Annotated in this window: 424 protein-coding genes, 6 tRNA genes, 14 pseudogenes and 1 other annotated feature (2 of these 445 cut by a window edge); of the genes and pseudogenes, 205 read left to right on the top strand and 239 right to left on the bottom strand. The window is 65.7% G+C overall.

All coding sequences use genetic code 11. The features are described from left to right. Nucleotides 1-1121: the 5' portion of a calcium:proton antiporter gene (locus ACFFDA_RS22025; protein ID WP_404479422.1), read on the bottom strand. Its footprint begins 19 nt before the window's first position; 1121 of the gene's 1140 nt are visible here — the first part of the coding sequence; the start codon lies at nt 1119-1121; its stop codon lies off the left edge, out of view. Nucleotides 1122-1324: 203 nt separating this feature from the next. Here ACFFDA_RS22025 and ACFFDA_RS22020 point away from each other — a divergent pair, with 203 nt between their 5' ends. Further along, nucleotides 1325-2449 (top strand): putative zinc-binding metallopeptidase, encoded by a 1125-nt coding sequence (locus tag ACFFDA_RS22020; RefSeq protein WP_404479421.1) that lies wholly within the window; start codon nt 1325-1327, stop codon nt 2447-2449. A gap of 311 nt (nt 2450-2760) precedes the next feature. Here the strand turns inward: ACFFDA_RS22020 and ACFFDA_RS22015 are convergent, their stop codons facing one another. The 4 genes from ACFFDA_RS22015 to ACFFDA_RS22000 form a co-directional block, all read right to left on the bottom strand. After that, nucleotides 2761-3288: a hypothetical protein gene (locus ACFFDA_RS22015; protein WP_404479420.1), complete on the bottom strand. Its 528-nt coding sequence runs from the start codon at nt 3286-3288 to the stop codon at nt 2761-2763. Nucleotides 3289-3458: 170 nt separating this feature from the next. Beyond that, complete coding sequence (locus tag ACFFDA_RS22010) at nt 3459-4253, bottom strand: bifunctional sulfur carrier protein/thiazole synthase protein (RefSeq protein WP_404479419.1); 795 nt, start codon at nt 4251-4253, stop codon at nt 3459-3461. Nucleotides 4254-4303: 50 nt separating this feature from the next. After that, a complete protein-coding gene (gene thiS, locus ACFFDA_RS22005; RefSeq protein ID WP_404479418.1) occupies nt 4304-4516 on the bottom strand; it encodes a sulfur carrier protein ThiS in 213 nt (70 codons plus the stop codon). Nucleotides 4517-4533: 17 nt separating this feature from the next. Beyond that, on the bottom strand, nt 4534-4905 hold the full coding sequence (locus tag ACFFDA_RS22000) for a MerC domain-containing protein (RefSeq protein ID WP_404479417.1): 372 nt from the start codon (nt 4903-4905) through the stop codon (nt 4534-4536). 131 nt (nt 4906-5036) lie between these two features. Between ACFFDA_RS22000 and ACFFDA_RS21995 the strand changes: the two genes are divergently transcribed. The 3 genes from ACFFDA_RS21995 to rpsI all read left to right on the top strand — a co-directional run bounded on the left by ACFFDA_RS21995 (nt 5037) and on the right by rpsI (nt 7450). Beyond that, nucleotides 5037-6107, top strand: coding sequence for a COX15/CtaA family protein (locus tag ACFFDA_RS21995; protein WP_404479416.1), 1071 nt, complete (start codon nt 5037-5039; stop codon nt 6105-6107). Nucleotides 6108-6449: 342 nt separating this feature from the next. After that, nucleotides 6450-6929, top strand: a complete 480-nt coding sequence (gene rplM / locus ACFFDA_RS21990) for a 50S ribosomal protein L13 (RefSeq protein WP_404479415.1) — start codon at nt 6450-6452, stop codon at nt 6927-6929. Then, entirely contained in the window at nt 6929-7450 is a 522-nt protein-coding gene (gene rpsI / locus ACFFDA_RS21985) for a 30S ribosomal protein S9 (RefSeq protein WP_404479414.1), read from the top strand. The genes rplM and rpsI overlap by 1 nt, the downstream gene beginning before the upstream one ends. Nucleotides 7451-7792: 342 nt before the next feature. Here rpsI and phbB read toward each other — a convergent pair whose 3' ends face one another. Both phbB and ACFFDA_RS21975 read right to left on the bottom strand, forming a co-directional pair. Continuing rightward, on the bottom strand, nt 7793-8515 hold the full coding sequence (phbB, locus tag ACFFDA_RS21980) for an acetoacetyl-CoA reductase (protein WP_404479413.1): 723 nt from the start codon (nt 8513-8515) through the stop codon (nt 7793-7795). Nucleotides 8516-8655: 140 nt separating this feature from the next. Beyond that, complete coding sequence (locus ACFFDA_RS21975; protein ID WP_404479412.1) at nt 8656-9411, bottom strand: hypothetical protein; 756 nt, start codon at nt 9409-9411, stop codon at nt 8656-8658. 297 nt (nt 9412-9708) lie between these two features. On the opposite strand from ACFFDA_RS21975, the gene ACFFDA_RS21970 reads away from it, so the two are divergent. The 5 genes from ACFFDA_RS21970 to ACFFDA_RS21950 all read left to right on the top strand — a co-directional run bounded on the left by ACFFDA_RS21970 (nt 9709) and on the right by ACFFDA_RS21950 (nt 15889). Then, complete coding sequence (locus tag ACFFDA_RS21970) at nt 9709-10188, top strand: DUF3576 domain-containing protein (protein WP_404479410.1); 480 nt, start codon at nt 9709-9711, stop codon at nt 10186-10188. An 83-nt stretch (nt 10189-10271) separates the two neighbouring features. Continuing rightward, nucleotides 10272-12791: a leucine--tRNA ligase gene (gene leuS, locus ACFFDA_RS21965; RefSeq protein ID WP_404479409.1), complete on the top strand. Its 2520-nt coding sequence runs from the start codon at nt 10272-10274 to the stop codon at nt 12789-12791. Next, entirely contained in the window at nt 12788-13282 is a 495-nt protein-coding gene (lptE, locus tag ACFFDA_RS21960; protein WP_404479408.1) for an LPS assembly lipoprotein LptE, read from the top strand. The genes leuS and lptE overlap by 4 nt, the downstream gene beginning before the upstream one ends. 6 nt (nt 13283-13288) lie before the next feature. Further along, on the top strand, nt 13289-14344 hold the full coding sequence (gene holA, locus ACFFDA_RS21955; RefSeq protein WP_404479407.1) for a DNA polymerase III subunit delta: 1056 nt from the start codon (nt 13289-13291) through the stop codon (nt 14342-14344). Nucleotides 14345-14488: 144 nt separating this feature from the next. Then, nucleotides 14489-15889 (top strand): sugar transferase, encoded by a 1401-nt coding sequence (locus tag ACFFDA_RS21950; protein WP_404479406.1) that lies wholly within the window; start codon nt 14489-14491, stop codon nt 15887-15889. A 60-nt stretch (nt 15890-15949) separates the two neighbouring features. Here ACFFDA_RS21950 and ACFFDA_RS21945 read toward each other — a convergent pair whose 3' ends face one another. The 5 genes from ACFFDA_RS21945 to ACFFDA_RS21925 all read right to left on the bottom strand — a co-directional run bounded on the left by ACFFDA_RS21945 (nt 15950) and on the right by ACFFDA_RS21925 (nt 20143). Beyond that, complete coding sequence (locus tag ACFFDA_RS21945; protein ID WP_404479405.1) at nt 15950-17707, bottom strand: hypothetical protein; 1758 nt, start codon at nt 17705-17707, stop codon at nt 15950-15952. A 55-nt stretch (nt 17708-17762) separates the two neighbouring features. After that, entirely contained in the window at nt 17763-18194 is a 432-nt protein-coding gene (locus tag ACFFDA_RS21940; protein ID WP_404479404.1) for a hypothetical protein, read from the bottom strand. Nucleotides 18195-18319: 125 nt separating this feature from the next. Next, complete coding sequence (locus ACFFDA_RS21935) at nt 18320-18847, bottom strand: LptA/OstA family protein (protein WP_404479403.1); 528 nt, start codon at nt 18845-18847, stop codon at nt 18320-18322. After that, a complete protein-coding gene (lptC, locus tag ACFFDA_RS21930; RefSeq protein WP_404479402.1) occupies nt 18844-19491 on the bottom strand; it encodes an LPS export ABC transporter periplasmic protein LptC in 648 nt (215 codons plus the stop codon). Before lptC ends, ACFFDA_RS21935 begins: the two co-directional genes overlap by 4 nt. 28 nt (nt 19492-19519) lie before the next feature. Then, nucleotides 19520-20143, bottom strand: coding sequence for a ribonuclease D (locus tag ACFFDA_RS21925; protein ID WP_404479401.1), 624 nt, complete (start codon nt 20141-20143; stop codon nt 19520-19522). A 92-nt stretch (nt 20144-20235) separates the two neighbouring features. On the opposite strand from ACFFDA_RS21925, the gene ung reads away from it, so the two are divergent. Beyond that, nucleotides 20236-20925, top strand: coding sequence for a uracil-DNA glycosylase (ung, locus tag ACFFDA_RS21920; protein ID WP_404479400.1), 690 nt, complete (start codon nt 20236-20238; stop codon nt 20923-20925). Between the two features lie 147 nt (nt 20926-21072). On the opposite strand, the gene ACFFDA_RS21915 is transcribed toward ung, so the two are convergent. The 5 genes from ACFFDA_RS21915 to ACFFDA_RS21895 form a co-directional block, all read right to left on the bottom strand. Then, on the bottom strand, nt 21073-21381 hold the full coding sequence (locus ACFFDA_RS21915; protein WP_404479399.1) for an antibiotic biosynthesis monooxygenase family protein: 309 nt from the start codon (nt 21379-21381) through the stop codon (nt 21073-21075). 282 nt (nt 21382-21663) lie between these two features. Next, the gene (locus ACFFDA_RS21910) at nt 21664-23097 is read right to left on the bottom strand and encodes a glutamate synthase subunit beta (RefSeq protein ID WP_404479398.1); all 1434 of its coding nucleotides are present in this window, start codon (nt 23095-23097) and stop codon (nt 21664-21666) included. Nucleotides 23098-23115: 18 nt separating this feature from the next. Beyond that, on the bottom strand, nt 23116-27753 hold the full coding sequence (gene gltB / locus ACFFDA_RS21905; RefSeq protein ID WP_404479397.1) for a glutamate synthase large subunit: 4638 nt from the start codon (nt 27751-27753) through the stop codon (nt 23116-23118). A gap of 266 nt (nt 27754-28019) precedes the next feature. Then, nucleotides 28020-30080 carry a hypothetical protein gene (locus ACFFDA_RS21900; RefSeq protein ID WP_404479396.1) on the bottom strand — a complete coding sequence of 687 codons (2061 nt, stop codon included), beginning with the start codon at nt 30078-30080 and terminating at the stop codon, nt 28020-28022. A 45-nt stretch (nt 30081-30125) separates the two neighbouring features. Next, on the bottom strand, nt 30126-31367 hold the full coding sequence (locus ACFFDA_RS21895) for a TIGR04063 family PEP-CTERM/XrtA system glycosyltransferase (RefSeq protein WP_404479395.1): 1242 nt from the start codon (nt 31365-31367) through the stop codon (nt 30126-30128). 65 nt (nt 31368-31432) lie between these two features. Here ACFFDA_RS21895 and ACFFDA_RS21890 point away from each other — a divergent pair, with 65 nt between their 5' ends. From ACFFDA_RS21890 to ctrA, 3 genes are all read left to right on the top strand, one after another. Beyond that, nucleotides 31433-31633, top strand: coding sequence for a hypothetical protein (locus tag ACFFDA_RS21890; RefSeq protein ID WP_404479394.1), 201 nt, complete (start codon nt 31433-31435; stop codon nt 31631-31633). After that, on the top strand, nt 31626-32993 hold the full coding sequence (locus tag ACFFDA_RS21885; RefSeq protein ID WP_404479393.1) for a putative O-glycosylation ligase, exosortase A system-associated: 1368 nt from the start codon (nt 31626-31628) through the stop codon (nt 32991-32993). The genes ACFFDA_RS21890 and ACFFDA_RS21885 overlap by 8 nt, the downstream gene beginning before the upstream one ends. Before the next feature lie 332 nt (nt 32994-33325). Further along, a complete protein-coding gene (gene ctrA, locus ACFFDA_RS21880) occupies nt 33326-34021 on the top strand; it encodes a response regulator transcription factor CtrA (RefSeq protein WP_008832472.1) in 696 nt (231 codons plus the stop codon). 111 nt (nt 34022-34132) lie between these two features. Here ctrA and ACFFDA_RS21875 read toward each other — a convergent pair whose 3' ends face one another. Next, nucleotides 34133-34831, bottom strand: coding sequence for an LrgB family protein (locus ACFFDA_RS21875; RefSeq protein WP_404479392.1), 699 nt, complete (start codon nt 34829-34831; stop codon nt 34133-34135). After that, entirely contained in the window at nt 34828-35184 is a 357-nt protein-coding gene (locus ACFFDA_RS21870) for a CidA/LrgA family protein (protein ID WP_404479391.1), read from the bottom strand. The genes ACFFDA_RS21875 and ACFFDA_RS21870 overlap by 4 nt, the downstream gene beginning before the upstream one ends. Nucleotides 35185-35304: 120 nt before the next feature. On the opposite strand from ACFFDA_RS21870, the gene ACFFDA_RS21865 reads away from it, so the two are divergent. After that, a complete protein-coding gene (locus tag ACFFDA_RS21865; protein ID WP_404479390.1) occupies nt 35305-36021 on the top strand; it encodes a tRNA (guanine(46)-N(7))-methyltransferase TrmB in 717 nt (238 codons plus the stop codon). 24 nt (nt 36022-36045) lie between these two features. Here the strand turns inward: ACFFDA_RS21865 and ACFFDA_RS21860 are convergent, their stop codons facing one another. The 4 genes from ACFFDA_RS21860 to ACFFDA_RS21845 all read right to left on the bottom strand — a co-directional run bounded on the left by ACFFDA_RS21860 (nt 36046) and on the right by ACFFDA_RS21845 (nt 39324). Further along, complete coding sequence (locus ACFFDA_RS21860) at nt 36046-37020, bottom strand: peptidoglycan-binding protein (RefSeq protein ID WP_404479389.1); 975 nt, start codon at nt 37018-37020, stop codon at nt 36046-36048. Continuing rightward, complete coding sequence (locus ACFFDA_RS21855; RefSeq protein WP_404479388.1) at nt 37017-37454, bottom strand: hypothetical protein; 438 nt, start codon at nt 37452-37454, stop codon at nt 37017-37019. Before ACFFDA_RS21855 ends, ACFFDA_RS21860 begins: the two co-directional genes overlap by 4 nt. Further along, entirely contained in the window at nt 37451-38794 is a 1344-nt protein-coding gene (fliI, locus tag ACFFDA_RS21850) for a flagellar protein export ATPase FliI (RefSeq protein WP_404479387.1), read from the bottom strand. The genes ACFFDA_RS21855 and fliI overlap by 4 nt, the downstream gene beginning before the upstream one ends. Nucleotides 38795-38910: 116 nt before the next feature. Further along, a complete protein-coding gene (locus ACFFDA_RS21845) occupies nt 38911-39324 on the bottom strand; it encodes a flagellar biosynthesis repressor FlbT (protein ID WP_404479386.1) in 414 nt (137 codons plus the stop codon). 180 nt (nt 39325-39504) lie between these two features. On the opposite strand from ACFFDA_RS21845, the gene flgE reads away from it, so the two are divergent. From flgE to ACFFDA_RS21830, 3 genes are read left to right on the top strand one after another with little or no spacing between them, the layout of a single operon-like run. Continuing rightward, nucleotides 39505-40815, top strand: a complete 1311-nt coding sequence (gene flgE / locus ACFFDA_RS21840; RefSeq protein ID WP_404479385.1) for a flagellar hook protein FlgE — start codon at nt 39505-39507, stop codon at nt 40813-40815. Between the two features lie 20 nt (nt 40816-40835). Further along, nucleotides 40836-42929 carry a flagellar hook-associated protein FlgK gene (gene flgK, locus ACFFDA_RS21835; RefSeq protein WP_404479384.1) on the top strand — a complete coding sequence of 698 codons (2094 nt, stop codon included), beginning with the start codon at nt 40836-40838 and terminating at the stop codon, nt 42927-42929. 10 nt (nt 42930-42939) lie between these two features. Next, nucleotides 42940-43848 (top strand): flagellin, encoded by a 909-nt coding sequence (locus ACFFDA_RS21830; RefSeq protein WP_404479383.1) that lies wholly within the window; start codon nt 42940-42942, stop codon nt 43846-43848. Nucleotides 43849-43899: 51 nt separating this feature from the next. Here ACFFDA_RS21830 and ACFFDA_RS21825 read toward each other — a convergent pair whose 3' ends face one another. After that, complete coding sequence (locus tag ACFFDA_RS21825) at nt 43900-46164, bottom strand: NADP-dependent malic enzyme (protein ID WP_404479382.1); 2265 nt, start codon at nt 46162-46164, stop codon at nt 43900-43902. A 135-nt stretch (nt 46165-46299) separates the two neighbouring features. Here ACFFDA_RS21825 and mutS point away from each other — a divergent pair, with 135 nt between their 5' ends. Then, nucleotides 46300-48882 (top strand): DNA mismatch repair protein MutS, encoded by a 2583-nt coding sequence (gene mutS / locus ACFFDA_RS21820; RefSeq protein WP_404479381.1) that lies wholly within the window; start codon nt 46300-46302, stop codon nt 48880-48882. Between the two features lie 12 nt (nt 48883-48894). Then, nucleotides 48895-49086 carry a hypothetical protein gene (locus ACFFDA_RS21815; RefSeq protein WP_404479380.1) on the top strand — a complete coding sequence of 64 codons (192 nt, stop codon included), beginning with the start codon at nt 48895-48897 and terminating at the stop codon, nt 49084-49086. A gap of 146 nt (nt 49087-49232) precedes the next feature. Here ACFFDA_RS21815 and ACFFDA_RS21810 read toward each other — a convergent pair whose 3' ends face one another. Then, nucleotides 49233-49553, bottom strand: coding sequence for a hypothetical protein (locus tag ACFFDA_RS21810; RefSeq protein WP_404479379.1), 321 nt, complete (start codon nt 49551-49553; stop codon nt 49233-49235). Beyond that, on the bottom strand, nt 49550-50494 hold the full coding sequence (locus ACFFDA_RS21805) for a LysR family transcriptional regulator (protein WP_404479378.1): 945 nt from the start codon (nt 50492-50494) through the stop codon (nt 49550-49552). Before ACFFDA_RS21805 ends, ACFFDA_RS21810 begins: the two co-directional genes overlap by 4 nt. 120 nt (nt 50495-50614) lie before the next feature. Between ACFFDA_RS21805 and ACFFDA_RS21800 the strand changes: the two genes are divergently transcribed. The 5 genes from ACFFDA_RS21800 to ACFFDA_RS21780 all read left to right on the top strand — a co-directional run bounded on the left by ACFFDA_RS21800 (nt 50615) and on the right by ACFFDA_RS21780 (nt 55465). Further along, nucleotides 50615-52216 carry a carboxyl transferase domain-containing protein gene (locus ACFFDA_RS21800; RefSeq protein WP_404479377.1) on the top strand — a complete coding sequence of 534 codons (1602 nt, stop codon included), beginning with the start codon at nt 50615-50617 and terminating at the stop codon, nt 52214-52216. A gap of 11 nt (nt 52217-52227) precedes the next feature. Further along, nucleotides 52228-52533 (top strand): DUF3088 family protein, encoded by a 306-nt coding sequence (locus ACFFDA_RS21795; protein WP_404479376.1) that lies wholly within the window; start codon nt 52228-52230, stop codon nt 52531-52533. Beyond that, nucleotides 52530-54374, top strand: coding sequence for an acetyl/propionyl/methylcrotonyl-CoA carboxylase subunit alpha (locus ACFFDA_RS21790; RefSeq protein ID WP_404479375.1), 1845 nt, complete (start codon nt 52530-52532; stop codon nt 54372-54374). Before ACFFDA_RS21795 ends, ACFFDA_RS21790 begins: the two co-directional genes overlap by 4 nt. A 288-nt stretch (nt 54375-54662) precedes the next feature. Further along, nucleotides 54663-54953, top strand: coding sequence for a hypothetical protein (locus ACFFDA_RS21785; RefSeq protein WP_404479374.1), 291 nt, complete (start codon nt 54663-54665; stop codon nt 54951-54953). Between the two features lie 62 nt (nt 54954-55015). Next, the gene (locus tag ACFFDA_RS21780; protein ID WP_404479373.1) at nt 55016-55465 is read left to right on the top strand and encodes a MaoC family dehydratase; all 450 of its coding nucleotides are present in this window, start codon (nt 55016-55018) and stop codon (nt 55463-55465) included. Between the two features lie 99 nt (nt 55466-55564). Here ACFFDA_RS21780 and ACFFDA_RS21775 read toward each other — a convergent pair whose 3' ends face one another. Continuing rightward, a complete protein-coding gene (locus ACFFDA_RS21775) occupies nt 55565-56335 on the bottom strand; it encodes an IclR family transcriptional regulator (protein ID WP_404479372.1) in 771 nt (256 codons plus the stop codon). Nucleotides 56336-56450: 115 nt separating this feature from the next. Here ACFFDA_RS21775 and ACFFDA_RS21770 point away from each other — a divergent pair, with 115 nt between their 5' ends. The 4 genes from ACFFDA_RS21770 (at nt 56451) to ACFFDA_RS21755 (ending at nt 61543) form a co-directional block, all read left to right on the top strand. After that, a complete protein-coding gene (locus tag ACFFDA_RS21770; protein ID WP_404479371.1) occupies nt 56451-58037 on the top strand; it encodes an acyl-CoA synthetase in 1587 nt (528 codons plus the stop codon). 29 nt (nt 58038-58066) lie between these two features. Beyond that, the gene (locus ACFFDA_RS21765) at nt 58067-59209 is read left to right on the top strand and encodes a MaoC family dehydratase N-terminal domain-containing protein (RefSeq protein ID WP_404479370.1); all 1143 of its coding nucleotides are present in this window, start codon (nt 58067-58069) and stop codon (nt 59207-59209) included. Nucleotides 59210-59362: 153 nt separating this feature from the next. Further along, nucleotides 59363-60574, top strand: a complete 1212-nt coding sequence (locus ACFFDA_RS21760; protein ID WP_404479369.1) for a CaiB/BaiF CoA transferase family protein — start codon at nt 59363-59365, stop codon at nt 60572-60574. A gap of 57 nt (nt 60575-60631) precedes the next feature. Continuing rightward, the gene (locus ACFFDA_RS21755) at nt 60632-61543 is read left to right on the top strand and encodes an SDR family NAD(P)-dependent oxidoreductase (protein ID WP_404479368.1); all 912 of its coding nucleotides are present in this window, start codon (nt 60632-60634) and stop codon (nt 61541-61543) included. Nucleotides 61544-61578: 35 nt separating this feature from the next. On the opposite strand, the gene ACFFDA_RS21750 is transcribed toward ACFFDA_RS21755, so the two are convergent. Beyond that, on the bottom strand, nt 61579-62676 hold the full coding sequence (locus tag ACFFDA_RS21750) for a diguanylate cyclase domain-containing protein (RefSeq protein ID WP_404479367.1): 1098 nt from the start codon (nt 62674-62676) through the stop codon (nt 61579-61581). A 646-nt stretch (nt 62677-63322) separates the two neighbouring features. On the opposite strand from ACFFDA_RS21750, the gene ACFFDA_RS21745 reads away from it, so the two are divergent. Continuing rightward, nucleotides 63323-63688, top strand: a complete 366-nt coding sequence (locus ACFFDA_RS21745) for a DUF262 domain-containing protein (RefSeq protein ID WP_404479366.1) — start codon at nt 63323-63325, stop codon at nt 63686-63688. Here ACFFDA_RS21745 and ACFFDA_RS21740 read toward each other — a convergent pair. Continuing rightward, on the bottom strand, nt 63648-64472 hold the full coding sequence (locus ACFFDA_RS21740; RefSeq protein ID WP_404477960.1) for an IS5 family transposase: 825 nt from the start codon (nt 64470-64472) through the stop codon (nt 63648-63650). The two genes, ACFFDA_RS21745 and ACFFDA_RS21740, sit on opposite strands and share 41 nt — an antisense overlap. Between ACFFDA_RS21740 and ACFFDA_RS21735 the strand changes: the two genes are divergently transcribed. Both ACFFDA_RS21735 and ACFFDA_RS21730 read left to right on the top strand, forming a co-directional pair. Next, the gene (locus ACFFDA_RS21735) at nt 64429-65277 is read left to right on the top strand and encodes a hypothetical protein (protein ID WP_404479365.1); all 849 of its coding nucleotides are present in this window, start codon (nt 64429-64431) and stop codon (nt 65275-65277) included. The genes ACFFDA_RS21740 and ACFFDA_RS21735 overlap by 44 nt on opposite strands. Beyond that, nucleotides 65274-65942, top strand: coding sequence for a HEPN domain-containing protein (locus ACFFDA_RS21730; protein WP_404479364.1), 669 nt, complete (start codon nt 65274-65276; stop codon nt 65940-65942). Before ACFFDA_RS21735 ends, ACFFDA_RS21730 begins: the two co-directional genes overlap by 4 nt. A gap of 321 nt (nt 65943-66263) precedes the next feature. Here ACFFDA_RS21730 and ACFFDA_RS21725 read toward each other — a convergent pair whose 3' ends face one another. The 6 genes from ACFFDA_RS21725 to ACFFDA_RS21700 all read right to left on the bottom strand — a co-directional run bounded on the left by ACFFDA_RS21725 (nt 66264) and on the right by ACFFDA_RS21700 (nt 75803). Continuing rightward, nucleotides 66264-70433 carry a molybdopterin-dependent oxidoreductase gene (locus ACFFDA_RS21725; protein WP_404479363.1) on the bottom strand — a complete coding sequence of 1390 codons (4170 nt, stop codon included), beginning with the start codon at nt 70431-70433 and terminating at the stop codon, nt 66264-66266. A 202-nt stretch (nt 70434-70635) separates the two neighbouring features. Continuing rightward, entirely contained in the window at nt 70636-72339 is a 1704-nt protein-coding gene (locus ACFFDA_RS21720) for a cytochrome c biogenesis protein DipZ (protein WP_404479362.1), read from the bottom strand. Between the two features lie 103 nt (nt 72340-72442). Continuing rightward, nucleotides 72443-72516, bottom strand: a tRNA-Gly gene (locus tag ACFFDA_RS21715). A gap of 143 nt (nt 72517-72659) precedes the next feature. After that, nucleotides 72660-74138, bottom strand: coding sequence for a diguanylate cyclase (locus tag ACFFDA_RS21710; RefSeq protein WP_404479361.1), 1479 nt, complete (start codon nt 74136-74138; stop codon nt 72660-72662). Between the two features lie 91 nt (nt 74139-74229). Beyond that, complete coding sequence (locus ACFFDA_RS21705) at nt 74230-75006, bottom strand: enoyl-CoA hydratase/isomerase family protein (RefSeq protein ID WP_404479360.1); 777 nt, start codon at nt 75004-75006, stop codon at nt 74230-74232. Next, nucleotides 75003-75803: an enoyl-CoA hydratase-related protein gene (locus tag ACFFDA_RS21700; protein WP_404479359.1), complete on the bottom strand. Its 801-nt coding sequence runs from the start codon at nt 75801-75803 to the stop codon at nt 75003-75005. Before ACFFDA_RS21700 ends, ACFFDA_RS21705 begins: the two co-directional genes overlap by 4 nt. A 71-nt stretch (nt 75804-75874) precedes the next feature. Here ACFFDA_RS21700 and ACFFDA_RS21695 point away from each other — a divergent pair, with 71 nt between their 5' ends. The 3 genes from ACFFDA_RS21695 to ACFFDA_RS21685 all read left to right on the top strand — a co-directional run bounded on the left by ACFFDA_RS21695 (nt 75875) and on the right by ACFFDA_RS21685 (nt 77603). After that, nucleotides 75875-76291 carry a secondary thiamine-phosphate synthase enzyme YjbQ gene (locus tag ACFFDA_RS21695; protein ID WP_404479358.1) on the top strand — a complete coding sequence of 139 codons (417 nt, stop codon included), beginning with the start codon at nt 75875-75877 and terminating at the stop codon, nt 76289-76291. A 251-nt stretch (nt 76292-76542) separates the two neighbouring features. Beyond that, nucleotides 76543-77217 (top strand): CDP-alcohol phosphatidyltransferase family protein, encoded by a 675-nt coding sequence (locus tag ACFFDA_RS21690; protein ID WP_404479357.1) that lies wholly within the window; start codon nt 76543-76545, stop codon nt 77215-77217. Nucleotides 77218-77378: 161 nt separating this feature from the next. Next, nucleotides 77379-77603, top strand: coding sequence for a hypothetical protein (locus ACFFDA_RS21685; protein WP_404479356.1), 225 nt, complete (start codon nt 77379-77381; stop codon nt 77601-77603). Nucleotides 77604-77677: 74 nt separating this feature from the next. Here ACFFDA_RS21685 and ACFFDA_RS21680 read toward each other — a convergent pair whose 3' ends face one another. From ACFFDA_RS21680 to wecB, 3 genes are all read right to left on the bottom strand, one after another. Continuing rightward, on the bottom strand, nt 77678-78205 hold the full coding sequence (locus ACFFDA_RS21680; protein ID WP_404479355.1) for a CHAP domain-containing protein: 528 nt from the start codon (nt 78203-78205) through the stop codon (nt 77678-77680). Nucleotides 78206-78363: 158 nt separating this feature from the next. Next, a complete protein-coding gene (wecC, locus tag ACFFDA_RS21675; RefSeq protein WP_404479354.1) occupies nt 78364-79680 on the bottom strand; it encodes a UDP-N-acetyl-D-mannosamine dehydrogenase in 1317 nt (438 codons plus the stop codon). Beyond that, complete coding sequence (wecB, locus tag ACFFDA_RS21670; protein ID WP_404479353.1) at nt 79667-80791, bottom strand: non-hydrolyzing UDP-N-acetylglucosamine 2-epimerase; 1125 nt, start codon at nt 80789-80791, stop codon at nt 79667-79669. The genes wecC and wecB overlap by 14 nt, the downstream gene beginning before the upstream one ends. A gap of 124 nt (nt 80792-80915) precedes the next feature. Here wecB and dcd point away from each other — a divergent pair, with 124 nt between their 5' ends. From dcd to ACFFDA_RS21655, 3 genes are all read left to right on the top strand, one after another. Continuing rightward, nucleotides 80916-81470, top strand: coding sequence for a dCTP deaminase (gene dcd / locus ACFFDA_RS21665; protein WP_404479352.1), 555 nt, complete (start codon nt 80916-80918; stop codon nt 81468-81470). Nucleotides 81471-81570: 100 nt separating this feature from the next. Next, nucleotides 81571-82149: a DoxX family protein gene (locus tag ACFFDA_RS21660; protein ID WP_404479351.1), complete on the top strand. Its 579-nt coding sequence runs from the start codon at nt 81571-81573 to the stop codon at nt 82147-82149. Between the two features lie 269 nt (nt 82150-82418). Further along, a tRNA-Val gene (locus ACFFDA_RS21655) sits at nt 82419-82494 on the top strand. Between the two features lie 76 nt (nt 82495-82570). Here the strand turns inward: ACFFDA_RS21655 and ACFFDA_RS21650 are convergent. From ACFFDA_RS21650 to ACFFDA_RS21630, 5 genes are all read right to left on the bottom strand, one after another. Then, nucleotides 82571-83095, bottom strand: coding sequence for a Dps family protein (locus ACFFDA_RS21650; RefSeq protein WP_404479350.1), 525 nt, complete (start codon nt 83093-83095; stop codon nt 82571-82573). Between the two features lie 122 nt (nt 83096-83217). Continuing rightward, complete coding sequence (locus ACFFDA_RS21645; RefSeq protein ID WP_404479349.1) at nt 83218-83568, bottom strand: response regulator transcription factor; 351 nt, start codon at nt 83566-83568, stop codon at nt 83218-83220. Nucleotides 83569-83693: 125 nt separating this feature from the next. Beyond that, nucleotides 83694-84347, bottom strand: coding sequence for a response regulator transcription factor (locus ACFFDA_RS21640; RefSeq protein WP_404479348.1), 654 nt, complete (start codon nt 84345-84347; stop codon nt 83694-83696). Continuing rightward, nucleotides 84344-85834, bottom strand: a complete 1491-nt coding sequence (locus ACFFDA_RS21635) for a sensor histidine kinase (protein ID WP_404479347.1) — start codon at nt 85832-85834, stop codon at nt 84344-84346. Before ACFFDA_RS21635 ends, ACFFDA_RS21640 begins: the two co-directional genes overlap by 4 nt. 134 nt (nt 85835-85968) lie before the next feature. Beyond that, nucleotides 85969-86709, bottom strand: a complete 741-nt coding sequence (locus ACFFDA_RS21630) for a sensor histidine kinase (protein WP_404479346.1) — start codon at nt 86707-86709, stop codon at nt 85969-85971. 135 nt (nt 86710-86844) lie between these two features. On the opposite strand from ACFFDA_RS21630, the gene ACFFDA_RS21625 reads away from it, so the two are divergent. Both ACFFDA_RS21625 and ACFFDA_RS21620 read left to right on the top strand, forming a co-directional pair. After that, entirely contained in the window at nt 86845-88485 is a 1641-nt protein-coding gene (locus ACFFDA_RS21625; protein ID WP_404479345.1) for an FAD-dependent oxidoreductase, read from the top strand. After that, nucleotides 88482-88784 carry a UBP-type zinc finger domain-containing protein gene (locus tag ACFFDA_RS21620; RefSeq protein ID WP_404479344.1) on the top strand — a complete coding sequence of 101 codons (303 nt, stop codon included), beginning with the start codon at nt 88482-88484 and terminating at the stop codon, nt 88782-88784. Before ACFFDA_RS21625 ends, ACFFDA_RS21620 begins: the two co-directional genes overlap by 4 nt. Nucleotides 88785-88791: 7 nt before the next feature. Here ACFFDA_RS21620 and egtD read toward each other — a convergent pair whose 3' ends face one another. The 10 genes from egtD to ACFFDA_RS21570 all read right to left on the bottom strand — a co-directional run bounded on the left by egtD (nt 88792) and on the right by ACFFDA_RS21570 (nt 99057). After that, the gene (gene egtD, locus ACFFDA_RS21615) at nt 88792-89790 is read right to left on the bottom strand and encodes an L-histidine N(alpha)-methyltransferase (RefSeq protein ID WP_404479343.1); all 999 of its coding nucleotides are present in this window, start codon (nt 89788-89790) and stop codon (nt 88792-88794) included. A gap of 1 nt (nt 89791) precedes the next feature. Beyond that, a complete protein-coding gene (gene egtB / locus ACFFDA_RS21610; protein WP_404479342.1) occupies nt 89792-91090 on the bottom strand; it encodes an ergothioneine biosynthesis protein EgtB in 1299 nt (432 codons plus the stop codon). 163 nt (nt 91091-91253) lie between these two features. Beyond that, the gene (locus ACFFDA_RS21605; RefSeq protein WP_404479341.1) at nt 91254-91934 is read right to left on the bottom strand and encodes a YoaK family protein; all 681 of its coding nucleotides are present in this window, start codon (nt 91932-91934) and stop codon (nt 91254-91256) included. A gap of 108 nt (nt 91935-92042) precedes the next feature. Then, complete coding sequence (locus ACFFDA_RS21600; RefSeq protein WP_404479340.1) at nt 92043-93416, bottom strand: alginate export family protein; 1374 nt, start codon at nt 93414-93416, stop codon at nt 92043-92045. Nucleotides 93417-93516: 100 nt separating this feature from the next. Next, nucleotides 93517-93945 (bottom strand): DoxX family protein, encoded by a 429-nt coding sequence (locus ACFFDA_RS21595; RefSeq protein ID WP_404479339.1) that lies wholly within the window; start codon nt 93943-93945, stop codon nt 93517-93519. Between the two features lie 3 nt (nt 93946-93948). Continuing rightward, a complete protein-coding gene (locus tag ACFFDA_RS21590; RefSeq protein ID WP_404479338.1) occupies nt 93949-94842 on the bottom strand; it encodes a glyoxalase in 894 nt (297 codons plus the stop codon). Nucleotides 94843-95007: 165 nt separating this feature from the next. After that, the gene (locus ACFFDA_RS21585) at nt 95008-96852 is read right to left on the bottom strand and encodes an amidohydrolase (protein ID WP_404482827.1); all 1845 of its coding nucleotides are present in this window, start codon (nt 96850-96852) and stop codon (nt 95008-95010) included. 92 nt (nt 96853-96944) lie between these two features. Beyond that, nucleotides 96945-97217, bottom strand: coding sequence for a DUF1427 family protein (locus ACFFDA_RS21580; protein ID WP_404479337.1), 273 nt, complete (start codon nt 97215-97217; stop codon nt 96945-96947). A 262-nt stretch (nt 97218-97479) separates the two neighbouring features. Beyond that, nucleotides 97480-98316 (bottom strand): alpha/beta fold hydrolase, encoded by an 837-nt coding sequence (locus tag ACFFDA_RS21575; protein WP_404479336.1) that lies wholly within the window; start codon nt 98314-98316, stop codon nt 97480-97482. A gap of 81 nt (nt 98317-98397) precedes the next feature. Beyond that, nucleotides 98398-99057 (bottom strand): hydrolase, encoded by a 660-nt coding sequence (locus tag ACFFDA_RS21570; RefSeq protein ID WP_404479335.1) that lies wholly within the window; start codon nt 99055-99057, stop codon nt 98398-98400. Nucleotides 99058-99421: 364 nt separating this feature from the next. Here ACFFDA_RS21570 and ACFFDA_RS21565 point away from each other — a divergent pair. After that, a tRNA-Thr gene (locus ACFFDA_RS21565) sits at nt 99422-99497 on the top strand. A gap of 339 nt (nt 99498-99836) precedes the next feature. Here the strand turns inward: ACFFDA_RS21565 and ACFFDA_RS21560 are convergent. The 4 genes from ACFFDA_RS21560 to ACFFDA_RS21545 form a co-directional block, all read right to left on the bottom strand. After that, nucleotides 99837-100418, bottom strand: coding sequence for a hypothetical protein (locus ACFFDA_RS21560; RefSeq protein ID WP_404479334.1), 582 nt, complete (start codon nt 100416-100418; stop codon nt 99837-99839). 49 nt (nt 100419-100467) lie between these two features. After that, nucleotides 100468-101154, bottom strand: a complete 687-nt coding sequence (locus tag ACFFDA_RS21555) for a hypothetical protein (RefSeq protein ID WP_404479333.1) — start codon at nt 101152-101154, stop codon at nt 100468-100470. 192 nt (nt 101155-101346) lie between these two features. After that, on the bottom strand, nt 101347-101916 hold the full coding sequence (locus ACFFDA_RS21550; RefSeq protein WP_404479332.1) for a GIY-YIG nuclease family protein: 570 nt from the start codon (nt 101914-101916) through the stop codon (nt 101347-101349). A gap of 188 nt (nt 101917-102104) precedes the next feature. After that, complete coding sequence (locus ACFFDA_RS21545; protein WP_404479331.1) at nt 102105-102410, bottom strand: excalibur calcium-binding domain-containing protein; 306 nt, start codon at nt 102408-102410, stop codon at nt 102105-102107. Between the two features lie 558 nt (nt 102411-102968). Here ACFFDA_RS21545 and ACFFDA_RS21540 point away from each other — a divergent pair. Further along, nucleotides 102969-104207 carry a reverse transcriptase/maturase family protein gene (locus tag ACFFDA_RS21540; RefSeq protein WP_404479330.1) on the top strand — a complete coding sequence of 413 codons (1239 nt, stop codon included), beginning with the start codon at nt 102969-102971 and terminating at the stop codon, nt 104205-104207. 307 nt (nt 104208-104514) lie between these two features. On the opposite strand, the gene ACFFDA_RS21535 is transcribed toward ACFFDA_RS21540, so the two are convergent. The 5 genes from ACFFDA_RS21535 to ACFFDA_RS21515 form a co-directional block, all read right to left on the bottom strand. Beyond that, entirely contained in the window at nt 104515-106155 is a 1641-nt protein-coding gene (locus tag ACFFDA_RS21535; protein ID WP_404479329.1) for a hypothetical protein, read from the bottom strand. A gap of 12 nt (nt 106156-106167) precedes the next feature. Next, entirely contained in the window at nt 106168-106821 is a 654-nt protein-coding gene (locus ACFFDA_RS21530) for a PP2C family serine/threonine-protein phosphatase (protein WP_404479328.1), read from the bottom strand. Nucleotides 106822-106849: 28 nt separating this feature from the next. Continuing rightward, the gene (locus ACFFDA_RS21525; RefSeq protein WP_404479327.1) at nt 106850-107677 is read right to left on the bottom strand and encodes a vWA domain-containing protein; all 828 of its coding nucleotides are present in this window, start codon (nt 107675-107677) and stop codon (nt 106850-106852) included. Nucleotides 107678-107782: 105 nt separating this feature from the next. Next, on the bottom strand, nt 107783-108331 hold the full coding sequence (locus tag ACFFDA_RS21520) for an endonuclease domain-containing protein (RefSeq protein ID WP_404479326.1): 549 nt from the start codon (nt 108329-108331) through the stop codon (nt 107783-107785). A gap of 200 nt (nt 108332-108531) precedes the next feature. Then, nucleotides 108532-108705, bottom strand: coding sequence for a helix-turn-helix domain-containing protein (locus tag ACFFDA_RS21515; RefSeq protein WP_404479325.1), 174 nt, complete (start codon nt 108703-108705; stop codon nt 108532-108534). A gap of 155 nt (nt 108706-108860) precedes the next feature. Here ACFFDA_RS21515 and ACFFDA_RS21510 point away from each other — a divergent pair, with 155 nt between their 5' ends. The 6 genes from ACFFDA_RS21510 (at nt 108861) to ACFFDA_RS21485 (ending at nt 114437) form a co-directional block, all read left to right on the top strand. Continuing rightward, nucleotides 108861-109712, top strand: a complete 852-nt coding sequence (locus tag ACFFDA_RS21510) for a hypothetical protein (protein ID WP_404479324.1) — start codon at nt 108861-108863, stop codon at nt 109710-109712. Between the two features lie 23 nt (nt 109713-109735). Then, on the top strand, nt 109736-110308 hold the full coding sequence (locus ACFFDA_RS21505; RefSeq protein WP_404479323.1) for a DUF4352 domain-containing protein: 573 nt from the start codon (nt 109736-109738) through the stop codon (nt 110306-110308). 81 nt (nt 110309-110389) lie between these two features. Then, entirely contained in the window at nt 110390-110731 is a 342-nt protein-coding gene (locus ACFFDA_RS21500) for a hypothetical protein (RefSeq protein ID WP_404479322.1), read from the top strand. Then, complete coding sequence (locus ACFFDA_RS21495) at nt 110728-111309, top strand: DUF4230 domain-containing protein (RefSeq protein WP_404479321.1); 582 nt, start codon at nt 110728-110730, stop codon at nt 111307-111309. Before ACFFDA_RS21500 ends, ACFFDA_RS21495 begins: the two co-directional genes overlap by 4 nt. Then, nucleotides 111309-111593, top strand: a complete 285-nt coding sequence (locus ACFFDA_RS21490) for a hypothetical protein (RefSeq protein WP_404479320.1) — start codon at nt 111309-111311, stop codon at nt 111591-111593. Before ACFFDA_RS21495 ends, ACFFDA_RS21490 begins: the two co-directional genes overlap by 1 nt. A 291-nt stretch (nt 111594-111884) precedes the next feature. Further along, nucleotides 111885-114437, top strand: coding sequence for a DNA-primase RepB domain-containing protein (locus tag ACFFDA_RS21485; protein WP_404479319.1), 2553 nt, complete (start codon nt 111885-111887; stop codon nt 114435-114437). Nucleotides 114438-114468: 31 nt separating this feature from the next. Here the strand turns inward: ACFFDA_RS21485 and ACFFDA_RS21480 are convergent, their stop codons facing one another. Further along, a complete protein-coding gene (locus tag ACFFDA_RS21480; protein ID WP_404479318.1) occupies nt 114469-114885 on the bottom strand; it encodes a LysR family transcriptional regulator in 417 nt (138 codons plus the stop codon). Between the two features lie 127 nt (nt 114886-115012). Between ACFFDA_RS21480 and ACFFDA_RS21475 the strand changes: the two genes are divergently transcribed. Further along, nucleotides 115013-115345, top strand: coding sequence for a hypothetical protein (locus tag ACFFDA_RS21475; protein ID WP_404479317.1), 333 nt, complete (start codon nt 115013-115015; stop codon nt 115343-115345). 311 nt (nt 115346-115656) lie between these two features. Further along, nucleotides 115657-116661 (top strand): tyrosine-type recombinase/integrase, encoded by a 1005-nt coding sequence (locus tag ACFFDA_RS21470; RefSeq protein WP_404479316.1) that lies wholly within the window; start codon nt 115657-115659, stop codon nt 116659-116661. Between the two features lie 58 nt (nt 116662-116719). Here ACFFDA_RS21470 and tnpC (ACFFDA_RS21465) read toward each other — a convergent pair whose 3' ends face one another. The 3 genes from tnpC (ACFFDA_RS21465) to tnpA (ACFFDA_RS21455) all read right to left on the bottom strand — a co-directional run bounded on the left by tnpC (ACFFDA_RS21465) (nt 116720) and on the right by tnpA (ACFFDA_RS21455) (nt 119101). Continuing rightward, nucleotides 116720-118246, bottom strand: a complete 1527-nt coding sequence (tnpC, locus tag ACFFDA_RS21465; RefSeq protein WP_404478319.1) for an IS66 family transposase — start codon at nt 118244-118246, stop codon at nt 116720-116722. Between the two features lie 154 nt (nt 118247-118400). Beyond that, nucleotides 118401-118754: an IS66 family insertion sequence element accessory protein TnpB gene (tnpB, locus tag ACFFDA_RS21460; protein WP_011608149.1), complete on the bottom strand. Its 354-nt coding sequence runs from the start codon at nt 118752-118754 to the stop codon at nt 118401-118403. Beyond that, complete coding sequence (gene tnpA / locus ACFFDA_RS21455) at nt 118751-119101, bottom strand: IS66-like element accessory protein TnpA (protein WP_404477676.1); 351 nt, start codon at nt 119099-119101, stop codon at nt 118751-118753. Before tnpA (ACFFDA_RS21455) ends, tnpB (ACFFDA_RS21460) begins: the two co-directional genes overlap by 4 nt. A 159-nt stretch (nt 119102-119260) precedes the next feature. Between tnpA (ACFFDA_RS21455) and ACFFDA_RS21450 the strand changes: the two are divergent. Together ACFFDA_RS21450 and ACFFDA_RS21445 are read left to right on the top strand one after the other, a co-directional pair. Then, nucleotides 119261-119410, top strand: a pseudogene (locus ACFFDA_RS21450) (tyrosine-type recombinase/integrase); the annotation flags it as partial. 56 nt (nt 119411-119466) lie between these two features. Continuing rightward, a complete protein-coding gene (locus ACFFDA_RS21445; protein WP_404479315.1) occupies nt 119467-119850 on the top strand; it encodes a hypothetical protein in 384 nt (127 codons plus the stop codon). Between the two features lie 65 nt (nt 119851-119915). Here ACFFDA_RS21445 and ACFFDA_RS21440 read toward each other — a convergent pair whose 3' ends face one another. From ACFFDA_RS21440 to ACFFDA_RS21430, 3 genes are all read right to left on the bottom strand, one after another. Further along, nucleotides 119916-120284 (bottom strand): PH domain-containing protein, encoded by a 369-nt coding sequence (locus tag ACFFDA_RS21440; RefSeq protein ID WP_404479314.1) that lies wholly within the window; start codon nt 120282-120284, stop codon nt 119916-119918. Nucleotides 120285-120286: 2 nt separating this feature from the next. Then, nucleotides 120287-121396, bottom strand: a complete 1110-nt coding sequence (locus tag ACFFDA_RS21435) for a hypothetical protein (RefSeq protein ID WP_404479313.1) — start codon at nt 121394-121396, stop codon at nt 120287-120289. Between the two features lie 120 nt (nt 121397-121516). Continuing rightward, a complete protein-coding gene (locus ACFFDA_RS21430; RefSeq protein WP_404479312.1) occupies nt 121517-121912 on the bottom strand; it encodes a thermonuclease family protein in 396 nt (131 codons plus the stop codon). A 139-nt stretch (nt 121913-122051) separates the two neighbouring features. Between ACFFDA_RS21430 and ACFFDA_RS21425 the strand changes: the two genes are divergently transcribed. Next, nucleotides 122052-122264, top strand: a complete 213-nt coding sequence (locus ACFFDA_RS21425) for a DUF6771 family protein (protein WP_404479311.1) — start codon at nt 122052-122054, stop codon at nt 122262-122264. Nucleotides 122265-122513: 249 nt separating this feature from the next. On the opposite strand, the gene ACFFDA_RS21420 is transcribed toward ACFFDA_RS21425, so the two are convergent. Next, nucleotides 122514-123254: a hypothetical protein gene (locus ACFFDA_RS21420; protein ID WP_404479310.1), complete on the bottom strand. Its 741-nt coding sequence runs from the start codon at nt 123252-123254 to the stop codon at nt 122514-122516. A 29-nt stretch (nt 123255-123283) separates the two neighbouring features. Then, nucleotides 123284-124357: a hypothetical protein gene (locus ACFFDA_RS21415; RefSeq protein ID WP_404479309.1), complete on the bottom strand. Its 1074-nt coding sequence runs from the start codon at nt 124355-124357 to the stop codon at nt 123284-123286. A gap of 141 nt (nt 124358-124498) precedes the next feature. Here ACFFDA_RS21415 and ACFFDA_RS21410 point away from each other — a divergent pair, with 141 nt between their 5' ends. Then, a complete protein-coding gene (locus ACFFDA_RS21410) occupies nt 124499-125164 on the top strand; it encodes a DUF6946 family protein (protein WP_404479308.1) in 666 nt (221 codons plus the stop codon). A 367-nt stretch (nt 125165-125531) separates the two neighbouring features. On the opposite strand, the gene ACFFDA_RS21405 is transcribed toward ACFFDA_RS21410, so the two are convergent. Next, nucleotides 125532-127007, bottom strand: a complete 1476-nt coding sequence (locus ACFFDA_RS21405) for a hypothetical protein (protein ID WP_404479307.1) — start codon at nt 127005-127007, stop codon at nt 125532-125534. 617 nt (nt 127008-127624) lie between these two features. Here ACFFDA_RS21405 and ACFFDA_RS21400 point away from each other — a divergent pair. The 4 genes and pseudogenes from ACFFDA_RS21400 to ACFFDA_RS21385 all read left to right on the top strand — a co-directional run. Beyond that, a complete protein-coding gene (locus tag ACFFDA_RS21400; RefSeq protein ID WP_404479306.1) occupies nt 127625-129007 on the top strand; it encodes a caspase family protein in 1383 nt (460 codons plus the stop codon). 9 nt (nt 129008-129016) lie between these two features. Beyond that, nucleotides 129017-129568, top strand: coding sequence for a hypothetical protein (locus ACFFDA_RS21395; protein ID WP_404479305.1), 552 nt, complete (start codon nt 129017-129019; stop codon nt 129566-129568). Continuing rightward, complete coding sequence (locus tag ACFFDA_RS21390) at nt 129559-130260, top strand: DUF1353 domain-containing protein (protein ID WP_404479304.1); 702 nt, start codon at nt 129559-129561, stop codon at nt 130258-130260. The genes ACFFDA_RS21395 and ACFFDA_RS21390 overlap by 10 nt, the downstream gene beginning before the upstream one ends. A gap of 486 nt (nt 130261-130746) precedes the next feature. Next, nucleotides 130747-131700: pseudogene (locus ACFFDA_RS21385) on the top strand (tyrosine-type recombinase/integrase); the annotation flags it as partial. Between the two features lie 17 nt (nt 131701-131717). Here ACFFDA_RS21385 and ACFFDA_RS21380 read toward each other — a convergent pair. Continuing rightward, nucleotides 131718-131940: pseudogene (locus ACFFDA_RS21380) on the bottom strand (helix-turn-helix domain-containing protein); the annotation flags it as partial. 312 nt (nt 131941-132252) lie between these two features. On the opposite strand from ACFFDA_RS21380, the gene ACFFDA_RS21375 reads away from it, so the two are divergent. Continuing rightward, complete coding sequence (locus ACFFDA_RS21375; protein WP_404479303.1) at nt 132253-134757, top strand: AMP-binding protein; 2505 nt, start codon at nt 132253-132255, stop codon at nt 134755-134757. Nucleotides 134758-134782: 25 nt separating this feature from the next. On the opposite strand, the gene ACFFDA_RS21370 is transcribed toward ACFFDA_RS21375, so the two are convergent. From ACFFDA_RS21370 to ACFFDA_RS21360, 3 genes are all read right to left on the bottom strand, one after another. Next, on the bottom strand, nt 134783-136138 hold the full coding sequence (locus tag ACFFDA_RS21370; protein ID WP_404482825.1) for a PepSY-associated TM helix domain-containing protein: 1356 nt from the start codon (nt 136136-136138) through the stop codon (nt 134783-134785). Nucleotides 136139-136161: 23 nt separating this feature from the next. Next, nucleotides 136162-138486, bottom strand: a complete 2325-nt coding sequence (locus tag ACFFDA_RS21365) for a TonB-dependent receptor (protein WP_404479302.1) — start codon at nt 138484-138486, stop codon at nt 136162-136164. A 99-nt stretch (nt 138487-138585) separates the two neighbouring features. Further along, nucleotides 138586-138990 (bottom strand): hypothetical protein, encoded by a 405-nt coding sequence (locus ACFFDA_RS21360; protein ID WP_404479301.1) that lies wholly within the window; start codon nt 138988-138990, stop codon nt 138586-138588. Nucleotides 138991-139081: 91 nt separating this feature from the next. Here ACFFDA_RS21360 and ACFFDA_RS21355 point away from each other — a divergent pair, with 91 nt between their 5' ends. The 3 genes from ACFFDA_RS21355 (at nt 139082) to ACFFDA_RS21345 (ending at nt 142897) form a co-directional block, all read left to right on the top strand. After that, nucleotides 139082-140260, top strand: a complete 1179-nt coding sequence (locus tag ACFFDA_RS21355) for a benzoate/H(+) symporter BenE family transporter (RefSeq protein WP_404479300.1) — start codon at nt 139082-139084, stop codon at nt 140258-140260. A gap of 32 nt (nt 140261-140292) precedes the next feature. Next, nucleotides 140293-141621, top strand: coding sequence for a glutamate--tRNA ligase (locus tag ACFFDA_RS21350; protein WP_404479299.1), 1329 nt, complete (start codon nt 140293-140295; stop codon nt 141619-141621). Nucleotides 141622-141868: 247 nt separating this feature from the next. Next, nucleotides 141869-142897 (top strand): aspartate-semialdehyde dehydrogenase, encoded by a 1029-nt coding sequence (locus tag ACFFDA_RS21345; RefSeq protein ID WP_404479298.1) that lies wholly within the window; start codon nt 141869-141871, stop codon nt 142895-142897. A 47-nt stretch (nt 142898-142944) separates the two neighbouring features. Here ACFFDA_RS21345 and ACFFDA_RS21340 read toward each other — a convergent pair whose 3' ends face one another. From ACFFDA_RS21340 to ACFFDA_RS21330, 3 genes are all read right to left on the bottom strand, one after another. After that, a complete protein-coding gene (locus tag ACFFDA_RS21340) occupies nt 142945-143724 on the bottom strand; it encodes a 3-hydroxybutyrate dehydrogenase (RefSeq protein WP_404479297.1) in 780 nt (259 codons plus the stop codon). A 13-nt stretch (nt 143725-143737) separates the two neighbouring features. Further along, nucleotides 143738-144883, bottom strand: coding sequence for a DUF3734 domain-containing protein (locus tag ACFFDA_RS21335; protein ID WP_404479296.1), 1146 nt, complete (start codon nt 144881-144883; stop codon nt 143738-143740). Between the two features lie 127 nt (nt 144884-145010). Then, nucleotides 145011-147764 (bottom strand): [protein-PII] uridylyltransferase, encoded by a 2754-nt coding sequence (locus ACFFDA_RS21330; protein ID WP_404479295.1) that lies wholly within the window; start codon nt 147762-147764, stop codon nt 145011-145013. Between the two features lie 201 nt (nt 147765-147965). On the opposite strand from ACFFDA_RS21330, the gene lgt reads away from it, so the two are divergent. From lgt to ACFFDA_RS21315, 3 genes are all read left to right on the top strand, one after another. Beyond that, on the top strand, nt 147966-148865 hold the full coding sequence (gene lgt, locus ACFFDA_RS21325) for a prolipoprotein diacylglyceryl transferase (RefSeq protein WP_404479294.1): 900 nt from the start codon (nt 147966-147968) through the stop codon (nt 148863-148865). Between the two features lie 197 nt (nt 148866-149062). Beyond that, entirely contained in the window at nt 149063-150133 is a 1071-nt protein-coding gene (locus ACFFDA_RS21320; protein WP_404479293.1) for a class I SAM-dependent methyltransferase, read from the top strand. After that, nucleotides 150130-150624 (top strand): DUF2306 domain-containing protein, encoded by a 495-nt coding sequence (locus ACFFDA_RS21315; protein ID WP_404479292.1) that lies wholly within the window; start codon nt 150130-150132, stop codon nt 150622-150624. Before ACFFDA_RS21320 ends, ACFFDA_RS21315 begins: the two co-directional genes overlap by 4 nt. Nucleotides 150625-150655: 31 nt before the next feature. Here the strand turns inward: ACFFDA_RS21315 and ACFFDA_RS21310 are convergent, their stop codons facing one another. The 3 genes from ACFFDA_RS21310 to ACFFDA_RS21300 form a co-directional block, all read right to left on the bottom strand. Further along, on the bottom strand, nt 150656-152434 hold the full coding sequence (locus ACFFDA_RS21310; protein ID WP_404479291.1) for a bifunctional metallophosphatase/5'-nucleotidase: 1779 nt from the start codon (nt 152432-152434) through the stop codon (nt 150656-150658). Nucleotides 152435-152502: 68 nt separating this feature from the next. Continuing rightward, entirely contained in the window at nt 152503-152904 is a 402-nt protein-coding gene (locus ACFFDA_RS21305; protein WP_404482823.1) for a metallopeptidase family protein, read from the bottom strand. A 160-nt stretch (nt 152905-153064) separates the two neighbouring features. After that, the gene (locus ACFFDA_RS21300; RefSeq protein ID WP_404479290.1) at nt 153065-153796 is read right to left on the bottom strand and encodes a FadR/GntR family transcriptional regulator; all 732 of its coding nucleotides are present in this window, start codon (nt 153794-153796) and stop codon (nt 153065-153067) included. 197 nt (nt 153797-153993) lie between these two features. Here ACFFDA_RS21300 and ACFFDA_RS21295 point away from each other — a divergent pair, with 197 nt between their 5' ends. The 10 genes from ACFFDA_RS21295 to tatC all read left to right on the top strand — a co-directional run bounded on the left by ACFFDA_RS21295 (nt 153994) and on the right by tatC (nt 162199). Next, nucleotides 153994-155466: an aldehyde dehydrogenase family protein gene (locus tag ACFFDA_RS21295; RefSeq protein WP_404479289.1), complete on the top strand. Its 1473-nt coding sequence runs from the start codon at nt 153994-153996 to the stop codon at nt 155464-155466. Nucleotides 155467-155471: 5 nt separating this feature from the next. Beyond that, the gene (locus ACFFDA_RS21290) at nt 155472-156248 is read left to right on the top strand and encodes a carboxymuconolactone decarboxylase family protein (protein ID WP_404479288.1); all 777 of its coding nucleotides are present in this window, start codon (nt 155472-155474) and stop codon (nt 156246-156248) included. A 48-nt stretch (nt 156249-156296) separates the two neighbouring features. Then, nucleotides 156297-157052 carry an SDR family NAD(P)-dependent oxidoreductase gene (locus ACFFDA_RS21285; RefSeq protein WP_404479287.1) on the top strand — a complete coding sequence of 252 codons (756 nt, stop codon included), beginning with the start codon at nt 156297-156299 and terminating at the stop codon, nt 157050-157052. 50 nt (nt 157053-157102) lie between these two features. Further along, nucleotides 157103-157888, top strand: coding sequence for an SDR family oxidoreductase (locus ACFFDA_RS21280; protein ID WP_404479286.1), 786 nt, complete (start codon nt 157103-157105; stop codon nt 157886-157888). Nucleotides 157889-158014: 126 nt separating this feature from the next. Then, nucleotides 158015-159028, top strand: coding sequence for a beta-N-acetylhexosaminidase (nagZ, locus tag ACFFDA_RS21275; protein ID WP_404479285.1), 1014 nt, complete (start codon nt 158015-158017; stop codon nt 159026-159028). 25 nt (nt 159029-159053) lie between these two features. Next, nucleotides 159054-159848 (top strand): segregation and condensation protein A, encoded by a 795-nt coding sequence (locus ACFFDA_RS21270; protein WP_404479284.1) that lies wholly within the window; start codon nt 159054-159056, stop codon nt 159846-159848. Further along, on the top strand, nt 159845-160477 hold the full coding sequence (gene scpB / locus ACFFDA_RS21265; protein WP_404479283.1) for an SMC-Scp complex subunit ScpB: 633 nt from the start codon (nt 159845-159847) through the stop codon (nt 160475-160477). The genes ACFFDA_RS21270 and scpB overlap by 4 nt, the downstream gene beginning before the upstream one ends. Before the next feature lie 210 nt (nt 160478-160687). Next, nucleotides 160688-160930 (top strand): twin-arginine translocase TatA/TatE family subunit, encoded by a 243-nt coding sequence (locus tag ACFFDA_RS21260; protein WP_404482821.1) that lies wholly within the window; start codon nt 160688-160690, stop codon nt 160928-160930. Nucleotides 160931-160950: 20 nt separating this feature from the next. After that, complete coding sequence (tatB, locus tag ACFFDA_RS21255) at nt 160951-161358, top strand: Sec-independent protein translocase protein TatB (RefSeq protein ID WP_404479282.1); 408 nt, start codon at nt 160951-160953, stop codon at nt 161356-161358. A gap of 10 nt (nt 161359-161368) precedes the next feature. Then, nucleotides 161369-162199, top strand: a complete 831-nt coding sequence (gene tatC, locus ACFFDA_RS21250) for a twin-arginine translocase subunit TatC (protein WP_404479281.1) — start codon at nt 161369-161371, stop codon at nt 162197-162199. Nucleotides 162200-162362: 163 nt separating this feature from the next. Here tatC and ACFFDA_RS21245 read toward each other — a convergent pair whose 3' ends face one another. Both ACFFDA_RS21245 and ACFFDA_RS21240 read right to left on the bottom strand, forming a co-directional pair. After that, nucleotides 162363-164060, bottom strand: a complete 1698-nt coding sequence (locus tag ACFFDA_RS21245) for an amidohydrolase (protein WP_404479280.1) — start codon at nt 164058-164060, stop codon at nt 162363-162365. Nucleotides 164061-164239: 179 nt separating this feature from the next. Beyond that, the gene (locus ACFFDA_RS21240) at nt 164240-165160 is read right to left on the bottom strand and encodes an NAD(P)-dependent oxidoreductase (protein WP_404479279.1); all 921 of its coding nucleotides are present in this window, start codon (nt 165158-165160) and stop codon (nt 164240-164242) included. 266 nt (nt 165161-165426) lie between these two features. On the opposite strand from ACFFDA_RS21240, the gene ACFFDA_RS21235 reads away from it, so the two are divergent. Together ACFFDA_RS21235 and ACFFDA_RS21230 are read left to right on the top strand one after the other, a co-directional pair. Further along, nucleotides 165427-166683 (top strand): threonine ammonia-lyase, encoded by a 1257-nt coding sequence (locus ACFFDA_RS21235; protein WP_404479278.1) that lies wholly within the window; start codon nt 165427-165429, stop codon nt 166681-166683. Nucleotides 166684-166897: 214 nt separating this feature from the next. Next, on the top strand, nt 166898-167734 hold the full coding sequence (locus ACFFDA_RS21230) for an arginyltransferase (protein WP_404479277.1): 837 nt from the start codon (nt 166898-166900) through the stop codon (nt 167732-167734). A gap of 40 nt (nt 167735-167774) precedes the next feature. Here the strand turns inward: ACFFDA_RS21230 and ACFFDA_RS21225 are convergent, their stop codons facing one another. The 4 genes from ACFFDA_RS21225 to gluQRS form a co-directional block, all read right to left on the bottom strand. Continuing rightward, nucleotides 167775-168644: a 3-hydroxyacyl-CoA dehydrogenase family protein gene (locus ACFFDA_RS21225; protein WP_404479276.1), complete on the bottom strand. Its 870-nt coding sequence runs from the start codon at nt 168642-168644 to the stop codon at nt 167775-167777. Between the two features lie 59 nt (nt 168645-168703). Beyond that, nucleotides 168704-169273, bottom strand: a complete 570-nt coding sequence (locus ACFFDA_RS21220) for a cob(I)yrinic acid a,c-diamide adenosyltransferase (protein ID WP_404479275.1) — start codon at nt 169271-169273, stop codon at nt 168704-168706. A gap of 150 nt (nt 169274-169423) precedes the next feature. Next, nucleotides 169424-169657 (bottom strand): hypothetical protein, encoded by a 234-nt coding sequence (locus ACFFDA_RS21215; protein WP_404479274.1) that lies wholly within the window; start codon nt 169655-169657, stop codon nt 169424-169426. Then, on the bottom strand, nt 169654-170499 hold the full coding sequence (gene gluQRS / locus ACFFDA_RS21210) for a tRNA glutamyl-Q(34) synthetase GluQRS (RefSeq protein ID WP_404479273.1): 846 nt from the start codon (nt 170497-170499) through the stop codon (nt 169654-169656). The genes ACFFDA_RS21215 and gluQRS overlap by 4 nt, the downstream gene beginning before the upstream one ends. Nucleotides 170500-170808: 309 nt before the next feature. Between gluQRS and ACFFDA_RS21205 the strand changes: the two genes are divergently transcribed. After that, a complete protein-coding gene (locus tag ACFFDA_RS21205) occupies nt 170809-171417 on the top strand; it encodes an HNH endonuclease (RefSeq protein WP_404479272.1) in 609 nt (202 codons plus the stop codon). A 76-nt stretch (nt 171418-171493) separates the two neighbouring features. Here ACFFDA_RS21205 and ACFFDA_RS21200 read toward each other — a convergent pair whose 3' ends face one another. Then, nucleotides 171494-172084, bottom strand: coding sequence for a flavin reductase family protein (locus ACFFDA_RS21200; protein ID WP_404479271.1), 591 nt, complete (start codon nt 172082-172084; stop codon nt 171494-171496). Between the two features lie 81 nt (nt 172085-172165). Further along, nucleotides 172166-173443 (bottom strand): dicarboxylate/amino acid:cation symporter, encoded by a 1278-nt coding sequence (locus tag ACFFDA_RS21195; RefSeq protein WP_404479270.1) that lies wholly within the window; start codon nt 173441-173443, stop codon nt 172166-172168. Between the two features lie 312 nt (nt 173444-173755). Between ACFFDA_RS21195 and glmM the strand changes: the two genes are divergently transcribed. The 11 genes from glmM (at nt 173756) to ACFFDA_RS21140 (ending at nt 183654) form a co-directional block, all read left to right on the top strand. Further along, entirely contained in the window at nt 173756-175099 is a 1344-nt protein-coding gene (gene glmM, locus ACFFDA_RS21190; protein WP_404479269.1) for a phosphoglucosamine mutase, read from the top strand. Beyond that, nucleotides 175099-175326, top strand: coding sequence for a DUF1272 domain-containing protein (locus ACFFDA_RS21185; RefSeq protein WP_404479268.1), 228 nt, complete (start codon nt 175099-175101; stop codon nt 175324-175326). Before glmM ends, ACFFDA_RS21185 begins: the two co-directional genes overlap by 1 nt. A gap of 44 nt (nt 175327-175370) precedes the next feature. Further along, nucleotides 175371-176135 (top strand): bifunctional hydroxymethylpyrimidine kinase/phosphomethylpyrimidine kinase, encoded by a 765-nt coding sequence (gene thiD, locus ACFFDA_RS21180; RefSeq protein WP_404479267.1) that lies wholly within the window; start codon nt 175371-175373, stop codon nt 176133-176135. Nucleotides 176136-176270: 135 nt separating this feature from the next. After that, on the top strand, nt 176271-176906 hold the full coding sequence (locus ACFFDA_RS21175; protein WP_404479266.1) for a hypothetical protein: 636 nt from the start codon (nt 176271-176273) through the stop codon (nt 176904-176906). Next, nucleotides 176903-178222 (top strand): DUF4350 domain-containing protein, encoded by a 1320-nt coding sequence (locus ACFFDA_RS21170; RefSeq protein ID WP_404479265.1) that lies wholly within the window; start codon nt 176903-176905, stop codon nt 178220-178222. Before ACFFDA_RS21175 ends, ACFFDA_RS21170 begins: the two co-directional genes overlap by 4 nt. Next, nucleotides 178219-179208 (top strand): AAA family ATPase, encoded by a 990-nt coding sequence (locus tag ACFFDA_RS21165; RefSeq protein WP_404479264.1) that lies wholly within the window; start codon nt 178219-178221, stop codon nt 179206-179208. The genes ACFFDA_RS21170 and ACFFDA_RS21165 overlap by 4 nt, the downstream gene beginning before the upstream one ends. Nucleotides 179209-179338: 130 nt before the next feature. Next, a complete protein-coding gene (locus ACFFDA_RS21160; protein WP_404479263.1) occupies nt 179339-180676 on the top strand; it encodes a DUF58 domain-containing protein in 1338 nt (445 codons plus the stop codon). After that, on the top strand, nt 180673-181704 hold the full coding sequence (locus tag ACFFDA_RS21155) for a stage II sporulation protein M (RefSeq protein WP_404479262.1): 1032 nt from the start codon (nt 180673-180675) through the stop codon (nt 181702-181704). The genes ACFFDA_RS21160 and ACFFDA_RS21155 overlap by 4 nt, the downstream gene beginning before the upstream one ends. Next, complete coding sequence (locus ACFFDA_RS21150) at nt 181701-182627, top strand: RDD family protein (RefSeq protein WP_404479261.1); 927 nt, start codon at nt 181701-181703, stop codon at nt 182625-182627. Before ACFFDA_RS21155 ends, ACFFDA_RS21150 begins: the two co-directional genes overlap by 4 nt. 4 nt (nt 182628-182631) lie before the next feature. Continuing rightward, the gene (locus tag ACFFDA_RS21145) at nt 182632-183099 is read left to right on the top strand and encodes a GNAT family N-acetyltransferase (RefSeq protein ID WP_404482818.1); all 468 of its coding nucleotides are present in this window, start codon (nt 182632-182634) and stop codon (nt 183097-183099) included. Between the two features lie 42 nt (nt 183100-183141). Next, complete coding sequence (locus ACFFDA_RS21140) at nt 183142-183654, top strand: GNAT family N-acetyltransferase (RefSeq protein WP_404479260.1); 513 nt, start codon at nt 183142-183144, stop codon at nt 183652-183654. 57 nt (nt 183655-183711) lie between these two features. Here the strand turns inward: ACFFDA_RS21140 and ispG are convergent, their stop codons facing one another. Next, nucleotides 183712-184845 carry a flavodoxin-dependent (E)-4-hydroxy-3-methylbut-2-enyl-diphosphate synthase gene (ispG, locus tag ACFFDA_RS21135; RefSeq protein WP_404479259.1) on the bottom strand — a complete coding sequence of 378 codons (1134 nt, stop codon included), beginning with the start codon at nt 184843-184845 and terminating at the stop codon, nt 183712-183714. Nucleotides 184846-184933: 88 nt separating this feature from the next. Here ispG and ACFFDA_RS21130 point away from each other — a divergent pair, with 88 nt between their 5' ends. Further along, complete coding sequence (locus tag ACFFDA_RS21130; RefSeq protein ID WP_404482748.1) at nt 184934-185944, top strand: CorA family divalent cation transporter; 1011 nt, start codon at nt 184934-184936, stop codon at nt 185942-185944. 24 nt (nt 185945-185968) lie between these two features. Here ACFFDA_RS21130 and ACFFDA_RS21125 read toward each other — a convergent pair whose 3' ends face one another. Continuing rightward, nucleotides 185969-186259, bottom strand: coding sequence for a GNAT family N-acetyltransferase (locus ACFFDA_RS21125; protein WP_404482747.1), 291 nt, complete (start codon nt 186257-186259; stop codon nt 185969-185971). 69 nt (nt 186260-186328) lie between these two features. Here ACFFDA_RS21125 and ACFFDA_RS21120 point away from each other — a divergent pair, with 69 nt between their 5' ends. Both ACFFDA_RS21120 and ACFFDA_RS21115 read left to right on the top strand, forming a co-directional pair. Next, nucleotides 186329-187324 carry a threonine aldolase family protein gene (locus ACFFDA_RS21120; protein ID WP_404482746.1) on the top strand — a complete coding sequence of 332 codons (996 nt, stop codon included), beginning with the start codon at nt 186329-186331 and terminating at the stop codon, nt 187322-187324. Between the two features lie 23 nt (nt 187325-187347). Beyond that, nucleotides 187348-188238, top strand: coding sequence for a DMT family transporter (locus ACFFDA_RS21115; protein WP_404482745.1), 891 nt, complete (start codon nt 187348-187350; stop codon nt 188236-188238). Here ACFFDA_RS21115 and ACFFDA_RS21110 read toward each other — a convergent pair. Beyond that, nucleotides 188148-188993, bottom strand: a complete 846-nt coding sequence (locus ACFFDA_RS21110; protein ID WP_404482744.1) for an SDR family NAD(P)-dependent oxidoreductase — start codon at nt 188991-188993, stop codon at nt 188148-188150. The genes ACFFDA_RS21115 and ACFFDA_RS21110 overlap by 91 nt on opposite strands. Between ACFFDA_RS21110 and ACFFDA_RS21105 the strand changes: the two genes are divergently transcribed. Beyond that, the gene (locus tag ACFFDA_RS21105) at nt 188992-189591 is read left to right on the top strand and encodes a hypothetical protein (RefSeq protein WP_404482743.1); all 600 of its coding nucleotides are present in this window, start codon (nt 188992-188994) and stop codon (nt 189589-189591) included. The two genes, ACFFDA_RS21110 and ACFFDA_RS21105, sit on opposite strands and share 2 nt — an antisense overlap. On the opposite strand, the gene ACFFDA_RS21100 is transcribed toward ACFFDA_RS21105, so the two are convergent. Both ACFFDA_RS21100 and ACFFDA_RS21095 read right to left on the bottom strand, forming a co-directional pair. After that, nucleotides 189554-189901, bottom strand: coding sequence for a hypothetical protein (locus ACFFDA_RS21100; protein ID WP_404482742.1), 348 nt, complete (start codon nt 189899-189901; stop codon nt 189554-189556). The two genes, ACFFDA_RS21105 and ACFFDA_RS21100, sit on opposite strands and share 38 nt — an antisense overlap. A 27-nt stretch (nt 189902-189928) precedes the next feature. Beyond that, the gene (locus ACFFDA_RS21095) at nt 189929-190153 is read right to left on the bottom strand and encodes a hypothetical protein (protein WP_404482741.1); all 225 of its coding nucleotides are present in this window, start codon (nt 190151-190153) and stop codon (nt 189929-189931) included. 743 nt (nt 190154-190896) lie between these two features. Between ACFFDA_RS21095 and ACFFDA_RS21090 the strand changes: the two are divergent. Then, nucleotides 190897-191820 (top strand): annotated as a pseudogene (locus ACFFDA_RS21090) (IS3 family transposase); the annotation flags it as partial. On the opposite strand, the gene ACFFDA_RS21085 reads toward ACFFDA_RS21090, so the two are convergent. Then, entirely contained in the window at nt 191715-192314 is a 600-nt protein-coding gene (locus ACFFDA_RS21085; protein WP_404482740.1) for an Arm DNA-binding domain-containing protein, read from the bottom strand. The pseudogene ACFFDA_RS21090 and the gene ACFFDA_RS21085 overlap by 106 nt on opposite strands. Before the next feature lie 861 nt (nt 192315-193175). Between ACFFDA_RS21085 and ACFFDA_RS21080 the strand changes: the two genes are divergently transcribed. Continuing rightward, nucleotides 193176-194441, top strand: coding sequence for a hypothetical protein (locus tag ACFFDA_RS21080; protein ID WP_404482739.1), 1266 nt, complete (start codon nt 193176-193178; stop codon nt 194439-194441). 58 nt (nt 194442-194499) lie between these two features. Here ACFFDA_RS21080 and ACFFDA_RS21075 read toward each other — a convergent pair. Then, a protein-coding gene (locus tag ACFFDA_RS21075) for an IS3 family transposase (protein WP_404482738.1) occupies nt 194500-195671 on the bottom strand; the annotation gives its coding sequence in 2 pieces (ribosomal slippage) (nt 194500-195407 and nt 195407-195671; 1173 coding nt in all). A 294-nt stretch (nt 195672-195965) separates the two neighbouring features. Continuing rightward, nucleotides 195966-196039 (bottom strand) — tRNA-Gly (locus tag ACFFDA_RS21070). 285 nt (nt 196040-196324) lie between these two features. On the opposite strand from ACFFDA_RS21070, the gene ACFFDA_RS21065 reads away from it, so the two are divergent. After that, nucleotides 196325-197686, top strand: coding sequence for a malonyl-CoA decarboxylase domain-containing protein (locus ACFFDA_RS21065; RefSeq protein WP_404482737.1), 1362 nt, complete (start codon nt 196325-196327; stop codon nt 197684-197686). A gap of 167 nt (nt 197687-197853) precedes the next feature. On the opposite strand, the gene ACFFDA_RS21060 is transcribed toward ACFFDA_RS21065, so the two are convergent. The 11 genes from ACFFDA_RS21060 to panC form a co-directional block, all read right to left on the bottom strand. Beyond that, nucleotides 197854-198390, bottom strand: coding sequence for an adenine phosphoribosyltransferase (locus ACFFDA_RS21060; protein WP_404482735.1), 537 nt, complete (start codon nt 198388-198390; stop codon nt 197854-197856). Between the two features lie 144 nt (nt 198391-198534). Beyond that, nucleotides 198535-199374, bottom strand: a complete 840-nt coding sequence (locus ACFFDA_RS21055; protein ID WP_404482734.1) for a cytochrome c1 — start codon at nt 199372-199374, stop codon at nt 198535-198537. 24 nt (nt 199375-199398) lie between these two features. Continuing rightward, nucleotides 199399-200703, bottom strand: a complete 1305-nt coding sequence (locus ACFFDA_RS21050; protein ID WP_404482733.1) for a cytochrome bc complex cytochrome b subunit — start codon at nt 200701-200703, stop codon at nt 199399-199401. Nucleotides 200704-200726: 23 nt separating this feature from the next. Next, nucleotides 200727-201260, bottom strand: a complete 534-nt coding sequence (gene petA / locus ACFFDA_RS21045) for a ubiquinol-cytochrome c reductase iron-sulfur subunit (protein ID WP_404482732.1) — start codon at nt 201258-201260, stop codon at nt 200727-200729. A gap of 225 nt (nt 201261-201485) precedes the next feature. Beyond that, complete coding sequence (gene pgeF, locus ACFFDA_RS21040; RefSeq protein WP_404482731.1) at nt 201486-202289, bottom strand: peptidoglycan editing factor PgeF; 804 nt, start codon at nt 202287-202289, stop codon at nt 201486-201488. After that, nucleotides 202282-204948, bottom strand: coding sequence for an aminopeptidase N (gene pepN, locus ACFFDA_RS21035; protein WP_404482730.1), 2667 nt, complete (start codon nt 204946-204948; stop codon nt 202282-202284). Before pepN ends, pgeF begins: the two co-directional genes overlap by 8 nt. A gap of 99 nt (nt 204949-205047) precedes the next feature. Next, nucleotides 205048-205620, bottom strand: a complete 573-nt coding sequence (locus ACFFDA_RS21030) for a hypothetical protein (RefSeq protein WP_404482729.1) — start codon at nt 205618-205620, stop codon at nt 205048-205050. Next, nucleotides 205617-206984, bottom strand: a complete 1368-nt coding sequence (locus tag ACFFDA_RS21025) for a sensor histidine kinase (protein WP_404482728.1) — start codon at nt 206982-206984, stop codon at nt 205617-205619. The genes ACFFDA_RS21030 and ACFFDA_RS21025 overlap by 4 nt, the downstream gene beginning before the upstream one ends. A 55-nt stretch (nt 206985-207039) precedes the next feature. Then, nucleotides 207040-207726, bottom strand: a complete 687-nt coding sequence (locus ACFFDA_RS21020) for a response regulator transcription factor (protein ID WP_404482727.1) — start codon at nt 207724-207726, stop codon at nt 207040-207042. Nucleotides 207727-208318: 592 nt separating this feature from the next. After that, nucleotides 208319-209089, bottom strand: a complete 771-nt coding sequence (locus tag ACFFDA_RS21015) for a CsgG/HfaB family protein (RefSeq protein ID WP_404482726.1) — start codon at nt 209087-209089, stop codon at nt 208319-208321. 290 nt (nt 209090-209379) lie between these two features. After that, on the bottom strand, nt 209380-210255 hold the full coding sequence (panC, locus tag ACFFDA_RS21010; protein WP_404482725.1) for a pantoate--beta-alanine ligase: 876 nt from the start codon (nt 210253-210255) through the stop codon (nt 209380-209382). 135 nt (nt 210256-210390) lie between these two features. Between panC and ACFFDA_RS21005 the strand changes: the two genes are divergently transcribed. From ACFFDA_RS21005 to ACFFDA_RS20990, 4 genes are all read left to right on the top strand, one after another. Next, a complete protein-coding gene (locus ACFFDA_RS21005) occupies nt 210391-211227 on the top strand; it encodes a division plane positioning ATPase MipZ (protein WP_404482724.1) in 837 nt (278 codons plus the stop codon). A gap of 4 nt (nt 211228-211231) precedes the next feature. Further along, complete coding sequence (locus ACFFDA_RS21000) at nt 211232-211528, top strand: J domain-containing protein (RefSeq protein ID WP_404482723.1); 297 nt, start codon at nt 211232-211234, stop codon at nt 211526-211528. A 240-nt stretch (nt 211529-211768) separates the two neighbouring features. Continuing rightward, a complete protein-coding gene (pgmG, locus tag ACFFDA_RS20995) occupies nt 211769-213178 on the top strand; it encodes a phosphoglucomutase/phosphomannomutase PgmG (RefSeq protein ID WP_404482722.1) in 1410 nt (469 codons plus the stop codon). A 291-nt stretch (nt 213179-213469) separates the two neighbouring features. After that, complete coding sequence (locus tag ACFFDA_RS20990) at nt 213470-215923, top strand: ligase-associated DNA damage response DEXH box helicase (protein WP_404482817.1); 2454 nt, start codon at nt 213470-213472, stop codon at nt 215921-215923. Nucleotides 215924-216034: 111 nt separating this feature from the next. On the opposite strand, the gene ACFFDA_RS20985 is transcribed toward ACFFDA_RS20990, so the two are convergent. The 4 genes from ACFFDA_RS20985 to ACFFDA_RS20970 form a co-directional block, all read right to left on the bottom strand. Next, nucleotides 216035-216469 carry an ExbD/TolR family protein gene (locus ACFFDA_RS20985; protein WP_404482720.1) on the bottom strand — a complete coding sequence of 145 codons (435 nt, stop codon included), beginning with the start codon at nt 216467-216469 and terminating at the stop codon, nt 216035-216037. Nucleotides 216470-216498: 29 nt separating this feature from the next. Beyond that, nucleotides 216499-217032: an ExbD/TolR family protein gene (locus tag ACFFDA_RS20980; protein ID WP_404482719.1), complete on the bottom strand. Its 534-nt coding sequence runs from the start codon at nt 217030-217032 to the stop codon at nt 216499-216501. Nucleotides 217033-217156: 124 nt separating this feature from the next. Beyond that, nucleotides 217157-217927 carry a MotA/TolQ/ExbB proton channel family protein gene (locus tag ACFFDA_RS20975; protein WP_404482718.1) on the bottom strand — a complete coding sequence of 257 codons (771 nt, stop codon included), beginning with the start codon at nt 217925-217927 and terminating at the stop codon, nt 217157-217159. 70 nt (nt 217928-217997) lie between these two features. Beyond that, a complete protein-coding gene (locus tag ACFFDA_RS20970; RefSeq protein WP_404482717.1) occupies nt 217998-218660 on the bottom strand; it encodes a TonB family protein in 663 nt (220 codons plus the stop codon). A gap of 380 nt (nt 218661-219040) precedes the next feature. Between ACFFDA_RS20970 and ACFFDA_RS20965 the strand changes: the two genes are divergently transcribed. Together ACFFDA_RS20965 and ACFFDA_RS20960 are read left to right on the top strand one after the other, a co-directional pair. Further along, the gene (locus tag ACFFDA_RS20965) at nt 219041-219886 is read left to right on the top strand and encodes a hypothetical protein (RefSeq protein WP_404482716.1); all 846 of its coding nucleotides are present in this window, start codon (nt 219041-219043) and stop codon (nt 219884-219886) included. Nucleotides 219887-219988: 102 nt separating this feature from the next. After that, a complete protein-coding gene (locus tag ACFFDA_RS20960) occupies nt 219989-221296 on the top strand; it encodes a homoserine dehydrogenase (RefSeq protein ID WP_404482715.1) in 1308 nt (435 codons plus the stop codon). A 115-nt stretch (nt 221297-221411) separates the two neighbouring features. On the opposite strand, the gene ACFFDA_RS20955 is transcribed toward ACFFDA_RS20960, so the two are convergent. Next, the gene (locus tag ACFFDA_RS20955; RefSeq protein ID WP_404482714.1) at nt 221412-221855 is read right to left on the bottom strand and encodes a hypothetical protein; all 444 of its coding nucleotides are present in this window, start codon (nt 221853-221855) and stop codon (nt 221412-221414) included. A gap of 61 nt (nt 221856-221916) precedes the next feature. Between ACFFDA_RS20955 and glpX the strand changes: the two genes are divergently transcribed. Both glpX and ACFFDA_RS20945 read left to right on the top strand, forming a co-directional pair. Then, nucleotides 221917-222897: a class II fructose-bisphosphatase gene (glpX, locus tag ACFFDA_RS20950; protein ID WP_404482713.1), complete on the top strand. Its 981-nt coding sequence runs from the start codon at nt 221917-221919 to the stop codon at nt 222895-222897. Between the two features lie 347 nt (nt 222898-223244). Continuing rightward, nucleotides 223245-224180 carry a ribose-phosphate pyrophosphokinase gene (locus tag ACFFDA_RS20945; protein ID WP_404482712.1) on the top strand — a complete coding sequence of 312 codons (936 nt, stop codon included), beginning with the start codon at nt 223245-223247 and terminating at the stop codon, nt 224178-224180. Between the two features lie 185 nt (nt 224181-224365). Here ACFFDA_RS20945 and ACFFDA_RS20940 read toward each other — a convergent pair whose 3' ends face one another. Further along, on the bottom strand, nt 224366-225310 hold the full coding sequence (locus ACFFDA_RS20940) for a helix-turn-helix domain-containing protein (protein WP_404482711.1): 945 nt from the start codon (nt 225308-225310) through the stop codon (nt 224366-224368). Nucleotides 225311-225479: 169 nt separating this feature from the next. On the opposite strand from ACFFDA_RS20940, the gene hisN reads away from it, so the two are divergent. From hisN to ACFFDA_RS20875, 13 genes are all read left to right on the top strand, one after another. Continuing rightward, nucleotides 225480-226280, top strand: a complete 801-nt coding sequence (gene hisN / locus ACFFDA_RS20935) for a histidinol-phosphatase (RefSeq protein WP_404482710.1) — start codon at nt 225480-225482, stop codon at nt 226278-226280. Continuing rightward, nucleotides 226261-226713 (top strand): gamma-glutamylcyclotransferase family protein, encoded by a 453-nt coding sequence (locus tag ACFFDA_RS20930; protein WP_404482709.1) that lies wholly within the window; start codon nt 226261-226263, stop codon nt 226711-226713. Before hisN ends, ACFFDA_RS20930 begins: the two co-directional genes overlap by 20 nt. 251 nt (nt 226714-226964) lie before the next feature. Beyond that, nucleotides 226965-227168 (top strand): 50S ribosomal protein L35, encoded by a 204-nt coding sequence (rpmI, locus tag ACFFDA_RS20925; RefSeq protein WP_007687520.1) that lies wholly within the window; start codon nt 226965-226967, stop codon nt 227166-227168. Nucleotides 227169-227181: 13 nt separating this feature from the next. Further along, nucleotides 227182-227541: a 50S ribosomal protein L20 gene (gene rplT / locus ACFFDA_RS20920; protein ID WP_404482708.1), complete on the top strand. Its 360-nt coding sequence runs from the start codon at nt 227182-227184 to the stop codon at nt 227539-227541. A gap of 266 nt (nt 227542-227807) precedes the next feature. Beyond that, nucleotides 227808-228911: a phenylalanine--tRNA ligase subunit alpha gene (gene pheS, locus ACFFDA_RS20915; protein ID WP_404482707.1), complete on the top strand. Its 1104-nt coding sequence runs from the start codon at nt 227808-227810 to the stop codon at nt 228909-228911. Between the two features lie 17 nt (nt 228912-228928). Beyond that, nucleotides 228929-231355 carry a phenylalanine--tRNA ligase subunit beta gene (pheT, locus tag ACFFDA_RS20910; RefSeq protein WP_404482706.1) on the top strand — a complete coding sequence of 809 codons (2427 nt, stop codon included), beginning with the start codon at nt 228929-228931 and terminating at the stop codon, nt 231353-231355. Nucleotides 231356-231480: 125 nt separating this feature from the next. After that, on the top strand, nt 231481-232371 hold the full coding sequence (locus ACFFDA_RS20905; RefSeq protein ID WP_404482705.1) for an aldose 1-epimerase family protein: 891 nt from the start codon (nt 231481-231483) through the stop codon (nt 232369-232371). Between the two features lie 11 nt (nt 232372-232382). Beyond that, nucleotides 232383-233132, top strand: coding sequence for an SDR family NAD(P)-dependent oxidoreductase (locus ACFFDA_RS20900; protein ID WP_404482704.1), 750 nt, complete (start codon nt 232383-232385; stop codon nt 233130-233132). 87 nt (nt 233133-233219) lie between these two features. After that, complete coding sequence (locus ACFFDA_RS20895; RefSeq protein ID WP_404482703.1) at nt 233220-234758, top strand: peptide chain release factor 3; 1539 nt, start codon at nt 233220-233222, stop codon at nt 234756-234758. A 103-nt stretch (nt 234759-234861) separates the two neighbouring features. Further along, on the top strand, nt 234862-235566 hold the full coding sequence (locus tag ACFFDA_RS20890; RefSeq protein ID WP_404482702.1) for an endonuclease/exonuclease/phosphatase family protein: 705 nt from the start codon (nt 234862-234864) through the stop codon (nt 235564-235566). A gap of 162 nt (nt 235567-235728) precedes the next feature. After that, on the top strand, nt 235729-236067 hold the full coding sequence (locus ACFFDA_RS20885; protein WP_007687500.1) for a P-II family nitrogen regulator: 339 nt from the start codon (nt 235729-235731) through the stop codon (nt 236065-236067). 14 nt (nt 236068-236081) lie between these two features. Then, entirely contained in the window at nt 236082-237515 is a 1434-nt protein-coding gene (locus ACFFDA_RS20880) for an ammonium transporter (protein WP_404482815.1), read from the top strand. 233 nt (nt 237516-237748) lie between these two features. Then, nucleotides 237749-238087: a P-II family nitrogen regulator gene (locus tag ACFFDA_RS20875; protein ID WP_404482701.1), complete on the top strand. Its 339-nt coding sequence runs from the start codon at nt 237749-237751 to the stop codon at nt 238085-238087. A 36-nt stretch (nt 238088-238123) separates the two neighbouring features. Here the strand turns inward: ACFFDA_RS20875 and ACFFDA_RS20870 are convergent, their stop codons facing one another. Further along, nucleotides 238124-238549 (bottom strand): TIGR01244 family sulfur transferase, encoded by a 426-nt coding sequence (locus ACFFDA_RS20870; RefSeq protein ID WP_404482700.1) that lies wholly within the window; start codon nt 238547-238549, stop codon nt 238124-238126. Between the two features lie 295 nt (nt 238550-238844). On the opposite strand from ACFFDA_RS20870, the gene ACFFDA_RS20865 reads away from it, so the two are divergent. The 6 genes from ACFFDA_RS20865 to queC all read left to right on the top strand — a co-directional run bounded on the left by ACFFDA_RS20865 (nt 238845) and on the right by queC (nt 244002). Further along, complete coding sequence (locus ACFFDA_RS20865) at nt 238845-239612, top strand: cold-shock protein (RefSeq protein ID WP_404482699.1); 768 nt, start codon at nt 238845-238847, stop codon at nt 239610-239612. A 134-nt stretch (nt 239613-239746) separates the two neighbouring features. Continuing rightward, complete coding sequence (locus ACFFDA_RS20860) at nt 239747-240937, top strand: aspartate aminotransferase family protein (RefSeq protein ID WP_404482698.1); 1191 nt, start codon at nt 239747-239749, stop codon at nt 240935-240937. Then, nucleotides 240937-241863, top strand: a complete 927-nt coding sequence (argF, locus tag ACFFDA_RS20855; RefSeq protein WP_404482697.1) for an ornithine carbamoyltransferase — start codon at nt 240937-240939, stop codon at nt 241861-241863. The genes ACFFDA_RS20860 and argF overlap by 1 nt, the downstream gene beginning before the upstream one ends. Continuing rightward, nucleotides 241860-242768: an Hsp33 family molecular chaperone HslO gene (locus ACFFDA_RS20850; RefSeq protein ID WP_404482696.1), complete on the top strand. Its 909-nt coding sequence runs from the start codon at nt 241860-241862 to the stop codon at nt 242766-242768. The genes argF and ACFFDA_RS20850 overlap by 4 nt, the downstream gene beginning before the upstream one ends. A gap of 79 nt (nt 242769-242847) precedes the next feature. Further along, nucleotides 242848-243255: a hypothetical protein gene (locus ACFFDA_RS20845; RefSeq protein ID WP_404482695.1), complete on the top strand. Its 408-nt coding sequence runs from the start codon at nt 242848-242850 to the stop codon at nt 243253-243255. 39 nt (nt 243256-243294) lie between these two features. Further along, complete coding sequence (gene queC / locus ACFFDA_RS20840) at nt 243295-244002, top strand: 7-cyano-7-deazaguanine synthase QueC (RefSeq protein WP_404482694.1); 708 nt, start codon at nt 243295-243297, stop codon at nt 244000-244002. Nucleotides 244003-244263: 261 nt separating this feature from the next. Here queC and ACFFDA_RS20835 read toward each other — a convergent pair whose 3' ends face one another. From ACFFDA_RS20835 to ACFFDA_RS20810, 6 genes and pseudogenes are all read right to left on the bottom strand, one after another. After that, complete coding sequence (locus tag ACFFDA_RS20835) at nt 244264-245283, bottom strand: OmpA family protein (RefSeq protein ID WP_404482693.1); 1020 nt, start codon at nt 245281-245283, stop codon at nt 244264-244266. Nucleotides 245284-245471: 188 nt separating this feature from the next. Next, nucleotides 245472-245930, bottom strand: a complete 459-nt coding sequence (locus tag ACFFDA_RS20830; protein ID WP_404482692.1) for a DUF2793 domain-containing protein — start codon at nt 245928-245930, stop codon at nt 245472-245474. A gap of 18 nt (nt 245931-245948) precedes the next feature. Beyond that, nucleotides 245949-248144 (bottom strand): phage tail protein, encoded by a 2196-nt coding sequence (locus ACFFDA_RS20825; RefSeq protein ID WP_404482691.1) that lies wholly within the window; start codon nt 248142-248144, stop codon nt 245949-245951. A 1-nt stretch (nt 248145) separates the two neighbouring features. Beyond that, entirely contained in the window at nt 248146-248583 is a 438-nt protein-coding gene (locus tag ACFFDA_RS20820) for a hypothetical protein (RefSeq protein WP_404482690.1), read from the bottom strand. Next, nucleotides 248580-249404, bottom strand: a complete 825-nt coding sequence (locus ACFFDA_RS20815; protein WP_404482689.1) for a DUF2163 domain-containing protein — start codon at nt 249402-249404, stop codon at nt 248580-248582. Before ACFFDA_RS20815 ends, ACFFDA_RS20820 begins: the two co-directional genes overlap by 4 nt. Next, nucleotides 249401-250576 (bottom strand): annotated as a pseudogene (locus ACFFDA_RS20810) (DUF2460 domain-containing protein); the annotation flags it as partial. The gene ACFFDA_RS20815 and the pseudogene ACFFDA_RS20810, both read right to left, overlap by 4 nt. A gap of 36 nt (nt 250577-250612) precedes the next feature. On the opposite strand from ACFFDA_RS20810, the gene ACFFDA_RS20805 reads away from it, so the two are divergent. The 6 genes from ACFFDA_RS20805 to ACFFDA_RS20780 all read left to right on the top strand — a co-directional run bounded on the left by ACFFDA_RS20805 (nt 250613) and on the right by ACFFDA_RS20780 (nt 252579). After that, entirely contained in the window at nt 250613-250846 is a 234-nt protein-coding gene (locus tag ACFFDA_RS20805; protein ID WP_404482910.1) for a hypothetical protein, read from the top strand. Continuing rightward, a complete protein-coding gene (locus ACFFDA_RS20800; RefSeq protein WP_404482688.1) occupies nt 250843-251079 on the top strand; it encodes a hypothetical protein in 237 nt (78 codons plus the stop codon). The genes ACFFDA_RS20805 and ACFFDA_RS20800 overlap by 4 nt, the downstream gene beginning before the upstream one ends. Before the next feature lie 32 nt (nt 251080-251111). Next, nucleotides 251112-251237, top strand: coding sequence for a hypothetical protein (locus tag ACFFDA_RS20795; protein ID WP_404482686.1), 126 nt, complete (start codon nt 251112-251114; stop codon nt 251235-251237). Then, the gene (locus ACFFDA_RS20790) at nt 251222-251740 is read left to right on the top strand and encodes a transglutaminase domain-containing protein (RefSeq protein WP_404482684.1); all 519 of its coding nucleotides are present in this window, start codon (nt 251222-251224) and stop codon (nt 251738-251740) included. The genes ACFFDA_RS20795 and ACFFDA_RS20790 overlap by 16 nt, the downstream gene beginning before the upstream one ends. Beyond that, nucleotides 251689-251973, top strand: a complete 285-nt coding sequence (locus ACFFDA_RS20785; RefSeq protein ID WP_404482682.1) for a hypothetical protein — start codon at nt 251689-251691, stop codon at nt 251971-251973. The genes ACFFDA_RS20790 and ACFFDA_RS20785 overlap by 52 nt, the downstream gene beginning before the upstream one ends. 225 nt (nt 251974-252198) lie before the next feature. After that, complete coding sequence (locus ACFFDA_RS20780) at nt 252199-252579, top strand: hypothetical protein (RefSeq protein ID WP_404482681.1); 381 nt, start codon at nt 252199-252201, stop codon at nt 252577-252579. A gap of 472 nt (nt 252580-253051) precedes the next feature. Here the strand turns inward: ACFFDA_RS20780 and ACFFDA_RS20775 are convergent. The 8 genes and pseudogenes from ACFFDA_RS20775 to ACFFDA_RS20740 all read right to left on the bottom strand — a co-directional run. Continuing rightward, a pseudogene (locus ACFFDA_RS20775) lies at nt 253052-254136 on the bottom strand (IS110 family transposase); the annotation flags it as partial. Between the two features lie 76 nt (nt 254137-254212). Then, nucleotides 254213-254611, bottom strand: a complete 399-nt coding sequence (locus tag ACFFDA_RS20770; RefSeq protein WP_404482679.1) for a hypothetical protein — start codon at nt 254609-254611, stop codon at nt 254213-254215. A gap of 122 nt (nt 254612-254733) precedes the next feature. After that, entirely contained in the window at nt 254734-255777 is a 1044-nt protein-coding gene (locus ACFFDA_RS20765) for a mannose-1-phosphate guanylyltransferase (RefSeq protein WP_404482678.1), read from the bottom strand. A 171-nt stretch (nt 255778-255948) separates the two neighbouring features. Continuing rightward, on the bottom strand, nt 255949-256449 hold the full coding sequence (locus ACFFDA_RS20760) for an RES family NAD+ phosphorylase (RefSeq protein WP_404482676.1): 501 nt from the start codon (nt 256447-256449) through the stop codon (nt 255949-255951). A gap of 10 nt (nt 256450-256459) precedes the next feature. Next, the gene (locus tag ACFFDA_RS20755; protein ID WP_404482674.1) at nt 256460-256816 is read right to left on the bottom strand and encodes an antitoxin Xre/MbcA/ParS toxin-binding domain-containing protein; all 357 of its coding nucleotides are present in this window, start codon (nt 256814-256816) and stop codon (nt 256460-256462) included. A 302-nt stretch (nt 256817-257118) separates the two neighbouring features. After that, nucleotides 257119-258063, bottom strand: a complete 945-nt coding sequence (locus ACFFDA_RS20750) for an IS630 family transposase (RefSeq protein ID WP_404482673.1) — start codon at nt 258061-258063, stop codon at nt 257119-257121. 353 nt (nt 258064-258416) lie between these two features. After that, nucleotides 258417-259067 (bottom strand): hypothetical protein, encoded by a 651-nt coding sequence (locus ACFFDA_RS20745; RefSeq protein WP_404482672.1) that lies wholly within the window; start codon nt 259065-259067, stop codon nt 258417-258419. A 21-nt stretch (nt 259068-259088) separates the two neighbouring features. Beyond that, entirely contained in the window at nt 259089-259334 is a 246-nt protein-coding gene (locus tag ACFFDA_RS20740) for a division plane positioning ATPase MipZ (RefSeq protein WP_404482671.1), read from the bottom strand. 161 nt (nt 259335-259495) lie between these two features. Between ACFFDA_RS20740 and gmd the strand changes: the two genes are divergently transcribed. Together gmd and ACFFDA_RS20730 are read left to right on the top strand one after the other, a co-directional pair. After that, nucleotides 259496-260530, top strand: a complete 1035-nt coding sequence (gene gmd, locus ACFFDA_RS20735) for a GDP-mannose 4,6-dehydratase (protein WP_404482670.1) — start codon at nt 259496-259498, stop codon at nt 260528-260530. 97 nt (nt 260531-260627) lie between these two features. Next, a complete protein-coding gene (locus ACFFDA_RS20730) occupies nt 260628-261524 on the top strand; it encodes a GDP-mannose 4,6-dehydratase (protein ID WP_404482669.1) in 897 nt (298 codons plus the stop codon). A gap of 127 nt (nt 261525-261651) precedes the next feature. Here the strand turns inward: ACFFDA_RS20730 and ACFFDA_RS20725 are convergent, their stop codons facing one another. Further along, nucleotides 261652-262083 carry a transposase gene (locus ACFFDA_RS20725; RefSeq protein WP_404482668.1) on the bottom strand — a complete coding sequence of 144 codons (432 nt, stop codon included), beginning with the start codon at nt 262081-262083 and terminating at the stop codon, nt 261652-261654. Between ACFFDA_RS20725 and ACFFDA_RS20720 the strand changes: the two are divergent. Together ACFFDA_RS20720 and ACFFDA_RS20715 are read left to right on the top strand one after the other, a co-directional pair. Further along, a pseudogene (locus ACFFDA_RS20720) lies at nt 262075-263183 on the top strand (IS110 family transposase). The gene ACFFDA_RS20725 and the pseudogene ACFFDA_RS20720 sit on opposite strands and share 9 nt — an antisense overlap. Nucleotides 263184-263747: 564 nt before the next feature. Further along, nucleotides 263748-264308: a HEAT repeat domain-containing protein gene (locus ACFFDA_RS20715; protein ID WP_404482667.1), complete on the top strand. Its 561-nt coding sequence runs from the start codon at nt 263748-263750 to the stop codon at nt 264306-264308. Between the two features lie 42 nt (nt 264309-264350). Here ACFFDA_RS20715 and tnpC (ACFFDA_RS20710) read toward each other — a convergent pair. Next, nucleotides 264351-265292, bottom strand: a pseudogene (gene tnpC / locus ACFFDA_RS20710) (IS66 family transposase); the annotation flags it as partial. A gap of 159 nt (nt 265293-265451) precedes the next feature. Here tnpC (ACFFDA_RS20710) and tnpA (ACFFDA_RS20705) point away from each other — a divergent pair. The 3 genes from tnpA (ACFFDA_RS20705) (at nt 265452) to tnpC (ACFFDA_RS20695) (ending at nt 267833) form a co-directional block, all read left to right on the top strand. Then, a complete protein-coding gene (gene tnpA, locus ACFFDA_RS20705) occupies nt 265452-265802 on the top strand; it encodes an IS66-like element accessory protein TnpA (protein ID WP_404477676.1) in 351 nt (116 codons plus the stop codon). Beyond that, nucleotides 265799-266152, top strand: coding sequence for an IS66 family insertion sequence element accessory protein TnpB (gene tnpB / locus ACFFDA_RS20700; RefSeq protein ID WP_011608149.1), 354 nt, complete (start codon nt 265799-265801; stop codon nt 266150-266152). The genes tnpA (ACFFDA_RS20705) and tnpB (ACFFDA_RS20700) overlap by 4 nt, the downstream gene beginning before the upstream one ends. Before the next feature lie 154 nt (nt 266153-266306). Then, entirely contained in the window at nt 266307-267833 is a 1527-nt protein-coding gene (gene tnpC / locus ACFFDA_RS20695; protein WP_404478319.1) for an IS66 family transposase, read from the top strand. A 263-nt stretch (nt 267834-268096) separates the two neighbouring features. Here tnpC (ACFFDA_RS20695) and ACFFDA_RS20690 read toward each other — a convergent pair whose 3' ends face one another. The 5 genes from ACFFDA_RS20690 to ACFFDA_RS20670 all read right to left on the bottom strand — a co-directional run bounded on the left by ACFFDA_RS20690 (nt 268097) and on the right by ACFFDA_RS20670 (nt 275310). After that, nucleotides 268097-271819, bottom strand: a complete 3723-nt coding sequence (locus tag ACFFDA_RS20690; RefSeq protein ID WP_404482665.1) for a glycosyltransferase — start codon at nt 271817-271819, stop codon at nt 268097-268099. After that, nucleotides 271819-272334 (bottom strand): DUF4214 domain-containing protein, encoded by a 516-nt coding sequence (locus ACFFDA_RS20685; protein WP_404482664.1) that lies wholly within the window; start codon nt 272332-272334, stop codon nt 271819-271821. The genes ACFFDA_RS20690 and ACFFDA_RS20685 overlap by 1 nt, the downstream gene beginning before the upstream one ends. Nucleotides 272335-272733: 399 nt before the next feature. After that, nucleotides 272734-273396, bottom strand: coding sequence for an ABC transporter ATP-binding protein (locus ACFFDA_RS20680; protein WP_404482663.1), 663 nt, complete (start codon nt 273394-273396; stop codon nt 272734-272736). Then, the gene (locus tag ACFFDA_RS20675) at nt 273393-274190 is read right to left on the bottom strand and encodes an ABC transporter permease (protein ID WP_404482662.1); all 798 of its coding nucleotides are present in this window, start codon (nt 274188-274190) and stop codon (nt 273393-273395) included. The genes ACFFDA_RS20680 and ACFFDA_RS20675 overlap by 4 nt, the downstream gene beginning before the upstream one ends. Nucleotides 274191-274200: 10 nt before the next feature. Then, complete coding sequence (locus ACFFDA_RS20670) at nt 274201-275310, bottom strand: hypothetical protein (RefSeq protein ID WP_404482661.1); 1110 nt, start codon at nt 275308-275310, stop codon at nt 274201-274203. Nucleotides 275311-275627: 317 nt separating this feature from the next. Here ACFFDA_RS20670 and ACFFDA_RS20665 point away from each other — a divergent pair, with 317 nt between their 5' ends. Both ACFFDA_RS20665 and ACFFDA_RS20660 read left to right on the top strand, forming a co-directional pair. After that, nucleotides 275628-276827: a polysaccharide biosynthesis/export family protein gene (locus ACFFDA_RS20665; RefSeq protein WP_404482660.1), complete on the top strand. Its 1200-nt coding sequence runs from the start codon at nt 275628-275630 to the stop codon at nt 276825-276827. Between the two features lie 23 nt (nt 276828-276850). Continuing rightward, on the top strand, nt 276851-278146 hold the full coding sequence (locus tag ACFFDA_RS20660) for a glycosyltransferase (RefSeq protein ID WP_404482659.1): 1296 nt from the start codon (nt 276851-276853) through the stop codon (nt 278144-278146). Between the two features lie 37 nt (nt 278147-278183). On the opposite strand, the gene ACFFDA_RS20655 is transcribed toward ACFFDA_RS20660, so the two are convergent. The 5 genes and pseudogenes from ACFFDA_RS20655 to ACFFDA_RS20635 all read right to left on the bottom strand — a co-directional run bounded on the left by ACFFDA_RS20655 (nt 278184) and on the right by ACFFDA_RS20635 (nt 283146). Then, the gene (locus ACFFDA_RS20655; RefSeq protein ID WP_404482657.1) at nt 278184-279662 is read right to left on the bottom strand and encodes a phosphomannomutase; all 1479 of its coding nucleotides are present in this window, start codon (nt 279660-279662) and stop codon (nt 278184-278186) included. Between the two features lie 196 nt (nt 279663-279858). After that, on the bottom strand, nt 279859-280716 hold the full coding sequence (locus tag ACFFDA_RS20650; protein WP_404482655.1) for a tyrosine-type recombinase/integrase: 858 nt from the start codon (nt 280714-280716) through the stop codon (nt 279859-279861). Nucleotides 280717-280851: 135 nt separating this feature from the next. After that, the gene (locus ACFFDA_RS20645) at nt 280852-281073 is read right to left on the bottom strand and encodes a MobA/MobL family protein (RefSeq protein WP_404482653.1); all 222 of its coding nucleotides are present in this window, start codon (nt 281071-281073) and stop codon (nt 280852-280854) included. Between the two features lie 8 nt (nt 281074-281081). Beyond that, nucleotides 281082-281512: pseudogene (locus ACFFDA_RS20640) on the bottom strand (MobA/MobL family protein). A gap of 612 nt (nt 281513-282124) precedes the next feature. Then, nucleotides 282125-283146 (bottom strand): annotated as a pseudogene (locus tag ACFFDA_RS20635) (IS110 family transposase). Between the two features lie 530 nt (nt 283147-283676). Between ACFFDA_RS20635 and ACFFDA_RS20630 the strand changes: the two are divergent. The 4 genes and pseudogenes from ACFFDA_RS20630 (at nt 283677) to ACFFDA_RS20615 (ending at nt 286461) form a co-directional block, all read left to right on the top strand. After that, nucleotides 283677-283877 carry a helix-turn-helix transcriptional regulator gene (locus ACFFDA_RS20630; RefSeq protein ID WP_404482652.1) on the top strand — a complete coding sequence of 67 codons (201 nt, stop codon included), beginning with the start codon at nt 283677-283679 and terminating at the stop codon, nt 283875-283877. 186 nt (nt 283878-284063) lie between these two features. Then, nucleotides 284064-284432 (top strand): replication initiator protein A, encoded by a 369-nt coding sequence (locus ACFFDA_RS20625; RefSeq protein ID WP_404482651.1) that lies wholly within the window; start codon nt 284064-284066, stop codon nt 284430-284432. A gap of 45 nt (nt 284433-284477) precedes the next feature. After that, nucleotides 284478-285852, top strand: a pseudogene (locus tag ACFFDA_RS20620) (transposase). Between the two features lie 168 nt (nt 285853-286020). Then, the gene (locus ACFFDA_RS20615) at nt 286021-286461 is read left to right on the top strand and encodes a replication initiator protein A (RefSeq protein WP_404482650.1); all 441 of its coding nucleotides are present in this window, start codon (nt 286021-286023) and stop codon (nt 286459-286461) included. 154 nt (nt 286462-286615) lie between these two features. On the opposite strand, the pseudogene ACFFDA_RS20610 reads toward ACFFDA_RS20615, so the two are convergent. Beyond that, nucleotides 286616-287201, bottom strand: a pseudogene (locus tag ACFFDA_RS20610) (hypothetical protein); the annotation flags it as partial. A 640-nt stretch (nt 287202-287841) separates the two neighbouring features. Here ACFFDA_RS20610 and ACFFDA_RS20605 point away from each other — a divergent pair. Then, complete coding sequence (locus ACFFDA_RS20605; protein ID WP_404482648.1) at nt 287842-288480, top strand: YqaA family protein; 639 nt, start codon at nt 287842-287844, stop codon at nt 288478-288480. A 39-nt stretch (nt 288481-288519) separates the two neighbouring features. Here ACFFDA_RS20605 and ACFFDA_RS20600 read toward each other — a convergent pair whose 3' ends face one another. From ACFFDA_RS20600 to ACFFDA_RS20570, 7 genes are all read right to left on the bottom strand, one after another. Beyond that, on the bottom strand, nt 288520-288918 hold the full coding sequence (locus tag ACFFDA_RS20600; protein WP_404482646.1) for a DUF1801 domain-containing protein: 399 nt from the start codon (nt 288916-288918) through the stop codon (nt 288520-288522). Next, on the bottom strand, nt 288915-289544 hold the full coding sequence (locus ACFFDA_RS20595; protein ID WP_404482644.1) for a lysozyme: 630 nt from the start codon (nt 289542-289544) through the stop codon (nt 288915-288917). The genes ACFFDA_RS20600 and ACFFDA_RS20595 overlap by 4 nt, the downstream gene beginning before the upstream one ends. Before the next feature lie 294 nt (nt 289545-289838). After that, nucleotides 289839-291248 (bottom strand): type I glutamate--ammonia ligase, encoded by a 1410-nt coding sequence (gene glnA / locus ACFFDA_RS20590; RefSeq protein WP_404482642.1) that lies wholly within the window; start codon nt 291246-291248, stop codon nt 289839-289841. Nucleotides 291249-291384: 136 nt separating this feature from the next. Further along, on the bottom strand, nt 291385-291723 hold the full coding sequence (locus ACFFDA_RS20585; protein ID WP_043978976.1) for a P-II family nitrogen regulator: 339 nt from the start codon (nt 291721-291723) through the stop codon (nt 291385-291387). 400 nt (nt 291724-292123) lie between these two features. After that, nucleotides 292124-293047 (bottom strand): N-acetyl-gamma-glutamyl-phosphate reductase, encoded by a 924-nt coding sequence (argC, locus tag ACFFDA_RS20580; RefSeq protein WP_404482641.1) that lies wholly within the window; start codon nt 293045-293047, stop codon nt 292124-292126. Then, nucleotides 293047-293346: an SH3 domain-containing protein gene (locus ACFFDA_RS20575; protein ID WP_404482640.1), complete on the bottom strand. Its 300-nt coding sequence runs from the start codon at nt 293344-293346 to the stop codon at nt 293047-293049. The genes argC and ACFFDA_RS20575 overlap by 1 nt, the downstream gene beginning before the upstream one ends. 117 nt (nt 293347-293463) lie before the next feature. Beyond that, nucleotides 293464-294858 (bottom strand): leucyl aminopeptidase family protein, encoded by a 1395-nt coding sequence (locus ACFFDA_RS20570; RefSeq protein ID WP_404482639.1) that lies wholly within the window; start codon nt 294856-294858, stop codon nt 293464-293466. A 49-nt stretch (nt 294859-294907) separates the two neighbouring features. Here ACFFDA_RS20570 and ACFFDA_RS20565 point away from each other — a divergent pair, with 49 nt between their 5' ends. From ACFFDA_RS20565 to ACFFDA_RS20555, 3 genes are all read left to right on the top strand, one after another. Continuing rightward, nucleotides 294908-295738: a DUF4163 domain-containing protein gene (locus ACFFDA_RS20565; protein ID WP_404482638.1), complete on the top strand. Its 831-nt coding sequence runs from the start codon at nt 294908-294910 to the stop codon at nt 295736-295738. Nucleotides 295739-295775: 37 nt separating this feature from the next. Further along, complete coding sequence (gene map / locus ACFFDA_RS20560) at nt 295776-296609, top strand: type I methionyl aminopeptidase (protein ID WP_404482637.1); 834 nt, start codon at nt 295776-295778, stop codon at nt 296607-296609. A gap of 231 nt (nt 296610-296840) precedes the next feature. Next, nucleotides 296841-297890 (top strand): hypothetical protein, encoded by a 1050-nt coding sequence (locus ACFFDA_RS20555; protein ID WP_404482636.1) that lies wholly within the window; start codon nt 296841-296843, stop codon nt 297888-297890. 43 nt (nt 297891-297933) lie between these two features. Here ACFFDA_RS20555 and ACFFDA_RS20550 read toward each other — a convergent pair whose 3' ends face one another. From ACFFDA_RS20550 to ACFFDA_RS20505, 10 genes are all read right to left on the bottom strand, one after another. After that, nucleotides 297934-299202, bottom strand: coding sequence for an adenosylmethionine--8-amino-7-oxononanoate transaminase (locus ACFFDA_RS20550; RefSeq protein ID WP_404482634.1), 1269 nt, complete (start codon nt 299200-299202; stop codon nt 297934-297936). After that, nucleotides 299199-299831: a dethiobiotin synthase gene (gene bioD / locus ACFFDA_RS20545; protein ID WP_404482632.1), complete on the bottom strand. Its 633-nt coding sequence runs from the start codon at nt 299829-299831 to the stop codon at nt 299199-299201. The genes ACFFDA_RS20550 and bioD overlap by 4 nt, the downstream gene beginning before the upstream one ends. 8 nt (nt 299832-299839) lie before the next feature. Next, nucleotides 299840-300601 (bottom strand): methyltransferase domain-containing protein, encoded by a 762-nt coding sequence (locus tag ACFFDA_RS20540; protein WP_404482631.1) that lies wholly within the window; start codon nt 300599-300601, stop codon nt 299840-299842. Beyond that, complete coding sequence (locus ACFFDA_RS20535; RefSeq protein ID WP_404482630.1) at nt 300598-301221, bottom strand: alpha/beta fold hydrolase; 624 nt, start codon at nt 301219-301221, stop codon at nt 300598-300600. The genes ACFFDA_RS20540 and ACFFDA_RS20535 overlap by 4 nt, the downstream gene beginning before the upstream one ends. Beyond that, a complete protein-coding gene (locus ACFFDA_RS20530; RefSeq protein WP_404482629.1) occupies nt 301218-302381 on the bottom strand; it encodes an aminotransferase class I/II-fold pyridoxal phosphate-dependent enzyme in 1164 nt (387 codons plus the stop codon). Before ACFFDA_RS20530 ends, ACFFDA_RS20535 begins: the two co-directional genes overlap by 4 nt. Before the next feature lie 132 nt (nt 302382-302513). Continuing rightward, on the bottom strand, nt 302514-303263 hold the full coding sequence (locus ACFFDA_RS20525) for a DUF2059 domain-containing protein (RefSeq protein WP_404482627.1): 750 nt from the start codon (nt 303261-303263) through the stop codon (nt 302514-302516). A gap of 83 nt (nt 303264-303346) precedes the next feature. Next, nucleotides 303347-304231 (bottom strand): LysR substrate-binding domain-containing protein, encoded by an 885-nt coding sequence (locus ACFFDA_RS20520; protein WP_404482625.1) that lies wholly within the window; start codon nt 304229-304231, stop codon nt 303347-303349. Nucleotides 304232-304284: 53 nt separating this feature from the next. Continuing rightward, nucleotides 304285-305208, bottom strand: a complete 924-nt coding sequence (locus tag ACFFDA_RS20515) for a hemolysin family protein (RefSeq protein ID WP_404482623.1) — start codon at nt 305206-305208, stop codon at nt 304285-304287. A 9-nt stretch (nt 305209-305217) separates the two neighbouring features. Further along, the gene (gene ybeY, locus ACFFDA_RS20510) at nt 305218-305721 is read right to left on the bottom strand and encodes an rRNA maturation RNase YbeY (protein ID WP_404482621.1); all 504 of its coding nucleotides are present in this window, start codon (nt 305719-305721) and stop codon (nt 305218-305220) included. 88 nt (nt 305722-305809) lie between these two features. Then, complete coding sequence (locus ACFFDA_RS20505; RefSeq protein WP_404482619.1) at nt 305810-306829, bottom strand: PhoH family protein; 1020 nt, start codon at nt 306827-306829, stop codon at nt 305810-305812. 304 nt (nt 306830-307133) lie between these two features. Between ACFFDA_RS20505 and ACFFDA_RS20500 the strand changes: the two genes are divergently transcribed. Beyond that, nucleotides 307134-307625: an RcnB family protein gene (locus ACFFDA_RS20500; protein WP_404482618.1), complete on the top strand. Its 492-nt coding sequence runs from the start codon at nt 307134-307136 to the stop codon at nt 307623-307625. Nucleotides 307626-307771: 146 nt separating this feature from the next. Here the strand turns inward: ACFFDA_RS20500 and ACFFDA_RS20495 are convergent, their stop codons facing one another. Both ACFFDA_RS20495 and miaB read right to left on the bottom strand, forming a co-directional pair. After that, nucleotides 307772-308467, bottom strand: a complete 696-nt coding sequence (locus ACFFDA_RS20495; RefSeq protein ID WP_404482617.1) for an alpha/beta fold hydrolase — start codon at nt 308465-308467, stop codon at nt 307772-307774. Between the two features lie 2 nt (nt 308468-308469). Continuing rightward, nucleotides 308470-309813: a tRNA (N6-isopentenyl adenosine(37)-C2)-methylthiotransferase MiaB gene (gene miaB, locus ACFFDA_RS20490; RefSeq protein ID WP_404482615.1), complete on the bottom strand. Its 1344-nt coding sequence runs from the start codon at nt 309811-309813 to the stop codon at nt 308470-308472. A 223-nt stretch (nt 309814-310036) separates the two neighbouring features. On the opposite strand from miaB, the gene argS reads away from it, so the two are divergent. Both argS and ACFFDA_RS20480 read left to right on the top strand, forming a co-directional pair. Further along, complete coding sequence (argS, locus tag ACFFDA_RS20485; RefSeq protein WP_404482613.1) at nt 310037-311800, top strand: arginine--tRNA ligase; 1764 nt, start codon at nt 310037-310039, stop codon at nt 311798-311800. A 3-nt stretch (nt 311801-311803) separates the two neighbouring features. After that, on the top strand, nt 311804-312574 hold the full coding sequence (locus tag ACFFDA_RS20480; protein ID WP_404482611.1) for an SPOR domain-containing protein: 771 nt from the start codon (nt 311804-311806) through the stop codon (nt 312572-312574). Between the two features lie 65 nt (nt 312575-312639). Here ACFFDA_RS20480 and ACFFDA_RS20475 read toward each other — a convergent pair whose 3' ends face one another. Both ACFFDA_RS20475 and gyrB read right to left on the bottom strand, forming a co-directional pair. Further along, on the bottom strand, nt 312640-313821 hold the full coding sequence (locus ACFFDA_RS20475; RefSeq protein WP_404482813.1) for a pyridoxal phosphate-dependent aminotransferase: 1182 nt from the start codon (nt 313819-313821) through the stop codon (nt 312640-312642). A gap of 107 nt (nt 313822-313928) precedes the next feature. Continuing rightward, nucleotides 313929-316472 (bottom strand): DNA topoisomerase (ATP-hydrolyzing) subunit B, encoded by a 2544-nt coding sequence (gyrB, locus tag ACFFDA_RS20470; protein ID WP_404482811.1) that lies wholly within the window; start codon nt 316470-316472, stop codon nt 313929-313931. A 279-nt stretch (nt 316473-316751) separates the two neighbouring features. Between gyrB and ACFFDA_RS20465 the strand changes: the two genes are divergently transcribed. The 3 genes from ACFFDA_RS20465 (at nt 316752) to ACFFDA_RS20455 (ending at nt 320536) form a co-directional block, all read left to right on the top strand. Further along, the gene (locus ACFFDA_RS20465; protein ID WP_404482609.1) at nt 316752-316919 is read left to right on the top strand and encodes a hypothetical protein; all 168 of its coding nucleotides are present in this window, start codon (nt 316752-316754) and stop codon (nt 316917-316919) included. A gap of 780 nt (nt 316920-317699) precedes the next feature. Further along, the gene (guaA, locus tag ACFFDA_RS20460; RefSeq protein ID WP_404482608.1) at nt 317700-319259 is read left to right on the top strand and encodes a glutamine-hydrolyzing GMP synthase; all 1560 of its coding nucleotides are present in this window, start codon (nt 317700-317702) and stop codon (nt 319257-319259) included. 365 nt (nt 319260-319624) lie between these two features. After that, complete coding sequence (locus tag ACFFDA_RS20455; protein ID WP_404482607.1) at nt 319625-320536, top strand: AraC family transcriptional regulator; 912 nt, start codon at nt 319625-319627, stop codon at nt 320534-320536. Between the two features lie 14 nt (nt 320537-320550). Here ACFFDA_RS20455 and ACFFDA_RS20450 read toward each other — a convergent pair whose 3' ends face one another. The 4 genes from ACFFDA_RS20450 to ACFFDA_RS20435 are packed head-to-tail and all read right to left on the bottom strand — an operon-like array spanning nt 320551 to nt 326635. Then, nucleotides 320551-322047: an efflux transporter outer membrane subunit gene (locus ACFFDA_RS20450; RefSeq protein WP_404482606.1), complete on the bottom strand. Its 1497-nt coding sequence runs from the start codon at nt 322045-322047 to the stop codon at nt 320551-320553. Then, nucleotides 322040-325132, bottom strand: a complete 3093-nt coding sequence (locus ACFFDA_RS20445) for an efflux RND transporter permease subunit (RefSeq protein WP_404482605.1) — start codon at nt 325130-325132, stop codon at nt 322040-322042. The genes ACFFDA_RS20450 and ACFFDA_RS20445 overlap by 8 nt, the downstream gene beginning before the upstream one ends. Nucleotides 325133-325143: 11 nt before the next feature. Beyond that, nucleotides 325144-326187, bottom strand: a complete 1044-nt coding sequence (locus ACFFDA_RS20440; protein ID WP_404482604.1) for an efflux RND transporter periplasmic adaptor subunit — start codon at nt 326185-326187, stop codon at nt 325144-325146. Between the two features lie 28 nt (nt 326188-326215). After that, complete coding sequence (locus ACFFDA_RS20435) at nt 326216-326635, bottom strand: hypothetical protein (protein WP_404482603.1); 420 nt, start codon at nt 326633-326635, stop codon at nt 326216-326218. A 447-nt stretch (nt 326636-327082) separates the two neighbouring features. On the opposite strand from ACFFDA_RS20435, the gene ACFFDA_RS20430 reads away from it, so the two are divergent. Further along, complete coding sequence (locus tag ACFFDA_RS20430) at nt 327083-328081, top strand: VacJ family lipoprotein (RefSeq protein ID WP_404482601.1); 999 nt, start codon at nt 327083-327085, stop codon at nt 328079-328081. Nucleotides 328082-328094: 13 nt separating this feature from the next. Here the strand turns inward: ACFFDA_RS20430 and ACFFDA_RS20425 are convergent, their stop codons facing one another. The 5 genes from ACFFDA_RS20425 to ACFFDA_RS20405 form a co-directional block, all read right to left on the bottom strand. Beyond that, the gene (locus ACFFDA_RS20425; RefSeq protein ID WP_404482599.1) at nt 328095-328502 is read right to left on the bottom strand and encodes a DoxX family protein; all 408 of its coding nucleotides are present in this window, start codon (nt 328500-328502) and stop codon (nt 328095-328097) included. A 142-nt stretch (nt 328503-328644) separates the two neighbouring features. After that, complete coding sequence (locus tag ACFFDA_RS20420; protein WP_404482597.1) at nt 328645-329055, bottom strand: hypothetical protein; 411 nt, start codon at nt 329053-329055, stop codon at nt 328645-328647. Nucleotides 329056-329278: 223 nt separating this feature from the next. Next, the gene (gene tldD, locus ACFFDA_RS20415; protein WP_404482596.1) at nt 329279-330697 is read right to left on the bottom strand and encodes a metalloprotease TldD; all 1419 of its coding nucleotides are present in this window, start codon (nt 330695-330697) and stop codon (nt 329279-329281) included. Nucleotides 330698-330799: 102 nt separating this feature from the next. Next, complete coding sequence (locus ACFFDA_RS20410) at nt 330800-331009, bottom strand: zinc-finger domain-containing protein (RefSeq protein WP_404482595.1); 210 nt, start codon at nt 331007-331009, stop codon at nt 330800-330802. Nucleotides 331010-331118: 109 nt separating this feature from the next. Continuing rightward, entirely contained in the window at nt 331119-331688 is a 570-nt protein-coding gene (locus ACFFDA_RS20405; RefSeq protein ID WP_404482594.1) for an FMN-dependent NADH-azoreductase, read from the bottom strand. An 88-nt stretch (nt 331689-331776) separates the two neighbouring features. Between ACFFDA_RS20405 and ACFFDA_RS20400 the strand changes: the two genes are divergently transcribed. After that, on the top strand, nt 331777-332187 hold the full coding sequence (locus ACFFDA_RS20400) for a winged helix-turn-helix transcriptional regulator (RefSeq protein WP_404482593.1): 411 nt from the start codon (nt 331777-331779) through the stop codon (nt 332185-332187). 36 nt (nt 332188-332223) lie between these two features. Here the strand turns inward: ACFFDA_RS20400 and ACFFDA_RS20395 are convergent, their stop codons facing one another. Further along, a complete protein-coding gene (locus ACFFDA_RS20395) occupies nt 332224-333492 on the bottom strand; it encodes a cytochrome P450 (RefSeq protein WP_404482591.1) in 1269 nt (422 codons plus the stop codon). 296 nt (nt 333493-333788) lie between these two features. On the opposite strand from ACFFDA_RS20395, the gene ACFFDA_RS20390 reads away from it, so the two are divergent. Further along, a complete protein-coding gene (locus tag ACFFDA_RS20390; RefSeq protein WP_404482589.1) occupies nt 333789-334787 on the top strand; it encodes an ABC transporter ATP-binding protein in 999 nt (332 codons plus the stop codon). Nucleotides 334788-335581: 794 nt separating this feature from the next. Beyond that, the gene (gene nadB, locus ACFFDA_RS20385; protein ID WP_404482588.1) at nt 335582-337183 is read left to right on the top strand and encodes an L-aspartate oxidase; all 1602 of its coding nucleotides are present in this window, start codon (nt 335582-335584) and stop codon (nt 337181-337183) included. A gap of 36 nt (nt 337184-337219) precedes the next feature. On the opposite strand, the gene ACFFDA_RS20380 is transcribed toward nadB, so the two are convergent. Further along, complete coding sequence (locus ACFFDA_RS20380) at nt 337220-337465, bottom strand: GlsB/YeaQ/YmgE family stress response membrane protein (RefSeq protein WP_404482586.1); 246 nt, start codon at nt 337463-337465, stop codon at nt 337220-337222. Nucleotides 337466-338173: 708 nt separating this feature from the next. Here ACFFDA_RS20380 and ACFFDA_RS20375 point away from each other — a divergent pair. Then, nucleotides 338174-340174: a ribonucleoside-diphosphate reductase subunit alpha gene (locus tag ACFFDA_RS20375; RefSeq protein ID WP_404482584.1), complete on the top strand. Its 2001-nt coding sequence runs from the start codon at nt 338174-338176 to the stop codon at nt 340172-340174. A 590-nt stretch (nt 340175-340764) separates the two neighbouring features. Here ACFFDA_RS20375 and ACFFDA_RS20370 read toward each other — a convergent pair. From ACFFDA_RS20370 to ACFFDA_RS20360, 3 genes are all read right to left on the bottom strand, one after another. Next, complete coding sequence (locus tag ACFFDA_RS20370; RefSeq protein WP_404482809.1) at nt 340765-340992, bottom strand: DUF2171 domain-containing protein; 228 nt, start codon at nt 340990-340992, stop codon at nt 340765-340767. A 118-nt stretch (nt 340993-341110) separates the two neighbouring features. Beyond that, nucleotides 341111-341374, bottom strand: a complete 264-nt coding sequence (locus ACFFDA_RS20365; RefSeq protein ID WP_404482581.1) for a DUF2171 domain-containing protein — start codon at nt 341372-341374, stop codon at nt 341111-341113. A gap of 157 nt (nt 341375-341531) precedes the next feature. Continuing rightward, nucleotides 341532-342506, bottom strand: coding sequence for a complex I NDUFA9 subunit family protein (locus ACFFDA_RS20360; RefSeq protein WP_404482579.1), 975 nt, complete (start codon nt 342504-342506; stop codon nt 341532-341534). Nucleotides 342507-342756: 250 nt separating this feature from the next. Here ACFFDA_RS20360 and ACFFDA_RS20355 point away from each other — a divergent pair. Continuing rightward, a tRNA-Leu gene (locus ACFFDA_RS20355) sits at nt 342757-342843 on the top strand. Between the two features lie 179 nt (nt 342844-343022). Then, on the top strand, nt 343023-344177 hold the full coding sequence (locus ACFFDA_RS20350) for a DUF6538 domain-containing protein (RefSeq protein ID WP_404482577.1): 1155 nt from the start codon (nt 343023-343025) through the stop codon (nt 344175-344177). 350 nt (nt 344178-344527) lie between these two features. Here ACFFDA_RS20350 and ACFFDA_RS20345 read toward each other — a convergent pair whose 3' ends face one another. Further along, the gene (locus tag ACFFDA_RS20345; RefSeq protein WP_404482576.1) at nt 344528-345277 is read right to left on the bottom strand and encodes a hypothetical protein; all 750 of its coding nucleotides are present in this window, start codon (nt 345275-345277) and stop codon (nt 344528-344530) included. Here ACFFDA_RS20345 and ACFFDA_RS20340 point away from each other — a divergent pair. Continuing rightward, nucleotides 345263-345892 (top strand): annotated as a pseudogene (locus ACFFDA_RS20340) (IS3 family transposase); the annotation flags it as partial. The gene ACFFDA_RS20345 and the pseudogene ACFFDA_RS20340 sit on opposite strands and share 15 nt — an antisense overlap. Then, nucleotides 345490-345604, top strand: a sequence feature (AL1L pseudoknot). (Overlaps the previous pseudogene by 115 nt.) A 29-nt stretch (nt 345893-345921) precedes the next feature. Here ACFFDA_RS20340 and ACFFDA_RS20335 read toward each other — a convergent pair. Continuing rightward, nucleotides 345922-346743, bottom strand: coding sequence for an SDR family oxidoreductase (locus tag ACFFDA_RS20335; protein WP_404482575.1), 822 nt, complete (start codon nt 346741-346743; stop codon nt 345922-345924). A gap of 37 nt (nt 346744-346780) precedes the next feature. On the opposite strand from ACFFDA_RS20335, the pseudogene ACFFDA_RS20330 reads away from it, so the two are divergent. Next, nucleotides 346781-347038: pseudogene (locus ACFFDA_RS20330) on the top strand (integrase core domain-containing protein); the annotation flags it as partial. A 594-nt stretch (nt 347039-347632) separates the two neighbouring features. Here ACFFDA_RS20330 and ACFFDA_RS20325 read toward each other — a convergent pair. Beyond that, nucleotides 347633-349189 carry a Fic family protein gene (locus ACFFDA_RS20325; RefSeq protein ID WP_404482574.1) on the bottom strand — a complete coding sequence of 519 codons (1557 nt, stop codon included), beginning with the start codon at nt 349187-349189 and terminating at the stop codon, nt 347633-347635. Nucleotides 349190-349802: 613 nt separating this feature from the next. Between ACFFDA_RS20325 and ACFFDA_RS20320 the strand changes: the two genes are divergently transcribed. The 13 genes from ACFFDA_RS20320 to ACFFDA_RS20260 all read left to right on the top strand — a co-directional run bounded on the left by ACFFDA_RS20320 (nt 349803) and on the right by ACFFDA_RS20260 (nt 365827). Then, nucleotides 349803-350138, top strand: a complete 336-nt coding sequence (locus tag ACFFDA_RS20320; protein WP_404482806.1) for a DUF6538 domain-containing protein — start codon at nt 349803-349805, stop codon at nt 350136-350138. Between the two features lie 203 nt (nt 350139-350341). Then, nucleotides 350342-351265 carry a LysR family transcriptional regulator gene (locus ACFFDA_RS20315; RefSeq protein ID WP_404482573.1) on the top strand — a complete coding sequence of 308 codons (924 nt, stop codon included), beginning with the start codon at nt 350342-350344 and terminating at the stop codon, nt 351263-351265. 97 nt (nt 351266-351362) lie between these two features. Further along, nucleotides 351363-352598, top strand: coding sequence for an amidohydrolase family protein (locus ACFFDA_RS20310; protein WP_404482571.1), 1236 nt, complete (start codon nt 351363-351365; stop codon nt 352596-352598). A gap of 22 nt (nt 352599-352620) precedes the next feature. After that, nucleotides 352621-354144, top strand: coding sequence for a bifunctional 3-(3-hydroxy-phenyl)propionate/3-hydroxycinnamic acid hydroxylase (locus ACFFDA_RS20305; RefSeq protein WP_404482569.1), 1524 nt, complete (start codon nt 352621-352623; stop codon nt 354142-354144). Then, nucleotides 354141-354566 carry a heme-binding protein gene (locus ACFFDA_RS20300; RefSeq protein WP_404482568.1) on the top strand — a complete coding sequence of 142 codons (426 nt, stop codon included), beginning with the start codon at nt 354141-354143 and terminating at the stop codon, nt 354564-354566. The genes ACFFDA_RS20305 and ACFFDA_RS20300 overlap by 4 nt, the downstream gene beginning before the upstream one ends. A gap of 2 nt (nt 354567-354568) precedes the next feature. Next, nucleotides 354569-355459, top strand: coding sequence for a VOC family protein (locus tag ACFFDA_RS20295; protein ID WP_404482567.1), 891 nt, complete (start codon nt 354569-354571; stop codon nt 355457-355459). Between the two features lie 42 nt (nt 355460-355501). Then, complete coding sequence (locus ACFFDA_RS20290) at nt 355502-356335, top strand: fumarylacetoacetate hydrolase family protein (protein WP_404482566.1); 834 nt, start codon at nt 355502-355504, stop codon at nt 356333-356335. Nucleotides 356336-356393: 58 nt separating this feature from the next. Then, nucleotides 356394-358661 (top strand): TonB-dependent receptor, encoded by a 2268-nt coding sequence (locus ACFFDA_RS20285; protein WP_404482565.1) that lies wholly within the window; start codon nt 356394-356396, stop codon nt 358659-358661. 55 nt (nt 358662-358716) lie between these two features. Further along, on the top strand, nt 358717-359184 hold the full coding sequence (locus tag ACFFDA_RS20280; RefSeq protein ID WP_404482564.1) for a hypothetical protein: 468 nt from the start codon (nt 358717-358719) through the stop codon (nt 359182-359184). 29 nt (nt 359185-359213) lie between these two features. After that, complete coding sequence (locus ACFFDA_RS20275) at nt 359214-360026, top strand: alpha/beta hydrolase (RefSeq protein WP_404482804.1); 813 nt, start codon at nt 359214-359216, stop codon at nt 360024-360026. Nucleotides 360027-360054: 28 nt separating this feature from the next. Then, entirely contained in the window at nt 360055-361365 is a 1311-nt protein-coding gene (locus ACFFDA_RS20270) for a family 1 glycosylhydrolase (RefSeq protein ID WP_404482803.1), read from the top strand. 31 nt (nt 361366-361396) lie between these two features. Continuing rightward, nucleotides 361397-362335 (top strand): alpha/beta hydrolase, encoded by a 939-nt coding sequence (locus ACFFDA_RS20265; protein WP_404482563.1) that lies wholly within the window; start codon nt 361397-361399, stop codon nt 362333-362335. Nucleotides 362336-362407: 72 nt separating this feature from the next. After that, a complete protein-coding gene (locus ACFFDA_RS20260; RefSeq protein ID WP_404482562.1) occupies nt 362408-365827 on the top strand; it encodes a glycosyl hydrolase in 3420 nt (1139 codons plus the stop codon). A gap of 216 nt (nt 365828-366043) precedes the next feature. Here ACFFDA_RS20260 and ACFFDA_RS20255 read toward each other — a convergent pair whose 3' ends face one another. Further along, complete coding sequence (locus ACFFDA_RS20255) at nt 366044-367210, bottom strand: nucleotide sugar dehydrogenase (RefSeq protein ID WP_404482561.1); 1167 nt, start codon at nt 367208-367210, stop codon at nt 366044-366046. Between the two features lie 495 nt (nt 367211-367705). Between ACFFDA_RS20255 and ACFFDA_RS20250 the strand changes: the two genes are divergently transcribed. Both ACFFDA_RS20250 and ACFFDA_RS20245 read left to right on the top strand, forming a co-directional pair. Then, nucleotides 367706-368749 carry a mannose-1-phosphate guanylyltransferase gene (locus ACFFDA_RS20250; RefSeq protein ID WP_404482560.1) on the top strand — a complete coding sequence of 348 codons (1044 nt, stop codon included), beginning with the start codon at nt 367706-367708 and terminating at the stop codon, nt 368747-368749. A 25-nt stretch (nt 368750-368774) separates the two neighbouring features. Then, nucleotides 368775-369593, top strand: coding sequence for a class I mannose-6-phosphate isomerase (locus tag ACFFDA_RS20245; RefSeq protein WP_404482559.1), 819 nt, complete (start codon nt 368775-368777; stop codon nt 369591-369593). Between the two features lie 14 nt (nt 369594-369607). Here ACFFDA_RS20245 and ACFFDA_RS20240 read toward each other — a convergent pair whose 3' ends face one another. From ACFFDA_RS20240 to ACFFDA_RS20215, 6 genes are all read right to left on the bottom strand, one after another. Beyond that, nucleotides 369608-371833: a tetratricopeptide repeat protein gene (locus ACFFDA_RS20240; RefSeq protein WP_404482558.1), complete on the bottom strand. Its 2226-nt coding sequence runs from the start codon at nt 371831-371833 to the stop codon at nt 369608-369610. Between the two features lie 113 nt (nt 371834-371946). Then, a complete protein-coding gene (locus ACFFDA_RS20235) occupies nt 371947-372372 on the bottom strand; it encodes a DoxX family protein (protein ID WP_404482557.1) in 426 nt (141 codons plus the stop codon). A gap of 156 nt (nt 372373-372528) precedes the next feature. Beyond that, a complete protein-coding gene (locus ACFFDA_RS20230) occupies nt 372529-373764 on the bottom strand; it encodes a hypothetical protein (protein ID WP_404482556.1) in 1236 nt (411 codons plus the stop codon). Between the two features lie 2 nt (nt 373765-373766). Next, nucleotides 373767-374564 (bottom strand): sugar phosphate isomerase/epimerase family protein, encoded by a 798-nt coding sequence (locus ACFFDA_RS20225; RefSeq protein ID WP_404482555.1) that lies wholly within the window; start codon nt 374562-374564, stop codon nt 373767-373769. Then, complete coding sequence (locus ACFFDA_RS20220; RefSeq protein WP_404482554.1) at nt 374564-375742, bottom strand: sulfotransferase family protein; 1179 nt, start codon at nt 375740-375742, stop codon at nt 374564-374566. The genes ACFFDA_RS20225 and ACFFDA_RS20220 overlap by 1 nt, the downstream gene beginning before the upstream one ends. Then, a complete protein-coding gene (locus ACFFDA_RS20215; protein WP_404482553.1) occupies nt 375739-376857 on the bottom strand; it encodes an LLM class flavin-dependent oxidoreductase in 1119 nt (372 codons plus the stop codon). The genes ACFFDA_RS20220 and ACFFDA_RS20215 overlap by 4 nt, the downstream gene beginning before the upstream one ends. 126 nt (nt 376858-376983) lie before the next feature. On the opposite strand from ACFFDA_RS20215, the gene ACFFDA_RS20210 reads away from it, so the two are divergent. From ACFFDA_RS20210 to ACFFDA_RS20200, 3 genes are all read left to right on the top strand, one after another. Beyond that, nucleotides 376984-378105 carry a helix-turn-helix transcriptional regulator gene (locus tag ACFFDA_RS20210; RefSeq protein ID WP_404482552.1) on the top strand — a complete coding sequence of 374 codons (1122 nt, stop codon included), beginning with the start codon at nt 376984-376986 and terminating at the stop codon, nt 378103-378105. A 166-nt stretch (nt 378106-378271) separates the two neighbouring features. After that, nucleotides 378272-379024 carry an SDR family oxidoreductase gene (locus ACFFDA_RS20205; RefSeq protein ID WP_404482551.1) on the top strand — a complete coding sequence of 251 codons (753 nt, stop codon included), beginning with the start codon at nt 378272-378274 and terminating at the stop codon, nt 379022-379024. A gap of 65 nt (nt 379025-379089) precedes the next feature. Then, entirely contained in the window at nt 379090-379899 is an 810-nt protein-coding gene (locus ACFFDA_RS20200) for an SDR family NAD(P)-dependent oxidoreductase (protein ID WP_404482550.1), read from the top strand. Between the two features lie 15 nt (nt 379900-379914). On the opposite strand, the gene ACFFDA_RS20195 is transcribed toward ACFFDA_RS20200, so the two are convergent. Next, entirely contained in the window at nt 379915-380445 is a 531-nt protein-coding gene (locus ACFFDA_RS20195; protein WP_404482549.1) for a hypothetical protein, read from the bottom strand. Beyond that, complete coding sequence (locus ACFFDA_RS20190; protein WP_404482548.1) at nt 380442-381593, bottom strand: sulfotransferase family protein; 1152 nt, start codon at nt 381591-381593, stop codon at nt 380442-380444. The genes ACFFDA_RS20195 and ACFFDA_RS20190 overlap by 4 nt, the downstream gene beginning before the upstream one ends. Nucleotides 381594-381834: 241 nt before the next feature. On the opposite strand from ACFFDA_RS20190, the gene ACFFDA_RS20185 reads away from it, so the two are divergent. The 3 genes from ACFFDA_RS20185 to ACFFDA_RS20175 all read left to right on the top strand — a co-directional run bounded on the left by ACFFDA_RS20185 (nt 381835) and on the right by ACFFDA_RS20175 (nt 384157). Then, entirely contained in the window at nt 381835-382269 is a 435-nt protein-coding gene (locus ACFFDA_RS20185; RefSeq protein WP_404482547.1) for a nuclear transport factor 2 family protein, read from the top strand. Between the two features lie 122 nt (nt 382270-382391). Continuing rightward, nucleotides 382392-383540 (top strand): pyridoxal phosphate-dependent aminotransferase, encoded by a 1149-nt coding sequence (locus ACFFDA_RS20180; protein ID WP_404482546.1) that lies wholly within the window; start codon nt 382392-382394, stop codon nt 383538-383540. 167 nt (nt 383541-383707) lie between these two features. Next, nucleotides 383708-384157, top strand: coding sequence for a hypothetical protein (locus ACFFDA_RS20175; protein ID WP_404482545.1), 450 nt, complete (start codon nt 383708-383710; stop codon nt 384155-384157). Between the two features lie 52 nt (nt 384158-384209). On the opposite strand, the gene ACFFDA_RS20170 is transcribed toward ACFFDA_RS20175, so the two are convergent. From ACFFDA_RS20170 to ACFFDA_RS20075, 20 genes are all read right to left on the bottom strand, one after another. Beyond that, nucleotides 384210-384704: a nuclear transport factor 2 family protein gene (locus tag ACFFDA_RS20170; protein WP_404482544.1), complete on the bottom strand. Its 495-nt coding sequence runs from the start codon at nt 384702-384704 to the stop codon at nt 384210-384212. Between the two features lie 288 nt (nt 384705-384992). After that, entirely contained in the window at nt 384993-385595 is a 603-nt protein-coding gene (locus ACFFDA_RS20165; RefSeq protein ID WP_404482543.1) for a response regulator transcription factor, read from the bottom strand. 285 nt (nt 385596-385880) lie between these two features. Then, nucleotides 385881-386252, bottom strand: coding sequence for a flagellar export chaperone FliS (fliS, locus tag ACFFDA_RS20160; RefSeq protein ID WP_404482542.1), 372 nt, complete (start codon nt 386250-386252; stop codon nt 385881-385883). 1 nt (nt 386253) lies between these two features. Further along, nucleotides 386254-387666, bottom strand: a complete 1413-nt coding sequence (gene fliD, locus ACFFDA_RS20155) for a flagellar filament capping protein FliD (RefSeq protein WP_404482541.1) — start codon at nt 387664-387666, stop codon at nt 386254-386256. Nucleotides 387667-387914: 248 nt separating this feature from the next. Then, a complete protein-coding gene (locus ACFFDA_RS20150) occupies nt 387915-389054 on the bottom strand; it encodes a flagellar biosynthesis protein FlhB (protein ID WP_404482540.1) in 1140 nt (379 codons plus the stop codon). A 13-nt stretch (nt 389055-389067) separates the two neighbouring features. Further along, the gene (gene fliR / locus ACFFDA_RS20145; RefSeq protein WP_404482539.1) at nt 389068-389850 is read right to left on the bottom strand and encodes a flagellar biosynthetic protein FliR; all 783 of its coding nucleotides are present in this window, start codon (nt 389848-389850) and stop codon (nt 389068-389070) included. Next, nucleotides 389847-390137, bottom strand: a complete 291-nt coding sequence (locus tag ACFFDA_RS20140; protein ID WP_404482538.1) for a flagellar biosynthetic protein FliQ — start codon at nt 390135-390137, stop codon at nt 389847-389849. Before ACFFDA_RS20140 ends, fliR begins: the two co-directional genes overlap by 4 nt. A 115-nt stretch (nt 390138-390252) precedes the next feature. After that, the gene (gene fliP / locus ACFFDA_RS20135; protein WP_404482537.1) at nt 390253-391011 is read right to left on the bottom strand and encodes a flagellar type III secretion system pore protein FliP; all 759 of its coding nucleotides are present in this window, start codon (nt 391009-391011) and stop codon (nt 390253-390255) included. 23 nt (nt 391012-391034) lie between these two features. Continuing rightward, nucleotides 391035-391313 carry a flagellar biosynthetic protein FliO gene (locus ACFFDA_RS20130; protein WP_404482536.1) on the bottom strand — a complete coding sequence of 93 codons (279 nt, stop codon included), beginning with the start codon at nt 391311-391313 and terminating at the stop codon, nt 391035-391037. A gap of 5 nt (nt 391314-391318) precedes the next feature. Beyond that, nucleotides 391319-391621, bottom strand: a complete 303-nt coding sequence (gene fliN, locus ACFFDA_RS20125; protein ID WP_404482535.1) for a flagellar motor switch protein FliN — start codon at nt 391619-391621, stop codon at nt 391319-391321. A gap of 17 nt (nt 391622-391638) precedes the next feature. Beyond that, nucleotides 391639-392520, bottom strand: a complete 882-nt coding sequence (locus ACFFDA_RS20120; RefSeq protein WP_404482534.1) for a FliM/FliN family flagellar motor switch protein — start codon at nt 392518-392520, stop codon at nt 391639-391641. Next, a complete protein-coding gene (fliL, locus tag ACFFDA_RS20115; RefSeq protein ID WP_404482533.1) occupies nt 392520-393113 on the bottom strand; it encodes a flagellar basal body-associated protein FliL in 594 nt (197 codons plus the stop codon). The genes ACFFDA_RS20120 and fliL overlap by 1 nt, the downstream gene beginning before the upstream one ends. A 38-nt stretch (nt 393114-393151) precedes the next feature. Then, on the bottom strand, nt 393152-395158 hold the full coding sequence (locus tag ACFFDA_RS20110; RefSeq protein WP_404482532.1) for a hypothetical protein: 2007 nt from the start codon (nt 395156-395158) through the stop codon (nt 393152-393154). 32 nt (nt 395159-395190) lie between these two features. Continuing rightward, nucleotides 395191-395616 (bottom strand): hypothetical protein, encoded by a 426-nt coding sequence (locus ACFFDA_RS20105; protein ID WP_404482531.1) that lies wholly within the window; start codon nt 395614-395616, stop codon nt 395191-395193. Nucleotides 395617-395776: 160 nt separating this feature from the next. Next, nucleotides 395777-397099: a FliI/YscN family ATPase gene (locus ACFFDA_RS20100; RefSeq protein WP_404482530.1), complete on the bottom strand. Its 1323-nt coding sequence runs from the start codon at nt 397097-397099 to the stop codon at nt 395777-395779. A gap of 245 nt (nt 397100-397344) precedes the next feature. Beyond that, nucleotides 397345-398010 carry a FliH/SctL family protein gene (locus ACFFDA_RS20095; RefSeq protein WP_404482529.1) on the bottom strand — a complete coding sequence of 222 codons (666 nt, stop codon included), beginning with the start codon at nt 398008-398010 and terminating at the stop codon, nt 397345-397347. Beyond that, nucleotides 398003-399010 (bottom strand): flagellar motor switch protein FliG, encoded by a 1008-nt coding sequence (gene fliG / locus ACFFDA_RS20090; RefSeq protein WP_404482528.1) that lies wholly within the window; start codon nt 399008-399010, stop codon nt 398003-398005. Before fliG ends, ACFFDA_RS20095 begins: the two co-directional genes overlap by 8 nt. Then, nucleotides 399011-400693, bottom strand: coding sequence for a flagellar basal-body MS-ring/collar protein FliF (gene fliF / locus ACFFDA_RS20085; protein WP_404482527.1), 1683 nt, complete (start codon nt 400691-400693; stop codon nt 399011-399013). A gap of 4 nt (nt 400694-400697) precedes the next feature. After that, nucleotides 400698-401075: a flagellar hook-basal body complex protein FliE gene (gene fliE / locus ACFFDA_RS20080; RefSeq protein ID WP_404482526.1), complete on the bottom strand. Its 378-nt coding sequence runs from the start codon at nt 401073-401075 to the stop codon at nt 400698-400700. Next, on the bottom strand, nt 401072-402397 hold the full coding sequence (locus ACFFDA_RS20075; RefSeq protein WP_404482525.1) for a sigma-54 interaction domain-containing protein: 1326 nt from the start codon (nt 402395-402397) through the stop codon (nt 401072-401074). The genes fliE and ACFFDA_RS20075 overlap by 4 nt, the downstream gene beginning before the upstream one ends. Before the next feature lie 270 nt (nt 402398-402667). Between ACFFDA_RS20075 and ACFFDA_RS20070 the strand changes: the two genes are divergently transcribed. Further along, the gene (locus ACFFDA_RS20070; RefSeq protein WP_404482524.1) at nt 402668-403492 is read left to right on the top strand and encodes a flagellin; all 825 of its coding nucleotides are present in this window, start codon (nt 402668-402670) and stop codon (nt 403490-403492) included. Nucleotides 403493-403629: 137 nt separating this feature from the next. On the opposite strand, the gene ACFFDA_RS20065 is transcribed toward ACFFDA_RS20070, so the two are convergent. The 14 genes from ACFFDA_RS20065 to flgB form a co-directional block, all read right to left on the bottom strand. After that, nucleotides 403630-405255 carry a hypothetical protein gene (locus tag ACFFDA_RS20065; RefSeq protein ID WP_404482523.1) on the bottom strand — a complete coding sequence of 542 codons (1626 nt, stop codon included), beginning with the start codon at nt 405253-405255 and terminating at the stop codon, nt 403630-403632. Between the two features lie 137 nt (nt 405256-405392). Next, the gene (locus ACFFDA_RS20060) at nt 405393-406208 is read right to left on the bottom strand and encodes a flagellar motor protein MotB (RefSeq protein WP_404482522.1); all 816 of its coding nucleotides are present in this window, start codon (nt 406206-406208) and stop codon (nt 405393-405395) included. 1 nt (nt 406209) lies between these two features. Next, nucleotides 406210-407073 (bottom strand): flagellar motor stator protein MotA, encoded by an 864-nt coding sequence (gene motA, locus ACFFDA_RS20055; protein WP_404482521.1) that lies wholly within the window; start codon nt 407071-407073, stop codon nt 406210-406212. A 404-nt stretch (nt 407074-407477) separates the two neighbouring features. Then, nucleotides 407478-408398, bottom strand: coding sequence for a flagellar biosynthesis protein FlgL (locus ACFFDA_RS20050; RefSeq protein ID WP_404482520.1), 921 nt, complete (start codon nt 408396-408398; stop codon nt 407478-407480). Nucleotides 408399-408405: 7 nt separating this feature from the next. Continuing rightward, on the bottom strand, nt 408406-409743 hold the full coding sequence (flgK, locus tag ACFFDA_RS20045) for a flagellar hook-associated protein FlgK (RefSeq protein WP_404482519.1): 1338 nt from the start codon (nt 409741-409743) through the stop codon (nt 408406-408408). A 273-nt stretch (nt 409744-410016) separates the two neighbouring features. Further along, entirely contained in the window at nt 410017-410361 is a 345-nt protein-coding gene (locus ACFFDA_RS20040) for a rod-binding protein (RefSeq protein WP_404482518.1), read from the bottom strand. Continuing rightward, nucleotides 410358-411488, bottom strand: a complete 1131-nt coding sequence (locus ACFFDA_RS20035) for a flagellar basal body P-ring protein FlgI (protein WP_404482517.1) — start codon at nt 411486-411488, stop codon at nt 410358-410360. Before ACFFDA_RS20035 ends, ACFFDA_RS20040 begins: the two co-directional genes overlap by 4 nt. A gap of 11 nt (nt 411489-411499) precedes the next feature. After that, nucleotides 411500-412192 (bottom strand): flagellar basal body L-ring protein FlgH, encoded by a 693-nt coding sequence (locus ACFFDA_RS20030; protein WP_404482516.1) that lies wholly within the window; start codon nt 412190-412192, stop codon nt 411500-411502. Beyond that, complete coding sequence (gene flgG / locus ACFFDA_RS20025; RefSeq protein ID WP_404482515.1) at nt 412192-412980, bottom strand: flagellar basal-body rod protein FlgG; 789 nt, start codon at nt 412978-412980, stop codon at nt 412192-412194. The genes ACFFDA_RS20030 and flgG overlap by 1 nt, the downstream gene beginning before the upstream one ends. 26 nt (nt 412981-413006) lie before the next feature. After that, entirely contained in the window at nt 413007-413747 is a 741-nt protein-coding gene (locus ACFFDA_RS20020; RefSeq protein ID WP_404482514.1) for a flagellar basal body rod protein FlgF, read from the bottom strand. A 133-nt stretch (nt 413748-413880) separates the two neighbouring features. Further along, complete coding sequence (locus tag ACFFDA_RS20015) at nt 413881-414690, bottom strand: flagellar hook-basal body protein (protein ID WP_404482513.1); 810 nt, start codon at nt 414688-414690, stop codon at nt 413881-413883. A 23-nt stretch (nt 414691-414713) separates the two neighbouring features. Continuing rightward, complete coding sequence (locus ACFFDA_RS20010) at nt 414714-415019, bottom strand: flagellar hook assembly protein FlgD (protein WP_404482512.1); 306 nt, start codon at nt 415017-415019, stop codon at nt 414714-414716. Continuing rightward, on the bottom strand, nt 415016-415426 hold the full coding sequence (gene flgC / locus ACFFDA_RS20005; RefSeq protein ID WP_404482801.1) for a flagellar basal body rod protein FlgC: 411 nt from the start codon (nt 415424-415426) through the stop codon (nt 415016-415018). Before flgC ends, ACFFDA_RS20010 begins: the two co-directional genes overlap by 4 nt. After that, nucleotides 415423-415770 (bottom strand): flagellar basal body rod protein FlgB, encoded by a 348-nt coding sequence (gene flgB, locus ACFFDA_RS20000; RefSeq protein ID WP_404482511.1) that lies wholly within the window; start codon nt 415768-415770, stop codon nt 415423-415425. Before flgB ends, flgC begins: the two co-directional genes overlap by 4 nt. A gap of 209 nt (nt 415771-415979) precedes the next feature. Between flgB and ACFFDA_RS19995 the strand changes: the two genes are divergently transcribed. The 9 genes from ACFFDA_RS19995 (at nt 415980) to ACFFDA_RS19955 (ending at nt 422644) form a co-directional block, all read left to right on the top strand. Next, a complete protein-coding gene (locus ACFFDA_RS19995; protein ID WP_404482510.1) occupies nt 415980-416627 on the top strand; it encodes a MotA/TolQ/ExbB proton channel family protein in 648 nt (215 codons plus the stop codon). Next, the gene (locus ACFFDA_RS19990; protein ID WP_404482509.1) at nt 416624-417046 is read left to right on the top strand and encodes a hypothetical protein; all 423 of its coding nucleotides are present in this window, start codon (nt 416624-416626) and stop codon (nt 417044-417046) included. Before ACFFDA_RS19995 ends, ACFFDA_RS19990 begins: the two co-directional genes overlap by 4 nt. Nucleotides 417047-417079: 33 nt before the next feature. Further along, nucleotides 417080-417571, top strand: a complete 492-nt coding sequence (locus ACFFDA_RS19985; protein ID WP_404482508.1) for a flagella basal body P-ring formation protein FlgA — start codon at nt 417080-417082, stop codon at nt 417569-417571. 96 nt (nt 417572-417667) lie between these two features. Further along, the gene (locus ACFFDA_RS19980) at nt 417668-417964 is read left to right on the top strand and encodes a flagellar biosynthesis anti-sigma factor FlgM (RefSeq protein WP_404482507.1); all 297 of its coding nucleotides are present in this window, start codon (nt 417668-417670) and stop codon (nt 417962-417964) included. Beyond that, a complete protein-coding gene (locus ACFFDA_RS19975) occupies nt 417965-418291 on the top strand; it encodes a flagellar protein FlgN (protein ID WP_404482506.1) in 327 nt (108 codons plus the stop codon). A 134-nt stretch (nt 418292-418425) separates the two neighbouring features. Next, nucleotides 418426-419256, top strand: coding sequence for a lytic transglycosylase domain-containing protein (locus tag ACFFDA_RS19970; RefSeq protein WP_404482799.1), 831 nt, complete (start codon nt 418426-418428; stop codon nt 419254-419256). A gap of 2 nt (nt 419257-419258) precedes the next feature. Then, nucleotides 419259-421385, top strand: coding sequence for a flagellar biosynthesis protein FlhA (locus ACFFDA_RS19965; RefSeq protein ID WP_404482798.1), 2127 nt, complete (start codon nt 419259-419261; stop codon nt 421383-421385). Next, nucleotides 421382-422128 (top strand): sigma-70 family RNA polymerase sigma factor, encoded by a 747-nt coding sequence (locus ACFFDA_RS19960; RefSeq protein WP_404482505.1) that lies wholly within the window; start codon nt 421382-421384, stop codon nt 422126-422128. The genes ACFFDA_RS19965 and ACFFDA_RS19960 overlap by 4 nt, the downstream gene beginning before the upstream one ends. Nucleotides 422129-422206: 78 nt before the next feature. Continuing rightward, nucleotides 422207-422644 (top strand): hypothetical protein, encoded by a 438-nt coding sequence (locus ACFFDA_RS19955; RefSeq protein ID WP_404482504.1) that lies wholly within the window; start codon nt 422207-422209, stop codon nt 422642-422644. A gap of 34 nt (nt 422645-422678) precedes the next feature. Here the strand turns inward: ACFFDA_RS19955 and ACFFDA_RS19950 are convergent, their stop codons facing one another. The 3 genes from ACFFDA_RS19950 to ACFFDA_RS19940 are packed head-to-tail and all read right to left on the bottom strand — an operon-like array spanning nt 422679 to nt 424218. Further along, nucleotides 422679-423143 (bottom strand): DUF1348 family protein, encoded by a 465-nt coding sequence (locus tag ACFFDA_RS19950; protein WP_404482503.1) that lies wholly within the window; start codon nt 423141-423143, stop codon nt 422679-422681. A 29-nt stretch (nt 423144-423172) separates the two neighbouring features. Next, nucleotides 423173-423583 (bottom strand): VOC family protein, encoded by a 411-nt coding sequence (locus ACFFDA_RS19945; protein ID WP_404482502.1) that lies wholly within the window; start codon nt 423581-423583, stop codon nt 423173-423175. Beyond that, entirely contained in the window at nt 423580-424218 is a 639-nt protein-coding gene (locus ACFFDA_RS19940) for a pyridoxamine 5'-phosphate oxidase family protein (RefSeq protein WP_404482501.1), read from the bottom strand. The genes ACFFDA_RS19945 and ACFFDA_RS19940 overlap by 4 nt, the downstream gene beginning before the upstream one ends. Nucleotides 424219-424263: 45 nt before the next feature. On the opposite strand from ACFFDA_RS19940, the gene ACFFDA_RS19935 reads away from it, so the two are divergent. Continuing rightward, entirely contained in the window at nt 424264-425157 is an 894-nt protein-coding gene (locus ACFFDA_RS19935) for a LysR family transcriptional regulator (RefSeq protein ID WP_404482500.1), read from the top strand. A gap of 86 nt (nt 425158-425243) precedes the next feature. Here the strand turns inward: ACFFDA_RS19935 and ACFFDA_RS19930 are convergent, their stop codons facing one another. After that, nucleotides 425244-425663 carry a hypothetical protein gene (locus ACFFDA_RS19930; protein WP_404482499.1) on the bottom strand — a complete coding sequence of 140 codons (420 nt, stop codon included), beginning with the start codon at nt 425661-425663 and terminating at the stop codon, nt 425244-425246. A gap of 748 nt (nt 425664-426411) precedes the next feature. Between ACFFDA_RS19930 and ACFFDA_RS19925 the strand changes: the two genes are divergently transcribed. Both ACFFDA_RS19925 and ACFFDA_RS19920 read left to right on the top strand, forming a co-directional pair. After that, complete coding sequence (locus ACFFDA_RS19925; protein ID WP_404482498.1) at nt 426412-426591, top strand: helix-turn-helix domain-containing protein; 180 nt, start codon at nt 426412-426414, stop codon at nt 426589-426591. Next, complete coding sequence (locus tag ACFFDA_RS19920; protein WP_404482497.1) at nt 426588-427880, top strand: DUF3631 domain-containing protein; 1293 nt, start codon at nt 426588-426590, stop codon at nt 427878-427880. The genes ACFFDA_RS19925 and ACFFDA_RS19920 overlap by 4 nt, the downstream gene beginning before the upstream one ends. A 198-nt stretch (nt 427881-428078) precedes the next feature. Here ACFFDA_RS19920 and ACFFDA_RS19915 read toward each other — a convergent pair whose 3' ends face one another. The 3 genes from ACFFDA_RS19915 to ACFFDA_RS19905 all read right to left on the bottom strand — a co-directional run bounded on the left by ACFFDA_RS19915 (nt 428079) and on the right by ACFFDA_RS19905 (nt 431596). Next, nucleotides 428079-428396: a hypothetical protein gene (locus tag ACFFDA_RS19915; protein WP_007687917.1), complete on the bottom strand. Its 318-nt coding sequence runs from the start codon at nt 428394-428396 to the stop codon at nt 428079-428081. A gap of 326 nt (nt 428397-428722) precedes the next feature. After that, a complete protein-coding gene (locus ACFFDA_RS19910) occupies nt 428723-430258 on the bottom strand; it encodes a hypothetical protein (RefSeq protein ID WP_404482496.1) in 1536 nt (511 codons plus the stop codon). A 249-nt stretch (nt 430259-430507) separates the two neighbouring features. After that, nucleotides 430508-431596: a DUF2628 domain-containing protein gene (locus ACFFDA_RS19905; protein ID WP_404482495.1), complete on the bottom strand. Its 1089-nt coding sequence runs from the start codon at nt 431594-431596 to the stop codon at nt 430508-430510. 144 nt (nt 431597-431740) lie between these two features. Here ACFFDA_RS19905 and ACFFDA_RS19900 point away from each other — a divergent pair, with 144 nt between their 5' ends. Continuing rightward, nucleotides 431741-431980, top strand: a complete 240-nt coding sequence (locus ACFFDA_RS19900) for a helix-turn-helix domain-containing protein (protein ID WP_404482494.1) — start codon at nt 431741-431743, stop codon at nt 431978-431980. Between the two features lie 218 nt (nt 431981-432198). Here the strand turns inward: ACFFDA_RS19900 and ACFFDA_RS19895 are convergent, their stop codons facing one another. Next, complete coding sequence (locus ACFFDA_RS19895) at nt 432199-433395, bottom strand: IS256 family transposase (protein ID WP_404482493.1); 1197 nt, start codon at nt 433393-433395, stop codon at nt 432199-432201. Nucleotides 433396-433501: 106 nt separating this feature from the next. Between ACFFDA_RS19895 and ACFFDA_RS19890 the strand changes: the two genes are divergently transcribed. Further along, nucleotides 433502-433966 carry a hypothetical protein gene (locus ACFFDA_RS19890; RefSeq protein WP_404482492.1) on the top strand — a complete coding sequence of 155 codons (465 nt, stop codon included), beginning with the start codon at nt 433502-433504 and terminating at the stop codon, nt 433964-433966. Between the two features lie 26 nt (nt 433967-433992). Here ACFFDA_RS19890 and ACFFDA_RS19885 read toward each other — a convergent pair whose 3' ends face one another. Then, on the bottom strand, nt 433993-435189 hold the full coding sequence (locus tag ACFFDA_RS19885) for a tyrosine-type recombinase/integrase (protein WP_404482491.1): 1197 nt from the start codon (nt 435187-435189) through the stop codon (nt 433993-433995). A 175-nt stretch (nt 435190-435364) separates the two neighbouring features. Beyond that, nucleotides 435365-435455, bottom strand: a tRNA-Ser gene (locus ACFFDA_RS19880). A gap of 78 nt (nt 435456-435533) precedes the next feature. Between ACFFDA_RS19880 and ACFFDA_RS19875 the strand changes: the two genes are divergently transcribed. Both ACFFDA_RS19875 and ACFFDA_RS19870 read left to right on the top strand, forming a co-directional pair. Next, the gene (locus ACFFDA_RS19875; RefSeq protein WP_404482490.1) at nt 435534-436538 is read left to right on the top strand and encodes a peptidylprolyl isomerase; all 1005 of its coding nucleotides are present in this window, start codon (nt 435534-435536) and stop codon (nt 436536-436538) included. A gap of 8 nt (nt 436539-436546) precedes the next feature. After that, entirely contained in the window at nt 436547-436864 is a 318-nt protein-coding gene (locus ACFFDA_RS19870) for a DUF1905 domain-containing protein (protein ID WP_404482489.1), read from the top strand. Between the two features lie 72 nt (nt 436865-436936). Here the strand turns inward: ACFFDA_RS19870 and ACFFDA_RS19865 are convergent, their stop codons facing one another. Beyond that, on the bottom strand, nt 436937-439030 hold the full coding sequence (locus tag ACFFDA_RS19865) for a RelA/SpoT family protein (RefSeq protein WP_404482488.1): 2094 nt from the start codon (nt 439028-439030) through the stop codon (nt 436937-436939). Between the two features lie 270 nt (nt 439031-439300). Between ACFFDA_RS19865 and ACFFDA_RS19860 the strand changes: the two genes are divergently transcribed. From ACFFDA_RS19860 to rutA, 5 genes are read left to right on the top strand one after another with little or no spacing between them, the layout of a single operon-like run. Beyond that, entirely contained in the window at nt 439301-439762 is a 462-nt protein-coding gene (locus ACFFDA_RS19860) for a PilZ domain-containing protein (RefSeq protein ID WP_404482487.1), read from the top strand. 53 nt (nt 439763-439815) lie between these two features. Beyond that, a complete protein-coding gene (gene rutB, locus ACFFDA_RS19855) occupies nt 439816-440547 on the top strand; it encodes a pyrimidine utilization protein B (RefSeq protein WP_404482486.1) in 732 nt (243 codons plus the stop codon). A gap of 3 nt (nt 440548-440550) precedes the next feature. Further along, complete coding sequence (gene rutC / locus ACFFDA_RS19850; protein ID WP_404482485.1) at nt 440551-440934, top strand: pyrimidine utilization protein C; 384 nt, start codon at nt 440551-440553, stop codon at nt 440932-440934. Further along, on the top strand, nt 440927-441709 hold the full coding sequence (gene rutD / locus ACFFDA_RS19845) for a pyrimidine utilization protein D (protein ID WP_404482484.1): 783 nt from the start codon (nt 440927-440929) through the stop codon (nt 441707-441709). The genes rutC and rutD overlap by 8 nt, the downstream gene beginning before the upstream one ends. 3 nt (nt 441710-441712) lie before the next feature. Beyond that, entirely contained in the window at nt 441713-442777 is a 1065-nt protein-coding gene (gene rutA, locus ACFFDA_RS19840) for a pyrimidine utilization protein A (protein ID WP_404482483.1), read from the top strand. On the opposite strand, the gene ACFFDA_RS19835 is transcribed toward rutA, so the two are convergent. Both ACFFDA_RS19835 and hemF read right to left on the bottom strand, forming a co-directional pair. Next, the gene (locus tag ACFFDA_RS19835) at nt 442774-444051 is read right to left on the bottom strand and encodes an MFS transporter (protein WP_404482482.1); all 1278 of its coding nucleotides are present in this window, start codon (nt 444049-444051) and stop codon (nt 442774-442776) included. The two genes, rutA and ACFFDA_RS19835, sit on opposite strands and share 4 nt — an antisense overlap. A gap of 90 nt (nt 444052-444141) precedes the next feature. After that, complete coding sequence (hemF, locus tag ACFFDA_RS19830) at nt 444142-445005, bottom strand: oxygen-dependent coproporphyrinogen oxidase (RefSeq protein WP_404482481.1); 864 nt, start codon at nt 445003-445005, stop codon at nt 444142-444144. 79 nt (nt 445006-445084) lie between these two features. On the opposite strand from hemF, the gene pdeM reads away from it, so the two are divergent. Together pdeM and ACFFDA_RS19820 are read left to right on the top strand one after the other, a co-directional pair. After that, nucleotides 445085-445801, top strand: a complete 717-nt coding sequence (gene pdeM / locus ACFFDA_RS19825; RefSeq protein WP_404482480.1) for a ligase-associated DNA damage response endonuclease PdeM — start codon at nt 445085-445087, stop codon at nt 445799-445801. Between the two features lie 75 nt (nt 445802-445876). Further along, entirely contained in the window at nt 445877-447241 is a 1365-nt protein-coding gene (locus tag ACFFDA_RS19820; RefSeq protein ID WP_404482479.1) for an FAD/NAD(P)-binding protein, read from the top strand. An 80-nt stretch (nt 447242-447321) separates the two neighbouring features. Here ACFFDA_RS19820 and ACFFDA_RS19815 read toward each other — a convergent pair whose 3' ends face one another. Beyond that, a complete protein-coding gene (locus ACFFDA_RS19815; protein WP_404482478.1) occupies nt 447322-447984 on the bottom strand; it encodes a peroxiredoxin-like family protein in 663 nt (220 codons plus the stop codon). A gap of 185 nt (nt 447985-448169) precedes the next feature. Further along, nucleotides 448170-448660: the 3' portion of a LysR substrate-binding domain-containing protein gene (locus tag ACFFDA_RS19810; protein ID WP_404482477.1), read on the bottom strand. Its footprint extends 349 nt past the window's final position; only the last 491 of its 840 coding nucleotides appear in the window; its start codon lies off the right edge, out of view — the gene reads right to left on this strand; the stop codon is at nt 448170-448172.

The following is a 448660-nucleotide window of genomic DNA, read 5'->3' as shown; positions in this document are numbered from 1 at the left end:
AACAGGTAGGTCGCGAAGATCACCAGGTGGATCGTCCCTTGGACCACCGTGGTCCGGCCGGTGCCCAGCGTCATCGAGGCGACCAACAGCGTCAGGCCCAGCAGCACGACACCCTGCATCGACAGGCCGAGTTCGAGGTCGAGCCCGGTGGCCAGTGCGGTCAGCACCACCGCCGGGATCGTCAGGCCGATCGTCGCGAGTGCCGAGCCGATCGCCAGATTGAGGCTGGTCTGCACCCGGTTCGCCCGGGCCGCGCGCACGGCGGCGAAGCCTTCGGGCGCGAGGACCAGCGCGGCGATGATGATGCCCACCATAGCCTGCGGCGCGCCCACCGCCGCGACGCCGGCCTCGATCGAGGGCGACAGCGTCTTGGCGAGCAGGACCACCGCGATCAGCGCGACGAGCAGCAGCGCGGCTGCAGCCACGGCCTGAACCTTTTGCACCGGCGCCTTGTGGGCATGATCGTTTTCTTCGGGATGGAGGAAATGGTCGCGGTGGCGCACCGTCTGGGCGACCACGAAGGTCCCGTAGATGATGAGCGAGATCACGGCCACGAAGGCAAGCTGCACGTTGGAGTAGAAGGCGCCACTTTCGCTGGTGGTGAAGTTGGGCAGCGCCAGCGTGACGACGGAGAGCGTTGCCAGCATCGACAGCCCGTGGGTGACGCCGCTTTGGGTATAGCTCTGTTCGTGGTGGCGCCCGCCGCCGGCTAGAAGGCACGCGCCGACGATACCGTTGATGGTTATCATGATCGCCGCGATCAGCGTATCGCGCGCCAGGGTCTGTGCTCCGCCGTCTTCGCTGAGCATGATCGAGACGATCAGCGAAGTCTCGATCACCGTCACCGCGAAGGCGAGCAGCAGGGTGCCGAACGGTTCGCCGAGGTAATGGGCGAGGACTTCGGCATGGTAGACCGCCGAGACGATCGCCGCGCCCAGAACGAGCGCCAGGACCAGTGCCGGGCCGACCCCGCCCGGCTTGCCCAGCGCCAGCGCGAGCAGCGCCAGGATCGGCACGGCGATCGACCACGGCGCCAGGCCGAACCTGGGGAAGCGCGCGGGTGCGGGCGCTGCATCGTGAGTCGGCGCGGGCGCTTCCGTGGTCTCGGGAGTCTGGTTCATCGATTGACTATAGGTCCGGTACGCCGCAGGACCAGACCCGGTTGCGACTTTGTGCAGGCAGCGCAATCCATCGTCACGGGCCGGAAACCTGTGGTTCGCCATAGGCCTTGCGTTTTTTCGTCGTCCTTGCCGAAACGCCCTCGGGGGTTTCTGCGTTGTGTGCGGCAAGTCCACCCGATTATTGCCATTGGAACCGCCCAAGCATGCGCGCCTTCGCCTGTCCCAACTGCCGCCGCCTCAACCATTTCGAGGTGCGCGTATGCCCCGGCTGCAAGGCCACGCTCGGTTACGACCCCGCGATCGACTCCTTCCGCTTCCTGGCCGACAAGGCCACCGTGTGGCGGGATGACAAGGGCAAGGCGGCGAACGTGGTGGTCTGCGCCAACAACAACGCGTTCCGAATCTGCAACTGGCTGGTCGCCACCGACGACGCGACGCCGATGTGCCGCGCCTGCCGCCACAATCGCACGATCCCCGACTTGTCGGAACCGTCGGTCCCCCCGCGCTGGGCGAAGATCGAGGCGGCCAAGCGGCGCCTGTTCCACTCGCTCATCAAGCTGGGCCTGCCGCTGGAGACCAAGGCCCAGGAGGGGCCGGGGATGCAGGGGCTGGCCTTCGATTTTCTGTACGATCCGATCGCCGAACGGGCCGGCACCCCGCAGATCACCACCGGCCACGACGGCGGCCTCATCACGCTCAACCTGATCGAGGCCGACGATGCCGAGCGCGAGCGCATGCGTCATGCCATGGGCGAGCCCTACCGCACGCTGCTCGGCCATTTCCGCCACGAAGTCGGCCACCACTACTGGTCGCGCCTGGTCCAGCCCGACGCGGCCGAATGCGAAGCCTTCCGCAAGGTCTTCGGCGACGAGCGGGTCGACTACCAGCAAAGCCTCCAGGCCCACTATGCGGACGACGGCTCGAAAATCTGGACCGATGCCTTCGTCAGCTTCTACGCCACGGCGCACCCCTGGGAGGACTTCGCGGAGACTTTCGCGCACTACCTCCACATCGTCGATGTGCTGGCGGCGGCAGGCGGCTTCGACCTGACGCTGGCGGCACTGCCCGGCGAGGCCGAAGGGCTGGAGGTCGAGCTGGACTTCAATCCCTACACGGCCGACACCCAGGCTCTGGTCGACGCGATGGCGCCATTGTCCTTCGCGGTGAACGCGATCAACCGCTCGATGGGGCTGCCGGACCTTTATCCGTTCCACTTGTCCGAGGCGATCGTCGCCAAGCTGGACTACGTCCACAATCTCGTGGCCAAGGCGCGTATGGGCACCGGGACCGGACCCACGCAAGGCGCGGTGGCGGTGGCCGCGGCCTGACCACCGCCTTGGCTCCCTCTGCCTGACAGTGGAAAACGGGGCCATCCCGCTCGATTCTGGTCGAGGCACGCGAACTGCTCGGCCGACTGAATGCGGGCGCGGGGACGCCGCAGACTCTGGTCGTACCTCGGCCTCGCCTTGGAAGGACCCGCGCCGCTGTCCCCGGCGCTTCAGGCGGAGCCGGCAGAGACGTCCGGCGAATCCGCGCTGCCGTGGAAGGTCGATCTGGTCGACCGTAGCTGGTGAGCGAAAGCTTCGGGGGTATCATCGAGGCCGCCCGCCGGGAGCTTCCCGGCGCGGGCTGAACGAGATCAGGCGGCTTCCTTCTCGATGAATTCGGGGTAGAAGCTGGGCTCGCGGTCGGACCAGCCGGGGGCGGTTGCGGCGGCTTCGCTGATCGAATGCAGCAGAACCCTGCGCCGGTCGGGCCGGATCTGCGGCAGCGCCGCGCCGCCGCAGAAGGCGCCCGGCAGCCACGGGCGTGCCCAGGCACCCAGCAGGCGCTCGTAGAGGAAGCGGAACGCCGAGAAGCTGGTCATCTTCTCCTGGGCCAGATCGAAGGCGACCATGCGCACCAGCTTGCCCATGAACGTCTCGATGTCCTCGAAGCCGATGTCGTCGGGGCGCATGGTGCGCAGGGTCTTGAGGTCCTGGTAGGCAACGTACTGCTTGCGGATCGAGGCGAGTTCATGCTCGTCGCGCGCCCAGAGCTTGAAGGCGTCCTGGCGCCCGAGCCCTATATCCAGGCTGCGACGGATGTAGCGCTGTTCGCACGCGGTGAAGCTGGCAAACTCGCGCAGTTCGCTGATGGTCAGAGTTGCCGTTCCTGCTTGGCCCATTGTCGTGATTCCCGTCTCGCGAAGGGCACTCCCTTCACGAGTCGAAGTAAAGCATAATCGCAGTTACCAACGAGTTTACCATGCAATCGTTTGTCTGCGAGGTGGCACTTAGGATTTCGGCAATAGGGCCCTGACCCGGTGCCGCATCGAAATAGCTCCCCGACGGACCTTCAGATGAGGCCGGCCAGCGGGCTCGACGGGTCGGCATAGCGGCGAGTCGGCATGCGACCGGCAAGGTAGGCGTCGCGCCCGGCCTGGACCGCCAGCTTCATCGCGCGGGCCATGCGGATCGGGTCCCTGGCCTCGGCGATGGCGGTGTTCATCAGCACGCCGTCGCAGCCCAGTTCCATCGCCACCGCCGCTTCGGACGCGGTGCCGACGCCCGCGTCGACCAGCACCGGCACTTTGGCGCCCTCGACGATGAGGCGGATGGTGACCTTGTTCTGAATGCCGAGGCCCGAGCCGATCGGCGCGCCAAGCGGCATGACCGCGACGGCGCCGCACTCTTCGAGCTGCCTGGCCGCGATCGGATCGTCGACGCAGTAGACCATCGGCAGGAAACCTTCCTTGGCAAGGATTTCCGTCGCCTTCAGCGTCTCGCGCATGTCGGGGTAGAGCGTGCGCGCCTCGCCCAGTACTTCGAGCTTCACGAGGTCCCAGCCACCTGCCTCGCGGGCCAGGCGCAAGGTGCGGATGGCCTCGTCGGCGGTGAAGCAGCCGGCGGTGTTGGGCAGGTAGGTGATCTTCGTCGGGTCGATGAAGTCGGTCAGCATCGGCGCGTTGCGGTCGGACACGTTGACGCGGCGCACGGCCACGGTGACGATCTCGGCGCCCGAAGCCTCTACGGCGGCCGCGTTCTGTTCGAAGTCCCTGTACTTGCCCGTGCCCACGATCAGGCGCGAGGTGAAGGTACGACCGGCAACCGTCCAGGTGTCGGGGGTCGAGGTATCAGCAGTATCGGTCACGCAACGCGTCCTTTCGGGGAGCGGTAGAAGATCGGGCGATGTGGCCGCGTTCAGCCGCCGCCCACGAAATGGACGATCTCCAGCACGTCGCCCTGGGCCAGGATCACGTCGGCCAGCGTCGAGCGCGGCGCGATCTCGGCATTGCGCTCGACCGCAACCTTCTTCGGGTCGAGGCCAAGGTCGGCCACGAGATCGGCGATGCTGGCGCCGGAGGCGATGCGGCGCGGCTCGCCGTTGACGGTAAGCAGGAGTTCGTCGGTCATGCAGCGGCAGATAGCGTTCAGCAGGCGGCGTGCAAGTTCCGAATGTGCGCGAAGGCCACCAGGCTCACGCCCAGTATCGTCAGCACTGCCTCGGGCAGGCCGTGCCCGACGAGAAGCGCCCCGCCCATCAGGGCAAGGCCGAACCCGCCGATCACCAGCGGTGCGATGCGGCCGTGGCGCAGGACGCCGAAGCCCAGCGAAACGAGGCCGACGCCGAGCGCCAGTCCCAGTCCGATGCGATGGATTTCGGGCGAAAGCAGCACTTCGCCGCCTAGTCCGAGCACGCCCACTAGCACGACGCCCAGTACGCAATGCACCGCGCACAGCCCGCTCAGGATGATTCCGGCACGGTCGAGGCGGTTTCGAATCGCTATGAGGGTACTGCGCATGCCGGCCATGTATGTAATGTTGTATCATCAATCAAGGCCCGACAGCGCGATCGCACGCCCGGTCGAACGGGGCCTTGCGCATTTGCCTGCGAAAACGCAGGGAATGCGGGCATGAAAAAAGAAGATGACGCATGAGAGTGAACGACGGCCGCCCGATCATCGGCACCAGTGACGATATCGCCCCCATGGTGCGCTGGCTGCTGACGGTCGCCGTGCTGGTGGTTCTGATCGTCGCCGTCGGCGGCATTACCCGCCTGACCGAATCGGGCCTCTCCATCACTCAGTGGAAGCCGCTGACCGGTTTCATCCCGCCGCTGACCGAAGCGCAGTGGCAGGTCGAGTTCGCCGGCTACAAGCGCATCCCGCAATACCTCGACGTCAACGGCCCGGCCGGCATGACGTTGGCACAGTACAAGTTCATCTACTTCTGGGAATGGGTCCACCGCCTGCTTGCCCGCGTCATCGGGCTGGCCTTCGCGCTGCCGCTGGCGTGGTTCTGGTACAAGCGGACGATCCCGGGCGGCTACAAGCCGCGCCTGCTGGCACTGCTGGCGCTGGGCGGGCTGCAAGGCGTCGTCGGCTGGTGGATGGTCTCCTCAGGCCTGAGCGCCGAGGCGCTCGACCGGGTCAGCCATTTCCGTCTCGCCGCGCACCTGCTGGTGGCGCTGTTCACGCTGGGCGGGCTCGTATGGACCGCGCTCGACCTCAAGGCCCTTGGACGCGGCGAGCCGCGCGCGCGGCTGACGCGCTTCGGCATGGTGGCGCTGGCGATGCTCGCCTTCCAGCTGTTCATGGGGGCGATGGTCGCGGGCCTGCGTGCAGGCGTCGTCGCCGGCGGCGGCTGGGGCAACTGGGGCGCCTGGCCGCTGATGCAGGGCAGCTTTTTCCCCGAAGGCGTTGAGTGGGCGCACGGCGCGCTCCATGCCTTGGTGAACGACCCCTACCTCACCCATTTCGTCCATCGCTGGTGGGCCTGGGCCGTGGTCCTGGTGCTGATCGCGATGGGCCGCAGGCTCAAGGCGAAGCACGAGCGGCTCGCCTCGGTCGCGTTGCACAGCGCTTTCGGGACCCAGGTGATTCTGGGCGTGTTCACCGTGTGGTCGGGCGTGACGCTGTGGCTCGCGGTGGCGCACCAGCTTTGTGGCGCGCTCCTCGTCGCGGCAACCGTGTGGGGAGCGCATGGCCTCGGGCGGCGGGGGTAGGGCACTAGACTCCTTTTTCCCCTCCATCGTCGCCCTGAACTCGTTTCAGGGCCCGTTTCGCCGTCAACGCCGTGGCTTGTGGTGGCAACCCACGCGGGCGGCTGGTTATCCCAGCCATCGGCGCCGAAAGCAGCATGGCCCTGAAACGAGTTCAGGGCGACGGGAATCGGATAAACGGACGTGTCCCTCATCGTCTCCCGAAGAGTAACGGTATCATTATACCTCTCTGGAATCCCGCAGTCTGCTTGACTTGTCGGTGCATTTCGACGAATTGGCCGCCTTCCGCGCTTCCGGGGATTCGCTTCACGGCTGGCGCACGATACTCATAGGGAATGACCAGCCATGAAGGCGCTCACGAAGGTCACCCGGTCGATCAAGCCGGCCGAGGTGGAAAAGAAGTGGCATCTTATCGATGCCGAAGGTCTTGTTGTCGGCCGTCTCGCCGTCATCATCGCCGACCTGCTGCGCGGCAAGCACAAGCCGAGCTACACCCCGCACGTCGATTGCGGCGACCACGTCGTCGTCATCAATGCCGAGAAGGTCCGCTTCACGGGCAACAAGCTCAAGCAGCAGACCTACTACAAGCACACCGGCTATGCCGGCGGCATCAAGGAAGTCACCGCGGACAAGGTCCTCGCCGGCCGCTTCCCCGAGCGCGTGCTCGAGAAGGCCGTTGAGCGCATGGTTCCCCGTGGTCCGCTCGGCCGCGACCAGATGCGCGCCCTGCACCTCTATGCCGGCACCGAACATCCCCATGGCGGCACCCAGCCCGAAGCGCTCGACGTCGCTTCCATGAACCGCAAGAACAAGGTGGGCGCGTAATGTCCGAAAACGAAACCGTTCAGAGCCTGTCCGACCTCAAGGACATCACCGGCGACGTGACCGTGGCCGACGAGACTTTCGCTCCCGCGCCGATCGTCTCGAACGCTCCGCTGCGTGAGCAGCAGATCGACGCCCAGGGCCGCGCCTACGCCACCGGCCGCCGCAAGGACGCCGTCGCCCGCGTGTGGATCAAGCCTGGTTCGGGCAAGATCACCGTGAACGGCCGCGACCAGGCCGTCTACTTTGCTCGTCCGACCCTGCGTCTGGTCATCAACCAGACCTTCCAGGTCGCCGGCCGCGAAGACCAGTACGACGTGATCGCCACCGTCAAGGGTGGTGGCCTCTCGGGCCAGGCCGGCGCTGTGAAGCACGGAATCGCCCAGGCCCTGTCGAAGTACGAGCCGACCCTGCGCGCCGCCGTCAAGGCCGCCGGCTTCCTCACCCGCGACCCGCGTGTCGTCGAGCGTAAGAAGTACGGCCGCGCCAAGGCACGCCGCAGCTTCCAGTTCTCGAAGCGCTAAGCTTCCAGAGCCTCGGCTTACGAAAAAAGGGTCGCGGGAAACCGCGGCCCTTTTTTGTGCCGATTCTCCTTCCCGACGCAGGTGGGGAGCGGCTGGTGGTGGAGGCAAAGGAGCCCCTCGGTCACCCGCAACGCGTGTGCGACCTCCCCATTGCTTCGCAACAAGGAGGATCTGGGAGCGGATGCCGCATGGCCCGCCGGCCATTGCGCGGAAAAATCGGCCGATCCAGTTCTGCGATCGGGCGAGGGATGCACGATTACGGCGAAAACCGCGCGCAAACCCCATGGCGCCGGCGCCTGGCTCGCCGCTCCATGGAACGGTTTCGCCAGGCACCTGCCATCGTCAGTACATGTGCTGCCCGCCGTTGATGCTCAGCGTCGAGCCGGTCACGAAGGCCGCGTTCTCCGAGCAGAGGAACGCGCAGCCACGCGCGATCTCGTAGGCGCTGCCGAGGCGGCCGACCGGGATCTTGGCGACGATCTTCTCCAGAACCGGGGCGGGCACGGCGGCGACCATGTCGGTGTCGATGTAGCCCGGCGCGATGGCGTTCACGGTCACGCCGTACTTGGCGCCTTCCTGCGCCAGTGCCTTGGTGAAGCCGTGGATGCCGCTCTTGGCCGCCGCGTAGTTCACCTGGCCGTACTGGCCGGCCTGCCCGTTGATCGAGCCGATGTTGACGATCCGGCCCCAGCCGCGCTCGCGCATGCCGGCGAAGGTCGCCTTGGCGGTGTTGAAGCAGCCGCCCAGGTTGATGCGCATGACGTCGTTCCAGTCGTCGAAGCTCATCCGCTGCAGCACGCCGTCGCGGGTGATGCCGGCATTGTTGATGACGATGTCGATCGGTCCCACTTCGGCGGCGATCCTTGCGCAGCTTTCCTGCGTCGCCTCGTGGTCGCCCACGTCCCACTTGTAGACGGGAATGCCGGTCTCCTGCGCGAAGGCCTGCGCCTTCTCGTCGTTGCCTGCGTAATTCGCAACTACCGTGTGGCCGCGCTCCTGAAGTGCGAGCGAGACAGCCTTGCCGATACCCCGGGTCCCACCGGTAACAATTGCAACGCGCGCCATATCAAGCCTTTCCCAAGTCTGAGCATCCACCATCGACATTGCTATGGAAGGAATATGACGGCGGCAAGGCCGACTATTGCCCTAAACGCGCCGGAAATCGACTCAATTGCGTGCAGAAACTGCAACGGCGATTGCCGGTTTCAGAATCGGAACTGGGTTCCGACGTAAACCGCCTGGCCATCGAGCTTGCCGTCGGTCAGCGGGACCAGTCGCTCGCGGTCCTGCGAATAGCGCACGCCTGCGGTGACATCGAGATTTTCGGTCACCCGGTAGGCGCCGCCCAGGTCCACTTCGCCCGCCTCGCCCGAGAAGGTTCGAGGGGCGCGACCGGCGGCGCGCTTTTCGTCGATCGAGATGCGCGGCGAGAAGCGCGATTCATCCTTGGTCGTCGTGCCGGGGGCGAGGCTGAACTTCTTGAGGTCGGGCAGTTCCGCCATAGGCCGGGCGGTCGGCTGGGGTACGAGGTTCTGCGCGAAGTTCTGGTAGCCGCGCGAAACGCCCAGGTTGAATGCGGCCGGTGCGATGCGCAGGCTGGCGGCGTCCTGGCTGCTGGCCATCGCCGGCGAGCGGCCGCGCACGATGATCGCCAGCGCCGCTTCGGGATCGACACGCACCGCGACGGTCACGGCGCGATCCTGGCGGTTGGGGGTGCCGGCAGGCGTGAAGGGGAACGGCTGGCCCTGCGCGAGCGAGCGCATGGCGATGGCTTCCGAGAGATTTTCCGGAGTCGCCCCAGGGTCGAGGGAATCGATGCGTCCGGCGGCGACGGAATGCGACTTGAAGTTGGTGGAGAAAGCCAGCACCGCGCTCGGCAGTGCCAGCATGCCGACGCAGCCCGCCAGAAGCAGTCCGCCCTTCATGCCGCCCCTCGAGGTGGTGCCTTGTTCGATAGCCATCCTAAAGCCCTGTCGCCTCTCGCAAATCCTTCCCGCGGGAGTCGTCGCGGAAAACTGCCTCCATACGCACCGCGAGATTAACACGTCCTGAGTGGCATGGGAAAGGGTCTGCCGGTCGGCACGTCGTTCAGCAAGCGCTCAGCGACGCGGCGCTTAGGGACCACCGTGGCCGCGCAAAGGCTTCGGGCGCACTTGCCGCCCGCCCAGCGGCGGTTATAGAGGCATCTGACGATGGGTTCGTTGCGCGTCCGTTTCTGCGGCGACTTTGACGGACCCGGCACGAAACTGGGAATTACAATGACAGGCAGCACCGATACCGGCCTTCTTACCCTGCGTAGCCCGAAAGCCTTCTGGGCAACCGCGGGTTTCTGCGCTGTGGCGGCGCTCGCGCTGGCCGGTTGCGGCGGCGGTCGCGAGAAGGCGCGCGCGACGCTGGCGCCTTCGCAGGTGACCACGATCGGCGTGAACAGCTACCTGTGGCGTGCGAGCCTCGATTCGGTGTCGTTCATGCCGCTGCTCCAGTCGGACAGCGCCGGCGGCGTCATCATCACCGACTGGTACGTCAATCCCAAGACCCCGACCGAGCGCGTCAAGGTCTCGATCATGATCCTCGACCAGAACCTGCGCGCCGATGCGCTCAAGGTGACGGCGGTGCGCGAAGTGTCGCAGGGCGGCGGCTGGGTGCCGGCCCCGGTCCAGGCGGCCACCGTGCAGAAGCTCGAGGACATCATCCTCACCCGCGCCCGCGACCTGCGTCGCGATTCGATCGGCGGCTGATTCTTCCGGGCGCCTGATCCTTACGGAAGCGGCGCCCGATTTCTATTGCGCGGATGTCGACGTCCGCAGGAGACCATACCAAGATGACCGAGCGGTTCGATCCGGCTCAGGCCGACACGCGCTGGCAGGCTGCGTGGGACGAAGCGCAGAGCTTCCGCGCCGACGACACTTCCACCAAGCCGCGCAGCTATGTGCTGGAGATGTTTCCCTACCCCTCGGGGCGCATCCACATCGGCCACGTCCGCAATTACACGATGGGCGACGTGCTGGCCCGCTACAAGCGGATGCGCGGCCACGAGGTCCTCCACCCGATGGGCTGGGACGCCTTCGGCATGCCCGCCGAGAACGCGGCGATGGAAAAGGGCGTCCACCCCGGCGGCTGGACGCGTGAGAACATCGCCAACATGAAGGCGCAGTTGAAGCGCCTGGGCTTCGCGCTCGACTGGAGCCGCGAGATCGCCACCTGCGAGCCGGAATACTACGGCCACGAGCAGGCGCTGTTCCTCGACCTGTACGAGCACGACCTCGTCTACCGCAAGGAATCGGCGGTCAACTGGGACCCGGTCGACCAGACCGTGCTCGCCAACGAGCAGGTGATCGACGGGCGCGGCTGGCGCTCGGGCGCGCTGGTCGAGAAGCGTAAGCTCTCCCAGTGGTTCCTCAGGATCACCGACTTCGCCGACGAACTGCTCGAAGGCCTCTCCACGCTCGACAAGTGGCCCGAGAAGGTCCGCACGATGCAGGAGAACTGGATCGGCAAGTCGCAAGGGTTGCAGTTCAAGTTCGACTTGTCGACCGGCGGTTCGCTGGAGGTCTACACCACCCGGCCGGACACCCTGTTCGGCACCAGCTTCGTCGCCGTCGCCGCCGATCACCCGATCGCGCAGACGCTCGCGGCGGGCAACGCCGAGGTCCAGGACTTCATTGCGCTGTGCAAGCAGGGCGGCACCACCGCTGCTGAGCTGGAAACCGCCGAGAAACTGGGCTTCGACACCGGGATCACCGCCAAGCACCCGTTTACCGGCGCGCCACTGCCGGTGTTCATCGCCAACTTCGTGCTGATGGATTACGGCACCGGTGCGGTGATGGGTTCGGCCGCGCACGACCAGCGCGACCTCGATTTCGCCCGCAAGTACGACCTGCCCGCGATCCGTGTGATCGCGGACGGGGAAAACGTCGACCCCGTGTTCGAAGGCGACACGGCCTACAGTGGCCCCGGCGCGCTGGTGAACTCGCAGTTCCTCGATGGGATGGCCGTGGCCGACGCGATCGCCGCCGTCATCGCCCGCGCCGAGGCCGAAGGCTGGGGCGAGGGCAAGACGGTGTGGCGCCTGCGCGACTGGGGCGTCTCGCGCCAGCGCTACTGGGGCACGCCGATCCCGTTCATCCACTGCGAGGTCTGCGGCGTGGTGCCGGTGCCCAAGAAGCACCTGCCCGTTGTGCTGCCCGAGGACGTCGATTTCCAGACGCCGGGCAACCCGCTGGTGCGCCACCCGACCTGGAAGCATGTCGACTGCCCGCAGTGCGGCCACCCGGCCCGTCGCGAGACCGACACGCTCGATACGTTCGCCGACAGCTCGTGGTACTTCCTGCGCTTCGCCAGCCAACCCGGCGACCGTCCGTTCGACCCGATCAAGATCGCCGAGTGGCTGCCGGTCGAACAGTACATCGGCGGCATCGAGCATGCGATCCTGCACTTGCTCTACGCCCGCTTCTGGACCCGCGCGCTGGCCCGGATCGGCAAGATCGAGGTGAAGGAACCCTTCGCCAGCCTGTTCACGCAGGGCATGGTCACGCACGAGACCTACTTCCGCGTCAACGACGCCAACGGCCAGCCGGTCTACTTCACGCCCGGCGAAGTCGAGCGTGGATCGGAAAGCGCGACGCTCAAGGCGGATGGTGGGCCGGTCGAGATCGGCCGCGTCATCAAGATGTCGAAGTCGAAGAAAAACGTGGTCGATCCGGACGAGATCGTCGCGACTTACGGCGCCGACGCGATTCGCTGGTTCATGCTCTCGGACAGCCCGCCCGAGCGCGACCTGCCCTGGTCCGAAGCCGGCATCGAGGGTTGCGGTCGCTTCGTGCAGCGCCTGTGGCGCCTGTTCGGCCAGTACGATGCTGCCGCGACCGGCGACGACAAGGCTCTGGATCGCAAGGTCCACCAGACCGTCGATGCCGCCGCGCGCGACATCGAATCGCTCGGCTTCAACAAGGCCGTGGCCCGCATCTACGAACTGACCGGCGCGACCGAGAAGGCCGCGCCTTCGGCCAGCCGTTCGGCCGCCATCCGTTCGCTGCTGTTGCTGGTCTCGCCGATGATGCCGCATTTGGCGGAAGAGGCCTGGGCCAGCATCGGCGACGGCCTGATCGCCGGCGCTGCATGGCCGGACGTCGACCCGGCGCTGCTGGTCGACGACGAGGTCACCGTGGCGATTCAGGTGAAGGGCAAGCTGCGCGATACCGTCACCGTCGCCAAGGGCACCTCCAAGGAAGCGCTGGAGGCGCTTGCCCTTGCCAGCGAGAAGGTGCAGCGTGCGCTGGATGGAGCCGAAGTGCGCAAGATAATCGTCGTGCCCGACCGCCTGGTCAATCTCGTCGCGTGAGGGCGCTGGTCGCCTTTGCCGGAGTGTTGATGCTCGCCGGGTGCGGGCTCCAGCCGATGTACGCGGGCGGCGGCAATGCCGCCGTCGCACAGGGCCTTGCCGGGGTGCAGGTTTCCGCGATCGAGGGCCGCGCCGGTTGGCTGGTGCGCAACGCGCTGGTCGACCAGCTCGGCGCCGCCGGCAAGGCCGCACCCAAGTACCGGCTCGACATCCGCCTCGACGACAAGCTGGAAAGCTTCGCGCTGCTCTCCGACGATACCGTCGGCCGCGAACGTCGGACCCTGCGGGCACGCTATCAGCTGGTTGACGTGGGGAGCGGCGAAGTCGTGCTCGATGCCACCGCCGGTTCGGACGCAGGAATCGACGTCGTCTCGTCCGACTATGCGACGATCGCGGCGGAACAGACGGCGCTCGAGAACATGGCGAAGGACGTTGCCAACCGCATCGTCACCAATGTCGCGCTGCGGCTGCGCGGCGATACCAGCCAGTAACGGCCCGTGAAGGCGAGCCAGAAGGAATTCGCCGGCATCGCCGCCCGCGCGGCCCGAGAGGCGCGCGTGTTCTTCTTCTGCGGGCCCGACGAATCGAGCGCCTTCGACGCCGCCACCCGCATCGTCTCGCTACTTCCGGACCCGGGTGAGAGGATCGAGCTGGCCGGTGCGGAACTGCGCCGTGACCCGGTCAAGCTGGGCGATGAGGCACGCTCGACCTCGCTGTTCGGCGGCACGCGCCACATCTGGGTCCGCGCGGCCGGCGACGAAGCCCACGATGCCGTGCAGACCCTGCTCGAAAACGACGTCGAGGGCTGTCCTGTCCTGATCGTCGCCACCGGAGCCACCGACAAGTCGCGTACCGCCAAGCTCCTCGCCGCTCGGCCGGACGGGCTGGTGGCGATGTTCTACCCGCCGGACCTGGGGGCGGTTACGGCCTCGGTGCGGACCATGGCCAACACCGCCGGGCTCAAGATGGGCAGCGAGATCGCCGAACGAATCGCGCGGGGCGCAGGGCTCGACACCCGCATCGCCCGTTCCGAAGTCACCAAGCTGGCGCTCTTCCTCGACGCCTCGCCCGAAACGCCGCGCCCCGTCGCGATGGCGGACCTGGACGCAGTGGGCGCCTCCACCGAGGACGACGGGTTCGGAACGCTCGTCGATGCGGTGCTGGGCGGCCGGCGCGAAGCGGTCGGCCCCGAACTGCGGCGGATGCGCGAACAGGAGATGAACCCCGTCGGCCTGCTGCTCGCCTTCGAACGCCGGGCGGCGCAATTGGCCGGGCTCAACGCACGGCTGGGGGATGGACGCGACGTCGCCGGTTTCGTAAAGGCCGAAGCGGGCGCGCGCCGGGTGTTTTGGAAGGACCAGTCGGCACTGACCGCTCAACTCCAGCTCTGGCGAGGCCCGCGGCTGGAACGTCTGGTCGCCCGGCTCATCGGGCTGCATCAATTGCTGCTTACGAACAGTCAGGATGCGGAACTGTTGTTGGCTGACGGTTTGCTGACAATAGCGCGCTCTGCACGTCCCAATTCCAGACAACGGACAATTGCCACGGCCTGACGGAATACGCTTTTCCGGTTGCCTCCAATGTTCATACGGGCGTATACGTATTGCGCCGCAGCATGGCTTCCATGTTGCGAGCGCCGATAGTGTCTGCATGAGGGAAATGATCGGCGTGAGTTCGCAACCAGGAGTGCCGGGCTGATGAACGCGCCGTTTGCCGCGAGGCCGCTTCTCAAGGAGCGTTCGGAATTCGACGAGTTGCTGGTGGCCCCCTCGCGCGAGCGTCGGCGGCTGCAGTGCTACCTGGCGCTGGTCGTCGCCGATGTCGTCTCCATCTTCCTGGGCTTCGCGGTTACCGGATACCTGCTTTCGGGTTCCTACGGGCTTTCCGAAGCACTGGTCCACGCCCAGCTCATCCTGCCGATCTATCTGACCCTCGCGCTCTACAACGGATCCTATTCCACCACATCGCTCCAGGAAGGCTGGACCGGAATCTTCCGCGCGACGGTGGCGATCGTCATCGCCGTGGTCGTGGTGGTCTTCGTGCAGTTCCTGATCCGTCCCGACGCCGACGTGTCGCGCTGGGGATTCAACGGCGGCGCGATCTGCGCGATGCTGGTGATCGCCTGGGCCCGCCTGCAACTGCGCAGCTTCGTGCGCTGGCGCTGCGGTGAGAACGTCCTCAATGAACTCATCATCGACGATGGCGGCCCGCAAGTGAACTTGCGGGGCGCCATTCGCATTTCGGCTGCGGCGATGGGCCTGCGGCCCAATCTCAACGATCCGCACGCGCTCGATCGCATCGGCCTCGTGCTGCGCAACATCGACCGCGTGGTGGTGAGCTGCCCCTCGGGGCGCCGCGTCGAGTGGGCGATGATGCTGAAGGGGGCCAACGTCGACGGCGAAGTGCTCGATGACGAGGTCGCCCGCCTCGGCGCCCAGGGCGCGCGCGTGGTCGGCAAGCACGGGTTGCTGCTGGTCTCGGCCGGGCCGCTTGGCCTGCGCGACCGTGCGATCAAGCGCATGTTCGACGTTGCCTTCGCCGGTGGCGCGATCCTCGCCCTGTCGCCACTGCTGATCGCGGTGGCGCTGGCGGTGAAGCTGCAGGATGGCGGCTCGGTGTTCTTCACCCAGCGTCGCATGGGACGCGGCAACCGCTTCTTCAACATGTACAAGTTCCGCTCGATGACCCAGTCGCTGGGCGATGCCACCGGCAGCGTCTCCGCCTCGAAGGACGACAAGCGGATCACCCGTGTCGGGCGCTTCATCCGCAAGACCAGCATCGATGAACTGCCGCAGTTGTTCAACGTGCTGCTCGGCGACATGAGCCTCGTGGGCCCGCGTCCGCACGCGACCGGGTCTCTGGCGGGCGACAAGCTGTTCTGGGAAGTCGACTTGCGCTACTGGCAGCGCCACTCGCTCAAGCCGGGCCTTTCGGGCCTTGCCCAGGTTCGCGGCTTCCGCGGTGCCACCGACCACGAATCGGACCTCGTCAATCGCCTCCAGGCCGACCTCGAGTATCTCGAAGGCTGGACGATCATGCGCGATATCCAGATCATCCTGCTGACCATGCGCGTACTGGTGCACGACCGGGCGTTCTGACGCCCACGGCGCTTTTCTTTGCTTCGCGCTTTCGGACAATCGCGGTTCGCCGGGGTCCTGCTAATCGTCAGTCAGGCCCCAGGTATTGTAGGCGTTCTTTACCGTACCCACTCCTGCGGCAACACCACTCGCGCCTAGGATGTAATTGCCGTTGGCGCGAACGACTGCATTTGCCGCAAGAATATTCAGGGCAGGCTGCGCGTTGATGAACCCGGTGTTGACGGTTGCCGATAGGGCCACGTCTCCAGTGACAATCGCGGATACGTAAACCAATGGCCCGGAGGTGTTGATCTGGCACCCTGTGATTGCGTAGGTGCCGCCAGACGGGTCGTCGACGACGCAGGCGGCATTGACCGTGCCGCCGAGGTTTATCCGGATCGTCGCATTGCAGATGAAGCCGCAATTGACGAAGCCCCTCAGCGCGGTTTCATAACGACCGCCTTCGACATGCTTGCAGGTCATCGCGGCGGTCGTGATCGAGCCTCGGGTAGAGCAGCCCTTGAGGGACTGCCAACCGCTGAATGCCGCAGTAATGGTCGCCCCGGCCCTTACGATGACTTCGTTGCCTTGTGACACGTTGCCGGACAAGATTCCGGAATAGGAAATCCCTGGAGTGCCTTCAATACAACGAATCGCAATGCTTGCCGAAGCGGGGTTGACGCCGTTCGACCCGGCGTTCGTCCATACGGCCAACGGTCCTGTATTTCGATCGGTCGAGAAATAAAACTCGACATAGTTGTTTCTTATGGCGTTGTTTTCACATCGTTGCGAGGAATCTGTTGTACTCCCCACTCGAATGACACTGTATAAGGCGGATTTTTCATAAATCCGGTTGTCGGAGAACTCGTTCCCATGAACGGCCGCGGTTGCGCCCAGCGTTGCACCGGACCCGTCGTTGAGAGGGAATATCGACAGCAGAGAGGGGCGATAGATGCTTTCTGAAGCATTGATCCCCAGATCACTGGCTTCAAGCCCGTATATCTGATTTCCGTTGACCCGACAGTTTCGGGTAACTCCGCGAACACCAAATATTGCGATGCACTCGTCTGTCGTATAATGATAGAAATCGCAGTCCTGGACGACGATCTTTTCGGTGATATTGTCCGCGAGAGTACCATTTCCCGAAAAATTCCTGATCCAGATACAGCCGCCTCCGCCTGCCGAAACCTGATTGGCACCATAAGCGCCGGTCTCCTGGCGGAATGTCGAACGGCGCACGCTGGCGCCATGCACAGCGGCGTAAAAGTCCAACAACGCATCTACGCCGTAAGGTTTTCCATCAGGGTCGAGGTTGCGACTGGCTCTTAGAGTCAATTGGTCGATATCGGCGAAGCGGACGTTGGCCAGGCCAATCAATGACTGGCGCTTGTTGGGCGTCGTCAGGATCTCAAAGCCGGAAAACAGGCAGAGGTCGGCCGAATTTGGATTGTATGTCGTCGTCCAATGCTCGTTTACGATGCAGAATTGCGACAGCGGGTACACGCCCATGGTCATGTCGGAGACATTGATTTTGCTTGCGCCCGGCGTGCCACGCAGACGATTGACCCTGATCGGCCGTGATAACCTCACCATGTAGGGCGGCAGAAGCACGTCGACGCCCAGCACCTTGGCCCGTTGGTGCGCAGCTTCGATCGCATCCGCCGCGTCGCCACCAACCGCGACGCCGCTGACCGATACGCCTAAATTGTAATCCAATACGGTCTGTAGCGTCAGGCCCGATGTCGTGCCGACGAGAGCTGCTCCCTTGCCCGCTTCGGTGGAGGCGAAGGTGCGGCGTTGTGAAGCGGAAAGTCCCCGCGCCAGATGGTCGATAGCCATTGATGGACTCCTCGCAGTATGGGACTGCAGCCTGAAGATTTTCGGCGCGAAACGATTATTGCGACAGCCGATAGACCAGCGATCCGGTGGCTATCGTCGCGCTCAGATAAAGGGCTGCCCCTTCTTCGATTTCTTCCCAGACCACTTCGCAGGCATTGTTTCGATAAATGCCCCAAGGTTCGCCCGCGATGGTGAGCGCCTGCATGGTCTGGCCGCCGTCGACCGAGCGACGTATGGTCACGGTGCCGGTCCAAGTGCCTTCGAGGCTGATCAGGACGGGTCGCTGGGTGGTGGGGAGGAAAGGGCCGAACGTCCCATCGAGGTAGGCGACGCCGCTCAAAGGTTCCGCCGCGCTGGCAGCCACATTCGTGACCGGCAAAGGGCGGCTGGATTCGACGATCGACAAATCGCCGCTTGCCGGATCGGCAAAACCGATGGCGAAAGCCGTGGCATATCCGGACGGCATTTGGATGGGATTGTTGGGCATCGGGACTCCTGTTTCAGGAAGGAAACCCGATTCCAGATACGCATGGGCCTGTTTGTAGGAAAATGCTCGCCGGTTAACTCTTGTTCATCGGCACAAGGGATTACCCCTGTCCGACCTCGTCTTGCTCAGTTCCCGTTTTGCTTCGGGACGCTGAACGTGCCCGACACGCGACCGCCCTGCCCGCCAGAAGCCGAGGAGACGCCGCTCTTGAGGTCGACCACCAGGCGTCCACCGCGCAGGGTATCGCCGTTGCCGCGCTTGATCGTGGCGTTGCCGGTCATCGTGATGACCTTCTGGTTGAAGTCGTAGATTCCCACGTCGCCCGTCGCCACTTCATCGGCGCGGGTCACGACGACGCCACCCGACGCGGTGATGCGCTGGATCTGCATCGAGCCGGCATTGGTGAAGTTGACCACGGTGCGTGCGGCGCGCAGGCGCAATTCGGCCTGCTTCACGTCGACGTTGCCGGTCAGCACGACGCGGTTCTGCTTGTCCTGCAGTTCGATGCGATCGGCGGCATAGTCCACGGGTGCGTCGGAGTTGTGGCCGGACAGGACTTGCGCATCGAGTTGCGGCGCGGCGCCGAGGGCAGCCAGCCCCAACACGGGCAGGGCCACGGCTGCGCGGAAGAACTTCTTGGGGGCGGACGTCATTGGGGTATCCTCAGCTTGCCGGGCGTCATGCGCAGCCGGGCATTGCCTTCCAGGGTCACGGTGCGGTTTTCCAGGTCCGCGTTCATCGAATCGGCGCGGAACGTGCCGGTGGGCACGGTTCCGTCGACGCCGCCGGAACCCACCGCGCGCTGGTTGCGCACGTCGATCGCGACGTTGCGGGTGGTCATCTTGTAGCCGTCGGGCGCGGCGAAGTTGACCGGGCCGGACACCGCGATCTGCTCGGTATCGTAATTGTAGGCGCCGTTGGGCGCGACAATCTGCGCCGGGCCGTCGTTCAGGCTCATCAGCGCCTTGAGCTTCTGCATCTGCACGACGGGGGTAGTAGCCGCTTTCTGCACGGCAGTGCCGGCAGTGACCACGAAGGCGCGATTCTTGTTGTCCTTGCCGCGATAGGCGGCGTCGTCGACCTTGAGGCGTTCGGTGGTGATGGCCACCTTGTTGCGGTCGAGCAGGAAGCTGATCTCGCCGCGCGGGGAAAGCGGCACCAGAATCATCACCGCCGCGACCACGCCGATCGCGGCGGGCAGGGCCTTGGCCAGGAAGCCAACGAGGCGATCGTGCGAGCCGCCGGGTGCGGCGAAGTGCCGGCGGCGGTTGCGGATCTGGACGGCTTCTACGGACATGGCGGTTCAGGAAACTCTTGGGAAGGGATCAGGCTGCTTCGTGGCTGAAGATGTCGTGGTCGGGCCACCCGGCGAGGTCCAGCCGGGCGCGGGCAGGCAGGAAGTCGAAGCAGGCCTGCGCGATCTCGGTGCGCTTCTCCCGCGCAAGGCGCTCGACCAGGATCGTGTGCATGGCGTGAAGGTAACGCACGTCGGAGGCGGCGTAGTCCTTCTGCGCGTCGGTCAGCTCGGGGGCGCCCCAGTCGCTCGACTGCTGCTGTTTCGACACCTCTTTGCCGAGCAGCTCGCGCACCAGGTCCTTGAGCCCGTGGCGATCGGTGTAAGTGCGGACCAGCTTGCTGGCGATCTTGGTGCAGAACACCGGCGCGGCGGTGACGCCGAGGTAATGTTCCACGGCGGCAAGGTCGAAGCGGGCGAAATGATAGAGCTTCAGGCGCTCCGGATCGGCCAGCACCGCCTTGAGGTTGGGTGCATCGAACGGGCTGCCGGGACCGAAGCGGACGAGGTGTTCGTCGCCCCTGCCGTCCGAAATCTGCACCAGGCAGAGCCGGTCGCGCGGGGTGATGAGACCCATCGTTTCGGTGTCGACAGCGACGGGCCCCGGCGCGAGCACGCCTTCGGGGAGATCTTCTTCGTGGAGATGGACAGCCATAGTCCGGAAATGCTTAGGGACTGGGCCGGTATTGCGCAATGCCGCAAGCGCTGCCCTTGCGTCAGCGCGCGGGTTTTTCGGGAGCTGAGGACATGACCGCAACACAGCAGGCCCAAAGCGTGCCCCCCAGTTGGGCTCCCGCGCTCGACCCGGTGCTGGGGACGCCCGAGGCGCGCAAGTTGGGCGGCTGGCTCAAGACCGAGGAAGCCGCCGGCAAACGCATCTTTCCGCCGCGCGGCACGCGCCTCGCCGCGTTCGAGCTGACCCCGCTCGACGCCGTACGCGTGGTGATCCTGGGGCAGGACCCCTACCACGGCGCCGGACAGGCCCATGGACTGGCCTTCTCGGTGCAGGCGGGGGTGCGGGTGCCGCCCTCTCTGGTGAACATCTACAAGGAACTGGCGACGGACTGCGGCGTGACCGCTCCCGGCCACGGCAACCTCGAACACTGGGCACGGCAGGGTGTGCTGCTGCTCAACAACGCACTGACAGTGGAGGAGGGGCAGGCCGGCTCGCACCAGAACCGGGGCTGGGAAGCCGTGACCGACGCTGCCGTTGCCGCCGTGGTGGCGAAGCGCGAACCTTGCGTTTTCATGTTGTGGGGCAGCCACGCGAAGAAGAAGGCGATGCGGGTGTCGGGGCTGGCGGACAGCCACCACCTCGTCCTCACGGCGCCGCACCCGAGCCCGCTTTCGGCATACGCGGGGTTCTTCGGGTGCAAGCATTTCAGCCGTGCCAATGCCTTCCTCGCCGAACACGGGCGCGGGACGATCGACTGGTAAGATTTTGGTGTCCCGGGCTCGCCGCGGGAGCGTGGGCAAGGACCCGCCAACCTCGCGTCAACCCGCAACGCTGCAGTGGCTCGTGGCGAGCTATCGCCTGAGGGAGTAGCCTGCGGTCGCGGCCTTTGCCGGGAGGACGATCGTTCGTCAGGCCGAAGCGCCCGGGATCGCCTCGTCCATCTCGTAATGGTTCATGGCGCCACCGATGGTAAGGTCGCCGAAGCAGGCACGGAACCTGCCGAAGTCTTTGAGCGTACGGGCAGCCTGGTGGGCCTCCAGCGAGGTCCATACGACGTTGAAGGTGAACTTCGAGGTGTTTTCCACCCCACGTCCGAAGCGGGCGGAGAGCACGCCTTCGCAAGCAGCAAGATAGCCCACACCGGCTTCGCGCATGGCCCGCGCGAACTGGTCTTCGGCGCCCGGCCGCACTTCGATCTCGGCGATTTCCAGCAGCATGTGGCTTCTCCCTCTTCGGGCGAGAGAACAGGTGCGGGCGAGCGTGGTCAAGCGAGCGGGGAAAGTGATCGCCTCGGCGAGCAGGAACTGGTCACGCGGAGCGGGGAGGCGGGGAAAAACAAGAAAACCGGTCTCACGCGAAGGGGCCGTGCCGCAGGCCTCCCAGCCGCTTACACATCGGACCTTGCATTCGCGTGGAATGGAAAGCGGCTTCTCCCCCCGCGAAACGAAGAAGGGCGCGCCTCGCGGCACGCCCCCCTCTCGTATTCAACATGGGATCGATCAGCGCGGAAGCTGGCTCGCGCCCATCAGTACCTGGTCGACCGAGCGGGCGCACTGGCGGCCTTCGCGGATCGCCCAGACGACCAGCGACTGGCCACGGCGCATGTCGCCGCAGGCGAAGATCTGCTCGTCGCTGGTCTGGTACTTGAGCATGTCGGCCTTGACGTTGCCGCGCGGGTCCAGCTCGACGGCGGACTGGTTTATCATGCCTTGCTTGCGCGGGCCGGTGAAGCCCATGGCGAGGAAGATCAGGTCCGCCTGCAGCGTGAACTCGCTGCCCTCGATCTCCTGCATCTTGCCGCCGACCCACTCTACGCGCACGCATTCCAGGCCGGTGACGGTGTTGCTGCCGATGACGCGCTTGGTCAGGACCGACCAGTCGCGATCCGCGCCTTCCTCGTGGCTGGACGAGGTGCGCAGCTTGAGCGGCCAGAACGGCCACGACAGCGCCTTGTCTTCCATGACCGGAGGCTTGGGCATGATTTCCAGCTGCGTGACCGAAGCTGCGCCCTGGCGGTTGGAGGTGCCGACGCAGTCCGACCCGGTGTCGCCGCCGCCGATGACGATGACGTGCTTGCCCTTGGCCGAGATCGTGCCGCGCGGAGCGGCGCGCAGTTCGTCGTCGCCGGCGTTGCGCTTGTTCTGCTGCGTCAGGAACTCCATCGCCAGGCGCACGCCGGGCAGTTCGGCGCCCGGGATGTCGAGACGGCGGGCTTCCTCGGCGCCGCCGGCGAAGACCACCGCGTCGAAGTTCTCCTTTAGAGAGGCGACCGAGACGGTCACGCCCACTTCGGTGGAAGTCTTGAACACCACGCCCTCGGCTTCCATCTGCGCCGCGCGGCGGTTGATGAGGTGCTTTTCCATCTTGAAGTCGGGGATGCCGTAACGCATCAGCCCGCCGACGCGGTCGTTCTTCTCGAACACCGTGACCGAGTGGCCGGCGCGCGCCAGTTGCTGGGCACACGCAAGGCCCGCCGGGCCCGAACCGACGACCGCCACCGACTTGCCGGTGCGATGCGCGGGAACTTGCGGGGTGATCCACCCTTGCGCCCATCCCTTGTCGACGATGGCGCATTCGATCGACTTGATCGTCACCGGTTCGTCGATGATGTTGAGCGTGCACGCCGCCTCGCACGGAGCGGGGCAGATGCGGCCGGTGAACTCGGGGAAGTTGTTGGTCGAGTGGAGGACCTCCAGCGCGTTGCGGAAGTCGTCCTCGTAGACCAGGTGGTTCCAGTCCGGGATGATGTTGTTGACCGGACAGCCGGTATGGCAGTGCGGCACGCCGCAGTTCATGCAGCGCGAGGCCTGGTCCTTGAGCGCCTGCGGCGCCAGCGGGATGACGAACTCGTTGTAGTTCTTCAGCCGCGCGTCGACCGGACCGTAAGTACGGTCGTGGCGGTCGAGTTCGAGAAAGCCGGTTTCCTTGCCCATTCTATGCGATCCTAAATCTTATTCTGCTGCGACCGAGGCGGCTTCGAGGCGTTCGGCCTCCTGCTGGCGCAGGGCCTTGGCGTAGTCGCGCGGCATCACCTTGACGAACTTGCCCAGTGCATTGCCCCAATCGTCGAGCAGTGCGCGGGCCCGCTTCGAGCCGGTGTGCAGGTGGTGGCGTTCGAGCAGGATGCGCAGGCGCTCCGCGTCGTGGCGCAGCGGATCGCCCATGCCGAGGTCGGTGACCGAGACCGTGCGCTGCTGCGGACGGCCGGTGCCTTCCTCCTCGTCGGCTTCGGCCGAGATCGGCAGCAGGTCTACCATCGAGCCGTTGACCAGCTTTTCGAACTGGCCGTCCTCGTCGTAGACGTAGGCGATGCCGCCGGACATGCCTGCCGCGAAGTTGCGCCCGGTCTTGCCCAGCACCGTTACAACGCCGCCGGTCATGTACTCGCAGCCATGGTCACCGCAGCCTTCGACGACCGCGATTGCGCCCGAGTTGCGGACTGCGAAGCGCTCGCCGCCGACGCCGTTGAAGAACGCCTCGCCGGAAATCGCGCCGTAGAGCACGGTGTTGCCGACGATGATGTTCTTGAGTGGATCGCGGTTCACGTGGGCGGGCTGGCGCACGATCACGCGGCCGCCCGACAGGCCCTTGCCGACGTAGTCGTTGGCATCGCCGGTCAGGTCGAGCGTGACGCCGTGGGCGAGCCAGGCGCCGAAGCTCTGGCCGGCGACGCCGGTGAGCTTCACGTTGATCGTGTTGTCGGGCAGGCCGGCATGGCCGTAGCGCTTGGCGACTTCGCCCGAGAGCATCGCGCCGACCGTGCGGTTGACGTTGATGATGGGCTTTTCGATGCGCACGGCCTCGCGGTGTTCCAGCGCATCCATGGCGCCGGCGATCAGGGCGTTGTCGAGCGCGTGCTCGAGGCCGTGATCCTGGGTCTGCGACCAGTTGAGCGAGGGGCCGTCACCGAGCGGGGCCTGGTAGAGCAGCTTCGACAGGTCGACGCCCTTGGCCTTCCAGTGCTGCACCGCCCTCTTCATGTTCAGGCGATCGACGCGTCCGACCATCTCGGGGATGGTGCGGAAGCCCAGCTCGGCCATGATCGCACGCAGTTCTTCCGCCACGAAGAAGAAGTAGTTGATGACATGCTCGGGCTGGCCGGTGAAGCGACCGCGCAGGACGGGGTCCTGCGTCGCCACGCCCACCGGGCAGGTGTTGAGGTGGCACTTGCGCATCATGATGCAGCCCGCCGCGATCAGCGGGGCGGTGGCGAAGCCGAACTCGTCGGCGCCGAGCAATGCTGCCACGGCGACGTCGCGGCCGGTGCGGAGGCCGCCGTCGGCCTGCACCACCACGCGGCTGCGCAAGTTGTTGAGCAGCAGGGTCTGCTGGGTCTCGGCGAGGCCGATCTCCCAGGGTGAACCCGCGTGCGTCAGCGAGGTCAGCGGCGAAGCGCCGGTGCCGCCTTCGTAGCCCGAGATCGTGATGTGGTCCGCGCGCGCCTTGGAGACGCCCGCCGCGACCGTGCCCACGCCGACTTCGGACACCAGCTTGACCGAGACGCGGCTGGTCGGGTTCACGTTCTTGAGATCGTGAATGAGCTGCGCGATGTCCTCGATCGAGTAGATGTCGTGGTGCGGCGGCGGCGAGATCAGGCCGACGCCCGGCGTCGAGTGACGGGTCGCGCCGATGGTGCGGTCGACCTTGTCACCGGGCAACTGGCCGCCTTCGCCGGGCTTGGCGCCCTGGGCCATCTTGATCTGGATGTCGTCGGCGTTGACGAGGTATTCGGTGGTGACGCCGAACCGGCCCGAAGCGACCTGCTTGATCGACGAGCGCATGGTGTCGCCGTTTTCCATCGGCTTGAAGCGGCGCGGGTCCTCGCCGCCTTCACCGGTGTTCGACTTGCCGCCGATGCGGTTCATCGCCACGGCGAGCGTGGTGTGCGCCTCCCACGAGATCGAGCCGTAGCTCATCGCGCCGGTGGCGAAGCGCTTGACGATCTCGCTGGCGGGTTCGACCTCGTCGAGCGGGATCGACTCGCCGGGGGTGAACTCCATCAACCCGCGGATCGTGAGCATGCGCTCCGACTGGTCGTTGATGGTCTGCGCGAATTCGCGATACTTTTCAGGCACGTTGCCGCGCACGGCGTGTTGGAGCAGACCGATGTTGGTGCTGGTCCAGGCGTGTTCCTCGCCGCGCACGCGCGAACCGTAGATGCCGCCCACGTCGAGCATGGTCTTGTAGATCGGGTCGTCGCCGTAGGCGGCCGAGTGGCGGCGCACGGTCTCTTCCGCGATCTCGGCAAGACCGGCACCCTCGATGGTGGTGGCGGTTCCGGTGAAGTACTTGTCGACGAAGGCGGTGGACAGGCCGACCGCATCGAAGATCTGCGCGCCGCAGTACGACTGGTAGGTCGAGATGCCCATCTTGGACATGACCTTACGGATGCCCTTGCCGATGGCGTAGACGTAGTTCTTGGCCGCCTGCTCCGCCGTCACGGGCAGGTTCTTGCGCACGCGGATCGCCTCGATCGTCTCGAGCGCGAGGTAGGGGTTGATCGCTTCGGCGCCGTAGCCGGCCAGGGCGCAGAAGTGGTGCACTTCGCGCGCTTCGCCGGTTTCCACCACGAGGCCGGTCTGCATGCGCAGGCCCTGGCGGACGAGGTGGTGGTGCACCGCCGCCGTCGCCAGCAGCGCCGGCATCGGGATGCGGTTCGGACCCTGGGCGCGGTCGGACAGCACGAGGATGTTCTTGTCCGCCAGCACCGCTTCGGTCGCGGCCCAGCACATTTCCTTGATCGCCTGCTCGAGGCCGTCGGCCCCGCTCTTGGCGTCCCAGGTCATGTCGATCGTGCCGGTGCGGAAGGCGCCGTCGAGAGCGGCTTCCACCGAGCGGATCTTGGCGAGGCCGAGGTCGGTCAGGATGGGCTGACTGACTTCGAGGCGCTTGTGCGTCCCGGCATCGTGGCCAAGCAGGTTGGGACGCGGGCCGACCATCGTCACCAGGCTCATCACCAGTTCCTCGCGGATCGGGTCGATCGGCGGGTTGGTGACCTGGGCGAAGTTCTGCTTGAAGTAGTCGTAGAGCAGGCGGGACTTCGACGACAGCACCGGGATCGGGGTGTCTGTGCCCATCGAGCCGAGCGGATCGTCGGCGTTGACGGCCATCGGTTCGAGGAAGCGGGTGACGTCTTCCTGGGTGTAGCCGAAGGCCTGCTGGCGATCGAGCAGGGTGCCTGTCGCCATCGGCAGTTCGGCCAGCTCGGGCTCGATCACGTCGAGGTCGGCAAGCTTGTACTGCGCCTGGGTGAGCCACTTTTCGTAGGGCTCGGCCTCGGCCAGCTTGGTCTTGATCTCCTCGTCCTCGATGATGCGACCTTCCTCGAAGTCGATCAGCAGCATACGGCCGGGCTGGAGACGCCACTTGCGCACGATGTTGTCTTCCTTGATCGGAAGGACGCCGCTTTCGGACGCCATGACGCACAAGTCGTCGTCGGTGACGAGGAAGCGCGCCGGGCGCAGGCCGTTGCGGTCCAGCGTGGCGCCGATCTGGCGGCCATCGGTGAAGGCGACGGCGGCGGGACCGTCCCACGGCTCCATCAGCGCGGCGTGGTATTCATAGAACGCGCGGCGTTCCGCAGTCATCAGCGGGTTGCCCGACCAGGCTTCCGGGATGAGGATCATCATCGCGTGGGCCAGCGAGTAGCCGCCCGCGAGCAGCAGCTCGAAGGCGTTGTCGAGGCAGGCGGTGTCCGACTGGCCGTGCGGGATCAGCGGCCACATCTTGTCGAGATCGGCGCCGAGCAGCTCCGATTCCATGGTGCGGCGGCGCGCGTTCATCCAGTTCACGTTGCCGCGAACCGTGTTGATCTCGCCGTTGTGCGCCATGAAGCGGAACGGGTGTGCCAGCTTCCAGCTCGGGAAGGTGTTGGTCGAGAAGCGCTGATGCACGAGGCCGAGAGCCGAGACGAATTCGGGGTTGCGCAGATCGTCGTAGAACGAGCCGACCTGGGTCGCGAGCAGAAGGCCCTTGTAGACGATGGTACGGCTGGAGAAGCTGGGCATGTACAGCTCGGTCAGGCCGGGCATGTCGTGCTTGACGGCCAGCGCCTGCAGCGGGTTCTGGGTCTGCTTGCGGATCGCCAGGATCTTGCGCTCGAATGCGTCCTGGTCGGCGCAGCTTTCACCGCGGCCGACGAAGCACTGGCGGATCACCGGCATCGATTCGAGCACGGTCTTGCCCAGGCCGTCGAGCGTGACGGGGACGTCGCGCCAGCCGATCAGGATCTGGCCTTCCTTCTTGATGAACTTCTCGAAGGTGGCGACGATGAAGTCGTGCGCGGCCTTGTCCTGCGGCAGGAAGCACATGGCGACCGCGTAGTCGCCCGCCTGCGGCAATTCGAGGCCTTCGCCCTGCGCCCAGTTGCGGAACAACTGGTCGGGAAGCTGGGTCAGGATCCCCGCGCCGTCACCCAGCAAGGGGTCGGCGCCCACCGCACCGCGGTGGTCGATGTTTTTCAGAATCTCCAGTGCCTGAGTAATGATCGCGTGGTTTTTCTGGCCCTTGATATGGGCGACGAAGCCCACACCGCAGGCGTCGTGTTCATTGCGCGCGTCATAGAGGCCCTGGGGCTTAGGAAATCCCATCGATATAAACCCATCCTGTCACTTTTTTCACTAGGGTTCACTGCGCATGTCCGCAGATGCGCACGAATCGTACGACGACCCGACACGGCATAGTGACCCCACGGTCCCCATGACGATTGAGGGACGGTTTTGCAACCGCGAAGGCAATGCGCGCGCAGGAATGGGCGCGTGATCGGCGGAATTCGTGGCATTTTATTATCACGAAACCCCGCCCGGATGTTTTCCGGACGGGGTTTCGTGAAGGCCGGGGGCGAGAGCGGCTGCGGTCAGGCGGCTCCGCTCATCCGCTGGAGCGTGGCGAGAGCGGCGCGGAGGGCCCGTTCGGTGGCCTCCTGGTCGGGGCGTCCGGGGGCATCGAACAGGCGCTCCGCAGGGGCCGCGGCGATGGTGCCGGTCGCGGGGGATGGCGCAGGGGCGAGCGTCGGTCGCGAGAAGGGGACCGCCTCGCGTGCTTCCCCGCCGAGAAGATCGTGGATCGTATCTTCGGCCCCGGACTCGGCTTCGTCCCCGAATTCCTCGACCTCGACGAAGCGGTGCTGGGGAGCAACGTGGCGCGAGAGGTTGAGCAGCGAGGAATAACCGTGCTCCAGTGCCGTATCGTCCTCGACATCCTCATCCGCGACGAAAGGGCTCAGGGGGAAGGGCGCGAGGTCGGTGGCGACTGCAATCGGCGCGGCGCCGGCATGGGCGTCGCCCGCGCGGTATTCGTCGGACCCGATGTCGATCGAGGTCAGGCCGATGTGGCGCGGCGGGATGTAGGAGGGCAACGCGTCGCCGTCGGCGTGATCGGCGGCAAAGTCGTCGAACCCGACCGGGCGCAAACCTGCCGGGATCGCCTGCACGGCATCGGTCTCGGGGAAGATCGGGGCCGCCGGGACGATCGGCGTCACCGGCGTTTCGATCGTGTCCTGCGCCTCGATTTCGCTTTCGATCACGGGCGCCGCGAAAGGCGCGGGAGCGGCGAAGGGAGCGGGGGCAAGGCGCTCGAAGGTCGGCGCGATGCCGGCGGCTGGAACCGGAGGCACTTCGCGCAGCGGTGCGAACTCGACGGCTACCGGCGCCGCGATCACTTCGGCGGCGCGACGGGCCTGCTCGCGGCGCCGGGCCATGGCGAGGGCGAGACGCTCGAGCAGTTCGACGGGCGACAGGTGGTCCAGGTCCGCTTCGGCTATGCGATTGGCGGTATGCGGATCGAGCGAAACTACAGGCTCTTCGGCGAGGAGGTCGGTGGAGGGCGTGACGGCGACCTCTGCTTCGGCAACGAAAGCCATGGGCTCGTCGTCGTGCGCGAAGGCAGTTTCGGGTGCGATCGTCGGCTCTGCCTCGAACGCTTCATCCTGCGGGAGGATGTCGGAATGGGTTTCCAACGGCGCGGCGTCGACGGCTGCGGGCGCTTCGGGCACGTCACCCTCGCCCCATCCGCCCGAATGCAGGCGCGGCAGCAGCCGGAAGCCAGGCTCGGAGCGCACGGCGTCTTCCGTGCGGGCCGAAATTTCGCGCGAATAGGTTTCGAACAGCCGGCTGCCGAACGGCCCGGCGGGGGTCGCGGCGACGGTTTCGTTCTCCACTTCGCTATCGGGGCGTTCTTCGGCCTTGGAATCGACGTGCGTCTGGAAGATCTGCTGGAAGACCTGGGCGCCCGGAGGCGTGGGCGAAGTGGCAGGTTCGTGCCAGGCCGATTCGGCGTTCAGCCATGCCGGCAGGTCGGCGGGTTCTTCGGTCGCGGCACCGTCGTGCGCCACGGGGGCCGCGCGGAAGGCGGGAGCGGGAGCCTCGACGTCGTCGAAGGCATCGAGATCGAACTCGGCCACGTTGAGGATTTGCGGATCACGGCCCGGCATCGGCGCGCGGTCGTCGTAGGAGGACAGGTCGTCCTCGGTATGGAGCGCGAGGGCGCGACGGCGGCCGGGAATGCGGCCCGGCTTTGCGGGGGCCACCGGCTCCGGCTGCGATTCGGCGGTGGGGGCGAGAGTATCCGCTTCGCCCTGCTCCGTCTCGTCCGCGGAGGAATCGCCGATGGCGCGGCTGCGCTCGTGCACGAGGCCCGGCCGAGCGATGCGGCGCGCGACGAGGGCGCCGATCACGGCGCCGAGGCCGGTCATCGCGAGGGCGAGCAGGATGCGCATGGTGGTGCCCAGCGGCGGTGCCGCCATCGGCACCACGCGGTCGATTCCCAGCGAAAGCACGATTTTCTCGATGAGCGCGGGGCTGACCAGGATGCTGCCTAGCCCGAACAGGGCTCCGAACCACAGTGCCACGATCGCCGGGAACAGCGGGTGACGGCTGATCGGCTCTGCGCCTGCTTTCCTGCGTTCTTGCTCGGCCACTGATCTTACCCCGTATTGTTCTTGCGACGGACGCGGTCGCCTGCGTCAGGCGGCGGCCTCGAGCCCGGTTTGAGCGGACTGTGGTGCCAGCATTTGGTAAACGAGAGGATAACGACGGGCATTGTAGGCCCAATCGTGCCGGGTTTCGACATGTTCCCGGCCGGCCTTGCGATAGGCCTGCCACGATTCGCGCTGCTCCAGCAATCGTGCGAGCGCATCCGCGCAGGCGGCGGCATCGTCGGGCGCGAACAGCACGCCGGTGCGGCCGTCGGATACGAGTTCGCGGTGGCCGCCCACGTCGCTGGCGGCGACGAGCTTGCCCTGCGCCATCGCCTCCAGGGGCTTGAGCGGGGTGACGAGATCGGTCAGCCGGCTGCGCTTCCGCGGATAGGCCATGACGTCGCACAGCGCATAGTAGCGGTCGACCTCGTGGTGCGGCACCCGGCCGACGAAGCGAATCGCCGCGGCGGCGGGCGAGGCGGCTGCCTGCGCGCGCAATGCCTCCTCGCGCGGGCCTCCGCCGACCATGAGCAGTCGCGCATCGGGCTGGCGCGCGACGAGGGCGGGCATCGCCTCGATCAGCACGTCGAGGCCTTCGTAATCGTAGAAGCTGCCGATGAAGCCGATGACCGGGCAGGGTCCGTCCGGACCCTCGAAGCCCAGTTCGCGGGCAAGCTCCGGATCGCGGGGCAGGGGGCTGCCGAAGAGGTCGAGGTCGACGCCGTTGGGCATGACGGTGATCTTGCCCTCGGGCGTGCCGCGCGCGACGAGGTCCCGGCGCAGGCCCTCGCAGATCGTCACCACCGCGTCGGCCTCGCGCACCACATGGTTTTCGAGCATGCGGGTGAGCCGGTATTTGAGCGAGCCTTCGCTGCCCGTGCCGTTGCCGACGGCCGCATCCTCCCAGAAGGCACGAATCTCGTAGACCAGCGGAATCCCGTGCTTGCGTGCCACTCTCAGCGCTGCCTGGCCGCACAAGACGGGGGAGTGGGCATGGATCACGTCGGGGCGCCACTGCTCGACGACGCGCTCGATCCCGGCGGCGAAGAGGCCAATCTCGCGCCATTCGCGCAGGCCCGGAAGTCCGGTGACGGTGCCGCCGGCGCGGTGGAAGGTCAGGCCGTCGTGTTCCTCGACCACGCCCTCGTCGGGGTTGTAGCGCGGACCGGTCACACCGCGCACTTCGAGCCCCAGCGCCGCCTGCGCCTTGAGTATCGCGCGGGTGCGGAAGGTGTAGCCGCTGTGGATCGGCAGCGAATGGTCGAGCACGTGAAGGATGCGGGTCATGGCGTGTTTCCTAGCTTGGCAACGCTTAACGTGCCGTCAACTCCAGCTTGCTATCGCCGCTCGCGATGGTCGACATCCTTGCCCTTGCCCTGTCGCACGGACTGCTGCTCCTCGCCGCCTGGCGACTGGTATGGCGGACGGACCTCGACGTGGAAACGCGTGGCGAAGCTTCGGAGCGTGCCGGCCTGGGCGCGAATCGACGTGGCCGGGTGGTGATGAAGACCGGGCGGCGGCCGGAAGACGAACCGGTGGGCGGCGATGATTAACCTCGCGCTCACCAGCTTCTTCGCCTGCCTCATCCTGCTTGGCTTCAAGCGCCCGTTCATCTGGGTGCTGTGCTATCTCTACGTCGACATCGTCGCGCCGCAGATCATCTCGTGGGGTTTCCTGACGCAGATGCCCACTTCGCTGATCGCGTTCGCGGCGGCGTTCCTGGGCTGGCTGGTGTTCGACGACAAGCGCGATTCGCGCTTCACCTGGCGGCAGGGACTGCTGGTGGCATTGCTTGTGTACTGCGGCGTGACCACGCTGCGTGCCGACTATCCGGTCGAGGCCCTGACCAAGTGGGCCTGGGTGTGGAAGGCACTGGTCTTCGCGATCTTCCTGCCCCTGACATTGCGCACGCGCCTGCGAATCGAAGCGGTGGCGCTGTGCATGGTGCTGTCGGCCAGTGCGCTCATCATCGACGGCGGGATCAAGACCGCGATGGGCGGCGGCGGCTACGGGTCGCTGGTCATTTTCGTCGAGAACAACACGGGGCTCTACGAGGGCTCGATCATCTCGTGCGTCGCCGTCGCGCTGATTCCGGTGGCGATCTGGCTGGCCCGCCACGGCACGATCTTCCCGCCTGACTGGCGGGTTTGGGGCTTCACCATCGCCCTGGTCTTCGCCTGCGCGCTGATCCCGGTGGGAACGCAGGCGCGCACGGGCCTCATCTGCCTCGGCATCCTCGCGGTGCTGTACCTGAGGACCTCGAAGCACCGCATCCTCATCATGCTCGGGATGGCCCTGGTGCCGGTCCTCGCGGTTCCGTTCCTGCCGGCCTCGTACCTCTCGCGCATGAACACGATCGAGAACCACCAGTCCGACAAGTCGGCGGGAACGCGACTCGGCGTGTGGAAGTGGACGATGGGCTATGCGAAGCAGCATCCGCTGGGCGGCGGCTTCGAAGTCTACATGTCGAGCAGGGTGGAATACGACACCGTCTCCAGCCAGACGAGCGGCAGCAACGTGACGATCTCGCGCAGCCGGGTGGTCGAGGAAGGCCGCGCGTTCCATTCAAGCTACTTCGAGATGCTGGGCGAGCAGGGCTATCCGGGCCTCGCGCTGTGGCTGACGCTGCAGATCTCCGGCCTCGTGCAGATGGAACTGATTCGCCGCCGGTGGAAGGACCGCACCGGGCCGGACGAGGCATGGGTCGCGCCGCTCGCCGTGGCGCTGCAACTGGCGCAGGTCGTCTACCTGTTCGGCTCGCTGTTCGTCGGAATCGCCTTCCAGCCCTTCATCCTGATGCTGATCGGCCTGCAGTGCGGTCTGTGGAGCTACCTCAAGCGCATCTCGCAGCCCGAGGCCCGGGCAGGGCGTGGGCCGCGCAAGATGCAGGTCCGCGCGGTCACCACGGGCTGAATCCCGGCTCGTCCCAAAATCGCCTGAAAATGGGCGAAAGGGCGCATTTCAGGGCAGGGCGATGCGCAAAGCCCATTTCGCGGCGTCTCAAATCGTTTGCGTTTTGTGACCCTCGATCCTTAACATTAACCAGCATTCGCCGTTATCGTATGCAATGGCGCGGTTCGCGTGCCATGAGCCAGGTCGAACCCTTGCAATGAGTTAAGGGGTTTTCCTGTGTTTACGGCAAATTAACCTTTAACCATCATTGGTCATATGGTTAATACACGGCAAGGTCCGTAAAGGTCGCGAGAGCACCGAGCGGGCACAGGGGCAAGAAGGGACACTGACCCATGCGAGTGCTGCTGATCGAGGATGAACCGACCACGGCCCGTGCCATCGAACTGATGCTGACGGCGGAAGGCTTCAACGTATATTCGACCGATCTTGGCGAGGAAGGCCTCGATCTGGGCAAGCTGTATGATTACGACATCATCCTGCTCGACCTCAACCTGCCCGACATGCACGGCTACGACGTGCTCAAGAAGCTGCGAGTCGCCAAGGTGCAGACGCCGGTGCTGATCCTGTCGGGCATCTCGGAAATGGATAGCAAGGTCCGCTCGTTCGGCTTCGGCGCGGACGACTACGTGACCAAGCCGTTCCACCGCGAGGAGCTGATCGCCCGCATACATGCCGTCGTGCGCCGTTCGAAGGGTCACTCGCAGTCGGTCATCCGCACCGGCAAGCTGGTCACCAACCTCGACGCCAAGACGGTTGAAGTCGATGGCGCCCGCGTGCACCTGACCGGCAAGGAATACGCGATGCTCGAGCTGCTTTCGCTGCGCAAGGGCACCACGCTGACCAAGGAAATGTTCCTGAACCACCTCTACGGCGGCATGGACGAGCCCGAACTGAAGATCATCGACGTCTTCATCTGCAAGCTGCGCAAGAAGCTCGCTCACGCCTGCGGCGGCGCCAACTACATCGAGACGGTGTGGGGACGCGGTTACGTCCTGCGCGATCCGGACGAGGCGGCCGAGGCGGCCTGACCCTACAGACCCCTGCACCCCTTGCAGGAAAGGCGGCCTGCCCTCGCGAGGGGCGGGCCGTTCTTGCTTTTACGAGTGTCGCCATGGCGGTTCCGTCCAGGCCGGACGCAGTCAGATCGATAGCGCCACGATCGAAAGCAGCGTTGCCGTCATCACCGCATTGAGCGCCATGCCCAGGCTCGCCATCGCTCCGGCCGTCGCATCCACCTGGAACGCCCGTGCGGCGCCGATGCCGTGGGCCGCCACGCCCATCGCCAATCCGCGGGCGCGGTAGTCGCGGATACGCAGCGCATTGAGCAGCGGTGTCCCGGCCATCGCGCCGACGACGCCTGCAAACAGCACGATCACGGCCGCGAGCGCGGGAATCCCGCCCAACTGTCCGGCAATGGACATCGCGACCGGGGTCGTCGTCGCGCGTGGCGCGATCGAGGCGAGGATTTCGGCCGGGGCTCCGAACAGCGCCAGGATGCCCACGGCACTGACGATCGACGTTACCGCCCCCGCTCCCAAGGCCAGCGCGATCGGCAAAGCCAGGCGACGGATGCGCAGCCGCTCCGCCCAGATCGGCACTGCCAGTCCCACCACCGCCGGCCCGAGCAGGAAGCTGAGCGGCAGGGTCGCTGTCCGGTAGGTCGCATAAGGCGTCCCGGTCGTCAGCAGCAGGGCGATCAGAACCGGTGTCGCCCACAGCACCGGGTGGCACAGCGGATGGCGCCCGCTGCGCTTCGACGCCGTGTCGAACGCTTCGAACACGCCGAGCGTTACAGTCAGCCAGAACAGCGGGGTGGCGAGTAGAGCGACTTCGCTCACGCCGGGTCCTCCGGTGCGAATCGGGCAAGCGACAGGCGGAAGACCAGTGCGGTGACGGCGAGCGTCAGCAGGGTGGAAACCACGGTGGCGACCACCAAGCCGAGCCCATATCGCGACATTACCGCACCTTCGTCGATCAGGCCTACGGCGGCGGGCACGAACATCACGGCAAGGTGTGCGGTCAGCCAGCCGGTCACCTCCGTCAGTATCGGCCTTTCGCGCGGAACCAGCGCCAGCCACGCGACGAGCAGGACCATGCCGATCACGGCGCCCGGCAGGGCGAGGCCGGTCAGGCGGTGGATCGCCTCGCCGGAAAGCTGGCAGGCGAGGAGCAGGAAGATGGCACGCAGCATTCCTGCCGGTTAAGCAGGCCGAGCGCGCCGGTGGCAATTGGCAATTTGGCGAAGCGAGTTGCGCCGCGCAACTTTGCGGGAGATTGACCGGCGCGCCCATGAGTGCCAGTGGCGCCCGCCATGACGGCACACAAATCCGGTGATCCGACCACGCTCAACCGCCTCTACGGCCGCGCCAAGGGAAAGCCCCTGCGCGCGGGGCAACAGGGCCTCGTCGACGACCTGCTCCCCCGCATCGCCATGCCCGAAGCGGGACCCATCACGTCGCAGGTGCTGTTCGGTGACGATCGCCCTCTCCACTTCGAGATCGGCTTCGGCGGCGGCGAGCATATGGCCGGTCGCGCCGACATGCTGCCCGATCACGGCTTCATCGGTGCAGAGCCGTTCCTCAACGGCGTGGCGCAGGCCTTGCTCCACGTCAGCGGCGACAATGGCGAGCATCCGCCGATCGGCAATGTGCGCATCCACCATGGCGACGCGCTCGAAGTGCTGGCGCGCATCCCCGACGGATCGCTCTCGTTCCTCTACCTCCTCCACCCGGACCCCTGGCCCAAGGCGCGCCATGCCAAGCGCCGGATGATGAACGACGGCCCGGTCGACATGTTCGCGGCCAAACTCAAGCCCGGTGGCGAGTTCCGCTTCGGCACCGATCACGCGGTCTACGTACGCCATGCGCTGATGGTGATGCAGCGGCACACCGACCAGTTCGAATGGCTTTGCGAGAAGCCACGCGATTTCCAGGTTCGGCCGGGCGGCTGGCCGGAAACGCGCTACGAGACCAAGGCCCGTACGGTCTACGGGCACGAGGTCTGGTACTTCCGCTACCGGCGGAAGTAGGGAGCCACGGGTGATGCGGCCGGACTACGCGAACCTGTCCGGCCGTACATGGCGGTCCACGTAGTCGAGGAGCCATGTGCGGTGCGCGGCGACGGCCCCGCCCGCCTGCGCGATGCGGCGCTGGGCATCGGTGCCGCCAACTTGCGCGCCCAGCAGCTTGCGCGCACGTTCCGGTTCGAGCGCTCCGGCGAGGAAGCGCCGGGCGTCGCCCAGGCCCAGATGGTGGCCGAGATAGGCCGCGCGCGCGACGTCCGACACGTCCTCGCCGATCCGTACTCCCGACCTGCGCAGCGCCTGGAGATTGGCGCTGGCATAGTCGGCGACGGTCTCGATCGAGGCGCGCGGGTCGTAGCGCAGCGCCAGCAATGCACCTCGGCTTTCGGATTTGACCTGCCCTTGGGCATTCAGCCACCCGTTGGCCTGCGCGGTGGTGTTGAGCCAGGTTCCGGCGCGTTCGGCCTCGCCTTCCCAACTGCCGTTGAGAAACTGGCCGAGCCCCGCCGCGCTGGACCGGGAATTGCGCGAATAGGGCTGCCATGTCCCCCCGGGGCCCTTGGCCGCCTCCGCATCGACGATCGCGGCAAGGGCGCTGGCCGGCACCCCGGTGCGGGCGGCGGCGGCATCGAGCATCTGCGCATAGCGGGCGTTCGGCCCGTCCTGCATCGCCAGCGACGCCGTTGTGGCGTCGGGCGCCGCGACTTCGCTTTCGGTTTGCGTTGCTGCCGGAGCTTGTGCGGTCGTCGCAATCGGCTGCGCTTCGGGATCGAGCAGCGCCAGCAGCCGATCGAGGCCGAGCGGTCCGCCTTGTTCCATCGCCGCCTGGCCGAGCGTATTCGCCTGGACCGGCTGCGCGGGTTCGTCGCCGTCCAACGAACCCAGCGCGGCGCGCCAGAGCCGGCCGGAAAGCTCGCTGTGGGCCTCGTTGTAGATGAGGCTGGCCTTCTGCTCCGGCGTCAATCCGGCCGCGTTCAGGTTCGCGCCTGGAGTCGCCTCGATCATCGCGGACGCTCGCGGCGGGCGGCGCGCACTGCCCGGACGAACGCGGCGGCGCTGAGATCGTCGCTGGTCGACCGTTCCGCCGCGGATTGCACGCGGGCGGCGTCGCGGCGATAGTCGTCGGCCGCCGTCTCGATGCCGCGCAAGGTGCCGTAGGCATCGATAGCAGCGTCGCGCAGCCGGTCCACCCGTGCCTGGGCCTGGGCCTGCAAGGTGCCGAGATCGCGGCGCTGCCCGCGCATCCGCCCCTGCCATGCGGGCGAGCACAGGGCGTGATCGCCAGCGGCAAGTTCCGCCTCGGCCCGCAACGCAGCCTGCACCCGCACCCGCTCGCGCTCGAGTTCGCCAAGCGTGCCGGCCTCGTTCCGGATGGCGGTACTCACGTCGTCCAGTTCGCGCTGGCGCATGCGCAGAGCGGCATCGTAAGGCGTCTTCATGCGGGTTCTCCGGCAAGAATGGCCGACAGCGCGGCGAAGTCCTGCGCAGCGAAGCTGCGGGTCCGCTGGTCCTGCCGCAGCAGGTCCTCGATGCGCGGCGCCAGCGCGACGGCGCGGTCCACCTCGGCGCTGGCCCCGGCGCGATACGCCCCCAGGCGGACCAGTTCTTCCATGTCCTTCCACGTCGCCAGCTCGCGCCGGGCGGCGAGGCGCACTGCGTTGTCGTCCTCGGGCAAGCAATGCGGCAGCGTGCGCGAGACCGAGCGCAGGACGTCGATCGCGGGATAGCGCCCGCGCTCGGCGATCTGGCGGGTGATGACGACGTGGCCGTCGAGAATGCCGCGTACCGCGTCGGCCACCGGCTCGTTGTGGTCGTCGCCATCGACGAGGACGGTGAACAGGCCGGTGATCGCGCCCTGTCCGGAGCCATCTCCTGCCGCGAGACCGGGGCCGGCGCGCTCGAGCAGGCGCGGCAGTTCGGCGAAGACGGTCGGCGTGTAGCCCTTGGTGGCGGGCGGTTCACCAGCGGCGAGGCCGATCTCGCGCTGGGCCATGGCGAAGCGCGTGACCGAATCCATCAGGCACAACACTTCGGAGCCCTCGTCGCGAAAATGCTCGGCGACGGCGAGGGTCGTCCAGGCGGCCTGTCGGCGCAGCAGTGCGGGCTCGTCCGAGGTGGCGACGACCACGACGCTGCGCGCCAGGCCCTCTTCGCCAAGGTCGTCCTGGATGAATTCCTGTACTTCGCGCCCACGCTCGCCGATCAGGCCGATCACCGCGACGTCGCATTCGGTCCAGCGCGCCAGCATGGACAGGAGGGTAGACTTGCCGACGCCCGATCCCGCGAACAGGCCGAGCCGCTGCCCCCGGCACAGCGGCGCGAACAAGTCGAGCGCGCGCACCCCTGTCTCGATCCGCGCGCCGACCCGCGCGCGGGCGGAGGCGGGCGGCGGCGCGGCCTTGATGCGCCGCTGCACAGGACCCAGGGGGAGCGGTCCCTTGCCGTCCACCGGCCGGCCGAGCCCGTCGACCACCCGGCCGAGCCATCCGCGCGAGGGGCGGATGCCGCTCTGCCCGGCCGACAGGTCCGCGCGCGATCCCGAGGCGATGCCCTCGGGCTCGTGGAACGGCATGCAATGGGCGATGCCGTGGTCGAGCCCGATCACTTCCGCCTCAACCGTGCCGGCGTGCGAGCGTAGCGTGACGCGCGAGCCGATCCGTGCCGCGCCGGCCAGCCCGTCGACCTCGATCAGCGCCCCGCGCACGGCCACCACGCGGCCATAGCGCTGGTCCGGCGCCAGCATGCGCAATCCCGCGGCGGCGGCGGCGAGGCGGGTCATGGGGTGGCGCGTCCTTTTGACGAACGGATAGGCGCGGGGGCGGCGGGGAGCTTCGTGGGAGAGGTCCCGCTCGTGGACAAACGGCCCCGGGCGCTGCGCATCCGCTTGGCCGACTTTCAGGCGGTCGGCGCAGCGGCGGCGGGTATGCGCGCCAGCGCATCCGCCTCGTAGCCGATCAGCCAGCGACATTCGGCCAGCGCCTGGTAGAACTGCCCCGTTCCCACTTTCTCGGCGAAGCGCACGCACACCGATTTCGCCTCGGGCGATTCCAACGCCGAGAGCAGCGCCTCCAGGCGTTCGAGCAGGAGCTGCTGATGCCGGGCGATGTCGGCCGGGTCGATGTAGGCCATCATGCACGCGAAATAGAGCTGCTTGGCGGGACTGTCGGCGTCCTGCGGCTTCATCACCTCGCGCCCGCGCAGGATCGTCGCGGTGTTTTCGAGAACGAGGTCGGTGCGGCCCACCGCGCGCAGGACGGCACCGTTCACGATGACCGGCTCGCCATTGCGAAGCGAAATACGAAGCGTCATGTCCAAAAGCCCCTTCGAGACGCCCCATTATAGGATGGAAAGCGGCCTCCCCGCTCGCGGGTGGGCAAATTTTGCCGCGGACCTTTCGAAATTTTTCCTGCGCAGGCGCGATCCGGCCTGCGCGGTTTCATCCTACAATACCTGTGTCCGGTCCGCATCCCGCCGCCCAGGAGAATGAACATGAGCCTCTATTCCGCTCTCTATGCCGGTGTTTCCGGTCTCAGTGCGCAGTCGAGCGCCATGGCCACGGTCGCGGACAACATCACCAACGTGAACACCGTTGGCTACAAGGGCACGTCGGCGCAGTTCGAATCGCTGGTCAACGGCGGCAGCCTGACCAGCAGCTATTCCGCCGGCGGCGTCGCGGCGACGCCCAAGGCGCTGATCTCCAAGCAGGGCCTCCTGCAGGCGTCGAGCAGCCTGACCGACATCGGCATCGACGGTGCCGGCTTCTTCGTCGTGCGCACCAGCGCCGACGCGGACGGCGCGACGGCCTATACCCGCGCGGGCTCGTTCACGACCGACTCTTCCGGCTACTTGCGCAATACCTCGGGTTACTACCTGATGGGCTGGCCGCTCGACGCGAACGGCACTTACGTGAACAACGGCAGCGAGGCCTCGCTGCAGCCGATCCGGCCCAACGCGCTGACCGGTGCGGCGACGCCCACCACCGCGATCCAGCTGCGCGCGAACCTCGATTCCACCGCCGACCCGGTCGCTTCCTATACGGCGGGCGACATGACCGCCGGGACCGTGACGCCCCAGTTCTCCCGCTCGGTCGAGGTCTATGACGCGCAAGGCACCTCGCACACGCTGAACTTCTCGTTCGTGAAGACCGCCGCAAACACCTGGCAGGCAGAGATTTCGGGCGACCCCGCAGACATTACCAGCGTGGGCGGGCAGGCGGTCACCAGTGGCCTGCTGGCCACTGGCACGGTCAGTTTCAATGCCGATGGCAGCCTGAACCTGGGCACGGCGCAGTCGCTGTTCTCGGATCTCGACATCGCCTGGTCCAATGGCGCCGCCTCCACGCCGATCAGCCTCGATCTGGGCGCCAATGCCGGGCTCGACGGGCTGACCCAGTTCGGCAGCACCTCCGCGCTGCTGTCCTCGACCGTCGACGGCGGCATGCTGGGCACGGTCGCCTCGGTGAAGATCTCCGACACCGGCGTGGTCAGCGCGGTGTTTGACGACGGCACCTCGCGTGCGATCTACCAACTCCCGATCGCCACGTTCCAGAACCCGGACGGGCTGACCCGGATCAGCGGCAACGCCTATCTGGTGTCGCAGGATTCGGGCAATGTCGCCATCAACGAGCCCGGCCTCGTCGGCGGCGGCACGATTTCGGCCGGCATGCTCGAAGCCTCCAACGTCGACCTCGCGGCCGAGTTCTCGAACATGATCCTGTTCCAGCGCGCCTATTCCGCCTCGTCCAAGATCATCACCACGGTCGACGACATGCTCCAGGAAGTCAGCAACCTGAAGCGCTAATCGCGAAGGCGCGCTGAACGGTGTCCATCAACTCGATCCTCAGTTCCGCGATGTCGGGGCTCGCGGCCTCGCAGGCCGGGATGCAGACGGTCTCGACCAACATCGCGAACGTCAACACCCCCGGGTATGCGCGGCAGAAGCTGGCGCAGAGCGCGTCGGTGGCGGGTGGCAACGTCAACGGCGTGGTCGTCGGCGAACCGGCGCGCGTGGCCGACAAGTTCCTGGAAAACGCGGTCTACAGCCGCGCCGGCACCGCCGGGCGGACCGAGGCCGCGGCGAACTATCTTGATCGCCTGCAGTCGCTGCTCGGCGCTCCCGACAGCGCTTCCGGGCTGGCGGCGCGGCTGACGGCGATTTCCAGCTCGGTTTCCGAGATCGCCGGGCTGCAGGGTTCGGCCGAGGCGATCGCACAGTTCACCGGCACCGTCTCGGACACCATCGATACGCTCAGCGGGTTGCAGAACGACGTCGCCGGCCTCCAGGCCGACGTCGAGAGCGAGGTTTCCGACACCGTCGGGCGCGTCAACGTGCTGCTGGCCAAGATCCACGACCTCAACGGCGAAGTCTCGCGGCTGCAGGGTCTCGGCCTCACCACATCGGGTCCTTCGGACGAGCGCATGTCGGCGCTCGAGGAACTCAGCGGTCTGGTCGACGTGAGCGTGCGCGAGCAGCCCGACGGGCGCGTCACCATCGACACCGCCTCTGGCCAGGTGCTGCTCGACAAGCGCCTGCGCCAGCTCAGCTACGCCACGGGCGGCGCCACCGCGCAGGCGACTTACGCGGCCATCGACATCCGGTTCGCCAACGCCGACGGCTCGACGGGCGCGTCGACCGGCGAGAAGATCGATTCCACTGCCGTCGGTGGCAAGCTGGGCGGGCTGCTCGACATGCGCGACCGCGTGCTGCCCAACTTCTCGGAACAACTCGGGCAACTTTTCACCGGCCTTGCCGAAACGCTGAACAAAGTCGCCAACGAGGGCACCACGATGCCCCCGCCGCAGACCCTGACCGGGCAGGCCAACGGCCTCGCCGGGACCGACCGGCTCGGCTTCACCGGCAAGGCGACGTTCGCGGTCGTGGCCAGCGACGGGACGCTGGTGGCCACGACCACTGTCGATTTCGACGCCCTCGGCCCCGATGCCACGGTCGACGATGCGGTGGCGGCGATCAACGGGGGCCTCTCGCCCGCGGGCAGCGCCAGCTTCGCCGACGGCGTGCTCTCCATCGCCGCTGCCTCCAGCGCCAACGGCGTGGCCGTTGCACAGGATGCGGACACGCCCAGCGACCGCGCCGGGGTGGGCTTCTCCCAATTCTTCGGCCTCAACAACCTGATCCGTTCGGATGACAGCGCGCTGGCGCCTTCGGGCTTCACCGAATCCGATCCGCTCGGCTTCGGCGACGGCGAGACGGCGCAGATCGTCCTGCGCGATGCTTCGGGCAAGGTCCTCGCCAGCCAGACCCTGACCGGCGCCACGGGCGCCACCTGGGGCAACGCGATCGATCAGTTGAACGCCGGTTCGCTCGGCAGCTTCGGCACGTTCGCGCTCGACGATCGCGGTCGTGTGGCCTTCTCGGCCAAGACCGCAGCCGCCGGATCGACGATCTCGATCCCGGCGGACTCGACCGACCGCTACGGCACCGGGCTGTCGTTCTCGGCGCTTTCGGGCCTGACCGGCGCGGCCAGCGGCCTGGGTTCGGCGGCGGTGCCTGCGACGATCCTCAACGCCACCACCGGCCTTCCCCTAGCCCGCCTGCAACTGGACGCCGCAGTGGGCGAGAAGGCGATCGGCGCGGGCGACATCCGGGGCGCCAACGCCTTCGTCGACGCCCTCGCCGCCAGCACCGATTTCGGCAAGGACGGCAGGGCTACGGTGGCGATGTTCGCCAACCGCCTGCTCGGCACCGCGGGCTCCCAGGCCTCGCTCGCCCAGACCGCCGCCGACGATGCCTCGGCGCGGCTGAGCGATACGGTCGACCGGCGCGATTCGTACTCGGGCGTCAACATCGACGAGGAGCTGGCGCAGATGGTCGTGCTGCAGAACAGCTACTCCGCCAGCGCACGGGTAATGACCACCGCCTCGCAGATGTACGACACCCTGCTGAACATGCTGTGAGGACTTCCGGATGACCCGCGTAGCCACCGTGCCCTTGCAGACGACGCTTTCGAACGCCATCCAGCGCTCGCAGCAGAGCCTTGCCGCCAGCCAGCTCCAGCTCGCCACCGAGAAGAAGGTCTCGGACTATGCCGGGCTCGGCCTCGATGCCGTGCGCACGCTGTCGGCACGCTCGATGCTGGCGACGCAGGAGACCTACAAGACGAGCATCTCCCGCGTCTCCACCACGCTTTCGCTCTACCAGGCGAACCTCGAGGAGATCGACGGCTCGCTGTCGGACTTGCGCGAGGAGTTGTTCAGCGCTGTCGGCACCGGCAATTCGCCGGGCCTGCAGGACATGATCGAAAGCGCCTTCTCGGATTTGCGCTCCTCGCTCAATGCCAAGGAGGCAGGAGTGCCCCTGTTCGCGGGTTCGCAGACGGCCGACACGCCGTTCCTGCCCAAGGCGCTCGAAGACACCGTCGGCCTGGATGCGGCAGATGCCTTCGGGAACGACTCCGTGCGCCAGTCGACCCGCGCCGGCGACGGGGTCGACGTGCAATACGGCATCGGTGCCAGCGACGTGGCCGGCAAGCTGATCCCTGCCTTCCGCGCGCTGGCCGAGGCCGGGCCGTTCGGCGAGACGCTGACCGACGACCAGAAGCAGGCGATCACCGACGCGCTCGACCTGCTTGACGCGGGCATCACCCAGGTACGCTCGGTCAACGCGAGCAACGGTCGCAAGCAGGCGCAAGTGGAAACGCTGGGCGACCGTGCGCAGGGCCGCATCGACCTGATGACGCAAGTGATCGGTTCGGTGGAGGACGCAGATCTAGGGCAGGTCGCCATCGACATAACGCAGCGCCAGACGATTCTGCAGGCGAGCTATTCGGTATTCTCGCAGCTCAGTTCGATGTCGCTGGTGAACTTCCTCGATTGATCGGCAGGACGCAGGGGCGATGGTCCCTGCGTCCTGCCACGAGGCCTTGCGTCAGCCCGTGATCCCGGCGGCTGCCAGCACGGCGCTGGTCAGCACGTCGGGCGCGATGGCGGTCATCGGGACGATCTGCACCGGCTTTTCCATGCCGAGCAGCATTGGGCCGATGGTGGTGGTCCCGCCGATCTCGCGCAGCAGCTTGGCCGAGATGTTGGCCGATTGCAGGCCCGGCATGATGAGCACGTTGGCCGGGGCCGACAGGCGGCTGAACGGGTAGAGAGCCATCACCTTCGGGTTCAGCGCGGCGTCGGGAGCCAGCTCGCCTTCGTATTCGAAGTCCGGCTGCTGGTGGTCGAGGATGTGGATCGCCTCGCGGGTGCTGTCGAGCCACTTGCCCGCCGGGTTGCCGAAGGTCGAGTAGCTGAGGAACGCCACGCGCGGTTCGTGGCCGAGCTTGCGGGCGACGACGGCCGTCTCCGTCGCGATGACCGCGAGTTCCTCGGCCGAGGGGCGCTCGTTGATGGTGGTGTCGGCCATGAAGACCGTGTGGTTCTTGCCCACCAGCATGTGGATGCCGAAAGGCAGCTTGCCTTGCGCCGGGTCGAGAACGCGGCGTATTTCCTTCATCGACTGCGCGAAGGGGCGGGTCATGCCGGTGACCATGGCATCGCCCACGCCCAGCTTGAGCAGGCCGGAGGCGAAGATGTTGCGGTCGGTGTTGACCATGCGCTGCACGTCGCGCTTGAGGAAACCGCGGCGCTGAAGACGCTCGTAGAGCATCTCCACCATCGGCTCGACGTGGTCGGACACCATCGAATTCTCGATCGTGAAGCTTTCCGGATTGGGCACGCCCAGCTCGGCCATCTTGTCGAGTATGACCTGAGTGCGGCCGACCAGCACGGGTTCGCCATAGCCGAAATCGCGGTACTGGATCGCGGCGCGCAGGACGACTTCGTTGTCGGCCTCGGCGAAGATCACCCGCTTGGGGTTGGCCTTGACCTGCTCGTAGACGCGGGTGAGCACCGAGGTGGTCGGGTTGAGGCGCGCCTTGAGCTCGTGGCGATAGGCCTCGAAGTCCTCGATCGGCTTCTGCGCCACGCCCGAGTCCATCGCCGCCTTGGCGACGGCCATCGGCACCACTTCCATCAGGCGCGGGTCGAACGGCGCGGGGATGATGTAGTCGCGCCCGAATGCCTGCGTCTCGCCGCCGTAGGCCGCCGCGACGTCCTCGTGCACCTGTTCGCGGGCCAGCTCGGCGATGGCGGTGGCGGCGGCGATCTTCATCTCCTCGTTGATCGCGGTCGCCCGCACGTCGAGCGCGCCGCGGAAGATGAAGGGGAAGCCCAGGACGTTGTTGACCTGGTTGGGATAGTCCGAGCGGCCAGTTGCGACGATCGCGTCGGGGCGCACTGCCTTGGCCTCGGGCGGGGTGATCTCGGGGTCCGGGTTTGCCATCGCGAAGATGATCGGCTCGGGCGCCATCTGCTTGACCATGTCCTGCGTGATCGCGCCCTTGGCCGAGAGGCCCAGGACCACGTCCGCGCCGACGATGGCTTCCGCCAGGGTGCGGCGATCGGTGGCGACCGCGTGGGCGGACTTGAACTGGTCGACCCGCTCACGGCCCGGATAGATCACGCCCTTGGTGTCGCAGACGAGGACGTTCTCGTGGCGCACGCCCATCGACTTGATGAGCGAAGTGCAGGCCAGCGCCGAGGCGCCGGCGCCGTTCACCACGACCTTGACTTCATCCAGCTTGCGGCCGGTGATGAGGCAGGCGTTGATAAGCCCTGCGGCGGCGATGATCGCGGTCCCGTGCTGGTCGTCGTGCATGACCGGGATCTTCATCCGCTCGCGCAGCGCCTGCTCGATGATGAAGCACTCGGGTGCCTTGATGTCTTCCAGGTTGATGCCGCCGAAGCTGGGTTCCATCATCGCGATGGCCTCGATCAGCGCCTCGGTGTCCTCGCTGGCCAGCTCGATGTCGATCGAATCGACGTCGGCGAAGCGTTTGAACAGGACGGCCTTGCCTTCCATCACCGGCTTGGAGGCCAGCGCGCCGAGGTTGCCCATGCCCAGGATCGCGGTGCCGTTCGAGATGACGGCGACGAGGTTGCCCTTGGCGGTGTAGTCGTAGGCGGTCGCGGGATCGTCGGCGATGGCCTGAACCGGCACGGCGACGCCGGGGGAATAGGCGAGGCTGAGATCGCGCTGCGTCGCCATCGGCTTGCTGGCGATGATCTCGATCTTACCCGGACGGATGGTGCTGTGGTAGAACAGCGCTTCGCGTTCGGTGAACTGGACCTTGGACTTCTCGGACAAGTGATATCTCCCCGGATTTGCTTGGCGCCGTAACGAATCTCGGAGCGACGCGATAGGGGAAAGGATGTCCTACCCGCTTTCCAAAATGCCAGGTGCGCCGCTAACGCGGATGGCATGACTTCCGGCGCGACTCCCATGATGGCCCAATACCTCGCCTTGCGCGAGGTCGCGGACGACTGCCTCCTGTTCTACCGCATGGGCGACTTCTTCGAACTGTTTTTCGAGGACGCGAAGACCGCGAGCCAGGTCCTCGATATCGCCCTGACGACGCGGGGCGAGCACCTGGGCCAGCCGATCCCGATGTGCGGCGTGCCGGTCCATGCGGCCGAGGGCTACCTTGCCCGCCTCATCAAGGCCGGTTGCCGCGTCGCCATCGCCGAGCAGGTGGAGACACCCGCCGAAGCGAAGAAGCGCGGCGGCTACAAGGCGCTGGTCGCGCGCGACATCGTACGTTTCGTCACCGCCGGCACGCTGACCGAGGAGGCGCTGCTCGAACCACGCCGCGCCAACGTGCTTGCCGCCGCCTGCGAAGTGCGCGGCAGGGTAGGCATCGCCGCCTGCGACATTTCCACCGGTCGCATGGAACTGGAGGAATGCCCGCCCGAGCGGCTGGCGGCGGCGCTGGCGCGTCTGGGCGCGAGCGAACTGGTGGTGCCGGACGGCTGGGAGGATGCTCCGGAAACCGCGATCGCGCGATCGGCGCACGAGTTCTCCTCGGACGGCGGCGAGGCACGGCTCAGACTGGTGCACGGCGTCGCCACGCTCGACGGATTCGGTGCCTTCACCCGGCCGATGCTGGCTGCGGTGGGCGGGCTGATCGCCTATCTCGACCATGTCGGGCGCGGCAAGCTGCCGCTGCTGCTGCCGCCCGAGGCGCGGTCCGGCGATGCGGCCCTCGCCATGGACGAGGCGACGCGCGCCAGCCTGGAAATCCTCGAAGCCTCCACCGGCGGGCGCAAGGGCAGCCTGATCGACGCGATCGACCGCTGCGTGACCGGTGCCGGCGCGCGGCAACTGGCCGACGATCTCTCCGCCCCGCTGACCGATCGCCTCGCCATCGCGGAGCGGCTGGAGCTGGTCGAGTGGCTCCACGGCGATGCTTTGCTGCGCGAGGACTTGCGTGCCGCGTTGCGGGCGCTGCCCGACGTCGGCCGAGCGTTGGGTCGGGTGGTGGCGGGACGCGGCTCGCCGCGCGACCTTGGACAACTGCGCGACGGCCTTTCGGGCGCGCGCCGGATCGGCGAGCGGCTGGCGGTGATGGACGGCCTGCCGGTGCTGCTCGAACGGGTCCTGCCGGAACTCGGCGGGCATGGCGCACTAGTCGACCACTTCGCCCGCGCACTGGTGGAAACCCCGCCGACCGAGCGCGGGCAGGGCGGCTACATCGCCGGCGGCTACGACGCCGCGCTCGACGAATTGCGCGTCATGTCGGGCAACGCGCGCCGCGCGATCGCCGCGCTGGAGGCAAAGTACCGCGAGGAAACCGGCGTCGCCTCGCTCAAGATCAAGCACAACAATGTGCTGGGCTACTTCATCGAGGTGGCCCAGCGCCATGCCGACAAGCTGCTCGAGCCCGACAGCGGCTTCTCGCACCGCCAGACGATGGCGGGCGCCATGCGGTTCAACGCGCTGGCCCTCCATGAGGAAGCGGCGCGCATCACCGAAGCCGGCGGCCATGCCCTCGCCGCCGAGGAAGCGCATTTCGAGACACTGGTGGCTGAGGCCATCGCCGCGCGCCAGTCGATCGCCCGCACCGCCGCCGCGCTCGCCCGCATCGACGTCTCCGCCGGACAGGCCGAACGCGCGGCCGAGGGCGGCTGGACCCGGCCGCAAGTGGTGGACGGTATCTCGCTCGATATCGAGGGCGGGCGGCACCCCGTCGTCGAGGCGGCGCTCAAAGCTCAGGGCGAGCGCTTTGTCGCCAACGATTGCCGCCTCGCCAGCCACGACCGGCTGTGGCTGATCGGCGGACCCAACATGGGCGGTAAATCGACCTTCCTGCGCCAGAACGCGCTGATCGTGTTGCTGGCGCAGGCTGGCGGCTTCGTGCCTGCCAAGTCGGCGCGGATCGGCCTGGTCGACCGCCTGTTCAGCCGCGTCGGCGCGTCCGACAACCTCGCCCGCGGGCGCTCGACCTTCATGGTGGAGATGGTGGAGACAGCCGCCATTCTCGCGCAGGCGACGGACCGCAGCTTCGTGATCCTCGACGAAGTGGGGCGCGGCACCTCGACTTACGACGGCCTCGCGCTGGCCTGGGCGGTGGCCGAGGCGGTGCACGAGACCAACCGCTGTCGCTGCCTGTTCGCCACCCACTACCACGAACTCGCCCGGCTGGCCGAGACGTGCGAGGCGCTCTCGCTCCACCACGTCCGCGCCCGTGAGTGGAAGGGCGATCTCGTCCTGCTGCACGAGCTGTCGGACGGCCCGGCGGACCGCAGCTACGGCCTCGCCGTCGCGCGGTTGGCGGGCGTACCGCCCAAGGTCATCAGCCGGGCGAAGTCGGTATTGGAAAAGCTGGAGAAGGGTCGCGCTGAAACCGGTGGCCTTGCGGCGGGCCTCGGCGACCTGCCGCTTTTCGCCGCTGCCCAGGTAACCCGGGAGGCCGAGTGCGACACCTTGCGCGATCGCTTGCGCGACATGGACGTCGATGCGCTGGCCCCGCGCGACGCGCTGGAAATCCTCTACGATCTCAAGCGCGAGGCAGGCACCGAACTTTAACGACAGGCGGGTATGGTGACGGGCATGATTGGTCCCAAGATCACCACCGTTTTCCGCAGTCGCTGGAATGCGCTGTTCTGGTCGGCCGGCGTGCTGTTGACCGCCTATTGCTCGATCCCTTCATCGGATGATGACAGTTCGCAGGATGAGAACAAGGCGGCGCAGCAGGTCCTCGCGGCGTTGAAGCCTCAGGACCGTAACTAGCCGTCGTCCCGGCTCGACCAGGGGCGCTGGCAGAGCGTCGCCCGATTATCGACCGGCCGCTAGCTGCCGATGGCTGCCGGCAAGCTCGCGCCTGACGTCTGCCCCGTGGTCCGCGCATGCGCGGACCACGGCCGTTGGCGTCAAGCTCAGCTGTCGTCGTCGGCAAACTCCTCGTCCGCCGCATTGCCCCTGCCGTAGCGGCCTTCGAGATCGTCCATCGTCTCCTCGCCGTCGTAGGCGGACATGTCGATGGTGCCGCTGGTGTCCATCTGGTTCATGTGGTCAACGAGATCCTCGACATCGTCCTCGTCCCGGATACCCCCCTTGGCCTTCTTCGTGGCGGTCAGGCCGGCGTCGGTCGCGGTGCGACCCCTGGCCTGATCGGCGACGGACTGGGCCTGGGTTTCTTCCTCTTCCTGTTCGTCGTTCACGGTTTCCGGCGCGAGGTCGTCGGGACGTTCGATCATGGGAAATCTCCTTCGCGCAGATAACGGCCGGCGGGAGCAGGGAGTTCCGCGGCGATCGGCGGCGGCGTGCCCGACTGGCGGTAGTGCTCCTTCACCAGTGCGATGAACGGACTCGAACGGGCCTGCCCGACATGGATTTCGCCAGCATGGAGAAGACCCACCTCGCGCACCAGTTCGAAGTCGCGCACCGGCACGAAGCGCTCGGGCCCTTGCGCAAAGCATTCGGGCATCATGCCGATCCCGGCTCCGCTGCGCACGATCGCGAGGGTGCGTTCGTCGCTGGTGGTCTTGAGCACGAAGCGCGGCCGCACGCCGCGTTCTACGAAGAACCGATTGATCTCGGGCAGGGCCTCGCAGTGGCGGCGCAGCGCCATGCGATCGCGTGCCAGTTGTTCGGCGAGAACTTCGCTTTCGCCGGCGAGGGGGTGATCGGGGGGTAGCACCATCATGTAGCGTTCGCGCGCGAGAACCTCGGGATTAAAGCGCGCGTGGTGCGGCCGCACGACGGTGAGCGCGATGTCGATGCGACCGCGTTCCAGCCGGTCCCCGATGTCGCGTTCCGTCCCGTCCAGTATTTCCAGCGCCTCGCCGGACCCGAGCGCGCGATGACGGGTGAGCCATTCCTCGACGAGGCGGGTGGGGATGGTGTTCAGCACCCCGATGCGCAGCAAGGTGGGGTCGGTGACTTCGCCCAGTTCCACCAGGGCGTGTTCGTACTCCGCTGCGATCCGCCTGGCGCGGACCAGGAAGCGGCTGCCCGCCGGGGTGAGGGCCACGCCCTTGCGGTCGCGGTCGAACAGGCGGGCGCCCAGTTCGCGCTCCAGCTTGGCGATGCCCGAAGACAGCGTGGGCTGCGTGACGCTCACTCGCCGGGCGGCACGGCTGAAGCTGCCGGTTTCGGCGACGGCCAGGAAATAGCGCAGGAGGTACTGGTCGATCATAGGCCGTGTCTATGGCAAGACGCGAAAAATTTCAATTTCCGCTCCCGCATGCAGCTTGTTAGATAGACGCTACAAATCCAAAGGCAGGCCAATGCCGCCGCCTGAACGGAAGGAAGAGGAATGAGCGCGCCGGTCCTGCAGACCAATGTCAACCTCGACGGCCCCGAGGCCAAGGCGCGCGATGCCCACAATCGCGCGCTCGCCGCCGAGTTGCGCGCGCGCGTTGCCAGGGCGGCGATGGGCGGGGACGAGCGCTCGCGCCAGCGGCACATTTCGCGGGGCAAGTTGCTTCCGCGGGACCGGGTGGAGCGTCTTCTCGATGCAGGTTCGGCCTTCCTCGAGATCGGCCAGCTCGCGGCGAACGGCCTCTATGGCGACGAAGTCCCCGGTGCCGGCCTGATCGCCGGAATCGGGCGTGTTTCGGGCCGCCAGTGCATGGTCTTCGCCAACGATGCGACGGTGAAGGGCGGGACCTACTTCCCGTTGACCGTCAAGAAGCACATCCGCGCCCAGGAGATCGCCCAGGCCAACCGCCTGCCCTGTGTCTACCTCGTCGACAGCGGCGGCGCCAACTTGCCCAACCAGGCCGAGGTCTTCCCCGACCGCGACCACTTCGGCCGCTTCTTCTTCAACCAGGCGCAGATGAGCGCGGCGGGCATCCCGCAGATCGCCAGCGTCATGGGATCGTGCACGGCCGGCGGCGCCTATGTCCCGGCGATGAGCGACGAGAGCGTGATCGTCAAGGAACAGGGCACGATCTTCCTGGCGGGACCGCCCTTGGTGCAGGCCGCCACGGGCGAGGTGATCTCCGCCGAGGATCTGGGCGGCGGCGACTTGCATTCGCGCAAGTCGGGCGTCACAGACCACCTGGCCGAAGATGACCAGCACGCGCTGACCATCGTGCGAGACATCGTCAGCCACCTCGGCCCGGCGCACCGCCACGACCTCCCCGTGCGCGCGGCGCGGCCGCCAAAGTACGCGGCAGAGGAGTTGTACGCGATCGTCCCGGAGGACGTGCGCGCGCCCTACGACGTGCACGAGGTGATCGCGCGGATCGTCGACGGTTCGGAATTCCACGAATTCAAGGCGCTCTACGGCTCCACGCTGGTCTGCGGTTTCGCGCATATCCACGGGCTGCCGGTGGCGATCCTCGCCAACAACGGGGTGCTGTTCTCCGAGAGCGCACAGAAGGGCGCGCACTTCATCGAACTGGCCTGCCAGCGCCGAATTCCGCTGCTGTTCCTGCAGAACATCTCGGGCTTCATGGTCGGCGGCAAGTACGAGGCGGAAGGTATCGCCAAGCACGGCGCCAAGCTGGTCACCGCGGTCGCCACCGCGCAAGTGCCGAAGCTGACGGTGTTGATCGGCGGCTCGTTCGGCGCGGGCAACTACGGCATGTGCGGGCGTGCCTACGACCCGCGCTTCCTGTTCACCTGGCCCAACGCGCGCATCTCGGTGATGGGCGGCGAGCAGGCGGCGAGCGTGCTGGCGACGGTGCATCGCGATGCCGCGACGTGGACGGCCGAGGACGCCGAAGCCTTCAAGGCCCCGATCCGCCAGAAGTACGAGGACGAAGGCAATCCCTACTACGCTACCGCGCGACTGTGGGATGACGGCGTGATCGATCCGGTACAGACGCGCGATGTGCTTGGACTTGCACTCAGCGCCTGCCTGGAAGCGCCGATCGCCGAAAAGCCGCAGTTCGGCGTGTTCCGGATGTGATGGCGATGACCATGAAAGATCGTCTTTTTGTTCTCGACTTCGATTATGCCGACCCTGCGTACGCGCCGCGCCGATTCTACTGCAAGGACTGCGTGACGGTCGAAGGGCTGCTCGCACTGTTCCCCGAGCTTGCAGCGAACATCGAGGTCGTGCGTGTACCCTGGCCCCGCCCGCGCACGGCGGTGGTCGCGGCGCTGGGTGCGGAAAACCAGAACCTTCCCGCGCTGGCCTTCGCCGACGGAGGCTTCGCCAACGACATCGAGGCGGTGCTAGCCGCGCTGCACACCCGCCACGGCTTCCCGGAGCGTCACCCATGATCCAGTCCCTGCTCATCGCCAATCGCGGCGAGATCGCCTGCCGCGTCATCCGTACCGCGCGCGCCCTCGGCATCCGCACCATCGCGGTTTATTCCGACGCCGATGCCCAGGCTCTGCATGTGCGCGAGGCCGACGAGGCGGTGCACATCGGCCCGTCGCCCACGCGCGAGAGCTACCTCGTGGGCGAGAAAATCCTCGCAGCCGCCCGGCAGACCGGGGCCGAGGCGATCCACCCGGGCTACGGCTTCCTTTCCGAGAACGCGGAATTCGCGCAGGCCGTCATCGACGCCGGGATCATCTGGGTCGGGCCCAACCCGTCCTCGATCACCGCGATGGGGCTCAAGGACGCCGCCAAGGCATTGATGGCCCAGGCGGGCGTGCCGGTGACGCCGGGCTACATGGGGGCGAAGCAGGAGCCGGCGTTCCTCGCGCAAGAGGCTGCCGGGATCGGCTATCCGGTGCTCATCAAGGCCGTTGCCGGCGGCGGCGGCAAGGGCATGCGGCTGGTCGAGGACCCGGCCGATTTCCTCGATGCGCTAGCTTCTTGCAAGCGCGAGGCGGCGGCTTCGTTCGGCAACGACCATGTCCTGATCGAGAAGTACATCGCCTCGCCCCGCCACATCGAAGTGCAGGTATTCGGCGACAGGCACGGCAACGTCGTCCACCTCTTCGAGCGCGATTGCTCGCTGCAGCGCCGGCACCAGAAGGTGATCGAGGAAGCGCCCGCGCCGGGTATGGATGCCGCCACTCGCGAGGCCCTTTGTGCAGCCGCCGTGCGTGCAGCAAAAGCCGTCGACTACGTCGGCGCCGGAACCATCGAGTTCATCGCCGACGGCTCGGGCGCGCTCGACGCGGAACGCATCTGGTTCATGGAAATGAACACCCGGCTGCAGGTGGAACACCCCGTCACCGAAGCGATCACCGGCGTGGACCTGGTCGAGTGGCAATTGCGCGTCGCCAGTGGCGAGCCGCTCCCGCTGGCGCAGCATGACCTGACCATCGACGGCTGGGCGATGGAAGCGCGCCTTTATGCCGAGGACCCCGCCACCGGCTTCCTGCCGAGCATCGGCCGGCTCGAATTGCTGCAGTTCGGCGAAGCGGAAGGGGGCCGCATCGATACCGGCGTCTACGAAGGGGCGGAAGTCTCGCCGTTCTACGACCCGATGATCGCCAAGGTCATCGCCTGGGGCGAAGACCGCGAGGACGCGCGCGAGCGCCTGGGCGAGATGCTCGAGGATACCGCCGTCTGGCCGGTCCGTACGAACGCCTCGTTCCTGGTCAAGGCGCTGCAGCATCCCGACTTCGCCGCAGGCAAGGTCGATACCGGGCTGATCGGCCGCGACGGAGCGGCGTTAGCGGAGCCACCGGTGCCCTCCGCCGAGGCGCTGCGGGTGGCTGCACGGTCGCTCGTCCCGGCGACCCTGGCTGCTGGCCTGAGGCTGAATGCTGCACCCGTGCGTGCGGCATGGTTCCTGCTCGACGGCGAGACGATCGAGATCGAACTCGACGGTGAAGGCGTGGACGAGCCGATGCCGGGCGTCCTCGTCACCGAACAGGGACAGGCCTGGCTGCTCTCGCCCTGGCGGCGCGACGGTGCGCATGGCGCGGCGGCCGGCTCCGGGGCGATCCTCGCACCGATGCCGGGCAGGGTCATCGCCGTCGAGGTCGTGGCGGGGCAGGCGGTGGTCAAGGGGCAGAAGCTTCTCACGCTCGAGGCGATGAAGATGGAGCACACCCTGACCGCACCGTTCGATGGCACGGTGGCCGAACTCGATGCCGCGGCAGGCCAGCAGGTCCAGGTCGAGGCCCTGCTGGCCAGAATCGAAGAGGCCGAAAGCTGAGCGGCGATCGGTGTTCTACATGATGGCGACGCCGCAGGTTCGGGTCTAGCGTCGCGCCGTCTCCGGAGGATACCGGAGCCTGTAAGCAATGGAGGTAGTTCGATGCGAATTTCCAGCCTGCTCCCCTTCGCGATCCCTGTCGCTGCATTCGTTTTCGCGCCCTTGGTCCAGGCCCAGAGCCAGCCCCAGAGCCAACCCATTCAGGGGTCCGGATACGGTCCCAGGCCCCCGCACAGGCCGCAGCCGCCGCACAGACCGGCGCAATGGCGGCTTCTGGCGTTCAAGACCGTGGGCGCTGGAACCGATCGCGACACGATCAACGTGAACCGTGCGGAGCGATACCGCGAAATCCAGCTCTGTTCGTTCAATGCGCCGATCCGCATGGTCGACTTCAAGATCCGCTTCGAGAACGGCAGGCGCCAGGACGTGCGTGTGCGCAGCATGATTGCCGCGCGAAGTTGCACCCGGGCGGTCCGGCTCGACGGCAATGGCGCGCGCCGCATCCAGCGCGTCGACCTGACCTATGAGCGGGTCCAGCGCGGCATGCGCACGCCGCTTATCCGGGTCATGGCCCGCTGAACTATCGGCACCCGTCGGCACGAAAAGCCGGCGGGGCCACCACGAGGGAGGAATGAACAGACGTGCCCGGACGCTTCTTCGACGAATGGCAGGCAGGCGATCGCATCACCCACCAGCCCAGCCGCACCGTCACCGAGACCGACAACCTGCTGTTCTCGGCGATGACGCACAACATGCAGCCGCTGCATCTCGATGCGGAAGCCGCCAAGGCCAGCGAGTTCGGGCAGATCCTGGTCAATTCGACCTTCACCTTCAGCCTCGCGGTGGGCCTGTCGATTGCCGACACGACCGTTGGCACGCTCGTCGCCAACCTGGGTTTCGACAAAGTGGTGACCCCCAAGCCGACCTTCATCGGCGATACGCTGACGTGCGCGAGCGAGGTGGTCGAGATGCGCGAAAGCCAGTCGCGGCCGGGGCAGGGGATCGTCGTGTTTCGGCATGAACTAACCAACCAGCGCGGGGAGGTTGCGCTGTCGATGCTGCGCACCGTGCTGCTGAAAAAGAAGGGGTAGGGGTTCGCGCGAAGACGCAAAGGCGCGCGAAGGGGTCGAATCCGACCGCGCCTTCGCGCGATACCCTCTTCACTTGATCTTCCCGCAGCCGCGGAACCCTCACCCTTCCAACTGCTCGCTCAAAGACCGCGCCGCCCCCTTCAGCGCTTCCTTCAACCGTGGCAGTTCGCTGCGCAGCGCCGCCCCGACGCCGATCGCCACGAGGGCATGGCTCGGCCGTCCGGACCCCTTCCACACCGGCGCCGCGATCACCATGACGCCGGCGATGTAGTTCCCGGCATCCACCGCCACGCCGCTTGCGCGCGCGTCCTCGACTTGCGCCAGCCAATCGTCCCAGCCGGGCGCATCGTCCCAGCGCAAGGTCTCGAAGCGGGTCCTGAGATCGGTCTGCGGGTAACCGCCGAAAGCGGCGATGCAGCGCCCCGTTGCCGAGACGAGGGCGGGGAAGCGGCTGCCGACCTGGGTGGAGAGTTGGAAGTTCTGCCCTGATTGCGACATCGCCGTCACGATGATGTGGTCGAGGCCGAAGACCTGCACGCCCAGCGTGGTGATGCCGAACTCGCGGGCAAGGCGATCCAGGGCGGGCTGGGCGAGGTCGTTGAACTGGTGGCGGCGAAGCCACGCGCGCGCCAGCGTCAGGACGCCGGCGTCGAGGGCGTAGCGCTTCGTATCGGCGTCGAAAGCCACCAGTTCCTCGGCCACCAGCGCGCGCAGCACGTAGAGACAGGTGCTTGGGACGAGCCCGAGTTCGCGGGCGATCGCCTGCACGCCCATCGGGGTGCCGCGCTTGCCGAGCAGGCGCAGCACGGCAGCGGCGCGGGCGATGGCGGGGGCCTTGCTGGCCTTCATGTTGGCGTCGAGATCTACCATTCAATATATAGAATAACATTCAATATTTACAAAAACAATCACGTCATGCCACACCCTGCTGAACACAAGGACAATTTCCGGACGACGCGAATCGTGCGGGAGGACGGGACGGTTGATGGCCAAGGTGATTACGGGGCTTGCCGACTACACGCGCTATGCCGAGGCGCAGGCGCGTGCCTCGTCGGGCGCGCTGTGGGAGCTGTTCGACGGTGACCGCGAACACCTGAACATCGCGCACGAATGCGTCACGCGCCACGCCGACGGCTCGGGCCGCCCTGCCGTGCGCATCGCCCGCGCCGATGGCGCCCACGAGATACTCAGCTTCGATGCCATCTCGGCCGGCGCCGCCCGGTTCGCGCATTGGCTCGATGCCGAGGGCGTTCAACCGGGCGAGCGGATCGCCTTCATGCTCGAGCCGTCGCTGCCCTTCTACGCCTGCCTGTTCGGGGCGATGCAGACCGGGGCGATCTCGGTACCGCTGTTCACCCTGTTCGGCCCCGACGCGCTACGGCTGCGGGTGGGCGACTGCGAGCCCTCGATCCTGGTCACCAATGCCGAAAAGGCGGATCTGGCGCGCTCGGTCGCGGTGGACGGCAAGCCGCGCGTGGTCGTGGCCGACGAATCCCTCATGGCCGCGATCGGCAAGTATCCCGCGACCTACATGCCGAAGACCAGGGCCGACGACATCGCCGTGTTCCAGTACACCAGCGGCACCACGCGCGAGCTGCCCGAGGCGGTCCGGCATTCGCACCGCACGCTGGTGACGCTGATGTTCGCAGCGCTCTACGGAACCGGCATCCGGCCGGGCGACGAATTCTTCTGCCCGTCTTCCCCCGCCTGGGGACATGGCCTGTGGCACGGCACGTTGGCCCCGCTGGCGATGGGCGTGACGACGGGTACGTTCGCGGGGCGCTTCGATCCGGTGCGCCTGATGAAGGCGCTCGACGACTTCGGGATCACCAACATGTCGGCCGCGGCGACGCACTACCGGATGATGAAGAACAGCGGCGCGGCGGCGGATTATCGCTTCCACTTCGACAAGCTCTCCTACACCGGCGAGCCGATCGATCCGGCGACGCTGGAGTGGATCGACGAATGGTTCAAGGTCCCGGCCTGCTCGATGTACGGCACGACCGAGATCGGGGTGGTGCTGGTCAACTATCCCGGCGCGGACGATTTCACGGTCAAGCCCGGCTCGCTGGGCAAGCCCATCCCGGGCCAGAAGCTGGAGGTCCACCGGCTCGACGGCACGGTCTGCGATCCCGGCGAGATCGGCGAGTTGATGCTCTGGAGAGGCGGCGCTTGGATGACCACCAAGGACCGCGCCCGCACCGATGCGGACGGTTATTTCTACCACTGCGGCCGCGCCGACGACGTCATCATTTCCGCCGGCTGGACGATGAGCGCGGTGGAGATCGAGAACACCATGCTGCGTCACGACAACGTCCTGGAATGCGGCGTGATCGGCGTTCCCGACGAGCAGCGCGGGCAAGTGGTGAAGGCCTTCGTCGTGGCGAACCGCGCGGGCGACGATGCCTTCGTGCGCGAGCTTCAGGACTTCACCCGCGAGCGCCTCGCCCAGCACGAATTCCCGCGCATCGTCGAGTTCGTCGACGAGCTTCCCAAGAACCCGGCCGGCAAGGTCCACCGCAAGATGCTGCGCGACCGCGAGGCGGGCAAGGCCGCCGAAGCGGTCGGCTGACACGACTAGAAAGTTTGAGGAGTAGAGACATGGCAACCACGGCAGAACCGAAGAACAAGTTCCCCAAGATCACCGAGGAAGGCCTCGACGATCTGCGCAAGCGCATAGGCATCAAGATCGAGAACACCGTCGAGCCATGGAACTACGAGGCCACCCGAGACGCGATCCGCCACTACGCGCACGGCATCGGCGACGACAATCCGCTATGGTGCGATCCCGAGTACGCGGCAAAGACCAAGTACGGCACACTTGTCGCGCTGCCTTCGTTCCTGTTCACCACGAGCCGCATCATCTCGGGTTACTGCGGCGGTCTTTCGGGGGTCCATGCGATGTGGGCGGGCGCCGACTGGACCTGGCACAAGCCGGTGCTGCGCAATGACACGATCAACGCGGTGGCCTCGCTCAAGGACCTCGTCGAGCACCAGACCAAGTTCGCCGGCCGCTCGTTCCAGCAGATCTACCATGTCGACTTCTACAACCAGCAGGGCGACCACGTCGCCGGTGCCGATAGCTGGGTGTTCCGCACCGACCGTGACGAGGCGCGCGAGCGCGGCACCAAGTACACCGAGGCCCGCGGCCGGGTAGAGCCCTTCACCCAGGAGCAGCTCGACGAATTCTACGACATCTACGACCGCGAGGAGACCCGCGGTGCGATCCCGCGCTACTTCGAGGACGTGAACGTCGGCGACAAGCTGCCGCCGATGATGAAGGGCCCGATGACGGTCACGGGCTTCATCTGCTACGCACAGGGCTGGGGCGGGCTCTACATCCGCGCCAACAAGCTGGCCTACAAGATGCAGAAAGCGCACCCGGGCCTGGGCATCCGCAACCGCTTCAACGTGCCGGACTGCCCCGAACGCGTGCACTGGGACGAAGCCTTCGCGCTCGAGGTCGGCGCGCCGGGGGCCTACGACTACGGCCCGGAGCGCTGCTCGTGGCTGACCCACCACATGACCGACTGGATCGGCGACGACGGCTTCCTGCACAAGTCGAGCTGCCAGATCCGCCGCCACAACCCCGACGGCGACGCAATGGTCCTGACCGGCGAGGTTACGCGCAAGTTCGTCGAGAACGGCAAGAGCTACGTCGAAGTGGCGCAGAAGGCGACCACGCATCGCGGCGAGCTTTCGGCCTTCGGCACTTCGGTGGCGGAACTGCCGACGAAGGGGTAAGTCCCTAAAATCCTCCCTGTTCCCGGAGGGAATGGGGAGGGGACCGCCAGCGAAGCTTGTGGTGGAGGGGGCGGCCACCCCGCCGTCACCCGCTAAGCGGACGCCACCTTCCCATGGCTGCGCCACAGGGAGAAACGGATGGAGCGCGAACCGATGACGGAATCTCCATCGTCCTGGGCCGGCCCGCTCGCGGGCGTGCGCGTGATCGACTTCACGCGCGTGCTCGCCGGGCCCGCCGCCAGCCTGGCGCTTGCCGACATGGGCGCCGAAGTGTTCAAGATCGAGCCGCCCGGCTCCGGCGACGAGACGCGCAGCTTCCCGCCCATCCGCGATGGGGAGAGCCATTACTACCTCGCGGTCAATCGCGGCAAGAAGTCGATCGTCGTCGACCTCAAGACCGAGGAGGGCCTGGCGCTGGTCAAGGATCTCGCCACGCGTTGCGACGTGCTGGTCGAGAATTACCGGCCCGGCGTGATGGAGCGCCTGGGGCTGGGCTGGGAGGAACTGCACGCGATCAACCCTCGGCTGATCTATTGCTCCATCTCGGGCTATGGCCAGACCGGGCCGCTCAGGGATCGGCCCAGCTTCGACATCGTGCTCCAGGCCATGTCGGGCGCGCTGTCGATGAACGGCGAGCCCGACGGGCTTCCGACCAAGCTCGGCATCCCGCTGGGCGATCTGGTGGGAGGGATCAACGGGCCGATCGGCATCCTCTCGGCCCTCTACGAGCGCGAGCGGACGGGCCTTGGCCGGCACATCGACGTCAGCCTTATGGACGGGCTGATCGGCATGCTCGGATATATCGCGCAGCTTGCCTTCTTCACCGGCACCGATCCGCAGCGGGTCGGCTCCCAGCATCCCAATCTCGTGCCCTACGGCATCTTTCCGGCGCGCGGAGGCTCGATCGTCGTGGCTTGCCTGACCCCTGGCTTCTGGCACCGCATCTGCAGTTCCATCGGCCAGCCGGACCTCGCCACCGATCCCCGCTACGACACGCTGGAGAAGCGCCGCGACGCGCGCGAGGAGGTCAATGCGATCGTTTCGGCTTTCACCTCGCGCCATACGGTCGACGAGCTGGTCGGGATATTCACGCAGGCCGAAGTGCCCCATGCGCCGATCCTGGGCGTGACCGAGGCTCTGGCGCAGCCGCAGGCGGTGGCGCGCGGCGTGGTGGTGGAGGCGCAGCACGCCGCGCTCGGGGCGATCCCCATGGTCAATCGCCCAATCCGCTTCACCGACGCCGAGCAGCCGCCCCCGCAGGCGCCGCCCGTGCTGGGCCAGCACACCGACGCGATCCTCGGCGAAGTGCTCGATCTATCGCCCGAGCGGATCGCGGCGCTGAAGGCGGCCGGCATCGTTGCCTGAACGGCCGCGCCCGGTAAGGTCGCGTGCAGAGAACAAGCCACCGGGAGAACCACAGCCATGACACAGCTTCGCTTCGACGGAAGGGTTGCGGTGATAACCGGGGGCGGCCGGGGCCTGGGCCGGGCCCATGCGCTGCTGCTGGCAAGCCGGGGCTGCCGCATCGTCGTCAACGACCCGGGTGTCTCGATGGCGGGCGACACGACCGGAGAGGGCCCCGCGGAGGCGCTCGTCGCCGAAATCCGCGCGGCGGGTGGCGAAGCCCTCGCCAACACCGACAGCGTCGCCACGCCCGAGGGTGGCCGGGCCATCATCGCCGCCGCGCTCGAGGCTTTCGGGCGCATCGACATCCTGATCCATTCGGCCGGCAACGTGCGGCGCGGCTCGCTCAGCGACCTGGCCTACGAGGATTTCTCGGCCGTGCTCGACGTGCACCTCAAGGGTGCCTACCACGTCGTGCGCGAAGCCTTCCCGCACATGCTGGCGCAGGGCTATGGACGCATCGTTCTGACAAGCTCGATCAACGGGCTCTACGGCAAGGCGGACAACGTCACTTATTCGCTGTGCAAGGCAGGGTTCATGGGCCTGTCCAACACCGCCGCGATCGAGGGGCAGCACGCCAACGTCCGGTCGAACCTTATCGTCCCCGCCGCCGTCACCCGCATGTCGGAAGGGATCGATACGAGCCGGTTCCCGCCGATGGAACCCGAGCAGGTCGCGCCGATGGTCGCCTACTTGTGCCACGAGGACTGCGAGGCGACCGGCGAGATGTTCGTGGCCATGGGCGGACGGCTCGCCCGGGCCCGGGTTGCCGAGAACGCCGGCCTCTACCGTTCCGAATGGTCGCTGGAGGAGGTTGCCGCGCAGATCGGCGGCATCCGCGAGGGCGGCGCCGCGCTCGCTTTCCCGCCGGTGCCCGACGGTCAGCTGGAACACCTGCTCTACGGTTTCAAGATGATCCGCGAAGGCTGAGCGCCCAGAGCCCGCTTTTGAATCCGGAGCCGTTCTCAGACGACGGTGCGGATCGGCGATCGGTCCCGCTTGGCCTGGTAGAGCTTCGCATCTGCCTCGCGCAGGAGGGATTCGAGGTCGGTGCCGCTCTCGCTGGAGACGACGGTGCCGACGCAGGCGGATATCTCGATGACGTCCTCGCCGATCTGGAAGCGCTGGGCAATGGCTGCGACGATGCGCCTGGCCAGCAGTTCCGCCTCTTCCCCGCGGTTGAGGCCGAACTGGACTATGCCGAATTCGTCTCCGCCCAACCGCGCCACGACGTCGCCGCTGCGCACCGCACCGCGAAGGCGTTCGGCAACGGCTGCGAGAAGCTCGTCGCCCGCGGCATGGCCGTAGCGGTCGTTCACGGGCTTGAAGCCGTCGAGATCGAGATAGTGGACCGCCACCGCGCTGCCGGCGCCCAGGAGCATCGCGTTCTCCTCGAAATGCTCGCTCAGGGCCAGGCGATTGGGCAGAGCGGTCAACCCGTCCCGCCGGGCAAGCGATACCGAAGTCAGACGCTTACCGATCTCGATCGTCACCAGCCTGTGCTGCAGCAGGACCGATTGCGATCCGCCGATCAGGAAGGCCAGCGCGATCACGCTCATGCCGGCGTGGATCGGCTCGAGCCGAACCGCCGACGCAATGATCGTGGGGCCGAGCGCCATGACCATGCTGGGAATGGCCACCATCGGGCGCAGCCCGGTGCCTGTCGCGACCCCGGCGCCATAGCCTACGAGCACGCAGATCGTGAGCATCTGCGCCGCCTGGTCGGGACCGGCGAAGACATAGGCGCCCAGGGAGCCGAGCAGGATCGAATAGACGTAGTACGGTCCGGCGTAACTCAGTTCCAGCCGCCGGGCTGCCGGACGATCGAGCGCCGCGGTCATGGCCGTGGCGCGCAGGCCGACGGTGATGCCCACGCGGATCAGGCAGGCGATGCAGGCCGCGAGGCCGATGGTCCAGAGCGCCGGGTCGCCCGCGCTGCGGCCGATCAGGAGGACGTAGAGCCCGGTGATGCCCAGCATGATCTTCGACGGCAGCACGTTCGCGTAGAGACTGCGCACCAGCTCGACGTAGACTTTTTCGGAAAGGGCGTCGGATTGGGTCATGTCTCGAAGATCGCCAGGCAGTAAACCAGCATCAATACACGAATATCCACCGCTTGCGAGAAGTCCGCTGAGTATTGTCCTTGAGAGGCACGATTGTGATCGGGCGCCATCGGCTCATCCGGGTTAGGGCGAGGATGAACCTGTGATGAAAATCCCGGAACTTACCCCAGAAATCGTCGTTACATGATCGAGAGGTTGCCAAAGGCGACGCAGAAAAAACGGGTTTGCCATGCTCAACGCCAAGGACATGACCATCGAGGTTCCGCACTTCGACTTGCCGGTCATCATGACTTTCAACGCTGCCTTGTGGGCGATGATAATAGCTGTCGCGCTCGCGGTATTCTGATCGCAGCTTCGTTTTTCAGTATCGATTTGAGGGGTTGCCCAAGGGTCTTTGTGGACGGCTCGATGTCTGCGGGGGATCTCTCCCGTCGTGGTCGGGACGGCAGCTTTGCGCCCTTTTCGGTCCTTCGTCCTTCTTCGACCTTGGCCTGAAACCGGCCGTTCGTTGCGCCGCAGCGAAGGGAGGTAGAGGCGAAAGCTAGTCATTTGCGGCGTCGAGCATGAAGGGCAAACTTGTCGCTCAGCACGAATGGCTCTAGTGTGATAGCGATTACAACAACTTCGTCGCTCACACAGGTGCCCAATGGATGTAACGAAAATATCTTCCGAGCTAAAGCAGCAACGAAGAACAGTTGGGTTTGATACCTACGACATCACTACAAAGCAACTATTGGATATGGTTGCTGAAGGGCAGATAAAGGTTGCACCAGACTATCAACGGCATTTCGTTTGGAAGTCGGATAGAGAGTCGGCGTTAATTGAGTCCGTGTTTCTAGGCATTCCCGTGCCCAGTCTATTCATGGCAACAAACGAGGACTCAAGCTGGGAGTGCATCGACGGTCTTCAGAGGATCACAATGCTTACGAACTTCGTTAGACCGCAGTTTCGCTCAGAGTCTGTTTGGAAAATCAGGGGTGAGCGTTTCGGCGTAGGAGATTGCCGCCCATAGCGACGAGGATCATGGCCTGCGAGACGTCGATGCGCTTCTCGTAGTCACGGACCAATCGGCGCCATCGGATCATCCAGCCAAAGGTCCGCTCGACGACCCATCGTCGGGGCAGCACCTTGAAGCCCTGCTGCTGATCGCTGCGTCGAATGACCTCGACGACGAAATCCAGATAGCTTGCCTTGTCCATGAGCTTGAGGCGGTCATAGGCGCCATCGGCGAAGAGATGTTTGATCCAGGGCCAGCGTTTGCGGATGCCATCGAGGATGGTCTGAGCGCCCGCGCTGTCCGAAATGTCCGCAGTGGTCAGGTTGACCATCAGCAGCCGCCCATCGGTATCGACGGCGATATGCCGCTTGCGCCCGACAACCTTCTTGCCTGCGTCGAACCCACGCTTTTCTGCCGATGGCGCCTTGACCGACTGGCTGTCGATCACTGCTGCGCTCGGACTGGCCTCTCGCCCTTGGCGCTCGCGATCGAGCATCAGTTCGATGTCGTGGATTGTCTGGAACAGGAACCTGCGAGCCAGTTCCCGGAACCAGCCATAGACTGTCTGCCATGCCCCGAAATGGATCGGCAGCATCCGCCAGCCACAGCCCGAACGAACAAGGTAGCGCACGGCGTTGATCACCTCGCGAAAATCCACCTCGCGTGGACGGCCCCGGCGCCCCGGCTTGGGCATCAGGGGCGCCAGGCGATCCCATTCTTCATCGGTCAGATCACTGGGATAGCGCTTCGTCTTCTTGGCAATTTGGGCCATTCGCCCTCGGCTCTGCTGGGTCCACATCCAGAGCCTGAATCAGACGCAGAGCCTCGCGACAACCCCCGGCAACGATTTTCCAAACAGCCTCTCAGGCATCGAAAACATTTCGACACATGAGCTGACGATCGGCGGCCTTGAAAAGGTTCCAAGCTTAAATGGAAAGAAATTCTCTGACCTTCCTGAGACACTAAAGCTCAACTTCTTAACGAGACCCATTAGGATAACGGTTCTCAATGATCTGAGTGATTACCAAGTGAGATTCGACCTATTTGAGAGGCTGAACACCGGAGGCATAATCCTGCACCAGCAGGAAATCCGAAATTGCGTGTTTCAAGGTGAGTTTAACGAATTCATCAAATCGTGCGCCGCCGATGAGCGCTTGGAAAAAGTGTTCAAAAAATCAAATCGTGAAGGCCGCGGTAACATGGAGGAGGTCATACTCAAGTTCTTCGCGTATTTTGAGAAAAGAGAAGAGTTCAAGCACTCAGTAAAAGAATTTTTAAACACCTATATGGAAGAAAAGACGAGGTCTTTCAAAAACAAGAAGGCACTGACTAAACTTTTTGACGAAATGATAGATGTTTTGTCAAGCGAACTCCCCGATGGCGTAGTTCGAAGCGAAAGAAAGAACACTACACCGTTACTACTGTTTGAAGCTGTGTCTGTTGGAGTCGCTGACGTACTCAGCGCGGGAAATAAAATCAATAAAAATGCCCTTCGCGCCGTACTGGACAATGAGGATCTTAAAAAGGCAACTGCGGGCGGAACGAATAGTAACCCTAAATTGTTGCGAAGAATTGAGATCGTTAGGGAGGCCGTTTCTAAATGAGCTTTGCCGACGCCCAGCTAGAGGTGCGCGGCAGGTTCACGGAAGCTCTCCAAGTGATAAATCGGCTGGACCCCGGCTCATCCCAAAGTTTCGCCCCCTCAACTGACCCGGACAAGGCGTTGCGTGGTCTACTGCTTGTTGCGATTTACTCAGCGATGGAAAGAGGGGTTAATGCCTACGTTGAAGAGGCGTTGGCGGTTGCCACGTCTCACGGATCGCGCGTCAAAAACTGCATCCCAGAAGTTCAGGCAATTTTTCACTACCCGAAAATACAATCGCTTCGCGATTGCTCCGATGATAATTCATTGACTAAGTCTATTGAGCTATTTTCCATGCTCACTCAGGATCTTGAATTCAGCCTTTCAAGTAACCCATTTTCAGCGCGTCTTCAGAATGTTGATGGCTCCACTATGGAGCAGTGCTGCAAGTCTCTCGGTGTGCCTAACTTTAGAATTGGTGTAATGGAGAAAGGCCGATTGAATAATCTTCGTGAGCGACGAAATGCGGTGTCGCACGGCCGCGAGTCTTCGGTTCATGTTGGCGGAAGATTTTCCTTTGGAGAAATCCGAACCATGCACTCAATAGCGGACACAGAAGTTGAGAGATTCGGTTCGGCTTTGAAGGCTTTTTTTGAAGAGAAAGCTTACGAACTCAGCAATGTGTAGCATTTTCGCTCGTCGAACCATGCCCGCGTGATGGCCACCTCTCAGGTGCTGTGGTGCGAATGTTTCCTTCAACGGCTCGCATCGTAGTGCCCCAACCCGTCGACGAATGGCCTCAATGGACCGAAAGCGATTATGCGCTGACGCATGAACGTCCGCTTTCCTCATGGTTGGCGCCTAACCCGCCAGTCTCTTTACGGCCATTGGTCGCCATCGAACCATGGGCGGACGGCAGCTCGCGAGCACCTTATGGGCGTCCGGCCCGCGCTCTGCACTTCGCGGGTGCGGCAGCGGGTTCAGCCCCGAATTTATCGAGGCAGCCTGTCAATAAACATCCCGCAGGTAGCGCTTCTGCTGCCGCATCCGCGCGACGTAGTCCGCCGCCGCGTCTTCCGGCATGGCGCCGTGGATCGCTACCACGCGCTTCAGGGCCGTGTCGACGTCCCTGGCCATGCGGGAGGCATCGCCGCAGATGTAGAAATGGGCTCCCTCCTCCAGCCAGCGCCACAGGGTCGCTCCCTGCTCCAGCAGGCGATCCTGGACGTAGATCTTTTCGGCCTGGTCCCGGGAAAAGGCGAGGTCGAGGCGCGCGAGGTGGCCGTCCTCGTGCCAGGACAGGATCTCGTCGCGATAGTAGAAGTCGCTGGCCGCGTGCTGCTCGCCGAACAGCAGCCAGTTCGCGCCGCGGGCGCCCGAGGCCTGCCGGTCCTGCAGGAAGCCGCGGAAAGGGGCGATGCCGGTGCCGGGCCCTACCATGATGACGGGAGCATCGGCATCCGCGGGCAGTCGGAAATGGCCCGACGGCTGGACGAAGATGCGGGGCTGCGCGTCCGCTGCGCGATCGGCGAGGAAGGCGGAGCAGACGCCCTTGCGCTGCCGCCCGGCGCTTTCGTACCGCACGGTCGAGACCGTAAGCTGCACTTCGCTCGTGTGCACCTTGGGGCTCGACGATATCGAATAGAGGCGCGGCTGGAGCGGTTGAAGGAGGTCCACGAAGGCTTGCGGGGCGATCTGCGGGCACGCCTCGCGCAGGCAGTCGGCAACCTGGCGGCCCCAGAGCCAGGCGTCGAGTTCGCCTCGCCGGGCGCCGTCGAGCAAGGCGGTGAAGGGGGCATCGGGGACATGGGAGCCCAGTGCCTCCAGGAACCCGGAGGTCAGGCGCCCGATCTCGCAATGGCGGGCGAGCGCCTCGGCGAGCGGTACCTGACCGGCCTCCCTGACGTTCACGGGGGTCTGCGCGTCGGCACCCAGCAGGTCGACGATCTCCGTCACCAGTTCGGGACAGTTGACCGGCCAGACACCCAGCGCATCCCCTGCCGCGTAAGCCAGGCCGCTGCCGGTCAGGTCGAAACCGAACTGGCGCACTTCCTTGAGCGAGCCTTCGCCGCTGAGCAGTTTGTTGACCGTCAGCCGCGTCTCGACCGGATGCTTCCTGCCGGTGCGCTTCGCCGTATCGGGCAGGGTCTCCGGCGCGGCCGGGCGTTCCAGCAGGATCGTGGCGTCGGCATGGTCGGGGAAAGAAATGCGTCGCTCGCCCGGATCGCCCCCATCGAGGTGCGCTGCCACGCTTTCCAGCCACCCGAGGGCAGCCTCGTCGTAGTCCGGTTCGCAGTCCGTGCGCGCGGCGATGCGCCGAGCCCCGAGAGCTTCCAGCCGCGCATCGAGCTTGCGTCCGAAACCGCAGAATTCGCCGTAACTGGAATCGCCGAGGGCCAGGACCGCGAAGTGCAGGGTGTCCAGGCCGGGGGCGGTGTCGGCGCTCATCGCGCTCCAGAATGCGGTCGCGTTGTCGGGCGGGTCGCCATCGCCGAACGTGCTGGCGACGAGGACGGCGTGGCTGGCCCGAGCCAGGTCCGCGGGTGTGGCCTCGTCCATCGAGAGCAGGCGGGTCTTGCGGGCGCCGGCGGCCAGGCGTTGGTGACAGCGGGCGGCGAAGTCCTCGGCATTCCCCGTCTGCGAGGCCCACAACACCAGCACTTCGCCCGGAACCTGTCCTGTCGTCGGCGCGTCGAGCGGAGTGACATGGCCGATCGATGCTTCCACGGCCGGCCCCGGCAGCGGCGCACGGGCGAACAGGCCGGCAAGCAGGCCGTTGACGTAGTGCCGCCGCTCGGCGGCGAAGGGCGCGGCCAGCGGCAGCAGGGGGACGTTATGGCTGGGGAGCCCTTCCGGCGAACGCAACGCGGCCGTGAACCCCTCGAGATAGGCGCGTTCGTCGGCGGCCAGCGCGAGAGGCGCTCCGGGTGCCAGCCCCATCACGCGGGAGAAGGCGTCCAGGGCGGCGGAATGCGCGCAGGAAGCAGGGCGGGGATCGGGATATGGCGCTTGGGACATCGTCTTCACCACACTCGGTTCTGACAGGCCCCGATCGGCAGGGCCGGAAACGCGCGTCAGCGCGACGGCGGAGAACTTGAACTCGGGTTGCAGCGAGATCGGATCGACCGCATCGCTGGTGACGGCATTGATCGCCAGGTCCTCGCCGAACACATCGTTCCAGTGGAACGGCGCGAAGCAGTTGCCCGGCCGTACCCGGTCGGTGACGACGGCGGGCAGAACCGCGCGCCCGCGACGGGATCGCACTTCCACCCGGTCCCGTTCGGTGATGTTCAGGGCGGCGGCATCCTCGGGGTGGATTTCGACGAAGGGGCCGGGATTGAGCTTGTTCAGCTTGTCCACTTTCCCGGTCTTGGTCAGGGTGTGCCACTGGTGCTGCAGCCGGCCGGTATTGAGGATCAGCGGGTACTCGTCGTCGGGCATGTCCGCCGGGGCCATGTGCGGGCGGGCAAGGAAGAACGCCCTGCCGTGCTCGGTCGGGAAGACGGGCGCGGCGCCTGCGTCGGCGAGATAGCGGATCGGGTTGCGGTCGGACGCGCTTTCGGGCGGGCACGGCCATTGCATCGGGCCCTGGCGCAGCCGTTCGTGGCTGGCGCCGCGAATGTCGTAGCCGGTGCGTGGATTGGCGAAGCTGCGGATCTCCTCGAAGACTTGCGCGGCGCTGCCATACGTGAACGCCTCGGCATAACCCATCGCGCAGGCGACGCGGGCGATGATCTCCCAGTCCGGCATGGCCTCGCCCGGCGGATCGATGGCCTTTTCCATCAGAGTGAGGTTGCGCTCGGAATTTATCATCACGCCTTCCGCCTCGGCCCAGAGCGCGCCCGGCAGGACGATGTCGGCGAAGCGGTTGGTCTCGGTATCGAGATAGGCGTCCTGGGTGATGACCAGCTCGGCCGCCTCCAGCGCGGCGATCACCGTCTTGCGGTTGGCCATGCTGGCGACAGGGTTGGTGCAGATGATCCAGCAGGCCTTGATCCGGCCCGCCACCATGTCCTCGAACAGCGAGACGGTGCCGGCCCCCGCCTCGACGCGCAAGGTCCCGCGCGGGAGGGTCCAGATGTCCTCGACGAAGGCGCGGTCGGCCTCGCTGGTCGTCGCGCGCTGGCCGGGAAGGCCGGGGCCCATGTATCCCATCTCGCGCCCGCCCATCGCGTTGGGCTGGCCGGTCAACGAGAGCGGACCGCTGCCCGGCCGGCAGATCGTGCCCGTGGCCAGATGCAGGTTACACACGGCATTGGTGTTCCAGGTGCCGTGGGTGCTCTGGTTGAGGCCCATGGTCCAGCAGCTCATCCACGCGCCGGCATCGCCGATCATTGCGGCCGCCCGGCGCAGGTCCGCTTCCGCGATTCCGGTCACCGAGGCGACATGCGCGGGCGGATAGTCCGCCAGTAACGCCGGCATGGCATCCCAGCCCTGGGTATGAGCGGCAATGAAGGCCTCGTCGATCGTCCCCGCCTCGACCAGCAGGTGAAGGAGGCCGTTCAGCAGCGCGAGATCGGTGCCGGGGCGGACTTGCAGGAACAGGTCGGCCTTTTCGGCGGTGGCATTGCGGCGCGGGTCGACGACGATCAGCTTCGCGCCGGCCTTCACCCGGTCCATCATGCGCAGGAACAGGATCGGGTGGCAGTCGGCCATGTTGGCGCCGATCACGAAGAAGAGGTCGGCCTTGTCGAAGTCCTGGTAGGAGCCGGGCGGCCCGTCCGCCCCCAGCGACAGCTTGTAGCCGCTTGCCGCGCTCGCCATGCACAGGCGCGAATTGCTCTCGATGTTGTTGGTGCCGATGAAGCCCTTGCACAGCTTGTTGGCGAGGTACTGCGCCTCGAGCGACATTTGCCCGGATACGTAGAACGACACTGCGTCGGGCCCATCGCGATCGATGATCCGGCGCAGGCCCTGCGCTGTGCGGTCGATCGCCTCGTCGATCGGGATGGCGCCCTGGTCGCGGCTGCCTTCCATGCGGGCGTAGGCCCTGTCGGCACGGCCTTCGGCACCGATCGGCTCGTTGCAGGTCCTGCCCTTGGTGCACAGGCGGCCGAAGTTGGTCGGATGGGTCTTGTCGCCTGCGACCTTGACGACCCGGCCGTCCTCGACGTCCATGACGATACCGCAGCCGACGCCGCAGTAGGGACATGCGCTTTTGACGGTCTTCCTGTTCACGCGTGGTTCCCATAACGAAAAAGGCGCCACCGACCTGTCCCCTGAGGGACGGTCGATGGCGCCTTTGCCGAGCTTGCTTGCCCTTGCGGGCCTTAAGGTTCGAGTCGGCCGCATCATTGCGGAAGACGATTTGACTTGCCCTATATGTACCGGGAGACGGGGCCTCTCGACAAGCGGTTTTTGCGCTGCAGCATCAGAATGGTCAGCCGAAGGTGAAAGCGTAGGCCTGCGTGCCGGGGTCGAGGAACTCGATCACGAAGTCGCGCTCACGCGCCTGCTTCTGGCGGACGAGCTGGTAGAGGCGGTGGTCGCCGATCACGCCTTCCCCCAGCGCGTCGACATCCATGCCGTGATCCGCGCCGGGCGGGGCACCGTCGAGAGTGATGCGAAACCGCACAGGTTTGCCACCCGATCCGAGGACGAGATTGAGGTCGCGCGCGCGGAAGCGGTAGGCGATGCGCGCGCCCGCACCGGCGTCGACGGCCTGCTTCGCCTGCACCGTCCAGCGCCCGCCCAGGCTCCAGCCATTGAGCGCGCGGGCACCCAGCGCATAGTCCTTCGTCTTGTCGTGCGCGAAGCCGCCGGGCGATGCGAAGCCCTGGGCGCGGCGATAGCCGATGTACGTCTCGCGCGAGGCGACGACGGCGCCGCGCGCGGCCTGGGCTCCGCCGGGGGCGATGGCGACGATGTCCTGCGCAACGGGGGCGCCGCGAGCCTCCGCCAGAAGCCGTTGGATGATCCTCTCCGATTCGGCGTAGCTGCCCTCGCCGAAGTGATGGGCCCGGATCTGCCCTTTTGCGTCGATGAAGTAATGCGCGGGCCAGTACTTGTTGCCCAGCGCGCGCCACACCGCGAAGTCGTTGTCCAGCGCCACGGGATACGTGATGCCCAGATCGCGCACCGCCTTGCGGACGTTGGCCGGGTCCTTCTCGAACGCGAACTCGGGCGAATGGACGCCGATCACGACGAGCCCCTGGTCCCGGTATTTTTCCGCCCAGGCGCGCACATAGGGCAGGGTGCGCAGGCAGTTGACGCAGCTATAGGTCCACACGTCGATCAGCACGACCTTGCCCTTGAGCTGCGCGGGCGAGAGCGGGGGCGAATTGATCCAGCCGGTGACCCCGACGAGCGGCGGCATCCGGCCTTCGACCGCAAGCGTGGCGGGTCCGCGCGGCTGATCGGCGCCGGCCATGCCGAGCGAGGCGAGCAGGCGCTGCTCGATGCGGCTGGTGCTCGATTGCGACAGGCGGCTGAGCACGCCGGTATCGGCGCCCAGCGCGATCGCGGCGACGGCGACCAGCACCGCGGCGCCCAGCACTTGCCTGACGCGTTGTCCCACGCCGATGGAGCGCTTCATCAGCGCGAAGACCCGCCCCCCGGCCAGCAGGGCAAGCGCCAGCGACGTCGCCGCGCCGGCGGCATAGGCCAGCAGCAACAGGCTGGTCGCCAGGCTCGCGCCCTGTAGTGCCGCTCCCGTCAACACGAGGCCCAGGATCGGCCCGGCGCACGGCGCCCACAACAGCCCCGTGGCAATGCCGATGAGGAAGGATGAGCCGACTTCGGACCCCACCGCTCCCGACCGCTGCGAGAGACGTGCGCCCCAGTCCACGAGCGGGCGCGTCAGGCGGTCCGAAAGGCCGGGCAGCAGCAGGGTCAGCCCGAACAGCGCCAGCAATGCCAGCGCGAGACCGCGGCCGAGCTGGTTGGCCTGGACCGCCCAGCCGCCACCGACTGCCGCAAGCGTCGCCACCGCCATGAACATCGCAGCCATGCCGACCAGGAGTGGCAGCCCGTTGGTCGCGAAACGCCCTCCGGCCCGCGCGAACACGAAAGGCAGCACGGGCAGAATGCACGGGCTCACGATCGTCAGGGCGCCGCCGAGATAGCTCAGGATGTAGAGAAGCATGCCAGGGCGAATCCAAGAGCCGGCCTTGGCGGATAGCCGCCGGCGATGACCCGCTATACTCGCTGTCGCGTCATGAGCCGCATGTGAATGGCTGCCGGGGCGGTGGAGCGGGTGAAGGGAATCGAACCCTCGTCGTAAGCTTGGGAAGCTTCTGCTCTGCCATTGAGCTACACCCGCGGTTGAATGACTTTCGTCGTTTCAGGTCCGCCATTTTCAGTGCGTCGGCACCGATGCATCGGCCTAGTGCCACGACGATGGCCGCGCCGTCAACGTCTCGTTTGGTGGAGTGGAACGATCCCGTTCCGCGTCCGCCGTGCAGGTCAGGCTGCCCTGCCGTCGCGGGGAGGAGGCCCCGACTTTACAACGCGCAAGGCCGGCGCGACGCGGTGGACGACCTGGTTCCGGCCGTTTCTCTTGGCGTCGTAGAGCGCGGCGTCGGCCGACGAGACGAAAGCCGCGAGGTCGTTGTCGTGTATTTGTGCGCAGACGAGGCCGATGCTGATCGTGACGATCCCCGCTCCGTGGGCGGCGGGTAGCAGCAGGCCTTCGACCGACGCACGCATCCGTTCCGCCACGATCGCCGCATCCTGCGGCTCGACGTCGATCAGGACCGCTGCGAATTCCTCGCCACCGTGGCGCGCGACGAGATCCAATTCCCGGCGGGCGCATTCGGCCAGCGCGAGAGCGACGCTGCGCAGCCTGTCGTCGCCCACCGAATGGCCGAAACGGTCGTTCAACTGCTTGAAGTGGTCGATGTCGATCATCAGCAGGGCGAGCCGTCCTCGCACCTGATCGCGGCGCTTCCATTCGCGCTGCAGCACTTCGTCGAAGCGGCGGCGGTTGGGGATGCCGGTGAGGGCATCGACGTGCGAAAGCCGGGTTAGCTGGTCCTGCTCCTCGAAGTTGCGCAACTGCACCAGCACCGTGCGCAGACCATAGCCGAGCGACGCGGCGACACATCCGCTGATCGCCATCCTGGGGTCGAAGGAAACCAGCAGGACCGACACCGTCAGCAGCGTCAGCGGGATCGCAAGGGGGCTGCCGGCACGGACCACGCGAGCGAACTTGCGCGGCTTCGGCGCAACCGCGCTGCTTGCCCTGGGAAGCGCTGGCGTGAGCGCCAGCCAGATCAGCAGCATGAACGGAAGGTCGACGATGAGGTCCGGCCAACTGCCGTAGTCGCTATCGGCTTCGAAGTGGTTCATGTAGCCGGCGCAGACCAGGTATGTCAGCGCATAACCCATCGCGGCACGGAAGAACCCGTATCGCGCCCCAGGCCGGGCCAGGAAGCGCATCACCGCGAAAAGCGCGATGTACCCGTTCTCGATGTCGAACATCAATTGCAGGGCGGGCAGCTTGCCGGGCGAGTTGCTCAGGTGATTTACATAGACGTAGAACAGATAGCCCAACGCCGCAGCCAGCATCGCATCCACGAGCCGTACCTGCCACTTCTCGTCCTCGGGGCTTGCCAGTGCGAAGATCAGCGGCACGCCGTAGAGAACGTAGAGCAGCATGCTCACCCGCTCCTCGGTGGTGATGTCGAGGTAAAGCATGGCGACCATCGTTGCCGCCATGCCGCCTGCCCAGCACAGCAGCGCCAGGCCCAAGGGCAGCCAGCCTTCGAGCCCCTCCTTCACGCTGCGATGGAGGCAGGCCAGTCCCGCAAGGAACGGCGCGGCGATCAACCATGCGAACGACACTTCGGTCGCCCGGTCCCGTGCCACCGCGACCGTTCCGGCGTGTGCGACCAAGAACAGGATCGGAAGTGTTGCAGTGACGGTCGACGAAGCGTGCCGCATGATTCTTTCCCAGGACAGGGCACTGTCCCATGCTCGTTCTGCCACAAGCGTATTGAGCCAAAGTTAATTACCGCTTTTGTCAAGAAAGCGACTATCGACTTTCGCTCGCCGGATCTTTCCGACGCCGTTCATGGCCTTCGCGCATCAGGCGCGCGAATTCGGGACGTCCGGTCGTCTGCAGGTGCCGGGCTGTTTCGACATCCACGTAAGCGCCGATGGAAAGGGTTTCCGCGGAAAGGCAGTTGGCCTTCGTCAGGCGCAGTGCCAGCGGATCGCGGTCGGCCAGGGCCTCGGCGAGGGCCAGGGTTTCGGAGTGCAGCGCCTCGGGCGCGAAAAGCCGGGTCAGGAGACCGAGGCGATGCGCTTCCTCGCCTCCGAAACGGTCGGGGAAGAACAGCAGTTCGCGCGCCCTGGCCCCGCCGACGATGCGCTCGAGGCTCCAGGCGAGGCCCATGTCGCCCGAGACGCCGACGGCGAGGAAGGCGGTGGAAAAGCGGGCCCGCGGCGTTCCGAAACGCAAGTCGCAGGCCAGCGCCCACCCCATGCCTGCCCCCGCGCAGCCGCCGTCGATCGCCGCGATCGTGACTTGCGGCATCGTGTGGAGCAAAGTGGAGGCATGGTAGATCGCGGCGTCCGGCGGCGCCGGGCGGGTGGCTTCCCCGGCGGGCGCGGCGATGTCCGCGCCCACGCAGAAGTTCTCGCCCGCGCCGCGCAGCACCAGGACGCGGGCGTCGCTCGCGGCGATTTCGCGCACCGTTTCATGCAACGCCTCGCACATCGCCCCGGTCACGCCATTGCGGCGGTCGGGCCGGTCGAGCGTGACCAGCGCGATCGGCCCGCGCCTCTCGCAGCGGACGGTTGCAGTCATTGCGGGTCGGCCCAGGCGGGCGCGCGCTTCTCGAACAGGGCCTTGCCGCCTTCGCGCGCGTCCGGGCCGGAAAGCATCGCGCGCACTTCGGGCAGGGCGAACATCGCTGCGTTGGAGGCCTCCATGCCGAGGTCGTAGTACGATTGCAGCACGGCCTTGGTGGCCATGATCGAGGAGGGCGAGCAGGCGATGATCTCGTCCGCCCAGCGCCGGGCGGCGGCCATCAGATCCGCGTCGGGCACGACTTCGGCCACCATGCCCCATTCCAGCGCCTGTGCTGCAGGAATGCGGCGTGCGGTGAGGAGCAGGGCGTGGGCGCGCTTGGGGCCGAGTTCCTGAACGACGCGCTGGATGCCGCCGCCCAGCGCCGCGAGGCCGACTCTCGGCTCGGTCAGCCCGAAGCTGGCGCCTTGCGCCGCCACGATCACGTCGCAGGCGAGCGCCGCTTCGAACCCGCCGCCGAGCGCGAAGCCGTTGACCGCCGCGATCACCGGCTTGCGGCGGCCGAAGCGCCAGACGAGGCCGGCGAATCCGGTCTGCGGAACCGGCATGCCCTGGAACGCGCGCGGGTCGGCCTTGTCGAACGGCGTGCGCAAGTCCGCTCCGGCGGAGAAGGCCCGGTCGCCCACGCCCGTCAGGATCGCGACCCAGAGGGACGGGTCGGCCTCGAAGCTGTCGAAGACTTCGCCCAGTTCGAAGTTGGCTTCGCCATGCAGGGCGTTGCGCATCTCGGGGCGATCGATCGTCACGGTCATGACGTGGCCGTCGATCTCGACCTTGCAGAACTGTGTTGCCATGGTTCCCAACTCTTTCCATCCATCTCGCCGCGGTTGATTGCAGCGACGCTTGGCTGCAGGATCGTGGCGCAATGAGACAGGCCTCGACCATCCTTTCCTTCGAAACGCCGGGTCGCGGCTTCGTCGATATCACGAGGGCGATGGCGGCCTGGCTGGGCGGCAGCGGCATCGAGGAGGGCCTGCTGACCCTGCTTTGCCGCCACACCTCGGCTTCGCTGCTGATCCAGGAGAACGCCGCGCGCGAGGTGCGCACGGACCTCGCCGCCTGGTTCGACCGGCTGGCGCCCGAGGGTAGCCACTATGCGCACGACGACGAGGGCCCGGACGACATGCCCGCCCATCTCCGGGCGACCTTGACCGGCGTGAACCTGCAGATCCCGGTGATGGCCGGTCGCATGGCGCTGGGCACATGGCAGGGGATCTACCTTGCCGAGCATCGGCGCATGCCGCACCGACGGCAGGTTGCCGTCCATCTGATCGGGCAGTGACCGCGCGAGGGAGGGCCCGGGGCTGGCGGCGCTTCCAGGATTTGCAAGACCATCGCGTGAACTCCTCGCCCCTTCCAGGAAGCGGAAAATCCGGCTTCGTCCAAGCCCGGGCGGGCGGCATTCCCCAGTGTGACGATAATCTGACGGAATCGGAGCGTTTCGACCGGAAAGCGCCCCTCGTGAGCGACGAAACGGGGGAGTCCGGAGCCGGTTTGCCTTGCCAAGTAATCGACTTGTCACAATAAGGCGCAATGCAGGAAAATCGCATTGCTCCCCCCGCTCGAATCCAGCAGAATGTCCTGGCTATCGGAGAGCGACGCCTTCTCAACTGGCTCTGCGCGCGGATGCCGGCCTGGGTGAAGCCCGACCAGTTGACCGCAGTGGGTATGGTCGGCGCGATCCTGATCTTCGCCGGCTACGCGACCAGCCTGCTTGACGAGGACTGGCTGTGGCTTTGCATGCCCGGCTACTTGCTGCACTGGTTCGGCGATTCGATGGATGGCAGCCTTGCCCGCTTCCGGCATATCGAGCGGCCGCGCTACGGCTATTTCCTCGACCATAGCTGCGATGGCATCGCCACTTTCCTCATCCTGCTCGGCATCGGGGTCAGCCCTTATGTCCGGCTCGAGGTCTCGCTGATCGCGATGGTCGGCTACCTGCTGCTGTGCATCCATGCCTTCCTGGCAGTGCGGGTGCTGGGCGAGATGCGGCTGTCCTACCTCTCCGCCGGCCCTACCGAACTGCGGCTCATCCTGATCTCGCTGACCTTCGCGATGCTCATCTTGGGCGACAAGCAGCGCGACATGGAGGCGATGACCGGGTTCGACTGGTTTGTCGGCGGCGTCGGCTGCGTGCTCATCACCATCTTCGTGGTGCAGACCTTCCAGTCCGCCCGCAAGCTGGCCCTGATCGAACCGGCGAAGTGATCCCGCCGAACTGATCCTGGCGTTGTCCAGGAACTGATTCGGGACCGGGGCGCGTTCATGGCAACTTCAGATGCACTCGTGTCTGGAGCGAGATGGCGGGTGCGACGCCGTGGCCTCTGGCCGCCTCGACCGGACGTGTGTCCGGCAAGGATCAAAGAAACGTGAAGACGACCAGCATGACTCTCCTCGCCGCCCTGGCGCTTGGTGCCCTGTCGCCCTCGCTCGCGACGGCGCAAGCCGCCAAGCCCGCGGCGCATTCGGCGACCGCCGGCAAGCCGTTGGCCAGGAAGGTTGCCGCGAAGAAGGGAACCGGGAAAAAGACGCAGAAGAAGGCCACCTGCCGCAACCAGTTCAGGCAGGGCAAGAAGGTCCGGGTCTGCAAGTAGGGTTTTTGGGGCGTCGCTTCGGCGCGCCCCAATCCTCTGGCCGATCCTCCCGAGCCCGGGAGGACGATGCCGGATCAGCCCGCTGCGGGGAGATCCGCGAAAGCGGTTTCGAAGCGCTCGTGGTTCGGCTTGACGGCAGGCTCGGCATCCTGCGTGCCGGGTGCGTAGATGAAGCCGAAGGCCGGGCTGGCGCGCAGGCCGAGTGAGTGGGTGGGCGCGTACCAGACGCGCACGTTGCTCCAGTCACCCTTTTCCGACACGTCCTCGGCCATGGCCGAAGTCTCGATCATGCCGGGGCGCGACCAGTTGGCGTGGTTCAGGACGACGTGGCGTTCGTCGACGATCTTCTTGACGACCGCGACATGACCGACGCGCATCGCGCCGGTGGCCTTGAAGACCAGCACCGAGCCGGTGCGCGGGGTCTGGCCACGCTGGTAGTTACCTTCGGCCTGCGACCACCAGGTGGCGGCATTGCCGTGCAGGTCGATGCCCGAGTTGGCCCTTGCATAAGGCACGCACTGGAGAGGCTGCGCGATCGCCGGAGTCGCCACGGTGGCTGCGAGCGACATTGCAAGTGCGGCGATTACGGGAACCATTCTCATGGCTGAGTGTTATAACGGCCATGTCTTGTTGCGATAGCGAAGGCGCCTGCCAGCCGCCGCGCCTCTGCAACGGTTCATCGTTCAATTCGCCGGTTCGTCCACAGCAATGAAATGATTGGCCGAATCGGATATTCCCCCTCCCCGTGCGGGGGAGGAAATCAGCCCGCCGCCAATGCCAGTTTCGCGGCCTCCTCGCGCACGACGCGCGGCTGGTCTGCCCAGATGCCGCGGGTGTCGTAGACCAGCTTGTTGGCGCGCTCGGCCAGCGGGACCACGCGGAAGACGTCGTGATCGACGAGCACGATGAGAATGTCGCAGGTCTCCAGCGCCTCGTCGATGTCGATGTGGGTGACGCCGGTGTCGGTGAATTCGATCGGAAGTTCCGCCGCGTAAGGTTCCACCACCGCCATGCGCGCGCCTAGCTTGCGGGCGAGGCGGCTGGCGACGAAGCGCGCCGGGCTTTCGCGGAAGTCGTCGATGTTGGCTTTGAAGGCGAGGCCCAGGCACGCCACGCGCGCGTCCGGGTGAGCTTCGACCAGGGCTTCGGCCTTGGCGACGACATGGTGCATCTTGCCGTCGTTGACGCCGCGCGCGGTACGGATCAGCGGGGTTTCTTGCGGGGCCGAGTGGACGATGAACCAGGGGTCGACCGCGATGCAGTGGCCACCCACGCCCGGGCCGGGCGAAAGGATGTTGACGCGCGGGTGGCGGTTGGCGAGGCGGATCACTTCCCACACGTCCAGGCCCATGCGGTCCGACACCATCGACAACTCGTTGGCGAAGGCGATGTTGACGTCGCGGTAGGCGTTCTCGACCAGCTTGGTCATCTCGGCCGAGCGGGCGTCGGTGGTGACGCATTCGCCGCGCACGAAGCGCTTGTAGAAGGCCAGCGCCTTGCGCGCGCAACGCGGGGTGATGCCGCCGATCGAGCGGTCGTTGTTGGTCAGCTCCTCGAGGATGCGGCCGGGCAGCACGCGCTCGGGGCAGTAGGCGATCGAGATGTCGGGGGTCTCGCGGGTGAGGCCCGGAATCTTCAGGTCGGGGCGCATCTGCGCGATCATGTCGCGCATCTTCTCGGTAGTGCCGACCGGGGATGTCGATTCCAGGATCACCACGTCGCCTGCCTTGAGCGCCGGTGCGATCGTGCGGCCGGCGGCGAGGACGTAGGAGATGTCGGGGGCGTGGTCGCCTGAATCGTCTTTCTCGAAGGGCGTGGGCACGGCGATGACGAAGACGTCGGCCGGCGCCACCTCGATCGAGGCGGAGAGCAGCCCGCGCGCGACGACGCCCTGGACGAGGCCGTCGAGATCGACTTCCTCGATGTGAATTTCGCCGCGGTTGATGGTGTCCACCACCTTCTGCGACACGTCGAGGCCGAGTACCTTGCAGCCTGCGCGCGCGATCACGGCGGCGGTGGGAAGTCCGATGTAGCCGAGGCCGACGACACAGACACTGGGCTTGTTATCCGATTTCATGCGCAAGCAGCTCCACGATTCGGCGCGAAGTCTGCCCATCCCCGAACGGGTTGTGGGCGCGCGCCATGGCCTCGTAGGCCTTTGTATCGTCCAACAGGGTTGATAATTCGGTAACGATGCGCCGTGCGTCGGTGCCGACCAGCTTCGCGGTGCCGGCCGCGACGCCCTCGGGACGCTCGGTGGTCTCGCGCATGACGAGGACGGGCTTGCCGAGCGCGGGGGCTTCCTCCTGCACGCCGCCCGAATCGGTCAGCATGATCTCGGCGATGGCCAGCAGGCGGGCGAAGTGCGGGTAGTCCAGCGGCTCGATCAAGGCGACGTTGTCGAGGCCGGCGAGCGCGCCGTTCATCACCTTGCGCACGTTGGGGTTGAGGTGGACCGGGAAGATCACCGCCACGTCGGGGCGCTGCGCGATCTCGCGGATGGCCTGGGCGATCTGTTCCATGCCCTCGCCGAAGTTCTCGCGGCGGTGGCTGGTCACGCCGATGATGCGCTTGCCGGCGAACTTCGCTTCGAAGGGCGCAAGGCCCGCCGCAAGCGCAGGGTTGCGCTCGATTTCGGCCGTCACCCACTGGAGCGCGTCGATCACCGTGTTGCCGGTGACGTGGACGCGGGTTGCGTCGACGTTCTCCTTGAGTAGCGCCGCTTCGCTGGTGGTGGTGGGCGCGAAGTGCAAGCTGGCCATGGCGCCGATGATCTTGCGGTTCACCTCCTCGGGCCAGGGGTGGTAGATGTTGTAGGAGCGCAGCCCCGCCTCGACGTGATCGACCGGGACCTTGCGGTAATAGGCTGCCAGCGCTCCGGACATGGCGGTGGCGGTGTCGCCCTGGACTATCACGCGGTCCGGTTTCACCACGTCCATCACTTTGCCGAGCCCTATGAGCAGGTTGGCAGTGAGCGCGTCGAGCGTCTGGTCGGGCTGCATCACGTCGAGATCGTGGTCGGGCACGATCCCGGCGATTTCCAACACCTGGTCGAGCATCTGGCGATGCTGTGCCGAGACGCAGACCACGCACTCGAACCGGGGATCGGCCTTGAGCGCATGGACGACGGGGAAGAGCTTGATCGCTTCGGGCCGGGTGCCGAAGACCACGAGGATGCGTGCTGTCATGCGGGGCGGGATAACAGCGGAATGTTAAGCATGGAATAAGGAGTGGGCGATCGGCACCTTGGTCGGGACGACGAAAATGTGGGGGCCGGTGGACAAATGCCGCGTCTTGGGCAAAGCAGCCACCATGGCAATTCAGAGCGACAAGTGGATCCGCACCCAGGCCCAGACCCAGGGGATGATCGAGCCCTTCGTGGAGGCGCAGCGGCGCGACGGGTGCATTTCCTACGGCCTGTCCTCCTACGGCTACGACGCGCGGGTGGCGGACGAGTTCAAAATCTTCACCAACGTCGATTCGGCGGTGGTCGACCCCAAGAACTTCGACAGCAACTCTTTCGTTGACCGCAAGACCGACGTGTGCGTGATCCCGCCCAATTCCTTCGCGCTGGCGCGCACCGTCGAATACTTCCGCGTGCCCAAGGACGTCTTGGTGATCTGCCTGGGCAAGAGCACGTATGCGCGCTGCGGAATCATCGTGAACGTCACTCCGCTCGAGCCGGGCTGGGAAGGCCACGTCACGCTGGAATTTTCCAACACTACCCCGCTGCCCGCCAAGATCTACGCCAACGAGGGTGCCTGCCAGTTCCTGTTCCTGCAGGGCAACGAGCCGTGCGAGGTCAGCTATGCCGACCGCGCCGGCAAGTACATGGGCCAGCGCGGGGTCACGCTGCCAAGGCTTTGACGTCGTCCCGGACTTGATCCGGGATGACGCATGGCGCGCGGGGAACAAACCTCCGTCCCGTCCGCTTTTCCCGGCAACCATAATTGCCGGGAGACGTGCCGTGTCGAAGATCGCCGCCATAATCGGGCGCATCCTGATCGCCCTCATTTTCATCCTGTCCGGCGCGGGCAAGCTCATCGACATCGGCGGGACCGAGACCATGATCGTGGCCGCCGGCTTACCGTCGGGGCTGGCGATTCCCGCTGGGCTGTTCGAACTGCTGGCCGGACTGTGCCTTGCCGCCGGTTTCATGGTGCGGCTGGTCGCCGTCCTGCTGGCCGGTTTCGTGGCGTTGACGGTCCTGTTCTTCCACGCGCAGTTGGGCGATCCGATGCAGCGGGTCATGGCGCTCAAGAACTTCGCGATCATCGGCGGCCTGGCGCTTGCCTTCGCGCATAGCCAGATGTGGAGCCACTACTACGCCATTTCCCGCGAGCGCCGCGGCGAACTTGCGGCCCGCACCGCGGAGGAGCGCGTGCGCGATGCCGAATTGCGCGCAGCCAGGGCCGAGGCCCGCGCCGACGCCCTCGCGCAGGGCGGAGCGACGACGACCGCGGCCTACGAGCCACGCACGGTGGTGACCGACGTCAATCATGACGGCATTCCCGAAGTGCGCCGCCGTCGTTTCTTCGACTGGTAAGGCGCCTTTCCCAAGGGGTAACTTGACCTCCCGGCGGCCGGCGCTGACCATGCGTCCAAAGTCGGCGGGAGGCACCATGAGGCTCGAAGAACTCCTTGCCCGGGAGACGCCAGGCAGCCTTTTGAAGGATGCGGTCGCCAACTCCCAAGGCTGATGCCGCCCGGGCCGGGCGATTTGGCGAGAACCTGCTGCAAAGCGAAGCGCGTCTCGCCAACAGCCGGTTGACGGCGCGGAAGAATGGCGTAAAGGCACGGTTTCCGGCACAGGCCGGGCGGTTAGCTCAGTTGGTAGAGCATCTCGTTTACACCGAGAGGGTCGGGGGTTCGAGCCCCTCACCGCCCACCATTCCCCACCATGGCGACGCGGGATCGGCGTCCCTGGCGGGTGAGGCCCGGAAATCCCGGGCCCTTCCTAAAAGACCTCAGATGTGACCCGTGCGGCTGCTTTCGTAGAGGAACCATGCGCGGCGCTCGGTTTCGTCGATCCAGACTTCGAGGAGGCTGGCGGTGGCGATGTCGCGGTATTCGTCGCATAGCTCATGGACGCGGCGCATTTCGGCGACGAGCTGCCGGTTGTCGCCATGCAGCTCCGCCAGCATGCCTTGCGGATCGACGTATTCGGCGTTGTTGTCGAGCAGGCGCTGGTGGCTCGCGATGTCGGAGATCGAGCGGATCGTGGTGCCGCCCAGCTTGCGCGCCCGTTCGGCGACTAGGTCGGTCATAGCGAAGATCTGGTCGCCCTGCTCGTCCAGCAGCAGGTGGTAGTCGCGAAAGTTCGGGCCGCTCATGTGCCAGTGGAAATTCTTGGTCTTGAGGTAGAGCGCGAAAACGTCCGCGAGCAGCGCCTTGAGGCCGCCGGAGATGTCGCGGGTGGCTTCGGCACCGAGATCGGAGGGGGTGCCGAGCTTGCGGGCGGCGGGCGATACGATGGTGTGCTGGTCGGACAACGGACGTCTCCTTCGAAAATGCGCGGCGGGGTGGTGCCGGCAATCTCGCGAAGGTAGATGCAGGGCCCCGCCGCTCCCATCCACACCTAGGTATGGGGAATGCGGGCCGTGGCCGGGCCAGACTACTCCAGCACGGTCTCGATCGCTTCGAGCAGGGCGTCGGGGTCGATCGGCTTGGTCAGGAATGCCTTTGCCCCGCCGGCCATGGCCTGGCCGCGCGCGGCTTCGGTCGGGAAGGCCGTCATCAGGATGACCGGGAGCGGACAGCCGCGTCTGGCCAGTTCGGCCTGGAGTTCGAGGCCGGACATGCCCGGCATGTGCAGGTCGGTGACCACGCAGGCGAACGTCGCGCGGGCGTCCGAGCCGAGCAGGTCCTCGGCCCGCGCGAAACCGAGGCCGCGCATGCCTGCCGATCGCAGCAGGCTGTCCAAGCTGCCGCGCACTCCGGAATCGTCGTCGACGATCGCTATCAACGGGGGCGCTATCAGAGGGGGCGCTATCAGGGGGGAGGGGCAGACCACATCTTCTCCGGTGTATTCGGGCAAAACCCGTCGGAACCGCCCCCGTTCCAGGTGGCCCTACGCGCGCGCGATCGCCATCATACGGACGTGTTATAGCGACGTATGGACTCGTCCCGGATACCGAGGCGCTCGGCCATGCGGACGAGATCGGCAAGCGATTGCGCCTGCATCTTGCGCATCACGTTGCCGCGGTGGATCTTCACCGTAATCTCGGACAGGGCGAGGCGGGCGGCGACCTGCTTGTTCATCAGCCCGGTGACGACCAGCGCCATGATCTCGCGCTCGCGAGGCGTCAGGCTGCGGTGCGCCTCGCGCAGGGTGGAGGCCTCGTCCTGCAGAGCGCGGCGGGCCCGGTCGGCTTCGAGTGCCGCGCGGACCGCGCAGATCAGTTGCTCGTCGTCGAAGGGCTTGGGCAGGAAATCGACCGCGCCGGCGCGCATGGCCCGCACGGTCATGGGTATGTCGCCGTGGCCGGTGACGAGGATGACCGGGATCACCTTCCCTTCGGCCGCCAACCGTTCCTGGAACTCCAGCCCGTTCTCGCCCGAGAGGCGAATGTCGAGCACGAGGCAGGAGGCCACGTCCGGTACGCCCGCTGAGAGGAATTCCGCCGTCGAGGCGAAGAGTGCCACGTCGAACCCGCTCGATCGCAGCAGGCTGCCGATGCCGGAGCGCACTTCGGCGTCGTCGTCGAGCACGCAGACCAGCGCGGGAGTCGGTTCGCCGCTCATGCCGCCACGGCCTCGGACGCATAGGCAGCAGGCAGGCACAGCACGAAGGTGGCGCCGCCGCCGGGGTTGTTGCGGGCAGCGAGGGTGCCGCCGTGACGTTCCAGGATCGAGCGGCAGATCGCCAGCCCCATGCCCATGCCTTCATCCTTGGTGGTGAAGAAAGGGCGGAACAGCGCTTCGGGATCGCCGGTGATGCCGTGGCCGCAATCGCTGACTTCCACCACCAGGGCACTGCCGGCACGAACGGCGGTAAGGCACATCTGGCGGCGATCGGGCGGCAGGTCTGCCATCGCCTGCTGGGCGTTGAGCACGAGGTTCATCAGCACCTGCTGCAATTGCACCCGGTCGCCGTCGAGTGGAGGCAGGTCGGGTTCCACGGCGATCCGCAAGGTGACCTCGTGCGCCTGAAGGTCGCGCCGGAGCAGGGCTTCGGTTTCGTCTATCAGTGCTTCCAGGACAATGCTTTCGTTGCCGGGATCGGCCTTGCGCGCCAGTTCGCGGATACGCGCGATCACGTCGGCCGCGCGGGTGCCGTTGCTGGTAATGTGGTCGAGGCAGTCGGCGACTTCGGCGGCCTTGGGTGCCTCGCGTTCCAGCCAGCGCCGGCCGGACCGGGCATACGTGATGATCGCGGAGAGCGGCTGGTTCACTTCGTGCGCGATCGAGGCGGCGATCTGACCGAGCGTCGTAACCCGCGACATGTGGGTCAATGCGGCCTGCGACTGCGCGAGGCGCGCCTGGGCGCGATTGCGCTCGGTCACGTCGACGGCCATGATCAGCACGCGCTTCCAGCCGTGGTGATCCGGCGGCAGCGAGACTTGCAGCAGCACGTCGACCGCCTCGCCGGACCGGGTCAGGAACGAGGTTTCCACTTCCACTGCCGTTTCTCCGCGGAGCAGTCCCGAATAGATGCGTGCCAGCGATTCGAATGCGGCCGGGGTGGCGAAGTCGTCCACCGTGCCGCCAACCAGTTCCGCGCGGTCGGTCAGGCCGAACAGGCGCGCCGCCGCATGGTTGGCGTTGAGGACGCGGGCCGAGGCGAATGCCGCGTATACCACGCCTTCGTCGAGATCTTTCGTGGGATCGAGCGATGAGAAGGCGCCGGACCAGTCGGATTCCCAGATCGGAAAGCCCGCCGCCGTGAAGATCGTGCGATAGCGGGCGTCCGATCGTTCGCGCTCGGCGCTCTCGGCCAGCTGGCGCAGGAACAGCGCCGTGGTGACGCCCAGCGCGACGAGGCTCATTACCAGCCGCATGGCCGCCGAGCCGAGTGGGTCGTTCCAGTGCGAAGCGCAGTATCCCGCGACGGCCATCAGAGCGCACAGGCCTGCGGCCGACAGGATGAGCCGCCGCGAATGGGTGCGCCCTACCAGAACCACGACCGTGGTATAGAGCACGGCCACCGCGCCCTGCAGGGGGCTCAGCACGTCGAGCGCGAAGATGGCCAGAGCCAGGGTGGCGGCGGCGCCTGCGTAGAATCTGCTCACGAACGTCCGCGCCTCGGCATCGCCGTGCATTGCCGCCTCCTGCAACGAACCGAACCCGGGCCCGAGCGGCACGGTGCCGCCAGTTCGCTGTCGATGCAACCAGAACCTTCGGCGCGGACGGGGGCCGGGCGTGCTCATCGCAGCGGTACGGCCAGCACGATGCGGGTGCCCGGGCGGGCGTCTTCGCAGATCAGCGCCGCATCGATGCGGGCCGCGAGCATCCGCACCAGCCGCGTGCCGAAACCATCGTCACCGGTGGCCTTGCCCATCCCGGCGCCGATACCGGCACCATCGTCCTCGACGGTGAGGCGCAGCGCGTGGGCGCTCGCCAGCGAAAGGGCGATGCGCACTTCGCCCGGGGCCTGCGGCGGATAGGCATACTTGCAGGCATTGAGCACACATTCCGAGACGATGAGCCCGATCGCCGCGGCCAGGCGGGCCGGGACCAGGGCGGAATCGGTCGTGAGGCGCAGATGGCGGGCGGCGACGACGTCACAGCAGCCGGCCTCGATCTGGTGCGCCAGCGTCTGGAGATAGCCGCCGATCTCCACCAGGCCGCTTTCCGGCGTTCGGGTGAGCTGGCGATGCACGCCCGCGATAGCCCCGATCCGGCCCAGCATCCGGTCGAGCGCGAGGCGGGCCTGCGGGTCGGCCACGTCGCGTCGCTCGGCCGCGATCATGGCCATCAGAAGCTGGAGGTTGTTGGCGATGCGGTGATCGCTTTCGGCGCCCGTCCCGTCCGGGTCGGTGGCGCCCGGGATCGGGGTGGGGGTTTCCCGGTTCGACGAGCGTCGGGCCATCGGCATCGGGCTTTCCTTCCGGGGCTGGGTTGGCGTTACCGCTTCATCGCCGATGGTGACCGCGGCGGCCATCATACGCAGGTTTATGCGGGGCGCTTCGATCCGAAACCTGCGTATGATGGCGGCCTGGAAGCGGCGGCCCGATAGAGGAGCGGCCGGATGCGCCTTTACGAGGCATCGACGGCGGCGGCGCAGTAACGGAAGGCCGGCATGAGCACGATCGACACGCGCGAATACCAGATGTTCCCGGTGCTCAACGCACCCGAGATTGCCCAGGCTCGGCGCTTCGCCAGCGGCCCGGAACGCCGTTTCGCCCCCGGCGAGCCGGTCTATGCGATCGGCGACCGCGAATCGCCGACCTGGCTGGTGGTCGAGGGCGGCATCGAGGTCCTGCGCCGCGACGGATTGAGTCGCGAAGCACGCATCACCACGCACGGTCCCGGCCAGTTCACCGGCGAGATCAATCAACTCGCGGGCCGCCCCTCGATCGCCGGCGGCCGTGCCGGGTCCGAGGGGTGCACCGCGCTGCCGATCGATGCCGCGCACTTGCGGGCGCTTATGATCGGCTCGGCCGAGCTGGGCGAAACGGTCATGCGTGCGCTCATCCTGCGTCGTGTCGGGCTGATCGAGGAAGGCGGGGCGGGAACCGTGCTCATCGGCGTGCCGGGCAGCCCGGACGTGTTGCGGCTGGGCGAGTTCCTGCGCCGCAGCGGCTACCCTTACCTCGTCCTGGACGTGAGCGAGGATGGCGAAGGCAAGGCGCTGGTCGAGAGGCTGGGCGTCGCGCCGGACGAATATCCGCTGGTGGTCTGCCCCACCGGACCGATCCTGCGCCGACCGCGCGAAACCGAGCTGGCGGCCTGCCTCGGGCTCAGTTCGACGATCGATCCCGACGTGGTGCAGGACGTCGCCATCGTCGGCGCCGGGCCCGCGGGGCTTGCCGCGGCGGTCTATGCCGCGTCCGAGGGGCTTTCGGTGGTCGTCCTCGACGGGCGGAGCATGGGCGGGCAGGCCGGCGCCTCGGCGCGGATCGAGAACTACCTGGGCTTTCCGACCGGCATTTCCGGTCAGGCGCTGGCCGGCCGCGCCTTCAACCAGGCGCTCAAGTTCGGCGCGCAGATGGCGATCCCGGTCGAGGTCGATGGCCTCGACGTCGAGGGCGATCATTTGCGCCTCCGCCTGTCCGCCGGGCGCAGCGTCCAGGCACGTACCGTCGTGGTGGCCTCGGGCGCCCGCTATCGGCGGCCGCTGGTCGAGGGTTTGGAGCGTTTCGAAGGGGCAGGCATCTCGTATTGGGTCTCGCCCATCGAGGCGCGGCTTTGTGCGGGCGAGGAAGTCGCGCTCGTCGGCGGCGGCAATTCGGCGGGGCAGGCGGCGGTGTTCCTCGCGCCGCAAGTCAAGCGCCTGCACATGATCGTGCGGCGCGACCTTTCCGAGACGATGTCGCGCTACCTGATCGACCGGATATCCGGGCTGCCGAACGTCGAACTGCACGTCGGTGCGGAAGTGGTGGCGCTCGACGGGGATGCCGCCGGCGGCCTTTCCGGCGCGACCATCCGCCACCATGCCGACGACTCCCTCCATCACCGGGCCCTGCGCCACCTGTTCCTGTTCATCGGCGCCGATCCCAACTCGCAGTGGCTGCCCGATACGGTCGAGACGGACGCCGGGGGCTTCGTGGTCACGGGCCGGGGCGCGCAGCCGCTCGAGACCGGCATGCCGGGCGTCTTCGCCATCGGCGACGTGCGGGCCGGCTCGACCAAGCGCGTCGCCGCAGCCGTCGGGGAGGGCGCGGCGGTGGTCTCCCAGATCCACGCGATGTTCGCCGCCAATCGGAAGGAAACGCCATGACCGGCTGTTCGCATAGCTCGACGATCAAAGACGTCACCCCCAGTTCCAAAGGGTGCGAGGAGTGCCTGAAGATCGGTAGCCCCTGGGTCCACTTGCGCCTGTGCCGCACTTGCGGCCACGTCGGCTGCTGCGATCAATCTCCCCTTCGCCACGGCCGTGCGCATTTCCACGAGACCGGTCACCCGATCATCGAGGGCTACGATCCGCCCGAAGGTTGGGGCTGGTGCTGGGTGGACGAAGTCGAAGTGGACCTGCCGGACCAGACGCCGCAACTGGGCACCATCCCGCGGTTCTATTGAGGAGAGATCACGCCGTCTGCCGGTCGGCCTCGGCCCTCGCCAGCACCAGCGAGAAGTCTTGCTGCTCGTCGGTCCAGTGTTCCAGCACGTCCCAGCCACTGGCGGCGAGGAGCAGGCGGATCTCGCCGGGCCGGTACTTGTGGCAGTTCTCCGTGTGGATCGTCTCGCCGCCGCTCATGTGGAATGCCTGCCCGGCAACCTCGAACTGGATCGCGCGGCGGGCTTCCAGGTGCATCTCGACCCTGCTCGCGCCCTCGTTCCACCGCGCGACATGGCGGAATTCGCCCATCGGGATCGTGCCGTGCAGTTCGCGGTTGATGCGCTGGAGCAGGTTGAGGTTGAAAAGGGCCGTCACCCCTCCCGCGTCGTCGTAGGCCGCCACCAGCCGGCCGCTGTCCTTCACGCGGTCGATACCGATCAGCAGGTGGGCGTTTGCGCCCAAGGTCTCGCGCATCGAGCGCAGGAGGTCCACGGCTGCCGCCGCCGTCATGTTGCCGATGGTGGAGCCGGGGAAGAAACCCAGCATCGCCTGCCCCTTGCGCCGCACGGGCAGGCGTACCGGGTCCATGAAGTTGGCTTCCACCGGTACGATGCCGAGGTGCGGGAACAGGCGCCTTAGGCCGTCGCAGGCCTCGTTGAGGAATTCGCCGCAGATATCGATCGGCACGTAAGTCGCGCGCGGCATGGCCTCCAGCAGGATGCGGGTCTTGATCGAGCTGCCCGACCCGAACTCCACCACGGTCGCGTCCGTCCCCGTGCGCCGGGCCACCGCGGCGGCATGGGCATGGAGCAGCGCGGTTTCGGTACGGGTGGGATAGTATTCGGGAACCTGGGTGATCGCCTCGAAGAGCTGCGAGCCGCGCATGTCGTAGAACCAGCGCGCCGGGATCGCCTTTTCCTCCTGCGAGAGGCCCCGCAGCACGTCGGCGCGGAAGGCGGGGTCGACCGGTTGCAGCGGGAGAAGATCGAGATCGGCAGCGTCGTCGCGGGTCGGCGTGAAGAGCATGTCAGAGGCTCCTTGCAAGGCGCACGCCGGTGAACTGCCAGCGCTGGTGGGGATGGAAGAAATTGCGATAGGACGCCCGGGCGTGACCGCGGGGCGTGGCGCAGCTACCGCCTTTGAGGACGAACTGCCCGGACATGAACTTGCCGTTGTATTCGCCAACCGCGCCGGCCGCCGTGCGATAGCCGGGCCAGGGGCGATAGGCCGATCCGGTCCATTCCCAGACATTGCCGAACAACGAGTTGATCCGCTCGACCCCGGTTTCGGCCCCGGTTTCGGCCCCGGCCTCCGCGCGCGGGGCGACGGCACCGGCGCGGTCCAGCTGGATGCCACCGAGCGGGTCCTGGCCCTGCGCCGCGCTCTCCCATTCCTGCTCGGTCGGCAGGCGCGCGCCGGCCCATGTCGCGAAGGCGTCGGCCTCGTAGAAGGAGACGTGGGTGACCGGCGCGCGCTCGTCGACCGGCTGCCAGCCCGCCAGCGTGAAATGCTCCCAGTCCCGGCCGTGGCCGCGCCAGTACAGCGGACTGTGGACGGTTTCGCGCCGGACCCAGTCCCAGCCGTCGGACAGCCAGAGCGCGGCGCTGGCATAGCCCTCATCAGCCATGAATTCGATCCATTCGCCATTGGTCACCGGCCGGTTCGCCAGCGCATGCGGCGCCAGCCACGAGGGGTGTCGCGGCAGTTCGTTGTCGAAGGCGAAGCCCAGGCCATCGCTGCCGATCGCCGCCAGCCCTTCGGCGCCGGCGATCCAGCGCAGCGGTATGTCCTCGCTATTGCCGGGATCGCCAGGCGGGGCATAGGCAGGGCCGAGCGGGTTGCGGGAAAACAGGTGCTTGAGGTCGGTCAGCAGAAGTTCCTGGTGCTGCTGCTCGTGCTGTATGCCAAGTTCCGCGAGGTCGCCGTGCCGGTCCATCAGACCGGGCAGCGCGTCGATGAGGGCCTCGTCCACATGGGCGCGATAGGCCAGAAGCTCGGCCACTGTCGGCCGGGTGAGCAGGCCGCGTTCGGGCCGGGCGAGCCGCGCGCCCTCGGCCTCGTAGTAGCTGTTGAACAGGAACGGCCAGCGCTCGTCGAACAGGCGGTAGCCCGGGACGTGGTCGCGCAGGAGGAAGGTTTCGAAGAACCAGGTCGTATGCGCGAGATGCCATTTGACGGGCGAGGCATCGGGCATCGACTGCACCGTCATGTCCGCTTCGTTGAGACCCCGGGCAAGATCGCGGCTGAGTGTCCGCGTGGCGTGGAACCGCTCGAGGATCGAATCCCGCACGCGCGATGCATCCGCACGCTTCGGCTGGTTCCTCATGCTCGCTCCTCCCGCTGCCCGCGTGGGCACGCCTGACCTATGCCGCCGCTCGATGCTATCGCGCAGCGGCGGCGGCCTGAACGATACGAATGTATGAGTAGGTTAGTGCGCGGGAGGCGTTGTGGTTCCGCCCATGCCGTAAAAGTGCTGCCCGGCGGGGCCATCACGGCTGATGTGGCAGCGCCGAGGCAGGATCGCGGGCGAACACCAGGGTCGCGCCCAGCACGATCGCTCCGGCAAGCGCCAGCGGCAGGGCAAGTCCGCCATGGAACAGCAGCATCGCCCCGACCGCCGCTCCTGCGAAGATCGACAGGACGGCGCCGAACCGTCGCGCGATGTTGGTTGCCGAGCGGTCCGCGGCGATGCCGGTGATCGTCAGCGTCAGCACCGTCGTCGTCAGGTCAGGCACCTTGAGCTGGCGGACGGTGGCATTGCGCAGGCCCATCGCGAAACCGGTGAGGGCGATGACCGAAAGCACGCCTAGCTGCGGCGCCTGCGCGGCGACGTCGATGCCCAGCGCGATCAGGGCGGCGATCCACAGCAGCGCGCCTTCGACGATCGCGGCCCAGAGCAGCCAGTGCCGCAGCGGTCGTTCCGTATGGGCGCGTGCGAGGTATCCTGCCCCCCACGCGCCGACCATGAACGAGGCCAGCGCCAGGATCGAGGGTCCGAACTTGAACCCCGGCGCCCCGGCTGCCGCAAAGCCGAGGAACACGACGTTCCCGGTCATGTTGGCAGTGAACACCTTGCCGAGCCCGAGTACCGATGCGGCGTCGACGAGGCCGGTCGTGGCGGACAGCAGCAGGAGAAGGCGGGGCAGCGAGGACGATTGGGGCGCGGTCATGGCGATCTCCGGGAAGCAGATGATGGCGCAAGGTCTAAGAGTGACGGAGGCTTTCAAACATCCGAATAAGAAAGCATCATTCGTTCGATGAAATGGAATGGTCTGGCGTCAGAACCGGAAATTGCTTTCGAGGCCGAGCATGTGGATCGTGCTGGCCGGCCCGGTCTCGCGGATGAAGGCGCCTGGCGCGAAAGCCGAGAGCGATGCGGAAAGTTCGAGTTCGGCGCTGGCCTGCCACGCGACGGTGGCTTCCAACTCCTTGCCGATGAAGCGGGCGCGGCTGTCGCCGGCGGCGCGGACCAGGTTGCCCGGGATATCGTAGATGCCGTCCGCGCGGGAATAGCGCCAGAAGGCCGCGGCTGCCACGCTCGCAGAAACGGTCGGGGCGAGTTGCAGGCCCAGGGTCGGGTGGACGTTGACGAGGTTGTAGGGGCCCACGGGCGAGAGTTCGCCGAAATACTTTCCCTTGGGAAACAGCGCATTGAACGTGCCCAGGCGGTGGTCGCCGCGGTTCGTGTCGCCGCTCACCACGTTGGCACGCAAGGTGATGTCCGGCGCGAAGGGCAAGTCGGGGAAGGCGTGGCCCAGTTCGGTGCCCAGCGTCCATGCCCGGATCGAACCGCCGTCGAAATGCCCGAACTGCGCCACGCCTTCGACGTTCCAGTGCCACCGATCGCGGTTGCCATGCCAGCGAGCGCCCAGGCTATGGCGGGTTTCCCGGCCTTCGCGAGTATCCCAGCGCGCGGCATCGTTGCGGTAGCCGAGGTAATAGAGGTCGAGGCCCGGCAACGCGGCATAGGCGCCCCACAGCGCCTTGTCGGGCGAGGTGCGGTCGTCGAAGCTGCCATTGCCGGGCTGGACCGGGCGCAGGGCGAGCAGGGTGACTTGCGCCTTGCCCAGCGTCACGTCGGCGCGCAGGCCGTCGAACGCGAGCGGTACGTTGGGCCCGTAGCGCGTGCCGATCAGCCGCTCGGTGCCCAGCGACAGCATCTGCCGCCCGCCACGCAAGCTCACCGGGCCGAGGTCCGCTTCGACGAAGCCCTGCAGGAGATCGACGCCGGTCTCGTCCACCGGGCCGGCGGAAGGCGCCATGCCGATCGAGGTGGCGGCGATCGGCTGGACGAAGGCGCGGACCTTGCCGAGGTGGAGGTCGGCGTAGGGCAGGGCGCGCAGCCAGACGTAGCCGTCGTCGGGTGCATCGGCGCCGCCCCACAGGTTGTCGTCGTAGTTCTCGCTGCGGGCGCGCAGTTCGATGCCGGTGGAGAGCCAGGCCTCTCCTCCCGTGATTTCTCCGAGCGGGATGTACTTGAACGGGCCGGTCCAGTGGTGGTCGCGCTTTTCGGGGTCGGCGAGGTCGGACCAGTCCTCGTCGTAGCGGGTGATGGTCAGGGTCGGGGCCTGCCAGGCTTCTCTGGTTTCGGCGTGGGCGGTGGCGGGAAGGAGGAGCGCGAGGGCTACGACGCAAACCCACTCTTTCGTCATTGCCAGCGAAGGGAAACCACCCAGGACGGTTTGTGTCGCCCCGGGGTTGGCGCGCGGCTTCGCCGCTCGCAGTGACCGGGATGTGGAAGATGGCGTCGTGTCAGGCACTTCGCCGCCCTCGCCGGGCCAGGATCGCGACCAGTACGAAGCCCCCGACAAGCCCCATGTGCTCGAAGAAGGCATTGGTCGCGGCGAAGCGTTCCGGCCCCGCGGGCATCGCCCAGAACGCATTGGCGATCACCGCGGCGAGGAAGGTGAACACGCCGAGCATTCCCGCGCCCAGCCACACCAGCCGGCCGCTCAGGATCAGGAGGGGGCCAACCAGTTCCACCGCGATCGTCAGCGCGGCCCACAGGGCGGGCGGGGCGAGGCCGAAGTGGGCCTGCTCGGCGACGGCGGCCGGCCAGTCGCCGAGCTTGGCGATCCCGCCTGCGAGGTAGGCGCCGACCAACGCGAGACGGGCGAGGAAAGCGGTCGGCGCGAAGTCGAGCACCGATGCCACGATGCGGGGAGTGTCATCGGTGCGCATGGCTCAACCCGCCGTATCGGAGTGGATCTCGGCGATGTAGCCGCCGGGGAAGCGCACGATCGCGCTCTGGCGCTTGCCTGTGGCGAACGCCGGCACCAGCGTTTCCGCGCCCGCGGCCGTCGCCTTGGCCAGCGTGGCGGTGAGGTCCGCGACGCCGTAGCCGGTCATGTCGCGGCCATAGGGCCAGGGCAGTTGCCCGTCCGAGACGTAGACCACCATCGCGCCGTAGCCGCTGTCGAGCGCGACGCGGCGGATGGTCTTGCCGGGCTCGCCGATCTCGGCGCCGGGGGCGGCCTTGTCGTCCGACACGACATGCGCATGGGCGAATCCGGTCCAGCCCTTGAGGAAGGCGGGCGCCGCGTCGGGGGTCAGGTAGACGCGGTTCTCGGGCACAGAGGCGAGCGGGGCGTAGCTCGGCTTGGCGGTATGCCAGTAGAGCTGCATGTTCACCCCGCCCGGCCACTGGATCACCGAATCGCGGCCGATCGGGTCGGGGAACGTCGCGATCCGGCGCACCGCGCCGTGGCTGACGGCGGACTTCACCGCAGCTTCGATGTCGGTCACGAGGTAGCCGGTGCGCTCGTCGCCGAAGGGATAGGGGATCGGCGTCCTGAAGCCGAACACCGAGACGGTGCCCGAAGGGGTGAGCACCAGTTGCGACTTGGTGAGGCTCTTGGTCGGAGTGACCTGGAATTCGCCCTGCTTGCTGGTGCTGCCGCCGAAGGTGGCAACGAAGCTGGCGACGAAAGTGTCGAACTGGTCCTGCGGCACGTAGACGTGGGTGGTGTCGTACTGCGGGCCGACGGCGTAGTCGCTGGCGGTCGCGGCGAAGGCGGGCGTGACTGCGGGGCCCGCGACCACCATTGCGGCCGCGATAATCAGGGTGAAGGTTTTCATGTCTGTGGCTCCGATGGGAGAGGGGCAGTGCCGCTCGGTCGATGGCGCAAGACCCGTGTAGGTGGGGCGCGGAAATCTATCGATCCGAATAAACTAGACTGAAACGTTCGATATTATCGAATGGTGGTGCTGTGGCCCCTCCCCATAGAGAGGGGCCGTATGGGTTCACACCGCCCAGCAGCCACAGCCGAGCGCACCCCAGAAAGTTTGGACGTCCGCCGCCGGCACGTTGGCGCCCAGCGCTGCGGCGTGGTCGTGGCCGTGGACCCCGCAGGAGCTGGCGCAGCCGCAGGCCGAGGCCAGCTTTTCCTTCGCCTCGGGAGTCTTGTAATAGCCGCCGAAGGTCGCGACCGGCGACCAGTCGGGCATAGGGCGCGGCAGTTCCGGCGCCAGCGGGCGGAAGTCTCCCTCGCCGTGGACCACCTTGCCGCCCAGCATCGTCAGGATAGAGCGGATGTGGACGATCTCGTTGTCGGGAACCGCGAAGAAGTCGTCCGAAAGCAGGGCGAGGTCGGCGAGCTGGCCGGCGATGATCTGGCCTTTCTTGCCGACTTCGCTGGAGAACCAGGTGTTCTCGTGCGTCCACATTCGCAGCGCCTTTTCGCGGCTGACGCGGTTGTCGCCGCGATAGAGCGAGAGGCCGCCCACGGTGCGCCCGGTGACGAGCCACGAAAGCGAGACCCACGGGTTGTAGCTGGCGACGCGGGTGGCGTCGGTGCCGCCGCCCACGGGGATGCCCGCTGCGATCATCCGCGCGATCGGCGGGGTGCGCTCGGCCGCCTTGGCGCCGTAGCGCTGGACGAAGTCCTCGCCCTGGTAGGCCATGCGGTGCTGGACCGCGATGCCGCCTCCGAGCGCGGCGATGCGGTCGATGTTGCGGTCGCTGATCGTCTCGGCGTGGTCGAAGAACCAGTTGATGCCCTGGAGCGGAATGTCGGCATTGACCTTCTCGTAGACGTCGAGCGCGCGGCCGATGGTCTGGTCGTACGTGGCGTGGAGGCGCCAGGGCCAGCGGTTTTCCGCCAGCAGGCGGATGACCGGCTCGAGGTCGCCTTCCATGCTGGGGGCCATGTCGGGGCGGGGCTGGCGGAAGTCCTCGAAGTCGGCGGCGGAATAGACCAGCATCTCGCCCGCGCCATTGTGGCGGTAGGTGTCGTCGCCCTGGCCGGGCTTGACCTGCTTCACCCAGCCCTGGAAGTCGGCCAGCTCCTCCTTGGGCTTCTGGGTGAACAGGTTGTAGCTGATGCGCACGGTCAACTGGTCGTCGGCGTGCAGCTTTTCGATGATGTCGTAGTCGTCTGGATAGTTCTGGAAGCCGCCGCCGGCATCGATCACCCCGGTGACGCCCAGCGCGTTGACTTCGCGCATGAAGTGGCGGGTCGAATTGATCTGGTATTCGGGCGGCAGCTTGGGGCCCTTGGCGAGCGTGGAATAGAGGATCGTCGCGTTGGGCTGGGCCAGCAGCAGCCCGGTGGGGTTGCCCGCGCTATCGCGCACGATTTCGCCGCCCGGCGGGTTGGGGGTGTCCTTGGTGTAGCCCACCACGCGCAGGGCTGCGGCGTTGAGCAGCGCACGGTCGTAGAGGTGGAGGATGAACACCGGCGTATCGGGCGCGACGGAGTTCAGTTCTGCTATCGTGGGCAGGCGCTTTTCGGCGAACTGGTGCTCGGTGAAGCCGCCGACCACGCGCACCCATTGCGGGGCCGGGGTCTTGTCGACCTGGGCCTTGAGCATCGCCATCGCCTCGGACAGGCTGGTCACGCCGTCCCAGCGCAGCTCCATGTTGAAGTTGAGGCCGCCGCGGATGATGTGCATGTGGCTGTCGATCAGGCCCGGGATCAGGCGTCGACCCTTGGCGTCGATGACGGTAGCGTCGGGAGCGGCGGCGCGTACTTCCTGTTCGCTGCCGACCGCGAGGAACTTGCCGTCACGGATCGCCACGGCCTCAGCCTGCGGGTTGGCGCGATCGAGGGTGGTGACCTTGGCGTTGATGATGATCGTGTCGGTCATATGCGTGTCCTTCGGTCGGTTCGTCTGTGCATGGAGCAGGGTGGGCAGGAGCGAGGCGGCGGCCGCACCGGCGATGGTCTGGCGGCGGCTTATCACGCCTGAGCCTTGTCGCTGGCGGCGCGGCAGGGAAATTTGTCTCCCGGCAGGCGACCCAGGACGTGCTTGCGGCAGTCGGCCTGGACGAAGTGAGCCACGTCCTCCGCCGCCCAGACCTTCTTCGCGAGCGGCACCGCCTGCTCGCCCAGCAGGATGCCAAGCAGTCCGATTAGTGCGATCATCGGCGGGGCGGGCGAGCGAACGCCGAGGAAGCTGTAGACGACACCCACCAGCAACCCGGCGGCAAGCGAGAGAAGGTATGGTTTCATCGAAGGATTCCTCGGATTTTGGTGACGGGTGAGGTCGTTTCGAAGGCACTCGTCATCCCGAAAGTGTTTCAGGATCCATTCCGCAGTTCGGGCCGGAACGTTGTCTACCAGCCGCGCTGCGGGTCTACCGCGTCACCGAGCAGCGGTTGCGGCGCGATGGGCCCTGAAACACGTTCAGGATGACGAGTCCTTTTCGGGGGTGAGGTCAGATACGGAGTAGAGCGGGCGGGCCGGGCGATCACGCTCCACCCGCTCCATGTCCTCAGCCCTGCACGAAGGCCAGCAGGTCCGGGTTGATGACTTCGGCATCCACCGTCAGCATGCCGTGCGAGAAGCCGGGGTAGATCTTGAGCGTGGCATCGGGCAGGATTTCGGCCTGCAACTCGGCGGCGTTCTTGTAAGGGACCACCTGGTCGTCGTCGCCCTGCAGCACCAGGACGGGCACGGTGATCGCCTTGAGGTCGTCGGTCTGGTCGGTCTCGGAGAAGGCCTTGATGCCTTCGTAGTGGGCCTTGGCGCTGCCCATCATGCCCTGGCGCCACCAGTTGTCGATGACGGCGGGGATCACTTTCGCGCCCTCGCGGTTGAAGCCGTAGAAAGCGCCGGCGGCGAGGTCCTGGAAGAACTGCGCACGGTTGGCGGCAAGCGCGGCGCGCAGGCCGTCGAACACCTCGATGGGCAGGCCGCCGGGGTAAGCCGCGGTCTTGACCATGATCGGAGGGACGGAGCTGACCAGCACTGCCTTGGCGACGCGGCCCTGCGGGATGCCGTACTGCGCGACATAACGGGCGACTTCGCCGCCGCCGGTCGAGTGGCCGATGTGGATGGCATTGCGCAAGTCGAGATGCTCGGAAACGGCGGCGGCGTCGGCGGCGTAGTGGTCCATGTCATGGCCTTCGCTCACCTGGGCCGAGCGGCCGTGGCCCCGGCGGTCATGCGCGACGACGCGGTAGCCCTTCGAGAGGAAGAATAGCATCTGAGCGTCCCAGTCGTCCGACGAGAGCGGCCAGCCGTGGTGGAAGACGATCGGCTGGGCGTCCTTGGGGCCCCAGTCCTTGTAGAAAATTTCGACGCCGTCCTTGGTGGTTACGTAAGCCATGATGAATTCCTTCGATCGGATGCAGGAGAGGGTGGGACCGCCGGCGGCAGGGAGAGGGAAGCCGCCGGTCCCGAGCTTGAATCAGTGGCCGCCTTCGGACGCGCCGAACATGGTCTTGGCATACGTGACACCCAGTCCGTAGGCGCCGCCCCACTTGCGGGCGATGCCGGTGGTGGAGTCGTACGTCTCGGTGCGGGCCCAGTCGCGCTGCAGTTCGAGCAGGTACTGGAGCGAGGTCATCGGCACGGCGCCGAGCTGGATCATGCGCTGCACGGCGCGATCGTGCGCTTCGGTCGAGATGTCGCCGCAGGCATCGGCGATGAAGTAGGCCTCGAAGCCCTGGTCGATGGCCGAGGCGACAGGGCCGACGATGCAGACCGAGGTCCACAGGCCGGCGAAGACGATCCGGGGCTTGGCGATGCGGTTGACCTCGGCGATCACCGCGGCGTCTTCCCAGGTGTTCATCGAGGTGCGGTCGAGCAGTTCCTGGCCGGGGAAGGCATCGGTGATCTCGTCGAACATCGGGCCGGAGAAGCTCTTTTCGGCAACTGTGGTCAGAATGGTGGGGACGTTGAACGACTTGGCACCGCGAGAGATCAGTGCGGCGTTGTTGCGCAGCAGTTCCGTGCCGATGGACTTGGTCGCGAAAGCCATCTGCGACTGGAAGTCGATCAGGATGAGGGCGTGGTTATCGGGCGAGATCAGCGACTTGCCGGCGGTCGGGGTGGCGGTCAGGGTCATTGTAGGTCCTCCTGTTGGTGGGCCTCGTGGCCCGGTGAGGTTCTTTTCGCGCCAATCCGAACTTCGATGAAGACGGATAAAATGAAGCGATACATTCGATAAATTAGAAAAGCTAAATGCCGCCACGAACGTCTGGGGCAATGCCCGCGCGTCCGCATCGCGGCCCGCCGCATCAGACCCGAAAGTGCCTGTGGATGATACCAACCCTTGGTATGCCCCTCCCATGACAGAGATATACCATCACCGCGGGTCCGCTAATGCGCACCGTTCCGGGAGGCTTTGCAAGGAGAGTGCAAAAAAGCCGCGAAAGGCGATTGCGTCGTGCCCCCCTGGCATGTAAATGGCCCGCCTGCCCGCAAGGCACGCCGCTTTAGCTCAGTTGGTAGAGCACATCATTCGTAATGATGGGGTCACAGGTTCGAATCCTGTAAGCGGCACCACTTTCCTAAAGGCACTTCCACCCAGACATCGGCGGTTTCCCATGGGAATGGCTTTCCAGCTTGGGGAGCGCTTGGGTCAAGGCTGGGCCGTGTTTGGGTGGGGAAATGGACCTGACCCACGCCATACCCGGTCAAAGGATGACGTCTCCCACCACAGTTTGATCCACATGGTTTGCGCACGATCTCCGATTGCGAGATGGGAACGACTTACTGTTCGTGCCGGGGCGCAAGCAACGGTCCTCAAATGGAGATGTATGGATTCATATCGCCTATGGAACGCGGTGCATGGACGATCGGATTATGGATCGTGGCTGGTCACGAGTGGCGGCAAGAGCGCTTTCAGCCTGGAAGGCCACTTGCGGCCTGCACCCACCACCGACGATGGAACTCGTTATGGTCTTCCATCTGCTTGCCCAAGACTCCTAGCCAGCCGCCAGACCACTGTTCAAAGGCGGCCGTACCATCGAGGTTATGCAGATGCTCCTGCATAGTCCTCATGGTGTACAGAGGGTTCTGGGTCTGTCGCGTGACGCCCAACTCGCGAAAATAAGAGCCCTCCATCAACAGCTTGGCGTCACCCCCGTAAGCAAGGACGATGCTGTCGTACTCATGGTCTTGAAGGGCCTCGGCCGCCTTAAGTAGCATTCTGTCCATGCCTGCCATAGATTGCGTACCCTGAACCGAACGAACGTCGATCACTATCTGCGATGGACTGAGAAGCCATTTCCGATAGGCAACAATGGAGGCATCGCTTTCGCCTTCCAGCGCGGTGCTCACGGGCGCACATACAAGGGCGTTCCATCCAAAAATGGCTGCAACTGCGACAATTCCACCAGTGAGCCAAACGCGCCACTTGCGCTTAGCTTTGCCAGTCTCATTTGGTGCAGATACGGAATTATGATCTGCAGATTCTATAGTCATGCAACTCAACCCTCAATTATCTCTCGCAAGACCACGTGTATCTAATAAATTAATGGCTCCACTTTAGGCCTGCAGTGTCAAAAATCATCTGCTGCATGCCGTTTTGGTAAAATTCAGCCTCTACCACCATCTTTTTGGATTTCTTAAGATTCGAAAGGAATCCTTTGGCGCCCTGAATGAAGACCATGTTGTTTGTGCCGTCACTGGCATCGGTGCAGCTATATCGACGGATCGGACCGTCATCGAATTTCACGTTTACATAGCTGTCGGAGAAGCTGTTACAGAGGACTTGGCCGCTATCGACGCCCACAAGGATGTCAAAGCCAAACTGTGGGCTCTGACGTACAAGAACTTTTCCATCTTGATCCCCGTATGGAAACCCGAGACTGAGGGTGTTGGAAGCGCGAAGGCTGGCGTAATATGTTGTCCCGCCGCGCATCTCGTCCTTGTCCTCGCTGTACGACCAAGCGCTTTCGGGCTCGGCAGGTACCGTCGTTTCGGCTGCCGCAGACGTACTCTCCCCAGAAGAGGTCTTACCTGATCCGGTTTTCGTAGCTTCTTGTGCTTCGAAGGTCTTTTTGAGCTTCTCTCCGGTGCTTTGCATACCTGCGATCCCGATGAGGATGAATGCCACGAAGGCGGCGATGCCAAAATGCCAGCGCTTCCAGCCATTAATGTATGGCTTAAATATACCGACCACTGCGGCGATGAAGATCAGCGTGAAAAGTACGCTCAATGGAGCCCCCGTTGCTACTTGCACATAGGGCTAGGGTAAAATGCGTAAAAGCTCCATGAAGATTGGGAGGGTGCCACACGGTCAGATTAGGATTTGAAGCAGGTATGGCGCAGGCATCAGTGCTTTTGATCTGAATAATTGCGTCTCAGTCCCGCGATTAAAATTTTGTAATCGCGCACGGGTCTAGCTACGTTAATTCCATGGCTGCTCTATCGGCCCGTCACACAGCCAGATCAATTTCACAGCAGCTTCGGTGATATCGGCCAGATAGGATTCCCGCGTAAACTGTTGCTCAGCGTTCCGAATCCAAGGTAGCCGCACTTGGTTATGTCGAAATTCGGCATGTAACTCCGCCTCAAGCGCGCCAGCTTCTTGCGCCCAGCCATATGCACGAAGCTGCCAATCATCGTGACCGCCCCAGCCTTCGATGTTGGCTTGCTTGATGCGTTTCATAGGGTCGGATGAGAAGCCGAGCTTCATATAATGACCGCCTGCGCCGGAGGCGGCGTATAAGTATCCGCTTAGCTTTGATCGCAGCATATGTGCCACGCTCTGAGGATTGCAGATGAGGCAGCTTCCAAACCGATTGCGTAAAACATGGCCGTTCAAACAACGAGTGACGCCATACGCAGCCCACTTCTCATCAGATTTCATTATGTATTTGTAGATTTGGCGAGGAAGCCCTTCTGCATCAAACAAACGATCGGCAGGTATGCCGTGAATTTGACAGAAAATTCTTGCTGACTTCTCGAGCTTTGCCATCGCCACCTCCTTCGATGACGGAAATAATATTGTAGACAACCTCTAAGTCAAAGGTGCGGGATTTTCTTTGCTAAGTAACTGTTTAATAGAGATTAAGAGGCAACTTTGTCAGGGTTAATAATCGATGTTTAAAGCGACCGTGTCCTGACACAAGGGGGCATGGAAAGCCGCCGGTTCGGCTGTGGCGCTCAAGGGTATGGCTCGCAAGCTATCCCATCGCCGTCGCCGTCCATGCTTTCGGAATAGCCCGGCTCGTAGCTATACAGCGGGTCCAACCCTCTGGCGCGAACGATATCGCAGCCGGGGAACTGGTAGCCGGGAGGAAGGGCATCGAGGATGGCCTCTCGGGCTTGATGTGCCTCATAGGCGTTGAGTGCGAAAGCCGCGCCCACCCCGACGAGCACGGCAATGCCGAGGTATCGGATGATCTCGCCTGTAGTGGTCGGCCAGCGAAAATCGCCACTTCGCCCAGCCCTGCTGTAATTCTTCCCCATGCTCGCAGAATGCAGTGTGCCGATTGCGGAAGCGTTAAGGATCGCGCCGAAGCGGCGCCATCTTCCACCCGGACATCGGCGGTTCCCCACGGAAAGGGCTTTCCAGCTTGGGAGCGCTTGGGTCAAGGCTGGGGTGTCTTCGGATCCACAGTGAGCTCCCTCACCACCTTGCCAACTTCTTTTTGTTTCAAATTAGGTCGGTCGGCAGAATGGTGCTCACGTCCGACCACTTGAAAAAGCCTTAATGCGCTCTTAGCTTTGGAATGTCCCCGGAATTGGCCGGTGGATTCGATCGTTGCAACGTGCAACCCTGATGATGATAATAATTATGGCCATGCCATGATATATAGCGTCAGCGGTTTCGCCGCGCGGACAGATGAGCATTGCTCGGACCTCCTCGATCATACGATACCACATAGCGTTTCAGACTCGCGCCGAAGAGCAGCCTCACAACGGGCTTAACAGGGGTGGATTGTGGTGTGCGTCCGGGGGCGTCCAGTTAACTGGGGTCTCGAGTCAAGACTGGCCCCCGGACTCTGCTAGTGATATTCGTTCGGAATGAATAAGCCTGACTGGTATCGTCCGCGAGGATATTTGCATTTCGACGTGCCGGTTAAGCCGGACTTTGCAGCGGCGTTGTCTCCGGCAGGTGTTGCGACCCACGTGTGGTCACCGTTGATTCACTACACCAAGGTCGAAAAGCGCTATAAGCTCAACGAGCGTAAAACGGTGCCGAAGGAACGGCCCATTATGTTTGCGTCTCATCGAGACGCTTGCATTTTGTCGAAATATTCGGCCCACCTCGTCGCGCGCCTCGACGATTGGTATGCGGCTACCGGCCTGGATGATACCGTCATCGCCTATCGTTCATTAGGGCAGTCAAACTACCATTTTGCAAAGCGTGTTGAGGACTTTGTTCGCAGCCACCCTTCCCTTACCGTCATGTGTTTTGATGTCACAGGGTTCTTCGACAACCTTGACCACAAGCTGCTCAAGGCGAGACTCAAAAGCATCTTAGACTGCAACGAGCTTGACCGAGATTGGCTTTCCGTCTTCAACGCGGTCACCCGCTACCGCTATGTTGAGCTTGAAGAGCTGAAGAAATACGACCATCTGAAACAACGAATTAAGTTACGTAAGCAGCATCCGCTTGCCACAATTAGGCAAGTTAAAGACCTTGGCGTAAGAATTGAGAAAAATCCCTCGAAAGTAGGAATTCCGCAAGGAACCCCCATAAGTGCGAGCCTTTCCAATCTTTACATGACTGAATTTGACGTAGAGATGGAAAAGGAAGCTCGTAAACGCGGGGCTTTATATCAAAGATATTCTGACGACATCCTGATTGCTTGCCCCAAAAGCCGTTGGAAGGTGCTCCATGCACTTATCGAGGAGAAGTTAGAGGAAAATGCTCTACAGCTTCAAAGATCAAAAACCGAAATTGTTCACCTTCATGGCGAGAGTGCCTTAAGCTTCCAGTATCTTGGCTATCAACTTGGACATGTGGACGCACGCTTAAGGCTAAAATCTCTTTCGCGTCAGTGGCGAACCGCCAAGCGTGCGATTAGAAAAGCCGAGCGGGTAGGCCTGCGAGCTATTGCGGAAGGAAAAGCGAAGCAGATTTACACGCGTAAACTACATATCCGGTTCACCAATGCAGGGGCCAGAAATTTCTTGGCTTACGCAGAGCGATCGGCGGATACGCTGCAATCTCCGAGCATCCGGAAGCAATCGAAGCGCTTACGCAAATTTGCGCAGCGGGAGTTGGCACGTCTTCGCGGCAAGCCAAGCCCAGTCTAAAAAGACGTGGAAAATTGTTAGTGCCCTGCGATCGTGGGGGGAAGGGCTTTTCTGGTATCCGTGCGAAACTTCCGTCCAGGATCGGGCCTTCAGACCACCGGTTCCTGCATGGCCGGTACAAGGACAGATGTACTTATCCGGCGAAGGCGCTCTGTCGCCTGTCGCTGATCGGCGCGGCCCGAGAAGTTAGCCATGTCGCAAGCGCTGAGGTTTGCGAGATGGCTACGGGATGTGCAGTGGGTCACCCGAGCTGTCTGTCTGCGATATAACTAATAGAGGTGTATGGCGCTTCTAGGCTCTGCGCGCACTACCCACTCATCGCCAGGAATATAACAAAAACAATCGCCGCAAGTACCCACCAACCCCACGAAGATTCTGTTTGAGTATTTGCAGAGGGTGTCGGATGGCTAGCGCGAATCTGTGGTTTTGCCGGATTTACTGGAGTTGCCGCCGGAGCTCTCTGGAGCGCGCTCAGCAACGCTTGGTTATTTGATTGAGAAACCGTGGTCTTGGGTGGGAATTTAGCATGCGTCGGGGCTTTAGTAGCCCTTGATGCGGAAGTTGACGAGCTACCAAGTCCGGCAAGAATATCGCGATTAGAGGTAGCGGTCCGGGTGACCACTCGCGGACTGCTGAGCCGGTGCCGAGCCTCGCTTTGCGTGATCGTCCGGAGTTGGCTCTTGCCATTAATGGTTATTGAGACCGAGGTGCCATACTTGCTTGAGGACCATGCGGGATCAACAAGCCCCTGGATGCTGAGCCACTTCCCTACCCATGTCTCAGAGGGAGCAGGCGTCAGTTTTGCCATGCCCTCGCTCCAGATATTCAGTTTTACCGCTTGCTTTGACTGATCGAGCAAAAAGACAAAGCAGAATGGCTTCCCGTAACGGGTCTTGCCGACATGTACCTTTGTGACTTGGCCGACCAGCTCGATGCGGTTACCGACCTGCTGGCTGACAAGTGCGAAATTTGATGCATCCACGACGTCATAGGCGCCCACATAAGCCGCCGCTTGGACAACGACTTTGGCCTCAGTAGGGGAGCGGATAGTGACCACGGCCGGCGGAATGTTCGCACCAGACAAAAACTCGCTAAGGGTCGGAACCGACTTCACTGAAGAAGCACAGATACTGGCGAGATGAGCGGTGTCGCGAGCCAGAGCAGGAATAGCCCGTAGATCAGCGAACGCTGCAGAACTTCCCGGGTCCATAAAATCGTTGGCGGTTAAAAGAATATTCTCGCCGTTTGAGTATTTAGTGAACAGCTTCGAATTTTCGGCGATAGCCCTGAGGCTAAGGTCCAACACGATAAACGAGAAGCGGTCCATTTCTGGCCCGAAGTCGGAGGCCGAGCGCTTCGGGTGCTGAAAATGCTTGTGGCCCAGTTCGGCGCCTTGGCCCTGGGGAAGCGTTGGCACATATACGCCATCGTAGTCGATGAGCTTGAGGCCCGATTTGACCAAGACGTTACCATTTTGCAAATCGCCGTGAGCGATGCTCTTGCCACGCAGAAACTTTTCAAGCTCGGTGAACTGCGCGCGGAGTTGCACCATACGCGCAGGGTCCGCGTAATTGTCTTCTAAGAATGTTCCGAGGGTATCGCCCTCGACCCAATCCATTTTTACGATTGGATAGCGAACCCCATTCACAAGGACGCCGGCAGGCTGATATTCGAAACCTACGAAATACGACCCGCCAGCCGCTCGAAGGCCCTTATCGACCTGCAAGTATCGCGCTTCGAGGCCTTTCGCTTCCTTATGAAAGCACCTTACTGCGTACTTCCCGCCTTGACCTTTCGCTGTGTACGTTAGTGCAAAACCGCCGCCGAGTGCGATGGGAAGTCCCATGCCATTCGTGGCGATCTTTGCAGTTTTTAAAGCGGGGTCGCTGAAAGCGTTCTGGGGGTGTTGGACCACGTCATTGTACTGGTCCATGGTGGGGTAGGACACTGGGCTCGTCCTTCAACCGATAACAAGAAGAGTGGTGTCGTCTCGGCGCATTGTCCCCGCCGCTCGGGCGTTTTCGACAAGAGCGACAAAATGCTTTCGTTCGCGCAAAGCACGGAGTTCAGCCATCCGTTGGTGACGGTCGGTCAAGAGCCAGGCTCCAAGGGCATCCGTCATACAGAACAGTGTTTGCCCGCTCTCGATCTCCCAGTGCGCTCTCAGGTCGCCCTCCAGAATCCCCTCGTTCTTGCTGGCGATCGTGGACAAAAGAAGGGGATTGGATCGAAACTGCTCCGCCTCCTCGTAAGGGAATGTCTCCAGCACTGCTTCGCCGTTGTCGAGAACGGCGAGCGAATCTCCGATCCCCAGTAATGACACCCCATTGGAAGCAATTTGGACACCTAACAGTGTAGCGAAGCTACCACGATCGAAGGCGGCCTGGGCGCTCCAAGACATGCTCTGCCGATCAAAGGACGACTGGTAGTCGGCAACCGCATCCGCCAGCCAATCGGCGTCCACAGCTGGGTTTTTAACGAAGCGGCCAACAAGCAGCCGTGCCCATGGGCCAGACGCAAACGATTCGGAGGCGCCATCGCTGATTGCAAAAGCGCCCCCAGACACTTTGTACGCATCCTCATTTAAATGAGGCTCGTCCGCCTGCTTGCCCACCGTCCATCGCCTGAGAGCCCTCACGGCATCACCGCAAATTGCTGGCGCGTGTGCCTATGTCGAAGAAGTCGACGATCGCCTCATACCCGGCCTTATATCCGAAGAAACGCGCCTCGCTGCTTACAGATTCGTACCCCTTCTCGCGAGCGACGTCGACAAGGTGGGCTGGAAACGGGCTAGAGATCCGGAAAAGCAGGCGACCATACTCATCCAACCCCGTGTCAGATGCCGGGAAAACGACGGGCTGACCACCGGATGTCGAGATGTGAAGGTTGAACAGGAGACACTCGCCGTCGTCGGTAGCCATTTGTCTTAGCGCGCCCGCCACCTCTGAAGGATCGCCATCAGTCGAAGCGCCGTCGGTCACGTGAATGATAGTTGGCGGATAAGATGTCGGATGCGCATCGCACCATTCCACGATTGCTTCTGCAGCCGTACGCATAGCGGCAGACATGGGAGTACCGCCGGAACTCGTGGCATCGAACCAAACGGGGAATTTTGTGGGCTGATCGACCAACCCCCCGGCTCCGTCAGGAACGCGTTTGACCCGCTCCTCTATCCTCAAGGGGTTTGCTTCGATGTCAGAGAGTGGATGGAGAATCTTGCCGCTCAACGCCCCTCCGAAGCCTGGGCTCACCGATGCACCGTACCCGATGACTCCAACGTCGAAGTAATTTCGAACTCCATCCGCACGGGTGCAGCGGATAATTAGCTGGTATAGACTTTTGTTGAGCACGTCGGCTACGAATTGAGCCTTGGTCTGCTCCGTTTCCATCCTCTCATCCATCGAGCCGGATTGATCGATGATGAAGAGAAAAGCTGATGGGCTCGTCCTGCTAATTTCCGCCGTGTACATGAAATCCCCTGCTCAAATCTGTTCGCATCGACCTGGCACGTCGACTCTTAAAAATGCGCTAACCTTAAGCCTGCCCCTTGTATGTCACCTATCGGTGCAAATGCCCTACCATAATATATTTGTGCAGTGAGCAGTCGGCGGCTTTGTCTGCGGGCGCTGACGGATCGCTGTTCGGATTGAATTCATTGCTACCTGTGGCTCGTTGAATACGACTTTTGCAGGCACGCGTAGAATTGAATAACGGAGAGACTGAAGGTACCTGTCGCGCTCGCTATCACGCTTCAATGCTTCGGCGGAGGAATGATAAGCAGCTCCGTCCACCTCCACGACTAACATGTCATTTACAAGAAAATCCAAGCGGTACGGTTTCACACGAACTTGCAAACTGAGCTTTATCTCGCCGATCAATGATCCTTTGTCAGGCTCAAGGCGGAATGAGGAAATCGCAGACTGGAGAAACGCCTCCTCTGCTGGCGATTCGCAGTACTGTAAAAAGTCAGCCTGCCAGCAAGGGTCGTTGGCAGTGGTAATCCAGCGCCGGACAAACCACTTATCCGCATCAGCGCTACTCCGGTAGTCCGATAGAATCCGATTTTGGGCGGCTTGATTCAACGCCTTATCAGCGGCCGAAACGATTTTAGAAAACAAGCTCATATCGCCTAACTCGCGGTTTCGTCTTAATTTCTTATCAACAGCAACATATCGTCCGCCTATGCATCAAACAGCAACACGCCAATCGAGGTACCTTATAAGGATATGATATATTGTATCGTTTTCTTTCGTACATTGGGCTGATTGGATTTGGCAGGGGGCGGTGCCGTCGGTTCGATCAGCGGTACTAACCCCAAGTCACCTCAATCCAGCAAATCGCCCAAACCGCATTTTAGCGCCGAGGCAACACGTTCCACGACGATGACAGTTGGGTTCTTCACCTGACGCTCAATGCCGCTGATGTAGGTGCGATCGAGTCCTGCCTCGTCAGCCAAAGCCTCCTGCGACCAGCCGCGCTCTTTGCGCAGCCGTTTCATGTTGGTCGCTAATCTTTGCCGGACGTCCATCCACCAGCATCAGCAGGAATGAAGACGATCCGACCACGGACTATGAATCTCATTTTTACTGGCAATCAGTCGACGTTCCGATAATCCCATCGGCGCGGTCGCAGCCCCATGTCGAAGGATTGAGTATGAAATACATGATCGTATGCGCCGTCCTGGCGCTCGCTTCCCCCGCTGTCGCTCAGCCCACTGTCGAAGAGTTGAAGCGAAAGACGGCCGACATTACGAACCTCATCAACGCAGAGAACGCCAAATCCGACCTGTGCAAACGGTACGTCGGCACGGTGGTCACGCCGACCTCATTCGACGCCTTGGTGCAGGGCCTGCCCAAGATCGCGGCCAAGGGCGAATACGAAACCACGGCACAATACGAAGCGAGGAAGTCCGCCACCCTTTCGCGGGCGACCGGGCTGTCCGTGTTGGTGGTGCCCACGGATCGGGACTACGCGCAGTATGTTGCCGATGACCAGGCCCTGTTTGTCCAGGCAGGAGCCTTCCAGGCTGGGGAATATAGCCCGAATGCCAAGGCTGTTATCGCGGCATGGTCGGCGCTGGGTGACGAAACACCAAAGGGCATCGGGCTCTTCATAGCCGAGAAGGAACGCGTTCTCCGGACATACAATGCTCAGAACGGTTTCGGTGCGACATTCCGCGTGTCGGTGATCGACCGGGACACCAAGGCGCTGCACCTCACCACAGAAAAACTCTTCCCCTTCGCCCAGTGGAAATCGTCGCCCGTCATGGGTCTGGAACTGCCGCTTGCGAAGGCACCCCAAGTTCGGCAGACGTTCAAAGTCGCCTTGGTGCTGAAACCAGTGGCCCCTTACGTCCGGTCCGATTTCTTCGACGAAGCTCCGCCTACCGCAGACAGCCCAGAGAAAGCCAACGATCGCGTCACCTTGCTGGTGGCCGAACCCAAGTGTGGCCTCGTTCTCGACAGCACCATGCACGTCCTCGCGTCAGCCGACGTCGGGCAGTGATCACTCTATCAGGAGAAAGACACATGCGCACCACTTTGGCCGCTCTGGCCCTCTTGGCGCTATCGAGCTGTGGCCCCGACATGCCGGTCATCGAGGCGACCGAAGCCAGCACGAGCGAAAGCTCCCTGCCAACCATTCCTTTCGGAGAGGCGCGCCTCGGCGGAAATCTCGAAATCTCCGTGAACTCGGTCGAGGAACGATCGGCGGTCGGCGTGTACGGGATGGGGCCCAAGCTCAGCCCCGGCGAAACGTTCGTCGTCGTGCGCTACACTCTGAAGAACACCAGCAAAAAGCCGATCGAAAGCTTCAATCTGCCGGGCGTGGAATTGATCGACGGCCAGGATCAGGCCTACGCCGAAGACAGCGAAGCGGAAATGGTCGAGGCGATCAAGAACGAGGATAGCTCGGGCGCGCTGAACCCCAAGGTGTCCGCGAAGAAGACAGCCGTATGGAAGCTCGACAAGGCTTCCTTCGATAAGGCGACATGGCGGCTGAAGGTGCCGCTCGATCAGACCTTGGAAGCGAGAGTGGACAAGGTGGCGAAGTGGCCGATGGACGCCAACGCTCCCCGCCCCCTGATTTTCGCTTTGAAATAACCTCACCCACATAACCAACCCGATCGAGGGGCCCCGGCATTGCGCTGCGGGCCCCTTTTTCGTGCCCGAAAAGGACGCACCATGCTTATCATCTCGACACACGGCGAACTTGCGAACGTCGTCAACACACATGCCGACGCCACGTTGCGGCATCTTCTTTCCGCCCAGGCCGAGCGCTTAGCCGACTACGACCTTTCCGAAATCGCCACGCTGGTCGTGGTCGAACCACACGACACCCTCGACGACGTGGACAATGCTCTCGGTCGCCCGCTCGCGTCCCTGCTGCCCGCCGAACTGGTGGAGCGGCAGGCCCGGTGGTTGCAGTGCGTTTTCATCATCTCGGACGACGGATTCGGGTTGGTGCTTTTCATCCCAGCTGACGCCGATCCCGCCGTGTTGGCCTTCGTCGAGGGCGAACTGTGAAGCCGGTGGTGGTCGCCGTCCTCGTCATCGGCGTCGCTTTCGGTGCGGGCTATGCCTTGAAGCCGGACCGCCTGGATGAGCAGGTTCGCCAACGGGGCTTCTTCGTCGTCGAGCGCAGGAAGACCCTGTTCGCGGCGGTGGATTCGTTGCGGGAGGAAAGCCGCCTGCAGGTTCTCGTCTATCGCGGCACTGTGAAGGTCAGGGCCTCGAAGACGTTGCTGTGGCTGTTCGACGGGGAGCAGACCCTTTGGGTTCCGGCATCTGTGCCCCTCCTGATCGACCTCGGGAACATGGTCGTGACCTTCGACGGCGGCAAGAACGTCAGGGTCAAAATTCCGGCGCCGACCTTGGGCGACATTGCCTTTCAGGTGGAAGAAGCCTTGTCGGTTCGGGGTGGCTCGCTGTCATGGAGCCAGAATCAGCGGGACGCCTTGGAGAAGGAGGCTTACGCAACCGCGCGGACGGCCTTCGTCGCCCAAGCCCAAGGCTTCCGGCCCTTCGCGGAACGGCAGGCCCGCGCAGTCATCGAACGGCAGTTGCACAAGACGCTCCCCGATCTGATCGTGGAGTTCGAGTGATGGTGGAAATCTACGACAATGAAACCCTCGCCGCATTCCGGGCGAGCAAACCCGATAGTGCCCTGGTCGCGCTGGTGGAGCGGCTGGTCGGGAGGGCGCGTGTGCATGGCCTATGGGAAGACCTGACCTGCATCGTGGTGGAGCCGGAGGGGGACCTTCTGGGCGCCGAGCCGGTCGAGTGGGACTGGCGGGTCGAGCACGGCGACTGGATCGAGCTGGGCAAGACGGCGGGCAATTCCGGATTCGCCTGGATAGCCATCGTGCCGTTCGAGCCCCTAGCGTGATCCGATGGAATTAAAGGATAAGAGCAAATTTATCTGATGCTTTGGTGAGGTCGTGCCTACGGGTGCGGCTTCGCCGGTTTTTCTTGATTTCATCGTGGCCATCGGCCAATCAGCTTCGACATCCGTGGAGTGCAATCAGCGCCGCCCTCCAACCTTGCGGACAATATGACTATTTTTAATTGGGCTCGCCATGGGCCTGACCACCGTAAACCGTTCGTCGCGGTGAAGGTGGCCCCGGCTTTCATACATATCCAGTGACGACGCGGCGCACTCTTCTGGAGTGTATTAAGCATGTCATCTCACGAGTCGGGCAGTAGCTCGAACCAGTCACCTATCAGCTCAATGCGGGCGCCCACCAGCCGGACCGCAGACGAAGGAGGCAAAGCCGGGAAGGAGGGCTCTCTCAAGACTTCCAATGAGGAATTCATCGAGAAGATCTTCGGCGAATTGCCTGATGGCGAACACACGGCGGTTTTAGCCGTTAGCGGCGATCCAGAAACCAATAAGGACTGGAGCCCGCTCGACGGGACTACTGTTGGCTCAGTCTGTCGGGCCAATACAAATAACTATTTCAACTGCGCGACCTTTAATCTGGCGGCAGATGGGACGTTGCGAGCCCGAGGCGGAAACACGGTATCGTATCGCGCTCTCGTTCTCGACGACGTCGGTAGTAAGGCGCATGCGCCGGACATTGTACCGACCTGGATTCTGGAAACCAGTCCCGGCAACTTCCAGTATGGATATGCTTTAAATCCTCCCGCCACCGACCAAGCGCTCGTCGGCGCAGTTCAAAAGCTCGTGTTCGGCGCGGGCTACGGCGACAAAGGGGCTGGCGGCGTGCCAAGGTGGGTTCGCCTACCCGTCGGGATTAACGGCAAAGAGAAGTATTACGCAGACGGCAAGCCGTTTCAATGCCGCCTAATCTCGTTCAGGCCCGAGTTGAAGTTCGATCTGGAGGAACTGGCTGGCAGCATCGTCCCGAACCAGCCGCTGCCCGCCGTCAAGACATCTATTTCGAAGGCGAGCTTTCAGCGCCCAATCGTGGAACACCGCATCAATCCGGACGTGTTCGTTCCGGCGGCTGAGCAGAATCCGGTGCTTACCGCTCTCATCGAGGAAGGCCTCTACAAGCGCGATATCGGCGACGGGCGGCATGAGGTCACTTGCCCGTGGTCCGACGAACACACGGACGGGCTCGATACTGGAGCGTGCTTCTTCGAGCCATCACCGCAATTCCCGCTGGGCGGCTACAAATGCCAGCACTCGCATGGGGACAAATACCGCCTCGGCTGGCTGCTGCAGCATCTGGATCTGGACCGTCAGGCGGTCGCCAATCTGCCAAAGATCCGCATCATTCAGGGCGAACTGGTCGCCATGGTCGAGGCAGCCACCTTCGTCCTCGCGGAAACAGGACGCTACTTCCAGAGCGGCGGGGCGATGGTGCGCATGGATCTTGATGCGTCAGGCTATAAATTCAGCCGGGTGCGTGAGGCAGACTTGCAACTCGAACTTGCGAAGTTGATCGAGTGGGAGCGATGCAACGATAAGGGGCAATGGCGCAGGAGCAATCCCGACCCACAGCTATGCCGTCAGCTGCTGCAACTCTCCACCGTGCCGTGGCTCCCTGTCATCGACCGCATCGCGTGGCAGCCGATGTTCGACGAACGTGGCGTCTTGTTGCGTGAAGGCGGCTATCATGAAGCCAGCCGGACCTACTGCGCGTTCGAGGGCGCAGATTTCGTTCTGCCGGAGGCCACACGAGAGAACGCCGACGCCGCTATGGGGAGGTTGCGAGACTTGCTCAAAGAGTTCCGGTTCGTGACCCCTGTGGATGAAGCAGCCGCCATCTGCGGCATCTTCACGGCGGTATTGCGGCCCGGTCTGGGCAGAGCTCCGGGGTTCCACTATCGCGCCCCGGCGTCGGGCTCCGGAAAATCTTACCTCAGCGACACTACCGCCAAGTGTGCGACTCCCGGCGCGGTGGCGAAAGTCAGCTATCCGCGATCGGATGAAGAGGCGACGAAGGTAGTTCTGGCTGCCCTTCGGGACAAGCCTGCGGTGCTCGACTTCGACGACATGGCGACGGACTGGCGACCGTTCGGAGCGATCAACAGGTTGCTAACGTCTCCAACCATGACGGACCGCATTCTCGGCTCCAGCGAAATGGCGACCGTCACGACCGACGTGCTGGTGCTCGGATCGGGAAACAACACCGGCCCGATGGGCGATCTTCAACGCCGGGTAATGGTTGTGAACCTCGACACGGCCTCCGAGACACCCGCGCTCGTCAGCTACAAGGGGAAGCCGCTCGACGCGGTAGTCAACAATCGTGCGGCGTACGTCGTCGATGTTCTGACGATCGTGCTCGCTTGGCAGGCCGCCGAGGAACCGCGCGCTGATGTGCCTTCGCTCGCCACTTACAATGGACGCTGGGCCGACTATTGCCGTCATACCCTGCTCTGGATGGATTTGCCTGACCCGGCAGAAGGAATGATCGCTCGACTGCGTGAAGACCCTGACGCTGCCGCTCTCGGTCGCCTACTCCGGGCGTGGCACGATCATCACAATGAAAAGCCTGTGACGATTCGCGCGTTGTTGGATGACGCGGACGGGGAGCTATCGCACGCGCTTGAAGACCTGCCGTTCGTTGAAGGCAGTGCGATCAACCGTTCCAAATTCGGCTGGTACTGCAAGCGCAACGAAAACCGGCCAGTCGGAGGTCTGCGGCTCGAAAAGGCCCCGTGCAGCGAGCGAACGGCGTGGCGCGTGGTCAGGGTCAGCGGGGCTCTCCCCCCTTCACCTGCTTCACCGGCTTCATCTGGACCGAAGCCGCGCTGGACCTGACCGACTTGGGGCGCCGTTTCGGCGGTGCCCCTTACCTTTTCAGCCGAATGTCCTTCGCCGAGCGTTTCACTGGCGCCTCTGTTGGTGTCCGAGGCGGTATCGCGCGCCATTCGGTCAAGGTCTTAATGGCGCCCTCGGCGATCGGCACGAAAGCTTTGCCGTCGTCAGTCAGACGGACCGGATGCGCGTGCAGGACTAGGATTTTGCCCAGCCACTTCTCAAGGTTGCCGATGTAGCGTGTAACGCTTGGTTGCGACGTTCCCAGTCGCCGTGCCGCCAGAGAATACGATTCGAGCGCTGCCGCCGCGATGAAAGCTTCAAGCCAAACGAGTCGCAGCTGGCCGTCGTCTTCCCTGCGCATTTGCCCTTCTCCGATCTCGATATGATCCAGCGCTCGCATCATGCAAAATTTGCATAGCCCTTGCAACGCGCTTTCGTTGAGGGTCATTCAAATTCTTGAAGTAAATATTAAAACATGGCGCAAAAATATATTCACAATCAGATTTGATGGTTTATTTATCTCGACTAGATGATCGCTCTAACAATTGAGAGTTCATGTAAAGGAGATTATAAAGATGCATATTATTTCATGCATGCCTCATGATGTTGGTGTTGGCAGAGATTCATTTAATGAATATCAGAATTATTTATCTTGTGGGTCGTTATATAGAAATTACGATTTTGCACGAGATAGGCCGACTGGCCCTAGGATGATCGTGGGATCAATCTGTGCTTGCATCGAAAGAGGTCTCTCGCGCCGCGAAGAGATTATTGCGGCTGTTTCGAAATCGAGCCGCTGCCGAACTTGGACTGTAGGCTGGGTGCTGGATGAAATGACCAGCGGACCTGGAAGCGCCTATCCCTTTGGTTTTGATGGGCAAAACTATTATCTGAACGACGACTTCTAGGGGCTCACGGCGTCGCGGCTGGCTCGGCTGCGGCGTCCCCCGGCGGTGCGAACCAAGGTGGTAAAGCCGGAAATCCGGGTCGTGCCACTCGCCGCCGTGCCTAACCTCAGGCTCTGCCCCACCGGGCATTTTAGCAAACTACTGACCGCCGGTCTGGCGGCCTCCCCACTCGACCCATCCGGCCGGGGCCGACGCGCTGTGCGCTTCGCCCGCCTGCATCCCACCGAAAGGCAAGCCATGAAGCCCAATCCCATCGCCCCCGGCTGTTCGCCGTCCCGATTTCAACATCATACCCACAAGGATATCCACATATGCCGAGAGTTAAACTCGACGCCGCATTCTGCCTCACCGCGCGTTGCGAGGCGGGCAAGAAGCGCACCGATTTCTGGGATACCTCGATTCCAGGCTTTGTTTACGAGTGTAGATCCAGCGGCAGGAACGTCTTCGTGCTGCGCTATACGAACGAATACGGTAAGCAGTCCCAGCGCACCATCGGCACGTTCGGAGACATCACTTACGATCAGGCCCGACGTGTTGCCCAGCGCTGGCGATCCGAAGTCGTCCTCGGGGAAGATCCGGCGGCCAAGAAGGCCCAGAAGAAGTCCGTGCCTACCTTCGCAACGCTGGCGCAGCAGGTCATCGAGCATAACGCCGGTTATCAGCGTAACCCAGCAAACGCTGAAAGGGTCATTCGCTGCCATCTTCTGCCTCAATGGGGAAGCAAGAGGCTGGATGAAATCAAAGCTCCCGCCATTTCAACGTGGCTGGCTCAGAAGCGTAAGGTGCTCGCCCCGGCAACCGTGGAGAAGCTGAGAGTCACTATGAACCGGATGTTCGAGCTGGCCGCCGAATGGAACATGGCTGGTGCATCTCCCAACCCGGTCCGGTCTGTTAAGCGGGTGAAGTTCAACAACCGGCGCGACAAATACCTGACCGCCGAGGAGGCGAAACGGCTGTTGGCCGCGTGTGACGCCTCTCTGTGCAAACAACTCGGTTCGATCGTCCGCCTCTTGCTCCTGACCGGGGCGCGGAAAATGGAACTGCTTCGGGCGAAATGGTCAGACGTCGATCTGGAGAGGCGCGCGTGGCACATCCCCGAAACCAAGACCGGCGTGCCCCGCTACGTCCCGTTGTCATCGGCGGCCGTCGAGGTCATCCAGGGGCTGCGTCGTTGGGACAAGTGTGACTGGCTTATCCCGAACCCGGAAACGCGTAAGCCCTACACCGACCTGAAGCGTCCATGGGACACAGCCCGCGAGAAGGCAGGCCTTCCAGATCTGAGGCTACACGACTGCCGACACTCCGGTAAGCGGTAAAAATCCCCCACGTGGCGGTGGAGCCGCCACGGCAGGTTTGGCGATGTAATTTCGGTGATCAAGCAGCGGTGGCGATGTTGCTCATTTCGAACATGGTTTGCCCGGCGTTTGTATTGACCCAGTTGTATGGGAGCAGGTCGTCGATTGGATCGGTGTCGGAGCGGCTGATGATCCGGGCGAGCACATCGGAGAGGTAGGCGTAGGGCTCGAGGTCCAGCATCTTGCAGGTTTCGACCAACGAGGCGATCGCAGCCCAGTTTTCGGCTCCGAGCTGGTGGCCAGCGAAGAGCGCATTTTTCCTCTGAAGAGTCACTGGCCTGATGGCACGTTCGGCGGAGTTGTTGTCGAGCTCGATCCGCCCGTCGTCGAGGAACCGACTGAAGCCGGCCCAACGTTTCAGCGCATATTTCATCGCGTCGCTTGTCGCCGAGCCAGCCATGACGCGGGGGCTGATGGCGGTGAACCAGGCGTGGAGCTGCTCGACCAGCGGACGGCTCCGTTCCTGCCGTACAGCGAGGCGTTCCTCGGGCGGGCGACCACGGATGTCCTTTTCGATGCCGTAGATCCTGGCGATGCGCTGCAACGCATCCTGCGCGATCGGAGCATCACTGCCCGCGTCGACAAACTTACGTCGCAGGTGCGCCCAGCAGTAGGATTTCCAGACGCCAGCATTGGCGCGGTCATCCTTGCCGAACTGGTCGTAGGCTTGCCAGGCATCGACCTGCAGGATGCCCTGGTAGGCTCCCAACAGCTGTCTGGCCCACATGGCCCCGCGGCCGGGCATATAGGTGTAGAGCGCCAGCGGCGGATCGGCACCGCCATGGGGCCGGTCGTCACAGACGATGACCCACATGTAGCCGGTTTTGGTCTTGCCGGTCCCCGGTGCGAGCACCTTGACGGTGGTTTCGTCTACGGACAGCCGTGATCGTGCAAGTGCATCCACGCGCATCCGGTCGACGATCGGCAGCAGCGCCGCAATGCCCCGGCCAACCCAGTTGGCCAGCGTGGCGCGGCTGACCTCGATGCCTTGCCGCGCGAAGATCTTCGACTGGCGGTAAAGTGGAAGGTGGTCGCAGTATTTGTTGATGAGAACATCGGCGATCAGCGCTTCGGTCGGCAAGCCGCCCGGCACTACGCGCGCCGGTGCTGGGGCCTGGTGTACGCCATCGGTACAGCACCGGCATGCATAGCGCGGCCGGATCGTGACCATGACGCGGTGCTGCGCCGGGATGATGTCGAGCCGTTCCGCACGGTCCTCGCCGATCTTGTGCAGCGCGCCGCCACAGGCGCATTCCAGGCTGTCGGGTTCGATCACCACCTCGAAGCGCGGCAGATGCGCCGGCAGCGATGCGCGCTGTGTATCGGCGGGCCGGCGTTTGCGAGGCACGAGGCCATGACGCTCGGTTTCTTCGTTTGTCTTAGCCTGCAGGCCCTGGGCTTCGCCAAGGGCCACGGCCTGGTCTTCCAGCGCCAGTGCGAGCTGATCGGCAGGAAGCTTCTCCGAACGCTTGCCGAAGGTCGTGCGGTTGATCAGCTTGAGGATATGCTCGAGCCGCGCTGCGCGGGCGCGCTCGGCCAGCAGCATCGCCTTGAGCTGCTCGACGTCGTCGGGAAGCTCGTCGTATCCGGCTTCAGGCCCGGTCGCTGCAGTGAGTTCTGGATGCGCCGCCACGCCTGCATTCTAGCGGATTTTGCCTCGCGAGGAACAGCCTTGCGCCAAGCAGAATCAGGCTTGCGGCCTACTGCGCATGAAGCGGTTTGGGCACGCGCGGCACGTGCACGCGCGACCAGTCCAACCCCTCGATCAGCGCCGAGGCTTGCGCCGCCGACAGCTTCATCACCCCGTCGCCCGGGCGTGGCCAACGGAACTTCCCATCGTGCAGGCGTTTGGTCACCAGCACCAGCCCGGTGCCGTCCCAAACCAGAAGTTTGATCCGGTCCGCCCTGCGCGCCCGGAAGATAAACAGCATGCCTGAGAAGGGATCGAGTCTGAGCTCACGCTCGACCAGCGAGGCAAGGCCCACCATCCCTTTCCTGAAGTCCACGGGCTGCGTTGCGACCAGCACCTTCAGGGGGCCAGGCGGGATGATCACGCGCTCACCCGCGCGGCCAACAACACCCGCTCGATGTGATCCGCGCTCACGTCGGGCGGAATGCGGATCAACAGCCCGCTTGCCTCGACGATGATCTGGCCGCTCACTGGTGGCACTGCCGCGCTGGACAACTCGTCAACCTTTCCGCGCTCGACCATCGCAGGCACAAAGGTCATCGCCTCTGCGCGCTCCCGCAATCCGCGTCGCCATGTGTACAACTGCTGCGGAAACATCCCGTGGCGGCGCGCCACCGCTGACACATTGGCGCCCGGCTCCAGACTTTCCGCGATGATCTGCGCCCGCGCCTCGGGCGTCCAGTGCCGCTTGCCCCGCGGGCTTTCGATCACGTCAAGCCGCTGCACCTGACCCGGGGCGTTCGTTTCGAAACATGTTTCGAAATCAGTTTCATCACTCACTGGTAACCTCGCCATTTATTGCGGCGAAACTACCAACCTCGGAGCATCTGAAAATGTGGGGGATTTTTACCGCTTACACACTCCGCTGCGTCCTTCCTTGTGAACAGCGGCGTGGACCTCTACGCGGTCGGCAAAATCCTCGGTCACGCCGATCACCAGAGTACGATGAGGTACGCCCACCTCGCCAACGATACACTGCTCGCCGCCGTTGAGGCTGGTGCGGCGAAGATGTCGATCTAACCCTACACGCCCTCGGTCCCTTGCGGATCGAGGGCTTCTTTTTTGGAGCATCGAACATGACAGAACAGAAAATCGGCGGAAAGCCGCTGGCGGAGTGGGATGCCGAATGGACCGCGCTGGAAGGTGGTCTGCGCGTCCCTCATCCTGAACTACGCGGAAAGATCGGTCTCTTCCGCACCGTCGTCAATAACACCGTCACCTACCTAGGCTGCGCCACCGAAGGCAAGGGCCGGGGCCTGCGCAAACGGCTGGCGGACTTCGTGCGCCCCAGCGAGAACGGGCGGCGGCATCACGCCGGAAAACTGATCTACCAGCACCGTGACCAAGTGCAGGTCGAGGTGCTCATCGTGGGGGAAGACTACCGCGCCGGTATCATTGCAACTCAACTAAAGACCGCGCTACTGGCGCAAGGCCGTCCCGCGTGGAACGTGCCTCTTTGACCTTTCCCGCCCCCGGCTCCTGTATGGGGGCTGGGGGCATCTTCTCGACCGACCTATTTTTTTTTTTACAGAACGAACGCTCCGATCACTTTCGCGATTTCCACGATGTTTGTCTTGCCGGTGAAATCGAACTTCACCTTGCCGAGCCCCGAGAAATACAGCTCCAGCTCCGCGTCGAGGTCGAGCGTACCGGCCGTCTCAACCGAGAACGCTACGATCTTGCTGTAAGGCAGGGATGTGAAATCGCGCTTCTTGCCGGTGATCCCCTGGACGTTGACGGCGATGACCCGCTTGTCGGTGAAGACCACGCCGTCGCGCATCGCGCGGAACGAGTTCAAAACGCTTTCGCCGGGGATCAGAAGGTCCGCCACCATAGAGGCGTACTCGCCGCTCTGCTTCAGCTTGAAGAACGTGCCGTTTTTGAAATCGATCATGGTCAGTTCGCCACCGCCACAAGCCCACCGATCGAAGCGGGATCAGCCGGAACAACGTTGCCGGTCCAAGGGTCGATCTTAGATGCCCACGGCGCGGCTTTCATTGGCACCTCGACCAGACCGCCCGGAAGCATCCTCGGCGCCGGGGCGGTGTACGTGACTTGAACAGGGTCGGGCTTCGGAGGAGCAACGTAGCTAGAAGTTGCGGTAGGCTGAACCGCCGAAGCTATGACGTCTCGTGCCGGTCGCCTCGCAGAGGCTTGCACAATCTGGGGCGGAACTACGGATTGAGGTGATTCCTGCAGGACCGCAGGCGTGGGCTTCTGACGCTGCGGTAGCGGCTGGAACGGCATCGGGGTGAATGCTGGAGCGGGGGTGCCGGACTTCGCGATTTGGAATGCAAAGCGATAGTCCTCGCCGTTCCAGTTGACCGTGATGTTGACCGGTTGCGGAAGGCTTGAGGACTTCAATTTAGCTAGAATGATCTTCCCAGCATAGCTATCGCGAGGAGCAACAGTGGTCATCTGCACGATTTCGTTACCCAGCTTTGCTCGCGTATCGTCGAGTTGCGCTCTCATCTGCATGAGTGCATCGGTGGTTTGATCCTGAAGTCGGGCCGATTGAATCTGACCGGCCACACTGGGCGCAGAGAACGTCGCGTAAGACGATCCCCACCGCGAATGATAGCTGCTGCGATACACGTCACGTTGGCTGGCGGCTGCCGCCGAACCAAGGCTACCAAGGAACGCAACACCGAGTTGCGACCAGGTGTTACGCGACTTGGCTTTCGACATCAGTTCATCGACGTTGAAGATGCCGACGGGCTGCGAGCCGACCTGCACAGATACGTTGGTGATGTCGAAGTTGGCGGGCACGTCCCCGGCGTTGATGACGACTACTTCGAAGACGTAGCTGCCGTGGTCCTTGCCCAGCGGGACGATTTGCACGGCGCCGCGCGACTGCACAAGATCAAGGGTCGGCACGCCCTTGTCGTAGCGGATGCTTTCATTGCCAAGTTGCACTGCCTGAACGACCGGCTCGCCTGCGTAAGCAAGGGCGGGCATCGAAACAGAAAGCGCGATCGCTGCAAGCGTCAGGCTAGGGCGGTTCATGACAGTCTCCGTGATTTCGGAGCGACTGATGCATTGGTGCGCCGCAACAACTGCCAAAATTATGTGGTTAACATCTTGCTATGTTGCGCGATTGATGATTAAAATTTTGAAATCCGCAGATCAGAGCCACGGCCGCGCCAGCGATCGAGCTATCAGGTGCTCCCCGGCGTCCTGTCCGTTGACCGCCACGGTCGCCAAGGTTCGGTGATATTTGTCTGTTCCGCTCCGGGCGATTGTCACGGTGCCGCTGGCAAGGAACACGGCCAGTTCATCCCGGCTCTGCTCGGCAAGGCCGAAATCGCACCAGCCACCGCGACGGCACTTTGGGCTTCCACGCATTTCCGGCGCGTCAATGTTGGAAATTCGTATCCGTTCGCCGTCACAGGTGCGGATGGTGTCGCCGTCATGGACATTGGCGATGCAGGCAGAAGCATTAGGCCGGGAAGTCGCATTGCCGCCCAGCATGGTATGAGCAGCCCAGCCCAAAGACCCGCCAACCGCGATGACAAAGACCATGGACGTTGCCTGCTGTCGCCATGAACGGCGCTTGCGGCGGGGAAATTTGATGACGTGACTCCGCATGCGAATGAAGATGGTGTCGATCGGCCTTACAACCCGTTAACGCGGTTGCCTATGTTCTTTATACGTTCTTTATATGTTCTATTTTTGGTGCATGGAAGATTCGCGCACCACAAACCACCTGATTGCGGACTTGATCCAATCGGCTCCCGCTTGGGTCAGGGTCGGCAGCACTGCTCCAACCTCCCGTGTTCGGAAGGACGCCATAGCGAGCCTTGCGGAGCATGTAGCGGCTGGACTGGCGCAGGCAAAGCGGCACGACCATGAGCAGATGCGCCTGCCCTTGTGACCACTGCGCCCGGCATTCTATCGACCCCACGGCACATACTGCCGATAATTCATATGCTTAATGCGTCCTTCTCGCCGCCGTGACCGTAGTTCCCCTGCATCAACCCCATGTGATGCAAATTCAGACGGAAGTTCATTCCACTGAGGCGTGCGGGCGCGGTGGAACAGGAGCTATCGCGTCCGCATGTCCCACTATCAACTTTGATCCTACAAACTCATGCGGTTGATAAAGTCCTTTTGGGAAATCCGTTTACCGCCAGCGTGGTTCGGACTTGTAGGCCATCTCAGAAACGGTTTTCGTAGCGTCGGCCCGTCGCGTGTAGCTCCCGATGAAATCGCCTTTGACGTCATCGAGAGATTCAACACGGGACAGTTCCAGCCGTCGCGATGGCTGTGGCTCCAGCCGGTAGGTTCGGCCATTGAAGCGGCAGTGAAGCGTTGTCGATGCACCAATGGCGGTCCATTTACAATCGGCACCCGAAAGCAACCTCTCCTCAGCCGCTTTACGCTGTTCTTCCACGGAGCGGCGGTGTGCTTCCTGCTGAGCTAGACGCCGGGCTTCCTTGTCTTGTTCCACGAACGTCTCAATCGCGCCAACTATCGCAGGCATATCCGTGCCTTCGGCGCGTTCACGCTTGTAAATTTCGAGGCAACCCTCCTGTTGCCGGTCGTCGGGCCAGTCGGCGTAGTCTTCCTCGTTGAAAGCGCGGAGCCGTTCCACCACGTCGGTTTGCGTAAGCGATGGTCCCGGCATGGCATTTAGATAAGCGCGAAAGTCATCAAGAGGGATCCAGCAGAAAGCAGCCACCTTTGCGATAGCTTCGCGCTCCTTGGTCCATTTTGTCCAGGTCGGGTTGTGGTGCACGATCTCTTTCAGGATCTTGGCACTGATGGCTTGGATGAAGTGGGGGTCACGCAGATGGCGTAACGATGGGCTTCGCACATAGTCTGCAACCAGTCGCGCGATGCGATACAGGCGATCGTCATTCATGACGTAACGGTGTGATTAGCTTTCCGAGACTATCGGCTGCCAGCCACAGACGCGAAACCGTGTTTGACCATAGATACTAAGTCCGTCCTCACAACCTGAGGAGTAAGCGGCTTGCCGGAAGGGCGACTCCATCTCACCCGTAATAAATGATCGTAAAAGGCGTCGGCGTCCATTGCACCAGTCTTCAGTAATTCTTGCCAAAAATCGTGGATCGGTCGATAGCTAAAACTTCCTGGCGGGCGCTGCGCGGCCGTAAACATCCGTTTGTCGTTCGTGCGCGTCCGGTCAGGCGCTAAAGTTTTCTCAATATTAGCGGGCGCCTTTGCCTCCGCTGGAGGCCCCGTGACTGGATTCGGCGAGTTCAGCGAAGAGGGCGCGCAGGATACGACTGAACCAAGAAACTGAGGCCCCAGGTTGTTTCTGAGAGCGGCGACCACCTTCGACCAGGTCGGCAGGTGTCCGAATTGGGAGGGGTGGCCAAGCGTCAGGATTGTGACGCGACGGTTCAGCACGGACATCCACGCGGTTTCCCGGCGGAAGAAGGTATTGAGGGCGCCACGGCGCTCGCCTACGATCCGCTGGTCGACATCCTCGCGCACATCCCTGCATTGATGGCGTAGGATCAAGTCTCTTGCGCCAACCCCTTCCATGATCAAAACGTCAGGACTTACTGCTGCGATCATTTCTCCGAGGAACGGTGCACACAGCGCCGCGTTCTGCCGCAACTCAGTTGAAGAGAAATCGTCCGTCCCCACCGCTCGCTGGAAAAAACAGTTAGTTTTTGGTATGCCACGGAGTTGGTCGGCGCTGACTGCCTCGAACGCGTACATCAGCGCGGGGCGCATCACCGCTGCGATTCGATAATCCATATCGACATATTCGTGTGCATCGTCCTCGTAGAATGTTTGGCTTGCGAGTTGATGGCTGCCATCGCGGCGGCCGCCTGGCTTGATCCCGATGACCATGACACGCGACGGCACCACTCGTGAGTAGAAGATGCTGTAGTCTCGCCGGTCTGAAAGACCTGATACGGCCTGAAACCGAGCGTCGAGATCATGCATGAATACGGTAGTTGCGTCGCCAGACATGATCTTGTCGTCCAATACCTACGTTAACCAGCATGTTACTGCAAACTATCCTGACCCGAGGCAACTTACGGAAAAACTGGACCTCTATTACCCAGCTGTAATGGACCAAGAGCAAACCAAGATTGTGGCTCCTTCTCGCCGCACTATGAGGGACAGATGGCAATCCTCATCCCTTCCGGCGGCCCGGACGCATGGCGCCAGCTCCTAGCTAAACCCGATCTGCATTGGGCATCTGGGTACAGCGCGCAGACGCTCGCCTACGCATGGGAAGCGGCCAACGGTTTTCCACCCGAGGTGGCCATCATCATTGAGCAAGCTTTCGGGCCCACCGAAGTCCTGTTTGCGTTACCGGAGCACAAGACAATGCTTCCGGGCGGCCGTCGAGCCAGCCAGTCAGACGTTTTCGTCATAGCCCGGCACACCGGCGGCTTGGTGGCTTGTACGATCGAGGGGAAGGTCGACGAACCGTTTGGACCGACCGTAATGCAACAGATGGTAGATGCGACGCCCGGGCGGACAGAGCGACTCGGCTACTTGTGCGGTCTGCTTGGCATCCAAGAGTGCCCGCCTGACGTGCACTACCAGCTTCTGCACCGGACGGCTTCCGCCTTAATAGAAGCCGAGCGACTTCACGCGAAAGACGCAGCGATGATCGTGCACTCCTTCTCACCCGAAAATCGGTGGTATGAAGCCTTTGAACAATTTGCCCACGTTCTTGGCGTCTCCGTACAACTCGGCGAGGGTGCCAGCATAAATGTACCGAGCGGCCGGCGGTTGGTGATCGGATGGGCCTGTGGCGACCAAGCTTTCCGCTCAGCGTAGGCGACGGGCCAACTGAGATCCAGCGCGCTGATAACGCCCCTTATGTGAATTACGGCTCGAGCCCTGTGGATTGGCCGATATGCGCCCATCTACGCCGTTCAATTTAAAAAGCGGCGGGTCCATGACCGGTCAGTCCGCTTGCGACCGAGGCTTGGACATTTCTGCCGTTCCGAGGTGATGTGTTGAATGGCAGGTCCTATCGCAAGCCGATGCCGGCGGCGGGACTGGCGCAGCGGATTGACGCGGCGGGACTCGCGCAGATCCGCACCGTCGAGGGCGCGCTCACGGAGTTTGCAATGGCGATCTGCCTACTAACGCCGGAGGCCGGCTGATCGGTCATGCGCGCGGCGGTTCTAGTCGCCCGCTTTCAAGGCGAGCGCAGGCTGGCGCGAAAGGGATTGCGGATACGGTGGCGCACTGCACTGGCCTCGAGCTCGCGCGGGTCCGTCATTTCGAACAGCGCGCGGTTGGCCTCGAAGGTCTCGATCTCCTCTGGCGTCCAGTCCGGCGGCGGCATCGCCATGACGTCCTCCGAGCGAGTGCGGATTTCGCCGTCTTTTAGATAGATGTCGAACGCCATGCCGACCACCGTGTCGAGCTTTGGCTGCTCGCGGAACAGCGAGTAGCAATAGGTCTGGAGCATGCTGCTACGATAGGCGCGATATTCCTCGTAAGTGCCGGCGCCCTTCTCCTGCGGCAGGATCAGGAACAGATAGCCGATGCGCTGCATTGGGAAGCGGCGAGTCACAAAGGTTCGCCTAACGAACCGCGCCATATCCTCGCCGACACATCGCTCCATCGCGCCCCATAGTGCATGGGCGAGCGAGACGCGTTTCATTCTGGGTTCGGCGGCAACGACGCGCAGCGCCGCTTCGGACAGCGCGACGCTCGGTTCATAGTTGAGTATCGAAATCGACGTGCCCTTGAGTACATCTTCCGCGATCATCTCGATCACTTCATCCCACAGCATCGACTTTTTTTTGAGCGCGGCGAGCTCGGCGTAGAGCTGCGAGGAGACATAGGTCTCATACTCGCCCTCGGGGATGGCAAGTTGCGCGCGCCGTGTGCGCTTGCGCATCTTCTCAGGCACAAATCCGGGCCGGCCATCCTTGAAGCCGTTCATCATGTAGGCCGCAAGCAAATGTTCTTCACCAGCGGCGAGGCTCAGTTTGCCCGAGCGCAAAATCTTCGCGCGGGCGACAAGATAGGTGGTGAGGTCTGCGACAGTGTCGAGCTCGCTCATCACGACCTCAAGCCCGATCGGATCGAACACATGGACAAAGGTGCCGCCCGGATTGACGTCGCCGACCATGAACGGGCGAAACCCATCGCGCGCGGTGTCTACATGTGCCGCGCCGGTGAGCGACGGGATGATCATCAGCGATCCTCGCGGGTCCGGGAAATAGCGGCGTGCCGCTGCTTCGGCACCGCTGACCACCGCGACCAAATGCGTGATGCGTTCGGCTTTGGCCGGCAGCGGCACCGGCAGCGTCTGGGTGCAATGCTTATCGGTGAACACCCGATCGGGATGGAGATCGAGCCAGCGTTCAGCGCCATTTAGTTGCGCCACCGCGCCGTCGATCGCCCGCCGATACCAGCGCGACCAGGCGAGTTCGATCGGCTTGTCCTCCTGCCACGTGATTGCCTTGTCGCTGAACAACACAACATGGCGCTCGAACACCGCGAGTACATCGGCGATCTCCTGCCCGCCGCCGCACGCGGTCTTGGTGCGGTCATTGAATGTGTTGGGATAGGACCAAAGTCGCAAAAATGCGCGATCGGCGAATTTCGCCAGCCGCTGCTCCGAGGGCGTCAGCCCTTCGCCCCGAATGATCGGTTTCATGGGAGGTTCGTCACGGTCGGATTCGGGATTAGCATTCCGCCGTGTAACAGAAGGTCGCGTTTGAGGTCACTCGATAGGTTGGCGATTAGTGATCTTGTCCGCTTTAAGACGATCAAGAGGCCGCTATAACCGACATGAGGCGCCTTCTTGACGGTCTGCATTGCAGCGATCCATGGGCAGCATCTGTCAGGAGCAGACGTTCGCGGCACCTACCTTAAACGACCGGGTCTGGTCGCAAGCTGCCTGCGTGTGAGCGTCGGCTATCCTCTCAATTCAGCTCCGATCCGGACATTCGTCTACCGGCCATTAGCGATAGATAACGCGGTTTTTGTTAAACATTTGAATATGTTCTCCCGGCCTTTGACAAGCCGGCACCGCAATTCGCGTTAATTATAGCCATCGCTTTTTTTGACTGAAAACGTCGAAAACTTCAACAGATCTAAACAGTGCTGTTCTCTAGACGTTTATGGCAACTTCGATTTATAATCCCGCTCCTCGGCGAAATTTCGACTCGAGTGTTTATACCGGACGTAATCTCGATGATTGGCTCTCGTAAACATCATCCGAATTTATTCATTTCCAAGTTATTCAAATGTATATGCGCGGCGATACTCGCAGTGGCCGTCGCACTGATCGCCACCTGTTCCTTCTCGGCTCTTGCGCAACCAAGCATTCCGAAGGTGGCCTTGGTGATTGCAAATAGCAACTACGATGAAAAAAATTGGACTCGGCTTAATAACCCGGTCAATGACGCACGGCTAATAAATGACAAGTTAAAACAACTTGGATTTATGTTGTTACCTGCAGCGGTAAATCTAAATAGATCATCGCTGCTAGAACGTCTCAGCGACTTTCGTAATGCCGTTAAAGACCTTCCTGACGGATCTGTTGCTCTGATTTACTACTCTGGCCACGGCTTGCAAGTCGACGGTGAGAATTTTTTAATTCCAATCGGGGCTTTGCAGCCCTCTCGCGCCGATAGTTTAAATGCGGCCGATCGCGAACGCTGGCTTAGCGAGGAGTACGTGCCCGCCAGCGCGCTACTAAAAAGCTTCAGCGATGCGAGAATGGAAAGACGAAATGTTGCAAACGTCCTTATTCTTGACGCTTGCCGCAGCAACCCTTGGGAAACTCGAACTCGCTCTAGCGGCAAAGCAAAGGGTCTCGCAGACCTGCCAAATTTCGCTAACACTCTTGTGGCTTTTGCCGCAGCGCCAGGAACTATCGCCGACGATGGCGGAGCCGGAAACTCTCCCTACGCTTCGGTTCTTGCTACAGTGCTCGCAAGCTCCCACTTGCCATTGGAGCTTTTATTTAACCGCGTAACTAGCGGAGTCCTCGATCTTACCGACGGAAGGCAGCGGCCGGATTATCGCGTCGGGCTTTCGGGGGTGTTTTGCCTATCTGAATGCACTCAAAATGACGCTAGTTTTCGGCCGCAGTTGGTCGTGCCTCCAAGCTCTCCGCAAGACGTAAATCACTGCGAGCTCTGCCCGCAGATGATTAATCTCAGTCTGATGGGAAAAAAAATTTCGGTCAGTAAGTCGCAAATAACAGTGGGTCTGTGGAAAGCGTGCGTCAGTGACATAAATTGCCCCGACAATAATGAATCGGCTGACGACAACAATCCTGTCACAAAGGTTTCTTTCAAAGATACCGAGGCGTTTGTAAAATGGCTTAATAGTAAAACTGGCAAGAGGTTTCGACTAATTACGTCCGAGGAGTGGGATGCGATTGTAAGATTGCTGCCAAATACAGAAGTATCATTTTCGAAAAGACTGCGAGCAGCTTCAACATACCCGCCCAATCTCTTTAAAGAAGGATACATCGGTCAAGTTGTTGAATGGACAAGTACCTGTGGCACAGCAGGAGGTTGCGCCAATCATATAGCGAGAGGATCTATGCATTCTGACAGCTCGACTAAACTGTCTGACGTATATGAGTTCAGCAATCAATCCAAAGGATCGTCGCTTGGATTCAGAGTGGTGTTGCAGCCATAGGAGATGAAAATGAAATATACTAAACGGTTTGTTTCGCTTTCCATCGTTATTGCATTATCATTTGAAGTTCCGACAGCTTTTGCGGCCCCGAGGCATCCAATTAACAGATGGTTTTGTTCTGTGTTGAAGGCGCCGTTTGAACCCGCTGCGGCCATCAATAGCTTTCCACTCGAAAAATTACCTGAGGGCAGTGAGAGTCGTGAAACTAAAGGGGAGGGCGACGATAAAAATACATGGGTCGAGTTTGAGTCTGTCGGCGACAAATATGAGGTAAATTATAGGTATGCGTTCAACGAAGCCGATGTGACCGATAGATATGGCTTTAGTTTATCAGTTAGGCCGGTAGATTTCGATGCGGATGATTTTGCCGCGAGTTCCTGGCTAAGGGAGTTTGGAAAAGCTGAAGAGACAATACTAGGAAGCATGGTGCCCATAAAAAAGTCAAAATACGGGGTACAGCCAGATTTCTATTTTGATGCCTGGCGCTCACCGGGAGCCCGATATGGTGCCAATTGGGGTTCTTCATCTGATTTGAGTTCTGCGGCAGGAGCATGCAAATGAGAGACCGGAGATCAAAGCGTTGGCTCGTTATGCTGTTTACGGGCGTTGTTTTCAGTTCAGGAATCGTGACATTCACGTCAAAAGCCTTCGCAGCTCCGACTTGCGCTCCGTCATTTCTCGGCAGATTAGTATTGGAGCCACAGAGCGACGGTCGTGTTATGAAATTGGTGCAACCCTATGTATTCCGGGACTCAAAATGTCGTAGCTGGACAGTACCAAAGGGAGCCCTTGTAGACGGAGCGTCGATACCAACAGCGCTTTGGTCAATAGTTGGTGGACCCTTTGAAGGCCTGTACCGCAATGCATCTGTTATACACGACTGGTATTGTATAACTCGAACGAGGTCCTGGCGGGAAGTACACCAGATGTTTTTTGAAGCTATGCTTACTTCTAAGGTTCAACGGACTAAGGCTCAAATACTTTTTGGGGGTGTCTATTTGGGCGGGCCGAGATGGGATGCGATTACCACTGCGAACGCAAGACTTGCGTCTCAGGTGGGGGGCAAGGGCATGTCAAATGCTTCGCCGGCAGAACGGGCGGCAAAGATCCGCAAGTTGACGAACGAGAGTGTTTTCTCGCTGCACGTTGAAAAGCTGACGGACGCTCGGTTGGAACGATTAACTGAATTGGTTGGCAGCGAACCGATGTCTGTCGAGGGAATAGAGGAGGCGGCCGATAAGCTCTCGCAGTAAATTGATCTGACGGACCTCGTAAGCAGGACGAGCAAAGAGGATTTGCGTTACTGAACGTCAGGTCCGTACGCGCCGTCAGAACGCCTCTCGTTCTGACCAGCCGGGTTTTGACCGGGTCGGAGGCCTAACCTTGACTGAGCCAAAGTGCGTTGAGTAGGGAGACGCCCAGTTCGGGTTTCGGCACAATCTGGGTTTCACTTGGGGAACCCGAAACACCAGACAAATCCTGGCATCATGACCCTCGGAAACCCTAGATTTCTGCCGTTCTATCGCTCGTGTTCGTAATGATGGGGTCACAGGTTCGAATCCTGTAAGCGGCACCAGGGTACCCCCTTGTCAAGCGATTTCTCGCTCGAAAAATCCCCGAAAATCAGGCATAATAAGCATCGGCTTTCCGGTGACGTCCCCCCTCGTCCAGCTCCGTCCGGATGATTTGGGGGCCCCGAATCGGGGGCCTTTTCGACAACTGACAGTCGAGGCCCCCAGATGCTTACCACGATCCAGATCAACGCCCTTAAACCCAAGGAAAAAGCCTACAAAGTTGCGGATGGCAAGGGGCTGTACCTGCTCGTTTCCCCATCCGGCTCGCTACTCTGGCGCGTGAAGTTTCGTTTCCACGGCATCGAGAAGAAGATCGCGCTAGGGCGCTATCCTGACCTCTCCCTCAAGGAGGCGCGGCTCAAGCGGGACGAAGCGCGTGAGCAGCTGGCGCAGGGCATGGATCCCGTGGCCGTTCGCCTGCAGGCCAAGATAGAAGCGGAGCTTGCGGCTCGCACGACCTTCAGGGTTGTCGCCGACGAATTCATCGAGAAGATGGAACGAGAGGGTAAAGCACCACCGACCCTCAAGAAGACGCGGTGGCTCCGGGATCTTCTGGATCCGGCAATCGGGCACCGGCCTGTCGCGGAGATCACGGCGCACGAACTTCTCAAGGCCCTTCAGAAGCTCGAGCGAAAGGGCCACCATGAATCCGCCCTACGCGTTCGCTCCTTCGCAGGTCGCATTTTTCGCTACGCGGTGGCGACCTTGCGCGCACAGCACAACCCGGCCGACATCCTGCGCGGCGCCCTTATTACGCCAAAGGTGAAGCATCATGCGGCCATATTGGAACCGGCAAAGGTTGGGGAATTGCTGCGTGCAATCGATGGTTATGGCGGCAAAGTGGAAACGCGAGTTGCGCTCCAGTTGATCCCGCACGTCTACCTTCGCCCAGGTGAACTGCGAAAGGCGGAATGGGCCGAGATAGACTTCGATGCCGCCGTCTGGCGCGTACCCGCCGAGAGGATGAAGATGCGCCAGATGCATACCGTGCCTCTTTCGACCCAAGCGCTGGCCTTGCTCAAGTATCTTCGCTCGCTCGGGAATCCCGGAACCTTCCTCTTTCCCGCCAACAAAACCTGGCTCAAGCCGATCTGCGAGAACACGTTGAACGTCGGACTGCGCCGCCTGGGCTTGCCGTCGAGGAGCCCGTCTGGATCTCGATCATTGAACCGCACAACCCAGTCCGCACGATTTGCAGCGACACCCCGCCGACCTGCGCCGCATCGCTGCGGCTCCTGCCATCATAAATCTCCGCCAAGGCCAGCAGCCGGCGCCCCTGGTTTGCCCTTTGGTCGTCCGCGCCAGTCGCCTCAAACCCGCCGAATCAAAGTCGTTCCGCCATCCGATTGCTGCACCCATCGACATGCGCTCCAACCGGCAATCATTGAGTCAGAGTTTCGACGATTTGGGAATCCCGCACGTGAGACAGCATCACATAGGGTCGGTATCAGGACGCCAGGGCGGAAACTCCCTTGCCGGAGGCTCACCGCGGATCGGGCGACGAGTCCCGATCCTCCGACCAAGCTTCTCGGTTGGCATTTCTCACTACTTGCTTGAGATAATGAGCAGAATTAATCTTCAGCTAATTGCATGGCCCGCTTTGTATCCATGCCCGATTCGCGCTGCATCCATTGAAATCGTCCAAAGGGCGATCAGCATAGGGCCTCTATAGTGCAACATCAGAAGCTGACATCCGTAGCCATCGTTATGCGGAATTCGCTGTCTTATGTAGAAAATGTATTTGCACTTAATGAAGCGCGGCACTTGCTTGTAAACGTTCCGGATGAGTCTTTTGCGAAGGCGTCGGCCGGCCTCGACATCGAACGTTGTGTCGTCCCCGAGGGAGGTAGTGGCTGGTTTGTCGAAAATCACCCGTTGATCCGTTCCGATCTACCGGCCCAGGTCACTTATACTTCCGGGACGGAGGGCAAGCCCAAGGGCATTGTCCTGACTTATGCCAATCTCGCGGATGCGGCGGAGCGGATCATCGACCAGATGGGGCTGACATCCGAGGTTCGCGAGTATGTCGGCGTGCCGGTCACCTATAGCTTCGGCTTTGGTCGTATACGCGCGGTGAGTGCCGTGGGCGGTCGATCCTATCTGCCGCCGCGCGGTTTCGATCCTCTCGAGCTTGCACGAATGCTCAGCTCGGGTGAGGTCAACGCCCTGTCCGCGGTGCCTACGCTTCTGCGAATCTTGTTGCAGAACCCGACCGTCATCGGAGACGCCGGCGAAAAGCTGCGCTGGCTCGAAATCGGTTCGCAATACATGACCGGGCCGGAAAAGCGCCGGATTCGCGAACTTTTTCCCAATGCCCGGATCGTCCAGCACTATGGACTGACGGAAGCCTCCCGCAGCACGTTCCTGCAGATTTCAGACGTCCCGGACGAGCGCCTGGAATCGGTCGGCGCGGCGGTGGGTGAGACCGAGGTGGCCATATCGGCGGCAGGACGTATCCGCATCCGTGGGCCGCACGTCGCCCGCTGGCGTGTGGATGCCGATGCCCTGGTGGACCTTTGCGGTCCCGATGGCTGGTTGGAGACCAGCGACCTAGGCCACGTCGAAGATGGCTATCTCTACTACGACGGCCGAGCAGACGATCTCATCAACACGGGCGGCGTCAAGATAAACCCGGATGCGCTCGAGGCTCGCGTCGGCCAGTTGCTGGGGCAGAACGGAAGGATCGTCGTGACCAAGGTGCCGGACGCGCTTCGCGGCGAAGGCGTCCTGGTCGCGACGGAGGCGCCCGGCATTGCCGTCGATCGGCTTCACGCCGCTTCTGCGGAAGCGCTGAAAGAGCTTGGCGTAGCCGCGGGCGGTGCCTTGCACGTCAGGGTCGTTGCGGCGATTCCGCGAACGGCGACGGGCAAGCCCCTGCGGCGCCTCCTGGCGGACGAATTCATCGAGGAGTGCAAAGTCGCGGCCCTTGCCCCCGTGGCGGAGCGCGCGGTCGCGGCGGAGCCTTGCGACGTGCAGGGCTTCTTTCGTGAATTCTTCCCCGGACGGCGCATCCGCCCTGACGACAGCTTTGAAAGCATGGGAGGAGATTCGCTCAGCTACATCCAGTTTTCGCTCGGCTTCGAGGGGCGCTTTGGCGCCCTGCCCGACGGATGGGAGTCGCTGACGATCGAGCAACTGGAAAAAAGCGCGGCAAATGGCGGAGAGGGGGGCTGGCGCAAGCTGGACACCGCCATGTTCACGCGCGCATTCTTCATGATCTGCATAGTCGCCCTGCATCTCGATACGTTTATCTACAGCAAGAACTGGGGCGCTGCCTATTTCCTGTTCATGCTGTGCGGCTACAGCATCATGCGCTTTCAATGGCCGGAAATCAGCCGCACCGGCGACGTCCGCGCGATGTATGGGACCGCCATCAGCGTGGCCGTCCCCACGGTGCTCGTGACGATTGCCATGCAGCTCTGGGCGAGGACGCTCGAGCCGAAGCCGTTGATGCTGATATCGAACTGGTTCGATCCTCGACAATATCATGTGGCATATTACTATTTCGCGGAAATATACATACAGTTGCTGCTCATAGTGGCCATCTTGCTTTCATTCCTGCCGATACGTGAATTTCTCAGGCGTAAGCCCATGATTTTCTGCACCGTCTTCATCGTGGTTGCGACCGTCTCAAGCTGGATGGTCGAGCGGGTCTGGGATACGAACTACATCTACCACCGTACCCCCATCTGGTATATGTGGACCGTCGCCGTCGGCATGTTGATGGCCAGCGCGCGTGACCTGCAAAGCCGCGTCCTGGCCATGGTGATCGCGAGCATCGCCGTTTTGGTGCATCATGGGTTCACTTCGGCCAGCGGTTATATCTTGGCCGGCTCGGCAATGCTGCTTTTCGGGACCTCGATAAGGGTTCCTGTCATGGCGAAATCGGTCGTGTCCGAGATCGCCGGTTCGTCGATGTTCATGTATCTCAGCCACTCGCAGGTCAGGTCGCTGGTTATCCGGCTGGGTCATGGTCCAAAGCCGTGGGTCGCCTTCTATGGCGCGATCGGGTTCGGTATCGTCTTTGCCCATTCATACCATTGGGCCGAGCGGCGGGTGCGTGCCTTCCTGAGCGCCCGTGGCAAGCTGGAAGCCGTCGCCGTTCCTCAGGAGGCACCGCTGCATGGGCGAACCGTGGAGGTCGCAGGTACCAAGCTGGTACCGGCCATAGACTGACAGGCGATCCGGGAGCCCGGATCGATCAATCTATGGCAGCGCGCCAGCCCATCCACTGGCGGATGCGCGGCGACATGCGCTTGATCGCCGTTTCCAGCACGAGCGCCATTCCCAGCGACAGGCCGAACAGTGGCATCGCCAGCGCCAGCGCGACGACGGTCGCCACCAGCCCCCAGGAGTGCTGCAGGCGGCCCATGGCCAAAGGCGCGCCGAGCATCGTGGCAGGGCGTCGGCGCCACCACAGGACGATGCTCGATACGCACATCATTACCAGACCGAGCAGCACCGCGAGGTTGACGAACTGGTTGGCAAGGCCAGCCCAGGCGCCCTCGTGGACCGCGACGCCGTAGCCTACCGCGCGGTCGATCCAGTGGCGGTCGGCGAAGCGCTGCATGCCGACGAGCGAGCCGTCGCCGGCAATTTCGGCGCTGTCGCGGCGGGGCCGGTTCTCGGTCTGGCTGCGGACCTGCCAGGCGGTGCCGTCGGAGGCAGGCGGACTGACTTCGACCGGGGCGGCGAAATGCAGCGCCCCGGCGCTGGCGACGACGGCATCGAGGGACGAGGCGGCAGGAGCCATGTGGTCCATCGGCATTCCGTCGTGCTCGGCGTGCTCGGACATCATGGCGCGCATTCCGGCATCGGCACGGGCTCGCGTGGCCGCTTCGGCAGCGGAGCCGGCGGACCAGTCCTGGCGACCCGCGGCGGTGCCGGTGATCGCGCGGACCTCGCGGAAATAGTCGCCCCAGGCATTGGCCCAGGGCAGCCCCGAGGCGATCAGGAACAGCGCGCCCAGCGAAATCCACAGCCCGGTGACCGCGTGGATATCGCGCCAGAACGCGGCGCGACCTCGTCCGATGCGCGGGTAGAGCACGCCGGCGAGACGCCCTGCGCCACGCGGCCACCACAGGAACAGCCCCGTCAGCAGCATGACGATGGTCCAGCAAGCCGCCGTTTCGACCAGCGCGGAGCCCGTGGCGCCGGCCAGAAGTTCGCCGTGGAGGCGGAAGACCACGCGCATCAGGCGGTCCTCCTCTGGCACCTGGTACAACACGGCGCCGGTCTGCGGGTGGACCCAGACGCGCACCTCCTCGCTTCCCTGGCCGACGAGGACCTGGACGGAGTCAGCAGGGCTTTCGGGGAGGACGTACTTGTGGAGCACCGATCCGGGGACCGCCGCCACGGCCCGGGCGGCGATTGCGGCAGGCGGGAGTACGGGGCCATTCGCCACGTCGCGGTAGGGGGCGTAGAGTGCGCCCTCGATCTGTGGCTTGAACAGGTAGAGCCCGCCCGTGACCGACAGCCACAGCACGAAAGGAACGCAGAACAGCCCGGCATAGAAGTGCCAGCGCCAGACCGCGCGATACCAGCGTTCGGCACGCATGACCGGATCGGGTGCGGCGCCGCTCACAGCTTCCACCCCGCTTCGAGCAGGAAACTGCGCTGGGGGTAGGGGTGGTAGACCCAGGCACGGTCGTTGGTGATGTTGTCGACCCCGGCGCTGACCTTCAACTGGTCGGTCACCTCCCAGCTTACCCTCGCGTCGAGGGCGAAGAGTTCGGACGTGTAGCCGTAAGTGTCGCCGCGCTGGAGGCCCAGCAGGTCGGTGTTGGGGCGGCTGGCGTAGCGCACGCCGATCGAGACCAGCACCGACTCGGCGACGCGGTAGCGGACATTGCCGTTGAGGCGCCAGCGCGGGATGCGGGGGAACTGCACGCCCTCGGCGGCCGGGGCGGCGTCGTTGCGCAAGGTGACGGAATCGATCCAAGCCGCGTTGGCGTCGACGTCCAGGCCCGGGAGCAGCACGTCATGAGCCTCGGCGATCAGTTCCAGGCCGTATTGCCGGGTCAGGTCGATGTTCTTGTAGGTGGAGGTCGTCACGCCGTTCTGGTTGAAGCCGGTGAAGGAGAAGATCGTGTTCTTCACCCGCTGCCAGAAGCCCGAGGCGGTGAGCTTCACCGGGCCGAAGTCATGTGCGACCAGCAGGTTCGCGTCGGTCGAGCGTTCGGGCTTGAGGCCGGGGTCGAAGCTGTCCTGGCTGAAGGTCCCGTCACCGTTGAGGCTGCCCTGGAACAACTCGCCGACGGTCGGGAAGCGGGTCGCCTTGGCAAGGCTGAGCTGCACGCGGGTGTCGGGATCGAGGGCCCATTCCAGCGCGGCCTTGGGCTGGAAGCCGGTGGCGTGGCGGCTGGCGTAGAGGCCCGTCAGTTGCTGGCCCGCGAGCGTCCCGGTGCCGAGCCGGGTGAGGCCGCCGTCGAAGGCGCGCCAGTCCTCGTAGCGGGCGCCGAGCGTCAGTGTGACGGGATCGAACGGGACCCGCAGTTCGGCCCAGGCGGCGAGGTTGCGGGTCTTGCCGAAGGTGCGCGTGGAGAACGCCTTGCCATGGTCGCTGCGCCAGTTGGCGAGGGTGTAGTTGGTGACGTCGGTCCTGTAGAGGTTGGCGCTGCCGCCACCCGCAAGTTCCATGCCGCCCAGGCGTGCGGTCAGTGCAAGTTCGCCCGACCACCAGCCGGTGGGGCCCTGCCGCGCGAGCCTGCCGGCGCCGTTCGCGGCTCCGGCGGTAAAGGTGCCGGAGGTGAAGCCGTCCGAGCGCAGGATCTGGTAGGTCGACAGGTTGGCCTGCACCGTCACCGCATCGGAAAGGTCGGCGGCGACCTTGAGGCCTGCCAGCAGCTCGTCGCGGATGGTGCGGGACCAGTTGGCGCCGCTGGCGGTGTACTTCTGTCCGCCGATCGAGACGAGGTCGTCGCACTTCGCGCTGCCGCTCGCATCGCGCAAATAGCAGTCGGGCGCGGTCTGGCTGTCCAGGTTGTGCCAGTACGCCAGCAGGATTTCGCCGGTGACGCCGCCCAGGCCATTGGCGTCGCCGTCGTAGCCGATGCGCAGCTTGGCCTGGTCCTGGGTGATCCGCGCCGGGCTTTGCGCCGCGAAGATCGGGTTGGTCGTGGTGCCGGGCGCGCCGGCGATGGCCTGTCCGGGATCGACGATCGAGCCGGTCACAGGCGTTGCCTGCGCACCGCTTGTGGAGGGCGTCAGCCCGTAGAACATTTGCGGATGGCCGGTGTTGCGGAAGTGGCGGCCTGAGAGCCGCAGCGACCAGGGTCCGTCCTTCTGGCGGAAACCGAAACCGGCCTCGGCGGAATAGCCCCAGTAGGTATCGTGGGTGCCGTACTGGTCGTAGGGCTGGGCCATGGTCTGCACGGTGGCGAAAGCCTCGGTCCGCTCGGGCGAGCGGGTGGTGATGTTGACCACGCCGCCCATCGAATTGCCCGCATAGCGCGCCGAGTAGGGGCCGTAGACGACGTCGAACTGCTCGACCTCGCCGGGGCCGACGACGCCCCACTTGGGGGCATAGGCAAAGGAATTGCCGAGGAAGTTCGAAACCGTGAACCCGTCCACCATCACCAGCGTGCGCGCGCTCTGGGTCGAATGGGTGCCGCGAAAGCCGGGGACGCCGTTCGAATCGCCGGCGTAGCGGGTGCGCACGAAGAAATCGGGCGCATACTTCATGAGGTCCTCGACGTTGCGGGCATTGACGCCCGCAAACTGCTCGTCGCCGAGGCTGACGGAAAGGCCGCGCGCCTCCAGGCTGATGGCCTTGTCGTTCTGGCCGACGACGAGGATGGTATCGGCGGGGGCTTCGTCCGCTTCCGCGGCATGGGCGAAGAACGGCGCGAAAGCCAGCGGGGCGACGCCCAGCGCGAGCGCCAGCTTGGGCAAAGTACGGAACATGAGGGGATTCACCTGAACGGCCGCGCGCCATCGCAAGCGCGGCGCGGAGCATGCATGTCGGCCGGGCGGCCGACGCGGCCGCGCGACGTGGCTATGGCGTCAGGTGAAGCGGGGCGGGGCCTGGCTGGGCGGGCGAATGCGCGCGGCGAGGGAGCGCAACACGAGGGGCCGGCGCACGATCGCGGCGACGAAGACGAAGGCCAGGGCAGCAAGGACGAGCGGGACGAGGTCCGTGCCGGTGATGGCGGCGCCGAGCGGAGCGAAAGCGCAGGGGTGGTCGGCCGTGGTGGTGCCGTGGTCCTGGTGACTGCCCTTCTTCGGGATCGCGATCGTGACGGTGGCGCCCGCGGGCATCGTGCCCGAGCAGAGCGCGACGATCAGGCCGGTATCGGGCGCAGCCGGCATGTATCCGGCAGGCACCAGGGCTTTTAGGCACAGGGCCGCCGCGAGCAGCAGCGCAGCCAGTGCCGGGCGGTCCCTGAAGAAGTGCCTGATCGTCCCCACGGCAGAGGCCTTTAGCGGTTTGCCTCGGGGATGTCACTCGCAACAAGCCCGAATCTTCCCTTGGGGGACAAACTGCCATAGCGGACGGACCATGCTTTCACGCCTGCCTCCGCTCGCTTCCTGGACGTCCGCCCTGATCGCCGCGCTGGTCGGTTTCGGAGGGACCGTCGCGCTGGTCGTGCGCGCGATGCAGGCCATGGGCGCGGATGCGGTGCAGGTGGGATCGGCGGTGACGGCGCTGTGCCTGGGGATCGCACTGGCAGGCGCGGTGCTCTCGGTCTGGATGCGCATGCCGGTGGTGCTGGCATGGTCGACGCCGGGCGCGGCGCTGCTGGCCGCCAGTACTGGGACGGTCCCCTGGCCGGTCGCGGTCGGGGCCTTCCTTGCGTCCGCCGGGTTCATGTGCGTGCTGGCGCTGGTGCCCGCGCTCGGGCGGCTGGCGGAGCGGATACCGGCCTCGGTCGCCTCGGCGATGCTGGCCGGCGTGCTGTTGCCGTTCTGCCTGCAACTGTTCCGCACGCTGGAGAGCGATGCCCTGCTGGTCTGCGTGCTGCTGGCGGTCTTCGTGGTCGCGCGTCAGCGGGTGCCGCTCTACGCGCTGCTGCTTGTGCTGGTGGCAGGAGTTGCGGTTCTGGTGGCTCGCGGCGACGTTGCGGGACTGGGTGCCGGGCCGCTGACGGGCGGGCTGGAGCCGGTGGCGCCAAGGCTGGACTGGCGCGCGGTCGTCAGCGTGGGAATGCCACTGTTCCTCGTCACGCTCGTATCGCAGAACCTGCCGGGTCTCGTGGTCCTGCGCTCGGCAGGCTATGCGCCCCGGCCCCGGCCCTTGCTCCTGGGTACTGGCCTCGCGACGCTGGCGCTGGCTCCGTTCGGCGCACACGGGATCAACCTGGCGGCGATCACGGCGGCGATCTGCACCGGCTCGGATGCCCATCCCGATGCGGCCGGCCGCTGGATCGTGGGTGTGATCTACGCGGGCCTCTACCTCGTGCTGGCGCTGTTTTCGGGCGTGCTGGTGCAGTTCTTCCTGGCCATGCCGCATGCCGCGATCGCGGCCCTGACCGGGGTTGCCCTGATCGCTCCGCTCACCGGCGCGGTGGAGGCGATGCTGGTCGAGAAGAGCGAGCGCGATGCCGCGATCCTCACGTTCGCGGCGACGGCCTCCGGGGTGAGCCTGATTGGGGTGGGGTCGGCCTTCTGGGGATTGCTGGCAGGATTCGCGGCGCTGGCGGCGAAGGCGGCGTTCGCGCGGCGACCCGGCCGGGTTTGACCTGTCGCGAGGGCGGTCGTAACGCGCAGGCCATGACCGTAACCCGCTTTGCGCCGTCGCCCACCGGCCACCTCCATGTCGGCAATATCCGTGCCGCCCTGCACAACTTCCTGCTGGCCAGACAGGCGGGAGGCCGCTTCCTGCTGCGGATCGACGATACCGACGCGGCGCGCTCGCGCGAGGAATACGTCGAGGCGATCCGCGCCGATCTGGCATGGCTGGGCCTTCACGCCGATGGCGAGGAACGCCAGTCCGCGCGCTTTGCCCTCTACGAGGAGGCCTTCGCGCGGCTGAAGGGCGAGGGCCGGGTCTATCCGTGCTGGGAAACGCCCCAGGAACTCGATCTCAAGCGCAAGGTCCTGCTCGGGCGCGGGTTGCCGCCGATCTACGACCGCGCGGCGCTGGCGCTGGACGATGCGGAGAAGGCCGCCAGGATCGCGGCCGGCGACCTGCCGCACTGGCGTTTTATGCTCGACCGCGACGAGCCGATCGAATGGGTCGACGGCATTCGCGGGGCCCAGAAATTCGACGCGAGCCAGATGAGCGATCCGGTGGTGCGCCGCGCCGACGGGTCGTGGCTCTACATGCTGCCCTCGGTGATCGACGACGTCGCCATGGGCGTGACGCAGATCCTGCGCGGCGAGGATCACGTTTCCAACACCGCGACCCAGGTGCAGATGTTCACCGCGCTCGGCGCGGCCCTGCCGGCCTTTGCCCACGAAGCACTGCTGGTGGGGACCGAGGGCAAGCTGTCGAAGCGGTTGGGTTCGCTCGGCATCGCGCATTTCCGGGAGGCGGGGATCGAACCGCAGGCACTGGTGGCGTTGCTCGGGCGGTTGGGAACCAGTGATCCGGTCGACCCGGCGCTGGGCCTTGCCGGACTGGCGGCGCACTTCGACCTGTCGCGCTTCGGCCGGGCGCCTGCGCGCTTCGACGAGGCGGAACTGGAGCGGGTCAACGCGGCGGTAGTCCATGCGCTTGCCTACGACGCCGTGCGCGATCGCCTGCCCGAAGGGATGGACGAGGCGGCCTGGGAAGCAGTGCGGCCCAACCTTGCCCGGTTGGCCGAGGTCCAGGACTGGTGGCAGGTCGTAACCGGCCCGATCGCGGCGCCGTCTCTGGCCGACGAGGACCGGGCGTTCTGCCTCCAGGGCGCGCAAGTGCTGGCCTCGCTCGAATGGGACGAGGGCATCTGGAAGGCGCTGACCGGCGCTCTCAAGGAAGCCACCGGGCGCAAGGGCAAGGCGCTGTTCCTGCCGCTGCGCCAGGCGCTGACCGGCATGGAGCACGGGCCGGACATGGCCGCGCTGCTCCCGCTGATCGGGCGCGAGGCGGCGCTGGCGCGGTTGGCGGCAGTCTGAAGCCGACGACGGGTGCGCAACAAAATGCCTGTTTACACCGGCCCCGCTTGCAGCTAGTGGCGCGTCCATGTTCGCCAAGCCGATCATTATTACCACCCCGAAACCGACTGCCATCGCGCGGTCGGTGTCGGTGGTGTGCGTGATCTGAAGCACCCCCCGGACATCGACCCCGCATACGGCAGGCGGGGCTTTTCACGACGAAAACACAGAACCTCGCGCTGCTCCCTACGATAGGAGACGCTTAGTCATGGTTCAGAAGTTCGCAGCAGGTCAGAAGCTCAACGTCGGCATCGTCGGCGCCACCGGTCTCGTCGGTTCGATGATCCGCGAGATTCTCGCCGAGCGCAATTTCCCGATCGCCTCGCTGCGCCTGTTCGCCTCGGCCCGCTCGGCCGGCAAGGAGCTGGACGGCGTGGTCGTTGAAGACGCGGCAACCGCCGATTTCGCAGGGCTGGACGTGGTGCTGTTCTCGGCCGGTGGCTCGACCTCGAAGGAACTGGCGCCCAAGGCAGCGGCGGCCGGGGCCATCGTCATCGACAATTCCTCGGCCTGGCGCTCGGACCCGGAGGTGCCGCTAGTGGTCGCCGAAGTGAACCCGCAGGCGCTGGCCGTGCTGCCCAAGGGCATCATCGCCAACCCCAACTGCACCACCATGGCGGCGATGCCGGTGCTGCGCCCGCTGCACGACGAGGCAGGGCTCAAGAAGCTGGTAGTCTCGACCTACCAGGCGGTGTCGGGCGGAGGCCTGGAAGGCATCGAGGTGCTGGCCGGGCAGATCGACCACGTCGGCGGCAAGTCGCGCGAGCTCGCCGCCGGCGATGCCGTGGCCCTGCTTCCCGCCGCCGAGAAGTGGGCGGTGCCGATCGCCAACAACGTCGTGCCGCTCAACTACGTCTATGCCGAGGACGGCTACACCGAGGAAGAGATCAAGCTGCGCGACGAAAGCCGCAAGATCCTCGGCATTCCCGGCCTGCCGGTTTCGGGGACCTGCGTGCGGGTGCCGGTGTTCACCGGCCACTCGCTGTCGATCAATGCCGAGTTCGATGGCCCGATCAGCGTCGAGCGGGCGCTGGAATTGCTGGGCGTGGCGCCGGGCGTGGTCGTTACCGAAGTGCCCAACCCGCTGGAGGCGACCGGCAAGGACCCCGTGTTCGTAGGCCGCGTGCGCCGCGATCCCACCGTCGAGCATGGCCTGGCGCTGTTCCTGTCGAACGACAACCTGCGCAAGGGTGCGGCACTGAACGCGGTGCAGATCGCGGAAGTGCTGCTGGGTTGAGGCGTCAAATCCTCCCCATCCCCTGCGGGGACGGGGAGGATCGCTTTTTACTCCATGAACCAGCCGTGGCTCGCAACCAGCGACTGGCCGGTGAGCGCATTGGTGGGGAAGCTGGCGAAGAACAGCGCCACGGCCGCGATGTCCTCGACGGTGGTGAATTCGCCGTCCACCGTCTGGCCGAGCATGACCTTCTTGACCACCTCGTCCTCCGAGATGCCCAGTTCCTTGGCCTGCTCGGGAATCTGCTTGTCGACCAAGGGCGTGCGCACGAAGCCGGGGCAGATCACGTTGGTCCGCACGCCCTTCTTGCCGCCTTCCTTGGCGATCACGCGACTCAGGCCCAGCAGCCCGTGCTTGGCGGTGACGTAGGCGCTCTTGAGCGGGCTCGCTTCCTTGGAATGGACCGAGCCCATGAACAGCACCGTGCCCGAGCCTTGGGCATACATGTGCGGCAGCACCGCCTTGGATGTGAGGAAGGCGCCGTCGAGGTGGATCGCCAGCATCTTCTTCCAGTCGGCATAGGCGAAATTCTCGACCGGGTTGACGATCTGGATGCCGGCGTTGGAGACGAGCACGTCGACCGTGCCCCAGGCCGCGACCACTTGCGCGACGCCTGCGTTGACCTGCTCCTCGCTGGTCACGTCCATCGCCACGGCCATGGCGGTTCCGCCGGTCGCGGCGATGTCGTCGGCTGCCTTCTGGGCGGCTTCGAGGTTGAGGTCGGCGATCACCACCCTGGCACCTTCGGCCGCGTACGTATCGGCGATGGCCTTGCCGATGCCGCTGGCGGCGCCGGTGACGATGCAGACCTTGTCCTGAAGTTTCATGCATTTGCTCCAATCATGCGTCGAGGGGCTGTTCCGGGTTGGCGCCGGCCAGATCGAACGTGACGATCTCGTCGGGCTTGAGTCTGCGCCCGATCCAGTCCGGATGGGCAAGCGAATAGGAGGCATCGGCAAGGCCGGTGGACCAGTGTTCCTCCACCGTCATGCGCGAAAACTCGTAATCCTTTGAATTGCTCTCGTAGTCCTCGGGCCGGTTGATGAGGTGCATCACCGCGACGGCGCCGGCAGGGCGGCAGTTGAGCAGCCGGGCGAGGTCCGGGTCGTCCTGGAACTCGTCCGGCAGCTTGCGGGCCAGGCGCTTGGCGGCGGCGCACATCTTCTGGAGTTGCTTGGACTGGTCGGTGCCAAGCCGCGTGCGGCTGGAGAAGCGGATGTCCTTCTCGCGCTGGGCGACGTCGGCCATCGTGCGCGGCACGACCCCGCGCGAGGAGAACAGGTCCACCTGGTAGATCGTCATCTCGGACGAAGGGCGGTTGTCGAGCACGTATTGCAGCGGGGTGTTGGAAACGAGGCCGCCGTCCCAGTACCATTCGCCCTCGATCTCCACCGGAGGAAAGCCGGGCGGCAGGGCGCCGCTGGCCATGATGTGCTCGGGACCGATGGTGCGCTCGGTATTGTCGAAGTAGGCGAAGTTGCCGTTGAGCATGTTGACCGCGCCCACGCTGAAACGCATCTCCGCGGCGTTGAGGCGGTCGAAGTCGACCAGTTCGAGCAGCGTCGTGCGCAAGGGCGCGGTGTCGTAGTAGCTCAGGCGGGCAAGGTCGGCGGGCCATTCGGGGAATGGCGTGGGAAAGCGCGGGGTGAAGAAGCCGGGCACGCCGAACGTCGCGGCCCATTGCGCGGCACCCTCGTTGAAGGCGCGGCGGGCGAAGCCGATGCGCTCGTCGATACGGTACTGGAGTTCGGACGAGATGCGGTGCCAGAACGTGCGCAGGGCCGCGACCCGGTCCTGCGGCGCGTTGCCGGCGATGATCGCGGCATTGACCGCGCCGATCGAGATGCCGGCGACCCAGTCGGGCAGGGCATCCTGCCGGGCCAGAGCTTCGTAGACTCCCGCCTGGTAGGCGCCGAGGGCACCGCCGCCCTGGAGCACGAGCACGTCTTGCGGATGGAGATTGGAGTCGGGAGTCTGGCGCGTCACGAGAGAACCTTGTGCCGATGTTGCCTGGATTGTGCAGTGCAACAGTTGGGGGCGGACGCGGTCGGTTTCAACTCCTACTTGCGACGTGACGAAGGGCCTCCCCGTCCCTGCGGGACAGAGAAGTTTTTCAAGCCGCCACCACTTCGGCCGTGGGCTCGCTGGCAGCTTCGAGCAGGCGGCGTTCCAGCGCCTTGAGGCGCGGGGTCGCGGTCAGTTTCTCGCCCAGCAGGTCGGTGACGTAGAAAGTGTCCGCGGCCCGCTCGCCATAGGTCGCGATGTGGGCGGAATGGACCATCAGCTTGGATTCGAACAGCGCATGGGCCAGCCGGTTGAGCAGCGCCGGCCGGTCGCGCGAATTGACTTCGACCACGGTGAAGCGGTTCGAGGCCTTGTTGTCGAACAGCACGCGCGGGCGGACCTCGAAGGCATCGGACCGGGGCCGGGCATCGGGCTTGGCGACGAGCTGGGGCAGGATCTTGATGCGGTTGGCCAGGGCGTTCTCGATCGAGGTGCTCAGCCGCTCGAGCTGGCTCGCCTCCATGAACGGGCGTTCCAGCGGGTCCTGGATCAGGAAGTTGTCGACCGCGCGCCCGGTCCGGGTGGTGTGGATGCGTGCGTCGATGATGTTGCCGCCGGCCAGGTGGATACCCCCTGCGATGCGATAGAACAGGCCGGGGTGGTCGGACGCGATCACCGTCACCAGCGTCGCGCCGCGTGCGGGATAGTACTCGGTGAAGATCGAGAGCGGCTGTTCCTCTGCCGTGTCGAGTTCGACCAGATTCTTGGCGATGACGTCCTCGGGCTCGGCGATCCAGTAGGCGTCGCCCAGCATGCCGCCGATCTTCTCGATCAGCGCCGGGTAGCGTCCGCCGAGCGCCGCGACCGCCGCCTTCTTCGCCGCGACGCGGTTGGAACGGCCGAACTCGGCATGGCCCAGCCGCAGGCGCTCCTCGGTGGCGCCGTAGAGCGTGGCGATGAGCTGGCGCTTCCACGAATTCCACGTGCCCGGCCCCACCGCGCGGATGTCGACGATGGTGAGCACCGTGAGCTGGCGCAGGCGATCGACCGATTGCACGATCTCGCAAAAGTCGGCGATGGTCTTGCCGTCCGACAGGTCCCGCTTCATCGCCGTCGCCGAGAGCAGGAGATGCTGGCGCACCAGCCAGGCCACCAGTTCGGTCTCCTCCTCGTCCAGCCCGAAGCGCGGGCAGAGCTTGAGCGCGACTTCCGCGCCGAGCACCGAATGGTCGCCCTGCCGGCCCTTGGCGATGTCGTGGAGCAGCGTCGCGACGTAGAGCGCCCGACGCGAGCGCAGCTTGTGGATCACCTCGTGCGCGAGCGGGTGGTCTTCGCGCAGCTCGCCCTTCTCGATGCGCGAGAGCAGGCCGATGGCGCGGATGGTGTGCTCGTCCACCGTGTAGTGGTGGTACATGTCGAACTGCATCTGCGCGTTGACGCGGCCGAACTCGGTAACGAAGCGGCCGAAGACGCCCGCTTCGTTGAAGCTGCGCAGCGCGACTTCGGGGTTGTTGCGGCTGGTGAGCAGTTCCATGAACAGCTCGTTGGCCCGCTTGTCGCGGCGCACCTCGTCACGGATCAGCACGGCATCGCGCGAGATCAGGCGCATGGTCTCGGGGTGGATCTCGAGGTGTTCGCGGTCGGCGAGGACGAAGATTTCGATCATCCGCACGGGGTCGGCGGCGAACCAGTCGTCCGACGGCGCCTTGAGGCGGCCGCCGAAGACCTTGTAGCCCTTGAGCATGCGCTCCTTGGCGCGGAAACCGGCCAGCAGCCCGCGCGGCTGGCGCTTGGCGAACTGCTCGTCGAGCTGGGCAAGGAACACCCCGGTGAGGTTGCCCACGACCTTGGCCTGCAGGAAGAACATCTGCATGAACCGCTCGACCGCGCTCTTGCCGGGGCGGTCGGAGAAGTTCATGCGCGCCGCCACTTCGCGTTGCATGTCGAAGGTGAGGCGGTCCTCGGCGCGGCGGGTGATGGTGTGCAGGTGGCAGCGTACCGCCCAGAAGAAGCTCTCGGCGCGGCGGAAAGCGCGGTATTCCTTGCTGGTGAGCAGGCCTACGTCGACCAGTTCGGACGAGTCGCGGACCTTGTGGATGTACTTGCCGATCCAGTAGAGAGTGTGCAGGTCGCGCAGGCCGCCCTTGCCCTCCTTGATATTGGGCTCGACGACGTAGCGGCTGTCGCCCATGCGCTTGTGGCGTTCCTCGCGCTCGGCCAGCTTTTCCACCACGAACTGGCGCTCGGTGCCCGAGACCACGTCCTTGAAGAAGCGGGTTCGCGCTTCCTCGTAAAGGTCCTGGTCGCCCCAGACGTAGCGGCCTTCGAGCATCGCGGTGCGGATCGTCAGGTCGGACTTGGACATGCGCACCATGTCGTCGAGCGAGCGGCTCGAATGGCCGACCTTCAGCGCCAGGTCCCACATGAAGTAGAGCATCGCCTCGATCACCTGCTCGCACCAAGGCGTCTGCTTGATCGGGGTGAGGAAAGCGATGTCTACGTCCGAATGCGGCGCCATCTCGCCGCGGCCGTAGCCGCCGACCGCCATGATCGTCAGCCGCTCGCCCTTCGACCGGTTGCCGGCCGGGTAGACGTTGGTGCAGATGTGATCGTGGATCACGCGCACCAGCTGGTCGACGAGGAACGCCTGCGCCTCCGCCACTTCGTGGCCGGCCGAGGGCTTCTCGATCAGGCGCCGGGCGATCTCGGCGCGGCCGGTCTCGAGCGCGGTGCGCAGCAGTTCGACGATCGCCTTGCGGCCCTTGGTGGCGCCCTGTCCGGCTACGACCGCCTCGATGCGCTCGACGAGGTCGCGCCGGTCGATGACGGAACGGGGGGAGGGAATACGGATCACGCTGCTCATGCCTTGTGCATCTAGTCGCTGCCGCGCCTAAGGAAAAGCCACGGGGGACACGATCGGCGGCCCGATGGCGATTATGCCACGCAGATATGAATTGCCGGCTACCATCGCGTACCGGGCTATGCCAGAAGGCCGGCCACATCGACGGCCTCCGGGAAACGCCCGGACAGGGCCGCCCGGACATGAAGCACGCGAGGTCCACACTTGTCCCTGACACTGCTTGCCGCAGCCGCCGCCGAGGCGCCCGAGCCCATCTACTGGGTGAACCTGGGTCTCAAGAATTACCTGTTCCGACTCGGCAGCTTTGAGCTGCGCTGGTATTCGCTGGCGTACCTGGCGGGCATCGTGCTGGGCTACTGGCACCTGTCGCGCATGATAAAGGCGCCCGGCGCGCCGCTGGCGCAGCGCCATGCCGACGACCTGTTCTTCTATTGCACCCTGGGCATCATCCTGGGCGGGCGACTGGGCTACGCCACGTTCTACACCGGCGGCAGCTCCGACATTCCCAGCCTCTGGGCTCATCCGTCCGAGCTGGTGAAGCTGTGGCACGGCGGCATGAGCTTCCACGGCGGCCTCATCGGCGTGCTGCTGGCGATGGCGTGGGTATCGTGGCGCAACAAGCTGAACTTCCTGCGGGTGGCGGACTACATCTCGGTCTGCGTGCCTTTCGGGATGCTGTTCGGTCGCCTCGCCAACTTCGTCAACGGCGAGCTGTGGGGCCGCGTGGTCACCAGCCCGAACCTGCCCTGGGCGATGGTCTTCCCCGACGCCGGCCCGCTGCCGCGCCATCCCAGCCAGCTGTACGAAGCCGCGCTCGAAGGTCTGGTGATGATCGTCGTCATGCTCACGCTCTACTGGAAGACCCGGGCGCGGTTCCGTCCCGGACTGCTGGTGGGCGTGTTCACCGCCGGCATCGCCGCGGCGCGCTTCATCGTGGAGTTCTTCCGCGAGCCCGATGCCCAGCTCCAGCACTTCGCGCAGGCGACCGGCCTGTCGATGGGCCAGTGGCTGACGATCCCGCTGATCCTGCTCGGCCTGTTCCTGGTAGCCCGCGCACTGGCGCGCCCGGCCCAGTCGACGCGCCGGCCGATCGAGATCACCTGAACGGGGTCCGCTCCCGCATCCGCACGCACATTCGCGTCCCCTTGTTCGTCATCGCCGCGCAGGCGGGGACCCGACTGATGCTCGTACAGCACCAAGCGTCGGGAGATGGGTTCGCGCCTTTGCGGGAATGACGAGGGTGTCGAGCGATGACGAAACCGAGGATCAGAGGGAGCACCCCAGACGTGGAACCGGCACCCATGCCCGAAACCGAATCGCTGACCGCCATCTTCCAGCGCCTGATCGCCGCGTTCGGGCCGATCACGCTGCAGCACTACATGGGCGAATCGAATGCCCGTTACTACGCAGGCAAGGACCCCCTCGGCAGCGGCGGCGATTTCATCACCGCGCCCGAGATCAGCCAGATGTTCGGCGAACTGGTCGGGCTGTGGATGGTCGATATCTGGACCAGGGCGGGAACACCTGGGCCGGTCCACTACGTCGAGCTGGGCCCCGGCCGCGGGACGCTGGCGCGCGATGCGCTGCGGGCGATGAAGCGGCAGGGGCTGGAGCCGCAGGTCCACTTCGTCGAGGGTTCCGAGGCGCTGCGTGCCCTCCAGCGCGAGGCCGTTCCCCAGGCGCAGTGGCACGACGACCTCGCCACCCTGCCCGATGATGCGCCGATCCTGCTGGTCGCCAACGAATTCCTCGACGCGCTGCCCGTGCGCCAGCTGGTCAGGACGCCGCAGGGCTGGCGCGAGCGGATGGTCGACTGGCAGGCCGCCGGTGCTGACGGCAAGGCGCGGTTCCTGCCCGTCGCCGGTGACAAGCCGATGGACGCGGCCCTTCCCGAACACCTCAAGGACAGTCCCGAGCAGACCCTGGTCGAGACCTGCCCCGGTGCGGCTACGGTAACGGACGAGATCGCACGGCGGCTGGCGGGGCAGGGCGGTGCGGCGCTGCTGATCGACTACGGCTATGCCGAACCGCGCACCGGCTCGACGCTGCAGGCCCTCAAGGACCACGCCAAGGTGGACCCCTTCGCGCTGCCGGGCGAGGCGGACCTCACGTGCCTCGTCGATTTCGCGGCGATGGCACAAGTGGCGCTGGCCGGCGGGGCACGCCACCTGGGCACGGTGACGCAAGGGGCCTTCCTGCGCGCGCTCGGCATCGACATGCGCGCGGCCCAGCTGGCGGCTGTTGCGCCGCAGCAATCTTCTGCAATACTCGGCGCCAGGGATCGACTGGTCGATGAGGAACAGATGGGCGAATTGTTCAAGGTCATGGGTCTGGCCGCACCTGCGTGGCCGGACGGAGCGGGTTTCCGATGACCGCTGCCGCCTCCTATTCGACCGTGCCCGACCGGCTGGAACGGGCGCTCGGCGCCTTGGCACTGGTCATGCTGGGCGTGGTTCTCGCGGCGCTGTTCAAGGGCATGGCCGATTGGCCGAAGATCCCCGGCGCGATCTGGCTGCACCTGGCGACGATCCTGCTGGCCCTCGGGCTTACCCCGGTGCTGCTGTGGCGCCCGCGCGGGACGCCGGGCCATCGCCAGCTCGGCTACGTCTGGAGCGCGGCGATGTTCCTGACGGCGGTGGACAGCCTGTTCGTGACCACCAGCAACCCTGGCCACTTCAGCCCGATCCACATCCTGTCGATAGCGACGATCGTGCTGGTGCCGATGCTGGTCGTCAACGCGCGCCGCCATGACTTGGCACGCCATCGCCGCACGGTGCGCGGCCTTATCATCGGCGCGCTGCTGATCGCCGGGTTCTTCACCTTCCCGTTCGATCGCCTGCTCGGCCACTGGCTGTTCGCCTAACCCCTCTCGCGGTGGATCGGCGCAGCTAGGCTCAGCCCACCTTCAGCGTGCGGTTCTCCTGCAGTATCTGGCGCACCGGGACGGCCTTGATCCAGTCCTCGAAGGCCTCGATGTCGAGCCCGCCGCGCGTGCGGTCGGTGCCCCTGGTGAAGATCGAATACCCGTCGCCCCCTTCGGCGAGGAAGTTGACCACGCTCACGCGGTAGCTCGCCGTCGCGACGACGGGCTTGCCGCCCAGCGTCAGCGAGACGATGCGGCTGCCCGAGGGGCGCTTCATGTCGTAGCGCAGGAGAGTCCCGGCGGATGGCGAGAGGACCTGCTTGGGGCCCTCGTCGTCGAGCCCTTCCTCGATCACGCCGCGCAACTGCGCGCCGGTCAGGGTCATCGTCACCAGTTCGTTGCCGAAGGGCTGTACCTGGTAGAGCTGTCCGAAGGTCACGGTGCCATCGGCGGCGGGCACCAGCGAGGCGCGGATGCCGAAGGGATTGGTGAACGAGATCTGCGCGCCCGCGCGGCGCGTGCCGGCAAGCTGCGCGTCGGCGATCAGGTTGCCCAGTGTCCCGCCAGTGCCCGATTCCTCGCCGTCGGACTTCGCGGCACCTTGCGAAATCCTGCCCACCGGACGCGCGACCAGCGAGAGCGAGGCGTCCTTGTACTGCTTTACGTAGGCGGCCACGTCCGCGCGCGGTGCGAAGCGGGGGAAGGCGTCGGTATTGGCGATGTCCCCGCGCGTCGCCTTGTAGGGCGCCGACTGGACGATGACGTTGTGGGCGGCCTTCGAGAGGACGCGGTGCGTGACGGGATCGATGCGGAGCGTGATGTCGGTCACCAGTTCGCCGTAGACGCCTGCGCTCGTGAGCAGGATCGGGGCGTTGCCGTTGACGGGCTTGTAGTCGCAGACATAGGACCAGTGGGTATGGCCCGAGACGACCACGTCGACGCCGGGTGAGAGCCGGTCGAGGATCGGCTGGATATCGCCCGCGAAGCCGTCGCAGCCATTGGGATCGCCTACCGGGGTCTTGCCGCCCTGGTGGATGAGCACGACGACCGCGTCGGCGCCCTCGGCCTTGAGGACCGGTATCGCCCTGTTGATCGCCTCGGCCTCGTCGCCGAAGGTCAGGCCCGCGACCTGGTCGGGGGAAACCAGCGTGGGCACCGTCCTGAGCGAGAGTCCGACGAAGCCGATCGTGACCTTGTTCGCGCCCTCGCCGAAGCTCTTGAGGCCGGTCGCGGGGAACAGCGTCGAACCGTCCGCCTTGAAGGTGCTGGCCGAAAGGTACTTGTAGTGGGCGCCGGCGAACGTCTCGAGCTGGCAAGGTTCGAAGCGGGCGTTCTTCTCGCAGCCCCCGTTCTGGAGGCGCAGCAGTTCCTTCCAGCCGCGGTCGAACTCGTGGTTGCCCACCGCGTTGAATTCCACGCCGACTCGATTCATCACGCCGACCGCCGGCTCGTCGAGGTAGAGCGAGGAGGCAAGCTGCGAGGCGCTGGTGAGGTCGCCCGCTGCGACCACCACGTTGTTCGAATGGCGTGCCTTGATCGAATCGACAGCCGAGGCGAGCCAGGCGCCGCCGCCCGCCGGAACCGGGAGCATGGTGCCGTCCGCCTGCTTCACGTTGACCGACTGCCCCGGCGGTTCGAGCGCGCCGTGGAAATCGTTGATGCCGATGATGCCCACTTCGACCGGGCCCTGCGGCGCAGCGGCGGGCGCTGTCTGATGGACCACTTGCGGGGCTGCGCAGGCGGCCAGCAAGCCGGTCATTACCAGAGGGGTGACGAGTAGCCGGAGCGCGTTAAGGCGAAGGGAGGTCATGGGAATGGCTCTATCGCAAGGAAACGTGACGTTCCAAGGTCCAATTTCGCAAGCGGGTGTGCGACTTATCAGCGCGCCTGGTCCTCCAGCGCATGCATCGCCTCGTCGGAAAGGCCGAAGTGGTGGCCGACCTCGTGGATGACGACATGGGTAACCAGATCCTCCAGCACCACGTCGGTCTCGCACCATTCCGCGAGCAGCGGTTGGCGATACAGGGTGATGCGCGGGCGGAACTCGCCCGAGATCCACACCGAATCGGTGTCCATCGAACGGCCATGGTAGAGCCCGGTGAGGCCGAACGGATCCTCTATCCCGAGTTCGCGCAGAGTCTCCTCATCGGCGAATTCCTCGACGTGGACGGTGATGCCTTCGAGATGCGGTGCAAACGGTTCCGGGATGCGCGCGAAAGCGGCATGGGCGAGGGCCTCGAACTCGGCGGGCGAAGGCGGGCTGGCGAAGCGGCGGGTCATGGCGACGTTGTGCCACCGTTTGCTGCGGCGATAAACCGATCCCGGCATACCTTTCGGCTTCCCTGAGCCAATCCCCTCGCTCGCCATGTCCGCGAAGGCTGGGCTGACAAAGGAACAAGGGAGCGTTGAATAAGGCAGGCAGGCCCACCCTGGTCCAAGCTCAGTCCCGCGCCGCCTTCAGGTGCCGCAGGATCACCGCGCGATTGCTGCGATCGGCCTCGAACCGGGCCAGCGCCACGTCGCGGGCGAGGATCGCGGTGATGATCCGCCGCCGACCCGCCTTCCATTGCGCAAGGTCGTGGCCCGGCGCGTGGACCGGCGCGCCGGGGCGGCTGGTGGCGTAGTGCAGGGTCACGCGGGTGAGCATCTCGAACAGCGGGCGGCGGACCATGCGAAACAGCAGTTCCTGGAACTCGAATTCGAAGGTCCCGAGGTCGGAGTCGGTCATGCAGCTCTCGACCCGGTCGCCCATGGCGCGCATGTCGCGCAGCAGGTCCGGGTCCTCGCAGCGCGCGGCGGCGGCAGCCAGTTCGTTGAACAGCAACGAAGTGATGTCGAGCGCTTCCTCGTACGTCGCAGGATGGACCCGCAGGTAGGCGTCGAAAGCGCGTTCCAGCGAGGCGTCGTCGGGGCGCGCGCCGTAATAGCCGCCGCCCGGCCCGCGCCGTACTTCGAGCAGGCCTTCGTGTTCGAGCACCCGCGCGGCCTGCTGGAGAGTGACGATGCCCACCTCCAGGCTGCGTGCAAGCGCATGGAGCGAGCCGATGAGGGTGCCGGGTGGCGCAGCGAAGATGCGTTCGCGCAAGGTCTGCGTGGTGGCGGCGACAAGGTTGCTTCCGCGCCTGCGTCGGACCTTAGCCTGTGTGGGCAGGTCGGTGGCAATTATAGGCATATAATAGAATCCATTTCCGATCGAATGCGGAGATATCACGCAATTCAAGTCCGTTGATCCCCTATTTAAGAGCACATAACATCCTGCTCAAGACGGGCCATCGCCGTTCTACGCCGATCTCGTCCTTTCCGCCTGCGCGGAGATGACGAGATCGGCGGCGCGCGAAGGCCTGCGTTGTCTGGGACGGGAGCAAAGGTATGGGTTTCCTCAATCCGGATCGGTCGGTGCTGCCCCGCGCGGCCCTCGTGATCGGCGGCGCCAGCGAGGCGGGCGGCAGTGGCGAGGCGTTCGAGCACGTCTATCCCGGCACCGCCGAAGTGACGACGCAACTCCGGCTGGCGAATGCCGACGACGTCGATCGCGCCGTCGCCGCCGCGCGGGCCGCGGCCCCGGCGTGGCGCGCTTTGGCGGGTGATAGGCGGCGGGACCTGATGCTGCGCCTCGCTGCGCTGATCGAGGAGAAGGCCGCGGAAATGATCCCGCTGCTCTCGATCGAGAACGGCTCGATCGTGATCGCCGGCCCGCACATGAGCGCTGACGCGGCGCAGAAGTTCCGCTACTTCGGCGGCTGGGCGGACAAGATCGAGGGGCGCACCGTCGCCACCTGGGGCGGCCCGGCGCACGACTATGTGAGTTACGAGCCGTATGGCGTGGTCGGGTTGATCGTGCCGTGGAACGGGCCGCTGTTCGCCGCGACGATGTGCCTGGCCCCGGCGCTGGCGGCCGGCAACTGCGTGGTGCTCAAGGCACCGGAGAACGCCCCGTTCTCGATCATGAAGCTGGTTGAGATCATCGGACTGGCAGGCTTTCCGCCGGGCGTGGTCAACCTCGTCACCGGCGGGCCGGACGTGGGCGCGGCGATGGTGGCGCACTCCGGTATCGACAAGATCGAGTTCATCGGCTCGGGTGCGACGGCGCGCAAGATCCTCGCCAGTGCGGCCGACACGCTCAAGCCCGTGGGGCTGGAACTGGGCGGCAAGTCGGCGGTGATCGTCTTCGCCGACGCCAACCTGCAGGGCGCGGCGAGGCGCGGGCTTGCGGGGGCGGTGAGCGCCAACGGGCAGGGCTGCGTCAACGGCACCCGCCTCCTCGTCGAGCGGTCCATCTACGAGCCCTACCTGCAGATGCTCGCCGCGATGGCGGGTCATATCAAGGTCGGCGATCCACTGGCGATGGACACGATCATGGGGCCGGTCATCTCGGAAGCGTCGCTCGGCCGCATCCAGGGCATGGTGGGTGGCGGCGTGGCCGACGGCGCCCGTCTCGTCTGCGGCGGCGAGAGGCTGGGCGGCGACCATGCCGCCGGCTTCTTCCTGCCGGTGACCGTGCTCGCCGACGTTTCGCCCGGCAGCGCGATCGCCCGCACCGAGGTGTTCGGGCCGGTCCTCGTCGTCACCCCGTTCGACAGCGAGGAGGAAGCCGTGACGCTCGCCAACGACAGCGAATACGGTCTCGGCGCCTACATCCACACCACGAACCTGGCGCGCGCGCATCGCGTCGCCGGGCAGATGATGGCGGGGCAGGTGCAGGTCAACGGCTCTGGCGAGGCGATGACCCCGTGCGTGCCGTTCGGCGGCATGAAGCGCTCCGGACACGGCCGCCTTGGCGGCATCGAGGCGCTGCGCGAATTCCAGCAAGTGCGCAACGTCTGGGTCAACCTGCAGGATTGATGGCCATGCTCGATCCGAAGGACCGCAAGGCCACCGGCCTGGCCACCGAAGCCCGCGCCGCCGCCCGCGCGCCGCGCGAACCCGCCACGCTGCTGGAGGAATCCTGGCGCGATTTCGTCTGGGCCGAGGTCTGGACCCGTCCCGGCCTGCCTGCGCGACCGCGCCACATCGTCGCCATCGCGAGCGCGGCGACCTGCGGGCTTGAGGATGGCCAGATCGACGACTTCGTGCGCGGCGCCCTCGTCGGCGGGCACCTGCGCCTGTCCGAACTGCGCGAGGCGGCGTTGCACCTGGCGGTCTATGCGGGCTGGGGCAACGGTGGCAAGCTGGACCGCGCGGTGACGCGCGTTGCGACGCAGCTCGACCTGCCACCCGTCGAACTGCCACCGCTCTGTCCGGCGCCGTGGGATCCGCAGGCCCGCAACGATCGCGGCCACGCCGCCTTCGCCAAGGTCATGACTTTCCCGCCCGGCCCGCCCACGTCGCCCTACCTGGAAGGCATCAACAACTTCGTCTTCGGCGAGATGTGGTGGCGTCCTGGCCTCGACGAGCCCTCGCGCCGCTGGATCACGCTGGTCGGTGTGTGCGAATCGGCGGCCGAGATTCCCATCCGCAGCCACGTCCATGCCGCCATGGCGAGCGGCAACTGCACGGGCGAAGAGATGCTCGAGTTCGTCCTGCAATACGGCACCCACGCGGGCTGGCCCAAGGCCTCGCGCATCAACGCGGTGGTGCAGGAGATGATCGGCAAAGTGGCCAAGGGCCTGCCGTGGAACGGGTGAACCAACCATTTTCGTCGAAGGGGAGGAAAAGCGGGTGAGGAGAACCGTATGAACACCGACATGACCGGCAAGATCGCCCTGGTCACCGGGGCCGCCTCCGGGCTGGGCCGAGCGAGCGCGCTGAAACTGGCCGAGGCCGGCGCCGGCCTGTGGCTTGTCGACGTCGATGCTGGGGGGCTGGACGAAACCGCCGCCCTGCTGGCGAACAACGGTCGCGCGGTCGCGATGCAAGTGGCCGACCTGTCCGATCCCGGGGCTTGCACAGAGGTCGTGCCCGCGGCGATCGAGCGCTTCGGCCGGCTCGATGCGCTGTGCAACGTCGCGGGGCTGATCTACCTCGCCAACACGCCGCAGATGCCTTTCGAGCAGTACCGGCGCACCATCGCCGTCAATCTCGACGCGCCGTTCGTGCTGTCGCAGGCTGCGATCCCGCACCTGCTGGAAACGAACGGGGCGATCGTCAACGTGGCCTCCTGCGCATCGTACATCGGCGAGGCCTATGCGGCGGCCTATTGCGCCAGCAAGTGGGGGATACTGGGGCTCACCAAGGCCATGGCGATGGAGTTCCAGAAGGCCCCGATCCGCATCAACGCGGTGGCGCCGGGCGGCATGATAACCAACATCGTGCGCAACTACAGCCCGCCCGAGAACTGCGACTTCGAACTGCTCAAGCGCTTCTCCGGCATGCGCGGGCAAGTCGAGGTGGAGGATGTTGCGGACATGATCCTGCTGCTGGTGTCCGAGGCCGGGCGCGGTTTCCACGGCGCCTGCATCGACATCGACAAGGGGATCACGGCGGGTTGAATGCCATCCTCGACCATAGTCCTCGAAAAGAACGAAAGGGAGATTGACCGATGACCTTCACGCTCGACCAGTTCCGCCTCGACGGCAAGGTGGCGGTGGTCACCGGCGCCGGCGGGCGCGGCAATTCCATCGGTCGCGCCTATGCGCTGGGCCTTGCGGGTGCCGGGGCGAGCGTCGTCGTCGCCGACCTCAACCTCGAAGGCGCGCAGGCCGTCGCGCAGGAGATCACCAGCGCGGGCGGCAAGGCCGTGGCGGTCGAGGTGAACGTCGCCGACGAAGCCTCCACCCTCGCCATGGGCCACGCGGCGATCGAGGCGTTCGGCGGTGTCGACGTGCTCGTCAACAATGCGGCGCTGATGGTCGACATCAGCTACGACAATTGCGAGACCGTCAGCCTGGATGCATGGAACCGCGCGTTCTCGGTCAACCTCAACGGCGCGCTGCTGTGCGCCCGGGCAGTGATCCCCTCGATGCGAGAGCGGGGCGGCGGGCGGATCGTCAACCAGACCAGCGGCGGGGCGTTCCCGGCGATCGGGCTTTACGGCATCTCCAAGCTGGCGCTGGTGGGGCTGACCACCACGCTCGCCAAGCAGTTGGGCAGGGACGGCATCACCTGCAACGCCATCGCGCCGGGCAACGTCACCTCGGACGCGGGCAAGCTGCTGGTGCCGGACGATTCGCCGTTCATCAGGTTCCTCGAGATGACCTGCGCGACCAAGGCCCGCGGCGAGCCTGACGAACTGGTCGGCGCGCTGCTGCTGCTGTGCTCGCCGGCGGGACAGTGGATCACCGGCCAGACGGTGCATGTCGATGGCGGCTGGGTGATGCGGCCGTGAAGGACATGTCGTCCCGGATGAAGTCCGGGACGACATGTCCTTCGTGATCTCGTTCACGTTCCCCATCCACATCCCGCTGCCCCCGCTTCCTTGCGAAACGCCCCCATTTCTGCGACCAAAAGTGGCATGACACCGGCGATCTTCGGCCTATCCGGCCTGACCCTCACCGAGGACGAACGCGCGTTCTTCCGCGATGCCGACCCGGCGGGCTACGTGCTGTTCGCCCGCAATGCGCAGAGCCGCGAGCAGGTGCGCGCGCTTACCGACGAGCTGCGCAGCCTCCAGGGCCGCGAGCGGCTGTTCGTCTGCGTCGACCAGGAAGGCGGCCGCGTCGCCCGCATGAAGCCGCCGGTCTGGCCGAAATACCCGGCCGGAGAGGTGTTCGACCGGCTTTACGACCTTGCCCCCGCCAGCGCGATCGAGGCGGCGCGGATCAATGCCCAGGCGCTCGGGCTGGATCTTGCCGAGGCGGGCATCACTGTCGACCTGCACCCGATGCTCGACGTGCGCCAGCCGGGCGCCCACGACATCGTCGGCGATCGCGCTCTGGGATCTGACCCGATGCGCGTCGCCGCGCTCGGCCGCGCGTTCCTCGACGGGTTTGCGCGCGCGGGCATCGCCGGCTGCATCAAGCACATGCCGGGCCACGGCCGTGCCCTGGCCGACAGCCACAAGGAACTGCCCACCGTCACCGCTTCGGCGCAGGAGCTGGAACTGGACCTCGCCCCGTTCCGCGCCCTGGCCTCGGCCCCGATCGGCATGACCGCGCACGTCCGCTACACCGCCTGGGATGCCGAGAATCCCGGCACCATTTCGCCTTTCGTGGTGGGCGAGGTGATCCGCAAGCACATCGGCTTCGACGGATTGCTGATGAGCGACGACCTCGACATGGAGGCGCTGTCCGGATCGGTGCCGCAGCGCGCGGCCGGCGCGATCGCGGCCGGCTGCGACCTTGCGCTCAACTGCTGGGCGAAGATGGACGACATGATCGGCATCGCCGGGCTGCTGCCTGCGCTGGACGCGCGGGGCGCCGCCCGCCTCGAGCGCGCGCTGGCGAGTCTGGGCGAAGTGTGCGCCGATGCCGATCACGCCAGCCTCATCGCCAAGCGCGACGCGTTGCTGGCGCTGCAGGCGGCCTGACGAAAGTGGGGGCGAGAATAGGGTCATGACCAACGAAGCGAGCCTGTTCGACGACTGGGACGCAGAGGATCGCGGCGCCGCGCAGGACGACGCGCTCTATCTGGAGATCGAGGGCTGGGAAGGCCCGCTCGACCTGCTGCTCGACCTCGCGCGGCGGCAGAAGGTGGACTTGCGCGGTATCTCGATCCTCGAACTGGTCGACGCCTACCTCACCTACATCGAGCAGGCCGAGGCGCTGCGGCTGGAACTGGCGGCGGACTACCTCGTGATGGCCGCCTGGCTCGCCTACCTGAAATCCGCCCTGCTGCTCCCGCGCGACGAGCAGGAGGACCCGAGCCCCGAGGAAATGGCGCTACGCCTGCAGATTCGCCTGCAGCGGTTGGGCGCGATGCGCGAGGCGGCGGCGCGGCTGATGGGGCGCGACCGCCTCGGCCGCGACGTCTTCGCGCGCGGGGCGCCCGAGGGGCTGCGGATCGATCGCAAGTCGCTGTGGCAGTGCAACTGGTTCGACCTCGTGCGTGCCTATGGCGACGTAAAGATTCGCTCCGAACCGGTTGTGCACATGGTGCGCGAGCGGATGGTGATGACGCTCGACAGCGCGATCCAGCGCGTCTCCTCGATGCTGGGCGTGGCGATCGACTGGATGGACCTGCGCGATTTCCTGCCCCCCGCGCACGACACCTGGGCCGATCCGCGCCTGCGCCGCTCGGCGCTCGCCTCCAGCTTCGTCGCCGCGCTGGAACTGGCCCGCACCGGCCGCGTCGAGATTTCGCAGGACAAGACCTTCGGACCGCTGCGCCTGCGCGGGGTGCGGCCGTGACCACGACGCAGCCCGACCCGTCTTTCCCCGACGACCTCGTGCGCGCCATCGAGGCGACGCTGTTCGCCGCCGAGGAGCCGATGAGTGCCGAGCAGATCGCGCTGCATCTGGGCTTCGGCGACAAGGGGGCGGGCCAGGTTCGCCCCGGGCTCGCCGAACTCGCGCGCCATTACGAGGGGCGTGGCATCCTGCTGGTCGAGCGCGGCCGGCGCTGGCACTTCGAAACCGCCCCGGACCTCGCTCATCTTCTTCGCCTTGAGAAGGAGGAACTGCGCCGGCTCAGCCGCGCGGCGACCGAGGTGCTCGCCATCGTCGCCTACCACGAGCCGGTCAGCCGCGCCGAGATCGAGGCGATCCGCGGTGTCCAGACCGCCAAGGGCACGCTCGACGTGCTGATGGAGGCGGGCTGGGTCCGCGTCGCCGGCCGGCGCGAGGTGCCGGGACGCCCGGTGATCTACGCGACGACACCGGTGTTCCTCGACCACTTCGGCCTCGCCTCGCTCAAGGAACTGCCCGGGATCGACGAATTGCGCGCCGCCGGATTGCTCGACCCGGTGGACGAGGACGCGATCGGCGCGGCGCTGACCCCTCGTGCCAAACCGGCGGTGGATGACGCAGCCGAGGTGTAAGGGCGGCCTCCCACGCCTCGTCACACTGAAGCGAGTTCAAGGTGACGGAAGGGGAATGTCAGTACCTTTCCCGCGTGGCCATGCCCAACCGAAACGACGACGGCGTGACGGGCGAAGGACAGAACCATGACAGGCTGGCAACTTGCCGCCAAAGCGCCTAGATGGGCCCTATGACGGTCGGAATCGATCGTGGCTTTTGGAGTTGAGGTTATGGGTAGCTTCTCGATCTGGCACTGGCTGATCGTTCTCGTGATCGTGCTGGTGCTGTTCGGACGCGGCCGCGTGTCGGAAATCATGGGTGATTTCGGCAAGGGCATCAAGAGCTTCAAGGACGGCATGAACGAGGAAGAGGAAGCCAAGAAGGCCGCTGCCTCCACCCCGCCCGTGCAGATCCCGGCGAAGCAGGTCGATCCCGCGCCCGTGGCGACCGAGACCAAGAACGAGCAGGTTTGAGCGCGCGAGGCTGACGCACGATGTTCGACGTCGGCGCATCCGAACTGTTCCTGATCGTCATCGTGGCGGTCGTCGTCATCGGCCCCAAGGACATGCCGATGGCGTTGCGCACGGCTGGTCGCTGGATCGGCAAGATGCGCAAGGTCTCCAACCATTTCCGTGCCGGGCTCGACGCCATGGTGCGCGAGGCGGAACTCGAGGAGATGGAGCGCAAGTGGCGCGAGCAGAACGAGGCGATCATGAAGGCCAGCCCGCAGCTGCCTTCCATGAACCCCACTGCCGACGACATGCAGGCGCCCGTTGCCAGTACGCCGGTCACCGAAACTCCGATCGCCGACGGACATTCCCCGCAGCAGGGCGAACCGGCCGAAACCGCAGATGGCCAGTCGCGGCAGGCCGAACTCCACCTGCCCCCGCCGCCGCCCTGAGGCATTCGCCATGAAGCCCTTCCGCATAGCCGACATCGACGATTCGCAGGCCCCGTTGCTCGATCACCTCATCGAGTTGCGCGGCCGGTTGCTGCGCGCCTTCCTCGCCTTCGCGGCGGCGTTCGCGGTGTGCTTCTATTTTTCGGGCGATATCTTCTCGTTCCTGGTGCGACCGCTCACTGCAGCGTTTCCGCCGGGGCAGGGCAAGCTGATCTACACCAAACTCTACGAGGCCTTTTTCGTCGAAGTGAAGATCGCGATGTTCGCGGCCTTCTTCGTCAGCTTCCCGATCATCGCCAACCAGATTTGGGCCTTCGTGGCGCCGGGGCTCTACGCGAAGGAAAAGAAGGCGTTCCTGCCGTTCCTGATCGCGACCCCGATCCTGTTCACCATGGGCGCGGCTTTGGCCTACTACGTGGTGATGCCGACCGCGTTCCACTTCTTCCTCGGCTTCGAGGGACAGAAGGGCGGTCTCAAGCTGGAGGCGCTGCCGGGCACCGGAGACTACCTGGCGCTGGTCATGCAGTTCATCCTGGCCTTCGGGATCAGCTTCCTGCTGCCGGTGCTGCTGATGCTGCTCAACCGGGCGGGCATCGTGACGCGCACGCAGTGCGTCGCCGCGCGGCGCTATGCGATCGTGGGCATCTTCATCGTCGCCGCCGTGGCGACCCCGCCGGACGTGATCTCGCAGCTCCTGCTGGCCGTGCCGCTGCTGTTGCTGTTCGAAGGCACGCTGCTGCTGATGTGGTTCACCGAACGCCGCGACGCCAAGGAGCGCGCGCGCGAGGAAAAGGCCATCGAGAAGAACGCCGAGGAAGCCGGCAAGGCCGTGGCGGAGTAAAATCACCCGTAAAGATATCGGCGTCGTCCTGGGACTGATCCGGGAGCGCGGCGTACTTTTGAGGCGATAGCGCGCGATCGGCCACTGCGGTGGGGCGTTTCAGCGTAAGCTGGCGAGCCCTTGCCCACGGTCCCGGATCAAGTCCGGGACGATGGGCCTTACCTCACCGCCGCACGCCGGCCTTGCCGCCGTCCTGCGCGGCCGACCAGGCGAGCTTGCCGCCGATCCACGTCTCCAGCACCCTCGTCGCGCGCAACTGCTGGGGATTGGCCATCATCGAGTCGGTATCGACGAACAGGAAGTCCGCGCGATAGCCTTTGGCGATGCGACCCAGGCGTCCTTCCGCGAACAGCGAATAGGCAGCGCCCGTGGTGTAGGCCGCCAGCGCCGCCTCGCGCGACAGCACTTCCTGCGGCTGCCAGCCGCCGAACGGCTGCCCGTCCGCGCCGGTGCGGCTGATCGCGACGGCGAGGCCCTCGAAGGGATGCGCGGGCTCGACCGGCGTGTCCGAGCCGAATGCCAGCGTCGCGCCGGTCGCGGCGATCGACTTCCATGCATAGGCGCCGGCCAGCCGCGCCGGACCCAGCCGCGCTTCGGCCATGGTGCGGTCGGATGCCTCGTGCTGGGGCTGCATCGAGGCGATCGTGCCGTTGCGGCCGAAACGGGGTATGTCGGCGGGATCGACGACCTGGGCATGCTCGATGCGCCAGCGCCGGTCGCCCTTGTAGGTGGCCGAAAGCTCCTCGATCGAATCGAGCACGGTGGCGTTGGCCTCGTCGCCGATGGCGTGGACGGCGACCTGGAAGTTGTCCATCGCCGCCCGGCTCATGAGGTTGCCGAGCTGCGTCTGGTTCATCTGCGGCAAGCCGCGCGTCTTCGCGTCGTCGGCATAAGGCGCCTTGAGCCACGCCCCGCGCGATCCCAGCGCACCGTCGAGGTAGAGCTTCACCCCGTTCATCTTGAGCCGGTCGTCGTAGAGCCAGGGCGAGGGTCCCGGGCCGCCGATCAGGATCATGTTGTCGATCCCGGCCGCGTAGGAGACGATGCGCACGCGCAGCCCCCCCTTGTCGGCAGCGCGGCGGAAGCTTTGCCAGTCCTCGATCGTGGTGCCCATGTCGGCCACCGTAGTGATGCCCGAGGCGAGGAACGCGAGTTGGGCCTCGCCCAGAGCGGTGTCGCGGTCTTCGGGGCGGGTGCGCGGCAGCTTGGCCTCGACCAACTTGGTGGCGGCATCGACGAAGACCCCCGCCGGCGCCTTCGAGCCGGCGACGCGCACGATCTCGCCGCCCGCCGGATCGGCGGTGGCCGCGTTCACGGCGGCGGCCGAGAGCGCGGCGGAGTTGGCCCAGCCGGCATGGCCGTCGACACGTACCAGCCACGCGGGCTTGCCGCCGGTCACCTGATCGAGTTCGGCGGCGGTGGGCATGCGGTCCAGGCCCCAGTTCGCCTGGTTCCAGCCGCTGCCGAGAATCCAGGGGGCCTCCGGGTGCGCGGCGCTCCATGCAGCCACGCGCGACAAAGCCTCGTCGAGCGACTTCGCAGCCGAGAGATCAAGCGTCATCTTGGCGAAGCCCGTCGCCATCACGTGGGCGTGGGCGTCGATCATCCCGGGCATGACCGTGCGGCCCTTGCCGTCGACCTGGTACTCGACTTTCTTGGGCCGCTTGTCGCCGTGGTGGAAGACCTGCAGGACGTGGCCGTCGGGGGCGATCAGGAAGCCCTCGAAGCGCTCGACGCCGCCCTTGCCGTCGGGCGAGATGCCCTCGACGTTGTCGACCAGCACGTCGGCGAAGGCCGGCGCCGGGAGCGCCAGTGTGGTGAGGGCGCACCAGGCGAGGATGCGCTTGTGCGCCGTCCGCATGGCTTCCCGTTCCTTGTTCACGTCGCCCCGAACTTGTTTCAGGGGCCATTGTGCCGCAAGCCCGGCCCTCTGCGGCAGCAAACCGCGCGCGCGGATGGTGACGCGAGCTTTCGTTCGCAACGCGCCGGTTGCAGAAGCGGTCAAGGCGGGCATGCAATCGGAACGCAGGGTTTCGCGGCTCACTTCTTGCCCTTCTTGGGCAGCCGCTTGATGATCGCACTGGTGTCGAGCCGGCCGCCGCCGATGGACTGGACCTCGGAGAAGAACTGGTCGACCAGCGCCGCGACCGGCAGCGAGACGCCAAGCCCGCGGCCTTCCTCCAGGCTGAGGCCGAGGTCCTTGCGCATCCAGTCGATCGCGAAGCCGAAGTCGAATTCGTCGGCGTCCATCGAGGTCCAGCGGTTGTCCATCTGCCAGGACTGCGCCGCCCCGCCCGATATCGCTTCGTAGACCTTGTCCATGTCGAGATGGGAGGCCTGCGCGAAGCGAACCGCCTCCGCCAGCGCGGCGACGTTGCCGGCGATGCAGATCTGGTTGGCCATCTTGGCGATCTGGCCCGAACCGGGCTTGCCGACGTGGACGATGCGGGTGGAATAGGCCTCCATCACCGGTCGCGCGGCTTCGATCGCCTCGTTGCGGCCGCCGCACATGAGCGTGAGCGTGCCCTTTTCCGCGCCGATCTGCGAGCCGGTCATCGGCGCGTCCACGCAGTGGATCTTGAGGTCGCGCGCCTCGACCGAGATCTGCCGCGCGATCCGTGCCGAGACGGTGGTGTGGTCGATGAAGACACCGCCCTTCTTGAGCATGCGGAACACGCCGTTGGGGCCCAGCACCACGTCGGCGAGATCGTCGTCGTTGCCCACGCAGGTGATGACCACGTCGGCGTCCTGCGCCGCGTGGGCCGGGTTGGCGGCGATGCGGTGGGTGAGCCCGGGATTGTCGTCCCGCCACTTGCGCGCGCGTTCGGGGGTGCGGTTGTAGATCGTCAGTTCGTGGCCGGCCTCGCCGATGTGCCGCGCAAGCGCGCCGCCCATCGTGCCCAGGCCGATCATGGAAACCTTGCGCCGTTCCGCTCGAACTTCTGGTGTGCTGTCGCTCATGAGCGCGTTCTAGCGCGTTTTGGGCAAAAGCAAACCTTGGGTAGAGAGGGATCGCGCTTTGGTACGGCGGCCAGCAGGGAAGGGGCCTCACGCGTAGCCGCGAAGGAGAATGGCGTTTCAGGCAAAGCTCATCCTTCCATCCCGCGTGGCGCGAGAGGCGGAGTCCCTGCAATCGCCCGGGGCAATCGCCCGGGCGCGGCGCGACACTCTTAGCGTGAAACTCAAGCTCGCTTCCCATCAGCCGCCAATTCCGGTAGTCGCGCCCGATGGACCAGACATTGCTCAATACCGCTCCCGGGGCCACGTCCGACGCGCCCCTGACCGCAGCCGACGTTCGTGCGGCGGCGGAGCGAATTTCTGGCAAGGTCGTGCGCACGCCCACGCTTCGCAGTTCGACGCTGAGCGCGATCACCGGTGCCGACGTCTGGCTCAAGTTCGAGAACCTGCAGTTCACCGCCGCCTACAAGGAGCGCGGCGCGCTCAATGCGCTGCTGCTGCTGCCCGAGGAGCGCAAGTCGCGAGGCGTCATCGCCGCTTCGGCCGGCAACCATGCCCAAGGGCTGAGCTACCACGGCACGCGCCTGGGCGTGCCCGTCACCATCGTCATGCCCAAGACCACGCCGACGGTGAAGGTCATGCAGACCGAGAGCGTGGGCGGCAAGGTCGTGCTCGAAGGCGAGAGCTTCGACGAGGCCTATGCCCATGCCCGCAAGCTCGAGGTGGAACTGGGCCTGACCTTCATCCATCCCTTCGACGATCCGCACGTCGCGGCCGGGCAGGGCACCGTGGCGCTGGAAATGCTCGAGGATGTGCCAGATCTCGACACCCTGGTGCTGCCGGTCGGCGGCGGTGGCCTGTCTTCGGGCATGGGCACGGTTGCGCGCGACATCAACCCGGCGATCCGCCTCGTCGGCGTCGAGGCGCTGCTCTATCCCTCGATGTACAACCTGCTCAAGGGCACCAACCTCCCGATCGGCGGCGATACGCTGGCCGAAGGCATCGCGGTGATCGCACCTGGGCTGATGACGTCCAAGGTGCTGCGAGGGTTGCTCGACGATTTCCTGCTGGTCAGCGAATCGCAGATCGAAGGCGCCCTGGCGCTGTTGCTGCAGATCGAGAAGACGCTGGTCGAGGGTGCAGGTGCGGCGGGCCTTGCCGCGGTCATGAACAACCGCGAGCTGTTCGCCGGCCGCAAGGTGGGCATCGTCCTGTCGGGCGGCAACATCGACACGCGCCTGCTCGCCAACGTGCTGCTGCGTGACCTTGCCCGCTCGGGTCGCCTGGCGCGCCTGCGCATCGGCTTGCAGGATCGTGCCGGTGCGCTGTTCAAGGTCGCCAAGGTGTTCCACGAGCACAACGTGAACATCATCGAGGTCTTCCACCAGCGCATCTTCACGCACCTGCCCGCCAAGGGGCTGGTCACCGAGATCGAATGCGAGGCGCGCGACAAGGCCCAGCTCGACGCACTCGTCTCGGCGCTTCGCCGAGAGGGCTACGAGGTGAAGCAGGTCGAGACCGAATAAGTGTTGCGTGGGGCCGCCGGTTCCGTAAACTTCCGGTAGTCTCACGCCCCGAATTGGCACGGCTCCATGCCGATGCCGCCGGTCTGGCGCGATTTTGCCGCATCACGATCGGTTTTTGTGGTTAAAAGACTCGCAACCCGCTGCAGCGGTAGGCATATTTCGGGAAGAAGACGGACGCAGCGCCGGTCATAGCTTAAGAGGAAGACCTAGTTCGGTGACGGCTCCGGTTCGATTTCCCCGATTTTTCGTGACCAGCCCGGCGCCGTGTCCGTATCTTCCGGGCCGTAGCGAACGCAAGGTCTTCACCGAGCTCAAGGGTCCGCACGCCGATTCGCTGAACGATGCGCTGGGGCGGATCGGCTTCCGCCGCAGCCAGACCGTCGCCTACCGGCCCTCCTGCATAGACTGCAACGCCTGCGTTTCCGTGCGCGTCGTCGCCAGCGAATTCGTCGCCTCTGGCACGCAGAAGCGCACGCTCAAGGCGCATGGCGATCTCGTCGCCACCGTCTGCCGGCCCTGGTCCACCAGCGAGCAGTTCGACCTGCTGCAGCGCTATCTCTCGGTCCGCCACCCCGAAGGCGGCATGACCACGATGGACGAGGTCGATTTCGCCGACATGGTGGAGCACACCCCCGTCACCAGCTACGTGGTCGAATACCGCGAACCTTCGGAAGACGGCGTCAAGCCGGGTCGCCTCGTCGGCGCCTGCCTGACTGATCGCCAGTGCGATGGGCTGTCGATGATTTATTCCTTCTACGACCCTCACCATGAAGGCCGGCAGGGCCTGGGCAACTACATCATCCTCGACCATATCCGCCGGGCGCACGAGATGGGACTGGCCTACGTCTACCTCGGCTACTGGGTCGAAGGATCGCCGCGCATGCAGTACAAGGTGCGCTACCGGCCGATGGAAAAGCTTGGCCGTTCGGGCTGGGAGCGCATCGCTTCCACCGAGCAGGACCGCCTGATCGCCGCGGCCGTCTCCAACCCCCGCAGCCGCGATGATGCGGCGGGGCCCAAGGACGGAATGCCGGCCATCGCCAAGGGCTGAACGGCGCCGCTGCCATTGGGCGGCGCCGTTCCGTCCGGCTTCAGCGCGAAGGAACCGGCGTCTCGCCCGAGTAGTCGTAGAACCCCTTGCCCGACTTGCGGCCGTACCAGCCCGCCTCCACGTACTTCTGCAGCAGTGGTGCAGGGCGGTACTTGGGATCGCCGGTGGTCGAGTGGAACACCTTCATGATCTCGTAGAGGGTATCCAGCCCCACGAAGTCGGCCAGGGTCAGCGGACCCATCGGGTGGTTGAGGCCGATCTTGCAGCCCGCGTCGATGTCCTCGACCGAGCCGATCCCCGCGCCCAGCACGAAGATCGCCTCGTTGAGCATCGGGCACAGGATGCGGTTGACCACGAAGCCGGGCTCGTCGCCGGCGAGGACCACGGTCTTGCCCAGCTTCTCGCCGAAGGCCTTCATCCGGTCGATGGTGTCCTGCGAGGTGGCGAGCCCGGGGATCACTTCGACCAGGCCCATGACCGGAACCGGGTTGAAGAAGTGCAGCCCGCAGAAGCGCGTCGCGTCGGGCGAGCTGGCAGCCATGCGGGTGATCGGGATCGAGCTGGTGTTAGATGCCATGATCGCGTTGGCGCCCAGCACCTTGCCGGCGGCCTCGAAGATCTTGTGCTTGATGTCCTCGCGCTCGGTGGCGGCCTCGATGATGAGGTCGCACCCGGACATCGCGGCGTAGTCGGCGACGGGGGCGATGCGGGCGAGCAGGGCGTCGGCCTGGTCCTGGGTCAGCTTTTCCTTGGCGACCAGCCTGGCGAGGCCCTTGGCGATACCGGCCTTGCCCTTTTCCGCATTTTCCAGGCTGATGTCGGTGAGGACCACGTCCAGCCCCGCGCCCGCGACGGTCTGGGCGATGCCCGAACCCATGATACCTGCACCGATGATTCCGACTGACTGCACTGACAAACTCCCTCGATGGTTTAACCGAGCGCTTAACAGCTCGAACCCGAGGAGGGAACCTAGCGATTCTGCCCCGGAACCCAAAGCACGTCGTCGGCACCACCCGAATTGACCGCGCGGGCGAGGACGAACAGATAGTCGCTCAGCCGGTTGATGTAGGCGAGCGCCGCCGGGTTGACCGGGTCCTGCGCTGCAAGTGCGGTGGCCCGGCGTTCGGCGGAGCGGGTGGAGGCGCGGGCGATGTGTACGCGCGCCGCCGCTTCGCTGCCGCCGGGCAGGATGAAGCTGCGCAGGGGAGAGAGGTTCTCGTTCACCGCGTCGATCGCGGTTTCCAGCCAGTCGACCTGGGCTGCGACGATGCGCAAGGTCATCTCGCCGGGAGTGAAGTCCTCTCCCGGGGTCGCGAGGTCCGCGCCGAGGTCGAACAGGTCGTTCTGGATGCGGGTGAGGCTGGCGGCGTGCGGCGTGCCGACCAGCGCGCAGACGGCAAGGCCGATCGCGCTGTTCGCCTCGTCCACGGCGCCGATCGCCTCCATGCGCGCGGCGTGCTTGGGCAGGCGCGAGCCGTCGACGAGGCCGGTCGAGCCATCGTCGCCGGTGCGGGTGTAGATCTTGTTGAGCCGGACCAAGGGAGTTCCTTTCGGGAGGGACGATGATCGCCGCGCGTGCGTCGCCATTATCTCCCGTTCGTCATTGCGCGCGCAGCGAAGCAGCCCAGGGCGGGGTAAGCGGCTCCGGGTCGCTTCGCTGCGCGTGCAATGACGAACGGGGTGTGCGGATCAGCGCGCCATCGCCAGCAGCAGTGCGCAGACCAGCACGGCGGCGGCCTGGTACTTGATGCGGTTGAACATCATCTTGTTCTGCAGCAGCTGGTTGGCGGTCGGCCCGGTCAGGTTCGGGTCGCGGTTCAGGTCTTCCTTCGTGCTGTTGAGGAAGGCGACGATGCCGCGCACGAGGCTGACGACGACCATGATCACCAGCACGACGATGATGGGGACAAGGATATAGCTCATGGCGCCTGATGTACGCCTTGCGAGAACGAAATGCCAGCGGGCAGCACGCCGGCGCGCAGTGCCCTGGCGATGGCGCGTCCGTCCTCTCCGGCGCGACGCCGGTCGCCCAGCGAGGGCGCGCCGCGGCGCTTGGCGAGCTTGCGGCCGTTGGCCTCGACCAACAACGGGTGATGCAGCCACGTCGGCACCGGGAGGTCGAGGAGCGCCTGGAGCAGGCGATGGACGTGGCTTGCGGCGAACAGGTCCATGCCGCGGGTGACGAGGGTGATGCCGTCGGTCGCATCGTCGAGCGTGGCGGCGAGGTGGTAGCTGGCTGGCAGGTCCTTGCGCAGCAGCACGACGTCTCCGAACACCTGCGGCGTTGCGATTTGCAGGCCTGCCGTTTCGTCCACCCAGTCGAGCGGCCCGGCCAGCGCCATCGCCGCGCCCACGTCGAGGCGCCAGGCGGCATGGGCGGGGTCTGTCTCGCGGTGTCGGCAGGTGCCGGGATAGACGGGGCCATCGGGTCCGGTCTCGCGGGCGGCCGCGGCGATCTCGGCGCGAGTGCAGGTGCAGGGGTAGAGCAGGCCCATGGCCCTGAGCCGGTCGCCCGCCGCCGTGTAGCTCGCCAACCGGTGCGACTGGAACACGGCCTCGCCGTCCCAGGCAAGGCCGAGCCATTCGAGATCGCACAGGAACTCCTCGACGAACTCCGTCCGGCTGCGTTCGCCGTCGATGTCCTCGATGCGCAGGATGAATCGCCCGCCGCGTTCGCGGGCGGTGTCGTGGGCGACCAGTGCCGCATAGGCGTGGCCCAGGTGAAGGGGGCCGTTGGGGCTGGGGGCGAAGCGGGTGCGGGTCATCCCGGCCCCTCCTAGACGTCGCGGCGCGGCAAAGGAAGAATCCGTCACCCCGGCGAACGCCGGGATCGCAGGGCAGGCCACGCCCCCGTCGCGTCAGACGCGGCACGCCGCAGTGGCCCAGCGCTGGCCATCGCCTCAAGAGTACCCCGCGGTCACGGAGCAAGCCTGGGACGACGGGCCTCTCGCAAGCGATCCTGTGGATTGCGCGCGGGCCTCGATAATCAGCTATCTTGACGGGAGCCTGCGTAGATGCTGCAAAGCACCCATGCGTTGCCATCAAACAGCAATGAGAGCCTGCGACAGGAGGCCATGCTCAGGTCGGACCTGATCGAGCGCGCGGCCCGTTTCCGCAGCGCGGAGGGAGATCCCTCCCGTAGTCTTTCCGACTGCCCTGCACTCGTTCTCAACGCGGACTATACGCCGCTTTCGTATTATCCCCTCAGCCTGTGGCCCTGGCAGACCGCGATCAAGGCCGTCGTTCTCGAGCGGGTGGACATCATCTCGAGCTACGAGCGCGCGGTGCACAGCCCGAGCTGGACGATGCAGATCCCCTCGGTGATCGCGCTGCGCCAATACGTGAAGCCCAGCGAGTTTCCCGCCTTCACCCGCTTCAACCTGTTCCTGCGCGATCGCTTCTCGTGCCAGTATTGCGGCAGCCCGCATAACCTGACGTTCGACCATGTGCTTCCGCGCCGGCTCGGCGGCCGCACGAGCTGGGAAAACATCCTGACAGCGTGCGCCCCGTGCAATCTCAAGAAGGGCGGTCGCACGCCCAAGCAGGCGCACATGCCGCCGATGGTCCCGCCGATCCGGCCGACCAGTTGGCAGCTCCAGGAGCGCGGCCGCGGTTTCCCGCCCAACTACCTCCACGAAACCTGGCGCGACTGGCTCTACTGGGACATCGAGCTGGAAGAGTAGCGCTTGGGCCACTATGGCCCGGAGAGGGATGACTTCCACAACGGCGAAACGGGCGTCAGTGTCATGTCATCAAGCTCTAAAATCCCAGCATTTCCGGGCGGAACAGGCGTTTGCGGGAAACGCGCTTGCCTGAAAGCATGAACTCGCCGTCGCCGACGTAGTGGACGTATTCCGGTGGCCTGGGGGTGACGCGGGCGCGGATGTGGCGCACTTCGAGGATGAACAGGTTGTAGCGTTCGACGGCACGGTCGTCGCTGACGCGGCATTCGATCAGGGCGTGGCATTGCGGCAGGGCCGGGGCATCGACCTCGAGCGCGTCCTCGCGCTCCAGTCCGAACCGGGCGAACTTGTCGACGTCCTCTCCCGAGCAGTTTCCCACGCCGACGACCGCGTCGAGCATGTCGCTTCCCGGCACGTTGAGCACGCACTCGCCCGAGGCGCGCAGCATCTCGAAGCTGCGGCTCGATCGTGAGACGACGCAGCTTACCAGCGAGGGCGAAAATTCGAGGACCTGATGCCAGCCGAGCGCCATGACGTTTTCGTTACCGGCATGGCGGGTGGTGAGCAGGACCACCGGGCCGGGTTCGAGAAACCGGCGGGCATGGGAGGCGGGAACGCTTTCCAGGGGGAACGGCGCCAGTGCGCGTTCCAATGCCGACGTGACCAAGGCGGGGGGCTCCTCTCGCAGTATTAGCCCCGGGTCAGCGAATTACCTCCGATCCGGTTGCGTCTGCCTGCGGCGAGCCGTTCAGTGAATGGTTTCAACCGTTTGCGGCTCTTCCACGCTTGCATCGACCGCGCTGGTGACGGCCACGTCCATGGTCACGTTGCCCAGCGTGCGCATGAGGTCGGGCAGGACTTCCACCGCCACGAGCACCCCCAGCGGCCATAGCGGTACGCCCATGGCGGCCGCGATCGGGCCGATCGAGGATACGAAGCTGATCGTGCCGGGTAGCGAGACCGCTCCGAACGTGGTCGCGAAGGCCACGAAGGCGCCGGCAGCGAGCGCTCCGGTGGTCAGTTCCATCCCGGCGAGTTTGGCGGCGTAGATCGCCACCGCCATGTTCATCGCCGGGCCGGTCGCGCGGAACAGGGTCACGGCGAGAGGCAGCACGAATTCCGCGGTCGTGGGCGAGACCTCCAGCTTGCGGCTGGAGGCAAGCATCGCCGGGAGCGTGGCGATCGACGACTGGGTCGAGATCGCGACGACCTGCGCGGGCAGCATGGCGGCTGCGAAGGTACTCAGCTTCTTTCGGCCAAGCGTCACGGCAAGGACGTATCCGGCGATCATCACCACGGTGCCCACGGCGGTCACCAGCACGATGTAGTGCACCAGCGCGCCCAGGGCGGCGCCGCCGCTTCGGACGCCGAGCGTGAGGCCGAGTGCGAAGACTCCCAAGGGCGCGAGCATCAGTACCCAGCCGATCACCACCATCATCGCGCCGGCGAGCGCTTCGAACAGGACTGCGAGCATGCGGCGCGGTTCGTCTGCCAGTTTGGTCGAGGCCAGGGCGAAGAGGGCGACGAAGACGATCACCGGCAGCATCGCGCTTGCCGCCGCGGCCGAGATCACGTTGTCGGGCAGCAGCGAGGACAGGAAGTCGGCCAGCCCCGGGACTTTGCCGGGGTCGGCTCCGTGGACGAAGCTGACCCCCGCCGGCACCGGGAAAAACCCGAGCAGCAGCGGCATGGCCACGGCGCCCAGGATCGCGCTGAAGGCAAGAAACGAGACGATGATGCCCAAGGTCCGGCGCGCCATGGCCCCGGCCCGCGCGGCGGCGACCGTCGCGACGATGCCGGAGAACAGCAGCCCCGCGACGAGTGGCAGGATCGTCATCTGCAGGCCCTGCAGCCACAAGGAGCCAACCGGACCCGCCACGGCCAGTGCCGCGTCGGCGGCAGGTCTGCCCGCGATTGCAAGGCCGATCAGCAGTCCGCCGACGAGCCCGGCGAGCGTCAGCATCCCCGGCACGCGGATTTCGGGAATGCGAGAGGGGCTGGCGGGGGCGGGGGAAGGTGTGGTCATTGCCCCGATCATTACGCAGGCGCGCGGCGTATGGCAATTTGCGGCGGGGTGTTGCGAGAGGGGTAGCGCTTGCGCGACGGAACGGGACGGGGTCGTTCAGTTCGAGGACTGTCGATTGCGAAGGATGCCCCGGCCGCGCTCGACACGACCGGCGCTTGGTGCTTCAAATGCGGCCGGAGAGGGTCTAGTGATCGGTCGGGAATCGACCTCGCGGCGTATTCCTGAACGAAGTTTAACAACGCATTCAGGTCGCGGTAACGGCTGTGGCTTAAGAAACGCGAGACTTTTCGGGAAACGGGATTTCCACAAGCTATGGGCAAGCAGTTCTTCGGTACCGACGGCATTCGCGGCCGCACCAACCAGGGGGCGATGACCGCCGCCACGGCCATGAAAGTCGGCCAGGCCGCCGGCACCCGCTTCCTGCGCGGCACCCACCGCCATCGCGTTGTCATCGGCAAGGACACGCGCCTGTCGGGCTACATGCTGGAGAACGCGATGGTCGCGGGGTTTACCAGCGTGGGCATGGACGTGGTGCTGCTGGGGCCCATGCCGACGCCTGCCGTCGCGCTGCTGACACGCGAACTGCGCGCAGACGTCGGCGTGATGATTTCGGCCAGCCACAACCCTTACGAGGACAACGGCATCAAGCTGTTCGGCCCCGACGGCTTCAAGCTTTCCGATGAAGACGAACTGGCGATCGAGGCGATGCTGGTGGGCGAGGACCTCGCGCTCGCCAGCTCGCCCGAGATCGGCCGCGCCCGCCGCGTCGAGGATGCGCGCGGCCGCTACATCCACGCGGTGAAGGGCTCGCTGCCCTCGACCGTGCGGCTGGACGGGCTCAAGATCGCGGTCGATTGCGCCAATGGCGCCGCTTACCAGGTCGCCCCTTCGGCGTTCTGGGAACTGGGCGCGGAGATCGTCGCGGTCGGCGTGACGCCCAACGGCAAGAACATCAACGAACGCTGCGGCTCCACCCATGTCGAGCTGCTGCAGGAAACCGTGGTGTCCTCGGGCGCCGACATCGGCATCGCGCTGGACGGCGACGCGGACCGGCTGATCGTGGTGGACGAGAAGGGCCAGACCGTCGACGGCGACCAGATCATGGCGTTGATCGGCGGCGAGTTCGCCGCCTCCGGGCAATTGCGCGGCGGCGGCGTGGTGGCGACGGTCATGTCGAACCTCGGCCTCGAGCGCTATCTGGGCGGTATCGGCCTCAACCTCGAACGCACCGCCGTGGGCGACCGCCATGTGCTCGAACGCATGCGCAGCGGCGGCTACAACGTGGGCGGCGAGCAGTCGGGCCACATGATCCTGCTCGACCATGCGACCACCGGCGACGGCACCGTCGCGGCGCTGCAGGTGCTCTCCGCGCTCGTCCAGTCGGGCAAGCGGGCGAGCGAACTGCTGCACCTGTTCGATCCCGTGCCCCAGCTTTTGCGCAACGTCCGCTTCGCGGGAGGCAAGCCGTTGGAGGCCGATAGCGTCAAGGTCGCCATCGCCGATGCGCAATCTTCGCTCGAAGGGCGCGGGCGGCTGGTGATCCGTCCTTCGGGCACCGAGCCCGTGATCCGCGTCATGGCAGAAGGCGACGATGCCGACGAAGTCGAGGCGGCGGTCGCCTCGATCTGCCATGCAGTAGAAAAGGCAGCAGCATAATGGCTTTGGAAATGCGCCCCGATTGCCAGCGGTGTGGCCTCGATCTTCCTGCCGAGGAGCCCGGCGCCTTCATCTGCAGTTTCGAGTGCACGTACTGCGTGACTTGCGCCGAGGCGCTTGACGACATGTGCCCGAATTGCGGGGGAGAACTGGTCGACCGGCCAACGCGGGCGAAGAAGCACCATGATTCGGCGCCGCCTTCCAAGGTACGGCGTTTCGAGGGCTGACGACCGGCTCGACTTACCCCGTCCCCAGCGCGTAAGACGCGGGAATGAACCAGCCTCCTCGCATCCTGTCCATCGCCGGCTCCGACAGCTCGGGCGGCGCCGGTATTCAGGCCGACGTCAAGACCATCACCCTGCTGGGCGGCTACGCCATGACCGCGATCACGGCGATCACGGCGCAGAACTCCACGGGCGTCGCAGCGATACAGGCGCTTTCGGCCGAGATGGTGGCGGCGCAGATCGATGCCTGCATCGGCGACATCGGGGTCGATGCGGTGAAGATCGGCATGCTGGGCAGCGCCGAGATCGCCCACGTCGTCGCAGACCGGCTCGAAGCGCTGGTCGCCGCAATCGGAGTAGTGCCGATCGTCTTCGATCCGGTGATGATCTCCACCGCCGGCTCGGTGCTGGCCGACGAGGCCACCGTGGCGGCGTTCGAGCGGCTGATGGGCATCGCCTGCCTGACCACGCCCAACGTCGACGAGCTCGCTGCGTTGGGCGGCGACGAGGCGCTGGCTGCGCGCGGCATCGCCTATATCGCGAAGGGTGGAGACGCACCGGGCGAGACGGTGGTGGACCGGCTGGTCGTGCCCGGTCAGGAGCCGCAGGTCTGGACCGCCCAGCGCGTCGAGACGCGCCACACCCACGGCACCGGCTGTACCCTGTCGAGCGCGATCGCCACTTTCCTGGGCCAGGGCGTCCCGCTGGCCGAGGCGATCGAGGACGCCCGCGACTTCGTGCATGCCGCGTTGCTGGCGGCGCCCGGTTTCGGTGAAGGGCATGGCCCGCTGGGTCATCATGCAGTGAGGTAGGGAGGTTCTCCCTCCACCGCCGCGAGCGGGTGGGGGGCGCCTTTCTTTGAACTGCTTGCGCGCCGTGTTGCAGCATGCAATCGTGGTCCGGTGACGATTGGCGGGGTGCAAGGCGCGGGTTCGGCCGCAAGTGCGGTGCCTGATAGCGCTGCCGGCGACTGGGAGGCCGTGCGCGGCGCTGCCGACATCCAGTACGCCCCGCTTCCCGAACCCAGGGTCCCCGACCCGCAAGGCCCACCCGAATGGCTCAAGGCGCTGGGCCGCTTCCTCGAGGCGATCTTCGAGCCGATCGGGCGGATGCTGGGCATGTCCTGGCCCATTTTTCAGTACGTCCTGATCGCGATCGGTGCGGGGCTGGCGCTGTTCCTGCTGTGGCGAATGATCGTCGAACCGCTGCTCGACCGGCGGCGCAACCGTGCCAGCACCAGCGAGGAGGTCCACTGGGCCCCCGACCGCGCCGAGGCCATGGCCCTGCTCGAGGACGCCGACCGACTGGCTGCCGAGGGCCGCTTCGGCGAGGCCGCGCATCTCCTGTTGCGACGCAGCGTAGGCCAGATCCGCGATGCCCGGCCCGACTGGCTGAACGCTGCCTCCACTGCGCGCGAGATCGCCGTGCTGCCCGCGCTGCCCGAGGCCGGCCGCCGTGCCTTCGCGGTGATTGCCGAACGGGTCGAGCGCGCGGTCTTCGCGCTGCGCGACCTCGACGCGGGCGACTGGAACGCGGCGCGCTTGGCCTATGCGCAGTTCGCCAAGGTCGAACTACGGGCATGAGCGACGCGGACGCAAGGAACGCGGCCCCGATCGCCGTCGGCGCCAACCCGTTCTCGCGCTGGGCCGTCGTGGCCATCGTCGTGCTGGGCGGGCTGTTGTTCGTGGCGCTGCTGTGGATGATCGCCACCGGCACCGGCATGGGGTCGGCCAACGACGGCAAGGCCCATGTCGAGGGCAAGGGGCTCAACGGCTACGCCGCTTTCGCCGGCTACCTCGAACGGCGCGGCTACGCGGTGAGCAGCGTGCGCAACGAAGGCGCGCTCGATCGGCCGGGCTTGCTGGTGCTCACCCCGCCTGCCTACGCCGATGGCGAGGAGATCCAGAAGATCGTCGCGCGCCGCCGCTACCGGGGGGCCACGCTCGTCATCGCACCCAAGTGGATGGCGGCCGCGCCCTCGCGCGAACAGGAAGAGAAGGCGAAGACCGGCTGGGTCCGTCTTTCGGGCATCGCCCCGCCCGAATGGCGCGGGTTCCTCGATACGCTGTCGGTCCAGGTCACGCCTGTGCCGCGCGCGCGCTGGCAAGGGGCGGGCCTTTCGGGCGTGTTGCCGGAAGGACGCTCCGTGCTCTCGGGAGCGGGCGCGGGGCTGGTGCGGATCGTCGCCAGCAGCGACGGCAAGCTGACGCTGGCTGGCTACATGGACGACGGCGGTTCCTATCCGGGACTCGAGAACATCGCGCAGGACCGCGTGCTCCATTCGGGCGAGGACGATGACCTCCATCCCACGATCATGGTCTTCGAGCCGGACCTGCTCGACAACTACGGCATGGCGCGGATCGAGAATGCCCGGCTGGCCGAGGCGCTGGTCCGCGCGGCGGGCCTGAAGCCGGGCGATCCGGTGGTCTTCGACATGACGCTGCCGGGCTACGCGCGCTCGCAGAACCTGCTGACGCTGGCGTTCACCCCGCCGTTCCTCGCCGCGACGCTGTGCCTGCTGCTGGCGGCGCTGGTCGTGGGGTGGAGGGCTTTCCTGCGCTTCGGCCCGCCGCTCGCGCCCGACCGGGTGATCGCCTTCGGCAAGCACGCGCTGGTGAGCAACGCGGCCGGCTTCGTGCGGCGCACCCGGCGCTGGCACCTTCTGGGCGGCCCCTACGCCGACCGCGCGCGCGATCGCCTGGTCCTCTCGCTGGCCCTGCCGCGCGGGGCCGAGGCGGAGCGCACCGAAGCCGCGATCGACCGGGCGCTGGCCGCTCGCCAGCCGGATGCAGAGCCGTTCTCGGTAATCGCTGCCCGCCTGCGTGCAGGCCGCCGTCCTCACGACCTTCTGAAAGCCGCGCGCGATCTCCACGCGCTCGAAAGGATGCTGATTCGATGACCGACACTCTCCCTCCAGACGGACCTTCCGATGCGATCGCCGCCGTCGCCGTGGTGGCGCAGGCGATCCGCGCCGAGGTCGCCAAGGGCGTGGTCGGGCAGGCCGAGACGATCGACCATCTGCTGATCGCGCTGATGGCGCGCGGCCACGTCCTGCTCGAAGGACCGCCGGGCACGGCCAAGACTTTCCTCGCGCAGTGCTTTGCGGCGACGCTGGGCCTCGATTTCGGGCGCATCCAGTTTACGCCGGACCTGATGCCTGGCGATATCCTGGGCTCCAACCTGTTCAATTTCCAGACCAGCCAGTTCACCCTGACCCAAGGCCCGATCTTCTGCGACCTGCTGCTGGCGGACGAGATCAACCGTACCCCGCCCAAGACCCAGGCCGCGCTGCTCGAGGCCATGCAGGAACGCCGCGTTACGCTCGACGGCGCCGCACACAAGCTGCCCCCGCACTTCACGGTGGTGGCGACGCAGAACCCGATCGAGAGCCAGGGCGTCTATCCGCTGCCCGAAGCGCAGCTCGACCGCTTCCTGTTCAAGGTGTTGGTCGATTATCCCAGCGCGGAGGAGGAACGGCGCATCGTCGCCCGTTATGGCGAGAACCGGGGCGCTCCGACGCCTGCGGAAGTCGGCATCGCCGCGATCGTCAGCCCCGCGCAACTGGAGGCGGCGACGCGCGCGGTCGGTGCGGTCAAGCTGGCGGACAGCGTCACCGACTACATCGTGCGGCTGGTGCGCGCGACGCGGGAAAGCCCGGACCTGTCCTCGGGCGCGAGCCCGCGCGCGGCGGTGCTACTGGCCGGCGCGGCGCGGGCGCGGGCGGCGCTGGACGGGCGCGACTACGTGGTGCCCGACGATGTGAAGGCGCTCGCCACTTCGGTCCTGCGCCACCGCCTGCTGCTCAGCCCCGCGGCCGAGATCGAGGGCAAGCAGGTCGAGGCGCTGGTGCGCCAGCTCGTCGAACAGACCGAAGCGCCGCGCTGAGCCCGATGGCGGACGAAACGCCTCCCTCCGTTCGTGTGGAGCGAAGTCGAGACACCGCACGCGGCGCTGGCGGGTCAAAACTTCGCTCGGCACGAGCGAAGGCGGGGAGAGTTGGAAAGGTGCTGGCCGTATGAGCAAGGCCCCGGCCCCCTTGCGCGGCCCGTTCGTGCCCACCGCCCGAGCCGCCGTGCTGCTGGCGCTGGCCGCACCGGTGGCGCTGGTGATCGCGGCGGCGCGGCCGGACTTGTGGATCATCGCACCGGTGGTCGGTCTTGTGGTGCTGGTGCTGATCGCCGTCGATGCGCTGCTGGCCGGCCGGGCGGACGACTTGCGCATCAGCGTGCCCGGCGACGTCGAGGTCGGCGCGGCCGACGCGATCGGGGCGCAAGTCCGCTTTTCCGGCAGGCCCTCGCGCGCCGAAATGGCGCTCGAATGCGACCCGCGCCTTGCGCCCGGCGGCCGGCTGGCGTTCCCGCTCGCATCGGGCGAGGAGGGCTGGAGTGGCGTCGGAGACTTCACCCCGGCCCGTCGCGGCACCGGCCGGATAACCCGCGCCTGGCTGCGCTGGACCGGGCCGCTGGGGCTGGGCGCGCGCCAGTTCACCGGCGATATCGACAAGGCGGTGCGCGTCTGGCCGAATATCGCCGCAGTCCGCTCGCCCGCCCTGCAGACGTTCCTCAAGGACGCGCAGTACGGGTTGCTCGCCCGCCGCATCCGGGGTGAGGGGACGCAGTTCGAATCTCTGGCCGAGTACCAGCCGGGCATGGACCGCCGCCGCATCGACTGGAAAAGTTCGGCTCGCCACGTCCACCTCTACGCCAAGGAATACGAGACCGAGCGCAACAACCAGATCGTCTTCGCCTTCGACTGCGGTCAGACGATGTGCGAGCCGATCGCCGGGATGCCCCGGCTCGACCGCGCGGTGTCGGCCGCGCTCGCCACCGGGTTCGTGGCACTCAAGGGCGGGGACCGGGTGTCGCTGTTCGGTTTTGCTTCTCGGCCCGAAGTCTCGACCCCGTTCATTGCCGCATCGTCCGAGTTCCACCGCCTGCAGCGGGCCGCCGCCGGGCTGGAATACCGCTCGGAGGAGCCCAACTTCACGCTCGCGCTGGCGACCCTGGCCAGCCGGCTCCAGCGCCGCTCGCTGATCGTGGTGTTCTCCGAGTTCACCGACCCGACCAGCGCCGAACTCATGATCGAGAGCATCGGCCGCCTCGTCTCGCGCCACGTCGTGTTGTTCGTGACGATGGCCGACGACGAACTCGAAGGCCTGTCTGCCGCCGCGCCGGAAGACATGGAAGGGCTGTCGATGGCGGTCTCGGCCGACCTCCTGCTGCGCCAGCGCGACCTCGTGACCCGCCGGCTGCGCCAGATCGGCGTCGACGTGATCGAGGCCCCGTGGCAGACCGTGGGCACCCGCCTGCTTGACGCCTATCTCGCCATCAAGCGCTCGGGAGCGATCGGATGAACGCCGTCACGTCGAATGCCGGCGGCAATGCGATCGAGATCGCCGCGCTGCGCTCCGACCGCTTCCGCCTGGACCGGGAGGCCGACTGGCGCCGCCTCGAAGCCATCGTCACCCGCATGGAGAAGGGCCGGTTGCGCGGCATCTCGGACGAGGACCTGCTGGCGCTGCCGGGGCTCTACCGCACCGTCGCCTCCAGCCTTTCGATCGCTCGCGAGACCTCGCTGGACGCCGCCACGCTGGCCTACCTGGAAGCACTGGTGCAGCGGGCATGGTTCGTCGTCTACGGGCCGCGCTCCTCGCTCACCGAATGGCTGCACGGGTTCCTCGGCGGTGGCTGGAGCGCGGCGGTGCGGGGCATCGGCTTCGAAATCCTCGTTGCGCTTGCAGTGATGGTGGCAGGCGTCGCGGTGGGCTGGCTGCTCGTCTCGCACGATCCGGAATGGTATTTCACGCTCGTGGGGCGCGACATGGCCGGCGCCCGCGTGCCCGGCGCCACTGCCGAGGCGCTGCGCGGCACTCTGTTCGGCGAGCGGGAGCAGGACGGCATGAGCGTCTTCGCCGCGCAATTGTTCAGCAACAACGCGCAAGTCTCGATCCTCTCCTTCGCGCTTGGCTTCGCCTTCGGCATCCCGACGCTGCTGCTGCTGATCCACAACCTCGCGCTGCTGGGCGCGATGGGCTGGCTCTACCACGGTGCCGGCCTGCTGACCGACTTCGCCGCCTGGATCTGTGTCCACGGCACCACCGAGCTGTTCGCGATCCTGCTCAGCGGCGCGGCGGGCCTGCACATCGGCCGCGCGCTGGCATTCCCCGGCAACCGCCCGGTCCTCCAGGCGACGGCCGAGGCGGGGCGCCGCGCGGCGGTGGTGATGGCCGGGGTCGTGCTGATGCTGGTGGTCGCGGCGCTGCTCGAGGGTTTCGCGCGCCAGTTGGTCGACGATACGTTCGGCCGCTTCGCGATCGGCGGCTTCATGCTGGCCTTGTGGTGCGCCTACTTCTTCGCGTTTCGCGGCGGGGCCCGCCGGTGAGCGCCGCCCCTGCCCCCCGCCGGGCCCGCCCGCGTGCGAGCCGGAACAAGCAGCGCATCCTCGTCACGCCCGAGGGCATCTCGCTCCCGGTGACGGTGGCGGGACGCGGGGCGCGGCTGGGGGCGCTGATCCTCGATCTGATCTTCATCCTCGTGCTGATGATCGGCTCTACCCTGGCGCTCGCGCAGATCGCGGGCGGCGCCGGCCAGTTCATGCGCGAGGCGCAAGGCAAGGGCGCGGCGGCGCAGGCGCTGCAGTTCCTGATGATCGTGTGGATCGTCATCATGTTCCTGTTCCGCAACGCCTACTTTCTCTACTTCGAGCTGGGTCCGCGCGGGGCCACGCCCGGCAAGCGGCTGACCGGCATCCGCATCGCCGCGCGCGACGGTGGGCGGCTTACTGCCGAGATGGTGATCGCCCGCAACCTGCTGCGCGACATCGAGTTGTTCCTGCCGCTGCCGCTGATCCTGATGGCGGGCGCGGACAGCGGCATGGCGTGGCTGGCGGCGGCGGGCTGGTTCGCCATCTTCCTGCTGTTCCCCCTGTTCAACCGGGACGGGTTGCGCGCGGGGGACATCATCGCCGGAAGCTGGGTGCTGGAACGTCCACGCCAGAAGCTGCAGGCGGCAATGACGGTCGCAAGTGCGCAAGCGACCGTGCCAGCTCGAACGTACCGTTTCGAGGAAGCCGAGCTGGCGGTCTACGGCGAGTTCGAACTGCAGTCGCTGGAACGCGTGCTGCGCGAAAATCGCGGCGATGCGATCGAGGCCGTCTACCACACCATTGCCGCCAAGATCGGCCGCAACGACGGCTGGGGCGACGAACGGGGCTTCCTTTCGGAATACTACACCCAGCTACGGGCGCGGCTGGAGGCGGGCATGCGTATGGGCAAGCGCAAGGCCGACAAGCATGCGGGCGGATAGGGCCATGATCGAGGCCCTGCGCATCGTGCCCGACGACCTGACCGGAGAGGCGGTGCTGGCGCTACTGCAGCATCACCTCGGCGAGATGCACCGCTGGTCGCCGGCCGGAAGCGTCCACGCCATGCCGGCCGAGCGCCTTCGCCAGCCGGACGTCGCGTTCTTCTCCGCCTGGGACGGAGACGTGCTGGCCGGCTGCGGCGCGATCAAGCACCTTGGCGGCGGCCACGGCGAACTCAAGTCGATGCGCGCTGCGCCGGCCTATCGCGGCCGGGGGGTGGGCAGGGCGATCCTCCTGCACCTGCTGGAGGAGGCGCGTTCACGCGGCTACGTCCGGGTTAGCCTGGAAACCGGCCGACCCGCGCCGTTCGAGGCCGCCCAGGGTCTCTACCGTGCGCACGGCTTCGTCGAATGCCCGCCCTTTGGCGACTATGTGTCGGACGCGTTCTCGATGTGCATGACGCGGGCGCTGTGAGCGGCGATTGACGCGTGGGCGCGGGCCGGCATAAGTTCGGCCATGGATCTTCGTCTTGCCGCGGCCGCCGATGCCGCCCCGCTCGCCGAGCTTGGCGCCCGCAGTTTCGTCGCCAAGTTCGGCCACCTCTATCGTCCCGAAGACCTCGCTTCGTTCCTCCAGGGATCGCACAGCACGGACAAGGTCGCCGGGGAAATCGCCGACCCCAGGTTGCGCATCATGCTGGCCGAGGAAGACGGTCGCCTGCTGGGCTTCTGCAAGCTGGTGATGGAGTGCGGCTGGCCCGACCACGCGCGGGGCGCAACGGTGATCGAACTCAAGCAGCTCTACACCGATCCCGAGGCCACCGGGCGCGGCATCGGCGCCGGGCTGATGGACTGGGCGATGGCGGAAGCGACATCCTTCGGAGCGGACGAGGTCCAGCTTTCGGTCTATTCCGACAACCCCGGGGCGCAGAAGTTCTATGCCCGCTACGGCTTCGGCAAGGTCGCCGACATCCACTTCATGGTCGGCGACCAGCGCGACGAGGAGTTTCTCTTCGCGAAAGTGATCTGAAGGCGGGATGCCCCCGACGACGATACAATCCGCGATTACCCCCAAGCGAAGGATCCGCTACTCCGCCGCGACGGCTGCCTGCGCCTGCGCTTCCGCCGCCTCGATCTCGGCCGCCTTGGCTTCGACGAGGCTGACGATGTGTTCCAGCATGGTCTCGCTCTGGATGGTGTGATCGGACACGCCCGACAGGTACACCATGTGCTTGCCGTTGCCGCCGCCGGTCAGGCCGATGTCGGTCTCGCGCGCTTCGCCGGGGCCGTTGACGACGCAGCCGAGGACCGACAGCGAGAGCGGGGTCTTGATGTGCTGCAGGCGTTCTTCCAGCGCCTCCACGGTGCGGATCACGTCGAAGCCCTGCCGTGCGCAGCTGGGGCAAGAGACGACGCGCACGCCGCGGGTGCGCAGGCCCAGCGCTTTCAGCATTTCGAAGCCGACGCGCACTTCCTCCTCGGGCTCGGCCGAGAGCGATACGCGCAAGGTGTCGCCGATGCCCGACCACAGCAGCATGCCCATGCCGATCGAGGACTTGACCGTCCCGCCGATGAGGCCACCCGCCTCGGTGATGCCGAGGTGCAGCGGGCAGTCCACCGCGTCGGCGAGGCCCTGGTAGGCGGCAACGGCGAGGAACACGTCGGAGGCCTTCACCGCCACCTTGTATTCGTGGAAGTCGTGGTCCTGCAGCAGCTTGATGTGGTCCAGCGCCGATTCGACGAGCGCTTCGGGGCACGGCTCGCCGTACTTTTCGAGGAGGTGTCGCTCCAGGCTGCCGGCGTTGACGCCGATGCGGATGGCGCAGCCGTTGGCCTTGGCGGCGCGGACCACTTCGGCAACGCGCTCGGCCGAGCCGATGTTGCCGGGGTTGATGCGCAGGCACGCAGCGCCGGCATCGGCCGCCTCGAGGGCGCGCTTGTAGTGGAAATGGATGTCGGCGATCAGCGGCACCCGCGCGGCACGGACGATCTCGCGGAAGGCGGCGGTGCTTTCGACGTCCGGGCACGAGACGCGGATGAGGTCGGCGCCCGCGTCCTCGCAGCGGCGGATCTGGTCGATCGTGGCGCCGGCGTCGGACGTGAGGGTGTTGGTCATGGTCTGCACCGTGATCGGGGCATCGCCGCCGACGGGGACGGCGCCGACCATGATCTGGCGGCTCTTGCGGCGCTCGATGTCGCGCCAGGGACGGATGGAAGACATGGCGCTCCTATAGGCCTTCGGCGTGACGGAATGAAGCCGATTCCCGCATCACCTTTCACCTGCCCGGCAATTGCGGCATTGAGGCGCCATGATCGACGAAATGCTGACCGACGACGAGCACCGCGAACTGCCCCTGCTGTTCGGCCGGGTCCTGGACGGCGAAGGCGGCGCGCGGGCGATCGGCTGGGTCGAGGCGCAGGATTGGCAGCCCTCGCGCGAGGGTGAAGTCCTGTGGATACACCTGCTGCGCACGCATCCGGGCGTCGAGGGCTGGCTGCAGGAGCGGCTCGCCATTCCCGAGCCGACGGCCGAACTGCTCACCAGCGACGCGACCCGCCCCCGCGCCTTCCGCGAGGGGCAGGCGCTCGTCGCCACGCTGCGCGGGATCAACTTCAACCCCGGCGCCGCGCCCGAGGACATGCTCTCAATCCAGGTGTGGAGCGACGGCCGGCGCGTGGTGACACTGCGCCGGGCGCCGTTGCAGACGCCGCGGCTGGTCTGCAACGAACTCGATGGGGGGATAGGCCCGGTCGACGCCGGCTCGCTCGTCACCGCGATCACCGAGCACCTGATCGACCGCATGAGCCACGCCATCGTCGACATGAACGCGATGATCGATGAGATCGAGGACGAGACGGCCGGCAACGATCCGGTCGATACGCTCGACAAGATCGCGACCATCCGCCGCAACTGCCTGGCCCTCAAGCGTCACATGTCGCCCCAGCACGAGGCGCTGATCGCCATTTCCAGCGGCGCTCCAGGCTGGTTCGAGGACCACGACCGCCGCGAGATCGCCGAATCCATCGCGCGCCTGCGCCGCTATCTCGACGACCTCGACATCAGCAAGGAATCGGCGCTGGTCCTTCAGGACGACATGCGCGCCCGCGCCGCCGCGAATACCCAGCGGACCCAGTACGTGCTCGCGGTGGTGGCGGGGATATTCCTGCCGCTTACCTTCATCACCGGGCTGCTGGGCATCAACGTCGGCGACATTCCGCTGGCCCAGGCCGGTTCGAACGGCTTCTGGATCGTATCCGGCCTGTGCGGGGCGATCCTGGTGGTGGAGATCCTGCTGCTGCGCCGGCTCAAGTGGTTCTGAGGCCCGGATCGGCCGCCGCTGATCTCAGGCCCTGACGTCCGCCCAGTCCGGGTGGCGCTTGAAGGCGACGTCGACGTAGCTGCACAGCGGCGCGATCCGGAAGCCGTTCTCGCGCGCGTCGGCGACCATCGCCTCGACCAGCCGTCCCGCCACGCCGCGACCGCCGATGGCCGAAGGGACCAGCGTGTGCTCGGCGTAGCGCACGCCATCGCGCTCGGTCCAGGTCAGGCGGCCGATCTGGTCGCTGTCGGCGACGTGGGCCTGGTATTCGCCGGCCTGTCCAGTCTCGTGCTTGGTAATCGTGACGCCGACCATGGACGGTTCTCCTCGTTGTATTGTGCAGGCGCTTGACGCCGGGGGCGTGCGCTCGCAGGGCATATGGTCATGCAGTTCACCTCCGACAATGCCGCCGCCGTCCATCCCTCCGTCTGGAAGGCGATGATGGCGGCAGACGCGCCCGACGCGCCCTACGACGGCGATGCGCTAAGCCGCCGCCTCGACGCCGCGTTCACCGACCTGTTCGAACGCGAGTGCGCAGTGCTGTGGGTGGCGACCGGCACGGCGGCCAACTGCCTCGCGCTCGCAGCGCTGGCGCCCCCGCACGGGGCCGTGGTGTGTCATCGCGAGGCGCATATCGAGATGGACGAGGCCGGCGCGCCCGGTTTCTTCCTCCACGGCGCTAAGCTGCTGCTGGCCGATGGGGAGAGCGCCAAAGTGACGCCGCAGACGCTGGCGGCGGTGGTCGACCCGATCCGCGACGACGTCCACCAGGTCCAGCCGCATGCGATCTCGATTACCCAGGCGAGCGAGTACGGCTGCGTCTACCGGCCCGCCGAAGTCGCCGCCATCGCGGCCTTCGCCAGGTCTCGCAAGCTCGGCCTGCACATGGACGGCGCTCGTTTCGCCAACGCCGTGGCGCACCTCGGCTGCTCACCCGCCGAAGCCGCCGGCGACGTCGACGCGCTGAGCTTCGGCTTCGTCAAGAACGGGGCCATGGGGGCCGAGGCGATTGTCTTCTTCGACGTCGAGGCGGCGCGCACGATCCGCTATCGCCGCAAGCGCGCGGGCCACCTGCAGTCCAAGGGCCGCTTCATGGCCGCGCAGATCCTGGCGATGCTGGAAGGCGACCTGTGGATCGCCAACGCCCGCGCCGCCAATGCCGCCGCCGCCGGGATCGCCGCCTCCGCGCGGGACCGCCTGCTCCATCCGGTCGAGGCGAACGAGGTGTTCCTCACCTGCACCCTCGCCGAGCGCGAAGCCCTGCGCGCAGCGGGTTTCGCCTTCTACGACTGGGGCCCGGACGCCGCGCGCCTGGTGACTTCGTGGGATGCCCAAGCCGAGCACGTGGCAGCGCTGGCGGCGGCGATCGCCGGGCTATGACGGCACCGGCAGGAGAGCCTTCGATGCTGCGCCCCGCGGTGGCGCTGCCGTTCCTGCTCGTGGTGCTGATCTGGGGATCGACCTGGTGGGTCATCACCGGCCAAATCGGCACGGTCCCCGCGAGCTGGTCGGTGACCTGGCGCTTCGTGCTAGCGACGCCGGCGATGTTCGCCGTGGCGGCGGTCATGGGCAAGTCCCTTAAGCTGGGGGCGGACGGCCACCGGCTGGCGTTCCTCGTCGGGCTGACGCAGTTCTGCGGCAACTACAACTTCGTCTACCGTGCCGAACTCCACCTCACCTCGGGGATCGTGGCGCTGATGATCGCGCTGATGCTGGTGCCCAATGCGGTGCTGGCGCGGGTCTTGCTCAGGCAGCCGATCCTGCCGCGCTTCGCAGGGGGCAGCGCGATCGCCATCGCCGGGATCGCCTTGCTGCTGCTCAACGAATCGCGGATGGCGCCGGTCGGCGGCCAGGTGCTGCTTGGCGTCGTCTTCGCATTGGTGGCGACGCTCTGCGCCTCGGTCTCGAACGTGATCCAGGCCAACGAGGTCGGCAGCCGGCTGCCAATGGTGAGCCTGCTGGCCTGGGCGATGCTCTATGGCGCGCTGTGCGACGCAGCGGTGGCCTTCGCGACGGCGGGGCCTCCGGTCCTGCCGACCGACGCCGCCTACTGGCTGGGCACCGCCTATCTCGCGATGATCGGCTCGGTGGTGACGTTCCCCCTCTACTACACGCTGGTCCGCCAGCTCGGCGCGGGCAGGGCGGCCTATAACGGCGTCGCGGTGGTGGTCGTCGCCATGCTGTTCTCGACGTTCCTGGAAGGCTACTGCTGGTCGCTGCTCGCAGGTGCCGGAGCGGCGCTGGCGACGGCGGGGCTCGTCGTGGCGCTGAGCGCGCGCAAGCCCTCGACGTAAGTGGGATAGCGGGGCCGCCAGCCCAGCACCCGCCGGGCCTTGCCATTGGCGACGCGGCGGTTCTCGGCATAGAAGCCCTGGGCCATGGGCGAGAGGCCGGCTTCCTCCAGCGTCTGGAGCGGCGGCGGCGCGATGCCGGCGATGCGGCAGGCTTCCTCCACCAGCTGGTTCTGCGAACAGGGCAGATCGTCGGCGAGGTTGTAGGCACCGGCCGGGGCATCGAGCCCGGCCAGCACGCCCGCGGCGATGTCCTCGACGTGGGCGCGGCTGAACACCTGGTCCCGCAAGTCGATACGGTGCGCGCGGCCTTGCGCGAGGCGATCGAACACCGAGCGGCCGGGGCCATAGATCCCGGGCAGGCGATGGACCCGCGCGCCCAGAGCCAGCCACGCCGCATCCGCCTCGGCCCGGGCGGTGCGGCGGCCCGCGCCGGTGGGGGCGCTCTCGTCGACCCAGGCGCCGCCGGTGTCGCCGTAGACGCCGGTGGAGGAGAGGTAGGACAACGGCGTGCCGCGCAGCGCATCGCCGTAGCGGTCGAGCACCGGATCGAGCGGTTCGCCCCGCCCCTCGCGACCCGGCGGCACCGACGAAAGCACATGGTCGCTATCGGCCAGCGCCACGCGGACGTTGCCCTCGTCGTCGAAGGCGAGAGTGCCCTCACGGCCGGTCGAGATCACTTCCCAGCCCCGGGCCTCGAAGCGGGCCGCAACGAAGTGCGCGGTGTAACCGAGGCCGAAGATGAACAGGCGAGGCATGGGCGAGGTCCTAGACCGCATCGTGCATTCGCGAAAGCGTCTCTCGCAGGAGTGGCTCGAACCGACCCAAATTCATGTCGACCCGCATTCTTGCCATACCCATGCATCCGACTTGTCGATAGACTGGCCGCTTCCCAACAAGATTCGGAAAAATATCATGAAATCAGGTGGTTCGTGCCGGATTGTGCCGTGCTTCGCTTTGCTCGCCGCAAGCACGGCGGTTCACGGCTCCCCCGGGCAGGGCGACCAGATGCGCCCGGATGCGACGGAAGCTCGGCCTGCGGCGGCCCAGGCAGGTAATCCCCGCGCGGTGCGCGGGCTGAAGGCCGAAGTCACGACCAAGTGGGAGCACAGCGGCTTTCCCGCCGAGAAGGAAGGGGCGATCTGGCCGTCAGAAACCCATTTCGCTTGGACGTTCAACAAGGAATTCAACGAAATGAATTCGGTCGAAACGGAGTCGACGGCGTTTGCGCTCATGGCGATCGCCAACAACAACCGCTCGCAAGCAACAGTAGATAGAACCGGGGATGGCCGAAGATCACCCCGACGAGTGCGAGTCCTTAAAACAGCAGCGGCTCGCCCAGCATCGCGTGCTTGACGTTCGACGACTGCGCCAGCACTGCAGCTACCGCAGCATTCTCACACAGCGCCATGAACAGTCCGAAAAAGGCGATGGCCCCAAGAGAATCTAGAGGGATGACGAAGCCGGAAAGCTCGAAAGCAAGATCGCGACGATCGCGGCGGGCCTGGTCGTCGCGGGTGACCTCGCGGTCCCCGACTGCGTCGAGCAGGACATCGTTCGCCTGATAGACGTCGTCCATGGTCACGACCATGTGCTGACCAAGCAGTTCGATCAGACCCGTGCCCACGTCGAGCGTTTCGCCCATGACCACGGCAAGCACAGTCATGACGGCGGCATCGTCCAGCGCGATCAGCTAGATCAGCAGGTCGCATATGCCGTGCCCGTCCAGATCGCTGCCGCTGACGGTCGGCGTTTCGGCATCAAGCCCGAGCAGATCGAAAACCTTACGCCGCCTTGCATCGAACCTGCCTTCCGACAGACACCCTTCGACGCTTTCGGCCACCGCATCGCGGGGCGCCGGCACCACGCCGAACAAGCAGCCGTTATACCTGTCATCCTTCGCCCCTGCGATTGGCATGGGGCGCCCTTTGGCAAACTGATGGCAACGCCGACAGACGGCGCTCAGTGACACAATGGCCGGACCAGGACGAAGCCTTCCTGGACGTAATGCGGTCAGTAAGGGCGGACGTCGAGAAACTCGGGCCGATCGAGACCAACAGCATGCCCCCACACTCCTTCGGCTGCCCCTCACCGAGCCGCTTAGCAGCAATGGGTTTCGAGCCAGAGCTCACGGGCTCGCCAGCGCTCGACTTCTTCCGGATCGGCGAGCAGGGCTTCCACAGGGCCGATTGCGTATGTCGTCACGGATATGGCCTGCCCTCGCTTCATCTAGGCCGTGCCCTGCTGCATCAGCTTGCTATCCTTGGTCCAGCGGAGGCGTTCCTTGTTTGTTATTGGCAGGACAGCCAATAGTTCCCTCGCGGTCAGTGGTCGCCGGGCAATCCGGAAGAGCTTGTGCGACATGACCTCCAGGAGGGGATGCAAAAGGAAACCATCGACCTTCGGTACAAACTGCGCCTCGTTCTCATCGAGCCATTGGATGCGCGCGGACCGTTTTATGGTCGATCGTAAACAGCGCTTGGCTTCGCCTTGACGAAGAGCGAGCCCCAGGGGACCTGTCAGGCATTCCGCGAGCGATAAAACGAGGCCGCCTTCGTCTTGGCCTGCTGCCGGGTAATCGGCAATCTCGAGCGCTGCGCCAAGGCATTCGGCTTCTCACTCCAGGAACTGCAGTCAGAGCCCGAGACAGCTGTTTCTTAGGAAAGCCATCGCGTATTTCGCCAGGGATGCAAAGTGAGATACGCATTTGTTGCCGAGCATCGTGACCAGTTCCGGGTTCGATCGATGTGTCGGTGCCTGCGCATCCAGCCCAGCGGCTTCTATGCCTGGCAGAAGAACCCGCTGAGCCAACGTGCCCGGGAAGATGTTCGGCAGACGAAGTTGATCCGGCAAGCCTGGAACGACAGCGGCAAAGTCTATGGCTACCGCAAGTTGCACGACGACCTACTGGATCAGGGTGAGACCTGCTCCCCGCACCGTGTTGCCCGGTTGACGAGGCTGGCAGGTATCAAGGCGCAGATCGGCTACAAGCGTCGACCGGGGAGCTATGGCGGCAAGCCATCCCTGGCGGTCGACAATACTCTGGACCGGCAGTTCGACGTCGCTGCCCCCGACAGGGCCTGGGTGACCGACATCACCTACATCCGCACCCTGGAGGGCTTTGCTTATCTGGCCGTTGTGATTGATCTCTATTCCCGCCGCGTGGTGGGCTGGTCGATGCAGAGCAGGCAGACCACCGATGCGGTGCTGCAAGCGCTGCGCATGGCTGTATGGCGGCGCAAGCCGAAGCAGCGGGTGCTGATCCATTCGGATCAGGACTCGCAGTTCACCAGCATGGACTGGGCGGCCTTCATTCGGGCTCACGATCTTGAGCATTCGATGAGCCGGCGCGGCAACTGCCATGACAACGCCGTCGCCGAGAGTTTCTTCTCCTCGCTCAAGCGTGAGCGCATTCGGCGCCGCACCTATAAAACACGCGAGGAAGCCCGGCAGGACGTGTTCGATTACATCGAGATGTTCTACAACCCGGTGCGCAAGCAGGTCAGGAACGGGATGCTGTCACCCGCCCAGTTCGAACGGCAGCAGATTTTGTCGGACTTCAACCGAGCCGTCACCACGGGGTAGCGAAAAGTGGCGCTGGCCAGTTGCAAGGTTCGCGTTGCCGTTGCGGGGGCCCATGCTCTGTCACCATCGCGCGCCGCTTGTTGCAATATTCCTGGGCGATTATGGTGAACGTGTTGGTCGCAAGCGCTTGCCCTCCGAGCTTTTCGCGCAGAGGGGTCTTTGCCTTCCGCGAGCATGTCTCGGGCAACGTCTCGCTGCTTTCGCGCGTCTCGTAGGCTTACCCGAGGGTATTCGCCCAAGTCAGCTTCTTTTCGATGCTCTTGAAGGGATATTTCATCTTCCACAGTTTGGAGCCTGAAGGTGAGATCAGCAGGAACAGGCCCAGCATATCGCTGACTTTTTAGAACTCGTCTTTTGCCTTTGCATTCCGAATCGCAACGTCGGTTAAGGGCATAAGTTTGGCCTTTCCTCGGCGAGGCCCCCACGCGGGGGCCCCGGTCAAAAATCGGCTCATTATTTCCGCCAAAAGGCCCCCAAGCTTCGAGAGCTGCCATGAAACGACGCGAAACTTCACGAACCGGATGACCCGAAATACAGCAGAATTCAGCGGTTTACAAAGCTGTATAGGATGTGGTGAGATCGAGAATTGGAGCGGGTAGCGGGAGACTGCCAGACCTGCGAGCCGGGTCTGAGTGTACCCTGTTGATCTAGCGCGATTTCTTGCGTGGCCGGGTTCGGTTCGGTAGCGGGAATACAATTCCCGGACTTTTAATTCATGAAATCAGTCAGGTATCCTACGTTCTTCGCTCGGTGGCCCCCAAGCAATGCCCGGGAATCTTTGGATGCAGTTGGATTGCCACGGACAGGGAAACGCGGTGATTCGATCGAAGATGTCGATCATGCATGTATCAGCAACGACATCTTCTTAAACAGTCAGGTTGCGACCACCTCAAGCCGTTCCAGAAAAGCTTCGGAATGTCCGGTCACGCCAGAACCTGTCATCGGAGAGCCAATTAGCGGTCGAGCAGGTACGCGCCCTAAGCGGTTGCCCGGCCGGCGATCGAAACCGCCCAAAAGCTGACACCTCGAAATAGCGCCGGATCTAGACGAAACGTCCGCAAAAGGCGTTGAGATGGGATATTGAAGTTGGGGCGCAGGCCAGTCATGTTCGATCACTATGGTTGGGTTGTCCTTACGCTGCGTAAACCTCACGAGCATCACCGTGTCGCCTTCACTCCGGAATGGTTTGACCTCGCGGCCTCATCGCGTTGGAGGCGGCGGCCACTGGGTTGATGCGCGGCAAGGGCAGCGCACACTCCATCGCCAGGCAGCGCGAAGCGCGTGCCGGAAGTGACGCAATTCGCTGCGCTCTCGCTGCCGCCACCGACATGGTAGATCGAGGCCTTCGCCCTATAATGAGCGCAAGCGACAATCTGACGCAGGCGCAGGCTTTTGCCCGGCTTAAGGTCGCGTTGTTGACGCTTAAAGACAGTGGCGACGACGGGTTCGAGGGCTTGGCAGCAGCGCTCCTCGGTACGGCGACAGCGATCCCATTTCGGCTAGCTGCCTCTGGCAGTCAGGGCGGTCAGGACGGGCGCGCGGAAAGTGCCGGCGGGGCGATCAGTTTCGAGGCTAAGCTCTATCGCTCGAGACTGAGTAAGGCCATCGTCACCGTCAAGGTCGCCGAAATCCTCGCCAGCGACGATCCACCCGACCTTTGGATCCTTGCCGCGACGGTGAAGGCGACCAGCCAGACTGTTGCGACCCTGCGCGGCGCGTTCGGCAAAGTGGAAACCAGCCTGCTCGTACTCGACTGGCCCGCCAACACGACGCTCCCGCCGCTCGCGCTGCTCTGCGCGATGGCGCCGGAGGTCTGCATCGAGTTCATCGCACGCAATGCGCAGACCTTGGTCGATCGGGACGCCCTGATTGCGGCGCTTGACGTGCTGGCGCACGCTCCGGCATTCGAGGCGCGCGCCGCCGAATTGCGCTCCGACCTCAGCGAGCCGCAGCTAGGGCTCGCGACTGCGCGCGCCGCCAACCAGGCGATCTACCGGGCAGTGTTTGCGCGGACCGACGAGGCGCGACACCGGTTAGGCCAACCGCTGGCACCGGCGGCGCGCCACGCACTTGCCCCGATCGAGCGCACACAGCGTGGCGTGCTCGATGCGGTCCTGACCGCACCGCCGATCGCCGAGCTAGTCGTGCTGACCGGTAATCAGGGCTGCGGCAAATCCTGGCTTGTCGCGCAGAACTGGCTCGCCGCGGTGCAGCCGCCGTTTCTAATCTTCCTGACCGCAGCGCAGGCAGTGGCGGCAATGCAACTTCCCCCGGCCGAGCTGATCGCGCAGGAGCTGATCGAGCAATCGGGGGACATCGCCACGGCCCAGCGGCGCGATCGCTGGGCGCGCAGGCTCAATCGCTGGCGCAGGCACTCCGCCGAGACGCCCCGGATCCTCATTGTGATCGACGGCCTCAACGAACGCGCGCGAACAGACTGGGCACCCTGGCTGTCGCGCCTCACCAGCTTCGTCGGGTCGATCGGCGGGCGCGTCGTCGCCACCTGCCGCGCGCGCTTCTACAAGCGTCTCGACGATCGCCTTCCCGTGCCCAAGCGCCGAATCGAGATCGACGATTTCACCGATGCTGAGCTCAATTCTGCCCTCGCAGCGCACAACTGAGGTGGTCCCGCCTTCTTGGACAGTTTGGCGGCTGAGTTAAGCTAACCCCGGTTATCGTTCATGCCGCCTGTTTGATCATCAGATCATGGGGGGCATGCCCCCCATGATCTGATTGTCCGATCCGCCGATAGGCCTCGAATGGGGTTCTCCCGGCCAGGCTCGAGTGCGGACGCTGGGTGTTGTAATAGGTGATCCACCGGCCCAGGCCAGCCCGCAGTTCGGAGCCCGTCTCAAAGGCGTGGAGATAGACGCACTCGTACTTCAAGGATCGCCAGAGGCGTTCGATGAAGACGTTGTCCATCCACCGGCCTCGGCCATCCATGCTGATGCGGACCTCGGCGTCGCGTAGCACGCTGGTGAACGCGTGCGACGTAAATTGGCTGCCCTGACCGGTATTGAAGATCTCGGGCTTGCCGAAGCGGGTCAGGGCCTCCTCCAGCGCTGCGACACAGAAGCCGGCGTCCATGGTGTTCGACAGCCGCCAGGCCAGTACCTTGCGGGTTGCCCAGTCCATGATCGCTACCAGATACAGAAAGCCGCGCCGCATGGGGATGTAGGTCACGTCGGCACACCACACGTGGTTTGGCCGCTCGATCGCCAGCTTGCGCAGCAAGTAGGGATAGACCCGGTGCTGCGGATGGGGATCGCTGGTGCGCGGCCGCTGGTAGATCGGCGTCAGCCCCATCTTCGCCATCAGCCGCCGTGCCCGACGGCGACCGACCTCATGTCCTGCACGCCGCAGGTGCCGCGCCATCTGGCGGCTGCCGTACCAGGGGCAGTCCAGAAACGTCGCGTCGATCACCGTCATCAGCGCCAGCGTCTCGTCCGTTTCCGGCACCGGGGCGTAGTAATAAGACGAACGACTGATCCGCAGCAGGCGGCATTGCGCAGAGATCGACAAGCGGTGGTGAGCAGGTTCGATCATCGCCCGCCTCCGATCCACGCTCATCGACCGAAGGCTTTCGCTAAAAAATCCCGCTCGACGACCAGTTGCCCGATCTTCGCGTGCAGCTTCTCGAACTCGCTATCGTTGGCGGTCTTGGCCACATCGCCCGCACCGGAGAACGTGCCGGCCATCCCTTCGATGGCCTGCCGCTTCCAGGATGCGATCATCGTATGGTGCACGCCATGTTTGGCGGCTAACTCCGCCAGCGTCAGGTCACCCCGGATCGCCTCCAGCGCCACCTTCGCCTTGAAATCCGCGCTGTAGCGCTTCCTCGTCGTCTTCATTCCCGTACCAATCCGTCAGGTCGGAATTAGCTTAGCATCCTGTCCAGAAAACCGGCACCACCTCAGAGTTCCGGATAGCGACATCGGTAAGTGCCATGATTCGTTGCCTTTTCCGCAGCGTGGCCCCCACGTGGGGGCCACGCTAATCGCCCGGAAAATGCCATGCCCCCATTTGGCCACCATATGAGGTGGATGCGGGTGGATTTAGACGGTCATACCCGGACGAACCAAGGCACAAAAGCCTAGGTTTCTGCGGGTTTCATACCATTTTCAGGGTGATTTTGGAAGGACGGCTGGAGCGGGTAGCGGGAATCGAACCCGCATAGCCAGCTTGGAAGGCTGGAGCTTTACCACTAAGCTATACCCGCTCATGCAGTCGTCAGGTCGCGCTGCCCGGTGGTCTCGGCCGGCGACGTTCGAGGCGCTTGCCATGGTCGGGGCGCCTTCGTCAACGGCTGTCTTGCCGTTTCGGACGCTTTCGCGATGCCCTGTCGGATCGCCCCGGCGGCTTCTTCCTTGCAAAAGCCACGGAATCCAGCGCCGCGCGGCCTTCGGCCCGGCCTTGCAACAGCCCATCCCGGCTTCGACGTATTTTCTCGCAGGTGCAGCAGTGATAGCCTGCCCGGGTCAGAAGCAGAGGAACGAGACTCCCCATGGACACTTCGCGGACCCGCTCCCCCACGGATGGTCAGGCGGCCAGCACAGCGCCGGCGACGACGGTGCGGCGGCGCAATGCGCTCGATCTGCTGATGAGTTCGGGGCTAGGCAAGATGCTGCGCAGCGTCGGCGTGGCACCGCGACGGGACAGCGGCGAGAGCCTGCTGGACCTCGCAGAGGCGCTGCTTTCGCTGCGCGGGCGCGCTTCCGGGCCGGCGCTGGCTTCGGCCTTCTTCGACCTCTACGAGGCCAGTGACCTAGCCGCGCGGCAGGATTTCCTTGGCAAAGTCCACGATATGCATCCCGCCGACGCCAAGGCGATCGACAAGGCCATCGCCAAATGGGCGGAACGGCGCGACGAGGCTTCCGCGTTAGCGCTCAATGCCGCGAGCAAGTCGCCCATTCGCCGCCTCATCAACCAGCTCAACCTCGCGCCGCAAGGCACGCAGCGCCTGATCGGGTTGCGCGAGGACCTGCTGGCCGTACCGCGGGCAGCCTCGACGCCTGGCCTTGCGGCGCTCGACCGGGACCTCGAGAACGCCTTCACAGCGTGGTTCAATGCCGGCTTCCTGGAATTGCGGCGGATCGGCTGGGACAGCTCCGCACAATTGCTGGAGCGCATCATCCGCTACGAGGCGGTGCACCAGATCCAGGGATGGGACGACCTGCGTCGCCGCGTCGAGCCGGTCGACCGGCGTTGCTACGGCTTCTTCCACCCGCAGATGCGCGACGATCCGCTGATCTTCGTCGAAGTGGCGCTGACCCCGCAAGTTCCCGGCGCGATCCACGAGATCATCTCCGAGGAACGGGACACCATCGACCCGCGCGAGGCTAATCGCGCGATCTTCTATTCTATCAGCAACTGCCAGGTCGGCCTGAAGGGCATTCCTTTCGGCAACCACCTCATCAAGCGCGTGGTGGGTCTGCTCAAGGAGGAACTGCCGCACCTCAAGACTTTCGCCACGCTGTCGCCAGTGCCGACGTTCGCCAGGTGGCTCGCCAAGGAACAGGGCGCCAATGCGACGGTTCCGGGTGCCAGGGACTTGCGCCAGCTCGCTGCGCGATACCTCGTCGAAGCGAAGGGCAAGGGGAACCAGCCGGCGGACACCGTGGCGCGCTTCCACCTCGGCAACGGGGCGCGGCTTGAAGCGGTGCATGCCAATGCCGACCTTTCCGCCAACGGGCAGAAGCAGTCGCACGGGGTCATGGTCAACTACCTCTACGACCTCGCCGACATAGAGGCGAACTTCTTCGCGCTGACCGAACTGGGCACGGTGGCGACCTCGAAGGCGGTGCAGGCGCTGCTGGAACCGGAGTCGGCGAAGAAGGAGAAGGGCAGGAAGGCCGTCGCCGCCTGACGTCGTCCCGGGCTTGACCCGGGATCGTGGGCAAGGGGCCGCCCACCTCGCGTCAGGACGCAACGTCGCAGTGGCCCATGGCGAGGTATCGCCTGGAGAGTGCCCCGCAGTCCCGGGTGGAGCCCGGGGACGACATGGGTTTCGGGCCTGGGTTTCGGGCCCCGGCGTCAGTGTCCGTCGAAGGTCAGCAGCGCATCGCTTGGCACACCCGCATCGTGCAGGCGCTGTGCCCCGTTCAGGTCCGGCAGGTCGATCGCGAAGAGCGCCTGTGCGACCGTGCCGCCTGCGCGGCGCAGCAGTTCCACCGCGGCCAGCGCGGTGCCTCCCGTGGCGATGAGATCGTCGATCACCACCACCCGGGCCCCGTCCGGCACGGCGCCGGGGTCGACCTCCAGCGTGCCGGTGCCGTACTCGAGGGCATAGTCGATCGCGAGAACCGGGACCGGCAGCTTGCCCGGCTTGCGCACCGGCACGAAGGGCAGCGCCAGGCGCGCGGCGACTGCGGCGCCGAAGATGAAGCCGCGCGCTTCTATCCCTGCGATGACGTCTGCCCGGGCTGCCTGGGCACGCCCAGCCATATGGTCGACCGCCGCCGCGAAGCCCGGCCCGTCGCCGATCAGCGTGGTGACGTCGCGAAAAAGGATGCCCGGCTTCGGGAAGTCCGGGATCGTGCGCACCAGGGCGCGCAAGTCTTCGACGTTCACGGCGGGCATCTCCTGGTCATCTTGCATGTGCGCCATTGGGGCCGGGCGAGCGACGGCGGCGAAACGTAGGCGGCCCAAATGCAGGACGCCCCCGCCATCGCAGATGGCAGGGGCGTCCGGTAGTACAAGCCTTGCGGCGGTTGGTCAGTGCTTCTTGCCGGCCCAGATGTTCCGGTAGGACATGTAGCCCAGCACGGTCGCGAAGAGCAGGAACAGGGTCACGGCAAGGCCGGTCTGCTTGCGCTTCTCGAGCGAGGGTTCCGCGGTCCAGATCAGGAAGGCGGCGACGTCCTTCGACATCTGGTCGACCGTCGGCTTGGGGTTGCCGGGACCGTATTCCACCTGACCGTCGCTCGTCAGCGGGGGGGCCATCGCGAGGTTCAGGTTCGCGAAGTAGGGGTTGTAGTGCAGGCCTTCCGGGGTCTTGGAGTCCGGGAATTCCTTCAGCAGCGCGGCGGGCTGGGCCTGGAATCCGGTCAGCAGCGAGTAGACGTAGGCGGGGCCGTCGTGGCGGGCCTTGGTCATCAGCGACAGGTCGGGCGGAACCGCATTGTTGTTGGCGGCGCGCGCGGCGGTGTCGTTGGCGAAGGGCTTGGGGAAGTAGTCCGTCGGCATGCCGGGGCGGGTGTTCGCCTCGCCCGTGGTGGGGTCGGTGCCGGGGACCTGGAAGCCCGCCGCGATCGCCTTCACCTGGCCTTCGGAATAGCCCAACTGCGCCAGGTCGCGGAAGGCGACGTGGCTGAGCGAGTGGCAGGCCGAGCAGACTTCCTTGTAGATCTGGAAGCCGCGCTGGAGCTGCTGCTTGTCGAACTTGCCGAAGGCGCCGTCGCTGGCGAAAGCCACTTCCTTGGGGTGGAGGTGGAATTCATGCTCGGCGGTCGGTGCGGCCGGGTCGGTCGCCCAGGTGTAGAAGCCGAGGCCGAACGACCAGGCCAGTGCCACCGTGAAGAACAGCCCGACGAGGATCGAGAGAATGCGTGCCATGTCTTTCGTCTTTCGTTCTGGCTGTCAGGCGTTCGCCGCAGGGGTGGCGAGCGGGGCGGCAAGCTGGGCAGCATCGTCCTTGCCGAGCACCGCTTCGGTGATCGAGAAAGGCAGCGGCAGCGGCTTCTCGATGGTCGAGACCACCGGCAGGATGATGAGGAAGTGCGCGAAGTAGTAGAGCGCCGCCAGCTGGCTGATCATCACGTAGGGCTCTGCCGCCGCGGCACCGCCGCAGTAGAACAGCACTGCCATCGCCGGGATCAGGCCGAACCAGAAGAACTTCTTGTACAGCGGGCGATACGAGCCCGAGCGGACCGGCGAGCGGTCGAGCCAGGGCAGGAAGAACCACACCAGGATCGCCCCGAACATGGCGAGGACGCCCATCAGCTTGGCCGGGATGAAGAAGAAGTCCTGGGTGAAGGCGCGCAGGATCGCGTAGAACGGCCAGAAGTACCATTCGGGAACGATGTGCGCCGGCGTGCTCATCGGGTTCGCCGGAATGTAGTTGTCCGGGTGGCCCAGCTGGTTCGGGAAGTAGAACAGCAGCAGGCTGAACACGATCGCGAAAACGCCGATGAACCAGCCGTCCTTGGCGACGTAGTAGGGGAAGAACGGAACGGTATCGCTCTCGGCCTTCACCTCGACGCCGGTGGGGTTCGAGGAGCCGGGGATGTGCAGTGCCCAGATATGTAGGATCACCACGCCCAGGATCACGAAGGGCAGCAGATAGTGCAGCGAGAAGAAGCGGTTGAGCGCGGCGTTATCGGGGGCAAAGCCGCCGAGCAGCCAGTGCTGGATCGGCTCGCCCACGAAGGGAATCGCGCCGAACAGGCCGGTGATGACCTTGGCACCCCAGAAGCTCATCTGGCCCCAGGGCAGCACGTAGCCCATGAAGGCGGTGGCCATCATCAGCAGGAAGATGACGACGCCCAGCAGCCACACCATTTCGCGCGGGGCCTTGTAGGACCCGTAGTAGAAGCCGCGGAAGATGTGGACGTAGATGACGATGAAGAACATCGAGGCGCCGTTGGCGTGCGCATAGCGCATCATCCAGCCCCAGTTCACGTCACGCACGGTCTGTTCGACCGTATCGAACGCCACCGCCGTGTTGGCCGCGTAGTGCATGGCCATGACGATGCCGGTGACGATCTGGACGATCAGGCAGAGCGCTGCCAGGAAACCGAAGTTCCAGAAGTAATTGAGGTTGCGCGGCACGGGATAGCCGCCGCCCACCGAGTTGTAGACGAGGCGCGGAAGGGGCAGCCTGTCGTCCATCCACTGCATGAAGGGATGGCTCGGCTTGTATTCGTTGGCCCAGGGAAAGCTCATGTTCGTGATCCTCTCTCTTGGCCTCAACCGATCTGGACGACGGTGTCTGAAGTGAATTCGTATTCCGGAACCTCGAGGTTCTTGGGCGCGGGGCCCTTACGGATACGGGCCGCGGTGTCGTAGGCGGAGCCGTGGCAGGGGCAGAAGTACCCGCCGAACTCGCCCTTGATCTCACCTTCGCCGGCGCCCAGCGGGACGCAGCCCAGGTGGGTGCACACGCCCATGGTGATGAGCCAGTTCTCCTTGCCCTCCTTGGTCCGCTCGGCGAGCGTCTGGGGATCGCGCAGGGAGGCGGTGTCGACCGCGTCTGCTTCCTCGATCTCCTTGGGAGTGAGGTTGCGCACGAAGACGGGCTGTTTGCGGAAGATCGCCTTGATCGCCTGACCCGGCTGGATCGCGGAAATGTCGATCTCGGTGGAGGAAGCCGCCAGGACGTCCGCCGAGGCCGACATCTGGCTAATCAGGGGGATGACGATCCCCACGCCCGCGACACCCGCGGCGCTCACTGCGGCGATATTGATGAAATCGCGCCGCCGCACGCCCTCTGTTTCTGCCATGTCTGCCCTTGCCTTGCTTTCGACAACCCACTGCCGGGGGACCGACAGCAGGCCAATTGAACATCGGTAAGCCTGGTATCCCCCGTGTCGGTTCGAACACCGGACACAGCCCGATCCTCTCCCGACTTTGCCGGCCTGATATACACGAAAGACGGCCGTGCCAACCGCCTTTTTGGTCGGCGTTGACGGCATTCGAGAGCAAGACGCCAATAGATCAGGAAGTAATCAAGCCAATCCGATCAACGAGATCTGCCGGCCATAGGATGGTTCTGCTCGATGGGTGGCCCGGCGGAACGAGAAGAATTGCTGCGGCGCACTATAAGTATCGAGGCCTAGACCCTCGACATCGCCTATTCCGGCCGCGCGCAGGCGGGCGACGACATAGCCTTCGAGGTCGAACTGGTGGTGGCCCGGCCGTCCGGCGAGGAAGTGGCGGACGTTGCCCGCATGCTCGCGGGCGAATCGGTCACGGAAGGCCTCGTCCACTTCGTAGGAGGCTTGCGCGATGCACGGCCCCACCGCCGCGACGATGCTTTCCCGCCGCGCGCCGAGCTTTTCCATGGCCGCGATGGTCGCATCGGTGATGCCGCCGATCGCGCCCTTCCACCCGGCATGCGCGGCACCGACGACGCCGGCGGCGCGATCGGCGAAGAGGACCGGCGCGCAGTCGGCGGTGAGCATGCCCAGCAGCAGGCCGGGCCGGTCGGTGACGAGGGCATCGGCCTGTGGCCGTTCGGCGTCGGGGCCGGGCTGGGCGACGACGCAGTCGGCCGAATGGACCTGGTAGACCGTGACCAGCCGGGCGCCGGGGAGCACGGCCTCGGCGGCAAGCGTGCGATTGCGGGCGATCGCCACCGGGTCGTCGCCCGAGCCGAGGCCGACGTTGAGGCCGGCGACATCGCCCATGCTCACTCCGCCGCGCCGCCCGAGGAAACCGTGCGACACGCCTTCGAGCAGCGCCGCGCGGTGGACCTCCACGGGCTCGTCCGCGTTCGCGTCGTCCACTCGCCGGCCGGGAGTGTCAGCCAAGGCTCTTGGTCACCTGTTCGCGCACGTCGCGCGAGAGGGTGGGCACAGCGGCGATGCGTTCCAGTTCCTCGCGCATCAGGCCGGCGCGCACCGGCTCGATCCGGCGCCAGCGACCCAGCGCGGGAACGAAACGTGCCGCTGTCTGCGGGTTCACGGGGTCGAGGCGGCGGATGAGGTCGCCGATCATGCGGTAGCCTTCGCCGCCCGCATCGTGGAACGCCTGGGGATTGCCGGCGGCGGCCATGTAGAGGGCCCGCACGCGGTTCGGGTTGGTCATCGTGAAGTCGGGGTGGCCGGCCAGGTCGCGGATGTGCTCCAGCACCTGTGGGTGGAAGGAGCCGGCCTGGAGCGAGAACCACTTGTCGATGACCAGCGCGTTGCCGGCATATCGCTGGTGGAAGTCGGCGAGTGCCTCGTCGCGTTCGGGCGCGTCGAGAGTGGCGAGGACCATCAGCGCGCCCTGGCGATCGGTCATGGTCACGGCGGCCCGGTACTGCGCGAAGGCGCGACGGGCGCCTTCCACCGGGTCGCCCGCGGCGATCAGGGTTAGCGCCTGGGTCTTGATCTTGCGCGCGCCCCTGGCAGCGGCGTCGCGGCCGTAGGGCACGGCGATGGCACGATCGTGCAGCGCCTTCAGCGCCTCGCCGCACTCGACCCCGAGCCAGGCCTTGAGCGCCTCGCGCTCGGCATGGATGGCGCCGGGGTCGGCGACCGGGAGCTGCTCGGCCAGGTAGGTCTCGGCCGGCAGGATCATCAACTCGCCGCGCATCAGGTCGTCGAGCGCGGGATCGGCGATCACGGCGGCGAAGGCCGCGCCGATCGCCGCGCGTCCTTCGCCGCGCGCCGCATCGTCGAGCCGGCCGCTGACGCCCGCGACGAGGTGCTGGACGACGAGCCCCTGCATCGCCTCGTAGCGGGCGAAGGGGTCGTCATCGTGCGCGGCGAGGAATACGAGGTCCGCGTTGGGCCGGGCGAAGTCGATGGCGACCGGGGCCGAGAACCCGCGGTTGATCGACAGCACCGGGGCCTTGGCGAAACCGTCGAAGGTGAAGCTGTCCGCTTCCTTATCGAGCACGATCAGCCGTTCGCCCGAATGGACGCCGCTGTCGCGATCATAGAGGGCGATCCGCAAAGGGATCGGGACCGGCTGTTTCTCGGGCTGGCCGGGCGTTGCGGGGATGGTCTGGGTCAGGTGAAGGGTCGTGCGGGTGCCATCGTGGGTCAGCTCCACCGCAAGCTGCGGGGTGCCGGCCTGCGAGTACCACAGGCGGAACTGCGCGAGGTCGAGGCCGGCGCCGTCCTCGATCGCCTTGACGAAGTCCTCGCACGTCGCGGCCTCGCCGTCGTGCCGCTCGAAGTAGAGGTCGGTGCCTTGGCGGAACCGCTCGGGCCCCGCCATCGTGCGCATCATGCGAATCACCTCGGCGCCCTTGTTGTAGACGGTCGCGGTGTAGAAGTTGCTGATCTCCTGGTACGAATCAGGACGGATCGGGTGCGCCAGCGGGCCGGAATCCTCGGGGAACTGGGCGATCCGCAGGACGCGGACGTCCTCGATTCGCTTGACCGCCTCGCTGCCCATGGCCGAGCTGAACAACTGGTCGCGCAGGACCGTGAAGCCTTCCTTGAGGCTGAGCTGGAACCAGTCGCGGCAGGTCACGCGGTTGCCCGACCAGTTGTGGAAGTATTCGTGGCCGATCACCCCCTCGACCGCGTCGTAGTCCGCGTCGGTGGCGGTTTCCGGGTCGGCCAGGACGTAGCGGGTGTTGAAGACGTTGAGGCCCTTGTTCTCCATCGCGCCCATGTTGAAGTCGGACACCGCGACGATGTTGAACAGGTCGAGGTCATACTCGCGACCGAAGGCCTCCTCGTCCCACTTCATCGAATTGACGAGCGAATCCATCGCGTGCTGGGTGCGGTCCTCGTCGCCCGGACGGACCCAGATGTTGAGGTCGACATTGCGCCCGCCCATCGTCGTGAAGGTGGCGTGGTTGGCGACCAGGTCGCCCGCGACGAGCGCGAAGAGGTAGCTCGGCTTGGGCCAGGGATCGTGCCACTCGGCCCAGTGGGTGCCGTCCTCGCCCCCGTTCTCACCTTCGCCCGTGGCAGTGCAGTTGCCGTTGGCGAGAAGGACCGGGAAGCTCGCCTTGTCGCCGCTCATGCGCACCGAATAAGTCGAGAGCACGTCCGGGCGATCGGGGAAGAAGGTGATGCGGCGGAAGCCTTCGGCCTCGCACTGGGTGCACAGCATGCCGTTGGAGGCGTAGAGGCCCATGAGCTGGCTGTTGGCGGCGGGGTTTACGCTGGTCTCGATCGCGACCTCATGGGCGTCGCCGGTGAGTTCGACCAGCAGGTCCGGCCCGTCGAGCCGCCAGTCGTTGACCTCGCGCCCGTCGACGCGGACGGCGAGCGGGGCGATCTGGTCGCCGTTGAGGCGCAGCGTCGTTGTGCCGTCGCCCTCTGGGTTCCGGCGCACCGACAGCTTCGAGACGACGTGGGTCGCGTCGATGCCGAGGCGAAAGTCGAGGGAGACCTCGGGGATGAGCCAGGCCGGCGGCAGGTAGTCCTCGCGGCGAATGACCGGAGGTGCCAGCGGCGGCGTCGCGGCATCCGCGATCTGGGTGTTTTCGACGGGCTCTGCGGGTCTGCTGGCGATATCCATGGCGCTAACTTAGAGGCTCGAGCCGCGATTGCCAGCGCGGGTTCGTCGATTCGTCCTCCCGGGAACCTGCGACGGGTATCGAACCGGCGCGGCCGCGCCTTACTCCACGACCAGGAAATACTCCGCGACGCGGTTGCCGCCGTTGCGGACCTCGATGACGTAGCGCTGGGTGAACAGCGGGACCCAGCGGCAGGCGCGGCGGGCGTCGATGGTGGTGCAGACCGGGCGGCGGTCGGCGTCGAGGACCTGCAGCGTGAGCGGCGTGTCGCTGGGGGTCGAGAGGGCGATGCTGGCCTTCTTGCCCGAGAGGAAGACCTGCTCGAAGCTATCGCTGGCGCCGGGATTGGCCTTGCCGCTGCGGTAGCCGGGACCGAGCGGGCTGCCGCGCAGGGGGCTTTGGGTCGCCGGCACCAGCGCGCGCCACGCCGGGACCGGGTCGGCGCCCGTCCAATCGTCGAGCGGGCGCGCGCCGGAGCGTTCGATCACCCCGAGCGCCCGGGCCAGCCCGTCGCGGTCGGACCGGATCTGGGCTGTCTGCGCGGTGGCGAGGGCAAGGGCGACGCGCTCGCCCAGGGCAGGGGCGTCCTCCTGCGCGGCGGCCATGCCGCCGGGGGCGGTCGCAAGGGCCATGAGACCGATCAGGACCAGGCGCGGGCGCGATAGTGGGTTCATCGCTTGAACTCCGGGGTAACGGTGAAGCAGGCGCCCCGGTCGGTGGGCACCAGCGTGATTTCCAGATGGTGGCGCTCGGCGATCGCGCGGCACAGGGCAAGGCCGAGGCCGGCGCCTTCCGTGCCGAAGCAGCTTCCGCCTCGGCTGAACTTCTCGAAAATACTCTCTCTCTGGTCTTCGGGAATGCCGGGACCGTCATCGCTGACGACGAGGCGGGGGCCCTTGCGCAGCTTGAGCCGTACAGTACCACCACGCGGCACGAACTTGAAGGCATTGTCGAGCAGGTTGGTGACCAGCCGGGTGAGTTGCATCTCCTCGCCGTCGATGACCACGCCCGGCTCGATGTCGAGCTGCAGGGTGTGCCCTGATTCCTCGGCGCTGTCGGCGTAGAGTTCGCCCAGGCGGGCGGCGAGGACACTCATGTCCACCGGGCTGAGCCCATGCCGGTCGCCGCGCCGGGCCTCGCTGGCGGCGATGTCGAGCAGTGACTCGAGCATGCGGATGATGCCGCGGATCTCGGTGCGGGCATCGGCGATGCGGGAGGCGGTCTCGGCATCGGGCGTCGCCGCCAGCGCCTTCACCAGCCGGTTGTCGAGGTGCATGAGCGGGGTGCGCATCTCGTGCGCCACATGGTCGGTGGCCTCGCGGTGGGCGGCGGCGAGGCGCTTGAGCCGGGCGAGGGCGTTGCCCGAGTGGGCCGTCAACTCGTCGATCTCGTCGCGCCCTGCCGAGCCGCGCGCGAGTTCCGCGAGGGCGGCGTCGTCGGGCTGACGGAAGGCGGCGTTGATCCGTTCGAGCCGGCCGGCGAGGCGATGCGCGGCCATCCAGCCGCCAAGCGCGACCGCCAGGACCGCGAGCACGCCGCCGGTGAGGAAGACCAGCGCGACCTGGCGCAGCAGCAGCTCGAGGTCGCGGTATTCGTGCGCCACCAGCAGGCGCAGGTTGGGCCCGAGCTGGGTCGAGCGCGCGAAGGCGCGGCCGGCACCGTCGAGGCGCACGTCGGCCGCCTCCGAGATGCCGGCGTGCAGGCCCGGCCACTTGCGCAAGTCGCCGGCGATGCGCTGGCCTTGCGCGTCGGCGAGCAGGTAGTGCGCCGCGTCGCCGTCGCGCGGCTGGAGGGCGAGGCGGTCCTCGATGCGCTTGGCCAGTTCGTGCTCGTCGCCACTGGCGTAGATGTCGACCATGCCGGCGAGGTCGACGTCGACCGCACGTTCGAGCGCCTGGCGGTTGGTGCGCTGGATCGTCGCGTTGGTCAGCACCCACAGGCCGAAGGTGATGACCGCCGCGGTGGCGATCGCCCAGATGACGATCTGTGCGAAGATCGAGTGCCGGACGACGAAGACGCGGCTCACCGGACGCGCCATCCGACGATCCGCGCCAGGCGGAGGCGGCGGCACCGGCCGGTGCTGGACCCGCGTGTCACCGGCCGTCCAGCAGCCTGTAGCCCGAGCCCCAGATCGTCTCGAGTGCGGGCTTGTCGAATCCTTCCTCGAGCTTGCGGCGCAGGCGTCCGATGTTGACGTCGACGACGTTGGTCTGAGGGTCGAAGTTCATTTTCCACACGTCGCGCAGGAGCATCTCGCGGGTAAGCACCTCGCCCGCGTTCTCCATGAAGTAGCGGAACAGCTCGAATTCCTTCGGGCTGAGCGAGAGGTGGCGGTTGTCGCGAAAGGCGGTGCGTGCCTTAACGTGGCACTCGAAGGCGCCGTAGAGGATCACTGCGGAATGCTCGCGCCCCGAGGCACGGCGGTGCAGGGCGCGCAGGCGGGCGAGCAGTTCCTCGCCCTCGAAGGGCTTGGCGAGATAGTCGTCGGCGCCCGCGTCGAGTCCCTCTGCCCGGTCGGAGGTGCGGCCCAGCGCGGAAAGCAGCAGGACGGGCGTGCCCACGCCGCTTTCGCGCAGGCGCGACAGGATCGTCAGCCCGTCGAGGTCGGGCAGCATCCGGTCCAGGATGATGACGTCGAAGCGCTCGACGCCGGCGCGCTTGAGGCCATCGCTGCCGGTGGCGCACCAGGTCAGGGTGTCGCCCGAGTGGCCCGCCAGTTCCTCGACCTGCGAGGCGGCGCGCGAATCGTCCTCGATGTAGAGGATGTTCAGCCCGCCCATGATCTTGCATCCTTTCCGTGGCCCGTGGCTTGGCGGTGCGTCGCGGTGCGCCATTCCCCGTCCGCGGCTGCAGGGCGCGAAGCCCTGCCCGCCGGGACGGGGGTGCCGGCGGCGGTCGATGGGCAGGGGGCTGGTTCCCGGCCCTTGCGAGCCGCGAATTGCGCGAGCCTGTCGGTCGCCGCCAGGCGCGGGGTTGCCGGATGCCGCCCAAGGGGACTGGGACGGCGGCATCCATCGCCCCGGATATCGGGATTGCGTGAAGAAATCGGCGTGCAGGCGGGCGCGGCGGCAGAGCGCCGGACCGGCTGGCATTCCTGTCTGCCGCTGGCGCCGTGCCAGTGAGAAGCCCAGTCGCGAATAGCTCTATCCCCCGGCCTTGCGCCCCGGTTGCTCCGGTGCATCGGCTCCAGTCCCGATCCCCCGTCCGACATGGTCGGGACGGCGGTGCCGCTACCCCAAGCCAAGTCGATTTGGAAATAAACCACCGGCCTGCCGGGGTCGCCTGACAATGCCTGTTATGTCACTGTCATGGAGCCGATCGAAGGGCCGGCGTGAACCTTGGACGACGGGTCAGGCAGGCCTACCCCCAGATTCACTTCGCCACGGGAGCCGCCGCCGAAGCGTCTACCGGCAGGCCGCCCAGCTGCGTGACGAGCTGCGTATAGGCGTCGAGATAGGCCAGCACGATGATCTGGCCGATCTGGGTGTTCTGGTAGCCGCCGCCACCGACCCCGCCGAACGTGCCGCCGAAGAAGCCGCCACCGCCCGCGCCGAAGCTCACGTCGGACTTGCGCGCGTAGCCTTCGGTCAGCGCCTCTTCCACCGTGGTGCGCGCATTGACGATCGAGAGGGTGACGTTGGCCTCGCCCTTCTTGACGTTGAGGCCGCCGGCGATGGCGCCCACGCCCCGGCCGAAGAAGCCGCCCACACCACCCAGTACGCCACCCAGGCCACCGCCGCCCGAGTTGTTGTTGGTCGAGACGATGTCGGGCTGGAGGAAGTAGTCCGCCGCCTTGATCTGGCCCTTGCCTATGTTCGAGCCCTTCTGCAGTTCGCCCTGGGCGGCGAGCGCGCGTTCCATCGCGCTGCTTTCCAGCGAGCGGCCGCGGTTGACGAGAGTGAAGCAGCCTGACTTCTGGACGAAGACGCGCAGGATCGCCTCGGGGCTGCCCAGGCTCAACTCGCGCCACCACTGGTTGTCGGGCTCGACGATCGAGACGGTGCCCAGCCGCTTGGTGCAGACCGGGATGTTCTGCGTGCCCTTGTCCTGCAGCTTGCGCGCGGAGGACTTGTCGGCGGCGGTCGCCGGCATCGCGGAAATCGAAACGGCGAGCGCGGCCAGCGCGCAGACGAGGTTTTTCATGACGAACGTTGCTCCCAATACTGCCGCGGACGCCGCCGCGGGCTGCCCAGTCCCAAGGGCAAACCATGCTTAGAGTCGGTTTGGACAATGCGCCGCGAAGCGCATTTTAGGCACGGCGCCGGCCCACGTCCCTACCCTGGCCCACCCACGCGATACTGCGGATGGGCGGTCGGGCGGAGGCCTGGGCCGGTGCCGCAAATCCGGCCGGGGCCGGATCTCCATGCGGACTCTTAAGTCGTCAGCTTAGCGCGGACAAATGACGATGTCTGTGAGATTTTCCCGCATGTTCGTCAGGACTTGGCGGGTGCCACCGCCATGTTGTCGATGAGCCGCGTCGAACCGATTCGTGCGGCGACGAGCAAGCGCATCGGCCGGTCCGCACGGGCATCGAGCAAGACCAGGTCGTCCGCGTCGCGCAGTTGCGCATAGTCGATCGAACCGAAGCCGCCGGCGAGAAGATCGGACTCCAGCCGGGCAAGCGTCGCCGGGACATCCGCGCCGGCCTCGATCGCAGCGATGGCGACGCGCATCGCGGTAGGCAGGGCCACCGCCTCCGCCCGCTGTCCGGCGCTCAGGTAGGCATTGCGCGAGGACATCGCGAGTCCGTCCGCCTCGCGTACCGTGCCGATGCCCAGCACGTTGTCCGCGGCAGGCAGGGTGAGGTCGAGGTCGCGGGTCATGCGGCGGATCACTGCCAGTTGTTGCCAGTCCTTCTCGCCGAACAGGGCCAGATCGGGCAGGACCTGGTTGAACAGCTTGCACACGACCGTCGCCACGCCGTCGAAGTGCCCGGGTCGCGCCGCGCCGCACAGGCCCTCGCTCACGCCCGTGACCGAGATGTTGGAGGCGAAGCCGGCCGGGTACATCGCCTCGACGGTCGGCGCCCACAGCAGGTCCACGCCTTCGCCCTCCAGGAGGGCGCTGTCGCGCTCCAACTGGCGCGGATAGGCGTCGAGGTCCTCGTTCGCGCCGAACTGCAGCGGGTTCACGAAGATCGAGACGACCACGCCCGCCGCGCGCTTCCTTGCCTCGCGCACGAGTGTCAGATGCCCTTCATGCAAGGCGCCCATCGTGGTCACCAGGGCGATCTTGCCGGACCCGCCGGAGCGGGCACGCAAGGCGGCGACCGCACTGCGCAGTGGATCAAGGGTGTGGACGGTTTGCATTGGGGTTCACTGCTCCAGTATGGTGTGCTCGACCGGCAGGTACGCCGAGGCTCTTAGCCTCGGCGCGCTTCTGGGGGCAAATTGAATTGAAACGGTCGGCCTTCCGGGGCCGCTAGAAGAAAGCGTAACGGTCCCGTGACAGCGCATCGTATCGTCTTCGCCAACGAGAAGGGCGGGACAGGCAAGTCCACCACCGCCGTCCACGTTGCCATCGCGCTCGCCTACCAGGGGGCGAACGTGGCCTGCATCGACCTCGACCACCGGCAGCGCACCTTGTTCCGTTACCTGGAGAATCGCGTCGAAACCGAGCGTCGCCGCGAGATCGCGCTGCCCGGGGCCCGCTTCGCGGTCTACGACGGCGACGACGTGCGCGAACTGGACGACTTGGCCGAGCAGATCGCGGAAGGCTTCGATTTCCTGGTGTTCGACACGCCTGGCCGCGACGACCCCTTCGCCCGCCACGTCGCCACCACCGCAGATACCCTGGTCACGCCGCTCAACGACAGCTTCGTCGACTTCGACCTGCTCGGCCAGGTCGAAAGCGAGACCTTCAAGGTCAAGCGGCTCTCCTTCTATGCCGAGGTCATGTGGGAAGCGCGCAAGAAGCGCGGCCTCAAGACCATCGAGGAAGGCCGGCGCGAGCTGGACTGGGTCGTCGTGCGCAACCGCGTGCAGCATGTCGAGGCGCGCAACATGCGCCGCATCGACGGCGCACTGCAGGAACTGTCGAAGCGCGCCGGTTTCCGCATCGCCGCCGGCCTGTCCGAGCGCGTGATCTTCCGCGAGCTGTTCCCCTCCGGGCTCACCCTGCTCGACAAGGGGCACCTGGGCGACCTCGGCACCAGCCACCTCGTCGCCCGCCAGGAAGTGCGGGGGCTCGTTGCCGGGCTCAATCTGCCGATGCCGGTGCGTCACCAGTCCGAGCTTGCGCCCGAGCGTGCGGTTGCCGGCAAGCTCGCGGCCGGGGCGTGAGGCGGTGATAAAGCTGCTCTGGCTGGTCGCGCTCGGCTGCATCGTCTGGCGCATGGTCAAGGGCCGCTGGCCGTGGCAGCCCAAGCTGCCGTCGCAGGGCAAGGCGGTTCCCTCGTTCGAGGCCGCCCGGGCCCGCGCCCTGCTGGGCGTCGAGACCGGCGCCAGCCGGCGCGAGATCGTCGATGCCCACCGCCGCCGCCTGGCCGCCGTCCACCCCGATCGCGGCGGCAGCAACGAACAGGTCCACGAAGCCAATGCCGCGCGCGACGTCTTGCTGAGCGAGCTGCCGGTCGAAAGGTAAGGCGGGCGGCCGAACAGTGTCTTGCCTGCGGGCACGAAACCAATGGTTTTCGGCACGGCGCCCCGGTCTCGAGCCGGACGAACCCAAGTCATCCCGGGCGCGGGCCTGAATCGCCGGCAGGTCTTGAGGGGCAGGTCTTGAGGCGGTGCTTTAACGGGCGCATGACGCGCAGTTGCCCGGCTGAAACCACCCACGATCCCGGGCTCGACCCGGGATGACGTTCCAAGGGAACCGCGCGCCATGGCCCAGACGACCCACCGCTTCGACCCGACGATCCTGCGCGAATACGATATTCGCGGCGTCTACGGCAAAACCCTGTTCGAAGCCGATGCCCATGCCATCGGCCGCAGTTTCGGCACCGTGCTGCGAAGAATGGGTGGACATCGGGTGGCGGTCGGTCGCGATGGCCGCCTCAGTTCTCCCGCGCTGGAAGAAGCGCTGGTCGCCGGGTTGGTGGAAACCGGAGTCGATGCCGTGCGGGTCGGCCTGGGGCCTACCCCGATGCTCTATTTCGCCGAAGCGTCAGCCCCAGACGTGCAGGGCGGCATTCAGGTAACTGGCAGCCACAATCCCGGCGATCACAATGGCTTCAAGATAGTGCTTGGAGGCAGGCCGTTTTTCGGCCCGGACATCCACCGGCTCGGCGCGATGGCCGCTGCCGGCGAATGGATCGTCCTGAACCGGAACGAGGCGCCCGGGCGCCGCGAACCGCGCCAGGTCCTCGTCGCTTATGTCGAGCGGCTGCTGCAGGGGCTCGCGGGTATCGATGCGGATCACGTTGCAACCCTGCGCATCGGCTGGGACGCCGGGAACGGCGCCGTCGGTCCGGCCCTGGAACTGCTCACTACGCGTCTGCCTGGCGAACACCATCTGCTCTACTCCGAAGTGGACGGCCGATTTCCCAACCACCATCCCGACCCGACCGTGGAGGCGAACCTCGCAGACCTGCGCGCGCTCGTCGCGGCCAAGAACCTCGATTTCGGAGTTGCTTTCGATGGTGATGCCGATCGGATCGGCGTGGTCGACGGGAAGGGCAGGGTGATAGACGCCGACCAGTTGCTCACCATCTATGCCCGGGACATGCTGGCGCGGCATCCTGGCGCCACGGTAATTGCGGATGTGAAGGCCTCGCGGCTGGTTTACGACACCGTGCGCGATCTGGGCGGCAAGCCGGAAATGGCGCCTTCCGGCCATTCGCATATCAAATCCAGAATGAAGGAAACCGGAGCGCTTCTTGGCGGGGAGACCAGCGGCCACATCTTCCTGGCGGACGACTACTACGGCTTCGACGACGCCCTCTACGCCGCCGTGCGCCTCATCGCCGCCACTGTGCGGGCGGGAGCCTCGGTCACGCAGATGCGCGATGCCTTGCCGGTCATGTGCAACACCCCGGAACTGCGCTTTGCGGTGCCCGAGGCACGCAAGTTCGCCGCAGTCGAGGAGGTGCGACTGCGCCTCGCCGCAACGGGAGCCCGGGTGGACGACCTCGACGGCGTGCGGGTCGACACGCCAGACGGCTGGTGGCTCCTGCGCGCGTCGAACACCCAGGCGGCCCTGACCGCCCGCGCCGAAAGCGATACCGCCGCGGGGCTTGGGCGATTGGTCGCCGAGATCGATCGGCAACTGGCGCTGTCGGGGCTTTCGCGATGAAGACATGGAAGGAAAGGGACGGCCTGGGGCCATCGCCGCAGAGCCTTTGAGCGTCGAGGTCACGCGCGCGGCTTCGTTTGCGCGCTCATTTCGAGCCGGGAGACCTACTATCGCCTGCCGCAGCAGGGAGTGCAATGCGAAGCAGCGCGCACAGCGACGATGCAAACGGGCTCCGGGGCGATGGTCCCAGGACTTCTCCTTTCCCGCCTTCCACGCGCAACCCGCAGGAACGCGGTGCTTTTCCCTCAGCGTGCAGATATGTTCTCCCCGATGCGCGACGAGCCCGCCACGATGACCGAGCCCGGCCTCGTCCCCCCCGAGATCACCGGCTGGTTCGACGCGCGTGGCTGGCAGGTGCGTCGTCACCAGAGTGAGATGCTCCGCGCGGCCGACCGGGGCAACCACGCGCTGCTGGTGGCCGATACCGGGGCGGGCAAGACACTGGCCGGTTTCCTGCCGACGCTGGCCGCTTTCTGTCCATCGCGACTCGATGGTGCGAAAGCGCCGGAGGGGCTGCACACCCTCTACGTCTCGCCTCTGAAGGCGCTGGCGACGGACGTGCAGCGCAACCTCACCGCGCCGATCGAGGAGATCGGCCTGCCGGTCCGGGTCGAGACCCGCAGCGGGGATACCTCCTCGGACCGCAAGGCGCGCCAGCGCACCCGGCCACCGCACGTCCTGTTGACCACGCCCGAATCGCTGTCGCTGCTGCTGAGCTATCCCGAGGCCGCGGACCTGTTCGCCAGCCTGCAGCGCGTGGTGGTCGACGAAGTCCATGCCTTCGCCACCGGCAAGCGCGGCGACCTGCTGGCACTTTCGCTGGCCCGCTTGCAGGCGATCAACCCTAAGGTGCAGCGCGCCGCGCTTTCCGCGACGCTGGCGGACCCGGACGAATATCGCGGCTGGCTGGCCCCCTGGGGAGAGATCGATACCGTGGAACTCGTCGTCGGCGAGGCGGGCGCCGACCCCAGGGTCGACATCCTGCTCCCCCGCGAGGAGCGTATCCCCTGGAGCGGTCATGCGGCGACCTGGGCGATTCCCCAGCTTATCGAGCAAATTCGCGCCCACCGCACCACGCTGGTGTTCACCAACACGCGCTTCCTTGCCGAATACATCTTCCAGGAACTGTGGGACGCCAACGAAGGCAACCTGCCGATCGGCATCCACCACGGCTCGCTGTCGAAGGAGGCAAGGGCCAAGGTCGAGGGGGCGATGGCCGAGGGCAGGCTGCGCGCCCTGGTGTGCACCGCCAGCCTGGACCTCGGCATCGACTGGGGGGACATCGACCTCGTCGTGCAGATGGGCGCGCCCAAGGGATCGTCGCGCCTGCTGCAGCGGATCGGCCGCGCCAACCACCGGCTCGACTGCCCGAGCGAAGCGGTGCTGGTACCGGGGAACCGCTTCGAGTTCCTTGAGGCCTTCGCCGCGCAGGAGGCAGTGCGCGAAGGCCAGCGCGACGGCGATCCGTTTCGGCCGGGTGGGCTGGACGTGCTGGCGCAGCACGTCATGGCGGTCGCTTGCGCAGGCCCTTTCCGCGAGGAGGCCTTGCTCGGCGAAGTACGTTCGTCGCTGGCGTATGCGTGGATCGACGAGACGATCTTCGCGCGGGTCCTCGAATTCGTGGCGACCGGCGGCTATGCGCTGCGCTCCTATGATCGCTTCCGGCGCATCGTACGTGAGAAGGACGGGACCTGGCGGCTTACCCATCCCGAGCACGCGGCGCGGCATCGGCTGAACGCGGGGATCATCGTCGATGCCGAGATGCTCGATGTGCGCTTCCGCAACGGGCGCTCGCTCGGAAAGGTGGAGGAGGGCTTCGGCGCCAGCCTGGAGCCGGGGGACACCTTCCGCTTCGCCGGCATGGACCTCGAGGTCGAATCGCTGAAAGATCTCGAACTGATCGTGCGCGCGGCCAAGCGCTCGGCCACGATTCCCAGCTATTCGGGGCAACGCATGCCGATCTCGACGCACCTGGCCGATCGGGTGCGGGCGATGCTCTCCGACCGTGCGGGCTGGGCGCGTTTCCCGGACGACGTGCGCGAATGGCTCGAGGTACAGGACTGGCGTTCGCACCTGCCGGCGCCGGGCCGGCTGCTCGTCGAGAGCTTTCCCCACCGGGGGCTGGAATATACCAGCTACTACACGTTCGAGGGGTGGAACGCGAACCAGTCGCTGGGGATGCTGATTACGCGGCGCATGGAGGACCGGGGGCTCGGGCCTCTGGGCTTCGTGGCGACCGACTACACGCTGGTCGTCTGGGGCCTCAAGGCGGTGGAGGAGCCCGCCGCGCTGCTCTCGCCCGATATCCTGACGCACGAGTTCGTAGACTGGGTGCAGCAGTCGTATCTGCTCCGCCGCGCCTTTCGCGAAGTGGCGGTGATCTCCGGTCTCGTCGAGCGGCAGCAGCCGGGCAAGCGCAAGTCCGGGCGGCAGGTGACCTTCTCGACCGACCTGATCTACGACGTGCTGCGCAAGTACGAGCCCGACCACCTGCTGATCGAGGCGGCCTGGGCCGATGCCCGGGCGCGGATGACCGACGTGGGGAGAGTCGCCGACGTGCTCGACAGGGCGGCGAAGGAAGTGGACCACGTCCGGCTCGACCGGATCAGCCCGTTGTCGGTGCCGGCGCTGTCGATGATCGGACGCGAGAGCCTGCCCTCGGGCGCGGCCGACGACGACCTGCTGCTGGAGGCGGAGAGCCTGGCGTCGGTGGCGATGCGGGTTGACCCCGCGGAGGAGGAGTAGCGGCTCCAGGTACTGCGCCTCCGGGGAGAACCTTGGGCCGCCCAACGAAAAAGGGGCGGATTTCTCCGCCCCTTTGGGTGTCCCTTGCGGGACCAGCCTTTGAATTTTGGCTTACTTGCCGAAGTTCGCGAACTGTTCGTTGCCGACGAAGCCGAACTTCGTGACCTGCGCTGCCTTGATGACCTGCAGGACCTGGGCCGACAGCTCGTAGCTGGCGTCCGGCTCGGGCTGGAACTGGAGTTCCGGCTCGGTGGACATGCGGGTGGTCGCCTGCAGCGAATTGATCAGGCCGTTCTGGTCGATCTGCACGCCGTTCCAGAGGATCTTGCTGTCCGGGGTCAGCACGATCTTGTTCTTGATCGGGTCGATCGGCGGCGGGGTGTCCGTCGGAGGGGTTGCCACCGGAAGATCGATGTCGATCGAGTGGGTCGCAACCGGGATGGTGATGATGAACATGATGAGGAGCACGAGCATGACGTCGATCAACGGCGTCGTGTTCATGTCCATCATCGGCGAACCATCGTCTTTGCCCGCTGACATTGCCATGGAAAGTTACTCCTGTTCCTGCCTGAACGTCAGCCGTTCGGATCGACCGGGTTGGTGATGAAGCCAACCGTGGGATAACCCGAAACCTGGACGTTGTAGATCGCACCGGCCACGCAGCGCCACGGAGCGTTGACGTCGCCGCGGATGTGGACCTGCGGGATGAGTTCCGGGTTCGCCATGAGAGCCTGCGGGCCGCCTTCGCGCTTCACGATGGCATCGAGACGCTTGAAGGCCTGGTCGCGGAGCTCTTCCGAAGTGACCGGAGTGACGTTGTTGAAGTAGATGCGGCATTCACCGCCACGCTGAGCGCCCTGGTAGCCGGGCTCGCCGGCAGCACGTCCGCCGGCATCGGTGGTCGAAACGGTGAGGAGAAGGTTCTCGACCTTGTCCTTCGATTCGACCGCTTCGACGACGGGGATGCGCAGCTTTTCGATCGTCTGGATCGCAACCGGGACCGCGATCAGGAAGATGATCAGAAGCACCAGCATGACGTCGACGAGCGGCGTCGTGTTGATGTCGGACATTGGTGCGTCTGCACCACCTCCGCCCGTGGATATCGCCATAGTCTTATCCTAATCCTTGCGTTGCCTGGGGCGGGCGACGGCTTTCGCATGCATCATGCCGCCGCCCTTGCCCCTGCGGGATGGCGCAAGCCGGCGAACCGGCTTGTCGCCCAACCCGTGCTCCTTACGGCTTGGCGGGAGCAGCAGCCGGCTTGGCGGGAGCGGCCGTCGTCTTCACCGGAGCAGAAGCGGTGACCGGCTTGACGGCACCCTTCGAGGTGATGTTGGCGAGCAGGTCGTTCGAGAAGCCCGTCAGCAGCTCGGCGATGCGCTTGTTGCGGCTCTGCAGGTAGTTGTAGGCAAGCACCGCGGGAACCGCGACGAGCAGACCGAGCGCGGTCATGATCAGAGCTTCACCGACCGGGCCTGCGACCTTGTCGATCGATGCCGAACCGGCGAGACCGATCGCGATCAGGGCGCGGTAGATGCCGACGACGGTACCGAACAGACCGATGAACGGCGAGGTCGCACCGACGGTGGCGAGGAACGGCAGGCCACCGGCGAGACGCGAGTTGACGGTCGCTTCCGAGCGAGCGAGCGAGCCGTGCAGCCAGTCGTGCGCTTCGAGCGAGTCGGTCATCTTGGCGTGCTGGTCTTCAGCGGCCAGGCCGTCGTCGACGAGCTGGCGCCAGGCGCTGTTCTTGTCGAGCTTGGCAGCGCCTTCGCGCAGGGTCGGGGCCTTCCAGAAGGTCGTGCGGATCACGCTGAACTGGCGCAGGATCTTCGACTGCTCGAACCACTTGGTGAACAGGATGTAGAACGAGCCGAAGGACATGATGCCCAGGATGATCACGGTCGCGTAGGCGATGAAACCGCCCTGTTCGAGAGCTTCCATGAAGCCGAACTTGTTCTGCGGCGCGCCCGCACCGGCGGCAAGGATGTCAACGATAAGCATGCGAATTACCTCTCAAGAAGAATGCAGGAGTTGGTCAGGACCAAAAGGTGCCGTCCCGACCACCTTTGAGTTAGTTGAGCTTGTACACGATCGCGGTCGAGTACGACGACGAGATCGGGTTACCCGCGTCGTCGAGCGCCGGATCGAAGCGCGCATAGCGCGTCATGCCGTCGCAAGCCGCCTCGTCGAGGTCGGGGCTGCCGCTGGAGCTCGAAACCGAGCATGCGGAAACCTTGCCGTCCCCACCGATCTGGACGCGAACGCCCACACGGCCTTCGCGCTCTTCACGCGCAGCCCGGGTCGGGTAGTTCGACTGGATGCGGCCGGCCCAGCCAGCCTGGCCCTTCGGCCGCACGCCACGGGCCTTGGAAGGTCCGGGAGGGGGCGGCGGGGGTGCCGGAGGAGCTGCGGTCGTGATCACCACCGGCGGAGCCGGGGGCGGGGTAACCACCGTCTGGATCGGCGGCGGAGCCGGCGAAATGTTGATCGGCGGAGGCGGCGCCACGATGGGTGGCGGCGGCGTATCCGGTTGCTCAGGCGGAGGCGGCGGCGGCTCCTCCTCCTTGGGTTTATCTTCCTTGATGTCCACGGTGGTCACCTTCTTGATGACCTGTTGCGCCGCCTTGTAGGCCAAGCCGGTGACAAGCGCATAGCCGACGAAGACGTGGATCAAGGCGACAATGACAAGAGCAACAATCTTGTTGGTGCTCATTTGCTGGTCAGCGTAAGCCATTCAGACGCATCACTCCATTACCAAGCCCCGAACAAATCCAGACGGAAACGAATCCCGAAAGCACGTGTCCAAGGGCGCCCATGGCTTCCCCCGGAGGGAGGAACCCATGACGAAACTTAAATTACCCACCCTGACGGCTGACAGTCAGCCTCTCCGTGAACGAAACCCGACGGAAAAGGCGAACCGCGGGGCTTTTTTAGTATTTTTGCCCCATTTTGCAGGCTTCTTAACGGTGAAGCCTGCCCTGCGCAACGCCTTATCGCCGTGGCACAGGTTAACGCACAATTCATGCCGCGTTAGGCGAATTTGATCCAGTGCAATTTTGTGTCGGTGCCGCGGTGCGGCTATAAGCCATCGCATTTCCACGGAGATTATCGCTCATGTCCTTCAAATCGCAGCACCTTGCAGGGCTCCTGGCGGGTGCCTACCTGGCGTTGGCACCCCTCTCGTCTAGCGCCCAGGGCCTCCCTGCGGCGGGCGGCGAGGTAACTTACGCGGATGTCGCGGACCTAGCCGATTCGGCAGGTCTGGTCGTGCAGGCGCAAGTCGCGAAGATGGTCAGGATCGAGGACGCAAGGGCCCGCGGACTGACGCCGGGACATGGCCGCTTCTATATACAGGCGAAGACCAGGGCACTGCTGGTCGGCAAGGCGCCGCTGGGCGAATCGGTGTCCTACCTCGTCGACCTGCCGCTGGATGCCAGCGGCAAGGCCCCCAAGCTCAAGAAGCAGGACGTGTTCCTCTTCGCCCGCGCCGTGCCAGGCCGTCCCGGCGAGCTGCAACTGGTCACTCCGACCGCGCAGCAGGCCTGGAGCGTGCGCGGCGAGGCGCGGCTGCGCGCAATCCTGCAGGAACTGGTCGCGCCCGATGCCCCCGCCAGGATCACCGGCGTGCGCGAGCTGCTGTTCGTGCCGGGCAACCTGGCCGGGCAGGGCGAGACGCAGATCTTTCTCAACACCCGGGACGGCTCGGCAGCCTCGATCACCGTGAAGCACGAGGCCGGCGCTGTGCCGGTGTGGGGTGTGTCGTTCTCCGAACTGGTCGCCGACGTGGGCCATCCGCCGCAGCGCGACACCCTCGAATGGTATCGCCTCGCCTGCTTCCTGCCCAACGTGCCGCCAGCGGGTGCGAACATCTCGTCCGGCTTCGGCCAGCAGCAGCAGGCGCTGTCCGACTATCGCATGGTGCTGGGCGAACTGGGTCCGTGCAGCCGGACCCTGGGGTAAGCGATTTGGCGAAGGGCCGAAGGCGCTGGCGACCAATCTTCAAACCGTTGCTGGAAATTCCCTTCCGCCTGGCTTAGTGCGCGCTCCCGAAAAGGAGCTTGCATGGTCGAACCGCTCAATATCGCGCTTGCCGGACTGGGAACCGTCGGAGGGGGCGTCGTCCGCCTCATCGAAACCAATGCGGAGCTGATCGCCCGCCGCGCGCGCCGTCCGATCCGCATCGCCGCCGTCAGTGCCCGCGACCGCACCAAGGACCGCGGCGTCGACCTGTCGGGCTACGACTGGGAGGACGACACCGCCGCCCTCGCCGCGCGGCCCGACGTCGACGTGGTGGTGGAGATGGTCGGCGGCTCGGATGGTCCGGCACTGTCGCTGGCGCGCAACGCCATCGGCGCGGGCAAGAGCCTCGTCACCGCCAACAAGGCGATGATCGCGCACCATGGCCTGGAACTCGCCGCCGCAGCCGAGGCGGCCGGCGTCGCGCTCAAGTTCGAGGCGGCGGTGGCCGGCGGCATCCCGGTCATCAAGGGGCTGAGTGAAGGCGCGGCGGCCAATGCCATCGAGCGGGTCTACGGCATCCTCAACGGCACCTGCAACTACATCCTCTCGACGATGGAAGACACCGGCCGCGACTTTGCCGACGTGCTCGCCGACGCGCAGCGCATGGGCTATGCCGAGGCCGACCCGACCTTCGACATCGAGGGCATCGACGCCGCGCACAAGCTGTCGATCCTGGCGGCGATCGCCTTCGGCTCACGCCTGCGCTTCGACGCGGTGGAGACGATGGGCATCAGCCGTGTCAAGGCCGCCGACATCGAGCAGGCCCGATCGCTCGGCTACGTCATCCGCCTGATCGGCACGGCCGGGATCGACGGGACCAACGGAAGCCCGCGCCTGTTCCAGCGCGTGCGCCCGCACCTGGTGCCGATCGACCACCCGCTCGCGCATGTCGACGGGGCGACCAACGCGGTCGTCGCCGAGGGCAATTTCATGGGTCGCCTGCTGTTCCAGGGCGCCGGCGCCGGTGACGGGCCGACCGCCAGCGCGGTCGTCGCCGACATCATCGACATCGCCCGCGGCGAGAAGGGCCCGGCGTTCTCGATGCCCACTGCCGAGCTGGAAGCGATGGAGCCGGCCTCGTCGGGGCACCGCATCGGCAGCGCCTACATCCGCTTCACCGTGCCCGACCGGCCCGGCGTGCTGGCCGACATCACGGCGGCCATGCGCGATGCCGGGGTCTCGATCGAAAGCCTGATCCAGAAGGGCGATCCAGACCAGGACGGCGAGGTGATCCTGGCGGTCGTCACGCATCCGGGCCCGGAAAGCGCGGTGACCGAGGCGCTGCGCATCCTCGATGGCTCCGAGAGCCTGACCGCGCAGCCGCTGGTGATGCAGATCATCGGCGCTTGAAGCCAGCGTCGTCCCGGGCTCGTCCCGGGACCAGTGGTCCACCGAAAAGCTATCGCCTCGAGAGTCCCCACGGTCCCGGATCAAGTCCGGGATGACCGCGGGTCTGCGTCTGGCCTCAAGGCGCCCTGATCTCGCCCTTGGCGATCTTGTCGGCGTCGGAGCCGGCAGGCGCTTCGGGGATCGTCGACAGATCGATGATGTAGGGCTGCTCGACCGAGCCGAAGCTGAAGGTCGGCTTGCCCTTGAAGATCCCCTTGCCGGCGACGTCCGGGGTATGCAGCCGTCCGTCGTTCAGGGCCTGCTCCGACATCGGGTCGCCATCGGCGGTGGACTGGACGCGGAACTGGTCCGGGCCTTTCCCGCAGACGACGATCTCGCCCTGCCGGGTGGGATTGGCGCAACTGTTCTTGATCTTGTCCGGCGTGATCCGGCCGCCAGCGCCCATCATCTTCTCGGCAATGGCGCGATCCGCTTCCGAAGGTTCGGAAGCCGTCTGTGCAATCGCCGGAGCGGGGGCGACGGTAGCGATTGCAAAAAGGTAAACCCAGCTTCTCGACAACTCAAATTCCTCTGTCTAAGCGATCCGAACCTTTTCCTCCCTGGATTGCCCCGGAGTGAACATGTCCGAAAACACGACCCCCGCAAGCAAAGTACTCGACCGAGTCCTCGTCCTGGAAATGGTGCGGGTCACGGAGGCCGCCGCCATTGCCGCGTCCCGCCTCATCGGGCGCGGCGACGAGAAGGCGGCCGATCATGCCGCCGTCGAAGCTATGCGCAAGGCCTTCGACGAACTCTATATGGACGGAACCGTCGTGATTGGCGAGGGGGAACGGGACGAGGCCCCGATGCTCTTCATCGGCGAGAAGGTCGGCGGCGCGCCGGGCCGGGGGCCGAAGATCGACATCGCGCTCGATCCGCTGGAAGGCACGACGATCACCGCCAAGGCCGGGCCGAACTCGCTGGCGGTCCTGGCGGCTGCCGAGGAGGGCGGCTTGCTCAACGCACCCGACGTCTACATGGACAAGCTCGCGGTGGGGCCCGGCTATCCCGATGGTGTTATCGACCTCGACCGGACGCCTACCGAGAACGTCACGGCAGTGGCCGCCGCCAAGGGGGTGAGCCCGGCGGACATCATCGTCTGCGTGCTCGACCGTCCGCGGCACGAGGCGCTCATCGCCGAATTGCGCAGCATCGGCTGCGGGGTGGTGCTGATCGGCGACGGCGACGTCGCCGGGGTCATCGCGGTGACCGACGAGGACACCACCATCGACATGTACATGGGGTCGGGCGGCGCGCCCGAGGGCGTGCTGGCCGCTGCCGCGCTGCGCTGCGTAGGCGGGCAGTTCAATGGCCGGCTGCTGTTCCGCAACGAGGACGAACGTGCCCGCGCCCGCAAGTGGGGCATCACCGACCTCAACAAGATCTACAAGCTGGAGGACCTCGCCAGGGGCGACTGTATCTTCGCGGCCACCGGCGTCACCAGCGGCTCTCTGCTGCAGGGCGTCAAGCGCCTCAAGGGCGGCAGGATGACAACCGAGAGCGTGGTGATGCGCGCCAGCTCCGGCACCGTGCGCTGGATCAAGGGCGAGCATCGCATCTGAGCCGATCGCGGCCTTCTCGCACTTTCCTTTCGCAATGACGGGGTCAGGTGCGGTTTTGGTCCAGGATGCTCCAGTCCGCTTCGGCCGCGATGTCGATGCAACGTCTCAGCTCGGGACTCGCCAGCACGATGCGGATGCGTCGGAGTCGACGCCCGAGGTCGGCAATGTTGCTGCGATTTTCAATCAGTTGGCCGACCTGTGCGCCTGCATGGCGTGGGGCATTTCATCCGGTGGTTTTTCCGGCCCGGCGGACAAACGTCGGCCCGACTCTTGCAATCCGGTGACACCCGGCTACAGGGCCGGTCCCAACGACCGACCGCCAGGAACCGTCACGGGGATTCGCCAAAATGAAGATCATGTCCGGCAACAGCAATCTGCCGCTCGCCCGCGCCATCGCGGCCTATCTCGAGCTGCCGCTCACCGATGCCAGCGTGCGCCGCTTCGCCGACGAGGAGATCTTCGTCGAGATCCATGAGAACGTGCGCGGCGAGGACGTCTTCGTGGTCCAGCCCACCAGCTACCCGGTCAACGACAACCTGATGGAGCTGCTGATCGGCATCGACGCGCTACGCCGCGCCTCGGCCAAGCGTATCACCGCCGTGGTCCCCTACTTCGGCTATGCCCGGCAGGACCGCAAGCCCGGCCCGCGCACCCCGATCTCGGCCAAGCTGGTCGCCAACCTGATGACCGAAGCGGGCGCTGACCGCGTTCTCTCGGTCGACCTGCACGCCGGGCAGATCCAAGGGTTCTTCGACATCCCGACCGACAACCTGTTTGCCGCCCCCGTCATGGCGGCCGACATCCAGGCGCGCTACGGGGACCAGTCGTTGATGGTGGTCTCGCCCGACGTCGGCGGCGTGGTGCGCGCCCGTGCGCTCGCCAAGCGTCTCGACAACGCGCCGCTGTCGATCGTCGACAAGCGCCGCGACCGTCCCGGCCAGTCCGAGGTCATGAACATCATCGGCGACGTCAAGGGCCGCGCCTGCATCCTGATCGACGACATCATCGATTCGGGCGGCACCCTGTGCAACGCGGCGCAGGCGCTCATGGACCAGGGCGCCGCCAGCGTCACCGCCTACATCACCCACGGCGTCCTGTCGGGCGCGGCGGTTTCGCGCGTGACCAACTCGGCGCTCAAGGAACTGGTCATCACCGATTCGATCCAGGCCACCGACGCCGCCAGGGATTCGGACAAGATCCGCATCCTGACGATCGCTCCGCTGATCGGCGAAGCCATCCGCCGCATTGCCGACGAAAGCTCGGTGTCGAGCCTGTTCGACTGAACCTTGTCGTCCCGGCGAAAGCCGGGACCGGGTCCACTTCGTCCCGGACTTGAACCGGGACCGCGGGGTACTCTTCAGGCGAGAGCTTGCGATGGGCCACTGTGCCTTGCGCTTGGCCTTGCGCCTGTCCGACTTAGCCAGCGGTCCCGGGTCGAACCCGCGACGTCGGTTCAACTCGGCTCAACTCACTCCCACGGCCGGGTCTTGCCCGGCTCGATCCTGTGGAGCGCTTCGAGCCGCCGCGCCTGCCTCGATTCGAGCGCCAGCGTCAGGATCGGCTGCGGCGTCTTCACGAACTGGCGCGGCGACATGCCGAACAGCTCTGTGAATTCGTGGATCAGGTGGCTCTCGTCGTAATAGCGCAGGGCGATCTCCTCGCCCTCGTTCGAATCGGCGACACCGCGCAAGTGGCTGGCCATGTCGAGCGCGCGGGCGCGGCGCAGGACCTGCTTGGGTGGCATCCCGAAATCGCGGCTTACCACGCGTTCCAGCTTGCGGCGGTCGACGCTGCATGCCGCCGCCGCATCGCTTACCGACATGCCGGGATCGCGGAAGGTGATCTCCTCGAACTGCGAGGCGACCGGGTCGGGCTGGGGACTGCCCAGATGAATCGCCCGTCGGCGCACCAGGTCTTCGAGCGCTTCGAGCCAGTCTTCGGCCGAGCCGTCGGGATCGAACAGCGCTAGCATCCGGTCGGAGGGGGTAGCGACGACGCCGGTCGGCACCAGCCGGTCCACGAAGTCACCCACCCGGGGCCCCTGCAGGGCGGTGGAGGCGCCCGGGCGGATGGCCATGCCAATGCTGGTGAAGCTGCCGGTGACGGAAACCGGCATGCGGCGCGACTGCGGACCGAAGAACAGCGCCGCCTTGCCGAAGGCCTCCGGCCCGGTCGCGGTCTCCGCGGTCCAGTCGCCGGCGAGCTGGACGCGCACGCAGGCCGTGTCGTTGAACAGGCCGCAGGATAAAGTGTAGTCGGTCGGGAGCTGGACTTTCGTAACGTACAGGCGCCCTATCCATGGTGCCAGGTCCGGCGCCGGAGCCCGATTGTACGACAGGGGTTGCCCGTCCTTCGTGATGCCCTGTTGCGGCGCGATTGTCGGATCGACCGCCGGGCGGTTCTTGCGCTGCATGCCCACTCCAGCCGCGAATGCCCTGCAACCGGGATAAGTCCGCGGTGGCGGCTCGGCAATGCGGTAAAAAACCACAAGTCCCGTTACCCTCCTGCTATTTTATTACAGTGTCTGCGTTTTCGCGCGACAACCTTGACCGCACGGCGGCCGCGAAGGCAGAGCGTAAGCCATGAAGATCGAACACGACATCGCCCTCGCCCTTCGCCTTGCCGATGCCGCCGGCGATGCGATTCGCCCCCATTTCCGCACCGGCCTTGCCGCCGACCGCAAGAACGACGCCTCGCCCGTCACCGTTGCCGACCGCGCCGCCGAGGAGGCCATGCGCCGCATTCTCAAGGCCGAGGTCCCGCGTGACACGATCATCGGCGAGGAGTTCGGCACCGAGCAGGGCACCTCCAACCGCACCTGGGTGCTTGACCCGATCGACGGCACCGTCTCGTTCATCGCCGGCCGCCCGATCTTCGGCACCCTGATCGCGCTGCTGGTCGACGGTTGGCCGGTGCTGGGGATCATCGACCAGCCGATCCTGGGCGAGCGCTGGCTGGGCGCGAGCGGCCGTCCCACCACCTTCAACGGCAAGGAGGTGCGCACCCGCCCCTGCCGCGAGCTGTCCGGAGCGATGCTGGCGACCACCGGGCCGCAGTATTTCGACGACCATCAGGGCGACCACTTCATGGCGCTGGCGGCGAAGACCGACCACAAGCGCATGATGTTCGGCGGCGATTGCTACAACTACGGGCTGCTCGCCAGCGGCGACATCGACCTCGTGTGCGAGGCGGGGCTCAAGCTTCACGACTGGGCGGCGCTGGTCCCCGTCGTCGAGGGTGCGGGCGGCATCATGTGCGACTGGAACGGCGAGCCGCTCAACATCGATTCGGGCGGCGAGGTGCTGGCGATCGGCGATCCCGCGCGGCTGGAGGACGTGGTCGAGGCGATGGGCTGCCACAATCATGGCCACCATCACGACTGAGGCGCCCGCCATTGGGCGCAGACTGCGCCTGTTCGTCTACGGCACGCTGCAGCCGCAAGGCGGCACCGCCATGGGCGCATGGGTCGCCGCGCGCACGGTGCGCGCACAACCGGCCAGCATGTCCGGTCGGCTCCATGGTATAAGGGATGAAGGTGGCTGGTTTCCCGCGCTGGTTCCGGGGCGGGGCGAGGTACGTGGAACCGTCTGCGACTTGCGACTGGGACCTGGAGACCTGGCGCTGCTCGACCGCTACGAGGGGCCAGAGTACCGGCGAATGACCCTGCCGGTGCGCACCGCCGGCGGCAGGCGACTGCGGGCGCAAGTCTACGCTTGGCGTGGCCGTCCGCCCGCGGGAGCGCCGCGCATCGGAGCCGATTTCCTAGCCTGGCTGGAGGCGGGTCGGCGCGGGATATATACGTCGTCGCGGACGTGATCCGGGACCGCGGACAATCGGTGAGGCGATAGCCCTCGGCAGGACGCTCCAACGCGAGGTTGCGCTTGAAGTAGGGCCCCGGTTGCCGGATCGCGCCCGGTACGACGGCGCGCTTGCCTTTCCGCCGCCTTCACACTAAAGGCCCGCCCTTCAATCGACACGGATGAAGCTCCTTCGGGAGATTCGCGGGTCGGCCTGGCGAAAAGGGCTGCCAAGGCCGGCGGGACGTGTCCCTGACCAAGGAGACGAAAATGCCCAAGTTGAAGACCAAGAGCGGCGTGAAGAAGCGCTTCCGCCTCACCGCCACCGGCAAGGTGAAGCACGGTGTGGCCGGCAAGCGTCACCGCTTGATGAACCACAACGGTAAGTACATCCGCCAGAATCGTCGTACCGACGTCATCTCCGATGCCGACGCCAAGACGATCAAGAAGTGGGCGCCCTACGGGCTCAACTGAGGAATACTGACCGATGAGCCGTATCAAGAGGGGTGTAACCACCCGCGCCAAGCACAAGCGGATCCTGGAACAGGCCAAGGGCTACCGTGGCCGCCGCAAGAACACCATCCGCGTCGCACGCCAGGCCGTCGAAAAGGCCGGCCAGTACGCGTACCGTGACCGCAAGATCAAGAAGCGCACCTTCCGCGCCCTGTGGATCCAGCGCATCAACGCTGCCGTCCGCGCTGAAGGTCTGACCTACTCGCAGTTCATCCACGGCACCAAGCTGGCCGGGATCGAACTCGATCGCAAGACCATGGCCGACCTCGCCATGAACGAAGGCGGCGTGTTTAGCACCGTCATCGCGCAGGCGAAGGCAGCGCTGCCGGCGTAACCGCCGACACGAAGGTCTCGCTTCACAGCGCGATTGCAAGGGCGTGGATGGCAAGTGCCGTCCGCGCCCTTTTCGCGTCTGCGGGAAAGGAAATGGGATCACGCGGGGCGCGCAGACGCGGCTTCGCCGCAAGCGCGACGCCTCTGCGTCTCTGCGTGAAACCCTCTTGCGTTGCGATCTGTGCCCCTTCTCCCTAAGGAGCGCGGAGCCAAAGCGGATGGGTTCCCGCCTTCGCGGGAATGGCAAGTTTTTTTGGGGTAAGTATCGTGATTGATATCGACCAGGTGATCGCTCGGATCGACGGAGCCGAAACGCTCGAGGCGCTCGAAGCCCTGCGGATCGAGTATCTCGGCAAGCAGGGCTCGATCTCGGGCCTGCTCAAGACGCTGGGCGGCATGAGCCCCGAGCAGCGCCAGGTCGAGGGTCCCAAGATCCAGGCCTTGCGTGAAGGCGCGACCGCCGCCATCGCCGCCCGGAAGGACGCGCTGGAAACCGCCGCGCTCGATGCGCGTCTCGCGGCCGAGACGATCGATCTCTCGCTCCCCGCGCCGCAGGCGCCGCGCGGATCGGTGCACCCGATCTCGCAAGTCATGGACGAACTGGCCGAGGTCTTCGCCGATCTCGGCTTCGCGGTCGCCACCGGCCCCGAGATCGAGGACGACTGGCACAACTTCACCGCGCTCAACATGCCCGAAAGCCACCCGGCACGCGCAATGCACGACACCTTCTACTTCCCGGACAGGAACGATGACGGCCGTGAGATGCTGCTGCGCACGCATACCTCGCCGGTCCAGATCCGATCGATGATCGAGCAGGGTGCGCCGATCCGCATTGTCGCCCCGGGACGCGTCTATCGTTCGGACAGCGACGCCACGCACACGCCGATGTTCCACCAGATCGAAGGCCTCGTCATCGACAAGGGCATTCATCTGGGCCATCTCAAGTGGACGCTGGAGACCTTCCTCAAGGCCTTCTTCGAGCGCGACGATATCGTCCTGCGCCTGCGCCCCAGCTACTTCCCCTTCACCGAGCCCTCGATCGAGGTCGACGTGGGCTACTCGAACGAGGCCGGCCCCAACGGGTCTTCCCGCCGCGTCGTCGGCGGGTCGGGCGATGCGCCGGGCCATGCCTGGATGGAAGTGCTGGGCTCGGGCATGGTCAACCGCCACGTCATCGCGGCCGGCGGGCTCGATCCCGACGAGTGGCAGGGCTTCGCCTTCGGCACCGGCGTCGATCGCCTCGCCATGCTGAAGTACGGCATGGACGACTTGCGCGCCTTCTTCGACGGCGACGTACGCTGGCTCTCCCATTACGGATTCTCCGCCCTGGACGTGCCGACCCTTTCGGGCGGCGTCGGCACCCCTGTCTGAGCGGAAAGGATTAAGACATGAAGTTCTCGCTCTCCTGGCTCAAGCGCTACCTGGAAACCGAAGCGACGATCGAGCAGATCGCCGCCAAGCTCAACGCCATCGGCCTTGAAGTCGAAGGCGTCGAGGACCCGGCCGAAAAGCTTGCCGGCTTCCGCGTCGCCCGCGTGCTCTCGGCCGCGCGCCACCCCGACGCCGACAAGCTGCAGGTTCTTTCGGTCGATACGGGTGACGGTCAGCCGTTGCAGGTCGTATGCGGCGCCCCCAACGCCCGCGCGGGCCTCGTCGGCGTGCTCGGCCTGCCCGGGGCGACGGTTCCCGCCAATGGCCTGGTGCTGAAGAAATCCGCCATCCGCGGCGTCGAATCGAACGGCATGATGTGCTCCACCCGCGAGTTGGAACTGGGCGAAGACCACGACGGCATCATCGAACTGCCCGAGGATGCGCCCATCGGCACGCCTTTCGCGCAGTACCACGGCGCCGACCCGGTCATCGACGTGGCGATCACGCCCAACCGCCCGGACTGCATGGGCCTCTACGGTATCGCCCGCGACCTCGCGGCGGCGGGTGTCGGCACGCTGAGGCCTATCGAGGCGCTCGACATCCCCGGCAGCTTCGCATGCCCGGTCGAGATCCGCACCGAGGACCCCGAGGGTTGCCCGGCCTTCTACGGCCGCGTCATCAAGGGGGTCAGGAACGGTCCGTCGCCGCAGTGGCTGCAGGATTGCCTGAAGTCCGCCGGGCAGCGCCCGATCTCGGCGCTGGTCGATGCGACCAACCTGCTGATGCTCACGTACGGCCGCCCGGCCCACGCCTACGACCTCGCCAAGTTGACCGGTGCCGTCGTGGCGCGCCGGGCGAAGGACGGCGAGACCGTCGTCGCACTGAACGAGAAGACCTACACGCTCGACGCCGGGATGACGGTCATCGCCGACGACGCGGGCGTCCACGACATCGCCGGCATCATGGGCGGCGAGCATTCGGGCTGCGACGAGGGCACCACCGACGTCCTGCTCGAGATCGCCTATTTCGATCCCGAGCGCATCGCCAGGACCGGCCGCAAGCTCAACCTGACCTCGGACGCGCGCAGCCGCTTCGAGCGTGGGATCGACCCGAACTTCCTCGACGCAGGCCTGGCCCACCTCACGCGCCTGATCCTCGAGCTGTGCGGCGGCGAGGCATCGCAGGTGGTGCGCGCCGGCGCGGCTCCGGGTACGCCGAAGATCGTCCACTTCACGCCCGCGCTGGTCGAAAAGCTGGGCGGCGTGAAGGTCGAGCCGTCCGAGCAGCGACGCATCCTCGGGAGCCTCGGCTTCTCGGTGGTCGGCGAGGAAACGAACTGGGAGCAGGGCTGGGCGGTCACCGTCCCCGGCTGGCGTCCCGACGTCGACGGCGCGGCCGACATCGTCGAGGAAGTCGTGCGCATCCACGGTCTCGACAAGGTCCAGAGCGTTGCCCTGCCGCGTGCCGACGGCGTCGCCCGTCCCACCGCCACGCCCGCGCAGGCGCTGGAGCGCCGCGTGCGCCGTGCCGCTGCCGCGCGCGGGCTGCAGGAGGCCGTCACCTGGTCGTTCCTGCCCGAGGCTTCGGCGCGGGCCTTCGCCGACGGCACTGGAGGCCTGTGGGTCCTCGCCAATCCGATCAGCGAGGATATGAAGGCCATGCGCCCCTCGCTGCTGCCCGGCCTGCTGATGGCCGCCAAGCGCAACCTCGATCGCGGCGCTTCCTCGCTCCGCCTGTTCGAACTGGGGCGCCGTTACCTGCGCGGCGGGGCCGGCGCCAGCGACGAGCGCCTGGCGCTCGGCCTCGTGCTGGCGGGCGAGAAGACCCCGCGCGGCTGGGCGACAGGCAAGGCCGTCGCATTCGATGCGTTCGACGCCAAGGCCGAAGTCATGGCCCTGCTCGCCGAAGCCGGGGCGCCGGTCGACAAGCTGCAGGTCATGGGCATAGACGATTCTGGGCACGGACCGCAGTTCCATCCCGGCCAGTCGGCTACCTTGCGCCTGGGTCCCAAGAACGTGCTGGCGCGTTTCGGCATGCTGCATCCCACGCTCGCCAGGCAGTTCGACGTCGATGGCCCCGTGGCCCTGGCCGAAATCTATCTCGACGCCATTCCCGGCCGCAAGGGCGCGGCGACTTTCGCCCGCGTGTCCTACGCGCCGCCGGCGCTGCAGGCGGTGACCCGCGACTACGCGTTCCTCGTGCCCGTGGCCCTGCCGTCGGGCGACCTCGTGCGGGTGGTGCAGGGCGCGGACAAGGCGAACATCGTCTCCGCGCGGCTGTTCGACGACTTCCGGGGGCAAGGCGTGCCCGAGGGGCAGAAGTCGCTGGCGCTCGAAGTCACGCTCCAGCCGCTCGACAAGAGCTACAAGGACGAAGACCTCAAGGCGATCAGCGGCAGGGTGACGGCGGCCGCCGCCAAGCTGGGGGCCGTGCTGCGGGGGTGAGGCGGGCCACTGCCGCGCCGGTCCCATCTTCGGACGAGCGCGGCAGTGGTCCCGGTCCCGGTCCCGGGACCGGGGAGTACGCTTGAGGCGATGGCTCACCATGAGCCAGATCGAGGAGATGACGAGTGACCGACGTGGCTTTCACAACCATCTCGTCCGGCGACCTCACCGCCCGGATCAACCCGCTCGGTGCCGAACTGTGGTCGCTCACCGACCGCCAGGGCCGCGAGTACATGACCGACGCCGACCCGGCGTTCTGGACCGGGCACGCGCCGCTGCTGTTCCCGATCGTCGGCGCCCTCCACGATGACCGCTATCGCCTCGACGGCCGCGAATACGCGCTGCCCAAGCACGGCTTCGCCCGCCGCTCGACGTTCGCGGTGGTCGAGGCGGGCGCCGACCACGTCCTCTTCCGCCTCGCCGACAGCGCCCGGACGCGCGAGGCCTACCCCTTCGCCTTCGTGCTCGACATGGCGTTCCGCATCGATGCCACCGGTCTCCACATGGAGGCGCGCATCGCCAACCCGGGCGAGGAACCGCTGCCCTTCAGCTTCGGCTACCACCCCGCCTTCGCCTGGCCGCTGCCCGGCGGCGCCGCCAAGTCCGACCACATGATTGCCTTCGAACAGCCCGAACCGCAGCCCATCCGCCGGATCGAGCCCGAAACCGGCCTCGTCCTGCCCGAACCCGTCGCCACTCCGGTCGAAGGCCATCTCCTGCACCCCGACGCCGCCCAGTTCGAAGCCGACGCGCTGATCTGGGATCGCCTCGCCAGCCGTGCGCTGACGTTCGGCGCGCCCGGGGCCACGCAGCTTGCCATTGCCTTCCCCGATACGCCGATGCTGGGCATCTGGCAGAAGCCCGGCGCCGCCTACTTGTGCATCGAGCCCTGGCAGGGCATCGCCGATCCGCTCGGCTTCACCGGCGATTTCCGCGCCAAGCCCGGCGTCGTCACCCTGAAGCCCGGCGAAGCGCGCAGCTTCCGCATGGACGTGGCCGTCCTCTCGGCCGACTGAAGGAGTATCCCATGAAGACCGCACTCGTCACCGGCGCCACTTCCGGAATCGGCGAAGCTTGCGCCCGTGCCTTCGTCGGCGCCGGCTGGAGAGTGGTCGGCACCGGCCGCCGCGCCGAGCGGTTGCAGGCGCTGGTCGACGAACTGGGCGAGGACCGCTTCCATCCTTGCGCCTACGACGTGCGCGACGAAGCTGCCCGTGACGCCGCGCTGGAAACGCTGCCCGACGCGTTCGCGAAGATCGACTGCCTGGTCAACAACGCCGGCCTCGCGTTGGGCGCGGCTCCGGCCCAGCAGGCCGATCTCGCCGACTGGAAGACGATGATCGACACCAACGTCGTCGCGCTCGCCTCGCTCACCCACAAGCTGCTGCCGGGCCTGATCGAACGCAAGGGCGCGATCGTGATGCTCTCCTCGGTGGCGGCGAGTTATCCCTATACCGGCGGCAACGTCTATGGCGGCACCAAGGCCTTCGTGCGCCAGTTCGCGCTGGGCCTGCGCTCGGACCTGTCGGGCACCGGCGTGCGCGTCACCTCGATCGAGCCGGGCATGGTCGAGACCGAGTTCACCGTCGTACGCAACGGCGGCGACCAGGCGGCCTCGGACAACCTCTATGCAGGCGTCAACCCGCTGACCGGCGGCGACATCGCCGAAACCGTGCTGTGGATCGCCTCGCTGCCGGCGCATGTGAACATCAACACGCTGGAACTGATGCCGGTGAACCAGTCGTTCGCGGGGTTCCAGGTGGCGCGGGAAGGGTAAGGGGAAAGACCGGGGCCCCTTCCCCTGGGGCTTCCCTTGCCTTCTTCCCTTGTTGCTAGGAATGCTCTGCGCAACTAAAGGCGCCGGATGACGAACTCCCGCCGCACTTTCGCGATCATCTCCCACCCCGACGCCGGCAAGACCACGCTGACCGAGAAATTGCTTCTGCAGGGCGGCGCGATCCACCTTGCAGGGCAAGTCAAGGCGCGCGGGGCGGCGCGGCGTGCGCGCTCGGACTGGATGAAGATCGAACAGCAGCGCGGCATCTCCGTGACCAGTTCGGTCATGACGTTCGAGCGGACCGATGCGGCCGGCAACACCGTGACCTTCAACCTGCTCGACACGCCGGGTCACGAGGACTTCTCGGAGGACACCTACCGCACGCTCACCGCAGTCGATTCGGCAATCATGGTGATCGACGCGGCGAAGGGCATCGAACCGCAGACGCGCAAGCTCTTCGAGGTCTGCCGCCTGCGCTCGGTGCCGATCATTACGTTCATCAACAAAGTCGACCGCGAAGGACGCGCCTGCTTCGACCTGCTCGACGAAGTGGCCGACATGCTCGCGCTCGACGTATGCCCGATGTCCTGGCCGGTTGGCATGGGTGGCGTGTTCGAGGGCATCCTCGACATCGCCTCGGGCCGCATCAGCCGTCCCCAGGGTCCGAGCAAGGAGTTCCTGGGTCAGGTGGACGAGGGCGCCGCGCTGCCGAAGGACGTGGCCGAGGAGCTGGAGCTGGCAATGGCCGGCTATCCCGAGTTCGATCTCGAGGCCTATCGTGGCGGTGACCTGACGCCGGTGTATTTCGGCTCGGCGCTCAAGAACTTCGGCATCGCCGAACTGATCGATGCGATCTCAAACCTCGCCCCGCCGCCGCGCCCGCAGCCGTCCGAGCAGGGTACGATCGAGCCCGACTTCAAGGAAGTCACCGGCTTCATCTTCAAGGTCCAGGCCAACATGGACCCGATGCACCGCGACCGCATCGCCTTCATGCGGCTCGTTTCGGGGACTTTCAAACGCGGCATGAAGCTGACGCCCTCGGGGCTGGGCAAGCCGATCGCGGTGCACTCGCCGATCCTGTTCTTCGCACAGGACCGCGAGATCGCCGACAGCGCCGAGCCCGGCGACATCATCGGCATTCCCAACCACGGCACCTTGCGCGTGGGCGACACCCTGTCGGAGCGCAACGACGTGCGCTTCACGGGGCTTCCCAACTTCGCGCCGGAAATCCTGCGCCGCGTCCAGCTCAAGGACCCGACCAAGACCAAGCAGCTCAGGAAGGCGCTCGACGACCTTTCCGAAGAGGGCGTGATCCAGGTGTTCTACCCCGAGCTGGGTTCGCAATGGATCGTCGGCGTCGTCGGCCAGTTGCAGCTCGACGTGCTGATCTCGCGCCTCGAGGCCGAATACAAGGTCGAGGCCGTTCTAGAAGCCTCGCCTTTCGATACCGCGCGCTGGCTCAAGGGCGACGACAAGGCGCTGCGCGACTTCGCCGAGATCAACAAGATGAACCTCGCCAAGGACCGCGACGGCGACCCGGTGTTCATGGCCCGCTCCTCGTGGGACGTGAACTATCAGCAGGAACGCAACCCGGATCTCGCCTTCAGCGCCACCAAGGAGCGCTGAAGGCGGCCTGGAGGGCTCCCAAAACGCACCTGAACGGATAGGAGGGGAACCCGACCCTGCCGTGGCGGATTGCACCGCCATCCCTTTGACCGGACCCGTGCCGTTGCAGATCAAGTTCGCCAGCTACAACATCCACAAGGCCGTCGGTCTCGACCGGCGCCGCGATCCCGAGCGCATCCTGACCGTACTGCGGGAGATCGATGCCGACGTCGTCGCTCTGCAGGAGGTCGACCGCCGCTACGGTCGCCGCATGGCGGTGCTGCCGCTCGACACGATCCAGTCCGGCACCGACTACGTGCCGGTGCCGCTCTCGATGAAGCCCGACAGCCTCGGCTGGCACGGCAACGCGATCCTCGTGCGCAAGGGGACGCAGATCATCGAGGCGGCGCCGGTGCCGCTGCCGGTGCTCGAGCCGCGCGGGGCGATCCGCGCCGACCTCGTCATCGGCGGGCGGCGGTTGCGCGTGATCGGCATGCATCTCGACCTTTCAGGCCTGCGCCGCCGGCACCAGGTGCGCAGCGTCCTGGCGCATTGTGCCGATTGCGCCGAGCGCGTCCCCACCGTGATGATGGGCGATCTAAACGAATGGGCGCAGCGCGGCGGGTGCCTGCGCGAGTTCGACGATGGTTGGCAGGTCCTCTCGCCGGGCCGGAGTTTCCCCTCGCGCCGGCCGATGGCGACACTCGACCGGATCATCGTATCCGCCGGGTGGGAAGTGCTGGGAACCAACGTGCACCACAGCCCGTTATCGGCGATTGGTTCGGACCATTTACCGGTGATCGCATCGCTGATCTTGCCTAAAATTTAGGCAACTGCACACGAATCGGGCGACGCTACGTGCGTTTCCTGCGTTCATCGGTTCAATGCTCCCCTGAATCGCCACCGAATCTTGCCAATTGGTAAATTGGCACATCCCTTGCTTTGCTTATGGGCAGCCGGCGCTGGGGCCGGTGGCTAACAGGGGATAGGCATGAAGTTCATCATAGCCATCATCAAGCCCTTCAAGCTCGACGAAGTGCGGGAGGCGCTGGGGGCAATCGGTGTCGCCGGCATGACCGTGTCCGAGGTAAAGGGCTTCGGCCGTCAGAAGGGCCAGACGGAAATCTACCGCGGGGCCGAATATTCGACCAACATGCTGCCGAAGGTGAAGATCGAGGTCGCCGCGCCGGACGATCTGGCGCCGAAGATCGTCGAGACGATCCAGCAGGTCGCCAGCACCGAAGCCATCGGCGACGGCAAGATCTTCGTCCTCGACCTGGCTTCGGCCGTGCGCATCCGCACCGGCGAAGCCGGCGACACCGCGCTCTGAGGGGGATTTCCATGATGAACCGCAAGCTTGTTTCCGGCGTCGGGGCGGCAATCGCCTCGCTCGCCGTGTCCACTGCCGCCTGGGCCCAGGCGGCGGGGCCGATCAAGGCTCCGGACGCCGCCACCGCTGCCACGATGATCAACAAGGGCGACACCAGCTGGATGCTCGTGTGCTCCGCGCTTGTCCTGCTGATGTCGATCCCGGGCCTCGCCCTGTTCTACGGCGGCCTGGTGCGCTCGAAGAACATGCTGAGCGTCTGCATGCAGGTGTTCATGATCGTCGCCGTGGCCGGCCTCCTGTGGGCCTGCCTTGGCTATTCGATGGCCTTCACCTCGGGTGGCTCGCCCTTCCCGGCGATCTTCGGCGGCCTTTCCAAGGCGTTCCTGAAGGGCGTGGACGGCACCACCGTCGGCGCGACGTTCAGCAACAACGTCTACCTGCCCGAACTCTCCTTCGTCGTCTTCCAGATGACCTTCGCGATGATTACCCCGGCGCTCATCGTCGGTGCCTTCGCCGAGCGCGTGAAGTTCTCGGCGCTGATGGTCTTCGTCGTGATCTGGTCGATCGTGGTCTACTACCCGATGGCGCACATGGTGTGGTACTGGGCGGGCCCGGACTTCCTGCCCGACGCACCGACCGATGCCGGCCTGCTCTGGGGCTGGGGCGCGCTCGACTTCGCCGGCGGCACCGTCGTTCACATCAACGCGGGTATCGCGGGCCTCGTGGGCTGCCTCATCATCGGCAAGCGCACCGGCTACCCCAAGGAGCCGATGCCCCCGCACTCGCTCGTCATGACCATGATCGGCGCTTCGCTGCTGTGGGTGGGCTGGTTCGGCTTCAACGCCGGCTCCAACCTTGAAGCCAACGGCGTGACCGCTGTCGCCTTCATCAACACCATGCTCGCCACTTGCGCCGCCGCGGTTTCCTGGTCGCTGGTCGAGCGTCTCCACCACGGCAAGGCCTCGATGCTGGGTGCCGTCACGGGTGCCGTCGCCGGCCTCGTCGCGATCACCCCGGCCGCTGGCCTGGGCGCGCCGATGACCTCGATCGTGCTCGGCTTCGTCGTCTCGCCGATCTGCTACCTCTTCGTCGCCAAGGTGAAGACCGCGCTCGGCTACGACGACAGCCTCGACGTGTTCGGCGTGCACTGCATCGGCGGCATCGTCGGCGCGATCGGCACCGGCATCGTCGCTTCGCCGGCGCTGGGTGGCCAGGGTGTGTTCGACTACACCGTGTTCCCCGCTGCATTCGATGCATCGAGCTACTCGATCGGGACGCAGGTCGTCACGCAGATCAAGGCCGTGCTCTTCACGCTGGTCTTCTCCGGTGTCCTCTCGGCGGTGATCTACTTCATCATCGACAAGACCATCGGTCTGCGTCCGAGCGTCGAGGACGAGAACCAGGGCCTCGACATCACCAGCCACGGTGAGCGCGCCTACAACATGTAAGTTTTCAAAGTTTGGCGGCGGCGGGTACTTCCTCCTCTTCTCCCACCCGTTGCCGCCTCCCGGTGTTCCTCCTGCGAACACAAACTTGAAAGGGCCGGAGCCAGCCGCTCCGGCCCCTTTTTTGTGCGCGATCCACCAGGGTGCGTGAAAGTCTTGTCGCGCGCGGATCGCTGTGGGAAGCTGCGGGGGCTGGGCCAGTTCCCGATAGAAGCGCCAGCCAAAACGGGGGACGCATGAAATACGTCACAGCCATCATCAAGCCGTTCAAGTTCACCGAAGTGAAGGAGGCGCTGAGCGCTGCCGGGGTGTCTGGCCTGACGGTGTCGGAAGTGAGCGGCTACGGCCGGCAGAAGGGGCAGACCGAAATCTACCGCGGTGCCGAATATACCACGAGCATGCTGCCCAAGATCCGGCTGGAAGTGGCCGTACCCGATTCGCTCGCGGCCAGGGTCGTCGAGATCATCCGTGGCCACGCCAACAACGACGAGATCGGCGACGGCAAGATCTTCGTCTTCGAACTCGCCCAGGCCCTGCGTATCCGCACCGGCGAGCAGGGCGACGACGCCCTCTGACGCGGGATCGTCGTTCCCGCGCGGTGTGCCGGGCGCTCAGCCGCGTGCGGAAAGCATCTCGATCAACTGGCGGATCGGCGTCACGTCGTAGCCGGCGCCGGCCGCCTTCGAGGCGATGACCGAAGGGCTGTCGCCAGCCTTGGCCCGGGCGAGCGCCCACAGCAGCGTCGATCGCGTACCCGAGCGGCAATAGGCCAGCACCGGCCCTTCGACCGCGAGTGCTTGCTCCATCGCGTCGACCTGCGTCTGGCTGAAGCCCGAATGCGTCACGGGAATCGCGACATAGTCGATGCCGGCCTCGCGGGCGGCGGCGGCGATCTCGTCGCCGGGCGTCTGGTCGTCGCTTTCGCCTTCAGGGCGATTGTTGATGATCCGCACGATGCCGAGGGCCTTGGCCTCGGCGACGTCCTCGACGCCGATCTGCGGGCTGGCGAAGACGGTGTCGGTGATCTGGCGGAACATGGTTGGCACTCCGAAAATCGATTCCTGGCCGACGGTCGGGATGCCGTCATGGCGGCCATCAAGACGTTCGAGGTCGAACAGGCAAGCCAATTCGCCCTAAAAAATCGAATGTTTCGCCGGAACGGTCCGAAAGGAGCGCGTATTTCCGTTCGCTATTGATCCTGGAGTCGTGTAAGAGGCATGATCGCAGGGGAGCGCTGGGTCTTGCCCGGGTGCTCCGCCTGACGTCCGGCGTGCTACGTCCACGCGTCCGGGCGAATGCTTATTGGGGCGCAGCGAAGGTACGTTCGTAGACATGGGTTTTGACAGAGGTCGTCGCGGAAGGGGACGCGACAAGCGGGATCGGTTTGGAGAGGACGAGTTCGACCCGTTCTTTGCCGGACAGGATCGTTTCGGCGGCGGCGGTGATCGCTTCAGCGGCGGTGGCGGCGGTGACCGCTTCGGCGGCGGCGGCGGTGGCGGCTTCGGTGGTGGCGGCGGCGGCTTCAGCGGCGGCGGCGGCGGTGGTTTCCGCGGCGGCGGCGGTGGTGGCGGCTTCGGCGGCCCTCGCGGTGGCGGCGGCGGCATGCCTGCCCAGGTCGTCGGCCAGGGTCGCGGCGTCGTGAAATTCTTCAACGCAGCGAAGGGGTTCGGCTTCATCCAGCGCGATGAGGGCGGTGACGATGTGTTCGTGCACATCAGTTCCGTCGAGCGTGCGGGCCTGGAAGGCCTCGCCGAAGGCCAGCAGCTGGAATTCCAGCTCGTCGATCGTGGCGGCAAGGTCTCGGCCACCGACCTGTCGGTCGTTGGCGACGTGATCCCCGTTGCCAAGCGCGAGCCGGCGGCCCCGCAGCGTCAGCTGACGGGCGAAAAGGCGACCGGCACGGTCAAGTTCTTCAATTCCATGAAGGGCTTCGGTTTCATCACGCGTGATGACGGCCAGCCGGATGCCTTCGTGCACATCAGTGCGGTGGAACGCTCGGGCCTTTCCGGCCTGAACGAAGGCGATCGCGTGGAGTTCGACATCGAGGTCGATCGACGAGGCAAGTACTCGGCGGTCAACCTGACGGCGCTCCAGGCCTGATCCTGCCAGCACGACCTCCGGCGGTTTGACCGGAGGACTGCAAACGTCTAAATGCGCGCAAATGGCGGTCCGGTAGGGCCGCCATTTGTCGTTTGCGATCTTCACATGCTGAATTTGTTTCGAGGATAACCGACATGTCGATTACGCCCCTGATGCCCGTCTACCCCCGGTGCGGCGTTCGCCCCGTTCGCGGTGAGCACTGCCATCTGATCAGTGACGACGGTCGCCGTTTCCTCGATTTCGCCAGCGGCATCGCCGTCAACGCGCTCGGCCATTCGCATCCGGGCCTGATCGGCGCGATCCAGAAGCAGGCCGAGACGCTGATGCACGTCTCCAACCTCTATGGCAGCCCCCAGGGCGAAGCCGTCGCCCGGCGGCTGGTCGACCTGACCTTCGCGGACACGGTGTTCTTCACCAATTCGGGCGCGGAAGCCGTGGAGTGCGCGATCAAGACGGCGCGCGCCTACCACCAGTCCGCCGGCAACGACCAAAAGTTCGAACTCATCACGTTCAACAACGCCTTCCACGGCCGCACGATGGCGACGATCAGCGCCTCCAGCCAGGAGAAGATGCACAAGGGTTTCCTGCCCCTGCTACCCGGCTTCAAGTATCTGGAGTTCAACGATCTCGAGGCCGCGAAGGCCGCGATCGGGCCGAATACGGCCGGCTTCCTGGTCGAGCCGATCCAGGGCGAGGGCGGCATCCGCATCGCCACCGACGAGTTCCTCCAGGGCCTGCGCGCGCTCTGCGACGAGCATGACCTGATGCTGGTGCTGGACGAGGTGCAGAGCGGCGTTGGTCGTTCGGGTACTTTCTACGCCTACGAGCAGTACGGCATCGAGCCGGATATCATGGCGACCGCCAAGGGCATCGGCGGCGGCTTCCCGGTCGGTGCGTGCCTCGCCACCGAAAAGGCGGCCCGCGGCATGGTCGCGGGCACGCATGGCTCGACCTACGGCGGAAACCCGTTCGCGATGGCCGCGATCGGTGCCGTGCTCGACGTGATTTCGGAGGAAGGCTTCCTTGCCGACGTGCGCGCCAAGGGCGAGCGGCTGCGGGCCCGGCTCGAACAGTTCATCGGCAACTATCCCGACCTGTTCGAACTGGTGCGCGGCCGTGGCCTGTTCATCGGCCTCAAGATGAAGGTGGAGCCGCGCCCGTTCGTCGCCCACATGCGTGACAACCACCAGTTGCTGACCGTGTCGGCGGGCGACAACGTCGTGCGCGTCCTGCCGCCGCTGGTGATCGACGACAGCCACATCGAGGAATTCATGGACAAGCTGTCGGCGGCGGCGGCAAGCTACCAGCCGGAGGAGGTCGCCTGATGGCGAAGGACTTCCTGAGCCTGTCGGACGCCGGTGGCGACGTGGTCGCCGCCATGATAAACGACGCGCTCGACCGCAAGGCGGCCCGCAAGGCCTGGCCCAAGGGGCGGGTCGATGCCGACGCGCCGCTGGCCGGGCACGTGCTCGCCATGATCTTCGAGAAGAACTCGACCCGCACCCGGGTATCGTTCGACATGGCGATGCGCCAGCTTGGCGGCTCTGCGCTGATCCTGGAGGCGGGCAGCACCCAGATCGGGCGCGGCGAATCGATTGCGGATACGGCGCGTGTGCTCAGTCGCATGGTCGACGCGATCATGATCCGTACCGACGATCACGCCAAGATCGAGGAATTGGCCCACTATGCCGACGTCCCCGTCATCAACGGCCTGACCGATCTGTCCCATCCGTGCCAGATCGTCGCCGACCTGCTCACGGTCGTGGAGCGCGGCTTTGCGCTGCCCGGGCTGCAGGTGGCCTGGCTGGGGGACGGCAACAATGTCGCCAATTCGCTGATCGAGGCGGCGGGCCTGATGAAGTTCACCATCCGTCTCGGCGGGCCGGCGGGCTACGAGGCCGACGCTGGCTTTATCGAACGCGCACGCGCAGCGGGCGGCGAAGTGATCCTCACGCAGGACCCGCAGGCCGCAACCGCCGGTGCGCAGGTGGTGGTGACCGATACCTGGGTCTCGATGGGGCAAGCGGGCGGAGACGTCCACATCGCGGCGATGCAGCCTTACCAGGTCGACGCGGCGCTTATGGCGGTGGCCGATCCGGGCGCGGTATTCCTCCATTGCCTGCCGGCACACCGCGGCGAGGAAGTGACCGACGAGGTGATGGACGGCGCCCAGTCCGCGGTCTGGGACGAGGCGGAAAACCGCATTCATGCGCAGAAGTCCGTGCTTCTGTGGGCGCTTGGCAAGCTATGAACGAGGACGATCTCCTGGACCGCGAGGACACCGGCTTCGATCGCGTCCTGGCCTTCACCGTACCCGCGCGCCATGCGCGTGGCCGCGTGGTGCGGCTCGGTCCGGTGCTGGAGACGGTGCTTTCGGCGCATGACTATCCCAAGGTGGTCAAGCATGTGCTGGCCGAGGCGCTGGTGCTGACGGCGCTGATGGGGTCGCTGCTCAAGGACGAGGGGGCACAGCTCACCTTCCAGGCGCAGTCGGAGGGCGGAGCCGTGGACCTGCTGGTCTGCGACTATCGCGGCGGCGAGATCCGCGGGTACTTGCGGCACGATCCCGACAAAGTCGGCGCGCTGGAAGACGACTGCTCTCTCGAGACGATCTTCGGGACCGGCTACCTGGCGATCACGTTCGACCTTGCGGTGAGCAACGAACGCTACCAGGGCGTCGTGCCGCTGGAAGGGGCCTCGCTAGCCCATGCCTGCGAGAGCTATTTCGCGCAGTCAGAGCAAGTGCCCACGCTCATCCGCATCGCGGTGCGCTCCAACGGCCCGCGCTGCACGGCGGCGGGACTGTTGGTGCAACACCTTCCCGACGGCGAGGAGGGCAAGGAACGCCTCCATGCGAAGGAAGACCACCCGGACTGGGAGCACGTCGCGATACTCTCCGCGAGCGTTCAGGCCGCCGAGCTTGTCGACCCGGTGCTCAATCTCGAGGAACTGCTATGGCGCTTGTTCCACGAGGAAGAGGAAGTCCGCGTGGAACGGCTCGCCCTGCTGGAACGGGGCTGCCGCTGCAGCGTCGAGCATTACCGGGCGATTCTCTCGAGCTTTCCCGAGGACCAGAGGGCGGAGATGCGCGACGAGGACGGGACGATCCCGGTCGACTGCGCCTTCTGCTCCAAGATACTACGCATCCCGGCCTAGACCGGCGCGTGCCTGCGGGTTGAATTCGTACATGTTCCTACCGATACTAGATGGCAGGCAAGGGTGCGAGACCTAGGGAATGACATTGAAAGCCGCTCTTTCGGCGCTGACGTTGACTGCCTTGGCGACCGTGGCATTTCCGGCCCACGGCCAGAGGCCGGCGCTCGCCATGCTGGACGAGGTCGAACGTGGCGGATGGGAACTGCGCGAGCGGGGCGGTGACGCCACGGTCCGCAGCATCTGCCTCGACAGCGCCCGGCGGCTCATTCAGCTGCGCCATCCCGGACTGCCGTGCAGCAGTGTCGTCGTCGAGGACACCGCGACGCAGGTGACCGTCCAATATACCTGCCGTGGGCAGGGCTATGGCCGTACCCAGATCCGGCGCGAAACCAACCGGCTGATCCAAATCGACACCCAGGGCATCGTCAACGGCCTGCCGTTCTCCTACGCCGCGGAAGGGCGCAGGACGGGCGAATGCCGCAGTTGAGCGTTGCCGTCGCCGCGCGGTGCGGTTAGCGACGGCGTCATGCAGGAAATCTCATCTCCCCAACCCGTCCAAACGCCCAGGCAGGCCGTCGTGCTGCTTTCAGGTGGGCTCGATTCCATGGTTTCGGCCGGAATCGCGCGCGAACGGGGTTTCGCGGTCAACGCGCTCACCATCGATTACAACCAGCGCCACCGGCGGGAACTCGACGCGGCAGCGGAGATCGCCAGGTTCATCGGCGCAAGCCGTCACGTGGTCCTGCCGCTCGACTTGCGACGGTTCGGAGGTTCGGCGCTGACCGACGATATCGAGGTGCCGAAGGAAGGCGTGGGGGCGGATATCCCGGTCACGTATGTGCCGGCACGCAACCTCGTATTCCTGTCGCTCACGCTGGCCTGGGCGGAAGCGATCGGGGCCAACGACATCTTCATCGGCGTCAACGCACTCGACTATTCGGGCTATCCGGACTGCCGGCCGGAGTTCATTTCCGCTTTCGAGAATATCGCCGCCCTTGCGACCAAGGCCGGGGCCGAAGGGCGGGCACTGCGTATTCATGCGCCACTGCAGTTCATGGGCAAGGCGGACATAGCACGCGAAGCCGATCGGCTGGGCCTCGACCCGGGAATGAGCTGGTCGTGCTATGATCCGCAGCCGGGCGGGAACGCGTGCGGATTGTGCGACAGTTGCCGCCTGCGCAAGGCTGGCTTCGCCGATGCCGGCCTGTTCGATCCGACTCCCTACGCGACCTGACCCCGTTAGTCGGAGCGATTTCCATCAGATGTAACCACCTGATGTCTCGGAAAATTCGTTAAGGCAAAGCTGGAGCGGTTGATCCGATGCAGTCGGATCGCAAACCGCTTCAGGCCGGGAATTGTCGTCCCGCGGTGCCGATGGTGCCGCGGGATTTTTCATGTGCCCGTGCGGCGCGTTCAAGCCGGTCTGGAAGGCGAGCACAAAAGAAAAGGGGGCCGGATTGCTCCGACCCCCCAATCTTGACCGTTGCCGGTTCGCTTACATGCCCGAACCCGGACCGTAAGTGATCTCGACGCGGCGGTTCTGCAGCTCGCGCACACCGTCGGCGGTGGGAACGCGCGGGTTGGCTTCACCGAACGCCTGGCTCGAGATCGAGGCGTCGGGGATACCGTGGCTGGTCAGGTACGAACGGACCGACGAGTTACGACGCTCCGACAGACCCTGGTTGTACTTGGGCGTGCCCGAACGGTCGGTGTAGCCGGCCAGCATGATCGGAACGCTGTCGCAGTTGCCATAGGCACTGACGGCGCTGTCGAGAATGGTGGAGGCTTCCGGCGTGATGTCCGACTTATCCCAGTCGAAGAACACGATGTACGGACCCTTGTTGCACACCACCGGCGGCGGGGGCGGCGGAGGCGGGGGCGGCGGGGGAGGCGGCGGCGGCGGCGGGGGCGGCGGCGGAGCTGCCGGTTCGCCGAAGTTGTACGCCAGGGTGCCGAGCAGCGAGTGCGAACGCCAGCGGGTGCTGATGGAATCGCCTGCCGGGCCCACGAGGTCGACGTTGTCGACGTTCATGAAGCGGTACTTCAGGCCCACATCCCAGTGCGAGCTGAGCGGAGCACGGATACCCGCGATCGCCTGCCAGGCGAAGCCGCTGTCCGAATCGTCGATGAGATCGGCGTGGACGCGAGCCACACCGGCACCACCGCCGACGAAGCCCTGGAGGCCGTCGTCGGGACCGAAGTCGAGCAGGCCGTTGACCATGAACGACAGGTTGCTGGCATCAGCGCCACCGGTGTTCTTGATCGCTGCCTGGCGGTAGCTGGCTTCGGTTTCCAGACGGAAGGGACCGAAGTCGTAGCCGAGAACGGCGCCGCCGTCGAAGCCCTTCTTGAAGTCGATCGTGTCGGCGTCGCTAACGCCGTTCACTTTGACGTCAGCGTCTTCGACGATCATGCCGCCGAAGTCGAGTTGCAGATACCATGAATTGTCGCGCGCAAGCGCGGGCGTGGCGATAGCTGTCGAAGCCAGCGCCAGACCAAGGACGAGTTTCCTCATACGTTTCCCCTACTAAGAGATTTGGAGCCACCGAGTGCGAGAGTGTCTAGCCCCTCGGCAATGCGTGTGCAAGCGCACATTAAGCCTGACTGTTGCAATAATGTCGCGTTTTCGGGAGCTTGGGTGCCGCTTGCGACCTCGATGTTCGAAATCTCTGCCACCCCGAAGAACCCCTGTTTTTGCACCCGTTATGCCGATGGGAGGATACCCAAGGCTTGAAGAGCCGAGACCAGATCATTGATCGCAGCCCGAGCCTCCCCATCAACACTCGATCCTCCAACTGGTTCCACTGGAAGCGAAGCTTTTCTCCAGGAACCAAAAAACAGCATTTCGCGACCCGCGGAAACGTCGAATACGCGCATGCCGTCGCGGGGCTCGACGAAGGCCCAGGCACTACCCCGTCGCGCTGCGATTTCGCCGTCATGTCCCTGCCATGCGCCGGATGCGCCGGTGCCGACGAGCCACACTTGGCCATCTGCGGAATTTTCCTGAGGCAACGATGTCTCACCCTCGATCGCGCAGTGGAGCAGCGCGTCGGCAAGGTTGAAAGCCTCGTTCACGAAAGTTTCCTTCTGCGCCTGCGCTGCATGGAGCAGCGGAAGGGCAAAGCGCGTGGTGGCATTCGCGAAGGCCAGCGGATCGGGCATGGGGAACTCCTGTAGGGATCAGGGAAGGGTGCAAAGGATCAGCGGAAGCGAAACGGCGTACGTACCTTGCTGACGGACTTGCAGCGGGGCGCCAGGCCCGATCATCGCCAGGCGGGCGAGCACCGATGCCTCGATCGTGAGGTTCGGAGCGGTGGTGGTCCATGTCGCGAACGGCGTATCGAGCGGGCCGAGCGTGACCAGATAGCTTTCGGATTGTTCGACCAGCGGCATGTCCACCCCGTCGTGCCAGGACCAGCCGCCGCGTGCGCGGCGCGTCCATGACAGGGTCCACCCGCCGTCACTCGACACGGACTTGCGCGGATGGACCGGCGAAGGTGGCCGCAAGGTAATTCCGTCGAGCAGGACCTTGGCGGCGACGGGCTGCAGATCGCCGCGGCCCAGCGCGACCACCTGCCGTCCCGGCGCCGCGCCCAGCACGGCGGCATCAATGGCAACGAGGCCTGCGTCGAGGAGCACGAAGGCCTCTCCGGCAAGGTGCGCACCGATGGCGGCATCGGTGCCGCCGCGTCCGCGCAGCAGTCCGTCGAGGCGCCAGCTGCCGCCGCCGAGCGGGGTGGCGTCGAGGAACTGGACGATCTCCTCACCCACCAGCGCCAGGTTGGCGCCATCGGCAAGCTGGCGCGCATCGGCGGCGGTGAGCTGCATCGCCGGGTCGACCAGCGATACGACGAGCTTGGATGCGCGGTCGAAGAGCAGCGGGCTGGCGGCAGGGAGCACCGACAGTGCGGTGCCGATCACCGCGCGCGTCCGGCCGCTCGGGCCCAGCGGCACAAGCTGCCCGTCGCCGCGGTCGGCGTAAAGGGCGGCGCCGTTCCAGTCGGCGCTCGTGCTGGAGACGGCGGCGAAGGTGCGGGCCCTGTCAGGCAGTGTGGTCGAGGCGTCGAAGGGCAGTTCGAAGGCGACGAGGCGCGTCTCGCCCGGCGGGACGTCGAGCGGCGGGTTGCTGCGTCCCGGCGCCGACGCCAGCGCCGGGCTCGTGTCCGCGCCGGCGGGCAGAGCGCGTTCGAGTGCCAGTTCGACGCCGCTTTCGCGCCACTCCCATTCTCGTACCCGCCAGCGGCCGGCGATGCCCGGAAGCGTCACCAGCGCGCCGGGTGCGACGCGAGGATCGAGTTCGCTGGTCCGCCAGGATATGCGATCGCGGCTCCAGTCGATACGCCGGGCGGTGCGCTCGATCAGGGTGCGGGCCGAGGCCGCATCGAGTGCGGCGGGCAGGTCGATCGTACCGGGCTCGCCGGAGGGCGCCCGGCCGGTGCGGCGTTGGACACTCGCCTGGTAGTCGCGATCGAGGTCGTAATAGCGTAGCACGGCGGGGGGCTGGTCGGCCGGGGCGGCGCGGTGCCGCGTAAAGCCCGAGACCACGCCGAAGTCGTCGTCGCCGGCGGCGATGGCAGGCTCGGCCAAGGCGAGCGCGGCCTCCTGCCGCCGTTCGCGCGCGATGACGAGGCCCTCGCCCTGGGCGTCGACCTCGAGCGGCATGACCTGGTGCCACACCTGGAGGTCGGAGGCAGGCGGTCCTTCGCTGGTGTAGCCGGCGACGCCGTCCAGCGGGACGGTGGCGTCGATGACTTCGACGACTTCGCCGATCACCGCCTGGAGACCGAAGCTCTCGTCGGCGATCACCTCGAAGGTGAGAGAGGGGATGCGGCTGTAGAATTCCGAGAGGTCGAGGTCCTCGAAAACGACGTAGGCGAGCCCACGATGGGCGGGGCAGTTGTCCTCGCCTTCCGCGGCCGCGATCAGCGGGTCCGGCTGCTGGTCGCCGGCGCCGGTGTGGATGCGCAGCGTTCCCGCCACCTTGAGGTCCCCTGCAGCACCGCGCAGCAGCTTGCCGTCGGCCCAGATGCGGCCGATGTCCAGAATCGGTCGGCTCGCCAGTGCGACGGCGAAGTTCGCCGTGTAGCTGTAGGTGGCGAGCGAGGGTGCACCCTTGCCGCCGCCCTGCATCTCGCTGTGTTCCACGAGATCGGTGGCCCAGATGATCGACCCGGCCACACGCATGCGACCGAAGTGGCGCGGCAGGACCCGGCCGTAGCTGGAAGCGGTTACCGCCAGTTCCTCTAGGCGGGGGCCTTGTGTTGCCGACGAGCCGAATAGCGCCGCGTCGAGCTGCCGGCCCGCCAGCGAGCCGATCGCCCCGCCGATCGGGCCACCCAGCATCGTGCCCAGACTGCTGAATACGAGCGTCGCCATGTCAGATCCTTGTCGAGACGGGGTGGGGTTGCAGGCGCCAGTGTGCCGCGACGGGCCAGTGCGCCGGGAGCGGCCCGAGCACGACCTTGCGCAGCCCGGCATGGGCGTGGACAACGGAACGCGGGGAGGCGACGATGGCCAGGTGGAGCTGGCAGGGAGAAGGGCGCAGCATCAGCACGTCGCCGGAAGCGATTGGCCCGCCTGCGGTCTCCATGCCCAGTCCCGCCGCGATGCCGGAGAGGTCCGGCAGGCCAAGAGTCCGCAGCGCATAGCCGTTGGGCAGCCGCGCTCGCTGCCCCAGCGCTGCGAGGGCCGCCGCCAGCACGCCGATGCAATCGAGCCCCGAAAGCGGATCGCGGCCGTGCAGTCGAAACCGGGTGCCGACCAGCGCCAGCGCCGCTTGCGCCAGGCCGTCGCCGGTCATCGCCGCCCCGGTCACGGATTCGGCCCCGGGTAGCGGGTGAGCATGTCGTTGCCGGGAAGATAGGGCTCGCCGCGGAAGTTCACGGCGTTGCCGAACCGCGTCGCGCATGTGCCGAGCGTCCGGTCGCAGCCCTCGCGCAGCAGGGCCGGCGTGCCGGCCGGGATCGCCTCGTCGATCGGCACGTCCAGAACCAGTCCGCCGGCCGCGTCCGGTCCCATCACGCCCATGACGACGCCGGCCTGGGGGCCGTCGAGCCAGCGCACGGTGCCGCCGGCATGCAAGGCCGCCTCGGGAACGCCTGCGAAGGTCACGGCATTCGCCAGTGGATCGGCGCTCGCCAGATGGACCTGGCGGGTGAACGCCTGCGGGTTGAGATTGCAGCCCGGTCCGCAGAAGGCCGCACGGCACGCGGGACTGGTGCGGGGGATCGGATCGCGCCACAGCTCCGCCTTGCGCGACACGAGTTCGGCGGAAAAGGCCCCATCCTCCTCGGTGACGGTGCCGACGGTGCCGGCATAGAGCACCTCGCGCTCGCCGCTTTCCCAATCGACGAGACCGATGCGCACTTGTGCGCCGTCGAAGCGGCCGGAGGCGAGGTCGTCGCTGGCGATCGCCTCGTGGGTGATCGAACCGCGCACTTCGGCGCTGTCGGGCTCGAAGTCGGCGGACTTGCGGATGGAACTGGGCACCATGCCGGGCGAGGCGCGGTGGAGTACGCCGTCGAGCCACAGGTCGCGGTCGTGGGTGGTGAAGCCGAGCGTCACCCCGTCGCGCCGCAGGATGCGCCAGAACGTCGCGACCGTTTCGAGATCGTGCGCGAACCACATCCTGCTCATGACGCCTCCCGGATCTCGACGACCGGCACACTGGGGGCTTCCCCCGCGGCGAAGGCGGCGCCCGAGACCTCGAGGCGGTCCTCGGCGAAACGCACGGGCACGTCGAAGAGGAAGCCGGCGCGCACTGCGGTGCCGGCGGCCGGCGCTTCGTCGAAGATCACGACGCCGCCATCGCCCAGTGTCCAGTTCCCGGTCTGCTCCACGCCGTCCACCGAGACGAGGAGCGTCGAGATGGCGGGACGGGTGATCCGCCGCAATTGTACGGCATCCCCGGTGTCGCTCTCGCCGCCGTAGCGCTTCACCAGCGGGAAGGCCGCCTGCAGGCCATCGCCGAAGCCGAGTTGCTGGTCGAATGGGCCGGGCGTGCCGACCATGCCGCTGGAGCTGAAGTCGCTGGGGTCGCGCAGCCGGAAGCCGCGTGCGGGGCCCCGCCGGGCGCGGTAGAAGGCGATGAGTTCACCCAGTTCCGCCTCGGACCGCACCCCGGGGCCGACGTCGAAGCGCAGGCGTGCGTTGGACCACAGGCTGTTGCGCCGCTCGAAGCCCGAAGCGGTGACCGAAACGCTGGTCGAGAATTCGGGCACCACTGTCGCGTCGCGGCCGAGCGCGAGGGGATAGGGCACGTCGTCGAAGGCCTGCATGGGGTCGGCTCCTGCATGGGATGGGGGTGGCAGCCGTACGTATCCGTCGCGTGCGACCTGGGGCAGCGCCCAGACGACGATCTCGTGCGGGGCCCGGTCTAATGCCTCGTCGATCCCGGCGTCGATGCGACGCCATTGGTCGCTCTGTTCCGCGGACAGGACGAAGCCGGCGAGGTAGTCCTGTTCCCCGGGCGGGTAGCCGAGCCGTGCGTCGACTTCGGCGTGGGCCGGTCGGCGCAGCGCATCGGCGCCTGCGGTGAGCCAGTCGTAGTCCTCCACCTGCAGCCGGTCGAATGCCGGCGCCGCCCAGCCGAGGGGGAGGTTGGCGCGCTTCAGCTCGGGCATGTCGGGCGCGAGCAGGGTGGGCGTGAACACGAGGGCCAGGGCTTCGAGCGGCGCGGGTGCGACGGCCGCGCGCGCGGCGGAGACGAGGCCGGCTGTCGATTGCGCGAGCAGGGCGCCGGCCTGGTCGAGAAGGGCGGTCTACGCCGCGTCCAGCGACGCGCGCATGTCGGGGATGGCCGGCGGGGCTGCCCGTGCAGATGATGGGCAGGTCGGGCGGGGCCGGTGCCGAAGTGGGTGGTTCCCTCCGAGCCTCTGCCGGTGCCGGACGATGCGGCAGGGGCGGTGTTCGTTCGCCAGCAGGACAGCGAGGTCCACCTCGACGACAAGGGGCAGCCTGCCTATCGCATCAAGATCCTCCATCCCAACGCGCTGGAGATCGGCAACTTGTCGCTGGCTTGGAACCCCGCCTCCGGGCCGCCTGTCGTCCACGCCATCAAGATCGCGACGGCGCCGTGATCGACGTGTGGGAGAAGGCCTCGTTCGAAATCTTGCGCCGCGAGGACCAGCTCGAGGCGGCGCGGCTCGACGGCATCCTCACCGCGGTGCTGCACGCGCCGGATCTGCGCGTGGGCGACGAGCTGGAGTTCGCCGCGACGCTGCGCACCACCGCCCGACGCTGGGCAGCGAGGACGCCGTCCTGCTCGTTCTCGGGGCGGAGCCGGCGCCCGGCCGGTTCCACCTGCGGCTGAGCTGGGAGGCGCGCGACAAGCCGGCGGTCAAGATGGCGCCTGACATGGCGGAGGTGGCGCAGGCGAGCGCGAACGCGATCGACTATCGCTTGGACAATCCGGCCGCGCTGACCCCGCCCAAGGACGCGCCGCCGCGCTTCCTGTGGCAGCGCGTATAGCAGTTTCGGCGACTGGTAGGCGATCTCCCGCCGCTTCGCCCCGCTGTTCGCCAGAGCCTCGCAAATTGGCGCGGCATCGCCGCTCAAGGCCGAGGCCGCCCGCATCGCTGCCGCCAGCGCGCAGCCGCTGGACCGCGCCGCCGCCGCGCTCAAGCTGGTGCAGCAGGACGTGCGCTCCATCTACGTCGGCCTCAACGGCGCCAATCTCAACCCCCGCCACGGCGGAGGAGACCTGGCAGCGCCGCTATGGCGACTGCAAGGGCAAGACCGCGCTACTGCTGGCGCTGCTGCGCGAACTGGGCATCGAGGCGCAAGCGGTGCTGGCCAACAACAGCGGCAACGACAACGGCCTCGCTGAACGGCTGCCCAGCCCGCGCATGTTCGACCATGTGCTGGTGCGGGCGCGGATCAGGGCCGCAGCTATTGGCTCGATGGCACGCTGCCCGCGGTGGTGCCGCCGCTCGATGAGCCGGTCATCCCCTACCGCTCGGTGCTGCCACTGAGCGAGCCGGGCAGCGGCCTGGAGCGCCTGGCGTGGAAGCCGGCGACGCGACCCGACGAAATCACCTTGTTCGAGATCGACGCGCGCGCTGGTTTCGTCGCGCCGGCGCGGATCACCAACACCACGATCAAGCGCGGCATCGAGGGGCTGCAGCAGGAAGTTCAGCTCTCGGCTCCGACGCCCGCGCAACTGCTCGCCGCCTTCCGCCAGAACGCGATCGGCGACACCTGGTAGACGATCGAGGACGTGAAGTGGCGCTACGACCGCAAGGCGCAGGCCAGCGTGCTGACGATCTTGGGCACCGGCACCGTCGACTGAGAGGACCAGGGCGGTGGCTCCAAAGGGCTGGCGCTCCCCGGCGGGGGATTCACCCCGCCCGAAAAGCGCCTGCGCGCGCCCGAGCAGAACCAGGACCTGCCGTTCTACAGCAAGCCGAACTTCGACTGCCGGGTCACCACCGTGCGCCTGCCGGCGACGACCAGGCCGGGGCAGTGGTCGCACAAGGACGACATCGATACCCGCCTGTTCGGCCGCGCCTACTACCGCGCGTTCGATCTGCGCGACGGCGCCTTGCGCATGGTGCGCGGCGCCCGCATCGAACAGACCGAAGTGGACGCCGCCACCGCCCGGCGCGACAAGGCCCGCATCGCTAAGTTCGACAACAGCATGGCCTGGATCACTTATGAGCCTGACGGCGACAACGGGCCAAGCCAGGCCGCTAGGCCCGTCCCCGCGACGTACGAGATCGACTGGGCGGCGGACAGCGTACCGTGCCTTGGCGCCGGCGGCGAGGGCAGGGCAGTAGGCTTTGCCCCACGTCCTTCCTTATCGTCACTCTGAAGTCGGTTCAGGATGACGGGGTTTGGAAGAGGGACGTTGGGGGCAATATCCCTCGGGTAGTGGGGGAGGGGCCCTCGGCGTTGGAAGCGGCGTGAGTGGAGGTGATCGCAGAAACGCTTTCCGAGCGTACGCTCTCATGACTGTCATCCGAGACGCTGGCCGAGCTTACCTCTTCGCTGGCTTTGAGGCCAGCGGTCGCATTGACCTTGGCGGGTGTGCCGCGGGCGCCTGATCGACGACGATTGATCACGCTCTCATCCGCGGGTTGATTACCGCACTACCCGTATCCGTCGCTAGGCCTGTCCACCGTCTAAGATCGGGCGTCCGCCAAGCCTGCCCCAACGTACGTCGTGGATTGCCCATCACAGTTGAGTGCCCGCGGCACGCCGGCCAAGGCTATGCAGACCCTGCGCTGGCGTCTCCTCTCGTTGCCGCTCGAAGAGGGGCAGCCGGCGACGATCGGCGATACGTGCCTGGCGATGTCCCAGGCATAGCCGACCAGTTCACGCGCGATCGCGGTGGTTACCTTGGGCTGAGGTTTACCCGTGGCCACCAGACGGCGGAAGCGCTGACACAGACGAACCTGCGCCTTCCATCCAATCGCCTGATTATCATCTGCCAGATCCTTCACGCGGTCTCGGTAGCACTGCGCTTCCCGGGCAGGCAGCCAGTAGGCCCAGCCCGCCTCGATCAGCATGGTACGCGCTTGCCCGTTACCTGCACGGGTAATGCGACCGCGCTGGGTGCGGGTGCCGCTGGAATGTTCCGACGGCACCAGGCCGAGATAGGCCATCAACTGCTTAGGGTGTCGAACCGGGTGAGATTGCCGACTTCGGCAACTAGCGTTGCGGCGCTGACCAACTGAATACCGCGCAACGCCTGGAGATTGCGGACGAGCGGCGCAAACCGCCAACCTTCCACCGCCTCGGCAAGCGCCGCCTCGAGGCGGCCCACGCGAGCCCGTGCTTCCAGCACCCGCTTCTGCATCTCCTCGAATGCCAACTGCTGATGAAGGAAGTCGAACCGCTGTTCCGCCAGCCAGCGCCAGTACGCCTTGGTCCACGCCGCACGGCCGGTAAACCGTCGGTCCTGAAGAAGAAAGCTGCGAACCGTCTGCTTGGCCCCGGTTGCATCCTCCTTCGCGCTGTGTCGTGCGCGGATCAGGTCGCGCACCGCCTCGTGCGCTTGGTCCGGCACCCAGATCGCGGTGAGTTCGCCGGCACGCAGCAGCCGCGCCTATGTCATCGCATCACGCCGGTCGGTCTGCACATGATCGCCCGGTCGCCGAGGCATCATCTACGGCGCGATGACGATACAGCTCTGCCCCAGCCCGGTTAACAACCGGTGCAGGCCGTAGCCGCACGGTCCCGCCTCATAGCAGAAGTTCAGACTCGCGCCTGACCCGGTCCGCCGCTTAACCAGCTTTCTGATCGCATCGTCCTCGTTAGGAACCGTACCGACATAGCACACCTCGCCCCCGCGTTCCCCGTCGGCCACCGCGACCGCGATGGTTTCCTTGTGCACGTCCAGCCCGATGTACTTCACTGCCTCCGTCATGACTCGTCTCCGTTGCTGACAAATCCATCGTCAGCATCCCAAATTCGAGCCGCCGAGGCTCCCGCAGTCATTGGGTCTAAGCGATCGGCAAGGCTGATCCCGATCGCAGGTGGTCGATGGTCTGCCGTTCAAATGCTTGAGGGTTCCGGGCAGCTGTCCGCAACATGTCTTCGTCCAGCGCCAGTGCGACCTTGCCATCGGCGAGCATGAGGCCGGCGTTGCATGCCGAGACCAACGTGCCGAGGTCGTGCAGGGCAGTGATGAGCGTCAGACCGCCATCAACCATGTCACGCAGAACATCGCGCAGGTCGAAGATCGCGACGGGAATCGAGCCAGTTGAATGGCTCGTCGAGGATCGCGAGCGGATGACCGCCCGCGAACGCCGCAGCGATGGCGATTCGCTGTCGCCGTGCAAGAAGACCTCATAGCCGCCGCACAGGAGATAGCGGCGGGCGAACTGCTCAATGCGGCGCAAGAGCGCACCGCCCGGGCACAGGGATGGCGCGGGCGATGAGGGTTAAAGGCGACGTGAGCGCTAATTCGCTCCTGCGGCCACAGCCAGGCCAGACTTGCCAGGTATAACATCGGACCGCAGGACTACTGGTTGACGGCGCCCGCCAGCTTGCCGACCTTCTGTACGCCGGCAACGGTGGTAACCATGATGTCATTGCCATCGACGACGACGATCACGTTCTCAAGCCCGATCACCGCAACGTGCGGTCCATCGCTGTCGACAAGGACATTACGGCAGTCGACCATCTCGACCCTACCGGTGCCGCGCACCGAATTGCCCGAGGTGTCGCGCTCCAGCGCTTCGTGCAGGGCATGCCAGTTGCCGATGTCGGACCAGTTCATGATGGCGGGCACCATTGCGGCGCGCTCGGTGTTCTCCATGACGGCATAATCGACGGAATCGCTGGGCACGTTGCCGAAGACTTTGGCATCCGGGTGGAAGCGCTGGCCATCCTCGTGTCCCTTGGTGACGGCTTCCTTGACGCCGGCGGCGATCTGCGGCCGATGGTGCTCGAGTTCGACGATGAAGTCCTTGACGCGGAATGCGAAGATGCCGCCGTTCCAGGCATAGCCGCCTTCGGCCAAGAAGGACCTGGCGCGCTCAAGATCGGGCTTTTCGACGAACTGCGCGGTACGATAGCCGGTGTCGGAAATCTTTTCCCCCTGACGCAGATAGCCAAAGCCGGTTTCCGGCGCCGTCGCCTCGATTCCGAAGGACACCAGCCAGCCTTCACTCGCGAGGTCTGCAGCGGCCCAGGCTGTGGACGCAAACGCGTCGGCATCACCGATGTGCTGATCGCTCGGGCACACCAGCATGACCGCATCTTCGGGCAGGCGATACGCGGCCAGCGCGATCGCGGCCGCAGTGTTGCGCGCGGAAGGCTCGACGATGACCTGCGCGCCGTTCATGTCATCCAGCTGCGCTTCGACGTGTTCGACATGCTTGCCGCCGGTCACCACGACAGGCGGGGAAAAGCCCCCCGATGCCGGACAGCGACGCACGGCGGCTTCAAACAAAGTGCAATCGCCAACCAGGCTCAGAAACGGCTTCGGCTTCACAGCCCGGCTGCGCGGCCACAACCGTGTGCCGCTACCGCCGCAAAGGATAACCGGAACTATGGTTGGCATATACGTCCTTCGCTATGCTAAATGACTGTCGATCGCGGATCCTAAAGATTGCTGCCAGTATTGCAATAGTTGGGTATCGGTAAGTGCCTGGTAAATATCAATTTTATTGGGGTCAGGCGTTCGCTATATCTTCCGGCCCAGCCTGAAAAAGCCATTTCCGTGTCCGCAGACTCACATCCTGCTCAAGCGCCCATCGTCATCGATGAGGGTGACCCTGGACGGCGGCGCGGTGCCCCAGTCCCATAGTACTAAGTTGGTATCTTTACCGGACGCGCCGCGCGCGAAACTGCGGACCAGCATTCCGTCGAAGCCTTCGGCCATGAAGGTCGGGGCGAAGGCTTGCGTTGCGGTCTTGCCGCCGCCGCGCATTTGGTCGCGCCAGGTCGGCTCGGAAAGAGCATACAGGGTCATGCCGAAGCTGTCGAGGGCGCCAGGGGCGCGGCTGTCGAGCACGTTCTCTATATCGCCGTGATAGGCCATGATCGTGGTCGGCTGCAGGTCGCCGACGTGGTTAGCTTCGCGGATCGCGGTGTGTAGCGATGTCGCAAGGTGGAGCGCCGGCGTTCCCTTCGGGTTGAAGCGGCCGCCGTAGAGCTCGGCGCCGCGCCCCGACAGCGGCTCGCGCGCATGGACAGGGTTCAGCGCTCGATAGAGCTTGCCCTGATACCGCATGCGAGCGCGCTCAGGCGTAAACGCCTGCGTCCACGGCGTCGATATAGTCCAGGACTTCGCCCGCCTCGCCCTCCTGCAAGAGTTGCATGGCGGTCCGGCCCGAAAAGCCGGGCAGCGGCTCCGACCGGTACCAAGCATAGGCGATCAGCGCAGAGCCGAAGCGGGGAGTGGCCTTCGTGATCACCTCGACCATTTCGCGCAGGCGGCGCTGGGTCTTATCGGAGCGGACGCGCTCCTTGCGCTGGACGGCATCACGCCCCAGCCCCGCGGACCGCGCCACCTCCTCGCTGGTGGTGCGAAAGGCGGAGGCGATCTTGCCGGGCGCGAAAGCCCGTGATCGGCATACTCTATCAAACTCATGATACATCCTGACGCAACCAATATGACGTGATATAGCGTCAAGCTATGCGCGATTCAAGAAATGCTGCCAAACCTGTGCGCAAGCGGCTGCCGCAGCGAATATCCGCCCTCCCCCGGTTTGAGCCGGACGGGCGGGACTGGTAAGCAGGCGGAAATACGAGGGCACGCCTGGATATTTGGCGCACGGTCCGCGATGCATTCTGATGCATCTGGCAGTGCAATTTTGGATCGGACGATATCCGCTTTGGATCGGACGATATCCGCGCGGATATCAAGATAGTATCTCAATATTACTAGAGCATTTTCCGATCACGCTGGATCGTCGCCGCAGGAGCTGAAGTAATTGGCGCACTCGTCTGGCTGGAAGATATCGACGAGTTTGCCGATGAAATCCCACAGGCCTGAGACGGTGCGTTCGGATGCTTTGCGCAGCATGGCCTTGAGGCGTGAGAAGGCCTTTTCGATCAGGTTAAAATCGGGGCTGTAGGGCGGGAGGAAGCGCAACGCTGCCCCGGCAGCCTCAATCCTCTCGCGGACGGCCACGCGCTTGTGGCTTGAGAGATTGTCCATGATGACCACGTCGCCTGGCTTGAGCTCTGGCACGAGTACCTGGGCGACGTAGGCTTCGAACCAGTCGCCGTTGATCGGCCCGTTCAGCACCATCGGGGCGATCATCCCGGTCATGCGCAGCCCCGCGACGAACGTGGTCGTCTTGCGATGACCATGCGAAAGCCCATCCGCAGGCGCTCGCCCCTGGCGCAGCGGCCATGACTGCGGGCCATGTTGGTCGCGGTCCAGGTCTCGTCGATAAAAATCAGGCGCTCGGACTCCAGATCCAGTTGGTAGTCGAACCAGGCCCTTCGTCGCTTCAGGACGTCCGGACGGTCTTGCTCGATCGCATGACCCGACTTTTTTGCGCGTGATCCTGTGCCGGTCGAAGAAGCGCCACAGCGTACCGATCCCAACGTGGACACCGCGCGCGGCAAGACCCGAGCGGATCTCTTCGAGGGTAATGTCCCCGTTCTCCTCGAGCATGGTCATGATGAGATCGGCATGTGCGTCGGTCTTCGATGATCGCTGATCGCCACCAGGATTGCCGGCAACGGCCCGTCCATGCGCCAGCGCGATTTGCCGCCAGCGGATCGCCGTCGCTACGCCAACCCCGAAACGTGCCGCCGCTGCCCTGCAGCTCAGGCCTCCTTCGACTGCGCCAACAACACGATCTCGCAAGTCCTGCGACAATGCTCTGGCCATCCATGCCGGCCTCCATACCCAGCGCGGATCCTGAATCAGAATTTTCGCGCGGAGGGAATCTTTCGCGATTCAGGCACTGTGGAAAACGCTCTAGATAGATAAGAGTGTGATAGGCTCTTTTTGCGGCTTGGCCGGCAGGCGACTGGCGCTTCACATGCGACCATAGATTGGCGCCGTGCGTCAAAAAGGCGCAAGCCTTCGTACTTGTATGTAGCTGCATCTCTTTCATCCAACTCAGTTTAGTTTCGATGATTCCAAGACAGCTAAAGATGTTTGGCAGATGCTGTTAATAGTATCTACCCAATATATTCTTTTGTCCTTAAATACTATCAGGTATCCCGTTTCTTTCACACCTAGCTTTTGGCGGTAACCAGCGCTTTCAGCGTCTGCTCCAGTACGGCACCAAGCGGCAGATCGAGATCGTCGGCCACAGGGTAGAGTTCTGCGATCGTCCCTTCGGTCGCCTTGATGTTGATCTGCTGGTTGCGCCCGGTGGTGCGACGTCGGCGGCGCGGCGGTGGCGACGGGGACGGGGCCGCTTCGACCGCCTCGGCACTGATGGGCTTGCCGTGCGCCTTGCGGCTCGGAAAGCCGCTGGCTCGCGCGATTTCCTCTATTGCGGCGGCGGGGACCGGCTTCGGCTGGCCCTGGGGAGCGAAATCGTCGAGGTCGCCGAAAGGGTTGGCCCTGCTCATCATGCCGCTCCCACGTTGGAATTGGTAGCTAGCGCATCGGCCCCTTCGCGCGCGGCGCGCAACCGCCTGCGCCTTGTCGAGGTTCGACACCTCGCGCGGGTCGAGATCCTCCAGCGTCTGCTTGAACGAGAACACCGCGCGGAACGCTTCCCGCTCGTTGAGCTGGGTGTCAAAGACCGGCACTCCGGCATCGAGCAGCCCGCCCTGAATATGCGCCATCGTGCGCGTGCGGATGATCGGAGACGTCCGCGTCAGCAACACTCCGTAGGGTACCGCGCGTCCCGTCATTTTCTTGTGCTGGTTGAGCACCCGTATGGTTTGGCTCGCCTGCTAAGCGTCGAACTGCGAGTCCTGCATTGGGATTACCACCAGGTCGGCCTGGCTGACGGCCAGCAGCACGATCTTAGCCGCCGTACCTTCGAGATCGATGACGACGAAAGACGTTCTAGCCGCCGCGTCCTCGATCCGGTCGCTGATCGTGTCCTCATCGACATCGGCCAGAAACGATAGGTTGGCGGGCAGGGCGGTCCCTTTGCCCCCGGCGGCAATGGGATGGTTGGGATCAGCATCGACCACCGTGACTGGCGCCGCCCGCGCGAGTTCAGAGGCAAATCCGATGCCTTTAACTTGAGTAGAGACGGGTGCTTAGAGTTGCATCCGGCGTGAGGATCGAAGACACAGCCTTCGTTCGCTTCGTTCGGCCCGGCGCCGGATGGCTGTGTCACATGAGGAAATATATGAAGACTGCGATTGTAACGGGTATTTCCGGGCAGGATGGCGCTTATCTGGCCGAACTGCTGCTGGGCAAGGGATACAAGGTCTACGGCACCTATCGCAGGACGAGTTCCGTGAACTTCTGGCGGATCGAGGAGGTGGGCGTTGCCAATCACCCCAATCTGACCTTGGTAGAATATGATCTGACCGACCTATCATCCAGCATCCGGCTGCTGCAGAATACCGGTGCCACCGAAGTTTACAACCTTGCCGCGCAGAGCTTTGTCGGGGTGTCGTTCGACCAGCCCGTCACAACTGCCGAAATCACCGGCATTGGTCCTCTCAACCTGCTGGAGGCGATCCGGATCGTTGATCCCAAGATTCGCTTCTATCAGGCGAGCACGTCGGAGATGTTTGGGAAGGTGCAGGCTGTTCCGCAAAAGGAAGACACGCCTTTCTATCCGCGTAGCCCCTATGGCGTTGCTAAGCTGTACGCGCACTGGATCACGGTCAACTATCGTGAAAGCTACGACATTTTCGGGTGCAGCGGCATTCTCTTCAACCACGAAAGCCCGCTGCGAGGCCGCGAGTTCGTGACCCGCAAGATCACCGACAGCGTCGCCAAGGTGAAGCTCGGGAAGCTTGATTGCCTGGAACTGGGCAATCTCGATCCACGGCGTGACTGGGGCTTTGCCAAGGAGTACGTCGAGGGCATGTGGCGGATGTTGCAGGCCGACGAGCCCGACACCTATGTGCTGGCAACCAATCGTACTGAAACCGTCCGCGATTTCGTGCAGATGGCGTTCAAGGCTGCGGATATCGACGTTGAATTTTCCGGTAAGCAAGAAGACGAAATCGCGGTCGATACCGCCACCGGCAAGACGGTCATGCGGGTCAATCCGCGCTTCTATCGCCCTGCAGAAGTTGATCTGCTGATCGGTGATCCCGAAAAGGCGACGAAAAAGCTGGGCTGGAAGCCGGAAACCATTCTGGAGCAGCTTTGTAAGATGATGGTCGAAGCCGATATCTTGCGGAACAGCGTGAATGCATCATTCTGATTTCCTTGACAGGAGGTCGGTTATTTAAAGAGCAGATTATAACCCGGCGGTGCTCGTCCCCGCCGGGTAGTGTACTATCAGCGACGGTGAGATGGTTATGAGCAAAATATTAATTACCGGCGTAGATGGCTTCACTGGTCGCTATCTGGCTACAGCCCTGGCAGGGCAGGGGCATGAGGTGGTCGGCATTTCGCACAGCGCAATAGCCACGCCAATCGAAGGCCTAGCCTCCTCCCACATATGCGATCTCACCGACGCGCAGTGCCTTAAGGAGGTCCTTTCCGCCGTGCAGCCCGACAAGGTTGCGCATTTGGCAGCGATTGCTTTCGTCTCTCATGGTGTCGTTGAGGACATCTATCGAGCCAATGTCGTAGGCAGCCGCAACCTTCTGGAGGCGGTAAGTGCTGCCGGCAGCGCTGATGCGGTGCTTCTTGCGTCCAGCGCAAATATCTACGGCAATCGCGTCAGCGGCGCGATCGATGAGACTGTCGCGCCTGATCCGATCAATGATTATGCGGTCAGCAAGCTGACGATGGAATTTGTTGCCCGCCTCTATGAGGAGCGGCTGCCGATCATCATCGCACGGCCCTTCAACTATACCGGTGTCGGGCAGGCGATCAATTTCGTCATTCCCAAGATCATCGACCACGTCCGACGCGGCGCGACGACGATCGAACTGGGGAATCTGGATGTAGCACGCGACTTTTCCGACGTCCGGGACGTGGTGCTTGCCTATGCCGCACTGCTGAATGATCCTGCCGCTATTGGCCAGGTTTTCAACATCTGTTCGGGTAAGGCGCAGACACTACGCAATGTAATCGCGATGATCCAGGAAATTTCCGGACATGATTTCGATGTCAATGTCAATCCCGCCTTCGTCCGTGCGAATGACGTGAAGACGCTGTGGGGGGATCGCAGAAAAATAGAAAATCTGACTGGACAGCAGCCCACCTACGACTTGCGCGACACATTGGCTTGGATGCTCGAAGTATAATATTACGTTCTATGCAAAAATAGACCACGATGATAACGTGGTGCAGCCATTTACGGATCGTGGTTGGGCAAGCTTACGAATGATAAAGCAGTTCCGTCGTAGCACGTAGCGACACGACGGAACTTTTTCAGGTGGCCGAACATGCGCTCGATGCGGTTTCGATCCCGATAGCGGCAAAACCGCAAGGAATGGGTTCACGGCGCTTGGGCTTGAGTGGAATGATCGGCAAGATTCCCTGCATCAGCAGGTTTTCGCGAACAGCATCACCATCATAACCTTTGTCGGCGAGCAGTGCCTTAGGCTTGGTGACGGGTATCGCCATCAGGGCATCGACAGCGCCATAATCAGTTGCCTCTCCACCCGCCAGGATGAAACCGAGAAGGCGCCCCTGATTGTCGCAGCGGGCGTGGACCTTGCACGAAAAGCGTAAGCGCCGACGGAACCGTAAGACCGTATGTCCGTCTGCGCGCCTTGAGTGGCTCGCCCTACACTGCGCATCCGAGGGTTCCTCGGACGGGCCGAGTCGATCCTCATCACAGGAGGACGAGCCGTGGAACATTCTACAGAAGTCTTCGTCGGTATCGATGTCGCAAAAGCACGGAATGCCGTCGCTGTGGCGGATGGGGAGCGCGGAGGCGAGGTGCGCTATCTGGGTGAGCTGGCTGCTACCCCCGAAGCGATGCGGCGAATGGTGCAGCGCCTCGCAAGCCGGCATCAGCAATTGCATTTCTGCTATGAGGCGGGACCGACTGGCTACGGGCTATACAGGCAGATTACATCGATGGGCTATCCATGCACGGTGATCGCACCTTCACTGATACCCAAACGCGCCGGGGACAGAGTGAAAACGAACCGGCGCGACGCCATTGAACTGGCGAAGCTGCTGCGCGCTGGGAACTTACGGCAGTCTGGGTGCCGGATGAAGCCCATGAAGCGATCCGCGATCTGATACGTGCCCGCACCGCAGCAGTTGAGATTTTACGCGTACATCGCCAGCAGGTCAGCGCATTGCTTCTGAAGCACGGGACGAGCTATCCGGGCAAGAAAACATGGGGCGCACGGCACCTCAAATGGCTGCAAGAGCAACGGTTTGACCACCCTGCGCATCAGATCGCGCTTCAGGAAATGGTTGATGCCGTGCGCGTCGCCAAGGAGCGTGTGGCTCGCCTTGAGCACGCAATCGAGGAGTTTCTCCCCCAGTGGGAATTGGAGCCGGTCGTGCGCGCCTTGCAAGCGCTGCGGGGCGTCGATCTCATCGTGGCGATCACCTTCGTCACCGAGATCGGTGACATGCGGCGTTTCGACAATCCCCGGCAGCTCATGGCCTACATCGGGCTGGTGCCAAGCGAGCGCTCAACCGGTGATACGGTGAGACGAGGAGGCATAACCAAGGCCGGCAATACCCGGATGCGCCAGTTGTTGGTCGAGAGCGCCTGGAGCTATCGCTATGCCCCCAAGGTTGGAGCGAGGAAGCTCTACCTGCTGGAGAAAACGACGCCTGCCGTCCGTGAAATCGCTTGGAAAGCCCAGAGCCGCCTCTCCGCGCGATACCGCGCCCTCACGGCCAAGGGCAAGAAGAGCACTGTTGTGTGTACTGCGGTCGCAAGGGAACTGGTTGGCTTCATGTGGGCAGCAGCCCGCGAAGCCCAACCAGCCTGACATCTGCCACCGACCCCGCGTACCGGCGGGGGTGGGATCATCGGCAGGGGAACATCCGACGGACGTTTTGTGGCCGGCCTAGCCGACGCCCGCAGTAAGAACGGATCAGCCCCGGACGCATACTCGGAACTGCGGTATCCAATCCGCGCATCAGAGCTTGATCACCGACGGTCTAACGATCCCACCTCCACCTGTACGCGGCCACATTCAGCCGCCACAACCCGTGGCCCAATCCTCGCGTCTACCGAGTTGACAACGGACATCAGAGCGTCCGGCCCAAACCGTCGGCAGCATAATCGCCCCGAGGTGGGAATGCCCAAAAACTGGCGTAAGTGCCGCTAGCCGAACTATACTATCGCTATGGGCAACGCAGAATTTGATCCGAGGTCAGTACCCGCACTCTTTGCGGTCGCCCTTGAATGCGACGACGATAATGCGTGGGATGCTGTCGCGGCCTTGCATTGACGCGGTTCCAAAGAGGTTCTCGACAAGGCCTGCGCTCTAACCAAGACCTCTGAAGCCGCTACGCGGGCCCGGGCGGCCGATATTCTTGGCCAGATACGGTTGCCTGCCCGGACTTTCCCCGAAGAGTCCTTTGCCGCGGTACTGCCGCTGCTCGACGATGACGCCGATGAGGTTGTGTTCTCTGCCATATTCGCCCTGCAGCACATCGACCGCGACCGAGCAGCTCCTTACATCATACGTTTTGCAACACATTCCGATGACAAGATACGATATGCCGCTGCCTGCGCGCTTGGAGCAGTCGACTCAGTCGAGGCAAACGAAACTCTGCTTTTCTTGATGAACGATCAGGATGCGGAGGTCCGTAATTGGGCAACGTTCGGCGTCGGCCAGCAAAGCGATGCCGACAGTAGTGAAATTAAAGAAGCCCTTGCCACTCGGCTCTTGGATGCCGATGCCGACGTGCGTTACGAAGCAATCATCGGCCTTGGTCGTCGGCGTGACAGGCGCGCGCTCGGATTTTTGAAGACGATGCTTCATGACGATCCTGATGACGTCTTTGCGCGTCAGTCCGCGGCGAAGCTCTTAGGGCTAGAGCTTGATGACCAAATGCCGACCAGCGCTCTGCTCGGTGCGCTCCAAAGGCTTCAGCGCTGGGGTTAAGCGGTCATTTCCGTCCCTGAGAAGCAAACTGTCTGCGTCCCCCTAATTGCTTGCTTGTGTCTGCACGGTGGACCAGTTCCATGGCAGCAAATCGTCAATCCGGTTGATCGGATGCCCCTTGCCAATGCGGTCGAGCACATCGGCAAGCCATTCCTGCGGATTGACGCCATTGAGCTTGGCCGTCTCCAGAAGCGAAAGCATGGAAGCGGCACGCTCACCGCCGCAATCGGCACCTGCAAAAAGCCAGTTTTTGCGGCCGACTGCTATGCCCCTGAGAGCATTCTCCGCCGGATTGTTGTCGATCTCCAGCCTGCCGTCGTCGGTGTAGGCGAGCAGCTGCGGCTTGAGCCTCGCAGCATACCGTAGCGCTTCCGCCAGCGGTGCGCGGGCCGAGGCCTTGGACAGCACATCATCAGCCCAGGCGAAGAAATCCAGCGCCTTGAGCTTCGAGAGCTTCCGAGCCTTGCGGCGGAAATCGGCAGGCTCGCGCACGATCTGCCGCTCGACGTCGTACAACTCGCCGATCAACTGCAGCCCTTCGAGCGCCGCCGAGTTTGGATCTGCCTTGTAGACATCGTTCAGCTTCCGCCGCGCATGAGCCCAACACGCAACGGGCGTGATCGGCGCGGGCTGGCGGTCACTCGCGTAGAGGCGCTCGAAACCGGCATAGGCATCGGCCTGCAGGAAGCCTGCAAAGGTCTTGAGATGCTCGCGTGGTCGTTCACCCTTGCGATCGGGGCTGTAGCGGAACAGAGCTGCCGGCTTATCCAAGTGGCTCCATCGTCGGTTATCGCGCAGATACACCCATAATCGCCCGGTTGCCGTCTTCCCGGTCCCCGGCGCCAGCACGGGAACGGGTGTGTCGTCAGCGTGGAGCTTCACGCTGGCCATGACGTGATCGGCGATCCGATCGACCAGCGGCTGCAGCAGCCAGCTTGCTTGGCCGAGCCAGTCCGCCATGGTCGAACGGCTGATCTCCACGCCCTCGCGAGCGTAGGTAAGCGGTAAAAATCCCCCACATTTTCAGATGCTCCGAGGTTGGTAGTTTCGCCGCAATAAATGGCGAGGTTACCAGTGAGTGATGAAACTGATTTCGAAACATGTTTCGAAACGAACGCCCCGGGTCAGGTGCAGCGGCTTGACGTGATCGAAAGCCCGCGGGGCAAGCGGCACTGGACGCCCGAGGCGCGGGCGCAGATCATCGCGGAAAGTCTGGAGCCGGGCGCCAATGTGTCAGCGGTGGCGCGCCGCCACGGGATGTTTCCGCAGCAGTTGTACACATGGCGACGCGGATTGCGGGAGCGCGCAGAGGCGATGACCTTTGTGCCTGCGATGGTCGAGCGCGGAAAGGTTGACGAGTTGTCCAGCGCGGCAGTGCCACCAGTGAGCGGCCAGATCATCGTCGAGGCAAGCGGGCTGTTGATCCGCATTCCGCCCGACGTGAGCGCGGATCACATCGAGCGGGTGTTGTTGGCCGCGCGGGTGAGCGCGTGATCATCCCGCCTGGCCCCCTGAAGGTGCTGGTCGCAACGCAGCCCGTGGACTTCAGGAAAGGGATGGTGGGCCTTGCCTCGCTGGTCGAGCGTGAGCTCAGACTCGATCCCTTCTCAGGCATGCTGTTTATCTTCCGGGCGCGCAGGGCGGACCGGATCAAACTTCTGGTTTGGGACGGCACCGGGCTGGTGCTGGTGACCAAACGCCTGCACGATGGGAAGTTCCGTTGGCCACGCCCGGGCGACGGGGTGATGAAGCTGTCGGCGGCGCAAGCCTCGGCGCTGATCGAGGGGTTGGACTGGTCGCGCGTGCACGTGCCGCGCGTGCCCAAACCGCTTCATGCGCAGTAGGCCGCAAGCCTGATTCTGCTTGGCGCAAGGCTGTTCCTCGCGAGGCAAAATCCGCTAGAATGCAGGCGTGGCGGCGCATCCAGAACTCACTGCAGCGACCGGGCCTGAAGCCGGATACGACGAGCTTCCCGACGACGTCGAGCAGCTCAAGGCGATGCTGCTGGCCGAGCGCGCCCGCGCAGCGCGGCTCGAGCATATCCTCAAGCTGATCAACCGCACGACCTTCGGCAAGCGTTCGGAGAAGCTTCCTGCCGATCAGCTCGCACTGGCGCTGGAAGACCAGGCCGTGGCCCTTGGCGAAGCCCAGGGCCTGCAGGCTAAGACAAACGAAGAAACCGAGCGTCATGGCCTCGTGCCTCGCAAACGCCGGCCCGCCGATACACAGCGCGCATCGCTGCCGGCGCATCTGCCGCGCTTCGAGGTGGTGATCGAACCCGACAGCCTGGAATGCGCCTGTGGCGGCGCGCTGCACAAGATCGGCGAGGACCGTGCGGAACGGCTCGACATCATCCCGGCGCAGCACCGCGTCATGGTCACGATCCGGCCGCGCTATGCATGCCGGTGCTGTACCGATGGCGTACACCAGGCCCCAGCACCGGCGCGCGTAGTGCCGGGCGGCTTGCCGACCGAAGCGCTGATCGCCGATGTTCTCATCAACAAATACTGCGACCACCTTCCACTTTACCGCCAGTCGAAGATCTTCGCGCGGCAAGGCATCGAGGTCAGCCGCGCCACGCTGGCCAACTGGGTTGGCCGGGGCATTGCGGCGCTGCTGCCGATCGTCGACCGGATGCGCGTGGATGCACTTGCACGATCACGGCTGTCCGTAGACGAAACCACCGTCAAGGTGCTCGCACCGGGGACCGGCAAGACCAAAACCGGCTACATGTGGGTCATCGTCTGTGACGACCGGCCCCATGGCGGTGCCGATCCGCCGCTGGCGCTCTACACCTATATGCCCGGCCGCGGGGCCATGTGGGCCAGACAGCTGTTGGGAGCCTACCAGGGCATCCTGCAGGTCGATGCCTGGCAAGCCTACGACCAGTTCGGCAAGGATGACCGCGCCAATGCTGGCGTCTGGAAATCCTACTGCTGGGCGCACCTGCGACGTAAGTTTGTCGACGCGGGCAGTGATGCTCCGATCGCGCAGGATGCGTTGCAGCGCATCGCCAGGATCTACGGCATCGAAAAGGACATCCGTGGTCGCCCGCCCGAGGAACGCCTCGCTGTACGGCAGGAACGGAGCCGTCCGCTGGTCGAGCAGCTCCACGCCTGGTTCACCGCCATCAGCCCCCGCGTCATGGCTGGCTCGGCGACAAGCGACGCGATGAAATATGCGCTGAAACGTTGGGCCGGCTTCAGTCGGTTCCTCGACGACGGGCGGATCGAGCTCGACAACAACTCCGCCGAACGTGCCATCAGGCCAGTGACTCTTCAGAGGAAAAATGCGCTCTTCGCTGGCCACCAGCTCGGAGCCGAAAACTGGGCTGCGATCGCCTCGTTGGTCGAAACCTGCAAGATGCTGGACCTCGAGCCCTACGCCTACCTCTCCGATGTGCTCGCCCGGATCATCAGCCGCTCCGACACCGATCCAATCGACGACCTGCTCCCATACAACTGGGTCAATACAAACGCCGGGCAAACCATGTTCGAAATGAGCAACATCGCCACCGCTGCTTGATCACCGAAATTACATCGCCAAACCTGCCGTGGCGGCTCCACCGCCACGTGGGGGATTTTTACCGCTTACAGAACATCGCTTACGATGATCGGCAAACTTGGAAACGATAACGTGGGCCAGCAGGCCGGCACCACCTCAGTATGACGCCAAGGATAGATTGGCAAATTCATGCTGCCATCGCCGAGGGCAGATTGTCAAAATAGGTCTGGTTCGGCGTTCCCGCAATATGGGGCTGAAGCATTGCTTACGCAGCACCGCGTCCGTTAGTGCCCTACCACATATTCGGCCAGATCTTGGGCGCTTCCTGCCCAAGTCTTCCATGAGATTTTTGCGGGATCGATTTTCGGTATTGATTTTAGCTGCAAGGTAACAGCTTTTTGTATTGCTTTCGGATCGCGGCTATTAGCAAAAAATGCTACTGCTCCTGATCCCGCGACTTCACGGAAAACTGGAATATCGCGCGCGAGAACGGGAAGCCCGTGGCGCGCGGCTTCGACCAAGGGGAGACCGAAGCCTTCGCCTTCACTGGCGACGATCAGAACGCTGCAAGCCGCATAGACGGCGTCGAGATATTCATCGCTGATCGATTCAAGCCAGAAGAGTTGCTTGTTGTACTGCGGATGGTTGCGCAGCTTGTTTGCCATATACTCCATCATCCAGCCTAGCTTGCCGACAATCACCAAGTTAGCCCGTATGCCGTCATTCCACAGTGCGTCGAAAGCGTCCAGAAGCTGTTGATGGCCTTTGCGCGGTTCTATGGTGCCAACGGCCAGGAAAGATGTGGAAGCGCGCAGCCGCGCCAAGGTGCGCTCTGCGTCATCCGGCATACCGGTTGTCGGCTTGCTCGCGTGAGTGTCTGCGCCGAGGTGGAACCAATTGATTGCAAACGGCCGCTCCCGCTTGGGGCCTCGCTGCTCTAACCAATCCTTGAATTCCCCGGCCACTGCTCGCGAAATGCAGATTGCCCCGTCGAAGCCGGCAATGGTTTCCAACCACCGTTCGTGGCTTTCCGGGGTGCCGCTGGGAAAACGGTCTGGCAGGAGGACGGGCAGCAGGTCGTAGACCACGAATTGCACCTTGACGCCGCGTTGTCGCCACTCGTGCAGGATAGCCCGCTGCCGGTAAGCGATATCGGGATGATAATCCAGACCGATGAAGCTGTCGCCCATGCACGGCTCGACGATGTCATCGTCGCACCAGTCGTCGGGAATACCAAGAAACTTGCAGGTAAACTTTTGGGCGTAGCGATAGCAATTATTGCCCAAATCAGCATAGATCGGTTCCACAGTCCAGCCTGGCGGGGGCGTTTCCAGCCATTGTGACAGGATAGCGCGGACGACCCGCTGGATACCCGAGCGGGCATCAACCTGAACCAATACCGAAACGTCCACCAACAGGCGCCTCGGGCGAGGACTGGCAGGGAGATTGCGTGCGATCGCAGTGGCCACGCTGCTCCAGTCGGCGTGCGTCAGGGCCGAACCGCTTTCGAGCAGTGCGTTCATCAAGCCATACTCACCGATTGCGGCTTTGTCGTAGTACTGCTCGATCGCCTTGGCATAGGCGTTGGCGCAACGGCGTGGCTGATGATGACGCTGCATGTGCGCTTTGGCTTTTCGACCCAGTGCCCTGCGTCGATCTGCATCGCGCCACAGTTCCGTAAGTGCGGTGCTCAGCTCCGCATCGTTGAACTCGTCATCCAGCAAATAGACAGCATCGCGGGGCAGCTCCGCCATTGAGCCATGGGCATTGACGATCGTCGCCATAGCGTGATTCATGCAATCGAACACGGCTGCCGAGGTTTCACCTCGAGAGAGTTGGCGTAGCTGCACTCCAACGTTTGCTACGTTCAGCCACTGCTCAAAAGTCGTGTGATCTGCCCAGCCTGTGATTTCGATCTGCCCTGCAACGCGAGCAGAGCGAACCATTTTCTCGATTTTCTCGCCGTACTTATCCGAAGTATTTTGGCCTACGAACACGAGACGGCATTGCGGATCCCGCGCCATTGGACTTTCCAGCCATGCCTTAATCAGACGATGATTCATCTTCGACTGGCCGAGTAAGCCGAAGCTACACACGACAAAGTCATCGACGGGAATGCCAAGTTCGCGACGCGGATCGACGCGATCATTTGCAATGGGCGCTCTGCGAAGAAGCGGAATAACATGCCAGTCCTGCCCGGCCTTTTCACCGTACCATTCACGGGCAAGATCTCGGGAATGTTCGGCATGGACGATCACACCCAGTGCATCTTGTAACACTGGCAAATTACAAGGGTATTCCCACAGGACGTCATGAGGGTCTGGCGCTTGGAAACGGCGGGTAACAGCTGGCCACCCATGCGAATAGGAAAGGTTACGTGTCCATGCGCCCGGCACTTCGCCCGAACCTTCGCGATAGGAAACGGCACCCGATAGGAAGAAATCATGCAGAACAACCACGCCAGAGATGACGTGCAGCAGGTCGAACATGTGGGTATGAAAGTGTGAGTTACCGAAGTGATACAAAACTCGGTCGAACTCCTGGGCGTGCTGCCGGAACCAAGTCAGGTCTCGGACCGGGCAGTTGCCCAGTACTGATGGTTCGTCAGCCTTCCCGCTGGCTGTGATAACGTCGATGCGATAATGACGTGCCAGATCAGGGAGCAAATCAGCACTATAGTCGCTGATGCCACTGGAATCTGGCGCGAAGGGCGACACCAAGGCCAACCGTGGCCGCCGATCCGAAGATGTGCGGCGATATAGGGAAGGAGGTCGTGACGACGCGACGTACTGCGCATGACCGGCTTCTAAAGCGGACCATGCCCGCATTGCCGTTTTGTCCCAGTCGAATTCCAATGCTTGCTTCAGCCCATGACGCTCCAGGTCCTCGCGCATCTTGTCGTTTGTCAGGACTTCGCGCATTTTCTGACTGATGGAGGCGATGTCGAAGGGATCGAAGAAGGCGCGTTCAAGCCCCACCACTTCAGGAAGGCTGGAGCGGTCGCCGACAATCACTGCACGACCGCACTTCATCGCTTCCAGCGCCGGCAGCCCAAAGCCTTCGTGCCACGAAGGAAAGACGAACAGCTTGCAAGAACGGTAGCAGGCGAGAAGATCGTCTTCGGGAATGAAGCCAGTTAGAACCAGCTCGTCCTGACCGAGGCCTTCATCTGCGGCCAGCTTGAGCAAACGGCTGCGATCGGCATCCTGAACTGAACAGACGATGGCCAGTTGATGCGCGGTGCGCAATGACACAGGCAGTTGCGCATAGGCGCATATCAGACCCTCGATGTTCTTGCGGTGATCGATGCCGCCCGTGTACATCACGAAAGGTCGGATGAGGCCATAGCGCTCCGCAAGATGCGACTGCATGTCGCTGCTGACTTTCCCTGGCGTGAAGTGATCATCTGCCGCACTCGAGATATTGATGACTTGCTCAGGGTCGCTGCCTATCCAAGTCAACGCTTCTTGGCGAGAGGATTCCGAATTAGACAATAGAAGATCGGATCTGCGCAAGTGGCCCAGTTTATTTTGGTACCAAGTCTCGACGTCAGCGTTGGCGAGATAGATCGGGCGATGGATGAGTGGGATCAGGTCATGAAGTATGGTCGCAGTCGGAATCGCAGAGTGCAAGACTCCGATGCTGGTCACGATATCGTCACCAAAACCTTCGAATAGCGATGTCACCAAGACATAATCGGGAGAAAGAGCTGCCAGGGCAGCTTCCCGTATCAGTTCGGCAGCTTCACGTCGCGCGTTGTTGTGCGGGTCGGAAGTGTGGACTGGCCCAGGAGCTGTCCACATGACAATGTTCTCTGCTGGCACAAACCCTTGCAGTGCGGCCTTGATGTCCTCAATAGTATTGGGGATCAGTCCATTGACCAGAACAAATATCTCGTGCTCCGGCTCAGTGCGCGCCATCGCTCGGGTTAGGGCCAGAGAATAGCGTCCAATGCCGCGGTGACGGCTCGGTCCTTGAGCGGACTGAAGGTCGATTACAATGCGCATCAGAATTTTCCAGCTACATATTGCAGGCGAGACATGGCCCGTCGTGCATCATGACCCTGGTTGCGGGTATCCATGTGCAAATGGGCGGCATTATCTGGAACGAGAGGATTTAACGTGGCATGGGCAACCTCTGCAGGCATATACTGCGAGATCCCTGCAGGCGTGAGACTGTGCTGCAGCAGTGCTTCGTGTCCTAAGTTGCAGAGCCTGCGTTGCCGTGCGCTGCGGCCGAGCCAGCGTCGCAGCCAGTGCCGTTCGGCTCGGTCGATCGTGACGAGATGCTTCAGTTCATACCAGAATGTACGCTTTGCGCGTGCTTCTTGTGAGCGGGCAATATCGCCTGCAATGCGCTTGCGGTTTTTGCCCTTAACAAGCAGTTCAGTATAATGATGCAGTCCATCGTTATCGGGCGCACGGTTCAGATAGCGGAGAAACAAGGAACGGACGAAGGCGGTGTTATCGCCTGTGCGCAGCATCTGTTCATAACGTTGCTGATATTCTGGCGATTGCGCCATGTCGGTTAGAAATCGGATACGGCCTAGCCCACCACGCAGGACTCCGGCACGCTCCGTTCTTTCCAGTGGACTGGGGGTCCTACTCAACAAAATCCGATACGCCTCATCTACGAAATCGTTTATCGGCAATGATATGAGGTCGAGGACTGAGTTAATTTTCCCAGTATACATGTATCATCGCTCATTTTTATTGCAATAGCCTTGATTATATCTTGGCCATGCAGTATGCAAGGAAGGGCTGTGTTTATAATTCGTATTATATGATTGCCTAGCCGGTATCGATTGTCAGTCTTTCCATGTGCCCCTTTGGATAGACCTGTGGCGCGCAGCTTTTGATATCGCAGTTATTATGTATTGCTCAACCCCACTCGAAACTCCAAGATTTACGTTAGAGTAACGTTAGGCCTGGAGATGCAGGTTGCGGTTATGTGCTTCGATTGCCTGATCAAAGTCAGGATAAAATACGAGTTGTCCTTCGTTCAGGACGGCAAATTTCCCGCAGTGATGCCGAACGTATTCTGTATCATGGGAAATAATCAGCATCGCGCGATCGCCACGTTTTTGAAATAATTCGACAGCGCATTTTTCGTGAAATTTCGCGTCGCCCACGGCACTGATTTCATCGATCAAATAGCAATCAAATTCAATAATCATGGAAATTGCGAAAGCCAAACGAGCGCGCATGCCTTGCGAATAGGATCGAAGCGGTTCGCGCAAATATATCCCAAGTTCAGTAAATTCTGAGACAAAATCGGTATTTTGTCGATAGTCCTGGTTGTAGATGCGACTGATGAAGCGGACATTATCTAGGCCGGTTAGCGTATTTTGGAACGCCCCCCCGAATGCCAGTGGCCAGGACACAGACATTGTACGGGTGATTTCCCCCGAGGTCGGCTGTTCGGCTCCACTGACCAAACGGATCAGTGTCGATTTACCGGCGCCGTTACGGCCTAAAATGCCCAGTTTCTCCCCGCGTTCCAGAGTGAAGGAAATGTCGTTGAGAACGATGCGGTCACCTTGGCGGGTCGGATAGACCTTGTGAATATGATCGGCGCTGATCATTCGGGCGTGATCTTTCGGTTGACGTGGGCGACTTGCGCCAAGGCCAGCACGGATAGCGCTATGCAGCATACTACCAGATACGTCAGGTCGTAATGAGTCCGAATATGGTCGCCAAAATAACCGTCACGCACGATCTCCACGCCGTTCACCATGGGCACGTACAGAGCGTAGTGTTGGGCAGCCGGGGGTAGCGCATCGACCATGAATGCTGCGCCGGAAAGCGGGAACATGATGTACGAAGCAGGATGCCATAGACGCTCAACAAGTTCGCTCTTTTCCGCAAGGGCGCCCAGCAGCATCGCCAGCGCCGCGCCAAACCATCCAAGCAGCAGCCATCCTTCGACGACGGTCAAGACATCTTCTGGCGGCTCCAGCCAGCCAATGTAAATATAAAACAGGCTGAGTACGATGAACGATATCGTGGCGCCGCCAGCTTCCAGGAGCAGGCGGGCCAGGAAAACGTCAATCACCCGAACGTTACGATGATACATCAGGGCTAGGTTGGGCTCGATGGCCCCGATGCAGCGCGCTGGCATGTTACGCCAGAGCAGAACGCTGGAATACCCGGTCAGGGCAAAGGCCACGATTGGCAAGGAAGATCCGTGAACCGCCTTCGCCAGGGTCCATAAGATGGTCACCCCGGTGGTGAAGAGCATTGGCTCCACGAACAACCACAGAAAGCCGATATTATGCCGACCATAGCGGGTCAGGATCTCGCGCATCAGCAGGGCGTAGATGACCCGCCACTGGACTGACGCACTTTTTCGCATTTCCGAGATCTGCTGGAAGGCCATGGTCTGGCGATTAGTCCTTATGTTCCATCATGCCTGCGACCAGCATGCTGATCACTGCCCAGGCAGCAAGACCGAGGATGAGCGTGGAGAAAATTCCGCGCCACCGGCGGGGTTCAAGCGCATCATCGGGTACGTTGGGCGAAACGATCCGTTCCACATAAGCCTGTTTGCGTCGCGCTTCGTTGCGGGCGTCTTCCAGCGAAGCCATGGCGCTGGCGAGATTCTTTTCCGCGAACTGGCTTTCCAGCGACAGCCGTTGATATTCAGCGGCGCGCGAAGAAAGCGATCTGCGGTTTCCGGCCACGAGGCCGAGTTGCTCGTCGATTTCTTGTGCCAGGCCCTTGGCCCGAACGTCGAGGATCTCAATCTGCGGATTTTTCGGGGTGTAGGCGCGCAGTTCGCGCAGCTGCATGCGGGTGGCGATCAGTTCGTCCTGGATCTTGGAGATCATCTGCAACTGAACAGTCGCCTGCTTCTCCGGATCGACCACGCCTGCCTGATTGCGATAAGCTGACAGCGCCAGGGCCGCGGTCCTGGATTTGGCCTTGGCTTCGTCGACCTCTCTTTGTGAGAAGCGGATGAGGTCTTGCCGCCCGCGTTCATTGAGCTTGTTGACGGTAGCTTCGGCCATTTCCAGAAGCTGCTCGTTGATGCGAGCAGCGTCCTTAGGCGTGAAAGCCTTCACATCAAGAGTCACGATCGAGGACGTCGTGTCCTGCTCAATCCCGACCTTCTTTTTGTAATATTTGAACAAATCTTCAAAGCTGTGATTCATGCCCGAAGGATCGAAACGGTCGAAGATCGATATGAAGGGTGCCGAATAGGCGCGGGTAAAGGCTGCGTTGCGATCCAGAGCCTTCAGGGCGTCGCGCGAAAGCATGTACTCCTGGGCGGCGTAAATCTCGTCACCTGAATTGCCGAAACCCGTGCTCTTGAGTAGCATGCCCAAGCCGGATGGCGTCTGCTTGTCAGGGCTGCGAACGACGAACTGGGATTCAGAAATATAAACGTCGGACGCAAATATTCCAAAATACAGTATCGATAACACCGTTGGAAGGACGACCACGAAAATAAAGAGTGGGCGTACCTTTCCGATGCTTGCTTTCAACGACGTTTTCATTCAGCCCTTATTCACCACGTCGCCGTGGAGTCATTGCAGATCGCCAGCGCCGTCAGCAACGGGCAAAGCCATCATCGTTTTCAGTGTGGCGGCGGAATTTGCGGCCCGCAGCTATCTGAGCTAAGCCCTAGCGATCAGTGCTATCGGCGTCCAGCGTTCGATCACCGTCATCAACTGGCGATTTCACAGTTTGACTTAACGGATGCACGGCTTTCCGTATGCCACCGGCATTCCTTGATCCGGACCCTCGCTTGCTCCATACGCCGGGTCTTCGTCCATCTTCAGGGCGGCTGTATACGGTGCTAGCTGATTTCGATATGACCAAGCTGATTACCCCTGCCCGGCTGAGCACCACCTTGCTTATTGCCTTGTCCTTGTCCGGATGTGCAGCGTTGCCGAGATCCGGCCCATCGACCGGGCAAATCACCCGTGCTGCAAACTCATCGTCCGCTAGCGATGCCGGTATCGCCATCATCGATGTCAATGACGCGGTTGCGCGTGAGATCGTGGCTGGAACGCGCCAGGTTCCTTTCTCGGAAACTCTCGGCGAAGGTCTGCAGATAGGATCGGTGATCGGGAAAGGCGACGTGCTGGATATTGGCATCTGGGAGGCCCCTCCTGCTGCATTGTTCGGCGTTGCCGGAGGCGCGACGCAGCTGACAGCCTCGGGCGCGACTGCCAGGGGAACGTCGCTGCCTGAGCAGATGGTCGACAGCGATGGTCAGATCATCGTGCCGTTCGTCGGTCGCATCCAGGCTGCCGGCCGCACCCCTCAAGAAATCGGGCGCGATATCACCGCGCGGCTGATCGGCAAGGCACACCAGCCTCAGACGATCGTGCGCTTGGTGCGCAACGCGGCGGCGAACGTGACGGTTGTTGGCGATGTCGCCACCAGTGCACGGGTGCCGCTGACCGCCCGGGGGGAACGGGTGCTTGACGTTCTGGCGACAGCTGGCGGTGTGAAGCAGCCGGTGGGCAAGATGGTGATCCAGATCACCCGCGGCACCAGCGTATCTGCGCTGCCGCTGGAGACAGTCATTCGTGATCCACGCCAGAACGTGCGTCTGCAGCCCGATGACGTCATGACCTTGCTGTTCCAGCCTTACAGCTTCACCGCGCTTGGTGCGGTGGGCAGGAACGGCGAACTGCCGTTCGAGGCAACCGGCCTGACCTTGGCGCAAGCGCTGGGTCGGGTCTCTGGCCTGGATGACGCCCGCGCCAACGCGAAGGGTGTGTTCATCTTCCGCTTCGAGCGGCCCGAAGCTCTGCCGCAGAACCTGCGGCAGCTGGGCAGGCCGGCGCCGGACGGCAGGATTCCGGTTATCTATCGCATCAATCTGAAGGATTCCGCGACGCTCTTCGTGGCGCAGAGCTTCCCGATGCAGGACAAGGACGTGCTTTACGTTTCCAACGCTCCGTTGGCCGATTTCCAGAAGTTCCTTGGCGCGGTCTTCTCCACGATCCTGCCGGTGGCAAGCACGGCGGCGACCACGGCGGCGGTTACGTCGCAGAATTAGGTCGGGCTGAGATTTTAAAGAACGTGTCCATCGCTTTGCTTCCTTTTCTCGATCTACTGCAGTTTCGCTGGGATCAGCGTCTTGCAACGCCTGCATTGCGCCGGCTTCGCGTAAGACGTCGGCGCAATGTGGCCAAGACCATGGCGCCTGCCCGTTCCGCCCAGGTGCGCCGCATCTACGTGGACCTTGCGGTTATCAGCCGTCACGACGCTGGGACCGGCATCCAACGCGTCGTACGCGCGCTGGCGCTGGCGCTGGCCGAAGCCCCGGCGGAGCAGTGGGACGTGCGGTTTGTCGCAGCCGACAGGAGCAGACCGTATCACGTGATTTCTTGGCCCGAGGCCGGTAAGTCCATCGACCGGACGCCGATTGAGGCACAGCCGGGCGATGTCTTCCTCGGCCTGGATTTCTCGCTCGACACCGTACGTTTCCACCGCGCCCAGCTAAGCCGCTTTCGCCGCGCCGGCGGAAGCCTGTGGTTCCTGGTGTGCGACCTGCTGCCCGCCGAGCGGCCCGAATGGTTCTCCGTCAACAACGTCATCCGCTACAAGGCGTGGCTGGAGATCATTGCCGGCATCGCCGATGGCTTCCTATGCATATCGCAGCAGACTGAGGACGATTTGCGCCGGGTGCTGGCTGCTCGCTTTGGTCTCGATGACGGTTACGCGACCCGCATCGTCCCCATGGGGCATGCGATCATGGATTCCATGTTGCAGGAAGCCGCCGCTGCGGCGCCGCCTACCGCGCGGTTCGACATGACGCAGCCGTTTTCGCTGATGGTGGGAACGCTGGAGCCGCGCAAGGGGCATGCCGATATCGTCGCTGCTTTCAGCGAATTGTGGCGGGAGGGTTCGGGTCACCGTCTGGTGCTGGTCGGCCGGATGGGCTGGCAGATCGAGGCGCTGCGCGACACGATTCGCAACCATCCCGAGCATGGCGCCAAGTTGATGTGGTTCGACGATGTCGGGGACCTGGAGCTCGAGCAGATCTACCAGGCCTGCGAAGGCGTTATCATCTCCTCGCATGCCGAAGGCTTCGGCCTGCCGCTGATCGAGGCGCTGGGGCACCTCAAGCCCGTGCTGGCGCGCGACTTGTCGATATTTCGCATCCATGCGGAACGCGGGGTGCGCTATTTCCCTGCAGCAGGCGATGCCGCGACGCTGGCGGCCTGCATCCGGAACTGGGTGGTCGATATCAGGTTGGGCCGCGCGACGGTCACGGCTCCGGACGCCAACTGGAAGAAATCCGCTGCGGTCATCCTCAATGCGCTGGACGACCAGCCCAAGCCGGCTGCGCTCTCCATACGGCCAACGGCCTGATCGAAGCCGCGCGGGCTCGTAACCCCCGCGGCGACGGTTAGCTTTTTCGGATCATCTCTAGCACTTCTCCGCCAAGCGTGGCCGCCCGTTCCGGCGTCGCACTTTCAGTGTAGCAGCGCAGTTCTGGGGCGTTGCCGCTGGGGCGCAGGTGGATGATGTCGCCCTGGTCAAAGGTCATGCGCAGGCCGTCGGTGGTGTCGAAGGCGGTGGCCTTGCCCACCAGTTCGCCGAACATCGCCGAGGTGCGCGCCAGCACGTCTTCGCGGGCGCCCTCCTGAAGCCGCGCCAGCAGCACCTGGCTCTGGGCGGTGGGATAGTTCTGCAGCCGGTCGCTAAAAGTGTAGCGCGCGGGCAGCCGCGCTTGCAGAGCGCGCAGCGTCATGTCCTGGCGTCGTGCGGCGGCGAGCACCGCAACCATCGGCAGCACGGCGTCGCGGGTGGGCAGCGCGGCCAAGGTGCCACGTTCGGACTGCACCGGCGTGGCGAGCAGGAAGCCGCCGTTCGCCTCGTAACCGCAGACGCTGCCGAAATCGGCGAGCAGGGCATTCATCGCCTCGATCACGAAGGGCGAGCCGATGCGGGTGCGCCGCACTGCGGCAAAGGCGCCGGACAGTTCCACCGCCGAATTGCAGCTGATTGGGGTGGCTACAGCCTCGATCCCGAGCGCCTGCGCGCACAGGGTGCCCAGCACGTCGCCGCGCATCCATGCGCCGGTTTCGTCGGCCAGCAGCGGGCGGTCGCTGTCGCCATCGGCCGAAAAGATCGCATCAAGGCCAAGCTCGCGCGCCCAGGCGAGCGCGAGCGCCTGATCCTCGGGCCGGACCGCTTCGGTATCGACGGGAATGAATTTCTCGGAACGGCCCAGGCGTACGACTTCCGCGCCCAGTTCCTCAAGGATTCGGGCGAGCACGTCGCGGCCGACGGCGGAATGCTCGTAGATGCCCAGCTTCACGCCGCGCAGCGCTTCGGTGCCGAAGAAATCGACGTAGCGCGCGGCATAGGGCGTGGCCACGTCGATCAGCGCGCCACAGTCATCGGGCCGCGCCAGCATCCCCGCGCCGTCGAACAGGTCGGGCAGCGTCACTGTCTGCGCGCGCATCGCCAGCTCGTCGGGCTTAAGCACTTCCCCGTCCGCGCGGTTGAACTTGATGCCGTTGCGATCGTCGGGAATGTGGCTTCCCGTCACCATCAGCGATGGGATGCCTTGCACAAATCCGTAAGCCGCGACGGCGGGTGACGGCACGAAGCCGCAGTAGGCGACCTGCCCGCCCATGTGCCGGATCGCGGCGGCGCAGGCGGCCAGGATGCGCGGGGTCGACGGGCGCAGGTCTCCGGCGATCGCCACGGCCCGGCCCCGGGTGAACTGGTCGATGTCGGCCATGTGCTGCAGGAAGCCGCAGACATAGGCGAAGCACACTTCGTCCGTCATCGCAGTGACGAGCCCGCGCGCGCCGCTGGTGCCGAAGGCAACGCCGGAATCCGCCATGATGGCGGCGATCGAAACGGTGCGGGGCATTATTATGCCGCCGCTTGCGGCAGCGCGGCGTCGAGCTTTGCGGGACAAAGCCAGGTGCCAGACCCGCCGAACAGGATGACGGGAACGATTGTAGAACTGCCGGTCATGTTAACTCGCACTTTGGTGATGGCGCGGAATAACCAAACTTGGCGCACATGCAAAATGGGTTCGCTGCAATGACAAAGGTGTAAAGCGGCTACAACCGCACCCGCTCCACTTCCGCCAGCGTGATGTCTTCGCTGCGTCGGTCGTAGAGCTGGGTCGTACGGGTGGAGGCGTGGCCGGCCATCACTGCCGCGTTCTCCAGAGTGCCGCCGTTCTTGAGGTACGTGTTGATCCATGTGGCGCGGAAGGTGTGGTTGCCGATCTTGGTGGCGATGCCGGCCGCCTGCGCGCGGCGGTAGACCATGGTGAAGGCGTCGGCCTGGGATATCTGGGTGTCGCCCAGCTGGCGGGTCCGGCGCGACAGGGTGCGGAACAGCGGGGCTCTGGCATTGCCGGAGTCGCTCGCCTCCATGTAGGCGGTGAGGTACTCGTCGAGTAGGTGATGGCAGGGCATCGCGTGGCGCTTGCCGCCCTTCTCGTGCAGGCGCACCCACAGGCGGCGGCCCTGCACGAACACGTCCTCGCGCTTCATCGCCAGCGCCGCGCCGATCCGGGAGAAGGAATAGACCATCAGCGCGATTGCCTCGCGGGCCACACCCAGCATCGCGCTCTTGCCGGTGCCGGCATAGCCGATCACCGAGCTGAGGCCTCGGCTCCCGGTCACATGCTCGAAGGCGCCGCGCTGCTCGGGCGACATGACCAGCCCGCGCTGCTCGGCGCGCGCCAGCGCCGCATCCTGCATGCGTTCGGGCACGCCGTGGCGCCGGCCCGCATCGAGCCGGATGGTGGCGTTCTCGAGCCGCCGCTCGGTCTCGATCATCGAGCGCGAGGTGAAGCGGTCTTCGCCGCGCCCGTCCTTGCCCAGCTTCACCAGCTCGGGCGATGTGCGCACCGTCGCCATCACCGCGTCGAACTGGTCCTTCCCCTCGCTGTGCCGGTGGACGAACATGGCCAGGTCGCGGGTGGTGAACGTCGCCTGCTGGTGCGTGATCGCATCGATCGCGATTGCCGGGTCGGCGAGGATCTTTGCGCCGTTGCCGCGAGCGATGGCTTGGTGCTCGTCGAGCCGCTCGCTTTCCAGCCCCTAGGCCGCCATGCGCGAGGCGGCCGGACCGATCTTGTGTTGGGGCTCCAGATCGATCCCCTGTGCTTCCAGCGAGCGATGATCGACCCGGGCATCGATGTCGAGTTCGGCGAGGCGCTGGTTGACGTGGTTGGCCCAGGTCTCGCGCCATTGCGGGAGCAGTTCGGTCCGGTTCCAATCGCGGACCTTGGGACCGAAGCCTTCCTCGCTCACTTCGCGCATGCCCAGTATCACATGGGCATGGGGCTTGGGGCTTGGGGCTTGGGGCTGCCGTCCTCGCCGATATCCCAATGGACATTGAGATCGGCGACCATGCCGTGCGCCACGAACTCACGTTCGACGAAGTCGCGGGCGAGCTCGATCCCGTCGGCCTGGCTCATCTCGGGATGGCGAACTCCACTTCGCGGGCGAGCTGCGCGTCCTTGCGCGCCTCGATCGCCTCGACGTCGTTCCACAGTCGCTCCCGGTCGCGCCACTCTTCCGGCGCGCCCTCGGGGAGCAGGATCTCGGAATGGACGACGCCGGCCTTGTTGGAAAAGTCATGCGAGCGATCGAGCCTCTCGTCGCGCAGACGCGAAGCCGAGCGATAGGCGGCCGCCGCCACGGCCGACGAGCCGGCGGCGCGCGAGATGACTTTGGCCGAGAGGTGGTAGATCGCCATGGCGACATACCATCTACCCTTAAAAGCGCACGTCGGCACGACGTATAAGCGCGCCCTCGAAAGATTTCATCAGTCTCGGGATGGCATGATCTCAAGACATTTCAACACGTTGAGGCTGATCGAAAACTTCGAAAACTGGTTCGTCCGGTACCATCATGTGTGGACGGCCTTTGCAAGTCACCTTCTGCCTAACCCTTCTCACCTTCCCGCACCGGAACCCCGGAGTGGGGTGGGCGGCCAAAATCGACCGGAAAGGCACGCCGAGGCGGGCCTAGCAGGGCGAGCCGGCCATCCCGCTTCGGGGGTCAGGCCAACAAATACGCCGCTGCGCGATAGCGCGGCGCCCGCATGATCCTTCAACAATTACGCGAGGTGACACCCAGCATGATATTGATCGGTCGGGTGGGTCATGTGTCCGGCCTGTTGGTGCGGCCGATGACCGCTGGCCCTGATGAAATCCGCGGATCGCACGTTCCATCAGAGGAACGGGCTCTATGGCTCCCTTCGTTTTCCGAACTGAGCGATCCCCGGCTCAACCGGTTCGTCATCATGGCTTGAGCACCACCTCGCTTCCTTCGGAGCCAGGCTCCGCAGGAAACTCTTACAACAGCGTCATGCGACCCTCGCCGGCGCGTGGAACGTCCCGCCGCGCGTAAGGATCGCCCAAACAATCCGCGCCGTCTTGTTCGCCAGCGCGACGGCCGCAACCAGCGGGGGCCGGCGCTCCATCAACGCCATCAACCAAGGCGACGCCTTCTCCGGGGCAACGCGGGCTCGCTTGATCACCGAGAAAGCACCGAGCACCAACAGCGTTCGCAACGTCTGATCGCCCGCCTTGGTGATACGCCCGAGCCGCGCCTTGCCGCCCGTCGAGTTCTGGCGCGGTGTGAGACCAAGCCACGCTGCGAAGTCGCGACCGGATGGAAATCGAGAAACATCGCCGGCAAGCGCGATAATCGCGGTCGATGTCACCGGCCCCACGCCCGGGACCGTGCTCAGGCGTTTTCAGGTGTCGTCGAACTGCGTACTCGCCGCGATCTGGTGATCGAGCGCCGCCAACCGAGCCTCGACTCCACGAACGGCGTCAGCAAGCAGTCGGTAGGGATCGCGGATCAGTTCTGGAAGGCGATCATCGCCCGTGCTTGCGATGCGCAGAATCTCGGTCGCGCCGCCCAGCCCCTGGTTGGCCACAATGCCGAACTCCGCCATCCCGGCGCGAAGAGCAGTCAGCATCGCGGTGCGCTGACCGACAAACTGGGGCCGCAGCCGGTGCATCAAGGCTAGCGCCTGCGTGTCCGGAGCCTTGATCGGTACGAAGCGCATGGTCGGCCTGGTCACAGCTTCGCAGATTCCCTCTGCGTCGGCTGCATCGTTCTTACCGCGCTTCACGTAGGGCTTGACGTAGTGCGCCGGCATCAGCCGAACATCATATCCGAGCGCCTCGAGCTGGCGGCCCCAATAATGCGCGGTGCCACATGCTTCGATCCCGACGAGACATGGCGGTATCTCTTCAAAAAACTGCACAGCTGCGCTCGAGAATAGCGCTTGCGGGTCACCACCACGCCATCTGCATCAACGGCGTGCACCGGGAACACGTGCTTTGCGATATCCAAACCGATCGTTGCGATCTGCATCTCCGTTCTCCTGTCCTGCTGCGAATCAGCAAGCAATCGTACCAACTGCGAACTCGCAGCCGTCCCACTTCATCAGTGGAGGACCCGGCAGCGAAGCGGACGGGTTGCGTCCCGTCGAGGCGGGGCTAGAGGGTAGCGACGCCCCCCGCCACCTTGGGGCCGAAGGCCCAGCGCCGCCGCGCACCCGCGCGGCGTCCGCATCCGGGATGCTTCAGCGCCCCGCTCGGGCCGCCACGCGGGCCGACCTTCGCGTCAGGGATCGCAAGTGGCTATGCCGGCGAGACGCCAAAGGCGGCTCGACCGACGCGAAGCGGGAGGCAGAGCCCGGCCCGGCCACCGGCTGCGGGACGCCCAAACTGCGCCCTTGAAAATATTTCTGTCTCAGCCCCGAGCAGCTTCGGAGACGACCGCAAGCACAGGCTACAATGGCGTAAAACCTGCGGAATCGCACGATCTTGACCGCATCGAAGCCATCCCAAATGCTGTCTTCGCGAGGCATTTCAGCCGACGCTACATCAAGAGACAGCACTGTGACCGACAACGCCCCCGACCGTATCCTTCGCCTCAACGCCGTGCTCGATCGCACCGGGCTTTCGCCCGCGACGCTTTACCGCGAGATCCAGGGCGGGCCTTTTCTCAGGCAGCTGCGCATTGCGCCGAGAAAATTCGATTGGCAGCAAAGCGTCGCGCTGAAACGATGGAAGAAAACCGCGCCAAGTTCATCGGTGTAGCGCGCAGGGCGTTTGCCGCCTCAGGTTTCGACAATGCGTCGATGGACGACCTGACTGCCGAGGTCGGTCAGCATCTCGGATGGCAGTCATGAGAGCGTATATCTGGGACCGTTCTATGTCCCGACCCCAATTCGTGCTTTCGAGTATGAATTGCCCCAACGGCCCCGGGCGTGAGATAGCTCGCCCATGGCCCGCACAATCCCCCAAGGCGAACTCTTCCAACTCGATAGCCCGCTCAACGGCGAGCTCCGCGGCGAGCGGTCGCTCATGGCGTTTCCCTTCTTCGCGCTCAGCAAGAATGCCTGGATGAAGCCCCTCGCCTACGCGACGCCGGAGGTGTCGATCGAGGTGCGGCCTAGCGCGCGGGGGGTGGCGACGATCTACGACAAGGAGATCGTGCTCTACATCGCCTCGCTGATGGCGACCAAGCTCGAGCACAGCCTGCCTGTCGCGCAGGACTTCGTGTTCACCGCGCATGACCTGTTCAGCGTCACGGGCTCCAATCATTCCGCCCGCAGTTATTCGATAGTGTTGAAAAACTCGGCCTTGCAGTAATCGCATAGTCCTGATTCACTGTGCCTGTCGTTGGGAGGCAGGCTGATGATGGGTGCTCGGACGGTGATGCAGGAGGCGCTGTTTTACAGCTTCAGCCTGGAGGACCACGTGCCGCAAAGCCACCTGCTGCGGGCGGTTGACCGCTTTGTGAACCTGGACGGTATCCGGGAGAAGCTGCGGCCATTCTATAGCGAGACGGGCCGCCCTTCGATCGATCCCGAGCTCATGATCCGGATGCTGCTCATTGGCTATTGCCTGGGCATCCGGTCAGAGCGGCGCCTGTGCGAGGAAGTGCATCTCAATCTGGCCTATCGCTGGCTCTGCCGCCTCGGCCTTGATGGAGCGGTGCCGGATCATTCGACCTTCTCAAAGAACCGCCACGGCCGCTTCCGGGATAGCGACCTATTGCGGAAATTGTTCGAAATGACTGTCACGCGCTGCATCGAGGAGGGATTGGTCGGTGGCGAGGGTTTTGCCGTCGACGCCAGCCTGATCAAGGCCGACGCGAACCGCCAACGCGGTGTGCCTGGCGAGGAGGGCTTGCCCCCGGACATCGTCAACCATGCTGCCCGGGAGTATCTGGAGGTGCTCGATGCCGCAGCGTTTGGGGCTGCATCGCCCGTCACGCCCAAATATCTGTCGCCTGCCGATCCCGCAGCGCGCTGGACAAGCGCCCATGGCGGGCAAGCCTTCTTCGCTTACAGCACCAACTATCTCATCGATTTGGCAAACGCCGTGATTGTTGATGTTGAAGCCACCACGGCCATTCGTCCGCCGAAGTGACAGCGCAGCGAACGATGATTGACCGAACACAGGAACGTTTTGGCATCTGGCCCCAGCGTCTGGCCGCCGATACTGGTTATGGCGATGCCGCCAATATCGCTTGGCTTGTCCATGAGCGCGGCATCGAACCGCATATCCCGATTTTCGATCACGCGAGGCGCCGGACCGGAAGTTTCCAACGCGACGAATTCCGCTACGATCACCAACATGATCTCTATGTATGTCCCGGCAGCAAAGAGCTGTTCCCGCGCCGCAGGAACTTGCGGCGCTGCGGGGCGACGTCGATCAAGACGGGTTTATCCGCTACCGCGCCAGCAAACATGACTGCGATGCCTGCGCCCTCAAGCAGCAATGCTGCCCCGGGCAGCCCAATCGCAAAGTGATCCGATCAATTCACGAGGGTGCACGGGATCTGGCAAGAGATCTGTCCCAAACCGACGCCTATGTCACATCCCGCCGCGAGCGGAAAAAGGTTGAGATGCTGTTCGCCCACCTCAAACGCATCCTCAAGCTCGACCGCTTGCGCCTGCGAGGGCCAAACGGGGCAAAGGACGAGTTCCTCCTTGCAGCCACCGCTCAAAACCTCCGCAAGTTGGCAAAGCTGATCCCGATGCCCGCCGCACCGGCGCTCGCATAACCGGGACGGGCCTTCCAGACCGTGCCCAAGCTGGTATCAGCCTCGATCTCAGTGGCGGGTTTTTCAACACTATTATTCCTGTCTTGCCGATGCGCTGGAGCGGCTGCAGGGCACGCAGATCCGCACCAACATCGAGGCCGGTGGTGAAGGTGAGAAAGGGTTCTTATCTTGGAAGCGCGACTGCAGTATGCGCGGTCGCGCAACGGTGAGAAGCGGCTGAAGGCGGTAAAGGTGCGGCTATGCGACTGGCTGTTTCGCGCCATTCTGCGCGATGGCCAGGTGCTCGATTACGCCGCCACCTACTTCCAGCTCGGGCCGATCGAGCGCCGCATCTACGAGGTCGCGCGCTCGACCTGCGTCGATGGCGAGGCGCTGGAAATCGACCTGCCGACCTTGCGCCTGCAGATCGGTTTCCAAAACTCGCTGGCGAACTTTCGGATGGCGATGAAGCGGATCGCCGCCGAGGACACGGTGCCGGACTATCACTTGGAGCTGATTGAGGATCCTCCGTCGATGGCGGCAACCGGCATCAGGGGGCGCAACTCTGGGCGAGCCAAGGTGATCATCACCAAGCGGCCCGAGCCGCTCGAGGACTTGGCGGGGGAGTAGCCGCCTTTCCCTTCTTTCGGGAACCAACGTGGTCGCCCGTGATTCGCAAGCCTTGCAATTCACACTCGAAAGCACGAACCGCAATGGCTTCCGATGTAGGATAATTGCTGCGATAACACGGTCGTCAGCATGGGCTGGCTCGATCGGACGAAGAGGCAGCCGTGACCACATAAAAGAACGCCATCGCCGTGCCGTTCGCAGGGGAAAGCAGGGTCGATGGCGGGTCCCAGCCGGTAAGGGCCGGATTGCCGTCGAGGTCCCGCTGCTTCCACCCGGCAGGGCAGTGCTGGTCGAGCAGTTCGTAGGAGAGCGAGCCCATTGGGCGGCACGACCACATCGCCGATCTCGAGCATCGCGCGGGCGCCGTCGGTGGCGATCCCGCTGATCTCGATCCAGCCTTCCGCCTCGGCGGGGAGCGGATCGTCACTGGTGCCGTCGTAGCCGGACGGCGCGAACGAGATGAACAGGCGCTCGATTGCGCCCGGCCAGACGCGGTCGGCCTCTGCGGGCAGAGAGTAGCCGCCGTCGAGCTGCGAGAAATCGAGCGAGATCAACGCGTCCTCGCCGGTACCTTGCGCATGGTTCCAAAGCCGCACATACCAGGTATGCGCGGCGCCCGACTGGTCTTTGCCCTCGATCGTCAGCGTCGGTCCATTGACGGTATCGAGCGGAACCACGCCGGCCGAGCGCCAGCGGAACGCGAGCGAGGTATGAGCGTAGTCGCGGTCGGTACGGTAGGCGCGCACGGTGCCCAGTTCCTCGTTCTCGCGCATGGCCCGTTCCCGCGCCACGGTGTCGCGGTGGAGCCCGAGGAGGCGCAGGGCATTGGCATTGTCGAACTTGACCTCGCCGTCGCGGGCCTCGCCGAAACGCAGGCGGTGCAGCAGTTCCATCTCCAGGCTCTCGTATCCTTCGAGCAGGGCGGAATGCCACCGCCGGGCGAAATCCGGCTCGATACGACGCACCTTGTAGGGGCGGCTGGGGTGGACGCCGGCAGCGAGGCTGGCCGCGCTGACGTTGGAAGTCTCGGCGAGCGCGGCCAGGAATTCGTCGCGCCAGTGGAGGTTGGGCGTCTCTTCGGTCGCAGCGAGCTGGGCGCCGGAGGTGATGCGGCGCCTGATCGCGGCGGCCCGCGACGAAGCCTGCATTGGCTCGACCATCTGGGGGTGATCCTGCTGTTGGGGAAAGGGGCTCGCGAAGGTCGGCGCCGCCAGAGCGACTCGGTATTTCGCGATGTTCCTGCTATGTACCCAAACAGCGTGACGATGTCAAGGGTGAATAACCAAATAGGTTTATAGCCCCACGCTTGCCGCTTGCCGCAATGCAGCGCGAAGGCTAGGCAGGCGGCGTTTCGGGCTTCATGCCTTGCGGGGGAATTCGATGCTGCGCCGCCTCTACGACTGGACCATGGCCAAGGCCGCGCACCGCCATGCAGAATGGTGGCTGGCCGCTTTCGCCTTCATGGAGGCGAGCTTCTTCCCGGTCCCGCCGCACCCCTTGCTGGGCCTGATGTGCCTGGCCGAGCCGAAGAAGGCGATCCGCTTCGCCGTCATCGCCACGCTGGGCTCGGTCTGCGGCGGACTGCTGGGCTATGCCATCGGCTACTTCGCCTATGCCGCATTCGGCGAGGCGCTGCTGCACGCGCTCGGCCTTGCGGAGAGCTTCCCCAAGGCCGCATGCTACTTGCGCGACTACGGCGCCGAAATCATCATCGTGAAGGGAGCGACGCCGATCCCCTTCAAGCTGCTGACGATCACCGCCGGCTTCATCGGCATGAACCTGGGGGTCTTCATCGGCGCCTCGATCGTCTCGCGCTCGATCAGCTTCATGATCGTGGGCGTGCTGTTCCGGCTGTTCGGCGCTCCGATCAAGGCGGTGATCGACAAGCACCTGGGCAAGGTGACGGCCGCATTCGTCCTGCTGGTCGTCGCGGGTTTCCTCGCCATCACGATGCTGGGCGGCGGGGGCAAGGAAACGACGGAGAAGTGCGCATCGGCCGTGGCGGTGAAGACCGCCTGAAGCAGCCTGCGACTCACTCGCCCCCGCGGGAGTGATCGTTCAGCGCTTGCGGTTCTTCGCCGCATTGGCAGCCGCCGCTTCGCGCAGCAGCGCGGCCAGGCCCGCTTCGTCGAGCGTATCGCCCTCGTGCAGGTCGATCGCGCGGCGCGCGTTGCCTTCGAGGCTGGCGTTGAACAGGCCGGCGGGATCGGCAAGCGAGGCTCCCCTGGCGAACGTGAGCTTCACCGCCGCCTTGTAGGTCTCGCCGGTGCAGACGATGCCGTCGTGATACCACGTCGGCACGCCGCGCCACTTCCATTCCTCGACGACCTCGGGCAGCGCCCCGTGGATCACGGCGCGCACGTTCGCCAGCATCGCACCGCGCCAGTCGCCCAGTTGCGCGATGCGATCGTCGATGTGCTGCGACGGGGTTTTCTCGTCCTCGGCCGGTTGCGTCATGGTGTCCCGTATAGTTTGGCCTCTTCGGCCCGTCGCGATTTCAGGCCGTTCATGGGCTTTCCGTCGTTGAAGATCCACTTGCCGAACTCGCCCTTCGCCTCGGCGAAATGGCCCTGCTTATGCAGCTTGCCGAGCGTCGCTGAGCGGATCTTGCCGGTATTGTAATGAAACGACACGAGCGCGTCGAACTGGTTCTGGGTGGTCTGCGCCGTGCCGAGGAAGTCGGCGACCTCGTCGACGTAGCTCTGGATGTCGACTTCGAAACGGGCGTCGCACTGCGCCTGGGTGAAGATCACGCCCTTCCTGATGTCCGGCCCGGTGGAGCCCCAGCCGATCGTCCAGGGCTTGCCATCGACGCTGCCGGGATCGGGGTAGGCGGCGAAGGTGCCGTCGGCGAGGCGCGTCGCGCAGCCTTCCCATTTCTTGATGAGCCTGGAGCCGGGCTGCCCGAGCGAGCGGCCCGATGCCGCGGGCGTGGCCGGCGGCGCGGTCTGTTCGGGCGCGAGGCTGGCCGGAAGCGCGCCTGCGGAACGTTCGATGGCCTTGTCCAGCGCATCGACTTCGGCCTGGGTGAAACCGCGGCCCAGCATCTTGCGGACCGCATCGAAGATCGGTTTGTTGTTCATGAACAGGTCCTCCACAACAAGATCGCGCGAAGTATCCGCGGCGATCCAAACGGTCGAATATGCGCCCGAATGATGTTGGAGGCGGTCGTGACTACCGCTCTTGGCGCTGTCCCGTCATCCGGGCAGCCGTTTGAGTAAGCCCGACCATGCCGTGTAGGAAAGGGGTTTCTGCGCGATCCGGAAAATCCGGCACGAAATGTCCGCGATTGTCATCGCCGGCGATCGCGGAGCCAACGAAAAGGGCGCCCGGATTGCTCCGGACGCCCCGCTCGGCGAACTGGTCGCGACAGCCTTTTAGAGGCTGTAGTACATGTCGAATTCGACGGCCGACGGCGTGGTTTCCCAGCGCAGCACTTCGGGCCACTTGAGTTCGAGGTAGGCTTCGATCTGGTCCTCGGTGAACACGCCACCTTCGAGAAGGAAGGCGTGGTCGGCCTGGAGGCTGTCCAGAGCTTCACGCAGCGAACCGCAGACGGTCGGCACTTCGGCGAGTTCGGCCGGCGGCAGATCGTACAGGTTCTTGTCCATCGCTTCGCCCGGATGGATCTTGTTCTTGATACCGTCGAGGCCGGCCATCAGAAGCGAGGCGTAGCACAGGTACGGGTTGGCCATCGCGTCGGGGAAGCGGAACTCGACGCGCTTCGCCTTGGTGCCGGCACCGTAGGGGATGCGGCACGAGGCCGAACGGTTGCGGGCCGAGTAGGCCAGCAGAACCGGGGCTTCGTAACCCGGGACCAGGCGCTTGTAGCTGTTGGTGGTCGGGTTGGTGAAGGCGTTGAGGGCCTTGGCGTGCTTGATGACGCCGCCGATGAAGTACAGGCAGTTCTCGGACAGACCGGCGTAGCCGTTGCCCGCGAAGGTGTTGTTGCCGTCGTTCCAGATCGAGATATGCGTGTGCATACCCGAACCGTTGTCCTTCATGATCGGCTTGGGCATGAACGTCGCCGTCTTGCCGTAGGCCTGTGCGACCATCCACACGACGTACTTGTAGATCTGCATGCGGTCGGCGGTGGTCACCAGCGTGCCGTAGGTCAGACCCAGTTCGTGCTGGGCAGCGGCGACTTCGTGGTGGTGCTTGTCGCAGGGCAGGCCCATTTCGAGCATGGTCGAGACCATCTCGGCGCGGATGTCGGTGGCCGAATCGACCGGAGCGACGGGGAAGTAGCCGCCCTTGGCGCGCGGACGGTGGCCCAGGTTGCCGGTGTCGTACGACTTGTCGGTGTTGCCCGGCAGTTCGATGTCGTCGATCTTGAAGCCGTTGCCGTCGTAGCCGTCGTAGAACTTCACGTCGTCGAACATGAAGAACTCGGCCTCGGGGCCGACGAACACGGTGTCGCCGAAGCCGGCCGACTTGACGAACGATTCGGCGCGCTTGGCGGTCGAACGCGGGTCGCGGGCATAGAGTTCACCGGTCGAAGGCTCGACGATGTCGCAGAACAGGATCAGCATCGGGGTGGCCGAGAACGGATCGGTGTACACGGCATCGAGGTCGGGCTTGAGGATCATGTCCGACTCGTTGATGGCCTTCCAGCCCTCGATCGACGAACCGTCGAACATGAGGCCGTCTTCCAGCTCGTCTTCGGTCAGGACCGTCGAAACCATGGTCAGGTGCTGCCACTTGCCTTTGGGGTCGGTGAAACGGAGATCGACCCACTCGATCTCTTCGTCCTTGATCCTCTTGAGGACGTCCTTTGCAGTTGCCATGGTCTTGGTTCTCCAGGTTACTCTTTACGCACCGCGAAAGAGGATAGGGGTGAGTGGGAGTGCGGAAATTCTACCGGCCCCCCAGCCGGCGCATCTCCGGCCCGGCGAATGCCGGGCGAATAGGCTATGGACTAGGTCAGAGCGCGTCGTCGTCCCGCTCGCCGGTGCGGATTCGCACAGCGGTTTCGACGTGCACGACGAAGATCTTGCCGTCGCCGATGCGGCCGGTCTGGGCGGCGTCGGCGATCGCTTCGACCACGCGGTCGGCCAGGGCATCGGGCACGACGACCTCGAGCTTCACCTTGGGCAGGAAGTCGACGACGTATTCTGCACCGCGATAGAGTTCGGTATGGCCCTTCTGGCGGCCGAAGCCCTTGGCCTCGGTGACGGTGATGCCGGAGACGCCCACTTCGTGCAGCGCTTCCTTCACTTCGTCGAGCTTGAACGGCTTGATGATGGCTTCGATCTTTTTCACGCCTGCCTGGACCCCTGCACTTGCACCCGGACTGTCTCGAAGAGGGAACTGGTCCGGGAACCAGGTGCCTCGCGCGCGAATCCCATCAAGAATCGTGCCAATGCGTTAGCCCGTTGGTAGGCCAAGTGTGCAACCGCGAAAAGACCGCATTTGCACCATTTGCACTGCCGGCGGACCGACTGTTGCAATGTCGCACGCCTCTGGAGGGTAAGTTCTGTTCAAGATTCGGGCATGTCGTGCCCGGAAATTGTGCAGTGCGGTTTTGCAGGCATCCAACTCCTCCCTGTTGCGCAGCAATGGGGGCGCCGACGCGGCAGGTGACGGAAAGGGAGTCTACCCTGCACCATTTGCCGTGCGGGCGGTCTCCTTCCCCGTCGCTTCGCGACAGGGGAATTCGAGATCAGAGCCGCAGGCCTGCCGTCTCGTCGAGGCCGGCCATGATGTTGAGGTTCTGCACGGCGGCGCCGCTTGCGCCCTTGCCCAGGTTGTCGAGCATGGCGACGAGACGCGCCTGGGTGCCGTCCCCGGCTCCCAGCACGCGCAGGGTCAGCGTGTCGACCGGCGCCATCGACCCGCGCAGGAGCAGCTCGTCCGGCTGGTCGTCCGCGACTTTCACGACCGGGCTGCCGGCGTAGAACGAGACCAGCGCGGCGCGCAGGTCGTCGGGGCTGCCGGCCGACGGCATCATCGAGAGGTGCACGGGCACTTCCACCAGCATGCCGCGATGGGCCGGCACCACGGCGGGCGCGAAGATCGGCTCGTGCGTCAGCCCGGCGTGGGCCAGCATTTCCGGCACATGCTTGTGGCCGAGCGCGAGGCCATAGGCGCGAAAGGCGATGTCGGTATCGGCCTCGAAGCGTGCGATCAGCGCCTTGCCGCCGCCCGAGTAGCCCGAGACGGCATGGCAGACGTAAGGCCACTGCGCAGGCAGCAGCCCGGCGCGCACCAGCGGGCCGACGAGGCCGATGAAGCCGGTGGGATAGCAGCCGGGATTGCTGACGCGGCTGGCCGAGGCGATGGTCTCGCGTCCGACGATTTCGGGAAAGCCATAGGCCCAGTCGGGGGCGATGCGATGCGCCGAGGACGCGTCGATTACCCGGGTGCGGTCGTTGGCGATCATGCCGACGGCGGCCTTGGCGGCATCGTCCGGCAGGCACAGGATCACGAAGTCGGCGTCGTTCAGCGCTTCGGCGCGGGCCGCGTCGTCCTTGCGGCGCGTGTCGTCGAGCGCGATCAGGTCGAACTCGGGGCGGCCGGCGAGCCGTTCGGCGATCTCGAGGCCGGTGGTGCCCGCGGCACCGTCGATGAAGACGCTGTGGGCCATCAGGCGTCGCTTTCCAGGTGAGACAGGGCGACGTAGCCCACGGGTCCGTCCTCGCCGAGCTGGCCCCAGGCGAACTGGCCGGCAATGTCGAGAACGTTGAAGGTCGCGGCGGCAGGCAGGTCCATGATCGCCTCGCCGTCGTTGCGGCCCGCCGACAGCAATACCGCGTCAGCGCGCAAGATGCGCGGCATCGGCGCGGCGTAGTGGGGCACGAAGTAGAGGCCCGCCAGCTTGATGTGCGCCAGGTCGCCGCGCACCGGAAGGCAACCGGGGTCCGTGCGCACGCTCGGCCCGGTCATGGCAAGCAAGCCTTCGGTCCGGGGAGGGCGGGTATACGAATCCACAGGTGCCAACGTCGGTGCGTCTCCAAAAGCAAAGATGGGCGCGCTTAGCCGGGTCACGGGCGGTTCGCAAGTTCAGGGCGTGGCTTGGACATAGCGTGCCTTCAGCATGCGCCATGCCGCGCGCAGGCCCAGCGCGTCGCCGCCCTTGGGCCGGCCTGGTTTGGCGACCGGACGCCAGGCGAAAGTGTCGAAGTGGGCCCAGTCCAGCCCCTTGGGCACGAAGCGGTCGAGGAACAGCGCCGCCGTGCTCGCGCCCGCGAAGCCGCTGGAGCCGGCGTTGTTGATGTCGGCGATGTCGGACTTGAGGTATTCGCGATATCCTTCGTGGAGCGGCAGGCGCCAGCATGGGTCGTCGACCGCCTTGCCCGCCGCCAGCAGCGCGTCGGCAGTGGCGTCCTCGCGGGTGAAGAGGGCGGGAAGGTCGGGGCCCACGGCCACGCGCGCGGCGCCGGTGAGGGTCGCGAAGTCGATCACCAGTTCGGGCTTTCCTTCGCCGGCGCGGGTAAGCGCATCGCCCAGGATCAGGCGGCCTTCCGCATCGGTGTTGCCGATCTCCACCGAGATGCCGGCGCGGCTGCGCAGGACGTCGCCGGGGCGGAAGGCATTGCCGGCGATCGCGTTCTCGACCGCGGGGACCAGCACATGCAGGCGCACCGGCAGGTTCGCGCCCATCACCAGGCGGGCCAGCGCGAGGGCATGCGCGGCGCCGCCCATGTCCTTCTTCATCAGCAGCATGCCGGCGGAGGGCTTGATGTCGAGCCCGCCCGAATCGAAGCACACGCCCTTGCCGACGATCGCCACGCGCGGGTGCCTGGGATCGCCCCATTCCAGTTCGATCATGCGCGGGGCATGCGAGCGGGCGGCGGCACGGCCGACCGCGTGAACCATCGGAAACTCGCGCTCAAGCATGTCGCCACGCGTCACGCGGATCTCGGCACGGAAGGCCTTGTGCAGGTTTTCCGCCTCGGCCTCGAGCTGGGCGGGGCCCATGTCCTCGGCCGGGGTGTTGACGAGATCGCGCACCAGCATGACCGCCTCGGCTTCGGCGACGAGCGCGTCGATGCCTTTCGGCTCGCCGGTCAGGAGCACGCGCGGGCCTTCGTCCTCGGGGTCGGAGAGGTAGCGGTCGAAGCCGTACTGGCCCAGTATCCAGCCCAGCATCGCCGCGCCCGGCTCGCCGCCTGTGCGGCGGTAGGTCCCGGCGGGCAGCTTTTCGGCGAGCTTGGCCAGGCACCAGCTCGACAGCGAGGACGGGTCCGCGACGCCCGCGACCACGGCCCAGCCGTCACCCTCGGGGATGATCGCGTAGTCGCCCGCGCCGCCGGTGAAGCGGTTCGCGGCGATCGCGGCGCGCTGGGGAACGCTCAGGCCCTTGACGAATTTCTCCAGTCCGTCCTTCTCGACGAGGTGGATGGAAACGGCCTTCTGGCCGCGGTCGGGCTGGATCAATGCGTTCTTGTCGCTCATGCGCTGATTCTCTAGCCTCCCCGCGAGCCTGAGTGCGAGAGGAATTTTGATGCGATATGGCGGTTTCCTAGCGGTTCTGGCCCTGGCGATGACCGGATGCAAGGGTTCGGAGGACCCGGGCGCCGCGCCGAGCGGGACGCGAACCTTCGTTGCCGACGACCCCGAGTTCGCAACCGAGGCCCCGACCGAAGCGCCGGCGCCGGTTGCGAAGGGCCGTGCCGAGAAGGAGGAGAACGCGGTCTACGAGTTCGCCTATTCCTATCCCGATGCGGCGGCCGCCGTCCCGGCGCTGCGCACGATGCTCGACGGGCGGCTCGATGCCGACAAGTCCGATCTCGTTTCGTCGGCACGCGCCGGCAAGGCGGATGCGGCCAAGGACGGCTTTCCCTATCACGCCTATTCCCGGCAGACCGAATGGAAGGTCGTCACCGACCTGCCGGACTGGCTGTCGCTCTCCTCGGAGCACTACGAGTTCTCGGGCGGGGCGCACGGCATGTCCGGTTCCGATTCGCTGTTGTGGGACCGCCGGGCCGACACCGCGCGCAAGCCCGCCGACCTCTTCACCGGGCAGGACGCGCTGCGCGCCGCGATCCAGGCGCCGTTCTGCGACGCGCTCGACAAGGAGCGGGCGAAGAAGCGCGGCGAGCCGGTGCTGCGTGACAGCGGGCAGATGTTCAGCGAATGCATCGACCCGACCGCGCAGACGCTGATCCTGGGGTCCGCCAACCGCCGCACATTCGATCGCATCGGCGTGCTCGTGGCCCCCTACGAAGCCGGGCCTTACGCCGAGGGCAGCTACGAAGTGACCCTGCCGGTGACCGGCAAGGTCATGGCCGCGTTGAAGCCGCAATACCGCAGTTCCTTTTCCTCGCAGCCGTGACCTCGCATTTTCCGGCGAAAGCGATTATGTGGGGACGATGACCGAATACCAGATCGTAGAGCCCGGCCAGGAGGAAGCCCTCCTGCGCGATGGCACCATCAAGCTGCACGGCCCCGAAGGCTTCGAGGGCATGCGCCGCGCCGGCCAGCTCGCCGCGCGCATCCTCGACGAGATCGCACCGCTGGTGCAGCCCGGCGTCACCACTGCAGCGATCGACGACAAGGTGCGCGAACTCACGCTCGACGGCGGCGCGGTGCCCGCCACTCTGGGCTATCGCGGCTATGCGCATTCGTGCTGCATCTCGATCAACCACGTCGTGTGCCACGGCATCCCGTCCGAGAAGACCTTCAAGGATGGCGACATCGTCAACATCGACGTGACCCCGCTGCTGAACGGCTGGCACGGCGACACCAGCCGCATGTACCTCGTCGGCGACGTGCCGCTCAAGGCCCGCCGCCTGGTGGACGTGACGTACGAGTGCCTGATGATCGGCATCGCCCAGGCCAAGCCCGGCAACCGCGTGGGCGACATCGGCGCCGCGATCCAGGAATATGCCGAGAGCAACCGCTACGGCGTGGTGCGCGAATTCTGCGGCCATGGCCTTGGCCGTCTGTTCCACGACGCGCCCGAAGTGGTCCATGCCGGGCGTCCCGGCACCGGGCCGCTGCTCAAGCCGGGCATGTTCATGACCATCGAGCCGATGATAAACCTGGGCAAGCCGCCGGTGAAGCTGTTGTCCGACGGCTGGACGGCGGTGACCCGCGACAAGTCGCTCTCGGCGCAGTTCGAGCATTCGATCGGCATCACCGAGGACGGATGCGAGATCTTCACCACCAGCCCCACCGGCCGGCACAAGCCGCCTTACGCCTGATCGCTGCAGGCCGTCGTCCCGGACTTGATCCGGGACCGCGAGCAAGGCCCCGCCCATCTCGCGCCGGGCCGCAGTGCCATGGTGGCCCAGCGCAAATCTCCTCACGGTCACGGATCAAGGCCGGGACGAAGGCGCCGCTGGGGCAGTGATCGCCCCGGCGCGGTGTTCCGCTGGTGACCTCGCGCGCCTGGCGTGACAGCCTCCCCCGCCTGAAACCAGGAGGCCGGAGCAATGGCGACCCAAGCACAGGACTTGTCCGGCGGTCTGCCGGAAAGCCGCGAATACGTCGTGGCCGAAAGGCCCGAGGACGGCATCCGCGATGCGGTGAACGTCTGGATCGAGGAGGAAGGCGGCGCCTTCGCCATGCGCGTCGGCGTCGAGGCGGTGGGCGCGCAGTGGGAGCGCCACGAGCTGTGGCTCGACATCGCCTTCGCCGACGGCCGGCTCTACTCGCGCCGGGGCAATGGCGAGACCCGGTCCGCCTATGGCGCCGACGGCCGGCCCACGGTGCGCGCCGCCGGCCCGATCCGCTTCGAATGCGTCGAGCCGTTCCGCCGCTGGACCGCCCGCTTCGAAGGCCCGGTGGCTCGCACCAGCGCACAGGAAATCCTCGATGACCCGGACTTCGTGGAAAGCGAATGGGCGGATATCTCGTTCGAGGTCGACATGGACATGGCGGCGATCCCCTGGGAACCCGGCTCGATCCTGTCCGAGGCGGCCGAGGCGCTCGGTGGCGAGCAGGGCGACTACATGAGCCCGCGCTACGAACAGCTCTTCCGCGCGAGAGGCACTCTCACCATCGACGGCGAGGCGCGCAGCTTCAAGGCCAACGGCCTGCGCATCCGCCGCACCGGCTTTCGCGCCTTCGCGGGCTTCTGGGGCCATTGCTGGCAGTCCGCCGTGTTCCCCAGCGGCCGGGCCTTCGGTTTCAATTCGTATCCCCCGCGCGAAGGCGAGCCGCCGAGCTATTCGGAAGGCTGGATCATCGACGCGGATGGCACGCGCGTCGGTGCGCGGCCCGTGGGCATCCCCTGGCTGCGCAAGCTGGTGACCGGCGGCGAGGACGTGTCCTGCGTGCTGGAGACCGTCGACGGGCGGCGCATCGAGATCGGCGGCCTGACCTTCGCCAATACCCGTTCGCGCGGCGGGCACGTCCTTCCGCCCGACTGGCCCAAGGACTGGCCGATCGTCCAGCAGAGCCATGCCGTCTACACCTGGGACGGAGAGCGCACGACCGGGATGGTCGAGCGATCGAGCAAGCCTAGCGTCATGGAGCTGTGAAATCCCCTCCCTGTGGCGGAACGCAACAGGGAGGATCACCGCGTCAGAACGAGATCACGGCCTCGCCGATGGCGTTCCACACGTCGTCGAGCTGGTCGTCGGTGATGCAGTAGGGCGGCATCACGTAGACGGTGTTGCCCAGCGGGCGCAGAAGCACGTCGCGCGTGCGGAAGAAGGCCATGAGTTCGGGCGCGAGGCCGTCCATGTAGCCGCCTTCGCCGCGCGTGCGCAGGTCCAGTGCGGCGATGGTGCCCAGCGTGCGCGGGTTCTCGAAGTGGCAGAAGCGGCCGAGCTTTTCGAGCCAGGCGGACTGGCGCGCGGCGAGGTCGGTCACGCACTCCATCACCGGCTCCTCGCGCCAGATGGCCAGGTTCGCCGCCGCCGCGGCGCAGGCGATCGGATTGGCGGTGTAGCTGGAGGAATGGAAGAACATGCGCGCGCGGTCGGTCGACCAGTGCGCCTCGAAGATCGGCTCGCTCGCCATCGTCACCGCCAGCGGCAGCGAGCCGCCAGTCAGGCCCTTGGACAGGCACAGGATGTCGGGCACCACGCCGGCCTGCTCGCAGGCGAGCAAGGTGCCGGTGCGGCCCCAGCCGGTCATCACCTCGTCGGCGATGAACAGCACGCCGTGCGCGGCGCAGATCTCGCGCATCGCCTTGAGAGTAGGGGCGCCATAGACCAGCATGCCGCCCGCGCCCAGCACCAGCGGCTCGACGATCAGCGCGGCGGTCTCGCCCTGGCGGCACAGCGCCTCGAGCGCGTCGAGCGTGGCCTGCTCGGCACCGGCAGCGGGGAAGGGGATGCGGCCAACGTCGAACAGCAGCGGCTCGTAGGGACGGTTGAACACCCCGCGCGCGCCGACCGACATCGCGCCGATGGTGTCGCCGTGATAGGAATGCTCCATCACGACGATGCGGTGGCGCGGCTCTCTCCTGGCGTGCCAATAGCCGAGCGCCATCTTGAGCGCGACCTCTACGCTGGTGGACCCCGAATCGGAGAAGAACACCCGCGTCAGCTCGGGCGGCATGATCGCGGTGAGCCCGGCGGCGACGGCTTCGGCGGGTTCGTGGGTCCAGCCGGCGAAGATAAGCTGGTCGAGCTTGCCAGCCTGCTGCGCGATGGCCGCCATGATGCGCGGGTGGCAGTGGCCATGCGTGGTCACCCACCAGGACGATACCGCATCGATCACCTTGCGCCCGTCGGCGGTGTGCAGCAGGGCGCCTTCGGCATGGGTGACGAGCGGGATCGGCTCGCCCAGGCCGTGCTGGGTGAAGGGATGCCAGACGGGCGAGGCGGCGGGGGAGCGGCTCATGCGAAGTCTTCCGGCCTGAAGTTCCGGGCGAAGGCGGCGCGAAGGCCTTCGGGATCGAGAGGCGCGAGCATCGGCAGGCGACCGAGCCGCTTCACCCCGCCCATCGCGCAGATCGTCGCCTCGCTGTCCTCCACGGACATGCCGACGAAGGCGACGCCCAGAATCGGAACGCCGCGCGCGCGCAGCGCCTCGATCGAGAGCAGGGCATGGTTGATCGTACCGAGTTGCGTGCGGGCGACCAGCACCACCGGCGCGGCCCAGCGGGCGAACTGGTCGGCATAAGTCTCGGTGCGCGAGATCGGCACCAGCACGCCGCCCGCGCCCTCGACCACCAGCGGACCGTCGACTGCGGGCAGCGCGAGGCGGGCCGGATCGATCGTCACCCCGTCGATCTCTGCGGCGAGATGGGGCGAGCACGGGGTGGCGAGACGGTAGGCCTCCTCCAGCACCTTGGCGCGCGGCAGGCCCGAGAGGTGGGCGACGCGCTGCGCGTCGGTGCCGTCCTCGTCGATGCCGGCCTGCACCGGCTTCCAGTAATGCGCGCCCAGCGCGCCGGCGAGAGCGGCAGCGAAAACGGTCTTGCCGATGCCGGTATCGGTTCCGCTGACGATGAGGGGACGGGTGGTCATCTGGCTTGTCACCTAGCGCGCCGGAGATGGCAGGTCACCACTTCGTAAGTGACTTCGCATCCGCTTTGGGCAAATCGCGCCATGACCCGGCGCAGGCGGGCGGGGCCGAGCGGACGGTGGCCGGGGTGCGAGGTGCCGGCGCCGATCGCCTTGAGCGCATGCAGGAAAGCGTGTGCGTCGGGGTGGCGTTCGAGGTGATCCTCGCGGTCGAGCGCTTCGGGCGCGAGCGCGGCGAAGGCCTCGACGGGCGCGAAGTGGGGGGTGCCGGCGGCGAGCCCCTCCGCCTCGTGGGCGGCGCGCCACTGCGCGAAGCTGCCGGGGGCGAGGGTGGTCACGACCAGGTGCCCGCCCGGGGCCAGCCACCCGGCCATGCGGGCCAGCGCGGCGGGGGCATCGTCGAACCACTGCACGGCAAGGCTGGAGCAAACGAGATCGAAAGGCCCGTCCGGGGCCGGGCCGTGCTCCCCGTCGAGGACGGCGAAGCGCAAGGTCCGGGCGTCGCCCATGGCGGCGAGGCGGGCGCGGCAGCGCTCCACCATTTCGGCGGCGATGTCGGTGACGAGCCAGTCGCCGCCGATCCCGGCCTTCCCGAGCGCGGCGGTGAGGAATCCGGTTCCGCAGCCGATCTCCAGCACGCGTGGAGTGGCGGGCAGGTCGAGCCCTGCGATCCGTGCGGCGAGGCGGTCGGCCACGTCGCGCTGGATGCGGGCCTGGCCTTCGTAGTCGGGCGCCGCGGCGAAGGCGCGGCGGATGCGGTCGCGCTGGCTCATGCGGCGATGCTCTCGACCATGCCGCGCACGGCCGCCGCGCACAGCTCGGGGGCCTCGATGGGGAGCAGGTGGCCGCCTGCGCCGTGGACCAGCCGGCGCACATCGGCGCCCGCGAAAGTGCCGTCGCGCATCGCTTCGGACAGCAGCGGGTCGCGCCCGCCGTGGAGGGCGAGCACCGGCAGCCGCGGAATCGGCGGCGCGGCATCGCGCAGGCGCAGGAGATCGGCGTGCAGCGGCTCGGCCTCGATCGCGCCGAAGGGCTCGTCGCTGCCGCAGGTCCGGCGGAACTCCGCAAGCACCGGGCGCGGCTCGATCTCGAAGCGGCGCAGCATCCGGTCGAGCACGCGCAGCGGCACGCCCGCGCGCCCGGCCACGGCGGTGAAGCGCTCGAAGCCGTTGATCGCGACGATCCCGGCCAGGCCCGGCGGCGGTGCCGAGAGCACGCGCATGGTGCCGAACGAATGGGTCACCGCGATGCAGGGCCCCTCGATCCGCGGGGTGGCGGGAGCGCCGAAGTAGCCGCGGTCGTCGAGGTCCTGCGGCCATTGCCCGAGGAGGGCGGCCAGGGGGGTCCAGAAGTGCCGGTCGAAGCCCCAGCCGTGCGCGAACAGGAGCCTCACCGATTGGCCTCGATCACCGCGAGCAGGCCGTCGACGTCGTCCGGCGAATGGCCGGCGCGCAGGGCAAGGCGCAGGCGGCTGGTGCCCGGCGGCACCGTCGGCGGGCGGATCGCGGAGGCGAGGAAACCGGCGTCCTCCAGCCTTGCCGAGAGCGCCATCGCGGCATCCTCGGGCCCGATCAGGGCGGGCACGATCTGGGTCGAGGAGGCGCCGTGGTCGAGCCCGAGGCGCGCCAGCCCGGCGCGCAGCCGCTCGCCCAGCGCGGCAAGGTGCGCGCGCTCGGCGTCCATGCCGGGCACGAGGTCGAGCGCCGCGTCGATCGCGCCCAGCACGGCGGGCGGCGGGGCGGTGGTGAAGACGAAGCCGCTGGCGGCATTGACGAGGTAGTCGATCAGCACCCGCGATCCCGCGACGTAGGCGCCGAAGCCGCCCAGCGCCTTGCTGAACGTGCCCATGACGAGGTCGACCCGCCCCGGCACCAGCGCGCTGAGGCCGCGCCCCTGCGGGCCGAGCACGCCGGTCGCATGGGCCTCGTCGACGAACAGGGCGGCGTCGTGCCGCTCGGCGATCGTGGCCAGCCGGGCGATGTCGGCGCGGTCGCCGTCCATCGAGAACACCGACTCGGTCAGGATCAGCCGCGCCGGCGCCTGCGCGCCCTTGTCCGCGAGCAGGGCTTCGAGGTGGTCGAGATCGTTGTGGCGGAAGCGGTGTTGGCGGACCCCCGCCATGGCGATGCCGGCGTGCATGCTGGCGTGGATCAGCCGGTCGGTGAACACCGCTGCGCCGGGGATCGCGGCAAGCAGCGCCGGGATCACGGTGGCGTTGGCCTGCCAGCCGCTGGCGAAGACGAGCGCGGCCTCGCAGTGCTTGAACGCGGCGATCCGCGCCTCCAGCGCCAGCTGCTCCGCGCTCGTGCCGGTCACCAGCCGCGATGCGCCCGAGCCCGAGCCCTGGGCGGTGGCCCATTCGCCGGCGCGTTCGACCAGCAGCGGGTGGCGGGCGAGGCCGAGATAGTCGTTGCTGGAAAAGTCGTGCAACCGGCGTCCGCCGCGCTCCACGAGGCCGCCGGGCAGCAGTGCCGTCGGGCGCAGGGTACGGCGTTGCCCGGCGCGCTCGATCCGCGCCAATGCCGCCTCGAGGTGGGAATCGAGCCTGCTCATACGCGGCCCGGTATGGCAACCCGGCCCTTGGCACAATGGGCACGATGCGCTTTGCCGTGTATCGCGAGATGGCCCGGCGAGGCTTTCATCGCGGCCGCTCTCCCCCAACGTCCTCGCCGGCAACGGCTGGCCCTACTGGCCCCGATCCTTCGCCGCTTCGCTCTTGTCGAGATCCTTGCGGGCGACGCCCAGGATCTTCGCCAGCTTGGTCTTGTCCGTTTCGGACAGGTCGGCGTATTGGCGCGGAGCCGGGAACGTGGCGGTGGCGGTCTTCACCTTTTCGACGATGGCGGGCATCTGCTGCATCATCTTGGGCATGAATGCCTGCATCCGGGTCATGACCTCGGGCGACATCATGATGAGGTACGAATCGGCGGCATAGGCCTTGCCCGTGGGCGTTGCGAAGAAGCTGTTGAGTTCGCCGAGCTGGCGGGCGTCGAACCGCGAGGCATAGGCGCCCGCCAGGCCATCGCGGATGTCGGGCTCGAACTGCGTCATCAGCCCCATCATCTCGTTCATCATGGTGCGCGTGGAGATGCGCATCCGCTCCTTGTAGGCGGGGTCGTAGATTTCCATGATCTCGGCCAGCGAGGCACTGCCGAGCTTTTCGGTGTCCACGCCGGCGATGCCCGCCAGGTCCTTGAGCGGCAGGCGCATGGTCGAATCCATCACCGTGTCCATCACCTGGTCCATCGTCCCGTTCATGAGCCGGGCATACGTGCCGGCCGGGAAGACGTAGTCGACGGTCTGCCGCGCCGCGGCGAGGCGGGCGGCATCGACGGGTGCGGTGGTGGCGGTCGTGGCGGCAGGCTCGGCCGCGCGGGCCGGCGCATGGGCGACGATAAGGGCCGCACAGGCCGCGGCGAGGACAGGACGCATCATGATTTTCCCCAGAAGGTCGCACGAACGGGACGGGCGCCACGCATATCCCGTCAGGGCCATGGGGAAAACGGAAATGCGCAGGCTCAGAGGCCCGCCTGCAGCAGCCACTCGTGGAAAATGCGTACCGGCCGCGCCTCAAGCGACTTGGGCCGGCAGACGAACCAGTAGCGGTACGGGCTCTCCACGTCGATGTCGTAGAGCCGCGCCAGGCGGGTGTCGTGGGCACGGCGGAAGTGGTCGTCGTGCATGATCGCGATGCCCAGGCCCTGAGCGGCGGCTTCGAGCACCAGCTGGCCGGAGTCGAAGCGGTCCACCGAGGCCGGGTCGAGGTCGGGCATGTCGATCGCGTCCTTCCACGCCTCCAGGCTGTCGGGCAGGTCCTGGTGGATCAGGAAGGTCTGGCGCGACAGCTTGTCCTCGTCCGGCTTCGGGCCGAGTTCGGCTGCCAGCTCCGTCGAGGTGATGGCGTAGACCTTGTTGTGGTCGAGCTGGACGCGGTAATACTGCGGGTCCGGCTCCTTCGCGAGGATGATCGCGGCGTCGAGCGTGTCGCCCACGCGATCTTCCAGGTGGGCGCCGGTGTCGATGTCGATGTGCAGGCGCGGATGCAGTTTACGCAACTCGGGCAGGCGCGGGAACAGCCGCTGGCCGCCGAACAGCGATGGCACGCCCAGGTGCAGGCGCAGCACCTGGCCACGATCGATCTGCGCTTCCACCGCTTCGGCCAGCTCTTCCAGCTTGGGGCCGATGGCGTTGTAGAAGGCCAGGCCTTCGTCGGTGAGCTTCATCGCCTGGTGCTGGCGAGTGAACAGGCGCTTGCCGGTGAAGTCCTCCAGCGCGGCGACGCGGCGCGAGAGGGCGGACGGACTGAGCGCAAGCTCGTTGGCGGCAGCCTTGGCGGAACCAAGGCGGACGACGCGTACGAAAGCTTCGAGCGCGCGCAGGGGGGGAAGACGGCGTACAGGCAATTTTCTGTCTTTTCACTCGGTTATGGCTACCACCAGCGATGCGGCAGCGGCGATTAGTTTGCCTCTCTCTCCAATTCTTCCACCGGCGGGTGCAGCCGCAGACGCGTGACGTGCCGTTCGTTTCCGTCCGTCACCTCGATCCGCCAGCCGCTGTCGTGCTCCAGGATCGTACCGACCTGGGGGACCTGCTCCGCCAGCACGAATGCCAGGCCGCCGAGCGTGTCCACCGCTTCCTCCACTTCGGCGAGCCGCGGGTCGATCCGCCGGGCCACTTCGTCGAGCTCCACGCGGGCGTCGGCGTCCCACATACCTGCATCTATTGCAACCAGCAATTCCTCGGGCGCATCATCGTGCTCGTCCTCGATGTTGCCGACGATCTCCTCGACGAGGTCTTCGATGGTGATGATCCCGTCGGTTCCGGTGTACTCGTCGATCACCACCGCGAGGTGGATGCGCTGGGCACGCATGTCGGCCAGGACGTCGAGCGCGCCGCGCGATTGCGGCACGTAGAGCGGCTGGCGCATCAGTCGGGTCCAGTCCGCAGGCGGAGCCGTGCCGCGCGCGAGCAGCGGGAACACGTCCTTGATGTGGATCATGCCCTTTATCTCGTCGAGCGTCTCGCCATAGACCGGGAGGCGGCTGTGGCCGTGCTCGGCGAAGGCCTCGACGACCTCGGCCCAGGTCGCCGCCGCCGGGATGGCGATGATCTCGCCGCGGGGGATGGCGACGTCGTCGGCGTCGTGCTCGCTGAAATGCAGGAGGTTGCGCAGCATCTGGCGCTCGATCGAGGACAGGTCCCCCTTCGAGGCGGCTTCCGCGTCGCCGTCGCCTTCGTGGTCGTTGATGACCTCTTCGATCTGCGCCCGCAGCGACTGATCCCCGTCGCCCTGGAACAATCGACGAAAAGCACGCCAGAGCGTGCCGCTACTGTCGCCTTCTCCCGAGCCTTGCTCGGCGTGGCGGCCATTGTCGGCCATCTTGCTTGATTATCCCTGTTGACTGAAACGGTCTCCATATGGGTCGGGAATGCCGAGAATCGCAAGGGCCTTTGTTTCGAGCGCTTCCATTGCCTCGGCTTCGGCATCGCCGGTCTCGTGGTCGTGGCCGGCAAGGTGGAGCAGGCCGTGCAGGATCAGGTGAGTGGCGTGGTGCTCGACCGGCACGCCCTTTTCCGCCGCCTCGCGCGTGCAGGTTTCGCAAGCCAGCGCGAGGTCGCCCAGCATTTCCGGCGGTCCGTCGGGCGCGAGGTCGAGCAGGTCGTCGCGTTCCAGCATCGGGAAGGAGAGCACGTTGGTCGGCTTGTCCTTGGCCCGCCACTCGCGGTTGAGGACGTGGACTTCGGCGTCGCTGGTGAACAGCAGGCTGGCGAGCAGGCGCGGATGGTCGAGTTCCGGCGCGACGTCCACCAGCGCTTCGAGGGCGCGTTCCGCGAGGTCGGCCCAGTCGGTCGCGGCGTCCCAGGGTTCTTCGATGTCGATTTCGAGGTCCATGGCCGGGCTTTAACGCGGGGGGCGGGGAAGAGGAAGCGGGCTCTGCCTCCCCGCCGTCGTCCCGGGCCTGGCCCGGGACGACGGGGCGCTATTCCGCCTTGCCCTCGTAAGCCTCGACGATGCGCCCGACGATCGGGTGGCGCACCACGTCGGCCGCGGTGAAGCGCGTCACCGCGATGCCGTCGACGCCCTCGAGCCGGGCAACCGCGTCTGCCAGGCCGCTCATGCGCTCGCCGCCGGGGATGTCGATCTGCTTGGGATCGCCGCAGACCACCATGCGGCTGTTCTGGCCGAAGCGGGTGAGGAACATCTTCATCTGCTCGCGCGTGGTGTTCTGCGCCTCGTCGAGGATGACGAAGGCGTCGGCGAGCGTGCGGCCGCGCATGAAGGCGATCGGGGCGATCTCGATCTCGCCGTTGGCGAGGCGGCGTTCGACCTGTTCGGGCGGCATGCAGTCGTAGAGCGCATCGTAGAGCGGACGCAGGTACGGGTCCACCTTGTCCTTCATGTCGCCGGGCAGGAAGCCCAGCTTCTCGCCCGCTTCCACCGCCGGGCGCGAGAGGATCAGGCGCTGGACCGAGCCGGTCATCAACTGGCTGACCGCCTGCGCCACCGCCACGTAAGTCTTGCCGGTGCCGGCCGGGCCGAGCGCGAAGATCACGTCGGTGCGGGCGAGCGCCCGCATGTATTCGATCTGCGTCGCCGAGCGCGGCACGATCGTCTTCTTGCGCGTGCGGATCATGATCGGCGGTTCGCCGGCGTCGCCGGAGATGATGCCTTCGAGGGTGGGTTCGGAACTCATCGCTATCAGCGATTCGATCGCTCCGGCGTCGAGCGCCTGGCCCATCTCCAGCCGGTGATACATGCCCTTGAGGGTGTCGCGGGCGCGGGCGACGGAATCGTCGGGCCCTTCGATCTGGATCTTGTTGCCCCTGGCGGCGATGTAGACGCCGAGGCGGTTTTCCACCTGTACCAGGTTCGCATCGAACTGGCCGAACACGGCCCCCAGCAGCGTGGGTTCGTCGAATTCTATTTCGACACGCGCCCGACGGTGAGTCTCTGGGCGGAACTGCGCCGGATCAACGACGCGTGCTGCTTTGCGGGCCATGCGCTCCTTTCGAGTAGGATGCTTTCGTTATGCCTGGAAGATGGCTCCGCAAAGCCTTGCAGGCAAGGTGTTGCGGCTACGATTTTTTTCGCTTCGTCGGGGATAAATAGGCGGTTCGGCGCCAAAGCGGGCCAAATCGGTATTCCCGGCTGCAACTGTCGCAGGCCGCGACACTTATGTCCCCACGCTGCACGCGATGTTCCCGGGTCGTTCAGGAGCTTGTGGGCAGTTTCACGACCAGCAGACCGGCCCGGGTGTGATCGAGGCGCGGTCTCTGATGGAAGAAGAAAGAAGGAGAATGTCGATGCGCAAGTTCCTCACCGCCGCGATCGCCGCCAGCGTTGCGCTGCCCGCGCTGGCGGTTCCCACCATGGCCTCCGCCCAGAGCGCCCGCGAAGTGCGTGAAAGCGCCCGCGACTTGCGCGAGGACCGGCGCGACCTGCGCCAGGCCCAGCGCCACGGCGACCGCCACGACGTTCGCGAGGCCCGCCGCGACGTGCGCGATTCGCGCCAGGAACTGCGCGAGGACTGGCGCGACTATCGCCGCTCCAACCGCCAGGCGTTCAAGCGCCCGGCCTACGTCGGCCCGCGCGGCTACGCCTATCGCCCGGTCGCGGTCGGCCATCGCTTCGAGCGGTCGTACTACGGCGATCGCTACTGGGTGCGCGACTACAGCCGCTATCGCCTGCCCGCGCCGCGCGCCGGCCACCGCTGGGTCCGCTACGGCAACGACGTGGTGATGGTGAACGTGCGCACCGGCCGCGTGGTGAACGCATACAGCGGCTTCTTCTGGTAAGCCGGTTCGGACAAGTTCGGCCCGGATAGCTCGGGCAGACGACAGGCGGCCCCGCAGCGCGAGTTGCGGGGCCGCTTCGAGTCCGTGTCGTTCAAGCGGCGCCGGGCCACTGCCGATTCCGCTTGAAGCCGACACACTCCAGCGTGTCAGACCTCCGAGGCCAGCCAGTCGCGCAGCGCGGCGTTGACCGCTTCGGGCTGCTCCATCGTCGCCATGTGGCCGCAGCGGGGCACCTGGCGCAGCACCGCGCCGGGGATCGCGGCGGCCATGTCGCGCGCGTGCCGCGGGGACGTGGTCCGGTCCTCCGCTCCGACCAGGACGAGTGCGGGAACGGCCACTTGGGCGAGGGCCGGCAGCGAATCGCCCCGGCCGGCGATCGCCGCCTGCTGCCGCTCGAACGTGTCGATGCCCACCCGCAGCGCCATGGCGACGACCGCCTCGCCGATCGCCGGGTCGGCCTCGGGGTGGACCAGCAAGCCAAGGCTGCCGCGCAGTACCCTTTCGAACCCGCGCTCCCTGGCGGTACGAACCGCGGCGCGGCGAACCGCCGCATGATCGGGATCGTCGGCCCGCGCGCTGGTGTCGAGCAGGGCGAGGCGTGCCACCCGGCCGGGGGCGAGGCGCACGACTTCCATCGCCACACAGCCGCCCATCGAGAAGCCGGCGAGCGCGAAGCGTTCGGGCGCGGCATCGAGCAGGCGCCGGGCCATGGCGGCGATGCTGTCGTCGGCGAAGGTGTCGGCGACCGTCATGTCGGCCACATCCGACAGGCCGGCGATCTGTGCGCCCCAGACTTCGGCGTCGCAGGTCAGGCCGGGGACGAGCACCAGCGGTTGGCGCATGCTCACGCCGCCAGCATGGCGAGCGGCGTCGCGGCCAGGCTGTTGCCGCCGGCGCTGGTCAGCTCGACCGTCACGATCTGGCCGATCTGCGCCTCGCCGATGAAGTGCACCGACTGCAGCCAGGGCGACTTGCCCAGCCACTGCCCGGGCAGCTTGCCGCGGCGCTCGACCAGCACTTCGCAGGTCCGCCCCACCGAGGCGGCGTTGAAGGCGAGCTGGTCGCGGTTGAGCGCGGCCTGGAGGCGCTGCAGGCGATCGTCCATGACGGCCATCGGGACTTGCGCGTCCATGGTGGCGGCGGGCGTGCCGGGGCGGGGCGAATACTTGAAGCTGAAGCACTGCGCATAGCCGACCGCATCGACCACCCGCAGCGTATCCTCGAACTCGGCGTCGGTCTCGCCGGGGAAGCCTACGATGAAGTCTCCCGACAGCGCGATGTCGGGGCGCACCGCCCGCACCCGATCGAGCACCGCGAGGTAGCTTTCGACCGTGTGGCTGCGGTTCATCGCCTTGAGCACGCGGTCGTTGCCGGCCTGCACCGGCAAGTGCAGGAACGGCATGAGCTTGGCGATCTCGCCATGCGCATCGATCAGGCCCTGCGTCATGTCGTTGGGGTGGCTGGTGGTGTAGCGGATGCGCGCCAGGTCGGGGATCGCGGCGAGGTCGCGCATCAGCCCCTCGAGACCGACGGTCTGGCCTTTCGCGTTCTCGCCTGTCCAGGCGTTGACGTTCTGGCCCAGCAGCGAAATCTCGCGCGCGCCGCTCTCGACCAGCCGCTGCGCCTCGTCGACCAGTGCGGCGTAAGGCCGCGAGACTTCGGCGCCGCGCGTATAGGGCACCACGCAATAAGTGCAGAACTTGTCGCAGCCTTCCTGCACGGTGAGGAACGCGGTAGGGCCCGAGCGGCGACCTCCCTTGCCTCTGGCGGGCAGGGCGTCGAATTTCGTCTCGGCGGGCATGTCGGTATCGGTGACGCGGCGGCCTTCGCCGGCCTCGCGGATCATGGCGGGCAGGCGGTGGTAGGCCTGGGGTCCGACCACCATGCTCACTGCCGGCGCGCGGCGCATGATCTCCTCGCCCTCGGCCTGCGCGACGCAGCCGGCGACGGCGATCAGCGGGCTGGAGCCGTCGCCGCGGCGCAGGCGGCCGATGTCGGAATAGACCTTCTCGGCGGCCTTCTCGCGGATGTGGCAGGTATTCAGCACGACGAGATCGGCATCCTCGCCCTCGGGAGCGGGGGCGATGCCCTGTTCGGCCAGCAGTTCCGCCATGCGATCGCCGTCGTAGACGTTCATCTGGCAGCCGAAGCTCTTGACGCGGTAGGTCCGGGGAGTGGTGGTAGGCATGGCTTGGCCCGTTAGCCGAAATTCGCAGGATTTGACATAGGCGGATCATGCTCCGCCCTGTTGCGGAGCGATGGGGAGGGGGACCGCTGCGGGGTGAGGAATTTGGACCTGCCGGGCCGCGTGCCCCTCGTCCCTGCATCGCGCCCTGCATCGCGCCCTGCGGACGAAGATGTCACCTCGCCCCTGTTCCCCTTTGCCCGCACTTGGGCTATCCGCGCGCGTCATGAGCAAGACCGAAACCCTGTACGCCGCCTTCACCGGCCACCTCCACGCCGCGCTCGACGCGCTCGAGGCAGCGGGCACGCTGCCGGCAGGCCTCAAGCGAGGCGCGATCACGGTCGAGCCGCCGCGCGATACCTCGCATGGCGACCTGTCGACGAATGCGGCGATGGTGCTGGCCAAGCCCGCCGGGCTGAAGCCGCGCGACCTCGCCGAAGCGCTGGTGGCCGAACTGGGCAAGCTCGAACAGGTGACCTCGGCCGAGATCGCCGGCCCCGGCTTCATCAACTTGCGCCTGTCGGCCGCCACCTGGCTCGCCGAACTGCGCGCGATCGCGGTGCTGGGCGCCGACTACGGCCGCTCGACGATGGGCGGGGGCAGCACAGTCAACGTCGAATATGTCTCCGCAAACCCGACCGGGCCGATGCACATGGGCCACTGCCGTGGCGCGGTGGTGGGCGATGCGCTGGCGACGCTGCTCGAATATGCCGGGCACAAGGTCATCAAGGAATATTACGTCAACGATGCCGGCGGGCAGGTGCAGGTGCTCGCCCGCTCGGCGCACTTGCGGTATCGCGAGGCGCTCGGGCACGACGTCGGCGCGATACCCGAAGGCCTGTACCCGGGCGAATACCTGATTCCGGTCGGCCAGCAGCTCGCCGCCGAGTTCGGCGACGCCTACGCCGCCGCGCCCGAATCGGAATGGCTGGCGCTGTTCCAGGCCAAGGCCGTCGCCGCGATGCTGGCGATGATCAAGGACGACCTGGCGCTGCTGGGCATCCACCACGACCTGTTCTCGTCGGAGGCCGAACTCCAGGCCTCGGGCAAGCCCGACGAGGCGGAAGCGTGGCTGCGGTCGAAAGGGCTGGTCTACGACGGCGTGCTCGAGGCTCCCAAGGGCAAGACGCTCGACGACTGGGAAGCGGTGGAGCTGCCGCTGTTCCGCTCGACCCGGTTCGGCGACGATCAGGACCGCCCGATCAAGAAGTCCGACGGCACCTGGACCTACTTCGGCGCCGACCTGGCCTACCACTTCCAGAAGGCGCAGAACGCCGATGCGCTGGTCGACATCTGGGGCGCCGATCATGCCGGCACCGTCAAGCGCATCAAGGCCGCCGTTGCTGCCCTGACCAGCAAGGACGGCACCGGCGCGGACGGCGAGGCGACGCCGTTCGAGATCAAGCTGGTGCAGATGGTCCAGCTTTTGCGCAACGGCGAGCCGGTGAAGATGTCCAAGCGTTCGGGCAATTTCGTCACGCTGGCCGACGTGGTGAAGGAAGTGGGCAAGGACGTGGTGCGCTTCACCATGCTGACCCGCAAGCCCGAGGCGCAGATGGACTTCGACTTCGCCAAAGTGGTCGAAGCCTCGAAGGACAACCCGGTGTTCTACGTGCAGTACGCCAATGCCCGCGTCCACTCGACGCTGCGCAAGGGCTTGGCCGAAGGCGGTTTCACCCCGTCGCCCGACCACCTCGAGCTGCTCGGCGAGGAAGAGCTGGAACTGGTCAAGCTGGCCGCGCAGTTCCCCCGCATCGTCGAGGCCGCCGCCGCCGCGCGCGAGGCGCACCGCATCGCCTTCTTCCTCGGAGACCTTGCGGCCGCGTTCCATGGTTACTGGAACCTGGGCAACGACCGGGTGGAAAAGCGGTTTGTTAACGCGCAGGATGGTAATCTTACGAGCGCGCGGCTTTTCCTGGCGGCGCAGATCGGGCAACTTGTCCGCAACGGCCTGGCTTTGCTCGGCGTCGAGGCGGTGGAGGAAATGTAGGTTATGGCGGGCGCTGACGAGGGATATTTCCCCCGGCCGGAAAACAAGAATCCGGTCTTCGGCAAGGGAACCCGGGACGATCCCTTCTTCGAGCAACCGGGTCAGCCCGAAGGGGGCGAACTCGCGCTCGACGAAGGCGAGGTGCGGCTCCCGTGGCTCGAAGGCGACGACGAGGCGCTCGAGGACGAGAAGGGCGGCATCAGCCAGGGCCTGCTGCTGGGCCTGCTCGGCGTCGTCGCGCTCGGCCTCATCGCGGCGGCCGTGATCTGGGTGGTGAACAGTCGCCCCGAGCAGCCGCTGGTCGCCGATGGCGGCGTGATCGCCGCGCCCAAGGAGCCCTACAAGGTCAGGCCCGAGAACCCGGGCGGCGAAGTCGTCGCCGGCACCGGGGACACCAGCTTCGAAGTCGCCGAGGGCCAGTCGCGCAGCCCGCAGATCGATGGCCGCGCGCAGACGCCGGGGCCGGGCTTCGAGACCGTGGCCCCGCCTTCGGCCAAGCCCTCGTCCGCCGCGGCGGCGCCCGCGGCTGCGCCGGTGAGCGGCGTCGGCGTCCAGGTCGGAGCCTATGCCTCGCGCGAACAGGCGGAAGCAGGCTGGGTCACGCTCAAGTCGCAGTACGAGGCGCTGGCCGCGATGAACCATCGCATCGTCCAGGGCCAGGCCGACATCGGCACCGTCTATCGCCTCCAGGCCGTTCCCGGCGACGCTGCGGCGGCACGGGGCCTGTGCTCGGGCATGAAGGCCGCGGGCCTGAGCTGCCAGGTGAAGAACTGAGCAAAGGGGGCCGGTGTCGCATCGGCCCGTTCATCTTGGATACCGTCACCATCCCGGGCTGACGATCACGCCGTCAGGATGCGATCCAGTGCCAGCCGGAACTTGAGCATGTCCTCCCCCGAACCCACGGTGATTCGCGACATCCTGGGATAGGCTGTCCACGAGCGGCCGATCTGCACGCCCTGGTCGAGGAAGGCGGCGGTCATCGCCTGGGGCGTGGCGGTCTTCCATTCGACCATGAACATGTTGGCGTGGCTGCCGGGCAGCGTCCTGAGCCCGCGTCGCGCCAGGTAGGCCAGCGTCTCCTCGCGCACGGCGACCATCTGCGCGCGCCGGGCCGCGATCTCGTCCGCGAGCGGGAGCGAGGCGGTGCCGCACGCCACCGCCGTCATCGGCAGCATCTCGGTAACCAGCGGACCATCATAGCGCATCATCCGGTCGTGCAGCGCCTTCGATGCGATGGTCAGCCCGAGGCGCATGCCGGCCATGCCGAACAGCTTGGAGAACGTGCGCATCACGATCACGTCGTCGCGCGTGGCGGCGAGCCGGGCGGCGCTGGGCGTGCCGGCGAAATGGATATAGGCCTCGTCCACCAGCAGCACCGAATCCCGCGGCTTGTTCTCGGCCAGCCAGGCGATGTCCTCCGGCGGGGTCAGGGTGCCGGTGGGGTTGTTGGGGCTGCACACATAATAGAGGCCCGCGTTCGGATCGGCCGCGAGCATCGCGCGCACGTCGTGGCGATAGTCGGGCGTCAGCGGGACTTTCGACACTTTCGCACCGAGCCAGGCGCCGGTCTGCCAGATCGGCTCGAACGTGGGATCGGCGGTGACGATGCCGCGCGTCGGCGAGGCGAACGTCACGGCGCTGCGCAGGAACGGATCGCTCGACCCGGGCCAGGCGGTCACGCGGTCGGCAGGCACGCCTTCGACCGCGGCGACGGCGGCGAACAGCTTGGCGCGATCGTCGTCGGGTTCGTAGCGGTTGCCTTGCGCAACGGCGCGCATGGCTGCCGCGGCACCGGCGGCGAAGGGTCCGGTCCAGCATTCGTTGCTGTCGAGCCGGACCGCGCCCGCCACCGCGCGCGGCGCCTGGGCAAAGGCCGGAGCGACCCGGGACGCCGCCACGCCGCCGCCCAGCAGCGCCGCGATGCGGCCGAAGTCGCGCCGTCGATACCCGCGCGAGACGAGGTCGTCGGTCAATCCGTTGCTGTCGAAGGGGCTCGCGATGCGTGTGTGCTGCTGGTCGATCTCGCTCACGGCCGCATCCTTTTCCTAAGGTGCCGCCATAATGCACCAGGAATCGCGGGGAGCAAGGGGGCTGCTCGGGGGAGATGCCCCGGGCAGCCCTCTAGGCGTCAGACGTCGAGGTTGGCGACGTTGAGGGCATTTTCCTGGATGAAGTCGCGGCGCGGCTCGACGATGTCGCCCATCAGGCGGGTGAAGATCTCGTCGGTGACGTCCGCATCCTCGACCTTGACCTGCAGCAGGATGCGGTTGTCGGGATCGAGCGTGGTTTCCCAGAGCTGCTCGGCGTTCATTTCGCCAAGGCCCTTGTAGCGGGAGATCGCCAGGCCCTTGCGGCCTGCGGCAAGCACCAGTTCGAGCAGGCGGCTGGGGCGGGTGATCGCCTCGTCGGCCTTGGTCGGCCGGGCAGCGACCACTTCGGTCGCATCGTCCTCGCCGGCTTCCGCAGCTTCGGGCTCGGGCGTTTCGGCGACGGCACCGGCGCGCACGAAACGGGCGCTCCCGGCGTAGACTTCGGCATTCTCGGCCGCCAGCTTCGCCAGCTTGCGGGATTCGGCGCTGGTCAGGAACGAGGCCTCGATCTTGTGGTTGTCGGTGACCCCGCGCCACACGCGGTCGATCTCGACGTTGCCTTCGTCGGTGAGGGCGGCGCTCCAGCGCGCCTCGGTGTCGCCGCGCTGCAGCCATTCGGCGGCGGCGGTGAGCGCGGCGCGGCGGGCGGCTGCGTCGAGGTCGGGCTCGAGCGCGCCGGATAGCGCCAGCGCCTCGATCAGCACCGGGTCGTAGCGGCGCGGCACGAAGGCCATCAGGTTGCGCAGGCGGATCGCGTGCTCGACGAGGCTTTCCAGGTCCTTGCCCGAACGCGCGCCTTCCGACGTCTCCAGCACGCGGCCGTTGAGCCCGCCTTCGACGAGGTAGCGGTCGAGCGCGGCGTTGTCCTTGAGGTAGACTTCCGAACGGCCCTTGGCGACCTTGTAGAGCGGCGGCTGGGCGATGAAGAGATGGCCCGAGCGGATGATGTCGGGCATCTGGCGGTGGAAGAACGTCAGCAGCAGGGTGCGGATGTGCGCACCGTCGACGTCTGCGTCGGTCATGATGACGATCTTGTGGTAGCGCAGCTTGTCGAGGTTGAAGTCGTCGCGGATGCCGGTGCCCATCGCCTGGATCAGCGTGCCGACTTCCTTGGACGAGATGATGCGGTCGAACCGCGCACGCTCGACGTTGAGGATCTTGCCCTTGAGCGGCAGGATCGCCTGCGTCTTGCGGTCGCGACCCTGCTTGGCGGAGCCGCCTGCCGAATCACCCTCGACCAGGAACAGTTCGCATTTGGAGGGGTCACGCTCTTGGCAGTCGGCCAGCTTGCCGGGGAGCGAGGCGATGTCCATCGCGCCCTTGCGGCGGGTGAGTTCGCGGGCGCGCTTGGCGGCTTCGCGGGCGGCGGCGGCGTCGATGATCTTCTGGACGATCGACTTGGCGTGGCCGGGGTTTTCCTCCAGCCACTCGTTCATCCGGTCGGCCATGAGGCTTTCCAGCGGCTGGCGCACTTCCGAGCTGACCAGCTTGTCCTTGGTCTGCGACGAGAACTTGGGATCGGGCAGCTTGACCGAGACGATCGCGGTCAGCCCTTCGCGCATGTCGTCGCCGGTGAGCGTGACCTTCTCCTTCTTGAGGAGGCCGGTCTTCTCCGAATAGTTGTTCAGCGTACGGGTCAGCGCGGCGCGGAAGGCGGCGAGGTGGGTGCCGCCGTCCCGCTGCGGGATGTTGTTGGTGAAGCACAGGACGTTTTCGTAGTACGAATCGTTCCACTCCAGCGCCACGTCGATGCCCACGCCGTCCCGCTCGGACGAGATCGCGATCGGCTCTGCCAGCAACGCGGTCTTGTTGCGGTCGAGGTACTTCACGAAGGCGGCGATACCGCCTTCGTAGAACAGGTCGTGTTCCTTGACTTCCTCGTGGCGCTTGTCGCGCAGGAGGATGCGCACGCCCGAGTTGAGGAACGCGAGTTCGCGGTAGCGGTGCTCCAGCTTGTCGAAGTCGAACTCGAGGACGTTCTTGAACGTGTCGTTCGACGCGAGGAAGGTCACGCGGGTGCCCTTCTTGAAGCCGTTGGCGTCAGGGTTCTGCTCGACCTTGGGAGCGGGGCCGGTGACGACGAGCGGCGACACGGCATCGCCGTGCGCGAACTTCATCCAGTGCTCCTCGCCGTCGCGCCAGATCTTCAGTTCCAGCCATTCGGACAGGGCGTTGACGACCGAGACGCCGACGCCGTGGAGGCCGCCCGAGACCTTGTAGGCGTTGTCGTCCGAGGTGTTCTCGAACTTACCGCCCGCGTGGAGCTGGGTCATGATGACTTCGGCGGCGGAGACGCCTTCCTCGGCATGGATGCCGGTGGGAATGCCGCGCCCGTTGTCCTCGACCGAAACGGAGCCATCGGGATTGAGTTCGATCAGCACCAGGTCGCAGTGACCGGCGAGCGCCTCGTCGATGGCGTTGTCGGAAACTTCGAAGACCATGTGGTGCAGGCCCGAACCGTCGTCGGTGTCGCCGATGTACATGCCGGGCCGCTTGCGGACCGCATCGAGGCCCTTGAGCACCTTGATCGAATCGGCGCCGTAGGCGTTCTGGTTCTTGCCGTTCTGGGGATCGCTAGACATGCCGAGCATATAGGGTTTGCGCCGCCGTAACCCAAGCGAAACCGGCGTGGGAGCGGGGGTTTTCCACAAGGGTGGCCGTGGGCGCGCGCTTGGCCTTTCGCACCCGTGCGGTGGCGGGCGCCGAACGCTCTCGATTGTATCCAGATTACAACCGATTCGGATCGTTTTGCCGCGCCTGCGGTGCCGGTTGTCCCAAAACGAGTCCGGCGATGCGTCCTGGGTGATAGCCCGCGCATTCGCGACGCAGGTTTCACCATAAAAGATGCGGGACGACGATTAGTGACCGATCACCAGGCCCATCTCTGGGGCATCAAGGCCGCGCAGGAAGGCATACCGATCTCCTGCAACCCCTACCGCAACCCACAGTCCCGCGCGGCCTGGGAGGCGGGGCACCGCAAGGACATCTTCGCACCCCACGCCCATCGCGCCGCCTGGACGCTGGACTGACGATGCTTCCGGGGTGACGAGCCGGCCATCGTCGCCGGCGTGACCATAAAGGCGGCCGACGGAATGACAAAAGCCCCGTCATCCCGGCGAAGGCCGCGACCCAGCCGGCAAAAACCGCCGCGAAGCGCCCGCTACAATGCAAAAGGGCGGCCTCGCGGCCGCCCTTCTCGTGGGTTTCGGTTCCCCCTGACGGCCCGTGCCAGGCACATGGTCCGGGCCCTGTCAGGTGCCTGAAATCAGGCGAGGGTCAGCGCGAAGGCCAGGGCGCTGGCGCCCAGGGCTGCGGCAAAACCGAACGTCCGGTGGACGATGGTCATTGGTAAGCTCCTGCAAACATCTTTATCGTTTTATCGCATGCACTGCACTGTTGGGCGCTCATGCTGCAAGGCGGCAAATAGGCCTGCCCAAAAATTACGCAAATTCAAAAGTAACAATCTTGCTTGCATGTTTTGCAACTGAGCGATGCCTGCAGAGCAAGGTTATACGGGCGCACGCCTCCGGAATTCGCAAATTCCCTGCTTTTCGCCGCGCTGGCAAATTCCGCAACTCGTGCCGTTCCGCGACGACTTCGCGCCTTGCAAGGCGCAGGCATCCCTTGCTGCACGCGCGAAGTGATTAAATTTTAGGCAATGCAATTCGATGGCCGCCGCCAGGGTTTGAAATATTCGTTCGCTGCCATGGCTCCGAGCGCCCGTTTCCGGAGGTTTGGCGCGAAAGCGGCGGGCGTTTTCGTCATCGCCGGGGCTGGACAGAAAACGCGCGCGAGACTAGTGGCCCGCCATGAATATCCAGTCCTCCGAATCCGTCCTGATCGTCGATTTCGGCAGCCAGGTGACCCAGCTCATCGCGCGCCGCGTGCGCGAAGCCGGCGTCTACTCCGAGATCGCCCCTTTCAATGCCGCCGAGGAAGCGTTCAAGCGCATGAACCCGGTGGGCGTGATCCTGTCGGGCTCGCCTGCCTCGGTGCTCGACGAGAAGGGCCCGCGCATCCCTGACGCGATCCTCGACAGCGGCCGCCCGATCCTGGGCATCTGCTACGGCCAGCAGTCGCTGATGCACCAGTTGGGCGGCGAAGTGACCGGCGGCGATTCGGGTGAGTTCGGCCGCGCCTTCATCGAGATCGAGGACGAGTGTGCGCTGTTCAACGGCCTGTGGAAGGTCGGCGAGACGCACCAGGTCTGGATGAGCCACGGCGACAAGGTGACCAGCCTGGCCCCGGGTTTCCGCCCGGTCGCCTCCAGCCCGGGCGCGCCCTTCGCGGTGATCGCCAACGACGAGAAGCGCATCTACGCTATGCAGTTCCACCCCGAGGTGGTCCACACCCCCGACGGTGGCAAGCTGCTCAAGAACTTCGTGCGCCACGTCTGCGGCATGGCCGGCGACTGGACGATGGCGGAGTTCCGCAAGACCAAGATCGAGGAAATCCGCGCCCAGGTCGGTGACCAGCGCGTGCTGTGCGGCCTTTCGGGCGGCGTCGATTCGGCGGTGGCGGCGGTGCTCATCCACGAGGCGATCGGCGACCAGCTCACGTGCGTCTTCGTCGACCACGGATTGCTGCGCATGGGCGAGGCCGAGCAGGTCGTCTCGCTGTTCCGCGGCCACTACCACATCCCGCTCGTCCACGTCGACGCATCGACCCTGTTCCTCAAGGGCCTCGAAGGCGTCACCGATCCCGAGGCCAAGCGCAAGTTCATCGGCAAGACCTTCATCGACGTCTTCGAGGACGAGGCGAAGAAGATCGGCGGCGCGCAGTTCCTGGCCCAGGGCACGCTCTACCCCGACGTGATCGAATCGGTCAGCTTCACCGGCGGCCCTTCCGTGACGATCAAGAGCCACCACAACGTCGGCGGCCTGCCAGAGCGCATGGACATGAAGCTGGTCGAGCCGCTTCGCGAACTGTTCAAGGACGAAGTGCGCGAACTCGGCCGCGAACTGGGGCTCCCGGATGTCTTCGTGGGACGCCATCCGTTCCCGGGGCCGGGCCTTGCGATCCGCATCCCCGGCGAAGTCAGCCGCGAGCGTTGCGACATCCTGCGCAAGGCTGATGCGATCTATCTCGAGGAAATCCGCAATGCGGGGCTCTACGACGCGATCTGGCAGGCCTTCGCGGTGCTGCTGCCGGTCAAGACCGTGGGCGTCATGGGCGACAGCCGCACTTACGATTCGGTCTGCGGCCTGCGCGCCGTCACCTCGACCGATGGCATGACCGCGGACATCTACCCCTTCGACGCCGGGTTCCTCAGCCGCGTGGCGACCCGCATCATCAACGAGGTCAAGGGCATCAACCGCGTGGTCTACGACTACACCAGCAAGCCGCCCGGCACGATCGAGTGGGAGTGATTTAGCCCCCTCCAGAGCGGACCGGGACTACGTCGCTATTTGACGCAAGTATTTGATAATAAACATTTTTATTGCAGAGACATTCAACGACATTCGGTAGGAAGCGTTCGATCCGTCGCGCGATCTGACGGTATCGCCCCCTTTTGTCATGGCCACGATCGCCGTTACCGTCAGGGATGCGACAGCCCCTGACGGTAATTACCTCCGCCTACGCCACGGGAAACAGTCGGCAACGGCGGCGGTATTTTGCGATCCCGCCAAAGTATGCTTCAATTCCGCCACACAGATAAGAATCGTTCGCAATATGACGGGCCGACCTGCAGGGTATCGGGAGCGATGTTGTGCGAGCCGGAATGGAATCGGATATGCGGGAGATCAACGGCGGAGAGGTCTTCGACCCTGAGGAGGTGCCGCGCGCGGTCTCCGCGGTCGGCATGGACCTTGTAACCGAAGGTTTCGAACAGCCGCCCCATACGCACCGCAAGGCGCAGCTTATTCTGGCTGCCCGCGGCCTGATTACCTGCGAGGTTGCCAAGGGGCTCTGGATGGTGCCGCCGCAATGCGCCCTTTGGATTCCAGGCGGGATGGAGCATAGCGTGCGCGCCGTCGGCGAGGTCGAACTCTATGTGCTGTTCGTCGACCCGAAAATCGCGCCCGAACTGCCGACCGAGTGCTGCACGGTCTCGATCTCACCCCTGTTGCGAGAATTGGTGATCGGTGTCGCAAACCTGCCAACGCTATACGATCGCGACGGTCCGCCCGGGCGGCTGATCCATACGATGCTCGACGAACTGCAGGTCGCGCCGGTTGAGCATCTCCATCTGCCGATGCCGACCGACACGCGGCTGCGCAAGATTGCCGACGCGCTCGATGCCGATCCTTCGGATCGGGCGACGATCGGCGAATGGGCGCAAAGGGTGGCGATGAGCGAACGGACGCTGTTCCGGCTCATTCTCCGGGAGACGGGGATGAGCTTCGGCCGCTGGCGCCAGCAGTTCCAGATCCTGGTGGCGCTGGAGCGCCTCGCCGCCGGTGACGCCGTGCAGGCGGTGGCGTTCGACCTCGGGTATGAGAGCGCCAGTTCCTTCATTACGATGTTCAAGAAGGCGCTTGGCCAGCCACCGGGTCGATATATCGCCTCCCGGCATACCCCAACCGCCGCAGCGCCGACGGGCGCGACAAAGAACTCTCCGGCCCGACACATTCCGCAAGCGGGACCATCGATCGCGATAGTCCCCAATGGGGGCGCCAGGATTTGCGAAGGGCGAACTGAATAGTCACAACCGGCTCATCATCTCGCGTGGCCTGCCTTGCGGCGCGCCGCGGTCTCGACGGGAGCAAGCGCAGCGCTGCCGTCGTCCCATCCGCCGCCGAGGGCCTTGAACAGATCGATGCGGTCGGACGCCACGCGGAGATTCGCGCTGGCGAGCCGTGCTCTCGCGTCGATCAGGATGCTCTGGGCCGCGATCTGATCGAGATAGCTGATCGATCCGGCCCGATAGCGCAGATCGGCCAGGCGGAATGCCCGTTCCGAACGGTCGCGGGCTTCAGACAGCGCGGAGCGCTCATCCAGTGCCGAGGCATAGGCAGACAGCGCCTGTTCGGTCTCCTTCAGCGACGTCAGCACGACGCCATCGAACGACGCGAGATCGGCTTCGGCGGTCGCGCGCGCCTGGCGAACCCGCGCGCGCGCGACGGCGACATTGGGGAAGCTCCAGCTGATAAGCGGGCCGAACGAGAAGGATAGTGCCGGGCCGACGCTGCCCTTGTCGCTGTGCGCGTAATTTGCGGCACCTCCCAGGCTTATGCGCGGGTAGAGGTCGGCGACAGCCACGCCGATGCGGGCAGTATCGGCCGCGAGCGATCGCTCGGCCTGCCGCACGTCCGGCCGCCGGCGCAGGAGTGCGGCGCCGTCGCCGATCGGGATTGGTCGGCGCAATTCGGGGGGGCGCGCGCAGCCGGCGGCCGAATTCGGCACTTCCGATGGCGTGCGGCCGAGCAGCGCCGCCAGCTCGAACAGGCTGGCCCGGCGCTGGCCGTCGAGCGGCGCGATAGCCGCGCGCGCCTGCGCGACCGCCGCTCCGGCGCGCTCGAGATCGAGGCTGGAGGCCGACCCGGCCACCTGCTGCGCGGACACTATCCTGTAGCTGTTCTGCGCCAGCTCGAGCGACGAGCGCGCGACCGCGATCGATTCGCCGAGCGCACAGGCTTCTGAATAAGACCGTGTCGTCTCGGCGACGACCGCAACCCGGACCGCGTCACGCGCGGCGGCGACCGCCTCGGCATCGGCCCGTGCCGCTTCGATCGCACGGCCGACGCGCCCGAACAGATCGACTTCCCAGCTTGCAGCAAGCCCTGCCTGCTCGGTGAACTGCCTGTCGCTGGTCCCATAGGAGCCCCCCTGGCTGGTCTGGCCCCGGCCATAGGTGACGCCGCCACTTGTCGTCGTGGCGGGATAGCGACCGGCGCGGGCCTCGGAGAGCACGGCGCGCGCACGAAGCAGATTGGCGTTGGCGACACGCAGATCGGTGTTGGCGGCGAGGGCGGTTTCGACGAGCCCGTCGAGCGCGGGGTCTTCATAGAGCCGCCACCAGTCTGCCGGCAGTGCGGAAGCCTGATCGGTGCCGGGCGCTGCGCTCACGAACGGCCCGGTCGCAGCAGGGGCGCCGGCCGAGACGGGCGGCCGATAATTCGTACCGGACATGCATCCGCCGAGCAGGCCGAGCAAGAGGAAGGGCGAAAGGCCCACGCGCGAAAAGCTCGGACGCCGCTGGTTGCGCTTATGCATGGGCCGTCTCCATCTCGGTGAGATCGCGCGCCCGTTGCCCTTTGGAGGCGGCGCGGTGGTCGACGGCGAGGAAGCTGTAGACCGTCGGCAGCACGAACAGCGTAAACAGCGTCCCCACCAGCATGCCGGTGACGACGACGATCCCGATCGCGAACCGGCTGGCGGCGCCGGCGCCGCCTGCGAACAGCAGCGGCACGAGTCCAGCCACCATCGCCGCGGTCGTCATCAGCACCGGGCGCATGCGGACGGCGGCGGCCTTCTCGATCGCGTCGATCCGGCTTAGGCCTTCCTCCTGCTGGATATGATTGGCGAAGGTGACCATCAGGATACCGTGCTTGGAGATCAGCCCGACCAGCGTAACCAGTCCGATCTGGGTGTAGATGTTGAGCGTGCCGTAGCCGAGCCACAGCGGCACCAGCGCGCCGCACACCGCCAGCGGGACGGTGACGAGGATGACCAGCGGATCGCGCAGGCTTTCGAACTGCGCGGCGAGCACCAGGAAGATCACCACCAGCGCGAAGCCGAACGAGACCAGGAGCCGGTTGCCCTCCTGCACGAACTGGCGGCTGTCGGCGAGCCAGTCGATGCTCATGCCGGGGGGCAGGGGTTGGGATTCGAGGAACGCGACCGCCTGGCCCATGGTGACGCCGGGGGCAGGCAGGGCTTTGAGCGTGTCGGAATTCATCTGATTGAACTGGGTGAGCTGGTTTGCCTGCGGTTGCATCTCGATTCGCGTGACCGTCGACAGCGGCACCAACACGCCTGAGCGGGTCTTGACGTAGAGACGGCCGAGATCGTCGGGAGTGACGCGGTCGATACCGGCGACCTGCGGGATCACATCATAGGAGCGGTCGTGGAAGTTGAACCGGTTGACGTAATTCTCGCCGACCAGGACCGCGAGCGTATCGGCAATGTCCTGCATCGTCACACCCAGATCATTGGCCTTGCTCCGGTCAATGACGATGTGGGCGTTCTGACTGTCGAAGGCGAGATCGCTGTCGACGAACAGGAACAACCCGCTGGCCCAGGCCGCCGCCTTGAGCTTCTGGGTTGCCTCGTAGACGGCGCGGACGTCGCCTGCCGATCGCAGTACCATCTGGACCGGCAACCCGCCGCTGGAACCCGGCAGGGAGGCGAGCTGGAACGCGGTGGCCGTCTCGCCGTCGATCGCGCCGCCGCCGGCCTGGAGAGCCTGCTGGACCTCGTCAGCGGACTGGTGCCGCTTCGACCAGTCGCCGAGGATCACGCCGGCCAGCATCGTGTTCGGGCCGCCGCCGCTGGAGCCACCGATATGCATGAAGCTGTTGTCATAATCTGGCAGTGCCCGGAACAGCTTCTGCACCATCGCCGCATAGTGCGCGCTATAACCGACGCCGGCATATTGCGGCGCCTTGGTCGCAATCGCGACGAACCCCTGATCCTCGGACGGTGCCAGTTCATGGCGGGTGCCGCTGAACAGGATGAAGATCCCCGCCAGCACGACCACGCCCACGAGCAGCACCGCCGCGCGCGCAGCCAGCGTCTTGGCGAGGAGCCAGCTATAGGCTGTGGTAAGCAGCCCGATACGATGCTCGATCGCCTTCGAAAAGCGGGAGTCTTCTTGTTTCGGCCGCAGCAGGATCGAACTCATCATCGGCGAGAGCGTCAGCGCGATCACGCCCGAGACGATCACCGAACCAGCGAGCGTAAAGGCGAACTCGCGGAACAGCGCTCCGGTCAGACCGCCCATCAGGCCGATCGGGGCGTAGACGGCCGCGAGCGTGATCGTCATCGCGATCACCGGCGCGACGATCTCGCGCGCACCGAGCAGGGCGGCCCGAACGGGCGAGAGCCCGTCCTCGATATGGCGGTGGATATTCTCGACGACCACGATCGCGTCATCGACCACCAGGCCGATCGCGAGCACCATCGCCAGCAGGGTGAGCAGGTTGAGCGAGAAGCCGAACGCCAGCATCAGCGCCGCCGTTCCGACCAGCGACAGCGGGATCGTGACCACCGGGATGATTACCGCCCGCACCGACCCGAGAAACAGGAAGATCACGACGATCACGATGACGATCGCCTCGACCAGCGAATGCTCGACCTCCTCGATCGAGGCGTTCACGAATTGCGCGACATCGTAGTTGGGCGACACCGTGAGGCCAGGCGGTGCCATCGCGCGGATCTGGGGCACGAGATCCTGTGCCGCCCTGACGATCTCGAGCGGATTGCCGTCCGGCGCGGGCTGGAGCGCGATGAAGACCGCCGGAATGCCGTCGGCGAAAGAGGCGGTGTCGTAATTCTGGCCGCCGATCTCGACGGTCGCGACATCGCCGAGCCGGACGAGGCCCGAGCCATTCGCGCCGGTCTTGACTACCATCTGCCGGAAGTCGTCGAGGTCGCGAACATCGGTGTCCGCGGTGATGTTGGTGACGGTGAGCTGGCCCTTGAGCTGGCCCGGCGCCGCCTGGACGTTGTTCGCCTTGAGCGCTGCGGAAATGTCGCCGGCGGAGAGGCCGCGGGCGGCCAGCTTCACCGGGTCGATCCAGATTCGCATCGCCAGCGCGCGGCCGCCGAAAATGTCGGCGGACGCCACCCCGGGAATGCTCGTGAACAGCGGCTGAGCGGCTCGGGTGACGAAGTCGGTGATCTGCGGGATCGTCAGCGTCTTGCTGTAGAAGGCGACATATTGGACGGCGGTCCCGCCTTCGGTCGACTTGGTGATGACCGGGTCGGTGGTTCCCGCCGGCAGCCGGTATTTGACCTGCTGCACTTTGGCCAGAATTTCGGTCATCGCACGGTCGGCATTGGCGTTGAGCACCAGCCGCGCCTTGATCGTGCTCGATCCTTGGGTCGATGTCGATGTGAGATATTCGATGCCGCTCGCGGTTGCGATCGACTGCGCGATCGGTGTCGTGACGAAACCCTGCATCACGTCCTGGGTCGCGCCCGGAAAGTTGGTCGAGACCGTGATCGTGGCGTTTTCGAGATACGGATATTGGCGGATCGGCAAGGAGAAGACCGCGCTGAGCCCGACCAGCAGGATGAGCATGCTGACGACGAGCGACAGGATCGGTCGGCGGATGAAGAGGTCGGTGAAACGCATGGCTGATCCGATCAACGCTGGGCGACGGCAGAGGCGGGCAGGACCTTGACGATCGCATCGGGCTGGATGCGAAGCTGTCCGGCCGTCACCACGACGTCGCCCGGTTTCAGCCCCTGGGCGACGACGACATCGTCACCGATCCGGCGGCCGAGACGCACGGGTATGATCTCGGCCTTGCCGCCGTGCCGTGCATCCGGTCCCCGCACCACGACCACCGCATCGCCGGATGCCGAGGTCTGGATCGCGGTTGCCGGCACGACGAGCGCATTCCGGCTCGGGAGCAAGACGTGCGTCGTCACGTACATGCCGGGTCGGAGGGCATGGTCGCCGTTGGCGAGGGTGGCCTGCACGACGAGGTTGCGCGTTTCGGCGCCGACGACCGGCTCGATCGCGGTGATCCGCGCGGGGAAGCGCCGGCCCGGCCACGCATCGCTGGTGACCGTCACCGATGCGCCGATGCGGAGTTGGCTGAGCTCGCTCTGCGGCAGCGTGAAGTTCGCGTAGAGGCGGTCTAGCGCGGTCAGCGTCGCCAGCGCATCGCCGGCATTGAGATATTGGCCGAGATTGACCTGGCGGATACCGATCTGGCCCGCGAACGGTGCGCGAACCGTTTTCTGGATAAGGCGGGCCTTGATCTGGCGCACACCGGCGATCGCCTGGTCATAATCGGCTTGCCGTTGCTCCAAGATCTCGCGCGGCTCGGCGCCGCTGGGGGCCAGGTCCCTGGAGCGCTTAAGCTGGATGCGCGCGAAGGCCGCCTTGGCTTGCGCGGCAGCTAGATCGGCACGTTCGGGTGCGTCGAACAGTGCGACAATCGGCGCACCTTGGCGGACATGCTCACCGGCATCGAACCGGACGGCCGTGACGCGCCCGGCGGTCTCGGCCGACAGGGTCACCTCCCGCACGGCGCGCAGCGAGCCGACCGCCTGGAGATCGTCAGGCACCGTACGATAAGCGACGGCCTGCGCGGCCACGGGCAGCGGTGGCACCGGCGGCGCCGGCGGCGCGGCATTGCGGATGAAACGCCAGCCGAACAAGGCGGCGATCAGCAGCATGAGCGCGCCGGCGGTGAGGGCCAGGCTCTTACGCATCGGCCTGCTCTGGATCGATGCTGGAGAGTGGTTCGCCGGCGAGCAGACGTTCGGCGATGCGCAGCGCCTCCTTTTCGGACGCCGCGACGAGCATCGGATAACCCCAGAATTTTCCGAACACGGCGGCGGACGCCTTCGCCACGAAGCGCTTCGCCGGCTGCGGCTCGATATAGACCATCGCTTTGATGAATTTGTGCAGCGGCTCGCGGTTGCGCTTCATCCACAGCGTGAGCCGCTTGCGCTCCTCGTGGCTGTGCGTGTGGCCGTCGTCTGCGCCAAGGCCCAGGAGAACGAAGGGCTGCTCGCGGGCGAGCAGTGCCTCGAACAACGCGAAGCCGGCGTCGTCACCACCGGGGGCGGACTGATTGTAGTGCATCCGAACGATCGGAAAGGCTGCGTCTTCCAGGAGCATTGGGTTCGTCCTCTTGGGCGATCAGGTCATCTTCCTCTCCTCACCTAAGGAACCGGGGCGAAATGGGATTACGCGACCCGGGCAAACTATCCTTCAATCCCGCCAAAGCGGACCGCGCCCCAGAATTGGACCGTGACGCGCGAAGATTGTAACCCCATGAGGCCTCACCTTCGGCGCGACGCGCCTCTCCTGACTCGATTGGCACAGGCGCCGTCCTGTTCAGCCCGTGGGCCCGCCTTGCCTCGGGCCGCCTGGACATGTCGCCTGTCCGTGCGACGAACCGAGGAATTGAGGTGTGGGCATTCGCCCTGCTTGCCGCCATTACGGAACGGCAGTTCGCAAAGAGCTGCCGGCGTCCCCCGGGGCCTGGAGCAACACCTGTATCGACAGTCTCGGATCATCGCCGTGGCCGGCGGGCGGATTCGAAAAGGGAGGTGCGGAGTGGGCGTGTCGACGATTGGGCTGGCGGTCATGCTGGTGGCGGCCGGGCCGGCATTTCAGGAGGACGGGCAGCCCGGCGCCGGGCAGGCGGCGGCCATCCCCGTCGCGGCCGGACAGCCGGTTCCGAGCCCTGCCGCGCCGGCGGCCGATCCGGGACCTGCCGTGCCCGCTGCCGACCCGCCGCCGCTGGAAGCGCCGGTCGCGGTGCCTGTGCCGGCACAGGCACCTGCGCCTGCTTCGGCAGAAGGCGACAACGTCATCATCGTCAGTGCCGATCCGCGCGCCAGCCGTGTCGACCCGCTCGCGGGGATCAACGTGGCCAGCTTCGAGGCGATCGAGGCCATCGACAAGGCGGTGGTCGCCCCGGTCGCGGGGAACTACGAGAAGATCGTGCCGAAGCCGGTCCGCAACGGGTTGCGCAACGTCCTCGCCAACCTCGCCGAGCCGATCGTCTTCCTGAACTACCTGCTCCAGTTCAAGCCGGGCAAGGCGCTGGAAACCGTGGCCCGCTTCGGCATCAACAGCACCATCGGGGTCGCCGGCCTGTTCGACATGGCCAAGCGCAAGCCCTTCCATCTTCCCTATCGCCCGAACGGCTTCGCGAACACTTTCGCCTATCACGGGATCGGCAACGGGCCCTACCTGTTCCTGCCGGTGCTGGGGCCGACGACCGCCCGCGACCTCGTTGGCCGGTTGCTCGATGTCGCCGTCGTGCCCACGGCGGTGGGGAGCCCGTTCAACACCTCGGCCTATTCGATCGGCACGGGGGTGGTGAAGTCGCTGAACGACCGGGTCGAGTTCGACGGGAATATCGCCGCCAACCGCTCCAGCGCCGATCCTTACGTGGCGACGCGCGACTTCTACCTGAAGCGCCGACAGGCCGAGATCGACGCGCTGCACAGCGCGGCCTATCGCGCGCGCAAGGGCATCCCCGATCCGGTATCGCCGCCGGTCCCGGCCATTCCGGAGGCGCCTGTGCCGGTGCCCGTCGAACCGGCGCCCTAGCGCCGGCGGCTCGTCAGGCCCGGCGGCGGCGCCAGGGCCAGTCGGTGATTGCGGCGGCCCATAGCGGCCACCAGACCAGCACTGGCTGCAAGGCCAGGCGCGGGACGTGGTAGCCGAGGCCCAGGCCGGTGCCGGGCTGCGCCAGGTCGATCAGCATGTGCTGGACGTTCGCGGGCCATACGCAGAGCGCATAGGCGGCAAGGCCCCAGCCGGCCGCCTTGCGCAGGCCCGGCGAGAGCGGCTGGAGCAGCCCCGCCGCCCCCGCCAGTTCGGCAAGGCCTGTCAGCATCACCACCGGCGCGGGCCAAGGCACCCATGGCGGCACGATAGCGACGAACGGGTGCGGTGCGGCGAGATGCAGCACGCCGGCCACCGCGTAGAGCACGGCAAGGACGATACGGGAGAGGGAGCGACGGTTCACGGCCGGCACCATGCGCCGGAAACCGCGGCAGGTGAAACCGATAGTGCGCCGCCCGTTATCGAGGGGGCGCTAGGTCCGGGGAAACCCCCTCCGCTGCGAGGGAGGGGGTAGCCGGGACAGCCAGCCGCCGTCGGCCGCGGCGTCAGTTGTTCGAGGCGACCTTGCGGTAGGGCACGAAGTCGTTGAGGCCGACGAAGCCGTTCCACATGAAGCCGGCGGTGCGATCGTGCAGTTGCACGGTATCGAGATGGCACAGCTGCGAGGTGTAGAGCTTGGTCACCATGACGTCGTCGTCGTCCAGCCGGTCGACGTTGGTCGGGCGGTTGACGTAGAGGGTGGAGCCGACCCGGTAGACGATCGCGGTCTTGTCGATGACCGTGGTGTTCTGGGTCTGCGAGTAGGGGATGCAGTTCACCGGCTTGCCGGCTTCGCGCCCCTCGAGCATCTTGGCGAGCTTCTCCTCGCCGGTCAGCTTGGTACGGGCATCGACGGCGGGAGCGGCGAGCAGCGCGGCGCCCACAGCGAATGTGGCAGCGATCGCAAGCTTCTTCATGGCCTTCTTCCTTTCCAACGCACCCCGCGTTGTCTCACGTATGGCACGAGTCGGCTTAACCGGCGATGACCGTTTTGGGGAGCTTTCCCGTCGTCCCGGCCTTGGCCGGGGCGCAGGACGCGCTCGCGTTACGCCGTGGCGCAATCGCAGCAGTGGCTCACGGCAAGCTGCCGCCCGCACAATACCCCACGGTCCCGGGTCGAGCCCGGAACGACGTATCGTATCAGGCCGTGCCGCCCACCGTCAGACCGTCGATCAGCAGCGAGGGCTGGCCGACGCCTGCCGGCACGCTCTGCCCGCCCTTGCCACAGACGCCGACGCCGCGATCGAGTTCCAGGTCGTTGCCGATCGCCTTGACGCGGGTGAGCACCGAAGGCCCGTCGCCGATCAGCGTCGCACCCTTGATCGGGGCGCCGAGCTTGCCGTTCTCGACCATGTAGGCCTCGGTGCACGAGAACACGAACTTGCCCGAGACGATGTCGACCTGGCCACCGCCGAAGTTCTTGGCGAAGATGCCGTTCTTCATGCCCGCGAGCATTTCGGCGGGATCGTCGTTGCCGGCCTTCATGAAGGTGTTGGTCATGCGTACCTGCGGGGCGTGGGCGTAGTTCTCGCGCCGGCCGTTGCCGGTGGGCTCCACGCCCATCAGGCGCGCGTTGAGGCGGTCCTGCATGTAGCCCTTGAGGATGCCGTCCTCGATCAGCACCGTCTCGCGGGTCGGCGTGCCTTCGTCGTCGATGGTGAGCGAGCCGCGCCGGCCCGGGATCGAGCCGTCGTCGACGATGGTGACGCCGGGCGCGGCCACCCGCTCGCCGATGCGGCCGGAGAAGGCCGACGTGCCCTTGCGGTTGAAATCGCCTTCGAGGCCGTGGCCGATCGCCTCGTGCAGCAGCACGCCGGGCCAGCCGGGGCCGCACAGCACGGCAAATTCCCCGGCGGGGGCGTCGATGCTTTCGAGGTTCACCAGGGCCTGGGCGAGCGCGGTGTCGATCGCCTCGTTCCAGTTCTCCGGCTTGAACAGGTCGTCGTAGAGGAAGCGGCCGCCCATGCCGAACGAGCCGGTCTCGCGTCGCCCGTTGCTTTCCGCGACGATCGAGACGTTGAGGCGGACCAGCGGGCGCACGTCGGTGGCGACGTAGCCGTCGGGCCGCACGATCTCGACCACCGACCACGAGCCCGAAAGGCTGGCGCTGACTTGCGCCACGCGCGGGTCGCGGGCGCGGGCGGCGGCGTCGATGGTCTCGAGCAGGCGCACTTTCTCGGCGAAGCCCACGAGGTCGAGCGGGGAGGCGTCGGTGTAGAGCCTGGCGTTGGTCCTGACCGGCGGCAGCGCGCGCGGGCCGGTCGCGGGATCGAGGAGCTGCAGCGTCTCGCCCGCGCGGCGGATGGCGGCGGCGGAAATCTCGTTGGCGTGGGCGAAGCCGGTCATCTCGCCCGAGACGCCGCGCAGGCCGAAGCCGGCATCGCGCGAATAGTCGGCGGTCTTGAGCCGGCCGTCGTCGAAGCCGAAGGCCTCGCTGGCGACGAACTGCATGAACAGCTCGCCGTCCTCGCACGACTTCAGCGTCTCGGCGGCGAGCGCCTGCGCGTCCTCGGGAGAGAGTTGGGCGTAGAGGAGCGAGCGCGGGTCGGTCATGGTCATGCCGCCGATATAGTAGGCATGGCCCTCGCAGGGAAGGCTAGAGCATTTTCAAGACAGTTGGAAACAGCCGAGGGCTCTGCAAATGGGGCGAGCAGGGCCTGTTCAGGCGGCCTGCTGGTCCGTGCCGGTGTCGGCCGCACCGCCCTTGAGCACGAAGCGGCGGTCGCAATAGCCGCACTCCACATAGCCCCTGTCGTCGATCTCCAGCCAGACGCGCGGATGGCCGAGCGCGGCGCCGGCGCGGATGTCGGTGGCCCCGTCGCAGGAGACGCGGTGGGAATCGGTGAAGACGGTTTCGGGCGGGTTGCTCATGGTCCGGCGGATTACCAAGGCGCGAGGGGAATTTCCAGCCGGGATTTGCGGGGATGACGGCGCGTCGAAAACGTCGTCCCGGGCTCGCCCCGGGACGACGATGTCTCGATCAGGCCGCGATCGCCACTTCGCCCGCTTCGGCGAGGGCGGCGGAAACCGCCTTCTCGCGGGTGTCGGCGTCGATGGCGAGGCCCTCGGCCAGCACGAAGGTCGGGTTGGTGATGCCCACGAAGCCGAGCACCGCGCGCAGGTAGCTCTCGGCATGCTCGACCGCGGCGCCGGGCTGGCCTTCGCCGTAGTAGCCGCCGCGGGCGAGGGCTACGTAGACCTTCTTGTCGCCGGCCAGGCCCTCGGGTCCCTGCGCGGTGTAGCGGAAGGTCTTGCCGGCGATCAGCACGCGGTCGATCCACGCCTTGAGCTGGCTCGGGATAGTGAAGTTGTACATGCCCGCGCCGATCACCAGCACGTCGGCGTCGAGGAACTCGGCCAGTTCCGGGGTGCCGTCGGGCGCGCCCAGGACGTCGAGGGTGAGGTGCGCGAGCGGCTCGGCGGCGAGGTCGCGATAGGTGACCTCGATCGAGGGATCGGCAGCGGTCAGGCTGGAGACGATCGCGGCGGAAATGGCGCGGGTGGCAGAATTGTCGCCGAGGATGCTGGAATCGAGATGGAGAAGCTTCATGGGGGACCTCAGTCTGGAAAAATGACCAGGTCTAGCTATGTTGCCGGGGCATCCCCGCCAAGAACGCATATTTTCGGGACCAGGTAACATGAAGCTGACCACGTTCGACGAAGCTGACCGATCCTCCGAGGCGGTTCACGATCCCGCGAGCAAGGACTGCCGGCTGGTCGGCGACATCCTCAGCCGCGTGGGCGACAAGTGGTCGATGCTGGTGGTGATGACGCTGCTGGAGGGGCCGCTGCGGTTCAACGAACTCAAGCGCGCGATCCGGGGCGTCTCGCAGCAGATGCTGGCGCGCACGCTGCGCTCGCTCGAGCGCGACGGGCTGCTCACGCGGACCGTCCATCCCAGCGTGCCGGTGCGGGTGGAGTACCATCTCAGCGATCTCGGGCACTCGCTGTCGGGGCCGGTGCAGGCGCTCGGCGCCTGGGCCATGGCGAACCGGCCCGAGATCGAGGAACGGCGCACCGTCTACGACAGCGCGCACGACGATGCGTGATCCGCGTCCCGGCGCGGGGCCGGGACGAAGGACGGCTCACGCCGGCGCGAACTTGACGTGCAGTTCGGCCAGCCCCCGGATGATGAAGCTCGGCTCGTAGGCCAGCCGCCGGGCGCCCGCGGGGCCGTGGTGCGCCTCGTCGAGCGTGATTGCGCTGGTCTGATCGAGGAACCGGTCGAGGATCACCGCCACTTCCGCCCGCGCCAGCGGCGCCCCGGCGCAAGTATGCGCGCCGCGTCCGAACGCCACGTGCTCCCTGATCCGCGGCCTGCCGAGGCGGAACTCGGCCGGGTCTTCCCAGCGTCTCGGGTCGCGGTTGGCGGCGGAGAGCGAGACGACCACGCGCTGGCCGGCAGGGATCGCCCTGTCGCCGATCCTGGTGGCGCGCGCGGCGATGCGGAAGGTCGCCTTGGTCGATCCCTCGATGCGCAGCACTTCTTCCAGGAACGGGCCGACCAGCTTGCGGTCCTCGCGCAGCGCCTGCTGCATCGCCTGGTCCTCGCACAGGCGGCGCACGGCATTGCCGATCAGCTTGGCACTGGTGTCCTGCCCGGCGGCGAACAGGAACATCGCCGATTTCACCACTTCCATCGCGTCGGGCGTCGAGCCGTCCGGATACCTGGCGAGCGCCATCTCGGTCATGACGTCGTCCTGCGGCCGGGCGCGGCGCTCGGCGATGTAGCGCACGAAGTAGCCGGCCATGACCATCAGCGGGTGGATGCTCGGGCTGTCGGGCGCGTCCATGTTGCCCGGCGGCGGGGCGGAATCGATCAACCGGCGGAAGGCCTCGCGGTCGTCCGCAGGCACTCCGAGCAGGTCGGCGATGACCATCGTGACGAACGGGGTGGCCACGGAGTTCACCAGCTCGCATCCGCCCGCTGCGACGACTTCGCCCACGATCCCCTCGGCATAGGCGCGCATGAACGCCTCGCTGGCCTTGAGGCGCGAGGGCGTGAACAGCGGGTTGAGCAGCGAGCGGGCGGCGGCGTGCCGGTCGCCGTCGTAGGAGACCATCAGTTCGATTTCGCTACCGGGATGGGCCGCCAGCAGGGCCGAGATGTCGTCGCCCTCGACCGCGAAGGGCAGCGGCGTCAGCGGGTCCGGGTTGAGCCACGAGGAGAAGTCGCGGGTGTTGAGCAGCACTTCGAGCGCCTCGGCGAAGCCGGTGACGACCACCACGTCGCGCGCGGCCATCTGGTGCACGGGCCCGTGGGCACGGATGGTCTCGAAGTAGTCGTAGGGGGCGAGCAGGACCGAATGGTCGGTGAAGTAGTCTTTCTCGATGACAGGGGCGGCGCTGGCCATGGTTGCTCTCCCGGTGGTGCGGCCATGTCGGCCTGCATTAAGTGATACAATGTGTATCATAACGTTCGGGGCGAGCCTATCGGAATCTGGCGTCGCGGGCCGTGCGACGCCGGCGCCGATTTTCAACTATCCGGAAACTACATGGAGGCGGCCGCAACGGGCGGTGGCGAGGCCGGCAGACGGGGGCTTCGCGATCGCCATGACCGGCCGGCTCGGCGGGCAATGGGCGTGCGAAGAGTCGGCAGTAATGCGGTGGGCCCTTTACGGCGGCGCGATGGTGGCCCAAATGCAGCGCCATGAGCACGTCCACGCCTGCCTCCGCCCCGGTTTCCTCGCCAGCCCCGGCCCTGGCTTCCTCCCCGGCGATCGCCATCCGCGACCTCGTCAAGCGCTATGCGCCTGCCGGGACGGGCGAGGGCAAGCTGGCGCTCAAGGGGGTCTCGTTCGACGTCCCGGAAGGCGGGATCTTCGGCCTTCTTGGCCCCAACGGCGCGGGCAAGTCGACGCTCATCAACATTCTTGCCGGGATGGTCATGAAGACCTCGGGTAGCGCCGAGATCTGGGGCTTCGACATCGATCGCGACACGCGCAACGCCAAGCGCTCGATCGGCATCGTGCCGCAGGAGATCGTGTTCGACCCGTTCTTCACGCCCTTCGAGGTGCTGGAGATCCAGGCGGGTCTCTACGGCATCGCCAAGACCCTGCGCCGCTCCGAGGAACTGCTGCGGGCGGTCCACCTCGCCGACAAGCGCGACGCTTATGCGCGGACCTTGTCGGGCGGCATGAAGCGGCGCCTGCTGATCGCCAAGGCGCTGGTCCACCAGCCGCCGGTGCTCATCCTCGACGAGCCGACCGCCGGCGTCGACGTCGAACTGCGCCGCCAGTTGTGGGAACTGGTCACCGAACTCAACCGCGAGGGCGCGACGGTCGTGCTGACCACGCACTACCTCGAGGAAGCCGAGGAACTGTGCGACCGGATCGCCATCATCAACCACGGCGAACTCATCACCAACAAGCCGACCCGCGAACTGGTCGGCATGGCGCGCGAGAAGATCATCGTCCTGACGCTCGATCGCGATCTCGTCGAACTGCCGAGCCATCCCGGTTTCATGAAGTGCGTGAAGACCGGGGAGCGCGTGCTCGAGATCACGTACGACAAGGACCGCAGCAATGCCGGTGAAATCCTCTCTGCGATGCAGGCACAGGGCTTCGCCATCGTCGACGTGACGACGCGCGAGGCGGACCTGGAAGACGTCTTCGTCACCCTGACGAGCGAGGCGCGCGCGGTCGGCTGATCCGGCCCGCCGCCCGCTGGCCGAAGCGATCCTGATCGATTGCAACGCTCTTCGTCATTCCAGCCTGCGCACCGATCACAAACCGCCGTTTCTGATCCGACGCTTACGGCCCGAGCGGCAGCGACACCGGGGTGTCGCAAAGCTTCTCTAGCGTGATGACACTACACTGGCGAAACGGCGTCGGCCTGTCGTCCCACTTTCAAGACCAGTGCCGAAGGGCCTTCGCGCAAGGGAAGCGGGCCGGTGTCGCGATATCGGGTTTCGCAGGATTTTCCGAAGGATTCCCGAAGCCACGCTCGCGATCGAAGATCGCAATTAAAATACGTTCATGATGAGCGAGCAAACCCGGAGCAGAAATTTCCGCACTGCGGGGTAACGGCGAATATTTGTTGTGCGATGCGGTGTTGTCGTGAAACTAAGTAAAGTTACCTAGTCGGCACTGGTCTTGCCATCTTCAAGTTTCCATACGCCGCGTTTCTTGCGCCGAATAGGTTTGCCGCAATTATGACAAGTTCCGACATAGCCGGTTCCATCCCATTTCACCTCGGACCGAGTGGGCTCGTGCCTATTGGCAAAGCATAGTGGGATCGAGATTGCCACGGTGATAAGCCCTTTGGTGCGGTACGGCAGCTGACTAGACTAATTTTCTTTGATATCAAGTGAGCAATCAAGACAGATTACGAGTCTTGTCATCATTTTGATTTGATAACGAAGATCATGCGGCATCGCAACAAGGCTCGCGCCGCGCTCTGCAAACAGTTGCGATCCTGGCAGGCGCGGGGCTAGGAGGCGTCATGGAAACGCCCCCTAGCTCCACCCACGCATTCGACGCGCTCGTGATCGGTTCCGGCGCCGCCGGTCTCACCGCCGCCCTTGCCCTGGCCGACAAGGTCAAGGTCGCGGTGCTCGCCAAGGGCGGCCTCGCCACCGGCTCGACCGCCTGGGCGCAAGGCGGCATCGCCGCGGTGCTCGATGCCGGCGACACCTTCGAGGAGCACGTCCGCGACACCATGATCGCCGGTGCCGGCCTCAACCGGCGCGAAACGGTGGAGTACGTCATCGAGCGGGCTCCCGAGGCGATCGACCGGCTGGTCGAACTGGGCGTGCCGTTCAACACCGACGGAGAAGCGCTGCACCTCACCCGCGAGGGCGGCCACTCGCACCGCCGCATCGTCCACGTCGCCGACGCGACCGGCTGGGCGGTGCAGCAGGCCCTGCTGGCGGCGGCGGAGGCGCATCCCAACATCACCCTGTTCCCCGGACGCTCGTGCATCGACCTCATCACCGGCCGGCACGAAATGCGCTATTCGGGCTCTGGCCGGGTCTGGGGCGTCTACGCGCTCGACGAGGAGACCGGACAGGTCGAGGCCTTCACCGCCCGCGCCACCGTGCTGGCGACCGGCGGGGCAGGGCGCGTCTACCAGTTCAGCACCGCCCCGCGCGGCGCCACCGGCGACGGCATCGCCATGGCCTGGCGGGCGGGGGCGCGGGTCTCCAACATGGAGATGATGCAGTTCCACCCGACCTGCCTCTACAACCTGGAGGTCAAAAACTTCCTCATCACCGAGGCCGTGCGCGGCGAGGGCGGGCATCTCGTCAACCCGCGCACGGGCAAGCGGTTCATGGCCTTCTACGACCCGGAGCGGCTGGAACTGGCGCCGCGCGACATCGTCGCCCGGGCGATCGATTCCGAGATCAAGCGCTTCGGCCTCGACTACGTCCACCTCGACATCAGCCACCAGCCGCCCGAGTTCGTGAAGGAGCACTTCCCGAACATCCACGAGAAGCTGCTGGGCCTGGGCATCGACATGACCAGGGAGCCGATCCCCGTGGTGCCGGCGCAGCACTATACCTGCGGCGGCGTGCTGATCGACCTCGACGGCCGCACCGACCTTCCCGGCCTCTATGCGGCCGGCGAATGCACCGAGAGCGGGCTGCACGGCGCCAATCGCCTGGCCTCCAATTCGTTGCTCGAATGCTTCGTCTTCGGCGAGGCGGCAGCCGCGGACATCCTCGCGCACTGGGAGGGCTTCGAGGCGCCCCCGGCGGTCCGTTCCTGGGACGCGAGCCGGGTGACCGATTCGGACGAGGAAGTCGTCATCAAGCAGAACTGGACCGAGATCCGGCGCTTCATGTGGAACTACGTCGGCATCGTGCGCACCACCAAGCGGCTCGAGCGGGCGATGCACCGCATCCAGATGCTCAATGGCGAGATCGAGGAATACTACCGCCACTTCCGCGTCTCGACCGACCTGATCGAGCTGCGCAACCTGCTCCAGAGCGCCGAACTGATCGTCTCCAGCGCGCTCAAGCGGCACGAGAGCCGCGGGCTGCACTATACCCTCGACTACCCGGCGATCGACGCCGAGCCGCTGGATACCGTGCTGGTGCCTTAGGCGTCGCCCCGGGCTCGACCCGGGACGACGGCATGGTCAGAACCCGATGTGCAGAAGCCGGCCGAGGAAGATCAGCACCACCGCGCCGATCACCGAGGCGAGGCAGCCCGCGCGGCTGAAGTCGCCGCGGCCGCGGCTGGTGACGAGGCCGGCCACCAGCGAGCCGCCGATGCCGAGCAGGATCGTCGCGATCCAGCCCATCTCCACCGCACCCGGGTAGAAGAAGCGCGCAAGCACGCCGATGACGAGGCCGCTGATGATGGCGCCGATGATATTGAACATGACTTGCACGAACTCCCCTTCCGCGGCCGCGCCCGCGTCCGCAACCAGCGCTATAATTGTCCAGCCGCGATCGGGTTGCACGTCCCTATCTGCAGGCGACTCTATCCGCAGGCCGCGAAGGATCGGGCGACGATGCGCGTAACGCGCGCTTCGTGCCGGGTCGCAGGCCGATTCGGCTCGTCGCAAGCCGGATTCGTCTCGTCGGCAATTTATGTGGAAAAATTTTCCCGTCGGAGGCGCGATTTAGCCTATTGCATTGATGGCGGGGCGAGGACTTCCCACGCGTCGCGGGAGGCTCGCGGCGGACCCGCCGGCCCGGTGGTCGACGCTTATATCGGCAGCCCCCTCTTGAACCTTTTGATGGAAAGCGCACTATAGGTTGTGTCGCGCCGGTTGAGGGGCCTCAATACCTAGGGATGTCGTGCAGGGCCCGCAAAGTCCGCACCGGCGTCCCGAAGGCTTGAGGCAGGGCCTTTTCGCAAGGGCGCGCGGACGTGTGGCAGGGAATATCCGTTCTCTTTTTGTACTGGAAGTGGTAGACGGGCCGTCCAACGCCCGTCCGACTCGCCGCCAGTCCGCCACGCTGTTCGAAGCAGCAGTGAACCGCCCTCGTGGCGGTTCGATGACGTGATTTTAAGCTCGGGGGCAGCAGTGGATTTCAGGAACGGAAGCGATGGTCAGGTATCTGACGCAGATGCAGGTTCGGACATGACCTCGGCTCAGGTCGAGATGGAGGGCCTCTACGCCCCCCGAGAAGCCGCCCCCCGGCAGCAAAAGGAGACGGGCAAGGGCCCGGCAGTCGCCATGGACAAGACCGATGCCGTAACCGCCGATCTGGTCGCGGAGCCTGTCGAGGCGCCGGCCAAGAAGCAGGCCAAGCTCGTCGACGGTGATTCCAAGACCATCAACGCGCGCCGCTTCAGCATCGTCACCGACGTCTCGCGCGACGCCTTGCTGACCGATTTCGGCAAGGAAACGCTCGACGACCGCTACCTCCTCCCGGGCGAGAAGTACCAGGACCTGTTCGCCCGCGTGGCCGATGCCTATGCCGACGATCAGGACCACGCCCAGCGCCTCTACGACTACATCTCGCGCCTGTGGTTCATGCCCGCGACGCCGGTGCTGTCGAACGGCGGCACCGGGCGCGGCCTGCCGATCTCGTGCTACCTCAACTCGGTGGACGACAGCCTCGAAGGCATCGTCGCCACCTGGAACGAGAACGTCTGGCTCGCCTCGCGCGGCGGCGGCATCGGCACTTACTGGGGCGCGGTGCGCGGCATCGGCGAGCCGGTCGGCCTCAACGGCAAGACCAGCGGCATCATCCCCTTCGTGCGCGTCATGGATTCGCTGACCCTCGCGATCAGCCAAGGCTCGCTGCGCCGTGGCTCGGCCGCCTGCTACCTCGACGTCTCGCACCCCGAGATCGAGGAGTTCCTCGAGATCCGCAAGCCGAGCGGCGACTTCAACCGCAAGGCGCTCAACCTGCACCACGGCGTGCTGCTGACCGACGAGTTCATGGAAGCGGTCCGCGACGGCACCGAATTCCAGCTGCGCAGCCCCAAGGACGGGTCGGTCCGCAACACGGTCGACGCGCGCTCGCTGTTCCAGAAGCTGGTCGAAGTGCGCCTCGCCACGGGCGAGCCCTACATCGTCTTCTCCGACACCGTGAACCGCATGATGCCCAAGCATCACCGCGACCTCGGCCTCAAGGTCTCGACCTCGAACCTGTGCTCGGAAATCACCCTGCCCACGGGCCGCGACCACCTCGGCAACGACCGCACGGCGGTGTGCTGCCTCTCCTCGCTCAACCTGGAGACCTGGGAAGAGTGGAAGGGCGACAAGCGCTTCGTCGAGGACGTGCTGCGCTTCCTCGACAACGTCCTGCAGGACTACATCGACCGCGCGCCCGACGAGATGGCCCGCGCCAAGTATTCGGCCTCGCGCGAGCGGTCGGTCGGCATGGGCGTGATGGGCTTCCACTCCTACCTGCAGAAGCGCGGCATCGGCTTCGAGAGCGCGATGGCCAAGGCGCTCAACCTGCAGATGTTCCAGTACATCAACCAGAAGGCCAACGAGGCCTCGATGATGCTGGCCAAGGAGCGCGGACCCTGCCCCGACGCGGCCGACCAGGGCGTGATGGAGCGTTTCAGCTGCAAGATGGCGATCGCGCCCACCGCGTCGATCTCGATCATCTGCGGCGGCACTTCGGCCTGCATCGAGCCGATCCCGGCCAACATCTACACCCACAAGACGCTTTCGGGCAGCTTCGTGGTCAAGAACCCCTACCTCCAGAAGCTGCTCGCGGCGAAATCGAAGGATTCCACCAACGTGTGGAACTCGATCCTCGAGCATGGCGGCTCGGTCCAGCAACTGGACTTCCTCTCGGCCGACGAGAAGGCGGTCTACAAGACCAGCTTCGAGATCGACCAGCGCTGGCTGCTCGAATTCGCCGCCGACCGCACGCCCTACATCGACCAGGCGCAGTCGCTGAACCTGTTCATCCCCGCCGACGTCGACAAGTGGGACCTGATGATGCTGCACTTCCAGGCATGGGAGCGGGGCATCAAGTCGCTTTACTACCTGCGCTCCAAGTCGGTGCAGCGCGCCGGTTTCGTCGGCGGCGTGGAAGCGGACAACACCAGCGAACTGGCCAAGTTCGAACTGGCCGCCAGCACCACGGACTACGACGAGTGCCTGGCCTGCCAGTAACGGCTTGAGGTCTTGCAGTTCCACCGAGAGCGGCCTTCCGGGAAACCGGGAGGCCGTTTTCGTTCGGGGGGGCAACGTCGGACGCTACCGGCACGGTGCGGGAACTCTCCTCCTCGATCCCCGTCGCCCTCGCGACCGCGAGGGGCCCGCTTTTCGCGTCCCATGCCCGATTGCAAACAAGGGGGGCCCAGTCCGCACCAATCGCTGCCTTGCCAAAGCGAAATCCGTTTTCCTACACCCGGACGGCCGCGATACCTTTGCCGTATGCTTCAGCCCAGTTCTCTCCCCGCCGTATGTGCAACCTCCATAAAGAACGGCGGGGCGCCGGCGCGTACCAGCAGGGGGCACATCCGGCGGGGAGGGGCGCACCTTGCTCTTCAGGACTGTGTAAACCGTGTAAACCTGTGTGACCTTGCAAGCTGCCGTCAGCGCCCGCCCGCGTTCCTTGGGGGAGCGACGATGCAAAACACAGGCCGGGACGCGCCGGCTCGAATCACGAAAAACCCCGACCATCCCATAAGGGAGGCCGGGGTCGTCCCAAGGCTGGCGACCCGTAGGGGGAGGCCGCCGCCCTGGTGTTATTCGGTGGCTTAGTTGGCGCCGACGCCCATCGGGATCGGAGTGCCTTCCTTCAGATAGACGCGGTTGTCGTCGATCTTGTCGACATTCTCGATCGCGATGTAGTGGTGCGCGCCATCCGAACTGTCGGTGCGGGTCAGCTTGATCTGGTCGTCCTTGACGTCGTCGACGGTGCCGACGTGCTGGCCGGTGCTGGTGGCGACTTCCATGTGCTCACGGATGCGAAGCTTCTCGAACATCATGTTTCTCCAATGTCTTGGGGGGTATGACAGGGAAACATGCGGCAAGGGTACTTCGTTCCGGCGTTCGTCCCGGCCCAGAAACGCTTGGTGGGCAACGCTCGTCGGATGAACCCCTTCAGGGCTGGGCGCCGAGACCGAACGTGGCATCGCCGCGCTCGGAGAGCAGCACCGTATCACCGTTGACGCCGTCGATCTGTGTCACGGCGACGAAGCTGGCAGGCTCGCCAGGCCCGTGCCCGGCCAGCAGCAGTTCCTCGCCGTCGAGGCCTTCCACCGTGCCGAGCACCGCGCCGTCGGGACCCAGCACGGTCATGCCCTTGCGGATCGTGCCCGAGGCGGTCGCCCAGGAGGTTTCGGGATCTGTGGCAGGGCCGGTCATGGGATGCTCCATTGCTCGCGGGCAGCGGGGTGCCACCCTCGCATGGAGAAATGCGCCGCCTGTCCGCGCGGTTCCGCGAAAGCGGGGACCACGTTTGGACGGCTTGTGCGATGTCCCCCGCGCCCTCTGGCGCAGGAGCGGACTCAGCCGTCTGCCACTAGGCCGCGTGCTTGGCGCCGAAGCGGCCATGCTTGCGGAACCGCGTCATCCAGCGGTCGAGGAACAGGCCGAGCGGTCGCGCGGCGACACCGAGGTCGGCGATGCCGGGCACGGTGCCGCTGGCGACGCTGCCGGCCTTGAGCAGCTTGAATTGGTCCGAGCTGATCGGTGCGCCCGGCAGCCAGCCGGTGGCGCTGGCGATCAGGGCGGAGACGGCGTCCGGCAGTTCCGCGAAGCTGCGCGAACGGGCCTGCGCGGTGGCGATGCGCTGGTTGAACTCCAGCATGGTGATGATTTCGGGACCGGCAAGCTCGTAAGTGCGGCCGCCGTGCGCCTCAGGTGCGGCAAGGGCGTTGGCGATCGCTTCGGCCACGTCGTCGACGAAGACCGGCTGCAGCTTTGCCTGAGGCGCAAAGACGGGCAGGGCAGGCAGGCGCGAGATCAACTCGGCGAACATCATGACGAACCTGTCGTCGGGTCCGAAGATCAGCGACGGGCGCACGATCGTCGCACCCGGGAAGGCGGCGCGCACGGCGTCCTCGCCCTCGGCCTTGGTGCGCGCGTAGTCGACGTCCGAGCCCGCATCCGCGCCGATTGCGGAAACATGCACGAAAGCGCCCGCGCCAGCGGCCAGGGCTGCCGCGGCGATCGTGCCCGCGCCCTTACCCTGTACCGCGTCGAGATTGCCGTCGAAGGCGCCCACGAGGTTCACCACCGCATCCGATCCGGCCAGCACGGCGGCGAGCGAATCGCCCTTGGTCACGTCGACCCCTGCGAACTGCACCTGGCCGAGGTTGCCCAGCGCCTTGATCGCGTAGGCCTTCTTGGGATGCCGGCTGGCGATCCGCAGCCGGGCGCCGCGCGCGAGCAGTTCCTGCGCCAAGTGGCGCCCCACGAAACCGCCGCCGCCGAGCACGGTGACGATCTTGCCGTAGAGGGAATTGGTGGTGTCGATAACGGGGCTGGGGCTCATGGTCAGATTCGGTCCTTACCGTCGCCGCGCGGAGCGACTATCCCGCGCTGCAGCACATGAAGATGGCCCCTGCCACAAGGCCGGCGAAGGGGCAACCGGGCAGTTTGCCGAGGCCGCCGAAGGCGTGCCGCAAGGGAGCAATCGGCCGATGTGAAAATTGTTGCACGCGATGGTGTTGACAACGCCGCAGCCGCTGCGTAGAGGCGCCCTCCTACCCAGCAGGGACGGCGCTTCGCTCCCCTGCTACCGTGCCCAGATGGCGGAATTGGTAGACGCACCAGCTTCAGGTGCTGGCGCTCGCAAGGGCGTGGAGGTTCGAGTCCTCTTCTGGGCACCATCACTTCTCAAGTGATTGAGAACGTTGGGGGATCATCGCAAGATGGTCCCCCAAGTTCGTTTTGCTACGATAAGCTGTTACGGTTTGGTGCCGATAGTCCGCAGCGAAAGTCCCCGAAATCTGCCGGAAATGGTTCGCGCGGCTGTTACGGTTTCAGTCCCGGTTTGCTGCCAAAAGGTATGCGCCTTCGTAGCGGGCGATTCTATGTCCGCCGTCACGTGCCATGCGATCTTCAAGAGCCCCTCAACCGGGTAGAACTGTGGCGTTCGCTGAAGACGGACAGCCTCCAGACGGCGCTGCGTAGAATGCCCGCCATCATGGCCGGGATTGAGGCTGAGTTTGATCGTATTCGAGCAAGAATCGGCGCGACTACGGATGACGCGGCCTTGCGATTCCCGACCGTAGCTCAGCCCATCATAGAAAAAGTGCCGGTTTCGGTGGAACGCTCTGCCACTGCTCCATCCAATGACCTGACGCTGGCGGAAGCCTATCAGCAATATGTCGATGACCCCACCCATCGCTGGTCTGCCAGCACCCGCCAGAGCTATGAAACCTGCCGGAAGCTGGCGATCTCCGTAATCGGTGGAGACGTTCCGATGGGCTCGTTTGGCCGAACTCACTGCCGGGACTTTCTCGACGTGTTGCGCCATCTGCCTCGAAACGCGAACAAGCGATTCCCCAAGCTGACGGCCCGCGAGGCCTCGCAGCGGGCACGAGAGCGTGGCGATGTTGATGTGATCAGCGCAGCGAACGCCAACGTGAACCTCGCCAATCTATCGAGCTTTCTGAACTGGGCGGTGAATGAGGAACTTTTGCCCCGGAACCCCATGCGCGGCTTGCGGCTCCATGACGACGTAGCGAAGAAGGACAAGCGCAACCCGTTCAGCCCAGATCAGCTTCGCAAGATTTTTGACGCACCGCTTTATAGCGGGTGCGTTGACGGTGAGCGGGGCTACGCGAAGCCGGGTTCTGAACGGCCTCGAAATGCACGCTTCTGGGTGCCTCTCATCGCGTTGCATTCAGGGATGCGGCTCAATGAGATTTGTCAGTTGGACGTGGCGGATATCCGCCTGATTGATGGCATTTGGTGCTTTGTCGTATGCGAGAATTCACTGGACGGAAGTGACGATAAGGCTTTGAAGACCGCCGCGAGTGAGAGGCTCGTTCCTCTGCATCCGGCTCTCGTGGAATGTGGCATGCTAGCCTTTGTGCAGGTCCAACGAAAAGCAAAGCAGGTGAAACTTTTTCCAGACATTGACCCCGGCCCACGGGGCAAGCGGGCAGTCGCATTTTCTAAGTGGTTCACGCAGTTCTTACGATCGTGTGGGGCCTAGCCGCGTGAAGGCCCAACTCGGCTGCCGCAGCCTCAGCATCCTGCGCACTACCAAGCTCTGACTGTCATGGTGCTGCCCGGCGGCACCTCATCGCGATCCCGGAAACCGTTGGGGGACAGAGGAGGCCGAAACCGGCTCTGGATCCGAGGTCTGGCCTTTTTTTCAATATATGAGGTGATGAGGTACCAATAGGCTTGAAGGCCGCAGAAACCGGTCGTTTCTCCGGCACCTTATCGGCACCCCAAGTCCCCCGCTCGGCACCCTATCTCGCCCGCCCGCAGGCGGCTCGCGCAGCGCAGGGGACGAGATGAGGTGCCGGAAAGGTGCCTATAAGGAGCGCATGAGGAGCTTCAGAGGCGAGCCTCGATGTCCGACATGGAGCAATCCTGCACCGTCTTGCCCGGATCAGCGAAGAACCAGTTCGACTGCGAGCCCGTCATCCGATCCTTCGCCCCAGCCTTGCGCATCACAAGATTGGGAAAACGCTTCTGACCAAAACGCTTCGCCGCCGTCGAGAATGCCTTACGGGTCAGGATGTCGCGCTCACGACCCCAGTCGCGGGCATATGTGCAATAAGCATCGTAAAGGTCGCCCAGCGATGCGGCCTCGAAGGCAGGGCCGAAGGCGATATTGAGGAACCCTGTGACCGGGCTCTCTTGAACCTCCATTGCAAGGTGATAGCCTTCCTTGTGAAATGGCTCGATAGTGGTGATAGCACCATGGCGTTGGATCATCGCGCCCAGCCAACGAGCGACCTGCTTGCGGTCGTCGAATGCATCGAGAAGCTGATCCATCGTCCGATTGATCGCCTTGTCGAAATTGGCGTCCGACGGGTCCAGCCCCTCTTGCTTCGCCACGTGACGTTTCAATGTGTGCGAGGGCTGGGTGATGAAGATGGAAAACCGCCTGTCCACCTCTGTCCCGGTGAGCTTTACCGTTCGACCATGAGCGTTCCCGGCAAGGATGAATGCGGTAACGTGAAGCGTCCCGGATTTTCCGGAGGCTCCTATTTGTGAGAAGGAGCTTTCGTGATGAGCAAGACCCGGAACAAATTTTCGCCTTAGGTGCGTGATCGCGCGGTGCGCATGGTTGGCGAGCATCGCGCCGATTACGGCTCGGAGTGGGAGGCCATCACCTCGATCGCCGCGAAGATCGGCTGTACGGCCGAGACGCTGCTCCGCTGGTGCCGTGAGGAGGCGAGCCGACGAACGGCGCCAGCGGCGCAGGCCGCCGCCGACAAGGCCCGGCTCAAGCTGCTGGAGCGCGAGGTCAAAGAGTTACGCCGGGCCAATGAGATCCTGCGCAAGGCCTCAGCATATTTTGCCATGGCGGAGCTCGACCGCCGCGAGAGATGATGATGGCGTTCATCGACGCCCATCGCGAGGATCTGGGTATCGAGCCGATCTGTCGTGAACTGGCGATCGCCCCGTCCTCCTATCATGAACATGCCTTGCGCCTTGCCGATCCCGGCAAGGCGCAAGGCATGTGCCCGCAGCGACGAGGAGATGTGTGGGCAGATCAAGCGCGTCCACGAAGCCAACTATGGCGTCTATGGCTCCCGCAAGGTCTGGCACCAATTGCGGCGCGAGGGCGTGGCCGTTGCCAAATGCACGGTGGAACGGCTGATGCGTGTCATGGGCCTGTCAGGCGTTCGTCGCGGAAAGAGGACGATCACAACCGTCAGCAATCCCAAGGCGCCGTGTCCGCTCGACAAGAAGGTCGTGCCACCAGCGCTAGCCGGCCTTCAACCGGGCTGGCCAAACCAGTGAACGGCTGTGGTCCCTCCATCAACGAGGAAATCGCTGCCCGTGATGTATGCGCCGTCGGCACCCATGAGCAGGGCCGCGACATTAGCAATTTCATCTGGCGTCGCCGCACGGCCGGCAATCGAGCTTTCGATCATCTTGCGGTAGCCATCGCCGCGCGGGCCTTGCAACTCGTCATTGGCGAGCGGCGTAATCACGATGCCTGGGCTGATCGCGTTGATGCGTGCGCCGCGGCGGCCCCAGCGCACCGCCTCCGCCTGCACGCGCAAGCCGTTTCCGCGCTTGGATAGCTGGTAGGCGTGGAGAGTGTCGTGGACCTCGCCGGGCTTCAGGAACGCTAGGTCGAGTAATTCATCGACAGGCGTGGTGGCGAGTTGCCGGTTCTGCTCGACCGTCAGCGGACCCATCCGATGTCCCGACTGCGACGAAATGACGACGCCGGCGCCGCCCCTGGCGATAACCTTGCCAAACTCTTCGAGCAGCAGGGCCGTGCCGTAGAGATCGACCTTCAGGACAGCCTCGATAGGCGCCTGCGACGGTGACACGCCTGCCGCTTGGATCAGGCCAGCCACATCGCCGAGGGCGGTGGCGGTTGCGACCAGCGCTGCGACCGACTCGGGCGACGATATGTCGACGCTGGCGGTGCGGGCGTCGTAGCCCGCATCTCTCAGCACTTTTGCGGCAGCTTCGGCATTTTCGAGGCGGAGATCGGCCAGCAGCACGATCTTACCCGCGCTGACCCGCCGGGCGATGGCCTGACCGATCGAGCCCGATCCGACAACGACGACGACTTCGCTCATTTCCTTACTCCTTCTCGGGGGCGTCGATGCCAGCCATGGCCGAGGCCGGTGGATGGACAACGTCTTCATCGAACGCCTCTGGCGATCCTTGAAGTACGAGTGCGTCTATCTCCACGCCTTTGAGACGGGCTCCGAACTGCGGGCTGGCCTGGGCCGGTGGATCACCTATTACAACACCCAGCGTCCGCACTCGAGCCTGGCCGGGAGAACCCCACTCGAGGCCTATCGGCGGATCGGACAATCAGATCATGGGGGGCATGCCCCCCATGATCTGATGATCAAACAGGCGGCATGAACGATAATCGGGATTAGCTTAACTCAGCCGCCAAACTGTCCAAGAAGGCGGGACCACCTCACTGGTACGCGAAGGCCGGCAGGAACTGCCAAGGTTCGAGCTTCGAGCCATGTTGATCGCTCGCGGCTTTTCAAACGAAAAAGCTGAGCGCCTATGTGAAGTTTATGGCCACCTCTGGAACTTCAAGCGTCGCAAGTGGTGATTCATCGCGTTAGCGGCTTCGCCTAAGGGCGCGATAGGTCGCAATGGCGATGCGAGTCATAAGAGCTTCCCTGCTCGACCAGCATTAGACGATGCGCAGCTGAGTGCGGATGCGTTCGCTATCTTGCGGCAGGACGTCCTGCAGCCAGTGCAGCGCTTGCACCCCGCGCATTGCCGGTCGCCCAAACCAATAAAGTTTGCTGGGAGCAGTTTTCCCATGCCAGCGTCTGACTGAGATCGAAATTCACCATCACGTCCGATCTACACCGATGCGACAACGGTGGCCGTCTCGGTGGGGACCGATCTGTTTCGAAGCATTGAAATTCATGCTCGTAATATACCGGTGGTATAATGCGAGTGCATATTTCGAAGCGCTATGACCGACCTCGGCAATCACGCTTTCGGAAGCTGGGCGACTGTTTCCCCCTTCAGTTCGCGGTCCAGCAACTGCGCCAGGAACTCAGTGAACGGGCGAATGTCCTGCCGGCCGCTCGCCTCCTCAAGCGCAGCCATATAATCGGCGCGCTGCTCGACGGGCACGACCGTCCACGGATAGCCGCTAGCCGCGAGCATCACGTTCATCAGGAAGCGCCCGGTTCTTCCATTCCCATCCATATAGGGATGAATGTAGACGAAGATGAAGTGGCCGAGGACAACGCGGACCGCAGGCTCGGTTTCCTCACTTAGCAATTCGAAGAACACCGGCATCGCATCGCGGACAGCTTCGCAGTTGAGCGGTACATGCATCGAGCCGCGCAGATAGACCTGACCGTTGCGGTATCCGGCGAGATCGCTTGCGCTGATCAGTCCTGCGGTAACACTCGGCGTGAACATCTCGCGATACCAGTCGCCGTGCTCCTCGTCGGCGACGAGGCCGGGGTTCTCGCCGGCAAGGACGCGATTCAGGCTCTTGAGAACCGCTTGATAGGCGAGCCAGTAGCCACGTGCGGCTAACCCATCCTTATATTCGCGGTCCTGCTGGTCCGCTTCCGGATTCCACGTGCCGCTGCGGACGCGCTCGATCAGTTCCGGGCTGACGCGATAGCCCTCGATCGATAGCGAGTGATATGCGTCAGTGACGTAGCTGTCTTGGACGCGCTTGAGATAGGCGCCGATATCGGCGGCGCGGCCCGGCGGCGGCGGGAATCGCTCAAGGACTGCTCCGCGCATCTCCTGCCACATCAGGCGGATCCGGCCCGCATAGGGAGAGCGCTCACGCGCTGGCAGGAGAGTCTCGAGCTTTGTCGCGAACGGATCCTGCTCGCGCACGGTATAGCCTGCCGACCGCATCGCCTTCAAAATATCGTCGGCAATGCGTTCGCGCCCGATGTTGCGGAAGGCGCCGGCCAGACGGCCGGCAATCGCGCTGTGGCCTCCTTGGAGCAATCGTCCCAGCAATTCGGACGCGTCCCGCACGGTTGCCAAGGCTGCCCGGGCGTCGATCGCATTGTTTTCGTAGAGACCGGGTGCACTCGCAATGAGGGCAGTGGGAATCGAGAAGAGGCGCAACCCGTCCTGTGCCACGGCATCCTCCGGCGTCGGGATCGCCGCACGGACGTCGAACAAGGAAGTGCCTAGGGGCAGTGCCGTCGGCTTGTTGCCGCCTTTCGGCGTGCGCACGAGAAGCTGCTTTGGAACCGTGCGATTCCCCGTTTGCAGCGCGATCGAGAGCTCAGGGGAGAGGGACCAGTCTTCACCGAAGCGTTCGTTCAGATAGGCGCTGCAGAAGCCCCAATAGGAGGTGTACCAGGACGTGCTTTCGCCCGTACCCGCATCAGGCCGTGCGGGGATATACCAGCCCTTCATGACTTCCTGCAGGAAGCCGTGTTTCATGAGCAGCTCGCGCTGGGGCCGACGGAGATTGTCGCTGCGGATGGCGACGAGGTTGCGGTCCTGAAGCGTACGGAGCGTTTCGAGCGCGTCCGCGAGCTTTTGCTGGGGAGTGGCCATGGCATTCACCCTCGATGATGCGCAACCATTAGGTTTTCGTGCCGCGCGACTATTAGGTTTTTGTGATATTTCATTCTTAGGTTATTATGTCGAGCGAAAATTAGGTTATTGTGTTGGATAATCGGAATCGTGTCCTCCGTATCATTCGTCCAACAACGTTTGCTGCTCCATATTGCCGAGCCTCTCAGCGCGCTCGAGAAGTCGCTGATATAGGGACTGCTACCCGCCTCCCTGTCCGAAATTTGTAGTCATATTTCGGACAAACCCCAGCCAGCCCGATGCGCGGAAGGACTCGAACCGCCCTGTCCATTCACGTCCAGCCTTTTCCACGAATCCAGATCGTGCTATTAATGCCTTCGGCGAGTTCGCAAGTCGATGATTTGATTGCGAAATCAACCGCTTAGGCGGCGCCTCAGAAAGCTCTTCTGGCACCATCACTTCTCAAGTGATTGAGAACGTTGGGGGATCATCGAAAGATGGTCCCCCAAACTCGTTCTGCTACCATAAACTGCTACGGTTTGGTACCGATAGTCAGCCGCCAAAGTCCCGGAAATCTGCGGGAAATGGTCCGCGCGGCTGTTACGGTTTCAATCCCGGTTTGCTGCCTAAGGGGATGCGCCTTCGTGGCGGGCAACTCTATGTCCGCCGTCATGTGCCATGCGATCTTCAGCAGCCTCTCGGCCGGGTGGAACTGTGGCGCTCACTTAAGACGGATAGCCTCCAGACGGCGTTGCGGAGAATGCCCGCCGTTATGGCTGGGATCGAGGCTGAGTTTGACCGTGTTCGAGCGGGAATGGGCGCGACTACGGATGCCGCGGCCTTGCAATTCCCGACCGTAGCTCAGCCCATCGTAGAGAAATTGCCGGTATCGGGGGAACACTCTGCCACTGCTCCATCCAATGACCTGACGCTGGCGGAACCTCCGCTACCGGATACCCACGTTCGGTGATCTGGGTCACCGCATCATGCTTGAACTCATCGCTGAAATTGGGCTTCTCATCGTCGTCTCCTGTCCTCAAAATCAGGATAGAAGGCGGCCAGAAATCTAGGGGCTACCCACTGCTGCGATCGCATCAACCGGAATGGCTCACCACTCCATGCTTCAAAAGGCCGGGGCAAGGCTGCATAGGCCTTGGGGACCTGGAGGCCCATGTGACCGATACGATATTTCCCGTTCGCCAGTCCGCCATCGACCCCCGGGCCCTGCTGACGTTCAAGGCTATCTGCGAGGCAGGGTCGATCAGTGCGGCGGCGCGCGCGCTCAATCTCTCGCAGCCCTCGGTTTCGAATACGATCGCACGGCTGGAGCGCAAGCTCGGGGTGGTGCTGTTCGAGCGCGGGCGCGGCGGTATCTCCCTGACGCACGAGGGCGAAGTCCTGCAGCGGCGGGCGGACGCGCTGGCGACCCTGCTGACGGACGCTGCTGCCGAGGTCGAATATGCAAGGCACGACATCGTCGGGCCGCTTCGGATCGGGGGTACGCCAGGCGCACTGCTGACGTTGCTGCCCGGCGCGATCATGCGCCTGGAGGACGCGGTGGGCCACTTCGCCTTGAGTGTGGTCGAACGACCGGACGAACAGCTGCTCGACATGCTGCGGCGGGGCGAGATCGAGCTGGCCTTCGTGACGACCCGGATCGAGAGCGTGCCGGCGGACATGGAGGAGGTAACTTGCGCCCGCGATCCCTTCGCGTTGATCGTCGGACCGCACCATGCGGAGCTGGACGAGGAGGTGTCCCTGCGCGACGTCGAGGACTTCCTCTGGGTGTTGCCCGAGGCTCGCGGCGCGTTCCGGCGGCAGGTGGACGCGCTGTTCATCGCCGCCGGTGTCTCGGTGCCGCGCACGGCGATTCGCTGCGACTCCCTGCTGACCACGCGCGCGATCGTGCGCAAGACGGAACGCGTAACCGTGCTGCCGCGGACGGTGGCCCTAGACGGCGTCACCGACAACTCGATCCGGGCGATCGCGATCAAGGAAGCGGTGTTCGAGCGCAGCGTCGGTGTGCTGCGCCTGGCCGAGCGCCCGCTTTCGCCTCTCTCGCGCAGCCTGCTCTCGACCCTGGAGTTCATTCCATAGCTATCGGTTATGGCAAACCGAAATAACATTATTTTACTTGAGGGACTGCAACCCGCTAAGAGGGCGTCAAGCCAACGACGATGCGGGAGAGATAGTGATGCGGACCCTGATCCGTCAGGTTTCGATTTTCGACGGCACCGGAACGATGCCCCAGGCCGGCGCCGTGCTGGTCGATGGTGAGCGCATCGTCCGCGTGGTGATGGGATGCGATGCTCTCGCCGACGAAGTCGCCGATCTGGTGATCGACGGGTGCGGCATGACGCTGATGCCCGGCATGGTCGATGCGCACACGCACCTGACCTGGGCGTCCTCGCTGGAGAAAGTTTACCACCAGTTCATCCTGCCGCACGACGAGCTCAAGGCCGCGGCCTGGCGCAATGCGCGGGTGCTGCTCGACCACGGCTTCACCAGCCTCTATTCCGCGGGCGCGCTGGGCGACATGATCGAGCCGGAGCTTGCCGCCGCGATCGAGGCCGGCGAGACGCCGGGTGCGCGCCTGGTTCCCTCCACCCTGGAACGCAGTCCCGAAGGTGAGGACGGCGTCGATACCGGCGACGTGTTCAACGGCCGCGGACCCGAGGCGATGCGCCAGTTCGTCGCTTACTGCGCGAGCGAGGGTGTCAAGTCGATCAAGCTGGTGGTCTCGGGCGAAGATGCGCTCAAGCCGAACAGCGCGATGGACGTGCTCTATACTCGCGAGGAGATGATGGCGGCCGGCGAGGCCACGCGCGAGGCGGGTCTGTGGATCGCCTGCCATACCTATTCGCCCGAGGCGATCGGCCTCGCGCTCGATGCCGGCGCCCGCGTCCTCTACCACTGCTCGTTCGCCGACGAGGCCACCGTCGAGCGCATGGCGGCGGACAAGGACAGGTTCTTCTACGCGCCGGGGCCCGGCGTTTCGGTTGCCGCTCTGGAGGCGAACCCGCCCCCGCACGTCGACATGACGCACATGAAGGCGAGCGCGGCAGTGCGCATGGAGCTTGAGGCCAGGCTCATCCCTCAGCTCAAGGCGCGCGGCGTGCGCGTGCTGGTGGGCGGCGACTATGGTTTCCCGTTCAACCCGCATGGGCGCAATGCCCGGGACCTGCAGCATTTCGTCGAGCATTTCGGCTATACGCCGGCGGAGGCGCTGCGTGCGGCGACCCAGTACGGTGGCGAGTTGATGGGCCTCGATGTCGGCCAGGTGAAGGAAGGCTTCCTGGCCGACCTGTTGCTGGTCGACGGCGATCCGACCCAGGATGTGGCGATCCTGCAAGACAAGGATCGCCTCAAGATGATCATGAAGGGCGGCGCGCTGCACAAAGCGCCCGCCCCTGCCGAAGCCACCGGCTGAACCGAATCACGAGGACTGAAGAATGTCGTACGACGTCGTTGTCGTAGGCTGCGGCCCTGTGGGCGCGCTGGCTGCGAACCTTCTTGGCCTGAAAGGGCTGGACGTGCTGGTTCTCGAACGGGAACTGGAGCATTATCCGCTGCCGCGCGCGGTCCATCTCGATCATGAGATGATGCGGCTGTTCCAGTCGGCCGGGGTCATAGACCGCGTCGAAGCGGACATGATCGCCACGGACGGGCATCTCCACGTCGGCGCGGACCATGGCGTGATCCGCTACATGGGCACCGTGGGCAAGCCGCGCCCGTTCGGCTGGGCCAACGACTACTTCTTCTACCAGCCCGAACTGGAAGCGCATCTGCGCGAAGGGTTCGCGGAGCTTGCGAACGTCACGCTGAAGCCGGGCGCCACCGTCACCGGGCTGGAGCAGGACGGCGATATCGTCAACGTCTCCTACGAGGAAGGCGGGGAGACGCGCAGCGTCGCGGCCCGCTGGGTCATCGCTTGCGATGGTGCGCGCAGCACGGTGCGCAAGGCGTTGGACGTCGCGCTCGACGACCTCGATTTCGAGGAGCCCTGGCTGGTGGTCGACGCGCAGGTGCAGGGCCCTGTCAGCTTCCCGCCGATCGCCGGGGTGCCCGAGGGGGCGGACCTGCAGCGCCTGTCGGTGATGATGTGCGATCCCGCGCGCCCCGCCACGGTGGTCCCCGGCCGGCGCGATCACCGCCGCTGGGAGTTCATGCTGCTCCCGGGCGAGGACGACCAGGCGATGATGGAGCCCGCCAGGGTGGCCGAACTCGTCGGCGCCTGGATGGCCGATGTCCCGCACGAGATCGTGCGTGCGGCGACCTATCGCTTCCACGGCCTCGTCGCGCACCAGTGGCAGGTCGGCAACGTGTTCCTCGCCGGCGACGCCGCGCACCAGACGCCGCCGTTCTTCGGGCAGGGCATGTGCCACGGCCTGCGGGACGTCGCCAATCTCGCCTGGAAGATGGACGCCGTGGCGAACGCCGGCGCGTCGCCCGCGATCCTCGCCAGCTACCAGTCCGAGCGCGACCCGCACGTACGCGCCGTGATCGGCGCGGCAGTGGCCGCGGGGCGCTACATCTGCGAACTGGACCCCGCGCTCGCCGCCGCGCGTGATGCCCGCATCCGCGAGGAAGCCACTCGCAAGGCGGGCGAGACCGCCCACGACCTGATCCCGGCGATCCGCGAGGGGCTGGTTCTGGCCGGCACCTCCGGGGCGGGGCAGCGCTTCGTGCAACCGATCCTGGCCGACGGCAGCAAGCTGGACGATCTCACCGGCGACGGCTGGAGGCTGTTCGTGCGCGACGATACCGTGGCCGGCACGCAGGACGGCGTCACCCGCATCGTCTCGACCGCGCTGGCCGACAACGATGCGATCACCGCATGGCTCGACGGGCACGGCGTCGATGCAGTGCTGGTGCGCCCGGATCACTACGTCTTCGGCAGCGCTTCGGGCAGCGCCGAAGACCTGCTCGCCGCCCGCGCCATCCAGCTTTTCAGCCATCGGGAACTTGCCGCATGACGCTTACTCTCGCCCAGGCGCAGGCCGTGGTTTCCGGTACGCTGGCCGAAGCGCGCGCGCGCGGTGCCAAGCCGCTCGCGGTGATCGTGCTCGATGCCGGAGCGCATCCGGTCGCCTTCGGGCGCGAGGACGGGGCCAGCCTCTACCGCTTCGACATCGCCCGCGCCAAGGCGCAAGGCGCGGTGGGCATGGATGCCGACACCGGCGTGCTGGCCGAGCGGGCCAAGGGCAACCCGTTGTTCTTCCAGAGCGTCAGCGCGGTCGTGGCGGGGGGCATCGCCTTCTCGCCCGGCGGAGTGGTGATCCGCGACGGCGAGGGCACGGCGATCGGGGCGGTCGGCGTCAGCGGCGATACCGGCGAATGCGATGCCGAATGCGCCATGGCCGGGATCAGGGCGGCCGGACTTTCCAAGGAGATATAGCCATGAAGCTGCGCAGCATCGAACTGGCGCTGCCTGATCCGGCAGCGGCCGCTTCGTTCATGACCGGGATATGGGGCATGGCCGAAGCGCAAGTGGTCGGCACCACGCATTACTTGCGCGGTTCCGGGGCTTATCCGTACCTCGTGGCCTTCGAGCAATCCGCCGACGAGTTCGTTCGCTCGACGACGTTCCTGTGCTCGGCGCAGGAACTGGACGGCATCGCCGGGCGCGTCGCCGCCGCCGGCTGGGCATCGCGGCCGACCGTAAGCGAGGACCTCGGCGGCGGGCATGGCCTGCTGGTCGAACTGCCCGAGGGCGAACTGCTGCGCTTCCTCGTCGATGCCGGCGAGGTCGAGCCGATCCCCGGCCGCGACCTGCCGGTCAAGCTCACGCACGTCGTGTTCAACTCCGCCGATGCCGAGGCCTCTGGCCTGGCGGTGGAGGAAGTGCTGGGCTTCCGCGTCTCGGACCGGACCAAGGGCATGGTCTTCGTGCGCTGCAACGACAGCCACCATTCCACTGCCTTCGCGCGCGCCGGGATCAGTTCGCTCAACCACATCGCCTTCGAGATGGAAGACCTGGACGCGGTGATGCGCGGCATCGGCCGTCTGCGCGACCATGCGCTGACACCCGCGTGGGGACCCGGTCGCCACGGCCCCGGCGCCAACGTCTATGCCTACTACATCGCGCCGTTCGGCCCGGTGATCGAGTTCTCGACGGCCGTGGAGAAAGTCCCCGAGGACTATCGCCCCGGCACGCCCGAGGACTGGACCTGGCCCGAAAACCGGATCGACCAGTGGGGCATCTCCGACAAGGACTTCGCCGGATTGCGCCGTGCGGAGGAGCGCTTCCGCTTCCGCCGCGACTGGCAGCCCGCACCACTGGACAATTGACCGCCGCTGCCGGGGGACCGGCAGGGCAGGGGAGTAACGCGCATGACCAAGTACATCAGTTTCGAACGTCCCGACGGCACAAGCAGTTTTGGCCGCCTCGATGGCGACACGGTGCTCGATCTCGGCGAACCGGGCGCCGACGCATGGCTCAGGGATGCGCTCGCGGGTGACTTGGCGGCGCTCGCCGTCACCGGCACGTTCGCGCGCGGCGACGTGACGTTGCTGCCCGTCGTGCCGAACCCCGAAAAGATCCTGTGCGTCGGGCTCAACTACGCTACGCACGTCGCCGAGACCGGCCGCGAGCAGAAGGAACACCCGGCGATCTTCACGCGCTGGGCCGACAGCCTGATCGCCGACGGCGAGGCGCTGGTCCGCCCGCCCGAAAGCGTGCGCTTCGACTACGAGGGCGAACTGGCCGTCATCATCGGCAAGCCCGGCCGCCGCATCGCGCCCGAGGACGCTTGGGACCACGTCGCCGGCTATGCACCGTTCAACGACGGCTCGATCCGCGACTGGCAGCGCCACAACATCCAGTTCACCCCCGGCAAGACCTGGCCCGGCACCGGCGGCTTCGGCCCGGCGATGGTACTGCCTGCCGACGTCGCGGACCTCGCCTCGCAACGGGTGCAGACCCGCGTGAACGGCGAACTGGTGCAGGACCAGCCGATCTCCGACATGATCTGGGATATCCCCACGGTCATCGCCTACTGCTCGACCTTCACCGACCTCAAGCCCGGTGACGTGATCGCCAGCGGCACGCCCGGCGGCGTCGGCGACAAGCGCAAGCCGCCGCTCTACCTCAAGGCCGGCGACACCGTCGAGATATCCATCGGCGTCATCGGTACCCTTTCCAATCCCGTCGTCGACGAGGCCTGAGGGTCCCCGATCCAACGGCCTCCAAGCTACCAAGAACAAGTTCAAGGGAGAGACCATCATGAACATCCGCAAGATCGCGCTGCTTTCGGGCATTGCGCTGACCACCGTGGGCGCGCCGGCATTCGCCCAGGAGGACGCCGCCCCGCAGGACGCCGCCGAGACGTCCAGCAGCGATATCATCGTCACCGCCCAGCGCCGCGCCGAGAAGGTGACCGAGGTTCCGATCTCGATCACCGTTGCCAGTGCAGCGCAGCTCGAGCGGCAGCAGGTCAACACCGTCAACGACCTCGCGCGCATCGCGCCCAGCCTCGAGATCCAGTCCGCGCCGGGGCAGAACACCGGCGGCGGCGGCTCGATCCGCGGCATCGGCACGCTCACCTTCTCGCCCGGCGCGGTCGCCTCGGTCGGCGTCGTCGTCGACCAGGTGAGCCAGGGCAACGCCAACATCTCCGACCTGTTCGACATCTCGCGCGTGGAAGTGCTCAAGGGGCCACAAGGTACGCTGTTCGGCCTGACCACCTCGGCCGGCGTCATCAACATCACCACCAACGCGCCCGAATTCGGCGAGTTCTCCGGCCGGGTGCGAACAGAACTGTCCAACGCGGGCACGGCCGGCGCCAAATACGGCAACCAGGTGGTGCAGGGCGTCATCAACGTGCCGCTGGCCTCGAACGCGGCCGTCCGCGTGTCGGGCGTCGCCAACTTGCGCCAGGGCGTGAACCGCAACGCCACCACCGGCGACTACAACGACAACGACCGGTATGGCGTGCGCGCTCGCCTGCTGTGGGAACCGACCGACCGCCTCACCGTCAACGTCATCGGCGATTATTCGCAGTCGCGCTACGAGAACGGCGGGGACTTCTTCACGTTCGTCAAGACCAGCGGTCCGGGCTCGTTCCTGGGCGGCGCGGGCTATGACGCCACCGGCATCACCAGCCGTCTTGCCAGTTGCGGCGTGACGGTGGGCGAGGGCAATCGCGATTATTGCAGCGACAAGGACCAGGTCGGCAAGAACAAGGGCTACGGCGGTTCGCTGCAGGTCGACTACGCCGCCGATCCCTTCACGCTGACCTCGATCACCGCCTGGCGCAAGGCGACCGAGACCGGCTATGGTGCCGCCTCCGACGTGTTCCGCGGCTCGCCGCTCGAACTGCAGGTGGCCAACGATCCGGTCGATCGCGACTTCAGCCTGTTCACGCAGGAGTTTCGCGTCAGCTCGGCTGCCGGCTCGCCGATCGAGTACACGGCGGGCGCATTCTATTCGAACCAGAAGCAGACCCGCATCCCCGAGATCGTGCGCGTCACCCTCGTGCCGGTGCCCGGCGTCACCATCCCGATCGTCACCAGCGCAACGCCGGCACTGACGATCCGCGACGAGTCCCTCGCCTTCTTCGGCCAGGCGACCGGACACCTCACCGACAGCTTCCGCCTGATCGGCGGCGTGCGCTACACCACCGATCGCCTGTCGCTGAACACTGCGACGTCGGACACCGAGACGTTCCTCGACGTCGCCAAGTGGTCGTGGCGCCTGGGCGCGCAGTACGATCTCACGCCGACGATGATGGCTTACGCCACCGTGTCGCGCGGCTTCAAGGGCGGCCAGATCGCGGTCCCGGCGGTCGGCGATCCTTCCGTCGTCCAGCCCGAGATCCCGACTTCCTACGAAGGCGGTCTCAAGGCCACGCTGTTCGGCGGCTGGGTCGCTGACCTCAGTGTCTTCTACATGAAGATCCGGAACTTCCAGGCCCAGCAGTGCACGGTCGACGGAAACGGCATCATCTCCTGCGTCCAGACCAACATCAACGGCGTCAAGACGCGCGGCGCGGAGCTGAACTTCTTCGGCAAGGTGACGCCCAACCTCTCGCTCAACACCGGCTTCATCTATGCCAAGGCGACCTATCCGGGCGGCTTCATCGGCACCGACGGCACCGATATCGGCAATAGCCAGCTCGCCAACTCGCCGCGCTACAAGTTCACGCTGTCGGGCGAGTACGCGCAGGACTTCGGCGATACCTTCGCCGGCTTCCTGGCGGTGGACACGGTGTGGAAGTCGCGCGTGCGCTACGAGGCGAACTCGGTGGCGGACACCACGTTCCGTCCGCACTGGATGGTCGGCGGCCGCGTCGGCCTGAGGACCCAGGACGAGCGCTATACGGTCTCGGTCTTCGTGCGCAACCTGTTCAACGTGCACGAGCCGTCGCTGATGCAGAGCGACTTCCCCTACTCCAGCACGTCGCCGACCGGCGCCGTCGAGGGGAACATCGGCGCCATCTACGGGCCGCAGTCCTACCGCAACGTCGGCATCAGCCTCGACGCCAGGTTCTGAGCAGGACGGCGGGGGATCGCACGATCTCCCGCCACACCGTTATCGGGAGACAAAGGTGCCGGGACCGATCGACAGGCAGCGGATGCTGCGCCAGGAGCAGGCCGTCAGTGCGGCCATCAATGCCGTGCTGAGCGCGGTATTCTTTGCGGTCGTCTTCGGCCTCGCGGCAAGGCCGCTGGCGGTGGGCGCGCCGGATCGTTTCGCGCTCGACTTCCTGCCGCAGGGGCTGATGGTGTCGCTGATGGCCTCACTGGTTCCCACGCTGGTCGTGCGCGCGAAGCTGCGCAAGGTAGCGTTGCCGGTGACGGCGGCGGTCGGCGGCATCGTGGCGCGCGGCGCCCTTGGCGGGATCGCCACCGCGCTGGTGCTGGCGGGGCTGGCGTTGTTCGGGCCGCTGCGCGAGGTGCCGAGCCATCCCGCGCTCCTGTTCAAGGTCGCCTATGGCGCGTTGCTGGGGCTTGCCTGCACGCGATTTGCGGTATCCTCCCTGTTCGCGCGCACGATGAAGGAGCTGGCCGCTTGAACGATACGATAGCCTCTCTCGGCACGCGCATGGGGCCCGACGTGGTGGGCGCGATGCGGGCGCTGTATGACGCGGAGCAGGTGCCGCGGGCAGCCGCGCTGGCCCCGGCCGCGATCGACTGCGTCTATGGCGACCACCCCCGCAACCGGCTCGATCTCTACCGCGAAGGAGAGGGCGAGGCGCTGCGCCCGGTTCTCCTGTTCGTCCATGGCGGGGGCTTCCTGGTCGGCGACAAGGGCGGTACGAGCGGCTGGGCCAATGCCCATGTGGGCCGTTGGGCGGCCGGCCACGGCCTGCTCGGCGCCGTGATGAACTACCGTCTCGCGCCCGACGAAACCTGGCCCGCCGGAGCCGAGGACGTCGCCGCAGCGGTGGACTGGCTGCGCGCGAATGCTGCGCAGCATGGCGGCGATCCGGATCGGATACTGTTGCTCGGCACCTCGGCCGGTGCGGTCCACGTCTCCGCCTTCCTCAAGCTGCGACCGGATCACGCGAAGCTGGTCCGCGCCGCCGCGCTGCTGTCCGGCCTCTACGGCTTCACCCCGCTCGACGAGCGCGACATGCTCTACTACGGCCCGCAGCACGCCTATGCCGGGCGCATGCCCCGGCAGGTGGTCGTCGACACCGAACTGCCACTGCTGCTCGCCTGCGCCGAGTTCGATCCGCCGCGCTTCCAGGCCGAATGGGCCGGGCTGCTCGAGGCACGCCTCGACCGCCACGGCGCCCTCCCGCGCGCGCACTATGCCAGCGGGCACAACCACTACTCCATGGCCATGCACCTGGGCACCTCCGACCGCCGCCTGGCCGACGAGATACTCTCCTTCTTCGCCACATATTCCTGAGGAACATCATATGACCCTGATCGACCCCATCATCGACCGGCGTTCGCTGCTGGCCGCCGGCGCCCTGCTGGCGGCCAGCCCCGCGGTATCGAGCGCGGCCGCCAAGCGTCCGACGCCGGCATTTCCGAAGGGCTTCCTGTGGGGGGTCGCCACCGCGCCTCACCAGATCGAGGGCAACAACGTCTCCTCCGACCTCTGGCCGCTGGAGAACCAGCAGCCGACCATCTTCGCCCAGCCATCGGGCGATGCCTGCAACAGCCTGGAGCTGTGGGCGACCGACCTCGATATCGTGAAGGCGCTCGGCCTCACGTCCTATCGCTTCGGCGTGGAATGGTCGCGGATCGAGCCGGAGAAGGGCTTGTTCTCGCAGGCGATGCTCGATCACTACAAGGCGATCGTGGCCGGCTGCCACGCCCGCGGGCTGGCGCCGCTGGTGACCTTCAACCACTTCACCGCGCCGCGCTGGTTCAGCGCGCAGGGAGGCTGGACCAACCCCGACGCGCCCGGACTGTTCGCGCGCTATTGCGACAAGGTGGCGCGGGCGATCGGCGCCGACATCGCGATGGCCATGACCCTGAACGAGCCGAACATCCTGCTGATCCTCAAGAACATCCTGCCTCCGCCGGTGTGGGACATGCAGCGCCAGACCCTGGCCGCGGCTTCCAAGCGCTTCGGGGTCGAGAAATACGTCTGCGCCAACGTCGCCGCGCTGGAGGACGTGGAAGCCATCGAACAGGGACTCAAGGCCGGCCACAAGGCCGCCCGCGCCGCGATCAAGGCGGTGCGCTCCGACCTTCCCGTCGGCTTCACGCTCTCGGTGATCGACGACCAGGCTTCCGGCAGGAACTCGATGCGCGACAAGGTGCGCGCCGAAGTCTATGGCGCCTGGCTGGAGATCTCGCGCGGGGACGACTTCATCGGTGTCCAGAACTACGAGCGCGCGGTGTGGAACGACAAGGCCCGCCTGCCGGCCCCCGATGGCGCCGACCACAACTGGTCCGGCACCGAAGTCTGGGCGCCCTCGCTGGCGGGCGCGGTGCGCTACGTCCACGAGGCGACGAAAGTGCCCGTGCTGGTTTCCGAGCACGGCGTCGGCACCGACGACGATGCCCTGCGCGCGCGCTTCATTCCGGCGGCGCTGGAAGGGCTCAAGCAGGCGATCGACGATGGTGTGCCGGTGCTCGGCTACATGCACTGGTCGCTGATCGACAACTTCGAGTGGATCTTCGGCTACAAGCCGCGCTTCGGCCTTTGCAGCGTCGATCGCACCACGTTCGTGCGCACGCCCAAGCCGAGCGCTTCGGTGCTGGGCGGCATCGCCAGGCGCAATTCGCTTTGATCGCGAAGGGGGGAGGACGAGGGACATGGCGATGAAGGGCAAATGCCTGATGCTGGCCGCGCTTGCGGCGCTCGGCCTTCCGGTGGCCGGAGCGGTTCGTGCACAGCCTGCGGACTATCCGGCACCAAGCCCGGCCGCGGCGCCGGCCGAACCCGACGCGATCCCGCTCTACGGGCCAAAGACACCCGGTTCGAACAGCGGGGAAGTGTGGTCGCAGTATTTCGGCAAGGACTACATGGTCCGCAACGTCACGCGGCCGACGCTGACGCCGGTCCTGCCCGATCCCGCGAAGGCGACCGGCGCGGCGGCGATCGTGGCGCCGGGAGGGGCGTTCATGGGCCTGTCGATGTCGCACGAGGGCTGGGACGTCGCGCATGCACTGGCCGAGCGCGGCATCGCGGCTTTCGTGCTCAAGTACCGCCTACTGCCGACCCCCAGGGACGAAGCCGAGGCCGGCAAGTACATGTGGGCCAGGATGCAGGCGGGGATGACCGATCCCGCGAAGATGCCCACGCTTGGAAATCCGCTGGCCACCGAGGACGGCCTGGCCGCGTTGAAGCTGGTCCGCGCGAATGCCGCCAAGTGGGGCGTCGATCCCGCGCGCCTCGGCATGATCGGCTTTTCCGCCGGGGCGATGACTTCGCTCCAGACGGTGCTGGCGGCGCAGCCGGGCGACCGCCCCGCGTTCCTGGGCTACATCTACGGACCGCAGGCGAGGGTCGACGTGCCGGCCGACGCCACGCCGCTGTTCGACGCGATCGCGCTCGACGATCCGCTGTTCCCGGCGATGGGCTTCCCGATCGCGCAGGCCTGGCAGGCGGCGCGGCGCCCGGTCGAAATCCACGGCTACCAGCAGGGCAGCCACGGTTTCGGGCTGGGCAAGCCGGGCACGACGACTACGCTGCTGATCGACGAGTTCACCGCATGGCTGGCGATGCAGGGACTGTTGGAGCGACGCGGGGCGAAGTAGCCCGGGCCGATCCGAATTGCGCCAGGGCGAGCGCCGATACTTAGATAAACATATCGAATTGGGAGTAGATGAATGCCGGGTCGCACGTTTCGCGCGATGCTCATGCTGGCTTCCGCGCTGGCCGCGCCTTCGGGTGCTTTCGCCAAGGAGGAAGCCAAGGCGCCGACTGCCGCCCCGGCCGGCGATCCCTTGCTCGAAGCCTTCCGCGACCCGCCCGCGTCCGCCCGGCCGCGCGTCTGGTGGCACTGGATGAACGGCAATATCTCGAAGGATGGGATCGCCAAGGACCTCGCCTGGATGAAGCGGGTCGGGATCGGCGGCGTGCAGAACTTCGACGCCAACCTGCAGACGCCGCAAGTGGTGGACCACCGGCTCGTCTACATGACGCCGGAATGGAAGGACGCCTTCCGCTTCGCCGTGCACGAGGCGGACCGGCACGGCCTGGAATTCGCCATCGCCTCCTCGCCCGGCTGGTCGGAGACGGGTGGCCCCTGGGTCCAGCCGGCGGATGGCCTCAAGAAGCTGGTCTGGTCGGAAACGCGCGTGGTGGCGGGCAGGCGCTTCGCCGGCAAGCTTCCCGCGCCACCCGCCGTGACCGGGCCGTACCAGACGCTGACGGCGGCGCTGTCCATCGAGGAGATGATCTCCGGGAACCCCGCCGAGAGCGGCCCGCAGCATTACGGCGACGTCGGCGTCTTCGCGATGCCCGAGGCCATCGCGCCGGCCGCTCCGATACCACGCGCAACCGATGGGCTGGGCAATACGCTGGATGCCGCCGCCTTGTTCGACGCCGATCTCGCGAAGGGCGTGACGCTGGCGCGCAAGGACGGCGAGCCGCCGGTCCTGCGTCTCGACTACGCCAGGCCGACAAAGGTGCGATCGGCAACGCTCTACGTCCCGGACGTCGTCGTCCCGTTCGCCGGCGCGGCTTTCACCGCCACGCTGGAAGCGAGCACGGACGGCAACGCCTGGACGCCGATCACTACCCTTGCACTGGGCGCGGTGCCGACGACGGCGAGCTTCCCCGCCGTCACTGCGGCACATTTCCGCGTAGTGCTGAACCCCCGCAAGGCCGATGGCGGGCTGGGTTCCCCGGCGCCCGGCGTGGCCATGGCCGGGCTGTTCGACGGCGTCGGCGCGATGATGGCCAAAAAGCCGCTCGTCGTCGGTTCGCTCGTGCTGGACGCAGGGCCCAGGGTCGATCGCTTCGAGACCAAGTCCGGCTTCGTCATGAGCCGCGACTACTACGCCTTGGGGGAACCCGCCGACACCGTCAGCGGTATCCCTCCCACCGGCGTGGTCGACCTGACCGGCAGGCTGCAGTCGGACGGCACGCTCGACTGGCACGCCCCGGCGTTGCCGAAGGGCCAGCGCTGGCGCGTGCTGCGCATGGGTTATTCGCTGCTGGGCACGACCAACCATCCGGCACCGCCCGAAGCCACCGGACTCGAGGTCGACAAGTTCGATGGCGAGGCGGTGCGCCGCTACCTCGAACACTACCTGGGCCTCTACAAGGATGCCGCCGGTCCCGACATGGTCGGCAAGCGTGGCGTGCGCGCCCTCCTGACCGACTCCATCGAGGTCGGCGAGGCGAACTGGACGCCCCGGCTGCTGGAGCAGTTCCAACGTTTGCGCGGCTACGATCCCCGCCCCTGGCTGCCCGCGTTGACCGGCGTGCTGGTCGGCACGCGCGCCCAGTCGGACAAGTTCCTCTACGACTACCGCCGCACCCTGGCCGACCTGCTGGCGAGCGAGCACTACGGCACCGTCGCCAAGATCGCGCACGAGAACGGCCTGATCGTCTATGGCGAGGCGCTGGAGGACAAGCGCCCGATGCTGGGCGACGACATGACGATGCGCAAGGCGACCGACGTGCCGATGGCGGCGATGTGGGCGTTCGGCAAGGAAGACGGCCCGCGCCAGACCCTGATCGCGGACATGAAGGGCGCGGCTTCGGTCGCGCACCTCTATGGCCAGAACCTCGTCGCGGCGGAATCGATGACGGCCTCGATGGCGCCCTGGGCCTTTGCACCCAAGGACCTCAAGCGGTTCATCGACATGGAGTTCGTCAACGGCGTCAACCGCCCGGTGGTCCACACCTCGGTCCACGTTCCGGTGGACGACAAGAAGCCGGGCCTGTCGCTGTTCATCTTCGGCCAGTACTTCAACCGGATGGAGAGCTGGGGCGAGATGGCCAAGCCCTGGGTCGACTACATCGCGCGCTCGTCCCTGCTCCTGCAGGAGGGGCGCAACGTGGCGGACGTGGCCTATTTCTACGGCGAGGAAGCGCCGCTCACGGGCCTTTACGGTGACAAGCCGGTGGCCGATGCGCCGGTCGCCCACGCCTACGACTTCCTGAGCTTCGATGCGCTGGACACGCTGCTGGCGAACGAGGGCGCCGATGTCGTCGCTCCGGGCGGGGCGCGCTACCGGGCGATCTACCTCGGCGGCTCCTCGCAGCACATGACGCTGGCGGCACTGCGCAAGCTGGCCGCGTTGGTCGAGGGCGGGGCGACGGTGATCGGCAAGGCGCCCGTCGCGACCCCCGGCTTCGACGGGCGGGCGCCGGGAAGCGATGCCGAGTGGTCCGCGCTGGTAGCCAGGCTCTGGCCGGTGGGCGGCGATGCGCGCGTCGGGCAGGGCCGGGTGATCGCCGGGGACGACGTCGAAGCCGCGCTGAAGACCATCGGCGTGGCGCCGGACTTCACCTTCACCGGCGCCGAGACGGGAGCCAGGATACCCTTCGTCCACCGTCGCGACGAGCGGGGCGATCTCTACTACCTCAGCAATCCGCAGGACACCGCGCAGGCCATCGAGGCGCGCTTCCGTGTCACCGGCAAGGCGCCCAGCCTGTGGCATCCCGAGACCGGGAGGAGCGAACCGCTGGCCTATCGCCTCGAAGGCGGAGAGACGGTCGTGCCGCTATCGCTGGTGGCGGGCGATGCAGTCTTCGTGGTGTTCCGCGACGACGCTGCGGCCGCGTCTCGCACGCTGCCGGCCAAGGCGCATAAGATGCTGGCCACGCTGGACGACGGCTGGACGGTGACGTTACAGGCGGATCGCGGCGCTCCCGCCTCGACCCGGCTGGCAACACTCGCCCCGCTGGAGCAGAACGCCGACCCCGCGATCAGGTACTTCTCGGGCGAGGCGACCTATGTCCGCAGCTTCACGCTGCCCAGGGGCGCAGGGGCCGGCAAGCCGCTGTGGCTCGATCTCGGAGCCGTGGGCGATCTGGCGCAAGTCTCGGTCAATGGCCGCGTGGTCGGCACGGTATGGCATGCGCCCTATCGGATCGACGTCGGTGGGGCGGTGCGCAAGGGAGCCAACTCGATCGAGGTGAAGGTGGCGAACCTGTGGGTCAATCGCCTCGTCGGCGATGCGCAGCCCGGCGCCAGGCCGATCACCTGGACGGCGATGCCGACCTACCGTGCCGACGCGCCGCTGCGTCCCTCGGGCCTGATCGGGCCGGTGAGACTGGAAGCGGAGGAGTAAGCGCGCGGCGTGGCCGCGACGGTCGCGGCGGGATCAGGCGATGATGAGCCTCACGCAATGGTCCCACAGCCGCGCCGCCATGTCGGGGTTATGGACCGGCTTTCGATCAAGATCCATCATCGCCGGTCATTCAGGCGGGTCGCGCCGGGGGACAGGCGGCCGGAGTGCTTACCGCCACCGGCGTGCCATGCGTCCGTCAGCGCGGGCGCTTTACACTCAGTCCGATCCGAACAGGTCTCGCGTGAAGACCTTTTCCTTCACGTCCTCGACCGCAGGGCTCATGCGGTTTGCGAGGATGACGTCGCATTCCGCCTTGAACGCATCGATATCGCGCACGACCCTCGATCCGAAGAATTCATCTTCCTTCATAGCCGGCTCGTAGATGATGACCTCGATGCCCTTGGCCTTGACACGCTTCATGATGCCTTGAATCGAAGACTGGCGGAAATTGTCCGACCCGGCTTTCATAACCAGGCGGAAAACGCCCACTTTCCTGGGCTTCCTGGCGATGATCTGGTCGGCCAGGAAATCCTTGCGAGTGCGATTGGCATCGACGATGGCGCGGATCAGGTTCTGCGGCACTTCGGAATAGTTCGCGAGAAGCTGCTTGGTATCCTTCGGCAGGCAATATCCACCATAGCCGAAGCTCGGATTGTTGTAGTGGCTGCCGATGCGCGGATCGAGGCCGATTCCGCTGATGATCTGGCGAGTGTCCATGCCGCCGGCGATGGCGTAGCTGTCCAGCTCGTTGAAGAACGCGACGCGCATGGCGAGGTAGGTGTTGGCGAAAAGCTTGATCGCCTCGGCTTCGCGAGCGTCGGTGAACAGGACTTCGACGTCCTTCTTGATCGCGCCTTGCACCAGCAGGTCGGCGAACAATCGCGCCCGTTCCGATCGTTCGCCCACGATGATGCGCGAGGGATGAAGGTTGTCGTAGAGCGCCTTCCCCTCGCGCAGGAATTCCGGCGAGAAGATGACCTGGTTGCTGTCGTAGGCGGCGTTTATCTCGTCGACGAAGCCCACCGGGATGGTCGACTTCACCACGATCGTGGCATCACGGTTGGCAGCGATCGCCGCCCGGATGACGGCCTTCACCGAGGACGTGTCGAACTTGTTGGTATCGACGTCGTAGTTGGTCGGCGTGGCCACGATGACGTAGTCGGCACCGGCGAGGGCAGTCGTTGCATCGAGAGTCGCCGTCAGGTCGAGCGGCTTGTTGGCGAGGAATTCTTCCAGTTCGACGTCGACGATCGGGGATCGCCGCGCGTTGAGCAAGGCAACACGCTCGGCCGAGACATCCACCGCCACGACCTCGTTGTTCTGAGCCAGCAGGGCCGCGTTGGAAAGCCCGACATAGCCGAGGCCGAAAACCGCAATCTTCATCTATGCACTCACTCGCGTGACTTCGTCGGCGCCACCGGATGATGCCGACTTCGGGATCATATCGCCGGTTGTGTGCGCATATGGCAACCTTCCATGCCTTCCGCGTGCAGGAGCGTCAATTCTGCAATGCAGCGAACCGCGGCGCAGCGGCGTTGGAACCGATCGGCGGCGGTTTCCCTGCTCCGAGAATTACCCATACCGCTTTGCCCGATCATTCGCAGGTCGTGGGACGACTCCGCGCCGGTGAATTTTTTCCACACCGACGCCGTTCGTTGGCGCCATGATCCGGACCGCCCGGCAAGCGGCCCACAGGCGGTATCCCATTCTAAAAGTTCGCCGGGGAGCGATCCGGTGGACTTGCAGGCAGGCATTGCATTACTGGCGCCGGGAGCACACTTATTGACGGCCGAACGCGCCCGCACGTTGCAATGCAACAAACACCGGCTATTACAATCCAGGCCATTCCCGGCCCGCATTCGACGAGCGACAGACTTCATGCCCACCATCGTTCCCGTGATCCTGTGCGGCGGCAGCGGCACGCGCCTTTGGCCGCGTAGCCGTGTCACGATGCCCAAGCCTTTCCTGCCTTTGGTCGGCGACAACACGCTGTTCGAGGCGGCGCTCGCGCGCTGCCCGGCGTCGGGTGGATTCGCTGCGCCGGTCGTAGTGACCGGCCGTCAGCATCTCGGCCATGTCGAGGCCCAGCTCGGCGGGATCGAGGGCGCGCAGGTGATCGTCGAGCCGGCCGCGCGCAATACCGCTGCCGCCATCGCGCTGGCCGCCTGCCGCCTGCCGGAGGACGCGGTCATGCTGGTCTGCCCCAGCGATCACCATATCGGCGATGCGAATGCCTTCGCCGTCGCCGCCTGCGCCGCCGCCGACCTCGCCGAGGAAGGCTGGCTGGTTTCCTTCGGCATCGAGGCGACCGCGCCGGAGACCGGCTTCGGCTACCTCAAGCGCGGCGAGGCTATCTCGCAGACCGGCTACCGCACGGCCCAGTTCGTCGAAAAGCCCGACATCGAACGCGCCAAGGCCTTCCTCGCCGAGGGTATCTATGCGTGGAACGGCGGGATCTTCGCCTTCCGCGTCAAGGACTTCCTTGCCGAACTGGCCGCGCATCGCCCGCTTATCGCGGCAGGCGTCGCCGAAGCCGTGGCCAAAGGCCGCGAGGAGGGCCAGCGCTTCCATCCCGATGCCGATACCTTCGCCGCGGTTCCCAGCGATTCTGTCGACTACGCAGTGATGGAGAACACCAGCCGCGCGGCGATGGTGCCGGCCGACATGAACTGGTCGGACATCGGCAACTGGCACGCGCTCCACGAAGCGCTGGATCGCGACGAAAACGGCAATTCCGTGCGCGGTGAGGGCGAGGCCGAACTGGTCGACTGCCGCAACGTCCTGGTCGACAGCGATGGTCCGCGCGTTTCGGTGATCGGGCTGGAGGACGTCATCGTCGTCGTCGACGGGAACGACATCATGATAACCACCGTTTCCGGAGTACAGAAGGTGGGCAAGCTTTCGGGAGCTGTTAACCAGTGAGCAATCCTATCGAGATTCGTCTGTCATGACAGCCGCCTTGCCGATCCGCCGGGTCGAGAAGCCCTGGGGCAAGGACGTCCTGCCTGCGCCCTTCACCGCGCCCGAGGGCGAGCGCATCGGCGAGATATGGTTCGAACCACCTGCCGGGCTGCCGGACCTGCTGGTCAAGTATATCTTCACCAGCGAGGCGCTTTCTGTCCAGGTCCACCCTTCCGACGCGCAGACCATCGCCAAGGGCCTGGGGCGGCAGGGCAAGGAGGAATGCTGGTTCATCCTCGCCGCCGAACCGGGTGCGAAGCTGGGCATCGGGTTCGATGCCGACCTGGCGCCGGAGGCCATGCGGGCCGCCGCGCTCGATGGTTCGATCGAAGGGTTGATGACCTGGCATGCGATCGTGCCGGGCGATTTCTTCTACATACCCGCCAACACCGTCCATGCCATCGGCGCGGGGGTGAGCCTGATCGAGGTGCAGCAGAACAGCGACATCACCTACCGCCTCTACGACTACGGCCGCCCGCGCGAGCTGCATCTCGAGGACGGCGTGGCGGTCTCGAAAGGCGAGCCTTATGCGCTCGACCGCTGGCACACCCGGGTCGCGCCGCGCGAGACGCGGGTGCTGGTCGACGGTCCGCTGTTCCTGCTGGACCAGATCGCGGGGCCACCGTCGCCGGAATTGGCGGTCCGCTATCCCGGCCCGCTGTTGGTGATCCCGCGCGAGGGCGAGATCGAAATCGCCGGCGAGACCATCAGCCCCGGCGGCTGCGGCCTCGCGGCCAGCCTCGGCGAGGTGCGATTCGCGCAGGACGGCACCTGCCTGCTCGCAAGGGCTTGCGAGGCGAGCTGATCCCGTCGCTGGGCTCAGTCGACCTCGAAATGCCGCGGCTCCAGGCCGTCGAGACGGCGGCGATGCATTCGGGTGAAGGCATCCTCGACCCGGCGCGTGTAGCCGGCCGTGTCGTATAGCGGATGGGTTTTGCGATTGTGCGCGAGGGAGACGCGCAGACTGGCCAGCCGTTGCGGATCGCGCGCCAGGGCCAGCGCGAGGCTGGCGTATTCCTTCTCGTTCCGCGTTGCCAGTTCCGCAAGTCCTACAGAGTGAAGCAGGCTTGCGGCGACGCGGGCGGCGAACTGGCGGCCGGCAAGCGTCAGCACCGGCAGGCCCGCCCATAGCGCGTCGCTGGCGGTGGTATGGGCGTTGACCGCGAAGGTGTCGAGGAACAGGTCGGCATGGACCAGCCGCCCGAGGTGCTCGGCATGTGGCAGTGGCGGAGCGAAGACCAGCCGTGCGGGATCGACGCCGCGCGCTTCGGCTTCGCGGCGCAGGTTCTCCTCGGCCCAGCGGCTCGAACGCAGCAGCCACAGGACGCTGCCGTCGATGCCGCGCAGCAGGTCCATCCAGATGTCCCACTCGGCGGGCGAGATCTTGTAGGACTGGTTGAAGCTGGCGAAGACGAAGCCGTCCCGGGGCAATGCCCATCGGGCCCGACCGCCGGCATCGGGGACGATCGCGCGGGCATCGTCGTTCGCCTGATAGCAGTGGGCGATCCGGACGATCTTCTCGGTGAAGAAGGCCTCGGCACCCGGCGGCATCGTTACCTGGTCGGCGATGAAATAGTCCATGCAGGGGTGGCCCAGCGTGCCGGGATAGCCCATCCAGCTCACCTGGACCGGCGCGAGGCGATGGCCGAACAGGCGCGTGCGGGTGCCCAGCGTATAGCCCTTGAGATCGACCGCGATGTCGAGGCCGTCAGCGCGGGCGAGCGAGACCACCTCCTCATCGCGCATCGCACCGATCTCGGCGAAGGCGTCGCCCCGGGACCGAAGGGCGGCGCGGGCGGCATCGCCCTCGCGCGCCGGTCCGTAGCTGTAGAAATGGACGGCGAAGCGCTTGCGGTCGTGGGCCCGAAAGAAGCCCGCCATCAGGTGCATCGTCGCATGGTCGTGGAAGTCGGCGGAAAAGTAGCCGATGCGGATGCGCCCGTCCGGTGCAGGCGGGGGCTCGGGCAGGCTTTCCGGGGCGTGGGGGAACAGCTTCGCCGCGCAGGCGAGCGAGCGGCGGTACTGGTGTGCGGGATCGTCCACGAAAGGCAGCGAGGCGAACGGCTGCACGACCGCGGCTTCGGGGCCATCGGTCAACGCGTATTCGCCGCGGGCGCGCCAGTCGCACAGATGGGCTTCCTCGAAGAGCGCCTGGAGCCGTGCCGACGTGTCCGCAGGATCGCGCGCCAGCGCTGCGCGGAAGGCTGCTACCGCCGCGAGCCGCTCGCCCTTGAGGACCAGAGCCTTGCCGCGATTGACCATGGCCTGCCCGTTGCACGGATCGGCGGCGAGGGCGCGGTCGAAGGCGGCCAGCGCCTCGTCGGCGCGCTGGGCGGCAAGCAGTTGCGCGCCCATGTTGTTGTGCGCGTCGGTGTGGTTGGAGCGCAAGGTGGCGGCGATGGCGAAGCAGGCGATCGCCTCGTCGCGGAAACCCTGCCGGGCGCGCACGTTGCCGAGATTGTAGTGCGCATCGACATGCCCCGGGTCGATGGCGACCGCGCTCTCCAGGCACTGCGCGGCTTCGCCGAGGCGGCCGACGTGCTCGAGCATGTTGGCGAGGTTGTAGGGCGCATCGGCATAATCCGGGGCGCGGGCGATCACGGCTCGCCAGGTCGCCTCGGCCTCGTCGAGGCGGCCCTGGCGGCGCAGGGCGATGGCAAGGTTGTTGCAAGCGGCGGGCGTATCGAGATGGGCGGCGATTGCGCAGCGAAACGCATCGGCGGCACCGGCAGCGTCGTCCAGTTCCAGCAGCGCTGCGCCGAGCAGGTTGTGGACGCCGTGGGCGTAGGGGTGGTCGCGCGCGAGGATTTTTCCGAGCCGTGCCGCTTCGTCCATGCGACCGGCCTGGAAGGCGGCGACCATGCGGTCGAACGCGAGCTGCGCGGGCGTGTCGTCGCTCGCATCGAGTATTCCCAGACCCATCAGGGCGCGGGGGTTGCGGGGGTGGCGATCGAGAACCTGCCGGTAGAGCGCGCGCGCCGTCTCGGTCTCGCCGCGGCGGGCAGCGCCTCTGGCCTTGATAAGGAGGCTTTCCAGTCCGCTCATGCTGCAAGGGCATAAGGCCGGGATGGTGGAGAGGTGATGACCGGCGGACTATGGGAAGATGCGTGGGTCGGCCCTGCCCGCCGCCGGATCGGGCGACGGGCGGGGTGGCAGGGTCAGGCGCGGGCGCCGGTCTTGCCGAAGGCGACGATCTGCAGCAGGCCGCCGGCCATCGCCAGGTTCTTGAAGAAGTGGATGAACTGGTTCTGGTCGCCCAGCGCATGATGGAAGAACACGGCGGTGGCGATGCTGAACAGCGCGAGCACCGTGGCGACGGCGCGGAGGCGATAGCCGGCGACGAGCATCAGTCCGCCGACGATTTCGACGAGGATGGCGCCGGCCAGCGCCAGGGGGGGAAGCGGCAGGCCTGCCGAGGAGATGTAGGCCATCGAGCCGGTCGGATCGGCGAGCTTCGACGCGCCGCTCAGCAGGAAGATCGCTGCAATCAGCACGCGGCCGGTAGCCGGCAATGCGCGCTCGATGGAGGAAAGGGTACGCGAGGAGGACACGGCAGGCGAGAGATCGATGGTGGTCGAGTTCATGGTCGGATTCCTTAGGTGGCGGGCGGTGGGTCCCGAGCAACCGACCGCCGTCGATCTGTGCGACCGGGGCGTCGCTCGAGACCCTTATGGGCGCCGGATGTCATCCGCATAACTGGGATAAAACTGGTCGATATGTTCGACTATTTCGAATAAGTGTCAGATGGCGTAGCGCTGCTTGATCGCGCGGTAGCGGGTTAGCAGCATTGCTTCGCGTTCGGCGCGAGAGACCCGTGCGGTGTCGGCGGGCAAGTGCGCCATCAGCGCATCACGCGGCACCAGGAGGGTGCGGAAGGTGGCGGCGTCCTGGGTGAGGAGGTTGCGATAGGTCAGGTTGCCGTCGCTGAACCCTTGCGTGTCGAGCCAGTTGTGGACGCCGGGATCGTCTTGGGAAAGTACCAGGCGCACCACGCCGTCGCCGTCCACACAGGTGCGGGCGGGTGTATAGCTGACCGGGCGGTGGAGGAAATCCATCGAGCCCGCGAAGGCGCCGCCCATGCCGAAGATCCAGAATCCGGGGTGCATGTCCATTTCGACGATAAGCGCCTCTTGCGGTTCCAGGTGCCAGACCATGTGGGCGGCCATGCGCCCGCGCCTGGCGTCCGACGCGTCGTTGGCGGTCTTGTCGGCGGGGAAGCGATTGCGCGCGGTGGGATCGCAGACGCCGCGCGAGGTTGCCCAGGAATGCTCGGGCCAGTCGCGCATCAGGCCGGTCAGGAAACGCCCCGCCCAGTCCATCGCCTCGATCATGCGCGCCGGGTCGGGGAGCGGGCGGGGGGTGCCCATGCCGATGCGCTCGATGGTGAGCGTGGTCGGGGTCTCGTCCCAGCGGTCGAAGGCCTCGCGGATGAACAGCTTGCGGCTGCCGGGAGTAGTGGGCAGCCAGTTGCGCGGCCGCGCCTCGCCGCCGACGAAGAGCTCGAAACGGCCCTCGGCGTCGGCCTCGATCCGGGCGCCGAGGATGTTGCACTCTGGCACGTCGCCGAAGGGTTCGTGCAGCGAGGGCCAGTCGGTGCCCGGGATCAGGTCCGGGCGCGGTCCCTGCACGGTCACGTTGAGCCAGCGGGCGGTGCCCTTGCGGCCGGTGAGGCGATAGGCGTGGGCGCCATCGATCCAGGCCTGGCGATAGGTGAAGTCGGCGACGTCGCCGCCCAGCTTCATAGTCGGCGTGGTGAAGGCGTGGATCTGAGGGAAGGCAGGGTCCTTCGTCTCCAGCGCGAGGTCGAAGGCCTGGCCAAGGTTCTGGGTGAGGAAGCGGAAGGCGTCGGCGCGCTGGAGCGGGGTGGCGGGGTTGGCGTCCTTGAAGGCGCTCCTGCCGGCGGTCCGGAGATGGTCGCAGAATTGCTTCCAGGCGAGGTCGAGTGCGAGATCGTCGGGTCCGTCGCCAAAGGCCATCGTCAGGCTCCCAGTCGGTAGAGAAGGTCGGAAAGGTAGTGCGCGGCGCGGGTGCAGGCGGGGCGGGCGCCTTCCTCCACGATCCGCGGGCCGACCAGTTCGAGGTCGAACAGGCCTTCGTAGCCCAGGTCCAGCACGTCGCGCAGGATCGCTTCCAGCGGGATCGCGCCGTCGCCCGGCACGGCGCGGCACGGCGTGATGCGGTCGCCCAGCACGTAGTCGCTGACCTGGACGAGCCCGGCCAGAGGCAGCGCGGCGGCGAGGTTCCGGCGCAGGGCGGCCTCGGTCCAGCAGGCGTGGAGTTCGACGCAAAGGCCGATGCCGGCGATGCCGGCGAGCCGGGTCGCATCGGGCAGGGTATGGGCGATGTGGATGTCGGCGTTGAGTGACGAGGCGTTCTCCACCAGCAGCGCAACGCCGGCTTGCTGCGCAGCATCGCGGCACGGCGCGAGGAGCCGAGCGAAGCGCTCGGCCGCCTGTTCCCACGAAAGTGTGCCCCGTCCGCCGGTGAGGAGGTAGATCGAGGGGGCGCCCAGCTCGGCGGCGATGGCAATCGCGCGCAGGAGGCCTTCGGCTGCATCCCCGGCATCTCGCGCGAGATCGGGATGGACCGCGAAGGGATGGTTGATGCAGCCGACGCCGACAGGGCCTTCGCGAACCGCTGCGCGTTCTTCGTCGCGCAGCAGGCGGGAGGTGACGAGAGTGCAATGCTGCACCCCGATCTCCCTGCAGAACGCGACGAACCGCGCCGTCGGCTCGGCTAGAAAGGCGACCTGGTGGAGGCTGATGCGCGGGTGCATCAGCGGCGCACTTCGATGGGAACGCCGAACCGCTCGCGAAACGGAGCGAACTCGGCATTCAGCGAGTCCACGTCGTATCCGGCGTCGACGAGGACTTGCGTCGAGTAGTGGAACTTGCCGTGCCGGTCGCCCCGGTTTCCGGCGAGGTATGCCCGCATCGCCGCTTCCTGACGCTCGCCGAAGGCCTTCCCGGCGAAGGCATAGTACGTGCGCAGGGTGCCGATCGGGTCGGCCAGGAAGTCGTGGTAGCGTACATGGAGGATGCGTGGGTCATCGGTCAGCGGATTGGCCATCGTGTTGCCGATCGACCAGCGCACCCGCTCGAGATGCATTCGCGCTTCCTGGACCAGGTCGATCGGCCCGACGATGCCGTCCATGATGTCGGCCATCATCATCGTCGAGCTGGCCGCGACCATGACCGGATCGCGATGCAGCCAGACCAGCGTCGCATCGGGATAGGCTGCGAAGAAGGCCTTCAGCCTGGTGGTGTGGAAGCCCTTGAGGACCCAGTATTTCGCCTCGCGACCGTATTGGAATGCCTGCAGCATCGCCTTGTGGATGCGGTACTGCGCGACCGGGTCGGTGGGCAGGCCCATAGCGAGATTTTGCATCGGCACCCGCCACCAGGCCGTCGGGGTCATGACCCTGAAGTCGAAAGCCCAGGTCCGTTCGTCTTCGGGCAGGCCATTGCCCAGCATGTCGTTGTAGGGATGGCAGTGGAGCCACCTGGCCATCTTCGCATTGATCTCGCGCCATTCCATGTCGGCCTGCGCATAGCGCGGGTCCTCGCCCTGGACGGTTCCGGGGGGCGGCGAGGGATGCATGACTTCGGCGAAGCGCAGGGCCCGCGAATCGGGGTCGACCGACATCAGCGCGTGCATCAGCGTGGTGCCCGAACGCGGTTCGCCGCTGGCGAACATCGGTCGCTCGATCACTTCCGCGGCGAGCGGCAGGTCCTTGCGATCCTGGAAAAAGCGAAGCCGGTCGGTGAGCAGCCAGTGGATGTTCGCCGCCGCCGCCCGGCGTCCGGCCGCGTCCATCGGGATGCTCTCGACATGCGCGACGGCCAGCGCGAAGCGTTCCGGAAAACCCGCGTCGGCCCAGTCCGCAAGACCGGTCTCGGCTATCGCATGCTGCAGCAGATGCTGCGCGTCGAGCGTGGGGGAGACCACGTTCATGCCGCCACCAGCCTCTGGATCTCGTCCTCGGTTTCGCGCACTTTGGCGGCCGATGTGGCGGCGAACTTCATGCCGCCCATCGCGCCGTATTCCATCAGCTTGTACACGCGCATCCCGGCATCGGCGAAGCCCTTGAGCTTGCGCGCGACCTGCTTCGGCGAGCCGACGGGAAGGACGTCGCGGATCGCCCGCGGGTCCATCTCCTCGCAGAAGCGCAGCATCGCGGCGCGGCTGAGCTTGACCGGGTCGAAGTCCATGATGCCGCGCCAGTCGGGCCCCATCGGGTGCTCGTAGCCGAATCGCGCGAGGTCTTTCGCGGTCAGCATCAGGATGATCGACTTGACCATCGGCGCGCGCAGCATTTCGTCGATCTCGTCGGGCTCGCCGATCAGGCAGATCTGGGTGAGGGCAGGGACGAAGTCGCTCATGTCGCGTCCGGCGGCGTCCCCTGCCTCGAGGATCACCCCGAGCTTGGCGGCATAGTCCTCCGGCGTCCAGGCGCCGGCCGGCCACCAGCCGTCCGCCTCGCGGCCGGTGATGCCCAGCATGCGAGGGCCTGCCGCGCCGAGCCAGATCGGAGGGGCCTTGCCTTCGTAGAACTCGGTATCCATGCGGGCGTGTTCAAGGTGGAAGAACGCGCCCGCGAAATCGACAGGGCCTTGCGAATGCCAGAGCAGCTTGATGACCTTGATCGCCTCCTCGAGCCGTCCGACCGGCCGAGAGAAGTCGAAACCGTAGGGGACGGTGTTTTCCAGTTCCCCGGAACCCAGGCCGAGGATGAAGCGCCCTTTGGAGAGGTGGCTGATCGTCAGTGCCGCCTGCGCCAGCAGCGAGGGGTGGCGGCGCACGGTGTCGACGACGGTGGTGGCAAGCGGCGTGTGTCTCGTGAGCACTGCGGCGGCCGCGCTCACCGCCATGCCGTCGAGATGGCGGTGCGGGCTGGGCGAGGCTTTCGCGAGATCGGTGAACTCGGGCGTCCAGATCGAATCGGGCCAGAAGCTGACCATGTGATCGGGCAGCCAGATCGAATGGTAGCGGCCCGAATCGTAGTCACCCACCATGTCGATGCCGAGCGGCAGGGTGGTTCGCAGGAAGGCGGCGGGCTGCACGTTCATCGCGGATGATCCTCTCGCGGGCCGTCACCGTCCCCGTCATCGCCGGGGTGATGCGCACCTCGTTGTTCGTGCCTGCCTGGTGGTCTAGGCCTCGGCCAAAGCAAATTCCCATTTGGGGATCGGACGATGACGGGAGAGATACCGGCGGGGCTCCTGGTGCCGCTGATCGAGGGGCTCGTGGAGGACCCTCCGTGGCGGCGTTTCCTCGAGGCGCTGCGCCTTGCGGTCGCGGGGGACTACGCAAGCTTGGTGTTCCGTCCGCTGCCGCTGGGCACGCCCGAGGCGCGGGTGATCCACCTCTATTCCGGGCATGCCTCGCCGCCGCCGGTCTCGCGCCACTATCGCGAGAACCTCTACTTGCGCGATCCCATGCCCTACCACGCGATGGCGGAAGGGCGGACTTATCGCCTCGACGAACTGCTGCAGTTCGGCGAGCCCTCGCACGATGCCTACCTCACGCAGCTGCTGGTGCCCTCGGGGATGAACCACTTGCGCATGATCCGCTTTGCCCAGAGCGGGGCGGAGCGGCACGGCGTCAGCGGCTGGATCACCGTGACGCGGCGCGAGGGGGAGTTCGGCGCGGAAGTCGACGTTCTGCTCGAAAGCCTGGGGCCGTTCGTCCGGCCGGCGCTGGCAGGCTTCGTGGCGCTGGAGCGCGAACGCATGACCGCGGCCGTCGCGCGCGAGGCGGTGCGGCGGCTGAACTTCGGCTGGCTCACGCTCGACGGCGAGGGGCGGGTGCTCGATGCCGATGCCCTGGGCGGCCGCATGCTGGCCGACGGGGCGAGGATCGCGCGCGGCAAGGACGGACGGCTGACCGCGCGCGACGCGGGCCTGCGCCGCCAGTTGCTTGCCGCGATCCGCGAACTGGCGCAGGACTCGCACGCCCGCCCCCGCGCGATCGTGCTGGGCCGGGAGCCCTGGCTCGACCTGCTGCTGGTTCCCTCCGGCCAGCGCATGGGCACCACCCAGGCCGCCCCCGCAATCATAGGCTACCTCCATGCCGACAACTGGTCCTCCGCCGACCGCTGCGACCAGTTGGCGCAACTGTTCGACCTCGCGCCCAGCGAGGCGCGGCTGGCGCTGGCGCTCAGCCGCGGCATGTCGATCAGCGAGGCGGCGCCGGAACTGGGGCTGACGGTGGAATCGGCGCGCACTTATTCGAAGCGGATATATGCCAAGACCGGCGCGCGGGGGCAGGCGGACCTGGTGCGCTTCATCCACCGCAGCGTGCTGGTGATCGCGTGAGGGGTAACACGAGCGCTCCCCTCGATCGGATACATCATCCCGCTGCGCCCGAGCGATTAGAACATGTGTTCAGCAATTCTGATTGACTATCGCCGGTCGCGACGCCAGCCAATGCATACGATCGGTCCGGACAGGGCCGCCACGAGACACCGGGAGAATGCCGCAGATGACCAAGCCCCTCGCAGGAAAAGTCGCGCTCGTCACCGGGGCGTCGTCGGGCATAGGCGAGGCCGCCGCACTGTGCCTTGCCGAAGCGGGCGCGACCGTCGCGCTGTCCGCCCGGCGCGCCGATCGCCTGGCGGGGCTGGTCGGGCGGATCGAGGCGGCGGGCGGCAAGGCGCTGGCGATCCCCGGCGACATGATGGTCGAGGCCGACGCCCGGCGCGCAGTGGAGGATACCGTCGCGGCGTTCGGGTCCGTCGACATCCTCGTCAATTCCGCCGGTGTCATGCAGGCGGGTGGCATCGAGAACTGCGATACCGACCTCTATCGTCGCGTCATCGACATCAACCTGATGGGCACGGTCTACACTTGCGCCGCCGCCGTGCCGCACATGCTGGCGCGGGGCGAGGGCGACATCATCACCATTTCCTCGCTGGCGGGTCGCAAGGGCGGGCCGATGACCAGTGCCTATTCGGCCAGCAAGCACGCGGCCAATTCGTTCACCGACGGCATTCGCCAGGAACTGGGAGGCAGGAACATCCGCGTGACCACGCTGATGCCGGGCGCCACCGAAACGGAAGTGGGCGACAACATCGTCGACCCCCACTGGCGCGGTGCGATCCAGGCGCACGTCGGCAAGGAAGGCGCCGTCAAGCCGCGCGACATCGGCGAGGCCATCGTCTTCATCCTCTCGATGCCGCGCCGCACGAACATCTCGGAGATCACGGTGAGGCCGACGATCGATACCTCTGCGTGACGGGCGGATCGCCACGAAGCGCATGACGATTGCCCCGGATCATGGGGTAGCAAGGGAGAAGGACGATGGCCGGTAGGCTTCAGGACAAGGTCTGCATCATCACCGGCGCGGGGTCGGGCATGGGCAAGGCGATGGCGCAGCTGTTCCACGAGCAGGGGGCGAGGCTGGTCCTTGCCGACATTTCGGGCAAGCAGGACGAAGTGGCGGCAAGCCTCGGCGGGAACGCCGTGGCGGTGCACTGCGACGTGTCCGAGGAAGAGCAGATCAGGGCGCTGATCTCCACGGCCGAAGACAGCTTCGGCCGCCTCGACGTGCTGTGCAACAATGCCGGGTTCGGTGGCGGCATGGCGGCGCTCCACGAACAGCCGGTCGAGCTGTGGGACAAGGTCCACGCCACCAACATCCGCGGCGTCTTCCTGGGCATGAAGTACGGCATCGCCTCGATGCTCAGGACCGGCGGCGGCGCCATCGTCAACACCAGCTCGGCTTCGGCCGTGATCGGCTGGAAGCACCACGGCGTCTACAGCTCGGCCAAGGCCGGGGTCCACCAGCTCACCAAGGTGGCCGCGCTCGACTATTCGGACCGCAACATCCGCGTGAACGCGGTGGCACCGGGCACGATGTGGACGGGCCTCGTCGAGGCTTCGAAGACGCACGACACGCCACCTGAAGGCTTCCCGACGCTGGCGGGTATTCCGATGGGCCGCTGGGGCTATGCACAGGACATCGCCAATGCCGCGCTGTTCCTCGCGAGCGAGGAGGCTGCCTACATCACCGGGGTGATCCTGCCGGTCGATGGCGGATATTCGATCGGTTTTTCAGGGATGGGCGCCGAGCGTCCAGGCATCGTCAGCGTCAATTCCGAGGGGACGTGACCGTCCCGGCCCGCGTCAACGACAAAGCCACGGCGCGGCGGTGATCCCCGCCAGCGCCGGGTCGGCCCAGAGGTATTCGGTATAGTGCCCCAGGCGCGCGCGGGTATCGACGTAGCAGAAGCACAGCCCGGCGTCGGCCGAAGGCTCGGGCGGGAACAGGAAGGCCAGCGCGTCCCCGCTTGCCCGCACGTCTTCGAGCAGCATTTCCCATTCGGCATAGGGGCCGGGGACTGCCACCCCGACGTGGTGGAAACGGAGCGGGCCGGCTGCAAGGTCGGGCGCATCGGCGTAGATATGCGTCGCCCCGGCGACCGGCTCGATGATCTCGAACTGGCGGACCCTGCCCGGCTCGCCGATGTTGGCGATGGCCGACCGCACTGCCAGCCGGCATCGCTCGCCGTGGCACAGGACCTCGATGTCGGCCTCGCTGCGGACCAGTCCGGCAATGCCCAGCTCCGCCTCGGCATGGGCGACGGCCGCATCCATGTCTCGCGTCACGTAGCTCATCTGCACGAGCTGGCCGTAGCGCGCACCGAGGTGTGTCACGCGCCCTGCCTAACCGGGATGCGGTAGCGTTCGATATAGTCGGCGAAGGCTTCGTGCACTCCTTCGCGGGTGAGGCCGTAGCGTTCGAGCGTGTAGTCGTGCTTTCCGTGCTTGCCCTTGGGATTGGCCGCCATGTAGCCGTCCATCGCCGCTTGCGCGGCATCGGTCAAACGCTCGCCGAAGTGCGCGTAGATCCTCCGGCATTCCCCGATCGGGTCCTTCACGATGTCGACGTACTGGATGTCGAGGATCGCGTCCTGCCCGTGCTTCTCGCGGAAGGCGTTCTGCCGCTTGATCATCAGGGCGAACGTTTCCAGGAACGTCCTGCCGATGCCATGGAGGTCGACCTTGTCCGAATAGACCATCCGCACGTTCTCGATCAGGCTGCCGATCGAACCCAGGACATCGGCCGGGTCGCGATGGGTCATGACCAGCTGCGCGTCGGGATAGACTTGCGCGAGGGCATCGAGGAACAGGGGATGCCACGGGTTCTTGAGCGTCCAGCGCCCGCCGGTCTCCGCCTGCAGCAGTTGCAGCAGCCGCTTCTGGAAGCGGAAGGCGGGCAGGTAGTCGGCCTCGTGGAACAGCCATTGGCGATAGCTCGGGATGTCGGCCTGCGATTCGAACACTTGCGCGCAGAACGAGTAGTTCATCGAGAACTGGCACTCGGTCGGGCTATGCGCATCCTCGTAGTGGATCGCGGCGATCTTGGGCATGTGCTGGAGCGCCATCTGCGTGGCCTCCTGCATCGCGCGCCACCGGGGCCCGGCATTCAGCTCCTCGGGGCGCGGCGGCGGCACAGGATCGTGCGATTCCCAGCGCAGGAAGGCGCGGCGGCTCGGATCGGCGGCGAGCAGGTTGATGAGTAGCGTGGTGCCGGTGCGCGGCAGACCGAAGACGAACAGCGGCTTCTCGACCGGGCGATCCAGCAGATCGGGGTGGCGGGCCAGCCAGTCCTCGATGCGCAGGCGATTGGCCATGTACTTGACGAGGTCGCGATGGGCGAGCTGGCTGCCGCGCCCGGTGAAGGCGGCCTCCCCGGCATAGGCCTGCAGCAGCACCGCGAGCCCTTCCAGCGCGGCAGGATCGCCGATTTCGGTCAGCGCCGTTTCCGCCCGAGCGGCCGCGATCACGTCGTCGACAGTCAAGTCGATCTCCCCTTCCTGGCATCTTATCGTGGCTGCGGTGATGCGCAGGGGCAGGGGCGATTGCAAGATAGCGCACACTTCTCCAGACTTGCCGGCAATGCTGCGCGGACCAACTGCGCGAGGCTGGAGAGGCGCGGAAAACCATGGGTTTCGACGAGGGAAGAGAAGAGTGGACGGCCGGTGAGGGGGCCAGCGCGGGGGCAGGTATCGTCGATGCGATGGGCCGAGGGGATCGGGCCGCATGAGCGTCTCGCTGGAAGCTCGGATCGCGCGCATCGAGGCACAGGCCGCCATCGCCGACCTTGTCCACGGCTATGCCCGCGCGGTGCGGCGAGAGGCCTACGAGGACATCGCGGACCTCTTTGCGGCAGAGGGAACGTTCGAGTTGCGCTCGGGTCATCCCGACCGGCCGGAGTTCGCCGTGCGGCAGCGGTTCGAAACGCCGCAGGCCCTCGTCGCGTTCCTGGCGGAAGGAAGGGGCCGGCCGCATCCGGTGCCGCTGATCCACAACCTGATGGCCGAGGTGGACGGGGACAGCGCCCGGGGCAATGCGATGATGGTCGCCACGATCACCGGGACCGACAAGACGGTGACCGGCGAATACCATGACAGCTTCGTGCGCGAAGCCGGGGAATGGCGCTTCGCCGCCCGGATCTACACGGTCTTCGGGGGGTAGTGCCGAGGCGGGCGAGGATGAGGCGCCGGCCGCTCCTCCGACACGGGTAGGCATGGCGCCCGCCTCGCCAGATCGGGCCCTCGCGCATTGCATCGCGGTCGGCCGCCGCGTAGCACGCGGGTATGATCGCCCATGTCGAACCCTTCCACGCGACCACGATCGGCCGCATCGCCTACGAACTCGCCGCCCAGGGGCGCGACGTGATCCACATGGAATACGGCCAGCCCTCGACCGGCGCGCCCGCTGCCGCCATCGCCGCCGCCCATGCAGTGCTCGATCGCGATCCTGGCGGCTATTGGGAAAGCCCCGCCCTGCGGGAACGGATCGCCCGGCACTATGCCGAGGCTCACGGCGTCGACGTCTCGCCCGAGCAGGTGTTCCTGACCTGCGGCGCTTCCCCCGCCTTCGTGCTGGCGCTCTCGTGTCTGTTCCGCCCCGGCGCCCGGGTGGCCCTGGCGCGCCCCGGCTACGTGGCCTACCGCAATTCGCTCCGCACCCTCTACATCGAGCCGGTGGAGATGCCCTGCGGTCCTGATGAACGATACCAGGTCACCGCCGCCGCGCTCGACGCGCTCGATCCAGTGCCGGAGGGGCTCATCGTGGCCAGTCCGGCCAATCCCACCGGCACCGTGATCGCGCCCGAGGAACTGGCGGCGATCGCCGAAGTCTGCGCGCGCAAGGGCATCGCGGTGATCTCGGACGAGATCTACCATGGCCTGACTTACGGCATCGAGGCGGACTCGATGCTCCAGCATGTGCCCGGCGCGCTGGTGGTGAACAGCTTTTCGAAGTGGTTCAGCATGGCCGGCTGGCGGCTCGGTTGGCTGGTGGTGCCGCCCCATCTGATCGACGCGGCGCGGGCGCGGATCGCCAACCTGTTCCTGACCCCGCCGGTGCTGGCCCAGCACGCCGGCCTCGTCGCCTTCGACGCGCGCGAGGAACTGGAAGGCCACCTCGCCAACTATGCGCGCAACCGCGAGTTGCTGCTCGCCGCGCTGCCGCGCCTCGGCCTGGCGCGAATCGCGCCACCCGACGGGGCCTTCTACATCTGGGCCGACATCGGCCACATGACCAACGACAGCCTGGCGTTCTGTCGCCAGTTGCTGGAGGACACCGGCGTTGCCACCGCGCCGGGGATCGACTTCGACCCGGTCGAGGGCAACCGCTTCTTCCGCTTGAGTTTTGCCGTCTCCACGCCCGAGATCGAGGATGCCATCGAGCGTATGGCAGCGTGGTTCGCATCGCGCCGGGAGATGGCCGGCGCGGGCTGAGTTTCGCGCATTTTCCACGGAGGCTTGCGTATACGGGGCTTTCACTTCGATCGCGTAGACTGTAGCAAGTCGAGACAGTGCTTCAACGCGCGCGATATCTGCGTATTGACGCAGGACGGCACTTCGGGACTTTGGCGCACCTTCGGACGCGAAAGAATATCACAGCAATGGCAAGTACCTTGAACCGTTTCAATGACGACCGTGCGCGTGCCAGGCGCCTGCGCGAGTTCCTGCATGACTGCGCCGGCAGCGCCGCCTGCGAGGAAGTGGACCGCGTGCGCGAGGCCGTGCTCGAACTCGGCGGCAGCGGGATCGAGGGGACCGGGACGATCGACGTCGTGGCGGTCCATGCCATGCTCGATTGCGGCGCGGTGACCAACGCGGTGCTGGAACTCATGGGCGGCGATGCCTGCTTCATGCTCTCGCGCGGGGTCCAGAACGTGTGCCTCGCCAGCGTCGTCCAGAACGACGGCGCCGACGAAGCACTGGCGGAAGGTCCTACCCTGGGCCTGGCACTGCTTGCCGCGCATGTTTCGGCGGTGCTGGCCCGGATCGAGAAAAGCGGCGAGGCGACCGAAGCGCCCATGACCCCACCCGCCTCGATGCGATTGCACTGACTACGACGATTTTTCCGTAGCTGAAGGAGCGGAGGGCGGGCACGCCCGCAGTTCACTTGTGTGACGTTGCCCGGCGTTCCTCGTCGGTCATCGCGCGATGGCCGTAGCTCAGGACATTGGTGATCCGCCACGCGTCGCCGCGCCGTGCCCAGACGATCACGAACTTCGCGATCCCTGCGCATTCCCCGCTCGCCAGCTCACAGAAGCGATGCTCGCCCTCCTCGATCGCGCCATAGTCCTTGACCGGATAGACGTGCAGGGTCGTCGGCAGCAGTTCGCGCCGTACTTTGCCGCAGATATACGCTTTCGTATTGGCCACCACCGTGGCCCGATCGAACGTGGCGCCGCCGGTGTCGTGGAAGAAGGCGACGCCGGGGTCGAAGTAGCTGGCGAAAGTATCGAGATCGCAGCCGTTGTAGGCATCGAACACCTTGCGATCGAGCGCGGCGACTTCCTCGGTCAAGGGATCGCGGGGCTGGGCGGCCGGCAGGTAGGACGGCGGGATCGAGGCCGTCAGCGATGCCAGAAGGACAAGAAACGACTGCATGGCGCGTTCTCCGAAGGTGGAGCAAGGCATGCGAAAAGGGCTTGCTTGTCAATGTCGAACTGAGCTGGAGACGACGGACGGCAGTTGGCCGGATGCCCGGACCCCTGTCCGCAACAGGCCCGGCCGGGAGGGGGGGGCGACGACCGGGCCTGTCATCAGGAGACTGCGGGTACAGCCGTCGGCACAAATGTGGCCGACCAGCCGGGTCTAGCAGCATCGTGGCTAACGCCGCGTTCATGACCGGATAGGGACAATCGCGCATCCGTTCGGTAGCCACCCAGCCGCCGCTTAGTTGACCAGTGAAGCCTCGATGGCGATGCGGATCGCGTCGGACGTGTGGTTGGCGCCCAGCTTGTTGAGCATGTTGGCGCGGTGGATTTCCACGGTGCGCGGGCTGATCGAGAGCTTTTCGCCGATGAGGCGGTTGGACAGGCCGCTGGCGACCCCGCCCAGCACTTCGCGTTCGCGCCGGGTCAGGCGATCGACCCGGGCGCGCGCCATGACTTCGCGCAGCTTGGCGTTGCCCAGCCCTTCGGCGCGTGTGATCGCCTTGCCGAGGTTGTCGGTCAATTCTTCGGGGCTGATGGGCCAGGCGATGTAGTCGATCGCGCCGTCGAGGATGGCCTGGACGATGCGCTGGGCGCCCGGCTCCTCGCTGAAGGCGATGATCGGGAACCATTCGCCGTGGCGCGCCATGCTGTCGATCAGGTCCTCGATGGCGCCGTCCTCGTCGTGGATCAGCACCACCCCCGACCGGGGCCACGAGGCCGCCAGTTCCGAGACGTTCTCGAAAGGTTCGACGTGGATGGCGCCGGCGGAGAGCACATGGCTTATGCTGGCGCGGCGGCGGGAATCGCCGTCGATCAGGATCAGGTTCGAGATGAGGTCCACGGCGAAGCTCCCATTGGATATGTGCCTAGGGAGATATCGCATAGCGCGTTTCATGCGCGCCCGACCTGCTCCGAAACCGAGGCAAAGGGCCGGGTAACTAGGCTAACGCAGCCCGATCCGCGATCTACGCAATGACCGAAACGGTTGCTTAGAGTGTGGTGCATGGGCGCTCTGGCATCGAAACCGGGCCTGACATGGCGGCGTGTCGATCGGATCGGCGCGCCAGGGAGGGCCTGGAGTCTGTTCGTTTGGAGCGGACTCGTTGCCGGTTGAACAGGACAGACTTTACCCGTCCCTCAAGGCACTGCCGATCTCGGCGAAATCCTCGCGCAGGGTCGTGATCCGTTCGGCATCGAAGGCGAGGGCGCTGTCGAGGATGGTGCGCCGCGCAGCCTCGTAGAGCTGCCCCAGCGCACCGGCGATCCCGTCCTCGCCGGCGATGCCCATCTGCAGCGCCGTGATCGCGGTCAGTGCGCGGGTCATCGAGCGGCTCTTGAGGCAGTTGTCGCCGCGCCTGTCGGCGTGGACGGCGGTGCCGAGCGCGCTGACGAGGTGCTCGTAACACAAGTGCACCAGCTCGGCCGGCCCGGCGCCGCTGACCCGGGCGTCGAAATCGACGCGGCGGTAGGCTTCCTGGGGGGAGGTCATCAGGAGCATGTCAGCTCTTGTTCCACTGGGCGATCTGGTTGGTGAGCATCGCCAGCGTCGACTTGGACGTGCCGATGCGCGTTTCGGACGCGGTATATTGCGCCACCAGCCGCGCGCGCAGCTTTTCCTGCTGTTCGGCCAGGTCGCTCTTCTCGGTGGAGATGCCGGTCTTCTTCCTGGTGTAGCCGGCGATCGAGCTGCCCAGCGAATAGGCGTCGCTGGTCGAGACCGAGGCGCGGTAGATGCGGTCGACGGTGCCGTAGACGCCGTTGACGCCATTGGTGAACATCGCCGCGACGCCTTGCGGGTCGGCGGCCATCGTCGCGGAAAGACGGTCGGTGTCGAGCGCGAAGGTGCCGTCGCGCTGGGTCTTGAGGCCGAGGTCGGCGAGCGTCTTCGCCGCGCCTGTCGCACCGGGCATGATCGTGGTGGAGCCGAGCGCGGACAGCGAGCGCTTGAGCGCGCGGGCGCCGGGATCGTTGGCGAGGTCGCCGCCGAGGGTGGTGGCGGTGTTGAGCGCGGTGACGACTTCGTTGAGCGCGTCGACGAAGTCCTGCATCGAGCTGGAGATCGCGCTCGCCGGGTCGGAAAAGCCCAGGGTCGTGGGGGCGCCGGTGTTGGCGGCGGTGAGTTGCAGTTTCACGCCGGGGATCGCGTCGGTGACGGTGTTCGACGGCGCGGTCATGGCGAGGCCGTCGATCTTGAAGGCGGCGTCGTCGGCGGTGGCGAGGAGCTGGCCGGTGGTCGAAGCCGGGTTCCAGGCGAGGGCGGAGAGGCTGGCGTCGCCCGCCTCCAGCACGAAGCCGTTGGCGGCCCCTTCCGCTCCCTTGAGCACGAGCTGGGCGCCGTCGACGGTGGTGGTGACGTAGGCGCTGACCCCTGCATTGGCACCGTTGATGGCGGTGGCGACATCGGCCAGCGTGGCGCCTTGCGGGATCGTCACGTCGACTGCCGCGCGCGCGGTGTCCTGTATGAAGCCGGTGCCCGAAACGGTGCCGAACTTGAGCGTCAGCGTGCCCGAGCCGACCGTGCTGGTTTTTGCTGCATAAGCCGCGCTGGCCAGTTGCTGTCCGCTGGCGAGCTTGGTGACTTCGAGCGAATAGGTGCCGCTCGGCTGGCTGGAGCCCGACAGGGTGGCGCTGGCGACGCTCGGATTGGCGAGGCTGGGCGTTCGTGCAAGGCTACCCGAGCGGACCAGCGTGCCCAGCGAGGTATCCAGCCCCAGCAGCAGCGACTTGATGTTCGAGGCAGCGGAAATCTGCGCGTCGAGCTTGTCGGACTTGCTCGTCAGCCGGTCGTTGCGCGAGGCGAACTGTGCCGTCGCCAGGTTGTTGGCGAGCGCGGTCATGTCCACCCCGCTCCCTCCGCCGAGCGCGGTCACGAGCGAGGACGTGTTGGAGGCGGAGGAGGTGGAGGTAACCATGGGGCTTAGGACGGCTTTTTCTCGGGCGGGTTAAGGGAGCGCCGGTTCGCGCAAAGGCGCGAAGAAGAAGGTAGGGATTGGGTCATGCAAAGACGCGGACGGCGCAGAGGGGGCACACTCGCGGCGAGCCGCTTTCCCGCTCCGACGACGCGACTGGCGCGATGTCGAATGGTGAAGGCCCCTGCGGCGCAGCGGGACATCTTGGCGCCCTTGCGCCTTCGCGCGAAATAGCCTTCCTCAGTTCCAGGTTACGAAACCGACCGCGGATCGAGCCTTCCATCCGCATTGAAGCGCACCGTCACCGGCACCGAAACCTGCGGCGCCGCGCGCTTTTCTCCCCGTTTCAGCGCCAGCACGAACGCTAGCAGAGCCGCCACCGCAACGTAGTGCTCCTCGCGGATCACCTGCCTTTCGCGCGTGGTATAGAACACCGAGCGGGCCAGCGCCGGGTACTCGAGCACCGGCAGCGCGCTTTCCGCCGCCAGTTGCCGCATCGCCAGCGCCTTGTCGCCGCGACCCTTGGCGACCACGATCGGCGCGGAGGCCCGGGTCGGGTCGTAGGCCAGCGCCACCGCGAAATGGATCGGGTTGGTCACAACGAACTGCGCCTGTTTCATCGCCGGGACCAGTCCGCCCATGGCGATCTTGCGCTGGCGGTCCTTTATCATCGCCTTCTTCTCGGGCGCGCCTTCGCTTTCCTTGTTCTCGTCGCGCACGTCCTGCAGCGTCATCCTGAGGCGCATCATCCGGCGCACGATCTGGATCGGCAGGTCGAACAGCGCGATCAGCAGCAGCCCGGCCGACAGCCAGAACAGCAGCAGCACGATCGTGCTCCACGCCCAGGAAAGCTGGGCCATGACATCGCCGCGGCCCAGCCGCGCGAAAGCGTCGATCCGCCCGTCGCCCCAAGTCCATGCGATCACGCCTAGCAGCGCGACTTTGGCGAGGCCCTTGACCATCTCGATCCAGCCCGAGGGGCCGAACACCCGCTTGAGCCCCGCCATCGGGTCGATGCGCGAGCCCTTGGGCGCGATGTTGCCGCCGATCCAGCGTCCATCTCCGAAGCCGAGCTGCGAGACCAGCGACACTGCCATCACCGCAAAGCCCAGCACCGCGATCGGCGGCAGCCCTGCGACCAGCGCATCGATCAGCATCCTGCCGGGGCTGAAATCATCGAGCGAGGCGCGGTCGAAGGTGAGACCCTTGCGCAAGGTGCGCTCCGACAGGTCGAGCAGCCAGGGCCCCGCCAGCAGCAGCCAGGCCGCGCCGATCGCCATCGAGGCCGCGATCGCCAGTTCGCGCGGGCGGATGACGTCGCCGCGTTGGGCGGCGTCGCGCTTGCGTTTATCGGACGGGGCGAAACTCTTTTCGCCTTCCTGTTCGCTCATCTGGCCTGCCCGCTCATGGATCGAAGACCTCCGCGACCTGGGCGAGAGCCTCGGCGGAGAGGCGCGCGACCATGTCGTTCAGAACCGGAGCGGAGATCATCAGCGCTGCGATGCCGCCCAGCACGCCCGCTGGCATCCCCAGCGAGAACAAGTTGAGCGCGGGGGCGGAGCGGCCCAGCACGCCGGTCACGAGCTGCACCACCAGCAGCACCAGCGTCACCGGCAAGGCGATGGCGACGGCGGTGAGCAACATCTGCGAGGCGAACCCCGCGACCAGCGCGAAACGCGCAGGGCCCAGCCAGGTCTGTCCGGGCGGCAACACCTCGTAGCTGCGTACCACCAGCGCGAACCATTGCAGGTGCGCGCCCAGTGCCAGGAACACGACGGTGAGCACCACCATGAAATACTGACCCAGCGCCGGGGACTGGGTGCCGGCCACCGGGTCGACCGCGACGGCCATGTTCATGCCCATGCCGCCGCCGATGATCTCCGCCGCGATCACCGGCGCGGCGAACGACAGCTGCAGCACGAAGCCCAGCGTCAGCCCGACCAGCACTTCGCCCATGACCATCAGGATGCCCGGCGCCGAAAGCAGTTGCGCCGGCGCTTGCACTTGCGTCCAGGCGCAAACCATCACCGCCACCGCACCCGCCACCATCACCCGCACTTGCGGCGGCACGGTAACGGCGCCGAACAGCGGCGCGGCGACCAGCGCGGCGCCGATGCGGGTCATCACGAAGACCAGTCGCCAGAACTCGGCCTCGAGCGAGCCGAAGCCGAAGTCGAGGCCGATCACTGCGAGACCTGCTCGGCTTGCCCGGTGCTGGCGATCTGGGCGAAGATTTCCTGCGTGTAGTCGGCGATCAGCGTCATCATCGAACTGCCGAGCAGAACCAGCACCAGCGCGATGACGGCCAGCTTGGGCACGAAAGTCAGTGTCTGCTCGTTCACCGAGGTCGCCGCCTGGATTACGCCGATCACCAGCCCCACTGCCAGCGAGGCCAGCAACACCGGCGCGGCGACCAGCGCGGTCACCCACAACATGCGGTCGGTGAGGGCGAGCAGGGCGCTTATGTCCTCCATCAGGTCCTCGCCGGAACGGGGAGGGGGGCCGTGCGAAACATGGTGGAGGGGCACCCGCGCAGTACGTGAGGTGGTCCCTCTCCGCCGATGGGCGAGGATATGCGCCGCCGCCCCATCACCCGAAACTCTGAGCCAGCGAGCCCATCAGCAGCGCCCACCCGTCGACCATCACGAACAGCAGCAGCTTGAACGGCAGCGAGACCACCATCGGGCTCATCATCATCATCCCCAGGCTCATCAGCACCGAGGACACCACGAGGTCGATCACCAGGAACGGCAGGAACAGCATGAAGCCGATCTGGAATGCGGTCTTGAGTTCGCTGGTGACGAAAGCGGGCATCAGGATCGAGAACGGAACGTCCGCCGCATCCGCGAAGCGTGGGGCCTTTGCCATCTGTGCGAACATCATCAGGTCGCGCTCGCGGGTTTGGCGGATCATGAAAGCGTGGAATTCGCGTCCGCCGGCCTGGATCGCGGCCTCGGCGTTGAGGGTGCCGGCGGAGTAAGGGGCGATGGCGGTCTGGTTCACCCGCTCCAGCGTCGGCGCCATGACGAACAGCGAGAGGAACATCGACAGTCCGATCAGCACCTGGTTGGGCGGCGACTGCTGCAACCCGATCGCCTGGCGCAGGATCGAGAGCACCACCAGGATGCGCGTGAAGCTGGTCATCATCAGGATCAGGCTGGGCAGGATCGTCAGCAGCCCCATGATGAGCAGGAGCTGGAGCGACATGTTCATGCCGGGGCCCTGGGTGCCGCCGAGCGACCCGAAGGCGCGGTCGAGCGCGCCGGGGATTGCGGTCTGGGCATGGGCGGAGGTGGGGAGGAGGAAGGCGAGAGCGAGGGCGAGGGGCGCGCAGGTCTTCCATGACACGGTTTTATGACGCAGCCCGGGTATCACTCCGAACCCTCCCCCGCGCGCACCCGCGCCGGCGCTTCGGCCAATCGCGTCAGCCCCTGGCGCGACGCCGAAACCAGGATCTCGCGCCCGTGGAACTCGATCACCGCCAGCTTCAGCGTGGGCGAGAGCATCGTCGTCTCGACGATGCGGATCGATTTCGATCCGGTGCCGATCCCGGCCCGCACCTGGACCGACTTGGCCAGCTTGAGGCACCCCCACACCAGCCCCGCGATCAGCGGTAGCAGCACGACCAGCTTGAGCAGATACCACGCCATCGCCGTTATTCCCCTCCGGCATCGGGCAGCCCCAGCGCGTCGCCCGGCACGGCGGTTTCCTCGATGCCCAGCATCTCGACGATGCGCAGCCCGAAGCGCCCGTTGTGCGAGACGACTTCGCCCTTGGCGATCGGCTTGCCGTTGACCAGCACGTCGAGCAGTTCGTCGGTCATGCGGTCGAGCATGACGAGGCTTTCCGGCCCCAGCGCGAGCACGTCCTTCAGCTTCATCTGCGTGCGGCCGAGTTCGACCGAGAGGCGCACGTCGACGTCGCGCAGGAAATCGAGGCCGCGGGAGTGGATGCTCATGTCGTCAAAAATCCCAATCAGAAGGCGTTCTGGATCTGGACCGCGACCCGGTCCTCGACTTCGCCGACAGTGCCGGCGGCAATGGTGCGCCCGTCGACCCGGATAGGCACTGAGCGCGCCACCGTGACCGGCAGCACGTCGCCCGGCCGCAAGGCGGAGATGCGCGAGAACGGCAGGCTCATGTCGACCAGCACCGCCGTCACCTCCAGCGGCAGCGAGGCGAAAGGCTCGCCGTCCGGGGCGGGGCGGGGCGCGGCGCGGGTCGCCCGGCGCTGGCGGCGCGGCACCACCAGAGCGGCGGCCAGCGTCGAGAGCGGAAAGGCGAGCGCCAGCGACCAGGGCTGCGCGCCCGGTTCCTCCACTTCCAGCACGATCTGCAGCAGCGGCTCGGCGGGCGCGAAAGGCGCCAGTTGGCCCAGACTGGTATCGCGCCGTAGCGGGCGGACCATATGCGCCGCGTCGCCGCCTAGCCCGGCGCTGAGCGCGGTCGCGATCGCCTCCTCGATGCGCGCCAGCAGTAGTTCGGCCGAGAGCGGGAAGGCGCTCGGCAGCGGTTCGGGCACGGCACCCTTGCCGCCGAACGCACGGTCGAGCAGGCGCAGCACGGGCGCGGCCTCGAAGGTGGCGAGCAGTGGCAGGCGCTTGGGGCCCAGGCCCATGAGGCTGTGTGCCGCCAGCGCCCGTTCCTGCCCGGCGATGCCGTCGAGCGTGCCTTCGGCGGGAATGCCGATGCGCACGACCGGCTCCTCTCCTCCGGTCAGGCGGCCGAGCCCGGCCGGCAGGGTGCGGGCCAGCTTCTCGCCCAGCTTCGCCAGCGGGCGCACGAGTTCCTCGATCGAGGGACCGGCGCCCAGCAGTTCGGCGCAGTGCCGTGCGTTCCGGGGGGCCTCGTGCGCCATCACTGGATGATGAAGTTGCGGAAGTAGACGGCGTCGACGCCGCCGAAGCCTTCCTTCTGGACGAGCACCTGGTTGATCGCGGCGGTCATCCGCTTCTGCAGGCGGTCCTTGCCCTCGACCGTCGAGACGTCGTCCTCGGGGGTGTCGGCGAGGATGCCCAGCAGGTGCGAGCGGATCGCCAGCTCGTGTTTGGCGAGCCATTGCAGCACCCGCCCGTCGCGCCGGGTGGAGCAGGCGATGCTCGCCTGGACCATGGCGTCGGAATCCTTGAGGTTGGACGTGAAGTCCTCGGTGAAGGTGTAGTAGGCGGTGCGGTATTCGTCGCCGCCCTCGCCCTCGACGTCCTCGCCGCCGCCGCCTTCGCCCTCGCCTTCCTTGGCAGGGGGGGCATAGGGATCGGCCTCGCCTTTCCGGACGAGCTGAGGGCCTTCCTCCTTCTTCGCCTCTTCGGCATGGCCGCCGATGACGCCGGCCGCCAGTAGCCCGAAGACTGCGCCGCCCCCGACCACGAGCATCCCCACGGCCACCAGCACCAGTCCCATCTTGCCATTCTTCTTCGGCTTTTCGTCACCACTCGCGGGCTTGTCGCTCATTCAGGAATTCCCCTGTTCCATGCCGGATGCGCCGGGCTTCAGGCGTAGACGCCGCTGCCCGGGCGCTGTTCGCCCCGGCCGCCCCGTGCGGGCGAGCCCGACGGCTGCCGGTCCTGCGGCTGCGGGGAATTGCCTTCCTCGCGCCGCGACTGCTGGCCGGACGCATCGGCTCGGGCCTGCTGGCCCTGGCCGCCGCCGGTGCTCGCCTGGAGCCCCGATTGCCCCTGCGCCTGGCCTTGCGCCTGAGACGGGTTCTGGCCCTGCGCGGCTTGCTGTTGCTGCTGGGCCGAACCGTCCTGGCGCGGCTGTTCGCTGCCGGTCGAGGCATTGCCCGCCATCGCCGCCGCAGCGACCTGGACGGCGCCGGCGAACTCGGGGTCGCGGCTGGCCATTGTCACGGAAAGGCCGCCATCCTCGTGGCCGATCTGCATCGAGACGCGGCCGAACTCGCCATGCGCCAGTGCGGTGCGCACGACATGCGGGCTCGCCGCCTCGCGCGCCTCGGCGAGACGGGAGACGAGGGTGTCGAAATCCTGCGGGGTTTCGGTGGGCGAGGGTGCGGTAGTGGCGGCTCCGTCGGATGCCGGCGCGACGTTCGGAACCGGCGTGGCCTCGGCGGGGAGCGGTTGCACGCCGGCATGCCGGTCGAGTGGGCGCGCTGCGGGGCGTTCGGGCTCGTCCGGCCCGGCGGTTTGGCCGGGGCGCTCCTCGGGCGCGGCGGTGCGAAGCTTCGCGGACGGATCGCGCAACGTGGCGTGGGGTATGGCGGAGGGCTGCGCATCCGGGGCGTCTGGCACGGCGCTCCGCAGCGATACGCGCGCGTCCGGCGCGGTGGGGGCGAGGTGCATGGGCGCCGTCCGTTGCGCCGGAGATGCATCGGAGTGGTCGGAAGCAACCGTCGCGGTCGGCAGAGGGGCCTCTGCAAGTGGCGTCGTGGTCGGAGTTACCACGGGGAGGGGGCCCGGCTGTGCCGTTGCAAGGGCCGGTGCCATCGCCGTCTCGGCCGGGAAGGCCTGATCCGGCGACGAAGCGATGGTCTGAACCGGCAGCGGGACGATCTCGATCGGGTCGAGGCGCACGGCCTGCACCGAAGCATCCGCAGGCGCAGCGGGTCTCGGCACGATCGGTGCGCGGGGCTGAACCGTTGCGGCCAGCGGCGTCGCAGGCGTCTGGCCGGATTTGACGGAGGCATGGACGATCGACGGCTGCGGCACGACCTCGCCCGCCAACGTCACGGTGGATGTTGGCAGGGCGACAACCTTTTCGCTCGCCGGCGCGACCTGGGCGCTCGGGGCCTGCGGAAGCGTGTTGGGCAAAGGATCGGCGGGTTCGGCGCCCGCCTCGATGGCTTGGACGACCGGATCGGCGTCCGCGGCGGTCTTGCTCTTGCTCTCGCGGCGGGTCGGGGGCTCGATAGACGGCAAGGTCTTGCCGGACGGATTGCCGTCCTTGCCGTCGACCCGCGTTGCCGTCTCGCCTGCGCCGGATGTCGGGACGGGCAGGATGTCGACCGTGCCGCGCGGCATGGGGCCGGTTCGAACGGTGGCCGGTCGCGGCGTGAAGGCGGGTGCGGCGACGCCGGGAGGCGCAGGTGGCAGGCGAACCGGAAGCATGGTCGCCGGGATCGTCGCTGCGGCCGACGCATCGGTGCCGCCCGCACCGACCTGTACGACCGAAGCGGCCGGAAGCGCCGGATTTCCGGGGCCGGGCGGAGCGGTATCGGCGTGCGGGGCGGTGATTTTCCGGGTCGGTGGGGCAAAGGCAAGGCCGGTCTCGGTCGGTACCGGCGCAGCGGCACCCGCCTGCAAGGCCAGCGCGGCAAGACCCTCCTGCGTGCCTTTCACGATTTCGGGGAGCGCCACGGATGCCAGCGCGCCGCCGACGACCTTGTCCGTGTCAAGGGTGGAGTCCGCCGTTGCGCTGGCCGGACCTTGCGTGACCTGGAGAAGAGCGGCGAAATCGGCCCCCGGCGCGGCCGTGGAGGTGGCCCCGGCGCCGGTGGGCGAGAGGCAGGCGCTGAGCGTCGGGGCGGTGGTCTGGATCATGCGGGGCCGGTCCTCGTTGGCGTCTGCTCGTTCTAATCAAGATCCGTGCCAATCGTGCGCCGGGCACCGAGGAGGGTGGGCTGCGCCTTGCTGGCGATGCGACGGGCTTGGGCCGTGGCACGGTCCTCGATGGCGGCGCGGCGGCGTTCGGCCTCCGCCAGCACCTGCTGTTTGGCGTCCGCGATCGACTGTGCGCGCAGCGCGTCGCCGTCGGTAGTACGGCTGAGCGTCTGGAGCCCGTTCACGAAGCGGCCGACATGGTGCAGCGCCCCGCCGTCGGCCGCATCGCGCCGCGCCGCGTAGTCGCTGGCGAGGCGACGGGTGCGGTCGGACAGGTTGCGCAACTGCGATAGCGTGCTCTCGGCCTGCGCGGCTTCGGTGGCGGCGCTTTGCTTGGCGATCGCGCGCAGCTTTTCGAGGCGGTTGAGGCGGGCCAGCTTCTTCTTGTCGGCGGTCATGGCTGTGCTCCGCGTCGTCCCGGACCTGATCCGGGACCGTAGTGAGCGCTAGAGGCGCCAGCTCGCCAACAGCTACCCGAAGTCAAGTGCCCCGCCGAAAGCATGGTGCGGACCGGACCGCGGTCCCGGATCGAGTCCGGGTCGACGGTATCGCCGCCCCTCACCCCAGCAGCCCGGCCAGTTGCGCTGCGCTGGTATCCAGGTTCACCACTTCGCCCTGCGCCTGGCACAGGAAACCGGTGAGATCTGCGTGCATGGCGATGGCGCGGTCGAGTTGCGGGTCGGCGCCGGTGCGGTAGGCGCCCATCAGCACGAGATCGCGGTTGGCTTCGTAGCTGGCGGTGAGGGCGCGGAAGGAGCGGGCGAGCTGCTGGTGCGCAGGCGGCACGATGTCGTTCATGACGCGGCTGAGCGAGGCTGCGATGTCGATCGCCGGATACTGCCCACGCTGGGCCAGTTCGCGCGAAAGGACGATATGGCCGTCGAGGATCGAGCGAGCGGTGTCGACCACCGGGTCGTCCTGGTTGTCGCCGTCAGCGAGCACGGTGTAGAGCCCGGTGATCGACCCGCTGCTCGCCGCCGAATTGCCCGCGCGCTCGACCAGCTTGGTGATCGTGGCGAGCGCAGAAGGCGGATAACCGCGTGCGGCGCCGGGCTCGCCGAGCAGCAGGCCGATCTCGCGCGCGGCATGGGCGACGCGGGTGAGGCTGTCGAGGATCAGCAGCACGCGCTTGCCCTGGGCGCGAAAATGCTCGGCCATCGAGGTCGCCAGCATCGCGCCGCGCAGGCGCAGGTTGGGCGCATGGTCGGCGGGGACGGCGACGACGACGGTCTTGTGCTTCTTGGCGTCGTGCATGTGCCGCTCGACGAAGTCCGAAACTTCGCGCGCTCGCTCGCCGATCAGGCCCACGATCACGATGTCCGCGCTGGCGCCGTGCGCGATCATGTCGATCAGTACCGACTTGCCCACGCCCGAGCCCGCCATCACGCCGATGCGCTGCCCGACCCCGAACGTGGTCATGGCATTGAGCGCGCGCACGCCCGTGTCGAAGGGCAGGCGCACCGGGCTGCGGTCGAGCGCGGACGTGCGCACCCCGCCGACGGGCCATTCGACGCGGGTGTGGATCGGCAGGCCGCCGTCGATCGGAAGCCCCTCGCCATCGACCGCCCGGCCAAGGAACGCATCGCCCACGGGCAGCATCCCCGGATGGCCCTCCGGAACCACGCGGGCGCCGGGGCGCAGCAGGATCGTGTCGCCCAGCATCATCATCATCGTGCGGCCGTTGCGAAAGCCGATGACTTCGGCGGGGAACGTCCTGTCGCGCCCGCCCGCCACCCGGCACATCGCGCCGACCGGCACCGCCAGGCCGCTGACTTCGAGCAGACCGCCGTCGCAGGCGGTGACGGTGCCGAACCGGCGCGGTGCCAGATCGATCGGCGCGGCGGCGAAGTCGGCGAGGATCGCGGCGGCGGGATTGGTCATGAGCCCGGGAACATGGTGAAGGCAAGGCAAGGACATGATCCGCGCCGCTTCTCGCATCCGTCACCCTGAACCAGTCTAGCTGCGCCGGACTTACGGGTCGGGGGCCATCTTGCCGCAAGCCTGGTGCCTCGCCGGCGCAAGCCGACAGGGCCGATGGCGACGTGGCCGGGCGGACGCAATTGCCCGATGGATACCGAGACAAGTTCAGGATGACGGAGCGGAGCGGGAGAGGGCATGGCTTCCATTCACCCCTGGTGCAGCGCTTCGGCGATGGCCATGCGCCAACTCGCAGGGCCGTCCTCGACCCCGCCGAGCGACCCTTCGACGCGCACGGTGCCGCGTTCGAGCGAGGCGTCGGGCATTACCTGCCACTCGGCACGGAGGCGTTCGGAAACGAGGTCGATGTCGGCCGGGTGCAGGCGCACCACGCGTTCGTCGTCGGCCCGCGCCAGCATGGCGACGGCGCGCGCGATCCGCTGGGTTAGCGCCGCCTCATCGATGGCGAGCGGGGCCAGCGCGGCCTCGCACAGCGCCGCGACGGTATCGCGCAGCCGCAGCCGCAGGTCCTCCTCCATCACCGCATCGAGGCGCGCGAAGGAGAGCGCCAGCGCTGCGCGCGCGGCGTCCGCGGCAGCGTGGTGGGCTTCGGCTTCGTCGCTGGCCTGGGCATGTCCCTCGGCATAGCCACGGGCATAGGCTTCGGCGACGGGGTCGGGCAGGTCGGCCAGTATCGGCGCTGCGGGTTCCGGCGCGATCATCCCCGCCACCCCGCCGAAGCGCGAACTGGGGCGGAAACCGGCCGACCGGCCCAGCGCCTCGACCAGGGAAACGCGTGGACCGGAGCCGGGGCCGGAGCGGGGGCTGGGATTGAGCGCGGTCGTCTGCGCGAGAGCGAAACCCAGGTCAGACATAGTCGTCATCCCCCGCGCCGAACACGATCGTGCCGTCGGCCGCCAGCTTGCGGGCCACTGCGACGACGTCCTTCTGCGCGGCGACCACGTCGGCCAGCTTGACCCGGCCGCGCGCGGCGATCTCGTCGCGCACGCCGTCGGCGGCGCGGCTCGACATGGCGCGGAAGAACACCTCGCGCTCCTCTTCGGAAATGCCCTTGAGCGCGTCGATCAGCGTCTCGTTGGCGACGTCGCGCAGCAGTGCGCCCATCGCCTGCGGGTCGAGCACGAAGAGGTGCTCGAACTTGAACATCTCCTCCTCGATCTGGCGCGCCAGCACTTTGTCGCGCTTGGTCAGCGCGCCCATGACGTGCTTTTCGACGATCTTGCCGACGCCGTTGATGATCTCGGCCGCCTCGCGCGCACCGCCCATCTGCAAGGGGCGCCGGCCGTGGCTTTCGGTGATCCGGCGCGAGAGCAGTTCCTCCAGCATCTCGATCGCATGGGGAGCGACGGGGCCGAGCGTGGCTATGCGGTGGACGATCTCGGGCTGCACCTCGGCCGGCAGCGCATGGAGCACCGCCGCCGCGACTTCCGCGTCGAGCTGGATCAGCAGCACCGCGATCGCCTGCGGATGCTCGCCCTTGACCAGCGGGGCGAGCGCATCGGGGGTCAGCCAGCGCGCCAGTTCCAGTGGCGAGGTCTGCGGCGTGGCCGGGGCGATGCGGCGCATCACGTTCTCCGCCTTGACCTCGCCCACCGCCCGGCTCATCATCGCGTGGACCTGACCTACCCGATCATGCGTCACGAGGCCCATGCGCTCGGTCTTGGCGACGAAGCCGGCGATGGCCTCGGCGATGACGTCGGGGCCGATCTCGCCAAGCGCGACCATCTTCTCGCCCAACACGCGCAGTTCGCGGGGGTCGAGGGCGCCGAGAATTTCGGCGGTCTGCTCCTCGGCGAGGAGCATCATTATCACCGCGGCGCTGTCGGCAGGCTGCATGGTTGCGACTCCGGTCATTCAGGCGGCCTTCGACGGGGCTTCTGGAGCCGGTTCGGCCAGCATCTGGCGCAGGACGTGGACGGCGCTTTCCGGCTTCTCGGCGACGATGCGCTGGGCAAGGTGGAGCTGACGGGCGAGCAGGTCGGCCCGGCTCACTTCGACTTCGACGCCCGCCCCGCCCGACATGGCCGTGGCGATCGCGGAACTCGCGGGCAGGGCGACGGGCACGAGCGTCTCGTCGGTCTGGGCAGCCTTGCCCTTCCTGCCCTTCGCCGGCTTGTCGCCGCGCAGGGCATTTATCATCGGGCGCACGCCCAGCAGCAGCACCATCAGCACTGCCAGCACCGCCGCGCCGTTGCGCACGATCATCGCGAACCACGGCGTCTCGTAGAAGGGCGTGGTCTCGACCGCGACCGGCTCGAAGCTGCGGGTCACGATCTTGACCACGTCGCCGCGCTGCGGGTTGGCGCCCACCGCTGCGCTGACGAGCTGTTCGAGGTCGGCGAGGTCCTTGGCCTTGGCGCCCTTCATCGCATCGGCACTGATCGCGACGGCGACGGTCAGGCGCTTGATGCCGCCGGGGCCGGTCTCCGAGACGGAGACCTGGCGGCCGAGTTCGTAGGTCTTGCTGGTCGAGCTTTCGCCGTTGGTCGGGACCGGGGCGGCGGGATTAGCGGGCGCGGTGCCCTGCGGAGCGCCGGGCACGGCCTGCGTCGCCGGCGGCGGGGTATTGGACAGCACGCCGGGGACGCCGCCGGCCTGTCCGGGCCCGGTGGTCTGCGACTGCTGGAGCTGTTCGGAACGAACGACGCCGTCCTTGTCGTAGCTTTCGCGCGCGGCCGTCACCTGGTCCATGTCGAGCTGGACCTGGGCTTCGGTGGTGAACTTGCCCTCGCCCAGCATCGGGGTGAGCAGTTGCGCCACCTGCTCGCGCAGCTTGGTTTCCAGGCGCGACTGGCGTTCGAGCTGGTCGTTGTCGGCGCCCTGGCCCTCGGAGAGCAGGCGGCCGTGCTGGTCGATCACCCGCACCGCGTCGGGCGAAAGCCCCGGCACCGAGGCGGCGACGAGGTTGAGGATGGCCGAGACCTGCCCGTCGCCGAGCTGACGCCCGGACTTGAGGCGCACCATGACCGAGGCGGTAGGCGCCACGTTGTCGCGCACGAAGACCGACTTTTCACCCTCGGCCAGGTGCACGCGCACCGAATCGACGCCGTCGATCTGGCCGATCGTCAGTTGCAGGTCGTGCTCGCGCGCCGAGCGCATCCGCTCGCCTTCCAAGGTGCGGCTGGCGCCCATCGGCAGCTTGTCGAGCATCTGGTCGCCGGTTTCGGGCGTCGCCAGTGCGCCGTCCGAGGCGACCAGCATGCGGGCCTTGTAGAAGTCCCCTTCCGAGACGGTGAGCGCGCCGGTCTGGTTGTCGATCCGGTAGGCGATCTGCGCGCCGTCTAGCGCTTCGGCGACGCCGGCCCGCTCGCTGTCGTCGAGCTGGGCATAAAGCACGCGCTGGGGCGAGGGAGCCATCATGCTCCAGGTCAGCGCGGCGCCGCCGATGGCGGACAGGCCGATGAACGCGGGAAGCATCTTCTTCACTGCAGGCTGCGCGGTGAACGCGGACAGGCGCGTCAGCACGCTGCCGCCGGAGGGATCGGCCAGCCCTGCGAACATCGAAGGCGCGCCGGTTACGGGAACGAGATCGGCCATCTAGTCAGACTCCCATCCGCATGATGTCCTGGTAGGCGGACAACAGCTTGTTGCGCACCTGCAAGGTGGCTTCGAAGGCGACGCCGGCCTCCTGGCGGGCAAGCATGACCTTGGCGACGTCGGTGACTTCGCCCTTCTCGTAGGCGACCGAGAGGTCTTCCGAGCGCTGCTGCACCGCGTTCACCTCGCCCAGCGCATTGTGGAGCGCGGAGGAAAAGCCGGTCGCCGGGCCCTGATTTACCGTGATCCCGCCGCCCTGGCTGGCCGCCTGCGCGGTGTGGATCTCGCGCAGCAGTTCGTTCCGGGAGATGATCTGCTGGCGCAGTTGCAGGATCTGCTGGATGCCGCCGCCACTGGCGCCGATGCCGGGAAGGCTGCTCATCGGCCGCCTCCGATGGCGGCGCGGCCGATCTCGATGCCGGCCTCGCGCATCGAGGCGAGGCGGTAGCGCAAGGTGCGTTCGGAGATGCCCAACTCGCGGGCGGCGCGCAGGCGGTTGCCGCCGCAGGCCTCGAGCGTCTCGACGATGGCGCGCGCCTCGGAGTGCTGGACGATGCTCGCCAGCTTGCGGTCGCCGTCGATCGCCTCGCCCGGAGCAGCGGGAAGCGGTCCCATGTCGAGCCCGCCGATGACCGGGGTGCCGACGAGGCGCGCGGGGCTGTCGAAGACGATGTGTTCGGGCGCGATCTGCTTCGCGCCAAGCGACAGCAGCAGGGCGCGGCGCACCACGTTCTCGAGTTCGCGCACGTTGCCCGGCCACGAATGCAGCCGCAGCATCGCCAGCGCGCCTTCCGTGAAGCATGGCACGCCCCGCGAACCGGGGGATGCTCCTGCACCCATCCGCCCGGCGTGGCGCAGCGCCATCGCGAAGGCGAGCGGGGCGATGTCGTCAGACCGCTCGCGCAAGGGGCGCAGTTCCAGCGGGAAGACGTTGAGGCGGTAGAACAGGTCGGCGCGGAAGCGGCCGGCCGCGACTTCGGTGGGCAGGTCGCGGTTGGCGCAGGCGATCACGCGCACGTCCACTTTGATCGCGCGGGTCGAGCCGATCGGCACTACCTCCTGCTCCTGCAGCGCGCGCAGCAGCTTGGCCTGGAGCGAAAGCGGCAGTTCCGCGATCTCGTCGAGCAGCAGGGTGCCCCCGTCGGCCGCGCGCATGAAGCCCTCGCTGGCGGCGGTGGCGCCGGTGAAGGCGCCCTTCTGGTGGCCGAACAGCATGGCCTCCAGCATCGTCTCGGGCATGGCGGCGCAGTTGACCGCGATGAACGGCCGGTCGCGTCGCGGCGAGCGGGCGTGGATGAAGCGGCTGAGCACTTCCTTGCCGGTCCCGGTCGGCCCGTTGACGAGCACGGGAATGTCGCTGGCCGCGAGTCGCTCGGCCAGCGCGAAGACCGAAAGGCTCTCGGGATCGGCGGCGATCGGGTCCTCGGGCCCTGCCATGGCGGCCAGCAGCATGGCGAGCGCGGTCTCGCCCACCGGATCGGCGTACGTCAGCGAGGTCATCCCTGCGCCTTCGCGCGACATCGTCGCCACCGGACCGCGGGCCAGGCGGACGCAGCGGGTGCGCGGGCGGAGCGAGGTACGATCCGCGAAATCGCGGAAATCGATGGCTTCGACGTCGAAAAGGGAGGCGGCGATCGCGCCGGCGCGCTGGAGCAGCGGGCCATGGAGGCGAGCCGTTTCGTTAGTGATTTCCAGAGCGGCCATAATGCGGATTTCCTTGGAATTAACCAGTTCGCTGAAGCCGCTTATGCGTGGTTAACGGCAAAAAGAGCGGTAATTTAAGGCCGCGTAGATGTCCGTAATCGGCAAGTTTTTGCAGGGAGAGGTGGAATCCACTCGCCCCTTAAAGTTTCCCCGTCGCTGCCGGTCTAGGCTCTGGCAGCGGGCTGGATGGGCCGGCCCGGTTGCCCCGGCGAGTCCAGGCCTAGGCTCAGGCTCGGCCGGGATATCGGGACATTCAACGGGAACCTCATCATGTCAGTCATCAACACGAACATCAGCGCGATCCGCGCATCGAACGCATCGACGTCGGCGAACAAGATGCTGGGGACGGCGATGGAGCGCCTGTCGACCGGCAAGCGCATCAACTCGGCCAAGGACGACGCGGCGGGCCTGGCGATCTCGACCTCGATGACCTCGCAGATCAAGGGCATGAGCCAGGGCATCCGCAACGCCAACGACGGCATTTCGCTGGCGCAGACCGCGGAAGGCACGCTTTCGGAAGTGGGCAACATGCTGCAGCGGGTGCGCGAACTGGCGATCCAGTCGGCCTCGGGCACCTACCAGGCCTCGGACCGCGCCGCCATGCAGCAGGAAGTCTCGGCGCTGACCACGCAGATCGGCGACTCGTTCACCCAGGTCAAGTTCAACGGCAACACGCTGATCTCGACCACCTCGGGCACCGACCTGACCTTCGACATCCAGACCGGCTCGAACGCCGGCGAGAAGGTCACGCTGACCTCCAAGGCGATCGACGGCAGCAACCTGACCGCCTCCTCGCTCGACGTGACGACTTCGGCGCTGGCGACCACCACGCTCTCGAAGGTCGACGCCGCGCTCAAGGACGTCAACGCCACCCGCGCCTCGCTCGGCGCCGGCCAGAACCGCCTCGAATCGGCGATCAACAACCTGACCAACACCGTCACCAACCTGTCCGACGCCAAGAGCCGCATCGAGGACGCCGACTACTCCGCCGAGACCACCCAGATGGCCAAGGCCCAGATCCTCAGCCAGGCCTCCACCGCCATGCTGGCGCAGGCCAACCAGAGCCAGCAGAACGTCCTGTCGCTCCTGCGCTAAGCAATATCGATCAAGGCCTCCCGTCCCCCGGAGGGCCCCAGAGCGGGCGGCGCCCGGCGGTCAATCCCATGACCGCCGGGCGTTTCGGCGTAAGGTTTCGGCAATCCGGGCTGCGCCAGGGACGAAAGGCCGTCGGTTCAGGCTTCCTTGTAGTAGTAGGGCCCCAGGGCATCCACGACCGCCCTGGCGTCGAGCGCGCGGCCGTCCTGCTCGCCGGGGGCAAGGAAGCGCACGACCATGTCGGTCTTGTAGCCGGTCGGCACGCTGCTGATCGTCGCGCCGTACTGGCTGGTCGTCATGGTCCGGGCATAGTCGTTGCGCGCGGCGACGACGAAGCTGGGCTTGCCGGCCTCGATCGCCATCTCGGCGGCACGCAGCAGGGTCATCTCACGAACTACCGCCGGGGCCGTGGTCGCGCCGGTCAGCGAGACTTGCACCGAGCCGTCGGCATTGGGCTGCGCGCTGAAACCGTCGGTGTTCTTCACGCCCTGCAACAGCGTGGTGCCCATGCTGAATGCGGCCCCGACCAGTGCGCCGAGCACGTTGGGGCGCGAGCGCTTGTAGACCGAGTTCGTGCCTGCCGTTTCCGGCTCGATCGTCGCCATCCTGACCATGGAATCGAAGAGCGCCTTGCGCGCGGTCGCCTGCCGGTTCGAAGCCGGGTCGAGATCGCCGGGGAAGGCGGTTTCGGGCTGCCCTTGCGCGATGCGAACGGCCTTGAACAAGTCGGCGGTCACCGCGTCGACCGGCAGGCTGGCACCCTGCAGTCGCGCAATGGCATCGGTCTTGCGGCCTTCCTGCAGCGCGATCCGCGCCTCGATCCTGGTCTCGTAGGAGGCGATGAGATCGGCATAGGGCTTGAAGATGTTCGCCTGCGCCTCGGCGCTCAGCGTTTCGGGCTGGCCGGAGGACAGGGCCGCGAACCGGGCCTTGGTCTGCGCCATGTCGCGCCGGGCCCCCGCCACGTCGCCGGTCGTCGCACGGGCATAGGCAAGCAGCATCCCATTGGTGAGCTGCGAGCGCGAGGCGAGGACTTTCTGCAGCGACCCCAAGGGCGACAGCGACTTCTCGGGCGTCGTTGCCGGTACATCGACCGGGGGCAGGGCCAGTTGTGCCATCGCCTTGAAATCCCCGGCATAGCCGAGCACCGTAAGCTGGTACTGCGCGAAGTCCGGGTCGAGCCGGTTGGCCGCCAGCAGCGTCGCCTGCGCGGCGGCGTCGTTCTGGCCGTGGGTGAGCAGCAGGTGCGCCGCAACCCGCTGCACTTCCAGCGCATACGGCCGCGCCGCCGCGCTCTGCCGCGCGAGACGCAGGGCCTCGTCGCGGTTGCCCATCTGGTCGTAGACGAGCGCGCGCAGGAGATCGAGCGACACCGCCATGCTGCGCCGGTAAAGCGCATCGGCGGCGGCATCGCCCGCCGCCGCGCCCGCAAGGTCGATGTCGGCGAGCGCGCCGGGCAGGTTGTCGGCCTTCAGTTGCGCGGTGGCCCTGGCGCGCAGCAGGCGGGCGCGGCGCAGGTTCTGCGTCGCGAGCAGCTTGGGATGGGCGAGCGCGGCGGTGCAGGCGGCGATCACCGATTGCGACGATCCCGAGGCATAGTCGCCATAGCGCATGGTGTTCTGCGGATAGCTCAACCCGTCGGCCGACTTGCCCGGTTTGCCATTTCCATCGCATCCCGCGAAGACATCGGTGTCGGACGCATGCGCCGTCGCCGCGCACGCCACTCCGCAAAGCAGCATCGTGCTGCCGATCAGGCCTTTCATCAAGTGTAGTCCCCCGCATGCCGGCACCCCCGCCGACCGCCTTTTAAGACTACAACCCGGTCGAGTGGGCAAGCGCGCAAATGACCGTAGCCGTTGCAATGCTTGGGGAAAACGTGGCAGCGGCCATCGACCAGGCTTCAATCCAGCAGCGTGATCGATATCCGGCGGTTGCGCGGGTCGTGCGGGTCGGCGGGGATCAGCAGTTCCTTGTCGGCGACGCCCTCGATCCGGCGAAAGCGGTCTTCGGCGATCCCGTCGCGCATCAGGGCCTGGCGGGTGGCTTCGGCCCGACCGGCGGAGAGCGACCAGTTGTTGCCGTAAGTACCCGGCTTGTAGGGCAGCGCGTCGGTGTGGCCGCGCAGGGTCAGCTCGCCCTTGTCGGGGCCGAGCGCATCGCCGAGCGCCGCCAGCAGGTCCGAGGCCTCGGGCGTCAGCACTGTCGTGCCCATGCGGAACATCGAGAAGTCGGCATCGTCGACCAGGTCGATGCGGATACCCTCGGTGGTATCGACGAGGCGCACCTGGCGGGCCAGCCGGCGCAGCCGCTCGGTGGACCTGAGCTTGGCTTCCACGCGGGCGCGCTGGTTCTTGCGGGCGCCTTCCTTCGAGCCGCCGGTAGTGTCGCGCGGGACGGTGATCGCCTTGTTGCCGCTACCGCCGGGGTGGGGCAGCTTGTCCTTGGCGGTCAGCGAGGTGCCGCCGAGCAGCCCGGTGCCGGAGCCAGAGCCGGTCTTGCGGTCCTTGACGAGCGTGGGCGAGAAGTAGTCGGCGATGCCCTTGCGCTGCTTCTCGGTGGTGGCGCCCAGAATCCACAAGAGGAGGAAGAACGCCATCATCGCGGTCACGAAGTCGGCATAGGCGACTTTCCAGGCGCCGCCGTGGTGGCCGCCGGCGACGACGGTGATCTTCTTGACGATGATCGGGCGTGGGGGTTCCTCGGGCTTCTTCGCCACCTCACTTGCCCCGCATCGCGTCGAGCAGGTCGGAGAGGGTGGGGCGGAAGGCATGGCCGAGCCCCGAGCGTGCCGATTCGACCACAAGCGGCTGCGGCCAGCCGTGCAGGGACGCGATGACCACCTGCTTCACCGCGTGGAAGATCTGCTCGTCCGCCTCCAGCACTTGCTTGAGGCGGCCGGCCATCGGCGCGACCATGCCGTAGGCCAGCATCACGCCCATGAAGGTGCCGACCAGCGCCGAGCCGATCATCCCGCCCAGGATCGAGGGCGGTTTGTCGATCGAGCCCATCGTTTTGACTACGCCCAGCACGGCGGCGACGATGCCCAGCGCGGGTAGCGCGTCGGCGAGGCCCTGGAGGGCGTGTTGCGCCTCGTGGGCTTCATGGAAGTGGGTCTTCATGGCGTTGTCCATCACGTCCTCGACCGCGTGGACTTCCAGCGTGCCCGAGGAGACGACGATCAGCGTCAGGGTGTCGGCGATGAGGTGGATCAGCGCGTCGTTACCGAGCAGCCGCGGGAACTCGGCGAAGATGGCCGAGGACTTGGGGTCGGTGACGTGGCTTTCCAGCGCCACCGGGCCTTCGGAACGCAGCAGCTTCATCAGCCGGGTGACCAGGATGATGACGTCGATATGATCCTGCTTGTTGTGTTTCGGGCCCTTGAAGACCTTCATCATGCCGCCGCCCAAGCCCTTCAACTCGTGCATCGAGTTGCCGGTGACGATCGCTCCGATCGCCGCCCCGCCGATGATGAGCATCTCGTGCGGAATCGCCTCCAGCACCGGGCCCAGCGCGCCGCCGGTGATCGCGAAGCCCCCGAAGACCATCACCAGCAGGATGACGACGCCGATGATTGCGAACATGGTGGAGGGTCCTTCGTCGGGGCCGGGCGGGCGTCGGTTGCAGCGTGCGAGGCGTGCATGTTAGCCGGCAGTTGGTTATTTCCGCTTTTCAAACGCTTACGCAGATTTGCGTGGTTGCCCGTTCTGAACCGATCAAAACATTGGCGCTCGGGGCCGTTTGCGGTTGTTCACTCGCTTTCCTTGCGGTGGAGGTGACGGCCTTGTTCCTCGTTCAACCGTCACCTGAACTTGTTCCACGGTCCATCCCGCCGTTTCTGTGGGCATGGAGCCGAGCGGGAGGTCCGCTGCCCCAGAGCACCGGGCTGGCGGCGCGATGGACCCGCAAACACGTTCAGGGTGAGGGTGCATTTGGAGACGGAGACGGGCCTGCGCCTCAGGCCTCCGCCGCGGATCGCCCCCCAGTTTCAGCGCAACTGGTCGAACAGGCTCAGCCCCGAGAGCTTGCTGAAGCTGGCCTGGCTTGCTTCCAGAACCGTCAGCGTCTCCTGCAGGCGCGCCATGGTGGAGGCGATGTCGGTGCCGCCGATGTCGGCCTGCTCGGTGGAGCGCAGTTCCGAAAGGTCGGTGCGGCGTTCGGCGGTGAGGTCGATCCAGGCGAGGCGGGTGCCGACGACGGTCTGCCCGGTGCTCAGCGTGTCGAGCCCGGTTTGCAGGCCGGCCAGCGCGTCGGTGGCGGCCGTAGTGGTGGCGGTCCCGGTCTTGAGCGCGTCGGCCAACGCCTTGACCGTGGCCATCACGTCGGTCGGGTTGCCGTTCTTGTCAGTGAAGGACAGAAACTGCGGGCCGGTCATCGAGCGGGTGACGCTCTGGCCTTCACCCAGGGGCAGCTCCTCCGAACGCGCGGTGCCGACGTAGGCGGCTTTGCCCGAGGCGTCGAGCGCGTAGGCATCGCCTGCGTTCTCGCCGCCGAACAGCGCGTGGCCGTTCGAGTCGCGGGTGTTGGACAAAGTGACGAGATTCGAATGGATCTGGTCCAGTTCGGCGCCGATGGCGGTCCGCTGGTCGGAGGTGAGCGTGGACGAGGCGGCCTGCGTGGCCAGCTCCTGCGCGCGGATAATCGCATCGGCCATGTCGGACATGGCCGAATCCGCCAGCGTCAGGTCGGCGTTGGCGCGCGTCGCGTTGGCGGTGTCGATCTGGGAAAGCGTCTCCAGCCGCGACAGCGAGCGCAGGCGCGAGGCAGCGACCGGGTTGTCGGACGAGCGCTCCAGCTTGCTGCCGCTCGAAAGCTGCGACTGCAGGGCTTCGGCCTGCGAGCGCAGGGTCTTCATGTCGGTGCGCGACTTCTCGAAGAAGGCGCCGCTGCTGGTGGTGATGGTGGTCATGGCGGCCCTACCTGACTGCGAGGATGGAATCGAAGATGTCGGAAGCGACCTGCATTACCCGCGCCGAGGCCTGGTAGGCCTGCTGGAAGCGCACGAGATTGACCGCCTCGTCGTCGAGGTTGACGCCCGACTGCGCGGCCAGCGCGGTCCTGGCGCTGCCGGCGATGGAGTCGAGAGCGTCGCGCGTGGTGCTCCGTCCGGCCACGGCGCTGGAGATGCCGAACAGCAGCGTGTCCATGGCGCTTGCGGGATCGGCGGTGGTCAGGGCGGAGCGCATGGCGGTGAGGTTGCCGACGTCGCGGCTGTTCGCGCCCGCGCCCGCAGGCGCCGTGGCAATCGCGCTGCCGCCGCTCGCGACCATGGCGATATCGGCTGCGCCGGTGCCCGAGAACAGTGGCTGGCCGGCATTGCCCGCAAGGTCCACGCCCGAGGCCTGCGCGGTGTTGATGGTCGTGACGATGCCTGCCGCCACCGCGTCGAGCTGCGAGCGGGTCCCCGACAGTTCGAGCAGCGCCTGCGCCTTGCCGGCGATCGCGCCGGAGCCGAGCGTCACCGCCTGGCTGTTCACCGTGAAGGACAGCGTCCCGTTCGTGCCGGTCGCCATCGCCAGCGTATTGGCGCTGGCGCCCGAGACGAGCGCGGAGCCGGTCGGGCCTCCCAGCATGACCGAGACGGTCCGATCGGGATTGATGGTGGTGGTGATGTCGGCATGGTCGCTGAGCTGCTGGAGCAGGGCGTCGCGCTGATCGAGCAGCCCGCTCTGGTCGGCCGCCGCATCGCCGGCACGCATCAGGCGCAGGTTCACGCGGGCCAGTTCGCCGGCGATGCGGTTGACCTGCGTGACGCCGTCCGAGGCTTCGAACTGCAGCCCCTTGGCGGCGGCGTCGAGGCTTTGCGATGCGGTGTTCAAGGTCTGCGCCAGCGTGCGGCCGTCTTCCACAACCTGGGCGCGAAGCGAACCGTCGGTGGGGTCGGACAGGAGCTGCTTGAGGCTACCCTCGAAGGCGACGACGGAATCGTACACACCGCTTTGTTCGATGGCGGCCTCGACGTTCTCCAGCCCCTGCACTTCGGCCGAGGCACGGGCGGCGTCGGAGCCGGTGCGGCGCACTTCCGACTGGCGGAACACGTCGGCGTTGCGCACGATCCCGGTGATCCGCGCCCCCGCCAGGGTGATCGCGCCGGGGGCGGAGAGGCTGGTGGTGCCGGCCAGTTCGCTCACTGCGACGCTGCGGCGCACGTAGCCTTCGGAGCTTGCGTTGGCGATGTTGTTCGACGTCACGTCCAGCGCGGTGCGGGCGACGCGGGCGCCGGATCGGGCGATCGAGAGAAGGTCGGAGGCCATGGGTTACGCGTGTCCGTTGGGTCTAGCCGGGGTTCGTCTGGATAGAACGGCAGCAGCCGCGTTGGTTGAAGGGGCCGGGTGGCTGGCTCGATTCGCTTTCACGCAAAGGCGCAACGGGCTTGTGCTCGCGGCGCGGCCGCCTCCTCGCCCGACGACCAGAGTCGATCCAGGGAAATGGCCTGCGGCTCTGCACGACACCTTCGCGCCTTTGCGCCTTCGCGTAAGCCAGTCCCCTTTTTTCTCCGCGTCTCCGCGTCTCCGCGTGAAATCCGGTCATTCGCCGGCTTCCGCAGCCTTGCCCTTGTCCGAGGCAGCAGGATCGCCACCGACGAAACGCGCCATTTGCGCCTCGATGATCGCCGCGAGCCCGATCGAGCCGCTCTGGACCGTGAGGTCGGCGAAATGTTCATCCTGCATCTGGCGGAAGGTATCGACGCCCTGACCACCGGATATATCGCCCGCACCGCCGTCGCCGCCGAAACTGGTCTTGCGCGCGGCGGCGAGCATCTCGCGCATGAACACCGCCTCGAACTGCTTGGAGACGGTGTGCAGTTTCTCGCGATCGGTGGCGTCGGCCTTGGTGGCCATGCCGGGGACGGAAGGCAAGATCGTGCTCATATCACCACCATTTCGGCCTTGAGGGCGCCGGCCTGCTTGAGCGCTTCGAGGATCGCCACGAGGTCGGACGGGGTGACGCCCAGCATGTTGAGCGCATCGACCACTCTGGACAGCGAGGCACCGCCCTTGAACAGCGCGACCGAGCGCTGCTCTTCCTGCACCGAGACGTTCGAATGCTGCTCCACTTCGGTGCGGCCCTTGCTGAACGGCGCTGGTTGGACGGCCATAGGGTTCTCGTCGACGCGCACGGTGAGCTTGCCGTGACTGATCGCGGCGGGGGAAAGGCGCACCGCGGAGTTGATCACCACGGTACCGGTGCGGCTGTTGACGATGACGCGCGCGGCGGTCTCGGCCGGGTTCACGTCGATCATCTCGATCGCGGCCATCATGCTGGCGCGGCTGTCGGCGTCGCCGGGCATGCGCAGGGCGAGCGTCACGCCGTCCTCGACGGTGGCGATGCCGGGCAGGCGGCTGTTGATGGCATCGCGCACGCGGGAAGCGGTGAGGAAATCGGCCTCGAACAGGTTCCAGCGCAGCGTCTCGCCCGCGTCGAAGCCGGTCGCGACGGCGCGTTCCACGCTGGCGCCCTCGGCGATGCGGCCCACGGTCGGGATGTTGACAGTGACTTTCGAGCCGTCTTTGCCCGAGGCGTCGAGCCCGCCGACCGCGAGGTTGCCTTGCGCCATCGCGTAGATCTGGCCGTCGGCGCCGTAGAGCGGGCTGAGGATCAAGGCCCCGCCGCGCAGGGACTTGGCCTTGCCGATGGTAGAGACGGTCACGTCGATACGCTGGCCCGGCTTGGCGAAGGCGGGCAGGTCGGCGGTGATGACCACGGCGGCAGCGTTCTTGAGCCCGGGCGCAACGCCCGCCGGCAGGGTCAGGCCCATGCGGCCCGACACGCCCTTCATCGCCTGCGTCAGGTATTCGAGGTTGTCGTCCCCGGTGCCGGGCAGGCCGACGACGACGCCGTAGCCGGTGAGCTGGTTGGTGCGCACGCCCTGGAACTGGCCGAGATCGCGCACGCGCTCGGCATGGGCGGGAACGGCGAGCAGGCTCAGCGCGGCCAGCAGTGCCATGGCGAGGTTGCGCGGGAATGACGGGGTTTTGGGCGTCGAAAGCAGGTTCATGCGCAGGCTCATCAGAACGGCGATATCTTGTTGAAGAATCGCCCCAGCCAGCCCTGCTTGCTCGCGCTCTGCAAGGCGCCCTTGCCGGTATATTCGATCGAGGCATCGGCCACGCGCGAGGAGGCGATCTGGTTTTCCGCGTCGATGTCGGCGAGGCGCACGATGCCGGAGAAGCGGACCCATTCGTCGCCCTGGCTCAGCAGCATCCGCTTCTCGCCCTTGACCAGCGCGGTGCCGTTGGCACGCACTTCGGCGATGGTGACCGACAGCGTCGCGTCCAGCGCGGATGTCTGCGCTGCATTGCCCTGGCCGTTGAACGAGGCGTTCGACCCGGCCTTGAGCGCATTGGGGTTGAGGAACGACAGCAGCCCGGAGGTCGGCGGCGTGATCGAGGCGCTGCCGCTCTTGCCGCTCTTGGAACTGACCGCCTTGGAGGCGGTGGTGCTCTCGACCAGCAGTATCGTCAGCGGATCGCCCACCCGCGCGGCGCGGGTGCCGGTGTAGAGCGGCGCATAGCCGGTCGCGACCGAGAAGATGCCGCCGGTGATCGGCACCGGCGCCGCAGGCAGGGCCGGGGGCAGCGTGGCCTCGAAGCCCGAGGGCTTCGGGGCCTTCTTCGCCAGTGCCGGCGTGGCGGTGAGGGCCAGCGCCAACCCGATCCTCCCCAACATGGGGAGGGGGAGTATCTTGGCACGCGCTTTCATCACAGCGTCTGGTTGGCGTTGCGCAGCATTTCGTCGACCGCCGAGATCATCTTCGAGTTGATCTCGTAGGCGCGCTGCGTCTCGATCATGTCGACCAGTTCCTCGACGACGTTGACGTTCGAGGCTTCCAGCATCCCCTGGCGCACATGGCCGCGGCCCTGCTCGCCGGCGACGCCGATCTGCGCCGGGCCGCTGCCGGCGGTCTCCAGCATGAAGTTGTCGCTGGCCGCCTGCAGCGCCACCGGGTTGGTGAAGCTGGCCACGGTGATCTGCCCGAGCTGGCTCGGCTCCGACTGCCCGGCAAGCTGCGCCGAGACGGTGCCGTCGTCCGAAACGGTGATCGAGGTCGCGCCTTCGGGGATGGTGATCGCCGGTTGCAGCGGATAGCCCTGCGAGGTCACGAGCTGGCCTTCCGCCGTGCGGCTGAAATTGCCCGCACGGGTGTAGCCGAGCTGGCCGCCGGGAAGCTGGATCTGAAAATAGCCATCGCCATCGAGCGCCATGTCGAGCGCGTTGCCGGTGGTCTGCAGTGACCCTTGCGTCTCCATGCGCGTGGTCGACTGCACGGCGACGCCGGTGCCCAGGTTCAGCCCGGTGGCATAGGCGGTCTCGGTCGACGACTGGGCGCCGGCGACCCGCGCGTCCTGATAGGCGAGCGTGGCGAAGTTGGCGCGGTCGCGCTTGAACGCGGTAGTCGAGACGTTGGCAAGGTTGTTGGCGATCACGCGCATGCGCGTGTCCTGGGCCTCGAGCCCGGTGCGGGCGACCTGCAGTGCGGAACTGGGCATGATCTGGATCCTCTGGGCTGTGACTGTCAATCGATGCGCATCAGGCGCGCGCCGGCTTCGTCGAGCTGGCCGGCGGTCTGGACCAGCTTGGTGCGCATATCGAAGAGGCGCTGCGCCGCGACCATCTCCACCAATACTTCGGAAGGGTTTACGTTGGACTGCTCGAGGGCTCCGGGAATCACCTGAGCATTCTCGTCTACCGGCAGGATTCCGCCGTTCGGCACGCGAAACTGGCCGGCGATGTCCTTGGCGATCCGGGTGCCCGCGGTGCTGACCAGCTTGAGCTTGTCCAGCACCTGCGGGGCCGCGTCGGGAGTCTCCGGGTCCTGCACCAGGACGCCGCCGTCCGGCGCGATCGAGACTTTGGAGCCGGGCGGAATTGTGACCGGGCCGGACTGGCCCACCACCGGCAGCCCGTCGCCGTTCTGCAGCACGCCGGTCAGGGTGATCGAAAGATCACCGCGCCGCGTGTAGCTCTCCTGGCCGTCCATCGCCTGCACCGCCAGCATCGCATCGCCCTGCATGGCGATGTCGAGCGGCTGATTGGTGCGGTTGAGCCCGCCCGCCTTCATCGAGGCGCCGGTGACTTCGGTGCTGGAGAGCGTCCGCGTTTCCAGTTGCGGCCCCTCCAGCGTCATCGGCGTCGCCTGCAGGATTTCCGCCTTGAAGCCGACCGTCTGGGCATTGGCCATGTTGCTGGCGATGACCCGCTCGCGGTTGAGCGAGGCGTTCATGCCCGAGACGGCAGTGTAGATCAGGCGGTCCATCGGCGGGTCCTTTGCCCCCGTCGTCCCGGGCTCGACCCGGGACCGTGGGATACTCTTGAGGCGACGGCGCGACGCGGGCCACTGCGACGTCGCATTTCAGCGGTCCCCGCTTTCGCGGGGACTACGACGCTCATCAGTTGCGCAAGTTGATGACGGTCTGCGAGATCTGCGTGGCGGTATCGATCGCCTTGGCATTGGCCTGGAAGTACCGCTGCGCGCTGATCAGCTCGACCAGTTCCTCGGCGATATCGACGTTCGAGCGCTCCAGCGACCCCGACATCAACCCGCCCAGCGTGCCGGTGCCCGGCTGGCCGTAGGTCGCGGCGCCCGACTTGCCAGTGGCGGTCCACGTCGAGGCGCCCATCTGCTTGAGCCCGTCGGGCGCGATGAAGTTGGCGACCGCGACGACGCCGAGGTCAGAGTTCGAACCGTCGTCGTACGTGGCGGTGACGTGGCCGTCCTGGCTGATCGTCACGCTCGAATAGGGCGACCCGCTGGCGTTGACGGTGGGAATCTGCACGTCCTGGCGCGAGGCGGTGCTGACCGCGCCGTTGACGATCGGGAACACCTGCAGCCGCGCGTTCGAGGCGTTCTTGATGAAGCCGTTGCCGTCCACGGTGAACGAGCCGTTGCGGGTATACTCGGTCTGTCCCGAAACCGGCGAGACGGTGGTGAAGAAACCTTCCCCGTCGAGCGCGAGGTCGAGCGCCGAGCCGGTTTGTTCGATCGCGCCGAGCGAGAATTCCTGGCTGATCTTGCTGACGCGCGAACCGATTCCGACGGTCAGCGCCGGATCGGTGATGACCGAGGACGAGACGATGTCGGCAAACGCGGTCGAGCTTTTCTTGAAGCCGGTGGTCTCGGCATTCGCGATGTTGTGCGCCACGACGTTGAGTTCGGTCTGGGCGTTCTTGAGGCCGGTGAGCGAGGTGTAATAGGACATTTCAGGTTCTCCGAAGGATAAGGTCAGGCGGTCTGGGCGGCGGCGAGGGCGGCCACCGCGTCGGCGGTGGATTTCTGCGCCTCGGCCAGGGTGTCGAGCTGGGCCGAGATGGTCTTGAGCGTCTCGCCCATCTCGGTGGTGCCGGCGAGCGAGGAGAACTGGGCCATCTGCGCCAGCATCTCCTTCTGGTCGACGGGGTCGAACGGGTCCTGCTGCTGCATCTGGGTGGTCATCAGCTTCAGGAAATCGCCCTGGCCGAGCGAGGCCATGGAGGTCTTGTTGGCGACGGGGGAGGCCGTCGTCGTGTTGGTTACGGCTGTGACGGTCATTTCATCCTCATCGTTTCGAGCATCAGTTGCTTGGCGGTGGACAGGGCCTCGACCATGTTCTGGTACTGGCGCGAGGCTTCGAGCATCTCGACCATCTCGGCGTTCTCATCGACGGGAGCGGACCACACGTCGCCGTTTGCGTCGGCGAGGGGGTGATCGGGATCGTGTTGGCGGACCGCCGCGGCCTTCTCGCGCATCACGCCCGAGACGGCGACGGTGGACAGGCCGCTGGCGCGGTCGAGGTCTTCGGAGAACACGGCGCGGATCGGCTTGTATGCGCCTTCCTCGGTGCCCGAGACGGAGCCCGCGTTGGCGAGGTTGGAGGCCGCCGCGTTCATCCGCACGAGTTGCGCGGACATCCCGCGCTGGGCGACGCCGAACAGGTTCAGGGGATTGGCCAAGCTCAGTCTCCCCGCAGCGCGCGCTTGACGGTGTCGACCCGCCCGCGAATGAATTCGAGCGTGGTCGAATAGCCGACCGCGTTCTCGGAGAAGGCGAGCTGTTCGTTCTGCAGCTCGACCGTGTTGCCGTCGAGCGAGGGCATCACCGGCACGCGGTAGAGCGTGGCGGCGCTGGCCGCCTTGTCGACGCTGGCGCCGGCATCGGCGGCCTTGATCGCGGCACCGAAGTCGATGTCGCGCGCCTTGTAGCCGGGGGTGCCGGCATTGGCGATGTTGGAGGCGAGCACGCCCATGCGCTGCGACCGCAGCTCCAGTGCCTTGCCATGTATTCCGAACAGGTCCTGCGTCATTGATTGGGGTGTCCCGGACTGATGTGCCTGGTGCTTCGCAAGACGCGTGCCAATCGGTTGCAGTGCCGATTTCCGGGGGCGCATGCCCATGGCGGCGCAAGCCTTGCCAGCGGGGGGCGGCAAACCTTTGCCGGTTGGCGGCAAATGCACGCCTCCGCCTGAAACGGGCCCGGCCCCGCCGTTCTCCTTCTCGAACGGAGAACCTGCCGATGATCGCCCATACCTTGTTCGACCCCACCAGCGCCGCGATCGTGGTGGGTGGGACGTGCGTCGCCACGGTGCTGCGCAGCGGGGTATGGGATACCCGCATGGCGTTCGCCGCCGTGGGACGGTTGCTGCACCCCCGCTTCAGCGCCGCGCGGGCCCGGGCCGAACTTGCCGTCCCGGTCCAGGAAATGCAGCAGGACGGGGTCATCCGCGCCGAACCCCATCACTTCGGCGATGCCGAGTTCGACGACCTCACCGATGCGCTGATCGGCACCCGCTCGCTGGACGCGCTGCACGGCGCCCACGTCGCTCACAAGCGCCGCCGGGTGGACCATAGCCGCCGCGCCGTGCGGGTGTTCGAGCAGGCCGCCGAGCTGTCGCCGGTGTTCGGGCTCGCCGGCACGCTGGTCTCGCTCACCCGGCTTCCGGCCGATCCGGGCGCGGCGGGGGACTTCACGGCGGCGATCTCGATGGCGGTGCTGACCACGCTCTATGGCCTGCTGCTGGGCAACCTCCTGTTCGCCCCGCTCGCCCGCATGATCGCACGCCGCGCCGCCGAGGAGGAGCGCGAGCGCCAGCGCGTGCTCGACTGGCTGGAGACGCAGGTCGCCGGCGCTTTGCCGGGCGCCCATGGGGTCCGCGTACGATGAAAGGTAAGTCGAACTTCGGCTGGCAGACTTCGCTTGCCGACCTTTCGCTGATCCTCTTCATGCTGAGCGCCACGGCCTTGCAGCGCCAGCCGCCCGCCAAGCCAGCGCCGCCTGCCGTAGTGCACGAATCGCCCCGGTCGGAACCGCTGGCGGTCTACGAGGCCGGTCCCGGTGCCCCGTCGCTCGGCGCCTGGCTCGCGCAGCAGGCCGGCGATCCGCGCCAGCAGCTCACCATCACCGCTCGCTACGGCGAGGCGCCCGGTGCCCGCGAGGCCGCATTGCGCGAGGCGGCGCGACTGCTGGGCGAGGCGGGGACGGCGGGGCGCTCGGCGCGACTGGTGGTCGAGCCCGGGGCCGGGCCGGCGCGCGTGGCGCTGGCCTACGATACCCCGGATCAAGTGGCACGGGACTTGCTGTAGAGGCGCGGAAATGTCCTTGCCGAAAGTTAGCCGATGTCCGCCAGCCTGTTTCTCCTCGCCGCCGTCGCCACGGCGCCGTTTGCCGATCTCGACGCCATCGACCGCCAGGTGGCGCGCTTCACCGGCGCGTCGGCGGGCGAGCTGGGCGGCGCGGCGACCCCGGTCGACCGGCGGCTGCGCCTGCAGCCCTGCCGTAGCGCCCTGGCGCTCTCGTGGCGCACGCAGGCCCAGGACAGCGTCGTCGTCCAGTGCGCCGATCCCTCGGGCTGGCGGCTGTTCGTGCCGGTCCGCAGCGGCGGGACCGGGCAGGGTGACCCCGCCGCAGTGACGCGCGGCGATGCCGTGTCGATCGCCGTCTCGGGCGAGGGGTTTACCGTCTCGCAGCCCGGAGAGGCGATGGAGTCCGGACCCGTCGGTGGCTGGATCAGGGTGCGCCCGGTGGCGGCCCCGGGCAAGATCGCCCGTGCCGACGTGATGCGCGCGCGGATCGAGCGGCCGGGGCTGGTCTCGGTTCCGCTGCCGTGAGCTTCGGACCGTCCAGGCAGAAACCTGCCGCCCATCCCCTTTAACCTGCCGCCGCCTTGCCGTTCTGCAGCTCAGGACATCTCAAGGAGCGGCACAATGCCACCAATCGAAGTGGGTTCAGCCCCGCGCATCGGCGCCGTAGACGCCCGGCTGCCACGGGTAAGCGAAGCCAGCGTCGCCGGCCCGGTGGCGAAAGTGCAGACGAGCAATCCCGTCTCGGCGGCCCCGGCCGTGGAGACGACCCAGGCCCTGGATCCCGGCGCCGCCCCGATCGACACCGATCGCGTGGCGCTGATCCGCAAGGCGGTGGAATCGGGCACCTACCCGGTCGTCCCCGCGAAGATCGCCGACGCCATGATCGCGGCCGGCATGTTGCTGAGGAGCGCACACTAAATGTCAGAGTCCCAACTTCGCGATGCCCTGCGGCAGATGCTTGCCGTTCTCGAGGAGGAGCGGCAGGCCCTTGCCGGTCTCGACCTCGACGCGATCGTCGGGACGACTTTCGACAAGGACCGCCTGTGCGGCGCGCTCGATACGCTGGGCGCGATCCATCTCGACGAGGAATGCCGCTCGATGCTGGATGCCGCGCGGCGGCAGAACGAGGTGAACCGGCAGGTCCGCAACATCATCGCCGCCAACGTCACGCGGCGGTTGAATGCGCTGACCGGGAGCCCGCAACTGTACCGGATACCGCCGGGCTATGCGATGGCGGGGCGGTAGGGGTTCTTGCGTCGTCGCGTCTGGCACGCCTCTTGCTGAAACGCTCTCGCACCATTTGCCGGGAGTTTCCATTGAGCGACGGACAAGTCTTCGGGAGGGCGATCGCCGGCGCGGGAGCTGCGGGAGGGACGCAAGTGCGTGCCGCCATCGCGCAGGCCGCCGAAGCCACCGGCGTCGATTTCCGGTACCTCATGGCCCAGGCCAAGCTGGAATCGAGCCTCGATCCGACCGCCCGCGCCGCCACCTCCAGCGCGGCGGGGCTCTACCAGTTCACTTCCGGCACCTGGCTCTCGACGCTCGGCCGCCATGGCGCCGAGCACGGCATGGGCTGGGCCAGCGACGCGATCCAGGGCGGCAACCTCGACGCCGCGACGCGCGCGCAGGTCATGGGCCTGCGCTACGATCCGCAGGCCTCGGCGCTGATGGCGGGGGAACTTGCCGCCGACAACCGCGCCGACCTCACGGCCCGCCTCGGCCGCGAGCCGGATGCGTCCGAACTCTACCTTGCCCATTTCCTCGGTTCGGCCGGCGCCGGCCAGTTCCTCGAGGCGCTGGCCGACGACCCCGGCCAGAGCGCGGCGGCGATCCTGCCGAAAGCCGCTGCCGCCAACCGTTCGATCTTCTTTGCCAGCGGCGTGCCCCGTTCGGTCGGACAGGTGATGGCATTGATGCGCGACAAGGTCGCCGGCGCCATGGAGGGCGAGTTCTCTCCCGGCCCCGCGGTCGACTACGGCAATCCGGGCATCGGGCCAACCATCGCCTACGAAACAGCCGGGCTGGAGATCGCGAACTACCAGCCCTCCGGCCCGATCGCCCGCGAGTTCCACGCCAGTCTTCCCGCGACGGCGGCAACCGCCCCGCGCTCCATGGCCGATACCCTGCAGGCCACCTTCGGCGCGTCCGGTGGCGCCGCCTCCGGACATGTGCGCGAGGCCTATTCCAAGCTTGCGAAACTGGGCCTGTGAGCATGTTCTCGCGGATCCGCAATCCTGGCGCCATCGCGCTGCCGGCCGGGATCATGGTGCTCATCGTCCTGATGATCGTGCCGGTCCCGGCCTTCGTCCTCGACGTCGCCTTCGTGCTCAACATCGCGCTCTCCGTCGCGGTGCTGATGGCGGCGATGAACGCGACCAAGCCGCTCGACTTTTCCGCCTTCCCTTCGGTCCTGCTGTTCGCGACGTTGCTGCGCCTCTCGCTCAACGTCGCCTCCACCCGCGTCGTGCTGGTCCACGGGCACGAGGGCGAGGCCGCGGCGGGCAAGGTGATCGAGGCCTTCGGCGCCTTCCTCATCGGCGGCAACTTCGCGGTCGGCATCTTCGTGTTCCTGATTCTCGTCATCATCAACATGGTGGTCGTGACCAAGGGTGCAGGGCGCGTCTCGGAAGTCTCCGCCCGTTTCACTCTCGATGCCTTGCCGGGCAAGCAGATGGCGATCGACGCCGACCTCGCCGCCGGGTTGATGACCGCCGACGAGGCCAAGGCTCGCCGCCGGGAAGTCGCCACCGAGGCCGATTTCTACGGCTCGATGGACGGCTCCTCCAAGTTCGTGAAGGGCGACGCGATCGCGGCGCTGCTGATCCTGGGCGTCAACATCGTCGCCGGTTTCTGCCTCGGCATGATCTCGCACGGGCTGACCGCCGCGCAGGCCGCGCAGACCTATATCACCCTGGCCATCGGCGATGCGCTGGTGGCGCAAGTGCCCTCGCTGCTGCTCTCGATCGCCGCCGCCGCCATCGTCACTCGCGTCTCCGACAGCCGCGACCTGGCCGGGCAGATCGGCAACCAGTTCGCCGCCCCCGGCACCTGGTTGCCCGTCGCCGTGGTGCTTGGTGCCATCGGCATGATCCCGGCGATGCCGCAGACGATCTTCCTGCCCGCCGCCGCGCTGGCGGCGTGGCTGTGGCACTCCTTGCGCAAGCGCGCGGAGCGGGCGCTGATCGCCTCCATCGTGGTCGAGGAGCCGGCGCTGCCGGTCGACCCCTCGAGGATCGAGCTGGACGATGTCTCGGACCACACCCTCGTCACCATCGAACTGGGGTATGGCCTTGTCCAACTGGTCGACGAACGGCGTGGCTCGCCGCTGGTCACGCGCGTCACCGGCGTGCGCAAGCAGCTTAGCCAGTCGTTCGGCTTCATCGTCCCGCAGTTCCGCGTGCGCGACGCGCTCGACATGCCGCCGCACGAGTATCGCATCGTGCTTGGCGGGGTGAACCTGGGCGGCGCCGCGATCCGCGCCGACAAGGTCCTCGCCATCGACGCGGGCGAGGCGAATCTCAATCACGCCCTGCGCGGCGAGGCCTGCTTCGACCCCAGCTTCGGCTGCCCGGCACTGTGGGTCGATCCCGCCGCGCGCGACCATGCCACCGCCGAGGGCTTCCTGACCGTGGACCCCGGCACGGTGATCGCCACCCATCTCAACCAGTTGCTGTCCGCACGCCCGCAGGACCTGCTTGGCCCCGATCAGGTGCGCGCGCTGATCGATGCGCTCAAGGAGCATTCGGCCGGCCTCGTCGAGACCGTGTACCCTGCGCCGTTGAGCCTCGCTGCCATCACCCGGCTGCTGCGCGCGCTGCTGGAGGACCACATCCCGATCGCGCACCTGGTGCCGATCTTCGCCAGCCTCTCGCGCGCCGTGCAGCAGACCGCCGACCACGACCGGCTCGTCGAACTGGTCCGCGCAGACCTCGGCGCACTGATCGTCGGGCGCATCTGCCCGCCGACGCAGCGGCTGCCGGTGGTCACGCTCGACGCCGGGCTGGAGGCGGCGATCGTTCAGGGCATGGTCGATCCCGCCACCGGCCAGCCGGTCATCGAGCCCGACCTTGCGCGCATGATCGGGGAACGCATCGCCGCCGTAGCCGAGTCGCGCGGGCCCCACGCGATCCCCCTGACGCTGGTGGTCCAGCCGCGTGCCCGCCGGGCGCTGGCCGCGCTGCTGCGGCTGCGCACGCCGGCCTGCCTGGTCCTCTCGATCTCCGAACTCCCGGCGACCCAGCCGATCGAGGTCGTCGACGTCATCGGCGCCGCCGCGCCCGCGCCTCTCGAGCCTCGCGGCCTGCCCGCACCCGACACTGCCGAAAGCATGGCTGCATGAACCAGATGTCCCTTTCGACTTCCAACCCGTTCCCCGCCGCGCGCCGCGCCTATGCCGGCGATGTCGCCGACCGCGTCCGCCGCTTCCTGCCGATGGTCCGCCGCCAGGCCTGGCACGTCCACGGCACCGGCCGGCCGGGCATCGAGCTGGAGGACCTCGTCCAGGCCGGTCTCGTCGCGCTGACCGAGTGTGCGCAGAAGCATGCAGGTCCCACCGAGGACGGCTTTGCCGCCTACGCCAAGATGCGCGTGCGCGGGGCGATGGTGGACATGATCCGGCGCACCGTGCCGATGTCGCGCGGGGCGAACGAGCGGCGTCGCCACCTCGCCGAGAAGGAAACCGCCCTGCGCGGCACGCTAGGCCGTGATCCGCTGCCGCACGAGCTGGCGCGGGCGATGGGCATCGACGAAAGCGAACTGGCCACCCTGCGCAACGCCAGCCAGCCGCTGCGCTTCGATTCTATCGACGAGGTCTATTCAGACCAGAACATGGCCTTCGCGACCGAGACCCCCGACAGCTTCGCGATGCTGGCGGACGAGGAAACGCGCGGCGCCGTCATCGCGGCGATCACCGGCCTGCCCGACCGCCTCAAGCTGATCGTCCAGCTCTACTTCGTCGAGGAACTCAACCTCGCCGAGATCGCCGAGGTGCTCCAGGTTTCCGTGCCGCGCGTGCACCAGTTGAAGGCGCAGGCGATCGACAAGTTGCGCAGCGGCCTGCAGGGCGTCGTCGACGTGCTTTGAGAGCCCATGCTTGCCGCGCGAGGTTGAAGGTGCATCTTTTGAGGGCGAGCCGATCGTGTTCCTTGCCTGAGCGACGCGTTGGTCGCCGTGGACCGCGAGGGGCCGCTCACGATCCTCACCATCGACCGCCCCGAAGCCAGCAATGCCCTGAACGAAGGAGCGCAACGTGGCTGGCGGCAGCTTTCGAGGCATTCGCGCAGGGCGATGAACGGTGGGTCGCCATCGTTGCCGGCGCCGGAGAAAAGGCCTTCTGCGCCGGGCTTCGTCAACGAGGTCAGCGAAGGCGACATTATGGACACGGCACGGCGCTGGGCGGCACAGCTACCGGACGCCCGCCCGATGCCGGGGTGCACCACCAAGGAGGCCGCCGTACACGGCCTGCCCACGCCTTTGGACCAGGCGTCGATCGATCATTGGTCCTATCCCGCGATGGAGACGATGCTGGCGTCCGAGAACCACGCCGAGCGACCGCTGGCATTCGCGCAGAAACGCGCACCACAGTGGAAGGGGCGCTGACGCCCGCTCCCCGGAAGACCGGCACTGTGCGGGATTACAGGCCGAGTTCGTCCAGCCCGGGGTGACCGTCGGGTCGCGGCCCGAGCGGCCAGTGGAACAGTCGTTCATCCTGCCCGATAGGCAGGTCGTTGATGCTCGCGATCCTGCGGGCCATCAGGCCATCGGCGGCGAATTCCCAGTTCTCGTTGCCGTAGGAGCGATGCCACGCCCCGGCATCGTCATGCCATTCATAGGCGAAGCGCACCGCGATCCGATTGCGGTCGTGGGCCCACAATCCCTTGATGAGCCGATATTCGTGCTCGCGCTGCCACTTGTCGGTAAGGAAGGCGACGATGGCGTCGCGGCCCTGCAGGAATTCGGCGCGATTCCGCCACAAGCTGTCCTCGGTATAGGCCAGGGCGACACGCGCCGGATCGCGGCCGTTCCAGCCATCCTCGGCGGCACGGACCTTCTGGAGCGCGGTGTCTGTGGTAAAAGGGGGAAGGGGTGGTCGCGACATGCCAAGGGGGCCTTTCGGATGGGTGAGGGTCAGGCGAACGGCGTGGTGAATTCAAGCCGGATACCGCCCGGGATGAAGACGAGGAAGTGGCGGGTCGTCGAACCGGCGCGGATTGGGCCGGGCGCGGCATCGACGACCACCTCCGGATGCGCGGTCACGCTCTCCCAGGCTTGCTCCAGCGCCGCATCGTCGGCGACCGAAAGCGACAGGGGGTGCAGTCCGATGTTTGCGCGCCGGTCTAAGGCCCGGGCCGTCAGCGGGTCGGCCGCGCGCCACAGGGTCAGCAGGATCGCGCCGTCTGACACGAAGATGGAGGGATAGTCGGGTACGCCCCCCACCTCGTCGAAGCCAAGGGTCCCGCAGAAGAACGCGCGCGCCTGCTCGAGGTCGGGAACGGTGAGGCCGACGTGGTGGATGCCCTGCGTGAGTTTGCCGGTCATGATCGTTCTCCTTCCAGTTGCTCGATACGGGCCCGCAATCTGCCGATTTCATCGATGAGGGGCTGGGTTCCGCGGCGGACTTCCGCTTCGGTGAAGCGCGGCGTGATGTGCTGCGGGCAGTTCCAGTCGAACCCGATCACGTCGATCACGAACGCGCGTTCCGGTTCGGCGAGATAGTCGGGCGGCATCAGCGCCGCGATGTCCGCCGGGTCCTCGCTGGAACGGGCATGGCCGATCAGCTTGAGGCGCCGGCGGTTCGGATAGTCCATCAGGAACAGCGAGACGCGGTCGTCGGCGGCGATGTGCGCGGTCGAGAGATACTGCCGGTTACCCCGATAGTCCGCAAAGCCCAGGCGATTGCCCGCGATCGGGCGCAGGAAGCCTGTCGGGCCGCCGCGATGCTGGACATAGGGCCAGCCGTCCTCGGACACGCTCGCCATGTAGAAACTGTCCCGGGCCGCGATGAAATCCAGTTCGCGGTCGGTAAGGATGTCTGCGGGACCCGCGCCTGCCTCCATCCGGGCGTAGGAGCCGCGCGATCCGGCAGCCGCCTGCAATGCGCGGGAACCGGGGCCGAACAGGGTGTGAAGAAATGTCTGTGCCATGGCCAGGAGGTAGCGCGTTGCTTTCGCCATGATAATTCGCGATGATTGAGGTTCACTATTTCATTTTGAGGAATAATGGATCGGTTCGAAACCCTGGCGGCCTTCGTCGCCGTCGCCGATCGGCGCGGTTTCGCCGCAGCGGCGCGGGCGCTGGACATCTCCCCTCCCGCCGTCACCCGCGCCGTCGCGGCGCTGGAACGGCATCTGGGCGTCACGCTGTTCCATCGATCGACCCGCGCGGTGTCGCTGACGGACGAGGGGACTGCCTTCATCGAGCGCGCGCGGCGGATACTGGCGGATTTGCGCGAGGCTGAACAGATCGTGATGGGCGGTCGCTCGGTGCCGCGCGGCCAGCTTTACGTCACTGCACCGGTGATGTTCGGGCGCCTGCACGTATTACCCGTCATCGACACCCTGCTCGCGAGCCACGCAAGGTTGAGCGCGCGCATGATGTTGCTCGACCGCAATGTCCGCATCGTCGAGGAAGGCATCGACGTCGCCGTGCGGATCGGCGCGCTGTCGGACAGCACGCTGCGGGTGGTGAACATCGGGTCGGTGCGGCAGACCATCGTGGCGAGCCCTGCCTATCTTGCCGAGCATGGGACGCCCCTCGATCCGGCCGACCTGGTCCATCACCGCTGTATCGTCGGCAGCGGCGTGCGGGTCGGTGGCACATGGCCGTTCGGCGCGAAGGGCACCAGGATCGTCGAGGTCGCGCCTCGCCTCACCGTCAACACCATCGAGGCGACCTTGGACGCCGCCGTGGCGGGGCTGGGGGTGGCCAACATGTTGAGCTACCAGGCCAGCGCGTCGCTAGCGAGCGGAAGCCTCGTGCAAGTCCTGGAGGATCACGCCCCGGCACCGATGCCCGTTAGCCTGCTCTACGACCCCGGCCGCGCGGCGATGCCCGCTGTGCGCGTCTTCATCGAGGCGATGCGCGAGCGGGCCAAGGAAGATCGCTGGAACTGACGATGCCCAGGCGAGCCGGCGACGTGTCGAGGCGGGGGTGGTCGATGAACCGCTGAATGTGCCCTGTGGCTCCGTTTGCTCCTGAATCAGTAGATGACGATGTCCGCGTTCGTAAGTGCCAAACCTGGCGATAGAGCAGCGAACTGAACCGTGGCGCCGGAACCTGACCCGTCGGCATCGAAGAACAGGTCGCCCATGGTGCCGTTGTAGAGAACCCGCGTGGCCGGGTCGGCTGCTGCGGCTCCAACGGCGAAAGCCGATACGGACAGGGTGCCCACCGCCAATCCCCCAAAGCTGGCATCGTCCAGGAAGATGGTATCGTCGAGAACGGAGAAGTCGGAGATCGTGTCGATGTTTCCGGGACCCGTCACGGTGTCGAAGTAGAACCCGTCCGCGCCGGCGCCCCCGCTCAGAACATCGGCGCCTAGGCCACCGTAAAGCGCATCATCGTCCAGACCGCCGGAAATCGAGTTCGCCGCGCAGCAGATTGTCGGGCCCATTGCCAATGGCGGAGTTGGCTCCGGTTCCGTCGTCTCACTTTCAGGAAGAGGCCATCACCGTCACCAGAGGTGCCGGCTTCGCCAGCACGGCTTTGACTTCGTTGGCGGTAAGCTTGCCCATGTCGGTTCCCCCCAAACATAACCGCAGAAAACAGCGCCTTTCGGCGGTTGTCTATGAACACTGAGGGATGGGTGAATGGCGGGCGGGAGGGAACCGTATTGTTCCAATATATAATTGATAATATTACATTTTATTATATATGAAAAATCATCCCCCACATTATCCCCCACACTTTCTCAAAGTGTCTCTACATTTCACCCGCTGCCGGTAGCGAGACTGCCCGCACGCGCGCTTCTCATATAGCGCTGTAGCGGGTGGGCAGTCTTGCGGGCGTATTGATGATGCCCCGTCAGACATGGGCTGAGCCAGACACGCATACGTGCTGCGAGTCGTACGACGGAATGCGCCGATCGGTTCCGACAGAGGAGCCATGGATCAGTTTTTCCACAGCCTCTGTGAATTTTTTTATCCTTTAGGTCAGATATAGTCGGCGAAAATCAAAAATCGCTTCAAAAGCCTTGCTCCATGTGGGCATTGTGCCGGAAACGCAAAATATTGATCCTATAGGTTCCTCAGATTTCGCCTTACGGATCAAACATTAAGCTAACTGGTGCTCTCTTGATTGCAGATATGATTCGCTGAATACCTCGGGCGTCCGCAGTAGATCGGGCTTAACGTCGAGGAATTATTCCCATGAATTGTATGCTTTGCTCAGTAAATGAGGCCGCGCAGATGCTCGGCATCGGTCGAACCAAGATTTACGACATGCTCTCGAAGGGCGATCTGGCCTCGATGCAGATTGGCACGCGGCGGCTGGTCAAGATCGATAGCATCAAGGCGCTGATCGAGCGCGCCACTGGAGGTGCCGCATGAGCGATACACTTGACGATGAAAGGGCCGGTACTGTTGTGGAGACAGCAACCGGCCCAGAAGATGCCAAAGCGGTCAGCCCGGCAACTCTTGATACCGTAGATATCCAACTGCCGCCAGACGAAACGCCGCCGACTGATGCTGCCATCAGCGACGGAGCTGAACTGCTGGATCGAGTCTTGGCATTTATGCGGCGTTTCGTAATCCTACCATCGGAGGACGCAGGTACTGCGATGGCACTCTGGGCCGCTCACACGCACCTAATGAGTGCATGGGAAACAACGCCGCGCCTCGCATTCCTGTCAGCGGAGCCGGGCAGCGGCAAGTCGCTGGCGATGCGGCTTACCGCGTTGATGTGTCCGCTGGCTCTGGAGGCATCCAGCGCGACCACGGCCAGCCTCGTTCGAGCCTTGGATGATCCCGAAGGGCGACCGACATACTTCATCGACGAAATCGACACGAAGTATGGACCGAAGGCCAAGGGCGACGAAGACCTGCGCTGTCTAATCAACGCCGGTCACGGCACGAATGGCTTCATCATGCGCACTGAACTGGTGAACAACCAGTGGCAGCCAGTCAAAATGAGTGCATTCGCGGCGATGGCCATGGCCGGGATCGGAAACATTCTTCCCGACACGATCCTGACCCGCTCCGTTGTCGTAAAGATGCGGAAGCCCTTGCCGAACCAGAAAGCCGAGCGGTATCGCCAACGTGTTCATGGCAAGCTCGGGGAAGCTCTTCGCGCTGAACTCGCTGCATGGGCCGATCAGGTTCGTGAAGGGGCGGCCCAGTTCTGGCCGACCCTACCCGACAGTATCGCTGACCGGGATGAGGATGTATGGGGACCGTTGATAGTCGTCGCCGACCTAGCCGGAGGACTGTGGCCTGATCGGGCGCGACAGGCGGCAATCTCGGCAGTGAAGACGGCGAAAGCGAACAACAAGCCTTCGCTGGGTGTCCAGTTGCTTACAGGCATACGAGAAGCCTTCGGGGTCAAAGACCTGATCTCTTCTCGCGAACTGGTTGATGTGCTGTCGGCGGATGAGGAAGCCCCATGGGGCAGCTTCGGACGCAAAGGGCTGGAGCCTCGTGCCTTGGCGGAAATGCTGGCGGAGTATGACATTCAGCCGAGACCGATCCGGCCAAACGGATCGACTGGCTCGATGGTGCGGGGCTATAGACGCGAAGACTTCCGGGATGCGTGGGAGCGTCATCCCTCGCCCATTAAATCTGACGTAACAAGTGTCACACCTGTCACTGACGAGGAAGCCGTCACGAAACCGGAATGCTGAAAATCGTCTGATCTCCAGCATATGTTACAGGTGTTACGCCTGTGACACCTCGGAAGAAGGGTGGCAGGGGAATGACCTCTGCCACCCTTTCCGATAAATCCGAGTTGGATCGCGGAACAAGAATGAAAACATTCAATGACCTCTGATGCCTATCTGACGTTCAGAGCGGACCCGCCCCAAAGGGCTGGGTCCGGCACTTCACTCCCCGAAAATGCTGTCGGGGAGATATTCGATAGCCTGAGCATAGAGCGTGGCATTGGCCTCGGAGTCGGCACAGAAGTCCAGAACCTCACGGTTTGAACGGGCCACGTCGATGCGGGCTTCTCGCAACAGAGTGTCGCGGAAGGTCTTGCGATGGATCGCATGGCGGTCACGCTGGTCGGTCGCCGCAGATTCCACGAAGCGGCTGGCCATGTCGATACCACCGCTAACGGTGGTGACGGTCTTGCTGACCATGCCAGCGGTGTCGGTAATGGTGCCAAGAACAGCACCGAAAGTCATGCGGGTGGTAGCCATGAGGTGAATCCTCCATTGAGCCGGATAAAATCATCCAGACCAGTGCGGAGCACCCGTATAAGGGGGGGGCACCCCCGTATTCCTGTATTCCCGGACACCGGGGGGGGTATCTGTATATTGGGGGTGCCTCACGGTGACACCCCTGCCGTCAGAAGTAACGACGAAAATTTCCATAAGACTCGCGTGGCTTCGCAACGAGAAGCCGCAAGCGGCGGAAAGCCGAAACGGAATCGACACGATCTAATCGCTGTCTCACGCCCATGTCGGCCATTCACGAAGTTTCGGCTGGCACCCCGAAGCGATCGTTAGCAGCCGTTGTAATACGTTTAAGCTCGCCTCACCGTGAACATCCATGAGTACCCGTCCTTGATAGCGCCGCCGTCGAAATTCTCACGCGCCAGCGACACCGATCCGAATGGAATATGCGCCTGAAAATCCTTCAGTGAAGCGATTTGCATCTTCAGCCGTTCCACGGCATCGAAGCTCACCGCCTGCTCCAGCAAGTGCATGGCATGGAGGATAAAGATATCCTCGGCCCCGGTGCGGTCGGAAGTCACGTTGACGTTCAGCCTCACCTTCAGAACCGTTGCCGCGTGTTCCGTACCGTCGACATAATAGGCGAGGTTGTTCCGCCAGATGCCGTCACCCTTCCCGAGTTCGCGCATCGGACTCGAAGCACCCCATTCACCCTCGTATCGATGATTATAATGGCCCGTTTCCACGCCCATATCCATGAGGAATTGCATCGCCAGATATGGCGACCAGCCGTCTGACGGCGGCACGGTGGGAGGGGCCGCTTCCCGTTCCTTTAATGCCAGCAGCGCCGTCAACGTGTTCTTCAGGTCAACCTTGTTTGCCGGGCGCGCCGATTGGATTGATTTTCGCCAGCGTTCAAGCAGATCGAGATCGGTTCGAATGCGCGTGATCGCCAGCCACCGCGCATAAGGAACCAGCGCCTTGTCGATCCCAAAGATCGAGATGGTCGTGAACATCGCATTGTAAGCGACATAGGTCCGCCACGCGTACAGGAACGGCAGGAAGGCTACCGAAAGGATGATCGGGATGATCAGTTCAAGCCAGTTCGCCCATGTGAACGTATCGCGCCACAGTCCGACCGACTTCCACAAGCTGAACCCGATATAAGAAAATCCGATCAGGCTGGAGAGACGGCCCATAAGTTGGGCGACGGACGCGTGCTCTGGTTTGTGTTTGCCCACCTCCGCCATCAGGACGACGATGGTGACAAATGGCAAGGCGATCAGTTCCACGATTAGCGGGAAGCTGTAGAGTTCCGCGATGAATGTGACAAAGACCGCCACACTGAGGATTTCCGTCGTGATCTTGCCAAGCCCCGCCTTGCGGTTCTTGGCCGTCGCCACCTCGAACATGGTGACGAACGCGAACGACGCGAGCCAAATAATGGTAGTTTTCAGGTTTGCGACTGACCACCAACCCAAATAGCTGAGAAGGAAAATCTCGCCGGTAGCGTAAAGTGCAGCGATCCCTAGTGGCGTAATAAGCGCGGGTTGAAACAGCGCCCTTATCACAGCGCCCAGGCTATCGCGTGTAGACTTGTTGATCAGAACAAAAGCCGCAAAGACCGCCAACCAGATTGCCGATGCTATCTCGCGGTCGCTTATGGAATTGATGATGGCGTTCATCCCAACACAGGACACAATATCAGCGGGGGCTGCAAGCGGGGGTAGTGTGACTTCCACATCATGCCAGATGCGTCTTGCGACAGAGGCCAAGACTGCGATTCCGTATTCCGCCTGCGGCGGTATGGTGGGCTGATGAATGGAGGTCGGTTGCTTCTCCCTCCCTTTCGGCTGGGTGGCCGCTCGGGAGCGAAGGCTGCTCATCGGCCCGTAGCGAAGCGGAGGGGCCGATAGGGCAAAGCCGGGAGCGGAAAGCGGGCGGCCAGCGGATAAAATGAACCGCCATCATCATATCCCCCAACAATAATATGGGGGTACGGTTGAGGGGCTTTTGCCCCTTGGTTCCAATTCTGCCATCGGCGTGCCCAACCTTTTCCACTCCTGCCCCACCGCGCCTGCGGCGCGTGGGTTGGGCGGACGGCTGGAACACACCGATGCCATGGGCAACAGGCATCAGGTGGGATTTAAGAGGCGGCTGCGAGCCTGCCGATATTCGTCATCATCGATCACACCTTGATCATACAGCGCCTTCCATTTCGCGATCTCGTCGGCCACCGAATAGGGTTGCAGCCCGTCACGGGACATAATCTTCTGCACCTTCGGCCTCTTGGGCATTTGGATACCGAACAGGAACGAGCGAATGGCATCAAGCTGGCGAAGCAGCGGATTGAGCCAGAGATAGCGCAAGGCAAGGACCGCCGTCCATGACAGGGCTGCTAGTATAAAGGCGGCCAGCGAAACCCTGCCGGGATAGAAGGAAACGCTGTCCCTGTAGAATAGCTCATGGCTCCCTGCCGACAGGAAGAGTACGAAGAACAGGCATCCTACGGCAGCGGATAGAACCAGCAGAGCCTTGCCGACGCCCGACACCAGTTTCGTCGAAGTCTTCAGGTGAGCCGTGTTTCCGCCCTTCAGCGACATGGCCAGCCCGAACAACAGAATGCCCGCTGGCAGCAAACCGACAAGCGACGTGCAGGCGGCAATGCCGATAATGGTCGCAAAGATCAGCAGGAAACGGTCCATGGCATGCGATGGGTTGTCATCAGCCGTTGTGGAATGTGTCGCCACGTCATCGGCTGGTGCCATTCCTCCCCTTGGTTCATTCCGCGTCTGCGCGGGATATTCGTCATGCGAAGGTGAGACTTCTGCATTCGAGCCTGCCTTGCATAAAGATATGGCATGCTCCTTACCATCCGCCTTCACACGTCCGACATGGGAAAAGCCGAGCCTGCACAGCTTCCGTGCTCGCCATGAATTGCCAAAAATTCCCAAAAACACCCGGATTGCCAGCGGAATGGAGAACACCGCCAGCACAACAAGCCGGGTCGTCTCGTCGTATCGGTCATCGAGATCGAAAGACCCGTTGGCGCTGTTACCGGCGATGCTGAAGACGAAATCTATAGGCAGCAGCAGAAAGGCGGCAAGCCACAGCCCGCTGAACAAGGCCCATATCGATCCGAAGAAGAATGCTGGCCAGCACCACCCTCGTTTAACGGCTCTATAATCGCCGTCATCATCTGAAAACACGTTGAATGATCGCATATCTCCCCCTCTCTTAGCTACGCCTGCTAGGCTGGCGCGAAGAAAAACACTCATAGGTGTGATTATGATGAAATGCACCGTAAAAGCGGGATTCACACTTATACGATGTGGTGATCATATTAGGAGGGCGGCAACCACATTTGCGTGGAAGTCGATCCCAATCTTGTCCCGTTAGGTGAGGCTGTACGGCAGTTCAGGAAGGCACGTGGCCTGACCCAAGAGGACTTGTCCGGGCTGACGGAACTGCATCGCAATCATATAGGTGGGATTGAGCGCGGCGAGCGCAACATCACGATCAAGACTGCTCTAGCCTTGGCTCGTGCACTGAATGTGCAACCAGCGGAATTGTTCGCGGAATATCATCGCCCAGCCGTGGCTGAGTGAACTGCTATCCTTCGGCCACATCTACTGAAAAATCGACCATTGCCATTGCGGAATGGTAGCGGAATACTCGGTTCCATGAATAGTGGTATTATGTGGCTTGAAGGTCACGACAAACTGGCAGGCTGGGCGCAATTCCTAGGTGCGATCATTGCCTTGATAGGGTCGTGTCCCGCGGGGTGGTGTAGGAACCGTCGATCCACGGCAGGATCGAGTTCAGGTCAGGCTGCCAGTGCTGGCAAGCTGACGATAGGGTTATGGCTCACCGAGCCGAGGGTTTCCAGAGTCATGTAGCGGCGCGATACCGCCCACTCATCGTTTTGCTCCAGCATGAGTGCTCCGACGAGACGAACGACGGCAGCCTCATTCGGGAATATGCCAATCACGTCTGCCCTTCGCTTGATCTCCTTGTTGACCCTTTCCAGTGGATTTGTGGAGGCGATCTGCGCCCAATGATCCTTGGGGAAGGCCATGTAGGCGAGCACGTCTTCGCGTGATGCGTCCATCATGTCGGCCAGCTTTGGAAACTTCTCGCGCAGGGCATCAGCAACTTGGTCCCACTGCTGGTGCGCTGCCTCGGCCGTTTCCTGCGCGAAGATGGTCTTGATCATGGCAATGACAGCGGGTCGTTGTTTCGGCGCGGCATGGGCAAACGCGTTGCGCATCCAGTGCACCCGGCAGCGCTGCTGGGTTGCGGCAAATACCTTGCTGGCCGCGGCGCGCAGCCCTTTGTGATCGTCGGAGATGACCAGCTTCACACCTCGCAGGCCGCGATCCGCCAGCGAGCGCAGGAAGGCTTTCCAGAAGGGTTCGGCTTCCGACGGGCCGGTGGCTACGCCCAGAACCTCGCGCCGGCCATCGGTGTTGACGCCCACCGCGATTATCGCCGCCGTCGAGACAATCCGTCCGCCCTCGCGCTCTTTGAGGTAGGTGGCGTCGATCCATAGATAGGGCCACTCACCTTCAATGGGCCGCGTAAGGAAGGCATTCACCCGCTCGTCTATCTCGGCAACCAAACGGCTGACCTGGCTCTTTGATACACCGCTGGCGCCCATAGCCTTGACCAGATCGTCGACCGAACGGGTCGAAACGCCGTGGACGTAGGCTTCCTGGATCACTGCCGCCAAGGCCTTCTCGGCGGTGCGGCGTGGCTCCAGGAAGCTCGGGAAGTAACTGCCTTTGCGCAGCTTCGGGATTGCCAGATCAATCCGGCCAGCTCGCGTATCCCAACCGCGCTCGCGGTAGCCGTTGCGGTGGTTCAGCCGCTCCGGGCTGCGTGATCCGCAAGGCACGCCCGTCTTCGCCTCGATCTCCAGATCCATCATGCGCTCCGCGGCGAAAGCCAGCATCTCACGCACCAAATCGCTATCAGCCCCTTGCTCAATCAGCTCGACAAGGGCCATTCTGTCGTCGGTCATCGTCTTCTTCTCCAGGTTCGAGTTCGCATCCGAACCCTACCAGAAGATCGACGGTGGCCACCCTCTCAGGGAAACCTTCCTACACCACCCCGCGGGACACGACCCCTTGATAGTAACCTATTTCACAGCCTTTGCGCCGCATTGGCAGCGCAAGAGGCAGTTACGTCATGCTAGTAAAAGGCTTCTCGCGCATGCCTATGAGGCATTGGAAAGTTTTCACCGCACATCAGCGCATTTCCTGCCTCAAGCAATCAATCTGAGAGCAGCCGTCTTGATGATGAGGAGCATTATCAAAGAGATGGACAAATTTCCAATATACGAATTGGACGATCAGGGAAGTCATTCGACGGCACGTCGCCTAGTGGCCGTGAGCACCACTTTAGAAGGAGCATGCTTGCTTTTAGATGATATGGCTTCTCGCTTGGGCAGCGATCAAATGACCGAAGATGATCGCAATTTTATGAGGGGATGGATCGGGGAACGGTTAGAGGCGGTCACAGCAATTTTGGCGGGTCGTCCCCTTCAACGTCCCGATCCGTCAGATTTTATTGGCGGAGAGTTCAGGCCTTAACAAACGCTAGGCAGATGATTCCCGCGTCAAGCTCGACTCGTGATCGATACAACCTTCGTCAATGCTCGATCCATGGCACAGTATGCGCCCCACGCTTCCATCAGCTTCCGGCGCTTTTCGAGCATACCGCCCCGTTGATAAGCTCGCTCGACCTCATTCGGGTTCTGGTGGGCCAGTGCCGCTTCCGCCACTTCGCCGGGGAAATTGGTCTGCTCGGCAACCCATGTGCGGAATGAGGATCGGAAGCCATGAACCGTCACTGGTTCCTCCATCCGACGCAGCACTTTGAGCAGTGACATGTCAGACATGGCGCCGCCGTTCATGCCGGGGAACACAACATCAGTTCCTTCTCGCCGAACAGCCGCAGCGCTTCGCAGCACGGCCACGGCTTCGGGCGATAGCGGTACGACATGCTCACGCCGCATCTTCATGTGATCGGCGGGTACCGTCCACAAGGCGTTCTCAAGATCGAACTCATTCCATGTCGCAAACCGCACTTCCTGCGAACGAGCAGCGGTCAAAACAGCGAACTCCAGCGCGAGGCGTCCCCATACTCCGCCCGTGACGCGAAGGCGGGTGAGGAAGGCTGGTACATTGACATAGGGCATGGCCGGATGATGCTTGCCGCCAGACTGCTTGGGCAGGCCCTTGCCTGCCGCCAGTGCCTTATGTGGGGCTTCGGTGGCTCGCCAACCGCGAGCATGGGCATAGTCCAAGACGGTGCAAATCCGCTGTTTCACTCGCCGCCCGGTTTCCGGTGTTTTCGTCCATACTTCGGAGATGGCCGAAATGATCTCGCCAGCGGTGATGCCGCCTACCGGCTTGGAGCCAAGGAGAGGGAAGGCATAGGTTTTCAGTGTGCTCAGCCACTGGTCCCCGTGCTTCTCGTTCGCCCATTGATGCTTATGCGCCTCAAGATAGGCATCGGCCGCCTCCTTGAAGGAGACGGTTTCAGCCTTGGCCTTTCGCTTCTCCGCTACTGGATCGCGGCCTTTGATTCGGACTGCCTCACGCAGTTTCACGGCCTCGATACGGGCGTTGGCCAAAGTCACCAGTTTGGCTGTGCCAATGGTGTAATCGCGCCGTTTTCCTTGGTGCTGAATGCGAACGAGCCAAGATGCACCGCCGCGTTTGTCCACTTTCAGGAATAGGCCGTCGCCATCCTGATAGGTGCCGGGCTTACTCAGAAAAGCCTTCACCTCGTTGGCCGTCAGATTCCCCATGACTCACCTCGCCGGGGTATTCCACCACACCCCCTGAAATCCACCACACTTTCCACCACGTTTTATCGTGGTTACAGGCGAACTTCAACGAACATCGACGGCCTGAGAAAACCTAGTTTTCCGCAGAAATACGCGCCTTTCGGCGGTTAACTGTGAACACTGACGGATGGGTAAATGGCGGAGCGGGAGGGATTCGAACCCTCGATACGCTTTTGGCGTATACTCACTTTCCAGGCGAGCGCCTTCGACCACTCGGCCACCGCTCCGCATGCACTGGATAGGCGCTGGCCCCTAGCGAAGGCTGCGGGGTTTCGCAAGCGGCGTGAGGGTGGCATGAGCGTGTCATGCGCACATTTCTTTCCGGGCTCGCCCTTGTCGCCCTTTACGCCACGCCCCTGGCCGCCGCGGACGCTCCCAAGGCATTGACCCCGAACGACATCGTCGCCGCCGCGCCGGGCGCCGACTGGGTGCGGATCGCGCCGGCCGATCTCGTCGTGATGGAGCTTGCGCCCGACGGGCGGGGGCGGGCGCGGCGGGTGGTGATCCAGTTGATGCCGCCGCCGTTCGCGCAAGGGTGGGTCGGCAATATCCGCAAGCTCGTCGCCGCGCGCTGGTTCGACGGGATCGCGGTGGTGCGGGTTCAGGACAACTACGTCGTGCAGTGGGGCGATCCCGACGGGGAGACGCCGGGGAAGGCCAAGGCTTTGCCTGCCAATTTGGTCGAAGTTGCCGAGGATGCCTACGTCGTCGGCACGCGGGACCCGGTAGCGGCCAAGATTGCCGGCAAGCTCATGGTGGGTTCGCTCGAACGCGATTTTCCCAATCCCGGAAACAACTACAAGCCTTCCCATAAAGGTTTCGCGTCCATCAGGGATTCCTACGCCTCCGCGACTGGTCTGTGGGCCGGGTGGCCCGTGGGTCTCGGCCAAGATGCCCTTTGGCCGCTTCATTGCTACGGCATGGTCGGCGTGGGCCGCAACGTCTCGCCCGACACCGGGACCGGGGCGGAACTCTACACCGTGATCGGCCAGGCGCCGCGCCAGCTCGATCGCAACATCGCGCTGGTCGGGCGGATCATCGCCGGGATGGAGCACCTCTCCTCGCTGCCGCGCGGGACGGGCGATCTCGGGTTCTACGAAACGGCGCAGGAGCGCACGCCGATCGTCTCGGTGCGGATGGGGAGCGAGGTGCCCGGGCTGGCCGGTTACGAATATCTCTCCACCGAAAGCGCCAGCTTCGAGGCTTATGTCGACAAGCGTGCGAACCGCAAGGACGACTTCTACATCCAGCCCGCCGGCGGGGTAGACGTATGCAACGTTCCGGTGCCGGTCCGCGTGGTGAAGCGGTGAATCACGGTATGATCGAGCACGTCACCCACACGGGCCGGCTGTGGCGCTGGACGGGCGGGGCGAACAGCGGGACGTGGCATTTCCTCACGGTCGACGGCGGGGCGGGGGAAGCGCTTTCGGGGACTGCGATCATGCGCAAGCTGGAAGGAAACGCGCGGGGGTTCGGGTCGCTCAAGGTGAAGGCGCGGATCGGGGACAGCGTGTTCGCGACGTCGGTTTTCCCGAGCAAGGCGGACGGGGGGTGGTTGCTGCCGGTCAAGGCCTCGGTGCGCAAGGCGGAAGGGATCGGCGAGGGCGATGTGGTCGAGGTGTCGCTGGTGTTCTGAGGGCGATTGCCCCGTCATTGCTTCGCTATGCTCGCAATGACGGGGAGCGTTTCACTCAAACAGGACTTCCCCCTAGATCCGTTCCGCGTCCGCCACGGCCTCGCTGGCCCGCAGCGCTCCCGAAATGCGCGTCAGGTGCGCCAGGTCCGATACTTCGAGGTCTACCTCATACGTGCCGAAAGGCTCGTCCCTCTGCACCATCTGCAGGTTGGTGACATTGGCGCGGTTGCCGGCGAAGATCTGGGTTACTTCGGCCAGCGTGCCCGGGCGGTTGTAGAGCACGAGGCGCAGGCGGCCGACCGCTCCGGTGGTGCGCTCGCCCCAGGAGAGGTCGAGCCAGTCGGCGTCGACGCCGTTGGCGAGCGTCATGCAGTCGATCGTGTGGACTTCCACCTTGTGGTCGGGCCGGCGCAGGCCGACGATGCGGTCGCCGGGGACGGGGTGGCAGCATTCGGCCAGCTCGAAACCCATTCCCGGCGTCAGGCCGCGGATCGAGATCGCCTGTTCGCCGCGGGTCCAGTCGGGCTCGTCGGGCAGTTCGGCCGTGCTGCCGGGGACCAGGGCTTCCATCACCTGGCGGTCGGTGAAGCGGGCGGAGCCGATGGCGAACATCAGGTCCTCCTCGTCGCGCAGGGCGAGGCGGGCGATGGCGCCGGAGAGGGCCTTCTTGCCGATCCGCTGGGGCAGGCGGCCGGCGATCTCGTCGTAGAGCTTGGAGCCGATCTCGGCCACTTCGGCGCGCTCCTTGGCGCGGACGGCGCGGCGCACGGCGGCGCGGGCCTTGCCGGTGACGACGAAACCGAGCCAGGAAAGCTGCGGCTCGGAGGTGGGGCTCTTGATGATCTCGACGACGTCGCCGTTGACCAGTTGGGTCCGCAGCGGGACATGCCGCCCGTTGATCTTGGCGCCCACCGCGGCATTGCCCAGGTTGGTGTGGACGCCATAGGCGAAGTCCACCGCGGTCGAGCCCTTGGGCAGCTGGAACAGCGCACCCTTGGGGGTGAAGGCGAAGATGCGGTCCTGGTAGATCGCCATCTTGGTGTTTTCGAGCAGCTCCTCGGCGTCGTGGCTGGCATCGACGATCTCGATGAGGTCGCGCAGCCAGCCGACCTGGCCATCGGGCCGGACGCCGCCCTGCTTGTAGGCCCAGTGCGCGGCGAGGCCGAATTCGTTGAGCCGGTGCATGTCCTGGGTACGGATCTGCACTTCCATGCGCATCGAGCGCTCGAAGATGAGCGCGGTGTGCAGCGACTGGTAGCCGTTGGACTTGGGCGTCGAGATGTAGTCCTTGAAGCGGCCGGGGATCATCTGCCAGGCTTGGTGCAGCACGCCTAGTGCCTTGTAGGTGTCCTCCACCGAGTTGGTGAGGACACGGAAGGCCATGATGTCGGTGATCTGCTCGAAAGTGACGTGGCGCTCGGCCATCTTGCGCCAGATCGAATAGGGATGCTTTTCGCGCCCCGAGACCTCGACGTTGAGGCCCGCTTCGGCGAGCGCCTGCTTGATGGAGAGCGCGATCGCGTCGACCTGGCCGCCTTCCTGGCTGCGGATCTGGGCGAGGCGGCCGGCGATGGTGGCGTAGGCCTCGGGTTCGAGTTGCTCGAAGGCGAGCAACTGCATCTCGCGCATGTATTCGTACATGCCCACGCGCTCGGCGAGCGGGGCATAGATATCCATCGTCTCGCGGGCGATGCGGCGGCGCTTGTCCTCGTTCTTGATGAAGTGGAGAGTGCGCATGTTGTGCAGGCGGTCGGCCAGCTTGACGAGCAGGACGCGCAAGTCCTCGCTCATCGCCAGCAGGAACTTGCGCAGGTTTTCGGCCGCTCGCTCGCTCTCGGTCATCGCCTCGATCTTGGAGAGCTTGGTCACGCCGTCGACCAGCCGCGCGACGTCGGGGCCGAACAGCTTCTCGATTTCCTCGATCGTCGCCAGCGTATCTTCCACGGTGTCGTGGAGCAGGGCGGTCATGATGGTCTGCTGGTCGAGCTTCAGCTCGGTCATCAGGCCGGCGACTTCGACCGGATGGCTGAAATAGGGGTCGCCGCTGGCGCGTTTCTGGCTGCCGTGTTTCTGCACGGTGTAGACATAGGCGCGGTTGAGCAGGGCCTCATCGGCCTCCGGTGCGTATTCCTTGACGCGTTCGACGAGTTCGTACTGGCGGAGCATGTCACACCGTCATGTCAGGATTTATTGCGGCGCGACAAGGGGGAAGCGTTCAGATGCAGATTTTGCAACGTTTCCCCTTCCGTCTTCCGACGCCCGCAGCGAAATGGCGGCATTAAAAATTCAATCGTTTTCATAGTTAATATACGGAAGGGTTTTGTTAACTCTCCGGGAAGGGCGCGGCGGCACTATGGGGCTGGACCGGAGCCGTGCCGCCTACTCCCCCGCCGGGCGCCTCCGGTCCGAACCGAACACAAGAGGCGCGCGAACGACATGGCAGATCTCGATGCTTACGGCGATGTCCGGCCCGAATGGCTGAAGGCGCTGGCACTGCGCGCCCGGCCGGTTCCTCCCCCGCCGGGCGCCGATCATCCCCACAGGTCGCCGCGTGTACGCACGCTCATCCGCGCGGTGATCGGCGGCGAGGGGCGCCCCGGCGAGGACGTCATCGTCCGCAACGTGTCGCCGGGCGGCATGTGCATTGCCTCGCGCACCCTGCAGCCCAGCTGTGGCGAGACGCTGCACGTGGCACTGCCGGGGCAGGGCAACCTGAAGGCCCAGGTGCGCTGGGTCGGCGACGGCGAGTTCGGCATCCAGTTGATGGGCGGGCTCGACGTCGGGGAAGTGCAGGCGACCAACCGGCAGCGCAACGCCGGTTTCTCCGCCGCGCTGGAGCGCCTGCTGGGCGTGCGCCCGCAGAAAGAGCGCACGTCCTCCGGCCTGCGCCCTTGCTGAAGCACCACTAACCCCGCTTGACCACCCTTCGCGCCTGCACAATAGTGTGCCGGGTGAGCGAGACAGTCGTCGACCCGAACCCCGCCAGTTCCAGCCCCTCCGTGGTGCTGCCCGCGCGCCCCGAGGCGATCCGGCTCGATCCGGCGACCACCGCCGTCATCGTCGTGGACATGCAGAACGCCTATGCGACCAAGGGGGGCTACGTAGACGAAGCAGGCTTCGACGTCGGCCCGGCCGCGGCGGTGATCGGCCGTATCGGCGACGTGCTCGATACAGCGCGCGCGGCGGGCATGACCGTGGTGTTCCTGCAGAACGGCTGGGACGCCGGCTATGTCGAGGCGGGCACGCCGCTCTCGCCCAACTACCACAAGTCCAACGCGCTCAAGACCATGCGCGCACGGCCCGAGCTTTCGGGCAGGTTCCTCGCGCGCGGCGGGTGGGACTACGAACTGGTCGATGCGCTCGCCCCGAAAGAGGGGGACCTGCGCGTCCACAAGCCGCGCTATTCGGCGTTCTTCAACTCGCAGCTCGATTCTGTGCTGCGCGCGCGCGGCATCCGCACGCTGGTGTTCACCGGCATCGCCACCAACGTCTGCGTCGAATCGACCCTGCGCGACGGTTTCCACCTCGAATACTTCGGCGTGCTGCTGGAGGATGCGACGCACCACCTGGGACCGGACTTCATCATGGAGGCCACGGTCTACAACGTGGAGAAGTTCTTCGGCTGGGTCTCAACCGTCGCCGATTTCCAGACCGCTGTGAGCCAGCTTCCACCGAAGGAATGACCATTGCCGTTCGACGCCATCAACCCGCCGCAGTTTCCGACGCCGATCGCGCCTTACTCTGCCGGCGCAAGGGCGGGCGACACGCTCTACGTGTCAGGCATGCTCGCTCTGGGCGAGGGCGGGACGGTGCTGCACGTCGGCGATGCTGCCGGGCAGACGCGCCACGTCCTCGAAGCGATCAAGACCACCGTGGAGGCCGCCGGCGGCACCATGGCGGACGTCGCCATGAACCACATCTTCCTCAAGGACATGGCCGACTACGCCGCGTTCAACCAGGTCTATGCGGAGTATTTCCCCGGCGCCAAGCCCGCGCGCTACTGCATCAAGTGCGACCTCGTGAAGCCCGACTGCCTGGTCGAGATCGCCTCGGTCGCCCACCTTGGTTGAGGCAGGCGGCCTCCACTACCAGTTCCACGGCGCAGAAGACGCGCCCACGCTGATCCTGTCGAGCGGCCTTGGCGGGTCGGGCGGCTACTGGGCGCCCAACCTCGCCGCGCTGTCCGAGCACTACCGGGTCCTCACTTACGACCAGCGCGGCACCGGGCGCAGCGACCGCGGGTTGCCGGAGACGACCTCGATCGAGGCCATGGCGCAGGACGTCGTCGCACTGATGGATGCGCTCGAGATCGAGACCGCCCACTTCGTCGGCCATGCGCTCGGCGGCATGATCGGCATCGAGGCTGCTCTGGCGTCCGGCCGGATCGACCGGCTGGTGGTGGTCAACGGATGGCGCAGCCTGAGCCCCCACACCCGACGCTGCTTCGAGGCGCGGCTGGCGATCCTGCGCGGGGCCGGCACCGAGGCCTTCCTGCGCGCCCAGCCGCTGTTCCTATTCCCGCCCGACTGGATCGCCGCCCACGACGCCGAGCTGGAAGCCGACCTGGCCCACCATCTCGCCGCTTTCCCGGGCGCGGAGACGATGGAAAAGCGCATCGCCGCCGTGCGCGCCTATGCGCCAGCGGCGGAACGGCTGGCGAAACTGCGCGACGTCCTCGTCATCGCCACGCGCGACGATTTCCTGGTGCCGCACGCCGCCGCGCTCGACCTGGCCGAGCCGATTCCCGGCGCCGACGTCGCCACTTTCGGCTGGGGCGGCCACGCCTGCAACGTCACCGATCCCAAGGGCTTCCACCGCCTCGTGCTGAAATTCCTGGAGAGCTAGTCCATGCAAGTCGGCGTCTTCGTGCCCATCAACAACAACGGCTGGCTCATCAGCACGACCTCGCCGCAGTACATGCCCAGCTTCGATCTCAACAAGGAGATCGCGCTGAGGGCCGAGAAGCATGGCCTCGACTTCCTGCTCTCGATGATAAAGCTGCGTGGCTTCGGCGGGAAAAGCGAGTTCTGGGAGTACGGGCTCGAAAGCTTCACGCTGATGTCCGGCCTCGCGGCCGTGACCGAGAAGATCAAGATCTACGCCACCTGCCCCACGCTCATCATCCCGCCCGCCTTCGCCGCGCGCATGTGCAACACCATCGATTCGATCAGCCACGGCCGCTTCGGGCTCAACCTCATCACCGGCTGGCAGCCGCCCGAATATACCCAGATGGGCCTGTGGCCGGGCGAGGAGCATTTCCGCAACCGCTACCAGGTGCTCGACGAATATGCCCGTATCCTGCGCGAACTGTGGGAGACAGGCCGCTCCGACTTCAAGGGCGAGCACTATACCATGGACGACTGCCTGGTGCGGCCGGTGCCGCAAGGCGACATGAAGATCATCTGCGCGGGGTCTTCCGACGCCGGGCTGGCGTTCTCGGCGAAGTGGGCGGACTATGCCTTCTGCCTCGGCGTAGGCGTGAACACGCCGACTGCCTTCGCCTCGAACAACGCGCGGCTGGCGAAGTTCACCGCCGAGACCGGGCGCGACGTGAAGGTCTTCGTCCTCGTCATGATCATCGCCGACGAAACCGACGAGGCCGCGCAGGCGAAGTGGCAGCTCTACAACGACGGGGTGGACCTCGATGCCATCGCCTGGCTGGCGGACCAGGGCGCGAAGGACACCGTCAACACGGACACCAACGTGCGCCAGCTCGCCGCTCCCGAAGGCGCGGTGAACATCAACATGGGCACGCTCGTGGGCAGCTACGAGACGGTGGCGCGGATGCTCGACGAGATGGCCGAGGTTCCCGGCACCGGCGGGGTGCTGCTGACCTTCGACGATTTCGTGGAAGGCGTGGAAAACTTCGGCACCCGCATCCAGCCGCTGATGAAAAGCCGCGCGGGGATCTAGCGTTTGCTGTCCCGGAAGCGAGCGGGCACCGTTTCCGGCAACATCCAGAGCACCGGCAGCACGCAGAGCGCCACTGCCGCGATCATCACGCCCGGCGCGGTGGGGGCGCCGGTGCGCTCCATCAGCATTTGCGCGAGCCACGGCGTCAGCCCGCCGAACAGCGCCGTGGCAGTGGTGGCGCCCAGCGCCAGACCGCTCAGGCGCCCCTGAGCGGGAACCTGTTCGGCGGTGGCGACCGCGCCCACGGCACTGACGCCGCCCGCCAGCATCGCCAGCACCACCGCACCCAGCAGTGCCGCGCCGCTAGAGGCTCCGGCCAGCAAGCGGAACAGCACATAGGGCATCGCAGCGCACAGGACCGCGAGCCCGACCAGCACCGGCCGCCGACCCACGCGGTCCGACAGCAGCCCGACGAACGGGGTCACCACGATGACCGCCAAGGCCGCGATGGTCGCCAGTTGCAGGGCCTGCGCCTCGCCCAGGCTACCGGCCGAGGTCAGGTAGACCGGCACGTACGTGATGCCGACATAATACGTGATCGAACCCAGCGCCGAGATGGCGAAGCCGCGCAGGATGCCGGCGCGGTGGCGGGAGAGGGCATGGAGCAGCGGCCGGCTGGCGAGCGTGCCGGCGTCGCGATGGCTCTCGAACTCGGGCGATTCCTTCATGCCGGCGCGCGCGAACAGGATCGAGCCGGCAAGCGCCGCGCCGAACAGGAAGGGCAGACGCCAGCCCCAGTCGTCGAGCGCGGGGGCTGGCAGCAGGCTGACCGTCAGCGCCGAGACTCCGGCGGCGAGCAGCCCGCCGATCTCGCTGGTCGCCGCCGCCAGAGACGTGACGAAGCCCCGGCGATGCGGCGGCGCGCCCTCGAGCAGGTAGGCGACCACGCCGGTATATTCGCCGCCCACCGCAAAGCCCATCACGCAGCGCAGGACCAGCAGCAGCACCCCGGCGGCGGGACCGATCTGCGCGGCGGTCGGCAGCAGCGCGGTCACGAGCATCGCCGCCGTCATCAGCCCCATCGAGGCGAGCAGCGTCGCGCGCCGTCCGTGCCGGTCACCGAAGTGGCCGAACACCATCGCGCCCACGGGCCGCATCAGGTAGGCGACCGCGAAGCCCGCCAGCGTGGTCAGCACGGCGGCCTCGCCCTGATAGAACACGCGCGACAGGACGGTGGCGAGGTAGAGGTAGAGAGTGAAGTCGTACCATTCCACCACGGTCGACAGCGCCGCGAGGGTCAGCGAGCGGCGGTCGAGCTGGCGGGGAGCTGTCATGCCGGGGAGCGTAACCGGGGGCCGAGGCAGGAGCAACACATCGTCGCCCCGGACTTGATCCGGGAGCGCGGCGTACTCTTGAGGCGATGCTCAGCTCCAGGTAGCTTCGGGCGGCAGGCTCATAAGGATGGCATCGATGTTGCCGCCGGTCTTGAGGCCGAATAGCGTGCCCCGGTCGTAGACGAGGTTGAACTCGGCATAGCGGCCGCGCCATTCCAGTTGGGTCGCCTTGTCGGCGGGGGTGAAGGCCATGCCCAGTCGCCTGCGCACGAGGCGCGGGAACACTGCCAGGAACGCTTCGCCCACTGCGCGGGTGAAGCCGAAGTTGGCTTCCCAGGCAGCCTCGTCGGGGCATTCGAGGTGGTCGTAGAAGATGCCGCCGACGCCGCGATGGACCTTGCGGTGGGGGATGTAGAAATACTCGTCCGCCCAGGCCTTGTAGCGGTCGTAGTAGCCCTCGCCATGGGCATCGCAGGCGGCCTTGAATGCGGCGTGGAACTCCGCCGTGTCCTCATCGTAGGGGATCGGCGGGTTGAGGTCGGCGCCGCCGCCGAACCATGCCTTGGTGGTGGTCAGGAACCGCGTGTTCATGTGCACAGCCGGGACATGCGGGTTGGCCATGTGCGCGACCAGGCTGATGCCGGTCGCCGAAAAGGCGTTCTGCTCGGCCGAAGCGCCATTGATGGTGGCGGCGAAGTCCTTGGCCAGCCCGCCCGAGACGGTGGAGATGTTGACGCCCACCTTCTCGAACACCCGGCCCTTCATCAGCCCGCGCGTGCCGCCGCCGGTTTCCGCGTCCTCGCCGTCGAGCGCGGCACGCTGCCATGGGGTGTAGTCGAAGCCCGCATCGGAGCCCGCCTCGCGCTCGATCGCCTCGAATTCGGTGCAGATCGCATCGCGCAGGGAGCGGAACCAGTCGCTGGCGCGCGCGGTGAAGGGGGTCCAGTCAGTCATGCGTTATCCTCGGGGCTCGCTTGGCACGGCTTCGCCGGGGGCGCTTGCCAAATCGCGGCGGCTGCGGCAAGGGAAAGCCATGGTTCCCTTTTCGTTCCGGGACGAGGAAATGCTCCTCGTCAATGGCACCGTCGACGGCGGCCCGTCACCCGGTGCCGGGCGTGCGAGCGCGCTCTACTGGCCGCGCGAGCAGGCGCTGCTGGTCGCCGACCTGCATCTGGAGAAAGCCAGCTTCTTCGCCCGTACCGGGCAGATGCTCCCCCCCTACGACAGCCGCGAGACGCTGGAGCGGCTGGCGCAGGCCGTGCGCGTGACCGGCGCAAGGCGGGTCTTCGCGTTGGGCGACAACTTCCACGACAGCCAGGGCCCCGGTCGGCTCGAACCGCACGCAGGCGGCATGCTCGCCGCGCTCACCCGGGCGCTCGACTGGGTGTGGATCACCGGCAACCATGACCCGCACCTCGGCGCCGAAGCGGGCGGCACGCGGCTGGAGGAGCTGGCGGTGGGCGGCCTTGCGCTGCGCCACCAGGCACTGCCGGGCACCAGCGAGGCCGAAGTCTCGGGCCATTTCCACCCCCGGCTCGTCGTCAACGCGCGGGGGCGGCGGATCGCCCGGCCTTGCGCGGTCAACAGCGGCAACCGCCTGATCCTGCCCGCGTTCGGGGCGCTGACCGGGGGCATGGACGCGGCCGATCCGGCGATCCTCTCCGCGCTCCAGCCGGCCGAGGCGATCGAGGCCCTGCTGCCTGCGCAGGGGCGGCTGGTGCGCTATCCGCTGTGGCGAAAAGCGGCGTGACTTGAGCATAACCAATAGCTTCGGCAACGCGTTTGCTGGTAGCCACGAGGCCAGGCTCACGGGAATCCCTCATTCATGACCAGACGCAATACCGCAACGGACCTGCCGATCGCGATCGTCGGCGGGGGGTTCAGCGGGACGCTCCTGGCCATCAACCTCCTTCGCTACGGCGAGAAGGTCATGCTGATCGAGCGCAGTTCGGCGCAGCTTGCCAAGGGCGTCGCTTTCGGCACCCGGCGGCCCGAGCACCTGCTGAACGTGCGCGCCTCGAACATGAGCGCGTTTCCCGACGATGCCGGCCATTTCCTGCGCTGGATGGACTTTTCGGACCACGACGAGGCCAATCGCTTCGTGCCGCGCCTGACCTACGGCGTCTACTTGCGCGACGCGTTGGTGGAAGCGCTGGCCAAGGCGGGGACCAATGCGCAGATCGTCAACGGCGAGGCACTGTCGGTGGATTTCGCGGACGATGCCGCACGTGTGCACCTTGCCGACGGCGACGTGCTGGAATGCCGCTCGGTCGTCCTCGCGCTCGGCAACTTCCCGCCGGTGCCGCATCCGGTGCTGCAGTCGCTGCCGACCGCGCTCTATCGCCCCGATCCGTGGGAAGCGGCGGCGGTCGAGGGGCTGGCGGGGCTCGACCATGTGCTGGTCGTGGGCAGCGGACTGACGGCGGCGGACGTCGTGCTCTCGCTCGAAAGCTCCGGCTTCACGGGCAAGCTGACGGTGCTGTCGCGGCGCGGACTCAAGCCGCTCAGCCATGCCGAGAGCGGGCCGGCGGTCACTCCGGTGCCCGATCCCGACAAGCGCGGCTCGCAACTCGTGCGCGAAGTGCGCCGACGGGCAGGCGAAGTGGGCTGGCGCGCGGCGGTCGATGCGATGCGGCCACATACGCAGAACATCTGGCGGCGGCACTCGGTCTCAGCGCAAGCCAGTTTCCTGCGCCACCTGCGACCCTACTGGGATATCCATCGCCACCGCCTCGCGCCGTCCGTGGCGCAGCGACTGGAGGACCTCGAGGCCAGCGGGCGGCTGCGCTACGTGGCCGGCAAGCTGGGACGGGCGGAGGCGCTCGGCGGGCGGGCGCTGGTTTCCTATCGCCCGCGTGGGGAGGAGGGGATCGAACTGCTGGAAGTCGATCGCGTCTACAATTGCGCCGGGCCGGACTGTGACCTCGGCCGGGTCGACCTGCCGCTGGTGCGCGATCTCCTCGACCAGGGCCGGATTCGCAGCGACGTCCATGCCCTGGGCGTCGACATCGACCATCTCGGCCGCGTGCGCGACCGGGACGGCGCGGTGCAGGACCGCCTGCTGGCGGTGGGCCCGATCACCAAGGGCGAGGCTTGGGAGATCGTCGCGGTGCCCGACATTCGCCGGCAGGTCTGGGGCCTGGCCCGCTTCCTCGCCGACGAGCACTGGGTCGGCGGCGAGGGGCTGTGACGTGCGGCGTCAGCCTTGCGGATGCACGGTTTGACGCGATTTCCGGGTGACCGGATGATTCCGTCTGACTGGAAATCGCTCTAGGCGCCGACGCGCGCCTTCTCGGTCGGCAGGGCGGCGAGGATCGCGGCGCTTTCGGTGCGCTGCAGCCAGTCCGGGCTGGCGTCGAGGAACGTGATGCGGGCGTCCTGGTCGAGCACGAGCACGGCCGGCTTGTCGATCTCGTAGCTGTCGGTGCCCAGCGTCGCGCCGATCCACGTATCGCCCGGGGCGACCGCGGGCCGGTCCTCGGGCAGGAACGTGATGCCGAGTGCCCGGGCGAGGGCGTAGCCGGGATCGCCCGCGACCGTAAAGCCGAGGCCGTGGCGCGCGATGACTTCGCGATCGACCGGCAACTGGGCGCTGACCGCCACCAGCCGCACGCCCCGTTCGCGCAAGTGCGGCAGCAGCGTCTCGTTGTAGTAGGGCAGCGCGATGTTGCAGGCGGGACAGCCGCCGAAGCGGAAGAACACCAGCACCGCCGGGCCCTCGGCGAGAATCTCGTCGCGGGTGAGGTCGCGGCCGTCCTGGTCGATCAGCGTAAAAGGCGCGACCTCGTCGCCCACGCCGGGCAGCGCTGCGGTGTCGTGCCGCTCGACGAGGAGGCGGCGCTGCGCAGCGTTGCGCTCGAGCTGCTCGGCGCTCCAGGTGCGTTCCCGCTCCGCCTGGAGCTGGGCGAAACGGTCGTTCAGGCTTGCAGTCATCTCGTGGCCTCTCGTCCATGGCTATGACGCGCGACGCTATGGGAAGGCTCGGGGCGCGACCAACGAGAAGCCCTTTCGCCAGCTTGAGATTATCGAATAAGGGCGCGCGGATCGTGACCGTCTGGAAACGGGTCGAGGTGACGTCATCCCACTCCAGGAGCGATTCAATCCAACGACGTAACGTCCTACCCCGAAAGTCCCGCAACCACGTCGCGGGCGAGGGCGGCGAGCTGGCTGGTCGGGCCGTCGAGGCCGGGCGCGGTATGCAGGATGCACGAGACTTGCGGCAGGGGCGGCAGCAGGCTCGGATCGATCGGCGTGTCGCGCAGGAACAGGCCGGTGCGGCAGGTGATGCCTAGGCCCGCGTCGACGGCGGCGCGCAGGGTCGTCAGGTTGGGGGTCTCGACCGTGATGCGGTACTGCCGTCCGCTGTCCTCCAGCGCGCGGATGGCGGCCTCGCGGAAGCGGCAGGGGGTCTCGAGCACGGCCAGCGGCACGGTGTCGAGCAGAGCCAGTTCCTCCTTGCCGAACCAGGCCATCGGTGCGGTCGTCACCGCATGGCTATCGCTGGGCGCAGCGAAGCCCAGGACGATGTCGAGCTGGCGCCGCTCCAGCAGGTCGAGCAGTTCGGCGGTGCCGGCGATCCGCGAATACAGCTCGGCGTCGGGGTGCAGGT

Source organism: Novosphingobium sp. BL-52-GroH, from assembly GCF_044813085.1.
Lineage (GTDB): Bacteria > Pseudomonadota > Alphaproteobacteria > Sphingomonadales > Sphingomonadaceae > Novosphingobium.
This window is presented reverse-complemented; position numbering and strand designations above follow the sequence as displayed.

What these genes read in the sequence shown, in the direction of transcription:
- ACFFDA_RS22020 (WP_404479421.1), top strand. Translation starts at nt 1,325, where the DNA reads ATGCGCGCCTTCGCCTGTCCCAACTGCCGCCGCCTCAACCATTTCGAG.
- ACFFDA_RS22015 (WP_404479420.1), bottom strand. Translation starts at nt 3,288, where the DNA reads ATGGGCCAAGCAGGAACGGCAACTCTGACCATCAGCGAACTGCGCGAG.
- thiS (WP_404479418.1), bottom strand. Translation starts at nt 4,516, where the DNA reads ATGACCGACGAACTCCTGCTTACCGTCAACGGCGAGCCGCGCCGCATC.
- ACFFDA_RS22000 (WP_404479417.1), bottom strand. Translation starts at nt 4,905, where the DNA reads ATGCGCAGTACCCTCATAGCGATTCGAAACCGCCTCGACCGTGCCGGA.
- ACFFDA_RS21995 (WP_404479416.1), top strand. Translation starts at nt 5,037, where the DNA reads ATGAGAGTGAACGACGGCCGCCCGATCATCGGCACCAGTGACGATATC.
- rplM (WP_404479415.1), top strand. Translation starts at nt 6,450, where the DNA reads ATGAAGGCGCTCACGAAGGTCACCCGGTCGATCAAGCCGGCCGAGGTG.
- rpsI (WP_404479414.1), top strand. Translation starts at nt 6,929, where the DNA reads ATGTCCGAAAACGAAACCGTTCAGAGCCTGTCCGACCTCAAGGACATC.
- phbB (WP_404479413.1), bottom strand. Translation starts at nt 8,515, where the DNA reads ATGGCGCGCGTTGCAATTGTTACCGGTGGGACCCGGGGTATCGGCAAG.
- ACFFDA_RS21975 (WP_404479412.1), bottom strand. Translation starts at nt 9,411, where the DNA reads ATGGCTATCGAACAAGGCACCACCTCGAGGGGCGGCATGAAGGGCGGA.
- ACFFDA_RS21970 (WP_404479410.1), top strand. Translation starts at nt 9,709, where the DNA reads ATGACAGGCAGCACCGATACCGGCCTTCTTACCCTGCGTAGCCCGAAA.
- leuS (WP_404479409.1), top strand. Translation starts at nt 10,272, where the DNA reads ATGACCGAGCGGTTCGATCCGGCTCAGGCCGACACGCGCTGGCAGGCT.
- ACFFDA_RS21950 (WP_404479406.1), top strand. Translation starts at nt 14,489, where the DNA reads ATGAACGCGCCGTTTGCCGCGAGGCCGCTTCTCAAGGAGCGTTCGGAA.
- ACFFDA_RS21945 (WP_404479405.1), bottom strand. Translation starts at nt 17,707, where the DNA reads ATGGCTATCGACCATCTGGCGCGGGGACTTTCCGCTTCACAACGCCGC.
- ACFFDA_RS21940 (WP_404479404.1), bottom strand. Translation starts at nt 18,194, where the DNA reads ATGCCCAACAATCCCATCCAAATGCCGTCCGGATATGCCACGGCTTTC.
- ACFFDA_RS21935 (WP_404479403.1), bottom strand. Translation starts at nt 18,847, where the DNA reads ATGACGTCCGCCCCCAAGAAGTTCTTCCGCGCAGCCGTGGCCCTGCCC.
- lptC (WP_404479402.1), bottom strand. Translation starts at nt 19,491, where the DNA reads ATGTCCGTAGAAGCCGTCCAGATCCGCAACCGCCGCCGGCACTTCGCC.
- ACFFDA_RS21925 (WP_404479401.1), bottom strand. Translation starts at nt 20,143, where the DNA reads ATGGCTGTCCATCTCCACGAAGAAGATCTCCCCGAAGGCGTGCTCGCG.
- ung (WP_404479400.1), top strand. Translation starts at nt 20,236, where the DNA reads ATGACCGCAACACAGCAGGCCCAAAGCGTGCCCCCCAGTTGGGCTCCC.
- ACFFDA_RS21915 (WP_404479399.1), bottom strand. Translation starts at nt 21,381, where the DNA reads ATGCTGCTGGAAATCGCCGAGATCGAAGTGCGGCCGGGCGCCGAAGAC.
- ACFFDA_RS21910 (WP_404479398.1), bottom strand. Translation starts at nt 23,097, where the DNA reads ATGGGCAAGGAAACCGGCTTTCTCGAACTCGACCGCCACGACCGTACT.
- gltB (WP_404479397.1), bottom strand. Translation starts at nt 27,753, where the DNA reads ATGGGATTTCCTAAGCCCCAGGGCCTCTATGACGCGCGCAATGAACAC.
- ACFFDA_RS21895 (WP_404479395.1), bottom strand. Translation starts at nt 31,367, where the DNA reads ATGACCCGCATCCTTCACGTGCTCGACCATTCGCTGCCGATCCACAGC.
- ACFFDA_RS21890 (WP_404479394.1), top strand. Translation starts at nt 31,433, where the DNA reads ATGGTCGACATCCTTGCCCTTGCCCTGTCGCACGGACTGCTGCTCCTC.
- ACFFDA_RS21885 (WP_404479393.1), top strand. Translation starts at nt 31,626, where the DNA reads ATGATTAACCTCGCGCTCACCAGCTTCTTCGCCTGCCTCATCCTGCTT.
- ctrA (WP_008832472.1), top strand. Translation starts at nt 33,326, where the DNA reads ATGCGAGTGCTGCTGATCGAGGATGAACCGACCACGGCCCGTGCCATC.
- ACFFDA_RS21870 (WP_404479391.1), bottom strand. Translation starts at nt 35,184, where the DNA reads ATGCTGCGTGCCATCTTCCTGCTCCTCGCCTGCCAGCTTTCCGGCGAG.
- ACFFDA_RS21865 (WP_404479390.1), top strand. Translation starts at nt 35,305, where the DNA reads ATGACGGCACACAAATCCGGTGATCCGACCACGCTCAACCGCCTCTAC.
- ACFFDA_RS21860 (WP_404479389.1), bottom strand. Translation starts at nt 37,020, where the DNA reads ATGATCGAGGCGACTCCAGGCGCGAACCTGAACGCGGCCGGATTGACG.
- ACFFDA_RS21855 (WP_404479388.1), bottom strand. Translation starts at nt 37,454, where the DNA reads ATGAAGACGCCTTACGATGCCGCTCTGCGCATGCGCCAGCGCGAACTG.
- fliI (WP_404479387.1), bottom strand. Translation starts at nt 38,794, where the DNA reads ATGACCCGCCTCGCCGCCGCCGCCGCGGGATTGCGCATGCTGGCGCCG.
- ACFFDA_RS21845 (WP_404479386.1), bottom strand. Translation starts at nt 39,324, where the DNA reads ATGACGCTTCGTATTTCGCTTCGCAATGGCGAGCCGGTCATCGTGAAC.
- flgE (WP_404479385.1), top strand. Translation starts at nt 39,505, where the DNA reads ATGAGCCTCTATTCCGCTCTCTATGCCGGTGTTTCCGGTCTCAGTGCG.
- ACFFDA_RS21830 (WP_404479383.1), top strand. Translation starts at nt 42,940, where the DNA reads ATGACCCGCGTAGCCACCGTGCCCTTGCAGACGACGCTTTCGAACGCC.
- mutS (WP_404479381.1), top strand. Translation starts at nt 46,300, where the DNA reads ATGATGGCCCAATACCTCGCCTTGCGCGAGGTCGCGGACGACTGCCTC.
- ACFFDA_RS21815 (WP_404479380.1), top strand. Translation starts at nt 48,895, where the DNA reads ATGGTGACGGGCATGATTGGTCCCAAGATCACCACCGTTTTCCGCAGT.
- ACFFDA_RS21810 (WP_404479379.1), bottom strand. Translation starts at nt 49,553, where the DNA reads ATGATCGAACGTCCCGACGACCTCGCGCCGGAAACCGTGAACGACGAA.
- ACFFDA_RS21805 (WP_404479378.1), bottom strand. Translation starts at nt 50,494, where the DNA reads ATGATCGACCAGTACCTCCTGCGCTATTTCCTGGCCGTCGCCGAAACC.
- ACFFDA_RS21800 (WP_404479377.1), top strand. Translation starts at nt 50,615, where the DNA reads ATGAGCGCGCCGGTCCTGCAGACCAATGTCAACCTCGACGGCCCCGAG.
- ACFFDA_RS21795 (WP_404479376.1), top strand. Translation starts at nt 52,228, where the DNA reads ATGAAAGATCGTCTTTTTGTTCTCGACTTCGATTATGCCGACCCTGCG.
- ACFFDA_RS21790 (WP_404479375.1), top strand. Translation starts at nt 52,530, where the DNA reads ATGATCCAGTCCCTGCTCATCGCCAATCGCGGCGAGATCGCCTGCCGC.
- ACFFDA_RS21775 (WP_404479372.1), bottom strand. Translation starts at nt 56,335, where the DNA reads ATGGTAGATCTCGACGCCAACATGAAGGCCAGCAAGGCCCCCGCCATC.
- ACFFDA_RS21770 (WP_404479371.1), top strand. Translation starts at nt 56,451, where the DNA reads ATGGCCAAGGTGATTACGGGGCTTGCCGACTACACGCGCTATGCCGAG.
- ACFFDA_RS21765 (WP_404479370.1), top strand. Translation starts at nt 58,067, where the DNA reads ATGGCAACCACGGCAGAACCGAAGAACAAGTTCCCCAAGATCACCGAG.
- ACFFDA_RS21760 (WP_404479369.1), top strand. Translation starts at nt 59,363, where the DNA reads ATGACGGAATCTCCATCGTCCTGGGCCGGCCCGCTCGCGGGCGTGCGC.
- ACFFDA_RS21755 (WP_404479368.1), top strand. Translation starts at nt 60,632, where the DNA reads ATGACACAGCTTCGCTTCGACGGAAGGGTTGCGGTGATAACCGGGGGC.
- ACFFDA_RS21750 (WP_404479367.1), bottom strand. Translation starts at nt 62,676, where the DNA reads ATGACCCAATCCGACGCCCTTTCCGAAAAAGTCTACGTCGAGCTGGTG.
- ACFFDA_RS21745 (WP_404479366.1), top strand. Translation starts at nt 63,323, where the DNA reads ATGGATGTAACGAAAATATCTTCCGAGCTAAAGCAGCAACGAAGAACA.
- ACFFDA_RS21740 (WP_404477960.1), bottom strand. Translation starts at nt 64,472, where the DNA reads ATGTGGACCCAGCAGAGCCGAGGGCGAATGGCCCAAATTGCCAAGAAG.
- ACFFDA_RS21730 (WP_404479364.1), top strand. Translation starts at nt 65,274, where the DNA reads ATGAGCTTTGCCGACGCCCAGCTAGAGGTGCGCGGCAGGTTCACGGAA.
- ACFFDA_RS21720 (WP_404479362.1), bottom strand. Translation starts at nt 72,339, where the DNA reads ATGCTTCTCTACATCCTGAGCTATCTCGGCGGCGCCCTGACGATCGTG.
- ACFFDA_RS21710 (WP_404479361.1), bottom strand. Translation starts at nt 74,138, where the DNA reads ATGCGGCACGCTTCGTCGACCGTCACTGCAACACTTCCGATCCTGTTC.
- ACFFDA_RS21705 (WP_404479360.1), bottom strand. Translation starts at nt 75,006, where the DNA reads ATGACTGCAACCGTCCGCTGCGAGAGGCGCGGGCCGATCGCGCTGGTC.
- ACFFDA_RS21700 (WP_404479359.1), bottom strand. Translation starts at nt 75,803, where the DNA reads ATGGCAACACAGTTCTGCAAGGTCGAGATCGACGGCCACGTCATGACC.
- ACFFDA_RS21695 (WP_404479358.1), top strand. Translation starts at nt 75,875, where the DNA reads ATGAGACAGGCCTCGACCATCCTTTCCTTCGAAACGCCGGGTCGCGGC.
- ACFFDA_RS21690 (WP_404479357.1), top strand. Translation starts at nt 76,543, where the DNA reads ATGCAGGAAAATCGCATTGCTCCCCCCGCTCGAATCCAGCAGAATGTC.
- ACFFDA_RS21680 (WP_404479355.1), bottom strand. Translation starts at nt 78,205, where the DNA reads ATGAGAATGGTTCCCGTAATCGCCGCACTTGCAATGTCGCTCGCAGCC.
- wecC (WP_404479354.1), bottom strand. Translation starts at nt 79,680, where the DNA reads ATGAAATCGGATAACAAGCCCAGTGTCTGTGTCGTCGGCCTCGGCTAC.
- wecB (WP_404479353.1), bottom strand. Translation starts at nt 80,791, where the DNA reads ATGACAGCACGCATCCTCGTGGTCTTCGGCACCCGGCCCGAAGCGATC.
- dcd (WP_404479352.1), top strand. Translation starts at nt 80,916, where the DNA reads ATGGCAATTCAGAGCGACAAGTGGATCCGCACCCAGGCCCAGACCCAG.
- ACFFDA_RS21640 (WP_404479348.1), bottom strand. Translation starts at nt 84,347, where the DNA reads ATGAGCGGCGAACCGACTCCCGCGCTGGTCTGCGTGCTCGACGACGAC.
- ACFFDA_RS21630 (WP_404479346.1), bottom strand. Translation starts at nt 86,709, where the DNA reads ATGATGGCCGCCGCGGTCACCATCGGCGATGAAGCGGTAACGCCAACC.
- ACFFDA_RS21625 (WP_404479345.1), top strand. Translation starts at nt 86,845, where the DNA reads ATGAGCACGATCGACACGCGCGAATACCAGATGTTCCCGGTGCTCAAC.
- ACFFDA_RS21620 (WP_404479344.1), top strand. Translation starts at nt 88,482, where the DNA reads ATGACCGGCTGTTCGCATAGCTCGACGATCAAAGACGTCACCCCCAGT.
- egtD (WP_404479343.1), bottom strand. Translation starts at nt 89,790, where the DNA reads ATGCTCTTCACGCCGACCCGCGACGACGCTGCCGATCTCGATCTTCTC.
- egtB (WP_404479342.1), bottom strand. Translation starts at nt 91,090, where the DNA reads ATGAGGAACCAGCCGAAGCGTGCGGATGCATCGCGCGTGCGGGATTCG.
- ACFFDA_RS21605 (WP_404479341.1), bottom strand. Translation starts at nt 91,934, where the DNA reads ATGACCGCGCCCCAATCGTCCTCGCTGCCCCGCCTTCTCCTGCTGCTG.
- ACFFDA_RS21600 (WP_404479340.1), bottom strand. Translation starts at nt 93,416, where the DNA reads ATGACGAAAGAGTGGGTTTGCGTCGTAGCCCTCGCGCTCCTCCTTCCC.
- ACFFDA_RS21595 (WP_404479339.1), bottom strand. Translation starts at nt 93,945, where the DNA reads ATGCGCACCGATGACACTCCCCGCATCGTGGCATCGGTGCTCGACTTC.
- ACFFDA_RS21590 (WP_404479338.1), bottom strand. Translation starts at nt 94,842, where the DNA reads ATGAAAACCTTCACCCTGATTATCGCGGCCGCAATGGTGGTCGCGGGC.
- ACFFDA_RS21585 (WP_404482827.1), bottom strand. Translation starts at nt 96,852, where the DNA reads ATGACCGACACGATCATCATCAACGCCAAGGTCACCACCCTCGATCGC.
- ACFFDA_RS21580 (WP_404479337.1), bottom strand. Translation starts at nt 97,217, where the DNA reads ATGAAACCATACCTTCTCTCGCTTGCCGCCGGGTTGCTGGTGGGTGTC.
- ACFFDA_RS21575 (WP_404479336.1), bottom strand. Translation starts at nt 98,316, where the DNA reads ATGGCTTACGTAACCACCAAGGACGGCGTCGAAATTTTCTACAAGGAC.
- ACFFDA_RS21570 (WP_404479335.1), bottom strand. Translation starts at nt 99,057, where the DNA reads ATGACCCTGACCGCCACCCCGACCGCCGGCAAGTCGCTGATCTCGCCC.
- ACFFDA_RS21560 (WP_404479334.1), bottom strand. Translation starts at nt 100,418, where the DNA reads ATGACTATAGAATCTGCAGATCATAATTCCGTATCTGCACCAAATGAG.
- ACFFDA_RS21550 (WP_404479332.1), bottom strand. Translation starts at nt 101,916, where the DNA reads ATGGCAAAGCTCGAGAAGTCAGCAAGAATTTTCTGTCAAATTCACGGC.
- ACFFDA_RS21545 (WP_404479331.1), bottom strand. Translation starts at nt 102,410, where the DNA reads ATGGGGAAGAATTACAGCAGGGCTGGGCGAAGTGGCGATTTTCGCTGG.
- ACFFDA_RS21540 (WP_404479330.1), top strand. Translation starts at nt 102,969, where the DNA reads ATGAATAAGCCTGACTGGTATCGTCCGCGAGGATATTTGCATTTCGAC.
- ACFFDA_RS21525 (WP_404479327.1), bottom strand. Translation starts at nt 107,677, where the DNA reads ATGTACACGGCGGAAATTAGCAGGACGAGCCCATCAGCTTTTCTCTTC.
- ACFFDA_RS21520 (WP_404479326.1), bottom strand. Translation starts at nt 108,331, where the DNA reads ATGAGCTTGTTTTCTAAAATCGTTTCGGCCGCTGATAAGGCGTTGAAT.
- ACFFDA_RS21515 (WP_404479325.1), bottom strand. Translation starts at nt 108,705, where the DNA reads ATGAAACGGCTGCGCAAAGAGCGCGGCTGGTCGCAGGAGGCTTTGGCT.
- ACFFDA_RS21510 (WP_404479324.1), top strand. Translation starts at nt 108,861, where the DNA reads ATGAAATACATGATCGTATGCGCCGTCCTGGCGCTCGCTTCCCCCGCT.
- ACFFDA_RS21505 (WP_404479323.1), top strand. Translation starts at nt 109,736, where the DNA reads ATGCGCACCACTTTGGCCGCTCTGGCCCTCTTGGCGCTATCGAGCTGT.
- ACFFDA_RS21500 (WP_404479322.1), top strand. Translation starts at nt 110,390, where the DNA reads ATGCTTATCATCTCGACACACGGCGAACTTGCGAACGTCGTCAACACA.
- ACFFDA_RS21490 (WP_404479320.1), top strand. Translation starts at nt 111,309, where the DNA reads ATGGTGGAAATCTACGACAATGAAACCCTCGCCGCATTCCGGGCGAGC.
- ACFFDA_RS21485 (WP_404479319.1), top strand. Translation starts at nt 111,885, where the DNA reads ATGTCATCTCACGAGTCGGGCAGTAGCTCGAACCAGTCACCTATCAGC.
- ACFFDA_RS21480 (WP_404479318.1), bottom strand. Translation starts at nt 114,885, where the DNA reads ATGACCCTCAACGAAAGCGCGTTGCAAGGGCTATGCAAATTTTGCATG.
- ACFFDA_RS21475 (WP_404479317.1), top strand. Translation starts at nt 115,013, where the DNA reads ATGCATATTATTTCATGCATGCCTCATGATGTTGGTGTTGGCAGAGAT.
- ACFFDA_RS21470 (WP_404479316.1), top strand. Translation starts at nt 115,657, where the DNA reads ATGCCGAGAGTTAAACTCGACGCCGCATTCTGCCTCACCGCGCGTTGC.
- tnpC (WP_404478319.1), bottom strand. Translation starts at nt 118,246, where the DNA reads ATGCTGCTGGCCGAGCGCGCCCGCGCAGCGCGGCTCGAGCATATCCTC.
- ACFFDA_RS21445 (WP_404479315.1), top strand. Translation starts at nt 119,467, where the DNA reads ATGACAGAACAGAAAATCGGCGGAAAGCCGCTGGCGGAGTGGGATGCC.
- ACFFDA_RS21440 (WP_404479314.1), bottom strand. Translation starts at nt 120,284, where the DNA reads ATGATCGATTTCAAAAACGGCACGTTCTTCAAGCTGAAGCAGAGCGGC.
- ACFFDA_RS21435 (WP_404479313.1), bottom strand. Translation starts at nt 121,396, where the DNA reads ATGAACCGCCCTAGCCTGACGCTTGCAGCGATCGCGCTTTCTGTTTCG.
- ACFFDA_RS21430 (WP_404479312.1), bottom strand. Translation starts at nt 121,912, where the DNA reads ATGGTCTTTGTCATCGCGGTTGGCGGGTCTTTGGGCTGGGCTGCTCAT.
- ACFFDA_RS21425 (WP_404479311.1), top strand. Translation starts at nt 122,052, where the DNA reads ATGTTCTATTTTTGGTGCATGGAAGATTCGCGCACCACAAACCACCTG.
- ACFFDA_RS21420 (WP_404479310.1), bottom strand. Translation starts at nt 123,254, where the DNA reads ATGAATGACGATCGCCTGTATCGCATCGCGCGACTGGTTGCAGACTAT.
- ACFFDA_RS21410 (WP_404479308.1), top strand. Translation starts at nt 124,499, where the DNA reads ATGGCAATCCTCATCCCTTCCGGCGGCCCGGACGCATGGCGCCAGCTC.
- ACFFDA_RS21405 (WP_404479307.1), bottom strand. Translation starts at nt 127,007, where the DNA reads ATGAAACCGATCATTCGGGGCGAAGGGCTGACGCCCTCGGAGCAGCGG.
- ACFFDA_RS21395 (WP_404479305.1), top strand. Translation starts at nt 129,017, where the DNA reads ATGAAATATACTAAACGGTTTGTTTCGCTTTCCATCGTTATTGCATTA.
- ACFFDA_RS21390 (WP_404479304.1), top strand. Translation starts at nt 129,559, where the DNA reads ATGCAAATGAGAGACCGGAGATCAAAGCGTTGGCTCGTTATGCTGTTT.
- ACFFDA_RS21370 (WP_404482825.1), bottom strand. Translation starts at nt 136,138, where the DNA reads ATGCGTGCCGAACGCTGGTATCGCGCGGTCTGGCGCTGGCACTTCTAT.
- ACFFDA_RS21365 (WP_404479302.1), bottom strand. Translation starts at nt 138,486, where the DNA reads ATGTTCCGTACTTTGCCCAAGCTGGCGCTCGCGCTGGGCGTCGCCCCG.
- ACFFDA_RS21355 (WP_404479300.1), top strand. Translation starts at nt 139,082, where the DNA reads ATGCTTTCACGCCTGCCTCCGCTCGCTTCCTGGACGTCCGCCCTGATC.
- ACFFDA_RS21350 (WP_404479299.1), top strand. Translation starts at nt 140,293, where the DNA reads ATGACCGTAACCCGCTTTGCGCCGTCGCCCACCGGCCACCTCCATGTC.
- ACFFDA_RS21345 (WP_404479298.1), top strand. Translation starts at nt 141,869, where the DNA reads ATGGTTCAGAAGTTCGCAGCAGGTCAGAAGCTCAACGTCGGCATCGTC.
- ACFFDA_RS21340 (WP_404479297.1), bottom strand. Translation starts at nt 143,724, where the DNA reads ATGAAACTTCAGGACAAGGTCTGCATCGTCACCGGCGCCGCCAGCGGC.
- ACFFDA_RS21330 (WP_404479295.1), bottom strand. Translation starts at nt 147,764, where the DNA reads ATGAGCAGCGTGATCCGTATTCCCTCCCCCCGTTCCGTCATCGACCGG.
- ACFFDA_RS21320 (WP_404479293.1), top strand. Translation starts at nt 149,063, where the DNA reads ATGCCCGAAACCGAATCGCTGACCGCCATCTTCCAGCGCCTGATCGCC.
- ACFFDA_RS21315 (WP_404479292.1), top strand. Translation starts at nt 150,130, where the DNA reads ATGACCGCTGCCGCCTCCTATTCGACCGTGCCCGACCGGCTGGAACGG.
- ACFFDA_RS21310 (WP_404479291.1), bottom strand. Translation starts at nt 152,434, where the DNA reads ATGACCTCCCTTCGCCTTAACGCGCTCCGGCTACTCGTCACCCCTCTG.
- ACFFDA_RS21305 (WP_404482823.1), bottom strand. Translation starts at nt 152,904, where the DNA reads ATGACCCGCCGCTTCGCCAGCCCGCCTTCGCCCGCCGAGTTCGAGGCC.
- ACFFDA_RS21300 (WP_404479290.1), bottom strand. Translation starts at nt 153,796, where the DNA reads ATGCCTATAATTGCCACCGACCTGCCCACACAGGCTAAGGTCCGACGC.
- ACFFDA_RS21295 (WP_404479289.1), top strand. Translation starts at nt 153,994, where the DNA reads ATGGGTTTCCTCAATCCGGATCGGTCGGTGCTGCCCCGCGCGGCCCTC.
- ACFFDA_RS21290 (WP_404479288.1), top strand. Translation starts at nt 155,472, where the DNA reads ATGCTCGATCCGAAGGACCGCAAGGCCACCGGCCTGGCCACCGAAGCC.
- ACFFDA_RS21285 (WP_404479287.1), top strand. Translation starts at nt 156,297, where the DNA reads ATGAACACCGACATGACCGGCAAGATCGCCCTGGTCACCGGGGCCGCC.
- ACFFDA_RS21280 (WP_404479286.1), top strand. Translation starts at nt 157,103, where the DNA reads ATGACCTTCACGCTCGACCAGTTCCGCCTCGACGGCAAGGTGGCGGTG.
- nagZ (WP_404479285.1), top strand. Translation starts at nt 158,015, where the DNA reads ATGACACCGGCGATCTTCGGCCTATCCGGCCTGACCCTCACCGAGGAC.
- ACFFDA_RS21270 (WP_404479284.1), top strand. Translation starts at nt 159,054, where the DNA reads ATGACCAACGAAGCGAGCCTGTTCGACGACTGGGACGCAGAGGATCGC.
- ACFFDA_RS21260 (WP_404482821.1), top strand. Translation starts at nt 160,688, where the DNA reads ATGGGTAGCTTCTCGATCTGGCACTGGCTGATCGTTCTCGTGATCGTG.
- tatB (WP_404479282.1), top strand. Translation starts at nt 160,951, where the DNA reads ATGTTCGACGTCGGCGCATCCGAACTGTTCCTGATCGTCATCGTGGCG.
- tatC (WP_404479281.1), top strand. Translation starts at nt 161,369, where the DNA reads ATGAAGCCCTTCCGCATAGCCGACATCGACGATTCGCAGGCCCCGTTG.
- ACFFDA_RS21245 (WP_404479280.1), bottom strand. Translation starts at nt 164,060, where the DNA reads ATGCGGACGGCGCACAAGCGCATCCTCGCCTGGTGCGCCCTCACCACA.
- ACFFDA_RS21240 (WP_404479279.1), bottom strand. Translation starts at nt 165,160, where the DNA reads ATGAGCGACAGCACACCAGAAGTTCGAGCGGAACGGCGCAAGGTTTCC.
- ACFFDA_RS21235 (WP_404479278.1), top strand. Translation starts at nt 165,427, where the DNA reads ATGGACCAGACATTGCTCAATACCGCTCCCGGGGCCACGTCCGACGCG.
- ACFFDA_RS21215 (WP_404479274.1), bottom strand. Translation starts at nt 169,657, where the DNA reads ATGAGCTATATCCTTGTCCCCATCATCGTCGTGCTGGTGATCATGGTC.
- gluQRS (WP_404479273.1), bottom strand. Translation starts at nt 170,499, where the DNA reads ATGACCCGCACCCGCTTCGCCCCCAGCCCCAACGGCCCCCTTCACCTG.
- ACFFDA_RS21205 (WP_404479272.1), top strand. Translation starts at nt 170,809, where the DNA reads ATGCTCAGGTCGGACCTGATCGAGCGCGCGGCCCGTTTCCGCAGCGCG.
- ACFFDA_RS21195 (WP_404479270.1), bottom strand. Translation starts at nt 173,443, where the DNA reads ATGACCACACCTTCCCCCGCCCCCGCCAGCCCCTCTCGCATTCCCGAA.
- glmM (WP_404479269.1), top strand. Translation starts at nt 173,756, where the DNA reads ATGGGCAAGCAGTTCTTCGGTACCGACGGCATTCGCGGCCGCACCAAC.
- ACFFDA_RS21185 (WP_404479268.1), top strand. Translation starts at nt 175,099, where the DNA reads ATGGCTTTGGAAATGCGCCCCGATTGCCAGCGGTGTGGCCTCGATCTT.
- thiD (WP_404479267.1), top strand. Translation starts at nt 175,371, where the DNA reads ATGAACCAGCCTCCTCGCATCCTGTCCATCGCCGGCTCCGACAGCTCG.
- ACFFDA_RS21170 (WP_404479265.1), top strand. Translation starts at nt 176,903, where the DNA reads ATGAGCGACGCGGACGCAAGGAACGCGGCCCCGATCGCCGTCGGCGCC.
- ACFFDA_RS21165 (WP_404479264.1), top strand. Translation starts at nt 178,219, where the DNA reads ATGACCGACACTCTCCCTCCAGACGGACCTTCCGATGCGATCGCCGCC.
- ACFFDA_RS21160 (WP_404479263.1), top strand. Translation starts at nt 179,339, where the DNA reads ATGAGCAAGGCCCCGGCCCCCTTGCGCGGCCCGTTCGTGCCCACCGCC.
- ACFFDA_RS21155 (WP_404479262.1), top strand. Translation starts at nt 180,673, where the DNA reads ATGAACGCCGTCACGTCGAATGCCGGCGGCAATGCGATCGAGATCGCC.
- ACFFDA_RS21145 (WP_404482818.1), top strand. Translation starts at nt 182,632, where the DNA reads ATGATCGAGGCCCTGCGCATCGTGCCCGACGACCTGACCGGAGAGGCG.
- ACFFDA_RS21140 (WP_404479260.1), top strand. Translation starts at nt 183,142, where the DNA reads ATGGATCTTCGTCTTGCCGCGGCCGCCGATGCCGCCCCGCTCGCCGAG.
- ispG (WP_404479259.1), bottom strand. Translation starts at nt 184,845, where the DNA reads ATGTCTTCCATCCGTCCCTGGCGCGACATCGAGCGCCGCAAGAGCCGC.
- ACFFDA_RS21130 (WP_404482748.1), top strand. Translation starts at nt 184,934, where the DNA reads ATGATCGACGAAATGCTGACCGACGACGAGCACCGCGAACTGCCCCTG.
- ACFFDA_RS21125 (WP_404482747.1), bottom strand. Translation starts at nt 186,259, where the DNA reads ATGGTCGGCGTCACGATTACCAAGCACGAGACTGGACAGGCCGGCGAA.
- ACFFDA_RS21120 (WP_404482746.1), top strand. Translation starts at nt 186,329, where the DNA reads ATGCAGTTCACCTCCGACAATGCCGCCGCCGTCCATCCCTCCGTCTGG.
- ACFFDA_RS21115 (WP_404482745.1), top strand. Translation starts at nt 187,348, where the DNA reads ATGCTGCGCCCCGCGGTGGCGCTGCCGTTCCTGCTCGTGGTGCTGATC.
- ACFFDA_RS21105 (WP_404482743.1), top strand. Translation starts at nt 188,992, where the DNA reads ATGGGCGAGGTCCTAGACCGCATCGTGCATTCGCGAAAGCGTCTCTCG.
- ACFFDA_RS21110 (WP_404482744.1), bottom strand. Translation starts at nt 188,993, where the DNA reads ATGCCTCGCCTGTTCATCTTCGGCCTCGGTTACACCGCGCACTTCGTT.
- ACFFDA_RS21100 (WP_404482742.1), bottom strand. Translation starts at nt 189,901, where the DNA reads ATGACTGTGCTTGCCGTGGTCATGGGCGAAACGCTCGACGTGGGCACG.
- ACFFDA_RS21095 (WP_404482741.1), bottom strand. Translation starts at nt 190,153, where the DNA reads ATGCCAATCGCAGGGGCGAAGGATGACAGGTATAACGGCTGCTTGTTC.
- ACFFDA_RS21085 (WP_404482740.1), bottom strand. Translation starts at nt 192,314, where the DNA reads ATGGCAGCTCTCGAAGCTTGGGGGCCTTTTGGCGGAAATAATGAGCCG.
- ACFFDA_RS21080 (WP_404482739.1), top strand. Translation starts at nt 193,176, where the DNA reads ATGAGCGCAAGCGACAATCTGACGCAGGCGCAGGCTTTTGCCCGGCTT.
- ACFFDA_RS21065 (WP_404482737.1), top strand. Translation starts at nt 196,325, where the DNA reads ATGGACACTTCGCGGACCCGCTCCCCCACGGATGGTCAGGCGGCCAGC.
- ACFFDA_RS21055 (WP_404482734.1), bottom strand. Translation starts at nt 199,374, where the DNA reads ATGGCACGCATTCTCTCGATCCTCGTCGGGCTGTTCTTCACGGTGGCA.
- ACFFDA_RS21050 (WP_404482733.1), bottom strand. Translation starts at nt 200,703, where the DNA reads ATGAGCTTTCCCTGGGCCAACGAATACAAGCCGAGCCATCCCTTCATG.
- petA (WP_404482732.1), bottom strand. Translation starts at nt 201,260, where the DNA reads ATGGCAGAAACAGAGGGCGTGCGGCGGCGCGATTTCATCAATATCGCC.
- pepN (WP_404482730.1), bottom strand. Translation starts at nt 204,948, where the DNA reads ATGGATATCGCCAGCAGACCCGCAGAGCCCGTCGAAAACACCCAGATC.
- ACFFDA_RS21030 (WP_404482729.1), bottom strand. Translation starts at nt 205,620, where the DNA reads ATGAACCCACTATCGCGCCCGCGCCTGGTCCTGATCGGTCTCATGGCC.
- ACFFDA_RS21025 (WP_404482728.1), bottom strand. Translation starts at nt 206,984, where the DNA reads ATGGCGCGTCCGGTGAGCCGCGTCTTCGTCGTCCGGCACTCGATCTTC.
- ACFFDA_RS21020 (WP_404482727.1), bottom strand. Translation starts at nt 207,726, where the DNA reads ATGGGCGGGCTGAACATCCTCTACATCGAGGACGATTCGCGCGCCGCC.
- ACFFDA_RS21015 (WP_404482726.1), bottom strand. Translation starts at nt 209,089, where the DNA reads ATGAAAAACCTCGTCTGCGCGCTGGCCGCGCTCGCCGTTTCGATTTCC.
- panC (WP_404482725.1), bottom strand. Translation starts at nt 210,255, where the DNA reads ATGCAAACCGTCCACACCCTTGATCCACTGCGCAGTGCGGTCGCCGCC.
- pgmG (WP_404482722.1), top strand. Translation starts at nt 211,769, where the DNA reads ATGGCCCAGACGACCCACCGCTTCGACCCGACGATCCTGCGCGAATAC.
- ACFFDA_RS20990 (WP_404482817.1), top strand. Translation starts at nt 213,470, where the DNA reads ATGACCGAGCCCGGCCTCGTCCCCCCCGAGATCACCGGCTGGTTCGAC.
- ACFFDA_RS20985 (WP_404482720.1), bottom strand. Translation starts at nt 216,469, where the DNA reads ATGGCAATGTCAGCGGGCAAAGACGATGGTTCGCCGATGATGGACATG.
- ACFFDA_RS20980 (WP_404482719.1), bottom strand. Translation starts at nt 217,032, where the DNA reads ATGGCGATATCCACGGGCGGAGGTGGTGCAGACGCACCAATGTCCGAC.
- ACFFDA_RS20975 (WP_404482718.1), bottom strand. Translation starts at nt 217,927, where the DNA reads ATGCTTATCGTTGACATCCTTGCCGCCGGTGCGGGCGCGCCGCAGAAC.
- ACFFDA_RS20970 (WP_404482717.1), bottom strand. Translation starts at nt 218,660, where the DNA reads ATGGCTTACGCTGACCAGCAAATGAGCACCAACAAGATTGTTGCTCTT.
- ACFFDA_RS20965 (WP_404482716.1), top strand. Translation starts at nt 219,041, where the DNA reads ATGTCCTTCAAATCGCAGCACCTTGCAGGGCTCCTGGCGGGTGCCTAC.
- ACFFDA_RS20960 (WP_404482715.1), top strand. Translation starts at nt 219,989, where the DNA reads ATGGTCGAACCGCTCAATATCGCGCTTGCCGGACTGGGAACCGTCGGA.
- glpX (WP_404482713.1), top strand. Translation starts at nt 221,917, where the DNA reads ATGTCCGAAAACACGACCCCCGCAAGCAAAGTACTCGACCGAGTCCTC.
- ACFFDA_RS20945 (WP_404482712.1), top strand. Translation starts at nt 223,245, where the DNA reads ATGAAGATCATGTCCGGCAACAGCAATCTGCCGCTCGCCCGCGCCATC.
- ACFFDA_RS20940 (WP_404482711.1), bottom strand. Translation starts at nt 225,310, where the DNA reads ATGCAGCGCAAGAACCGCCCGGCGGTCGATCCGACAATCGCGCCGCAA.
- hisN (WP_404482710.1), top strand. Translation starts at nt 225,480, where the DNA reads ATGAAGATCGAACACGACATCGCCCTCGCCCTTCGCCTTGCCGATGCC.
- ACFFDA_RS20930 (WP_404482709.1), top strand. Translation starts at nt 226,261, where the DNA reads ATGGCCACCATCACGACTGAGGCGCCCGCCATTGGGCGCAGACTGCGC.
- rpmI (WP_007687520.1), top strand. Translation starts at nt 226,965, where the DNA reads ATGCCCAAGTTGAAGACCAAGAGCGGCGTGAAGAAGCGCTTCCGCCTC.
- rplT (WP_404482708.1), top strand. Translation starts at nt 227,182, where the DNA reads ATGAGCCGTATCAAGAGGGGTGTAACCACCCGCGCCAAGCACAAGCGG.
- pheT (WP_404482706.1), top strand. Translation starts at nt 228,929, where the DNA reads ATGAAGTTCTCGCTCTCCTGGCTCAAGCGCTACCTGGAAACCGAAGCG.
- ACFFDA_RS20900 (WP_404482704.1), top strand. Translation starts at nt 232,383, where the DNA reads ATGAAGACCGCACTCGTCACCGGCGCCACTTCCGGAATCGGCGAAGCT.
- ACFFDA_RS20895 (WP_404482703.1), top strand. Translation starts at nt 233,220, where the DNA reads ATGACGAACTCCCGCCGCACTTTCGCGATCATCTCCCACCCCGACGCC.
- ACFFDA_RS20885 (WP_007687500.1), top strand. Translation starts at nt 235,729, where the DNA reads ATGAAGTTCATCATAGCCATCATCAAGCCCTTCAAGCTCGACGAAGTG.
- ACFFDA_RS20880 (WP_404482815.1), top strand. Translation starts at nt 236,082, where the DNA reads ATGAACCGCAAGCTTGTTTCCGGCGTCGGGGCGGCAATCGCCTCGCTC.
- ACFFDA_RS20875 (WP_404482701.1), top strand. Translation starts at nt 237,749, where the DNA reads ATGAAATACGTCACAGCCATCATCAAGCCGTTCAAGTTCACCGAAGTG.
- ACFFDA_RS20870 (WP_404482700.1), bottom strand. Translation starts at nt 238,549, where the DNA reads ATGTTCCGCCAGATCACCGACACCGTCTTCGCCAGCCCGCAGATCGGC.
- ACFFDA_RS20865 (WP_404482699.1), top strand. Translation starts at nt 238,845, where the DNA reads ATGGGTTTTGACAGAGGTCGTCGCGGAAGGGGACGCGACAAGCGGGAT.
- ACFFDA_RS20860 (WP_404482698.1), top strand. Translation starts at nt 239,747, where the DNA reads ATGTCGATTACGCCCCTGATGCCCGTCTACCCCCGGTGCGGCGTTCGC.
- argF (WP_404482697.1), top strand. Translation starts at nt 240,937, where the DNA reads ATGGCGAAGGACTTCCTGAGCCTGTCGGACGCCGGTGGCGACGTGGTC.
- ACFFDA_RS20850 (WP_404482696.1), top strand. Translation starts at nt 241,860, where the DNA reads ATGAACGAGGACGATCTCCTGGACCGCGAGGACACCGGCTTCGATCGC.
- ACFFDA_RS20845 (WP_404482695.1), top strand. Translation starts at nt 242,848, where the DNA reads ATGACATTGAAAGCCGCTCTTTCGGCGCTGACGTTGACTGCCTTGGCG.
- queC (WP_404482694.1), top strand. Translation starts at nt 243,295, where the DNA reads ATGCAGGAAATCTCATCTCCCCAACCCGTCCAAACGCCCAGGCAGGCC.
- ACFFDA_RS20835 (WP_404482693.1), bottom strand. Translation starts at nt 245,283, where the DNA reads ATGAGGAAACTCGTCCTTGGTCTGGCGCTGGCTTCGACAGCTATCGCC.
- ACFFDA_RS20830 (WP_404482692.1), bottom strand. Translation starts at nt 245,930, where the DNA reads ATGCCCGATCCGCTGGCCTTCGCGAATGCCACCACGCGCTTTGCCCTT.
- ACFFDA_RS20825 (WP_404482691.1), bottom strand. Translation starts at nt 248,144, where the DNA reads ATGGCGACGCTCGTATTCAGCAGTCTGGGCACGATGCTGGGTGGCCCG.
- ACFFDA_RS20815 (WP_404482689.1), bottom strand. Translation starts at nt 249,404, where the DNA reads ATGAGCAGGATGTGGTTCGCGCACGATCTCGAAACGGTCGCGACGTTC.
- ACFFDA_RS20795 (WP_404482686.1), top strand. Translation starts at nt 251,112, where the DNA reads ATGGCGCCTGACATGGCGGAGGTGGCGCAGGCGAGCGCGAACGCGATC.
- ACFFDA_RS20765 (WP_404482678.1), bottom strand. Translation starts at nt 255,777, where the DNA reads ATGCCAACCATAGTTCCGGTTATCCTTTGCGGCGGTAGCGGCACACGG.
- ACFFDA_RS20760 (WP_404482676.1), bottom strand. Translation starts at nt 256,449, where the DNA reads ATGCGGTATCAGGGCAAGCTCTATCGAGCGCTGAACCCTGTCCATGCG.
- ACFFDA_RS20755 (WP_404482674.1), bottom strand. Translation starts at nt 256,816, where the DNA reads ATGTATCATGAGTTTGATAGAGTATGCCGATCACGGGCTTTCGCGCCC.
- ACFFDA_RS20750 (WP_404482673.1), bottom strand. Translation starts at nt 258,063, where the DNA reads ATGGCCAGAGCATTGTCGCAGGACTTGCGAGATCGTGTTGTTGGCGCA.
- gmd (WP_404482670.1), top strand. Translation starts at nt 259,496, where the DNA reads ATGAAGACTGCGATTGTAACGGGTATTTCCGGGCAGGATGGCGCTTAT.
- ACFFDA_RS20730 (WP_404482669.1), top strand. Translation starts at nt 260,628, where the DNA reads ATGAGCAAAATATTAATTACCGGCGTAGATGGCTTCACTGGTCGCTAT.
- ACFFDA_RS20725 (WP_404482668.1), bottom strand. Translation starts at nt 262,083, where the DNA reads ATGTTCCACGGCTCGTCCTCCTGTGATGAGGATCGACTCGGCCCGTCC.
- tnpC (WP_404478319.1), top strand. Translation starts at nt 266,307, where the DNA reads ATGCTGCTGGCCGAGCGCGCCCGCGCAGCGCGGCTCGAGCATATCCTC.
- ACFFDA_RS20690 (WP_404482665.1), bottom strand. Translation starts at nt 271,819, where the DNA reads ATGCGCATTGTAATCGACCTTCAGTCCGCTCAAGGACCGAGCCGTCAC.
- ACFFDA_RS20685 (WP_404482664.1), bottom strand. Translation starts at nt 272,334, where the DNA reads ATGGCGCAATCGCCAGAATATCAGCAACGTTATGAACAGATGCTGCGC.
- ACFFDA_RS20680 (WP_404482663.1), bottom strand. Translation starts at nt 273,396, where the DNA reads ATGATCAGCGCCGATCATATTCACAAGGTCTATCCGACCCGCCAAGGT.
- ACFFDA_RS20675 (WP_404482662.1), bottom strand. Translation starts at nt 274,190, where the DNA reads ATGGCCTTCCAGCAGATCTCGGAAATGCGAAAAAGTGCGTCAGTCCAG.
- ACFFDA_RS20670 (WP_404482661.1), bottom strand. Translation starts at nt 275,310, where the DNA reads ATGAAAACGTCGTTGAAAGCAAGCATCGGAAAGGTACGCCCACTCTTT.
- ACFFDA_RS20665 (WP_404482660.1), top strand. Translation starts at nt 275,628, where the DNA reads ATGACCAAGCTGATTACCCCTGCCCGGCTGAGCACCACCTTGCTTATT.
- ACFFDA_RS20655 (WP_404482657.1), bottom strand. Translation starts at nt 279,662, where the DNA reads ATGCCCCGCACCGTTTCGATCGCCGCCATCATGGCGGATTCCGGCGTT.
- ACFFDA_RS20650 (WP_404482655.1), bottom strand. Translation starts at nt 280,716, where the DNA reads ATGTTCGTCCACCGGCACAGCGAGGGGAAGGACCAGTTCGACGCGGTG.
- ACFFDA_RS20645 (WP_404482653.1), bottom strand. Translation starts at nt 281,073, where the DNA reads ATGCGCGAAGTGAGCGAGGAAGGCTTCGGTCCCAAGGTCCGCGATTGG.
- ACFFDA_RS20625 (WP_404482651.1), top strand. Translation starts at nt 284,064, where the DNA reads ATGGCCCGCACAATCCCCCAAGGCGAACTCTTCCAACTCGATAGCCCG.
- ACFFDA_RS20605 (WP_404482648.1), top strand. Translation starts at nt 287,842, where the DNA reads ATGCTGCGCCGCCTCTACGACTGGACCATGGCCAAGGCCGCGCACCGC.
- ACFFDA_RS20600 (WP_404482646.1), bottom strand. Translation starts at nt 288,918, where the DNA reads ATGACGCAACCGGCCGAGGACGAGAAAACCCCGTCGCAGCACATCGAC.
- ACFFDA_RS20595 (WP_404482644.1), bottom strand. Translation starts at nt 289,544, where the DNA reads ATGAACAACAAACCGATCTTCGATGCGGTCCGCAAGATGCTGGGCCGC.
- glnA (WP_404482642.1), bottom strand. Translation starts at nt 291,248, where the DNA reads ATGGCAACTGCAAAGGACGTCCTCAAGAGGATCAAGGACGAAGAGATC.
- argC (WP_404482641.1), bottom strand. Translation starts at nt 293,047, where the DNA reads ATGGCCCACAGCGTCTTCATCGACGGTGCCGCGGGCACCACCGGCCTC.
- ACFFDA_RS20575 (WP_404482640.1), bottom strand. Translation starts at nt 293,346, where the DNA reads ATGACCGGGCCGAGCGTGCGCACGGACCCCGGTTGCCTTCCGGTGCGC.
- ACFFDA_RS20570 (WP_404482639.1), bottom strand. Translation starts at nt 294,858, where the DNA reads ATGAGCGACAAGAACGCATTGATCCAGCCCGACCGCGGCCAGAAGGCC.
- ACFFDA_RS20565 (WP_404482638.1), top strand. Translation starts at nt 294,908, where the DNA reads ATGCGATATGGCGGTTTCCTAGCGGTTCTGGCCCTGGCGATGACCGGA.
- map (WP_404482637.1), top strand. Translation starts at nt 295,776, where the DNA reads ATGACCGAATACCAGATCGTAGAGCCCGGCCAGGAGGAAGCCCTCCTG.
- ACFFDA_RS20555 (WP_404482636.1), top strand. Translation starts at nt 296,841, where the DNA reads ATGGCGACCCAAGCACAGGACTTGTCCGGCGGTCTGCCGGAAAGCCGC.
- ACFFDA_RS20550 (WP_404482634.1), bottom strand. Translation starts at nt 299,202, where the DNA reads ATGAGCCGCTCCCCCGCCGCCTCGCCCGTCTGGCATCCCTTCACCCAG.
- bioD (WP_404482632.1), bottom strand. Translation starts at nt 299,831, where the DNA reads ATGACCACCCGTCCCCTCATCGTCAGCGGAACCGATACCGGCATCGGC.
- ACFFDA_RS20540 (WP_404482631.1), bottom strand. Translation starts at nt 300,601, where the DNA reads ATGAGCCAGCGCGACCGCATCCGCCGCGCCTTCGCCGCGGCGCCCGAC.
- ACFFDA_RS20530 (WP_404482629.1), bottom strand. Translation starts at nt 302,381, where the DNA reads ATGAGCAGGCTCGATTCCCACCTCGAGGCGGCATTGGCGCGGATCGAG.
- ACFFDA_RS20525 (WP_404482627.1), bottom strand. Translation starts at nt 303,263, where the DNA reads ATGATGCGTCCTGTCCTCGCCGCGGCCTGTGCGGCCCTTATCGTCGCC.
- ACFFDA_RS20515 (WP_404482623.1), bottom strand. Translation starts at nt 305,208, where the DNA reads ATGGCCGACAATGGCCGCCACGCCGAGCAAGGCTCGGGAGAAGGCGAC.
- ybeY (WP_404482621.1), bottom strand. Translation starts at nt 305,721, where the DNA reads ATGGACCTCGAAATCGACATCGAAGAACCCTGGGACGCCGCGACCGAC.
- ACFFDA_RS20505 (WP_404482619.1), bottom strand. Translation starts at nt 306,829, where the DNA reads ATGGCCCGCAAAGCAGCACGCGTCGTTGATCCGGCGCAGTTCCGCCCA.
- ACFFDA_RS20500 (WP_404482618.1), top strand. Translation starts at nt 307,134, where the DNA reads ATGCGCAAGTTCCTCACCGCCGCGATCGCCGCCAGCGTTGCGCTGCCC.
- ACFFDA_RS20495 (WP_404482617.1), bottom strand. Translation starts at nt 308,467, where the DNA reads ATGCGCCAACCGCTGGTGCTCGTCCCCGGCCTGACCTGCGACGCCGAA.
- miaB (WP_404482615.1), bottom strand. Translation starts at nt 309,813, where the DNA reads ATGCCTACCACCACTCCCCGGACCTACCGCGTCAAGAGCTTCGGCTGC.
- argS (WP_404482613.1), top strand. Translation starts at nt 310,037, where the DNA reads ATGAGCAAGACCGAAACCCTGTACGCCGCCTTCACCGGCCACCTCCAC.
- ACFFDA_RS20480 (WP_404482611.1), top strand. Translation starts at nt 311,804, where the DNA reads ATGGCGGGCGCTGACGAGGGATATTTCCCCCGGCCGGAAAACAAGAAT.
- gyrB (WP_404482811.1), bottom strand. Translation starts at nt 316,472, where the DNA reads ATGTCTAGCGATCCCCAGAACGGCAAGAACCAGAACGCCTACGGCGCC.
- guaA (WP_404482608.1), top strand. Translation starts at nt 317,700, where the DNA reads ATGAATATCCAGTCCTCCGAATCCGTCCTGATCGTCGATTTCGGCAGC.
- ACFFDA_RS20455 (WP_404482607.1), top strand. Translation starts at nt 319,625, where the DNA reads ATGCGGGAGATCAACGGCGGAGAGGTCTTCGACCCTGAGGAGGTGCCG.
- ACFFDA_RS20450 (WP_404482606.1), bottom strand. Translation starts at nt 322,047, where the DNA reads ATGCATAAGCGCAACCAGCGGCGTCCGAGCTTTTCGCGCGTGGGCCTT.
- ACFFDA_RS20445 (WP_404482605.1), bottom strand. Translation starts at nt 325,132, where the DNA reads ATGCGTTTCACCGACCTCTTCATCCGCCGACCGATCCTGTCGCTCGTC.
- ACFFDA_RS20440 (WP_404482604.1), bottom strand. Translation starts at nt 326,187, where the DNA reads ATGCTGCTGATCGCCGCCTTGTTCGGCTGGCGTTTCATCCGCAATGCC.
- ACFFDA_RS20435 (WP_404482603.1), bottom strand. Translation starts at nt 326,635, where the DNA reads ATGCTCCTGGAAGACGCAGCCTTTCCGATCGTTCGGATGCACTACAAT.
- ACFFDA_RS20420 (WP_404482597.1), bottom strand. Translation starts at nt 329,055, where the DNA reads ATGAAGAAGCTTGCGATCGCTGCCACATTCGCTGTGGGCGCCGCGCTG.
- tldD (WP_404482596.1), bottom strand. Translation starts at nt 330,697, where the DNA reads ATGACCATGACCGACCCGCGCTCGCTCCTCTACGCCCAACTCTCTCCC.
- ACFFDA_RS20410 (WP_404482595.1), bottom strand. Translation starts at nt 331,009, where the DNA reads ATGAGCAACCCGCCCGAAACCGTCTTCACCGATTCCCACCGCGTCTCC.
- ACFFDA_RS20405 (WP_404482594.1), bottom strand. Translation starts at nt 331,688, where the DNA reads ATGAAGCTTCTCCATCTCGATTCCAGCATCCTCGGCGACAATTCTGCC.
- ACFFDA_RS20400 (WP_404482593.1), top strand. Translation starts at nt 331,777, where the DNA reads ATGAAGCTGACCACGTTCGACGAAGCTGACCGATCCTCCGAGGCGGTT.
- ACFFDA_RS20395 (WP_404482591.1), bottom strand. Translation starts at nt 333,492, where the DNA reads ATGGCCAGCGCCGCCCCTGTCATCGAGAAAGACTACTTCACCGACCAT.
- ACFFDA_RS20390 (WP_404482589.1), top strand. Translation starts at nt 333,789, where the DNA reads ATGAGCACGTCCACGCCTGCCTCCGCCCCGGTTTCCTCGCCAGCCCCG.
- nadB (WP_404482588.1), top strand. Translation starts at nt 335,582, where the DNA reads ATGGAAACGCCCCCTAGCTCCACCCACGCATTCGACGCGCTCGTGATC.
- ACFFDA_RS20380 (WP_404482586.1), bottom strand. Translation starts at nt 337,465, where the DNA reads ATGTTCAATATCATCGGCGCCATCATCAGCGGCCTCGTCATCGGCGTG.
- ACFFDA_RS20375 (WP_404482584.1), top strand. Translation starts at nt 338,174, where the DNA reads ATGACCTCGGCTCAGGTCGAGATGGAGGGCCTCTACGCCCCCCGAGAA.
- ACFFDA_RS20370 (WP_404482809.1), bottom strand. Translation starts at nt 340,992, where the DNA reads ATGTTCGAGAAGCTTCGCATCCGTGAGCACATGGAAGTCGCCACCAGC.
- ACFFDA_RS20365 (WP_404482581.1), bottom strand. Translation starts at nt 341,374, where the DNA reads ATGACCGGCCCTGCCACAGATCCCGAAACCTCCTGGGCGACCGCCTCG.
- ACFFDA_RS20360 (WP_404482579.1), bottom strand. Translation starts at nt 342,506, where the DNA reads ATGAGCCCCAGCCCCGTTATCGACACCACCAATTCCCTCTACGGCAAG.
- ACFFDA_RS20350 (WP_404482577.1), top strand. Translation starts at nt 343,023, where the DNA reads ATGCGCCTTCGTAGCGGGCGATTCTATGTCCGCCGTCACGTGCCATGC.
- ACFFDA_RS20345 (WP_404482576.1), bottom strand. Translation starts at nt 345,277, where the DNA reads ATGCTCGCCAACCATGCGCACCGCGCGATCACGCACCTAAGGCGAAAA.
- ACFFDA_RS20335 (WP_404482575.1), bottom strand. Translation starts at nt 346,743, where the DNA reads ATGAGCGAAGTCGTCGTCGTTGTCGGATCGGGCTCGATCGGTCAGGCC.
- ACFFDA_RS20325 (WP_404482574.1), bottom strand. Translation starts at nt 349,189, where the DNA reads ATGGCCACTCCCCAGCAAAAGCTCGCGGACGCGCTCGAAACGCTCCGT.
- ACFFDA_RS20320 (WP_404482806.1), top strand. Translation starts at nt 349,803, where the DNA reads ATGCGCCTTCGTGGCGGGCAACTCTATGTCCGCCGTCATGTGCCATGC.
- ACFFDA_RS20310 (WP_404482571.1), top strand. Translation starts at nt 351,363, where the DNA reads ATGCGGACCCTGATCCGTCAGGTTTCGATTTTCGACGGCACCGGAACG.
- ACFFDA_RS20305 (WP_404482569.1), top strand. Translation starts at nt 352,621, where the DNA reads ATGTCGTACGACGTCGTTGTCGTAGGCTGCGGCCCTGTGGGCGCGCTG.
- ACFFDA_RS20300 (WP_404482568.1), top strand. Translation starts at nt 354,141, where the DNA reads ATGACGCTTACTCTCGCCCAGGCGCAGGCCGTGGTTTCCGGTACGCTG.
- ACFFDA_RS20295 (WP_404482567.1), top strand. Translation starts at nt 354,569, where the DNA reads ATGAAGCTGCGCAGCATCGAACTGGCGCTGCCTGATCCGGCAGCGGCC.
- ACFFDA_RS20290 (WP_404482566.1), top strand. Translation starts at nt 355,502, where the DNA reads ATGACCAAGTACATCAGTTTCGAACGTCCCGACGGCACAAGCAGTTTT.
- ACFFDA_RS20285 (WP_404482565.1), top strand. Translation starts at nt 356,394, where the DNA reads ATGAACATCCGCAAGATCGCGCTGCTTTCGGGCATTGCGCTGACCACC.
- ACFFDA_RS20275 (WP_404482804.1), top strand. Translation starts at nt 359,214, where the DNA reads ATGGGGCCCGACGTGGTGGGCGCGATGCGGGCGCTGTATGACGCGGAG.
- ACFFDA_RS20265 (WP_404482563.1), top strand. Translation starts at nt 361,397, where the DNA reads ATGAAGGGCAAATGCCTGATGCTGGCCGCGCTTGCGGCGCTCGGCCTT.
- ACFFDA_RS20260 (WP_404482562.1), top strand. Translation starts at nt 362,408, where the DNA reads ATGCCGGGTCGCACGTTTCGCGCGATGCTCATGCTGGCTTCCGCGCTG.
- ACFFDA_RS20255 (WP_404482561.1), bottom strand. Translation starts at nt 367,210, where the DNA reads ATGAAGATTGCGGTTTTCGGCCTCGGCTATGTCGGGCTTTCCAACGCG.
- ACFFDA_RS20250 (WP_404482560.1), top strand. Translation starts at nt 367,706, where the DNA reads ATGCCCACCATCGTTCCCGTGATCCTGTGCGGCGGCAGCGGCACGCGC.
- ACFFDA_RS20245 (WP_404482559.1), top strand. Translation starts at nt 368,775, where the DNA reads ATGACAGCCGCCTTGCCGATCCGCCGGGTCGAGAAGCCCTGGGGCAAG.
- ACFFDA_RS20240 (WP_404482558.1), bottom strand. Translation starts at nt 371,833, where the DNA reads ATGAGCGGACTGGAAAGCCTCCTTATCAAGGCCAGAGGCGCTGCCCGC.
- ACFFDA_RS20235 (WP_404482557.1), bottom strand. Translation starts at nt 372,372, where the DNA reads ATGAACTCGACCACCATCGATCTCTCGCCTGCCGTGTCCTCCTCGCGT.
- ACFFDA_RS20230 (WP_404482556.1), bottom strand. Translation starts at nt 373,764, where the DNA reads ATGGCCTTTGGCGACGGACCCGACGATCTCGCACTCGACCTCGCCTGG.
- ACFFDA_RS20225 (WP_404482555.1), bottom strand. Translation starts at nt 374,564, where the DNA reads ATGCACCCGCGCATCAGCCTCCACCAGGTCGCCTTTCTAGCCGAGCCG.
- ACFFDA_RS20220 (WP_404482554.1), bottom strand. Translation starts at nt 375,742, where the DNA reads ATGAACGTGGTCTCCCCCACGCTCGACGCGCAGCATCTGCTGCAGCAT.
- ACFFDA_RS20215 (WP_404482553.1), bottom strand. Translation starts at nt 376,857, where the DNA reads ATGAACGTGCAGCCCGCCGCCTTCCTGCGAACCACCCTGCCGCTCGGC.
- ACFFDA_RS20210 (WP_404482552.1), top strand. Translation starts at nt 376,984, where the DNA reads ATGACGGGAGAGATACCGGCGGGGCTCCTGGTGCCGCTGATCGAGGGG.
- ACFFDA_RS20205 (WP_404482551.1), top strand. Translation starts at nt 378,272, where the DNA reads ATGACCAAGCCCCTCGCAGGAAAAGTCGCGCTCGTCACCGGGGCGTCG.
- ACFFDA_RS20200 (WP_404482550.1), top strand. Translation starts at nt 379,090, where the DNA reads ATGGCCGGTAGGCTTCAGGACAAGGTCTGCATCATCACCGGCGCGGGG.
- ACFFDA_RS20185 (WP_404482547.1), top strand. Translation starts at nt 381,835, where the DNA reads ATGAGCGTCTCGCTGGAAGCTCGGATCGCGCGCATCGAGGCACAGGCC.
- ACFFDA_RS20180 (WP_404482546.1), top strand. Translation starts at nt 382,392, where the DNA reads ATGATCGCCCATGTCGAACCCTTCCACGCGACCACGATCGGCCGCATC.
- ACFFDA_RS20175 (WP_404482545.1), top strand. Translation starts at nt 383,708, where the DNA reads ATGGCAAGTACCTTGAACCGTTTCAATGACGACCGTGCGCGTGCCAGG.
- ACFFDA_RS20170 (WP_404482544.1), bottom strand. Translation starts at nt 384,704, where the DNA reads ATGCAGTCGTTTCTTGTCCTTCTGGCATCGCTGACGGCCTCGATCCCG.
- fliS (WP_404482542.1), bottom strand. Translation starts at nt 386,252, where the DNA reads ATGCTCCTGATGACCTCCCCCCAGGAAGCCTACCGCCGCGTCGATTTC.
- fliD (WP_404482541.1), bottom strand. Translation starts at nt 387,666, where the DNA reads ATGGTTACCTCCACCTCCTCCGCCTCCAACACGTCCTCGCTCGTGACC.
- ACFFDA_RS20150 (WP_404482540.1), bottom strand. Translation starts at nt 389,054, where the DNA reads ATGAGCGAACAGGAAGGCGAAAAGAGTTTCGCCCCGTCCGATAAACGC.
- ACFFDA_RS20140 (WP_404482538.1), bottom strand. Translation starts at nt 390,137, where the DNA reads ATGGAGGACATAAGCGCCCTGCTCGCCCTCACCGACCGCATGTTGTGG.
- ACFFDA_RS20130 (WP_404482536.1), bottom strand. Translation starts at nt 391,313, where the DNA reads ATGGCGTGGTATCTGCTCAAGCTGGTCGTGCTGCTACCGCTGATCGCG.
- fliN (WP_404482535.1), bottom strand. Translation starts at nt 391,621, where the DNA reads ATGAGCATCCACTCCCGCGGCCTCGATTTCCTGCGCGACGTCGACGTG.
- ACFFDA_RS20120 (WP_404482534.1), bottom strand. Translation starts at nt 392,520, where the DNA reads ATGGCGCACGAGGCCCCCCGGAACGCACGGCACTGCGCCGAACTGCTG.
- fliL (WP_404482533.1), bottom strand. Translation starts at nt 393,113, where the DNA reads ATGAGCGACAAGCCCGCGAGTGGTGACGAAAAGCCGAAGAAGAATGGC.
- ACFFDA_RS20110 (WP_404482532.1), bottom strand. Translation starts at nt 395,158, where the DNA reads ATGATCCAGACCACCGCCCCGACGCTCAGCGCCTGCCTCTCGCCCACC.
- ACFFDA_RS20105 (WP_404482531.1), bottom strand. Translation starts at nt 395,616, where the DNA reads ATGACCGCCGACAAGAAGAAGCTGGCCCGCCTCAACCGCCTCGAAAAG.
- ACFFDA_RS20100 (WP_404482530.1), bottom strand. Translation starts at nt 397,099, where the DNA reads ATGACCAATCCCGCCGCCGCGATCCTCGCCGACTTCGCCGCCGCGCCG.
- ACFFDA_RS20095 (WP_404482529.1), bottom strand. Translation starts at nt 398,010, where the DNA reads ATGTCTGACCTGGGTTTCGCTCTCGCGCAGACGACCGCGCTCAATCCC.
- fliG (WP_404482528.1), bottom strand. Translation starts at nt 399,010, where the DNA reads ATGACCGGAGTCGCAACCATGCAGCCTGCCGACAGCGCCGCGGTGATA.
- fliF (WP_404482527.1), bottom strand. Translation starts at nt 400,693, where the DNA reads ATGGCCGATCTCGTTCCCGTAACCGGCGCGCCTTCGATGTTCGCAGGG.
- fliE (WP_404482526.1), bottom strand. Translation starts at nt 401,075, where the DNA reads ATGAGCAGCCTTCCCGGCATCGGCGCCAGTGGCGGCGGCATCCAGCAG.
- ACFFDA_RS20075 (WP_404482525.1), bottom strand. Translation starts at nt 402,397, where the DNA reads ATGGCCGCTCTGGAAATCACTAACGAAACGGCTCGCCTCCATGGCCCG.
- ACFFDA_RS20070 (WP_404482524.1), top strand. Translation starts at nt 402,668, where the DNA reads ATGTCAGTCATCAACACGAACATCAGCGCGATCCGCGCATCGAACGCA.
- ACFFDA_RS20065 (WP_404482523.1), bottom strand. Translation starts at nt 405,255, where the DNA reads ATGAAAGGCCTGATCGGCAGCACGATGCTGCTTTGCGGAGTGGCGTGC.
- motA (WP_404482521.1), bottom strand. Translation starts at nt 407,073, where the DNA reads ATGTTCGCAATCATCGGCGTCGTCATCCTGCTGGTGATGGTCTTCGGG.
- ACFFDA_RS20050 (WP_404482520.1), bottom strand. Translation starts at nt 408,398, where the DNA reads ATGACCACCATCACCACCAGCAGCGGCGCCTTCTTCGAGAAGTCGCGC.
- flgK (WP_404482519.1), bottom strand. Translation starts at nt 409,743, where the DNA reads ATGGCCTCCGACCTTCTCTCGATCGCCCGATCCGGCGCCCGCGTCGCC.
- ACFFDA_RS20040 (WP_404482518.1), bottom strand. Translation starts at nt 410,361, where the DNA reads ATGAGCACGATCTTGCCTTCCGTCCCCGGCATGGCCACCAAGGCCGAC.
- ACFFDA_RS20035 (WP_404482517.1), bottom strand. Translation starts at nt 411,488, where the DNA reads ATGAACCTGCTTTCGACGCCCAAAACCCCGTCATTCCCGCGCAACCTC.
- ACFFDA_RS20030 (WP_404482516.1), bottom strand. Translation starts at nt 412,192, where the DNA reads ATGAAAGCGCGTGCCAAGATACTCCCCCTCCCCATGTTGGGGAGGATC.
- flgG (WP_404482515.1), bottom strand. Translation starts at nt 412,980, where the DNA reads ATGCCCAGTTCCGCACTGCAGGTCGCCCGCACCGGGCTCGAGGCCCAG.
- ACFFDA_RS20020 (WP_404482514.1), bottom strand. Translation starts at nt 413,747, where the DNA reads ATGGACCGCCTGATCTACACTGCCGTCTCGGGCATGAACGCCTCGCTC.
- ACFFDA_RS20015 (WP_404482513.1), bottom strand. Translation starts at nt 414,690, where the DNA reads ATGTCCTATTACACCTCGCTCACCGGCCTCAAGAACGCCCAGACCGAA.
- ACFFDA_RS20010 (WP_404482512.1), bottom strand. Translation starts at nt 415,019, where the DNA reads ATGACCGTCACAGCCGTAACCAACACGACGACGGCCTCCCCCGTCGCC.
- flgB (WP_404482511.1), bottom strand. Translation starts at nt 415,770, where the DNA reads ATGACGCAGGACCTGTTCGGAATACATGGCAAGGCACTGGAGCTGCGG.
- ACFFDA_RS19995 (WP_404482510.1), top strand. Translation starts at nt 415,980, where the DNA reads ATGATCGCCCATACCTTGTTCGACCCCACCAGCGCCGCGATCGTGGTG.
- ACFFDA_RS19990 (WP_404482509.1), top strand. Translation starts at nt 416,624, where the DNA reads ATGAAAGGTAAGTCGAACTTCGGCTGGCAGACTTCGCTTGCCGACCTT.
- ACFFDA_RS19985 (WP_404482508.1), top strand. Translation starts at nt 417,080, where the DNA reads ATGTCCGCCAGCCTGTTTCTCCTCGCCGCCGTCGCCACGGCGCCGTTT.
- ACFFDA_RS19980 (WP_404482507.1), top strand. Translation starts at nt 417,668, where the DNA reads ATGCCACCAATCGAAGTGGGTTCAGCCCCGCGCATCGGCGCCGTAGAC.
- ACFFDA_RS19975 (WP_404482506.1), top strand. Translation starts at nt 417,965, where the DNA reads ATGTCAGAGTCCCAACTTCGCGATGCCCTGCGGCAGATGCTTGCCGTT.
- ACFFDA_RS19965 (WP_404482798.1), top strand. Translation starts at nt 419,259, where the DNA reads ATGTTCTCGCGGATCCGCAATCCTGGCGCCATCGCGCTGCCGGCCGGG.
- ACFFDA_RS19960 (WP_404482505.1), top strand. Translation starts at nt 421,382, where the DNA reads ATGAACCAGATGTCCCTTTCGACTTCCAACCCGTTCCCCGCCGCGCGC.
- ACFFDA_RS19950 (WP_404482503.1), bottom strand. Translation starts at nt 423,143, where the DNA reads ATGTCGCGACCACCCCTTCCCCCTTTTACCACAGACACCGCGCTCCAG.
- ACFFDA_RS19945 (WP_404482502.1), bottom strand. Translation starts at nt 423,583, where the DNA reads ATGACCGGCAAACTCACGCAGGGCATCCACCACGTCGGCCTCACCGTT.
- ACFFDA_RS19940 (WP_404482501.1), bottom strand. Translation starts at nt 424,218, where the DNA reads ATGGCGAAAGCAACGCGCTACCTCCTGGCCATGGCACAGACATTTCTT.
- ACFFDA_RS19935 (WP_404482500.1), top strand. Translation starts at nt 424,264, where the DNA reads ATGGATCGGTTCGAAACCCTGGCGGCCTTCGTCGCCGTCGCCGATCGG.
- ACFFDA_RS19925 (WP_404482498.1), top strand. Translation starts at nt 426,412, where the DNA reads ATGAATTGTATGCTTTGCTCAGTAAATGAGGCCGCGCAGATGCTCGGC.
- ACFFDA_RS19920 (WP_404482497.1), top strand. Translation starts at nt 426,588, where the DNA reads ATGAGCGATACACTTGACGATGAAAGGGCCGGTACTGTTGTGGAGACA.
- ACFFDA_RS19915 (WP_007687917.1), bottom strand. Translation starts at nt 428,396, where the DNA reads ATGGCTACCACCCGCATGACTTTCGGTGCTGTTCTTGGCACCATTACC.
- ACFFDA_RS19910 (WP_404482496.1), bottom strand. Translation starts at nt 430,258, where the DNA reads ATGAGCAGCCTTCGCTCCCGAGCGGCCACCCAGCCGAAAGGGAGGGAG.
- ACFFDA_RS19905 (WP_404482495.1), bottom strand. Translation starts at nt 431,596, where the DNA reads ATGCGATCATTCAACGTGTTTTCAGATGATGACGGCGATTATAGAGCC.
- ACFFDA_RS19895 (WP_404482493.1), bottom strand. Translation starts at nt 433,395, where the DNA reads ATGACCGACGACAGAATGGCCCTTGTCGAGCTGATTGAGCAAGGGGCT.
- ACFFDA_RS19885 (WP_404482491.1), bottom strand. Translation starts at nt 435,189, where the DNA reads ATGGGGAATCTGACGGCCAACGAGGTGAAGGCTTTTCTGAGTAAGCCC.
- ACFFDA_RS19875 (WP_404482490.1), top strand. Translation starts at nt 435,534, where the DNA reads ATGCGCACATTTCTTTCCGGGCTCGCCCTTGTCGCCCTTTACGCCACG.
- ACFFDA_RS19870 (WP_404482489.1), top strand. Translation starts at nt 436,547, where the DNA reads ATGATCGAGCACGTCACCCACACGGGCCGGCTGTGGCGCTGGACGGGC.
- ACFFDA_RS19865 (WP_404482488.1), bottom strand. Translation starts at nt 439,030, where the DNA reads ATGCTCCGCCAGTACGAACTCGTCGAACGCGTCAAGGAATACGCACCG.
- ACFFDA_RS19860 (WP_404482487.1), top strand. Translation starts at nt 439,301, where the DNA reads ATGGCAGATCTCGATGCTTACGGCGATGTCCGGCCCGAATGGCTGAAG.
- rutA (WP_404482483.1), top strand. Translation starts at nt 441,713, where the DNA reads ATGCAAGTCGGCGTCTTCGTGCCCATCAACAACAACGGCTGGCTCATC.
- ACFFDA_RS19835 (WP_404482482.1), bottom strand. Translation starts at nt 444,051, where the DNA reads ATGACAGCTCCCCGCCAGCTCGACCGCCGCTCGCTGACCCTCGCGGCG.
- hemF (WP_404482481.1), bottom strand. Translation starts at nt 445,005, where the DNA reads ATGACTGACTGGACCCCCTTCACCGCGCGCGCCAGCGACTGGTTCCGC.
- pdeM (WP_404482480.1), top strand. Translation starts at nt 445,085, where the DNA reads ATGGTTCCCTTTTCGTTCCGGGACGAGGAAATGCTCCTCGTCAATGGC.
- ACFFDA_RS19820 (WP_404482479.1), top strand. Translation starts at nt 445,877, where the DNA reads ATGACCAGACGCAATACCGCAACGGACCTGCCGATCGCGATCGTCGGC.
- ACFFDA_RS19815 (WP_404482478.1), bottom strand. Translation starts at nt 447,984, where the DNA reads ATGACTGCAAGCCTGAACGACCGTTTCGCCCAGCTCCAGGCGGAGCGG.